At 66.7% G+C, this 461,373-nt stretch carries 381 protein-coding genes, 5 tRNA genes, 9 pseudogenes, 2 riboswitches and 1 other annotated feature (2 of these 398 only partly in view); of the genes and pseudogenes, 195 read left to right on the forward strand and 200 right to left on the reverse strand.

What is annotated here, in order from left to right:
- The 4 genes from BVG12_RS31260 to BVG12_RS31275 form a co-directional block, all read left to right on the forward strand.
- A protein-coding gene (locus BVG12_RS31260) for a beta-galactosidase (protein WP_075795811.1) crosses the window boundary here: on the forward strand, positions 1-582 show its end. 1,764 nt of this gene lie to the left of the window's left edge; 582 of the gene's 2,346 nt are visible here — the last part of the coding sequence; its start codon lies beyond the left edge, outside the window; its stop codon occupies positions 580-582.
- Between the two features lie 16 nt (positions 583-598).
- Entirely contained in the window at positions 599-1,852 is a 1,254-nt protein-coding gene (locus tag BVG12_RS31265; protein WP_075796673.1) for a DUF2264 domain-containing protein, read from the forward strand.
- Between the two features lie 229 nt (positions 1,853-2,081).
- Positions 2,082-4,850 (forward strand): TonB-dependent receptor, encoded by a 2,769-nt coding sequence (locus tag BVG12_RS31270; protein ID WP_075795812.1) that lies wholly within the window; start codon positions 2,082-2,084, stop codon positions 4,848-4,850.
- A 158-nt stretch (positions 4,851-5,008) separates the two neighbouring features.
- Complete coding sequence (locus BVG12_RS31275) at positions 5,009-6,907, forward strand: NPCBM/NEW2 domain-containing protein (protein WP_075795813.1); 1,899 nt, start codon at positions 5,009-5,011, stop codon at positions 6,905-6,907.
- On the opposite strand, the gene BVG12_RS31280 is transcribed toward BVG12_RS31275, so the two are convergent.
- Positions 6,908-7,804 (reverse strand): alpha/beta hydrolase, encoded by an 897-nt coding sequence (locus BVG12_RS31280; RefSeq protein ID WP_075795814.1) that lies wholly within the window; start codon positions 7,802-7,804, stop codon positions 6,908-6,910.
- Positions 7,805-8,142: 338 nt separating this feature from the next.
- Between BVG12_RS31280 and BVG12_RS31285 the strand changes: the two genes are divergently transcribed.
- From BVG12_RS31285 to BVG12_RS31310, 6 genes are all read left to right on the forward strand, one after another.
- A complete protein-coding gene (locus BVG12_RS31285; protein ID WP_075795815.1) occupies positions 8,143-9,345 on the forward strand; it encodes a helix-turn-helix domain-containing protein in 1,203 nt (400 codons plus the stop codon).
- A gap of 223 nt (positions 9,346-9,568) precedes the next feature.
- Positions 9,569-12,616 carry a TonB-dependent receptor gene (locus BVG12_RS31290; RefSeq protein WP_075795816.1) on the forward strand — a complete coding sequence of 1,016 codons (3,048 nt, stop codon included), beginning with the start codon at positions 9,569-9,571 and terminating at the stop codon, positions 12,614-12,616.
- A 208-nt stretch (positions 12,617-12,824) separates the two neighbouring features.
- Positions 12,825-14,342: a tryptophan halogenase family protein gene (locus tag BVG12_RS31295; RefSeq protein WP_075795817.1), complete on the forward strand. Its 1,518-nt coding sequence runs from the start codon at positions 12,825-12,827 to the stop codon at positions 14,340-14,342.
- Positions 14,343-14,454: 112 nt separating this feature from the next.
- Positions 14,455-16,086 carry an alpha-L-fucosidase gene (locus BVG12_RS31300; protein ID WP_075795818.1) on the forward strand — a complete coding sequence of 544 codons (1,632 nt, stop codon included), beginning with the start codon at positions 14,455-14,457 and terminating at the stop codon, positions 16,084-16,086.
- Between the two features lie 65 nt (positions 16,087-16,151).
- Positions 16,152-18,119, forward strand: a complete 1,968-nt coding sequence (locus BVG12_RS31305; protein WP_229503765.1) for a glycoside hydrolase family 97 protein — start codon at positions 16,152-16,154, stop codon at positions 18,117-18,119.
- 10 nt (positions 18,120-18,129) lie between these two features.
- Positions 18,130-19,050 (forward strand): alpha/beta hydrolase, encoded by a 921-nt coding sequence (locus BVG12_RS31310; RefSeq protein ID WP_075795820.1) that lies wholly within the window; start codon positions 18,130-18,132, stop codon positions 19,048-19,050.
- Here BVG12_RS31310 and BVG12_RS31315 read toward each other — a convergent pair.
- The gene (locus BVG12_RS31315; RefSeq protein ID WP_075795821.1) at positions 19,047-21,158 is read right to left on the reverse strand and encodes a beta-galactosidase; all 2,112 of its coding nucleotides are present in this window, start codon (positions 21,156-21,158) and stop codon (positions 19,047-19,049) included. The genes BVG12_RS31310 and BVG12_RS31315 overlap by 4 nt on opposite strands.
- Before the next feature lie 276 nt (positions 21,159-21,434).
- Between BVG12_RS31315 and BVG12_RS31320 the strand changes: the two genes are divergently transcribed.
- The 6 genes from BVG12_RS31320 (at position 21,435) to BVG12_RS31345 (ending at position 31,067) form a co-directional block, all read left to right on the forward strand.
- Complete coding sequence (locus BVG12_RS31320; RefSeq protein ID WP_156895788.1) at positions 21,435-22,700, forward strand: helix-turn-helix domain-containing protein; 1,266 nt, start codon at positions 21,435-21,437, stop codon at positions 22,698-22,700.
- Between the two features lie 401 nt (positions 22,701-23,101).
- Positions 23,102-24,304, forward strand: coding sequence for a XylR family transcriptional regulator (locus tag BVG12_RS31325; protein WP_075795823.1), 1,203 nt, complete (start codon positions 23,102-23,104; stop codon positions 24,302-24,304).
- A 120-nt stretch (positions 24,305-24,424) separates the two neighbouring features.
- Complete coding sequence (locus BVG12_RS31330) at positions 24,425-25,282, forward strand: aldose epimerase family protein (protein ID WP_075795824.1); 858 nt, start codon at positions 24,425-24,427, stop codon at positions 25,280-25,282.
- Between the two features lie 379 nt (positions 25,283-25,661).
- Entirely contained in the window at positions 25,662-28,619 is a 2,958-nt protein-coding gene (locus tag BVG12_RS31335) for a TonB-dependent receptor (protein ID WP_075795825.1), read from the forward strand.
- Between the two features lie 70 nt (positions 28,620-28,689).
- The gene (locus BVG12_RS31340) at positions 28,690-30,015 is read left to right on the forward strand and encodes a glycoside hydrolase family 43 protein (RefSeq protein ID WP_218921037.1); all 1,326 of its coding nucleotides are present in this window, start codon (positions 28,690-28,692) and stop codon (positions 30,013-30,015) included.
- Positions 30,012-31,067 (forward strand): LacI family DNA-binding transcriptional regulator, encoded by a 1,056-nt coding sequence (locus tag BVG12_RS31345; RefSeq protein ID WP_075795826.1) that lies wholly within the window; start codon positions 30,012-30,014, stop codon positions 31,065-31,067. Before BVG12_RS31340 ends, BVG12_RS31345 begins: the two co-directional genes overlap by 4 nt.
- A gap of 19 nt (positions 31,068-31,086) precedes the next feature.
- Here the strand turns inward: BVG12_RS31345 and BVG12_RS31350 are convergent, their stop codons facing one another.
- Entirely contained in the window at positions 31,087-32,985 is a 1,899-nt protein-coding gene (locus BVG12_RS31350) for a glycoside hydrolase family 97 protein (protein ID WP_075795827.1), read from the reverse strand.
- A 213-nt stretch (positions 32,986-33,198) separates the two neighbouring features.
- Between BVG12_RS31350 and BVG12_RS31355 the strand changes: the two genes are divergently transcribed.
- Positions 33,199-33,939, forward strand: a complete 741-nt coding sequence (locus BVG12_RS31355; protein WP_075795828.1) for an SDR family oxidoreductase — start codon at positions 33,199-33,201, stop codon at positions 33,937-33,939.
- On the opposite strand, the gene BVG12_RS31360 is transcribed toward BVG12_RS31355, so the two are convergent.
- Together BVG12_RS31360 and BVG12_RS31365 are read right to left on the reverse strand one after the other, a co-directional pair.
- On the reverse strand, positions 33,893-34,819 hold the full coding sequence (locus tag BVG12_RS31360; protein ID WP_075795829.1) for a LysR family transcriptional regulator: 927 nt from the start codon (positions 34,817-34,819) through the stop codon (positions 33,893-33,895). The genes BVG12_RS31355 and BVG12_RS31360 overlap by 47 nt on opposite strands.
- Before the next feature lie 118 nt (positions 34,820-34,937).
- Complete coding sequence (locus tag BVG12_RS31365; protein WP_075795830.1) at positions 34,938-37,073, reverse strand: TonB-dependent receptor; 2,136 nt, start codon at positions 37,071-37,073, stop codon at positions 34,938-34,940.
- A gap of 193 nt (positions 37,074-37,266) precedes the next feature.
- Between BVG12_RS31365 and BVG12_RS31370 the strand changes: the two genes are divergently transcribed.
- The gene (locus BVG12_RS31370; protein WP_307189095.1) at positions 37,267-38,523 is read left to right on the forward strand and encodes a cytochrome P450; all 1,257 of its coding nucleotides are present in this window, start codon (positions 37,267-37,269) and stop codon (positions 38,521-38,523) included.
- On the opposite strand, the gene BVG12_RS31375 is transcribed toward BVG12_RS31370, so the two are convergent.
- The 10 genes and pseudogenes from BVG12_RS31375 to BVG12_RS35720 all read right to left on the reverse strand — a co-directional run bounded on the left by BVG12_RS31375 (position 38,510) and on the right by BVG12_RS35720 (position 49,230).
- Positions 38,510-39,133, reverse strand: a complete 624-nt coding sequence (locus BVG12_RS31375; protein ID WP_156895789.1) for a hypothetical protein — start codon at positions 39,131-39,133, stop codon at positions 38,510-38,512. The genes BVG12_RS31370 and BVG12_RS31375 overlap by 14 nt on opposite strands.
- A gap of 55 nt (positions 39,134-39,188) precedes the next feature.
- Positions 39,189-40,274 carry a protein-glutamate methylesterase/protein-glutamine glutaminase gene (locus tag BVG12_RS31380; protein WP_075795833.1) on the reverse strand — a complete coding sequence of 362 codons (1,086 nt, stop codon included), beginning with the start codon at positions 40,272-40,274 and terminating at the stop codon, positions 39,189-39,191.
- Positions 40,275-40,276: 2 nt separating this feature from the next.
- A complete protein-coding gene (locus BVG12_RS31385; protein WP_075795834.1) occupies positions 40,277-41,098 on the reverse strand; it encodes a CheR family methyltransferase in 822 nt (273 codons plus the stop codon).
- A 7-nt stretch (positions 41,099-41,105) separates the two neighbouring features.
- Entirely contained in the window at positions 41,106-41,618 is a 513-nt protein-coding gene (locus BVG12_RS31390; RefSeq protein ID WP_075795835.1) for a chemotaxis protein CheW, read from the reverse strand.
- Between the two features lie 15 nt (positions 41,619-41,633).
- Complete coding sequence (locus BVG12_RS31395) at positions 41,634-43,553, reverse strand: HAMP domain-containing methyl-accepting chemotaxis protein (RefSeq protein WP_075795836.1); 1,920 nt, start codon at positions 43,551-43,553, stop codon at positions 41,634-41,636.
- Positions 43,554-43,565: 12 nt separating this feature from the next.
- Positions 43,566-45,205: pseudogene (locus BVG12_RS31400) on the reverse strand (methyl-accepting chemotaxis protein).
- Entirely contained in the window at positions 45,198-47,366 is a 2,169-nt protein-coding gene (locus tag BVG12_RS31405) for a chemotaxis protein CheA (RefSeq protein ID WP_075796675.1), read from the reverse strand. Before BVG12_RS31405 ends, BVG12_RS31400 begins: the two are co-directional and overlap by 8 nt.
- A 2-nt stretch (positions 47,367-47,368) precedes the next feature.
- Positions 47,369-47,668 (reverse strand): STAS domain-containing protein, encoded by a 300-nt coding sequence (locus BVG12_RS31410; RefSeq protein ID WP_075795837.1) that lies wholly within the window; start codon positions 47,666-47,668, stop codon positions 47,369-47,371.
- A 39-nt stretch (positions 47,669-47,707) separates the two neighbouring features.
- The gene (locus BVG12_RS31415) at positions 47,708-48,076 is read right to left on the reverse strand and encodes a response regulator (protein WP_075795838.1); all 369 of its coding nucleotides are present in this window, start codon (positions 48,074-48,076) and stop codon (positions 47,708-47,710) included.
- 8 nt (positions 48,077-48,084) lie between these two features.
- Positions 48,085-49,230 (reverse strand): methyl-accepting chemotaxis protein, encoded by a 1,146-nt coding sequence (locus BVG12_RS35720; RefSeq protein ID WP_075795839.1) that lies wholly within the window; start codon positions 49,228-49,230, stop codon positions 48,085-48,087.
- 341 nt (positions 49,231-49,571) lie between these two features.
- On the opposite strand from BVG12_RS35720, the gene BVG12_RS31425 reads away from it, so the two are divergent.
- Positions 49,572-50,324 carry a sulfite exporter TauE/SafE family protein gene (locus BVG12_RS31425; protein WP_075795840.1) on the forward strand — a complete coding sequence of 251 codons (753 nt, stop codon included), beginning with the start codon at positions 49,572-49,574 and terminating at the stop codon, positions 50,322-50,324.
- A 115-nt stretch (positions 50,325-50,439) separates the two neighbouring features.
- On the opposite strand, the gene ilvD is transcribed toward BVG12_RS31425, so the two are convergent.
- The 3 genes from ilvD to BVG12_RS35725 form a co-directional block, all read right to left on the reverse strand.
- Positions 50,440-52,302 (reverse strand): dihydroxy-acid dehydratase, encoded by a 1,863-nt coding sequence (gene ilvD, locus BVG12_RS31430; protein ID WP_075795841.1) that lies wholly within the window; start codon positions 52,300-52,302, stop codon positions 50,440-50,442.
- Between the two features lie 268 nt (positions 52,303-52,570).
- Positions 52,571-54,250, reverse strand: coding sequence for a sodium:solute symporter family transporter (locus BVG12_RS31435; RefSeq protein ID WP_075795842.1), 1,680 nt, complete (start codon positions 54,248-54,250; stop codon positions 52,571-52,573).
- 381 nt (positions 54,251-54,631) lie between these two features.
- Positions 54,632-56,233 (reverse strand): methyl-accepting chemotaxis protein, encoded by a 1,602-nt coding sequence (locus BVG12_RS35725; RefSeq protein ID WP_075795843.1) that lies wholly within the window; start codon positions 56,231-56,233, stop codon positions 54,632-54,634.
- A 222-nt stretch (positions 56,234-56,455) separates the two neighbouring features.
- On the opposite strand from BVG12_RS35725, the gene BVG12_RS31445 reads away from it, so the two are divergent.
- Genes BVG12_RS31445 through BVG12_RS31500 form a run of 12 tightly spaced genes read left to right on the forward strand, consistent with a single transcriptional unit; the run spans position 56,456 to position 68,176 of the window.
- The gene (locus BVG12_RS31445) at positions 56,456-57,106 is read left to right on the forward strand and encodes a cytochrome c3 family protein (protein ID WP_075795844.1); all 651 of its coding nucleotides are present in this window, start codon (positions 56,456-56,458) and stop codon (positions 57,104-57,106) included.
- A 10-nt stretch (positions 57,107-57,116) separates the two neighbouring features.
- Entirely contained in the window at positions 57,117-59,900 is a 2,784-nt protein-coding gene (locus BVG12_RS31450) for a 4Fe-4S dicluster domain-containing protein (protein WP_075796676.1), read from the forward strand.
- Complete coding sequence (nrfD, locus tag BVG12_RS31455) at positions 59,897-61,294, forward strand: NrfD/PsrC family molybdoenzyme membrane anchor subunit (RefSeq protein ID WP_075795845.1); 1,398 nt, start codon at positions 59,897-59,899, stop codon at positions 61,292-61,294. The genes BVG12_RS31450 and nrfD overlap by 4 nt, the downstream gene beginning before the upstream one ends.
- Entirely contained in the window at positions 61,291-61,827 is a 537-nt protein-coding gene (locus tag BVG12_RS31460; protein ID WP_075795846.1) for a DUF3341 domain-containing protein, read from the forward strand. The genes nrfD and BVG12_RS31460 overlap by 4 nt, the downstream gene beginning before the upstream one ends.
- Entirely contained in the window at positions 61,824-62,423 is a 600-nt protein-coding gene (locus tag BVG12_RS31465; RefSeq protein ID WP_075795847.1) for a c-type cytochrome, read from the forward strand. Before BVG12_RS31460 ends, BVG12_RS31465 begins: the two co-directional genes overlap by 4 nt.
- Entirely contained in the window at positions 62,420-63,457 is a 1,038-nt protein-coding gene (locus BVG12_RS31470) for a hypothetical protein (protein ID WP_075795848.1), read from the forward strand. Before BVG12_RS31465 ends, BVG12_RS31470 begins: the two co-directional genes overlap by 4 nt.
- Positions 63,450-63,854 carry a hypothetical protein gene (locus BVG12_RS31475; RefSeq protein WP_075795849.1) on the forward strand — a complete coding sequence of 135 codons (405 nt, stop codon included), beginning with the start codon at positions 63,450-63,452 and terminating at the stop codon, positions 63,852-63,854. Before BVG12_RS31470 ends, BVG12_RS31475 begins: the two co-directional genes overlap by 8 nt.
- Positions 63,851-64,627 carry an SCO family protein gene (locus BVG12_RS31480; protein WP_075795850.1) on the forward strand — a complete coding sequence of 259 codons (777 nt, stop codon included), beginning with the start codon at positions 63,851-63,853 and terminating at the stop codon, positions 64,625-64,627. The genes BVG12_RS31475 and BVG12_RS31480 overlap by 4 nt, the downstream gene beginning before the upstream one ends.
- Entirely contained in the window at positions 64,624-65,574 is a 951-nt protein-coding gene (gene coxB, locus BVG12_RS31485; protein WP_075795851.1) for a cytochrome c oxidase subunit II, read from the forward strand. The genes BVG12_RS31480 and coxB overlap by 4 nt, the downstream gene beginning before the upstream one ends.
- Positions 65,549-67,195: a cytochrome c oxidase subunit I gene (gene ctaD / locus BVG12_RS31490; protein ID WP_083685555.1), complete on the forward strand. Its 1,647-nt coding sequence runs from the start codon at positions 65,549-65,551 to the stop codon at positions 67,193-67,195. The genes coxB and ctaD overlap by 26 nt, the downstream gene beginning before the upstream one ends.
- A complete protein-coding gene (locus BVG12_RS31495; protein WP_075795852.1) occupies positions 67,192-67,848 on the forward strand; it encodes a cytochrome c oxidase subunit 3 in 657 nt (218 codons plus the stop codon). Before ctaD ends, BVG12_RS31495 begins: the two co-directional genes overlap by 4 nt.
- 1 nt (position 67,849) lies before the next feature.
- Positions 67,850-68,176, forward strand: a complete 327-nt coding sequence (locus BVG12_RS31500) for a cytochrome C oxidase subunit IV family protein (RefSeq protein WP_075795853.1) — start codon at positions 67,850-67,852, stop codon at positions 68,174-68,176.
- Here the strand turns inward: BVG12_RS31500 and BVG12_RS31505 are convergent.
- The 11 genes from BVG12_RS31505 to galB form a co-directional block, all read right to left on the reverse strand.
- Complete coding sequence (locus BVG12_RS31505) at positions 68,153-68,341, reverse strand: hypothetical protein (protein WP_075795854.1); 189 nt, start codon at positions 68,339-68,341, stop codon at positions 68,153-68,155. The genes BVG12_RS31500 and BVG12_RS31505 overlap by 24 nt on opposite strands.
- A complete protein-coding gene (locus BVG12_RS31510; protein WP_075795855.1) occupies positions 68,341-69,141 on the reverse strand; it encodes a YdcF family protein in 801 nt (266 codons plus the stop codon). The genes BVG12_RS31505 and BVG12_RS31510 overlap by 1 nt, the downstream gene beginning before the upstream one ends.
- Positions 69,142-69,193: 52 nt before the next feature.
- Positions 69,194-70,396: a family 1 glycosylhydrolase gene (locus BVG12_RS31515; RefSeq protein ID WP_075795856.1), complete on the reverse strand. Its 1,203-nt coding sequence runs from the start codon at positions 70,394-70,396 to the stop codon at positions 69,194-69,196.
- Positions 70,396-71,553: an alpha-hydroxy acid oxidase gene (locus BVG12_RS31520; RefSeq protein WP_075795857.1), complete on the reverse strand. Its 1,158-nt coding sequence runs from the start codon at positions 71,551-71,553 to the stop codon at positions 70,396-70,398. Before BVG12_RS31520 ends, BVG12_RS31515 begins: the two co-directional genes overlap by 1 nt.
- Before the next feature lie 14 nt (positions 71,554-71,567).
- Positions 71,568-73,301, reverse strand: a complete 1,734-nt coding sequence (locus tag BVG12_RS31525; protein WP_083685557.1) for a GMC family oxidoreductase — start codon at positions 73,299-73,301, stop codon at positions 71,568-71,570.
- The gene (locus tag BVG12_RS31530) at positions 73,202-73,816 is read right to left on the reverse strand and encodes a gluconate 2-dehydrogenase subunit 3 family protein (protein ID WP_075795859.1); all 615 of its coding nucleotides are present in this window, start codon (positions 73,814-73,816) and stop codon (positions 73,202-73,204) included. The genes BVG12_RS31525 and BVG12_RS31530 overlap by 100 nt, the downstream gene beginning before the upstream one ends.
- Positions 73,813-74,550: a hypothetical protein gene (locus BVG12_RS31535; protein WP_075796678.1), complete on the reverse strand. Its 738-nt coding sequence runs from the start codon at positions 74,548-74,550 to the stop codon at positions 73,813-73,815. Before BVG12_RS31535 ends, BVG12_RS31530 begins: the two co-directional genes overlap by 4 nt.
- A gap of 206 nt (positions 74,551-74,756) precedes the next feature.
- Positions 74,757-76,544: a thiamine pyrophosphate-requiring protein gene (locus BVG12_RS31540; RefSeq protein ID WP_075795860.1), complete on the reverse strand. Its 1,788-nt coding sequence runs from the start codon at positions 76,542-76,544 to the stop codon at positions 74,757-74,759.
- A gap of 30 nt (positions 76,545-76,574) precedes the next feature.
- Positions 76,575-77,588, reverse strand: coding sequence for an SDR family oxidoreductase (locus tag BVG12_RS31545; RefSeq protein WP_075795861.1), 1,014 nt, complete (start codon positions 77,586-77,588; stop codon positions 76,575-76,577).
- A 364-nt stretch (positions 77,589-77,952) separates the two neighbouring features.
- Entirely contained in the window at positions 77,953-78,834 is an 882-nt protein-coding gene (locus tag BVG12_RS31550) for a PEP-CTERM sorting domain-containing protein (protein WP_075795862.1), read from the reverse strand.
- 210 nt (positions 78,835-79,044) lie between these two features.
- Complete coding sequence (galB, locus tag BVG12_RS31555) at positions 79,045-81,834, reverse strand: beta-galactosidase GalB (protein ID WP_075795863.1); 2,790 nt, start codon at positions 81,832-81,834, stop codon at positions 79,045-79,047.
- A 190-nt stretch (positions 81,835-82,024) separates the two neighbouring features.
- On the opposite strand from galB, the gene BVG12_RS31560 reads away from it, so the two are divergent.
- Together BVG12_RS31560 and BVG12_RS31565 are read left to right on the forward strand one after the other, a co-directional pair.
- Positions 82,025-84,772 carry a glycosyl hydrolase 115 family protein gene (locus BVG12_RS31560; RefSeq protein ID WP_075795864.1) on the forward strand — a complete coding sequence of 916 codons (2,748 nt, stop codon included), beginning with the start codon at positions 82,025-82,027 and terminating at the stop codon, positions 84,770-84,772.
- Positions 84,773-84,887: 115 nt separating this feature from the next.
- The gene (locus BVG12_RS31565) at positions 84,888-85,769 is read left to right on the forward strand and encodes an SDR family NAD(P)-dependent oxidoreductase (protein ID WP_169926851.1); all 882 of its coding nucleotides are present in this window, start codon (positions 84,888-84,890) and stop codon (positions 85,767-85,769) included.
- Here the strand turns inward: BVG12_RS31565 and BVG12_RS31570 are convergent.
- The 3 genes from BVG12_RS31570 to BVG12_RS31580 all read right to left on the reverse strand — a co-directional run bounded on the left by BVG12_RS31570 (position 85,758) and on the right by BVG12_RS31580 (position 90,265).
- Positions 85,758-88,232, reverse strand: a complete 2,475-nt coding sequence (locus tag BVG12_RS31570; protein WP_075795866.1) for a bifunctional diguanylate cyclase/phosphodiesterase — start codon at positions 88,230-88,232, stop codon at positions 85,758-85,760. The two genes, BVG12_RS31565 and BVG12_RS31570, sit on opposite strands and share 12 nt — an antisense overlap.
- Before the next feature lie 111 nt (positions 88,233-88,343).
- Complete coding sequence (locus tag BVG12_RS31575) at positions 88,344-89,156, reverse strand: LytR/AlgR family response regulator transcription factor (RefSeq protein WP_229503766.1); 813 nt, start codon at positions 89,154-89,156, stop codon at positions 88,344-88,346.
- Positions 89,153-90,265 (reverse strand): sensor histidine kinase, encoded by a 1,113-nt coding sequence (locus tag BVG12_RS31580; protein ID WP_075795867.1) that lies wholly within the window; start codon positions 90,263-90,265, stop codon positions 89,153-89,155. The genes BVG12_RS31575 and BVG12_RS31580 overlap by 4 nt, the downstream gene beginning before the upstream one ends.
- A gap of 145 nt (positions 90,266-90,410) precedes the next feature.
- Between BVG12_RS31580 and BVG12_RS31585 the strand changes: the two genes are divergently transcribed.
- Positions 90,411-91,367: a ribonuclease Z gene (locus BVG12_RS31585; RefSeq protein ID WP_075795868.1), complete on the forward strand. Its 957-nt coding sequence runs from the start codon at positions 90,411-90,413 to the stop codon at positions 91,365-91,367.
- Between the two features lie 102 nt (positions 91,368-91,469).
- Here the strand turns inward: BVG12_RS31585 and ligK are convergent, their stop codons facing one another.
- Genes ligK through BVG12_RS31600 form a run of 3 tightly spaced genes read right to left on the reverse strand, consistent with a single transcriptional unit; the run spans position 91,470 to position 94,316 of the window.
- The gene (ligK, locus tag BVG12_RS31590; protein ID WP_075796680.1) at positions 91,470-92,153 is read right to left on the reverse strand and encodes a 4-carboxy-4-hydroxy-2-oxoadipate aldolase/oxaloacetate decarboxylase; all 684 of its coding nucleotides are present in this window, start codon (positions 92,151-92,153) and stop codon (positions 91,470-91,472) included.
- Positions 92,154-92,170: 17 nt separating this feature from the next.
- On the reverse strand, positions 92,171-93,196 hold the full coding sequence (locus tag BVG12_RS31595) for an amidohydrolase family protein (protein WP_075796681.1): 1,026 nt from the start codon (positions 93,194-93,196) through the stop codon (positions 92,171-92,173).
- A 13-nt stretch (positions 93,197-93,209) separates the two neighbouring features.
- Entirely contained in the window at positions 93,210-94,316 is a 1,107-nt protein-coding gene (locus BVG12_RS31600; RefSeq protein WP_075795869.1) for a 4-oxalomesaconate tautomerase, read from the reverse strand.
- A 115-nt stretch (positions 94,317-94,431) separates the two neighbouring features.
- Here BVG12_RS31600 and BVG12_RS31605 point away from each other — a divergent pair, with 115 nt between their 5' ends.
- The 6 genes and pseudogenes from BVG12_RS31605 (at position 94,432) to BVG12_RS31630 (ending at position 103,089) form a co-directional block, all read left to right on the forward strand.
- Complete coding sequence (locus BVG12_RS31605; protein WP_075795870.1) at positions 94,432-95,631, forward strand: LysR family transcriptional regulator; 1,200 nt, start codon at positions 94,432-94,434, stop codon at positions 95,629-95,631.
- Between the two features lie 312 nt (positions 95,632-95,943).
- Positions 95,944-97,277: pseudogene (locus BVG12_RS31610) on the forward strand (MFS transporter).
- Between the two features lie 38 nt (positions 97,278-97,315).
- A complete protein-coding gene (locus tag BVG12_RS31615) occupies positions 97,316-98,623 on the forward strand; it encodes a gallate dioxygenase (RefSeq protein WP_075795872.1) in 1,308 nt (435 codons plus the stop codon).
- Positions 98,624-98,758: 135 nt separating this feature from the next.
- Entirely contained in the window at positions 98,759-99,844 is a 1,086-nt protein-coding gene (locus BVG12_RS31620; RefSeq protein WP_075795873.1) for a porin, read from the forward strand.
- A gap of 330 nt (positions 99,845-100,174) precedes the next feature.
- The gene (locus BVG12_RS35730; protein ID WP_075795874.1) at positions 100,175-102,520 is read left to right on the forward strand and encodes a family 43 glycosylhydrolase; all 2,346 of its coding nucleotides are present in this window, start codon (positions 100,175-100,177) and stop codon (positions 102,518-102,520) included.
- 11 nt (positions 102,521-102,531) lie between these two features.
- Positions 102,532-103,089: a PEP-CTERM sorting domain-containing protein gene (locus BVG12_RS31630; RefSeq protein WP_075795875.1), complete on the forward strand. Its 558-nt coding sequence runs from the start codon at positions 102,532-102,534 to the stop codon at positions 103,087-103,089.
- A 93-nt stretch (positions 103,090-103,182) separates the two neighbouring features.
- Here the strand turns inward: BVG12_RS31630 and BVG12_RS31635 are convergent, their stop codons facing one another.
- Positions 103,183-103,908, reverse strand: a complete 726-nt coding sequence (locus tag BVG12_RS31635; RefSeq protein ID WP_075795876.1) for a siderophore-interacting protein — start codon at positions 103,906-103,908, stop codon at positions 103,183-103,185.
- A 36-nt stretch (positions 103,909-103,944) separates the two neighbouring features.
- On the opposite strand from BVG12_RS31635, the gene BVG12_RS31640 reads away from it, so the two are divergent.
- A complete protein-coding gene (locus BVG12_RS31640) occupies positions 103,945-104,418 on the forward strand; it encodes a MarR family winged helix-turn-helix transcriptional regulator (RefSeq protein WP_075795877.1) in 474 nt (157 codons plus the stop codon).
- An 11-nt stretch (positions 104,419-104,429) separates the two neighbouring features.
- Here BVG12_RS31640 and BVG12_RS31645 read toward each other — a convergent pair whose 3' ends face one another.
- Together BVG12_RS31645 and BVG12_RS31650 are read right to left on the reverse strand one after the other, a co-directional pair.
- Entirely contained in the window at positions 104,430-105,494 is a 1,065-nt protein-coding gene (locus tag BVG12_RS31645; protein WP_075795878.1) for an oxidoreductase, read from the reverse strand.
- Between the two features lie 24 nt (positions 105,495-105,518).
- Positions 105,519-106,778, reverse strand: a complete 1,260-nt coding sequence (locus tag BVG12_RS31650; protein ID WP_075795879.1) for an ROK family transcriptional regulator — start codon at positions 106,776-106,778, stop codon at positions 105,519-105,521.
- Positions 106,779-107,253: 475 nt separating this feature from the next.
- Here BVG12_RS31650 and BVG12_RS31655 point away from each other — a divergent pair, with 475 nt between their 5' ends.
- From BVG12_RS31655 to BVG12_RS31665, 3 genes are all read left to right on the forward strand, one after another.
- Positions 107,254-110,283 (forward strand): TonB-dependent receptor, encoded by a 3,030-nt coding sequence (locus BVG12_RS31655; RefSeq protein ID WP_229503767.1) that lies wholly within the window; start codon positions 107,254-107,256, stop codon positions 110,281-110,283.
- A gap of 560 nt (positions 110,284-110,843) precedes the next feature.
- Positions 110,844-113,186, forward strand: coding sequence for a glycoside hydrolase family 31 protein (locus tag BVG12_RS31660; protein ID WP_075795880.1), 2,343 nt, complete (start codon positions 110,844-110,846; stop codon positions 113,184-113,186).
- A 627-nt stretch (positions 113,187-113,813) separates the two neighbouring features.
- Positions 113,814-116,936 carry a TonB-dependent receptor gene (locus tag BVG12_RS31665; RefSeq protein WP_083685559.1) on the forward strand — a complete coding sequence of 1,041 codons (3,123 nt, stop codon included), beginning with the start codon at positions 113,814-113,816 and terminating at the stop codon, positions 116,934-116,936.
- A 79-nt stretch (positions 116,937-117,015) separates the two neighbouring features.
- Here the strand turns inward: BVG12_RS31665 and BVG12_RS31670 are convergent, their stop codons facing one another.
- From BVG12_RS31670 to BVG12_RS31695, 6 genes are all read right to left on the reverse strand, one after another.
- Positions 117,016-119,067, reverse strand: a complete 2,052-nt coding sequence (locus BVG12_RS31670) for a glycoside hydrolase family 43 protein (RefSeq protein WP_075795881.1) — start codon at positions 119,065-119,067, stop codon at positions 117,016-117,018.
- 243 nt (positions 119,068-119,310) lie between these two features.
- Positions 119,311-120,186: a proteasome-type protease gene (locus BVG12_RS31675; protein ID WP_156895790.1), complete on the reverse strand. Its 876-nt coding sequence runs from the start codon at positions 120,184-120,186 to the stop codon at positions 119,311-119,313.
- A 55-nt stretch (positions 120,187-120,241) separates the two neighbouring features.
- Complete coding sequence (locus BVG12_RS31680; protein WP_075795883.1) at positions 120,242-121,054, reverse strand: transglutaminase family protein; 813 nt, start codon at positions 121,052-121,054, stop codon at positions 120,242-120,244.
- Between the two features lies 1 nt (position 121,055).
- Positions 121,056-122,003 (reverse strand): alpha-E domain-containing protein, encoded by a 948-nt coding sequence (locus BVG12_RS31685; protein WP_075795884.1) that lies wholly within the window; start codon positions 122,001-122,003, stop codon positions 121,056-121,058.
- The gene (locus BVG12_RS31690) at positions 122,003-123,418 is read right to left on the reverse strand and encodes a circularly permuted type 2 ATP-grasp protein (protein ID WP_075795885.1); all 1,416 of its coding nucleotides are present in this window, start codon (positions 123,416-123,418) and stop codon (positions 122,003-122,005) included. The genes BVG12_RS31685 and BVG12_RS31690 overlap by 1 nt, the downstream gene beginning before the upstream one ends.
- 137 nt (positions 123,419-123,555) lie before the next feature.
- The gene (locus tag BVG12_RS31695; RefSeq protein ID WP_169926852.1) at positions 123,556-125,349 is read right to left on the reverse strand and encodes a sensor histidine kinase; all 1,794 of its coding nucleotides are present in this window, start codon (positions 125,347-125,349) and stop codon (positions 123,556-123,558) included.
- A 202-nt stretch (positions 125,350-125,551) separates the two neighbouring features.
- Here BVG12_RS31695 and BVG12_RS31700 point away from each other — a divergent pair, with 202 nt between their 5' ends.
- Positions 125,552-126,322 (forward strand): hypothetical protein, encoded by a 771-nt coding sequence (locus tag BVG12_RS31700; RefSeq protein ID WP_075795887.1) that lies wholly within the window; start codon positions 125,552-125,554, stop codon positions 126,320-126,322.
- Positions 126,323-126,449: 127 nt separating this feature from the next.
- Entirely contained in the window at positions 126,450-128,453 is a 2,004-nt protein-coding gene (locus tag BVG12_RS35735) for a methyl-accepting chemotaxis protein (protein WP_075795888.1), read from the forward strand.
- A 280-nt stretch (positions 128,454-128,733) separates the two neighbouring features.
- Here BVG12_RS35735 and BVG12_RS31710 read toward each other — a convergent pair whose 3' ends face one another.
- Genes BVG12_RS31710 through BVG12_RS31720 form a run of 3 tightly spaced genes read right to left on the reverse strand, consistent with a single transcriptional unit; the run spans position 128,734 to position 132,516 of the window.
- The gene (locus BVG12_RS31710) at positions 128,734-130,101 is read right to left on the reverse strand and encodes an MFS transporter (RefSeq protein ID WP_083685563.1); all 1,368 of its coding nucleotides are present in this window, start codon (positions 130,099-130,101) and stop codon (positions 128,734-128,736) included.
- On the reverse strand, positions 130,088-131,128 hold the full coding sequence (locus tag BVG12_RS31715; RefSeq protein WP_083685565.1) for a glucokinase: 1,041 nt from the start codon (positions 131,126-131,128) through the stop codon (positions 130,088-130,090). Before BVG12_RS31715 ends, BVG12_RS31710 begins: the two co-directional genes overlap by 14 nt.
- Before the next feature lie 50 nt (positions 131,129-131,178).
- Positions 131,179-132,516, reverse strand: a complete 1,338-nt coding sequence (locus tag BVG12_RS31720; RefSeq protein ID WP_075795890.1) for a GH1 family beta-glucosidase — start codon at positions 132,514-132,516, stop codon at positions 131,179-131,181.
- A gap of 184 nt (positions 132,517-132,700) precedes the next feature.
- Between BVG12_RS31720 and BVG12_RS31725 the strand changes: the two genes are divergently transcribed.
- A complete protein-coding gene (locus BVG12_RS31725) occupies positions 132,701-133,720 on the forward strand; it encodes a LacI family DNA-binding transcriptional regulator (RefSeq protein ID WP_075795891.1) in 1,020 nt (339 codons plus the stop codon).
- A 59-nt stretch (positions 133,721-133,779) separates the two neighbouring features.
- On the opposite strand, the gene BVG12_RS31730 is transcribed toward BVG12_RS31725, so the two are convergent.
- Entirely contained in the window at positions 133,780-134,526 is a 747-nt protein-coding gene (locus tag BVG12_RS31730) for an SDR family oxidoreductase (protein WP_075795892.1), read from the reverse strand.
- A gap of 112 nt (positions 134,527-134,638) precedes the next feature.
- Between BVG12_RS31730 and BVG12_RS31735 the strand changes: the two genes are divergently transcribed.
- From BVG12_RS31735 to BVG12_RS31760, 6 genes are all read left to right on the forward strand, one after another.
- A complete protein-coding gene (locus BVG12_RS31735) occupies positions 134,639-135,562 on the forward strand; it encodes a LysR family transcriptional regulator (protein ID WP_075795893.1) in 924 nt (307 codons plus the stop codon).
- Between the two features lie 97 nt (positions 135,563-135,659).
- Positions 135,660-137,339: an alkaline phosphatase family protein gene (locus BVG12_RS31740; protein ID WP_075795894.1), complete on the forward strand. Its 1,680-nt coding sequence runs from the start codon at positions 135,660-135,662 to the stop codon at positions 137,337-137,339.
- Positions 137,340-137,434: 95 nt separating this feature from the next.
- The gene (locus tag BVG12_RS31745; protein WP_075795895.1) at positions 137,435-138,886 is read left to right on the forward strand and encodes a Ppx/GppA phosphatase family protein; all 1,452 of its coding nucleotides are present in this window, start codon (positions 137,435-137,437) and stop codon (positions 138,884-138,886) included.
- Positions 138,887-138,998: 112 nt separating this feature from the next.
- Positions 138,999-139,445: a nuclear transport factor 2 family protein gene (locus BVG12_RS31750; RefSeq protein ID WP_075795896.1), complete on the forward strand. Its 447-nt coding sequence runs from the start codon at positions 138,999-139,001 to the stop codon at positions 139,443-139,445.
- Positions 139,446-139,486: 41 nt separating this feature from the next.
- Complete coding sequence (locus tag BVG12_RS31755; protein ID WP_075795897.1) at positions 139,487-140,080, forward strand: GNAT family N-acetyltransferase; 594 nt, start codon at positions 139,487-139,489, stop codon at positions 140,078-140,080.
- On the forward strand, positions 140,077-140,550 hold the full coding sequence (locus tag BVG12_RS31760; protein WP_083685567.1) for a RidA family protein: 474 nt from the start codon (positions 140,077-140,079) through the stop codon (positions 140,548-140,550). Before BVG12_RS31755 ends, BVG12_RS31760 begins: the two co-directional genes overlap by 4 nt.
- On the opposite strand, the gene BVG12_RS31765 is transcribed toward BVG12_RS31760, so the two are convergent.
- A complete protein-coding gene (locus BVG12_RS31765; protein WP_075795898.1) occupies positions 140,551-141,342 on the reverse strand; it encodes an AraC family transcriptional regulator in 792 nt (263 codons plus the stop codon).
- 85 nt (positions 141,343-141,427) lie between these two features.
- On the opposite strand from BVG12_RS31765, the gene BVG12_RS31770 reads away from it, so the two are divergent.
- A complete protein-coding gene (locus tag BVG12_RS31770) occupies positions 141,428-142,642 on the forward strand; it encodes an MFS transporter (protein ID WP_075795899.1) in 1,215 nt (404 codons plus the stop codon).
- Positions 142,643-142,656: 14 nt separating this feature from the next.
- On the opposite strand, the gene BVG12_RS31775 is transcribed toward BVG12_RS31770, so the two are convergent.
- The 7 genes from BVG12_RS31775 to BVG12_RS31805 all read right to left on the reverse strand — a co-directional run bounded on the left by BVG12_RS31775 (position 142,657) and on the right by BVG12_RS31805 (position 150,270).
- A complete protein-coding gene (locus BVG12_RS31775) occupies positions 142,657-143,094 on the reverse strand; it encodes a GNAT family N-acetyltransferase (protein WP_075795900.1) in 438 nt (145 codons plus the stop codon).
- 175 nt (positions 143,095-143,269) lie between these two features.
- Positions 143,270-143,743: a SixA phosphatase family protein gene (locus BVG12_RS31780; protein ID WP_075795901.1), complete on the reverse strand. Its 474-nt coding sequence runs from the start codon at positions 143,741-143,743 to the stop codon at positions 143,270-143,272.
- The gene (gene ppk1 / locus BVG12_RS31785) at positions 143,709-145,868 is read right to left on the reverse strand and encodes a polyphosphate kinase 1 (RefSeq protein ID WP_075795902.1); all 2,160 of its coding nucleotides are present in this window, start codon (positions 145,866-145,868) and stop codon (positions 143,709-143,711) included. The genes BVG12_RS31780 and ppk1 overlap by 35 nt, the downstream gene beginning before the upstream one ends.
- A 141-nt stretch (positions 145,869-146,009) precedes the next feature.
- Complete coding sequence (locus BVG12_RS31790; protein WP_083685569.1) at positions 146,010-146,882, reverse strand: AraC family transcriptional regulator; 873 nt, start codon at positions 146,880-146,882, stop codon at positions 146,010-146,012.
- A complete protein-coding gene (locus tag BVG12_RS34380; protein ID WP_370662821.1) occupies positions 146,879-147,400 on the reverse strand; it encodes an ATP-binding protein in 522 nt (173 codons plus the stop codon). The genes BVG12_RS31790 and BVG12_RS34380 overlap by 4 nt, the downstream gene beginning before the upstream one ends.
- A gap of 48 nt (positions 147,401-147,448) precedes the next feature.
- Entirely contained in the window at positions 147,449-148,396 is a 948-nt protein-coding gene (locus BVG12_RS31800; RefSeq protein ID WP_075795904.1) for a LysR substrate-binding domain-containing protein, read from the reverse strand.
- Between the two features lie 197 nt (positions 148,397-148,593).
- The gene (locus tag BVG12_RS31805; protein ID WP_075796686.1) at positions 148,594-150,270 is read right to left on the reverse strand and encodes an AMP-binding protein; all 1,677 of its coding nucleotides are present in this window, start codon (positions 150,268-150,270) and stop codon (positions 148,594-148,596) included.
- A gap of 224 nt (positions 150,271-150,494) precedes the next feature.
- Between BVG12_RS31805 and BVG12_RS31810 the strand changes: the two genes are divergently transcribed.
- The 4 genes from BVG12_RS31810 (at position 150,495) to BVG12_RS31825 (ending at position 153,082) form a co-directional block, all read left to right on the forward strand.
- Positions 150,495-151,196 (forward strand): pirin family protein, encoded by a 702-nt coding sequence (locus BVG12_RS31810; protein ID WP_075796687.1) that lies wholly within the window; start codon positions 150,495-150,497, stop codon positions 151,194-151,196.
- A gap of 50 nt (positions 151,197-151,246) precedes the next feature.
- Positions 151,247-151,666, forward strand: coding sequence for a DoxX family protein (locus BVG12_RS31815; protein ID WP_075795905.1), 420 nt, complete (start codon positions 151,247-151,249; stop codon positions 151,664-151,666).
- A gap of 110 nt (positions 151,667-151,776) precedes the next feature.
- Positions 151,777-152,160, forward strand: coding sequence for an OsmC family protein (locus BVG12_RS31820; RefSeq protein ID WP_075795906.1), 384 nt, complete (start codon positions 151,777-151,779; stop codon positions 152,158-152,160).
- Position 152,161: 1 nt separating this feature from the next.
- A complete protein-coding gene (locus BVG12_RS31825; RefSeq protein WP_075795907.1) occupies positions 152,162-153,082 on the forward strand; it encodes a pirin family protein in 921 nt (306 codons plus the stop codon).
- A 25-nt stretch (positions 153,083-153,107) separates the two neighbouring features.
- On the opposite strand, the gene BVG12_RS31830 is transcribed toward BVG12_RS31825, so the two are convergent.
- Together BVG12_RS31830 and BVG12_RS31835 are read right to left on the reverse strand one after the other, a co-directional pair.
- Positions 153,108-153,305 (reverse strand): hypothetical protein, encoded by a 198-nt coding sequence (locus BVG12_RS31830; RefSeq protein ID WP_075795908.1) that lies wholly within the window; start codon positions 153,303-153,305, stop codon positions 153,108-153,110.
- A 168-nt stretch (positions 153,306-153,473) separates the two neighbouring features.
- The gene (locus BVG12_RS31835) at positions 153,474-154,361 is read right to left on the reverse strand and encodes a LysR family transcriptional regulator (RefSeq protein ID WP_083685571.1); all 888 of its coding nucleotides are present in this window, start codon (positions 154,359-154,361) and stop codon (positions 153,474-153,476) included.
- A 127-nt stretch (positions 154,362-154,488) separates the two neighbouring features.
- On the opposite strand from BVG12_RS31835, the gene BVG12_RS31840 reads away from it, so the two are divergent.
- On the forward strand, positions 154,489-155,478 hold the full coding sequence (locus BVG12_RS31840) for an aldo/keto reductase (protein ID WP_075795910.1): 990 nt from the start codon (positions 154,489-154,491) through the stop codon (positions 155,476-155,478).
- Here the strand turns inward: BVG12_RS31840 and BVG12_RS31845 are convergent, their stop codons facing one another.
- Positions 155,479-156,387, reverse strand: a complete 909-nt coding sequence (locus BVG12_RS31845) for a LysR substrate-binding domain-containing protein (RefSeq protein ID WP_075795911.1) — start codon at positions 156,385-156,387, stop codon at positions 155,479-155,481.
- Between the two features lie 138 nt (positions 156,388-156,525).
- Between BVG12_RS31845 and BVG12_RS31850 the strand changes: the two genes are divergently transcribed.
- Positions 156,526-157,341 carry a CmcJ/NvfI family oxidoreductase gene (locus BVG12_RS31850; RefSeq protein WP_075795912.1) on the forward strand — a complete coding sequence of 272 codons (816 nt, stop codon included), beginning with the start codon at positions 156,526-156,528 and terminating at the stop codon, positions 157,339-157,341.
- 10 nt (positions 157,342-157,351) lie between these two features.
- Positions 157,352-157,945 (forward strand): 2-hydroxychromene-2-carboxylate isomerase, encoded by a 594-nt coding sequence (locus tag BVG12_RS31855; RefSeq protein WP_083685573.1) that lies wholly within the window; start codon positions 157,352-157,354, stop codon positions 157,943-157,945.
- 7 nt (positions 157,946-157,952) lie between these two features.
- Here BVG12_RS31855 and BVG12_RS31860 read toward each other — a convergent pair whose 3' ends face one another.
- Positions 157,953-158,513 (reverse strand): TetR/AcrR family transcriptional regulator, encoded by a 561-nt coding sequence (locus tag BVG12_RS31860; protein WP_075795913.1) that lies wholly within the window; start codon positions 158,511-158,513, stop codon positions 157,953-157,955.
- Positions 158,514-158,715: 202 nt separating this feature from the next.
- Positions 158,716-159,498, reverse strand: a complete 783-nt coding sequence (locus BVG12_RS31865; RefSeq protein WP_075795914.1) for an IclR family transcriptional regulator domain-containing protein — start codon at positions 159,496-159,498, stop codon at positions 158,716-158,718.
- A gap of 133 nt (positions 159,499-159,631) precedes the next feature.
- Here BVG12_RS31865 and BVG12_RS31870 point away from each other — a divergent pair, with 133 nt between their 5' ends.
- From BVG12_RS31870 to BVG12_RS31895, 6 genes are read left to right on the forward strand one after another with little or no spacing between them, the layout of a single operon-like run.
- Positions 159,632-160,513, forward strand: coding sequence for a VOC family protein (locus tag BVG12_RS31870; RefSeq protein WP_075795915.1), 882 nt, complete (start codon positions 159,632-159,634; stop codon positions 160,511-160,513).
- Positions 160,506-161,351, forward strand: a complete 846-nt coding sequence (locus BVG12_RS31875; protein ID WP_075795916.1) for a shikimate dehydrogenase family protein — start codon at positions 160,506-160,508, stop codon at positions 161,349-161,351. The genes BVG12_RS31870 and BVG12_RS31875 overlap by 8 nt, the downstream gene beginning before the upstream one ends.
- Entirely contained in the window at positions 161,348-162,232 is an 885-nt protein-coding gene (locus BVG12_RS31880) for a sugar phosphate isomerase/epimerase family protein (protein ID WP_075795917.1), read from the forward strand. The genes BVG12_RS31875 and BVG12_RS31880 overlap by 4 nt, the downstream gene beginning before the upstream one ends.
- Positions 162,229-162,678, forward strand: a complete 450-nt coding sequence (gene aroQ, locus BVG12_RS31885; RefSeq protein WP_075795918.1) for a type II 3-dehydroquinate dehydratase — start codon at positions 162,229-162,231, stop codon at positions 162,676-162,678. Before BVG12_RS31880 ends, aroQ begins: the two co-directional genes overlap by 4 nt.
- Positions 162,679-162,719: 41 nt before the next feature.
- Positions 162,720-163,856: a porin gene (locus tag BVG12_RS31890; RefSeq protein WP_075795919.1), complete on the forward strand. Its 1,137-nt coding sequence runs from the start codon at positions 162,720-162,722 to the stop codon at positions 163,854-163,856.
- A 25-nt stretch (positions 163,857-163,881) separates the two neighbouring features.
- Entirely contained in the window at positions 163,882-165,231 is a 1,350-nt protein-coding gene (locus BVG12_RS31895) for an MFS transporter (protein ID WP_075795920.1), read from the forward strand.
- On the opposite strand, the gene BVG12_RS31900 is transcribed toward BVG12_RS31895, so the two are convergent.
- The 4 genes from BVG12_RS31900 to BVG12_RS31915 all read right to left on the reverse strand — a co-directional run bounded on the left by BVG12_RS31900 (position 165,228) and on the right by BVG12_RS31915 (position 169,794).
- The gene (locus BVG12_RS31900) at positions 165,228-167,126 is read right to left on the reverse strand and encodes a putative bifunctional diguanylate cyclase/phosphodiesterase (RefSeq protein ID WP_075795921.1); all 1,899 of its coding nucleotides are present in this window, start codon (positions 167,124-167,126) and stop codon (positions 165,228-165,230) included. The two genes, BVG12_RS31895 and BVG12_RS31900, sit on opposite strands and share 4 nt — an antisense overlap.
- Before the next feature lie 91 nt (positions 167,127-167,217).
- Entirely contained in the window at positions 167,218-168,105 is an 888-nt protein-coding gene (locus tag BVG12_RS31905) for a LysR family transcriptional regulator (RefSeq protein ID WP_075796689.1), read from the reverse strand.
- A 41-nt stretch (positions 168,106-168,146) separates the two neighbouring features.
- Complete coding sequence (locus BVG12_RS31910; protein WP_075795922.1) at positions 168,147-169,037, reverse strand: SDR family NAD(P)-dependent oxidoreductase; 891 nt, start codon at positions 169,035-169,037, stop codon at positions 168,147-168,149.
- A 16-nt stretch (positions 169,038-169,053) separates the two neighbouring features.
- Positions 169,054-169,794, reverse strand: a complete 741-nt coding sequence (locus tag BVG12_RS31915; protein ID WP_075795923.1) for an SDR family oxidoreductase — start codon at positions 169,792-169,794, stop codon at positions 169,054-169,056.
- 233 nt (positions 169,795-170,027) lie between these two features.
- Between BVG12_RS31915 and BVG12_RS31920 the strand changes: the two genes are divergently transcribed.
- The 4 genes and pseudogenes from BVG12_RS31920 (at position 170,028) to BVG12_RS31930 (ending at position 172,094) form a co-directional block, all read left to right on the forward strand.
- Positions 170,028-170,387 (forward strand): energy transducer TonB, encoded by a 360-nt coding sequence (locus tag BVG12_RS31920; protein ID WP_075795924.1) that lies wholly within the window; start codon positions 170,028-170,030, stop codon positions 170,385-170,387.
- A complete protein-coding gene (locus BVG12_RS34385; protein ID WP_156895792.1) occupies positions 170,372-170,548 on the forward strand; it encodes a hypothetical protein in 177 nt (58 codons plus the stop codon). The genes BVG12_RS31920 and BVG12_RS34385 overlap by 16 nt, the downstream gene beginning before the upstream one ends.
- Positions 170,526-171,253: pseudogene (locus BVG12_RS31925) on the forward strand (hydrolase). The gene BVG12_RS34385 and the pseudogene BVG12_RS31925 overlap by 23 nt, the downstream one beginning before the upstream one ends.
- 112 nt (positions 171,254-171,365) lie before the next feature.
- Positions 171,366-172,094, forward strand: coding sequence for an SDR family oxidoreductase (locus tag BVG12_RS31930; RefSeq protein WP_075795925.1), 729 nt, complete (start codon positions 171,366-171,368; stop codon positions 172,092-172,094).
- 3 nt (positions 172,095-172,097) lie between these two features.
- Here the strand turns inward: BVG12_RS31930 and BVG12_RS31935 are convergent, their stop codons facing one another.
- Entirely contained in the window at positions 172,098-172,808 is a 711-nt protein-coding gene (locus BVG12_RS31935; protein WP_075795926.1) for a glutathione binding-like protein, read from the reverse strand.
- Between the two features lie 100 nt (positions 172,809-172,908).
- Between BVG12_RS31935 and tssF the strand changes: the two genes are divergently transcribed.
- Genes tssF through BVG12_RS31950 form a run of 3 tightly spaced genes read left to right on the forward strand, consistent with a single transcriptional unit; the run spans position 172,909 to position 178,232 of the window.
- The gene (tssF, locus tag BVG12_RS31940; protein ID WP_075795927.1) at positions 172,909-174,735 is read left to right on the forward strand and encodes a type VI secretion system baseplate subunit TssF; all 1,827 of its coding nucleotides are present in this window, start codon (positions 172,909-172,911) and stop codon (positions 174,733-174,735) included.
- Positions 174,726-175,736, forward strand: a complete 1,011-nt coding sequence (tssG, locus tag BVG12_RS31945) for a type VI secretion system baseplate subunit TssG (protein WP_075795928.1) — start codon at positions 174,726-174,728, stop codon at positions 175,734-175,736. Before tssF ends, tssG begins: the two co-directional genes overlap by 10 nt.
- Positions 175,737-175,790: 54 nt before the next feature.
- Entirely contained in the window at positions 175,791-178,232 is a 2,442-nt protein-coding gene (locus BVG12_RS31950; RefSeq protein ID WP_075795929.1) for a heavy metal translocating P-type ATPase, read from the forward strand.
- A gap of 1 nt (position 178,233) precedes the next feature.
- Here BVG12_RS31950 and BVG12_RS31955 read toward each other — a convergent pair whose 3' ends face one another.
- Positions 178,234-178,728: a hypothetical protein gene (locus BVG12_RS31955; RefSeq protein WP_156895793.1), complete on the reverse strand. Its 495-nt coding sequence runs from the start codon at positions 178,726-178,728 to the stop codon at positions 178,234-178,236.
- A gap of 211 nt (positions 178,729-178,939) precedes the next feature.
- Between BVG12_RS31955 and BVG12_RS31960 the strand changes: the two genes are divergently transcribed.
- Positions 178,940-179,293: a hypothetical protein gene (locus tag BVG12_RS31960; RefSeq protein WP_075795931.1), complete on the forward strand. Its 354-nt coding sequence runs from the start codon at positions 178,940-178,942 to the stop codon at positions 179,291-179,293.
- Between the two features lie 22 nt (positions 179,294-179,315).
- Here the strand turns inward: BVG12_RS31960 and BVG12_RS31965 are convergent, their stop codons facing one another.
- Entirely contained in the window at positions 179,316-180,254 is a 939-nt protein-coding gene (locus tag BVG12_RS31965) for a cation diffusion facilitator family transporter (RefSeq protein ID WP_075795932.1), read from the reverse strand.
- A 79-nt stretch (positions 180,255-180,333) separates the two neighbouring features.
- On the opposite strand from BVG12_RS31965, the gene BVG12_RS31970 reads away from it, so the two are divergent.
- On the forward strand, positions 180,334-183,024 hold the full coding sequence (locus BVG12_RS31970) for a bifunctional acetate--CoA ligase family protein/GNAT family N-acetyltransferase (RefSeq protein ID WP_075795933.1): 2,691 nt from the start codon (positions 180,334-180,336) through the stop codon (positions 183,022-183,024).
- 184 nt (positions 183,025-183,208) lie between these two features.
- Here the strand turns inward: BVG12_RS31970 and BVG12_RS31975 are convergent, their stop codons facing one another.
- On the reverse strand, positions 183,209-184,474 hold the full coding sequence (locus tag BVG12_RS31975) for a DEAD/DEAH box helicase (protein WP_075795934.1): 1,266 nt from the start codon (positions 184,472-184,474) through the stop codon (positions 183,209-183,211).
- 94 nt (positions 184,475-184,568) lie between these two features.
- Between BVG12_RS31975 and BVG12_RS31980 the strand changes: the two genes are divergently transcribed.
- Positions 184,569-185,033: a GNAT family N-acetyltransferase gene (locus BVG12_RS31980; protein WP_075795935.1), complete on the forward strand. Its 465-nt coding sequence runs from the start codon at positions 184,569-184,571 to the stop codon at positions 185,031-185,033.
- Here the strand turns inward: BVG12_RS31980 and BVG12_RS31985 are convergent.
- The 3 genes from BVG12_RS31985 to BVG12_RS31990 form a co-directional block, all read right to left on the reverse strand.
- Positions 185,014-186,276, reverse strand: coding sequence for a D-amino acid dehydrogenase (locus BVG12_RS31985; protein WP_075795936.1), 1,263 nt, complete (start codon positions 186,274-186,276; stop codon positions 185,014-185,016). The two genes, BVG12_RS31980 and BVG12_RS31985, sit on opposite strands and share 20 nt — an antisense overlap.
- A 113-nt stretch (positions 186,277-186,389) precedes the next feature.
- Positions 186,390-186,495: riboswitch (TPP riboswitch) on the reverse strand.
- A gap of 117 nt (positions 186,496-186,612) precedes the next feature.
- Positions 186,613-186,741 (reverse strand): hypothetical protein, encoded by a 129-nt coding sequence (locus BVG12_RS35580; RefSeq protein WP_267877473.1) that lies wholly within the window; start codon positions 186,739-186,741, stop codon positions 186,613-186,615.
- Between the two features lie 63 nt (positions 186,742-186,804).
- Complete coding sequence (locus tag BVG12_RS31990) at positions 186,805-187,476, reverse strand: hypothetical protein (protein WP_083685577.1); 672 nt, start codon at positions 187,474-187,476, stop codon at positions 186,805-186,807.
- A gap of 180 nt (positions 187,477-187,656) precedes the next feature.
- Between BVG12_RS31990 and BVG12_RS31995 the strand changes: the two genes are divergently transcribed.
- Positions 187,657-188,172: a hypothetical protein gene (locus BVG12_RS31995; protein ID WP_075795937.1), complete on the forward strand. Its 516-nt coding sequence runs from the start codon at positions 187,657-187,659 to the stop codon at positions 188,170-188,172.
- A 79-nt stretch (positions 188,173-188,251) separates the two neighbouring features.
- The gene (locus tag BVG12_RS32000) at positions 188,252-189,556 is read left to right on the forward strand and encodes an NAD(P)/FAD-dependent oxidoreductase (RefSeq protein ID WP_075795938.1); all 1,305 of its coding nucleotides are present in this window, start codon (positions 188,252-188,254) and stop codon (positions 189,554-189,556) included.
- Between the two features lie 7 nt (positions 189,557-189,563).
- Here the strand turns inward: BVG12_RS32000 and BVG12_RS32005 are convergent, their stop codons facing one another.
- Positions 189,564-190,277 carry a sensor histidine kinase gene (locus BVG12_RS32005; RefSeq protein ID WP_075795939.1) on the reverse strand — a complete coding sequence of 238 codons (714 nt, stop codon included), beginning with the start codon at positions 190,275-190,277 and terminating at the stop codon, positions 189,564-189,566.
- A 145-nt stretch (positions 190,278-190,422) separates the two neighbouring features.
- On the opposite strand from BVG12_RS32005, the gene BVG12_RS32010 reads away from it, so the two are divergent.
- Positions 190,423-190,929, forward strand: a complete 507-nt coding sequence (locus tag BVG12_RS32010; RefSeq protein ID WP_307189097.1) for a hemerythrin domain-containing protein — start codon at positions 190,423-190,425, stop codon at positions 190,927-190,929.
- Between the two features lie 9 nt (positions 190,930-190,938).
- Here BVG12_RS32010 and BVG12_RS32015 read toward each other — a convergent pair whose 3' ends face one another.
- Entirely contained in the window at positions 190,939-192,594 is a 1,656-nt protein-coding gene (locus tag BVG12_RS32015; protein ID WP_075795940.1) for a response regulator, read from the reverse strand.
- 238 nt (positions 192,595-192,832) lie between these two features.
- Here BVG12_RS32015 and BVG12_RS34770 point away from each other — a divergent pair, with 238 nt between their 5' ends.
- Positions 192,833-193,279 carry a hypothetical protein gene (locus BVG12_RS34770; RefSeq protein ID WP_075795941.1) on the forward strand — a complete coding sequence of 149 codons (447 nt, stop codon included), beginning with the start codon at positions 192,833-192,835 and terminating at the stop codon, positions 193,277-193,279.
- A 79-nt stretch (positions 193,280-193,358) separates the two neighbouring features.
- Here BVG12_RS34770 and BVG12_RS32025 read toward each other — a convergent pair whose 3' ends face one another.
- The 4 genes from BVG12_RS32025 to BVG12_RS32040 form a co-directional block, all read right to left on the reverse strand.
- A complete protein-coding gene (locus BVG12_RS32025; RefSeq protein ID WP_075795942.1) occupies positions 193,359-195,677 on the reverse strand; it encodes a TonB-dependent receptor in 2,319 nt (772 codons plus the stop codon).
- Between the two features lie 366 nt (positions 195,678-196,043).
- Positions 196,044-197,066, reverse strand: a complete 1,023-nt coding sequence (locus BVG12_RS32030) for a GGDEF domain-containing response regulator (RefSeq protein WP_075795943.1) — start codon at positions 197,064-197,066, stop codon at positions 196,044-196,046.
- 154 nt (positions 197,067-197,220) lie between these two features.
- The gene (locus tag BVG12_RS32035; protein ID WP_075795944.1) at positions 197,221-200,283 is read right to left on the reverse strand and encodes an ATP-binding protein; all 3,063 of its coding nucleotides are present in this window, start codon (positions 200,281-200,283) and stop codon (positions 197,221-197,223) included.
- Between the two features lie 233 nt (positions 200,284-200,516).
- Entirely contained in the window at positions 200,517-201,239 is a 723-nt protein-coding gene (locus BVG12_RS32040) for a response regulator (protein ID WP_229503768.1), read from the reverse strand.
- A 476-nt stretch (positions 201,240-201,715) separates the two neighbouring features.
- On the opposite strand from BVG12_RS32040, the gene BVG12_RS32045 reads away from it, so the two are divergent.
- From BVG12_RS32045 to BVG12_RS32055, 3 genes are all read left to right on the forward strand, one after another.
- Positions 201,716-202,966 carry an IS256 family transposase gene (locus tag BVG12_RS32045; protein ID WP_075791135.1) on the forward strand — a complete coding sequence of 417 codons (1,251 nt, stop codon included), beginning with the start codon at positions 201,716-201,718 and terminating at the stop codon, positions 202,964-202,966.
- A 379-nt stretch (positions 202,967-203,345) separates the two neighbouring features.
- Positions 203,346-203,918 (forward strand): TOL_0243 family YfiR-like periplasmic protein, encoded by a 573-nt coding sequence (locus BVG12_RS32050; RefSeq protein ID WP_075795946.1) that lies wholly within the window; start codon positions 203,346-203,348, stop codon positions 203,916-203,918.
- Entirely contained in the window at positions 203,918-205,807 is a 1,890-nt protein-coding gene (locus BVG12_RS32055) for a sensor histidine kinase, YfiR-like protein-associated (RefSeq protein ID WP_075795947.1), read from the forward strand. The genes BVG12_RS32050 and BVG12_RS32055 overlap by 1 nt, the downstream gene beginning before the upstream one ends.
- 80 nt (positions 205,808-205,887) lie before the next feature.
- Here BVG12_RS32055 and BVG12_RS32060 read toward each other — a convergent pair whose 3' ends face one another.
- The 7 genes from BVG12_RS32060 to BVG12_RS32090 all read right to left on the reverse strand — a co-directional run bounded on the left by BVG12_RS32060 (position 205,888) and on the right by BVG12_RS32090 (position 209,026).
- Positions 205,888-206,442, reverse strand: a complete 555-nt coding sequence (locus BVG12_RS32060) for an FxDxF family PEP-CTERM protein (RefSeq protein WP_075795948.1) — start codon at positions 206,440-206,442, stop codon at positions 205,888-205,890.
- A gap of 423 nt (positions 206,443-206,865) precedes the next feature.
- Positions 206,866-206,942: transfer RNA gene (locus tag BVG12_RS32065), tRNA-Arg, on the reverse strand.
- Positions 206,943-207,126: 184 nt separating this feature from the next.
- The gene (locus BVG12_RS32070; protein ID WP_075795949.1) at positions 207,127-207,372 is read right to left on the reverse strand and encodes a hypothetical protein; all 246 of its coding nucleotides are present in this window, start codon (positions 207,370-207,372) and stop codon (positions 207,127-207,129) included.
- 296 nt (positions 207,373-207,668) lie between these two features.
- Positions 207,669-207,745 (reverse strand) — tRNA-Arg (locus BVG12_RS32075).
- A 544-nt stretch (positions 207,746-208,289) separates the two neighbouring features.
- Positions 208,290-208,366 (reverse strand) — tRNA-Arg (locus BVG12_RS32080).
- Between the two features lie 58 nt (positions 208,367-208,424).
- Entirely contained in the window at positions 208,425-208,886 is a 462-nt protein-coding gene (locus BVG12_RS32085; protein ID WP_075795950.1) for a GNAT family N-acetyltransferase, read from the reverse strand.
- 63 nt (positions 208,887-208,949) lie between these two features.
- Positions 208,950-209,026, reverse strand: a tRNA-Arg gene (locus tag BVG12_RS32090).
- Positions 209,027-209,134: 108 nt separating this feature from the next.
- Between BVG12_RS32090 and BVG12_RS32095 the strand changes: the two genes are divergently transcribed.
- Positions 209,135-213,079, forward strand: a complete 3,945-nt coding sequence (locus BVG12_RS32095) for a sensor histidine kinase (protein ID WP_083685582.1) — start codon at positions 209,135-209,137, stop codon at positions 213,077-213,079.
- A 55-nt stretch (positions 213,080-213,134) separates the two neighbouring features.
- Here the strand turns inward: BVG12_RS32095 and BVG12_RS32100 are convergent, their stop codons facing one another.
- A complete protein-coding gene (locus BVG12_RS32100) occupies positions 213,135-214,079 on the reverse strand; it encodes a D-2-hydroxyacid dehydrogenase (RefSeq protein WP_075795951.1) in 945 nt (314 codons plus the stop codon).
- A gap of 111 nt (positions 214,080-214,190) precedes the next feature.
- The gene (locus tag BVG12_RS32105) at positions 214,191-214,538 is read right to left on the reverse strand and encodes a hypothetical protein (protein ID WP_075795952.1); all 348 of its coding nucleotides are present in this window, start codon (positions 214,536-214,538) and stop codon (positions 214,191-214,193) included.
- A 224-nt stretch (positions 214,539-214,762) separates the two neighbouring features.
- On the opposite strand from BVG12_RS32105, the gene BVG12_RS32110 reads away from it, so the two are divergent.
- From BVG12_RS32110 to BVG12_RS32125, 4 genes are all read left to right on the forward strand, one after another.
- Entirely contained in the window at positions 214,763-216,433 is a 1,671-nt protein-coding gene (locus BVG12_RS32110) for a M28 family metallopeptidase (RefSeq protein WP_307189099.1), read from the forward strand.
- 115 nt (positions 216,434-216,548) lie between these two features.
- The gene (gene ligD / locus BVG12_RS32115; RefSeq protein ID WP_075795953.1) at positions 216,549-219,146 is read left to right on the forward strand and encodes a DNA ligase D; all 2,598 of its coding nucleotides are present in this window, start codon (positions 216,549-216,551) and stop codon (positions 219,144-219,146) included.
- Positions 219,147-219,416: 270 nt separating this feature from the next.
- A complete protein-coding gene (locus BVG12_RS32120) occupies positions 219,417-221,726 on the forward strand; it encodes a WD40/YVTN/BNR-like repeat-containing protein (RefSeq protein ID WP_075795954.1) in 2,310 nt (769 codons plus the stop codon).
- A gap of 20 nt (positions 221,727-221,746) precedes the next feature.
- A complete protein-coding gene (locus tag BVG12_RS32125) occupies positions 221,747-222,385 on the forward strand; it encodes a hypothetical protein (RefSeq protein ID WP_156895794.1) in 639 nt (212 codons plus the stop codon).
- Positions 222,386-222,398: 13 nt separating this feature from the next.
- On the opposite strand, the gene BVG12_RS32130 is transcribed toward BVG12_RS32125, so the two are convergent.
- The 3 genes from BVG12_RS32130 to BVG12_RS32140 form a co-directional block, all read right to left on the reverse strand.
- Positions 222,399-222,686, reverse strand: coding sequence for a hypothetical protein (locus BVG12_RS32130; RefSeq protein WP_307189100.1), 288 nt, complete (start codon positions 222,684-222,686; stop codon positions 222,399-222,401).
- On the reverse strand, positions 222,687-223,772 hold the full coding sequence (gene ku, locus BVG12_RS32135) for a non-homologous end joining protein Ku (RefSeq protein ID WP_075795956.1): 1,086 nt from the start codon (positions 223,770-223,772) through the stop codon (positions 222,687-222,689).
- A 147-nt stretch (positions 223,773-223,919) separates the two neighbouring features.
- Positions 223,920-224,894 carry an SDR family oxidoreductase gene (locus BVG12_RS32140; RefSeq protein WP_075795957.1) on the reverse strand — a complete coding sequence of 325 codons (975 nt, stop codon included), beginning with the start codon at positions 224,892-224,894 and terminating at the stop codon, positions 223,920-223,922.
- Between the two features lie 146 nt (positions 224,895-225,040).
- Here BVG12_RS32140 and BVG12_RS32145 point away from each other — a divergent pair, with 146 nt between their 5' ends.
- The 10 genes from BVG12_RS32145 (at position 225,041) to ureG (ending at position 233,737) form a co-directional block, all read left to right on the forward strand.
- Positions 225,041-226,501 (forward strand): GGDEF domain-containing response regulator, encoded by a 1,461-nt coding sequence (locus tag BVG12_RS32145; protein WP_229503769.1) that lies wholly within the window; start codon positions 225,041-225,043, stop codon positions 226,499-226,501.
- Complete coding sequence (locus tag BVG12_RS32150) at positions 226,498-228,168, forward strand: SulP family inorganic anion transporter (RefSeq protein ID WP_370662822.1); 1,671 nt, start codon at positions 226,498-226,500, stop codon at positions 228,166-228,168. Before BVG12_RS32145 ends, BVG12_RS32150 begins: the two co-directional genes overlap by 4 nt.
- 91 nt (positions 228,169-228,259) lie before the next feature.
- The gene (locus tag BVG12_RS32155) at positions 228,260-228,421 is read left to right on the forward strand and encodes a hypothetical protein (RefSeq protein ID WP_156895795.1); all 162 of its coding nucleotides are present in this window, start codon (positions 228,260-228,262) and stop codon (positions 228,419-228,421) included.
- A 266-nt stretch (positions 228,422-228,687) separates the two neighbouring features.
- Positions 228,688-229,524 (forward strand): urease accessory protein UreD, encoded by an 837-nt coding sequence (locus BVG12_RS32160; protein ID WP_075795959.1) that lies wholly within the window; start codon positions 228,688-228,690, stop codon positions 229,522-229,524.
- A gap of 9 nt (positions 229,525-229,533) precedes the next feature.
- On the forward strand, positions 229,534-229,836 hold the full coding sequence (locus BVG12_RS32165; RefSeq protein ID WP_075795960.1) for an urease subunit gamma: 303 nt from the start codon (positions 229,534-229,536) through the stop codon (positions 229,834-229,836).
- 7 nt (positions 229,837-229,843) lie between these two features.
- The gene (locus BVG12_RS32170) at positions 229,844-230,161 is read left to right on the forward strand and encodes an urease subunit beta (protein WP_075795961.1); all 318 of its coding nucleotides are present in this window, start codon (positions 229,844-229,846) and stop codon (positions 230,159-230,161) included.
- A complete protein-coding gene (gene ureC / locus BVG12_RS32175; RefSeq protein WP_075795962.1) occupies positions 230,161-231,861 on the forward strand; it encodes an urease subunit alpha in 1,701 nt (566 codons plus the stop codon). Before BVG12_RS32170 ends, ureC begins: the two co-directional genes overlap by 1 nt.
- A gap of 70 nt (positions 231,862-231,931) precedes the next feature.
- A complete protein-coding gene (gene ureE, locus BVG12_RS32180) occupies positions 231,932-232,450 on the forward strand; it encodes an urease accessory protein UreE (protein WP_075795963.1) in 519 nt (172 codons plus the stop codon).
- Positions 232,447-233,112, forward strand: a complete 666-nt coding sequence (locus BVG12_RS32185) for an urease accessory protein UreF (protein ID WP_075795964.1) — start codon at positions 232,447-232,449, stop codon at positions 233,110-233,112. The genes ureE and BVG12_RS32185 overlap by 4 nt, the downstream gene beginning before the upstream one ends.
- Positions 233,113-233,125: 13 nt before the next feature.
- Positions 233,126-233,737 (forward strand): urease accessory protein UreG, encoded by a 612-nt coding sequence (gene ureG, locus BVG12_RS32190; protein WP_229503770.1) that lies wholly within the window; start codon positions 233,126-233,128, stop codon positions 233,735-233,737.
- Between the two features lie 13 nt (positions 233,738-233,750).
- On the opposite strand, the gene BVG12_RS32195 is transcribed toward ureG, so the two are convergent.
- Positions 233,751-234,383 (reverse strand): 1-acyl-sn-glycerol-3-phosphate acyltransferase, encoded by a 633-nt coding sequence (locus BVG12_RS32195; protein ID WP_075795966.1) that lies wholly within the window; start codon positions 234,381-234,383, stop codon positions 233,751-233,753.
- A gap of 158 nt (positions 234,384-234,541) precedes the next feature.
- On the opposite strand from BVG12_RS32195, the gene arsC reads away from it, so the two are divergent.
- Positions 234,542-234,889 (forward strand): arsenate reductase (glutaredoxin), encoded by a 348-nt coding sequence (gene arsC, locus BVG12_RS32200; protein WP_075795967.1) that lies wholly within the window; start codon positions 234,542-234,544, stop codon positions 234,887-234,889.
- Positions 234,890-234,918: 29 nt separating this feature from the next.
- Here the strand turns inward: arsC and BVG12_RS32205 are convergent, their stop codons facing one another.
- Positions 234,919-236,115 (reverse strand): right-handed parallel beta-helix repeat-containing protein, encoded by a 1,197-nt coding sequence (locus BVG12_RS32205; protein ID WP_083685584.1) that lies wholly within the window; start codon positions 236,113-236,115, stop codon positions 234,919-234,921.
- A gap of 249 nt (positions 236,116-236,364) precedes the next feature.
- Here BVG12_RS32205 and BVG12_RS32210 point away from each other — a divergent pair, with 249 nt between their 5' ends.
- The 4 genes from BVG12_RS32210 to BVG12_RS35925 all read left to right on the forward strand — a co-directional run bounded on the left by BVG12_RS32210 (position 236,365) and on the right by BVG12_RS35925 (position 241,897).
- Positions 236,365-237,858 carry a glycoside hydrolase family 30 protein gene (locus BVG12_RS32210; protein WP_218921040.1) on the forward strand — a complete coding sequence of 498 codons (1,494 nt, stop codon included), beginning with the start codon at positions 236,365-236,367 and terminating at the stop codon, positions 237,856-237,858.
- A gap of 300 nt (positions 237,859-238,158) precedes the next feature.
- Entirely contained in the window at positions 238,159-240,267 is a 2,109-nt protein-coding gene (gene fusA, locus BVG12_RS32215; RefSeq protein ID WP_075795969.1) for an elongation factor G, read from the forward strand.
- A gap of 272 nt (positions 240,268-240,539) precedes the next feature.
- Positions 240,540-241,394 carry an aldo/keto reductase gene (locus BVG12_RS32220; RefSeq protein WP_075795970.1) on the forward strand — a complete coding sequence of 285 codons (855 nt, stop codon included), beginning with the start codon at positions 240,540-240,542 and terminating at the stop codon, positions 241,392-241,394.
- A 179-nt stretch (positions 241,395-241,573) separates the two neighbouring features.
- Positions 241,574-241,897 (forward strand): hypothetical protein, encoded by a 324-nt coding sequence (locus BVG12_RS35925; protein ID WP_370662854.1) that lies wholly within the window; start codon positions 241,574-241,576, stop codon positions 241,895-241,897.
- On the opposite strand, the gene BVG12_RS32230 is transcribed toward BVG12_RS35925, so the two are convergent.
- Positions 241,803-242,660 carry an endonuclease/exonuclease/phosphatase family protein gene (locus BVG12_RS32230; protein WP_075795972.1) on the reverse strand — a complete coding sequence of 286 codons (858 nt, stop codon included), beginning with the start codon at positions 242,658-242,660 and terminating at the stop codon, positions 241,803-241,805. The two genes, BVG12_RS35925 and BVG12_RS32230, sit on opposite strands and share 95 nt — an antisense overlap.
- A gap of 119 nt (positions 242,661-242,779) precedes the next feature.
- On the opposite strand from BVG12_RS32230, the gene BVG12_RS32235 reads away from it, so the two are divergent.
- Complete coding sequence (locus BVG12_RS32235) at positions 242,780-243,166, forward strand: hypothetical protein (protein ID WP_075795973.1); 387 nt, start codon at positions 242,780-242,782, stop codon at positions 243,164-243,166.
- A gap of 133 nt (positions 243,167-243,299) precedes the next feature.
- On the opposite strand, the gene pepN is transcribed toward BVG12_RS32235, so the two are convergent.
- From pepN to BVG12_RS32250, 3 genes are all read right to left on the reverse strand, one after another.
- A complete protein-coding gene (pepN, locus tag BVG12_RS32240) occupies positions 243,300-245,951 on the reverse strand; it encodes an aminopeptidase N (protein ID WP_229503772.1) in 2,652 nt (883 codons plus the stop codon).
- 211 nt (positions 245,952-246,162) lie between these two features.
- Positions 246,163-247,227, reverse strand: coding sequence for an alkene reductase (locus tag BVG12_RS32245; RefSeq protein WP_075795975.1), 1,065 nt, complete (start codon positions 247,225-247,227; stop codon positions 246,163-246,165).
- An 89-nt stretch (positions 247,228-247,316) separates the two neighbouring features.
- The gene (locus tag BVG12_RS32250) at positions 247,317-247,997 is read right to left on the reverse strand and encodes a substrate-binding periplasmic protein (protein WP_169926853.1); all 681 of its coding nucleotides are present in this window, start codon (positions 247,995-247,997) and stop codon (positions 247,317-247,319) included.
- A 354-nt stretch (positions 247,998-248,351) separates the two neighbouring features.
- On the opposite strand from BVG12_RS32250, the gene BVG12_RS32255 reads away from it, so the two are divergent.
- Genes BVG12_RS32255 through BVG12_RS32270 form a run of 4 tightly spaced genes read left to right on the forward strand, consistent with a single transcriptional unit; the run spans position 248,352 to position 252,201 of the window.
- Complete coding sequence (locus BVG12_RS32255; protein ID WP_075795977.1) at positions 248,352-249,425, forward strand: glycosyltransferase family 2 protein; 1,074 nt, start codon at positions 248,352-248,354, stop codon at positions 249,423-249,425.
- Positions 249,422-251,041 carry an ArnT family glycosyltransferase gene (locus BVG12_RS32260; RefSeq protein ID WP_083685588.1) on the forward strand — a complete coding sequence of 540 codons (1,620 nt, stop codon included), beginning with the start codon at positions 249,422-249,424 and terminating at the stop codon, positions 251,039-251,041. The genes BVG12_RS32255 and BVG12_RS32260 overlap by 4 nt, the downstream gene beginning before the upstream one ends.
- A 7-nt stretch (positions 251,042-251,048) precedes the next feature.
- Positions 251,049-251,924 (forward strand): phosphatase PAP2 family protein, encoded by an 876-nt coding sequence (locus BVG12_RS32265; RefSeq protein WP_083685589.1) that lies wholly within the window; start codon positions 251,049-251,051, stop codon positions 251,922-251,924.
- Complete coding sequence (locus BVG12_RS32270) at positions 251,917-252,201, forward strand: lipid-A-disaccharide synthase N-terminal domain-containing protein (protein WP_075795979.1); 285 nt, start codon at positions 251,917-251,919, stop codon at positions 252,199-252,201. Before BVG12_RS32265 ends, BVG12_RS32270 begins: the two co-directional genes overlap by 8 nt.
- 21 nt (positions 252,202-252,222) lie before the next feature.
- Here BVG12_RS32270 and BVG12_RS32275 read toward each other — a convergent pair whose 3' ends face one another.
- Both BVG12_RS32275 and BVG12_RS32280 read right to left on the reverse strand, forming a co-directional pair.
- Positions 252,223-252,912, reverse strand: coding sequence for a LysE family translocator (locus BVG12_RS32275; protein ID WP_083685590.1), 690 nt, complete (start codon positions 252,910-252,912; stop codon positions 252,223-252,225).
- Between the two features lie 49 nt (positions 252,913-252,961).
- Positions 252,962-253,936 (reverse strand): succinylglutamate desuccinylase/aspartoacylase family protein, encoded by a 975-nt coding sequence (locus tag BVG12_RS32280; protein ID WP_075795981.1) that lies wholly within the window; start codon positions 253,934-253,936, stop codon positions 252,962-252,964.
- A 91-nt stretch (positions 253,937-254,027) separates the two neighbouring features.
- Between BVG12_RS32280 and BVG12_RS32285 the strand changes: the two genes are divergently transcribed.
- Positions 254,028-255,176: an acyltransferase family protein gene (locus BVG12_RS32285; protein WP_075795982.1), complete on the forward strand. Its 1,149-nt coding sequence runs from the start codon at positions 254,028-254,030 to the stop codon at positions 255,174-255,176.
- Here BVG12_RS32285 and BVG12_RS32290 read toward each other — a convergent pair.
- The 3 genes from BVG12_RS32290 to BVG12_RS32300 all read right to left on the reverse strand — a co-directional run bounded on the left by BVG12_RS32290 (position 255,145) and on the right by BVG12_RS32300 (position 257,251).
- Positions 255,145-255,630 carry a hypothetical protein gene (locus tag BVG12_RS32290; RefSeq protein ID WP_156895797.1) on the reverse strand — a complete coding sequence of 162 codons (486 nt, stop codon included), beginning with the start codon at positions 255,628-255,630 and terminating at the stop codon, positions 255,145-255,147. The genes BVG12_RS32285 and BVG12_RS32290 overlap by 32 nt on opposite strands.
- A gap of 104 nt (positions 255,631-255,734) precedes the next feature.
- Positions 255,735-256,628: a pirin family protein gene (locus tag BVG12_RS32295; protein WP_075795983.1), complete on the reverse strand. Its 894-nt coding sequence runs from the start codon at positions 256,626-256,628 to the stop codon at positions 255,735-255,737.
- Between the two features lie 29 nt (positions 256,629-256,657).
- On the reverse strand, positions 256,658-257,251 hold the full coding sequence (locus tag BVG12_RS32300; protein WP_075795984.1) for an FMN-dependent NADH-azoreductase: 594 nt from the start codon (positions 257,249-257,251) through the stop codon (positions 256,658-256,660).
- 110 nt (positions 257,252-257,361) lie between these two features.
- On the opposite strand from BVG12_RS32300, the gene BVG12_RS32305 reads away from it, so the two are divergent.
- Complete coding sequence (locus BVG12_RS32305; protein WP_075795985.1) at positions 257,362-258,273, forward strand: LysR family transcriptional regulator; 912 nt, start codon at positions 257,362-257,364, stop codon at positions 258,271-258,273.
- A gap of 4 nt (positions 258,274-258,277) precedes the next feature.
- On the opposite strand, the gene BVG12_RS32310 is transcribed toward BVG12_RS32305, so the two are convergent.
- Both BVG12_RS32310 and asd read right to left on the reverse strand, forming a co-directional pair.
- Entirely contained in the window at positions 258,278-258,865 is a 588-nt protein-coding gene (locus BVG12_RS32310) for a DUF7010 family protein (RefSeq protein WP_075795986.1), read from the reverse strand.
- Between the two features lie 75 nt (positions 258,866-258,940).
- Entirely contained in the window at positions 258,941-259,792 is an 852-nt protein-coding gene (gene asd, locus BVG12_RS32315) for an archaetidylserine decarboxylase (protein WP_075796700.1), read from the reverse strand.
- Positions 259,793-259,805: 13 nt separating this feature from the next.
- On the opposite strand from asd, the gene BVG12_RS34390 reads away from it, so the two are divergent.
- Complete coding sequence (locus BVG12_RS34390; protein ID WP_156895798.1) at positions 259,806-260,078, forward strand: hypothetical protein; 273 nt, start codon at positions 259,806-259,808, stop codon at positions 260,076-260,078.
- Between the two features lie 58 nt (positions 260,079-260,136).
- Here BVG12_RS34390 and BVG12_RS32320 read toward each other — a convergent pair whose 3' ends face one another.
- From BVG12_RS32320 to BVG12_RS32345, 6 genes are all read right to left on the reverse strand, one after another.
- Entirely contained in the window at positions 260,137-260,988 is an 852-nt protein-coding gene (locus tag BVG12_RS32320; RefSeq protein WP_229503773.1) for an EamA family transporter, read from the reverse strand.
- A complete protein-coding gene (locus BVG12_RS32325) occupies positions 260,985-262,244 on the reverse strand; it encodes an MFS transporter (protein WP_075795987.1) in 1,260 nt (419 codons plus the stop codon). Before BVG12_RS32325 ends, BVG12_RS32320 begins: the two co-directional genes overlap by 4 nt.
- A 78-nt stretch (positions 262,245-262,322) precedes the next feature.
- On the reverse strand, positions 262,323-263,009 hold the full coding sequence (locus BVG12_RS32330; protein WP_156895799.1) for an HD domain-containing protein: 687 nt from the start codon (positions 263,007-263,009) through the stop codon (positions 262,323-262,325).
- Positions 262,978-263,667, reverse strand: a complete 690-nt coding sequence (locus tag BVG12_RS32335) for a ribonuclease HI family protein (protein WP_075795989.1) — start codon at positions 263,665-263,667, stop codon at positions 262,978-262,980. Before BVG12_RS32335 ends, BVG12_RS32330 begins: the two co-directional genes overlap by 32 nt.
- Positions 263,668-263,747: 80 nt before the next feature.
- Entirely contained in the window at positions 263,748-264,311 is a 564-nt protein-coding gene (locus tag BVG12_RS32340; RefSeq protein WP_075795990.1) for a YXWGXW repeat-containing protein, read from the reverse strand.
- 156 nt (positions 264,312-264,467) lie between these two features.
- Positions 264,468-264,686 (reverse strand): hypothetical protein, encoded by a 219-nt coding sequence (locus BVG12_RS32345; protein ID WP_075795991.1) that lies wholly within the window; start codon positions 264,684-264,686, stop codon positions 264,468-264,470.
- Positions 264,687-264,872: 186 nt separating this feature from the next.
- On the opposite strand from BVG12_RS32345, the gene BVG12_RS32350 reads away from it, so the two are divergent.
- From BVG12_RS32350 to BVG12_RS32380, 6 genes are all read left to right on the forward strand, one after another.
- Entirely contained in the window at positions 264,873-267,941 is a 3,069-nt protein-coding gene (locus BVG12_RS32350) for a penicillin-binding transpeptidase domain-containing protein (RefSeq protein ID WP_075795992.1), read from the forward strand.
- A 210-nt stretch (positions 267,942-268,151) separates the two neighbouring features.
- Positions 268,152-269,984: a hypothetical protein gene (locus BVG12_RS32355; RefSeq protein ID WP_229503774.1), complete on the forward strand. Its 1,833-nt coding sequence runs from the start codon at positions 268,152-268,154 to the stop codon at positions 269,982-269,984.
- Positions 269,981-271,027: a hypothetical protein gene (locus BVG12_RS32365; protein WP_075795994.1), complete on the forward strand. Its 1,047-nt coding sequence runs from the start codon at positions 269,981-269,983 to the stop codon at positions 271,025-271,027. The genes BVG12_RS32355 and BVG12_RS32365 overlap by 4 nt, the downstream gene beginning before the upstream one ends.
- Entirely contained in the window at positions 271,024-272,025 is a 1,002-nt protein-coding gene (locus BVG12_RS32370) for a hypothetical protein (RefSeq protein WP_075795995.1), read from the forward strand. Before BVG12_RS32365 ends, BVG12_RS32370 begins: the two co-directional genes overlap by 4 nt.
- A gap of 40 nt (positions 272,026-272,065) precedes the next feature.
- The gene (locus BVG12_RS32375; protein ID WP_075795996.1) at positions 272,066-274,117 is read left to right on the forward strand and encodes a coiled-coil domain-containing protein; all 2,052 of its coding nucleotides are present in this window, start codon (positions 272,066-272,068) and stop codon (positions 274,115-274,117) included.
- Complete coding sequence (locus BVG12_RS32380) at positions 274,114-276,312, forward strand: bifunctional serine/threonine-protein kinase/formylglycine-generating enzyme family protein (RefSeq protein WP_075796702.1); 2,199 nt, start codon at positions 274,114-274,116, stop codon at positions 276,310-276,312. The genes BVG12_RS32375 and BVG12_RS32380 overlap by 4 nt, the downstream gene beginning before the upstream one ends.
- A gap of 221 nt (positions 276,313-276,533) precedes the next feature.
- Here the strand turns inward: BVG12_RS32380 and BVG12_RS32385 are convergent, their stop codons facing one another.
- From BVG12_RS32385 to BVG12_RS32395, 3 genes are all read right to left on the reverse strand, one after another.
- Positions 276,534-278,027 carry an FHA domain-containing protein gene (locus BVG12_RS32385; RefSeq protein ID WP_075795997.1) on the reverse strand — a complete coding sequence of 498 codons (1,494 nt, stop codon included), beginning with the start codon at positions 278,025-278,027 and terminating at the stop codon, positions 276,534-276,536.
- A 131-nt stretch (positions 278,028-278,158) separates the two neighbouring features.
- Positions 278,159-279,139, reverse strand: a complete 981-nt coding sequence (locus tag BVG12_RS32390; RefSeq protein ID WP_229503775.1) for a PP2C family protein-serine/threonine phosphatase — start codon at positions 279,137-279,139, stop codon at positions 278,159-278,161.
- A gap of 35 nt (positions 279,140-279,174) precedes the next feature.
- A complete protein-coding gene (locus BVG12_RS32395; RefSeq protein ID WP_075795998.1) occupies positions 279,175-280,443 on the reverse strand; it encodes an MFS transporter in 1,269 nt (422 codons plus the stop codon).
- Positions 280,444-280,593: 150 nt separating this feature from the next.
- Here BVG12_RS32395 and BVG12_RS32400 point away from each other — a divergent pair, with 150 nt between their 5' ends.
- Positions 280,594-281,076, forward strand: coding sequence for a GNAT family N-acetyltransferase (locus BVG12_RS32400; RefSeq protein ID WP_075795999.1), 483 nt, complete (start codon positions 280,594-280,596; stop codon positions 281,074-281,076).
- On the opposite strand, the gene BVG12_RS32405 is transcribed toward BVG12_RS32400, so the two are convergent.
- Genes BVG12_RS32405 through BVG12_RS32420 form a run of 4 tightly spaced genes read right to left on the reverse strand, consistent with a single transcriptional unit; the run spans position 281,050 to position 286,304 of the window.
- A complete protein-coding gene (locus BVG12_RS32405) occupies positions 281,050-281,487 on the reverse strand; it encodes an SH3 domain-containing protein (RefSeq protein ID WP_075796000.1) in 438 nt (145 codons plus the stop codon). The two genes, BVG12_RS32400 and BVG12_RS32405, sit on opposite strands and share 27 nt — an antisense overlap.
- A gap of 7 nt (positions 281,488-281,494) precedes the next feature.
- The gene (locus BVG12_RS32410) at positions 281,495-283,039 is read right to left on the reverse strand and encodes a hypothetical protein (RefSeq protein WP_075796001.1); all 1,545 of its coding nucleotides are present in this window, start codon (positions 283,037-283,039) and stop codon (positions 281,495-281,497) included.
- Positions 283,009-285,348 carry an FtsW/RodA/SpoVE family cell cycle protein gene (locus tag BVG12_RS32415; RefSeq protein ID WP_075796002.1) on the reverse strand — a complete coding sequence of 780 codons (2,340 nt, stop codon included), beginning with the start codon at positions 285,346-285,348 and terminating at the stop codon, positions 283,009-283,011. The genes BVG12_RS32410 and BVG12_RS32415 overlap by 31 nt, the downstream gene beginning before the upstream one ends.
- Positions 285,345-286,304, reverse strand: a complete 960-nt coding sequence (locus tag BVG12_RS32420; RefSeq protein ID WP_075796003.1) for a protein kinase domain-containing protein — start codon at positions 286,302-286,304, stop codon at positions 285,345-285,347. Before BVG12_RS32420 ends, BVG12_RS32415 begins: the two co-directional genes overlap by 4 nt.
- Positions 286,305-286,414: 110 nt before the next feature.
- Between BVG12_RS32420 and BVG12_RS32425 the strand changes: the two genes are divergently transcribed.
- Positions 286,415-286,798 carry a hypothetical protein gene (locus BVG12_RS32425; protein WP_075796004.1) on the forward strand — a complete coding sequence of 128 codons (384 nt, stop codon included), beginning with the start codon at positions 286,415-286,417 and terminating at the stop codon, positions 286,796-286,798.
- 52 nt (positions 286,799-286,850) lie between these two features.
- Here BVG12_RS32425 and BVG12_RS32430 read toward each other — a convergent pair whose 3' ends face one another.
- On the reverse strand, positions 286,851-287,399 hold the full coding sequence (locus BVG12_RS32430) for a YMGG-like glycine zipper-containing protein (protein WP_075796005.1): 549 nt from the start codon (positions 287,397-287,399) through the stop codon (positions 286,851-286,853).
- A 217-nt stretch (positions 287,400-287,616) separates the two neighbouring features.
- On the opposite strand from BVG12_RS32430, the gene BVG12_RS32435 reads away from it, so the two are divergent.
- Together BVG12_RS32435 and BVG12_RS32440 are read left to right on the forward strand one after the other, a co-directional pair.
- Positions 287,617-288,759: a metallophosphoesterase gene (locus BVG12_RS32435; protein ID WP_075796006.1), complete on the forward strand. Its 1,143-nt coding sequence runs from the start codon at positions 287,617-287,619 to the stop codon at positions 288,757-288,759.
- Between the two features lie 102 nt (positions 288,760-288,861).
- Complete coding sequence (locus BVG12_RS32440) at positions 288,862-290,313, forward strand: M28 family peptidase (protein WP_075796007.1); 1,452 nt, start codon at positions 288,862-288,864, stop codon at positions 290,311-290,313.
- Between the two features lie 96 nt (positions 290,314-290,409).
- Here BVG12_RS32440 and BVG12_RS32445 read toward each other — a convergent pair whose 3' ends face one another.
- A complete protein-coding gene (locus BVG12_RS32445) occupies positions 290,410-290,754 on the reverse strand; it encodes an Lcl C-terminal domain-containing protein (RefSeq protein WP_229503776.1) in 345 nt (114 codons plus the stop codon).
- A gap of 377 nt (positions 290,755-291,131) precedes the next feature.
- Here BVG12_RS32445 and BVG12_RS35440 point away from each other — a divergent pair, with 377 nt between their 5' ends.
- The 3 genes from BVG12_RS35440 to BVG12_RS35445 all read left to right on the forward strand — a co-directional run bounded on the left by BVG12_RS35440 (position 291,132) and on the right by BVG12_RS35445 (position 295,441).
- A complete protein-coding gene (locus BVG12_RS35440; protein WP_075796009.1) occupies positions 291,132-292,292 on the forward strand; it encodes a choice-of-anchor Q domain-containing protein in 1,161 nt (386 codons plus the stop codon).
- 149 nt (positions 292,293-292,441) lie between these two features.
- Complete coding sequence (locus tag BVG12_RS34875) at positions 292,442-294,103, forward strand: choice-of-anchor Q domain-containing protein (protein WP_083685592.1); 1,662 nt, start codon at positions 292,442-292,444, stop codon at positions 294,101-294,103.
- 177 nt (positions 294,104-294,280) lie between these two features.
- Complete coding sequence (locus BVG12_RS35445; RefSeq protein WP_075796009.1) at positions 294,281-295,441, forward strand: choice-of-anchor Q domain-containing protein; 1,161 nt, start codon at positions 294,281-294,283, stop codon at positions 295,439-295,441.
- A gap of 102 nt (positions 295,442-295,543) precedes the next feature.
- Here the strand turns inward: BVG12_RS35445 and BVG12_RS32470 are convergent, their stop codons facing one another.
- The 9 genes and pseudogenes from BVG12_RS32470 to BVG12_RS35935 all read right to left on the reverse strand — a co-directional run bounded on the left by BVG12_RS32470 (position 295,544) and on the right by BVG12_RS35935 (position 301,961).
- Positions 295,544-296,215: an SOS response-associated peptidase gene (locus BVG12_RS32470; protein WP_075796010.1), complete on the reverse strand. Its 672-nt coding sequence runs from the start codon at positions 296,213-296,215 to the stop codon at positions 295,544-295,546.
- A gap of 55 nt (positions 296,216-296,270) precedes the next feature.
- Positions 296,271-297,293: an acyltransferase gene (locus tag BVG12_RS32475; RefSeq protein WP_075796011.1), complete on the reverse strand. Its 1,023-nt coding sequence runs from the start codon at positions 297,291-297,293 to the stop codon at positions 296,271-296,273.
- Between the two features lie 335 nt (positions 297,294-297,628).
- Positions 297,629-297,730: pseudogene (locus BVG12_RS35930) on the reverse strand (transposase); the annotation flags it as partial.
- 185 nt (positions 297,731-297,915) lie between these two features.
- Positions 297,916-299,205: a CDF family Co(II)/Ni(II) efflux transporter DmeF gene (dmeF, locus tag BVG12_RS32485; RefSeq protein ID WP_075796012.1), complete on the reverse strand. Its 1,290-nt coding sequence runs from the start codon at positions 299,203-299,205 to the stop codon at positions 297,916-297,918.
- 82 nt (positions 299,206-299,287) lie between these two features.
- The gene (locus tag BVG12_RS32490) at positions 299,288-299,464 is read right to left on the reverse strand and encodes a DUF1289 domain-containing protein (protein ID WP_075796013.1); all 177 of its coding nucleotides are present in this window, start codon (positions 299,462-299,464) and stop codon (positions 299,288-299,290) included.
- A 6-nt stretch (positions 299,465-299,470) separates the two neighbouring features.
- Entirely contained in the window at positions 299,471-299,746 is a 276-nt protein-coding gene (locus BVG12_RS32495; protein ID WP_075796014.1) for a metal/formaldehyde-sensitive transcriptional repressor, read from the reverse strand.
- A gap of 138 nt (positions 299,747-299,884) precedes the next feature.
- Positions 299,885-300,880 (reverse strand): sodium:calcium antiporter, encoded by a 996-nt coding sequence (locus BVG12_RS32500; protein ID WP_075796015.1) that lies wholly within the window; start codon positions 300,878-300,880, stop codon positions 299,885-299,887.
- Positions 300,881-300,939: 59 nt separating this feature from the next.
- Positions 300,940-301,110: riboswitch (yybP-ykoY riboswitch) on the reverse strand.
- A gap of 411 nt (positions 301,111-301,521) precedes the next feature.
- The gene (locus BVG12_RS32505) at positions 301,522-301,806 is read right to left on the reverse strand and encodes a transposase (RefSeq protein ID WP_075796016.1); all 285 of its coding nucleotides are present in this window, start codon (positions 301,804-301,806) and stop codon (positions 301,522-301,524) included.
- Positions 301,710-301,961, reverse strand: coding sequence for a transposase (locus tag BVG12_RS35935; RefSeq protein WP_370662823.1), 252 nt, complete (start codon positions 301,959-301,961; stop codon positions 301,710-301,712). Before BVG12_RS35935 ends, BVG12_RS32505 begins: the two co-directional genes overlap by 97 nt.
- Positions 301,962-302,447: 486 nt before the next feature.
- Between BVG12_RS35935 and BVG12_RS32515 the strand changes: the two genes are divergently transcribed.
- Positions 302,448-303,653, forward strand: coding sequence for a GNAT family N-acetyltransferase (locus tag BVG12_RS32515; protein ID WP_075796018.1), 1,206 nt, complete (start codon positions 302,448-302,450; stop codon positions 303,651-303,653).
- Between the two features lie 71 nt (positions 303,654-303,724).
- On the opposite strand, the pseudogene BVG12_RS36000 reads toward BVG12_RS32515, so the two are convergent.
- From BVG12_RS36000 to BVG12_RS35450, 3 genes and pseudogenes are all read right to left on the reverse strand, one after another.
- Positions 303,725-303,953 (reverse strand): annotated as a pseudogene (locus tag BVG12_RS36000) (IS701 family transposase); the annotation flags it as partial.
- A 510-nt stretch (positions 303,954-304,463) separates the two neighbouring features.
- Positions 304,464-305,726, reverse strand: a complete 1,263-nt coding sequence (locus tag BVG12_RS32520; protein WP_075796019.1) for an Nramp family divalent metal transporter — start codon at positions 305,724-305,726, stop codon at positions 304,464-304,466.
- Positions 305,727-305,899: 173 nt separating this feature from the next.
- Positions 305,900-306,060, reverse strand: a pseudogene (locus BVG12_RS35450) (PLP-dependent aminotransferase family protein); the annotation flags it as partial.
- Between the two features lie 283 nt (positions 306,061-306,343).
- Here BVG12_RS35450 and BVG12_RS32530 point away from each other — a divergent pair.
- The 3 genes from BVG12_RS32530 (at position 306,344) to BVG12_RS32540 (ending at position 307,933) form a co-directional block, all read left to right on the forward strand.
- Entirely contained in the window at positions 306,344-306,586 is a 243-nt protein-coding gene (locus BVG12_RS32530; RefSeq protein ID WP_075796021.1) for a hypothetical protein, read from the forward strand.
- A 509-nt stretch (positions 306,587-307,095) separates the two neighbouring features.
- Complete coding sequence (locus tag BVG12_RS32535) at positions 307,096-307,440, forward strand: ArsR/SmtB family transcription factor (protein WP_075796705.1); 345 nt, start codon at positions 307,096-307,098, stop codon at positions 307,438-307,440.
- Complete coding sequence (locus BVG12_RS32540) at positions 307,430-307,933, forward strand: SRPBCC family protein (protein WP_075796022.1); 504 nt, start codon at positions 307,430-307,432, stop codon at positions 307,931-307,933. Before BVG12_RS32535 ends, BVG12_RS32540 begins: the two co-directional genes overlap by 11 nt.
- 162 nt (positions 307,934-308,095) lie before the next feature.
- Here BVG12_RS32540 and BVG12_RS32545 read toward each other — a convergent pair whose 3' ends face one another.
- Positions 308,096-309,049 (reverse strand): DUF535 family protein, encoded by a 954-nt coding sequence (locus BVG12_RS32545; protein ID WP_075796023.1) that lies wholly within the window; start codon positions 309,047-309,049, stop codon positions 308,096-308,098.
- 317 nt (positions 309,050-309,366) lie between these two features.
- On the opposite strand from BVG12_RS32545, the gene BVG12_RS32550 reads away from it, so the two are divergent.
- Together BVG12_RS32550 and BVG12_RS32555 are read left to right on the forward strand one after the other, a co-directional pair.
- A complete protein-coding gene (locus BVG12_RS32550) occupies positions 309,367-309,846 on the forward strand; it encodes a DDE-type integrase/transposase/recombinase (protein WP_229503961.1) in 480 nt (159 codons plus the stop codon).
- Positions 309,847-310,146: 300 nt separating this feature from the next.
- Positions 310,147-311,442: a hypothetical protein gene (locus tag BVG12_RS32555; protein ID WP_156895800.1), complete on the forward strand. Its 1,296-nt coding sequence runs from the start codon at positions 310,147-310,149 to the stop codon at positions 311,440-311,442.
- 246 nt (positions 311,443-311,688) lie between these two features.
- Here BVG12_RS32555 and BVG12_RS32560 read toward each other — a convergent pair whose 3' ends face one another.
- From BVG12_RS32560 to BVG12_RS32570, 3 genes are all read right to left on the reverse strand, one after another.
- Positions 311,689-312,006 carry a hypothetical protein gene (locus tag BVG12_RS32560; protein WP_156895801.1) on the reverse strand — a complete coding sequence of 106 codons (318 nt, stop codon included), beginning with the start codon at positions 312,004-312,006 and terminating at the stop codon, positions 311,689-311,691.
- Positions 312,007-312,220: 214 nt separating this feature from the next.
- Positions 312,221-313,432 (reverse strand): cation:dicarboxylate symporter family transporter, encoded by a 1,212-nt coding sequence (locus BVG12_RS32565; RefSeq protein WP_075796027.1) that lies wholly within the window; start codon positions 313,430-313,432, stop codon positions 312,221-312,223.
- Between the two features lie 9 nt (positions 313,433-313,441).
- The gene (locus tag BVG12_RS32570) at positions 313,442-314,353 is read right to left on the reverse strand and encodes a LysR family transcriptional regulator (RefSeq protein ID WP_075796028.1); all 912 of its coding nucleotides are present in this window, start codon (positions 314,351-314,353) and stop codon (positions 313,442-313,444) included.
- A 110-nt stretch (positions 314,354-314,463) separates the two neighbouring features.
- Between BVG12_RS32570 and BVG12_RS32575 the strand changes: the two genes are divergently transcribed.
- From BVG12_RS32575 to BVG12_RS35740, 4 genes are all read left to right on the forward strand, one after another.
- Positions 314,464-315,789, forward strand: a complete 1,326-nt coding sequence (locus tag BVG12_RS32575; protein ID WP_075796029.1) for an alpha/beta hydrolase family protein — start codon at positions 314,464-314,466, stop codon at positions 315,787-315,789.
- 36 nt (positions 315,790-315,825) lie between these two features.
- Positions 315,826-316,926 (forward strand): porin, encoded by a 1,101-nt coding sequence (locus tag BVG12_RS32580; protein ID WP_075796030.1) that lies wholly within the window; start codon positions 315,826-315,828, stop codon positions 316,924-316,926.
- Between the two features lie 578 nt (positions 316,927-317,504).
- A protein-coding gene (locus BVG12_RS32590; RefSeq protein ID WP_156895493.1) for an IS3 family transposase occupies positions 317,505-318,703 on the forward strand; the annotation gives its coding sequence in 2 pieces (ribosomal slippage) (positions 317,505-317,796 and positions 317,796-318,703; 1,200 coding nt in all).
- Positions 317,786-317,902 (forward strand) — a sequence feature (AL1L pseudoknot). It overlaps the preceding gene by 117 nt.
- 53 nt (positions 318,704-318,756) lie before the next feature.
- On the forward strand, positions 318,757-320,331 hold the full coding sequence (locus tag BVG12_RS35740; RefSeq protein ID WP_075796031.1) for a methyl-accepting chemotaxis protein: 1,575 nt from the start codon (positions 318,757-318,759) through the stop codon (positions 320,329-320,331).
- 37 nt (positions 320,332-320,368) lie between these two features.
- Here BVG12_RS35740 and BVG12_RS32600 read toward each other — a convergent pair whose 3' ends face one another.
- The 10 genes from BVG12_RS32600 to BVG12_RS32645 form a co-directional block, all read right to left on the reverse strand.
- Entirely contained in the window at positions 320,369-320,629 is a 261-nt protein-coding gene (locus BVG12_RS32600) for an alpha/beta hydrolase (RefSeq protein ID WP_156895802.1), read from the reverse strand.
- Positions 320,630-320,819: 190 nt separating this feature from the next.
- Complete coding sequence (gene catA / locus BVG12_RS32605) at positions 320,820-321,731, reverse strand: catechol 1,2-dioxygenase (protein ID WP_075796033.1); 912 nt, start codon at positions 321,729-321,731, stop codon at positions 320,820-320,822.
- 27 nt (positions 321,732-321,758) lie between these two features.
- Positions 321,759-322,049 (reverse strand): muconolactone Delta-isomerase, encoded by a 291-nt coding sequence (gene catC / locus BVG12_RS32610; protein ID WP_075796034.1) that lies wholly within the window; start codon positions 322,047-322,049, stop codon positions 321,759-321,761.
- Positions 322,050-322,093: 44 nt separating this feature from the next.
- Entirely contained in the window at positions 322,094-323,155 is a 1,062-nt protein-coding gene (locus BVG12_RS32615) for an NADH:ubiquinone reductase (Na(+)-transporting) subunit F (protein WP_075796035.1), read from the reverse strand.
- Positions 323,156-323,167: 12 nt separating this feature from the next.
- On the reverse strand, positions 323,168-323,530 hold the full coding sequence (locus BVG12_RS32620; RefSeq protein WP_075796036.1) for a phenol hydroxylase subunit P4: 363 nt from the start codon (positions 323,528-323,530) through the stop codon (positions 323,168-323,170).
- Positions 323,531-323,549: 19 nt separating this feature from the next.
- Complete coding sequence (locus BVG12_RS32625) at positions 323,550-325,091, reverse strand: aromatic/alkene/methane monooxygenase hydroxylase/oxygenase subunit alpha (RefSeq protein ID WP_075796037.1); 1,542 nt, start codon at positions 325,089-325,091, stop codon at positions 323,550-323,552.
- A 22-nt stretch (positions 325,092-325,113) separates the two neighbouring features.
- Positions 325,114-325,386: an MmoB/DmpM family protein gene (locus BVG12_RS32630; protein WP_075796038.1), complete on the reverse strand. Its 273-nt coding sequence runs from the start codon at positions 325,384-325,386 to the stop codon at positions 325,114-325,116.
- Complete coding sequence (locus BVG12_RS32635; RefSeq protein WP_075796039.1) at positions 325,383-326,390, reverse strand: ferritin family protein; 1,008 nt, start codon at positions 326,388-326,390, stop codon at positions 325,383-325,385. The genes BVG12_RS32630 and BVG12_RS32635 overlap by 4 nt, the downstream gene beginning before the upstream one ends.
- A 19-nt stretch (positions 326,391-326,409) precedes the next feature.
- Positions 326,410-326,658 (reverse strand): phenol hydroxylase subunit, encoded by a 249-nt coding sequence (locus BVG12_RS32640; RefSeq protein ID WP_075796040.1) that lies wholly within the window; start codon positions 326,656-326,658, stop codon positions 326,410-326,412.
- A gap of 180 nt (positions 326,659-326,838) precedes the next feature.
- A complete protein-coding gene (locus BVG12_RS32645) occupies positions 326,839-328,530 on the reverse strand; it encodes a sigma-54-dependent Fis family transcriptional regulator (RefSeq protein ID WP_075796706.1) in 1,692 nt (563 codons plus the stop codon).
- A 241-nt stretch (positions 328,531-328,771) separates the two neighbouring features.
- Here BVG12_RS32645 and BVG12_RS32650 point away from each other — a divergent pair, with 241 nt between their 5' ends.
- On the forward strand, positions 328,772-329,650 hold the full coding sequence (locus BVG12_RS32650; protein WP_075796041.1) for a SphA family protein: 879 nt from the start codon (positions 328,772-328,774) through the stop codon (positions 329,648-329,650).
- Positions 329,651-330,071: 421 nt separating this feature from the next.
- On the opposite strand, the gene BVG12_RS32655 is transcribed toward BVG12_RS32650, so the two are convergent.
- Positions 330,072-330,158: transfer RNA gene (locus BVG12_RS32655), tRNA-Leu, on the reverse strand.
- A gap of 32 nt (positions 330,159-330,190) precedes the next feature.
- Positions 330,191-330,466: a hypothetical protein gene (locus BVG12_RS32660; protein WP_075796042.1), complete on the reverse strand. Its 276-nt coding sequence runs from the start codon at positions 330,464-330,466 to the stop codon at positions 330,191-330,193.
- Between the two features lie 189 nt (positions 330,467-330,655).
- On the opposite strand from BVG12_RS32660, the gene BVG12_RS32665 reads away from it, so the two are divergent.
- From BVG12_RS32665 to BVG12_RS32715, 11 genes are all read left to right on the forward strand, one after another.
- A complete protein-coding gene (locus BVG12_RS32665) occupies positions 330,656-331,462 on the forward strand; it encodes a hypothetical protein (RefSeq protein WP_075796043.1) in 807 nt (268 codons plus the stop codon).
- Between the two features lie 16 nt (positions 331,463-331,478).
- Positions 331,479-333,743 (forward strand): penicillin acylase family protein, encoded by a 2,265-nt coding sequence (locus BVG12_RS32670; protein ID WP_075796044.1) that lies wholly within the window; start codon positions 331,479-331,481, stop codon positions 333,741-333,743.
- A 111-nt stretch (positions 333,744-333,854) separates the two neighbouring features.
- Positions 333,855-334,478: a PEP-CTERM sorting domain-containing protein gene (locus BVG12_RS32675; RefSeq protein ID WP_229503777.1), complete on the forward strand. Its 624-nt coding sequence runs from the start codon at positions 333,855-333,857 to the stop codon at positions 334,476-334,478.
- Positions 334,479-334,556: 78 nt separating this feature from the next.
- Positions 334,557-335,108, forward strand: a complete 552-nt coding sequence (locus BVG12_RS32680; RefSeq protein WP_075796045.1) for a thymidine kinase — start codon at positions 334,557-334,559, stop codon at positions 335,106-335,108.
- A gap of 12 nt (positions 335,109-335,120) precedes the next feature.
- Positions 335,121-335,681, forward strand: coding sequence for a hypothetical protein (locus BVG12_RS32685; RefSeq protein ID WP_075796046.1), 561 nt, complete (start codon positions 335,121-335,123; stop codon positions 335,679-335,681).
- Between the two features lie 167 nt (positions 335,682-335,848).
- Positions 335,849-338,113: a carboxy terminal-processing peptidase gene (locus BVG12_RS32690; protein WP_075796047.1), complete on the forward strand. Its 2,265-nt coding sequence runs from the start codon at positions 335,849-335,851 to the stop codon at positions 338,111-338,113.
- Positions 338,114-338,303: 190 nt separating this feature from the next.
- The gene (locus BVG12_RS32695) at positions 338,304-339,152 is read left to right on the forward strand and encodes a PEP-CTERM sorting domain-containing protein (RefSeq protein WP_083685604.1); all 849 of its coding nucleotides are present in this window, start codon (positions 338,304-338,306) and stop codon (positions 339,150-339,152) included.
- Positions 339,153-339,307: 155 nt separating this feature from the next.
- Positions 339,308-340,498: an acyl-CoA dehydrogenase family protein gene (locus tag BVG12_RS32700; protein WP_075796049.1), complete on the forward strand. Its 1,191-nt coding sequence runs from the start codon at positions 339,308-339,310 to the stop codon at positions 340,496-340,498.
- An 8-nt stretch (positions 340,499-340,506) separates the two neighbouring features.
- Complete coding sequence (locus BVG12_RS32705; RefSeq protein WP_075796050.1) at positions 340,507-341,667, forward strand: acyl-CoA dehydrogenase family protein; 1,161 nt, start codon at positions 340,507-340,509, stop codon at positions 341,665-341,667.
- On the forward strand, positions 341,664-342,134 hold the full coding sequence (locus BVG12_RS32710; protein WP_075796051.1) for a MaoC family dehydratase: 471 nt from the start codon (positions 341,664-341,666) through the stop codon (positions 342,132-342,134). Before BVG12_RS32705 ends, BVG12_RS32710 begins: the two co-directional genes overlap by 4 nt.
- Complete coding sequence (locus tag BVG12_RS32715; protein ID WP_075796052.1) at positions 342,127-342,594, forward strand: MaoC family dehydratase; 468 nt, start codon at positions 342,127-342,129, stop codon at positions 342,592-342,594. The genes BVG12_RS32710 and BVG12_RS32715 overlap by 8 nt, the downstream gene beginning before the upstream one ends.
- Positions 342,595-342,719: 125 nt before the next feature.
- On the opposite strand, the gene BVG12_RS32720 is transcribed toward BVG12_RS32715, so the two are convergent.
- Both BVG12_RS32720 and BVG12_RS32725 read right to left on the reverse strand, forming a co-directional pair.
- On the reverse strand, positions 342,720-343,652 hold the full coding sequence (locus BVG12_RS32720) for a diguanylate cyclase domain-containing protein (protein ID WP_075796053.1): 933 nt from the start codon (positions 343,650-343,652) through the stop codon (positions 342,720-342,722).
- Positions 343,649-348,151 (reverse strand): PAS domain-containing protein, encoded by a 4,503-nt coding sequence (locus BVG12_RS32725; RefSeq protein WP_229503778.1) that lies wholly within the window; start codon positions 348,149-348,151, stop codon positions 343,649-343,651. Before BVG12_RS32725 ends, BVG12_RS32720 begins: the two co-directional genes overlap by 4 nt.
- A gap of 273 nt (positions 348,152-348,424) precedes the next feature.
- On the opposite strand from BVG12_RS32725, the gene BVG12_RS32730 reads away from it, so the two are divergent.
- From BVG12_RS32730 to BVG12_RS32780, 11 genes are all read left to right on the forward strand, one after another.
- Positions 348,425-350,131 carry a GspE/PulE family protein gene (locus BVG12_RS32730; protein ID WP_075796055.1) on the forward strand — a complete coding sequence of 569 codons (1,707 nt, stop codon included), beginning with the start codon at positions 348,425-348,427 and terminating at the stop codon, positions 350,129-350,131.
- An 8-nt stretch (positions 350,132-350,139) separates the two neighbouring features.
- Positions 350,140-351,387, forward strand: coding sequence for a type II secretion system F family protein (locus BVG12_RS32735; RefSeq protein ID WP_075796056.1), 1,248 nt, complete (start codon positions 350,140-350,142; stop codon positions 351,385-351,387).
- A gap of 11 nt (positions 351,388-351,398) precedes the next feature.
- Positions 351,399-351,887, forward strand: a complete 489-nt coding sequence (locus tag BVG12_RS32740) for a type II secretion system protein (protein WP_156895803.1) — start codon at positions 351,399-351,401, stop codon at positions 351,885-351,887.
- 47 nt (positions 351,888-351,934) lie between these two features.
- Complete coding sequence (locus BVG12_RS35745; protein ID WP_075796058.1) at positions 351,935-352,471, forward strand: type II secretion system protein; 537 nt, start codon at positions 351,935-351,937, stop codon at positions 352,469-352,471.
- 308 nt (positions 352,472-352,779) lie between these two features.
- Positions 352,780-353,727 carry a pilus assembly protein PilM gene (gene pilM, locus BVG12_RS32750; protein WP_075796059.1) on the forward strand — a complete coding sequence of 316 codons (948 nt, stop codon included), beginning with the start codon at positions 352,780-352,782 and terminating at the stop codon, positions 353,725-353,727.
- Complete coding sequence (locus BVG12_RS32755) at positions 353,724-354,452, forward strand: PilN domain-containing protein (protein ID WP_075796060.1); 729 nt, start codon at positions 353,724-353,726, stop codon at positions 354,450-354,452. Before pilM ends, BVG12_RS32755 begins: the two co-directional genes overlap by 4 nt.
- The gene (locus BVG12_RS32760; RefSeq protein WP_075796061.1) at positions 354,449-355,144 is read left to right on the forward strand and encodes a hypothetical protein; all 696 of its coding nucleotides are present in this window, start codon (positions 354,449-354,451) and stop codon (positions 355,142-355,144) included. The genes BVG12_RS32755 and BVG12_RS32760 overlap by 4 nt, the downstream gene beginning before the upstream one ends.
- The gene (locus BVG12_RS32765; protein WP_156895804.1) at positions 355,129-355,515 is read left to right on the forward strand and encodes a hypothetical protein; all 387 of its coding nucleotides are present in this window, start codon (positions 355,129-355,131) and stop codon (positions 355,513-355,515) included. The genes BVG12_RS32760 and BVG12_RS32765 overlap by 16 nt, the downstream gene beginning before the upstream one ends.
- 12 nt (positions 355,516-355,527) lie before the next feature.
- The gene (gene mshL, locus BVG12_RS32770) at positions 355,528-357,348 is read left to right on the forward strand and encodes a pilus (MSHA type) biogenesis protein MshL (RefSeq protein WP_075796062.1); all 1,821 of its coding nucleotides are present in this window, start codon (positions 355,528-355,530) and stop codon (positions 357,346-357,348) included.
- Positions 357,349-358,239 carry an ExeA family protein gene (locus tag BVG12_RS32775; protein WP_075796063.1) on the forward strand — a complete coding sequence of 297 codons (891 nt, stop codon included), beginning with the start codon at positions 357,349-357,351 and terminating at the stop codon, positions 358,237-358,239.
- Between the two features lie 12 nt (positions 358,240-358,251).
- Positions 358,252-359,511 (forward strand): tetratricopeptide repeat protein, encoded by a 1,260-nt coding sequence (locus tag BVG12_RS32780; protein WP_075796064.1) that lies wholly within the window; start codon positions 358,252-358,254, stop codon positions 359,509-359,511.
- Between the two features lie 127 nt (positions 359,512-359,638).
- Here the strand turns inward: BVG12_RS32780 and BVG12_RS32785 are convergent, their stop codons facing one another.
- Together BVG12_RS32785 and BVG12_RS32790 are read right to left on the reverse strand one after the other, a co-directional pair.
- The gene (locus BVG12_RS32785; RefSeq protein WP_075796065.1) at positions 359,639-360,796 is read right to left on the reverse strand and encodes a pyridoxal phosphate-dependent aminotransferase; all 1,158 of its coding nucleotides are present in this window, start codon (positions 360,794-360,796) and stop codon (positions 359,639-359,641) included.
- A gap of 28 nt (positions 360,797-360,824) precedes the next feature.
- Entirely contained in the window at positions 360,825-361,280 is a 456-nt protein-coding gene (locus tag BVG12_RS32790) for a putative toxin-antitoxin system toxin component, PIN family (protein WP_075796066.1), read from the reverse strand.
- A 34-nt stretch (positions 361,281-361,314) separates the two neighbouring features.
- On the opposite strand from BVG12_RS32790, the gene yaaA reads away from it, so the two are divergent.
- Entirely contained in the window at positions 361,315-362,085 is a 771-nt protein-coding gene (gene yaaA / locus BVG12_RS32795) for a peroxide stress protein YaaA (protein WP_075796067.1), read from the forward strand.
- A 160-nt stretch (positions 362,086-362,245) separates the two neighbouring features.
- Here yaaA and BVG12_RS32800 read toward each other — a convergent pair whose 3' ends face one another.
- Entirely contained in the window at positions 362,246-363,085 is an 840-nt protein-coding gene (locus BVG12_RS32800) for an outer membrane protein assembly factor BamD (protein ID WP_075796068.1), read from the reverse strand.
- A gap of 66 nt (positions 363,086-363,151) precedes the next feature.
- Between BVG12_RS32800 and BVG12_RS32805 the strand changes: the two genes are divergently transcribed.
- From BVG12_RS32805 to BVG12_RS32835, 6 genes are all read left to right on the forward strand, one after another.
- Positions 363,152-364,189 carry an RluA family pseudouridine synthase gene (locus tag BVG12_RS32805; protein WP_075796069.1) on the forward strand — a complete coding sequence of 346 codons (1,038 nt, stop codon included), beginning with the start codon at positions 363,152-363,154 and terminating at the stop codon, positions 364,187-364,189.
- Positions 364,189-365,001, forward strand: coding sequence for a peptidoglycan editing factor PgeF (gene pgeF, locus BVG12_RS32810; RefSeq protein ID WP_083685608.1), 813 nt, complete (start codon positions 364,189-364,191; stop codon positions 364,999-365,001). The genes BVG12_RS32805 and pgeF overlap by 1 nt, the downstream gene beginning before the upstream one ends.
- Positions 365,002-365,348: 347 nt before the next feature.
- Positions 365,349-367,103: a class I poly(R)-hydroxyalkanoic acid synthase gene (gene phaC, locus BVG12_RS32820; protein WP_075796071.1), complete on the forward strand. Its 1,755-nt coding sequence runs from the start codon at positions 365,349-365,351 to the stop codon at positions 367,101-367,103.
- 177 nt (positions 367,104-367,280) lie between these two features.
- Positions 367,281-367,835 (forward strand): polyhydroxyalkanoate synthesis repressor PhaR, encoded by a 555-nt coding sequence (phaR, locus tag BVG12_RS32825; RefSeq protein ID WP_075796072.1) that lies wholly within the window; start codon positions 367,281-367,283, stop codon positions 367,833-367,835.
- Between the two features lie 207 nt (positions 367,836-368,042).
- Positions 368,043-369,446 (forward strand): 30S ribosomal protein S12 methylthiotransferase RimO, encoded by a 1,404-nt coding sequence (gene rimO, locus BVG12_RS32830; RefSeq protein ID WP_075796073.1) that lies wholly within the window; start codon positions 368,043-368,045, stop codon positions 369,444-369,446.
- A gap of 132 nt (positions 369,447-369,578) precedes the next feature.
- Complete coding sequence (locus BVG12_RS32835) at positions 369,579-370,742, forward strand: cystathionine beta-lyase (RefSeq protein ID WP_075796074.1); 1,164 nt, start codon at positions 369,579-369,581, stop codon at positions 370,740-370,742.
- Here BVG12_RS32835 and BVG12_RS32840 read toward each other — a convergent pair whose 3' ends face one another.
- From BVG12_RS32840 to trxC, 4 genes are all read right to left on the reverse strand, one after another.
- Entirely contained in the window at positions 370,743-371,105 is a 363-nt protein-coding gene (locus BVG12_RS32840) for a DUF4870 family protein (RefSeq protein ID WP_075796075.1), read from the reverse strand.
- Positions 371,106-371,120: 15 nt separating this feature from the next.
- Entirely contained in the window at positions 371,121-372,344 is a 1,224-nt protein-coding gene (locus BVG12_RS32845; protein WP_075796076.1) for a hypothetical protein, read from the reverse strand.
- Between the two features lie 7 nt (positions 372,345-372,351).
- Positions 372,352-374,373 carry a methyl-accepting chemotaxis protein gene (locus tag BVG12_RS32850; RefSeq protein WP_075796077.1) on the reverse strand — a complete coding sequence of 674 codons (2,022 nt, stop codon included), beginning with the start codon at positions 374,371-374,373 and terminating at the stop codon, positions 372,352-372,354.
- Between the two features lie 286 nt (positions 374,374-374,659).
- Positions 374,660-375,103 (reverse strand): thioredoxin TrxC, encoded by a 444-nt coding sequence (gene trxC, locus BVG12_RS32855; RefSeq protein WP_075796078.1) that lies wholly within the window; start codon positions 375,101-375,103, stop codon positions 374,660-374,662.
- A 114-nt stretch (positions 375,104-375,217) separates the two neighbouring features.
- Here trxC and BVG12_RS32860 point away from each other — a divergent pair, with 114 nt between their 5' ends.
- The 5 genes from BVG12_RS32860 (at position 375,218) to BVG12_RS32880 (ending at position 379,683) form a co-directional block, all read left to right on the forward strand.
- Positions 375,218-376,009, forward strand: coding sequence for a DUF72 domain-containing protein (locus BVG12_RS32860; RefSeq protein ID WP_075796079.1), 792 nt, complete (start codon positions 375,218-375,220; stop codon positions 376,007-376,009).
- Complete coding sequence (locus BVG12_RS32865; protein ID WP_075796080.1) at positions 375,973-376,737, forward strand: Mut7-C RNAse domain-containing protein; 765 nt, start codon at positions 375,973-375,975, stop codon at positions 376,735-376,737. Before BVG12_RS32860 ends, BVG12_RS32865 begins: the two co-directional genes overlap by 37 nt.
- Before the next feature lie 46 nt (positions 376,738-376,783).
- A complete protein-coding gene (locus BVG12_RS32870; RefSeq protein ID WP_179966249.1) occupies positions 376,784-377,194 on the forward strand; it encodes a hypothetical protein in 411 nt (136 codons plus the stop codon).
- Positions 377,195-377,335: 141 nt separating this feature from the next.
- Entirely contained in the window at positions 377,336-378,472 is a 1,137-nt protein-coding gene (locus tag BVG12_RS32875) for a glycerate kinase (protein WP_075796081.1), read from the forward strand.
- Between the two features lie 44 nt (positions 378,473-378,516).
- On the forward strand, positions 378,517-379,683 hold the full coding sequence (locus BVG12_RS32880; RefSeq protein ID WP_075796082.1) for an aminotransferase class V-fold PLP-dependent enzyme: 1,167 nt from the start codon (positions 378,517-378,519) through the stop codon (positions 379,681-379,683).
- Here the strand turns inward: BVG12_RS32880 and BVG12_RS32885 are convergent.
- The 5 genes from BVG12_RS32885 to BVG12_RS32905 all read right to left on the reverse strand — a co-directional run bounded on the left by BVG12_RS32885 (position 379,662) and on the right by BVG12_RS32905 (position 385,245).
- Complete coding sequence (locus BVG12_RS32885; RefSeq protein WP_075796083.1) at positions 379,662-380,384, reverse strand: ABC transporter ATP-binding protein; 723 nt, start codon at positions 380,382-380,384, stop codon at positions 379,662-379,664. The two genes, BVG12_RS32880 and BVG12_RS32885, sit on opposite strands and share 22 nt — an antisense overlap.
- A 9-nt stretch (positions 380,385-380,393) precedes the next feature.
- Entirely contained in the window at positions 380,394-382,358 is a 1,965-nt protein-coding gene (locus BVG12_RS32890; RefSeq protein ID WP_075796084.1) for a branched-chain amino acid ABC transporter ATP-binding protein/permease, read from the reverse strand.
- 2 nt (positions 382,359-382,360) lie between these two features.
- Positions 382,361-383,251 (reverse strand): branched-chain amino acid ABC transporter permease, encoded by an 891-nt coding sequence (locus tag BVG12_RS32895; RefSeq protein WP_075796085.1) that lies wholly within the window; start codon positions 383,249-383,251, stop codon positions 382,361-382,363.
- Positions 383,252-383,439: 188 nt separating this feature from the next.
- Entirely contained in the window at positions 383,440-384,597 is a 1,158-nt protein-coding gene (locus BVG12_RS32900; protein ID WP_075796086.1) for an ABC transporter substrate-binding protein, read from the reverse strand.
- Positions 384,598-384,834: 237 nt separating this feature from the next.
- Positions 384,835-385,245, reverse strand: coding sequence for a hypothetical protein (locus BVG12_RS32905; protein WP_075796087.1), 411 nt, complete (start codon positions 385,243-385,245; stop codon positions 384,835-384,837).
- Between the two features lie 179 nt (positions 385,246-385,424).
- On the opposite strand from BVG12_RS32905, the gene BVG12_RS32910 reads away from it, so the two are divergent.
- Positions 385,425-386,339: an EamA family transporter gene (locus BVG12_RS32910; protein ID WP_075796088.1), complete on the forward strand. Its 915-nt coding sequence runs from the start codon at positions 385,425-385,427 to the stop codon at positions 386,337-386,339.
- 69 nt (positions 386,340-386,408) lie between these two features.
- Positions 386,409-387,392, forward strand: coding sequence for an aldo/keto reductase (locus BVG12_RS32915; protein ID WP_075796089.1), 984 nt, complete (start codon positions 386,409-386,411; stop codon positions 387,390-387,392).
- Positions 387,393-387,436: 44 nt separating this feature from the next.
- Here the strand turns inward: BVG12_RS32915 and BVG12_RS32920 are convergent, their stop codons facing one another.
- From BVG12_RS32920 to BVG12_RS32950, 7 genes are all read right to left on the reverse strand, one after another.
- Positions 387,437-389,947, reverse strand: coding sequence for a TonB-dependent receptor plug domain-containing protein (locus BVG12_RS32920; protein ID WP_075796090.1), 2,511 nt, complete (start codon positions 389,945-389,947; stop codon positions 387,437-387,439).
- A 309-nt stretch (positions 389,948-390,256) separates the two neighbouring features.
- Positions 390,257-390,667 (reverse strand): hypothetical protein, encoded by a 411-nt coding sequence (locus tag BVG12_RS32925; protein ID WP_156895805.1) that lies wholly within the window; start codon positions 390,665-390,667, stop codon positions 390,257-390,259.
- Between the two features lie 48 nt (positions 390,668-390,715).
- Entirely contained in the window at positions 390,716-391,564 is an 849-nt protein-coding gene (gene serB, locus BVG12_RS32930; RefSeq protein ID WP_075796092.1) for a phosphoserine phosphatase SerB, read from the reverse strand.
- A gap of 19 nt (positions 391,565-391,583) precedes the next feature.
- Positions 391,584-395,057 (reverse strand): transcription-repair coupling factor, encoded by a 3,474-nt coding sequence (mfd, locus tag BVG12_RS32935; RefSeq protein WP_075796093.1) that lies wholly within the window; start codon positions 395,055-395,057, stop codon positions 391,584-391,586.
- 90 nt (positions 395,058-395,147) lie between these two features.
- Positions 395,148-395,423 (reverse strand): hypothetical protein, encoded by a 276-nt coding sequence (locus tag BVG12_RS32940; protein WP_075796094.1) that lies wholly within the window; start codon positions 395,421-395,423, stop codon positions 395,148-395,150.
- Positions 395,424-395,573: 150 nt separating this feature from the next.
- The gene (locus tag BVG12_RS32945; RefSeq protein WP_075796095.1) at positions 395,574-395,855 is read right to left on the reverse strand and encodes a hypothetical protein; all 282 of its coding nucleotides are present in this window, start codon (positions 395,853-395,855) and stop codon (positions 395,574-395,576) included.
- A gap of 257 nt (positions 395,856-396,112) precedes the next feature.
- A complete protein-coding gene (locus tag BVG12_RS32950; RefSeq protein ID WP_075796096.1) occupies positions 396,113-398,485 on the reverse strand; it encodes a penicillin-binding protein 1A in 2,373 nt (790 codons plus the stop codon).
- 178 nt (positions 398,486-398,663) lie between these two features.
- On the opposite strand from BVG12_RS32950, the gene BVG12_RS32955 reads away from it, so the two are divergent.
- Positions 398,664-400,928: an OPT family oligopeptide transporter gene (locus BVG12_RS32955; RefSeq protein WP_075796097.1), complete on the forward strand. Its 2,265-nt coding sequence runs from the start codon at positions 398,664-398,666 to the stop codon at positions 400,926-400,928.
- Positions 400,929-401,025: 97 nt separating this feature from the next.
- Here BVG12_RS32955 and BVG12_RS32960 read toward each other — a convergent pair whose 3' ends face one another.
- Entirely contained in the window at positions 401,026-401,937 is a 912-nt protein-coding gene (locus BVG12_RS32960; protein ID WP_075796098.1) for a LysR substrate-binding domain-containing protein, read from the reverse strand.
- 101 nt (positions 401,938-402,038) lie between these two features.
- Here BVG12_RS32960 and BVG12_RS32965 point away from each other — a divergent pair, with 101 nt between their 5' ends.
- Positions 402,039-402,968, forward strand: coding sequence for an NAD-dependent epimerase/dehydratase family protein (locus BVG12_RS32965; protein WP_075796099.1), 930 nt, complete (start codon positions 402,039-402,041; stop codon positions 402,966-402,968).
- A gap of 54 nt (positions 402,969-403,022) precedes the next feature.
- Here BVG12_RS32965 and BVG12_RS32970 read toward each other — a convergent pair whose 3' ends face one another.
- Complete coding sequence (locus BVG12_RS32970; protein ID WP_075796100.1) at positions 403,023-404,525, reverse strand: peptide MFS transporter; 1,503 nt, start codon at positions 404,523-404,525, stop codon at positions 403,023-403,025.
- A gap of 235 nt (positions 404,526-404,760) precedes the next feature.
- On the opposite strand from BVG12_RS32970, the gene ppnN reads away from it, so the two are divergent.
- The gene (gene ppnN, locus BVG12_RS32975; protein ID WP_075796101.1) at positions 404,761-406,131 is read left to right on the forward strand and encodes a nucleotide 5'-monophosphate nucleosidase PpnN; all 1,371 of its coding nucleotides are present in this window, start codon (positions 404,761-404,763) and stop codon (positions 406,129-406,131) included.
- A gap of 99 nt (positions 406,132-406,230) precedes the next feature.
- Here the strand turns inward: ppnN and lysS are convergent, their stop codons facing one another.
- From lysS to prfB, 3 genes are all read right to left on the reverse strand, one after another.
- Complete coding sequence (lysS, locus tag BVG12_RS32980) at positions 406,231-407,781, reverse strand: lysine--tRNA ligase (protein ID WP_075796102.1); 1,551 nt, start codon at positions 407,779-407,781, stop codon at positions 406,231-406,233.
- Between the two features lie 23 nt (positions 407,782-407,804).
- The gene (locus BVG12_RS32985; RefSeq protein WP_075796103.1) at positions 407,805-408,464 is read right to left on the reverse strand and encodes an HAD family hydrolase; all 660 of its coding nucleotides are present in this window, start codon (positions 408,462-408,464) and stop codon (positions 407,805-407,807) included.
- 20 nt (positions 408,465-408,484) lie between these two features.
- Positions 408,485-409,589, reverse strand: a protein-coding gene (prfB, locus tag BVG12_RS32990; protein ID WP_156895806.1) for a peptide chain release factor 2 whose coding sequence is annotated in 2 segments (ribosomal slippage) — positions 408,485-409,507 and positions 409,509-409,589 — 1,104 coding nt in all. Because the reading frame shifts where the segments join, the coding sequence is not laid out codon by codon here.
- A 110-nt stretch (positions 409,590-409,699) separates the two neighbouring features.
- On the opposite strand from prfB, the gene BVG12_RS32995 reads away from it, so the two are divergent.
- Positions 409,700-411,700 (forward strand): bifunctional 2',3'-cyclic-nucleotide 2'-phosphodiesterase/3'-nucleotidase, encoded by a 2,001-nt coding sequence (locus tag BVG12_RS32995; protein ID WP_075796105.1) that lies wholly within the window; start codon positions 409,700-409,702, stop codon positions 411,698-411,700.
- Between the two features lie 7 nt (positions 411,701-411,707).
- Here the strand turns inward: BVG12_RS32995 and BVG12_RS33000 are convergent, their stop codons facing one another.
- The 4 genes from BVG12_RS33000 to BVG12_RS33015 all read right to left on the reverse strand — a co-directional run bounded on the left by BVG12_RS33000 (position 411,708) and on the right by BVG12_RS33015 (position 414,007).
- Positions 411,708-412,451 (reverse strand): GAF domain-containing protein, encoded by a 744-nt coding sequence (locus BVG12_RS33000; RefSeq protein ID WP_075796106.1) that lies wholly within the window; start codon positions 412,449-412,451, stop codon positions 411,708-411,710.
- A 96-nt stretch (positions 412,452-412,547) separates the two neighbouring features.
- Positions 412,548-412,868 (reverse strand): DUF2288 domain-containing protein, encoded by a 321-nt coding sequence (locus BVG12_RS33005; RefSeq protein WP_075796107.1) that lies wholly within the window; start codon positions 412,866-412,868, stop codon positions 412,548-412,550.
- A gap of 17 nt (positions 412,869-412,885) precedes the next feature.
- Positions 412,886-413,569, reverse strand: a complete 684-nt coding sequence (locus BVG12_RS33010; RefSeq protein ID WP_075796108.1) for an RES family NAD+ phosphorylase — start codon at positions 413,567-413,569, stop codon at positions 412,886-412,888.
- The gene (locus BVG12_RS33015) at positions 413,570-414,007 is read right to left on the reverse strand and encodes an MbcA/ParS/Xre antitoxin family protein (protein WP_075796109.1); all 438 of its coding nucleotides are present in this window, start codon (positions 414,005-414,007) and stop codon (positions 413,570-413,572) included.
- 175 nt (positions 414,008-414,182) lie between these two features.
- Between BVG12_RS33015 and BVG12_RS33020 the strand changes: the two genes are divergently transcribed.
- Entirely contained in the window at positions 414,183-414,602 is a 420-nt protein-coding gene (locus tag BVG12_RS33020; protein ID WP_229503779.1) for a YybH family protein, read from the forward strand.
- A gap of 3 nt (positions 414,603-414,605) precedes the next feature.
- Here BVG12_RS33020 and recJ read toward each other — a convergent pair whose 3' ends face one another.
- Genes recJ through BVG12_RS33040 form a run of 4 tightly spaced genes read right to left on the reverse strand, consistent with a single transcriptional unit; the run spans position 414,606 to position 419,483 of the window.
- Positions 414,606-416,255, reverse strand: a complete 1,650-nt coding sequence (gene recJ, locus BVG12_RS33025; RefSeq protein ID WP_075796711.1) for a single-stranded-DNA-specific exonuclease RecJ — start codon at positions 416,253-416,255, stop codon at positions 414,606-414,608.
- A gap of 44 nt (positions 416,256-416,299) precedes the next feature.
- Positions 416,300-417,364: a hypothetical protein gene (locus BVG12_RS33030; RefSeq protein WP_075796111.1), complete on the reverse strand. Its 1,065-nt coding sequence runs from the start codon at positions 417,362-417,364 to the stop codon at positions 416,300-416,302.
- 28 nt (positions 417,365-417,392) lie between these two features.
- Positions 417,393-418,244: a ferritin-like domain-containing protein gene (locus BVG12_RS33035; RefSeq protein WP_075796112.1), complete on the reverse strand. Its 852-nt coding sequence runs from the start codon at positions 418,242-418,244 to the stop codon at positions 417,393-417,395.
- Positions 418,245-418,262: 18 nt separating this feature from the next.
- Positions 418,263-419,483, reverse strand: coding sequence for a hypothetical protein (locus BVG12_RS33040; protein WP_075796113.1), 1,221 nt, complete (start codon positions 419,481-419,483; stop codon positions 418,263-418,265).
- Positions 419,484-419,641: 158 nt separating this feature from the next.
- On the opposite strand from BVG12_RS33040, the gene BVG12_RS33045 reads away from it, so the two are divergent.
- From BVG12_RS33045 to BVG12_RS33080, 8 genes are all read left to right on the forward strand, one after another.
- Positions 419,642-420,907: a lipoprotein-releasing ABC transporter permease subunit gene (locus BVG12_RS33045; RefSeq protein WP_075796114.1), complete on the forward strand. Its 1,266-nt coding sequence runs from the start codon at positions 419,642-419,644 to the stop codon at positions 420,905-420,907.
- 1 nt (position 420,908) lies between these two features.
- Entirely contained in the window at positions 420,909-421,625 is a 717-nt protein-coding gene (gene lolD, locus BVG12_RS33050; RefSeq protein ID WP_156895807.1) for a lipoprotein-releasing ABC transporter ATP-binding protein LolD, read from the forward strand.
- A gap of 6 nt (positions 421,626-421,631) precedes the next feature.
- The gene (locus BVG12_RS33055; RefSeq protein WP_075796116.1) at positions 421,632-422,453 is read left to right on the forward strand and encodes a TatD family hydrolase; all 822 of its coding nucleotides are present in this window, start codon (positions 421,632-421,634) and stop codon (positions 422,451-422,453) included.
- Positions 422,454-422,741: 288 nt separating this feature from the next.
- Positions 422,742-425,552, forward strand: a complete 2,811-nt coding sequence (locus tag BVG12_RS33060) for a type VI secretion system Vgr family protein (RefSeq protein WP_075796712.1) — start codon at positions 422,742-422,744, stop codon at positions 425,550-425,552.
- Between the two features lie 32 nt (positions 425,553-425,584).
- Positions 425,585-427,255, forward strand: coding sequence for an esterase/lipase family protein (locus tag BVG12_RS33065; protein ID WP_075796117.1), 1,671 nt, complete (start codon positions 425,585-425,587; stop codon positions 427,253-427,255).
- Positions 427,252-429,009, forward strand: a complete 1,758-nt coding sequence (locus tag BVG12_RS33070; protein WP_156895808.1) for a T6SS immunity protein Tli4 family protein — start codon at positions 427,252-427,254, stop codon at positions 429,007-429,009. The genes BVG12_RS33065 and BVG12_RS33070 overlap by 4 nt, the downstream gene beginning before the upstream one ends.
- A gap of 57 nt (positions 429,010-429,066) precedes the next feature.
- Complete coding sequence (locus BVG12_RS33075; RefSeq protein WP_075796119.1) at positions 429,067-429,549, forward strand: Tli4 family immunity protein; 483 nt, start codon at positions 429,067-429,069, stop codon at positions 429,547-429,549.
- A gap of 34 nt (positions 429,550-429,583) precedes the next feature.
- On the forward strand, positions 429,584-430,369 hold the full coding sequence (locus BVG12_RS33080) for a ComEC/Rec2 family competence protein (protein WP_075796120.1): 786 nt from the start codon (positions 429,584-429,586) through the stop codon (positions 430,367-430,369).
- Between the two features lie 89 nt (positions 430,370-430,458).
- Here the strand turns inward: BVG12_RS33080 and BVG12_RS34410 are convergent, their stop codons facing one another.
- The gene (locus BVG12_RS34410) at positions 430,459-431,535 is read right to left on the reverse strand and encodes a hypothetical protein (protein ID WP_156895809.1); all 1,077 of its coding nucleotides are present in this window, start codon (positions 431,533-431,535) and stop codon (positions 430,459-430,461) included.
- Between the two features lie 435 nt (positions 431,536-431,970).
- Here BVG12_RS34410 and BVG12_RS33085 point away from each other — a divergent pair.
- A pseudogene (locus BVG12_RS33085) lies at positions 431,971-433,593 on the forward strand (DNA internalization-related competence protein ComEC/Rec2); the annotation flags it as partial.
- On the opposite strand, the gene BVG12_RS33090 reads toward BVG12_RS33085, so the two are convergent.
- Positions 433,594-435,051, reverse strand: coding sequence for a sensor histidine kinase (locus tag BVG12_RS33090; protein ID WP_075796121.1), 1,458 nt, complete (start codon positions 435,049-435,051; stop codon positions 433,594-433,596).
- A gap of 2 nt (positions 435,052-435,053) precedes the next feature.
- Entirely contained in the window at positions 435,054-435,740 is a 687-nt protein-coding gene (locus tag BVG12_RS33095; protein WP_075796122.1) for a response regulator transcription factor, read from the reverse strand.
- Positions 435,741-435,875: 135 nt separating this feature from the next.
- On the opposite strand from BVG12_RS33095, the gene BVG12_RS33100 reads away from it, so the two are divergent.
- From BVG12_RS33100 to dcd, 3 genes are all read left to right on the forward strand, one after another.
- A complete protein-coding gene (locus BVG12_RS33100; protein ID WP_075796123.1) occupies positions 435,876-436,376 on the forward strand; it encodes a Spy/CpxP family protein refolding chaperone in 501 nt (166 codons plus the stop codon).
- A gap of 108 nt (positions 436,377-436,484) precedes the next feature.
- Positions 436,485-437,318: an alpha/beta fold hydrolase gene (locus BVG12_RS33105; RefSeq protein ID WP_075796124.1), complete on the forward strand. Its 834-nt coding sequence runs from the start codon at positions 436,485-436,487 to the stop codon at positions 437,316-437,318.
- A 64-nt stretch (positions 437,319-437,382) separates the two neighbouring features.
- Positions 437,383-437,949, forward strand: a complete 567-nt coding sequence (gene dcd, locus BVG12_RS33110) for a dCTP deaminase (protein WP_075796125.1) — start codon at positions 437,383-437,385, stop codon at positions 437,947-437,949.
- Positions 437,950-437,952: 3 nt separating this feature from the next.
- On the opposite strand, the gene BVG12_RS33115 is transcribed toward dcd, so the two are convergent.
- The 6 genes and pseudogenes from BVG12_RS33115 to BVG12_RS35940 form a co-directional block, all read right to left on the reverse strand.
- Entirely contained in the window at positions 437,953-438,471 is a 519-nt protein-coding gene (locus BVG12_RS33115; protein WP_156895810.1) for a hypothetical protein, read from the reverse strand.
- A gap of 369 nt (positions 438,472-438,840) precedes the next feature.
- Positions 438,841-441,096: an arginine/lysine/ornithine decarboxylase gene (locus BVG12_RS33120; RefSeq protein ID WP_075796127.1), complete on the reverse strand. Its 2,256-nt coding sequence runs from the start codon at positions 441,094-441,096 to the stop codon at positions 438,841-438,843.
- A 259-nt stretch (positions 441,097-441,355) separates the two neighbouring features.
- Entirely contained in the window at positions 441,356-441,961 is a 606-nt protein-coding gene (locus BVG12_RS33125; protein WP_075796128.1) for a DUF4337 domain-containing protein, read from the reverse strand.
- 4 nt (positions 441,962-441,965) lie between these two features.
- Positions 441,966-442,454, reverse strand: coding sequence for a dihydrofolate reductase (locus tag BVG12_RS33130; protein WP_075796129.1), 489 nt, complete (start codon positions 442,452-442,454; stop codon positions 441,966-441,968).
- Positions 442,455-442,464: 10 nt separating this feature from the next.
- Positions 442,465-442,737, reverse strand: a pseudogene (gene thyA, locus BVG12_RS34415) (thymidylate synthase); the annotation flags it as partial.
- Between the two features lie 295 nt (positions 442,738-443,032).
- Positions 443,033-443,374: a helix-turn-helix domain-containing protein gene (locus tag BVG12_RS35940; RefSeq protein ID WP_083685614.1), complete on the reverse strand. Its 342-nt coding sequence runs from the start codon at positions 443,372-443,374 to the stop codon at positions 443,033-443,035.
- Between the two features lie 1,296 nt (positions 443,375-444,670).
- Between BVG12_RS35940 and BVG12_RS35945 the strand changes: the two genes are divergently transcribed.
- The 3 genes and pseudogenes from BVG12_RS35945 to BVG12_RS33155 form a co-directional block, all read left to right on the forward strand.
- Positions 444,671-444,958, forward strand: a complete 288-nt coding sequence (locus tag BVG12_RS35945; RefSeq protein ID WP_083685616.1) for an antitoxin Xre/MbcA/ParS toxin-binding domain-containing protein — start codon at positions 444,671-444,673, stop codon at positions 444,956-444,958.
- 321 nt (positions 444,959-445,279) lie between these two features.
- Positions 445,280-445,792: an HAD domain-containing protein gene (locus BVG12_RS35950; RefSeq protein ID WP_169926854.1), complete on the forward strand. Its 513-nt coding sequence runs from the start codon at positions 445,280-445,282 to the stop codon at positions 445,790-445,792.
- Positions 445,780-446,652, forward strand: a pseudogene (locus BVG12_RS33155) (IS256 family transposase); the annotation flags it as partial. The gene BVG12_RS35950 and the pseudogene BVG12_RS33155, both read left to right, overlap by 13 nt.
- 150 nt (positions 446,653-446,802) lie before the next feature.
- Here BVG12_RS33155 and BVG12_RS33165 read toward each other — a convergent pair.
- The 6 genes from BVG12_RS33165 to BVG12_RS33190 form a co-directional block, all read right to left on the reverse strand.
- Positions 446,803-447,252 carry a copper-binding protein gene (locus BVG12_RS33165; protein WP_075796133.1) on the reverse strand — a complete coding sequence of 150 codons (450 nt, stop codon included), beginning with the start codon at positions 447,250-447,252 and terminating at the stop codon, positions 446,803-446,805.
- Positions 447,253-447,341: 89 nt separating this feature from the next.
- Complete coding sequence (locus tag BVG12_RS33170; RefSeq protein ID WP_075796134.1) at positions 447,342-447,599, reverse strand: hypothetical protein; 258 nt, start codon at positions 447,597-447,599, stop codon at positions 447,342-447,344.
- A 122-nt stretch (positions 447,600-447,721) separates the two neighbouring features.
- Positions 447,722-450,898, reverse strand: a complete 3,177-nt coding sequence (locus BVG12_RS33175) for an efflux RND transporter permease subunit (RefSeq protein WP_075796135.1) — start codon at positions 450,896-450,898, stop codon at positions 447,722-447,724.
- On the reverse strand, positions 450,895-452,454 hold the full coding sequence (locus tag BVG12_RS33180; protein WP_075796136.1) for an efflux RND transporter periplasmic adaptor subunit: 1,560 nt from the start codon (positions 452,452-452,454) through the stop codon (positions 450,895-450,897). The genes BVG12_RS33175 and BVG12_RS33180 overlap by 4 nt, the downstream gene beginning before the upstream one ends.
- A gap of 26 nt (positions 452,455-452,480) precedes the next feature.
- Positions 452,481-453,797, reverse strand: a complete 1,317-nt coding sequence (locus BVG12_RS33185) for a TolC family protein (protein WP_083685618.1) — start codon at positions 453,795-453,797, stop codon at positions 452,481-452,483.
- A gap of 74 nt (positions 453,798-453,871) precedes the next feature.
- Positions 453,872-454,213 carry a hypothetical protein gene (locus tag BVG12_RS33190; protein WP_156895811.1) on the reverse strand — a complete coding sequence of 114 codons (342 nt, stop codon included), beginning with the start codon at positions 454,211-454,213 and terminating at the stop codon, positions 453,872-453,874.
- 440 nt (positions 454,214-454,653) lie between these two features.
- Here BVG12_RS33190 and BVG12_RS33195 point away from each other — a divergent pair, with 440 nt between their 5' ends.
- Positions 454,654-454,860, forward strand: coding sequence for a heavy-metal-associated domain-containing protein (locus BVG12_RS33195; protein ID WP_075796137.1), 207 nt, complete (start codon positions 454,654-454,656; stop codon positions 454,858-454,860).
- Positions 454,861-454,913: 53 nt separating this feature from the next.
- Positions 454,914-457,286, forward strand: a complete 2,373-nt coding sequence (locus BVG12_RS33200; protein WP_075796138.1) for a heavy metal translocating P-type ATPase — start codon at positions 454,914-454,916, stop codon at positions 457,284-457,286.
- An 18-nt stretch (positions 457,287-457,304) separates the two neighbouring features.
- Here the strand turns inward: BVG12_RS33200 and BVG12_RS33205 are convergent, their stop codons facing one another.
- The 5 genes from BVG12_RS33205 to BVG12_RS33225 form a co-directional block, all read right to left on the reverse strand.
- Positions 457,305-457,748: a DUF411 domain-containing protein gene (locus BVG12_RS33205; RefSeq protein WP_075796139.1), complete on the reverse strand. Its 444-nt coding sequence runs from the start codon at positions 457,746-457,748 to the stop codon at positions 457,305-457,307.
- 79 nt (positions 457,749-457,827) lie between these two features.
- On the reverse strand, positions 457,828-458,766 hold the full coding sequence (locus BVG12_RS33210; protein WP_075796140.1) for a CopD family protein: 939 nt from the start codon (positions 458,764-458,766) through the stop codon (positions 457,828-457,830).
- Positions 458,766-459,131: a copper homeostasis periplasmic binding protein CopC gene (copC, locus tag BVG12_RS33215; RefSeq protein ID WP_075796141.1), complete on the reverse strand. Its 366-nt coding sequence runs from the start codon at positions 459,129-459,131 to the stop codon at positions 458,766-458,768. Before copC ends, BVG12_RS33210 begins: the two co-directional genes overlap by 1 nt.
- A gap of 82 nt (positions 459,132-459,213) precedes the next feature.
- A complete protein-coding gene (locus BVG12_RS33220; RefSeq protein ID WP_075796142.1) occupies positions 459,214-459,579 on the reverse strand; it encodes a copper-binding protein in 366 nt (121 codons plus the stop codon).
- Positions 459,580-459,760: 181 nt separating this feature from the next.
- Complete coding sequence (locus BVG12_RS33225; RefSeq protein WP_075796143.1) at positions 459,761-460,156, reverse strand: DUF2946 family protein; 396 nt, start codon at positions 460,154-460,156, stop codon at positions 459,761-459,763.
- A gap of 809 nt (positions 460,157-460,965) precedes the next feature.
- Here BVG12_RS33225 and BVG12_RS33230 point away from each other — a divergent pair.
- Positions 460,966-461,373 carry the start of a copper resistance system multicopper oxidase gene (locus tag BVG12_RS33230; protein WP_075796144.1) on the forward strand. Its footprint extends 1,476 nt past the window's final position, so 408 of the gene's 1,884 nt are visible here — the first part of the coding sequence; the start codon lies at positions 460,966-460,968; the stop codon falls past the right edge of the window.

Raw genomic sequence — 461,373 nt, forward strand, 5'->3', positions numbered from 1 at the left:
GTGCTGGACCTGACCGGACCGCGCGGGCAGGGCGCGCCGACGATCGCGGGCCTGGCCGAACCGATCCTCGACCAGCTGCACCGCGAACGCGATTTTCCCCGTCCTCCGAGCACCGCGCGGCCGCATCTGGACGGCGTGAAACCCGTGCACGAGGGCGAATTCGCGCCCGGTTCGCAGACCCAGGACGTGCGCTTCGCCGCGCCGGCAACGGGCCGCCAGTTCTGCCTGGAGGCGCTGGACGCGTTCGACGGCAAGCCGTATGCTGCCGTGGCCGAGCTGGCCCTGCTGGACAAGGACGGCAAGCTGCTGGACCAATCCAACTGGACCATCGCCTGGGTCGACAGCGAGGAAGCGACGAAGGAAGACGGCGGCGCGCTGAACGCGATCAATGGCCAGAACAGCGATTACTGGATCACGGCGCTGAAGGGCGATGCGTATCCGCACCGGCTCGTGCTCGACCTGGGCCGGCCGATGGAAGTCGCGGGCTTGCGCTACGTGCCGCGCCAGGGCCCGGATGGCGTGGCGGGACGCATCCGCCACTTCCGCGCGTATGTCGGCGACGCGCTGGTGGCGGACCAATGACGAGCAAGGGACGCGCATGAAACGACGACACTTCATGGGCAGTTTCGCGGCGGCTGCCGGCGCGTTGGGCGTGCCCGGCGCGGCCCCGGCGGCGGCGCCCGCGAGAACGGGCACGGAGCGCGACTGGATGCTCGGCCTGCTGCAAAAGATGGCCGAGCCGGTGCTGTCCGCGATGGCGCGGGGCGAACTGAAAAAACGCTTCCCGCTCGAACTGAGCCCCACGTGGGATGGCCGCAGCCCGCAGGTCGCGTACCTGGAATGCTTCGGCCGGCTGATCGCCGGCATCGCGCCGTGGCTGGCGCTGCCGACCGATGCGACGGCGGAAGGGCGCTTGCGGGAGCGTCTGCGCCAGCTCGCGCTGCAGTGCTACGCGCATGCCGTCGACCCGGCGAGCCCGGATTACCTGGGGTGGCGGGCCGGCGGGCAGGCGCTCGTCGACTCGTCCTATTTCACGAATGCGCTGATCCGTGCGCCCAAGGCGTTGTGGGAACCGCTCGACGCGACGACGAAGCAGCGCATCGTCGCCGAGATCAAGGGCTTGCGCAGCATCGAGCCGCCGTACATCAACTGGATGCTGTTCGCGGCGATGAACGAGGCGTTCCTGCTGTCGGTGGGCGAACAGGCCGATCCGATGCGCACGAACGTCGCCATCCGCAAGGTCAATGAATGGTATGTCGGCGACGGCTGGATCAAGGATGGCGAGACGTTCCACTTCGACTACTACAACTCGTACGTGATGTACCCGATGCTGTTCGAGATCCTCGAGGTGCTGGAGCGGCACGACGCGCCGTTCTGGAACGGCAAGCCGGCGGACCTGCGCGCCCAGGCGTTGAAACGCATGCAGCGCTACTGCGAGCACCTGGAGCGTTTCGTCTCGCCCACCGGCACCTATCCGCCGATCGGGCGCTCGCTCACCTACCGCACGGCCGTGTTCCAGCCGCTCGCGCTGCTGGCGTGGCGCAAGCAGCTGCCGGCCAGCCTGCCCGAAGGCCAGGTGCGCGCGGCCATGCAGGCCGTCCACGACGCCGTGTGGTCGGACCCGACCAACTTCACGAAGGACGGCTATCTGACGATCGGCTTCGTCGGGCACCATCCGGAACTGGCCGACATCTATTCCAACAACGGCAGCATGTACATCGCGTCGGAAAGCCTGCTGGCGCTGGGCCTGGCGCCGGGCGATTCCTATTGGACGAGTCCGGCGCAGGACTGGACGCAGAAAAAGGCCTTCGCGGGCCGCGCCTTCCCTAAGGATTACGCCGTCGCTTACTGACGTCCCGGCATGCCGTGCGCATCGTCCTATATGTTTATGGCATGCCAGAGCGTAAAGAATCCATAGTGGTATCGATTGCAGTGCTACGTACAATAATCCGGTACGGGCGTACAGACAGTGGCGATCCCGACGCGACAGCCCCCTTTTTGCGTCGTTTTGCGACAACGTTGTCGCTTCCGCCCCGGACATAACGAGCAAACATTCATATAACGGAGAATGGGAGACAAGCATGGAGAAAACCAGGATTTGCAAGACCGTACTGGCGGCGCTGATCGCCGAACTGTGCGTGACGGCCTATGCCGGTGCGCAGACCACCAACGAACAACAGGCCCCGTCCGACGTCCAGCAGGTCGTCGTGAGCGGCATCCGTGCATCCCTGTCGTCTTCCTTGATGACGAAGCGGCTGCAGGAAGGCATCGTCGATGCCGTGTCGGCCGAGGATGCCGGCAAGTTCCCGGACACGAACATCGCCGAGTCGCTGCAGCGCGTCACGGGCGTGCAGATCCAGCGTAACAACGGCGAGGGCCGCTACATCTCCGTGCGCGGCCTGGGCCCGGAATTCAACAACGTCCTGATCAACGGCCGCACGATGACGAGCGATACGGGCGGACGCGAATTCTCGTTCGACGTGCTGTCGTCCGACCTGATCTCCAAGGCCATCGTGTACAAGACGTCGCAGGCCTTCCTGCCGGAAGGCGGTATCGGTTCGACGGTCGACATCCAGACGATGCGCCCGCTGTCCGGAAAAACCGGGCAGTCCACCGTGGTCAACGTTTCGGATTCGTACGACAACAATTCGAAGAAGAACACGCCGAACGTCAGCGCCCTGTACAGCTACGCGAACGCGGAGAAGAATTTCGGCGTGTCCGGCTCGCTGTCGTACACGGACCGCGCATCGCGCCAATATAAGGCCCTCAACGACGCCTGGAACCTGCTGGACGTAAAGACGATCAACGGCAACCTGAATTCCAAGGGGCTGACGGCCGCCGACGTCACGACCAAGAAGCTGCTCATGCCGCAAAGCTACGGCTTCCAGAACGAGGACGAGAGCCGCAAGCGTCTCGTCGCCAACACGACGGTGCAATACAATCCGTCGTCCACGTGGAAGATCACGGCCGACGCCTTGTATTCGCGCCTGAACCAGCGCAACAAGGTGATTGCCATCAGCGACTGGATGAATCCGACCCAGCTGAACGTGAAAGCCGACGCGAACGGCCAGGTGACGGGTTTCGACCGTCCCGGTTCGATCTTCGTCGCCAACAATCCGGGCCTGAAGGCGGCGGGCATCCTGTCCGAGGCCAATTCGAACGACATGATCGTCAAGGGCGGCGACCGCCTGTCGACCACGCTGGCCTATGGCTTGAATTCGAAGTGGACGCTGTCGCCGGACTGGAAGGTGGAAGCCGACCTGGCGACGTCGCGCACGGCGATCGGCTATCCCGACCTGTGGATCGTGGCCGGCATGGTGCCGAAGAATGGCGACGTGCTGACCTTCGGCTCGACGCCGACCGTGACCTTCGGCGATGGCATCGCGGACCCGACGGCCGTGCGCGCCCACGCCGTGGGCAACAACATCGACACCAACCACGACAACCTGCACGAAGGCCGCCTGAACGCGTCCTGGAATGCGGACATGGGCGTGTTCAAGGGCCTCGACTTCGGCACGGCGTATTCGCAGCGCAAGGTCGAGCACATTTCCTGGAGCTCCGATTCGTGGAACGCCTTCTCCGGCTACCACGTGTCGCTGCCGTCGTCGCTGTTCACGGTGACGCCGCTGGGCAATCCGTTCGGCAGCGGCGGCGGCGTGCCGGCGAACTTCCTGAGTTTCGATCCGTACGCCTACATGGCTTACCTGAACCAGCCGTCCCTGATCCCGCAATCGAACGACCCGGCCCATTATGCGGACAAGTCGATTTATCCGAACGGTCCGATGGCGATCGACTATACCAAGCCGTCGCTGTGGGCCGTGCGCGAAAAGGTGGGGAACGCCTTCGTCCAATCGAAGTGGGAAGGCGAGGGCTGGTCCGGCGACCTGGGCCTGCGCTACATGCACGTGAAGTCGGAGTCCTCGGGCACCAGCCGCATCCTGCTGTCGGCCGTGCAAAGCCCGAACGACACGACCTATATCCAGAACTGGGGCCCGATGCAGACGAACACGGTCGGCAACAGCTATAACGCGTGGCTGCCGTCCGCCAACCTGAAATTCGACGTCACGTCCGACATGCTGCTGCGCTTCGGCGCATCGAAGACGCTGACCCGTCCGACGCTGAGCCAGATGGGCGTCAGCAACTGGTACGGCGGCCGTACCGGCTACGTGACGAGCGGCGGCGGCAACCCGTACCTGAAGCCGATGCGTTCGACGAACTACGACGTGTCGTACGAATGGTATCTCTCGAAGACGAACTACGTCAGCGGCGCCTTGTTCATGAAGAAGGTGGCCGACTTCCTGGAGACGTCGCTGCAGGACACCAAGGTGCCCCAGTATCCGAACGAGATCGTGCACGACACCCGTATCCGCAACGGCCAGACGGGCACGATCAAGGGTGCGGAACTGGCTGGCCAGTACGCGTTCGACAACATCCATCCGCTGCTGCAGGGCTTCGGCGTGACGGCCAACTACACCTACGTCGATGCGGAAGCGAACCGCGATACGGCCTCGGGTCCCGTGACCTGCGGTTATCCCGGCCTGTCGCGCCAGTCGTACAACGCGTCGCTGTTCTTCGAAAACAGCAAGTTCCAGGCACGGGCCAGCTATAACTGGCGCAATCACTTCTCCATCGATTGCGGCGGCGGCAGCACCTTGCAGCGCAACCGCGCGGCCTACGGCCAGACCGATGCGAGCCTGCGCTACAACCTGACCGCGCAACTGTCGCTGTACGTGGACGCGATCAACCTGACGAACGCCAAGGTGCACGAGTACGCCAACAACGACAGCCAGTTCCTCACGCTGGAAAACGACGGCCGCCGCGTCAACGTCGGCCTGCGGATGGCGTTCTGACCGGATCCCGGCCGGGGAACCGGCCTTGACCTTCGACCGGCCCGCGCAATTTGATGCGCCGGCTGGTCATTTTCATTATTGCCGCAGTCGCCGGGCCACCCGGATAATGTTGAGTGACTACGTCTGCCGCACCTGTTCAAACCACACTGGAATTCCCGATGCAAAAGCCAAGGACTGTACGCCGGCTGCCACGCCTGGCATTGTTACCCCTGTTGTTCGCCACCGCCGCGGCGCACGCGGCGACCGATCCGCTTGCGCCGACGGCGCACTGGAGCGCGTACGCCGCCGGCCGCGCGGCGATGCCGCCGATGGGATGGAGCAGCTGGAACGCGTTCGGCACCGATATCGACGAAGCCAAGATACTCGGCGCCGCCCAGCGCATCGTCGACAGCGGACTGGCCGCCAAAGGCTACCGCTACATCAATATCGACGACGGCTGGGCGCTCCGCCGCCGGCAGCCGGACGGCCGGCTGGTCGCCCGCCCGGACCGCTTCCCGTCCACGGCCGCGGGCGGGTTCCGCCCGTTCACCGACAAGCTGCACGCGATGGGCCTGAAGGCCGGCATCTACTCGGACCTCGGCCGCAACACCTGCTCGCAGGCGTATGGCGGCGACGACCCCAACCTGCCGAAGGGCAGCGTGCTCGAGCGCGAAGTCGGCCTGTACGGCCACATCGACCAGGACATCGCCCTGTTCTTCCGCGACTGGGGCTTCGACTTCATCAAGGTCGACGGTTGCGGCCTGCGCGCGTATGGCGCGGACAGCCCGAAAGTCAAATCGGGCGACTATCGCGCGCTGAAGCCCGTGCTGGACCTGGAATCCGTCACCCGCTCCGACATCCCGGCCGTGCAGGCGGAATTCACGCAGATCAACGCGGCGCTGAAGCGCAACAATCCCGACGGCGACTTCCTGTTGTCCCTGTGCGTCTGGGGTGCCGCCGACGTGCGCGCCTGGGGCAAGGACTTCGGCAACATCTCGCGCACGAGCGACGACATCCGCCCGAACTGGCCCCGCCTGCTGAGCAACTACGACAGCGCGGCACGGCGCGAACTGTACGCCCATCCGGGCAGCTGGAACGATCCGGACATGCTGTTCATCGGCGCCGGCGACTTCGACGCGAACCACCTGGTCGAAGCGAAGTCGCACTTCGCGCTGTGGGCCATGCTGAACGCGCCCCTGATGACGGGCGCCGACCTGCGCACGACGCCGCAGGCGCTGATGGACATTTTCGGCAATGCCGACATCATCGCGCTCAACCAGGACCCGGCCGGCAACCAGGCCGTGCTCGCGTACGACGCCGACGACGTGCAAATCCTCGTCAAGACGCTGGCCTCGGGCGAGAAGGCGGTCGCCATCTTCAACCGCGGCCTCGCGCCGGTCGACGCCGACCTGACGGCGCAGCACCTCAAGTTCCGCAAGGACGCGACGGTAACGCTCACCGATCTCTGGTCGAAGGAGAATAGCGCGTTCACGAACGAGACCAAGGTGCGCGTCGCGCCGCGCGAGACGAAGATCTTCCGCGCCCAGGGCACGCGCGAGCTGGCGCAAGGCCTCTACCTGTCCGAACAGCCGGGCAGCGTGAATCCGGCCGTCGACGGCGTGACGAAGCCGCAGGCCGACCCGACGATCTTCCGCTCGTCGTTCGGCTGGACCGGTACCAAGGGCCAGGGCGAACGGCCCATGTATGCCGGCTGGGGCGGCGCGCGCGCCGACAGCACGCCGTACGGCCAGACGCTGCGGATCGCCGGGACGACGTACGCTTCGGGCATCGGCATCCTGGCCAATTCCCGGCTGGAGGTGCGCAACCACGATTACCGCCGCTTGAACACCCTCGTCGGCGTCGACGATTCCGCGCAGGACCGCACGCACGCGGTGACGTTCATGGTCTACGGCGACGGCAAGCTGCTGGCGAAGAGCCGAGCCCTGCGCTGGGGCCAGCCGGCGCAGGCATTGACGCTCGATGTGGCCGGCGTCAAGGTGATCGAACTGGTGGCGAAGAGCGCGGGGACGGCCAACGAGCAGTTGCCGGTCAGCTGGGGCAACGCCGCGCTGCAGTGATCACTGGATCAGCTTGCGGTCCCGCAGCCATTCCTCGGCGCGCTTCGGCCACAGCGAGATGTCGCCGTGGCCGGCGCCCATGCCGATGCCGTGGCCGCCGCGTTCGAAGAGATGCATCTCGGCCGGCACATGGGCGCGGGTGAGGGCCTGGAAGAACAGGATGCTGTTGTCGACCGGGACGGCGCCGTCGTCCTGGGCGTGGACCAGGAACGTGGGGGGCGTGCGCGGGCCGACGCGGGTCTCGAGCGACATCGCCTTCACCATCTCCGGCGCCGGGTTCGCGCCCAGCAGCGCGTAGCGCGAACCTTCGTGCGCGGCGGGCGGCAGCAACGTGATCACCGGGTAGACCAGCAGCGCAAAGTCGGGCCGCGCGCTGACGGCGTCCAGCGCCGCGCCCGTGCGTCCGGCCGGATCGTCGAACAGCGTGGCCGCGCTGGCCGCCAGGTGGCCGCCGGCCGAGCTGCCCATCACGCCCACGCGGTCCGGCGCGACGCCGTAGTCGGCCGCATGCGCGCGCACGGTGCGGACCGCGCGCAGGACGTCCTGCAGCGGCGCCGGATGGCCGTAATCCGCCAGCCGGTATTTGAGGACGAAGGCCGCGACGCCGAGGCTGGACAGCCACTGCGCGTACTGCCGGCCTTCATGGTCGACGGCCAGGAACTGGTAGCTGCCGCCGGGAGCGATGATCACGGCCGTCCGGGCCGGACGGTCGGTTGCGGCCGGGTAGTAGGTCAGCGTCGGCTGCGAGACATTGCTGATGAAGTCGCCGTTGAGCCTCTCCGGTCCGGGATCCGCCTTCGCGTTCGGCACGCCTTCCGGCCAGAGTGGAATCACGGCGGTCTGCGCCTGGGCGCCGGCGGCGACGCAGAAGAAGATTGTCAACAACAGTGTACGCATGGATGGACCTTGAAAAGAACGGGGGAGCCGGAATTCTGGGTACCGCCGGGCGCGCGGCGCAATGATGAAATTGGCGAAGCGCCGTCATGATTTTTCCCTGGGCCGTCCCGTGCCGCGATTTCATGTCGGCCGTTCGCGATTTTCGTAATTGCGGGGCCACGGCGATGTGCGGACAATGTGTCCCTTTGCACGCGGCCGGCGCCATGTCGAGCGATCGCCGGTGCGTTGTGTACCTACAACGCGGCGGCGAAAATGCGACCCGGCGTGGGTGGGCTGTTATGATGCCAGCGACGTCCCCATGAGAGGTGACGGCTGGAGACAATCACCCGCCATGCCATATGCAAGAGTTTTATAAGAAGGCGCTGTACGTATTCATCCTGATCGTCCTCGCGGACGCGCTGCTGGCGATTATGCTCGTCGACCGGAGCTATCTGTCGCAGCCGCTGCTGCCCGCGCAGCAGGGCGGCGACGAGCGGGCGGTCCGCTGGCGCTTCGGCTTTACGTCGTCGCCCTGGGACGCGCGGGCCATCCACGTCGACCAGTCGGCACGCGACCAGCTGCGTTTCGACCTGAACCTGCCGGCGGACGGCGCGGACCCGATCGTGTCCGCGGACCTGCTGGCGGTCGACGGCAAGGGCAAGCCTGCCTTGGCGGACCTGTCGAAATACGGCACCGTCTCGTTCGTCGCGAAATGCTCCCCCGCCAATTCCATGATGTTCATCGCGTCGATCTACGACGAGCACCTGTCGCAGCCCGGGAATTACCTTACCTATCCGCCGGCGCTGACCTATTTCTCGTGCAACGAGCAGGGCGTGCCGGTGTCGCTCGACCTGACGCGCCTGACGATTCCCCAGTGGTGGTTCGACACGGTGCACCGCGACCTGTCGCGCCAGGATTACGTGCTGGACCGCGTGGAGCGGCTCGTGTTCGGGGCGACGGGGCAGAGTCCCCGGGGCGTTCCGGCCCACGTCGAGATCAGCTGGATCACGCTGCACGGCCGCGATTACCGCTACCTCGCCTGGCTGACCGGCCTCGTCGTCGCGGGCTGGATCGCTTTCGGCGTATGGTTCTTCCGGGCCCATGCGCGCGCGCTGCTCGCGAGCGTGGATACGCAGCTCAAGAAGGACCTGCCGCTCGTCGCCTACCGCCAGCTGACGCTGGAGCCTTACCGCGACAAGGAAAAGGCCGCGGTCCTGAAATTCATCGCGACGAATTACACCAACACGGAACTGGACCTGGAAGGCGTCGTCGCCGCGACGGGGACGAACCGGACCAAGGTCAACGACGTGCTGAAATCGGAACTCGGCATGACGTTCACCAGTTACCTGAACAAGCTGCGCCTGACGGAAGCGGCGCGCCTCCTCACCGAGAAGACCGGCACGACCGTCGCGGAAATCGCTTTCTCGGTCGGGTATGCCAACGTCTCGTATTTCAACAAGCTGTTCAAGGAAGAGTACGGATGCACCCCGAAGGCCTTCCGCACGCTGGCGGCGCAGCAGGAACCGCCGCCCGATCCCCACCAGCAAACGGCCGCGCCGTAAGCGCCGCCGCCCCTCGCCACGTCCTCCGGCACGACCGCGCACGCGCGCGGGCCGTTGTGCGCGCCATACACATCGCATTTTTCATGTGCCCTGTTGGTGATTTTCGGAATTGTCCTGCCGGTTGCTGGCAATCACAATGATTTCACCGCCATCAAGGCGCGCATGCCGCCGTTCGGCATTCCGACAAAAACGGACGTCCAAAAAGACGCAGAGGAGAAAATCAGTGAAGCAGTTTCAGAGAACAGCCATCGCCACAGGCGCAGCCCAGTTCGTGCTGATGGCCAGCGGGGCCATGTTTGCGCACGGCGCGTATGCCGCAGACACCGCGAAGAAGGACGACACGAACACCGTGGTCGTCGTGGGCCAGCGCGCCGCGCTGGAATCGGCCGCCACCCGCAAGAGAACGGCGGACGAGATCATCGACTCCGTCGTCGCCGACGATATCGGCAAACTGCCGGACAAGTCGGTGACCGAAGTCCTGCAACGCATGCCGGGCGTGACCATCGACCGCGTGCTGGGCCGGGCAGACCCGCTGCAGGGCGTGGGCGAGGACAATCGCTTCGCCGCGGAAGGCAGCGGCGTGTCGATCCGCGGCCTGAGCTACGTGCGTTCGGAACTGAACGGACGCGACTCGTTCTCCGCGAACGGCGGACGTGCACTGAGCTTCGAGGACGTGCCGCCCGAACTGTTGGCGGGCATCGACGTGTACAAGAACCCGTCCGCCGAGCGGATCGAGGGCGCCATCGGCGGCCTGGTCGACCTGCGCACCGCGATGCCGTTCGACTTCAAGGGATTCAAGGGCGGGGCGACGATGGAAGCCTCGCGTTCGCAGCTGCGCGGGACCACCGCGCCGGCGTTTTCCGGCATGCTGTCGAACCGCTGGAACACCAGCCTGGGCCAGGTCGGCGCGTTGATCGACGTGTCGCGTTCGAAGATCGCCACGCGCAGCAACGGCATGGGTGTCGGCCACTATTTCCCGCGCACCGATGCCGTGGTGGGCGACACCAGCGGCCAGGAGCGCTGGGTTCCCCCGGGCGTCAACTGGAACACGGGCGACTTCGATCGCACCCGCGAGGGCCTCTATGGCGCGCTGCAGTGGAAAAAGGGCGACTGGGTCTCCGGTCTCACCTATTTCAGGTCGAAATACAAGCTGGCGACGGCGGAGAACCAGCAGTTCATGCAGGTGAATCCGCGTAACGTCATGGTCTCCGACGCCACGTTCGACAGCCACGGCGCACTGTTGACCGGCACGCTGACCGATCCCCAGGACAAGGGCCTGTTGATCGGCTCCAACGCGCGCAGCGTGGGCCGCGAATCCGCGACGACCGACGTCGCATGGAACACGCAGTGGAAGGCTTCGGACCAGTGGTCCTTCGGCCTGGATCTGCAGCACACCCGGTCGACCACGGAAGGCTGGGACAACCTGGTGGCGTTGAACGCCCTGATGGCGAAGCAGGTCGTGGACCTGAGGGGGGACATCCCGCAGGTCACCTTCGACGCCTCGGACCGGGCTTTCCTGTCGAACACGGCCAACTACAACTGGGACTCCACGCAGCAGCACAGGGACGTGGCCACCGCCACCCAGAACTCGCTGAAACTGGACGCCAAGTACACGTTCGATCATCCGGTTCTCCAGGACCTGCGTTTCGGTTTCCGCCAGACCGAGCGTGATTCGCTCACGCAGGCGAATACGCCAAATGACCAGTGGAGCGGACTCGGCGCCGCGTGGGCGGTCGGGTCAAGCTGGCAGCCGCTGAGCTCGATGATCTCCCTGGGCGATCCTCGCTTCAACAAATTCAACACCACGCAGTTGTTCAGTGGCTTCTTCAACGGCAAGGCATCGGTGCCGACGCTCGTGGTGCCGACGACGGAGTTGACGGGTGGCGGCTCGCCGCCGCCCGGCTTCGCCACGCTGCACGAATTCGTCAAAGTGGTCTGCAAACCCAGCCACCTGAGCGACGGTATCTGCAACTGGACGCCTGCTCCGTTCGGCGACCCCATCGCACGCAACAAGCAGGGCGAGCGCACGCAGGCCATCTACGGCCAGCTTCGTTTCGGCTTCGATAACCTGCGCTTCCCGGTGGACGGCAACGTGGGCGTGCGCGTCGTCCGCACGAAGGAAATGGCGGAGGGCTACACGCTGCTCACCGCCACGAAGCCGGAGGATGGCAGGGCTGGTGTTCCCGTCTTCGCCGGGATGTCGAACAAGCAGACATTCGATAACACCTATACGAATACCTTGCCGACGCTGAACCTGAGGATGAAGGCCAGCGACGGGCTGCAGTTCCGCTTCGCGGCGTCGCAGGGCATGTCGCGGCCCGATTTCTACAAGATGCAGGCCTATACGACGCTGGGCGTGACGCCGAAGTTCGACCCCGATCCGGCGGACCCGACCAAACAGGTGCTCAAATCGGTCGCCTTCACCGGTAACGCCAACGGCAACACGGCGCTCAAACCGACCAGGTCGAACAATCTCGACCTGACGGCAGAGTACTACTTCGGCAAGGGCAGCTCGCTCACACTGGCGTTGTTCAACAAGAAGCTCAAGGACATCGTCATCGACAAGACGACGCTCCTTCCGATCAACGACGTGACCGGCCAGTCGCACGACTTCCTGCTCACCGCGCCGGTCAACGGGGCACGCGGTCGCGTCAGCGGCCTGGAGCTCGGTTACCAGCAGTATTTCGACATGCTGCCTGGCCTGCTGTCCGGCTTCGGCGTATCGGCCAACTACACCTACATCAACAGCAAACTCGACATGGGCTTGCCGGGGAACCGTAAATGGTGCACGCCGAGCACGAACGAGACGACGATCGTCAGCGCGCTGGGCGGGTGCGACACCGACGGCCGCTACTTCAACGGCGACCTGCCCGTGATGGGCCTGTCGAAGAACGCGTACAACCTGGCGCTGCTGTACGACAAGGGACCGGTGTCGGCGCGTGTGGCGTACAGCTGGCGCTCGAGCGCGATGACGGCGATTCACACGTGGGGCACGTACGACTCCAGCGGCATCTCGATGAATCCGGACGACCCGAAATTCAATCAAGGCTACTCGGTGAACTACGTGCTGCCGGCGTGGAGCGGTGCCTACGGACAGGTTGACATGGGCGTCCAGTACAAGGCCACCGATAACCTGACCGTGAACTTCGACGTGTCGAACCTCACGGACCAGCTCTACAAGTCGTACAACCAGCAGGGCATCGGCATGAAGCTGAACGGCGTGTATTACACCGGACGGCGTTTCACGTTGTCGGCGCGCTACGCGTTCTAAGATGTCGTAAGGCGTTTGCTCCTGCGGTTCGCAGTCGGGACCGCAGGAGGCGTCGCTGCAACCCAGCCGCCTAGTTGGCGGCCTTTTCTTTTTGCCGGCGGCCTGGTGCGGATGGGTACACTTTCCGACCGTCCGTCCGTCCGTGACTGCACCTCTCGCCAGCCGGACTGGCCGCGGGGGTACTTGCGTTTCTGTACTGGAGAACACCATGTCCGACAAGGCCATCCGTAAAATCGTCATCGTGGGCGGCGGCACCGCCGGCTGGATGACCGCGGCGCCGCTGGCGCTCAAGCTGGGCGGGTCGTGCGAGATCGTCCTCGTCGAGTCGCCGGAGATCGGCACCGTCGGCGTGGGGGAGTCGACGCTGCCGACGATCCGTTACTACAACCACGCGCTCGGCATCGACGGGGCGGACTTCGTCCGGCGCACCAAGGCCACGTTCAAGCTGGGCATCGACTTCTGCGACTGGGGCCATCTCGGCAACCGGTTCTTTCACGGCTTCAGCGATTTTGGCCCGACGATCGAGAACCGCCCGGCCTTCATGTACTGGCTGCGGCTGGCGCGCGACAACCCGGCCATGCCGTCGTACGAAGAATGGTCGATCTCGACGGCGATGGCGCACGAGAACCGGTTCGTGCCGCCGTACGGCGACCAACCGGGCCCCACCACTGCCTACACCTATGGGTTCCAGTTCGACGCGGGCCTGTATGCGCTGTACCTGCGCGACTATGCGACGGCGCGCGGTGTGCAGCGCGTCGAGGGCACGGTCGGCAACGTCGAGCAGCATCCGGAAACGGGCTTCATCACGGCCCTGAACCTCAATGACGGCCGCCGCATCGAGGGCGACCTGTTCGTCGACTGCACGGGCTTCCGCGGCCTGCTGATCGAAGGCGTGTACAAGGCCGGCTACGAGGACTGGAGCGCCATGCTGCCCTGTGACAGCGCCCAGGCCGTGCCCAGCGCGCTGGCCGAGCGGCTCACGCCCTACACGCGGTCGACGGCGAAGAGCGCGGGGTGGCAGTGGCGCATCCCGCTGCAGCACCGCAACGGCAACGGCCACGTGTACTGCAATGCGTTCATGTCGGACGACGAGGCGGGGCGCGTGCTGCTCGACGGCCTGGACACCGAGCCGCTGGAACCGCCGCGCCAGCTGCGCTTTACGACGGGCCGGCGCCGCAAGTCGTGGGTCAAGAACTGCGTGGCGGTCGGCCTGTCGAGCGGCTTCCTCGAACCGCTCGAATCGACGAGCATCAACATCATCGAACTGGCGGTCGGCTGGCTGATCCAGTATTTCCCGGACCGCGACTGCAACCCGGAACTGGCCGACGAATTCAACCGCCTCGTCTCGCAACGCTACGAATTCGTGCGCGACTTCATCGTCCTGCACTACAAGCTGACGAACCGCACCGATTCCGAATTCTGGCGCTATTGCGCGCACATGAAGGTGCCCGACACGCTGCAGCACCAGATCGACCTGTTCCGCACCTCGGGCCGCATCACCATCTACGACCGTGAAGGGTTCCAGGCCGATTCGCACGCGTCGATCATGCTGGGCCACGGCATCCGCCCCGAGAGGACCGATCCGCTGATCGACCGCATGGACCTGGCGCGCCTGGCCGACCACTTCCGCAGGGTGCACGCGACGATCCGGCAGGTCGTCGGCGCGATGCCGACCCACGAGGCGCTCATCGGGCAGATCACTTCGGAGCCCATGCGAAAATCGTAATCGCCAATGGTGGATTTCATAATTGCGGGCCACGGGGCCGGCGGGCACTATCCCGTGGATAACCGCGAAGAGCCGCCCCGCAGCGGCCATCATCTACCTTGGAAAGATACCGATGAAACGACGTGAACTCCTGCAGCACATGGCGGCCGCCATCCCGGCGCTCGCCATCTCCCCCTATGCCGGCGCCGCCGGCGCCCGCGTTCCCATGGCGAGCGGCCCGTTCGAGCCGACCTGGCCCTCGCTGTCGAAATACGAGACCCCGGACTGGTTCCGCAACGCGAAGTTCGGCATCTGGGCGCACTGGGGCCCGCAGTGCGAGCCCGAACACGGCGACTGGTACGCGCGTGGCATGTACGAGGAGGGCAGTGATCACTATAACTATCACGTCGCCACGTACGGCCATCCGTCGACGTTCGGCTTCAAGGACGTGATCCGCCGCTGGCGCGCCGAGCGCTGGAACCCGGACGAACTCGTGGGCCTGTACAAGAACGCGGGCGCGAAATACTTCGTCGCGCTCGCGAACCACCACGACAACTTCGACCTCTACAAAAGCCGCTACCAGCCCGACTGGAACGCGACGAAACTGGGCCCGGGCAAGGACCTGGTCGGGGGCTGGCGCGATGCCGCGCGCAAGCTCGGCCTGCGCTTCGGCGTCTCCGTGCACGCGGCGCACGCGTGGTCGTGGTACGAGACGGCGCAGGGCGCCGACAAGACCGGCCCGCTGGCCGGCGTGCCGTACGACGGCCGCCTGAAGAAGTCCGACGGCCGTGGCCAGTGGTGGCGCGGGCTGGACCCGCAGGCGCTGTACGCGCAGAACCACCCGCTCAGCAAGGACGGCGGCAGCACCGACCAGCGCTGGGCCTGGGGCGGCGGCGAGTCCACGCCGGACAAGGCCTATGCGGACAAGCTGTACAACCGCACCGTCGACCTGATCGACAACTACGATCCCGACCTGGTCTATTACGACGACACGGTGCTGCCCCTCTATCCGGTCAGCGACATCGGCCCGCGCCTGGCCGCGCACATGTACAACCGCAGCGTCGCCAAGCACGGCAAGGTGGAAGCGGTCGTCAACGGCAAGATCCTCGACGACGTGCAGCGCCGGTCGATGGTGTGGGACATCGAGCGGGGCCAGAGCCCGCGCATCGAACCGCTGCCCTGGCAGACCTGCACCTGCATCGGCAGCTGGCATTACGACCGCCGCGTCTACGACAACAAGGGCTACAAGAGCGCGCAGACGGTCGTGCACACCTTGATCGACGTCGTCAGCAAGAACGGCAACCTGCTGCTGTCCGTGCCCGTGCGCGGCGACGGCACCATCGACGAGCAGGAACGCGCCATCGTCGAGGAGATCGGCCGCTGGATGGCCGTCAACGGCGCGGGCATCTACGACAGCCGCCCGTGGTCGACGTTCGGCGAAGGCCCTGTGATGGAGGCGGCCGCGGCGCCGCTGGCGGGCCCCGGTTTCAACGAGGGCAAGGGCAAACCGTTCTCCGCCGCCGACATCCGCTTCACCGCCGGCAAGGATGCCGTCTACGCGTTCGTGATGGGCTGGCCGGAAGACGGCACCGTCACCATCAAGTCGATGCGCGCCGGCGGCGAGCATCTCAAGCACGAGGTGTCGCGCGTCGAGCTCGTGGGCGCCGGCGCGGTCGCGTTCCGCCAGACCCCCGACGGCCTCCAGGTCACGCTGCCGCGCGAGCGGCCCGCACTTCCGTACGCAATCACTCTGAAAGTCGCTTAACCATGAAGCACGCACCACGACATCTGATCCCGAAGGTTTTCGCCATCGCCGCTGTCGCAGCCATCATGCCGGCACACGCCGCCTCGCCCTATACGGTCGTGTCGCCCGACCACCGCACCCGCATCGAACTGACCGCCGCCGATGGCAATCTGGCGTACACGGTCATCCGCGACGGCGTGACCGTCATCGCGCAATCGCCCCTCGGCCTGAGCACGACCCAGGGCGCGCTGGACGGCACCACCTTGCGTGTCACCGGTGTCGAGAACAAGACCGTCGACGAGACGTGGCGTCCCGTCGCCGGCAAGGCGGCCAGCGTGGCGGACCGCTACAGCCAGGTCGAGCTGCAACTGGCCGGCAAGGACAAGCCCATCAAGGTCAACCTCGTCGCCCGCGCCTACGACGACGGCGTCGCGTTCCGCTACGTGCTGCCGCGCCAGCCGATAGCGGGCGAACCCCGGGGCGATCTCGGCATCAACGGCGAGGCCACGCGCTTCGACTTCCCGGCCGCCTACCGCTGCTGGGGCTTCAATCCGGGCCGCTTCGACAGCTCGCACGAGGGCGAATTCGACCCGGTGCCGGCGTCCGCCATCCGTCCCCACCACACGTTCGACGCGCCCCTCGTGTGCAAGACCGGCAACAAGAAGACCACGTTCGCCATCGCGGAAGCGGACAAGCGCGGTTACGCCGGCGCGTACTACTCGGGCCGCGGCGACGGCGGCCTGGGCGTGGCCGTCGTGCTCGCGCCGCACTACGAAGGCGACGTGCAGGTGCAGGGCCCGGCCGTGCGCGCCAACCTGGCCGACGCGCCGCTCGCCACGCCGTGGCGCGTGGTGATGGTGGCCGACACGCCGGGTGGCCTGACGGCATCGAGCCTGATCGCGACGCTGGGCAGCCCGTCGACGATCGCGGATACGAGCTGGATCAAGCCGGGCAAGGCGTCGTGGGACTGGTGGAACGGCTGGGCCGTCGACATGCCGGGCGCCGGCATCAACACCGCGACGTACAAGGCCTACACGGATTTCGCGGCCAGCCTTGGCCTGCAGTATATCCTCATCGACGAGGGTTGGTACGAGGGCAGTTCGGAAAAGCCGCTGCCGTCCAATGCCTTGAAGCCGATCCGCGCGATGGACATGCTGGAAATCATCCGGCATGCGAAGGAGAAGGGCATCGGCGTGTGGGTCTGGCTGCAGTGGAAGCAGCTCGACCGCCAGATGGATGACGCCTTCGCGCTGTACGAATCGTGGGGCATCAAGGGCGTCAAGGTCGACTTCATGGACCGCACCGACCAGGACATGGTCGACTTCTACCACAAGATCCTGTCCAAGGCCGCCAAGCACCACCTGATGGTCGACCTGCACGGCGCCTACCCGCCGGACGGCCTCACGCGCACCTATCCGAACTACATGACGCAGGAAGGCGTGATGGGCGCGGAGTACAACAAGTGGAGCGCGCGCGTCACGGCCACGCACAACGTGACGCTGCCGTTCACGCGCATGATCCTGGGCCCGATCGACTACACGCCGGGCGGCTTCCGCTCGCTCGCGCCGAAAGACTTCATGGCGCAGCGGCGCAACGTGAAGCCGTTCGTGCAGACGACGCGCGGCCAGGCCGTCGCGATGTACGTCGTGTACGATTCGCCGTTCGGCATGGTGGCGGACAGCCCGGACGCCTACCGCAACGCGGACGGCACCTGGGCCGACGGCGCGAAGTTCATCGGCGCCGTGCCGACCACGTGGGACGAGACGCGCGTGCTGGACGGCGACATCGGCCAGTACATCGTGACGGCCCGCCGCAAGGGCGGCACCTGGTACATCGGCGCGATGACCAACGAGTCGGGACGCACGGTCGACGTGCCGCTGGACTTCCTGGCGCCGGGTGTCGCTTATTCGGCCGAGATCCTGGAAGACGGCAAGGATCGCAACCACCTGGCCGCGCGCGGCGCACGCGTGACGGGCAAGAGCCGCCTGAAGCTGACGCTCGCCCCGTCCGGCGGCGCCGTGGCCGTGCTGACGGCCGGCGCGGACAAGCACTGAGGAGCCGGCCATGACCGACCATCTGTCCCGCGTCCTCATCGCCGCCGCGCTGTGCGCCGTCGGCACCGTCGCGCACGCGCAGGAGCTCGACGTCAACGCGGACAAGGCGCGCGCCGACTTCGCCCGCCCCGTCGTCCTCGCGGCGGACGACGTACGCGCGTTCGCGCCGCCGCCGGCCGGCTTTGCGGATGCTCGGCCCGGCGCCGCGCAGGGCAAGGTGGAGACGTTCACGTATGCGTCGGTCGTCACGGGCACGCGCCGTACGGCCAACGTCTGGCTGCCGCCCGGCTACGACAAGACCCGGCGCTATCCCGTGCTGTATCTGTTGCACGGCATCGGCGGCAACCAGGACGAGTGGTGCGGCTATGTGCGCGCGCAGGACGTGCTCGACAACCTGACGGCCGCCGGCAAGGCCGTGCCGATGATCGTCGTGATGCCGAACGGCCGCGCGCTGGCGGACGACCGCTCGCCGCCGGAAAACAAGGTCTTCACGCCGGAAAACGCGGCCGGTTTCGCGCGCTTCGAGCGCGACCTGCTCGATTCGCTCATCCCGGCCGTCGATGCCGCGTATCCGACGCACGCGGACAGTGCCCACCGCGCGATCGGCGGGCTGTCGATGGGCGGCGGGCAGGCGCTGAACTTCGGCCTGGGCCATCCGGAGGCATTCAACTGGGTGGCGGGCTTCTCGCCGGCCCCCAACACGGAGCCACCGGCGAAACTGGCGGGCGAGGCGGCGCGGGCGAAGGGCAAGCTGAAACTGGTGTATCTGTCATGCGGCAACCGCGATGGCCTGATCAACGTCGCGCAGGGCGTGCACCGCCAGCTGCGCGAGCAGGGCGTCGCCCACGTGTGGAACGTGGACGGGTATGGGCATGACCGGGACAGCTGGGCGGAAAACCTGTACCACTACGCCCAGCTGCTCTTCCGTTAATTTTCCTCGACGATGACGAGATCCCACGGCGCCAGCGTGACGGTCTCGTCGCGCTTCACGGCCCGCGACGTCAGCAGGTCCGTCCCCGCCTTGTGGCGGTACGTGAAGCTCGCGGGCGCGCCCGAATAATTGAAGTAGTAGCGGATCGTCTTGCCGAACCGGTTCACGCCCGTGCGCGCCTGGATGTGCGGCGGCAGTTGCTGGTCCGGCCCGATCAGGCCCCGTTCCTGCAGCACCGATCGCAGCACGGCCTTCTGCAGCTTGTCCGACAAATACGTGCCTTCGTAGACGGCCTTGCCCGTGCCGTACTGGTTGGCCGTGATGGCGGGCCAGCGGCCGAAGAACGGGTGGTCGTACCAGGCGAGGGCCTTCGCGGTGTCGAGCTGGAGGAACTCGGCCCAGTGGCGCACCTTGTTGTCGTCGCCGGCCTGGAACGGATCGCCCTTCAGCGCCAGGGGCTGCGCGAGGTTCGAGAATTCCTGGTAGTGGAAGCCGAGAACCTGGCGCAGCGGGCCCGGCGCCGTCGTCCAGCGCACGGCCGCGTTCTCGTTCGCGAAGCCGCTCTTGAAGCCCATCACGACATGGCCGCCCTTGCGCACGAAGTCCGAGATGCGCTGCAGCAGCGCGTCGTCCGCGATGTACAGCGAGGGCACGACCAGCACCTTGTACGCGGACAGGTCCTGCGTGTCCGGGAACACGAAGTCGGTGCCGACGTTCAGGTCGTACAGCGCGCGGTGGATCTGGCGCACCTGCGAGCCGTAGTCGGCCTGGCTAGCCCCGCCGCCCCATTGCGACTGCTTCGCGAACGGCATGTCGTTGATGGCGTTCAGCGAATCGCGGCTCCACAGGATCGCCACGTCGTTCTGGATGCGCAGGTCGACGAGGCGTTGGCCGATCTTCTGGAGTTCGCGGCCCGTGCGGCTCATCTCGGCGTACGCGCGGTTCGGCTCCAGGTCGTGTCCGAGGACGCCTTTCCAGTACGTCTCCTGGTTCGCGTGGATCGACGCCCAGTGCCAGTACTCGACCATGTTGGCGCCGTTGGACAGATGCGTGTAGACGTCCTCGCGGAACTGGCCGTCGTACGGCGGGTATTGGAACGACGAGCTCCAGTCGGTCGTCTGCGCATTCGTCTCCGTGACGAGGAAGTTGCCGCGCTTGAGCGAGCGCGTGAAGTCGGCGTCCAGCTTCTGGGCGGCACCGTTGTACTGGTCCTGCGTGCCCCAGTGGTAGATGTTCACGCCCGGGACGTCGAGCGCGCGCGCGACGGCTTCCTCGTTCACGTCCGCGTGCAGCGAGCCGGCGAAATCGTGCGTGACGAACTGGCGCGGCCCCGCGCACTCGCGGATGAGTTGCGCCTGCCAATGCAGGAAATCCGTGACGCGCATCTGGCTCCAGCGCGACCATTCGAGCTTGTAGCCCGTGCTCTGCGCGCCGTCCGGACGGGGCAGGTCCGTCCACGAATGCAGGTCCTGGCCCCAGTAGTTCAGGAACCACGTCTTGCTGAGATTCTCCGGCGTGCCGAATTTCTTTTCCAGGTAGTGCTGGAAGCGGATGAACACATCGTCGTTGGCGGCGCCGTAGCTGCCCGTCTCGTTGTCGACTTGCCAGCCGATGACGTTCGGGTTGTCCTTGTAGTGGGCGGCGATGCGGCGGATCAGGCGCTCCGCGTAGAAGCGGTACACGGGCGAATCCGTGTTCATGTTCTGGCGCATGCCGTACGTGTTTTTCGCGCCATTGAATTTCGTGGCCAGGATTTCCGGATGCTGGTGCGCCATCCACGCGGGAATCGAATACGTGGGCGTGCCCATGATGACCTTGATGCCGGCCTTGCCCATCGCGTCGACCACGCGGTCCATCCACGCGGTGTCGAAGCGGCCGTCCTCCGGCTCCCACAGGCTCCACGTCGATTCGCCCAGGCGCACGACGTTGAAGCCGGCCGCCTTGATCATCCGGACGTCCTTGTCCAGCCGTTCGTAGGGCATGTATTCGTGATAGTACGCGGCGCCGTACAGGACGGTCGGGAAGTCGGGCTGCGCGGCCGCCCCGCGCGCGCCGGTGCAAGCGAGTGCGCACGCCAGCGCGAGCGGGAGGAGTCTCCGTGTGGACATTCATTACCTTTCTTATGGATGCAGGTCTGGACAGTAAGCCATTCTGCCGTGGCGCGGCAGGGGGACGCAATTATGAAATCCACCGTTCCGGAAACGATATGTCGCAGGCGCGGGCGCTGTGCAATTTCGTATCGGGGGCTGACGTTTTTCACAATTGCGGCGGCGCGCGGCGGCTCTCACAATGGCGGGGTAGTCTCCTACCGCCTGGCATGGTAGGTTTTGTGGGGCGGCCTCGTGCCGCCCCCTTTTTTTCGCCATTGTATTGACCGGGCTGCTATGATCGGTGCGCACGCGCCCGGGGAAGGCGGTGCGTGGAGACCAACAACCGGTTGTATGACAATGCAAGAGTTTTACAAGAAGTCGCTGCTGCTTCTGATCGCGCTGCTGCTCGCCGATGCGCTGCTCGCGGTCCTGTTCGTCCACCTGAGCCAGCCGGCTTATTCGCTGTCACCGGCGGCCAGGGACGGCATCCACTGGGAACGTGTGCCCACGTCGGACGACGTGATGGGCGGCACGTCGACGGTGAGGCTGCACGATGCCGCAGCGGGTGCGATGGTGTTCGATTACACGCTCACGAAAGTGGCCAAATACCCGTTCGCCGGCGCGCGCTTCGTGGCCAAGGATGCGAAGGGGGAACTGGCCCCGCTCGACCTGCGGAAATACGACACCATCACGTTCGTCGCGCGCTGCACGCCCGCCGATCCCATGTTGCTGGGTGTGACGACCTTCGACGACAAGGTGTCGGTCCCCGGCCAGCTCGTCACTTACCGATCGCCCGGCACTTTCTTCTCTTGCAACGAGCAGGGCGTGCACGTGTCCCTCGACATGCGGCGCCTGACCGTTCCCGACTGGTGGCTGTCGATGATGAAGCTGCCGCTGACGTCCCAGGATTACGAGCTGGACAAAGTGGTGCAGATTTCTTTCGGATCGAGTTCGCAAACGCCGTTCGATGTCGATTCGCATGTGGAAATCAGCAATCTCGAATTGCGCGGACATGATTATCGATATATCGTCGCGCTCGCGCTTATTCTGGTATCCGGGTGGATTCTATTCGGCCTATGGTTTTTCCGCACCCACACGCGGACATTGGCCGCCAGCCTGAATGGCAGGCTGAAGACGGATTTGCCGCTCGTCGCTTATCGCCAATTAACCGTGCAACCTCATCGGGACGAGGAACAGGCATCGGTCCTGAAATTCCTCGCGACGAATTACACGAATCCCGAACTGGATCTGGAAAGCGTGGTGGCCGGTACCGGTGCGAACCGGAACAAGGTGAATGACGTGCTGAAAACGGAACTCGGCATGACATTCACCGGTTATGTGAATAAATTAAGGCTGACCGAAGCGGCGCGCCTGCTGACGGAAAAGAGCACCGCCACCGTGGCCGAAATCGCGTATTCGGTCGGCTACGCCAACGTCTCGTATTTCAATCGGCTGTTCAAGGAAGAGTACGGCTGCACGCCGAAGGCGTTCCGGACGCTCGCGCTCCAGCACCCGCCCGCGTCCGCCGACCCGCCGCCAAAAATGGTGGGAAACGGCTGATCCGGCCTTGCACTCCCTGCAAAACAGATCGTAATTTCTGCACGGTGATAGAAATCCGCGTGCTGACGTTATAGGCGCCCCGGGGTGGGCTCCTATCCTTGACGTGAAGGGGGCCGCCGCCGGCACCCGGTCACGCTACGAGGAACCATCCCATGACTGCGCATTTCCGATGCCCATCCTATTCCAGTCGCGTGCTCGCAATGAGCGCACCATACCGGCTGCCTGAAAAATCCTTTGTCGTTGCCATTCGGCGAACGCGCCTCCGGATTCCGGATTGATTCCGCTTTTTTTTCTCCTCGACCGCTGTTTACTAAGCATGCCGCGCCGGGCCGGAAAGCCCGGAAACAAAACAAAAAAGATTCACAGGAGACGACAATGATTCAGAAAGCGATGGGCGCGCGATGAAGACGACAAAAGCCTACCGTATCGCACTGCTTTTCAACGGCAACAAGACATTCGATCGCGAAGTGATCGCCGGTATTGCCGCTCACCTGGGCGGCACCCGCGTCGCTTGGGATTTATTTCTGGAAGAGGATTTCCGTCTGCGCCTGACCGGAATCGACCGCTGGCAGGGCGACGGCGTCATCGCCGATTTCGACGACCCGGCCGTGGCCAAGGCCCTGGCCGATTGCCCGGTGCCCGTCGTGGCCGTGGGCGGGTCGTATGCGGACGAATCCGGGTATCCGTCCGGCGTGCCGTATGTCGCGACCGACAACTTCAAACTCGTCAAGCTGGCCCGCGACCACCTGATCGACGTCGGCCTGCAGCGCTTCGCCATGTTCAGCCTCCCCGAGGCGCAGGAATGCCGCTGGGCCATCGAGCGCGAACGTGCGTTCCGCTGCTTGACGTCGGAGGACCGGATGGAAGCGGAAATCTTCCGCGGCTGCGCCACGAACGCGGCGTCGTGGGACAGCGCGGTGCAGGGGCAGATCGACTGGCTGCGCAGCCTGCCCAAGCCGGTGGGCGTCATCGCCGTCACGGACGCGCGCGCGCGCCAGCTGCTGCAGGCCTGCGCCATCGCCGGCATCTCGGTACCGGAACAGGTGGCGCTGATCGGCATCGACAACGACCCGCTCGTGCGCATGCTGACGCGGATCCCGCTCAGCTCCGTGATCCAGGGCGCGCACGAAATGGGGCGGACGGCGGCGCATCTGCTGGAGCAGATGCTGCACGGCGTAAGGCTGACGAACACGCGCATCCTCGTGCCGCCCGCGGGCATCAACGTGCTCGCGTCGAGCCTCTACCAGGACGTCAAGCATCCGCATGTGATGCGGGCCTGCCACTACATCCGCCAGTACGCGTGCCAAGGCATCAAGACGCACCAGGTGGCCGAATACGTGGGCGTGTCGCGCTCGTCGCTCGAAGTGTACTTCCGCCAGGAGCTGGGTTGCAGCGTGCACGACATGATCCTGCGGTCCAAGCTGGATGCCGCCAAGGCCGGCCTGGAAAGCGGCGAGCGCAGTATCGCGGACGTGGCGCTGGGCTGCGGCTTCACGTCCACCCAGTACATGCACCTCGTGTTCAAGCGCGAACTCGGTTGCACGCCGCGCGCGTGGCGCGACCGGGCACTGGGCGAGCGCACCGGCATGACCGCGGCGGCGTAACGCGAAGGCAGGCGCGGGGCGTCGGCGAAATCGTTCGCCCCGTTGGTGATTTTCGTAATTGAAAGGCCATGCACGGGCCGGGAGAATGGCTTTCTATCGACATCAGGAAGCCAGACCGCAATGACGATCCATCTGATTCAGAGCGCCCCGGCCGCATCGGCCGGCGAGCGTTCGTTCGCGCTCGAGAATGCGGCCGGTATGACCGTGACGATCAGCGAGCGGGGCGCCCAACTGCGCGCCTGGCACGCGCCGGACCGCTACGGCCGCATGGCCGACGTGCTGAGACCCGGGCTGTCCGCGCCGCCCATCGGCCGCGCCGCCCGCTGGGAAGGGCGGCAGGCCGACGGCGTGGTCTCGCTGGCGCTGACCGCGGGCGGCAACGGCGCCGGCAGGCTGGTCCACTACCGGCTCGACGACGAGGGCGGCCTGACGATCGAGTACCAGTCCGTGGCCGGCGTGCCGGTCCCGCTCGCGGCGCTGGCTTACCCGTCCTTCAACCTGTCCGGCGGCGCGGGCGAGGTCGGCGACCACATGGTGCAGATCGACGCCGACTATTTCGAGGAAGCGGGCCCCGGCGGCGTGCCGGGCGGCGTGGCCGCGGTGGGCGGGACGGCGTTCGACTTCCGCCATCCGGCCGCCATCGGCCCGCGCCTGCGCTGGACCGACAGCCAGCTCCACCTGGCCGGCGGCTTCGATCACTGTTTTTGCGTGCGCAACCACTTCGCCGGCGGGCAGGGCGCCCTGCGCGAAGTGGCCCGCGTGTTCGACCCGGCCTCCGGGCGCCGGCTGCAGGTGCACACGACCGAGGCCGCGGTCAGGTTCAGCAGCGGCCCGGGGACGCTCGCGCGCATGGACGCCTTTTGCGTCGAAGCCCTTGCCAGACCCGGCCTGATGAGCGCCGCCTGGCCGCGGGTGATGCTCGTGCCGGGGCAGGTCTATCGCCAGACGACGGTGTACCGCTTGTCGTTGCAGGCGTGATGATGCGCCTGGTTCACCCTCATGCAAGGCAGCGTGATCGCGGCGCGAAGCCGCCGCGCTTGTCCTTCATGTGCGCGATCTCGTCACCCATAAAGGATTGGATATCGATAACAAGGGGAGCGTGGACGGCGCCGGGGCGCCCCGGCCGTTGCCGCGCGTTCCTGCGGCCGCGTTAGCGATAACGCCAGTCTCCACCGGGACTTACCGGCATCTCCGGTAAAAATCATAACGTTGATTGGTTGCTTTCATTACTCGGCCAACTCCTATAATCCACTCGCATTGTTATCGATATCTACAACGGCATCCGGCTTCAGGCATGCCTTAAAACCAGCGAAACAATAAGACAACAAGTCCATTCGGATTTTTGGAGGAGGAGAAGATGAACCAGAAACACCACGTCGGCCCGCGCATGTCCCTCGTCGCGCTGGCCCTTGCCCAGGCCTTTGCCACCCAGGCGATGGCGCAGCAGGCGCCGGCCGAGACCAATACCGTCCTGGTCACGGGCATCCGCGCCAGCGCGCAATCGTCGCTGGCCGTCAAGCGGAACTCGATGGAAGTCGTGGACTCGATCTCGGCGGAAGACATCGGCAAACTGCCGGACCCGAACGTGGAAGAGACGCTGACCCGCGTGCCGGGCGTGCAGGGTTACCGCTACGGTGGCGAAGGCGCGTCGCCGTCCGGCAACGGTTCCGGCCTGACGATCCGCGGCCTGTCCGGCCAGACGGCGTCGCAGGTCAACGGCCGCGCTTCCTTCACGGCCGGCTCGCGCGAGTTCAACCTCGAGGACGCGATTCCGGGCATGATCGCCGGCGTGGATGTGTACAAGAACCCGTCCGCCGAACACATCGAGGGCGGCATCGGCGGCCTGGTGAACATCCGCACGCGCAAGCCGAGCGATTTCAAGGGCCCGACCGCCTCGATCAGCACCAATGCGCGCTATAACGACCTGGCCAAGAAAGTCGACCCTGAATTGTTCGGCCTGTTCGCCAACCGCTACGACCTGGGCGGCGGCTCGCGCATCGGCGTGATGGCCGCGTTCGCGTTCCAGAAGAGCACGGGCCGATCCGACAGCAATCCGGCCAACCGCGGTCCGGACTTCCGCCGCGTGATCGGTGCCGATACGCCCGAGTATGCGCAACTGGCGGCGGCCAACACGGGCAACAATCCGGGGCAACCGATGGCGAAGTACGTCGGCCGCAACGACGTCGGCTACCTGGCGCCCGTGACGATGCGTCCGACGTCGGCCACGGTCGGTGCCAACACGCCGGACACGTCGATATTGACGCCGGCCCAGGCGGCCAACATCATCTCCACGACGGCCGTCAACGCGAACCTGTTCCAGGAAACGATCATGCGCCAGCGCAGGGGTCTCAACCTGGCGGCCGACTACCGCGTGGATAACACCTTGCGCTTCTACGCCGAGAGCAATTACACGGGTTACCTGTACCACCAAAATTATCGTTTCGTCTGGGCCGATACCGGCAACAACCTGCGGAACCTGCAGACGGCGCCGTTCGCGGTCACCGAAAGCATGGTCAACCGCAATTTCAACGGCGGCAGCGACGACGTCCTGTCGTCCAGGCGCCTGCTGGGCGGCACCTGGCAGGATTCGGCGATCCGTCTGTGGGGCGGCGACGAGCACAGCCCGTACACGACGTGGATCGCCGCCGGCGGCGCCGAGTGGAACCCGACCAGTGCGTTGTTCCTGAAGGCCGATTTCTCGTACATCAAGTCCGATCGCCGGCAGGACAACCGTCGCGTGGAAATGGCCGGGGCAGCCGGCCTGGCGTGGGACGTGACGCGCTACGCGGACGGCGAGCCGCACAAGATGACGTACGGCGGCCCGAGCCTGTCGGACCCGAAGAATTTCGTGTTCAGCGGCTTCCCGCTCGGCTGGCAGCACTGGGACGACAAGGGCAACGCCACGGCGCTGGACGGTGCCTACACGCTGGAATCGGGCTTCTTCGACAAGATCAAGTTCGGCACGCGCTATGCGACGCAGCAAAGCCAGTACACGAACCGGGGCAACTTCTGGTCCCTGACGACGGACGGCAAGCCGCTGGCCGCCGACCGTTCGAACGCGATCCCGGTGCCGTCCAAGACGGACATGCTGCAGACCTCCCCGACCAACTACATGCGCGGCCTGGCCGGCTATTCGGGGGGCTACATCGTCTGGAACCCGGACCGCTTGCTGGGCAACCAGGTCAAGGAGCAGTTCCCGGCCTCCAACATGCCTGACCAGGACAACTTCCCGGAAAACGTCGCGGCGCGCCGCTTCATGAAGGAGAGCACGCTGGCCGGCTACCTGGTCGGCGATTTCTCCGCGTTCGACGAGAGCCTGAAAGGCAATGTGGGCGTACGCGTGGTCCGCACCCGCTCGACGGCCGTCGCGAAAAACCGGGACACGACGCAACCGGGTACGCCGCTGGTCGACTACTCGCGTACGACCACCTACACCAACGTCCTGCCGACGTTCAACGCCACCTACGACCTCGCGAAGGACTTCCTGGCCCGCTTCGGCTTCGGCCGCGGCATGACCCGTCCCGACCTGGGTTCGCTGAACCCGTCCATCGCCTACGACGCCGGCCTCGGCACCGCCAACATCGGCAACCCCGACCTGCGTCCGCAGACGGCCGACAGCTACGACTTCTCGCTCGAGCGCTACTTCAGCGCGACGAACTTCGTATCGGCCGCCGTGTTCGACAAGCAGATCAAGGGCTTCTTCAGCCCGGTCGCGCAGTGCATGACGGTGCCGTTCGCGCCTCTGTACTCGGGCGCGACCTCGAACGGCTGCACGAACGGCCAGTACCTGACCTCGAAGCAGGTGAACGCGGCGCCCGGCTATGCGCGCGGCGTGGAGGTGGCCGGCCAGTGGTTCTTCGGCGGCGACAACTGGTGGAAGAACTTCGGCGTCGCGGGCAACTACACGTACGTCAAGACGTCCAATCCGGTCAACTACGGCACCCCGGCGGCACCGGTCTGGATCACGTCGCAGCAGCCGTACACGTCCAAGAACAGCTACAGCATCTCGGGACTGTACGAGGACAACAAGCTGTCCGGCCGCCTCGTGTACACGTGGCGCTCGTCGCAGCTGCTCGGCGCCGTGAACCCGATCAACCCGCTGGGCAGCGGCTATGTCGGCGCCTACGGCCTGCTCGACGCCTCGCTGAACTACGCCATCGACGACCGCCTGACGCTGTCGCTGAACGCCTCGAACCTCACCGACAAGGCACCGAACCGCTACGTCGGCGAAGCGCCGTACTTCGAGCCGAGCCTGCTGGGCCAGTACTTCGACAACGGCCGCAACATCAGCGTGGGTCTGCGCTACAAGTTCTGAACCCGGCAAGCACCGGCACGACCGTCCGCGTCCGCGGCCGGCCGTGCCGGTTTTTTCGGATACCGACCACATGACCATCAGTTTCCAACGCCGGCGCCTGCTGCGGGGCGCAGCCTTGCTTCCGTTCAGCGGCGCCATCCACCCGGCGACCGGCCGCCAGCTCTGCCTGGAGGCGCTGGACGCGTTCGACGGCGAGCCGTATGCTGCCGTGGCCGAGCTGGCCCTGCTGGACAGGGACGGGAAGCCGCTCGATCAATCTAAAGGGGACACGAACATGCCGAGCAAGACGAAAGCATTCCTGGCGGCGGCCCTGATGGGCGCCGCATTCCACGCCCAGTCGGCCGATACGTTCCGGCCCGGCGCGCTGTGGCCGGACGACAAGGGCGTGCACATCAACGCGCACGGCGGCGGCATCCTCGAGCACCGGGGCGTGTACTACTGGTTCGGCGAGCACAAGGTGTCGGGCGAGGCCGGCAACCGTGCCCAGGTCGGCGTGCACGTCTACAGTTCGCGCAACCTGACGGACTGGCATGACGAAGGCATCGCGCTGGCCGTCAGCGACGACCCGGCCAGCGACATCGTCAAGGGGGCGATCATCGAACGGCCGAAGGTCATCCACAATCCGAAGACGGGCAAGTTCGTGATGTGGTTCCACCTCGAGCTCAGGGGCAAGCGCTACGACGCGGCGCGCGCCGGGGTGGCCGTCGCCGACAAGGTGACGGGGCCGTATGTCTACCAGGGCTCGTTCCGGCCGGACGCCGGCGCGTGGCCGGTCGACGTGACGCCGGCGGACAAGGACCCGGCCACGTCCTTCCTCGCGCGCGACCGCGCGGGCGGCCAGATGGCGCGCGACATGACGCTGTTCGTCGACGACGACGGCGCGGCCTACGACGTCTACGCGTCGGAGGAAAACCATACGATGCACATCTCGCGCCTGACGGACGACTACCTGCGCCCGGCCGGGCAGTATGCGCGCATGACGCCGGACGGCGACGACGAAGCCCCGGCCATCTTCAAGCACGGCGGCAAGTACTATCTCGTGACGTCCGGCCTGACGGGCTGGGCGCCGAACGCGGCGAAGTCCTACGTCGCCGACCACATGTTCGGCCCGTGGCAGCCGCTCGGCAATCCGGTGCGCGGCACGCCGGAACAACAGAAGTTCACGTTCGGTGGCCAGTCGACGTATGCGCTGACCTTGCGGCGCAACGGTTGCACGCGGCATATCCTGATGTTCGACATCTGGCGGAAGGAGGACGCCATCGACGGCCGCTACGTCTGGCTGCCCGTCGAGTGGGAGGCCGGCAAGCCCGTCGTGCGCTGGCGCGACAGCTGGACGCTGGGCGACCTGGACAAGCTGCCCTGCGACGGCCCCGGCGCCACGGGAGACAAGACATGACAACACAGGGCGAAGGCGGCAGGAACGAGCGCGCCGCGGGCGGCGCGACGGTGTGGGACGTCGCCAGCCGGGCCGGGGTATCGGCCATGACGGTGTCGCGCGTCATCAACGGCATCACCAGCGTCGGCGCCAGGAACCGCGAAAAAGTCATGCGCGCGATCGACGAGCTCAATTACCAGGTCAACGTGGCGGCGCGCGCGGCGCGCGTCGGTACTCTGCGCGTGGGCCTGTTGTACAGCAACCCCAGCGAGGCCTTCCTCAGCGCCTTCCTCGTCGGCGCGCTGACCGAGTGCGGACAGAGCGGCGCCCAACTGATCCTCGAACACTGCGACAACCTGCGCAGCCAGCGCAAGGCGATCGACCGCCTGATCGACGACGGCGCCGACGGCATCCTCGTGCCGCCACCACTCTGCGATTCGAAATCCGCCCTCAAGATGCTGGCGGAACTGGGCATCCCGTCCGTGGCGGTGGCCACGGCGAAACCGTCGCCGCGGATGTCGGCCGTGCGCATCGACGACTACGAAGGCGCGCTGACGATGACGAAGCACCTGCTGGCGCTGGGCCATACGGACATCGGCTTCATCAAGGGCGACCCGGAACACACGCCGGCCCAGCTGCGCTACCAGGCGTTCATCGACGCCATGCGCGCGGCCGGCCACAACGTGCCCGCCGAACGCGTGGCGCAGGGTATGTTCACGTACCGTTCCGGCCTGCTGGCGGCGCGCGAGCTGCTGTCCCGGCCGACGCGGCCCACGGCCATCTTCGCCAGCAACGACGACATGGCGGCCGCTGTCATCGCCGTCGCGCACGGGATGCATCTGCAGGTCCCGGACGACATGACCGTCTGCGGCTTCGACGACACGCCCGTCGCGACCACCGTGTGGCCGGAACTGACCACCATTCATCAACCGATCACCGAGATGGCGCGCAGCGCCGTGGCGCTGCTGATCGAGCATGTCCGCACGCAGCGTTCGGGCCACGCCTACGACCCGCGGCACCAGCTGATGCCGTACACGCTGGTCGTGCGCGAATCCACGTCCCGGACCGAATGACGCCGCCGGCGCTGTCCGCTTAGCGCGCCGCCGCCACGGGACGCAGCCACAGCGCCTGGCCGCCGGACGGGGGCAGGTCGAGTTCCAGCGCCGTGCGCGCGTCCACCGTGCGCCGGCGGACGCCCACGTGCGTGGCCGTGGGCGCGGCCGCGTCGTCCGCGTAGATCGTCGCCTCGTAGCGCTGGCCCGGCGGCAGGAAGTCCAGGCGCAGGGTCACGCGGCGCGCATCGTCGTTGGTGATGCTGCCCACGAACCATTCGTCGCCCTTGCGCCGGGCGATCGTCACGTCGCGGCCGGGTGCGCCGTCGAGCACGCGCGTCTCGTCCCACGTGGTCGGGATGCGGTCCCAGAACGCTAGTTCCGGCTCGTCGTGCGAGCGTTCGGGCCGGTCGTACCAGTACAACGTCTGCAACGGACTGTAATAGACGACGGCCAGCGCCAGCTGGTGCGCGTGCGTGGTCTTGATGCGCGGGTCGTAGTAGCAGATCGTGTAGTCGGCGGGGCCGGCGAGGTAGCGCACGAAGGGCAGGACCGTGTTGTGGGTGGCGTCCGGCATTTCTTCGTTGCCGCGGATGCCTTCCGCCGTCATCAGGTTGGGCCAGGTGCGCTGTTCGCCGGTGGGACGCCAGTCGTCGTGGATGTTGACCATGATGTGCGCGTCCGCGGCCTGCCGGATGGCTTTTTCGATCCACGTGGTCCAGCGGTGCGAGCCAGGCAGCACGAAGCCGAATTTCACGCCCTTGACGCCCCAGTCGCGGTAGGTCTGGAACAGCGTGTCCGATTGCGCCAGCAGGCCTTGCTGGTTCACGTACAGCCACACGCCGATGCCGCGCTCCTTGGCGTAGGCGATGATGCCGGGCAGGTCGAAGTCGGGAATCGCCACCTTGGTCGCGTCGGCGTCGAACGAGAAGGCGTTGCCGTACCACTTGAAGTCGAACAGCACGTATTGCAGGCGATGGCGGACGGCGAAATCGATATTGGCCTTGGCGTCCTTCGTGGTCAGCGACATCACGCGCATGATCTTGCCCGGCTGGATCCAGGACGTGTCCGCGATGCGCGCCGGGTCGTTCAGGTTCAGGATGAAGTGGTCGTTCTCGATCAGCTGGCCGGGGCGGCGCGCGATCATGATGCCCCGCCACGGGGTCGCGAACGGCGAGATCAGGTCGGCCGGATCGTGCATGGCGGTGACGATGGTGTCGGGCTTGTCCGCGCTCAGCTTGAACTTGGTGCGCGCATAATCGACCATCCGCGCTTCCAGCAGCGCGACGGAGAAGCCGTTCGGCAGGGCCAGCGTCAGCGGGCGCTCCGCCTGGTCGGGCCAGTCGGCGAGCGGCAGCAGCTTGTAGGGCCCCTGGGCCCAGCTGTGGAACCAGGCGCGCGTGCCGGCGGGCAGGGCGAATTCCACGTCCTCGCCGACCACGCGGTAGTACGTGCCTTTTTCGTTTTCGGGGAAGGCGAAGCGCAGCGCCACGCCCTCGTCGTAGGCGCGCACCTCGACGGACAGTTTGTAGATCGGGTTGTCGTCCTTGACCAGGTCGACGGTGAGCGCTTCGTAGTGGTCGCGGATGCGCGCGCGCTCGCCCGTGACGGGCGTCCACGTGCTGTCGTGGCTGGCGCGCCGCACGCCCGTCACGCGCAGGTTCTCGAACCAGCGCGCATGGTGGTCGACGGGCAGCGCCATCGCGTTTTCGGACAGGTGGTTGTCGAGCCGCAGTTCCAGCAACGAGTCGCGGACGACGGGCTCGCCGTCGTAGCGCACGTTGTAGTACAGTGCGCGTTTGCCGGCGCCGTACGTCTTCTGCGTCAGTTCGAGGACGATGTGGCCGTCGGGCGAGGCGAGACGTCCGGCGAGGTCCGGCTCCGCGGCATGGGCAAGGGCTGCGCCCAGCAGGCACAGGACGGCTATCAGTTGACGCATGGGACAGGTCTCCGAAGTTGTTTGAATATGTTATCGATCACATCCTAGCAGACTTTCTCGGGAAAACGCAAATAGTCTCGATGCGCCGCGGTCGGCACATCGGCGTTTCCGATCGCGACGATCGCCATTTCCCGTTTCTCATCCGCGCCGCGCCGCACGACAATCGAAGCCTGCAAGCATGCAGTCCGGTAAACGATCGCGAAGGGAGAGGACATGAGCGAAGTGGTTGCACGTCAAAGGGAAAACGTCTTGATCGCCGGCGGCAGTTCCGGCATGGGCCTGAGCCTCGCGAGGTCGCTGCTCGCGGATGGCGCGGCCGTCGTCATCGCGGGCCGCTCGGCCGCGCGGCTGGCGCAGGCGCGGGCGGCGCTGGCCGGCGTCGGCGATGTGCGCACGATCGCGGCCGACATCACGCGGGAGGAGGACGTCGTCCGCCTGTTCGAGGAATGCGGCGGCGTGGACCACATCGTGTCCACCGCGGCCGACATCGGCGGCGCCTACGAGCTGCTGCCCGCGCTGGACCTGGCCGCCGCGCGCAAGGTCATCGACTCCAAGTTCATCGGGCCGCTGCTGCTGGCCAAGCACGGCAGCCCCCGGCTCGCGGCGGCCGGCTCCATCGTGTTCACGTCGGGGATCGCGGCCTATCGCCCGGCGCCGCGCGGGTCAGTCGTGGCTGGCGTCAACGGCGCGCTCGAGTCGCTCGCCTACGCGCTGGCCGTCGAACTGGCGCCCATCCGGGTCAACGTCGTGTCGCCCGGCTGGGTCGACACCCCCATCTGGCGGCAGGTCGCCGGCGACGAGGCGCGCGCCAAGCTGGATGCGATGGCGCAGAAGCTGCCCGTCGGCCGCATCGGCCAGGCCGCGGACATCGCCGACGGCATCCGCTTCCTGATGCGCAACAGCTTCGTCACGGGGGCGGTGCTGCATATCGATGGCGGCCATCGGCTGGTGTAGCGCCGCTTGGCGCCGCCGGGAGGGCGGCCAGCAACGCCGCCACGGCGGCCGACGGCCGCTCGCGCCAGGCGACCGACACGGGGACCGTCGCCGCGGCGCCATGCCAGGGAACGATCGCCACGCGCGCGTCCGCGAGCGCGGGCACCATGCGCGGCACGATGGCGCAGCCCAGGCCGCGTTCCACGAGGCCGACGATGGCGGCCACGCTGTCGAATTCGCCCGCGATCCGTGGCTGCCGCTCCGGCTGGGCGCGCAGGGCCGCCTCGAACATCCGGCGGTAGGCGCAGCCCCGGGCCGTCACGAGGAACCGCTCGTGCGCGATGTCGTCGTGGTTCGCGCCCGTCCGCCCGGCCAGCGGGTGGCCGGGCGGCACGACCAGCACGAGCGGCGCGTGGGCGATCACGCTGCACGCGAGGCCGTCCTCCGGCGCGAGCGTGCCGAAGAAGCAGGCCGCGTCGAGCGTGCCGTCCCTGACCCCGGCGTGCAGGGCCGATGTGGCGGCGACGGCCACGCGGACGCTCACGTGGGGATGCGTCGCCGCCATCCGCGCCACGACGTCGGGCAGGAACGCGGCCGCGATGGTCTCGATGCCGCCCACGGTCAATGCCTGCGCCGCGTTGCCGCCCGCCGCGCGGACGGCGGCACGTGCCGCGTCGGCCAGCTCGATCAGGCGCGTGGCGTGGTCGAGCAGACAGGTGCCCGCGGCCGTCAGCGCGAGCTTGCGGTTCGACCGGTCGAACAGCGCCACGCCGAGGTCGGCCTCGAGCGCCTGGATCTGCTCCGTGACGCTCGACTGCGTGCGGTGGATCTGGCGCGCGGCCTCGCTGATGTTCAGCGTGCCCGCCACGCGCACGAATGTCTTGAGTCGTTTCAGGTCCATGGTGGCCGGGGAAGGGGATGGACCCGATTTTACTGCGGACTCGCGCCGCGGGCGGCATCCGCAGCGGTATGTCCGGACGCGCCGGCGGCCCCGGGTCGTGCGCCCGATGACGAACGTGTCAGAACCGGTAGCGTGCCGTCAAAAGCGCGGAGCGCGGGGCGCCGGGGAGGTTCAGGTTGGGTGAGCTGCCGTGGCCCGACACGATGTAACGCCGGTCGGCCAGGTTCGTCACGTTCAGCTGGAGCTCCAGCCCCGCGACCAGGTAGCCGACCATGGCGTCGAGCGTCGCGTAGCCGGGCAGGGCGACGGTGTTGCCCGGGTTGGCGAATCGCTGGGCCACCGCGTTCACGCCCGCGCCGGCGCGCCATCGCGCCCCGATCGACCGGGTGATCCACAGGTTCGCGCTGTGGCGCGGCGTGAGCGTCGCCCGTTTGCCCTCGATGGGAACGCGCTTGATGACGTTGTCGCTGTTGTCCAGCGCCGGCGACACCCTCATGCGCGCGTCCAGGTACGCATAGCCGCCCCAGACCTGCCAGTCGCGCGCCACCTGGCCCGCCAGCGTCAGTTCCAGGCCATCGGTGCGCTGCACGCCGATGGGCAGCAGGCGGTTCGTGACCGGATCGGCGGATTTGATGTTCGTGCGTTCGAGCCGGAACAGGGACGCCGTCGCGGACAGCCGGCCGTTCAGGAAATCGAACTTTCCGCCCACTTCGCGATTCGTCGTTTCTTCCGGCGCGAGCTGCGCATTGTTGGCGGCCAGGGCGAAGTTCTCGGCCGACGGCTGGAACGATTTGCTGAAGGCGGCGTAGTAGGATCGGTCGGCGGCCGGCTGGTAGACCAGGCCCGCGCGCGGACTCCACGCGCGGTCGGTGCGTCCGAGATCGGCTTGGCCGGCACGGCGCTCGCGGGTCTCCTGCTCGAAGCGGTCGTAGCGCACGCCGACGAGGGCTTTCCACGACGCGCTCAGCGCGACCAGGTCCTGTGCATAGGCGCTGCCGGTGGTCATGATGCCGCGGTTGTCGGTCGACGGCGCCGCCGCGACCTCGCGCGGCAGGACCGGCAGGACCGGCTGGAACAGCGACACCGTCGCGACGGCGTTTTTCGAGCGGTTGACCTGGTCCTTGTCCTGCCTGCCGAACTCGACGCCGTACAGGACCTGGTGCGCCATCCCGCCCAGCCAGGCGTTCTGGGCCAATTCGGTCTGGTTGAACCAGCCGTTCTCCGCGCGGCGCAGGTTGGTGCGATTGAGGGACGCCGTCAGCGCCGTCTCGTTGACCGCACCCACCAGGGTATTGTTGCGGTCGAGCGTGTACTCGTAGTGGCGGAAGGCGTTGCGCAGCTTGAGGCGGTCGTCGAAGCGGTGTTCCAGGACGGCGCCGTACGCCGTCACCTCGGCGTGGGAGTAATCGCTGGCGCGCGCATTGGCCGCGCCGTAGTAGGTGGACGCGGGCACGTCGACCGGACGGTCGTGATACGAAGGAATGCCGAAGTCGGTCACGCGCCGGTCCGACAAGTGCTCCGCCTGCAGCAGGACCGAGGTGGCGGCGCTCAGCTGGAACGACAACGAGGGGGCGAGGGCGTCGCGTTCCAGGAACTGCTGGCTGCGATAGCTGTCGGCGCGTTCGACGGCGCCGGTGACGCGGAACGCCAGGTCGCCGGCGGGCCGGGCGCGCGCCACGTCGATCTCGCCGCGCCACCGGTTCCGGCTACCGATCTGGGCGGAGATTTCGCTCTTGTCGATGCCGGGCTTCTTGGTGATGCGGTTGATCAGGCCTCCCGACGAGCCGCGTCCGTACAGCACCGAAGCCGGGCCCTTGAGAACCTCGATGCGCTCGATGTTCGACAGGTCGCGGAAATACAGGGCATCGTCGCGCACGCCATCGATGAACTGGTCCGAGATCGCGGAAAAGCCGCGCAGGGTCACCTGGTCGCGCTGGCCGTCGCCATGCGACAGGCCGACGCCGGGCACGGATTTCATGGCGGCTTCCATCGACAGGACGCCCTGGTCGCGCAAGAGTTCCTGCGGCACGACGTTGACGGTCTGCGGGATGTCGCGCAGCGGCGCGCCGAGTTTGGTGGCGCTGGTGGCCGACGCCGGGTTGTAGGGCGCCGCGCCGGCGCGCGTTCCGGTGATTTCCACGACCTGCATCGCAGCGGCAGGGGCCGAGTCGGGCGTGTCGGCCAGTGCCAGGCCGGGAAGTTGTTGGCCCGCCAATGCGGCGACGATCGTCAGTACTTTTTTGTTGGACTTCATGTTCTCTCTCTTGTGGCGTCGGGTGCAGACATCTTTAAATACGAATTATTCTCATTCGTATTATGTTATGTGTTGACCGGAGTACACAAGCAAGGTCGCCCGGCGCCGGTGCCCGGACGGACCGCTGGCGCCGAAAAAATGGTAAAGTGCGGCCCCCGGGCATGTGCCGGCAGACCATCATCCAATGAATCGCATGAGAGACTTCGCGAGCGGAACGCTCGACGCGCCGCCGTTCGACGCCGCCTTCCTGCACGATCCGTACCCCGTCTATCGCCAGCTGCGCGCGGCGGGACCGGTGCTGTGGCGCGACGACGTGTTCCAGGGCGCGTGGGTATTGACGCGCCACGAGGACGTGGAGCTGGCGCTGCGCGATGCGCGCTTTTCCTCGCAGCGCACGGGCGGCTGGGTCAAGCGCATTCCCGGCGTCGACGCGAGCCTGCAGGGCCGGCGCGCGCAGGCGGGGCTGGAAGCGTTCCAGCGCCTGTTCGGCAGCGCGATGGTCTTCCTCGACGGCGCCGACCACCAGCGCGTGCGCAAGGCGATGGCGGCGGGCTTCCATCCCACGTTCGTGAAGACCTTGCGCCTCGAGGTCGAACGGCTGACCGGCGAATTGCTCGACGGGCTCGATGCGCGGGCCGGCTTCGACTTCATCGCCGAAGTCGCGCGCCCGCTGCCGTCGCGCGTCATCGGCCTGATGCTGGGCGTGGACCGCAAGGACGAGGCGCGCTTCATGGCGTGGTCGGACGACCTCGCCGCATTCATCGGCGCGCTGCAGCCCACGGCCGACCAGTTGCGCGCCGCCCAGCGCAGCCTGCTGCAGATGGTGCGTTACTTCGATGCGCTGCTGCCGGCACGCCGCCGGCAGCCCGGCACGGACCTCGTCAGCCGCCTGCTGCAGGCCGAGGCCGCGGGCGAGATCAAGGCCGACGGCGAACTGCTGGCGCAATGCGCGATGCTGCTGTTCGCCGGCCACGAGACGACGCGCAACCTGCTCGGCAACGGTTTGTACACGCTGCTCACGCACCCGGAGGCGTGGGCGCGCCTGCGCGCGGACGAAGACGGGATGTCGCTGGCCGTGCGCGAACTGCTGCGCTACGACAGTCCCGTGCAGTACACGGGGCGCCGCGTCGCCGCGGACCTCACGCTGCACGGCACGCTGCTCCGACGCGGCGACCTCGTGATCGCCCTGATCGGCGCGGCCAACCGCGATCCCGACCGTTTTCCCGATCCCGACACGTTCGACATCACGCGCCGCGCGGGCAGCCATCTGTCGTTCGGCAGCGGACCCCATGTGTGCATCGGCGCCGGGCTGTCGCTGCTGGAGGCGGACGTCGTGCTGCGCGCCGTCCTGCGGCGCTGGCCGGGGCTGGCGCTGGCCGATGCCGTTCCGCGCTGGAACGGCATCGCGGGCTTGCGCGGACTCGCCCGGCTACCCGTCAGCGCTTCGTGAAATGCTCGACGGCGTCGAAATTGGTGCCGTTCGACTTGACCTCGTACAGATCGCCGCCGTGGGCGTACAGCCCGTCGAAGGGTGCCGTGCCGGACTCGTAGATCCGGTCCGGCACGCACACCGAGCCGCCCGCGTAATCGACGCACCAGTTGGGCTGGCCGTCGATGATCTTGTGGCTGACGAAGGTGCCCGTGAGCGTGACGCCGCGCTGGGGCACCTGCGTCGTCACCTTGTCCACGGTAGCCGCGATCGCCGCCTGGCCGGGGCCGGGGGTGATGGATGAGGTCACGCTGCCGACATAGGTCGCCGTCGTGTCGGCGCTCCACACCTGGGTCGCGATCACGTCGCCCGTGCATGTCGTGTTGGCGTAGTAATTCGTCGTGACGCCGATCGTGAGCGCGGTGGTGGACCCGGGCACGCGCTGGATGACGGCCGTGTCGACCGCGTGCGACGTGCAGGCGGACGTCCACGTGCCGGCGTAGGCGTCGAGGTTGCCGCCGGTGGCCACCGGCGGCGTCGACGGGGCGCCGCCGGCGCCCGGGTTGCCGCCTCCGCCGCCGCAGGCGCTCAAGCACAACGTCATGGCGGCGGTCAACAGTCTGGTTCGCATCTCGCTCTCCTGGCATCAGCTTCCGGGTGGGCTGTTCAGGAGGAATGATACGCGATCAGCGCACGCTCAGCTGCTGCAGGATCTCGCGGTCGATTGTCTTCAACGGCATGGACTTCTCCACGCCGCCGCGCTTGACGGCTTCCCTAGGCATGCCGTAGACGACGCAGCTGTCCTCGTCCTGCGCGACCGTGCGCGCGCCCGCCTTGCGCATTTCCAGCAGGCCGGCCGCGCCGTCGTCGCCCATGCCCGTCATGATGATGCCCAGCGCGTTGGCGCCCGCATGCTTGGCCACGGAGCGGAACAGCACGTCCACGGACGGCCGGTGGCGGTTCACGAGCGGGCCGTCGATGACGTCCACGCAGTACTGCGCGCCGTCGCGGCGCAGCAGCATGTGCTTGCCGCCCGGGGCGATGAGCGCGCGGCCCGGCAGCACGCGGTCGCCGTGGCGCGCCTCGCGCACCTCGATCTGGCACAGGCCGTTCAGGCGTTCGGCGAAGGCGGCGGTGAATTTTTCCGGCATGTGCTGCACGATGACGATGCCGGGCGTCACCCTCGGCAGCTGCGTGAGCACTTCTTCCAGCGCCAGCGTGCCGCCCGTCGAGGTGCCCATCGCGACGACCCGTTCCGTCGTGCGCAGCAGGGCGCGCGTCTCGGGCGCGGCCGGCAGCACGGCATCGGCGCTGAGCTTCGCGGGCACGGGTGCCGACGGCACGCGCGCGGCGAGGCGCCGCACATTGACCTGGCTCGCCGCGCGCACGGCGGAAATCAGCTCGTCCGCGCTCTCGCTGAGGAAGTCCGCGAGGCCCAGCTTCGGCTTGGTGATGATGGACACGGCGCCCGCGGCCATCGCCGCCATGGTCGTCTCCGCACCCTTTTCCGTCAGGGTGGAGCAGATCACGACGGGCGTCGGCCGCTCGGCCATGATCTTCCTGAGGAAGGTGATGCCGTCCATGCGCGGCATCTCGACGTCCAGGACGATCACGTCGGGCCACGCCTGCTTCATGCGCTCGATCGCGAGCAGCGGGTCGGACACGGCGTGCAGCAGGCGGATGCCGGGCGCCTTCTCCAGGATCGCACCGACCACCTTGCGCACGACGGCGGAATCGTCGACCACCATCACATCGATCGCTGATTTTCCCATGTTCACGCGGGCTTGCGGTAGACGGAGGGGATGACGGGGCAAACCATGTCGCCCAGTTCCTGCAGGCTCTCGGAATGGCCGATGAACAGGTGGGCGCCGGGCTTCATGCGGCCCAGCACGCGTGTGACGACCTGGCGCTTGGTCTCGCCGTTAAAGTAGATCATCACGTTGCGCAGGAAGACGACGTCGTACGTGCCCAGGTCGCCGGGCAGGGCCGTGTTCAGGTTCACCTGGCGGAACTGCACGCGCTCGCGCAGGGCGCGGTTGACGAGCAACGTGCCCTGCTGCTCGCGGATGCCCTTGAGGCAGTAGCGGCGCAGGTAGTCCTGCGGTACGTGCGCGGTGCGCTCCATCGGATAGTGCCCCGTGCGGGCGCGCTGCAGCACGCGCGTGCTGATGTCGGACGCCGTCACTTCCCACGGCTCCGCTTTCAACACGTCGGCCAGCACCATCGCGATGCTGTACGGTTCTTCGCCGGACGAGCACGCGGCGCTCCACACGCGGAACGGCGCGTCCGTGCGCAGGCCCGGACGCGCCGCCTGGGCGGCCTCGCGCAGCAGGTCGAAATGGCGCGACTCGCGGAAGAAATAGGTCTCGTTCGTCGTCAGCAGGTCGACGGCCAGCTGCACCTCGTCCTTGTGCGCGCCGTCGGTCAGCAGGCGGAAATAGGCGTCGTACGTGGGCAGGCCCAGATGCTGCAGGCGTTTGGCGAGGCGGCCGCTGACCAGCGCCATCTTCGAATCGGACATCGTGATGCCGGCCATGTCGAAGATGAAGCGCTGGAAGCGCGCGAACTCGCCCTGGCTGATCGCACAGTGCTGCATGGTTGCCTCAGGAAAGCAGCGCGGCGGCGTCGGTGGCCAGGTCGGTCAGGCCGCCCTGCGCCAGGACCGAGTCCACGTTGAGCAGGATGACGAAGCGGCCGTTCACCTTGCCCATGCCGGCGATGAAGTCGCCGTGGATGCGTGTGCCGAACGACGGCGCCGGCTCGATCTCCGACGCCGGGATGTCCAGCACGGCGCTGACCGCATCGACGACGACGCCCGTCAGCTGGCGCGCGCCGTCCGACTCCAGTTCGACGATGACGATGCACGTGCGCTTGCCCGGCACCGACCGGGGCCGGCCGAAGCGGGCCGCAAGGTCCATCACGGGCACGACGGCGCCGCGCAGGTTGATCACGCCGCGGATCGAGTCGGGCATCATCGGCACCTCCGTGATGCCGGCGAATTCGATGATTTCCTTCACGGCCATGATGCCGATGCCGAAGGCTTCGCCGCCCAGCATGAAGGTGAGGTATTGGGCGGCCTGGCCGTCCGTGGTCGTTTCCTGGTTGGTGTGCTTCATTCGGTGACCTCTGGATCAGAAATTGGTGAAACTGCCTTCGTCCGGTTCGGCCTGGGCGGTCAGGGCGCCGGCCAGGCGCAGCGTGGAGCGTTTGGTGCGGGGCGCATGGCGCACCGCGGGCCGGCCGGCCGCGCCGGCGGCCAGGCGGAAGAAGCCCATCGTCTGCTGCAGCTGCTCGGCCTGGGAACTCATCTCCTCGGCCGTCGCCGCCAGCTCTTCCGAACTGGACGCGTTCTGCTGCGTCGTCTGGGACAGCTGGCCCACCGCCGCGTTGATCTGGGCCACGCCGGACGACTGTTCTTCCGACGCCGCCGTGATTTCCTGCACCAGGTCGGATGTCTTGCGGATGCTTGGCACCATCTCGTCGAGCAGCTTGCCCGCCTGTTCCGCCAGCGCCACGCTGTTGGTCGCCACTTCGCCGATCTCCTGCGCGGCCACCTGGCTGCGCTCGGCCAGTTCCCTCACCTCGGCCGCCACCACGGCGAAGCCCTTGCCATGCTCGCCGGCGCGCGCCGCCTCGATCGCGGCATTCAACGCCAGCAGATTGGTCTGGTACGCGATGTCGTCGATGATCCCGATCTTCCTGGCGATCTGGTTCATCACCGATACCGTTTCCTTCACGGCTACGCCGCCTTCCGCCGCTTCCTTCGCCGCCTTGGTCGCCATGCCGTCGGTGACTTTCGCGTTCTCGGTGTTTTGCGCGATCGAGGCCGTCATCTGTTCGATCGACGCGCTGGTCTCTTCGACGCCGGCCGCCTGTTCGCTCGATGCCTGCGACAGCGATTGCGCGGTGGCGCTCACCTGTTCGGACGCGCTGGCGAGGGAGTCGGCCGCGACGTTGACCTCGGCCACCACCTGCGCCAGCTTGTCGACCGTGTTGTTGGCGTATTCCTTGAGCCTGGCGAACTCGCCCTCGTAGTTCTTGTCGATCCGGCGGGTCAGGTCGCCCTCGGACATCGCGCCCATCACGCGCACCACGTCTTCGATGGAATCCCGCGTGGTCGACACCAGATTGTTCAATCCTTCGCCCATCTCTTTCTGGAAGCCCTGCAGGCCGGCCAAGTCGACGCGCTCGTCGAAGTTGCCGCGGTTGGCCGTTTCCACCACGCGGCGCTGCCCCTCGATGACCTGGGTCAGCTTGGCGATCATGTTCTTCATGGACCGCATTAATTGTCCGGTTTCATCCGTCGACGTCACTTCGATGTCGATCTTCAAGTCTCCTTCCGCCAGGCGATTGGCTGCCTGCACGGCGGTGTCGAGCGGACGGGTCACGCTGCGGCTGATGAAATAGCCGAGCGCGACGCCGACCAGGAGACCGACGGCAATGGCGGTAATCATGAGATTGCGGCTATTGTTGTACAGCACCGTGGTTTCGTCCGACGTCGCCTTGGCATTGTCTTCCTTGAGCTTGGACAGCTCGGTCATCATGTCGTCGACCTTGTCCACGATCACGTGCACATCCTTCATCGCGTACTCGGCGGACTTGCGGTTCTCCTGGCGCAAGCCGGCCGCTTCCTCTTTCTTGGCCATGACGAGGATCGTATCCTGCGCGTCCAGGTAGGTCTTGTAGTTGGCCTCCAGCGCGGCGAACTTCTGCTTGCCGGCCTCGGTATAGAACAATGGCCGGGCCTTGTCCAGGTTGGCGCGCGTCTGCTCGCGCGCCTTCATCAGCGCATCCAGGTAGGGTGCCGCGTCGACCGACGGCAGGGTTTGCGCGAGCAGATAGTTGCGGATGGCGCGCGCCTGGTAAATCAGGTCGATGTTGGCTTCCTTGATATAGGAAACGCCCTGCAGCTCCCTGACATACATGTTGTCCGCCATGTCGTTGATCTTGCTTGCATTCGTGATGCCGATCACGCCGACGACGGCGCTGATGGCAGCCACCAGCACGAAGCCGGCGATCAGGCGTACGCCGATTTTCATGTTCTTGAACATGATGTCTTCCTCTTAAAACCTGGTGAAATTCGATTCGTCCGCCGCGTCGGTGGCGAATGCCAGCGCCCCGTGTCCCGGCGTCTTCACGGCGTTCCTCGGCGCGGGAGCGAGCCTGTTCCGCGCCCTCTGTGGAGCAGCCGCGCCCGCAGAGGGCGTATTCGCCAGTTTGAAAAACGACATGGCCTGTTGCAACTGCTCGGCCTGGGTACTCATTTCCTCGGCCGTCGCCGCCAGCTCTTCCGAACTCGATGCGTTCTGCTGCGTCGTCTTACTCATTTGGCTAACCGCCGCGTTGATCTGGCCGACGCCGGACGACTGTTCCTCCGACGCCGAGGTGATTCCTGCACGAGGTCGGACGTCTTGCGGATGTTCGGCACCATCTGGTCGAGGAGGCTGCCCGCGCGCTCCGCCAGGTCGACGCTGTTCGTGGCCACCTCGCCGATTTCCTGCGCGGCGACCTGGCTGCGTTCGGCCAGCTTGCGCACCTCGGCGGCCACGACGGCGAATCCCTTGCCGTGTTCGCCCGCGCGTGCCGCCTCGATGGCGGCGTTCAGCGCCAGCAGGTTGGTCTGGTAGGCGATGTCGTCGATGATGCCGATTTGCTTGGCGATCTGTTTCATCGCGGCGACCGTGGCCTTGACGGCTTCGCCGCCCTCGGCGGCTTCGCGCGCCGCCTGGCCTGCCATCCCGTCGGTGACGCGGGCGTTCTCGGTGTTCTGCGCGATCGACGCCGTCATCTGTTCCAGCGAGGCGCTCGTCTCTTCGACGCCCGAGGCCTGTTCGGACGCCGAGTCCGACAGCGACTGCGCGGTGGCGCTGACCTGTTCCGAAGCCGATGCGAGCGCGTGCGCGCCGCTGTTCACGTCGCCGACGACCTGCGTCAGCTTCGCAATCATCTGCTTCATCGCCAAGAGCAGCAGACCCGCCTCATCGCGCCATTTGCTGTCGACCTGCACGGTCAGGTCGCCTTCGGCCAGGCGGTTCGCGGCATCGACGGCCTGGCGCAGCGGCCGGGTGATGGACAGCGTGATCGCCGCGGCGATGACCAACGCGAACAGGATCGCGGTGCCGGTCATGACTGTAACGAGCGTGCGGGTCTGTTCGTAATCGCTTTGCGCCTGCTTCGACAGGTTGTCCATGCGTTCGCCCTGGAACCTGATCATGGCGTCGATGGCCTGGATCAGCTCTGCGTTCGCAGGACCGTATTCCTTGACGATGAAGTCCGGCGCCTGCGCGGACGCGCTGTCCACCAACCTGTAGAACTTCTCGTATTTCGCCTCGACGATGGTGCGCTTATCGGCGACGACCCGTATCAGCTCGCGGCCGCGCGGCGTATTCACGCGCTTCGTCAGTTCGTCGATGTGCTGCGCCGATTCGGCCCGCAGGCGCTCCACGGACTTGCGGAACCGGTCTGCCTCCGCCGCGTCCTTCGTCAGCAGGATGGACCGCATCTGCCGTCCGATGTCGATCGAGTCGCGTGCCACCGTCTGGGCCAGGATCACCCTGGGATAGACGCCTCCCGTGATTTCGCCCTCCGCCTCGTTCATTTTCGCCATGCGGGTGATGGCCAGCGTGGCGACGCTCACCATGAGCAGCAGGACGACGGCGAAACCCAGTCCCAGGCGTACGCCGATTTTCAGATTCTTAAGCACGATGGCTCTCCAGTTCAGGTAAAACAGTCGATGAGGTTGATGGGACGGCCGCGTTGCTGTCGGTTTCTACGCCGCTGAGCAGTGCCGCCATGTCGAGGATCAGTGCCACCTCGCCGTTGCCGAGGATCGACGACCCCGACAGGAAGCGCGCGCCGGCGAACACCTTGCCGAGCGGTTTGATCACGGTCTGGAATTCGCCCAGCAGGCTGTCCACGACGAGGCCCGCCTTGCGGCCGCCGTAGCGCACGACGACGATGCTGCGGCGCCGGGCCGGCGCGCCGGCGACGCCGAAGCGCTCGCGCAGGCGCACGAAGGGCAGGGGCTGGCCGCGCAGGTCGACCCAGTCGCAGCCCGGCAGCTCGCGGAATTCGATGCATTCCTCGACCATCTCCATCGGGATGACGAACACCGACTTGCCCACGCCCACCTGGAAGCCGTTGATGATCGCGAGCGTGAGGGGCAGGCGCACCGTGACGGTGGTGCCTTGCCCCTCGGTGCTGGCGATGTCCACGCTGCCGCGCAGTGCGACGATATTGCGCTTGACGACATCCATGCCCACGCCGCGGCCCGACAGGTTCGTCACCTGTTCCGCCGTCGAGAAGCCCGGTTCGAAGATCAGGTTGAAGGTTTCCTTGTCCGTCAGCAGGCGCCCCGGTTCGACGAGGCCGCGCTCGACGGCCTTGGCCAGGATGCGGTCCCGTTTCAGACCGCCGCCGTCGTCGGACACCTCGATCACGATGCTGCCCGAGTCGTGGTAGGCGTTCAGCGCCACGGTGCCCTGCGCGGGCTTGCCGCGCGCGGCGCGCACGTCGGCCGGCTCGATGCCGTGGTCCATCGCGTTGCGCACGAGGTGGGTGAGCGGGTCGCCGATCTTTTCGACGACGGTCTTGTCCAGTTCCGTGTCCTCGCCGCTGACGTCGAGGCGGATGTCCTTGCCGAGTTCCCGCGCGACGTCGTGCACGACGCGCTGGAAGCGGTTGAACGTGGCGCCGATCTTCACCATGCGCAGCTGCAGGGCGCTGTCGCGCACTTCCTCCACGAGGCTGGACAAGGTCGACGTGCACTCCAGCAGCTCGGGGATCTGCGTGCGGCGCGCCACGAGGTTGGCGCCCGCGCCGGCGATGATGAGCTCTCCCACGAGGTTGATCAGCCGGTCCAGCTTGTCGGCATCCACGCGCACGGAGCGGTTTTCCTGCTGCGGGCGGGCTTCCGGCGCCTGGCGCTGCTTCGCCAGGGCCGCCTCGACGACGGGTGCGCGCACGGCGCCCTGGTCGACGAGGATGGCGCCGATCGGCCGGGGCGGCGCGGCGCTTGCCGCCTGCGTCGCCAGGGCCTGTTCCAGCTGGTGCGCCGTGACGCTGCCGCAGCGCACGAGCATCTCGCCGAGGCGTTCGCGCTGGGCGGGCGCTTCGTCCAGCCAGGCGAGGTATTCGGCGATGCGGTTCTCGGGCGGGAGGATGCGGATCTGGCAGTCGTCGCGCACGAAGTCGAACACGCCGTCGATCGCCGCCTTGTCGGCCGTGCTGGCAAAGCCGATCTCGAAGCCGAGATAGCACGACTCGGGGTCGAATTCGTCCAGGGCCGGCAGCGCGTCGGCGATGGTCGCGATGCCGGTGACGGTTCCCAACTGGCCCAGGTAGCGGATGAACGACAGCGGGTCCATGCCGTTGCGCAGCACGTCGCGGCCGAAGCGCAGCGAGATATGCCAGTGGCCGCTGACGCCGTCAACGGCCGCAGCGGCGCCTGCCGCGTGGGCCGCGGCCGGCGCGCCGGTGCCGCCCAGATAGCCCTGCAGCGCGACGACGAGCGGCGCGCCGGCTTCCGCAAGGGCGGCATCGCCGTCCAGCGTGCCGCTTTCCACGGCGTCGACCAGCGCGCCGATGTGGTCGCGGCATGCCAGCAGCAGCGCCACGAGCTCGTCGTCGATGGCGATGGCGCCGTCGCGCACCTTGTCCAGGACACTCTCGGCCACGTGCGTGAATGCGACGACGGGGTCGAGGCCGAACATGCCGGCCGAGCCCTTGATCGTGTGGGCCGCGCGGAAGATCGCGTTGACGGCATCGAGCCCGTCGCGCGTGACGGCGAGGAGGGCGGCCTCCATCTGCTCGAGCAGCTCGCGGCTCTCGGCGATGAAGGTGTGGGTCACCTGGTCGATGTCGATGCTCATGCGGCGTCTCCTTCGCAGGTCAGGCCGAGCAGCGCGAACGCGTCGCGCACGGCGGGGCTGGCGCCTTGCAGCACGAGCCGCTTGCCGAGGCGTCCGGCTTCGCGCCGCGCCACCAGCAGCAGCTGCACGCCCGCGCTGTCGAATTCCGTGACGGCGGACAGGTCGAGCGCGGGCGTGTCGTGCGTGCGCACCGCGTCCAGCAGCGCGGGATGCAGCTCCGCGGCGCGGTAGATCGTCATCTCGCCTTCGACCGCCAGGCACGTGGCGGCCCCTTGGCTCGTTTCGCCAATACTCATCTCATACTTCGGGAAAGGCCGGGGGTGCCGGCCGCAGGGTCAGGACAGGGTCAGTTTCTGGACGGCGGCGAGCAGGGCGTCGGGCTTGAACGGCTTGACCATCCAGGCGCGCGCGCCGGCGGCCTTGCCTTGCTCCTTCTTGTCTTCCTGCGATTCCGTGGTCAGCATCAGGACGGGCGTGAACTTGTAAGCGGGACGGGCCTTGAGTTCGCGTACGAAGGTGATGCCGTCCATGTTTGGCATGTTGACGTCGCTGATGATCAGGTTGACCTTCTGGCCCGTCAGCTTCGCCAGCGCGTCGCGGCCGTCGACGCCTTCGATGACGTCATAGCCGGCCTGCTTGAGGGCGAGGCTGACGACCTGGCGAATCGAGATCGAGTCGTCGACCACCATGATGGTTTTTGCCATGGATACTCCTAGAAAAATGTAATGTCTTCGACCGGTTGCGGCGCGGATTTCGTGGTGCTCTTGTGGAGCGTGCGTTCTTCGGCCATCGCGTACGTGCTCTCCAGTTCGGCCAGCAGGCTGCGCGCATCGAGGCCGCGCGGGTTGTCGCCCTGCGCCTGCTCGTCCAGCCACGAGGGCAACCGGGCGATGTTGTCGCGCACGTGCGACAGGATCTGGCTGACGCGGTCCTGGAACTGCAGCTGCACGATCGCATCGCCCACTTCGGCCTGGATGCCGGCGCTCTCGCGGGCCAGCAGGTCGGACGAGGCGACGAGGGCGTCGGTGACGCCGCGCAGCGCGCCGAGCACGTTGCCGATCATCTGGCCCGACGCCTGCACGGCGCGGGTCTCTTCGCGCATCGAATCGCCGGCCGCGCGGCAGGTGATGTCGATCGCGGCGCTGATCCGGCCCACCTGCGCCGCGATGTGCTTGCCCGCTTCGGCCGACCGGTTCGACAGCATGCGCACCTCGGTCGCGACGACGGCGAAGCCGCGTCCCGCCTCGCCCGCGCGCGCCGCCTCGATGGCCGCGTTCAGCGCGAGCAGGTTGGTCTGCCAGGCAATGCTGGCGACGTCCGCCGCCATCTTCTGCAGGGTCGCGGTGACTTCCTGCAGGCCTTCGATCTTTTGCAGCATCTGCTGCTTGCTGGCGGCGGCGCCGGCCAGCATGTCCAGCAGCGAACGCAGTTCCTTTTCGCTGGCCGCGAACACGTCGACGATGTTCCCGCCCTCGGCGCTTTTCGCCGCTCCTCGGGCGGCGCCCGATGCGGCTAGAGCCTGCTCGAGGCGCACGACGATGCCGGAAAAGCGCTGGACGAGCGCGACGACGGCCGTTTCCATCTGTTCGCGCGACGCGTCGATGTGCGAGGTCCACACCTCGGCCACGTCAAGGCTGAACGCGTGGTGGCTCGCGAGGGTGTCGTCCGCCGCCGGCGTGCCGGACGCCGACGTGCCGGCCGCGTGACCGCGCACCGCGGCGAACGCGCCCCCGGCGAGGAGCAAGGCGGCGAACAGCCAGCCATGCCACTGCCAGGCGGCGAGGGGGACGATGATGCAGGCCGCGGCCGCGGCCACGATCAGCGGGGAACAGGTTTGCAGGGGGCGGTGTCGCGTCACGCGGCGCTCCGTTTGGTCGGTCGGTGTTCGGATGGTTACGGCCTTCGAGGACCGCATGGGTGCAGATGATTACAGAGCGAGTTGCCGTAGCGCAAGGATTTATGACACAAATATGCTGCCGGGTCGCATAAACGATACATCGTTGGCGAATCGCTAACTTGTTGTTATGGCAGGGTTTTTTTCGAGATTGACACGTTTTGACGCACGGATGACGCGGGGACGTCGGATTTGTCTTTGTCCAAATATTTAACAAGACGTGCGGTTGTGGTTTCGGAATGGCCGAAGGAACATGCCGGGATTGCCAGATTGCGGCCGCCTGTTCCCGCGACTACCATCGATGCATGAATACGATGATTCTCACTTGTGCAGGCGGCATGGTGGCCGGCGCGATGAACGCGCTGGCGGGCGGTGGTTCGTTCGTCAGTCTGCCGACGCTGATCGCGGCGGGCGTGCCTCCGGTGCTGGCGAATACGTCCAGCACGGTCGCCCTGTTTCCGGGCGGACTGGCCAGCGCGTGGGCGTATCGCGACGGTCTGGGACCGGTCGGCGCCGTGCCGCTGCGCGCGCTGCTGGCCACGACCTTGTGTGGCGGGCTGGTGGGGGCGCTGCTGTTGCTGCGGACGTCATCCGCGGCGTTCGCGGTCGTGCTGCCCTGGCTGTTGCTGGTGGCGTCCATCGCGCTCGCGTTCGGACGCCGCATCGGCGAGGCATTGCGCGCGCGCTGGCGCATCCCTGCGCACGCGGTGGTGGCGGTGCAGTTCGCGCTGGGGATCTATGGGGGTTACTTCGGGGGCGCGGTGGGGATCATGATGATGGCGATGTGGGGCCTGCAGGGCAGCCGCGACCTCAAGCTTCTCAACGCGCCGCGCACGCTGCTGGTCAGCGCGGCGAACACGGTGGCGGTACTGGCCTTCATCGCGGCGGGCGCGGTGCGCTGGCCCGAGACGCTGGCGATGCTGGCGGGCGCCGTCATCGGCGGCTACGGCGGCGCGCATATCGGCCGGCGCGCGCCGCCTTCCTTCATCCGCGCCGTCACGTTGTGCACCACGGTGTGCATCACGCTCGCGTTCTTCGTGAAGACCTATTTCAGGTGAGGACACCATGCTCCAGGCCTTGCTCGCAACGTTAGGAACGCTCGCCATCGTGGCCAGCATCGCGGCGAAATTCGTCAAGCCGCCGGCCGGCGACGCGGCCGGCCGGGAGGCTCGCTCAGCGCTTCAGCTGCGACAGGTCGCGCACGGCGCCGCGGTCGGCCGACGTCGTCAGCGCCGCGTAGGCACGCAGCGCCTGCGACACTGCGCGCTCGCGGTTCACCGGCTGCCACGCGCCGGCACCGCGCGCATCCATCGCCGCGCGGCGCTGCGCCAGCTCGTCGGCGGTCACGCGCAGGTTGATGGTGCGGTTCGGGATGTCGATGTCGATCGTGTCGCCTTCCTCGACGAGGCCGATGGCGCCGCCTTCCGCCGCTTCCGGTGAGGCGTGGCCGATCACGAGGCCGGACGAACCGCCCGAGAAGCGGCCGTCGGTGAACAGGGCGCATGCCTTGCCGAGGCCTTTCGACTTGATGTACGACGTCGGGTACAGCATCTCCTGCATGCCCGGGCCGCCTTTCGGGCCTTCGTAGCGGATGATGACGACGTCGCCCGCGTGCACGGTGTCGCCCAGGATGCCTTCGACCGCCGCGTCCTGGCTTTCGAACACGCGCGCGCGGCCCGAGAACTTCAGGATGCTTTCGTCCACGCCGGCGGTCTTCACGATGCAGCCCTTTTCGGCGATGTTCCCGTACAGGACCGCGAGGCCGCCGTCCTGCGAGTACGCGTGCGCGCGGTCGCGGATGCAGCCTTCGGCACGATCCAGATCGGCCGTGTCGAAACGCTCGGCCTGCGAGAACGCGACCTGCGTCGGCACGCCGCCCGGCGCGGCGCGGAACAGCTGATGGACGGCCTGGTCGTCGCTGCGTTTGATGTCGTACTTCTCGATCGCTGCTTCAAGCGTCGGCGAGTGCACGGTCGGCAGCGACGTGTCGAGCAGGCCGGCGCGCGCCAGTTCGCCGAGGATGGCGATGATGCCGCCGGCGCGGTGCACGTCTTCGATGTGGTATTTATTGGTCATCGGCGCGACCTTGCACAGGCACGGCACGTTGCGCGAGATGCGGTCGATGTCGGCCATCGTGAACTCGACGCCCGCTTCGTGCGCGGCGGCCAGCAGGTGCAGCACGGTATTGGTGGAACCGCCCATCGACACGTCCAGCGCCATCGCGTTCTCGAACGCGGTCTTGGTGGCGATGCTGCGCGGGAGGATCGTGTAGTCGTCGCCTTCGTAGTGGCGCTTCGCGAGGTCGACGATCAGGCGGCCGGCGCGCAGGAACAGTTCCTTGCGGTCGGCGTGCGTGGCGACGATGGTGCCGTTACCCGGCAGCGACAGGCCCAGCGCCTCGGTCAGGCAGTTCATCGAGTTCGCCGTGAACATGCCCGAGCAGGAACCGCAGGTGGGGCAGGCCGAGCGCTCGACTTCCGCCACGTCGGCGTCCGAGATGTTCGAATCGCCGGCCTGGATCATCGCGTCGACGAGGTCCAGCTTGATGATTTTCTTGTCGTTGTTGACGACCTTGATCACCTTGCCCGCTTCCATCGGGCCGCCCGACACGAACACGGTCGGGATGTTGATGCGCATGGCGGCCATCAGCATGCCCGGGGTGATCTTGTCGCAGTTCGAGATGCAGACCATCGCGTCGGCGCAGTGGGCGTTGACCATGTACTCGACGGAGTCGGCGATCAGGTCGCGCGACGGCAGCGAGTACAGCATGCCGCCGTGGCCCATCGCGATGCCGTCGTCGACGGCGATGGTGTTGAATTCCTTGGCGACGCCGCCGGCCGCCTCGATCTCGCGCGCGACCAGCTGGCCCAGGTCCTTCAGGTGCACGTGGCCCGGCACGAACTGGGTGAACGAGTTGACGACGGCGATGATCGGTTTTTCGAAGTCGCCATCCTTCATGCCGGTCGCGCGCCACAGGGCGCGGGCGCCCGCCATGTTGCGGCCTTGGGTCGTGGTACGGGAACGGTAAGTGGGCATGGTGTCTCCTCTGGAAATCTGAAAAACCTTAGAGTGCCGTGGGGGCGGCAAGTTGTCCAATATATGATTTGATGGGCTGTGATTCGTAATTCGAATCAGAGCGCGCGTAAAAAAGGCAGCCCGGAGGCTGCCTTGATTTGATCGGTGACGCCGGCGTCTGGTAGGCTCGTTTCATTTGAGGCCCCGGCCTTGAATGCCCGCCCTACGACCATGTCGTACGGCGCGTCACGAGTACCGTGTGGTGGGCACCCGTGCCCACCACAACGCATCACCACCACATGCCGTAGATGGTCGCCAGCACCACGCAGATGACGGCCGAGCCGAGGGCGAACGCGCCGTCGACCTTGAACAGCTTGGTATCGACGATCAGCGCCTTGACCTTGCCGCGGGCGAAGACGGTGGAGAGCAGGACCATGCCGGCCACGACCAGCCAGAACACGATGAACATGCGGTCCAGGAACGGGATCTCGTACACGCCCGCGCCGTTGTCGTGGGCGAAGCCGATCGGCGCGAGGAAGGACAGGTCCATCATCGCCGGCAGGAATTTCAGGATGATCGAGAACACCAGGCCGCCGATGGTGGCGAACATCGCCGCGCTGGACGTCGTCTTTTTCCAGAAGAAGCCCAGCAGGAACATGGCCAGGATGCCCGGCGAGACGAAGCCCGTGTATTCCTGGATGTACTGGAAGCCGCCCTTCTTGTCGATGCCCATCAGCGGGGCGATCACGACGGCCAGCAGCATCGACACGATGACGGTCATGCGGCCGATCCACACCATCTTCTTCTCGCCGACGTCCGGGTGGAAGCGCTTCTGGTAGATGTCGAGGGTGAAGATGGTGGCGATCGAGTTGGCCTTGCCGGCCAGCGAGGCGACGACGGCGGCGGTCAGCGCGGCGAACGCGATGCCTTTCAGGCCCGACGGCAGCAGCGCCAGCAGGGTCGGATACGCGCGGTCCGGATTCAGTTCGCCGCCCACGCGCATCGCGTCGCCCAGCACGCCGGCACGGTCCAGCGCGAACGCGGCGATGCCGGGCATGACGACGATCATCGGCATCAACAGCTTCAGGAACGCGGCGAACAGCAGGCCCTTGCGCGCGGTCGGCAGGTCGGCGCCGAGGGCGCGCTGCGTGATGTACTGGTTGCAGCCCCAGTAGTTCAGGTTCACGATCCACATGCCGCCGATCAGCGTCGACAGGCCCGGCAGGTCCATGTAGTTCTTGTTGTCGCGGCCCAGCACCATTTCGAAGTGGTCGCGGGTCGTGTCGTACAGCGTCGAGAAGCCCTGCAGCGCGCCGTGGCCGTTGCCCAGTTTCGCGACCAGGTCCAGCGCCAGCCACGTGGTCACGAGGCCGCCGATGACGAGGCAGGTGACCTGGATGACGTCGGTGTAGCCGATGACCTTCATGCCGCCCAGCGTGATGATGGCGGCGAACACGGCCAGGAACAGCATGCAGGGCAGCACCCCGATGCCGGTGACGCTGCCGATGGCCAGCGCGCCCAGGTACAGGATCGAGGTCAGGTTGACGACGACGTACAGGCCGAGCCAGAACAGCGCCATCGTCGTGGCGACGGCCTTGCCGTAGCGCTGCTCGAGGAACTGGGGCATCGTGTAGATGTGGTTCTTCAAATAGACCGGCATGAAGAACACGGCGACGATGACGAGGGTGGCGGCGGCCATCAGTTCGTATACGGCAATGGCCATGCCGATGCGAAAGCCCGAGCCGCTCATGCCGATGAACTGCTCGGCCGAGATGTTGGACGCGATCAGCGAGGCGCCGATGGCCCACCACGTGAGCGAGCCTTCGGCCAGGAAGTAGTCGTGCGAGGCGGAGGTGTTCGCCCCGTGCCTGCCGAAATTCTTGCGGCGGTAGACCCACAGGCCGTAGCCGGCGACCACGACGAAGTAGATGAGGAAGACGATGGAGTCTAGGCGGGAGATCAGGTTCATGAGATTGTCTCGTATGACGGCCGACGCTCGAACGAAGCGCCATCCGCTGGTTGTTATATCGTCCGCCGAAGCCGGTGACACCGACTTCGAGCTTCCAATTTACAAGAGACTATCGGAATCTCGGAAGAAACGCTATTCCAAAATGTGCTTTTTCAGAACTTATATAACACTATTTGTTTGCGCAAACATCACGTAGCGTGGGGCGTTTGAGGTCGCGGGCTCAAATGAAATGTGCCCACGCGTGACGTGTGCGGCGAGCTTGCGTTTCGTGTGGGCATGGGCCCCCGCCCGCGGTTGCCCGTAGGCGTGGCTGCGGTCGGGAACTGATGCGGAGAACCTGCGGAACGCATGGCGCCGGGCGGCACCATGCAAAGGATGGAATCAGGCGACGACGAGGGCCCGGCCGCCGGACACGCGGCCCGTGCGGTCGTCGAGCTTGAACACGCTGACCAGATGGTCGAGCGCTTCCGCCTGTTCGTGCAGGCTCTGGGCCGCCGTCGCGGCCTCTTCGACGAGACCGGCGTTCTGCTGCGTGACGGTGTCCATCTGCGAGATGGCCTGGTTGACCTGCTGGATGCCGGCGCTCTGTTCGCGGCCGGCGTGGCTGATCTCGACCATCAGCTCGTGCATCTGCTGCACGGTCTGCAGCACTTCGCGCATCGTGGCGCCGGCTTCCGACACGAGTCCGGCGCCGCTTTCCACCTGCTGCACGGAGGCGCCGATCAATTCCTTGATTTCCTTGGCGGCCGCCGCCGACCGCTGGGCGAGCGTGCGCACTTCGCCCGCCACGACGGCGAAGCCGCGGCCCTGTTCACCCGCGCGCGCCGCTTCGACGGCCGCGTTCAGGGCCAGGATATTCGTCTGGAAGGCGATGCCGTCGATGACGGCGATGATGTCGACGATCTTCTGCGACGACGCGTGGATCGAGCCCATTGTGTCGACGACGCGTTCCACGGCCGTGCTGCCCTGCTGGGCGACGCCGGCCGCCGTGTCGGCGAGGGCGTTGGCCTGCTGTGCGTGTTCGGCGTTGTTGCGCACGGTCGCCGTCAGTTCTTCCATCGAGGCCGCCGTCTGCTGCAGCGCGCTGGCCTGCTGCTCGGTGCGCGAGGACAGGTCTATGTTGCCGGCCGCGATCTGCGTGGAGGCGCTGGAGATCGTGCCGGTGGCGGCACGCACATTGCCCACGATGTGCGCCAGATTGGCCTGCATCGCCTTCATGGCCGCGAGCAGGCTGGCGTCGTCGCCGGGGCGGGTCTGCACGTCCATCGACAGGTCGCCGGCCGCGATATGCTTGACGATGTCGGTCGCGTAATCCGGCTCGCCGCCCAGGCGGCGCATGAGCCAGCGCGTGAGCAGGGCGGCGCCGGCGGCGCCCAGCAGCACGCAGCCGCAGACGAGCGCGATGATCAGCGTGCGCGACGCCTCGTAGCGGTGCGAGCCGGCGACGGCGGCGGCGCGGCCGCCTTCCGTATACATGTCGACGGCCTTGTCGACGTTCTTGCGCAGGGCGACGATCAATTTGTTCGATTCGCCGCGGATCAGCGTCTTGGCCAGGTCATCGTCGTTCAGGCGCGCGGCGGCGCGGACCTTCGCGTCTTCCGCCATGTAGCGCTGCCACATGTCGAGGAATTCCGCGTAAACCTGTTTTTCTTCCGGCGCTTCGAGCAGCTTGACGTAGTCGTCCTGCATGCGCTTCAGGTCTTCGAGGTCTTGCGCGATGACCTTGTCGTACTTGTCCATCTCGGCCTGATCGCTGGAGATGATGTATTGCAGCTCGCGCGTGCGGATGCGGGCGATCTGGGATTTGATGTCCTCGATGACGCGGATGCCCGGCATCCAGTGCGACGACAGGCGCAGCGACGTGTCGTTGACCTGCGCGAGTTCATGGATGGAAATGGCGCCGACCAGCACGGTCAGTGCGAGGACGGCGGCAAACGTAATGCCCAGCTTGCTCGCCAGGCGGAGGCGGTTGAACCAGTTCATCTTGAAAGTATCTGTGATTGTCGGTGGGAGAGGGTTGTTTCCAAAAGTCAACAATGATAACCGACATTCCACGTTGCCGTCATGAGGTGGTGCCATAAGTGATTTCCACAACGCAATTAGATTTGCACGAATTCATGCTGCCCGGCGGTAACGTGCGCAGTGTTGTAGGAATGACAGCATATACTGGGCTCGTTTGTTCATAGACCGAGTCCTTGCGAATCGATGGCGCCACCGTTTTCCCGTCCCGCGGTCCTGTTCGTCAAGCTGATCCTGCTGGGTCTGGTGGTCGGCGTCGCGGCCTGGATTGCGTTGGCACGCTGGACCATGACACCCCATAACGTGACCAATGCCCCCGTGGCCCAGCCCATTCCTTTCAGTCACAAGCACCACGTGTCCGACGATGGCATCGATTGCCGCTATTGCCACACGTCGGTGGAAAATTCGGCCACGGCCGGCATGCCGTCGACGTCCGTCTGCCTCAGTTGCCACTCCCAGCTCTTCCTCGATTCGCCCGCGCTGGCGCCGCTGCACGACAGCGCGCGCACGGGCAAGCCGATCCACTGGGTGCGCGTGCACGATCTGCCGGACTTCGTCTATTTCGAGCACGACATCCACGTGAGCAAGGGCGTCGCCTGCATCGAGTGCCATGGCCGCGTGGACCAGATGCCCATCACGTGGCGCACCGCGTCGCTGGAAATGCAGTGGTGCCTGCGCTGTCACCGCGACGCGCCGCATCACGTGCGGCCGCTGAGCGAGGTGTTGTCGATGGCGCCCGCAAAGCCTTTGAGTGCGGACGAGGTCCGCCAGCTGAACCGCCTGTACCGCCTGCGCGACGCCCAGGCATTGACCAATTGCTCCACCTGCCACCGCTAAGTTGCTGAAAATGATGGAGCACGATCATCCGATATTTCCGATTGCCCAGGACGAACCGGCCCGGCGCCGCTTCCTGAAGCTGATGGCCGCGTCGGCGGCGCTGGCGGGCGCAGGCTGCAGCGGGCCGCCGGCCGAGCCCATCGTCCCGTACGTGACGATGCCGGAACAGGGCGTGCCGGGGCTGCCGATGTTTTATGCGACCGCCTTCGTGCGCCGCGGTCTCGCCCACGGCGTGCTGGTGGAATCGAACATGGGGCGGCCGACGAAGGTCGAGGGCAATCCCGACCATCCCGTCGGTGCCGGCACGACCGACGTGTTCGCGCAGGCGTCGATCCTGCAGCTGTGGGACCCGGACCGCTCGCAGGCCGTGTTCCGCGGCGACGAGATGTCGACATGGGGCGCGTTCGAGGCCGCGCTGCAGGCGCGCCGCCCCCGCTTCGAACGGGACGGGGGAGCAGGCCTGCGCATCCTGACGGGCACCGTCACGTCGCCCACGCTGGCGCACCAGATCGCGGCCCTGCAACAGCGCCTGCCGAACGCGCGCTGGCACGCGTGGGACCCGCTGCACGACGACGGCGCCGCGCAGGCGTCGCAGCTCGCGTTCGGCCGGCCGCTCGACGCCTTGTACCGGCTGGACGAGGCGAGCGTCGTGCTCGCGCTGGACGCCGACCTGTTCGGCTCCATGCCCGGCAGCCTGGCCCACGCGCGGACGTTCACGGCGCCGCGCCGGCTGGGCGCGCGCGCCGGCGCGAACCGCCTGTACGTGCTGGAAGCGACGCCGACGCTGACCGGGGCCTATGCCGACGCGCGCCTCGCCCGCGCCCCGCACGAGATCGAAGCCGCGCTGTGGCGCATCGCCGCGCGCCTCGGCGCCGCGCCGGACACGGGCCGCGCTGCCGACCCGGCCCTGGACCGGTGGGAAGCGGCGGTCGCGAAGGCGCTCGACGGCGCCCGCGGCCGGGCCCTCGTCGTCGCCGGCCCGGCCGTGAGCCCGGCGGGTCGTGCGCTGGCCTACGTATTGACGCGGCGCCTGAACGGCCCGCAGGCCTTCATCGATCCGGTCGAGCGCAGCCCGCTGAACCACGGCGAGTCCATCGCCGCGCTGGCCGACGACATGCGCGCCGGCCGCGTCGACACACTGCTGATCCTGGACGCGAACCCCGCCTACGACGCGCCGGCCGACCTGGATTTTGCGACATTGCTGCAACGCGTGCCGCTCGGCGCGCACCTGGGCCTGTACCGCGACGAGACGGCGCGCGCGGCCGGCTGGCACCTGCCGATGGCGCATGGGTACGAGGCGTGGAGCGACGCCCGCGCGCACGACGGCACGGCGACGATCGTGCAACCGCTGATCGCGCCGCTGTACGGCGGGCGCTCCACGCACGAGATCCTCGCGCTGCTGGCGGGCACGGACGCACGCGACGGCCACGCCCTCGTGCGCGCCTCCTGGCCGGACGGCGACGATGCGTGGCGCGACAGCCTGCGCCGGGGCATCGTCGACGGCAGCGCATCGGTGCCGGTCGCACCGCCCGCCGCACGGCCCATCGCCGCGCCCGCCGCGGCGGCGGCGGCACCGCTCGTCGCATTGTTCGCGCCCGATCCGGCCGTCGACGGGGGCGCCTTCGCCAACAACGCCTGGCTGCAGGAATTGCCGCGCCCCCTCACGTCCCTTACGTGGGATAACGCGGCCCTCGTCGGTCCGGCCACGGCATCTCGTCTGCATCTCGCGGACGGCATGGTGGCGCGCCTGCGCGCGGAGGGCCGGACGATCGAAGCCCCGGTACTCGTCGTGGCGGGGCAGGCCGAGGGCGTCGTCACGCTGCCGCTGGGGTATGGACGCCGCGCGGCGGGCGGCGTCGGGGAGGGCGTCGGCTTCGACGCGTATCGTCTGCGCACCCGCGCCGCGCTGGCGGCCGCGCCCGCGCTGACGGTGGAGACGACCGGCCGCACGCACGATCTCGTGTTCCGCCAGCGCGAGGTCGACATGCACGGCCGCGATCCGGTCCACGTGCGTGAACTCGCACGCGGCGCGCCGCGCGGGCAGGAGAAGGAACGGCACGCGTCGATGTACCCGGAGCGCGAGGGCGATCGCGGCGAGTACAAATGGGGCATGGCCATCGACCTGAATACCTGCATCGGCTGCGCCTCGTGCACCGTCGCGTGCCAGGCCGAGAACAACATCCCCGTCGTCGGCAAGGAAGAAGTGCGGCGCGGGCGCAGCATGCACTGGATCCGGGTCGACCGCTACCAGGCCGGCGCGCGGACGCTATTTCAACCCGTGCCGTGCATGCATTGCGAGCACGCGCCATGCGAGGAAGTGTGCCCCGTCGGCGCCACGATGCACGACAGCGAAGGCCTCAACGTGCAGGTCTATAACCGCTGCATCGGCACGCGCTTCTGCTCCAACAATTGCCCCTACAAGGTCCGGCGCTTCAACTTCCTGCAGTATTCGAACCAGAAGGTCGAGAGCCTGAAGGCGTTGCAGAATCCGGAGGTGACGGTGCGGCGGCGCGGCGTGATGGAGAAATGCAGCTACTGCCTGCAGAGGATCACCCGCGCCCGCATCGAGGCCGAGAAGGCCGGGCGGCGCATCCGCGACGGCGAGATGGTCACCGCCTGCCAGGCCGTGTGCCCCACGCGCGCGATCCGCTTCGGCGATTTGAACGATCCGTCCAGCGACGTCGTCGCGGCCAAGGCGTCGCCGCTCGACTACCACCTGCTGGAAGAACTCAACACGCGGCCGCGCACGAGCTACCTGACGCGCGTGCTGAATCCCGATCCGGAGCTGGAATGAGCACGCCGGACACACGGGCCGGCAGCGACAGCCTGCACTCGCGCGGCAGCGACGTGCTGCGCCCGGGCTGGGGTTATGCGAGCGTCACGGACAAGATCGCGAACATCGTCCTGACGGACCATTTCGGCTGGCGCTGGTGGACGGCGTTCCTGTTCGCGTCCGCCGGCGTGTGCGCGCTGCTGCTCGCCGTCACATGGCTGCTCGTGAAGGGCATCGGCATCTGGGGCGTCGACATACCCGTCGCGTGGGGCTATGCCATCGGCAATTTCGTGTGGTGGATCGGGATCGGCCACGCGGGCACGTTCATCTCCGCCGTCCTCCTGCTGCTGCGCCAGAAGTGGCGCACCTCCATCAACCGCTTCGCCGAGGCGATGACCCTGTTCGCGGCGTCCATCGCCGGCCTGTTCCCGATCCTGCACCTGGGCCGGCCGTGGTTCTTCTACTGGCTCGTGCCTTACCCGAACGTGATGAACGTGTGGCCGCAATGGCGCAGTCCCCTCGTGTGGGACTTCTTCGCCATCGCGACGTACCTGACGGTCTCGCTGCTGTTCTGGTACGTCGGCCTGATCCCCGACCTGGCCACGCTGCGCGACCGCGCGGGCCAGCGGGGCGAGCGCGCGGCGCAAATTGCGTACGGCCTGCTGGCGCTGGGCTGGCGCGGCGAGGCGCGGCACTGGGCGCGCTACGAATGGGCGTATCTGCTGCTGGCGGGACTCGCGACGCCGCTCGTCGTGTCGGTCCACACGATCGTCTCGCTCGACTTCGCCGTCGGGAACACGCCCGGCTACCACTCGACCATCTTCCCGCCATACTTCGTCGCCGGCGCGTTGTTCTCCGGCTTCGCGATGGTGCTGACCCTGGCGATCCCGCTGCGCCGCGCGTTCGGCCTGCACGATTTCATCACGGGCCGGCACCTGGCCAACGCGGCCAAGGTGCTGCTCGCGACGAGCTGGCTCGTGAGCTACGGCTACCTGGCCGAGATCTTCACGGCGTTCTACAGCGGCGACGTCTACGAGCGCTACATGACGGTGAACCGCTTCACGGGGCCGTATGCGCCGGTGTACTGGGCCATGCTGACCTGTAACGTGCTCGTGCCGCAGCTGTTCTGGTTCCGGCGCGTGCGCCACAGCGTGGCGCTGCTGTTCCTGCTCAGTCTCGTCATCAACTGCGGCATGTGGATGGAGCGCTTCCTCATCGTCGTCACGTCGCTGCATCGCGATTACCTGCCGTCCGCCTGGGGCATGTTCTACCCGACGCGCTGGGACTGGATCACGCTGTTCGGTTCCATCGCGCTGTTCGTCTGGCTGTTCCTGCTGTTCGTGCGCCTTTTGCCCGCCATCTCGATCGCCGAGATGCGCGAGCTCGTACGCGAATCCGCGCAGGGGGAAGCATGAGCGACCATGCGCTCTACGGCCTGCTGGCGGAATTTCCCAGCGCGGACAGCCTGTGCGCGGCCGCGCGCCACGTGCGGGCGCGCGGCTGGACGAAGGTCGAGGCATATTCACCGTACGCCATCGAGGGGCTCGACGACATCATCGGTGCCGAAAAGGGCTGGATCGCGCCCCTCACGCTGCTGGGCGGGATCCTGGGCGGCGCGGGCACGTACTTCCTGCAATGGTATGCGGCCGTCGTCGACTATCCGATCAATATCGGCGGCCGGCCGTTGAACAGCTGGCCCGCGTTCATCCCGGCCACGTTCGAGATCACGATCCTCGGCGCCGCGCTGGCGGCGACGGTCGCGATGCTGGCATTGAACGGCTTGCCGCGCCTGTACCACCCGCTGTTCGAGGTCGAGGAATTCGAGCTCGCGAGCCGCAACCGCTTCTTTTTGTGCCTGCCCGCGCGCGATCCCGTGTTCGCACCCGGCCCCGCGCGCGACCTGCTCGAAGAACTGCATCCGCTGCTGCTGCGCGAGGTGCCGGCATGATCCGCCTGCTGTCCACATTGACGGCGGCGTGCCTGCTGGCGGGCTGCGAAGGCGCCAAGCAGGACATGTACGACCAGCCGCGTTATAAAACGTACGCACCGAGCCCGCTGTTCGAGGATGGCGCGGCGGCGCGGCCGCCCGTCGCGGGCACGGTGCCGCGCGCCCGCGGGGCGTTCGCCGACAGCTCCGGTGGAAGCAAGGGCGCCGACCTCGTGCAGCGCGACATCGAGGCCGAGCGGGCGCAGACGAACCCGTACCCCGTCGACATGACGTTGCTGAAGCGCGGCCAGGACCGCTACATGATCTATTGCATGCCTTGCCACAGCCCGGCCGGCGACGGCGACGGCCTCGTCGTGCGGCGCGGCTTCCCGGCGCCGCCGACGTACCACCAGGACCGCTTGCGCAACGTCCCCGACCGCCATATCTACGACGTGATCAGGAACGGCTACGGCGTGATGGTGCCGTACGGCGACCGCGTCGAACCGGCCGACCGCTGGGCGATCGTCGCCTTCATCCGCGCACTGCAACTGAGCCAGCACGCGGAGGTGGCAACGCTTCCGCCGGACGTGCGCGCGCACCTGGGAGGGCAGCCATGAAGCGACGGACATCCGCCCTGGCGGGGCTGGCGCTGCCGGTTGTCGCGCTGATTGCGGCCTGGGCGGGTTGGTATCTGGACCTGCGCGCGCTGCTGGCCAGCTATCTGGCCGCATGGTGGTTCGTGACGGGCGCGTTGCTGGGCGGCCTGGCGAACGTGTGGCTGCACCAGTTGACGGGCGGTGCATGGGGCGAGACGATCCGCGGCCCGTTGCTGCGCGCGGCGCGCTGGCTGCCGCTCGCCTGCATCCTGTTCCTGCCCGTGCTGCTCGGCGCGCCGCTGCTGTATCCGTGGCAGCACGGCGTTCCCGGCGCGCCGGACGCCGCGTTCCGCCACGCGTGGCTCGGCCCCGTGTTCTTCACGGTGCGCAGCATCGTCTACCTCGTGCTGTGGGCCGGCCTGGCCATCGTCGAGACGCGTGCCCGCACCCGCTCGCCGGCGCGCGCCGCGGCCTGCCTGCTCGTCTACGGCTTCTCGGTCAGCCTGGCGGCCGTCGACTGGATCATGTCGCTGCAGCCGGAATGGTATTCCAGCGTGTTCGGCTGGCTGGCCGCCACGGGCCAGATGCTGACGGGGCTTGCGCTGGCGGTCCTCCTGATCGACCGCGGCGCCGCGCGCAAGCGGCTGCCGGACCTCGGCAACCTGCTGATGATGTACGTGCTGACGTGGGCCTATCTCGCGTACGTGCAATTCCTGATCATCTGGGCGGCCGACCTGCCGCACGAAATCGCGTGGTATCTGCGCCGCGGCGCGGCGGGATGGCAGGCGGTGGCGTGGGTGCTCGTCGTCGGCCACTTCGCGGGGCCGCTGTGCATCCTGCTGTCGCGCCATGCGAAGTCCGCGCCCGCGCTGATGGGCGTGCTGGCCGGCGCCCTGCTGGCGGCGCACCTGCTCGATTGCTGGTGGCTCGTGCTGCCGTCCGTCCCGCACCTGACGCGCCACTGGCTGTGGCTCGCGCCGCTCGTCGCCGGCGGCTTCGGGCTGCTGGCGTGGACGGCGCTGGAACGCCACGGAAAGGAGAGGGCGCATGTCTGACTACACCGGCGGCGATCTCGACCTGCGCGGCCTGCGCCGCGGCGCCTATGTCATCGTGGGCGGCATCGCCTGCGCGCTCGTCGCGGGCGCGCTGATGCTGCGGGAGGAGGGACCGGCCGCGAACACGCCGCCGCATGCTTTCCAGGGTGCGACACCGCTGCTGCAGCCGGCGCCGCAGCCGGACCGCGTGAGCTATCTCGAGGAAAAGCGCCGCGTTCTCGCCGGCTACGGCTGGGTCGACCGCCAGGCCGGCATCGCGCGCATTCCGCTCGACGAGGCGATGAAGCTGATGGCCGCGCAGGGCGGCGCCACGCCGGCGCCGGCCGCAAAGCCGGCGCCCGCCACGAAGGCCGGGCGGACGCCGCCGATTCTCGCGTCCGGCAAGGAGGCGCGATGAAAGCCGTCTTCGTCGTGCTCTTCGCGGCATTGCAGCTGGCCGGCGGCCCGGCCGGCGCCCAGGCGCTGGCATTGCCGCCCCCGCCGGCCGCGCGCTTCGACCCCGTGCCCGGCGCCCGGCTGCCGCTGACCGCCGTCCTGCGCGACGACGCGGGCCGCGAGGTCCGCTTGGCCACGCTGTTCGACCGCCCGGTCGTGCTGGTGCCCGGCTATTACACCTGTCCGAACCTGTGCAGTACCCTGTTCGAAGGCGTGCTGCAGGCGCTGGCACTCTCCGGCCTGGCAAAGGGCGACTATCGCCTGGTCGGCCTGTCCGTCGACCCGCGCGACGGCGCCGCCGCGGCGGCATCGAGGAAGCGGGCCTATGCCGCGCTGCTGCCCGGCGGCGCGGCCGATCTCACCCTGCTGACGGGCGACGCGGCCACGCTCGCGCGGCTGCAGGCGGCGCTCGGCTACCGCGCCGTCGCGGATCGACAGACGGGCGAACTGGCGCACGCGGCCGGTTTCGTCGTGCTGGATGAGGACGGCCGCATCGTCCGCGCGTTCTCCGGCGTGCGCTTCGACCCGGCCGGTCTGCGCGACGCCGTGAAAGCGGCCGCGCGCGACGAACCCGCGCCATCGTTCGGGCAGCAGGTGCTGCTGCTGTGCGCGCATTACGCGCCGACGTCCGGCCGCCACACCGATCTCGCCATGGCCGCCGTCCGGGGAGGCGTCCTGCTGCTGCCGCTATTGTTCCTGGGCTGGCTGTGGCGCCGGCGGGGAGAACGGTCATGAACACGGACTTCCACCTGTTGCCGGCCGATGCGGCCGCCTCGGCCTCGCGCCTGGACAGCTTCGCATTGTGCCTGCTGCTGTTGACGGGAACCGTCGCGCTGGTGCTGCTCGCGCTGATGATCGGCTTCTCCATCCGCTACCGGGCCGGGTCGAACGCCGACCGCACGCACGTGCCGAAGCAGGGCCTGTCCGTCGAAATCGCATGGACCGTGATCCCGCTGCTGCTCTTCCTCGGCATCTACGCATGGGGCGCCATCGACTACGTGAAGCTGTACCAGGCGCCGGCCAATGCGATGCCCGTGTTCGTCGTGGCCAAGCAGTGGATGTGGGAGGCGGAGCACAGGAACGGCCGGCGCGAGATCGGCCAGCTGCACCTGCCGCTGGGCCGGCCCGTGCGCATGGTGATGACGTCGCAGGACGTGATCCACAGCTTCTTCGTGCCGGACTTCCGGGTCAAGCAGGACGTCGTGCCGGGGCGCTACACGTCCATCGTGTTCACGCCGAGCCGCACGGGCGAGTACCGCCTGTACTGTGCCGAATACTGCGGCACGGAGCACGCGATGATGCTGGGCCGGATCGTCGTCATGCAGCCGGCGGCATTCGCGCAGTGGCTGGAGGCGGGGCCCCGCCAGCCCGGCATGGCGGCGCGCGGCTTCGAGCTGTACCGCCGCTACGGCTGCAGCGGATGCCACGATCCCGGTTCGAGCGTGCACGCGCCCGACCTCACCGGGCTGCTGGGCCGGCGCGTGCACCTGGCGGACGGGCGCGAGCTGACGGCCGACGAACCGTATATCCGCGACTCGATCCTCGTGCCGGCGAAGGACGTCGTCGCGGGCTACGCGCCCATCATGCCGTCGTTCGCGGGCCAGGTCGGCGAGGAAGACATCCTCGCCATCATCGAATACATCAGGGAGAGCGCGCATGACCAGCGCACAGAACGACGCTAGCATCGTCGACGAGGGCACAGCACCGCACGAGCGGCGCGAGCCGAGCTACCTGGCCGGCGGGTACCGGCTGATCGACTGGCTGACGACGCGCGACCACAAGCGCATCGCCGTGCTGTACGCGATCTCCATCACGTTCTTCTTTTTCCTCGGCGGCGTGGCGGCCGCGCTGATCCGGCTGGAACTGGCGACGCCGCAGGGAGACCTCGTCAGCGACGACACGTACAACAAGCTGTTCACGGCGCACGGCATCATCATGGTGTGGCTGTTCCTGATCCCGTCGATCCCGGCCGTGCTGGGGAATTTCCTGATGCCGCTGATGATCGGCGCGCGCGACCTCGCCTTCCCCCGCCTGAACCTCGCCAGCTGGTACCTGTACATGGCGGGCGGCGCGATCGTGCTGTGGGCGCTGCTGGCCGGGGGCGTCGACACGGGCTGGACGTTCTATACGCCGTTCTCGTCGATGTTCTCGAACTCGCACGTCGTCGCGGCGCTGTCCGGCGTGCTGGTGCTCGGATTCTCGTCGATCCTGACGGGCCTGAACTTCATCGTCAGCGTGCACACGCTGCGCGCGCGGGGCCTGTCCTGGTTCCGCCTGCCGCTGTTCGTGTGGGCGAACTACGCGACGTCGCTGATCCTCGTGCTGGCCACGCCCGTGCTGGCGATGACGCTGGTGCTGGTCGCGATCGAGCGCCTGTTCCAGGTCGGGATCTTCGACCCCGCGCTGGGCGGCGATCCGCTGCTGTTCCAGCACCTGTTCTGGTTTTATTCGCATCCGGCCGTGTACATCATGGTGCTGCCGGCGATGGGCGTCGCCAGCGAGATCATTCCGTGCTTCGCGCGCCGGCCCGTGTTCGGCTACCGCTTCATGGCCTATGCGATCCTCGCCATCGCGGTCATCGGCTTCCTCGTGTGGGGCCACCACATGTTCGTCAGCGGCCAGTCGATGTATGCGGGGATGGTGTTCTCGCTGCTGTCCTTCCTCGTCGCGATTCCCTCCGCGATCAAGGTGTTCAACTGGACGGCCACGCTGTACAAGGGCAGCATCCGGTTCTCGGCGCCGATGCTGTACGCGCTGGGCTTCGTCGGCCTGTTCACCATCGGCGGGCTGACCGGCCTGTTCCTCGCGTCGCTCGCGCTGGACGTGCACCTGTCCGACACCTATTTCGTCGTCGCCCACTTTCATTACATCATGGTGGGCGGCTCCGTGATGGCCTACCTGGGCGGCATTCACTTCTGGTGGCCCAAGGTCACCGGCCGCATGTATTCCGACACGTGGGGCAAGATCGCGGCGCTGGTCATCTTCGCCGGCTTCAACCTGACGTTCTTCCCGCAATACCTGCTGGGCTATGCGGGCATGCCGCGCCGCTACCACAGCTATCCCGGGGAATTCCAGCTGCTGCACGTGCTGTCGTCGGCCGGCGCGGTGATACTGGCGGTCGGCTACCTGATGCCGCTCGGTTACCTGGCGTGGTCGCTGCGCTACGGTGCGCGCGCGACGCCGAACCCGTGGCGCGCCACGGGCCTCGAATGGCAGACGGATTCGCCGCCGCCCGAACACAACTTCGCGATTGCGCCCGTCGTGGTCCGCGAGCCCTACGCCTACACGCCGGAGGGACCATGAGCGCGCCGGTCCTCGAGCCGCAATTCGCGAGCCACGCGCAGCAGGACTTCGCGCGCTCGTTCGGCATGTGGGTGTTCCTGGCCAGCGAGCTGCTGTTCTTCGGCCCGCTGCTGTTCGGCTACCTGTACTTGCGCATGCATGCCCCGCATGCGACGGGCATGGCCAGCCGCCACACGGACATGCTGCTGGGGACCGTCAACACGGCCGTGCTGCTGACCAGCAGCTTCTGCATGGCGCTGGCCGGCCACGCCGCGCAAGGCAACGACCGGCGCCGCGCCACGCGCCTGCTGGCGTTGACGGCCGCGTTGGGCGTCGTCTTCCTCGCCATCAAGGGCTTTGAATGGCACCAGGAATTCGATGAGCATCTGTTCCCGGGCGTCGGATTCCATCCCGCCGACGCGACCGACCCGGCCACCGTGCACGGCATCGAACTGTTCTTCCTGCTGTACTTCGCGGCGACCGCGCTTCACGCGCTGCACCTGACGATCGGCGTATCGGCCTGTGTGTGGCTGATGCTGGTCCTGCGCCATCCGCCGCCGCGCGGCCCGGGCAACGAGGCCGTCGAGCTGGCCGGCTTGTACTGGCACTTCGTCGACGTGGTGTGGATCTTCCTGTATCCCTTGCTGTACCTGACGGCGCGCTCGGGAGGCTGACGTGAACAAGGCGACCCGACCCCTCGTGCTCACGTGGATCGCGCTGCTGGTGCTGCTGGCCACGACGGCCGGCTGCGCGCTGCTGCGCCTCGGCTGGCTGAACACGGCGATCAGCCTCGCGATCGCGTTGGCGAAGGCGCTGCTCGTCGCGATCGTGTTCATGCGCCTGAGGCGCGCGCCCGCGCTGCTGCGCCTCGCGGCCGTCACGGGCGCCGTGACGCTCGTGCTGCTGTTCGGGCTGTCGCTGACGGATTACACGACCCGCACGGAATTGAAGGCGCCGTGGCAGCAGCCGGCGACGGTGTCACCCCGGTTCGGGAGCCGCTGAAGGCCGCGCCGGACCGCCATGGCGCGCGAGGCGACGCCACACTTGCTTCAGGTCCTGTGGATCGATGCCGGCCGCGTGCGCGGCGCTGGCGCCGGCGACGTGCGCCGGCGCCAGCGCTTGCGGCGAGCCGGGAGCCGGCCGGTCATGCACCACGTTCCGTGCCATCAGCGGCCGCCGGCCGCGCGCAGCCGGTACCAGACCATGCCGATCAATTCGTACGACGCATACCACGAGCGGCGCATGCCCTCGGCGCTCGGGATCCAGGCGTGGATCGACATGGGCTGGTGGCTGAAGAACATTGTGGGCGCGCTGACGACGTCCAGTCCCGCGCGCTCGAACACGGCGCGGGCGCGCGGCATGTGCATGGCGTCCGTGACGAGCAGGATGCGCTGGACGCCGTCCGCGTGCAGGATGGCGGCGCTGAACGCCGCGTTCTCGGCCGTGTCGCGCGAGCGGCCCTCGAGCCATTTCACGGGCACGCCGAAGTCCTCGCGCAACGCGGCGGCCATGCCGTCCGCTTCCGAATAGCGGCGTGCGTCCGCGTCGGCGTTGCTGCTGCCGCTGCCGCCGCTGACGAGGATGGGCAGTCCCGTTTGCCGCAGCAGGTGCGCGGCATAGCGCAGGCGCGCCAGCGCAATGTAGTCGGGGATGTCGCGGCCGTCGTACTCGGGCGCCCGGCGCAGCCGTCCCGCCGCCAGCACGACGATCGCCTGCGCACCCGCGCGCCCGGGGGCCTGCACCGGGGCCGTCATGCGCTCCAGCGGCGCGACGAGCAGCCGCGCGCCGCCCGTCGTCGACAGGATCGTCAGCAAGGCGAGCCCCGTGCCCGCGACGATGCGCCCGGCGCGCGGACGGCGGCGCCACAGCACGAGGCCGACGGCGATGACGAGGAACAGGCTGGCGGGCGGAAGGATCAGGTCGCGCGGAATCAGGTTGATCAGGTCGATTACGGGTGTGAGCGTCATGGAATGCGTTCGGAATGCGTGCGGCAAAGTAGACCGCAGGCGGCGGCCCGCGTCAAGGGGCGCGGCGCGCCGCCTTGTCCACCGCCCCGATCCGCCCGTCCCATGCCGCGATCAGGTCCCGGTACGCCGTACCCACGGGCCGGATTCGCCGCTGCAGATCGTACAGCCCGCGCGGATTGACGATGCCGCGCGCTTCGCGCAATTCGACGTGCCAGTCGATCTGGTCGGTCAGCGAATACCAGGTGAAGCCGACGACGGGCACGCCACTGCGCATCAGGCTGCGTACGTGGGCCCATTGGCAGCGCAGCCAGTCGCTGGCTTCGGTGCCGAGCCTGCCCTGGTCGAGGTTCGTCTCCGTGTGCATCATCGGCAGGCCGTAGCGTTCGGCGTACTCGCGCGCGATCATCGCGAAGCCCAGCGTTTCGCCCGCGTCACGCGTCGCGCCGTCCGGATCGACGTCGTGTTCGTTCGTCATGTAGTAGTCGCCGCCGACGATGCAGTGGCCGCACAGCGCGCGCTCCTCGAAGAAGCGGCATTCGTCCGGCGTCATGCCGTTCGCCAGCACGAAGTCGCGCTGCATGGCATCGAGGGGGCGGCCGTAGTTGAAGTCGAGCGACAGGAAGCGCAGCTGGTTGCGGCGTTCCGCTTCCGCGACGGCGTCGGGCGCCGTCGCGTGGAAGTATTCGCTCGATTCGCTTTGCACGAACACGGCGTCCGGGCGCAAGTCGAGGATCGCGTGCATCGCCAGTACATTGGCCTTGGCCAGGAACTTCAGCGCCGTCACGTAGGAACGCAGGTCGCGCGCCTGCTCGTTCCACCAGCCGAACAGCGCGGAGAACTTGGCGCACACATACATCTCGTTGACGGGCGTGTACAGGCGGATCCACGGGTAGCGCGTGGCGAAGGCCTTCGCATAGCCCTGGAACAGCTCGGGGAAATCGGGATTCTGGAAATTGCCGATCCAGTCCGGCACGCCGAAGTGGCACAGGTCGGCGATGGGGGCGATGCCGAGCCGCCGCAGTTCGCCGAAGGCCTGGTCCGCGAATTCCCAGTCGTAGCGGCCGGGGCCGAGCCAGGTCCGGTGCAAGGGCACGCCATAGCGCAAGGTGCGGATGCCCAGTTGCGCCACGAGGCCGAGGTCCGTTTTCCACTGGCGGTAATGGCCGCATTCCTCCATCTGGTCGCGGCGGATGCGGCCGTTGCCGATCGTGGGTGAGCTGTTTTCGATCCCGGTGGCGAACATGAAAGGCAGCATCAACGCCTCCCCAGCGGCGGCTGCGCGGTGACGACGCCCGGATCGATATGATGCAGGTTGTCGAGACCCGTCAGCAGCATGCAGTCCTGCAGTTCCTGTTCCAGCAGGATGAGGGCACAGGTGACGCCCTCGCGCCCGCGCGCCGCGAGGCCGTACAGCCATGCGCGGCCGGACAGGCAGGCGTGGGCGCCCAGGCCGATCGCCTTGACGATGTCGCCCCCCGTGCGGATGCCGCCGTCGAACAGCACTTCGATGCGGTCGCCCACCGCGTCGACGATTTCGGGCAGCACGGAGATCGACGACGGCGCGCCGTCCAGCTGGCGGCCCCCATGGTTCGACACGATGATCGCGTCGGCGCCGATGTCGACGGCGGTCCGCGCATCGTCCGGGTTCATGACGCCTTTCAGAATCAGCTTGCGCCGCCATTTCTCGCGCACCTGGCGCGCCGTGTTCACGTCGAACGACGCGTCGAACTGTTCCTCGATCCACTTCGACAGCGAACCGATCGAGCCGGCTTCCTTGATCTCGTGCTCGAAATTGCCGAACGTGCGACGCTTGCTGCCCGCCATGTTCGCGAGCCAGCGCGGATGCCCGACCATTTGCATGATGTTCGACGGCGTCAGGCGCGGAGGGACGGCCAGGCCGTGCTTTTCGTCGGCCCAGCGCTTGCCCTGCGTGTGCAGGTCGATCGTCAGCACGAGGGCCGAGCAGTTGGCGTCGTGGGCGCGGCGCATCAGGCTGTCATTGACCTTGTGGTCTTTCATGAGGTACAGCTGGAACCAGAACGGTTTGCCGATCGCCTCCGCCACGTCCTCGATGGAATTGATGGAGCACGTCGACAGGCAGAACGGCACGCCGAAATCGACGGCGGCGCGCGCCGCCTCGCATTCTCCGTTGGCCCACGTGAGGCCCGCGAGGCCCGTCGGGCCGAGGGCGAGCGGAATGCGCGCCGGGTCGCCGACCATCGTGACGGATGTGTCCCGGTGCGAGACGTCGCGCAGGCTGTGCTGGCGCAGCGCGAGTGCGCGCATGTCGTCGAGATTGCGCTGGACGGTCAGCTGCTGTTCGCTGCCGCCATGGATGTAGTCGAACACGACGCCGGGCAAGCGCTCCCGCGCGAGGCATTCGAGGTCGAAGATGCTGGCTACCTTGGTCATGCTGTCGTCCTTCTTCACAATTCGCCGCGCGCCGCGAGGGTCCGGATGCGCGCGCCCATGCGGCAGGCGAGGGCCTGGATCGTCAGCGACGGATTCACGCCGCCCGCCGTCGGGAACAGCGAGCCGTCGCAGATCCACAGATTCGGCACGTCCCAGCTGCGGCCATCGGCATTCACGACGCTCGTCGCGCGGTCGCTGCCCATGCGGCAGGTACCGAGGATGTGGCTCGTGTCGTCGCTCGTCCACACGTCGTGGCCACCCGCCGCTTCCAGCATCGCGCCCATGAAGCGGCGCGCGTGGTCCTGCATGCGGCGGTCGTTGTCGGAGTAGGCGAACGTCACGTGGGCGACGGGGAGGCCGTGGCGGTCGCGCACGTCCGCGAGTTCCACGCGGTTGCACGCGCGCGGCTCCGTCTCGGCGACGGCGACCAGGCCGGCCATATGGTTATAGTCGCGCATCTCGCGGCGCAGCGCCGCGCCCCACAGGTTCTTTTCGGTCACGAGCAGCTGGGCCCACGCGCGCGGCAGCGGGCCCTGGCTCATGAAGGCGTAGCCGCCGTGGAAGTCCTTGCCCGTGTCGGTGTAATTCCAGTGCTCGCACACGGCCATGTTGGGCGGCCCCTTGTACCAGCGGATCTCCTCGTCGAAGCGGGCCCACATGCCGGGGCCGGCGTGCGTCGTCAGGTGCGTGCCGACGAGGCCCGAACCGTTCGCCAGGCCGTGCGGGAACCGGTTGCACGCGGAATTCAGGAGCAGGCGCGGCGTCTCGATCGCATAGCCCGACACGACGACGTTGCGCGCCCGCTGGAAGCGCCACTGGTCGCCCCTGCGGTAGTGGATGCCTTGCGCGCGGCCGTCCTGGCCGAGTTCGATGCGGCCCGCCATCGCCAGGTCGCGCACTTCCGCGCCGGCGGCCAGCGCGCGCGGGATCCACACGATCAGCGCGCTCTGCTTGGCGTTCGTCGCGCAGCCGAAGTTGCAGAAGCCGCGGTAGACGCACGGCGGCGATTTGCCGCGCGGCGCGGACACGGTCGCCAGCGGCACGGACGCCCACGGAATCCCCATGTTCTCCGCGCCGCGCGCCAGCACGAGGCCGGCCGCGTTCATCTCGTGCTCGCGGTACGGATAGCGCCGGCGCGGCGGTCCCCACGGATAGCGCACGGGCCCGGACACGGCCAGCGCCCGCTCCGCCTCGTCGTAATACGGCGCGAGCTCCTCGTAGGTGATGGGCCAGTCGACGCCGTAGCCCAGCCGGCTGCGCGATTGAAACCAGTCGGGGCGGAAGCGCAGCGAGATCATGCTGAAGTGGACGGTCGATCCGCCCACGCCCCAGCCGGAGTTGTTGCCGCCGAGGGCCAGCGCGTCGGCGCCGCCGGAAAGGCGTTCGTCGAGCCAGTACAGCTGCTGCTGCGCTTCCTCGTCCGATGCGAAATCTTCCAGAGGCCGCCAGAACGGCCCGGCTTCGAGCACGACGACGGAAAAGCCGGCCTCCGCCAGCTTGCACGCGAGCGTGGCGCCGCCCGCGCCCGCGCCGACGATGGCGAAATCGACCGGCTCGTCGTCGCCATATTCGCGCATGGTCACCCAGCCGCCGCGCTCGAACACGTCGGGGGCGCGGCCGGCGCCCGTGCGCGGCGAATGACCCGCGCTCACCGCGCCTCCTTCGCTTCCCACGGGTCGCGGCTGTCGAAGCCGAGCCGGACGTAGCCGCGCGGGCTCGCGGGGCCGCCGAAGCCGATCTCGTTCCATGCTGCTGGATGCGCGTAATAGAAGCCGGCCGCCGTCTTGAGCAGGTGGTGGATAAAGAAGCGCCTCGCATCGAGGCCCTGCCAGCGGGGCGACGCGGCGCGGCCGTCGGCCAGCAGCTGCAGCACGGCGTCCTGCGCGGCCGTGTCCAGGCGTGCGAAGGGCAGGTCGTGCACGCGGCGCGCTTCGTCGTCGACGGCGGCCAGGCCCTGGCGCCAGGCGTCGCGCAGCGGGGGCATGTCCGGATGGCGGTAGCCTTCGCCGCGGTCGTCGAACAGCATCGCGTCGATCCACGGCGTGATCGGAATCGGATTCGCCCGCTCGGGCTGGGGCAGCAGGCGGGCATTGATCGCGTCCAGCAGTTCCCATTCGTCGGCCGTCAGCCAGCGCCGGGGCGGGACGACATCCAGGCGGTGCGCGAGGACGTCGCGCGTGACGTCGTCGAACGACGGGCTGTCCCATTTGGCCAGGACGTCGTAGCCGGGAAAGCGTGGCGGCGTGGGATGGTCCTCGTTCATGCCGCCTCCTGCGCCGCGCGCAGCGCCAGCGCCGCGCGGCCGGCCAGGGCCAGCGCGCTGAAGCTGGGCGGCGCCGGCAGCGGCGGGCCGGCCAGGATGTTCTGGCTCCAGTTGCGCCAGCCGCCCATCTGGCGCGCGATGCCGCGCGCGTGGAATCCCATCCCCAGCACCCCCAGCCACGTGCAGGCTCGCAGCAGCGCGTTCGTCAGCCGGCGCGGACCGCGCGCATGCGGCAGCGCGGCGCCGGCCAGCAGAAGGGCCGTCACGGGCGGCACGCTGACGGGCACCCACATCGCGGGATGCTGAAAGGCGCCGCGGAAGTGCAGCAGGGCCGCTTCCGCGCTCGTGCCGGCGAGGCCGAACGCGGCGAGGCCGCACAGCGCGCGTCCGCTGGGCAGGCCGGCGAGCGTCGTCGCGCCCGCGGCGACGGGGCGCGCGGCGAGGCCGATCACGCCGGCCAATGCCAGCGCGGCCGGAGCACCCAGCGGTGCCGCGTAGAACAGATTGGCCCACGACAGGCCGCCGGGCCGGCGCAGCACGTTGTAGGCGTGGAAGCCGAGTCCCGCCGTGCCGACGGCGCACGCGGTCGCATAGGGGGCGGCCGACCGCGTCCCGCGCAGCGCGCACGCCAGTAAGACGGCCGCGCTGGCGAGCGGCGCGAACATGCCCGGATTCTCGAAGTCGGCGCGGTAGTGTTCCAGCGCGCTGTCGCTCAGCACGGACGCGGCCAGCATGGCGGCCGCCTGGTACAGCCGGCGGGCTTGCGGCGCGGCGTCCGTGGCGCCGGCCGGACGCGCCGCCGGCAATGGCACCGGCGCGGGCGCGGGCAGCCTGCGGCCGGACGCGGCCCGCCCGAGCAGCAACGCGCCCAGCGCCAGGCCCAGGGTGGCGGCGCCGAGCCCGCGCGCCAGCGGGCGCGCGTCCGCGGGCGCCGCCGCGCTCACGATTTGTCCCCGGGCAGGATGGTGCTGAGCACCTGGCGCGCCACGCCGGCCAGCATCGACCCTTCGCTCGGGTCGCCCTTGCCGATGGTGGTCATGAAGTGCTTGGCCTGTTCGAGCGTGATGTGCGACGGCAGCGGCGGCACTTCGGGATCGGTCTTGAATTCGAGGACGACGGGCCGGTCGGACGCCAGCGCTTCGCGCCACGCTTCGCCCACCTTGTCGGGATCGTTGCAGAAGATGCCTTTCAGCCCGATGAGCTCCCCGAAGCGGTGGTAAGGCACGTCCGGGATCTGCTGCGTCGCCTCGAATTTCGGGTTGCCCTCCATGACGCGCTGTTCCCACGTGACCTGGTTCAGGTCCTGGTTGTTGAAGACACACACGATCCAGCGCGGGTCCTTCCACCGCTTCCAGTATTTCGACACGGTGATCAGCTCCGCCATATTATTCATCTGCATGGCGCCGTCGCCGACGAGCGCGATCACGGGGCGGTCCGGATGGGCGAACTTCGCGGCGATGGCGTAGGGCACCGCCGCGCCCATCGACGCGAGGCCGCCGGACAGCGAATACATCTGCCCGCGCTGTACCTTCAGGTCGCGCGCATACCAGTTGGCGCAGGAGCCGGAATCGCTGGTGACGATGGCGTCGCGCGCCAGGAGCGGCGACAGTTCATAGCACACGCGCTGCGGATTGATCGGGTTGGCGGACGCCAGCGCCCGTTCCTCCAGCAGCTTGTACGAGTCGCGCACTTCCTTTTCCACTTTTTCGCGCCAGCCGGTATCGGTCTTGTCCTTCAATAGCGGCAGCAGCATGCGCAACGTCTCGGCGCTGTCGCCGTGCAGGTTGACCTCGGCCGGGTAGCGGATGCTCAGCATCGACGGGTCGATGTCGATTTGCACCGCGCGCGCATGGCCTTCCTTCGGCAGGAATTCGGCGTAGGGAAAACCCGTGCCGATCATCAGCAGGGTGTCGCAATTGCTCATCAGTTCCCAACTGGCCTTCGTGCCGAGGATGCCGATCGAGCCCGTCACCCACGGCAGGTGGTCGGGCAGGGCGGCCTTGCCCAGCAGGGCCTTGGCCGCGCCGGCCTTCAGGCGCTCGGCCACGGCGATGACTTCGTCGGTCGCCTGGAGCGCGCCCGCGCCGACGAGGATCGCGACCTTGCTGCCCGCGTTCAGCACGTCGGCCGCGCGCACCAGGTCGGCCTCGTACGGGACGACGCGCGGCTTCGTGTAGCCGATGCCGGAGAAGACGTTGCCGTGCTTGCGGGCGGGGTCTTCGTACGGCTTTTCCTGCACGTCGTTCGGGAGCACGAGGACGCTCACGCCATTCCTGCCCAGCGCCGTGCGCATGGCGCGGTCGAGCAGGTGGCGCACCTGCGACGGCTGGCTCGCCTCGTAGACGTAGTCCGCCACGTCCTGGAACAGCCGCTCCAGGTTCAGCTCCTGCTGGTAGTGGGCGCCGCGCGACGTCGTCGGCGCCTGGCCCGTGATGGCCAGCACGGGCACGTGGTCCATCTTGGCGTCGTACAAGCCCGTCACCATGTGCGCCGCGCCGGGGCCGCCGGTCGACAGGCAGACGCCCGGTTCGCCCGTGAACTTCGCGTGCGCGGCGGCCATGAAGGCGCCCATCTCCTCGTGGCGCACCTGGATGAACTGGATCTTGCCTTTGGCGCGGTCGAGCGCACCCAGCACGCCGTTGATGCCGTCGCCCGGGTAGCCGAAGATGGTGCGCACGCCCCATTCGTACAGGCGTTCGACGAAGAAGTCACCCACCGTTTTGCTCATGTCGTTTCCTCTTGAAGTTCGTTGTCCGGATCAGTGGCGGCGCAGCTGGCGCAGCCCCAAGGCAAGGCCGGCGACACCCGCCGCCGCGCCCATGCCGGCCAGCAGCCAGCCGCGGTGCGTCGTGGCCCACAGCTGCATGCTGGACGTCGCCGCGCCGGCGTCGAACGTGCCGTGCGCGGCATACGGGCCGGGCACGGGACGCCACAGATTGTCCGGGCGGTCGGCCGGGATGGTGTCGCCGCGCTGCTGGCCGGCCACGCCCTTGCGCGCCAGGTAGCGGTCGAGCACGCGCGGGATGAATTTCTCGGCCAGCATGGTCGTCACCGTGGGGTAGCCGACGCAGATCTCGGCCCGGCGCGCATGCGCCGCCCAGTAGATCGCGCGGGCCGCCAGCTCCGGCTGGTAATAGGTGCCGATCGGCTTGGGGTGGTGCGTCAGCGTCGTCTTGCACCACTCGAATTGCGGCGTGTTGACGCCGGGCATGTCGACGACGGCCAGGTGGATGTCGCTGTGGTCGTGTTCGAGTTCCGTCCGCACGGACTGGGTGAACCCCTTGATCGCATGCTTGGCCCCGCAATACGGCGATTGCAGGGGAATCGAGCGGTACGCCAGCGCCGAGCTGACTTGCACGATGGTGCCGCGGTTGCGGGGCCGCATGCGCTTCAGCGCGGCCATGGTGCCCCATACGAAGCCGTGGTAGGTGACGTCGGTGACGCGGCGGAAGTCGTCCGGGGCGATGTCGGCGAACGGCGCGAACACGGTGGCCATCGCGTTGTTGACCCAGATGTCGATGGGACCCAGCTCCGTTTCCGCGCGCTCGGCGGCGGCATCGACCTGGGCGTAATCGGCCGTGTCGGCGGAGATGGCGATGGCCTGCGGCGAGCCAAGGCGCTCGGCCTCGGCGCGCGCCGCCTCCAGGCGGTCGGGATCGCGCGCGATGAGCGCGATGCGAGCGCCGTGCCGGGCGAACTGCTGGACCGCCGCGCGGCCGATACCCGCGCTGGCACCCGTGATCACGACGACTTCATGACGCGCTTCCGACATGGCGAGGCCCTCCGTTGGTGCGATGCAGGGCCAGCTTAGCACCAAGCGTCGATGAGCCGCGTCACGTTATGTTTGTGAAAAAGTTCTTGAACAAAAGCAGGATGTCGCCGAGGGACGTGTGACAGGCGCTGTTTGCGTGAAGTCGTGAATTTGCCCGGCGCCGCTGTGAGGACGACGCCAGCCGACATAATTCGCCAGGTCGCGGCTGGCCACGCCGCGAAGGCCGATCGGCCATCCACTCAACGGTTCAGGTGGACCGTTTGACTGCGGGAATGCCGAAAAGATTCCACACTTAACGCGAACCGCGCCATGAAAAAACCGCGGCCGAGACCGCGGTTTTCAGAAGGCCGATCCGAACGACCGATCAGGCTTTCGGCGCGCGGCGGCGGCGCTGTGCGCCCACCAGGCCCAGCATGCCCATGCCCAGCAGCATCATCGTGCCCGGTTCCGGCACCGCGTTAATGAAGGTGTTCGAGCCGTCGACCTTGAACACGATGTCGTTGGCACCGACGTGGTAGTCAGGGAACAGGCTGCTGCCGCCGATGTGGAAGTTGGTCGTCGCCGAGTTGCCGGCCGGGTAGTTCAGGTCCGACTCGAACTTGACGCCGAACAGCATGGCCGACACGCCTTCGAGATAGTTCGGGTCGATGAAGTCGCCAGGCTGGACTTGCAGAGCGGTCATCTTGGTCGAGCCCTGGCCGCCGGCGCCGGCGATCGTGAAGGTCGACTGGGTGTTGGTCGGCACGATGGTCAGCAGGGCGATCAGCGTGCCGTCGTCGAAACCGGTACCGCCGGTGGTCGATGCGTTGGCCGCGGTGTCATAGTAGATCGCGACCTTGTTGTTGGTCGAGGTCGGATCCAGGCCGAAGGTGGCGGTGTTGCCGGTGAGGCTCGTCACTTTTTCGGTCAGCTTGGCGACGATCGTGAATTCGAAATTCTTGCCGGCGCCCTTGACGCCGTTGGCGTTGAAGTCCAGGCCGTTGAACGCGGCGGTCGTGTCGCCGTCGACGCTGGCCAGGTTCGACTGGTACAGGAACTGGAAGCTCTGGCCCACGGTCAGTGGGGCGCCGAACGGGCCGACGCCTTTGGCGACGCCGCTACCGGTCGTGTTCCAGTCCAGGGTGGTGGATCCCGTCGACAGGACGTTGGTGCCGTCCTTCAGGGTGAAAGCTTGTGCCGACGATCCGGCGAAAGCGAAGCCGAGGGCGGCAACAACCGGAATTAGTTTGCGGAACGATTTGATCATGTTAGCTCCAAGTCATCTGCTGGTTTAAGGTATCGGGGGGATAGTCCAGCGCTTGTCTGCAAGCACGTCACAATCTGTGCAAATCACGTGCCAGATCAAACCCCTATCTTTTAAATCAATGACTTGGGCATAAAATCCCAAGAACTCTCACGTTTCGCGCCGAGAGATGTAAAAATTTTCGACAGCTGATTTTGCAATTGGGAAATTATCTTAGTCCGTCGCTGGCCGGCTGCGCAACGTTACCGCCGTTCCTGCCAGCCCGGCGCCGGCCGCGCGCACCGTGATGGTGCCGCCGGCGCCGGCCTTCGCCCGCACGATGCCCAGCACCAGCCCGTTGAACGCGGCCCGTTCCGGCGACTGGAACGACTCGAAGCTCGTCGGATCGCCGTTGTCGGTGGCGACGAGTTCCCCGGGGCCCTCGACGGTGAATCGCACGCGGTCTTTCGCGCGCGGCGCGGGGGCGCCCGTCTTGTCGACGATGCGCACGGTGACGAACGCCAGGTCGCGGCCGTCGCTCGCGAGCGCCGTGCGGTCGGCCTGTGCCTGCAGGGCGGCTGGGGCGAGCGCCGTCCGCACGGTCTCGCGCGCCCATTCGCGACCGTCCTTGTACGCGACGACCGTGATCTCGCCCGGTTCGTACGTCACGGCATCCCAGCGCAAGCGGTAGGCGTACGGCGCCTTTTTCTGGCGCCCCTGCGATTTGCCGTTGACGAACAGCTCGGCCTCGTCGCCCGACGTAAACACGTGCACCGGCGTGACCAGGCCGACGCGGTCCGGCCACGTCCAGTGCGGCAGCACGTGCACCATGGGCAGGTCGGCGCGCCAGCGCGACTGGTACAGGTAATAGCGGTCTTTCGGGAAGCCGGCCAGGTCGACGATGCCGGAGTAGGCGCTGCGCGCGCCGTAGTATGGTGTCGGCTCGCCCAGGTAGTCGAAACCGGTCCAGACGAATTCGCCGGCCACGTAGGGGTTGTGGTCGAGTGAGGCGAACACCTTGTCGGCGGACGCGCCAAAATCGACGGCGTACAGTTCGTAGGCGCTGACCTGCTGGTTCGCCGAATCGCCTCCGCGGCCATCGCGGACAATGGAGCTGTTCGTCGGATGCACCGGGAACAGGTAGACGCCGCGGCTGCTGAAGGCCGACGCGGATTCGGTGCTGAGGATCGTCTTGTCCGGGAATCTGGCATGGAATAGCGGGTACTGCGGTGGCGTGCGGATCCGGTCGGTGCCTTCGAATTCCGGATCCTGGCGGATCCCTTCGCCCTGGTAGTTCAGGCCGATGACATCGACCTCCGCAGGCAGCGGCATGTCCGACTTGGCGTAGTTCATGGCCGTCGTCGTCGGCCGGGTCGGATCTTCCTCGTGCGCGATGGCCACCAGTTCGCGGCCGACGGTGGCCCCTTCTTCGCCCGTGTACTGCTCGCCGACTTCGTTCCCCACGCTCCACAGGATGATGGACGGGTGATTGCGGTCGCGCCGGATCATCGCGCGCAGGTCCTGCTCGTGCCAGTCGGGGAAGATCAGGTGGAAGTCCAGCGGCGTCTTCTTGCGCTGCCAGGAATCGAACACCTCGTCCATCACGAGGAAGCCCATGCGGTCGGCGAGGTCCAGCAGCTGCGGGTCGGGCGGATTGTGGCTCATGCGCAGGGCGTTGGCTCCCATCGCGCGCATGATCTCCAGCTGGCGCTCGGCCGCGCGCGCATTGAACGCGGCGCCCAGCGCGCCCAGGTCGTGGTGGTTGTTCACGCCGCGCAGGGGGATGTGTTCGCCGTTGACGATGACGCCGCGGTCCGGGTCGAAGCGCACGGTGCGGATGCCGAACGGCGTCTCGTAGCGGTCGACGACGCGGCCGTCCTGGCGCACGGTGGCCACGAGCGCGTAGCGGTGCGGCGTCTGCGTGGGCGGGGGACCCCACAGGCGCGGCTTGGTCACAACCGTCGCGCCACTGACGGTGCCGCTCGCGCCCGCCGCGACCATCACGGGGGCCGACACGGTCGTCGCGACGGCCTTGCCGTCGACGCGTCCATGCTCGTCCAGCGGGTACAACTCCGTCGTCACCGTCGCCTCGGCAGGCGCGGGGCCGTCGTTGTCGAGCGCGATCCGCCACGCGACGCGCGCCGCTTCGGCCAAGGCCTGCGGCGTCGCCTCGGACGTCGTCACCGTCACGCCCCACTGGCCCACGTGGACGGGCGCCGTCTTCGTCAGCCACACGTCGCGGTACAGGCCCGCGCCCGGATACCAGCGCGCGGATTCCGGCGGGTTGTCGAGGCGGATCGCGAGCTGGTTGACCGCGCCCGGCCGCAGCCAGGGCGTCAGGTCGATGCGGAACGAGTTGTAGCCGTAGGGCCAGCCGCCCGCGAGGTGGCCGTTGACCCACACGCTGGCGTACGACATGGCCCCGCCCACGTGGAGGAAGATCTGCTTGCCGCGGTCCGCAGCGGGGATGTCCAGCTTGCGGCGATACCAGGCCGGGCCCCACGTCTTGAGGCGGCCCATGCCGCCGTACGGGCCCGTCGCGAGGAACGGGCCTTCGATGGCCCAGTCGTGCGGCAGCGTGACGGCGCGCCAGGCGCTGTCGTCGAACGCGGCGCGGGTGAACGGGGCGTCGATGGCAGGTTCCGCCGCCGGGCGCGCGTGGCGGTGGGCCGGGTCGCGGATGAAGGCGTTGCCGGTCGGGAGGATCCAGGGTTTCAGCACGGGCGTGTGCGCGCGCGCGACCTTGGCCGCTTCCTCGGGCATGGCGTCCGCCACCTTGCCGTCGGCGGACGCGGTCACTTCCGGCCGCACATCATATAAGTACGGCGCGGAGCCGCCCGCAGGATCGCCCGCGTGAAAGCGCCAGCCGTCGTCCAGCAGGATGCGCTGGCGCGGCGCCAGGCGGTCGGTCGCGGCCCGGGCGTGGGCGACGATGGGTGAAACGGCGGGCAGCACGGTGGCCGCCAGGGCGATGGCGAGCGCGGATGCGAGCCGGCGCGCGGCCTTGTGACGCGTGTCTTGCATAGTCTCCTCCGGGGAAGGCGATCGGCTTTTGTTATAACATTCTTAATGGTAGCGCAATCATCGGCAGTGTATGAGTAAAGTCCTAGAAGGTCCAGTGCTTATGATCAATTTCTTGATCATTTCCCCGGCGCCGCCCGGCGAGCGGCGGTGACGCACTACCATGGGCAGGTCAGCTTCGCCCTGGTCTGCCATGTACAAACCCCTTCCTCTCATGCTTGCGCTCGTCGCCGGTCTCGCCCACGCCCGGGCGTTCGAGCTGGAGGCGCCCGGCCAGCCGCCCGTCATCGTGCACGACGAGCAGGCCACGATGCGGCTGGCCGCCGACATGCTGGGGCGCGACGTCGAACGCGTGAGCGGCCTCGTGCCCGCGCGCACGACGCGCCTGGCAGATTGTCCACGGCGGTGCATCGTCGTGGGCACGGCGGATTCGCCGCTCGTGCGCGACGCGGCACGGGCGCTGGGTGTGGACCTGGCGCCGCTGGCCGGGCAGTCGGAGCGTTACCTGCGAGTGGCGGGTGCGGACCCGCGCGGACGCGCGCTGCTGCTCGTCGCCGGCGCCGACCGGCGGGGGGCCGTGTACGGCGTCGTCGACGTGGCGCGCGAGCTGGGCGTGTCGGCGTGGGAATGGTGGGCCGACGTCGCGCCGGCGCACGTGGACCGTCCCGTGGTCGACGGCGCGCTGCGCGTGTCGCCCGCGCCGTCGGTGGCGTACCGCGGGATCTTCATCAACGACGAGGACTGGGGCCTGCAGCCGTGGGCCGCGAAGACGTTCGACCCGGCCGGCGACATCGGCCCGACGACGTACGCCCGCGTGTTCGAGCTGCTGTGGCGCCTGAAGGCCAATCTGATCTGGCCCGCGATGCACGAATCGACCAAGCCGTTTTACGCGATCCCCGACAATGCGCAGGTGGCGGACGATTACGCGATCGTCGTCGGCACGTCGCATGCGGAGCCGATGATGCGCAACAACGTCGGCGAGTGGAAGAAGGACTTCGGCCCCTTCAACTGGTTCACGAACCGCGACCGCCTGCTCGATTACTGGCGCGGCCGCATCGAGGCCGTGAAGGGCACGGAGACCGTGACGTCGCTGGGCCTGCGCGGCGTGCACGATTCGGCGATGGAAGGGGCGGCGAGCCTTGAACAGGCGCGCGACACGCTGCAGGACGTGTTCCGCGCCCAGCGCGCCATGCTGAGCCGCGCGCGGAACAAGCCGGCCGAGCGCATTCCGCAAATCTTCACGATGTACAAGGAAGTGCTGGACTACTGGAACCTCGGCCTCGCCGTGCCGGCCGACGTGACGCTCGTGTGGCCGGACGATAACTACGGCTATCTCGCGCAGCTGGGAACGGACAAGGAACGCCGCCGGCCGGGCGGGGCGGGCATCTATTACCATGTGTCGTACTGGGGCCGGCCGCACGACTACTTGTGGCTCGGCACGACCCATCCTTCGCTCATCCGCGACCAGCTGGAACGCGCCTGGACGATGGACGCGCGCCGGCTGTGGGTGCTGAACGTGGGCGACATCAAGCCCGCCGAATACCTCGTCCAGTACTTCCTCGACGCCGCGTTCGACGCCGGCGTCCTGCGGCAGGACCCCGCGCGCCACCTGGAGGCCTGGGCCGCCGCACAATTCGGACAGGAGCACGGCCGCGAGGCCGCCGCGATCCTGCGCGAGTACTACCGGCTCGCGTGGGAGCGCCGTCCCGAATTCATGGGCTGGAGCCAGACGGAGCCCACGCGGCCGGTGCGTACGACAGCGTATGTGCGCACCGGCGGCGACGAGGCGGAGCGCCGCCTGGCGGACTACCGCGCGCTCGTCGCCCGTGCCGAAGCGCTGGCCGCGCGCATGCCGGCGCCGCTGCGCGACGCCTGGTTCGAACTGGTGCTGTATCCCGTGCGCTCGGCCGCCAACCTGAACACGCGGATTTTGAAACTGGACCTGGCGGCGGAATACGCGCGCCAGCAGCGGCCGTCGAGCAATCTGTACGTGAGCCAGGCCCGCGCGGCGCAGGCGGCGCTCGTCGCCGACGCGGCCGCGTACAACGCCCTCCACGGCGGCAAGTGGGCGGGCATCATGGATGTCAACCCGCGCCGCCTGCCCGTGTTCGCGGAACCCGAGTACCCGGCGTGGAGCGCATCGGCCCGGCGCGGCTGCGGCATCGTCTACCCGGCGCCGTTCTCCGTCGACGGCGACCGGCTCACGCTGACGACGGGACGGCCGTCGACGCGCACCGTGACCTTGGTGAGCTATGGCGGCCAGGACGTAAGCTGGTCCGTGCGCTTCGCCCGCGGCGTGCGCGCGGACGCGGACGAAGGCATGCTCGACGCCGCGAACGGCCACGAACGGCGCATCGCGCTGCGCTACGACGGCAGTGCGGCGCCGGCGCCGGCGCTGTCGCTGCAATGCGGCGACAAGCGGCTCGACGTGCATCTCAAGACGGAAGGAAAGGCCAGCGCCGGCGTGCCCGGCGAGCGCGAACGGGCCGTCGTGCTGCGCGCCGGCACGGCCGACTCCGCGCGCGGCTGGACCTTGCTGCCGGGCCTCGGCACGTCGGGCATGGCCATGCGCGCGCGCCTGGACCAGGTGCCGGACGCACCGCTGACCTACCGCTTCGCGACGACGAGCGACGGCGACGCGCTGCTGCGCCTCGTGGCCGTTCCCGAGCACCCGCTCACGGCCGGCGACGGCGTGCGTTTCGCGGTCAGCCTCGATGGTGGCGTGCCCGCCGTGATCGACACGGCGACGGCCGGGCGCAGCGAACGATGGAAAGAGGACGTGCTGTCCAATATGGCGGTGCGCACGTGGCGCGCGGGGCGGCTCGAGCCGGGCATGCATACGTTGACGGTGCGCGCGCTCGACCCGGGCGTGGTGCTCGACCGCATCGACGTCCTGCTGGACGGTGCGCCGGACTATTACGGCATGCCGCCCCTCGATTGAATGATGTTTGGAATATTAGGCAAGACTTTCGGAAAATCGACTATGGAACCCTACCCGGACAGCATCTAGAATCCTTGTTTGCAGTATCACGGGCCCTACGAAGCGAGGAGGAATGATGTCCGATACGAAGCAACCCGTCTGGTTCATCGCCGATGCCACGACCGGCCTGGCGGCCGCGCTGGCCGAGGCCGTGCTGGCGTCCGGCCAGCATGCCGTGCTCGCGGCGCGGCTGCCTTCGCGGCTGCAGGCCCTCGTCGACCGCCACCCGGGACGCGCGCTCGCGCTGGCGCTGGACGTGACGGACACCGCCGCCATCGATATGGCCGTCGCTTGCGCCGAGCGGCAGTGGGGCCGCATCGACGTGCTGGCCATGAGCGCAGCGCAGCGCTATGCGGGCGCGATCGAGGAGGGCGAGAACGGGGCCATGCGCGCGCTGTTCGACGAGAACGTGTTCGGCCCGATCAACCTGGCGCGCCGCGTCCTGCCCGGCATGCGCGCGCGCCGCGCCGGCCACATCGTGATGCTGACCTGCGCCTCGGTGCAGGCGCCCGCGTTCGAGGGCTTCGGCCATGCCGCGCGCTCCGCGCTGGAAGCGCTCGCGGAAGCCTTGTTCTATGAGGTGGAACCGCTCGGCATCGGCGTCACGCTCGTCGATCCGGGCAGCGGCGACGGCGACATGGCCGCGCCGCGCGCCAGCGGCATTGCCGATTACGACGGCCTGGCCGGCCGCGCGGTGCGCGCGAGCGGCGCGGCCCAGGTGGACACGGCGCGCGCCGCCCAGGCCATCATGCAGGCCGTTGCCGCCGGCCGGGGTCCGCTGCGCCTCGTGCTGGGACGGGCGGCGCTGCAGCGCGCCTACGACCGGCTGCGCGTGCTGAAGGTAGGGTTCGATGCCTGGGCTCATCTCGCCGCGTCGGCCGACGTGCCGGCACCGGGCCGTCCGGTCCAGCCACCGCCGGGCGGCCGGCCTCGGCGCGGGGTGCGCTCACGCGTTTGACGCCCGCCGCAGCAGGGCCGGCACCACGCCGGCCTCCATCGGCCGCGCGAACAGATAACCCTGGAACTCGTCGCAGCCGAGCGACCGCAGCATCTCCAACTGCGATTCGGTCTCCACGCCTTCGGCCACGATGCGCATCTGCAGGCCGTGTCCCAGCGCGACGACGGACCGGACGATGGCCGCGCTGTCGGCATCGCGCCCGAGGTCGCGCACGAATGCCCGGTCGATCTTCAGGCGCTGCACGGGAAAGCGTTTCAAGTAGGCGAGGCTCGAATAGCCGGTGCCGAAATCGTCGATCGACAGTTCCACGCCCAGGTCGCGGATGCCGCCCAGCAGGCGTTCGACGACGTCCACGCGGCTCATCGCGATGCTTTCCGTGATCTCCAGTTCCAGTGCGTCCGGCGTGAGGTCGGCGTCGGCCAGCGCGCCGGCGATCACCTGGAGCAGGTCCTTCTGGTAGAACTGGCGGATCGACAGGTTGACGGCGATGCGCGTCGCGATGCCGTGCTCGCGCGCCCAGCGGCTCGCCTGCGCGCACGCCGTGCGCAAGACCCACGTCCCGATCGGCACGATGAGCCCCGTCTGCTCCGCGATCGGGATGAAGCGCGCGGGCGACACGGCACCCAGCACCGGGCTGTTCCAGCGCAGCAGGACCTCGAACCCCGTCACCCGTCCCGTCGCGATGTCGACCTTCGGCTGGTAGTGGGGCACCAGCTCGTTGCGCTCCAGCGCGTGGCGCAACTGCTCCTCGATGGTGAGGCGCTCGTTCAGCTGGATATGTGTGGACTCCGAATGGAAGTGCACCGGTTCGCCCGCTTCGCTGCGCGCACGGTGCTTGGCGATGTCGGCCAGGCGCATCAACTCGTTGGCGGAGCCGGCGTCCTGCGGATACAGGGCGATGCCGATCACGGGCGCCAGGTGGAATTCGCGCCCGCCCACGCGGACGGGCTCCGACAGCAGCGCGTACAGCTCGAGCGCGACGGCATCCGCCGGGCGGTGCGCCGGTCCGGCGGGCAGCACCAGCCCGAACTCGTTGGCCTTGACGCGCGCGATGCACAGCGGCGCCGGCGCCAGCGCGGCCAGGCGCGCGGCCACTTCGCGCACGGCGTCGTCGCCCGCTTCGTGGCCCAGCAGGTCGGCCACTTCCTGCTGGCGTTCGAGGGCGATCAACAGCAGCACGACCTGTCCGCCGCACACGGCCGCGTCGGTGAGGGCGTCCGCCAGCACGCGGCGCAGGCGGTTCAGGTTCGGCAGCCCGGTCAGCGGATCGTGGTCGGCCAGGTATGCCAGGCGCAGCTCGACCTGCTTGCGCTCCGTGATGTCGGTGAAACTGTTGACGATCTGGGCGGCGTCGCCTTCGCTCGTCAGGCGCGCCGCGAGCTGGATGACCGTGCGGGTGGCGCCGGTGCCGTCGCGGATTTCCGCTTCGAGCGCACGCACGCCGTCGGCCGTGCTCCGCGCGTACAGGTCCGCGCGCGCGTCCGCGCCGGCGGGGTCGAGCACGTCCGCCTCGAACCGTCCCGTCACCGCGTCTTCCCCGCGGCCCGTGAATTGCAGGAAGGCGCGGTTGAACAGCACGATGCGGCGCGCCTCGTCGAGCACCCACAGCGGCGTCGCGAGCGAATCGAGGATCGCCTTCAGGTAGCGGAACCTGCGCGCGAGGCGCACCGTCTCGCGGCTCGTGCGCCAGGCCAGCAGCGCGATCGTCGCCGACAGCAGCGCCCAGGCGACGATGGCGACCCAGAGCCAGCCGCGCCACACGGCCAGCGTGTCGGACAGGTCGCGCCCCGTGACGATCACGAGCGGATAGCCGGCGACGGCGCTGTAGCCGTACAGGCGGCGCACGCCGTCGATCGGGCTCGTCGCCTCGAACGCGCCGACGGGGGCGCGCGGCAGATGGGTCTGGAACAGCGGCGTGTGGATGAAGGAATGGCCGATCACGTTCGGCAGCGTCGGGCTGCGCACGAGCATCGTACCGTTGCGCTGGTGGAGCGTGACGGACCCGCCGCGGCCCAGGTCGGCCGAGTCGAAGATGCGCTGGAAGTAGGCGGCGTCCGTCTCGATGACGGCGCTGCTGCCGTCGGGCAGGGAGCGGGTCAGGGTGATCGTGGCCGGGTCGCCGGCGCGGGCGGGCAGATTGATGCCGATGCGCGGCGCGCCGTCCGGCGCGGGCGGGAGCGACGCATCGGGACCGAGCCGGCGGACGCGCGCCGGAATGTCTTCGATGGCGCCGCCGGGCATCGCGGCGATCGTGCCGTTCTCCGGCGCACGCTCGGTGGCGCGCGCCAGCGCCAGGTCCAGCGCGAGCGTGGCGTAGTGGGTCTGGGCGGCGAAGGCTTCCGCCAGGTTGCGCAGGTTCGTCTGCTCGCGGGCGATGGTGCCGTGATAGCTCCATGCCAACAGGCCGGCCAGCGTGAGCGTGATCGCGACGATGAGCATGGCGGCGCCGGCGAGCGGGCGCATGTCGCGGTGGCTACCTGGTGGCGAAGATGATGGGGCGGGCACGGTTGTCAATACGTTGATCACGAGCCCGAGTATAAACCCGCCGGCGCCCGCGTGGGGCGTCGGACGGGGTCACATCTGCCGGAAGAGGTGTGCGAACAACGGACTGACCCGCAGCGTGTCCGTGCGGTCGCGCAGGTGCAGCGTCAGCTTGCCGGCATCGTCGCGGCTGGCGCTCGTCACGTGCCGCATGTTGACGATGGCGCCGCGGCTGATCTGGCGGAACTGGTCCGGGTCGAGCTGGGGCAGCAGGTCCTTGAGGCTCAGGCGGATCAGCGCGTCGCCGTCGGGGCCCGCCACGTTCACGTATTTGTCGAGCGCCTGGAAGTACGCCACCTCCTGCACGGGGATCATGCGGATGACGCTGCCGACGGCCGCGCGGATCACGGTCAAGCGCTCGGCCGGCGCCGCCGCTTGCGGCAGCAGGGCGCGCATCTGCTCGATCAGTCGGGCCAGGCCGTCGTCGCCCGATTTCTCCGGCGCGGGGGCGATGCGCGCCCGGAGCCGCTCGACGGTGCGGGCCAGGCGGGCGTCGCTCACGGGCTTCATCACATAGTCGACGGCGGCCTGTTCGAACGCCTGCACGGCATAGTCGTCGTACGCGGTCACGAACACGATCTGCGGGAACGGACGCGCGCCGTCCCAGCGTTCGGCCAGTTCCTGCGCCGCTTCCAGGCCGCTCTGGCCCGGCATCTTGATGTCGAGGAAGAGGATGTCGGGCCGCAGTTCGAGCGCCTGTTGCACGGCGGCGACGCCGTTCGGCGCGGTGCCGGCGATGTCGAGTTCGGGCCACAGGCGGCGCAGCGTGGCGGCGAGCGTGGCGGCGAGGATCGGTTCGTCCTCGGCGATGAGGGCGCAGGGGGGCATGGATGCGGATGGGTTCATGCGGTCTCCAGGGGAAGCGTGAGCCGGGCCAGCACGCCGTGCGGCTGGGCGGGAATCAGGGTCAATGCGGCGCGCGCGCCATACAGCACGTGCAGACGTTCGCGGGTGGTGGTCACGCCCACGCCCGTGCCTTTTGCGGTCGCCTGCGTGTCGGACAGGCCGAGGCCCGTGTCGCTGACGCAGATGTCGAGCAGGCCGGCGCGCGCGCTCGCCTCCACGGTCACGGTGCCGCCTTCGATCTTGGGTTCCAGGCCGTGGATGATGGCGTTTTCCACCAGCGGCTGCAGCAGCATGGCCGGCAGCCGCGCGCCGCGCAGCTCGAGAGGCAGGATGCAGCGATACGACAGCCGCGATCCCATGCGCACGGCCATCAGCCCGAGATAGGCATCGGCCGCCTCGAATTCCTGGGCCAGCGTCGTCGTTTCAGAGCGGGTGGCGGACAACGTGGCGCGCAGGTATTGGATCAGGTGATCGAGCATCCGGCTGGCCTGTTGCGGGTCGATGGCGATCAGGCCCTGCAGGTTGGCGAGCGTGTTGAACAGCATGTGCGGCTCGATCTGCGCCTGCAGCAGCCGCAGCTGCGCTTGCAGGGCCTGGCGCTCGATGGTCTCGGCGCGCGTCTTGGCCTCGGTGCGTTCCAGCTTGATGCGCTCGACCCGTTCGCGGTTCAGGATCAGGAGCGCCATCGCGCAGGTGGCCAGCAGCGTGAGGCCGATCATGCCTTTCTGGCCGTGGTCGTTGGGGTAGTCGGACAGGTCGGGCAGGGGCCGGCCCAGCAGCAGGCTGCCGAGCGAGATGCCGCAATAGTGCGCGACGGGCGCCATCGCGACGAGCACCACGAGGCACGGCACCAGCCAGCGGCGCCGCCGCACCGGATCGTCGAGGAGGGTGAAGCGCAGGCCGTCGAGCACGAGCAGCGCCACCAGGCCGACGCAGATCGAGTACACCATCTGGTCGTACAGTTCCCACGTCCTGCCGTTGACGAGCGTGATCAGCACGGCGGCCCAGGCGCAGACGATGACGGTCAGGCCGACGTCGTCGGCCAGGCGGCGCCAGAGGGGCCGGCACGTGTCTTGCGCACAGGGGAAGAAGCGGGTGAGGGTCGTCATGGTTTGCCTGTCTGCTAACGTGTTACGGTTGCCGGCATTGTGCCGCCGCGGTGGGACGGCGGCAACCTGTCTGCGACGAAACCGCGTCGGGGCCGACCGAAACGGGGCATAATCGGACCGAATCCACCTTCCAGCCCGTCACGACATGGAATTCCAGTTCCTCGGCACCTCGTCCGGCACCCCCAGCAAGACGCGCAACGTGAGCGGCCTGGCGCTGCGCGGCCCGGGCGGCGGCTGGTCGCTCGTCGACTGCGGCGAGGGCACGCAGCACCGCATCCTGCACACGACCCTGTCGCTGCACGATTTGCGCGCCATCTTCATCACGCACCTGCACGGCGATCACTGCTACGGGCTCCCGGGCCTGCTGGCCAGCGCCGGCATGCTGAACCGCACGGCCCCGCTGACCCTCGTCGGTCCGCCGTCTTTATCGACGTTCATCGAAGGCGTGATGGCGACGACCGAACTGGGGCTGCCGTATCCGCTGGACTTCATCCCCATCGGCGACCTGGCCGGGCGCGCCGTCCTGCCCGACCTGGCCGTCGACGCGATCGCGCTGTCGCACCGGATGCCGTCGTGGGCCTACCGCTTCACCGAGCGCACCGCCCTACGCAAGCTGGATACCGCCCGCCTGCGCGCGGCGGGCATCGCGCCCGGTCCCGTGTGGGGCACGCTGCAGGGCGGTGTCGATGCCGTGCTGGACGACGGCCGCGTGCTGCAGGCGCACGAGTGGCTGCTGGCGCCGCGCAAGGCGCGCACGATCATCGTCGGCGGCGACAACGACGAGCCTAGCCTGCTGCTGGACGCGGCGCGCACGGCCGAGGTGCTGGTGCACGAGGCGACGTACACGGAAGAGGTGCTGCTCAAGGTGGGGCCGGCGCCGATGCATAGTTCGGCGCTGCGGGTGGCGCGGATGGCGGCGGCTGCCGGGTTGCCGAACCTCGTGCTCACTCACTTCAGTCCGCGCTACCAGGAAGGGGAGGGGCCGTTGTCGATGGCGGCGGTGGAGGCGGAGGCGCGCGGGGTCTACGGCGGAAATCTGTTTTTGGCGCGGGATTTCGACCGCTACGTGCTCGATCGGGAAGGGCGGTTGAGGCAAATGTAGGGGAGCATGCAAGGCCGGGGCCTCAGATGAGACGTGCCCGCGCGTGACGTTTGCGTAACGCCGCCTGTCGCGCGGGCACGGCGTGTCCGCCCCGCGATCTGGTTAATCGACGTATTTGAGACCCGCCTTCGCCAGCGGCTCGCGCATGCTGTACATGTCGAGCCCCAGCACCCCGGACGCCAATTTCGCGCGCTTCTCGCCCTCGAGCGCCTCGCGTTTCTCGGCCACGTCGGCCACACGCGCGGCATCGACCGCCGGCACGACGACGACGCCGTCGTCATCCGCCACGATCACATCGCCCGGATTGACGAGCGTGCCCGCGCAGATCACGGGGATGTTGACGGAGCCGAGCGTCGCCTTGATGCAGCCCTTGGCGCTGATCGCGCGGCTCCACACGGGGAAGCCCATCTCCTTGAGCACGCGGACGTCGCGCACGCCGGCGTCGATGACGAGGGCTTGCGCGCCGCGCGCCATGAAGCTCGTCGCCAGCAGGTCGCCGAAATAGCCGTCCGTGCATTCGGCCGTGACGGCCGCCACGACGACGTCGCCCGGCTGGATCTGCTCGGCCGCCACGTGCAGCATCCAGTTGTCGCCCGGGTGCAACAGCACGGTCACCGCCGTGCCGGACACCTGCTGGTCCGGCCAGATCGGCCGCATATAAGGCTTCAGCAGGCCCGTGCGGCCCATCGCTTCGTGCACGGTGGCGCTACCGAGTTTGCCGAGGCGCCCGGCGGCGGCGCGGTCGGCGCGCTCGATGTTGCGCTTGACGATGCCGAGTTGATTCATCAGCGGTGTGGTCATCTTTACAATCCTTTCTGTTTCAGGGCCGCGTCCAGGCGCGGGAACACGGCGCGGGCATTGCCTTCGAAGATGCGGAACCGGTCCTCGTCGGTGAGCGCGGCCGCCTGGATGTAGCGCTTCGTGTCGTCGTAGTAGTGGCCCGTTTCCGGATCGATGCCGCGCACGGCGCCGATCATCTCGGACGCGAACAGCACGTTTTTCGTCGGGATCACTTTTGTCAGCAGGTCGATGCCCGGCTGGTGGTACACGCAGGTATCGAAGAAGATGTTGTTCAGCAGGTGTTCTTCGAGCAGGGGCTTTTTCATTTCCTGCGCGAGGCCGCGGAACCGGCCCCAGTGATACGGCACCGCGCCGCCGCCGTGCGGGATCAGGAATTTCAAGGTCGGGAAATCCTTGAACAGATCGCTCGTCAGGCATTGCATGAACGCCGTGGTATCCGCATTCAGGTAGTGGGCGCCCGTCGTGTGGAAGCAGGCGTTGCAGCTCGTCGAGACATGGATCGTCGCGGGGATGTCGTACTCCACCATCTTTTCGTAGATCGGATACCAGTGGCGGCTCGGGAGCGGCGGCGACGTCCAGTGGCCGCCGGACGGGTCCGGATTCAGGTTGATGCCGACCATGCCGTATTCCTTCACGCAGCGCTCCAGCTCGGGGATGCACGTGGCCGGATCGACGCCGGGCGACTGCGGCAGCATGGCGGCGCCGATGAAGTGATCCGGGAACAGCTGCGACACGCGCCAGCACAATTCATTGCAGATGGCGGCCCACGTGGCGCTCGTCTCGAAATCGCCGATGTGGTGCGCCATGAAGCTGGCGCGCGGCGAAAAGATCGTCAGGTTCGATCCGCGTTCGCGCATCAGGCGCAGCTGGTTCGTCTCGATCGACTCGCGCAACTCGTCGTCGCTGATCTTGAGGTCCGCGACTTTCGGGCCGAGTCCGGGCGTATTCAGGTTCGCGACCTGCGCGTTGCGCCAGTCTTCCAGCGCTTTCGGCGCGGTCGTGTAGTGGCCGTGGCAGTCGATGACCAGGGGCTTGCGCATATTATTTTCCTTTCCAGATGTCTTGCGATACCAGTACTTCGCCGCGCATGATCGGGCGCGCGGTGCGCAGCAGGGCGGCACGGGCCACCCGCTGCGGATTGTCCTTGTCGAGTTCCAGCTCGACGCTGAATTCGCCGGTCGGATGCTCGACCGACACAGTCTTGACGAGCCCCGGAGGCACCGCCGCGATACCCTGCGTGACCGAGCCTTCCAGCACGCACGCCGTGGCGACGGTGACGGCGGCCAGCACGCCGATCGCCTCGTGGCACACGTGCGGGATGAAGCAGCGCGTGGTCACGCTGCCGCCCGCGCGCGGCGCGGCGACGAGGCACATCTTCGGGTAGCTTTTACTTGTCACGTCGCCCAGGCCCATCAGCGGGCCGGCGCCAAGGCGCAGGGCTTCCAGCCGCGCCTTCAGCGTGTCGTTCGCATTCAGGTCGGCCACGCTTTCGTAGCCGGTGACGCCCAGGTCCGCGGCGCGCACGAGCACCATCGGCATGCCGTTGTCGATCAGGGTCGCAGCGATGCCGTCGACGTCGTCCAGCACGCGGCCCGTCGGCAGCAGCGATGGGCAAACGGAACCGGCCGTGTCGAGAAAGTCGATCGTGATCGGCGCGGCGGTACCGGGCACGCCGTCGATGCGGGCGCCGCCCGTGTATTGGAGTTTCCCGCCCGGCGTCCGCACGGTGACGTCGCACTGCATGCCCGTGTTCAGCGTGAGCACGCGCGCCGTCGTGGTGCCGTCCGCGACCGGCAGCAGGCCCCGTTCCAGCGCGAACGGCAGCACGGCCGCGAGCATATTGCCGCAGTTGGGCGTGGTGTCGACCGTGTCCTGGTCCGGCTGCAGCTGGGCGAACAGGAAGTCGAGGTCCACGCCCGGCGTCGTGCTGGCGCGGACGATGCCGACCTTGCTCGTCAGCGGGTGCGCGCCGCCCAGGCCGTCGATCTGGCGTTTGTCGGGCGAACCCATGGCCGCCAGCAGCACCTTGTCGCGCAGTCGCGGGTCGTCCGGCAGTTCGCTGTCGAGGAAGAAGGGGCCGCGCGACGTCCCGCCGCGCATCAGCATGCAGGGCACCGGCGTCAGGTCCGAGTTGCGTTCTTGGGTCATGGATCTCTCTCCTGGTTGTGCCCACAGTATCGGCGGCGGGCCTGTGGCCTTGGTTGCTTTGTCGGTGGTGATCTGTTCTAATTTGCTTATTTGTTGTCATTGTCAACGGTTTTTCATGTCCCTCGTCAGCCTGCGCCACCTGCATGCCTTCACGGCCGTCGCCGCCGCCGGCGGCATCCGCCGCTCCTCGGAAACGCTGTATCGCGCGTCGTCCGCCGTCACCCGTTCCGTGTCGGCGCTGGAGCAGAGCCTGGACGCGCAACTGTTCGAAAGGAAGGGCAGAGGGATGCTGCTGACGGCCGCGGGCGAGGTCGTGCGCCTGCGCGCGGACCGCATCCAGGCCGAGCTGCGCGACGTGCGCGACGACGCCCAGCGCGTGCGCGGCGGCGTCAAGCCGGGCGGCATCGAGGCGCTGCTGAACGAGCGCCGGCTGGAAGCGGCCGCGCTGCTCGCCGAGGTCCACTACATGCCGGGCGTGGCGCGTACGATGGGGACGTCGCAGTCGGCCGTCAGCCAGGCCGTCGCGCGGCTGGAAGACGCGCTGGGCCAGCCGCTGTTCCTGCGCACGGCGCACGGAATGGTGCCGACGGATGCGGGACGGCGGTGGATCGAACGCTTCGAGCGGGTGCTGGCCGAGCTGCGCCACATCCCGGCGGATATCGCGGCGCTGAACGGCGTGGTGGAGGGCGTGGTGACGGTCGGCGCGCTGCCGCTCGCGCGCTCGCAGCTGCTGCCGCAGGCGATCGCGCAGGCGCTTGCAAAACATCCGCGCCTGCGCGTGCGCTCGCTGGAAAGTCCGTACGGTGAACTGATGGCGGGGCTGCTCAGCGGCCGGATCGATTTCGTCGTCGGGGCGCTGCGCACGTCGGCGGGCGACGCGTTTCACTCGCAGCCGCTGCTGGTCGACAAGGTGGCGCTGATCGCGCGCCGCGACCACCCGCTGGCGGCGCGGACGACCATCGCCATGGACGACCTGCATGCGTATCCCTGGGTCATGTCGCGCGCCGGCGCACCGCTGCGCGAACACTTCGACCAGTTCTTCGCGCGCCGGGATGCCACGCCGCCCGTGCCGGCCGTCGAGACGGGCGACCTCGCGCTGGTGCGCGGCCTGCTGCTGGCCAGCGACATGCTGACGGCGCTGTCGGCGCGGCAGCTGCACCACGAGATCCGCACCGGCCAGCTCGTCGAACTGCCGTTCGCGCTGGCGGGCATGGAACGCGACATCGGCGTGACGACCCGCAGCAAGGCCCACCTGTCGCCGGGCGCGCGCGCCCTGATCGAGGAAATCCAAGCGCTGGGCGCGGCCTGGGGCTGAATACGCCGATAAGCAGAATGCAACGCCGGGGTAGTCGAAAGCAATACATCGGAACAGGGCAAAACGTACACTGCATCGCCTAGGAACCGGATATTCCGGTCCCGGCCCATGCTATGCCGCCGCTCCCAGAAGACGGCAACGCAGCCCATCACCGAAGGGAACCTCGAAAAACCGTCGCGCGCGGCCGCAAGGTCGTCCGAGAAGCGCAGTTGTACGAAAAGTACGGCGAGCACCGCAGCGTGCGCGGTCCGGTCGACAGTGCAACGCGCGGCAGGTTTTTCGACGCTCCCGCTGTATTTGACAGGAGACTTAATGATTACGGCACACACGCTCGATGTGCGGCGCACATCAACGGCCGCACGATGTCCGGCTACCAGTGGCTCTTGCTTTTGCTTTGCTTCCTCATCATCACCACCGACGGCATCGACGTCGCCATCATGGGCTTCCTCGCCCCCGCGATCACCAGGGAGTGGGGCATTTCCAAGGCGGCGTTCGGCGTCGTGATGAGCGCCGCGCCGATCGGCCTCGCCATCGGTGCGTTGATGATCGGCCCGCTGTCCGACCGCTACGGCCGCAAGCGCCTGCTGATGGTGGCCGTCGCCTGGTTCGGCGTGTTCAGCGTGCTGGCCTCGCAGGCCGGCGACGTCGTTTCCCTGTCCGCGCTGCGCTTCCTGACCGGCCTTGGCCTGGGCGCCGCTATGCCCAACACGACGACGCTGCTGTCGGAATACGTGCCGGAAGCGCGCCGCGGCACGCTGCTGGCCATCATGTTCACGGGCTTCAATCTGGGGTCGGCGCTGGTCGGCTTCGGCGCGGCCGCGATCCTGCCGCACTATGGCTGGCGCATGGTGCTGATCGTGGGCGGGGCCATTCCGCTGGCCTGCCTGCCGTTCTACCTTTTCCTCGTACCGGAATCCGTGCGCTTCCTCGTGGTGAACAACTACGCGGCGCCGCGCATCGCGGCCACGTTGAAGCGCGTGGTCGGCGGCGACGTCGCGCTGGACGCCGTCTTCACGATCAGCGAGCAGAAGGTCGAAGGCAAGGCGAAAGTGGGCGCGCTGCTGGCACCCGCTTTCCGCGGCATCACGCTGTCGCTGTGGGCCACTTACTTCATGGGCCTGCTGGTCATCTACCTGCTGTCGGGCTGGCTGCCGACGCTGATCAAGGAAGCCGGCCTGCCGATCGAGCGCGCCGCCAACATCACGGCGATGTTCCAGCTCGGCGGCACGCTCGGCGCCCTGGTCGTCGGCTGGCTGATGGACCGCTGGACCCCGAACAAGGTCATCGCGTCGACCTATGTCGCCGGCGCCGCCCTCATCCTCGTGGTCGCATCGAGCGACGTGCAGTCCGCGGCGTTCGGTACCCTGGTACTGCTGGCGGGCTTCTGCATGAGCGGGGCGCAGACCGGCCTGAACGCGTTCGCGCCGCAATGCTATCCGACCGCGGTGCGCGCCACGGGCGTCAGCTGGATGCAAGGCATCGGCCGCTTCGGCAGCATCTTCGGCTCGGCCGCGGGCGGCGTGCTGCTGTCGCTGGGCTGGGGCTTTTCGGCGGTGATCGCGATCCTCGCCATCCCGGCCGCGCTCGCGGCGCTGTCCATCGTCTTCACCCGGTTCACGGCGCGTGCCGTGCCGGCAACCGCTTGAGGCAACACCCGTCATCCCGTATTCAATCAGGAACCATCATGGCCAAGATCATCGGCGCGATCGCGTCTTCCCATACCCCGACCATCGGCTTCGCCCTGGACGCCAACAAGCAGCACGACGCCGTCTGGGCGCCGATCTTCAAGGCCTTCGAGCCCGTGAAGCAGTGGCTCGACGAAAAGAAGCCCGACGTCCTGCTGATGATCTACAACGATCACGTGACGTCCTTCTTCTTCGACCATTATTCCGCGTTCGCGCTCGGCATCGGCGACACGTGGAAGGTGGCGGACGAAGGCGGCGGCGCGCGCGACCTGCCGCCGGTCGCCGGCCACGCGGGACTGGCCCGCCACCTCGGCGAATCGCTCGTGGCCGACGAGTTCGATATGTCCTTCTTCCAGGATAAGCCGCTCGACCATGGCTGCTTCTCGCCGCTCTCCATCATGTGGCCGCATGCGGCAGGCAGCTGGCCGGGCGCCATCGTTCCGCTGCAGTGCGGCGTGCTGCAGTTCCCCGTGCCATCGAGCCGGCGCTGCTTCAAGCTGGGCCAGGCGCTGCGCCGCGCCATCGAGAGCTATCCGGAAGACCTGAACGTCGTGATCGTCGCGACGGGCGGCCTGTCGCACCAGGTGCACGGCGAGCGCTGCGGCTTCAACAATACAAAGTGGGACCAGGAATTCCTCGACCTGTTCGAAAAGGATCCCGAGGTCCTGCTGAACATGACGCAGGCCGACTTCGCCCGCCTGGGCGGCTGGGAGAGCGCGGAAATCGTCATGTGGATGGTGATGCGCGGCGCGATGCCGGCAAAACTCGACTGCCTGCACCGCGAGTATTACCTGCCGTCGATGACGGGCATCGCCGTCGCGCTGTACGAAAGCGCCGTCGCCGTCGATCCGGCGCTGAACGCCCGTGCCAACGAGCTGCATCGCCGGCACATCGCGCACCAGACCAAGGGCGCGGAAGAACTGGAGGGCACGTATCCGTTCACCCTGCAGCGCAGCGTGGAACACTACCGCATCAACCGCTACCTGCACCAGCTGATCGACCCGGCGTTCCGCCAGCGCTTTGCGGCCAACCCGGAGGCCACCTACGAGGAGGCCGGCCTCACCCAGGAGGAACGCGACATGATCGCGCGGCGCGACTGGCGCTCGCTGATCCGGTACGGCGTGATCTTCTTCCTGCTGGAGAAGCTGGGCGCGGTCGTCGGCGTGTCGAACCTGCACATCTATGCCGCCATGCGCGGCCAGTCGCTGGAAGACTTCCAGAAGACCCGCAACACCAAGGCGCTGTACTCGGTGGCCGGCAAGGGCGCGGCGGATGCGGTCGACTGGAACAAGGACTGCAAGCCCTGACCTGACCCGCGCCCCCGCCCGGGCGCGCGCGACCCCGTAACGGCAACCGGCGGACGCCCCGTGCGTCCCGCCGCGACGGCGCTCGCCCCGACTCCGCCGCCGACAACATTCATCCACCAAAACCGAGGAGATACTATGAAGAAGATCATCGCCGCCGCAGCAGCCATCGTCGCATGCGGCGCCGCCCACGCGCAGGCCAACGTCACGATGTACGGCCTGCTCGATACCGCGGTCGACTACAACACCAACGCCGACGCGGCGGGCCACGGCCGCACGTGGATGCCGAGCCTGGGCGGCGGCATGTTCCCGTCGCGGATCGGTTTCCGCGGCACGGAAGACCTGGGCAACGGCCTGAAGGCGATCTTCACGCTGGAGACGGGCATCTACACGGACACCGGCACGACGGGCCAGGGCAACCGCCTGTTCGGCCGCCAGGCATGGGTGGGCGTCGCCGGCAGCTGGGGCCAGGTGACGCTGGGCCGCAACTACAACATGCTGTACAACTCGATGCCGGAAGTGGAGATCATCGGTCCGGCGCAGTACGGCCTCGGCTCGCTCGACGCGGGCATCCCGAACGGCCGCACCGACAATTCGGTCGCCTATAAAGGCACGTTCGGCGCGGTGACGGTGGGCGCCACGTACAGTCTGGGGCGCGACGTGTCGAACGCCGGCGGTCCGGGCGGCACGAACTGCCCGGGCGAGGCGGCGGCCGATGCGCAGGCCTGCCGCGAGTGGTCCGCGATGCTGCGCTACGACACGCCGGCGTGGGGCGTCACGAGCGCCTACGACCGCAAGAACGGCGGCGCGGGCGCGGCGGCGGGCCTCGCGAAGAGCAACCTGACGGACAGGCGCATCCACCTGGCCGCGTACACGAAGTTCGACGGCTGGCGCCTTGCCGCCGGCACGGTCGTGCGCGACAACGAAGGCTCGACGGCCGCGCCGCGCAGCAATCTGTATTACGTCGACGGCGCCTACAAGCTGACGCCGGTCGTCACGATCGACGGCCTGGCCGGGCGCCTGGACTACAAGAACAGCGGCAACGACAGCACCTTGGCGATGCTGCGCGCGGTCTACGACCTGTCCAGGCGCACGTCGACGTATGTCGCCATCGGCCATGTGTCGAACGGCGGCACGGCGGCGGTTGCGCTGTCCGCCGGCGGGGCGGTCGGCGCGGGCATGGCGCAGAACGGCATCATCACCGGCATCAAGCATTCTTTTTAAAATATTTTTTGTAACATGCAAAAAAATCTGCGATATCTTTTTTTCCTTGTTAATCGGTTTCATTTTTAAAAAAGTTATCGCGGATTCCCTTATCGATATCCATATTTTTTATTTGGGAGTCGAAATCAAAGTTTTTGGAATCGCACCTATTTCCGTAATGAAATCTGTAAATTTTCCTGTCGAATCAGTGACTTAGGCGAGCTTTGCGCCCTGTTGCAAAGCCTTCGAAAATGCCGCATTCTCCGCACCAGATATGGACGAGAGAGCTGTCGGAACGCAGCTTCGCAGCATCTCCGTATCGCCCAAAACATATAAACGACGGAGACTACAGTGAAAAACCTGATATCCCTGGCGGGATTGGGGGCGGTATTCGCTTCCTGCTTCATCGCCGCCAATGCCGGTGCCCAGGCCGGCGCGACCTTGCCTACCTTCCAGAACGCATCCGTGCATGATCCTTCCGTGATCAAGGTCGGCGACACGTTCTATGTGTTCGGCTCGCACCTGGCGTCGGCCAAGTCGAAAGACCTCATGAAGTGGACGCAGCTGACCGACAGCGTCAGCGCCACCAATCCGCTGTTCCTGAACGGTTCGAAGAACGTCTATACGGAACTGGCGGAGACGTTCGCGTGGGCGAACGCCACGACCTTGTGGGCGCCCGACGTGCGCCAGCTCGCGGACGGCAAATACTATATGTACTACGACGCGTGCCAGGGCAACGCGCCCCGATCCGCGCTGGGCATCGCCGTGGCGAACAACCCGGAAGGCCCGTACGTCAACAAGGGCATCATCCTCAAGTCCGGCATGTGGGGGCAGGCGAGCTATGACGGCACCGTCTACGACGCGCTGAAGCATCCGAACACGGTCGACCCGAATGTCTTCTTCGACAACGCGGGCAAGCTGTGGATGATCTACGGTTCGTATTCGGGCGGCATCTTCATCATGCAGATGGACCCGTCCACCGGCCTGCCTTACCCGAACCAGGGCTACGGCAAGCGCCTCACGGGCGGCAACCACGCGCGCATCGAAGGGGCTTACGTGATGTACAGCCCGGCCACGTCGTACTACTACATGTTCACGTCGTTCGGCGGCCTCGATGCGAACGGCGGCTACAACATGCGGATCTCGCGCTCGACGAACCCGGACGGTCCGTACTACGACGCCCAGGGCAACAACATGGCGAACGTGAAGGCCGATCCGACGAAGCCGCTGTTCGACGACGCGTCGATCGCGCCGTACGGCGTCAAGCTGATGGGTAACTTCCTGTTCGAGCGCAAGCTGGGCGAGGCCGGCACCGGCATCGGCATGGGCTATGTCTCGCCGGGCCACAACTCGGCGTGGTACGACCCGGCGACCGGCAAGCACTTCCTGATCTTCCACACGCGCTTCCCGGAACGCGGCGAGCAGCACGAGGTGCGCGTGCACCAGATGTACATGAACGCGGACGGCTGGCCCGTCGTGGCGCCGTACCGCTACGCGAACGAGACGCAGCCGGCATTCCTGCGCCCCGAATTCGTCTTCGGCGACTACCTGTACGTCAACCACGGCAAGGACATCACGGCCACGATCAAGAAGTCGCAGCTGATCACGCTGAACGCCAACGGCAGCATCACCGGCGCCGTGACGGGCACGTGGCGCAGGACGGCCGGCAACCAGGTCGAGATCAACCTGCCAGGCGCTTCGACGTACAAGGGTGTGCTGCTAACCGAGTGGGATGAGACGTCGAAGTCGTACGTGACGACGTTCACCGCATCGTCGCGCGAAGGCATCGCCATCTTCGGCAGCCGCCTGATCCCGCGCACGGACATGCAGGTGGCGACCGCCATCTACAATGAGCTGAGCCTGGGCGCCACGACGGCCGTCACGGGCAACCTCGCCTTGCCGACGACGGCCGCGCGCAACGCCGTCATCAGCTGGACGTCGTCGAATCCGGCCGTCGTCAGCAACACTGGCGTCGTGACGACGCCGGCGAGCGGCTCGATCAACGTCACCCTGACGGCGAGGATCACGAAAGGCACGGCCACGCTGACGAAGGCCTTCACCGTCACCGTGCGCAAGCTGGGCGGCCTCGTGGCGTATTACGCGTTCGACGGCAACCTGCTCGATTCCAACGGCGCGTTCGCGCCCGGTTCCGTCATCGGCAACAAGATCGACGTGGCGGGCGGCAGCCTGTCGTATGAAGCCGGCGTGCGCGGCAACGCGGCCGTGTTCAACGGCGCGACGGGCATCCGCCTGCCGAACGGCCTGATCTCGTCGAACACGTACACGGTGTCGATGTGGCTGAAGCCGGCGCAATTGACGGCGTTCACGCCCACGTTCTTCGGCGCGCGCACGACGGATTCCTGGATCAGCTTCCTGCCGATGGGCCACGGCTTCGTCAACGGCGCGACGATGTTGTGGTCGGGCTCCGCCTGGTACGACGCGGGCCTGGGGATGAACATCCCGGTGAACCAGTGGTCGCACGTGGCGTTCAGCGTCAACAACGGCACCGTCAACGTGTACGTGAACGGCGTGAAGCGCTTCTCCGGCACGGGCTTCCCGAACGTGTTCACGACGACGACGGGCACCTTCGCCCTCGGCGTGAATTACTGGGATACGCCGTACAAGGGCTCGATGGACGAGCTGCGCATCTATAACGCGGCCCTGAGCGACGCCGAAGTCGCCGGCCTGGCTCACTGAAAGGAGGCACCATGAAAAAGACGATCCTCGGCCTGCTGGCGCTTTCCGCCTGCCTGCTTGCCAACGCAAGCGTCATCCATTTCGACGACCTGTCCGGCGACGAGACGCAGTTCATCGATGCCGGCTACGCGGGCTTCAACTGGGACAATATGGGGACCATCCGCGCCGACGCCTACCCGGGCACCGGCTTCGAGGCGGGCGCCGTGTCGCCCATGAACACGGCGTTCAACTGGTACGGCGGCACGGCGACGGTCTCGAAGGCCGACGGCAATGCGTTCGAATACACGGGCGCCTACTTCACGGCCGGACTGGTCGAGCAAGAGATCTCGTTCGAAGGCTGGCGCAACGGGCAGTTGCTGGCCTCGACCGCCGCCTACACGCTGGACACGACGGCGCCCCGCTGGATCCAGCTGGACTGGGCCGGCATCGACACGCTCGTCATCTACAACAGCGCGCCGACGGCGTGGACGATGGACGAGTTCACGGTGCCGGAGCCGGGGTCGCTGGCGTTGATGGGGACGTCGCTGGCCGGGTTGATCGTGGCGCGCAGGCGTAAGCGGGTCGCGTGATGCATGGTGGGCATTTGAGGCCCCGGCCTCAAATGCCCACCCTACGGCCACGATAGCGTAGGGTGGGCTCCCCGAGCCCACCAACCGCATAGGTCACTCCAGTTTCTCGTGGTGTTCCGCCACACCCCGCTTCCAGTACGCCGACACCCGCGTCGCCTCGCGCGGCACGCCTTTCCCGTTCAGCACCTGGCGCACCCGCGCCATCAACGACGCTTCGCCGCCACCCCACGCGAACCCGCGCCCTTCCGGCACCGTGAGCGCCTGTAACGCGTCGACCAGCGCATCCTGCGTATCGAACCAGCGCACGTCGGCGCCCGCGAACGCGCGCCGGTCCTCGGCCTGCGCATGCGCGAGTACGATCGCGCGGCTGCCGGCCGGCAGCTCTTCCAGCCGGCGCGCGATGGCGGGCAGGGCGGTCGCGTCCCCCGCCAGCAAGTGCCAGTCCAGTTCCATCGGCAGGATCATCGACCCGCGCGGCCCGGCGACGGCAGCCTGCTGCCCGACGACGGCGCGACGTGCCCAGTTTGAGGCCTTGCCGTCGCCGTGCAGCGCGAACTCGATCACGAGCTCGCGGGCTTCGCGGTTGAAGCGCCGTGGGGTATAGTCGCGCCTCACCTGTGCGCCGTCGTCGTCCGCCACGATGAACTTGACGTGGTCGTCGAACGACAGCGACGTGAAATCGGCCAGCGTCTCGCCCGTGAATGTGATGGCGACGAAGCCGGGGCCCAGCGGTTCGATGCGCGCGACGGTCAGGTCGCGCAGCTTGAGTTCATGGCGCACGCGGCGTACCAACGTGTCCTGGTGATCTGCTTGCGGCATCGTTGCTCCGAAAATTAGTTGATAATGTCCCTTATTATGCGAAACATAGTTGATAACGTCAACCAAAATCCCCCGTCGCCCGCGCTGGAGGTGCTGGAGCGCGTCCACGCGATCATGCATCTGTACCGGTCGGCGCAGCAGCGCGGCCTGCGCGCCGGGCCGCACGACCTGGCGCACATGGAGATCAAGGTGCTGGGCTTTTTCGCGCGCCGTCCGGGCGCGACGCAGAGCGACCTCGCCGCGCATTCGGGACGGGACAAGGCCCAGCTGGCGCGCCTCGTGCGCGGCCTGCGCGACCGCGGCCTGCTCGAGGCCACGGCGGACGAGACGGACAAGCGCAGCACACGGCTGACGTTATCCGGCGCGGGCAAGGAGATGTTCGCGGCACTGCACCGCCACGACGGCGCGCTGGCCGAGGCGGCGCTGGCGGGCATCGCGGAAGAAGACCGCGCGACCCTGCTCGACCTGCTGGAGCGGGTGCGCGCGAATCTGGAGTCGGGGCAGGGCTGACCTGCCCTGGGTCAGGCTGCGACTTCGGACAGCAGCACTTCGCGGCGCTCGGCCGCGCTGCGTCGGCCGGCGTCCAGCAGACGCATGACGGTCAGTGCCTGGCGCGCCGGCACGGGGTTGGCGCCCTCGCCGGTGAGCGCATCGCGGATGCCCACGTAATACGACGGATACGCGCCGTTCTCGGTCGGCAGGGCGGACGCCGCCACCTTACCGTCGCGCAGGACAGCCAACGTCCCGGTCTCGGCGTCGACACCCCATCCGGCCGCGTCGCCGTCCGGCATGCGGCCCGCGATCAGGTCCGCTTCCTGCGGGTCGAGGCTTTGCTTGACCCAGCTGCCCAAGAGGCCGTGCAGCGCCACGCGCGGGCGCGCGACGGCGGCCACCATGCTGGCGCCGAGGTCCACGCGCAGTCCGTCCGCATAGCGCAGGCGCGCCTGGAACTGGTCTTCGCAGCGGCTGCCCGGACGCAAGGTCGGCAGGTCGGCTTCGATCGCAAGCGGCTCGCCGAAGTACAGCAGGGCTTCGTCGAGCAGGTGCGGACCCAAGTCCATCCAGATGCCGCCGCCTGCCTCCGCCTCTTCCTTCCAGCGCGCCTGCGGCTGCGGGCGGAAACGGTCGAAGTGCATGGCCGCGTGGCGGATCGGACCCAGCGTGCCGTCGGCCAGCAGGCGCAGCGCCGTGCGCGTCGTGCTGTCCCAGCGGCGGTTGTGGTACACGCTCAGCAGGAGTTCCTTGTCTTCCGCCAGGCCCACCAGTTGCGCGGCCTGGATCGCATCATCCGCGAACGGCTTGTCGATGACGACGTGCTTGCCCGCTTCGAGCGCGGCGCGCGCGAGCGGGAAATGGGTCGCGTTCGGGCTGGCCAGCACGACGAGGCGGACGTTCCGATCCGCGAGGAGGGCGGCCGGTTCGGCATGGACCGTGACGTCCCCGAGGTCGGCGCGCACCTTGTCGGGATTGCGGCTGGCGACGGCGGCGATGCGCAAGCCCGGCGTCGTGCGCAGCAGGGGCGCGTGGAAGACCTGGCCGGCGAAGCCGTAGCCGATGAGTCCAACGTTGATCGTGTCAGCGGTCATTGAGGTCCTTGTCGTGAAGCGAATTCAGATGGGGAGCGCGGCACCGGCCTGACGGGGGCCCGGTCCGCGGGCCGCGCTGCGTGCGAGGCTCTGCACGTCGAGCGGGCGCGTGACGCGGTAGCGTGCCAGCGCGGCGGCGCCCACGGCCACGGCCTGCGCGCCGAAGTGCGACGTGCGGATGACGGGCGGCGGCAGCATGGCCGCGTGCGCATATGCGGCCAGCACGTGCCGCGCCGGTTCGATGAACGTGTCGCCCAGCTCGAGCGCGGCGCCGCCGATCACGATCGCCATCGGGTCGAAGCCGGCCCACAGGTTGTTCAGCAGGATGCCCAACTGGCGGCCGGCCGCGTCGACGGCGGCGCACGTGACGGCGTCGCCTTCGGCCACGCGGCGGAACAGGCGTTCGAGGGCCGGGTGGCTGGGGCGCTCGCGGCCCAGCAGCGAACCGAGGCCGATCAGCGCGTCGGCGCAGCCGCGGCGGCCGCACTGGCACAGCGGTCCGCCCGCCTGCAGGATCGCGTGGCCCACTTCGCCGGCAAAGCCGGACAGGCCCGTGAGCAGGCGGTCGTTGACGATGACGCCGGCGCCCACGCCATACCCGATCGACAGGTAGATCAGCGGGTCGGTGCCCGACTGGTCGGCGAATTCGAACTCGCCCAGCGCCGCCACGTTCGCCTCGTTCTGCATGTACAGCGGAATCCCGTCCAGCTGCGAGCCCGCGACGTGCGTGCGTACGATGCCGGCCACGTCGACGTCGCGCCAGCCGAGGTGGGGGGCGTTGTGCAGCAGGCCGCGGGCTTCGTCCACCGCGCCGTGCAGGCCGATGCCCACGCCGAGCACGCGCCGTGCCGTGCCGTGTCCCGCCGGCCGCGCCAGCCGTTTCGCCAGCTTCACGAGCGCCAGCATCACGAGGCGGATGCTCGACTCGGGATCGGTGGGGTCTTCATATGTCAGGATGCGCGTGTCGAGCACTTCGCCCAGCAGGTTCGTCGCGACCACGCGCGCCTCGTCCACGCCCAGGTCCGCGCCGAGCAGGGCCAGGCGCGACGGGTCCAGGTGCAGCGGCGTGGCGCGGCGGCCCACTTCGCCCGTCACGAGCAGTTCGCTTTCCGTGAGCCAGCCTTCGTCGACCAGTTCGCGGACGAGCAGGCTGATCGTGGATTTGGTCAGGCCCAGCACGTCGGCCAGCGCGGCGCGCGACAACCCGGGCTGGGTGCTCACCTGGCGTACCAGCGCCATACGGTTCAGTTGCTTGAGGAGTTGCTGGTCACCGGTAACGGGCATGGGCGGGAAAAATCAATGGGTTGTGATGATTATGCAACAGATCGAAAAAATTTGTACGTCATGCGCCGCGCATATTTACGAGGCCCCATCTGTCGCGAGGTGGGAAGTATAGCCGCCGGGGCGCCGCGACGGGTTGGAACGAAGTGATTGATTTATTTATGAAATCGATTTCTTACGCAAATCATGTTCACGTTCGTACGTACGTTACGTAACGTGAAATCGGGAAAGAATCTCACGCATTATTTCAGTGCAAAACCGTCTTTTTCGGTGCGGACAGTTCGTTCGACCAATTGACCAATGTGTGAAATCTTCATAATCTTAAGCAAATGATGTCCGCTATCAATGACCATAGAGTCAACATTGTGACGGCGCCGACGGCCGCCGCGACACGGACAAGCGCCAGGAGTCGTACCACCACCACGCACGCCGCCGCCGTCCGGCGCGGCGTTTTTTTCGAGAGACGAGAGGAGACACAGTGCTGCACACCAAAAGGGTTTTTTCCCATCACCTGAACACCAGGCATCGCCTGATCAGCCTCGCAGTCGCGAGCGCATGCGCCGCCCTGGTTGCGCCGGCCTTCGCACAGGACGGCAGCAATGGTGCATCCAATGGCATCGCATCGCCCGGCGATGCGGCTGTCACCACGCCGGTGCAAGGCGTCGCGACGAATACCGTCGTCGTGACCGGTATCCGCGCCAGTATGCAATCCACGCTGAACCTGAAGCGTAACTCCGATGGTATCGTCGACGGCATCGTGGCCGACGACATCGGCAAATTCCCCGATACGAACCTGGCCGAAGCGGTCCAGCGCATCTCCGGCGTGTCGATCGACCGCAACCGCGGCGAAGGCGCCAACGTCACCGTGCGCGGCGTCGGTCCGGACCTGAACATGGTGCTGCTGAACGGCCGCCAGATGCCGACCGCGAACCTGGGCGACCAGGCCGGCCGCGCGTTCGATTTCAGCAACCTGGCGTCCGAAGCCGTGTCGCAGATCCAGGTGTACAAGAGCGCCCGCGCCGACACACCGCCGGGCGGCATCGGCGCCACGCTGAACATCATGACGGGCCGTCCGCTGGACATGGGCAATCGCGCCACCTTCGGCGTGAAGGGCGTATACGACAAGTCCAACAACAACCTGCCGGCCATCGACGCGGCCAAGAAGGTCACGCCGGAAGTCTCGGGCCTGTACAGCACCACCTGGAACGACGGCATGTTCGGCTTCGCCGTCACGGGCAGCTACCAGGAGCGCAATCTGGGCGTGAACCAGGCAGCGGTCACCAACGGCTGGCTCGGACCGTTCCATGGCAACACCGTCAGCCAGGATCCGGGCCCGATCCCCGTGTCGGGTGCCGGCGTGACGAATCCCCCCAAGCCCAGCGACATCTACCTGACGCCGCAGAACCTGTCGTACTTCGTGCGCGGCTCGCAGCGCCAGCGGACCAACGGTCAGCTGACGTTCCAATTCCGCCCCGTGAAGGAGATCACGACCACGCTGGACTACACGTACGCGCAGAACAAGATCCAGACCAAGTACCACGAACTGTCGGTCTGGTTCAACCACCCGCTGAACGCCCAGACGAGCAGCTGGACCAACGGCCCCATCGCGTCGCCGCTGTACTATGAAGAGCAGGTGACGAACCAGGACATGGCGATGAACGGCGGCGACTTCGCCACCAAGTCGACCCTGGACTCGATCGGCTTCAACACCCAGTGGCGCGTCTCGCCGGCCCTGCGCCTGTCGCTCGACATGCACCACTCGGTGGCCAAGTCGGGCAAGGACAGTCCGTTCGGCTCGAACAACGACCTGGCGACCGTCAGCTTCTCGCGCGGCACCACCGGCGTCGATTTCACCCAGGAGATGCCGATTCTCGTCATCCCGGGCGGCGCCAACTACACGGCCGCGCCGAACCAGGTGTCCGGCTCGTGGTTCCAGGATGGCCTGAACAAGATGAAGATCGACCAGATCCAGGCCGGCGGCAGCCTGAAGATGTTCGAGGCGTCGAACCTGAACTTCGGCCTGTCGCACTCGAAGGTCAACAACCACTCGGTGTTCCAGCAGGTGCAGCGCGACTCGTGGGGCGGCACGTCGAAGAACCCGGGCACCGACTACAACCAGAACCTGTGGTTCGCCGACACCATCAGCAAGTACTTCAGCAAGCTCGGTGGCTCGAGCGATCCGCGCCTGTACAACCGCTTCAACCTGTTCGACTTCGCCGCCGTGCGCGACAACGCGATCAAGGTCACGGGCGATGCGGCCGGCTACACCCCGAGCCTGGACAACCCGAGCTTCAACCGCACGACGATCGAGAAGACCCGCGCGCTGTATGCGCAGTTCAACACGGACTGGGACACGGCGCTGCCGATGCACACCGGCGTGGGCTTCCGCTACGAGAAGACCGACGTCGCGTCGACCGGCCTGTTGAAGCAGCCGACGCAGGTGAACTGGATCTCGCAGAACGAACTGCCGATCGTGTTCGGCGCGCAGACCTTCCAGACGCAGACCGGCAGCTACAGCAACTTCCTGCCAACGGTCGACTGGGACATGGACGTGCGTCCGGACCTGAAGGTGCGCGCCAGCTACGGCGTGTCGATCGGCCGTCCGCGTTACGACCAGATCGAGGGTGGCACCACGTACAGCGCCACGGCGGGCGTGACCGGCACGACGGCGAACCGCGGCAATCCGGGCCTGTCGCCGGTCAAGTCGAAGAACCTGGACCTGTCGGCCGAGTGGTACTACACGAAGCAGAGCATGGTCTCGCTGGGCCTGTTCTACAAGGACCTGTCCGACTACGCCGGCCAGACCGTCGTGAACGAGCCGTCGACGACCGCGACGACCCCGGTGGGCGGCAAGTACTGGAATGCGGCGATCGCGTCCGGCTGCGTGGCGACCGACACGAACTGCATGCGGAACTACATCCTGTCGCACTTCGCCGGCCAGCCCGGCGTGACGGCGACGGGCACCAACGCGGCGGGCAACCTGACGGGCACCATCAGCGGCATCGCCGGCGACCCGGCGCTGCCGTACCAGGTGACGACGTTCATCAACCAGGACAAGGCCTCGCTGAAGGGCGCGGAGGTCAACTGGCAGCACATGTTCAGCAACGGCCTCGGCTTCCAGGCCAACTACACGTACGTCAAGTCGAGCCTCACGTACGACAACATGGGGCTGGGTAACCAGTTCGCGCTGGTCGGCCTGTCGAACTCCGCCAACCTGGTCGGTATCTACGAAGACCAGAAATGGTCGATCCGCCTGGCGTACAACTGGCGCGGCCAGTTCCTCGCCAGCGTGGCCGACAACGGCAAGCCGAATCCGCGCTACGTCGAGCCGTACGGCCAGACCGACCTGTCGATCGGCTACAACGTCAACAAGAACCTGTCCGTGTCGCTCGAGGCGATCAACCTGACCGACTCGACCCAGCGCACGCACGGCCGTACCGACCAGCAGGTGCTGCAGGTCACGACGGGCGGCCCGCGCTACATGCTGGGCGCGCGCTACAAGTTCTGATGATGTGCTGACGAGGCGCCGCCGCGCGCGCCGCACCGTCGAGCGGGCCGTCCCTCGGGACGGCCCTTTTTCCGTGCTGGCCCAAATTCGGGGTCAGCAAATGCGGGGTCACAGCCCGTTTTGGATGAACGTCCCGAGGTGCGATAACAGCGGGTGGGTGCCCGCGTGGCCGGTATCGACAACGGTAGAAGTTACCCCGGAGTTCGTGCACAAAAAAGGGCTCCGACCCCGGATGTTCGCCCACGAGCGCTCCGACCTGCATTTTGTTTTTGCAGCCCGGCGGATTTTTTGGTGGATGCCGGGATGGTAGCGTGCAGCAACGGATTATTTTGACCGGTTCGGCGGTTTTAGCGATTGCGCATGTGATCGCTAACAGCGACAATATCGCTTCACAATAATGCGCACGCCGCCGCCATCGGCCGCCAACCGTGCCGCGGAGACGATCCCACCTGTCCGCCATGCGCGGCCGCGGGCAATACGCCCCGTAACGACAGTCTCCCTGGCCATTGCCGCCTTCGCGATCCGCGTCGCCCGATTCACCCCCTGCGATAGAGGACTGGATGAGACTTACCCTGCACCGCACACTGATTGCGCTAACATCTGCACTTGCCTTCGTACCCGCGGCCTTCGCCGCTCCACTGACGACCCTGGACCGCAACGGCGCCTGGGTGACGGTGGAAGCCTACGGCCCGAACGTCGTCCACGTGACGATCGCCGTGGACAAGGACGAGGTCCTCAAGGGGCCGGGCTACGGCATCCTCGCCAAGCACGCCGACAACGCCGCGTTCCGCCACACGGCGGGCAGCGACGGCGACACGTTCACGTCGAACGGCATGACCCTGCACGTGAACGCGGCGCCGCCGGCGCGCACGCCGAGCCAGCCGGAGAAGTACTTCGCCCCATCGCTGGCGCCGGTCGGCCTGCAGATCAAGAACGCGCAGGGCGAGCCGATCCTCGACATGCAGGGCTGGGAGATGTCGCCGCAGCTGGTGGCCGGCGAGAAGACGTACCAGGTCGGCGCCACCTTCGCCGCCGGCCGCGACGAGCATTACTACGGCATGGGCCAGAACCAGGACTCCACGGGCGCGCTGGACCTGCGCGGCCGCACGCTCGACTGCAAGCACTGGTATGACGCGCCGACCGGCGAGACCGTGTGTGTGCCGTTCATGGTGTCCTCGAAGGGCTATGGCATCGTCTGGGACAACCCGTCGGCCACGCGCTTTTCGGCTGGCATCCATGGCCGCACGACCTTCCAGTCGAACGTGGGCGAGCGCGTATCGTTCTTCGTCATCACGGGCAAGACGGCCGACGAGATCTACTCGGGCTATGCGCGCCTGACCGGCAAGACGCCGATCCCGCCGAAGGCCGCGTTCGGCCTGATCCAGTCGAAGGCGCGCTACGACAGCCAGCAGGAAGTGCTGCGCATCGCGAACACCTATCGCCAGAAAAAATACCCGCTCGACGTGATGGTCGTCGACTGGTTCTACTGGACGCGCATGGGGCAGATGGACATCAACCCGGCCGAGTTCCCGGACCCGGACGGCATGAACAAGCAGTTGCACGACATGGGCATGCAGTCGATCGTCTCGATCTGGCCGCGCTATGAAACGGCGGGCCGCTATTTCAACGAGCTGGATGCGAAGGGCTACCTGCTGAAGGACAAGGACGGCAAGACCGTCGACGGCCTGCCGTTCCGCTCGGACCGCACGGGCGGCCTGATCGACGCGACCAATCCCAAGGCACGCCAGTGGTTCTGGGAGAAATCGCGCGACAACATCCTCGCGCATGGCTTCGACTACCCGTGGCTGGACGAAACCGAGCCGGACCTGGTCCCGGACGGCTTCTTCTACTCGATCGGCTCGGGCGACCGTTACCACAACCTGTTCCCGCTGCTGCACGTGGAAGGCTTCGCCGACAATATGCGTGCGTGGAAGCCGAACAAGCGCGTGCTGATCCTGTCGCGCGCCGCCTACCTCGGCTCGCAGCGCACCGGCGCGCTGTTCTGGTCGTCGGATGTCAACGCGTCGTGGGAAGCGCTGCAGCGCCAGGTCCCGACGGGGCTGAACATGACGGCGTCCGGCATCGCCCTGTGGGGCAACGACATCGGCGGCTGGCAGGCCATCCCGGGCACGAGCGACGGCACCAGGCCGCCGCTGCTCGATCCTTCCGACGCGCGCGACGTCGTCGGCCAGAACAGCGACTATCCCGAACTGCTGACGCGCTGGTTCGAGTACGGCACGTTCCTGCCGACCTTGCGCCTGCACGGCCAGCACAAGCACACCGACATCTGGTCCTTCGGCAAACAGGCGGAAGCCGTCATGGCGCGCTACGACACGCTGCGTTACCAGCTGATCCCGTACATCTACAGCCAGGCCAAGTTCACGCACGACACCGGTGCCCCGTTCATGCGCGGCCTGTGGATGGACTTCCCGCACGATCCGAACGTCGCCAACATCGGCACCGAATACATGTTCGGCCCCGCGTTCCTCGTGGCGCCGGTGACGGAGCAGGGCCAGACGGAGAAGAACGTCTACCTGCCGGCGGGCACCGACTGGTACAACTTCTGGACCGACGAGAAGCTCGCGGGCGGCCAGTGGGTCAAGGTGGCGGCGCCGATCGACCGCATCCCCGTGTTCGTGAAGGCCGGCTCGATCGTCCCGTTCGGCACGGACATCCAGTCGACGGCGACGAAGCAGGGTATCGCCCAGGTCAAGGTCTATCCGGGCCGCGACGCCAGCTTCGACCTGTATGACGACGACGGCGTGTCGTACGATTACGAGAAGGGCAAGGGCACGACGACGCGCCTGCACTGGAACGACGGTGCCGGCAAGCTGACGGCCAGCGGCGGCGATGCCGGCCTGGCGAAAAACCTGAATAGCCTCGTGAAAGTCGCGGGCAAGTAATCGCCTTACGCCTTACATTCGGTGGGCACGCCGTGCCCACCGAATCCTCCTCATCCGGTCCAGCGACCATCTCCCCGTGCCTGGCCACAAGCGCCGGCAACAGCGCCGCCCAGCGCCTTGCATTCGTACGTCGTCTTGACAATCATGCCCTGCTGGCGGAGCGGCATTGCGACACATTCCGCCATAAAAAAGGGTCGGCATGCAGTCGGGGGAATGTCGGACATCCTATGTGTTGTTATCGTATAACACTGCTAACACGGTTTTTGTAGTAGCGGATAGCAAATGCCAGAGATAGCAGGGCGCGCTAGGACGCGGCAGATATCGATTCCGATATCGACCGTGTAAAAAAAATTATTGGTTAGGCGGTATTGACTCAAGTATGTTACTTAGATGTCAGACGTCTTACTTGATAATTCGGGTTGGCGCGCTGAGTTCACCCATCACGGATAAATATTTGCCGACCGTCCGGCACACATCGCCTCGGTCGGAAAATGTTAGCGTTTAACATTTGGTGTTAGCGAGAAAGGAGGGGCGTTTCCGAGGAAAACAAACCGCGTCACCGACCCACCTCTACACGCAAGAGCAAAAAGGCCTTGAGGCCACCCGAGAAGAATAGAGAGGAGACAAATGAAGCAACACTGGATTCGCGCCGCACGGCGCAGGGCACCCTATTGCCGCGAGATTTACGCATTGACGATCCTGGCCGGCCTCGTGTCGAACGCCTGGTCGCAGGACAGCACGCCGGCCGCGAGCGGCCAGCAGACGGCCGCCCCGACCGTCACCGTCACCGGCTTCCGCAGCTCGCTGGCGTTGTCCGCCAACGAGAAGCGCGAGAACAACGGCTTGACCGACACCGTGTTCTCGGAGGACATCGGTAAATTCCCCGACCCGAACATCGCCGACGCCTTGTCGCGCGTGCCGGGCGTCACCGTGACGCGCGCGTCCATCGACGGCGAGGGCATGAACATCTCGATCCGCGGCATGGGGCCGGCGTTCACGCGGGTGCTGCTGAACGGCGCGCCGATGGCGTCGGCGTCGGCCGGCAGTTGGGGCGGCAACATCAGCGCGAACCGCGAAGTGGACATGGACTTCCTGCCGTCGGAACTGTTCCGCAGCGCGACCGTGTACAAGAGCCAGCGCGCCGACATCGTCGAAGGCGGCGTGGCCGGCACGGTGGACATGCGCAGCGTGCGCCCGTTCGACAAGGCCGGCTTCCGCTCGGCGTTCACGGCGAGCGGCAATTACCGCGACAAGGACGGCAAGTGGGGCAACACCGGCTCGGGCCTCGTCAGCAACACGTGGAACACCCGGTTCGGCAAGGTCGGCGCGCTGGCCGGTTTCGCGTGGGGGAACACGAAATACCACACGGACGTGTTCCAGACGGTCGACATGAGGACCGTCCGCCTGAACGCGAACCAGCGCAACGCGTCCGATCCTGCCTCGCTCCCGGGCGATTACTTCAACAGCCCGGCGACGGTGCCGTCCGGGATTCCGCTGTCCGTGCTGCCGGCCTATGCGCAAGCGCTGCTCAAGCCGGGCGCCGCGATCGACCGCAACATGCTGCTGGCGCTGAATCCGGGCGCCACGCTCCAGCAGATCGACAACGGCCTGATGGGCCGCCTGCCGCGCTATCTCGTCTACGACGGCGAGCGCCGCCGCCGCGGCGAGGTGCTGAGCTTCCAGTGGCAGCCGAACGACCAGTGGGACGTCTACCTCGATACCCTGTTCGCCCAGAAGGGCAACAAGATGACGCAGGAAGATATGAACGTGGGGATGCGCGCCAACACGCCGATCCCCATCGGCATGCAGTTCGACCGCAGCGATTGCTCGGCCTATTGCACGATCACGGGCGCGACGCTGGCCAACACGTTCTGGTCGCTCGAGTTCCGTCCCATGAAGGAGAACACGCACTTCCGCAGCATCAATCCGGGCTTCGAGTTCCGCCCGACGGAGAAGCTGACGATCGACGGCCACGTCAACTACACGGACAGCGAGTTCTATCGCGACATGCCGACCGTGCTGGTGGCGACGACGTCGCCGTCGTCCGTCGTCAACTACAGCAATACGAGCCCCGGCAAGATCCCGGTCATGACGGGCAATATCGACATCAATGACCCAAGCGCGTTCGGCTGGTATCAGGCGGGGCAGGGCTTGTCCGGCCTGCGCACGGACTTGTACCAGCGCCGCAACACGACCAAGGGCTCGCGCCTGAACCTCAACTGGGGCGACGATGCGTTCGCCATCAAGGCCGGAGGCTCGCTCGACGACGTCACGCGCCGCTACACGGACTACAACAATGCCGACGCATGGATGAACCGCACTTGCGGCAACAACGTCAGCTATCCGTTCTATGCGCCGAACACCTCGCTGCAAGGAACCTGCGACGGACGCTTCCAACCGGGACCGGTCGCCGCGACCGCGTATCCGGGCTATGGCACGGGCACGACGGCGGGCCAGACGGCCCCGCTGACGTATCTCGGGTCCGTCGTGACCAATGCCGACCTGGCGAAGTACCTGCACGCGAGCGACCACGGTTTCATCACGGTCGACTGGGACAAGTTTGCGAAAGACACGAACTACCAATACTTCCGCGACCACATCACGGACGTGCCGACGACCAACGGCGGCTACCTGCGCGAAAAAGTGAAGGCGTTCTATGTCGAGACGAACGGCAAGGCCTCCGTGTTCGACCATACGTTGCGCTACAACGCGGGCGTGCGCTACGCGCAGACGGAGCAGACGATCGGCGCGCCGCAGAGCGTGGCGGATCCACGCAACGCCGCGCAGGGCCTGGGCAACGGCGGCCGCTATCCGAACCAGCAGACCTGGGCGTACGAGACGACGAAGTACCACAACATCCTCCCGTCGTTCACCGTGTCGTACAACATCCTGCGCGACCTGATCGCGCGCGTATCCGGCTCGAAGTCGATGACCCGCGCCAATCCGGCCGACCTGCACCAGACCCAGTTGTCGATCGGCGACCAGGGCGTGAACCAGGGCAGCGTGTCGAACCCGGACCTCAAGCCGTTTAAGGCGAACAACCTCGACCTCGGCCTGGAATGGTATTTCAGCCGCGAGGGCTATGTGGCGCTGTCCGGCTTCGCCAAGGACATCGTGAGCCGTCCGGGATTCCGCATCAACGACTACACGCTGTCGCAGCTCGACAAGATCTACGGCACGGTGGGCCTGACGAGCGCGCAGCAGGCGGCGGTCGACGCGGCCGGCGGGCGCGACCTGAAGCACGTGCTGATCACGGAGCCCTACAACATCGACACGAAGCTCAAGGTGCGCGGCCTGGAATTCACGTGGCAGCAGCCGCTCGACATGTTGCCCGTCAAGGGGTTCGGCTTCACGGGTAACCTCACGTACACCAGGCAGAAGGATGACGTGGCGGGATCGCCGCCGGTCGCGGGCGTACCGGAGCGGACCAACAACCTGACGGTCTATTACGAGCGCAATGGCTTGAACCTGCGGGTGTCGCGCCAGTACACGTCGAGCCTGATCAGCAACACGACCACCGGTCTGGCCACGTGGGCGTATGCATACTCGACGTCGCGCTCGCAGGTGGACATGTCGGCCGGCCTGAACCTGCAGAAGCTGTTCGGCTTCCGCTACAACACGGAGGTCACGCTGAGCGTCTGGAACCTGAACAACGCGAAGAGCCAGAACTACACGCAGTTCACCAACGCGATCTTCGACGAGAACGCGCCGGGCCGCAGCTACACCATGTCGCTGCGCACGGCGTTCTAGCTTTGCGTCTCCCCGGGCCGTCTGCCGACGGCCCGGCGTTTATTGAGCGGTCGTGGCGACCGCTCCTTTTTTTTCGAGCCTACCAGGTGAACCGCACGCCGTCGCTGCCGTCCGGCAGCGGCCCCGGACTGTCCGCGCGCAGCGCATGCGTGGCCGGGTCGATGCGCAGGAAGCGGTTCGTCGCGAGCGACATCAGCACGAGTTCCCCCGTCGGCGTCTCGATCCACTGGAAGCTTTCGCCAAGCCCCGGCCGGCCCTTGCGCAGCGCGACGCCGCCCTTCGCATCCACGCTCACCCAGGCCGCACCGGACTGCAGCGCGACGCGGCCGAGCCCCATGTCCTTGACGGCCACCGGCGCGCGCTGGAGCGCGATGCCCGTCTTCCATTCTTTCAGCCGGATGCGCTGGCCGTACGGTATTGCGCGCGTCAATCCGTGCGGATCCGGCTGGTAGACGTCGATGCTGTCGAAGTCCGCATGGCCGCCCGGTTTGCCTCCCTGGTTGTAGTTGAAGAGGGCGTAGCGCACGCCCTGGAATGTCGTCAATTGGAACACCATCGTGAACGGTTCGCCGATGGGCGTGTATTCCTTCCCGTCGGTCGACCAACTGAAGCGCGCCTGCTCCGTGAGGAAGTCGCAGTCCGCGCGCAGCATCACGCGCGTGGCACCAGGCGGCAGCGGCACGCGCACGGTGCTTGCCCGCGCCTGGTCGTACAGCGCGAGCAGCAAGCCGCCTACAGTCTTTTCCACGCCCAGCGTCGCGTACGGGAGGTTCAGCAGGGCGAGGCCGGCGACGTCGCCGTCCGCGAGGCCGGATGCGTCCAGCGTCACCGTGGGCGACGAGCGCGGGCCGATGGCGCGCTGCGTGAGGCTGTTGCGCGCCTGCCAGAACGACGTGGCCGGCAACGCGTGCAGGCGCAGGAAGCCGGGGCGTTCCGTCAGCGACCACTGGCCGTCGACCGGCACGTGGTTCCACTGCCAGACCGGTTGCAGCTTTGTTCCCGAGAAGTCGTCGCTGCGTGCGTACGGGACCATGATCGCGGAGGGCGCGGCCGTCTTCGGTTTGACCCACGTGCGCGGGTTGCGTCCCAGGTTGCCGGGCAGGCCGAAGTAGGGCCAGCCGTCCTTCCAGGTGATCGGCGCTAGGCTCAGCAAGCGGCCGACCGAATTGAAGTCCTGCATCGAGAAGCCCCACCATTCGCCGGCCGGCGTCAGCACGATGCCGCCCTGGTGCAGCGAGTCGGCGTTGCGCGCGGACGGGTCGGGCGGCACGATGGCGGTGGGCGTCTTGTTGTCCTTGAGGCGATAGCCCTGGGCCATGCCGAAGTCTTCGTCGCGGCTGATGGCCTGGTTCACTTCGTACGGACCGTCCACCTTGTCCGCGCGCGCGGCCGGCATGCGGAAACCGCCGGCGTAGTTGGCGGAGAGGATGTAGTACTTCCCGTGGATCTTGTAAATGTGCGCGCCTTCGCCCATGCCGGCGTCCTGCGCGAACAAGACCTTCTCGGTGCCGGGCACGATGTCCGTCAGGTCGTCCGTCAACTGCGCGATGCGCGTGCGCTGGTGGTCCCACACGACCCAGGACTTCCCGTCGTCGTCGAACAGGACGGACAGGTCGTGCAGGCTGCGTTTCATCTCGCGCCGCGTCCAGGGCCCGCGCGGATCGGTGGCCGTGAAGATCTGCGTGGCGCGGCCGTTCACGTTGCTGAAGATGTAGAACGTGCCGTTCCGGTAGCGCAGGCTCGGCGCCCAGATGCCCTGGCCATAGATGCTCTTGCCGTCTTCCAGGCGGTAGGCGGGGCCGAAGTCGAGCTTGTCGACGGCGTAGCCGAGGAATTCCCAGTTCACGAGGTCGCGCGAGCGCAGGATGGGCAGGCCGGGCATCGCGTGCATCGTCGTGCCGGTGAGATAAAACCAGTCGTCCACGCGGATCAGGTCGGGGTCGGAGAACTCATCGTAGAACAGTGGATTCGTGAAGGTGCCGTTGCCGTTGTCGGGCGTCCAGGTGGTCGTCGACAGGCCGGCGGCGGGGCGCGGTTCCTGTTGCGCGCCCGCGTTCATGCAGGCGAGGGCGGCGCAGGCGGCAAGCGCCGCGACGGCGAGGCGCGGCGGGCGGGGGCGGTGTGGGGTCATGTGAGGTCCGGTGGCATGCTGGCGATCCGGCAATGTAGGGCATATGTGGTAGCGCTGTCAAAATGGCACGGCGCCGTCGGCCGTCACCGGGCGCGCCGCGGGATCAACATGCAAACCCTTGTAATGTAAGGGATTTTCTTCGGTACGCGGCGCAACGGCGGTGTCTGTGGGCAAAATATTGCAACTAACCGACGCATGCGATATCGAACCCGGTATCGGTCGCCACGAAAAAGTCATCGCGGATCAATGCTGGGCGGGCGGAACGGATTGCTCGGCGAGCGACTGCAGCGCCGCCGTCGCCCCGGCCGGCGTCGCACCTGGCGGCAACGCCGCGCGCACGGGACGGCTGTGCAGGTTGGTGGACGCGGGCACGTCGTCCGCCGGACCCGGCGCCGGGTCCCACTCGGGCGCCGGAATGGCGTCGAACACGGTCTTCAATTGCTGGCCCCAGCTGCTGCGCAGCCGCTGGAAGTACGCGTTGTGCTCGTCGACGGTAACGAAGCGCGTGACCGCCAGGCTGCCGTCCTCGTACACGAGCATGTCGAGCGGCAGCCCGACGGAGATGTTCGAGCGCAAGGTCGAATCCATCGAGATCAGCGCGCATTTGGCCGCGTCGTCGAGCGATGTGCGCGGGGTGACCACGCGATCGATGATCGGCTTGCCGTACTTCGCTTCGCCGATCTGGAAATACGGGTTTTCGTCGTGCGACTCGATGAAGTTGCCGGCCGAGTAGACGTAGAACAGGCGGCAGCGTTCGCCCCGGACCTGGCCGCCGAACACGATGCTGATGTTGAAGTCGACGCCGTGTTCCGCCAGTTTGCCGGCCTCCTGGCGGTGGACCGTGCGCACAGCCTCGCCGACGATGCGCGCGGCCTCGTACATGTCCGGCGCGTTCCAGACCGTCGCGCCGTCGGCGCCCACGTAGCCGGACACGATCTGGCGCACGGCCTGCGAGATCGACAGGTTCCCGGCGGTCATCATGACCATCAGCCGGTCGCCCGGATTCTCGAAGACGGTCAGCTTGCGGAAGGTGCCGACCTGGTCGACGCCCGCATTCGTGCGCGAATCGGCCAGGAACACGAGGCCGGCGTCGAGGCGCATGCCCACACAATAAGTCATCGACGATATCCGTTGCGGTTCAGGAAATGGGCCATTCTACATCCATGCGACCCGTTCACTGGACGGGAACGATCTTCGCCTCGACCCGCATGACCTCGTCGCCCCCGCCGCGCCGCATGCCGCGCACGGGGGCGGCCGATTCATAGTCGCGTCCGATCGCGAGGCGGCAGTACCCGTCGGTCATCAGCCGGGCATGCGTCACGTCGATGCTGACCCAGCCCGTGAAGTCGGGATCCTCGACCCACGCGTCGACCCAGGCGTGGCTGGCCGCGTGGCCCGTCGAGCCGGGGTCGATGTAGCCGGACACGTAGCGCGCCGGTACCCCGTGCGCATGGCAGCACGCGAGGAAGACGTGGGCGTGGTCCTGGCAGACGCCGGCGCCGAGCAGCAATGCCTCGGCGGCCGTGGTGGCGACGTTCGTGGCACCCGTTTGGTACGCGACCGCACCTTGGATGTGCGCGGCCAGCCCCAGCAGGTTGGCCGTGCAGACGGGGTTGCCCAAGGCCGGCAGCGATGCCGCCGCGACGTCGGCGAGCAGCGCCGTCGGCCGGGTCAGGCTTGTCGGCACCGTGAAGATCAGCGGCGGCAGGTTGTCGTGCGCGCGCAGGCGCCCGCCGGGCAGCGGCACCGTCGCGACGATGCCCTCGACGACGATGCGGACAACGTCGTGCGGCGCGTTCAGCGTGAGCATGTGCGAGGCGTTGCCGAAGGCGTCGACGTAGGCTTCGCAATGGCCCGGCGTCGAGATATGCCAGGACAGCACCTGCTGCTGCGGCTCGGCGCGCGGGGTGAGGTGCAGCTGCTCGATGCTGTAGGCCTGCGGCTGGGTGTAGCGGTACAGGGTTTCGTGGCGGATAGACAGGTGCATGTCAGGCTCCCAGCGGAACGAGGAAATCGCGGCTGATGCCATTGCCCAGCGCGTAGATGTTTTCCATGAACTTGCCGAGCGTCTCGTCCATGCCGGCGGCCAGCACGTCCTCGATGCGCGCGAACTGCAGCTCGGCGTGCATCTTGCCCGCCAGCCGTTCGGTGCCGGCGGAGACGTCGTTGCGCACGGCTTTCAGGTTCGCGACCACCTGCTGCATGCAGGCGAGCAGGGAGCGCGGCATGTCGGCGCGCAGCATCAGCAGTTCCGCCACGCGCGCCGGCGTGATCGAATCGCGGTAGACCTTGCGGTAGATTTCGAAGCCCGCCACGGAGCGCAGCAGCGCCGCCCAGTAGTAGAACTCGCGCTGCGTGAGCACGTCGTGCGTGGCGCCGGCGCCCGCGCCGTGGTACTTCACGTCCAGCAGGCGCGCCGTGTTGTCCGCCCGCTCCAGGAAGGCGCCGAGGCGGATGAACACGAGGGCCTCGTCGTCCAGCATGGTGCCGAGCGTGACGCCGCGGGCCAGGTGGCAGCGGTGCTTGACCCAGTCGAAGAACTCGCCGGGGTCGGCGTCGAGGCTCACGCGCAGGCGGTCGCGCAATTCGATCCAGGTGGCGTTCTGCGTTTCCCACACCTCCGTCGTGAGCACGCCGCGCACGGCCCGCGCATTCTCGCGCGCGGCCGTGAGGCACGACACGATCGACGACGGATTCGCCGGGTCGCACACCATGAACGCGAGCACGTTCTTCGCGTCGAGCGTGCCGTACGTGGCGTCGAACGCATCCTGCAGCTCGGAGATGCCGAGCATGGCCCGCCAGGCCTGCTCGGTGTCGACGGCGGACTGCGGCAGCATCGACGTTTGCATGGCCACGTCGAGCATGCGCGCCGTGTTCTCGGCGCGTTCGGTGTAGCGTGCCATCCAGTACAAGTGGTCTGCGGTGCGGCTCAGCATCATTCCTCCAGTATCCAGGTGTCCTTGGTACCGCCGCCCTGCGACGAATTCACCACCAGCGATCCCTCGCGCAGCGCCACGCGGGTGAGGCCTCCCGGGACCATGGCGATGGTCTTGCCCGACAGGACGAACGGGCGCAGGTCGATGTGGCGCGGCGCGATGCCGCTCTCGACATAGGTCGGACAGGCCGACAGGGCCAGCGTCGGCTGGGCGATGTAGCCGTCCGGGCGCGCGACGAGGCGGCGTCGGAAGTCCTCGATCTCCTGCTTTGACGCCGCGGGGCCGATCAGCATGCCGTAGCCGCCGGCGCCATGCACCTCCTTCACGACGAGCTGGTCGAGGTGCGCGAGCGTGTACGACAGGTCTTCCGGCCGCCGGCATTGCCAGGTCGGGACGTTGTTCAGGCGCGGTTCTTCCGACAGGTAGAAGCGGATCATGTCCGGCACGTACGGGTAGATCGATTTGTCGTCGGCGACGCCCGTGCCGATCGCGTTCGCCAGCGTCACCCGGCCCGCGCGGTACACGGACAAGAGGCCGGGCACCCCGAGCGTGGAATCGGCGCGGAAGGCGAGGGGATCGAGGTAGTCGTCGTCCAGCCGCCGGTAGATGACGTCCACGCGGCGCGGCCCGCGGATGGTGCGCATGTAGACCGCGTTCGCATCGACGAACAGGTCCTTGCCCTCGACCAGTTCGACGCCCATCTGCTGGGCGAGGAAGGCATGCTCGAAGTAGGCGGAGTTGTGCATCCCCGGCGTCATGACGACGATGGTCGGATCGAGCACGCCCGCCGGCGCGACGGAACGCAGGTTCTCCAGCAGCATGTCGGGATAGTGCTCGACCGGCGCGATCCGGTGGCGGGCGAACAGTTCGGGGAACAGGCGCATCATCATCTTGCGGTCTTCGAGCATGTACGACACGCCCGACGGCACGCGCAGGTTGTCTTCGAGGACGTAGAACTCGCCCGCGCCGGCGCGCACGATGTCCACGCCCGCGATGTGCGCGTAGATGTCGGACGCGACGCTGATGCCCTGCATCTCGGGGCGGTACTGGGCGTTCTGGTAGATCTGCTGCGCGGGGATGATGCCGGCCCGGACGATGTTCTGTTCATGGTAGATGTCGTGCACGAACATGTTCAGCGCCTGCACGCGCTGCGCGAGGCCCGCCTGCAGCGCCGCCCACTCGTGCGCGGGGATGATGCGCGGGATCGTGTCGAAGGGGATCAGCCGCTCCGTGCCGGCGCCGTCGCCATACACGGCAAAGGTGATGCCGACGCGGCGGAACGTGAGGTCCGCCTCGGCGCGCTTGCGTTCGATCCGTTCGGGGGGCTGGTGCCGCAGCCAGGCGTCGAATGCGCGGTAGTGTTCGCGTACGGCGCCCGAGTCGCCTGCCGTCATCTCGTTGAAAAAGTGATTCATGGCCGCCTTCCGTGAGTGTCGACAAGGAAGACGTATCAAGAAACGTGCCAGAGAAATCCGGGGCGAAACGCCCCCTCGTGGTGCGGCGGCGGCTTGACCGTCGCCTTCGCGGGCAAGGGCCTCCTCGACCTGACGGGTCAGGCCACCGGCGGCGCATCCACGGGCGCGCTGGCCGGCGCCGCGATCTGGCGCGGCCGTTGCAGGCACAGGCGGAACACCGTGCCGGCGGGCGCCGGTTCGACGCCGATCGTGCCGCCGAGCCGCTCGACCCCTTTTTTCACGATCGCGAGGCCGATGCCCGTGCCCTGGCCCGCGTCGCCGCCGTGCAGGCGTCCGAACACGTCGAACACGCGCTCGCGCTTGTCCTCGGGGATGCCGACGCCGTTGTCCGCGATGCGCACGTGGACCGCGTCGCCGTCCACGCGCCCGTCGATGCGGATGTGGGGCGCCACGCCAGGCGCCACGAACTTGAGCGCGTTGCCGATCAGGTTGTCGAAGACCTGCACGAGGACGGCTTCGTGCCCGAGCACGGCGGGCAGCGGCGACGCGCACTCGATCCGCGCACCGCTGGCGCCGATCTCCGTGTCCATGTCGCCCAGCGCGAGCTGCACGACGCGGTCCAGTTCGACGTTCTGCAGGCGCAGTTCGGTGCGCGACAGCTGGCTGTAGGCCAGCAGGTCGGTCACGCGCCGGTCCATGTGCCGGCTGACGGCAAGGATGCGGCGCACGGACCGGGTAGCCGTCTCGCTCAGCGCGCCGGCCTCGCCTGCCAGCAGCGCCGCCGCATCGCGTTGCAGGTCGCGCAGCGGCGAGCGCAGGTCGTGCGCGATCGTATGGGCGAAGGCGCGCAATTCCATATTGGCCTGGGCGAGTTGTTCCGTGCGATCCCGGATGCGGTCTTCGAGCAACTGGTTGGCGTCGCGGAGGTCGCGCTGCGCCCGTTTCAAGTCCGTCACGTCGAGCATGCTGATCACGGCGCCATGGACCTGATCGTGGACGACGAGCGGCTGGCAGTTGAGCAGCCAGGTGCGCATCCGCTCCGGTTGTCCCGGGCCGCTGCCGGCGATCGGGACGGCGGCCACGGCCCGCTTGTCGCGCAGCGCCGCCCGCAACGCCGCGGCCAGCGCGTCGTCGTCGGCGCTCGAGCGCGCGATGCGGAACACGGTCGTCAGCAACTGGCCCCGCGCGTGCGCCTCGTCGCAGCCCAGCAGCTGTTCCGCCACGCGGTTCATGAAGCGGACGTGGCCGGAGATGTCGACGGCGATCACGGCTTCGCCGAGGCTGCGCAGCGTGGTATCGAGATTCGCCCGTTCGGAGGCAAGGAAGGCGGCGTCGCGGCGCGCCATCGCGCGCACGAAGAACAGCAGGGCGACCGCCAGCACGGACACGGTGCCGGCGGCCCCGATGGTCCGGGCGCGGTCGGCGGCGACGGTCGCGTCGCGCAGCGCGAGCAGGCGTTCTTCCTCGCGCTGCAACGCGGCGATCCGGGCCGCGATGGTCTGGCGCAGCGCCCGCTCGTCCTCCCGGCTGGGATACGGTGCCTTGCGCCCCAGGCCCGTGCGCAGGCTGCGGATGTACTCGTCGAGCACGGGGCGCAGGTCGTCCAGCGTCTTTTGCTGGACGGGATTGTCCGCGGTCAGCCGTGTCAGCAGCCGGACTTCTTCCGGCAGGGCCGTCAGCCGCGCCTGGAAATCGGCGTCGTCGCGGCGGTTGTAGTCCAGCCGCAGCGATTTTTGCAGCGCGTCGGCCTCGTTGATCAGGCTTTGGGCGCCCTGCACGTGCTGCAGCACTTCGCGCGTGTGATTGACCCAGCGCCACGACGCGGCCGTGCGCTGGATGCCGACGGCCAGCGTGGAAATGCCCACGAGCAGCACTAGAATGCTGATGGCCGCTGCAATATTGACGTACCGATGTGTTCTCTGAATGATCATAGAACGGTTCGTGCCCCGCGTTCGCCGGCTCATGCCCGCGGGCAATCGTGACGTTGTTGGGCTTCCTTTGTATTCATTCTACCTGCATGGGAGGGCTTGCCAAAATACGGTCTCATCCCGTGCGGCGTGCCGGCACGCGCGCGCACTACAATCGCGCACTACAATCGTATATAACCACCGAGGTAAACCACAGTTTCAAGCCATGGGCACTTCAGTCATCAACAGGATGCCGATCCGGGATGCGCGGCTGGTCGACGCCGACCGGCGCAGTACCGGGGAGCAGTTGCGCCCAGACACCGTCCTGTGGCGCTATCTCGATGCGGCGAAGCTGTTCGATTTCTTCGAGAATTCCACGCTGTTCTTTTGCCGCGCCGACCACTTCAGCGACAAGTTCGAGGGCGCGTTCACGCCGTCGCTGCGCACGCAGATCAGCGACGCGCATGCCCGCGGCGAGATCGATTACGACTACGAACAGTTCAAGCGGCGGATGCGCGAGTCCGTGTTCATCAATTGCTGGCACCGCAACCAGGACGACAGCGCCGCCATGTGGGCGTTGTACGGCAAGTCCGAATGCGCCGTGGCGCTGACGTCGACCGTCGGCCAGCTGGCGGCCACCGTGGCCGACATCGCCGAGCACAAGATCTCGATCGCGCGCGTGGAATACGTCAAGCACTGGAGCGACCCGAAACTGGACGTGTCGCCCGACTACACGCGCATCTTCGCGTACAAGACCAAGGCCTACGAATACGAAAAGGAGGTGCGGGTGATCATCGACCGCACCCGCGACGCGCCCGCGCCCGGCCTGCGCCAGCCCGGCATCGTCGTGCCGATCGACGCCGGCCGGCTACTGCGCAGCATCGTGATCGCCCCCGACGCGCCGCCGTGGTTCGAGAACCTCGTGCGCCAGTCGGCGCAGCGCTACGGCATCCGCGCGCCGGTGCGGCGCTCGAGGCTGGCCACCGATCCGATCTGACGCCACGGCCGATTTGTCGCATCTGCGCCGAATCGCACCGATTTGCATTGCATTTCCCGTCTGCTGTATTTATTGTTTCCTTGCGGATACAATATTGCGTCCTCAAAATTTGCAGCAAGGAAACATCATGGGCTTACAACGTCGCCTCGAGCAATTGCTGCTCTGGCAAAAATTCACTATTTTGAGCGTCGTCGGTATCATCGTCGCCGCCATCCCGGCCACCCTGTACCTGAAAGACACCAGCGCGGCGCTCGATGCCCTGAGGCTCGAAGCCGCGGCGCGCACGCCGGTGGCCACGGTCCTCGCGACCATCCAGACGACGCAGCAGCATCGCGGGCTGGCGGCGCTGGTGGTCGGCGGCATTGCCGAGGCGATCCCCAAGCGGGAGGCGAAGCAGCGCGAGGTGGACGCCAACTACGCGGCCATGGCGGCCATCGTCGCCGACCTCCACGATCCGCGCATCGACCAGGCCTGGGCCGACGCTAAACGCGATTGGGAAACGCTGCGCGGGCGCGTCGCCGCGGGCACGATCACGGTGCCCGAGAGCTATGAGGGGCACACCGCCCTGGTGTCCAAGCTGCTGGACGTCGAGGACCAGGTGGCCGATCACTTTGGCCTGAACCTCGATCCGGACGTCGATTCCTACCAGCTGATCCAGGCCATCGATTACCAGTTGCCTTATCTGTCGGAGGAACTCGGCAAGATGCGCGCCAAGGGCGCCGGCCTGTTGGCCATGAAGAGCGTCACGCCGGAAGACCGGTTGGCGCTGTCCGCGATCGTGGCGCGGGTCGCCGACCGCCTGCACCAGACCACGAGCCAGTTCGACAAGGCCGCGCGCGCCAATCCCGCGCTGACCGCGCCGCTGGAAGACCTGACGCGCGACGTGCGCGAGCAGGCGCAGCAGACCATGAAGCTGGCCATGGAGCAGATCGTGAAGGCGGACACGCTCACGTTCTCCGGATCGGAGTACGTCAAGCGCACGACCGCGGCGATCGATACCCAATACACGTTCGCGGGCAAGGCCACGGAGCAGTTCAACGCCTTGCTCGATGCCCGCATCGGCACGCTCGAGCGCACCCGGCTGGGCATGCTCGCCGCCGTCGCCGCGCTGTTCGCGTTCGGCGGCCTGATGCTCGCCATGATCGCCCGCTCCGTGACCCAGCCGTTGAACAATGCCGTCGAGATCGCGGAACGCGTCGCCGCCAGCGACCTCACGACCGACATCGCCGCCGCCGGCCGCAACGAGACGGCGCGGCTGCTGGCGTCGCTGGGGCGCATGAACGACAACCTGCGCGGGATCGTGCGCGAAGTCCGGGTGAGCGTCGACACCATCGGCGCCGCCGCCGGCGATATCGCGAGCGGCAACGCGGACCTGTCGACGCGCACGGAGTCGCAGGCATCGAGCCTGCAGGAGACGGCGGCGTCGATGGAAGAGATCACGTCCACCGTCAAGCAGAACGCCGAGAATGCCGCCCAGGCCAACGAGGTGGCGAGCCAGGCGTCGCTCGTGGCGCGGCGCGGCGGCCAGGTGGTGACCGACGTGGTGGCGACCATGGAAGCGATCAACGAGAGCGCCCGCAAGATCGTCGACATTATCGCCGTCATCGACGGCATCGCCTTCCAGACCAACATCCTCGCGCTGAATGCCGCGGTGGAAGCGGCGCGGGCGGGCGAACAGGGACGCGGATTCGCGGTCGTCGCCGGCGAGGTGCGCACGCTTGCCCAGCGCAGCGCGGCGGCGGCCAAGGAGATCAAGCAGCTGATCGGCGAAAGCGTCGGGCGCATCGAGGCCGGCAACCGCCTGGTGAGCCAGGCCGGCGCGTCGATGGACGACATCCTGGCCAGCGTGCAGCGTGTGTCCGGCATCGTGTCGGAGATCGTCGTGGCCTCGCGCGAGCAGGCGTCGGGCATCCATCAGGTCAACGACGTCATCACCCACCTGGACGACACCACCCAGCAGAACTCGGCCCTCGTCGAGCAGGCCGCGGCGGCGGCGGCGAGCCTGGACGAGCAGGCGCGCAACCTGGCGCGCACGGTGAGTGTCTTCCGTACCGGCGACGACGGCACCGCGCCGCCCGAGGCGCCAGCGGCGCAGCGAAGGACGTCACCCGTCGCCAGGCTGGCCGCCTGAAACTTCGGGGTCAGAGCCCTGTTTGAAGCACGATCTTTAACGTAACTTCTTACGGGGCCGGTGCCGACGCGCGCCTCGACATGGTGAGAATATCGGCGCCGTGCGAAAACTTGTTGTGCATCCGGACATCGATCCGCATTGTGCTCTGACCCGAATCTCACGGCGGTGCCGCGACTGTCGCTGAATTCTTTGTGCTCGGAATAGTGATCAGAAAAGGGCTCTGACCCCGAATTTAAGAAACAGCCGGGCAGTGCCCGGCCGGAAGTCGACGGCCCGGGATTCAGGCCGCTCGGGGATTCACGTTCGCGTCGTTGGCGGCCGGGGCATGCTTGGCGCCGTCGCTGCCGGCGCCCATGCCGTCGTCGTGGTGGAACGGCGCGAACCAGGTGGCCAGGAACGATGGGATCGTGGCGATCATGACGGCGACGAAGTAGCTCACATAGCCCAGATACTCCTGCAGCAGGCCGCTGATCGTGCCCGTGACCATCATGCACAGTCCCATCAGGCCCGTGCCGAAGGCGTAGTGCGTCGTCGTGTACTTGCCCGGCGCGAGCTGCTGCATCAGGTAGATCATGTAGCCCACCGAGCCGAAACCGTAGAAGAACTTTTCGACGATGACGCCGGCCGCGATGGTCCACGCGTCCGTCGGCAGCGCGATGCTCATCGCGAGGAACGTCAGGTTCGGGATGTTGACGGCGCAGCACAGGATGAACAGCGTGCGTTTCAGGCCGCGCTTGGCGACGAACATGCCGCCGAGCAGGGAACCGACGAGCACCGCGATCAGGCCCCAGGTGCCGTAGATGATGCCCAGCTGTTCGTTCGACAGGCCGAGCCCTCCCTTCGCGGCCGAATCGACCATGAAGAACGGGCCGATCTTTTCCAGCATGCCGATGCTGACGCGGAACAGGAACGCGAAGGCGACCATCTTCCACACGTCGCGCTTCTGGAAGAAGGTGACGAACGAATCCCACAGGATGTGGCCCGCGCCGGATAGGCTCGTCGGCGTGTTTTCCGCGCGCGCGCCCTCGGGCATCACGCGCGCGTGCCAGGCGGCCATCAGCAGCACGACGGCGGCGACGATGAAGAAGATCACCCGCCACGCGTCCATCCATTCGGGCCCGAACACCTTCGGGTCGTGGTGGAACACCTCGGTGTGCAGGCGGCCGCTCAGGTAGACGAGGAAGCCGGAAGCGACGATCGGCCCGACGTTCCACGACAGGCTCTGCACGCCGCAGTACAGGGCCTGCGTGCGCGTGTCGAGCGACGTGACGTAGACGCCGTCGCTGGCGATGTCCTGCGTCGCGCCGATGAACGACATCAGGACGAACAGCGACAGCATCAGCACCATCCAGTTCGGCATGCTCATGGCCAGGCCCGCGCCGGCAAAGCCCAGGGCGATGAGCACCTGCATGCACAGCACGAAGAATTTCTTGGTGCGGTACATCTCGACGATCGGCGCGAACAGCGGCTTGGCCGTGTAGGCGAAGATCAGCATGCTCGAATAGGCGGCGGCGCGGCCGTTGTCCATGCCCAGATTCTTGAACATGATCGCGGTGACGCTCGTCAGCATGATGTAGCCGAGCGCCATCGTGAAGTAGCCGGTCGGCACCCACAGCAGCGGGTGGCTGATACGGTCAGGCGTGCGCATGCTGGGCCGTCGTGACGGAATCGATCGGGGCGCGCTGGCCGGCGGCGCGCGCGTCGACCAGTTGCTGGTCCAGCATGGCGGCGGCGCCGGCCAGTGCGGGGTAGGGCGCGTGGATCACGTACGCCGGGATCTGCTTGCAGAAGTTCGAAAAGCGGCCCTTGTTCTCGAAGCGGGCGCGGAACGACGACTTGGCGAAGAACCCGCCCAGCCGCGGCACGACGCCGCCGCCGATGTAGATGCCGCCGCGCGCGCACAGTGTCACGGCCACGTTCGCGGCCATCGTGCCGAGCGCGCCGCAGAAGATGTCCAGCACTTCCGTGCACAGCGCGTCGCCCGCGAGGCCGCGTTCGACGACCTGCGCCGGCGCAAGCGGCTCGCCTGCGACGCCGTCGATGGCGCACAGCGCCTCGTGGATGGTCGCGAGGCCCGGGCCCGAGATCAGGCGCTCGGCCGACACGTGGTCCCACTTGGTCCAGCAGTACGCGAGGATCGCCTGTTCGCGCGCATTCGACGGCGAGAAGGCCACGTGGCCGCCTTCGCTGGGCAACACGGTCCAGCGGCCGCCGGCCGGGATCACGCCGCCGACGCCGAGGCCCGTGCCCGCGCCCACGACGCCGATCACGGCGTCCGGATTGACCCGGGTGCCGCCGACCTGCTCGAGGTCCGCGTCGGCCAGGCCGGGCACGGACATCGACAGCGCCGCGAAGTCGTTCACGACGAGCAGCGTGTCCAGACCGAGGTCGCGGCGGACGCAATCGATCGAGAACTGCCAGTGGTGGTTGGTCATCTTGACGACATCGCCTTCGACCGGATTCGCGATCGCGATCACGGCGTGGCGCACTTCGCGCGCGGCGCCGGGGTGGCGCGCCAGGTAGGCGCGCACGGCGTCGGTGAACGTCGCGTGGGCGGCACAGGCCAGCGTCGCGATTTCTTCGATGCGGCCGGGGCCGCGCTGCAGGGCGAAGCGGGCGTTCGTGCCGCCGATGTCGGCCAGCAGGCGGGCGCCGCCGAAAAGTACATCATCCATGGTGTCCCTCATGTGTCCTCGGTCTCCTCGGGTTTTTGCCCGCGTCGGTATCAGGCTGCGCGCAGCGCGTCGCGCTGGCCGGCGATGAAATCGCGGTACCAGAGGGCGCTCGCCTTGGGCGTCCGCTGCTGCGTGGCGTAGTCGACGTAGACGATGCCGAACCGCTTTTCATAGCCGGAATTCCATTCAAAATTGTCCATCAGGCTCCACAGGAAGTAACCGCGCACGTCGACGCCCGCGTCCAGCGCGGCCTTGAGGGCTTCCAGGTGGGTGCGCACGTACTCCAGGCGCTGGGTGTCGTTGACCTGCCCGTCCTCGACCTTGTCGACCGAGGCCATGCCGTTTTCCGTAATGTACACCGGCGGCAGGTCGGGGTACTCCTGTTTCAGCTGCACCAGCAGGTCCGTGAGGCCCTGCGGGTAGATTTCCCATCCCATGTCGGTGAAGCCCATGCCGCCCTCCGGCTTCTTCGGCGGGACTTCGGCGCTCAGCACTTCGCGGCGATAGTAGTTCACGCCGAGGAAGTCGAGCGGCTGCGCGATGACGTCGAAGTCGCCCGCGTGCACGATGGGCGCGTTCTCGCCGTGCGCTTCCAGCGACAGGGCGGGATAGCGGCGCTTGAAGATCGGGTCCATGAACCACGCGATGGAATTGGCCCATTCGAGCGCGGCCAGGCGGCGGTCCGCGTTGGTGTCCGTCGCCGGTTCCGCGGTCCACTGGTTCAGGACGATGCCGAGCATGCACGCCGGCTGCACGGCGCGCATCGCCTGCATGGCGAGGCCGTGCGACAGCAGCAGGTGGTGCGATACCTGGATCGCCTGTCTTTTATCGGCGACGCCGGGCGCGAACTGCCCGTTGCCGTAGCCGAGGTTCGCCGTGCACCACGGTTCGTTGTGCGTGGCGATGCTGGCCACGCGGTTGCCGTAGCGGCGCGCCACTTCGGCCGCGTAGTCGGCGAAGCGGTGCGCGGTGTCGCGCGACATCCAGCCCCCGATATCCTGCAGGCCCTGCGGCAGGTCCCAGTGGTACAAGGTGATGTGCGCGGCGATGCCTTTCTCGTCCAGCGCGTCCAAGAGGCGCGTGTAGAAATCGAAGCCCGCCTCGTTCCATGCGCCCATGCCGGTGGGCTGCACGCGGCTCCACGCCATCGAGAAGCGGTAGGCGTCCACGCCCAGCGACGCCATCAGCGCGACGTCGTCGCGATAGCGGTGGTAGTGGTCGCAGGCGACGTCGCCGTTGCTGCCGTCGATGATGTTGGCGGGATCGTGCGAGAACGTATCCCAGATCGAAGGGCCCTTGCTGTCGGCGTCAAAGGCGCCTTCGATCTGGAAGGCGCTGGTCGCGACGCCCCACGTGAAGTTGGAAGGAAATCGGATGGAGTCGGTCATGATGCTTCGGTTGTCGTTATCGGGTGAAACTTTTGAAATCGATTTCATCGTACATGCGCCCTTGCCCGGGTGTCAAATAGATTTTTTCCCTGCAACCGCCAAGCCACATGTCAAACCGGCATGTCCTGGTGTATATTCACGAGCTTCGCGGCAACCGCCGTGCAGAAGAAGCAGGCCGAAACGCATGAAAAAGGATCCCAGCAGCTCGCCGATGGTCACCGTCCACGAGGTCGCCCGTGTCGCGGGCGTGTCGGCGGCGACGGTTTCGCGCTTCCTGAACGGCACCGCCAAGGTGTCGGAGGAAAAGCGCCAGGCCATCGAAAGCGTCATCGAAAAGCTCAATTACAAGCCGAACGTGCTGGCCCAGAACCTCAAGATGGGCAGCTCGCGCACGATCGGCGTGCTGACGCAGTCGCTCGTGTCGGGCTATTTCGCCGACGCGATGGCGGGCATCGACGAGGCGCTGCAGGGCACGGGCTACGCGCCGCTGATCGTCTCCGGCCACTGGCATGCGGACGAGGAGGCCGAGCGCATCGAACTCCTCATCGCGCGGCGCGTGGATGGCCTCGTGATCCTGAGCGGTAAATTGAAGGATGCGCAGATCCTGAAACTGTCGCAGCGCGTGCCCATCGTCGCCTTCGGCCGCGACCTGGACGCGCCGCGCGCCTACGGCTTCTGCCTCGACAACTACTGGGGCGCGTGCGAGGCGGTGGGCCACCTGATCGCGCAGGGCCACCGCAACATCGCCTTCATCACCGGCCCGTCCGACCACCAGGACGCGCTGGCCCGCCTCGCCGGCTACCGCGACACGCTGGCCAAGCACGGCATCAAGGAACAGCAGCAGCTGATCGTGGAAGGCGACTTCGAGGAATCGAGCGGCCTCCTGGCCGTGGAGCGCCTGCTGGAATCGAAGCAGCGCTTCACCGCGATCTTCTGCGCCAACGACCTGACCGCGTATGGCGCGCGCCTGGCGCTGTACCGGCGCGGCATCCGCGTCCCGGAAGATATCTCCGTGATCGGCTTCGACGACCTGCACAGCTCCATGTACACGACGCCGCCGCTGACCACCGTGCGCCAGCCGTTGTTCGACGTCGGCAAGTGCCTCGGCCGTGCCATCATCAAGATGATCGGGCACGAGACGCTCGATATCGAGGTGCCGCAGCTGAACCTCGTCGTACGCGAGTCGGTCAAGCGCATCGACTGAAAACCGGGGTCAGAGCCCGATTTTGGGCAATTTCCAAAATCCGGGCTCTGACCCCGGTTTCAGGCCGCGAAACCGCCGTCCACGGCGAGATCCGCACCCGTCACGAAGCTCGCCTCCGGGCTCGCCAGCCACGCCACCATCGATGCGATCTCGCTCGGCCGGCCGTGGCGCGGCAGGGCCATGAAGGCATGCAGCGACTTGCCGAAGTCCGTGTCGGCCGGATTCATGTCCGTGTCGACGGGGCCCGGCAGCACGTTGTTGACGGTGATGCCGCGCGGGCCCAGGTCGCGTGCGAGACCCTTCACGAGGCCCGTCAGCGCCGATTTGCTCATCGCGTAGACGGCGGCGCCGGCGAACGGTACGCGGATCGCGTTGGTGCTGCCGATGTTGATGACGCGCCCGCCCTCCGGCAGGTGGCGCACGGCCGCCTGCGTGGCGGCGAACACGGCGCGCAGGTTGACGGCGACCGTCTTGTCGAAGTCCGCCAGCGCGAATTCCGTCACGTGGCCGCCGAGGAAGACGCCGGCGTTGTTGACGAGGATGTCCAGCCGGCCGAAGTTGGCGGCGGCGGCATCGATGGCGGCCGTCAACGCTTGCGGATCGGCCGCGTCGGCGCGCAGCGCCAGGGCGCGGCCGCCGGCGGCTTCGATGCGGCCCGCAAGCGCCTGGGCGGCGGCCTCCGACGATTGGTAGGTGAAGGCGACGGCCGCGCCTTCGTGCGCCAGGCGTTCGACGATGCCGGCGCCGATGCCGCGCGAACCGCCGGTGACGAAAGCGACTTTGTGTTCGAGATTCGTGGTTGCCATGGTGTTCTCCGTTCGGTTGGGGTGGTTGATGTGTGCAGTATTATTCCAACTCCCGGTTCAAACTAGCCGGCCGGATCGCATAAGACTTTCAACTGCGGGTTAAAGATCAGCCATGAACGATGCATTCGTCCACCTGGATTCCTTCATCTACAGTGCCGAGGACGGCGGCTTTTCCGCCGCGGCGCGCCGCCTCGGCCTGTCGCCCGCGGGCGTCAGCAAGAACGTGGGGCGGCTCGAGGCCAGCCTCGGCGTGCGCCTGTTCCGGCGCAGCACGCGCAAGCTGAGCCTCACGGAAGAGGGGGAACGGTTTCTGCGCGAGGTGGCCGAGCCGTGGCACCGCATCCAGGACGCGATGGTCGTCGTGCGCCAGGGCGCCGATCACGCGGCCGGGCCATTGAAAGTGGCGATGGCGCCGGCTGTCGGACGCATGCACTTCGTGCCGATGCTGGCGGAATTCCGCCGCCGCTATCCCGAGGTGCTGTGCGACCTGCACTTCGACAACCGCCAGGTCGACCTGATCGCGGAAGGGTTCGACGTGGCCATCGGCGGCGGCGTCGAGCTGCCGCAGGGCGTCGTCGCGCGCGAGCTGGCGCGCGTGCGCATCGTCCTCGCGGCATCGCCCGACTACCTGGCCAGGCATGGCACGCCGCGGCACCCCGACGACCTGGCCTTTCACGACGGCGTCGCGCGCCGGTCGATCCGCACCGGCCGGCTGCAGGTGCTCACCTTGCGCGACGACGCGGGCGGCGTGGCGCCGTACGAATGCCGGCCCGTGGCCGTGCTGGACGATCCGGAAGCGATGGCGCACGCGGCCGCGGCGGGCCTGGGCATCGCGCTGCTGCCGGCGCCGCACGCGGGGCCGTTGCTGGCGGACGGGCGGCTCGTGCGCATCCTGCCAAACTGGTATGCGGAAACGGGGCCGCTGTTCCTCTACTATTCGAGCCGGCGGCTGCTGCCCGCCAAGACGCGCGTGTTCGTCGATTTCGTCGTCGAGCGCTTCCGCGCACTGGGACTGGCCGCGCACTTCGCCGGCTGACGGCGCCGCACCGCGGCCACTGTCACGGAACTGACATTTACCCTTCATACAATGTACGATTCGCAATAACCAGCAACCCGACAGAAAGACCGCCCGCATGCGCCCCACCTGGCTGAAGACTTCGCTCACCCTGATCATGTGCGCCACCTTGTGGCTGCCCGGCCCGGCGTCCGCCGCGCAGACTGCCAAGCCGGCCGGCGTCGCCGCGCAGGTGAAAGCGCCGAAGCTGGTGGTCGTGATGGTCATCGACGGCCTGCCGTCCGAACAGGTGCAGCGCTACCGCGACCAGTTCGGCCCCGGCGGCCTGCGCCGCCTGCTGGAGCAGGGCGCGTCGTTCACGGATGCGCACCAGGCCCACGGCATCACGGTGACGGCCGTCGGCCACTCGGCCGTGCTGTCGGGCGCGTATCCGTACCGCCACGGCATCATCGGCAATAACTGGATCGCGTCGAACGGCCAGCAAGTCTATTGCACCGAGGACACCCGCTACCACTACATCGACGAAGAGACCGACACCCACGACGGCACGTCGCCCGCGAACCTGCGCGTGGACACGCTCGGCGACCAGCTGCGCTACGCGAGCGGCAACCGCAGCAAGGTCGTGACCGTCTCCGGCAAGGACCGCGGCGCCATCCTGCTCGCGGGCAAGACGGGCACCGCCTACATGTACATGGACAAGACGGGCGACTTCGCCAGCAGCACGTATTACATGGACAAGTATCCCGCCTGGGCCGGGCGCTTCCGCGCCGCGAAGCCGCAGGACCGCTACTACGCGAAGTCGTGGAAGCCGCTGCTGGACGACAAGGCCTATGCCGACGACGCCCCGTACCCGGAGGCGACCACGATCAACACGAACCGCTTCCCGTTCACGTTCTACAGCGACAGCGGCAAGCCGGCCGCCGACTACTACGGCCGGTTGAAAGCGAGCCCGGCCATCGACGAACTGACGCTGGAATTCGCCGAGGCCGCCGTCGACGGCGAACAGCTGGGCAGCAATCCGACGGGTGCCACGGACCTGCTGGGCATCAGCCTGTCCGGCCACGATTACGTGAACCATGCGTACGGCCCCGAAAGCCGCATGTCGCACGACCACCTGCAACAGATCGACCGGAAAATCGCGCAATTCTTCGCCTTCCTCGACAAGCGCGTCGGGATGGACAATGTCCTCGTCGTGCTGACGGCCGACCACGGTTTCGCCAACACGGCCGAGTTTTCGCGCAGCCAGCATGTGGACGCGCTGCGCGTCGATCCGAAGGCGTTGCTGGACAAACTCGACGGTGCGCTCGCGGAGCGTTTCGGCGGCGCCAAACTGGTCAAGACGTCGCTGTTGCCGGAGGTCTACCTCGACTACGCCGCCATCGAGCGCCGCGGCCTCGCCCGTGCCGACGTGGAAAACGCCGCCGCGCGTTTCCTGCTGACACAGCCGGGCATCTCGGAAGTGTTCACGCGTACGCAGCTGGAGCAGGGCATCGCCGCGACATCGCGCTTGGCCACGCTGATGCAGCGCGCCTGGAACCGCCAGCTGTCCGGCGATCTGCTCGTCGTGCCGACGCCGTACACGATCTTCTCCAGCGGCACGTCGGGCGCCAGCCACGGCACGCCGTGGCAGTACGACACGTCCGTGCCGCTGCTGATCATGGGCAAGCGCTGGATCCGTCCGGGCGAACAGGGCGGCTACACCGAAGTCGTGGACATCGCCCCGACGCTGGCCCAGATCCTGCACGTGCGCCGTCCGGCGGGCGCGGAAGGGCGCGTGCTGACGGAAGCGTTGCGTTGATGGTGCCGCAGGATCTTGCAGGAGGCGTAACGGGAGACGCGGTGGCCGCGGCGGCCGCTATACTGCCGTCAACGCCACTTCATCCGGGCCCATCCATGTACGCAGCAGTCGACCTCGGCTCCAATTCCTTCCGCCTCCACATCGGCGAGCCGATCGCGGGCCAGATCCACATCGTGCGCACGGCGCGCGACCCGATCCGCCTCGCGGCCGGCCTCGGCCCGGACAATGTCTTGAGCGAAGCCGCGGTGGAGACGGCCCTGCGCACCCTGCGCGATTTCAGCGCCATCCTGCGCCAGTTCCGGCTCGACGCCGTGCGCGTCGTCGCGACCAACACGATGCGTGTGGCCACCAATGCCGACGCCGTGCTGCCGCGCCTGGAAGAAGCGATCGGCTATCCCATCGAGATCATCTCCGGCGAGGAAGAAGGCCGCCTGATCTACATGGGGGTCGCGCGCGCGCTGGGCCGGCGCGCCGAGCGGCGGCTCGTGATCGACATCGGCGGCGGGTCGACGGAAGTCATCGCGGCGCATGGCGACGACATCCACATGGTCGAATCGTTCAGCATCGGCACGCATCCGCAGAGCGCCACATATTTCCACGGCGGCCACATCAGCCCGGACGCGTTCGAGACGGCCGTCAACGCGGCGCGCGCCCGCTTCGAGGACATGGCCGACCAATACCGCAAGCACGGCTGGGATGCCGTCTACGGGTCCTCCGGCACCATGCGCGCGATTAACGAAGTGATCTCGCGCAACCGCCTGGGCGACGGCACGATGTCGTTGACGAGCCTGCTGGCGCTGCGCGACAAGCTGATCGAATGCGGCCACGTCGACGCGTTCGACCTGCCGGGCGTGAAACGCGAACGCGTGATCGTGATGACGGGCGGCCTGTCCATCCTGATCGGCGTGATGCAGGAACTGGGCGTGTCCGCCATGACAGCGATTAACGCCGGCCTGCGCCTGGGGGTCTTGTCCGACCTCGAGCTGCGCGCCAACCGCCACGACCGCCGCGACCTGGCCATCCAGGACTGCATGCGCCGCTTCGGCGTCGACACCCAGCGCGCCGCGCGCACGGCGGCCATCGCGCGCAAGCTGTTCGACAAGCTGTCGCCGCAGGACGACGCCGTCGTCCACCACCTGCTGCGCAGCGCCATGCTGCACGAGATCGGGCAATCGATCTCGCACACGGGCGCGCACAAGCATGCCGCGTATATCGTCGAACATGCCGACATGCCCGGCTTCACGGCGCGCGAACAGCGTTTGATGAGCCTGATCGTCCTGGGCCAGAAGGGCAACCTGCGCAAGGTGCGCGAAGTGCTGGGCGTGCCCGACCTCGCCAAGGCCGTGCTGGCGCTGCGCCTCGCCGCCGTGTTCATGCATGCGCGCGTGGATGCCGACGTCGACGCCGTGCGCCTGCGCATGAAGGGCCGCATCGACATCGAGACGCCGCGCGGCTGGCTGCGCCAGCATCCGACCGTCGCCGCCTGGTTCGAAAAGGAAGCGGCCGCGTGGGATGACGTCGGGGTGCCGTTCAGCGTGACGACTTAGCCGGCGCGCTTGGTTGGCGCACTTAGTTGGCGCGCTTGCCCGCCCACCATTGCAATCCGCCTTGCGGAAGCGATACTGGAAGTCCGATCATCGAGCTTTCACGGAGGGGATCATGAACGAGCAAGCCAACATCAGCCTGCTCAAACAGGCGTACGACGCGTACGGCCAGGGCGACATCCAGCGCCTGCTCGGCATGCTCGCGCAGGACATCGACTGGGAACTGCCCGACATCGAGGGTGTCCCGTTCACCGGTAAGCGCCACGGCGTGGACCAGGTGGCCGACTTCTTCCGCATCCTGGCCGAGTGCCAGGAACCGCGCGAATTCAGGCCCGACCAATTCATCGCGCAAGGCGACCAGGTCGTCGTGCTCGGGCACGGCACGTTCGCCGTCAAGGCCACGGGCGCCGAATTCAGCAGCGACTGGTGCCACGTGTTCCGCGTGGTCGGCGGCAAGATCGCCGGCTTCAAGGAATACGACGATACCCATCAGGCCGCGCAGGCCTACCAGCCAAGGGGCATCGGCGCCGGCACGGCGGCGACGCAGCCGGCCGTCCATTAACGTTCTGCTATCATGGGAAGCCCGACTTTGTCCCGCTTCCCATGCAGCCCATTCCGCTCGACGGCCGCCACGTGCGGCTGGAACCGTTTGACGAGACGCTCCGCGACCCCGTCCGCGCCGCGCTCGATTGCGATGCCGACGCGTGGCGCCTGTTCGCGATCAACGGCCAAGGCGCCGGTTTCGACGGCTTCTGGCGCAGCCTGAACGGCCAGGTCGCGCAGGGCGGCTGGATCGCCTACGCCATCCGCCACCGCGCGACCGGCGCCATCGTCGGCACCACCAGCTTCCTCAACCTCAAGCCCTCGCGCCAGACCGTGGAAATCGGCGGCACGTTCATCCATCCGGATGCGCGGTCCACCCTGGTCAACGCGGAAGCGAAATACCTGATGCTGGCGCACGCCTTCGTCGGCGGCATGCGCCGCGTGGAGCTGCTGACGGACGCGCGCAACGTGCGCAGCCAGGCGGCCATCGCCAAGCTGGGCGCCGTCCGCGAAGGCGTGCTGCGGCGCGAACGCGTCACGTGGACCGGGCACGTGCGCGACAGCGTGCTGTTCGCCGTGACGGACCTCGACTGGCCCGACGTGCGGGCGCGGCTGGAGCGGCGCCTTAACGTCCACACACTGGAGACCTCATGAACGTCAAATCCTTGTCGTGCGCCGGCCTGCTGTCCGCCTGCGCGTTCGGTCCGGCGCACGGCCAGGAGATCCGCAAGGCGAATCCGCCGGCGGTCGCCAAACCGGTCGCCGCGTACAGCCACGTGGCGGAGGTCCCGGCCGGCACGCGCATGCTGTTCCTGGCGGGACAGGTGGGCAACCGCCCGGACGGTTCGCTGGCGGAATCCGTCGAAGACCAGGCCGTGCAGGCGCTGGAAAACATCCGCCTGATCCTCGCGGCGGAAGGGGCCGGGCCGCAGGACATCGTCAAGCTGACGTTTTATGTGGGCGTGAAGCCGGCGTCGCTCGCGAAGCTGAATGCCAAGCGCGCGGAGATGTTCGCCGGGACGGCGCCGCCGCCCAGCACGTGGGTCCAGGTGGCGGGGCTGGCCCGGCCCGAGTATCTCGTCGAGATCGAGGCGGTGGCGGCCGTGCCGGCGCGGAGGAAATAATCAGCGCTGCGCGAAAAACGCCGACGGTGAACAACCGAACGTCTTGCGGAACATGTGCGAAAAGGCCGACTGGCTCGTGTAACCCAGCTCCTCCGCCACGCGCGCGAGCGGCATGCCGCGCGCGATCAGCGGCGCCGCGTGCGCCAGCCGCACCTGCTGGCGCCACTGGCCGAAGCTCATCCCCAGCTCTTTTTCGAACAACCGCGCCAGTGTCCGCTCGGACGCGCCGACCTGGCGCGCCCAGTCCGCCAGCGTATGCGCGGCGCCCGGCTCGTCGAGCAGGCGCTCGCACAGGCTTTGCAGCCGTTTGTCGCGCGGCAGCGGCACGCGGATGGGGAGCGCGGGCGAGCGGGCCAGCTCGTCCAGCATCAATTCCGACAACAGGCTCGCGCGCGTCGACGCTTCGAGCTGTGGCAGCTGCTCCAGCGCGAGGATCAGTTCGCGCAGCAGGGTCGACACTTCCAGCACGCGGCAATCCTCGCCCGGGAACGGCGTGCGCGCGGCGTGGATGCGCACCGGGCGCAGCCGCACGGGTTCGAGCACCGTGACCTCGTGCACGACGCCGGGCGCCGTCCAGATCGCGCGCGACGGCGGCACGATCCAGCTGCTGCCGGCCGCGGTCAGGCGGATCACGCCCTCGCGCGCATACGTCAGCTGGCCGAACGTGTGCGTGTGCGGGGCCACGCTGTCGGCCGCCTCCAGGTCGCGCGCCGTCAGCGTGACGGGCCGCGCCGGCGTCGGATCGAAGCAGTCCGGGAAGGGTTGGGTATGGTGTACGACGGGAATGGGCATGTCCGGTTCTCGATAAAACTTGTCCTGCTATCGTAATTCAGCCGTGGTCGTTTTGCCTACACTGGCATTTTCCGCTGGAGTCAACATGTCCCGAGACACCACCCTGCGTGCCGATGCGCGCGTCATCGCCCTGGTCGGCCTGGCCCATGGCACGTCGCACTTTTACCACCTGATCCTGGCCGCGCTGTTTCCCTGGCTGAAGCCCGCGTTCGGCCTCAGCTATGCGGAACTGGGCCTGCTGCTGACGGCGTTCTTCGTCGTGTCCGGCGTCGGCCAGGCCATGGCCGGCTTCGTCGTCGACCGTGTCGGCGCGCGCAGCGTGCTGTTCTTCGGCATGACGATGCTGGGCGTATCGGCGCTCGTGCTGTCGGCGGCCGGCAGCTATCCGGCGTTGCTGGCCGGCGCGCTGCTGGCGGGCGTGGGCAACAGCATCTTCCACCCGGCCGACTACACGCTGCTCAACCAGCGCGTCTCGCGCGCCCGGCTGGCCCACGGCTTTTCCGTGCACGGCATCAGCGGCAATATCGGCTGGGCCGCGGCGCCGCTGTTCATGACGTCGGTCGCGGCGCTGTCCAGCTGGCGCACGGCGCTCGCGTGCGCCGCGATCCTGCCGTTCGCCGTGCTGGGCATCCTGTTCCTGAACCGCGCGCACCTGCGTCCGGAACCGAAGCCGGCCGCGCCGGCCGCCGCCGGGGAGGGCGCCGGCACGCTGTCGTTCCTGCGCCTCTCCGCCGTGTGGATGTGCTTCGCGTTCTTCTTCCTGACGGCGGTGTCGCTGGGCGGCATCCAGGCGTTCGCGTCGATCGGGCTGATGCAGCTGTACGGCATCTCGCGCGAGCTGGCGACGGGCTCGTACACCGCCTACATGCTGGCGTCGGCGGGCGGGATGCTGCTGGGCGGCTTCGTGGGCGCGGGGCGCCAGGACCACGACCGCACCGTCGCCATCGCTTTCGCCGTGGCCGCCGCGCTGGCTCTGCTGCTGGGCGCGGCCGTCGTGCCGGGCTGGCTGGCGCTGCCGCTGATGGCGCTCGTCGGCTTCTTCTCGGGCGTGGCCGGACCGTCGCGCGACCTGATGATCCGCGCGGCCGCGCCGACGAATGCGACCGGGCGGGTGTATGGCGTCGTCTATTCGGGGCTGGATTCCGGCCTGTCGGTGGGGCCGGCGCTGTTCGGGCTCGTGATGGACGCCGGGCATCCGGGGTGGCTGTTTGCCGGGATTGCGCTGTTCCAGGCGTTGGCCATCGTCACGGCGGTGGGTGTCGGCGGCGGGACGAGGAGTGCGCGGCTGCAGAATGCTTGAGGTTGCCCCGGGGCCTATTCGTCGCGATCCAGCATTTTGGTCAACGCATAGCGCGCACCGCCCGGCGGAAAATCGGCGATGCGGCTGACGACCTGGTAGCCGAGTTTTTCGTAAAAGGGGAGGGCCTGGAAACTGAGCGTTTCCAGGAACACGCGCGGGCAACGGCGTTCGCGCGCCTGGTCTTCCGCCTGGCGCATCAAACGTGTGCCGTAGCCTTTTCCACGCAAGGCTTCGGAGATCCACACGGCCTGTATCTGCAACCAGCCGAGATAGGTTGCGCCGACCAGGCCGCCGACGACGTTCCGCTCCCGGTCGCGGACGGTGATCACGAGGTAGTGCGGGGTGTCGCCACCGGCGTGCGAGGCATTGAATTCGGTGAGCGCCTTGACGATCGTGTTCACGTCGGCCGACTTGACGTCTGCTTGCACTTCGATCGGAAATTCATCGTGCATCAATGGCTCCTGGTTGTGCCGCGCAGCGCAAATGTGGTGGGGGAGGCACTTGGCAGAATAGCAGCTTTATGTGGCCACGTACATGTTCACAGCCGGCCTGCGCCTTGTCCGAGTTTGCAACTAATCGACAAGCACGCCAAAAAAAAGACCGGGGCCGAACCGGCCCCGCCCGCCATCACCGCAGCTTGCCCACGATATCCGGCCCGACGGCCAGCCTGACGAACGGCGCCGGATCGTCCTCGCCCTTGTTCGCGATCCAGAACACGCTGGCCTTGCGGATCTTCCAATCCTGCGCCGTCCCCGAAAAGATCAGCGACGCCACCTGACCGAGCAGCGGCTGATGCCCGACCACGACGACCGTGTGCTTGTTGTCCGGCCAGCCGGCCGCTTCCAGGATGCGTTCCGCCGTCGAATCCGTGTTCAGCGCTTCCACGGTCGTGAACTTGCGCCCCAGGGCCTCGGCCGTCTGCACGCAGCGCGCGGCCGGGCTGGACAGGATCCGGCAGTGCGCCGGCAGCTGGCGGTCGAGCCATGCGCCCACGCGCGAGGCGTGGCGCGCGCCCTTCGGCGTCAGTTCGCGCAACTGGTCGCCCTGGCGGTCGGGCACGTGCGGCTCAGCTTCGGCGTGGCGCCACAGGATCAGTTCCATGGTCATTCTCCTTGTTATGCGCATGGGCGGTGCTCTGCGCGCCCATCGAGTCCATCAGGAACTGCTGGGCGCTGAAGGCCGACTGGCTGCCGCGCGCCTTGCGGCGCTTGTAGCGGCCGTCGCTGCCCAGTTCCCAGGCGTTGACGTTGTCCTTCAAATAGACCTGCAGGCCCTCGCGCAGCACGCGTTTTTTCAGCGCGGGCGAGCGGATGGGGAATGCGACTTCGACCCGGCGGAACAGGTTGCGGTTCATCCAGTCCGCGCTGCCGAGGTAGATGTCGTTCTTGAGGTTGTTGCGGAAGTAGTAGACGCGCGTGTGTTCGAGGAAGCGGCCGACGACGGAGCGCACGCGGATGTTGTCCGACAGGCCCGGCACGCCGGGCCGCAGCGAGCACGCGCCGCGCACGATCAGGTCGATGCGCACGCCGTCCGCGGACGCTTCGTACAGCGCGCGGATGACGGATTCGTCGGTCAGCGAATTCATCTTGGCGATGATGCGCGCCGGCTTGCCTTCGCGCGCGATCGCCGCTTCCTGGCGGATCGCCTTCACGATTTCCTTTTGCAGCGAGAACGGCGCCAGCCACATCGCGGACAGCTGCGTCGGCCGTGTCATGCTGGTCAGGTGGATGAACACTTCGTTGACGTCGGCCGTGATCTCGTCGTCCGACGTGAGCAGGCCGAAGTCCGTGTAGAACCGGGCCGTCGTCGGGTTGTAGTTGCCGGTGCCGAGGTGGGCGTAGCGGCGCAGGCCGTCCGGTTCGCGGCGCAGCACGAGCGCCATCTTCGCGTGCGTCTTGAGTCCCACGACGCCGTACACGACCTGTGCGCCGGCTTCCTCCAGCCGCTCGGCCCAGTTGATGTTGGCCTCTTCGTCGAAGCGCGCCATCAGCTCGACGATGACGGTGACTTCCTTGCCGCGCAGCGCGGCGTTGATCAGGGAATCCATCAGCTCGGAATTCGAGCCGGCCCGGTAGATCGTCTGCTTGATCGCGACGACGTTCGGATCGGCCGCGGCGCAGCGCACGAAGTCGATCACGGGCTGGAACGACTGGTACGGATGGTGCAGCAGCACGTCCTGCTTGCGCAGCACGGAGAACGCGTCGTGCCCGCTCACGAGCTTGGCCGGGAAGCCCGGCACGTACGGCGTGAATTTCAGGTCCGGACGCGCATTGCTGTTGGCGATCTCCAGCAGGCGCCCCATGTTGACGGGGCCGTTGACGGTGAACAGGCGCGAGCGGTCGATCGAGAACTGGTCGAGCAGGAAATCGGACAAGTGCTTGGGGCAGCCGGCCGCCACTTCCAGCCGCACCGCGAAGCCGTAGTTGCGGCTATGGAGCTCGCTCTGCAGCGCCTGGCGCAGGTTCTTGACCTCTTCCTCGTCCACCCACAGGTCGCTGTTGCGGGTGACGCGGAACTGCGAGTACGACACGACCTCGCGTCCCGTGAACAGGTCCGCCATGTGGGCCTGGATGACGGAGGTCAGCAGGCAGTACGACGCCCCCGGCTTGTCCGACAGTTCGTCCGGCAGGCGGATCAGGCGCGGCAGCACGCGCGGCGCCTTCATGATCGCGATGGCGGTGCCGCGCCCGAACGCATCCTTGCCGGACAGTTCGATGATGAAGTTCAGGCTCTTGTTGATCACGCGCGGGAACGGGTGCGCGGGGTCGAGGCCGACCGGGGTGAGCAGCGGGCGCACTTCCTTGTCGAAGTACTGCTTGACCCACGCCTTCTGCGCCGCGTTGCGGTCCGAGCGGCGCAGCAGGTGGATGCCGTTGGCCGACAGCTGCGGCAGGATCTGGTCGTTCAGCAGCGTGTACTGGCGCGCGATGATCTGGCGGCATTCCTCGGCGGCGCCGTCCAGGTCGGCCTTGCCGGGGTCGGGCCCGTCGTGCGACTGGTGCTGCGCCAGCAGGGATGCGACGCGCACTTCGAAGAATTCGTCGAGGTTGCTCGACACGATGGTGAGGAAGCGCAGACGTTCGAGGAGGGGGACGGACGCATCCTCGGCCTGCTCGAGCACGCGGCGATTGAATTCGAGGAGCGACAGTTCGCGGTTGAGAAACAGGTGCGGGCTATCGGCCGGAAGCGTGGCCAGGGCCTCGTCCGTTTTCAACTTCATGTCCATTTTTCGGGAATATTTCACTCGTGGCAACAGAGTGTAGAAGCCGATTATGACAACATTGTGACAGAGAATCGTTTTTGAGGCCACGCAATGTCACGAATATGCATTGTGCATACGATTCCTGTCACAAACGGGGCCGGGGACTTACACCGCCGGCTCCCTTACCCGCCTGAGATCATCCCTCGGCGGCCTTCCGAACATACGGCTGTACTCGCGCGTAAACTGCGACGGGCTTTCATAGCCGACCTGGTAGGCCACGGCCGCCACGTCGCGGCTGCTGGCCGCGAGACGGGCGCGCGCCTCGTGCAGGCGGATCTGCTTCTGGTATTGCAAGGGGCTCAGCGACGTGAATTCCTTGAAGTGGCGGAACAGCGACGACGCGCTCATGCCGCTCACGGCTTCCAGCTGCTGGGTCGACACGGGTTCCGCGTAATGCTGCTGCAGCCAGCGGATCGCGCGGCCGATGCGCGACGCGCGGCTGTCGGCCAGGCCCACCTCGCGCAACATCGGGCCGTGCGGGCCGGAGAGCAGGCGCCACAGGATTTCCTTTTCCAGCAGCGGACGCAGGATCCGCACGTCGTCCGGATGGTCGAGCAGGGTGACGAGGCGCCCGACCGCGTCCAGCAGCTGGATCGACGCCGCATGCACGGCCATCGGCGCGGCGTCCTGCGGCGCCTCCGCTTCCGCCTCGACGATCAGGCCCGCGATCTCGGCCGGCCGCAAGGTGAGGGCGACGCCGAGATACGGCTCGTCGTCGCTGGCCTCGACGACCTGCCCCGTCGACGGCATCGAGAGCGACACGATCACGCAGTCGCCCGGGCCGTATTCGTAGGTGCGGCCGCCGATCGTGGAGCGCTTGCGGCCTTGCAGGATCAGGGCGAACATCGGCTCCTCGATGCCGCTCATCGGCGCGGTCGGCGCCGTGACGGCACGGACCCGCAGCCCGGGCACGATGCAATCCGGGCCGGTGCCGGCGTGGCGCATGGCGAGGTGTCTGAGATCGTGGAGGGTCATCATGGTGTCGTTCGCTGATAAGTAAGGCGCATGTCGTTACGCGACAATGATCGTAACATGATCGCCGCCGTCAAGACACATATGCATAGGCGAAAGGATGATGGCTGGCCCGCAGGGACGCCGCGTGCCGGCCGGCGCCACCACGGTTGCCGCGGCGGGCGCTCGTAGGCCTGGCCCGCCGGCACCGCGAGCGCGACGAGCGTGCCGCCGCCCGGCGCTTGGCCGATGTCGAGCTGTCCGCCGATCGCGGCCGCGCGCTCGCGCATGCCCGCGAGGCCCCAGTGGCCGGGGCCGGGCGCTTGCGTGATGCCGCGGCCGTCGTCGCGCACGCGCAGCTCGAACACCTGTTCGCCGAACGCCACTGCCAGCGTCACCCGGGCCGCGCGCGCGTGGCGGAACGCGGTTTGCAGCGCCTCGCGGGCGATGAAGCAGGCTTCCTGGGCGTGCCGGTGATGGTCATGACTGGTCCCTTCAGGTAAGTGGCTGAAAGCAGGAAGGGGAAGCCCTCCGGCCCCGGTCATTCTGCGCAGGGCCGCACCCGCGGTGTAGTCATACGAACGTATGGATACTTACTCGGCGGTACCGCTTGTTGCCCGCTCGATCGGGCAGTTGAGGGCGAGCATGCGCGCGAGCGGCATCGAGGCGCGCAGACGCTCGCGCCACCACTTCAGCGCGGCGCCTTCCTCGCCCGTGCGCCACGCCATGTACAGCGTCTCGTCGGGCTTGGGTTCCTCGACCTCTTTTTCGACGAGGCGGCCGGCCGCGATGTCGGCACGCGCCCACGCCTCGGGCAGGAAGCCGAAGCCGAGGCCCGCCAGCTGGAATTCGTACTTCGTCTGCATGTCGGGGACGGACAACGTGTCCTGCCCGAACAGCAGGCCCACCGTGCGCGCCTGCAGCAGGCGGACGGAATCGGCGACGGCCACCGCCCGGTGCGCCGTCAGCTCGGCCTTGCCCAGCCGGTGCCGCACTTGTGCGAGCGGGTGCGAGGGCGCGACGGCGAACACGAACGACATCGTGCCGAGCGGCTCGGCCGTGTAGCCGCCGCCGGACGGTCCTTCGCCGGCCGCGCCCACGAGCAGGTCGACGCGGCGGTCGAGCAGGCTTTCCCACGTGCCGGACAAGGCCTCGCGCACGATGCGCAGCCGGGTCTGGTCGGCCACGTCGTAGAACGCGCGGATGTCGTCCCGCAGGCCGAGCGGCGCGAGGGCGGAGTCCATGCCGATGGCGAATTCCGTCTCCCAGCCGGAGGCGACACGGCGTACGCGGCTTTCCAGGTCGCCCGCGGCCTTGAGCAGGTAGCGGCCTTCCTTCAGCAATTCCTCGCCGGCGGGCGTAAGGACGACGCGCGGGCCGAAGCGTTCGAACAGCTGCACGCCCAGGTCGTCTTCCAGCTTGGAGACGGTGTACGAGATGGTCGAGGGCACGCGATACAGCTCCTTCGCGGCGGCCGAGAAGCTGCCGCGGCGGGCGATGGTGTCGACGGTGAGGAGGGCGTCCAGGCTGAGTCTGAGCATGTGGGGGCTTGAGGAATCGGGGAACGCATCGTATCAAAAAAGAGCCGCCACGTCGTTCCGGCGCAGGCGGGAACCGATACTGAGGTACCGAAGTCTGGAACCAGGCGCACCGCGTTATCCCCGACGTACCGAATCCTGTTACTCAGCATCGGGGAACAGCCCTGCGGGGCTGTTCCCGCTTGCGCGGGAACGACGGTTCATGCTTCCAGTCCGAGCTCGTCGGCCACCTGCTTGCGCAGCATGAACTTCTGAACCTTGCCCGTCACCGTCATCGGAAACCCGTCCACGAACCGTATGTAGCGCGGAATTTTGTAATGCGCGATCTGCCCCTGGCAAAAGGCGCGGATCTCGTCCGCGTCCGCCTGTTCGCCCGGCCGCAGCACGATGCACGCGCACAGCTCCTCGCCGTATTTCGGATCGGGCACGCCCACGCACTGCACGTCCAGCACCTTCGGATGGCGGTACAGGAATTCCTCGACCTCGCGCGGATAAATGTTCTCGCCGCCGCGGATCACCATGTCCTTCGCGCGGCCCACGATGCGGCAATAGCCGTCGGCATCCAGCGTGGCCAGGTCGCCCGTGTGCATCCAGCCGGCCGCATCGATCGCCTCGCGCGTGCGCGCGTCGTCGCCCCAGTAGCCGAGCATCACCGAATAACCGCGCGTGAGCAGCTCCCCCGTTTCGCCGCGCGGCACGATGCGCCCATCCCCGTCGACGATCTTGACTTCCAGGTGCGGATGGATGCGCCCGACCGTGCCCACGCGGCACGCGAGCGGGTCGTCGACCGAGGTCTGGAAGCTGACGGGCGACGTCTCCGTCATGCCGTAGGCGATCGTGATCTCGTCCATGTGCATCTGGCGCATCACGCGCTGCATCACTTCCGCCGGACAGGGCGAGCCGGCCATGATGCCCGTGCGCAGGCTGCCCAGATCGAACGAGCCGAAATGCGGGTGGTCGAGCAGCGCGATGAACATCGTCGGCACGCCATGCAGCGCGGTGCAGCGCTCGGCCTGCACGGCGGTCAGCACGGCGGCCGCGTCGAAGCCTTCGCCGGGATACACCATCGCGGCGCCGTGCGTCATGCAGGCCAGATTCCCCAGCACCATGCCGAAACAGTGGTAAAGCGGAACGGGGATGCACAGGCGGTCGCGTTCCGTCAGGCGCATCGCCTCGCCGATGAAGAAGCCGTTGTTGAGGATGTTGTGGTGGGTGAGCGTGGCGCCTTTCGGCGCGCCCGTCGTGCCGGACGTGAATTGGATGTTGACGGGATCGTCGAACTGCAGCGTGCGCGCGACCTCGTGCAGGCGCGTCATGTCGGCCGGGCTGGCGCATTGCGCCACCGTGTCGAAGTTCAGCATGCCGGGCGTGGCCTCGGGCCCCAGGCGGATCACGTGGCGCAGGTCGGGCAGTTTGGCGCTGCGCAGGTCGCCGGGCGCCGCGCCGTCCAGTTCCGGCACGAGGTCGCGCAGCATGCCGAGGTAGTCGCTGGATTTGAAACCGGGCGCCAGGATCAGCGCGCGGCAGCCGACCGTGGCCAGCGCGTATTCCAGCTCGGCGCGGCGGTAGGCCGGGTTGATGTTCACCATGACGAGGCCGGCCTTCGCGGTCGCGAATTGCGTGAGCACCCATTCCGCGCGGTTCTGCGACCAGATGCCGATGCGGTCGCCGGGGTTCAAGCCCAGGCCCAGCAGGCCGGCGGCGAGCCGGTCCGCCCGCTCGCGCAGCTGGCGCCAGCTCCAGTGCACGCACTGGTGCGGCACGACGAGGGCGTCGCGCTCGGGGAAGCGCGCGGCGATGCGGTCCAGGTGGGCGCCGATCGTGTCGCCGATGAGGGGGAGCGGATGCGCCCCGTGCACGTAACTGGCCTGTTGCATGTCCGTCTCCTTTTTTACGCAGTGTAGCGCCGGATTGGCGTTTTCGGCGATCATCGAAAAAATCGATCATAGCTCGCAAAACAACTCGTTTTTCTTCCTGTGAGGCAGCGACCATAATGCTTCTCATGGAAACGCGCCTTAGACGGTGGGCCGGCACGACGGCAGAGGCTGCAAGGCGCGACGTGTTCGAACGGTTCGAACACGCGATCATCAAGGAGAACATCATGCTGACAGTACGTAAAAGCGCGGATCGCGGTGTCGCCAGTTTCGGTTGGCTGCGCTCGCAGCACACCTTCTCGTTCGGCCACTACCACGACCCGGCCCACATGCATGTCGGCCCGCTGCGGGTGATCAACGAGGACCGGGTGTCGCCCGGCCGCGGCTTCGACCCGCACAGCCACAAGGACATGGAAATCATCTCCTACGTGCTGGACGGCGCGCTGGAGCACAAGGACAGCATGGGCAACGGTTCCGTGCTGCGCTACGGCGACGTGCAGCGCATGAGCGCCGGCACGGGCGTCACCCACAGCGAGTACAACCACTCGGCAACGGAGCCCGTGCACTTCCTGCAGATCTGGGTGATCCCGGGCGAGACGGGCGGCGCGCCGGGGTATGAGGAGAAGCACTTCGATGCGGATTCCAAGCGCGGCACGCTGCGCCTGATCGCGTCGCACGACGGCCGCGACGGCTCGGTCTCCCTGCGCCAGGACGCCGCCATCTACGCGACGATCCTGGACGGCAGCGAGCGCGCCGACCACGCGCTGCTGCCGGGCCGCCAAGCGTACGTCCAGGTGGCGCGGGGCAGCGTGACGGTCAACGGCCTGCTGCTGTCGGCCGGCGACGCCGTCGAGATCAGCGAAGAGGCCGTCGTCGCGCTGTCGGATGCCAGCGACGCCGAAGTGCTGCTGTTCGATCTGCCGGTCTGAACCCAAGGTCATTCAACGAGTCAAACGCAACGATATTCAAGGAGAAGCACATGGAAACCACTAAACTCTATCCCGTCGGCCGCGCCCTGGTGGGCGTCCTGTTCCTGGCCTCGGGCATCAACAAGATCCTCGGCTTCGGCTATGTGGCCGGCTGGATGAACAGCCTGGGCATCCCGGCGGCCGGCTTGCTGCTGGCGGGCGCGATCCTGCTCGAGATCGGCGGCGGCCTCGCGCTCGTCACCGGAGTCCGGGCGAAGACCGCGGCGCTGGCGCTCGCGTTGTTCACGGTGCCGGTGACGCTGATCTTCCACGGCTTCTGGCATGCGGATGCGGCCGAATTCCAGAATCAGCTGAACCACTTCCTCAAGAACGTGGCGATCTTCGGCGGGTTGCTGGCCCTGTTCGACTTCGAGCGCCAGCGCGAGACCGGCGCCGCGCGGGTCGACGCGCTGCGCAGCCGGGCGGCTTGAGGCAGCGAACGCGCCGCGGCCGGCGGCGCGCCTGACGTACAATTTGTCCGCGACCTGGCGTACACGGGTGGCGGACATCCACGCAATGCATGAGACGAGGAGAACAAGCCATGGAAGTGACGACGCATCGCGGCACCGGACCGCTGCAGCAGGTGATCGAGATCGGCAAACACCGCATCCTGACGGACGTGAAGCCGGAATTCGGCGGCGAGGACAGCGGCCCGGAACCGCACGACATCCTGGCCGCGGCGCTGGCGGCCTGCACGACGCTCACCGTGAGCCTGTACGCCAAGCGCAAGGGCTATCCGCTGGACGACGTGAAAGTCTCGATCAAGCATGGCCAGGAAGGCGCGGCCTACGCCCTGCACCGCACCATCGAATACATCGGGGCGCTGGACGACGACACCAAGGCGCGCCTGACGGACATCGCCAACAAATGCCCGGTGCACAAGACCTTGTCGGGCACCATCCAGATCACCACGGAGGCCTTCTAGCATGAGCACGTTCGATCACGACAACCTGGAAACCGTCGTCGTCCCCCGCACGCACGACCTGGGCGGCGGCTTCGAAGTGCGGCGCGCGCTGCCCCACAAGGACCGGCGCATGGTGGGCCCGTTCGTCTTCCTCGACCAGATGGGACCCCACGTGTTCCATGCCGGCGAAGGCATCGACGTGCGCCCGCATCCGCATATCGGCCTGGCCACCGTCACGTATCTGCTGGACGGCCAGATCCGCCACCGCGACAGCCTCGGCACCGTGCAGGACATCAAGCCGGGCGAAGTGAACTGGATGACGGCCGGGCGGGGCATCGTTCACTCGGAACGCACCGGGCCGGACCTCCGGGCCGCCGGTTCGAACCTGTTCGGGCTGCAGTGCTGGGTGGCGCTGCCGCAGGCGAAGGAAGAATGCGATCCGGCGTTCTCGCACACGGGGTCGCAGGAACTGCCGATCCTCGACGGCGACGGCGCCACCGCGCGCATCATCGCCGGCAGCTATTTCGGCAAGACGTCGCCCGTGCCCGTGCAATCGCCGCTGTTCTATGTCGACCTGGCCCTGCAGCCGGGCGCGCGGCTGACGCTGCCGGCCGAGTATCCGGAACAGGCGCTGTATGTGGTGGACGGCACGCTCGACCTGGGCCGCGACGGCCGCTTCGAACAGGGCCAGCTGCTCGTGCTGAAACCGGGCGCCACGGTCACGCTCGCGGCGACGGAGAACGCCGGCGCCCGCGTGATGCTGCTGGGCGGCGAACCGATGGACGGTCCGCGCTACCTGACGTGGAATTTCGTGTCCAGCTCGGCCGACCGCATCGAGCAGGCGAAGGAAGACTGGAAAGCCATGCGCTTCCCGCACGTGCCGGGCGAGACCGAATTCATCCCGCTGCCCGATCTGCCGGGCCGGCCCGTGCGCTATCCCTGAACCGGGCCCTGAATCCAGCCCTGACTCAGCCCTGAGCGTCGGGGCTCCTGGGCAGCGGCACCGCATGGCGCCGCTCTTCCGGGCGCGTGAGCACGCGCATCGCGATCTCGATCGGCACGCCCAGCGCCGCCAGCGCGCGCGCGGGCGAGCGGTTCTCTTCCTGAGCCTCGTGGATGGCGGATTCGATCATCAAGGCCGTCTTGTAGTCGGTTCGTTTTTCCATTCTCCGATCCTAACATGAAGCATGCCGGCCCGGTCGTCAGACAGGAGCGCCCTGGATGACCTTCCGTTAACCTGCGCCGGACCGCAACGCGAGAAAGACAGCAATGACCACGCCCCACATCTCGCTGCTGCGCTGCCGGTGTCGCCGGGGTGGATCCCGGTGGCCGCGTTAAGCCTGGCCGGCCAGGGCGCCGCGCGCGTCCTCCACCGTCGCCGCCAAAAAATCCGCGACGGCGCGCACGCGGCTCGACGCGGCCAGGTCGGCATGCATCACGAGCCACACGCCGTCGCTGAACACCTCGCCAGGGCCCAGCACGCGCACGAGGCCCGCGTCGCGCACGAGGAAGTCCGGCAGCACCGCCAGACCGAGCCCCGCGCGCGCCGCTGCGATCTGCGCCCGCAGGGTCGATGCGGCCAGCACCACGTGCGCATCCGGCGCGCGGCGCGCGAGCCATTGCGCGGCCGGCAGGTGCGCGTGCGCTTCGTCCCACGTGACCATGGCGCGGCCGGCGAGCGGATCGCCGTCCGGCGCCGGATGCCGCGCCAGATAGTCGGCGTGTCCGTACACCCCATACCCCATCGCGCCCAGCCGGCGTGCCTTCAGGTTGCCGTGGCTGGGGCGCACGAGGCGCAGCGCGAGGTCGGCGTCGCGCTTGCCGAGTTCCACGGCGGCCGTCGTCGTGACGATTTCCAGGCGCAGTTGCGGATGGCGCGCGACGAAGCGGGGCAGCGCGGGAATCACGAGGTCCGACGCGAGATTGTCCGACGTGGCTAGGCGCACGAGCCCGGACACGCCCGGACTGAGACCGGACGCGCCCCGCTCGAACGCCAGCATGTTGTCCTCGACGGCCTGTGCGCGCCCGAGCAGTTCGCGACCCTCGTCCGTGAGATGGTAGCCCGTCTGGTGACGCGCGAACAGCCGCGTGGCGAGGCGCGTTTCCAGTTCGGTGATGCGGCGGCTGACGGTCGACTGGCTCACGCGCAGCACGTCCGCCGCCCGTGTCAGGCTGCCGCCGCGCGCCACTTCGAGAAAGTATTTAAGATCGTTCCAGTCCAAGGCCGCGTTTATCCTCATCTTCTATTTTTGGAAAACGATCCGCCGATTATTGGTGTTTTCTTTGCAAGACGCAACGCCTACATTGTCAACAAGCCGCCGCCGGCGGCATCTACCAAAGGATTACGACATGCTGACGACACGACAACTCGGAACCCAGGGCCTGACCGTCTCCGCCATCGGCCTGGGCTGCATGGGCATGAGCCACGCCTACGGCACGCCCGACGACACGGAATCCATCGCGACGATCCACCGCGCCATCGACCTGGGCTGCACGTTCTTCGACACGGCGGAAGTCTACGGCCCGTACACGAACGAGGAATTGCTCGGCCGCGCGCTGGAAGGCCGGCGCGACCAGGTGCAGATCGCGACCAAGTTCGGCTTCGTCATCGGCAAGGGGATGTTCGCGGGCGCCGACAGCCGTCCGGCACACATCCGCGACGTGGTCGAGGCGTCGTTGAAACGCCTGCGCACGGACCGCATCGACCTGCTGTACCAGCACCGCGTCGACCCGAACGTGCCGATCGAGGACGTGGCGGGCACCGTCAAGGACCTGATCCGCGAAGGCAAGGTGCTGCACTTCGGACTGTCCGAGGCGGGCGCCGCGACGATCCGCCGGGCCCACGCCGTGCAGAGCGTGTCGGCGCTGCAGAGCGAGTATTCGATCTGGGAACGCAACCTCGAGGCCGACGTGCTGCCCGTGCTGCGCGAACTGGGGATCGGCCTCGTGCCGTTCAGCCCTCTCGGCCGCGGCTTCCTGACCGGCACCGCCAAGCGTGCCGAGGATTATCCGGCGAACGACTTCCGCGCGCAGAACGATCCGCGCCTGCAGGGCGAGAACTTCGACCGCAACCTGGCCATCGCCGGGCTGGTGAAGGAGATCGCGGCCCGGCACGGCGCGCTGCCGGGACAGGTGGCGCTCGCGTGGCTGCTGGCGCAGGGCGACGACATCGTGCCGATCCCGGGCACCAAGCGCCGCACCTACCTCGAACAGAACCTGGCGGCGGCCGACGTCCGGCTGGATGCGGACGACCTGCGCCGCCTGGACGGGGCGCTCGAGCAGATCGGCGTGGCGGGTGCGCGCTATACGGAGAAGGCGATGGCGATGGTGGACCGCTGATCATTCCAGCGCCGCCGCCTCGGCCAGGATCCAGTCCCGTACCGCCGCCAGCGCGGGGCTGTCGGCACCGCGCCGCTCCAGCAACCAGTAGCCATGATCGGTCGTCACGGGAGGCCGGCGGGTGGCGACTGCGAGCTGGCCCTCGGCAAGCAGATTGCCGATCAGGGCCAGGCGGCCGAGCGCGACGCCTTGGCCTGCGAGCGCCGCCTGCACCACCTGGTCGTACTGGTTGAACAGCAGCCGGCCATGCCCGGCCGCACCCGTCTTGTGTCCGGCGCCGCGCAGCCACTGTTTCCACTGCATCCAGGGCCGCGAGCTGTCGTCGTAATCGATCAGCACCTGCCGGCGCAACTGCGCCGGCTCCTCGATCGCCGTCACGCCCAGCGACGGATGCGCCACCGGGACGAGCACCTCGCTGAACAGGCGTACCGCGCCCGCGGGCGCCGCCGCGTCCGGGCAAAAGCGCACCGCCAGATCCATGCCGTCGCGTTCCAGGTCGACGACGCGATTGGTGGCGGCGACGCGGACGTCGATGTCGGGCGCGCCGCGCTGGAAGGCGCCAAGGCGGGGCAGCAGCCATAAGGTCGTGACGCCGATCGTGGCCGTGATCGTGATGCACGGCCGCTCGGCGGGCGGGCGCAGCGCAGCGAGCGCGGCGCCCAGCTGCTCCAGCATCGGATCCGCCGTGCGGAACAGGTGCCGGCCTTCCGGCGTGAATTCGATACTGCGATATGACCGCACGAACAGGCGGTGGCCGAGCGCCGCCTCCAGCGCCTGGACCTGGCGGCTGACGGCGGACTGCACGATGCACAGGTCCTGAGCGGCGAGCGTGATGCTCATGCGGCGGCCCACCGCGACGAAGGTGCGCAGCAGGTCGAGCGGCGGCAGGTCGATGAGCCGGTTCGGCATCCGTGAGCCCTTTCGATCGGATAACGTCGTCGGTTTCGCATGCCGGTTTGGCATGCGACCCGGTCATTTTAAACGTTTGAAGGGCGCGCGCGAACGGATTGTAATGCAGGTTCCAAACCATTCGTTCGAGGAACCAGCATGCAAACGACGCTCGAGTATCTGCGCGCCGCGCTCCACAAACCCGTCACCTACATGCTCGCGCCGCCCGGCGGGCACACGTGGGACACCGGCGACTACGCCGCGCTGCCGGTGACGATCCGCGACGGGCGCCGCATGGCCGACGCGCCGGCGCTCGACCGCGAGGGTTTCCAGTTATGCAGCGCACCGAGCGCGCTGCGCGCGCCGCACGATTTCCGCGAGCGCGAGGCGATCCAGCGCGTCTACTACCGCGAGATGGAGGACCTCGCGCGCGCCGTCACCGGCGCAAGCCGGGCCATCGTGTTCGATCATCTCGTGCGCCGGCGCGATCCGGGCACCTTGACGCCGTTCGGTGCGCGCGACGGCCGGCGTCCCAGCACCGCCACGCGCGTGCACTGCGATTTCACGCCGGCGTCGGCGCAGCGCAGGCTTGCGCTGGAAATGGAAGCGCACGGCATCGAGCACGTCGCCCGCTTCGCCATCCTCAATCTCTGGCGCACGACGCGCCTGCCGGTGCTGGACGCGCCACTCGCCGTGTGCGACGCGCGGACCGTGCGCCGTGAGGATCTCGTCGCCGCCGACATCGTCTATCCGACCCGCACCGGCGAGATCTTCGAGGTACTGTACAACCCCGACCATGCGTGGACTTATTTTCACGCCATGCAGTTCGACGAAGTGCTGGCGTTCAAGCAGTACGATTCGGCCGCAGGCATGCCATGCTATACGCCGCACGCAGCGTTCGCGCATCCCGCCACGCCGGCGGATACGCCGCCGCGCGAGAGCATCGAGATCCGCTGCCTCCTCATCTTCGACTGACAGGACGCCCATGAACACCATCGAATTCTGGTTCGACTTCGGCAGCAACTACAGCTATCTGAGTATGATGCGCATACGGCGCCTGGCCCTTGACGCCCGCGTACGGGTCGAGTTGAAACCGTTCATGCTCGGGCCGATCTTCAAGACGCTGGGCTGGGAGACGTCGCCGTTCGTGCTGCAGGCGGCGAAGGGCAGCTATGTCTGGCGCGACATGCAGCGCCAGTGCGCGAAATACGGCCTGCGCTGGCGGCGGCCGTCGGTCTTTCCGCGCAACGGGCTGCTCGCCGCGCGCGTCGCGCTGCAGGGCGCGGGCACGGGTTGGGAACACGACTTCTGCGAACAGGTCATGCTGGCCAATTTCGCCGACGACCACGAGATCGGCGACGAAGCCGTCATTGCCGGCATTCTCGATGGACTTGGCGTCGACGCCGGCGCGGTCATCGCGGCGGCCGGCACCGATGCGTGCAAGGCCGCGCTGCGCGCACGCACGGCGGACGCCCAGGCCCGGGGCATCTTCGGCGCGCCCACGTTCTTCGTGGGCGACGAGATGTTCTGGGGGAACGACCGGCTCGAGGATGCGCTTGCTCACGCGACGGGCGCGTGACCGGCGCTCAGGCCGTCGGCGGTGCCGGTTGCAATGCCGCGCGCACGGCCGCGAGGATGCCGTCCGACGCGCCCCGGTCCGACACGGCGCGCGCTAGCGTAAGGGCGCCGACCATCGCGGCAAGCGCCACGATGCCCTGGTCGCCGGACGCGGGCGCGAGCCTGCAATCGGCCAGCAGGGACGTCATGCGCGCCACCATCGCGTCGGCGGTGGCGCTCGGCTGGCCGCGCAGGCCCAGTTCGGCGGCGAGCGTCGGCAGCGGGCAGCCTTCGCCCGGTTCGTCGCGGTGTTCGGCGGACAGGTATTGGTCGATGACGGCGCGCGCCGGCGAGTCGGCGGGCGGCGCCTGCCAGCGTTCCAGCGTCTGCTCGGCGGCGGCTTCCAGCGAAGCCTGCACGAGGGCGTCCTTGGATTCGAAGTGGGCATAGAAGCCGCCGTGGGTCAGGCCGAGTGCCTTCATCAGCGGCACCAGGCCGGTACCCTCGATGCCGTCCTTGCGGAAGCGGCGCGCGGCTTCGCCGATGATGCGCTGGCGCGTTTCGGCCTTATGGTTACTCGTGTAACGCATGCTTATGGGAGTGGTCTACGATGATCGGATGCGGTCCGTGCGGCCGAGAGCGACGGACCCGCTGGCGACGGGTAATTATGATTTTTGGCAACGTCCCGTATCATCATTGTAATCCTTGGTGAGGGATTCCACAATTCCGGCCACGAATTTGTCGGAATTGGTGTTGCATATCCTCGTACATACGACCATCCCGTGGCGCCGTCTAGACCCAGAGCATCAATGTGTTCGCCGTCGCCTGTAACGCCGGAACACATTTGGCAGTGGCTTCCGCCGTCGAGCCGTTCGAAATCGTCATCGACACGGACAACGCCCCGATCAGCCGCCCGCGCCGGCTCTTGAGCGGCACCGAGATGCCGCGCATGCCGAGCTCGTACTGGTTTTCCGTGACGCCGAAGCCCTGCGCGCGGATGCCCTGCAGTTCGCGCAGCAGCTGGTCCTTGTCGAGCACCGTCATGTGCGTGAACGGCACCAGTTCCACGCGCGCCAGGTAGGCCTGCAGCTCGTCCTCGGGCAGGGCGGCCAGCAGCACCCGGCCTGCCGTCGACGCGTACGCGGGCAGACGCGTGCCCGGCTCGAACCCCGGCGCCACGTGGCGCGGCGCGTTCACGCGGCTGACGTAGACGACGTCGTCGCGCTCCAGCACCGAGTAATTGGTCGATTCCTGCAGCTGCGCCGTCAGGTGCTGCAGATAGGGCACGATGGCGCGCGGCAGGCGCGCGGAATCGAGGTAGGAGCGGCCCAGCGTGAGGACTTTCGCCGTCAGCCAGAACACGCGGCCGTCCGTCACGGCCATCCCCGTGTGCACGAGCGTCAGCAGGTAGCGCCGCGCCGCGCTGCGGCTGATGCCGATCCGTTCCGCCACGGCCGTGGCGGTGAGGCGCGCGTGTTCGTCGTTGAAGGCGGTGATCACCGCGATGCCGGTGACGAGGGCTTCGACGATGTCGCGCTGGGCGACGTCGATGTCGATCGGTTCGGTTTTTTTCATGGTCCAGATTTCGGGCGGTTTGTGCGCTAATCGCGCAAACGGAGCGATTGTCGCATTTTTAGCGGTTTGACCCCGTATTTTTGTGTCGTTGGCCTTCCTATACTGCGTCGTACATCGTTACGCAAGGATCACCATGGACCGGCAACCCTCGCCGCTCGAAGCCGACAATCCGCTCGGCATCGACGGCATCGAATTCATCGAATACGCGACCACCCGGCCGCAGGCGCTCGGCGCGCTGCTCGAGCAACTGGGCTTCGTCGCCACCGCGCGGCACCGCTCGCGCGAAGTGACCCTGTACCGCCAGGGCGGCATGCACCTGATCGTGAACGCCGACCGCCGCTCGCTGCCGCAGTCGGACACGGACCCGCAAGCCACCGTGATCGGCGCCGTCGCGCTGCGCGTGCGCGACGCCAGCCAGGCCTACCGCCGCGCGCTCGACCTGGGCGCCTGGCCGATTCCCACGCGGGCCGGCGTGATGGAGCTGAACATCCCGGGCGTGCACGGTCCGGGCGACTCGATCCTGTATTTCGTCGACAGCTTCCGCGACTTTTCCATCTATGACGTCGACTTCCGCCCGATTCCCGGCGCGCCGCCGGCACCGCCCGCGCTGGCCGGCATGCATCTGTTCGGCGTCGTGCAGGCGATCGGCGCGGGCCGCACGCCGGAATGGACGGATTTCTACCGCCAGCTGATGGCGTTCCGCCCGTTGCCGGAAGGCCGCTGGTTCGGCGCCGTGCACAAGGGCACGCTGCTGGAAAGCCCGTGCCGCGGCTTTTATATCCAGCTGGTCGAGCCGCCGGAAGGCGCGGGCGGGCTACGCTGGGAAGAGCAGCTGATCCGCGTCGGCTTCGGCGTGCCGCGCGTGGCGCCGGCCGTGCGCGCGCTGCAGGAGCGCGGCGTCGCTTTCCTCGAACCGGCGACCCTGGCCGACGATACGGCCGGCGCGCTGACGCGCCTGACGCAGGGCGTCAGCTTCGAACTGGTCGCCAGCCACCTCGGAGGCCACCATGCTTGAGATCTCGGGCACCACCAGAATCTTCCCGGTCATCGGCTGGCCCGTCGAGCAGGTCAAGGCGCCGATCCTGTTCAACACGTACTTCAAGCGCCACGGCATCGACGCGCGCCTGATCCCGCTGAAGATCGCACCCGGCGCGTACGCCGCCGCGGTGCGCATGCTGATGGCCGTCGAGAACGTGGGCGGCATCTTCGTGTCGATCCCGCACAAGCCGGCGAGCGTCGGCGCGGTGGACGTCGTCAGCCCGCGCGCCGCCCTGGCCGGCGCCTGCAACGCGATCTATAAAGGCCCGGACGGCGCGATCCACGGCGACCTGATCGACGGCGAAGGTTTCATCCGTGCTTTTGAGCGCACCTGCGGCGACGCGGCGTTTCCGTGGCAGCGGGCGCGTGCGCTCGTCGTCGGCAGCGGCGGCGTCGGCTGCGCGGTGGCGGCGTCGCTGGCGGCGCGTGGTATCGCCCGCCTCGACGTGTGCGACAACCGCGCGGACCAGGCGCGCGCCCTGCGCGAGCGCCTGCAGGCGGCGTTTCCCGGCACCGTCGTCGGCATCGGCCTGCCGGTCGCGGAAGGGTATGACGTGGTCGTGAACTGCACGCCGCTGGGCATGCACCCGGACGATCCGCTGCCGATCGACCTGCGTGGCGCGGACGCGTCCTGCATCGTGGCCGACTGCGGCATGAAGATCGAGACGACCCGGCTGCTGCAGGATGCGCAGGCGCGCGGCTGCCGCATCCAGAAGGGCCGCGAGATGATGCTCGAACAGTCCCCGCTGTACCTGGAACTGTTCGGCTGGCCCGGCGTGCCGGCGTCCGACTTCCGCGAGCTGGGGGTGCTATGAACCTCGCCAGCTTCGGCATGGACACGATCACCCTCGGCGGCTCGCTGGCGACCAAGCTGGCGGCGTCGCGCGCGGCCGGCTTCTCGCAGATCATGCTGTGGGCGCGCGATCTGACCGGCCATCCGGGCGGCCTGGAAGCGGCCGCGGAACTGGTCCGCGCCAGCGGCCAGCGCGTGACGGGCATCCAGGTGATGCGCGACTACGAGGGGCTGGAAGGCAGCCTGCACGACTACAAGCTCGACGTCGCGCGCCAGATGCTCGAGGTATGCCGCGCCGTGCGTGCGCCGCTGCTGATGGTCTGCTCCAGCACGTCCAGCCACGCCGGCGGCGACATCGGCCTGATCGCAGCGCAACTGGCCAAGCTGGCGACGATGGCCGTGCCGCTCGGCGTGCGCATCGGCTACGAAGCGCTGTCGTGGGGGCGCCACGTGAACCAGTTCACGCAGTCGTGGGATGCCGTCGCGCTGGCCGACCACGCCAATCTCGGCGTCGTGCTGGACTCGTACCACATCCTCGCCAATGGCGGCGACATCGACGGGATCGAGGAAATCCCGAGCGAGAAGATCGCGCTCGTGCAGCTGTCCGACTACATGTGGCGCGAGCTGCGCAGCCCGCAGGAGCGGCTGGAGACGGCCCGCCACCTGCGCGTGTTCCCCGGCGAAGGCGCGCATTCGGACGAGCTGGCGCGCATGCTGCGCTGCCTCTCGCGCGCCGGCTACCGGGGCGACTACAGCTTCGAAGTGTTCAACGACGATTACCAGCAGCTGGCCCCCAGGTTCGTCGCGCGGCGCGCACACGCCAGCGCCAAGTGGGTGACGGACCAGGTGCTGCGGCGCAGCCTGCAGGTGCGCCAGGCCGCGGCCGTGGAGGTGGCGCCATGACGACGAGGAAGACGGTGCTCGTGCTGAACGGGCCGAACCTGAACCTGCTGGGCCGGCGCGAACCGGCCGTGTACGGCGCCCACACGCTGGACGACGTGGGCGGACTGTGCGCGGCGGCGTGCGCGGAGAACGGCTTCGAACTCGACTTCCGCCAGTCGAACCACGAGGGCGTGCTGGTCGACGCGCTGCACGAGGCGGGCGCTGCCCAGGCCGCGGGCCGGCTGGCCGGCGTGGTGCTGAACGCGGGCGCGTACACGCACACGTCGCTCGCGCTGCGCGACGCGATCGCGGGCGCGCAGGTGCGCACGATCGAACTGCACATCACGAACGTGCATGCCCGCGAAGACTTCCGCCACCACTCGTGGATCGCGCCCGTGGCGGAGGGCGTCATCGCCGGTTTCGGCATCCGCGGCTATGCGCTCGCCATCGCGGCGCTGGCCGCCTGAACCACAGACAAACAACACATAACGACAATCAGGAGACGACAATGAAAGCGAGCACCTTGTGCGCTTGCCTGGCGGCGGCTTGCCCGGCCGCAGCGCTGGCGGGCATCGATCCCGGATCCGGAGTCACGGTGTACGGGAATATCGATGAATACATCGGCTACATCCACAGCGACAGCGGGGCCCACGTGCTGGGCTTGAACGACGGCGCGATCCTGCGCAGCCGGCTGGGGTTTCGCGGCAACGAGGATCTCGGCAACGGCTGGCAGGTCCGCTACACGCTGGAACTGGGCCACAATGCCGACACGGGCACGAGCGCCGAAGCGACCCGGCTGTTCGACCGCCAGGCGTGGATCGGCATCGAGTCGCCCGTCGGCGAACTGCGGCTGGGGCGGCAGAACACGGATATCTTCCTCATCGGCGGCGCCATCGACTACACCGAGCGCACGACGTTCGGCTCCGTGCTGAACACGTTCGGCGTGCCGTCGCGCTATGAAAACGACGTGTCGTTCAAGACGGTGCGCTACGCGGGGCTGCAGGCCAGCGTGCACTACGCGCTGCCGGAGAACGACGGCGTGAACGTGCGCGGGCGGCATCCGGTGGTGCAGCTGGCCGTCGACTGGCAGGGCGGCCCGTGGCGCGCCGGCTATGCGGGACTGCGCGCGCGGCCCGAGGACGCGGGCACGGTGCGCACGTCCATCCGCTACGACAACGCCTACCTGAACTACAAATACGGCCGCGGCACGCTGTACGCGACGGTCCTGCGCAGTAATAATTCAACGAACAATGCGAACGGCTGGAATGCCGCGTCCATCCTCAGCAACATCGGTTCGCCGAACAACGGCGTGGCCGGGACGGATGCGCATGCCCGCCGGTTCTACAACATCTGGCAGCTGTCGGCCGATTACCGCGTCACTTCCAACCTCCGGGTGGGCGCGCTGTACGGACGGATGCGCGACACGAGCGGCGGCGGCGCCGGCGCGGCGGGCTTCAATGCGGGCGGCTATTACGCGCTGTCGAAGCGCACGACCCTGTACGGCTTCGCGAGCCGGCTGGCCAACGAGGCGCATGCGGGCTTCCGCTTCAGCAGCTCGGCGGCGCCGTCCGCCAACCTGGCCGGCGCGGACGTCAACGGCCGTACGCTGACGGGCCTGCAGCTCGGCATCCTGCACCGATTCTGAAAACTCGAACACATTGGAGGACGACATGGCTTCAACATTGACCGGCAGCGAACCGGGCGCGACGCCCGCGGCAACCACCACGGCGGCACCAACCGGGGCCGCACCGCGCAAGGCCGCGCTGGCCAGCTGGATCGGCAGCGCCGTCGAGTATTACGATTTCTTCATCTACGGCACGGCGGCGGCGCTCGTGTTCGGCAAGATCTTCTTTCCGTCGTTCGACCCGGCGGCCGGCACGATCGCCGCCTTCGCCACGTTCGGCGTCGGCTACGTCACGCGGCCGATCGGCGCGCTGCTGCTGGGCCACATCGGCGACCGCCACGGCCGCAAGAAGGTCTTGACGTTCACCCTGCTGCTGATGGGCCTCGCGACCTTCCTCGTCGGCTGCCTGCCGACCTATGGCCAGGTCGGCCTGTGGGCGCCGGGCCTGCTGGTCGTGCTACGCATGCTGCAGGGCCTGTCCGCCGCGGGCGAGCAGGCCGGCGCGAACTCGATGACGCTCGAACATGCGCCGGCCGACAAGCGCGCCTTCTACACGAGCTTTACCCTGTCCGGCACGCAGGCGGGCCTGATCCTGGCGACGCTCGTGTTCCTGCCCGTGTCCTCGCTGCCGGAAGACCAGCTGCTGGCCTGGGGCTGGCGCATCCCGTTCTTCCTTTCCGCGATCGTCGTCATGATCGGCTTCTGGGTGCGCCGCAGCCTGCCGGAGACGCCCGCGTTCGAGCACCAGGCCGCGCAGGGCAAGGCCGCCAGGCTGCCGCTCGTCGAGCTGGTGCGCCATCACAAGGCCAGCGTGCTGCGCGTGATCCTGGCGGCGCTGGTCGCCGTCGTGTCGACCGTGTTCAGCGTGTACACCCTGTCGTATGCGGTGAACACGATGCACATGCCGCGTGCCGCGATGCTCACCTTGCTGATCCTGGCGAACCTCGTGGCCCTGTGCGCGATCCCGCTGTTCGCGGCGCTGTCCGACCGCATCGGCCGCAAGCCCGTGTTCATCGGCGGTGCGCTCGGTTCCGGCCTGCTGGCCTGGCCCTATCTGTGGGCGATCGCCCACGCCAACATGCCGCTGGTATTCGCGTGCGGCCTGCTGCTGTCGGGCGTCGTCTACAGCGCGGCGAACGGCGTGTGGCCCGCGCTGTACGGCGAAATGTTCAACACGCGGGTGCGCTTGTCCGGCATGGCCGTCGGTACCCAGATCGGCTTCGCGCTGGCCGGCTTCGCGCCGACGATCTGCGCCGCGATGCAGGGCAACGACCCCGGCAACTGGGTGCCGGTGGCCGCGTTCGTGTCCGTCGCCACGTTCGTTGCGGCGCTGACGGTCGCCACCTGCCGCGAAACCTGCCGCACGCCGATGGCGGAACTGGGCAAGCGGGTCTAGGAGGCCGAGACCGCGGCTTCCGGCTTGGCGGCCGCCCCATGCTGGCGCAGGTAGGCGGCGCAGGCGTCGGCGTCCAGCGGCTTGCTGTAGTAATCGCCCTGTATCTGGTCGCAGCCCGCGCTGCGCAGGGCGGCCGTCTGCTCGTCCGTCTCGGCGCCCTCGGCGATGACTTCCAGGTGCAGCGTGTGCGCCATGGCGATGATCGCCTTCACCATCGCCAGCGATTCGGCGCTCTGGTGCACGTCGATGATGAAGGAACGGTCGATCTTGAGCTTGTCGACGGGCAGGCGCTTGAGGTAGCCGAGGCTCGAATAGCCGGTGCCGAAATCGTCGATGCTGAGCGTGGTGCCGAGTTCGCGCAGCTGCCGCATCAGGTCCGCCGTGCGGCCCGGGTCGTCCATCGAGATGCTTTCCGTGAGCTCCAGCTCCAGCAGGCGCGGGGGCAGGCCGGATTCGCGCAGGACGGCGCCGACCAGCGCCACGACGTCCGTGCCGAGGAACTGTTTGCCGGACAGGTTGACCGCGACCGGCACGTCCGGCACACCGGCGTCGCTCCAGGCGCGGCGCTGGGCCACGGCCGTGCGCAGTACCCATTCGCCGATCGGCACGACGAGGCCGGACTCCTCGGCGATCGGGATGAATTCGGCCGGCGAGATCGCGCCGTGCTCCGGATGCTTCCAGCGCACGAGCACTTCCAGGCCGGCCACGCGGCCGTCGGCCAGGGCGACCTTGGGCTGGTAGTTCAGCGACAGCTCGTTGCGTTCGACGGCATGGCGCAGCTGGTTTTCCAGCGTGAGCTTGCGCTGCAACGCCTGGCTCAGTTCTTCCGAATAGCGCTGGATCTGGGCGCCGCCCAGCGCCTTGGCGCGGCGCAGGGCCATCGTCGCGTTGTTGAGCAGGAGGTCGGCGTCCGCGCCGTCCTCCGGGAAGATCGCATAGCCGATGCTGCACGTGAGCGGGATCGCGCCGCCCGGCGCCTTGAATTCGCGCGTGACGGCCTGCAGCAGCTGGCGCAAGCGGTCGCGCGCGACGCTGTCGTCCCCCAGGCCGGGCAGCAGCATGACGAATTCGTCGCTGCCCGCGCGCGCCAGCACGTCGCCCGGGCGCAGCAGGTTCTGCAGGCTCCACGTGATCGCGATGAGCGCCTTGTCGCCCGCGTGGTGGCCCAGCAGCTCGTTGAGGCGCTTGAACTTGTCGATGTTGATGGTCGCGATGAGCGTGTGCTGGCCGTTTTTCTTCCACTTGTCGAGATTCTCGGCGATGGCCTGCACGAGCGCCTGGCGCGTCGCAAGGCCCGTCAGCGCGTCGTGCGTGAGCAGGAACTCGACCTGGCCGGCGGCCGCGGCGAGGTCGGGATTCGCGCTGTCGACGTAGACGTGCGAATGCAGCGACTGCGCGGCCGTGGCCAGCTGGCGGAAGTGGATCAGCTGCTCGGTCATGCGCGCGAGGTCGCGCAGGATGTCGAGTTCTTCGTCGGACAGCGTGCGCGGCACGCGGTCGAGGACGCACAGGGTCCCCAGCGGCAACCGGTCGATCGAGTACAGCTGCACCCCCGCGTAGAACCGGATATACGGCGGGTTCACGACCATCGGGTTGTCCGCGAAGCGCACGTCCTTCGTCGCGTCGGGGACGATCAGCGGCTCGTGGTCGAGGATCGCGTGGCCGCAGAACGAGATCTCGCGCGACGTGCCCGTCATGTCGGTGCCGCAGCGCGACTTGAACCATTGGTCCTCCTTGTCGACCAGCGATACGAGCGCGATCGGCATCTTCAACAAGCGGCTGGCCATGCGGGTGATGCGGTCGAAGGCGTCCTCGGGGGCGCTGTGGAGGAGGCGGGTGGCGTGCAGCGCCGTCAGCCGGCGCGCTTCGTCGAGCGGTATGGATGGGGTCTGCATAGGTGTCTTGTTCCGGATGTTTTATGACACATTCTGCCACGGACAGGAAAGCTGAGGCACGAGCTTGGTGCGGTGTTGACTTCGGGAACTCTTATTCCGAACGGAACCGCTCCACGAGCCAGTCCGTGAACACGCGCACGCGCGCCGACAGCTGGCGCGCCTGCGGATACAGCACGGAGACGGGGATCGTCGGCGGCGGGCTGTCCTCGAGCACTTCGACGAGCTGCCCGTGCGCGAGCGGTTCGGCGATGCGGTAGCGCGGCACCTGCACGAGGCCCAGGCCGGCGAGGGCGGCCGCCGTGTAGGCTTCCGTGCCGGTGACGGAGACGACGCCGGGCGGCGTCGCCAGTTTCAGGCCGGTGTCGGTCATGAATTCCAGCGGATACGGCCGGCCCGTCGCCGTCGACACGTAGTGGACGGCCTGGTGGCGCACGAGGTCCGCGAGCGCGGCGGGCGTGCCGAAGCGGTCGAGATAGGCGGGACTTGCCACCGTCACCTGTTCCAGGTCGGCCGCGCGCCGCGCGACCATCGACGAGTCGTGCAGCTGGCCCGCGCGCAAGACGCAGTCGACGCCTTCGCGCACCAGATCGACGAGGCGGTCGTCCTCGCCCACGTGCAGCTGGATGCGCGGGTAGCGCGCGAGGAAGGCGGGCAGCGCGGGAAAGACGAAGTACCGCGCCAGCGTCGGTTGCAGGTTCACGCGCAACAGGCCGGCCGGCTCGCTGCCGCGGAACGCATCTTCCGCTTCATCGAGGTCGGCCAGCAGGCGCACGCACCGTTCGTAGTACGCGGCACCGTCCTGCGTGGGCGCGACGGCGCGCGTGGTCCGTTCCAGCAGCCGCGTGCCGAGGCGGTTTTCCAGCCGCTTGATGGCGTTGGTGGCGGTGGCGCGCGGAATCAGGAGGTCCTCGGCGGCCTGCGTGAAGCTGCGGCGTTCGACGATGCGGACGAAAATCTGCATCTCCTGAAACCGGTCCATCTGCGTCGACATGCGTGCCACCTCCTGACGTTGACCCCCGATTATACGGTGGGGCGAAGCAGGTCGGCGATGCCGATGCGGCGCGCGAAATCCACGCGCACGGCTTCCGCCACCTCCAGCACTTCGCGCGCGCCGTCGCCGACGAAATCGACCACCGTGCGGAACGGCCGCTGTCCGCGCGGCAGGCCGACGATGCGCACCAGTTCATCAGCCACCGCCTGCGGATCCGCGTCAGGCGGCGTCAAGGCGTCGAGGCGTTCGCCCACCTGGTCCAGCAGCCCGTCGTAGCGGGCGTATTCGGCCGCACGCGCCGCGTCGGCCGGCTTGCCGGCGCTGGGGAAGTGATCGGTGCCGCGCGTGAACGCGCCGGGCACCATGATCGCCGTCTCGATGCCGAAGCGCGCCACTTCGTACGACAGCGACACCGCGAGCGAATCCATCGCCGCCTTCGCCGCGCCGTACGGGCCGAGGAACGGCGGGAAGCCGCCCTTCGTCGTCGTGCTCGAGATCCACAGCAAGAGGCCCGCTTCCCGGCTGCGCAGCCGGGGCAGGGCGGCCCGCAGCACGCGCTGGGCGCCGAGGACGTTCGTGTCCAGCACTTGCGCGACTTCTTCCGCCGTGAAGGCTTCCGCCGGCCCGACGACGAGGTGGCCGGCGTTCTGCACGACGACGTCCAGCCGGCCCTGTTCCGCGACGACGGTCGCCACGGCCGCGTCGCACGATGCCTGCGACAGCACGTCCAGTTCGAGCGGCCGCAGGTCGGCGCCGTGCGTTCTCGCCCAGTCGCGCGCTTCATGGGCGCGGGCCTTGTTGCGGCCATCGACGTCGCGCATCGTCGCATAGACCGTGTGGCCGGCCAGGGCCAGCGCCCGCGCCGACAGCTTGCCGATGCCGCTGCCGGCGCCCGTGATGAGGATGATGGCCTTGTCCATGTCGGTCCCCTTGTCCTTACGCCATGCCGCCGTTGGCGCGCAGCACCTGGCCGTTGACCCAGCCGCCGTCCGCACCCACCAGGAACGACACGACGCCGGCGATGTCGTCCGGCTGGCCCAGGCGTTCCAGCGGCGCGGTGTTGGCGATCTGGCGGATCTGCTCGTCCGTCTTCCCGTTCAGGAACAGCTCCGTCGCGACGGGGCCCGGCGCCACGGCATTGCACGTGATGCCGCGGCCGCGCAGCTCTTTCGCGAACACGCGGGTCAGCGCTTCGACGGCCCCCTTGCTGGCGACGTACACGCCATAGGTCGGCGGCGCCATGTGCAGCACGCTCGTCGAAAAATTGACGATGCGCCCGCCGTCGTTCAGGCGCGTGGCCGCCTCGCGCATCGTGTTGAACGTGCCGGTGACGTTGATGGCCATCGTGCGTTCGAACTGTTCGTCGGTCGTTTCGGCGATCGTCACGTACGGCAGAATGCCGGCATTGTTGACGAGGACGTCGACGCGGCCGAGCGTGGCCTCGACCGTCGCGAACATCGCTTTCACGTCGGCCGCGCTGGCGACGTCGGCGCGCACGGCGAAGGCGCGGCCGCCGGCCTGCTCGATCGCGGCGACGGTGGCGTTGGCGGCCGCTTCATTGCCGGCGTAGTTGACGGCGACGGCGAATCCGTCGGCGGCGAGGCGTTTGGCGACGGCGGCGCCGATGCCGCGCGAGGCGCCGGTGACCAGTGCGACGCGGGTGGGTTGGGTGTTCATGGTGACCTCCTTGTTGGTTGACAGTGAGGTCATGATGATTGATTTCGGCGAGAAGATAATCTACTGGAGTATGGCTTGAGAATTCCATTTCCATTAACAATGGCACGGGCACGGCACCATTATCCGCAATACGGATGACTGTCATTCGAACAATAAATTTTCCAACTATGTTGCAGCGCACTATATTGGATTCGTACCAGCGCTATTTTCTACCCAACCTACCGGAGCTCATCATGATCGGGAAACGTCACGTTGTTGCTATCGCTTCTGTCCTGTCGTTCGCCGCGTTCGCCGCCCACGCCGCCGAACCCGCCGCGCGCCTGAAACCCGCCAGCTGCAGCACGCCCGTCTACACGACGGACTGGAAGGATGAAGAGCTCCAGGGTACCGTGCGCCTGGCCGTGCTGGTCGATGCCGACGGCTCGGTCAAACAAGCCAAGGTGGTCGAGTCCAGCGGCCACCGCGCGCTGGACAAGGCCTCGCTGCGTGCCAGCTATACGTGCAAATTCGGCACAGCGGCAGGCACTGCAGCAAAAGAGGGCGACGGCGTGCCCGGCTGGTCCACCGTGCAATACAAATGGATCACGGACTGATCCCGATCCACGGCTGCCGGCCCGCCGGCAGCTCGTTCGAAAAAATCGATGAAAGGCGTGTGATTTTCTCGTTTTTTTATCGTCGGACGGCCGAGCATAATGACTCCATCGCAGCGAACAAGGCTTTCGAAATGTCCGATGCGGATATCGACAACCGATGATGTTGGAGATCACCACGACCAACGCCAAGCTCGCGTCCTGACTCCGCAAAACTCGCAACTGATCATCATCGACCACCAGCCGCAGATGGCCTTCGGCGTGTAGTCGATCGACCGCCAGACCCTGAAGAACAACGTGGTCGGCCTGGCCAAGGCGGCCAGGGCATTCGACATCCCGACCGTGATCACCACCGTCGAGGGCGACTCTTTCTCCGGCCGGACTTATCCTGAAATCCTGGACGTTTTCCCGGGCAAAGCCATCCTCGAACGCACGTCGATGAATTCCTGGGACGACCGCAAGGTGCGCGACGCGCTGGCCGCGAACGGCCGTAAGAAGGTCATCGTCGCCGGCCTGTGGACCGAGGTGTGCAACACGACCTTCGCGCTGTCCGCGATGCTGGAAGGCGAGTACGAGATCTATATGGTGGCCGATGCTCGGGCGGCACGTCGAAGGATGCGCACGACTTCGCGATGCAGCGCATGGTGCAGGCCGGCGTCGTGCCCGTGACGTGGCAGCAGGTCCTGCTCGAATGGCAGCGCGACTGGGCGCACCGCGATACCTACGATGCCGTCATGCAGATGGTTACCGAACACTCGGGCGCGTACGGCATGGGCGTCGACTACGCTTACACGATGGTGCACAAGGCAGGGGCGCGCAACCGCGGCGACAACCCCGTGCTGGCCCCGGTCCCGGCACCGGTACGCTGAGCCTGGCCGTCCAGGATCGGCGATCGAGATCGTCACGCCGGCCACGCGCACGATTGGCCTGCGCCACGACCTTAGGTTAACATTTCCTGTACGGGCACCAGCGGAGACCATCATGAAAGCGATCATCACGGGCCACACCAGGGGCCTCGGCGCCGCGCTGGCCGGCAACCTGCTGGCGCGCGGCGTACCCGTGCTCGGCCTCGCGCGCACCCGAGCGCCCGGGCTGGCGGACGCGTATCCCGACCTCCTCGAGGAGATCGAACTCGACCTCGCCGACAGCGTCGCGCTGTCCGGCTGGCTGGCGGGCGGCGCCCTCGGCGATTACCTGGACGGCACGGGCGCCGTCCTGCTGCTCAACAATGCGGGCATGGTCAGCCCCGTCGGCCCCTTGGACGCCCAGGATCCGCAGGCCGTGCTGCGGGCCGTGCAGCTGAACGTGGCGGCGCCGATGGCATTGGCGGCGGCGGTCGTGCGCGCCAGCGACGGCGCGCAGCGGCGCATCCTGCACATTTCCAGCGGCGCGGGCCGCAACGCTTACCCGGGCTGGAGCGTCTACTGCGCCACCAAGGCCGCGCTGGACCACCACGCGCGCGCCGTCGCGCTGGACCGCGAACGGGGCGTGCGCATCTGCAGCCTGGCGCCCGGCGTCATCGACACGGGCATGCAGGCCGAAATCCGCGCCGTGCCCGAGGATCGCTTCCCCATGCGCCAGCGCTTCGTCGACCTCAAGAAGACGGGCGCGCTCCTCGACCCGGACGAATGCGCCGAGCACCTGGTCGACTACCTGCTCGGCGCCGGCTTCGGCGCCGAGGTGATCGCCGACCTGCGCACGCTGTCCTGACGCTTACGCTGCCTCCGCGCGCGGAATCTGCAGCCCTTCGGCGACGGCCGGGCGGGCGCGGAACGCTTCCAGCACGCGGCCCACTTCCGGGAAGCGGTCGAAGCCGACGATCTCGCCCGCGTCGTAGAAACCGACCAGGTTGTTCACCCACGGGAAGGTCGCGATGTCGGCGATCGTGTACTCGTCGCCCATGATCCAGTCGCGGCCCTTCAGGTGCACGTCCAGCACGCCCAGCAGGCGCTTCACCTCGTGCACATAGCGGTCGCGCGGGCGCTTGTCCTCGTACTCGCGGCCGGCGAACTTGTGGAAGAACCCCAGCTGGCCGAACATCGGACCGATGCCGCCCATCTGGAACATCAGCCACTGGATGGTCTCGTAGCGCCGGGCCGGATCCGCGGGCAGCAGCTGGCCGGTCTTCTCCGCCAGGTACAGCAGGATCGCGCCGGACTCGAACAGCGCCAGCGGCTTGCCGCCCGGGCCGTTCGGGTCGATGATCGCGGGGATCTTGTTGTTCGGGTTCAGCGACATGAATTCCGGCGTGGTCTGCTCGTTCTTGTCGAACGCGATGCGGTGTACCTCATACGGCAGCTTGACCTCTTCGAGCATGATCGACACCTTGACGCCGTTCGGCGTGGGCAGCGAATACAGCTGCAGGCGGTCGGGGTACTGTGCGGGCCATCGTTGCGTGATGAGGAATTGGTTCAGGTCGGTCACTGCGGTTCTCCTGTCGATTGGACTGCGTTGATTGTACTCAAGATAGGCTGTTCCGCCGGGTGGGAGCATACATCTTGGCCTTGGGCAACGATGGGGAGCCATGGACGAGCTGCTGCGCTACTACGAGGAAGAGCTGGGACTGTTCGGCCAGTTCGCGCGCGAATTCCGCGCCCGCTACCCGAAGCTGGCCGGCGACCTGCACGTGAGCGGCGAGACGTGGGACGATCCCGGCGTGGCGCGTCTCATCCAATCCGTCGCGTTGCTGTCCGCCCGCATCAACAAGCGTCTCGACGACGACTATCCCAAGTTCACGGAAGCCTTGCTGGACAGCCTGTATCCCCATTACCTGCGACCGCTGCCGTCGTATTCCGTCGTGCAGGTGGGCTGCCGGACGCCCGCCGAGGTGCCGGACAACCCGTCCGTGCTCGCGCGCGGCACGATGCTCCGGACCAGTGCAGGCACGGACGCGCCGTGCCTGTTCCGCACCGTCTACGATGTGCTGCTGGCGCCGCTCGCGGTGGCGCGGCTCGCGTTCGTCCCGCTGCTCGACGTGCCGCGCGCGCTGCGCGCGCCGCGCGGGGCGGCCAGCGGCATCAGCCTCGCCATCGAGGTGACGCGCGCCGGGCTCGGGTTCGAGCGCCTGCCGGCGGCGCTGCGGTTGTTCGCCGACGGCGAGGCATCGACGCGCGCCGCGCTCATCGATGCGCTGTTCCTGCGCGCTGCCTTCGCCTGGCTGCAGCCGGAAGGCGACAAGGGATGGCTGCCGCTGGACCGCGTGCCGTTGCGGTTGGCGGGCCTGGCCGATGACGACGCGATGCTGCCGTATCCCGCGCGCTCGCATCCGGCGCCGCGCCTGCTGACGGAGTATTTCTGTTACCCGGAAAAATTCAACTTCATCGACGTCGACCTGGCCGCGCTGCGCGACCTGCTGCCGCCGCGCTGCCGCCGTTTCACCCTGCACGTGGCGCTGTCCGGCATCGCCCCCGATTCCGATGCGGCCCGCCTGCTGGCCGGACTGGACGCGCGCAACCTGCTGCCCGGCTGCACCCCCGTCATCAATCTGTTTCCCAAGGCCGGCGCACCGTTGCAACTCGCCTACACGAGCGCCGACTACCCGCTGCTGGCCGATTGGGCCCACGCGGGGGCGTACGAGATCCACAGCGTGGATGCGGTCCGTCTCGTGCGCGAGGGCGCGGTGACGCCGTTCGCGCCCCTGTACGCGCCCGGCGGCGATGGCAGCGCGAACGGCACGCACCACTGGATCGCGCGCCGCGACCATGCGACGGCGAGCATCAGCCCAGGCCACGAGATGCGCATCGCCCTCGTCGACGGCGATTTCCGCCCGCTCGACGCGGCCGGCGCGACCCTGTCCACCGAACTGACCTGCAGCAACCGCGATGTGCCGTCGCGCCTGCCGTACGGCCAGCCGCAGGGCGACTTGCGCAGCGATGAGCTGTCGGCCCTGGCCCCGGTGCGCATGTTGCGCAAACCGACGCCCAGCCGCCGCTTCGCCGGCGCGCGCGGCACGCACTGGCGCCTGATCGCCCATCTGGCGCTGAACCATGCCGGGCTGGCGATGGCCGGCCTGATTGATTTCCGCAAGATGCTCGCGCTGTACGATCTGCCGCGCTCTCCGGTGGCGCAGCGCCAGATCGCCGGCATCGTCGGGCTGGAGCACGGTACGGTGCGCGCGTGGATCGGCGCGGCGCCCGTGGCCAGCCTCACGCCCGGCATCGGCATCCGGCTCACCGTCGACGAAGACGCCTTCGCCGGCACCGGCCTGTATCCGTTCGTGCAGGTGCTCGACCATTATTTTGCCCTGCACGGCCAGCTCAATTGCTTCACCCGGCTGGAGGTCGTGTCGCACCAGACCGGCCGCGAAATCCTCGCCTGCGCTCCGCGGACGAGCGGCGGCGGATGGACCTGATCGCCCGCCTGCTGGCCGAGCCCCAGCGCTTCGACTTCGTCCAGGCCGTGCGCCTGCTGCTGCTGGCGCTGCAAGGGCAGGGCATTCCCGCGCACCGCGCGCTCGCCCGCCACCTGCGCTTTACCAACAGCGTCGCGCTGGCGTTCCCGCCCAGCCAGGTCGAGGCGGCCGCGCGCGAGCCGGACGGCTATCGCCTCACGCCCAGCTTCATGGGCCTGCTGGGCGCGCACGGGGCGCTGCCGCTGCACGTGACGGAGCGCATCCTCGCGCTGCCGGCGGACGGGCCGGAGGCGCGAGCCACCCGCGCGTTCCTCGACATGTTCAGCACGCGCATGCTCGCGCTGTGGTATCGGGCGTGGCAGAAATACCGGGTCGAACACCTCGTGGCCGGCCCGCGCGACGGATACCTGCCGCTGCTGCTGGCGCTGGCCGGCGTGCCGGCCGGGGGCACGTTCGCGGCCGACGGCGTGCCCGATACCGCGCTGGCGGCGTTCGCCGGCGTGCTGCGCCGGCGGCCCGTGCCGGCGGCCGTGCTGAGCCGGGTACTGGCCAGCCACTTCGGCGTGGCCGTCGGTGTGCAGGAAGGCATCGGCCGCTGGGACCGGCTCGCGTCCTGCGAGCAGAGCGTCCTCGGCGCCAACGTATTGCTAGGCCGCCGGGCGCTGCTGGGCGCGCGCAGCTGGCGCCCGGACCTGCGCGTGCGCGTGCGCATCGGCCCCCTCGACCGCGCCCGCTACGACCATTTCCTGCCCGGCGCGCCGGGCGCCCGCGCGCTGCGCAGGCTGTTGGGCCTGTTCGCCATACCGACGCTCGCCTACGACATCGTGCCCGTGCTGCGCCGGGCGGATCTGGGCCCCGTGCAACTGACGCCATGCGGCCGCCGGCTCGGCCTGGACAGCTATCTGCTGAGCGCACCCGCCACGGCCGACCGCGCGGACCTCTGCTACGAACTCCGCCCGCTCGATCCGCTGCCGCCGCTGCCCGCCGTAAAATCCTCTTGACCTTCCCATCGTGGGAAGGCATATCCTGTGCTGGCAATCACAGGAGAAGACGATATGGCACTCGACATCGACGTCGAAGGAATGACGTGCGCATCGTGCGTGGCGCGCGTGGAAAAGGCGCTCAAGGCCGTGCCGGGCGTGCGCGACGCGAGCGTGAACCTGGCCACGGAACGGGCGGCCGTGCAGGGCGATGGACTCGATGTGGCGGCCATCGTGGCCGCCGTCGAGCGGGCCGGTTACGCGGCGCGGCCGGCGGGATCGGGCAAGGCGGAGGCGCCCGCGGCGCGCGGCCTGCCGGCGTGGTGGCCCGTGGCAGTGGCCGCGCTGCTCAGCGTTCCGCTCATCGCGCCGATGCTTTTGTCTCCGTTCGGCATCGACTGGATGCTGCCCGGCTGGCTGCAACTGCTGCTGGCGACGCCCGTCCAATTCTGGCTCGGCGCGCGTTTTTACCGGGCCGGCTGGAAGGCCGTGCGCGCCGGCGCCGGCAATATGGATCTGCTGGTCGCCATCGGCACGTCGGCCGCGTACTTCCTGTCGCTGTATCAGTTGCTGAACGCGGGCTCGCATGCGATGCCGCACCTGTATTTCGAGTCCGCCGCCGTCGTCATCACGCTCGTCCTGCTCGGCAAATGGCTGGAGGGCCGCGCGCGCCACCAGACCGTCGCCGCCATCCGCGCGCTGGAAGCGTTGCGACCCGCCGAAGCCATCGTCCGGCGCGACGGCCGCGATACGGTCATTCCGTTGGCCGACCTGCGCGCCGGCGACCTGATGGTCGTGCGGCCGGGTGAGCGGGTGCCGGCCGACGGCCGCGTCACGGAAGGCGCGAGCCATCTCGACGAATCGCTGCTGACGGGCGAGAGCCTGCCCGTGGCGAAGGGCGCGGGCGACCGCGTGACGGGCGGCGCCGTCAATGGCGAAGGCCTGCTGCTCGTCGAAGCGACCGCCGTCGGCGCGGACAGCATGCTGGCCCGGATCATCCGCATGGTCGAGGATGCGCAGGCGGCGAAGGCCCCGATCCAGCGCCTCGTCGACAAGGTCAGCGCCGTGTTCGTGCCGGTCGTCCTGCTGATTTCACTCGTCACCTTGCTGGCCTGGGGCCTCGCCACCGGCGACTGGCAGCAGGCGTTGCTGAACGCCGTCGCCGTGCAGGTGATCGCGTGCCCGTGCGCGCTGGGCCTCGCCACGCCCACCGGGATCATGGTCGGGACGGGCGCGGCCGCGCGCCACGGCATCCTGATCAAGGACGCGGAAGCGCTGGAGACGGCGCACGCATTGCAGACGGTCGTGTTCGACAAGACCGGCACGCTGACGGAAGGCCGGCCGCGCGTCGTCGCGCTGGAAGGCAACGACACGCGCCGGCTGTTGGCGCTGGCCGCGGCCGTGCAGCAGGGCAGTGCGCACCCGCTGGCGCGCGCCGTGGCGGAGCTGGCGGCGGCGCGCGACGTGACCGCGCCCGTCGCGTCGGAGGCGGCCGCGCTGCCGGGCCGCGGCGTGCGGGCCCGCGTGGAGGGCGATGTCGTCTGGCTCGGCAACCGCCGCCTGCTGGACGAGATCGGGGCCGGGGCCGTGCTGCCGCCCGCGCTGGTCGCAGCCGCCGAACGCCATGAAGCGGAGGGCCGCACCGTGTCGTGGCTGGCCCGCGAACACGGCGGTGTGTTGGCCGTGGAAGGCGTGCTCGCATTCGGCGACCGCCTGAAGCCGACGAGCCGGGCCGCCATCGCCCGTTTGCGCGAACTCGGCGTGGACAGCATGATGCTCAGCGGCGACAACGAAGGCAGCGCGCGCGCCGTCGCCGAGTCGCTGGGCCTGACGCGCTGGGTCGCGCACGTGCAGCCGCAGGACAAGGCCGAGGTCGTGCGCGGCCTGATGCGCGAAGGGCGCAAGGTGGGCATGGTGGGCGACGGCATCAACGACGCGCCGGCGCTGGCGGCGGCCGACGTGGGCATCGCCATGGCCGGCGGCACGGACGTCGCGCTGCACACGGCCGCGATCACGCTGATGCGGGGCGACCCGCTGCTCGTGGCGGATGCCATCGACATCTCGGACCGCACCTGGCGCAAGATCCGCCAGAACCTGATGTGGGCTTTCGTCTACAACGTCGTCGGCATCCCCGTCGCGGCGCTCGGCCTGCTGAATCCCGTGCTGGCCGGGGCGGCGATGGCGGCAAGTTCCGTCAGCGTCGTCACCAATGCGCTGCTGCTGCGGCGCTGGCGGCCGGCGCCGCGTCCCTTTGGCGCCGAACCGATTTCAACCAACGGGGCGGAACCGCCCCAAGTACAAGGAGCACACACGATGTATGAATTGACCGTCGAAGACATGAGCTGCGGCCACTGCGTGGGCCGCGTCACCAAGTCCGTGCAGGCCATCGACAAGGATGCGAAGGTCGAGATCGACCTGCCGACCAAGAAGGTGAAGATCGACAGCACGGCCGACCTGGACACGATCGCGAAGGCGATCGATGCGACGGGTTATCCGGTCACGGCCAAAAGCGCGTGACTCACTCGATCTTCTTGACGAAGCCGACATAGATCCGCCGGACGATGAAGTGATCGAACCCGGTCTGGCGGAGTGTACGGGTCCCGGTGCGATAAGTCCGCACGCTGCCGTCGACGGCATCGTTCGCGTCGACCGTCAGGCCGGGCGTCTTGCCGAACGCATGCTTCCACGTCAGGTTCACGTTGCTGGTCGGCCCGAAGCGGCCGAGCGGCGTGATGCCGGCCGACCGGCCGTGCGCGTCGAGCGACACGTCGTCGCGGCCGGTGCCGTACGCGGCCCTGAGATTCAGGTAGCCCGACACGCCGTCCTGGCGCACGGGGCCGGCGACGTCGGGCGTGTCGAGCACCAGCGTGTCGCCGACCTGGTGGACGGTCTTGCCGAGCTGCCTGGCGACGGCTTCTTTCCTGGCCGTGACGGTGACCGTCGGGTCGGCGCGCACCGGTGCCGGCAGCGCGGCGACCCCGGACAGGACCGCGGGGGACATCGTCTTGAGCACGTCGTGTCCTTTCATCCGATGCAGCGGATTGTCGGGGACAACCGGCGCCGCCGGACGCGGCGTGTGACCAACTTCTCGTTCGGCGTGACGTGCGTGGCACCGTTGCATTTCGATGCGTCGCCCATCGTGGGGGTGATGCAAGAATGGACACACGTGGTAGCATGTTGATATGACGGGGAGATTACAGGCGGGTATGGGCATCTTGAGGCGCATGTTTGCAACACGGACCATCCAAAGCCGGCGCCAGGTCGGCGAGCGGGCCGCGCAGGTCATCGACCGGGTGATCTTCGACATGGGCGTCGACCGCCTCGTGCAGGGTACGTTCGGGCTCGATCGCCACTGCCGTCCGCACTTCTCCACTGCGCACGTGGCGCCCGGCCGCGACGGCGTCGCGGTGGCGCTGGCGCAGTTGGCCGAATGCGCCGCGCTGCGGGCCGCGGCCAACGACGATCCCGATCCGCTCACGCTCAGGACGCACCTGGACGCCGTGGTCGCGGGTCTGCTGCGCGAGTTCGAGGCCCGCTCGCCGCGCTTTCGCGCATTGCCCGCGGTAGCGGCCGCATAAGCCGCACAGGGCCGCATCGATGTCAGCGCATCGCCGAACGCAACGCGCCCGACTCGAAATAGATATGGCGGATGGCCGGATACGCGGCCGCCACCGCTTTCTCCACGCGCTCGATCGCCGCTTCCACTTCGTCGATGCGCATGCCGCGGTTGAATTGCACGGCGGCGGTCAACAGCACCTCGTCCGGCCCCAATTGCATGCTGAGCAGCTCGCCGACGTTCTGGATGGACGGGTCGGCGGCGAGGATCTCGCACACGCGCCGCGTGGCCTCAGTGCCGATGCCTTCGCCGACGAGCAGCGCGCCCGTCTCGCGCGCGAGGGCGAACGCGGCACCCACGAGCAACAGGCCGATCATGATCGACGCGGCCGGATCGAAATACGGGTTGTCGAACACAAAGCCCAGCGTGATGCCGACGGCCGCGATGGCGAGGCCCAGCAGGGCGGCCGTGTCCTCGATGAACACCGTGAACACGGACGCGTCCTTGCTGGTATGGACAGTCTGCCACAGCGAAGCGCCCGGTTTGCGCCGCTTGTTGAGCGCCCGCCGCGACACGTTCCAGCTATAGCCTTCGAAGCACGCGGAGACGGCCAGCACGACATAGTTCCACATCGGATCCTCGAGCGGCTCCGGATGGCGCAGGGCTTCGACGCCGTGATAGATGGAGAGTCCGCCGCCCAGCGAGAACACGGACAGCGCGACGAGCAGGGCCCAGAAATACAGCGCCTTGCCGTAGCCGAACGGATGGCGTTTGTCGGGCGGCTTTTCGCTGTTCCGTTCACCGATCAGCAGCAGGACCTCGTTGCCCGTGTCGACGGCCGAGTGGATGCCTTCGGCCAGCATGGCGGCGCTGCCCGTGATGGCGGCGACGATGAATTTGGCGGCGGCGATGTCCAGGTTCGCGAAGACGGCCGCGTAGATCACCTTGCGCGAGCCGCCGTCTTTCTGTTCCGTGTCCGTCATGGTGTAGAGTGCTCGGCTATGTGTCGAACCAAGTGTAGCCAATCCGCCGCGGGCGGCTTGCACGGCTGGGAGCGTGTCGATGAGCGTACGTAATCTCAAGCAGCTGTTCGCCCCGAAATCGGTGGCCCTCGTCGGGGCGTCGGAACGTCCCGGCAGCGTCGGCGCGACCATGCTGCGCAACCTGCGCGAAGGGGGATTCACGGGCAAGCTGTTTCCCGTGAACCCCAAGTACGACACGCTCGACGGCCTGCAGGTCTGGCCCGACGTGGCGCGCCTGCCGCAGGCGCCGGACCTGGCCATCATCTGCACGCCGCCGGCGACGATCCCCGGCATCGTGCGCGCGCTCGGCGAACTGGGCACGCGCGCCGCGATCGTGATGAGCGCCGGGGTGTCGACGACGCGCGATCTGCGCGGCCGCACGATCCGGCAAGCCATGCTGGACGCCGCCAACCCGTACCTGCTGCGCATCCTGGGCCCGAACAGTGCCGGCCTGCTGGCGCCCGGCATCGGCCTGAATGCGAGCATCGCGGTGGGCGGCGCGGCGGCGGGACGGATCGCGTTCGTGTCCGAATCGGGCGCGCTGATGGCAGGCGTGCTCGATTGGGCGCGCACGCGCAACGTCGGCTTTTCCACGTTCGTCGCCTTGGGCGACTCGTGCGACGTCGACTTCGGCGACGTGCTCGACTACCTGGCCAGCGACCCCGGCACGTCGGCGATCCTGCTGCATGCGGAGAGCGTGCGCTATGCCCGCAAATTCATGTCGGCCGCGCGCGCGGCGGCGCGCAGCAAGCCGACCCTGATGCTCAAGGCCGGACGCTCGCTGGAGGCGGCGACGGCCGGGGCCTGCCTGTCCGGCGTGCTGGCGCGGCCCGACGACGTGGTCGACGCCGCGATCCGCCGCGCCGGCATGCTGCGCGTGTACACGACCGACCAGCTGTTCGCGGCCGTGGAGACGCTGGCGCGCGCCAAGCCTTTGTTCGGCGAGCGGCTGGCCCTCCTGGGCAACGGTGCCGGCCCCGTCGTGCTGGCCGCCGACGCCTTGCAATACGGCGGCGGCCAACAGGCCGAATTGTCGGCGGAGACGGTGGCGAAGCTGCGCGAGCTCGTGCCCGAATGGAGCGGCAGCGGCGAGCTGAATCTGCGCGCCGACGCGCCGCCGGAACGCTACCGCGACGTCATCGAGGTGCTGCTGCACGACCCGCAGGCGAACGCGGTCGTGATGATCCACGCGCCGAACGCGGTGGTCGACCCGGCCGACGTGGCGCGCGCCGTGGCGCCGCTGGCGAAGGCGTCGTCGCGCAACGTGCTCGCGTGCTGGCTCGGCCTGCAGTCCGTGGGCGAGGCGCGCACGATCGCGTACGAGGCCGGCATGCCGGCCTACCGCACGCCGGAAGCGGCGGTGAACGGCTTCCTGCAGATCGTGCACTTCCGCCGCAACCAGCAGCTGCTGATGGAGGTCCCCGCGTCCATCGGCGATGGAGAACCGGACCGCGAACGTGCCCGCGCCCTGGTCCGCGCGGCATTGGAACGGGGACGCAGGACGGGCCGCTACCTGCTGGACGATCCGGACACGAAGGCGATCCTGGACGCCTACGGCATCCCGACCGTCCCCACGCGCGCGGCCGCGACGCCGGACGAGGCGGTGGCGATGGCCGGCGAGATCGGCTATCCGGTGGCGGTGAAAATCCTGTCGCCGGACGTGGCGCAGAAGTCGGACGTCGGCGGCGTCTCGCTCGACCTGGACACGCCGGAAGCCGTGCGCGCGGCGACGGAGCGGATGGCGAAGCGCCTCGCGGAACTGAAGCCGGACGCGCGCCTGGACGGCTTCATCGTGCAGGCGATGGCGCGCAACCCGGAAGCGCACGAATTGATCGCGGGCGCCGCGCTCGACCCCGTGTTCGGGCCCGTGATCCTGTTCGGCCAGGGCGGCCTCGCCGTGGAAGCCGTGAACGACCACGCCGTCGGCCTGCCGCCGCTGAACACGGTGCTGGCGCGCGACCTGATCTCGCGCACGCGCGTGGCGCGCCAGCTGGCCGGCTACCGCAACCATCCGGCCGCCGACCTCGATGCCATCGCCGCGGTGCTCGTCCAGGTGTCGCGCCTCGTGGCCGACGTGCCGGAGATCGTCGAGCTGGACATCAACCCGCTGCTGGCCGACGGCACGCGCGCCGTCGTGCTGGACGCGCGCATGCGCATCGCGATGGCCGACCGCGCCGGCAACGCCCTCGACCGCCTGGCGATCCGGCCGTATCCGGCCGAGCTGGAAGAATTCGTGGCATGGCAGGGGGAGACGATCCTGCTGCGCCCCATCCGCCCCGAGGACGGCGCCGCCCACGTCGCGTTCTTCGACGCCATGAGCCCGGACGACGTCCGCTACCGCATGTTCGTGCGCGTGCGCGAACTGCAGCCGGCGCAGCTGGCGCGCTTCACGCAGATCGACTACGACCGCGAGATGGCCTTCATCGCCACGCGCACCGGCCCGGACGGCCATCCCGAGACGCTGGGCGTGGGCCGCGTCGTCGCGGATCCCGACAATATGAGCGCGGAATTCGCGGTGACGGTGCGCTCGGACCTCAAGGGCAAAGGGCTGGGCGTCATGCTGATGAATAGACTCATCGCCTACTGCCGTGCGCGCGGCACCCGCGAGATCGTCGGCGAGGCGCTGCCGCAGAACGCGCCCGTCATCGGCCTCGTCAAGAAGCTCGGCTTCACGGTCGGGCCGGTGGACGAGGAAGAGGGCGTGAGGAAGTTCTGGTTGCCATTGCGCTAGGGTCCGTCTGTCTGGATCGGAAGGATGCTTGGCCCAAAGCGGCACGTCAGACCTTCAGCGTAAAAACCGTCGTTCCCGCGAAGGCGGGAACCCTAGCTGAAGTGCCGAATGCAGCCCGTCGAGGGACCGACGGCATTTTTGACCTACAAAATTCGATAACTCTGCAGAGCCGGGCCCTAACGCGTCAGCGCCGGAACCGCACGTCTTCCTGCACGACGGGCGCATCGCCCCGCGCATCCTTGACGCCTTTCGGCTTCTTCGGCTTCTTGGGTTTCTTGACGATGTCGCCGCTCGCCGTCGTCTGCGGCACGCGGTGCTCCGGCTCGAAGCCCGCTTCCTCCTTGCGCTGCAAGGCCTGCTTCGTCAGCGCCTCGATGGCGGCCAGCTGCTGCACTTCGTCCGCGCACACGAGCGAAACCGCGTCGCCCGACGCGCCCGCGCGGCCCGTGCGGCCGGTGCGGTGCACATAGTCTTCCGCCACGATCGGCAGGTCGACGTTGACGACGACGGGCAGTTCCTCGATGTCCAGGCCGCGCGCGGCGACATCGGTCGCGACGAGCACCCGGACCTCGCCCGCCTTGAAGCGGTCGAGCGCGCGCAGGCGGGCGGGCTGCGGCTTGTCGCCGTGGATCGAATCGGCCGCGATGCCTTTCGCTGCGAGCAGGTCGACGAGCTGGTCGACACCCTTGCGCGTCTTTACGAACGCGAGCACCTGGGGCCAGCCGTGGCGCGTCAAGAGGTGCAGGAACAGCTCCGGCTTGCGCTTCTTGTCGACCGGGACGATCCATTGGCGGATCGCCTTGACCGTCGTGTTGCGCGGCGTGGCCTCGATGCTGACGGGGGCGATCAGGAGCTTCGTCGCCAGCAGGCGGATCGGATCGGAGAACGTCGCCGAGAACAACAAGGTCTGGCGGCGCTTGGGCAGCAGCGCGAGCAGGTTGTCGATGTCGCGTGAGAACCCGAGGTCGAGCATGCGGTCCGCCTCGTCCAGCACGAGCGTCTGCACCTGGTTGAAGCGCACGGCGTTCTGGCGCTGCAGGTCGAGCAGGCGGCCGGGCGTGGCGACGAGGACGTCGACGCCTTTACGGAGCCGCATCATCTGCGGATTGATGCTGACGCCGCCGTACGCGACCATCGTGCGCAGCGGCAGCCCGGCCGCATAGGCGCGCACGCTCTCGTGCACCTGCTCGGCCAGTTCGCGCGTCGGCACGAGGATCAGCGAGCGCGCAGAATTGCTGGCGACCTCTCCACCATCCGTCACGAGGCGCTGCAGCAGCGGCAGGGCGAAGCCGGCCGTCTTGCCGGTGCCCGTCTGGGCGGCGGCCATGACGTCGCGTCCGGCCAGCACGGCGGGAATCGCCTGCGACTGGACGGCGGTGGGCGTGTGATAGGACAGCGAGGCGAGGGTGCGCGTGATCTGGTCGATCAGGCCGAGCGAAGCGAACGACATGGTGGCGAAAGCGGGGTTGGAAAAGGCGACAGTGTAACCTGTCGGGGAAACGAGGCGCGAAACGCCTACCATCAACCTCATCATCACATCGCCCATGTCGCATTTATTGTTCAGGCAAGCCGTCAGCGCCGATATCCCCGCCATGTCGCAGATCCGGTTGGCGGTCACCGAAAATGTCTTGTCGGACCCGGCGCGAATTACCGCCGACATGTACGAGGACTATCTGGAACGGTCGGGACGTGGCTGGGTCGCGGAATGCGGGGGCGAGATCGTCGCGTTTTGCTACGCGGACAAGGTCAACGCTTCCGTCTGGGCATTGTTTGTCCGGCCGGGCCATGAGGGACGAGGACTCGGCAAAGCATTGCTCAAGCAGGCGGTGGACTGGCTATTCCAGGCGGGGCATGAACGTGTCCATCTGACGACCGGCGCCAATACGCGAGCGGACAAGTTCTATGCCGCGCAAGGTTGGGATCGTAGGCCCGTCGGGGCTTCCGACATCGGGTATTCGCTGTCGGCCGTCCGCGAAAACACGCCGGTCGTCACGCGGCCGCGCCGGTGAATGCGAAGTCGACGTCCGGCTCGCGCCCCGACACGATGTCCGCGACGGCCCGTCCCGACCCGCAGCCCATCGTCCAGCCGAGCGTGCCGTGGCCCGTGTTCAGGTACAGGTTCGCAAAGCGCGTGCGGCCGATGTAGGGCACGTTCGACGGCGTCAGCGGGCGCAGGCCGGCCCAGTACGTCGCCGCGTCGTAGTCGCAGGCGCCGGGGAACAGGGCGCGCACGCGCCGCGTGATGGCCTCGCAGCGCACCGGGTTCAGGTCGCGCGTATAACCGTTCAGTTCGCACGTGCCGGCCACGCGCAGGCGCGACCCGAGGCGCGAGAAGACGAGCTTGTGGCCGTCGTCCGTCAGCGACACGGTCGGCGCGGCGTCCGGGTCCAGAACGGGGTAGGTCGCGGAATAGCCCTTGCCGGGATAGATCAGCAGCCGGATGCCCAGCGGCGCGAGCAGGCCGGCGGAAAAACTGCCCAGGGCGACGACGACGGCGTCCGCACGGAGCGTCCGGTGCCGGCCTTCGTCATCGATGATTTCCACGCCGTTGACGCGGTCGCCCTCGGCCTGCAGGCGCGTGACCGTCGTGTCGTAGCGGAAGCGGATGCCGGCCGCCACGCCGCGCGCGGCCAGTTGCGACGTGAACCGGTACACGTCGCCCGATTCGTCGCTGGCCGTGAAGTCGCCGCCCACGAGATTGCGGCGATTGGCCCCCAGCGCCGGTTCGATCCGGACGACCTCGTCGGCGTCGACGGTCATGCGCGGGCAGCCCAGGTCGCGCATCGCGGCGGCCGCGCGGCAGGCGCGCTCGAATTCACGTTCGTCCGTGTAGAAGTGAAGAATGCCGCGCGTGAGACAGTCGTAGTCGATGTTCGTGCGCGCGCGCAGCGCCTGCAGGCTGCGGCGGCTGTAGTCGGCCATGGCGACGATCTGGCGCAGGTTGGCGGCGACGCGGCCCGGTGCGCACTCGCGCACGAACTGCAGGCACCAGCGCCATTGCAGCGGATCGGCGCGCAGCCGGAACAGCAGCGGGGCGTCTTCCCGCCCCAGCGCTTGCACGACCTTGAGCAGGCCGGCGGGCGTGGCCCACGGTTCCGCGTGCGACACCGAGATCTGGCAGCCGTTCGCGAAACTCGTCTCCTGCGCGGGGCCGGGTTGGCGCTCGATCACCGTGACGTCGTGGCCGGCCTCGCGCAAATACCAGGCGGTCGCGGTGCCGACGACGCCGGCGCCCAGGACGATGACGTTCATCGGCGCACCGCGGCGGATCGACTGGACGTCGTAAACACAGGAAATTGCATGCCGCTCCTCGTTGGCGTCGTGGTGACGGGCGGAGCCGGCAAAGGAGGACAGGACCCGGATGACCCGGTATCCGCATGCTTCCCTTCGCTGGCATTACCCAGATCAGGTTCGGAGGGTGTTTCTCACCCGCGGGCCGCGGTTGCGGCTGCAGGACCCCTAGCGTTGCCTTATGGCAGGGAGAATTTTAACCGGTTCGCGGCATGCCGGTAAAGCGGCCTGAGGATGTGACGCGGCGCCGGCGCGCGCGGACGCGGCCGGAGAGGGACGGCGTGCGCGGCGGGCGCGTCAGGCCGTGGCGACGGTGGCTGCGGCCAGGGCGACGGTCGGTTTCACCGGTTCGCGCCGATCCTGGCAGGTCACCAGCATGAGGCAGGCCAGGAGTAGCAGGCTCCAGCGTGTACGATGGTGTTTCATCGCGCTCTCCTTTGGCCGCATCGTAGTCCAACGCCGCCACACGCGGCGCGCCGCTGGCGACGGTCAGAACTTGTAGCCGATGCTCACGCGCACGACCGGATACAGCTTGGTCGAATTCATGTCGTCGCGCAGGAGCTGGCGTTCGACGGCGACGTCGCTGGCGAGCGCCTTGCACACCGTTTGCGACGTCGTGCAGCCGATGCTGGCCAGCTGGACGTTCGGATTGCCCTGGTAAAACACGCCGAGATCGATGTTGCTGGTCCAGCGCGAATTCGGCGCCAGCGCATTGCCCCAGCCGATGCCGGCATAAGGCGCGGCCTTGCGGTAATCGATGCGGCCGGTCAGCAGGCCGACGTCGGCAGCCGAATAGAGGTTGCCGTTGATGGCGTAGGCGCCGGCGCCGTTCGGCCTGGCCTTGGCGTTGAATTTGTTGCCGTTGTAGACGAGGCCGCCCGTCAGGTGGAAGTTGCTGCCTTCGTTCAGGTACCAGTCGAACAGGACGTCGAACGTCTGCAGCTTGCCTTTGATGTCGTAGTCGACCTGGCCCGACGTCTTGCTGAAGTTGTGCTTGAAGTAGTTGGCGCCGAAGCGGCCGTTCAGATAGGTTTCCATCGGCACGACGACGTGGAAGCCCACGCCGGTGGTGCCGACGTCGGCCGTTGCGCCGACCTGCGCGTTGGCGGAGGCTGCCGCCAGCAGGGCGGCCGCGGCCAGCACGGTATGTTTCGCGAACATCGAATGACCTTTCAATGATAGAGCGGGCGATTGTAGCCGGGTGCTTGCTCCATGGGGAAATGTCACGATCCGGTTTGTTGTAATCCCGCCCGGAACGACAATGTAAGCATGTGTTGCAGCGAATTGCACGTAACATTTCGTTTGATAAACTCAACACAAACATTACAAAGAGGTCATCCTATGAAATCCCTGATCCTTGGCGCCGCGCTGTGCGCGGCCGCTTTCCCGGCCCTGGCTCAGACGAATGTCTCCATCAGCGTCGGCCAGCCCGGCTTCTACGGCCGTGTCGATATCGGCGACTTCGTGCCGCGCCCCGTCGTGTACGCGCCGCAACCGGTGATCATCACGCCGGCGCCGCAGTACATCGCGGAACCCGTCTACCTGCGCGTGCCGCCGGGCCATCGCAAGCACTGGGCCAAGTTCTGCGGCCGCTACGGCGCGTGCGGCCGTCCGGTGCTGTTCGTGCGCGACGAGTGGTACACGAACACCTATGTGCCGCGCTACCGCGAGCATTTCGGCGATCGCGACGGCTACCGCGGCGGTCCGCGCGAGGTGCGCGTCGTCGAGCGCGTGGAATACCGCGACGGTCGTGGCGACGGCCACGACGGCCGTGGTCATGACGAGGGCTGGGAACACGGCCGCGGCCATGGCGAAGGCCACGGCAACGGCCATGGCCACGGCCATGACCGCGACTGATCCGTGACGGGCGGTTGCGCCGCCCCGTAGTAGACTGTCTGCGTGAGCCCGGCAGCGGGCGCGACCGACGGAGGCAGGCTTGCAGAGCGATATCGTGATCGTGGGCGGCGGGGCGGGCGGATTGGAACTCGCCTGCAAACTGGGCCGCAAATTCGGGCCCGACAAGGTGACGCTGGTCGACAGCCGGCTCTACCACGTGTGGAAGCCGTCGCTGCACGAGGTGGCGGCCGGCACGCTGGACATCCACCAGGAAGGCCTGTCGTACCAGATGCTGGCGCACGATCGCGGCTTTACCTTCGTGTACGGTGCCATGACGGCGCTCGACGCGACCGCGCGGCACATCACGATCGCTCCCGTCACGGCAGGCGCCGACGGCGAGGAAGTGCTGCCGCAGCGCACGCTCGGTTACCGCTCGCTCGTGATCGCCGTCGGCAGCACGTCGAATTATTTCGGCGTGCCCGGCGCGCGCGAACATACGATTTCCCTGAATGCCACCGAGGACGCCGAGCGGTTCCGCCTGCGCCTGCTGCGCCTGCTCGCCCAGGCCGAGCAGCAGAAGGAGGACGGTACGGGCGACAGCGGCCTGGACATCGTCATCATCGGCGGCGGCGCCACGGGCGTCGAGCTGGCGGCGGAATTGCGCGAGGCATCCGGCGCGTACGCCGCCTATGGCTTTCGTCGCTTGCAGGTGAAGCGCGACGTGCGCATCACGCTGCTCGAAGGCGCGCCCCGCATCCTGGCGCCGCTGCCGGAACGCGTGTCGGCCGCGGCCCTGCGCCTGCTGGACGAGCGAGCCATCCGGGTCGTGACGGATTGCCGCGTCAGCCGGATCGACAAGCACGAGGTCAGCGACAGCAAGGGCAATGTCTATCCGGTCGACCTGTGCGTGTGGGCCGCGGGCATCCGCGCGCCGGAATTCCTCGGCTCGCTCGGCTTGCCGGTCGCCAAGGGCGGCCAGATCGAAGTCGACGGGCATTTGCGCGTGAAAGGCGTGCCCGACGTGTACGCGCTGGGCGATTGCGCCGCCTGCACGGACGGCAACGGCAAGCCGGTGCCGCCCCGCGCCCAGGCCGCGCACCAGCAGGCCGACTATCTGCTGAAGACCTTCGTCAGCCTGGCCGCCGGCCAACCGCCGCGGAACGACCCGTATGTGTACCGCGATTACGGGTCGCTCGTGTCGATCGGCCGCGAGACGACGGTCGGCAATCTGATGGGGTCACTGCGCGGCGCGAGCCTGTTCGTGGAAGGCTTCATGGCGCGCATCATGTACATGAGCCTGCACCTGATGCACCACAAGGCCGTGCTGGGTTCGCTGCGCACGGGCCTGATGGCGCTGGGACGTTTCCTGATCCGCAGGACGACGCCGATCGTGAAGCTGCACTGAGCGCCGTTCAGGCGCCTTGCCTGGGCAGGATCAGCGTCAGCGCCGTGCCTTTGCCATCCGGCCCGGGGCCGAGGGTCAGCGTGCCTTTCAACACGCGCGCGCGTTCGCGCAGCATGCGCAGGCCGTGGCAGCTCAGGGAGGGGGATACGCCGGTGCCGGGGCCGACGCCGTCGTCGCGGATGGTCAGCATGGTCTGGTCGCCGTCGTCGTCGAGGATGACGTCGACCATCGTCGCCTGGGCGTGCTTGGCGACGTTGCGCAGGCCTTCCTCGGCGCAGCGCAGCAGCGCGACGCCCTGGGCGCGCGTGTAGTCGGGATCGTCGTCGGGCAAGCTGGCTTTCGCCTTGATGCCGTGCTCGCGGCCCCATTCCTGGACCAGTTCCGCGATGGCCGCCTTGGGGCCGAGGAACTCCAGCTTGTCGTTCCAGAGCGCCAACTGCATCTTGCGGTTGGTCTCGATGATGTTGTTCAGCAGTTGCTTCATTTGCGCGGCGCGGTCGCGCTGCGGTTGCTCCTGCAAGTGTTGCGACAGCAGGGCCAGGTGCATCGTCAGCGCCGTCATCGACGAACCGAGGCTGTCGTGCAGCCGGCGGGCCAGCTGACGCCGGTCTTCGTCCCAACAGGTCGTCAGGTGGGCCAGGAGTTCGGCCAGCTCGGCGGCGCGCGCCGCATGCTGGCTGTCTTCTCCGGAATCCGGCGGATGAGCTTCCGAAACTTTCATGAAGGCAACCAAATTATGTTTCTCGGGATGATACAACAGCTTGAGCCGGGACGGCGCAGGAATCGTCTTTGTGAGTTCCCGTACAGTCCGATGTTGCATTTCGCGCGAAGCTGTGGCCTGACAACCCCCACGTAAGGAGTATCACATGAGCACGAGAACGCAATCCGGCGCGCACACCGGCACCCAGTCGAACGCCATGGCCGCCGGCCAGGACGCCATCGCCCTCCTGATCGCGGACCACCGCGAAGTCGCGGACATGTTCGAGCAGTTCGACCAGCTGGGCGACCGCGCCACGACCAGCAAGGAAAAGCTGAAGGACAAGATCTGCAAGGCGCTGATCGCCCACACGACGATCGAGGAGGAGATCTTCTATCCGGCCGTGCGCGAAAAGATCGAGGAGGGCGAGGACATGGTCGACGAGGCCGTCGTCGAGCACGCGGCGGCGAAAGACCTCATCAAGCAGCTGCAGGAAATGGCGCCGGACGACGAGCTGTATGACGCGAAGGTGAAAGTGCTCGGCGAACAGATCGATCACCACGTCAAGGAAGAAGAGAAGGAGATGTTCCCGAAGGTCAAGAAGAGCGGACTCGACCTGCTCGCGCTGGGCCAGGAAATGGCCATGCGCAAGCAGGAGCTGATGTCGACGCTGTAACTCCCGCCCTCAGCCGGCCGCGGCCGGCTGGGCCTGCGGCAGCCCCTCGCCGGTCGAGCGGGCTGCCGTGCCGGCCAGCTGGTCGAGCAGGGCGTTCAATTCGACGGGCTTGACGAGGTGCAGGTCGAAGCCCGCTTCCAGCACGCGGCGCTGGTCTTCCTCCAGGCCGTAGCCCGTCAATGCGATCAGGCGGAGCGCTCGCATCGACGGGTCCTGCCGGAGGCGCCGCGCCACTTCATAGCCGTCGATGCCGGGCAGGCCGATGTCGACGAGGGCGACGTCCGGCTGTTCCGCGCACGCGAGGCGCACGCCTTCCAGGCCGTCGCCGGCCTGCAGCACCGGATACCCGAACGAGGTCAGCATCGTGGCCATCATCTCGCGGCCATCGTCATTGTCTTCGATCAGCAGCACCTTGGGCTTGCCGGCTGCGGGCGCGGCGGCGCGCGCCGGCGTATCGGCCGCCGCGGCCGGTTCGGCGCGCGGCAGGCGGATCTCGAACGTGCTGCCGCTGCTGTTGCCCGGGCTGCTGGCGCTGACCGTGCCGCCATGCAGTTCCACGAGGCGCCGCACGAGCGACAGGCCGATCCCCAGGCCGCCCTGCGAGCGGTCGATCGAGATCGCGCCCTGCACGAACACGTCGAACACGTGCGGCAGCAGGTCGGGGGCGATGCCCACGCCGGAATCGCTCACGCGCAGCACGATGTCCCCATCGCTCTCCAGGACCGCGATGTCGATGCGGCCGCCGGCCGGCGTATATTTCAGGGCGTTGTCGATCAGGTTCGTCGCGATCTGTTCGAGCCGGGTGGCGTCGCCGTCGACCCAGCCCGGCGCCAGCTGCGCGTCGATGTCGTAGCCGGCCGTGCGGCCGGTGGCGCGGAACGTGTCGAGGCAGCTCGATACGAGCGTGGCGATGTCCAGGCGCTTGCGCGACAGCAGGATCTTGCCCGACATGGCGCGCGACAAGTCCAGTAAATCGTCGACGATGCGCGACAAATGCTGGCTCTGGCGCTGGATGATCAGGCGGGCGCGCCCGGCGGAATCGGGCCCGACGCCCGGCATCCCCAGCAGCGACGACGCGCTGCTGATGGCGGACAGCGGATTGCGCAGTTCGTGGCCCAGCATCGCGAGGAATTCGTCCTTGGCGCTGCTCTTGCGCTCGGCCGCGCGCCGCTCTTCCATTTCGCGCACGAGGCGTTTATTCGTCGCGGTGAGTTCGGTCGTGCGCTGCGACAGTTTCTCGGCCTGCCGCTTGAGCTGTTCGTTCTTCGTCGCGAGCGCCACGAACACCTGCACCTTGGCGCGCAGCACTTGCGGGATCACGGGGGTGAACAGGAAGTCGGCGGCGCCGCGCTGGTAAGCCTTCAGGCGGTCGATCTCGTCGGCGAGGAAGGCCGTGACGAAAATGATCGGGATGTCGGCCGAGCGGGGGCGCAGGTGGATTGCCTCGGCGGTCTCGAAACCGTCCATGCCCGGCATATTGACGTCCAGCAGGATGACGGCGAAATCGTGACGGAGCACCTGGCGCAATGCGTCTTGTCCCGAGCGCGCGGACAAGACCTCGTAATTGCTTTCGTCGGCCCATTGCTCCAGCAGGCTCGTCAATGCAAGCAGGCTGGCGGCATCGTCGTTGACGACGAGGATCTTAGGTTTTTCGGTGAGGGACACGGCGTTTGAACAGGGGCTCGGTACACGTATTCACAGGCTCTTCAGAATATCAGAGCATGCCGCTTTGCAAAATAAATTGATAAAAACTGTTGCAATTCGTCATGATAGCACGGCCCGTCCATACTCAAAAATCAATCGTGCGCGGCTACCGGCGGGGCATCGTTCGCTGCCGCACATACCTTGTCAAGACCGTATGCCATAGTGGGAACATGTCAGGGTGCCACATGAAAGGACAGACATGAATATCCAAATCATCGTTAACGACACGCATCACGATAAATGCTTCCGTGAACTGGTCAACGAACCGGTGACGGCGCTGCGCGACGTCACGCAGCAGCAGGCGGACGCGCTGCGCGATGCGTTCGGCATTCGTACGATCGCCGACCTGGCCGAGCTCAAGGTGGTCAAATGGGCACGCGCGATCCGCACGATGGCGTCTGCCGAAGCCGAACCGCGCGAAGCCGTTGCCAAGGAAACCTTGCTCGACGATGCCGTGGAAATGACCTTCCCGGCCAGCGACCCGGTCTCCGTCACATCGAGCATCACCCGCATCGAGGTGCCGCCGGAGAAGGTGGACGCCAGTTCCGACCACCAGAACGCGGCCGCCATCGAGGCGCACAACGAGCAGGTCGTCGGCTGCCGGGCGCTGGGGCCGGGCGGCGAGAAGACGGCCGGCGCGGCTTGATTCGCACCCTGTCAACGAACGACGGGCAGGACGACAGGGATAACCCGTCGTCCTGCCCGCGTATTGGCAATCGGCGAGCTTAGAAGTTCACGCGGAACTGCGCGCCGTAGTTGCGCGGCTCGTTGACGATGCCCGTGAGGTTGTCGAAGTCGATCGCGGCCACGACCTGGATGCGGTTCGTGATGTTGCGCGCGAACGCGGCGACTTCATACTTCCCGTCGGCCCACTTGTAGCCGACCCGCAGGCCGCCTTCCAGCAGCGCCTTCGCCCTGTACTCCTTCGCTTCGTACAGGAACATGTTGTACTCGGTACGGTACGACCAGTCGGTGAGCGCGTACAGTTCGCCGTCGGCCAGCGGATGCGAGTAACGCAGCGTGAAGTTGGTCTGCCATTTCGGCGAGCGCGGCAGCGGCAGGCCGTTCAGCTTTTGCGTGTACGGGAACGGGCCGGGCACGCCGGTCGGGGTGCAGCCGTTCAAGCCGTTCGTGTTGGGCTGGTTGCCGCACGTCTGCACGAACAGGTTCGGGTCCTTGATCTCCGTGTCGTTGTAGCTGGCGCCGAGGCTGGCGCGCCAGTCGTCCGACAGGATTGCCTGGAAGTCCATTTCCACGCCCTGGCCCGTGACCTTGTCCGCGTTGATCAGCTGGTTCATGTTGATCGTGCCGCTGCCGGCCGTCAGCTGCTTGTCCTTGACGCGGTACTGGAAGACCGTCGCGGACAGGCGTGCGCGGCGGTCCAGCATGTCGGCCTTGATGCCGGCCTCGTACGACAGCGCCTTTTCTGCGCCGGCCATCGACGGCTTGTCGGCGAGGCCGTTCAGGCGGCCCTGCATCGACGGCGCACGGTAGCCGGTGGCGACGCGCGCGAACAGGTTGGTGTCGGCATCCAGCGCGTAGCTGACCGAGCCGTCCCAGCTGACGTTGTGCGAATCGCTGTGCAGCGGCAGCGGGCCGCTCGTCTTGGGCGGTTCGAAGCGCTGGGCCACGAAGTCCTTGTTGTCGTTCGTGTAGCGCAGGCCGCCGCGCAGTTTCAGCTGGTCCGTCACCTTGTAGTTCAGGGTGCCGAACACGGCCCAGGAGCGCGCGTCCTGCGTCTGCGTCGCGTACGCGTCGTTCTTCGGATTGCCCGGCGCCAGCGTGTTGAAGCTGATCGAATCGATGCGGATGTGCTCGTCGAAATAGAACACGCCGGCCATCCACTGCAGCGGATCCTTCGTGTTCGATTCCAGGCGGATTTCCTGCGTCGTCTGGTTATGCTCGGGCAGCAGGTCCGCCGTCTCGACCGTGAACGGGATGTACGCGTTCTGGCCCGGGTAGTTCGGCCCCATCGGCGGCGCGTAGGCCGCGCCGAAGCCGCCGTCGACGTCGCCGCGGCTGTAGAAGTAGGCGTGCTCGTAACCCGTGATCGAGTGCAGGGTCATGCCGTCGAAGTCCCAGCGCAGGCGCATGTTGGCGCCGCTGGTGCGCAGCGTCTGGTTGTTGCCGCCGTCGGTCGGGTAGCTGTCGTAGTTGAAGCCGTCGACGAGGTCGTTCGTCCCCTTTTTGATGATGTTGGCGCGGAACAGCGTCGCATTGCCGCGCATGTCGCGGCCGTGGACGTTGAACAGGGCCGAGAAGTCGCGGGTCGGCTTGACCAGCAGCTGCACGCGCGCGGCGTTGTCGTCATAGCCTTCGAAGTCGCGCGTGTAGGCGTTCGGCAGCGGGTTGTGGACGCGGTTGTTGCGGTGCTGCGATTGCAGCGAGACGCGCAGCGCCGTCGTCTCCGACAGCGGCATGTTGTACGCGCCTTCCGCATTGACGGTGCCGTAGTTGCCGGCGCCGAGGACGGCATAGCCTTCCGTCTTGAACACGGGTTTCGCCGAGTCGAACTTGATCACGCCGGCCGGGGAGTTACGGCCGAACAGCGTACCTTGCGGGCCGCGCAGCACCTCGACCTGGTCGACGTCGAACACGGGGAAGCCCTTGAGCATCGGGCTTTCCTGCACGATGTCGTCGACGACGAGGCCCACCGGCTGCGACGCGTTCAGGTCGAAATCGGTATTGCCCTGGCCACGGATATAAAAGCGCGGGAACGAGCGGCCGTAGTCGGATTCGACGTTCAGGGACGGCGAGCGGCCGGCCAGGAAACGGATGTCGGCGCCACCGGACGTCAGCACGTCGAGCTTTTCGCCCTTGATCGCGGTGACCGACATCGGCACTTCCTTGAGATTCTCGGCGCGTCGCTGGGCGGTCACGATCACGGTTTCGAGGCGTTGGCCGGACTTGGCCGGCGCGGCCTGATCCGCGGCCTGGTCGGGGGCCTGGTCGGGTTCGTCGGCCAGGGCATACAGGGGGAACGTGCCGGCGACGGCAGCGGCCAGCAGCGTGCGGGCGAACATTCGGGTTGGGCGTACGTACATGTGCGTCTCTTCCTTTTGCTTGGGGCTATTGTTTTCGCTTCTTTGTCGAGTGGCAAAGATTGCCCATGCTAGCAGTAAAGACAATTGGGAAAGATTACGTCACATATATTTTGAAAACGTATAAATCGCTTAGCTAAACGGTATTTGCCCGTGCTGACCGACTGTTGCATAGTGTCGGGTTGGCGTTCACGATCGTATGTGCGCGCGCCAGAGAGAAGGCGGCCGGGACGATGACGGCCAGGCGGACCGGACATCCGCTACCATTTGCCCGGCGTAGGATTTAAGCAACATTCATCGTGTTGTTAATAGCCAACATAAAAACAAACGCCCGCACAGGGGCGGGCGTCGACTTGCGGTGGCGGGCTGTCAGCGGTGCTGCGCCAGTTCCGGCGATGGCGCGACGGCCGGGGCGACCGGCGGCGGCATGGATGGCTTGACGGCCAGTGCCGCCTGGCGCGCGGCGCTGCCGTCGGCGCAGTAGCGGTTCTTGCCGGCGCGCTTCGCTTCGTACAGCGCGTAGTCGGCGATGCTGATCAGGTCGACGACGTTCTCGGCGTCATCCGGATACAGGCTGATGCCGATGCTGGTCGACAGTTGCAGCGTCAGGTCGTTAATGAAGAACGGTTCCGACAGCGCCTCGACGAGCTTGGCGGCCGGGCCTTGCGCGTCGGCCAGGCTGTGCACGTCGGCCAGCAGGACGATGAATTCATCGCCGCCCAGGCGCGCCACCGTGTCTTCCTTGCGCGAATTCGACAGCAGCCGCTGCGACACCATCTTCAGGATCTCGTCGCCGTAGGCGTGGCCATATGTGTCGTTGATCGCCTTGAAGCCGTCCAGGTCGAGGTACATCACCGCGGCCTTGTGGTGGTTGCGGTTGGCATGCTGCAGGGCCGTTTCGATGCGGTCTTCCAGCAGGCGGCGGTTCGGCAGGCCGGTGAGGGCGTCGTGCAGGGCGAGTTCCTGCTGGGCGCGGCTGTACTGCGCGAGTTCCTTGTACAGCAGGCGCACTTCCAGCATGTTGTGGATACGCTTGTGCACCTCGAGCAGGTCGAACGGCTTGCTGATGAAATCGCGCGCGCCCGCTTCCAGGGCGGCGATCTTGAAGCTGGGCTGGGCCGTCAGGGCCAGCACGGGCAGGTAGCCGCCCTGTTCGATTTCCTTGAGGCCTTTCATGACCTGGAAACCGTTCAGCCCCGGCATCTGCAGGTCGAGCAGGATCAGGTCGTAGTTGTGTTCGCGATGCAGCGGGCATACTTGTTCCGGCAGCATCGTCGAACTGACGTCGGTGTAGCCTTCCTCGCGCAATATCTCTTCCATCAATTCGATATTGTCGGGGGAATCGTCTACGACCAGGATCTTCGCGTTCAGGATGTCTTGTCGGCTGGGCATGCGTAATCTCATTCAATCAAGGCCGGACCCGTTAATTCCTTAACGAAACCGACTATAGCGCAACATTCCTAAGTCTAGCAAATGGCCGAGAATTTCTTGTAGGACAGCGCCGCGTGCGTGGGTAGGAACATTAATCTTCTCTCTAGCCATACCGCTAGCGTACGCCATTTCGGCCCGCAGCGGATGCTGCAGCACGATTCACGAGAGGGGAAGAGGGGCCGACGACCGATGCAACTGTTGCAATTAGTTCACTCGGCTCGACCGGTTTCGAGATATGTGCCGAAAAACCAGCCTCCAGCGCGCTCAACCGATCTTCCGAGCGGGCGAACGCCGTCAGCGCGATGGCCGGGACCTGGCTGCCTTGCTCCCGTTCCAGGTGGCGCACCCACTCGAGTAATTCGAAACCGTCCACTTCCGGCATGCCCAGATCGCTGATCAAGAGATTCGGCGCACTTTCCTTGAAGAGTGCAAACGCGTCGCGGGCGCTGGCGGCGATACGCACGGTGGCGCCGCAATCGCTGAGGATGCGTTTGATCAGTTCGCGCGCATCGCGGTCGTCGTCGACGACGAGCACGTTGACGCCGGACAGGTCGAGCACGGTCATTTCCGGCGTCGCCGGCGTCGGCAGGATCATGGCGGCACGCGCGTTGCGTGCCGCCGGCGGCTGTTGTTTGGCGAGCGGCAATTCGATGGTGAAGCTGGCGCCCTTGCCCTCGCCGGCGCTCTCGGCGCGGACCGTGCCGCCGTGCTGCTCGACCAGGTGCTTGACGATCGCGAGGCCAAGGCCGAGGCCGCCGTGGCGCCGCGTCATCGACGCATCGGCCTGGCGGAAGCGCTCGAACACGTGGGTGATGAATTCCGGGCGGATGCCGACGCCGTTGTCGCGCACCGTGACGGACACGCTGGCCTCGTTGCCCGCCAGTTCGATGGTGACGAGGCCGTCGCGGGGCGTGAACTTGATGGCGTTCGACAGCAGGTTCCACACGATCTGCTGCAGCCGGGCCGGGTCGCCCGCGACGAGGCCCGGATCGGCGGCATAGTGTTTTTCGATGCGGATGTTCTTGGCGTCGGCCGCCGGGCGGACGGTCTCGACGGCGGCGTCGATGAAGCTGGCCGGCGCCACGGCCTGCATGTCGAGCAACACCTTGCCGGACGTGATGCGGCTCATGTCGAGCAGGTCTTCGATCAGCTGGGCCTGGGCGCGCGCATTGCGCTCGATCGTCTGCAGGCCTTTCTGCAAATCGTTCTGGTCGCGGCTGCCGCGCCGCAGCACCTGGGCCCAGCCGAGGATCGCCGACAGCGGCGTACGCAGCTCGTGCGACAGGGTGGCCAGGAATTCGTCCTTCATCTGGCTCGTGCGCTCGGCCTCGGCGCGCGCCTGGCGCTCGCTTTCCAGCAAGACCTTGCGCTCCTCGGCAGCCCGCTGGGCGGCTTCGTACAGGCGCGCATTGTCGATGGCGACGGCGGCCTGGGCCGCGATGCCGCGCACGATGCGTTCCGTGCGCTCGCTGAACACATCCACTTCCGGGTGCCCGAAGAACATGGTGCCGAGCAATTCCCCGGAGGGAGCGACGACGGGGACGGCCAGGTAGCTGCGCACGGCCGGGTGGCCGGCGGGCAGGCCGAACGGGGTCGCCTCGCCGAAGCGGGCGTCGTGCGTAACGTCGCCGGAGCGGATCAGGCCGGTCGGACGGTCCGCGAGGCCCGGGCCGAACAGGCCGTTGGGGCCGGCTTCGCCGAACGCCTCGAACCCGGCCGGGCTGCCGCCGGAGACGGTGTACAGCGTGAACATATTGCCGCTGTCGCCTTCGTTGCGGGCATGGTAGAGGAAGGCGCCCTGACGCGCGCCGGCGATGCGGGTGGCGGCGTCGGTCGCGGCCTGCAGCAGCGAGCGCAGGTCGCGCGTGGACGAGAGGGCGGTGCCGGTACTGTTGAGCAGTTCCAGGACGTGCGATTCGTCGCGCAAGGCCTGTTCGGCGCGCTTGACCTCGTCGACGTCCGTGTTCGTGCCGAACCAGCGCAGCACCTTGCCGTGGCGGTCGCGCACCGGATTGACGCGCGTCAGGAACCAGCGGTAGGTTTGGTCCGCGCCGCGGATCGGGTATTCCATCTCGAACGGGTCGCCGCTGCGGATGCAGGCGTTCCACCGGTCCTGCACGGCCGGGAGCACCGTCGGTTCGACGGTCGTTTGCCAGCCCCAGCCGACGACCTGGTCGGGCGTCGTGCCCGTGTATTCGAACCAGCGTTCGTTGAACCAGACGATGGCGCCGTCGGCCTGGGCCATCCAGGCCAGCTGCGGGATCGTGTTGGCCAGCGCGCGCAGCACTTCCTCGCTTTGGCGCAGCGCGTCGGCGGCGCTGCGCCGGGCCGTGATGTCCTGCACGACGCCCGTCATGCCCAGCACGCCTTCGCGCCGCACCTGGTCGGCGTAGTCGGCGCGGCCGACGAGCGCGACCCAGCGCGGCTCGCCGTTCGGTCCCGGCAGGCGGCATTCCAGTTCGAGGTCGCTGTGGCCGGCAAAGGCCTGCAGCACGGCGCGCCGCACGCTTTCGCGGTCGCCCGGATCGAGGCGGGCGCGCAGCTCGCTCCACGCGAGCGGCTGTTCCGCCGGCAGGCCGAAGATGGCGGCCGCGCGTTCGCCCAGCATCACGCGGTCGCTGGCGGCATCCCAGCGCCAGTCGCCCAGGCGGCCCGCGGCCAGCGCCACCTGCAGGCGGCTATTGCCCTGCTGCAGGGCCTGCTGGTCGGCCTTGCGCCGGTTGATGTCCTGGAAGTAGAGCGTGAGGCCGTCCGGCGACGGATGGGCGCGCACTTCGAACCAGCGCTTCAGCGCGGGCCAGAAGAATTCCTGGATCGCCGTCTCGCGACTGACCATCGCGCGCCGGTACACGGTTTCCAGCAGGCTGCCGCGCAGTTCCGGGAACGAGGCCCACAGGTCGTGCCCGACGAGGCTGGGCCGGGTCTTCTGGATGGGCGCGAGCATGTCCAGCGCGCGTCCGTTGATGTACATGATGCGCCAGTGATGGTCGACGGCGCAGAAGCCGTCGGTCAGGCTCTCGAGCATGTTTTCCATGCGCGCATTGGCCAGGCGCAGGGCTTCGCGCGCTTCCTGCAATTCGCGTGCGGTGGCGGCGGGATCGGAGGCGGGGACGACAGCGGACGCGGCAGCAGCGGGCTGCGCGGGAGACTGCCGCAGCTGGTCGCGCTCGTCGTTCACCGGAGGTCTCCCCACGAGATCACCGTGGACGGCGCCGGGCCGAGCGAGGGAAGCGGCTCGGTGGGGCGGGGTGCTTTGCCGGTGGGCTCGAAATCGATCATCGTTCTGGGCTCTGCGCGCGGGGCTGCTGTGCCGTGCGGAATGCGCGGGCACGTCCGTCCACGGCGCGTAACGAGCCGTACACCAATTCTAGCCCAGGCCGGGCCCTTTGTTGCACACCTTTGACCCATCGTTCAGGTGCGCACCGGCAGCGGGTGCGCCACCTTGTCGAGGGCCTGCTGGAGCTGATCGAGCTCGTAAGGCTTCTGCAACGACAGATAGGGAAATTCCACATGACGCAACAAGGTGTCGCCGTAGCCCGACGCAAAGATCACCCGCATCGAGGGGGCCTGGGCCACCGCCTGCCGCGCCAGTTCGACGCCGGACATGCCGGGCAGGCTCACGTCCGTGAACAGCACATCGTAGCGCCCGGCCGCCAGCCGCGCCAGCGCGTCGTCCGGGTGGCCGACGCCGTCCGCCTCGTGGCCGAAGGCGCGCAGCATCTCGCACACGAGGTATTGGGAATCGACGTTGTCTTCGACGACCAGGATGCGCAGCGGACCGGTCGTGTCGGCGCCGGCCGCGTCCGGCACGGGCGCGGCGGGCGCCAGCGCGCACAGCACGCCCGCCACGGTGTCGTCGCCGGCACGCACGGGCGTGAAATACAAGTCGTAGTGCCCGCCGCCGTCGCTGCCCGCGAACACGAGCGTGCGGCCGGGGGCGTACGCCGCCTCGCCATCCCAGGCGCGTTCCAGCTCGGCGCCGCCCGCCGCCAGCGGCGGCGGCATCACGGGCGGCACGCTGCCGCCCGGCACCCGCCCGTACGCCGGACCGGCCAGCGCGCCATAAGCGTCGTTGAACAGGACCGTCATGTCCCGCCCCCATACCAGCAGCAGCGGCAGCGGGGTATTGAACATCACATCGGCCGTCAGTCTCAGCGCCTGCGGCCACTGCTGCGGATCGCCGAGCCGGGAAGCGGACCAGTCGAATGAGCTGGAGGATTGTGCGGACCTGCCGGGGAAGAGCATAGCGCGGTAAAGGTTGTTATCTAAACGAAAAGAGGATGCATCGTACACCAAATCGGAAACAGGGGGCGGCACGACTGGGAACGTTGTCGGATGGGAAAAAGAGTCGACGGTCGCAAAAGAACAACATGAGGAACAGCCGATATTGCGGCACAGCATAATGCGCCGCAGGTAACCCTCGGGGCAAAAAAAAAGCCCGCTACGGGAGCGGGCTGAATCTATCCTTGGAGGAGAATAGAGGAGACATGCTCATAATGCTGCATCGCAAAAAAGAAATCCAATTTAGTTTTGCAATGTCCGCTATGAGGGTGTAAATAATATTGTGTAAACGGTCATTTGGCAGGACACTGCCGCCATTAGGAGAAACGATGACCGTTGTAAAGCGTAACAAGCGGGCCAAGCCCGATCCGGAACTGCTCAAACTTGCCGACGGCCTGCTGGCAAACTACCAGAAGCCCGAGGACCTGATCGGCGAAAATGGGCTGCTCAAGCAGCTCACCAAGATGCTGGTCGAGCGCGCGCTGGAAGTCGAGATGACCGACCACCTGGGCCACGACAAAAGCGGCGAGGTGACCAACAGCACTGCCAACACCCGCAACGGCCATAGCATCAAGACGCTCAAGGGCGATTTCGGCGCGCTGCCGCTTGACGTTCCTCGCGACCGCCAGGGCACGTTCGAGCCGCAGATCGTCGTCAAGCATCAGACACGCTGGACCGGCTTCGACGACAAAATCATCTCGCTCTACGCGCGTGGCCTGAGCGTGCGGGAGATCCAAAGCCATCTGGAAGAGATGTACGGCACCGAGGTGTCACCGACCCTCATTTCCAACGTCACGGACGCTGTCAGCGAGGATGTGAAGCTCTGGCAGGCCCGCCCGCTCGACGCCGTGTACCCGATCCTCTATCTCGACTGCATTCACGTCAAGGTGCGCGACAACGGCGCGGTGCGTACCAAGGCGGTCTACCTGGCCATCGGCGTCAACATGGATGGCCACAAGGAGGTGCTGGGCCTGTGGATCTCCCAAACTGAAGGCGCGAAGTTCTGGCTGCAGGTCGTGACCGAGCTAAAAAATCGTGGCGTGCAGGACATATTCATCGCCTGCGTCGACGGCCTGAAAGGCTTCCCGGACGCCATCGAGGCGGTCTACCCGCAGACCTCGGTTCAGCTGTGCATCGTTCACATGGTGCGCAACAGCCTGAATTTCGTGCCCTGGAAAGCGCAGAAGGAAGTCGCCGCCGATCTGAAGTTGATTTACAGTGCAGCCACTACCGACGAGGCTGAACTCAGGCTTGCCGAATTCGAAGATAAATGGGATAAACAGTATAAACCGATAAGTCAGTCCTGGCGCCGTAACTGGGCGCGCGTCATACCGTTCTTCGACTACCCGCCGGAAATCCGAAAGGTGATATACACCACGAACGCTATTGAATCGATTAACATGAGCCTGCGAAAAGTGACCAAGGCCCGCAGTTCCTTTCCGACCGATGAAGCTGTCAGCAAGCTGTTTTATCTTGCCCTGAACAACATCAGCAAGAAGTGGACGATGCCGATACGGGACTGGAAAGCTGCGTTAAACCGCTTCGCCATCCAGTTTGAAGACCGGGTGCCGCAGACTTAAACGAAGAATCGTTTACACAGAATCTGGTACACCCCCTCCGCTATTGCTTTTATAAATGACTCGGCCGTGCGCACGCTTGGCGTGTTGCTCTTGGTGCACTAAAGAAAATGTTCTACGATAGCAAAATGTTTAAAGACGCCTTGCTGTCGTTCACGTTCTTTCGAGTTCAACCCTTCACGGAAACGCACCACGCGTTGCCATTGCCGACCTTGCGCGGCTATCATTCCCCATGTCGGGCACGCGTCGGCTGTGCCCGGCGTGTCTTATCCGGCCGTTTCGTAGGGCGCCCTGGGTCCGGGCGCTCCCTGCCACCGTCTACAGTCCTGGGATTGCCATCCGGCCGATGCACCGTCAATTGAACCGATTTACGAACCGCGGCATGCGCCGGTCCATCGCCGGCTGGGCGTTCGCCTCGCTGGCCGTGCTGTGCGCCGGCGCCGGTCTGGCGCCGCCGGTGCGCGCGCAGGGCACGATGCCGGGCGTGCCGCTGGAGCGACGGGTGAAGGCGGCCTTCCTGTTTAAATTCCTCGGATACACCGACTTTCCCGCCAGCGCCTTTCCCGACGCCGCGGCGCCGCTGACGATCGGCGTGATCGGCGCCGACGACCTGGCCGTCGAACTGGCGCGCGTGGTGGCGGGACGCACCGTCAACAACCGCGCCATCGAAGTGCGCGAGCTGCGCGAGTCCGACGCCGGCGCCCGCGTGCACCTGTTGTTCATCGGCGGGAGCGATCCGCAGCGGGTGGCGCGCATCGTGCGCCAGGCCACCGGCGCGATGCTTGTCGTGACCGAGTGCGAGAACGGCTTGCAGGTCGGTAGTGTGATCAATTTCCGCGTCGTCGACGAGCGCGTCCGCTTCGACGTCGCCCTCGATGCGGCGGAACGCAATGGCATCAAACTCAGTTCGCGCCTGCTGACGGTGGCGAACCGGGTGCAGAAAGGAGCGCAGTGATGGTGGTGCGCGACGGCGGCACGGTCCGCGGCAAACTGATTCTGATGGCGGTATCCACGACGTTCGTCGCGCTATTGGCGGCTTCCGTCGCCATGTTGTTGTTCGACCTGCGCGCCTTCCAGCGCTACTGGATGGACGACCTGATGACCCAGGCCGACATCATGGCGCGCGTGACCGCGCCGGCGCTGACGTTCAACGACGAGGAAACGGCCCGCCAGAATCTCGCCGTGCTGCGCGTGCGCCCGCAGATCCTGGCGGCGGCCATCTATACGAGCGACGGCACGCGCTTCGCCACCTATGCGGCCGCGCCGAACCAGACCATCCCGGCGCGCCCGGCGGCGTCCGGCTACCGCATCGAGGGCGGCGAGGTGGCCGTGTTCCGCAACATCGTGGAAAACGGCGAGATGGTGGGCACGGTCTACCTGCGCTCGCGCTACGGCCTCGTCGACCGCCTGTTCAGCTATGGCGCGATCCTGGGCGCCGTGATGCTGGGCGCGCTCGTGATCGCGGGCCTCGTGGCGTCGCGCCTGCAAGCCGCCATCACGCGGCCGCTGGCGGCCGTGACCAATGTCGCGCGCCAGGTGATGCAGCGGCGCGATTTCACGTTGCGCGTGCCGGGCAACGACAGCGGCGAGATCGGCGTGCTCGTCGCTGCCTTCAACGACATGCTGGCCGAGATCGGCCGCCGCTCCCACGCGCTGCAGGAAGCGAACGCGACGCTCGAGCACGAAATGCAGGTGCGCGAGCGCGCGGAGGAGGCGTTGCGCCTTGGCGACCGCCGCAAGGACGAATTCCTCGCCACGCTGGCGCACGAACTGAGGAATCCGCTGGCGCCCATCCGCACGGGCCTGGACATCCTGCGTTTGCGCAGCGGCGATGCCCAGGCCACCCAGCGCGCGACCGACATCATGGAGCGGCAGCTGCGCCAGATGGTGCGTCTCGTCGACGACCTGCTGGACGTCTCGCGCATCAACACCGGCAAATTCGCGATCAAGAGCGGCCGCGTGGAACTGAAGGCCGTCGTCAACGACGCGCTCGAAGTCGTGCGTCCGTACATCGAACTGCACGGCCATGAGCTGACGATCGACCTGCCGGACCGTCCCGTGTTCCTGAACGGCGACGCGACGCGCCTCGCGCAAATCCTCTCCAACCTGCTGAACAACGCGGCCAAATACACCAATCGGGGCGGCCGCGTGGGTCTGCGCGCGACGGTCGACGACCGTACGCTCACGCTGGTCGTGTCCGACACCGGCATCGGCATCGCGCCGGACATGCTCGACACCGTGTTCGAGATGTTCGTGCAGGTCGATTCGACCCTGGAGCGCTCGAACGCAGGGCTGGGCGTCGGCCTGTCGCTGGCGCGCAAGCTGGTCGAGCTGCACGGCGGCACCATCGAAGCGCACAGCGGGGGCATCGGCCACGGCAGCCAGTTCGTCGTGCGGCTGCCGATCGTCGTCGAACCGGAGCTGCCGGCCAAACCGACGCCAATGTCGTTCATCACCTCGGAAACGTACCGCATCCTGCTGGCCGACGACAATGTCGACTTCGTCAACAGCATCGGCGCGCTGCTGACGGCAATGGGGCATAGCGTCGTCATCACGCACAACGGTGTGGACGCGCTGGCGGCCGCCAAGCGCTTCTGTCCCGACTATGCCTTCCTCGACATCGGCCTGCCGCAGATGTCCGGCTACGACCTGGCGCGGGGCATCCGCGACCTGTCGTGCTGCACGATGACGGTGATGGTCGCCGTGACGGGCTGGGGGCAGGAAAAGGACAGGCAGCTGGCGTTCGAGTCCGGTTTCGACCATCACATGGTGAAACCGGTGCGCTTCGAGCAGATCGAGGAAATTCTGGGGAATCGCAGCATCATCAAGAAACTGCGTACCTGAGCATCCGTGCGACGGCGTACGGGCGCCGGACAAAAAAAAGCGGAAGCGCGAACGCTTCCGCCCGACTCAAGCTACCGGATTCAGGCCGGCTTGGCCGACTTGCGGCGGCGAGCCAGGAAGCCCAGGACGCCCAGGCCTGCCAGCATCATGCCGTAGGTTTCCGGTTCCGGCACCGGAGCGGCCATCGACACGGCGCCACCGAAGCTGGCGGCCTGGTTCGAGACCAGGTTACCGCTCACTTGCAGGTAGTAGTTGCCGGCAGCCAGGTTGTTGCTGGAGATCGTCCAGACGTCGATATTGCCCGACTGGAGCGCGTGGCCCGACGAGACCAGGGCATTGCCGGCTGCGTTGTACAGGGAGACGCCGGTAATGTCGAGACCGGTATCAGCGGTGCGGCTGACGGACGAAATGATCGCGTCCAGGTTCGAGCCGACGCCGGTGGAGCCGACCGTGAAGGTGAAACGGTCGGCAAAGGTGTTGCCATTGTTGTTCATCGCGAACGTGTCGCCGAAGAAGCCGCTGCCGTCGGTCAGGTCGAGGACCTGCGGGGTGTTGCCGACGGTAGCTGCCATGGCAGCGGAGGAAACGAACGACGCAGAGGCCAACACAACAGCAGCAATCAGTGATTTTTTCATTTCTTACCTCGCAAAGAAACAGCCGCGTCCTGCAGCTTGGTTTTCAAGAATCGGGGAACTTCATCGTAGCAAATCGACGATAAAAAGCACGGAAAATCACCGAAGTGTGCGCTACTCCGGGGAAAGATGCTGAACGTAAATTGTTGCTGTCCAGACGTGCATTTCACCCGCTCTTCATAGAGAACGTGGTCGATTTGGTATGCGCAAATGACAAAATTGCCCGATATTTCACGGTGTTTGTAGGTCTACTCCTACGTAAAGACGCGAGAAAATCTGCGGCAGAGATTTTTCTATTTGCGAACAATCATTGTTCTATTGTTAAGAAATGTGGGCGGGATAACGATGAGGCCGGGCTCATCAATATGGCTGCGGAACCCAGCCAATGAAAAAGGCCAGATCGTGCGATCTGGCCTTTTGAAAAGTTGGTGCGGCTGGCAGGAATCGAACCCACGACCCCTTGGTTCGTAGCCAAGTACTCTATCCAGCTGAGCTACAGCCGCCCGAGGCACGCATTATATCGGCATTACCTCATTTGGCAAAGCCCGGGCGCCTCACTTCGTCGTCGCGGCGGCCGGCGTGCTGCTCGCATTGCCGGCGGCAGCGCGGGACGTTGCCGCCTGGGTGTGCCGGACGACGCCGTTCTTGCGCGTGTTCCAGTGGCAGGCGGGCGTACCGCCCGTGCCTTTAGGCCTTTGTCCGGCCGTCGATCGCGGGCACGGTCGCGATGCCGCCGGCGCCCGCGTCGTCGGAGGCGCCGATCGCGACGACGACGTTGCCGGACACGGTGCCGGCCACCGGATTGCCAACGGCGGCCGTGGGCGGCGTCGTGTCCCTGGCGACGGTCGTGACCGCGATCGCGACGTTCACTGCGACGGTGGCGGATTCGCCCGCATTGCCCGCGGCGTCACAGGCGGCGGCCAGGTTGGCCACGCCGTTGGCGCTGCCGGCGGGTTCCGGCTGAACGTGTATGACGTGCGGTATCGGAAGCGACGAGGGTGCCGTTGACGGTCGCGCCGACGAGGCCCGAGACCGTGCCGTTCGCGAGCGGCGCGGCAATCGCGGCCACCGGCGGCGCCGTGTCGACTGGCGGCGGGCAGGCGATGCGATTACACGGGGGCCAACGCGGGGCGCTTGAGGGAAGGCGCCGGGGGGGGGGCGGGAGGTTGCCTTCGGCCGGCAGTGCCAATGAAAAAGGCCAGATCGTGCGATCTGGCCTTTTGAAAAGTTGGTGCGGCTGGCAGGAATCGAACCCACGACCCCTTGGTTCGTAGCCAAGTACTCTATCCAGCTGAGCTACAGCCGCCCGAGCCATGCATTATAGCAGCCCGTTACCCGAACGGCAACGCCATGCGCTTGCGGTTCCCCTGGACCGCAAGCGCAAGCCGACCGTGCGGGCGCAACCTCGATATGTCATCCTCAATGTCGACGACAAGGCGGCAATCCGGTGGAACCGGCCGCCGCCGTATGGCGCGTGCGCGTTATGGTGCGCTCCAGGCGGCGGGCATGGACACGCTGGACGCGGAGCCGACGCACCTGGCCTGGACGCCGGGGTGCCCAGGTGATGTTGCGCCGCCAAGCGCAGGCGATCACCGGCGTCTGCGGCCGCATCGTGCACGGCGCCGTGACGCTGGTGGAAGACGCCCGCAAGGACTGGCGGAACGCGAGATCGTGGAAGCGGACGCGGAGCGCGAGGCGTCGATGGTCGGCAATCTGCCGGCGGTGCCGTGCTCCGAAGGGCTGGCGCGGCGGTGCATGCGGTTGGCGCCGGCGCGGCCTGATGAGGGAAGCGGGAATCCCATGACACGAATGAAAAAGGCCAGATCGTGCGATCTGGCCTTTCGAAAAACTGGTGCGGCTGGCAGGAATCGAACCCACGACCCCTTGGTTCGTAGCCAAGTACTCTATCCAGCTGAGCTACAGCCGCCCGAGGCACGCATTATAGCAGCGGTTTCATGATTGGCAAAGTGCCAGCTTCCGGGCGATCAAAGTTCATGCGAATAGACGATGAAACCCTGGTGTTTGGCGATGTTGTCGTACAGCGCGCGGGCGGCCGCATTTCCCGCCTGCGTCTGCCAATACACGCGCGAACTCCCCGTATTGCGTGCCGCTTCATAGACGCCTTCGATCAGCCGCCTTCCGATGCCAAGTCCGCGCATTTCGGGTGCCGTAAACAAGTCTTGCAGATAGCAGACGTCGTGCAGCCGCGTCGTACTGCGGTGATAAACGATGTGGGCCAGCCCGACGATCCGCCCGGCTTGCTCGGCCACGAGCGCGTGGACGGGTTCGGCCGGATCGAGGAACCTGTTCCACGTGGCTTGCGTGATCGCTTCGGGAAGGGCGGTGGGGCCGCTGCGCTGGTAGAACGCGTTATAGCCGTCCCACAGCGGGCGCCAGCCCTCGTAATCGGATGTTGCGAGCGGTCGGACGATCAGCTGGCTGGGCATGGCGGCGGAGGTGTCGGCGGAAATGAAAAAGGCCAGATCTTGCGATCTGGCCTTTCGAAACGTTGGTGCGGCTGGCAGGAATCGAACCCACGACCCCTTGGTTCGTAGCCAAGTACTCTATCCAGCTGAGCTACAGCCGCCCGATGCACGCATTATAGCAGTGGCATGACGAATGAGGAAGTCTTAATTTCTTTCAACATTTTCCGGCCTCTGGTAGATTAAGCGCCGTGCCCCGCCCACCCGAAATCATGCCACCCGTGAACAGAGCGCTGCGCCCGTCGGCGCTGCTGCGCATGGCGTGCGGGTTCCTGCTGGCGTGCCTGTGCTCGGCCGCGCTCGCCGCCGGCCCGCGCAGCCTGCGCTTCGAGCGTATCGGCCTGGACGAGGGGCTGTCGCAGGAATCCGTCCTCGCCATCCTGCAGGACCGCGACGGCTTCATGTGGTTCGGCACCCAGGCCGGACTGAACCGCTTCGACGGCTACCGCAACCAGGTTTTCCGCAACGATCCCAACGACCCTGCCAGCCTGGCCGACAATTACGTCCAGGCCGCGTACGAGGACGGCGAGGGCCGCTTGTGGTTCGGCACGCGCGGCGGTCTCGTGCGCTTCGATCCCGCCACCCGGAAATTCGTGCGCCTGCCGCTGCTGGCCGGCAGCGGACGCAGCGCGCGCAACGGCGCCGTCACGGCGATCGTCGGCGACGGTGCCGGCGGCCTGTGGGTCGGCACCGGCGACGGCCTGGTGCATGTCGACCCGGCGACAGGGGCATGCCGTACGCTGCGTCACGACGGCCGCGATGCCGCCAGCCTGCGCGACGACCGCGTCACGGCGCTCGCCGTCGACGCGGCGGGCGGCCTGTGGATCGGCACGGGCGTCGGCCTCGACCACCTGCCGGCGGGCGCCGTCCGCTTCGATCATTTCGACATCGATACCGGCGGCAACGGCAAGCGCAATGCCGTGGCGGCGCTGTCGATGGGGCCGCGCGACACGCTCTGGATCGGCACCGGCGCCGGCCTGGAAGCGTGGCGCATCGGCCAGGGGGCGCTAAAGCGTCACCACCTGGGCGTGGACGAAGGCATGAACGACGGCCGCGTGCTCACCCTCTATCACGACCACGGCAGCAACCTGTGGGTCGGCACGGAACAGGACGGGCTGAAATGGCGCGACCCCGCGAGCGGACGCTTCATCGGCTACGCCAGCCAGCCGCTCGACCGCCATTCGCTGTCCGACAACCAGGTCACCGCGATCTGGGTTGACCGCACGGGAACGCTGTGGGCCGGCACGATGTTCAGCGGCATCAATCGCGCGGACCTGGCCAGCGGCGGCTTTTCCCGCTTCTCGCTGCTGCCCGACCAGGTGGCCGACGCGAAAAGCGCGCGCAGGATCCGCAGCATCGCCGTCGGCGCCGACGGCCGCCTGTGGCTGGGCACCGCGGGCGGCGGCATCGTGCACCTCGATCCGGACAGCGGCCGCGCCGAGGTGCTGCGCCACGATCCGGCGGATCCGGCCAGCCTGGCGGACGACGTGATCACCAACGTGATGCCGGGACGCGGCCGGCTGTGGGTGGGCTCGCCGAGCGGCCTGTCATGGCGCGACCCGGCGACCGGACGCTTCACGCCGGTACCCCTGGGCCGCGAGGCGGGCGCCAACTGGGTCCAGCACCTCATGCTCGACCACGCCGGGGCGCTGTGGATCGTCACGCGCGGCGGCCTGTTCATGCTGGAGCCGGACGGCCGGACGCTGCGCGGCTGGCGCCACGATCCGGCCGATCCGTCCAGCCTGGGCGAGAACTTCTGCCTGGCGGCGCTCGAAGACCGTCAGGGCACGATCTGGATCGGCACGGAGAATGGCCTCGACCGTTACGACCGCGCGGCCGGCACCTTCACGCACTACCGCCACGATCCGCACGACCCCGCCAGCCTGGACCACAACCGCATCCACCATCTGTACGAATCGAGGCGCGGCGACCTGTGGGTGGGCACGGCGGGCGGCCTGCAGCGCATGGAGCGCGGCCCCGGCGGACAAACCGTGTTCCGCCGGTTCGCCGTCACGCCCGGGCGCCAGCAGGTGCCGATCGGCGGCATCCTCGAAGACGGCAACGGCCAGATCTGGGCCAGCACGACGGCGGGCCTGACGCGCGTCGATCCGGACACGGGCCGCTACAAGAACTACACCGCCAAGGACGGCCTGACGGACGGTTCGTACTTCGTCGGTTCGGCGGCGCGCGGCGCGGACGGCCAGCTGTATTTCGGCGGCGTCAACGGCATGACGTCGTTTCAGCCGGAAGACGTCCACGACAATCCGTTCCCGCCGACGGTCGCCATCACCGACTTCCTCGTCTTCAACCGGCCGCGCGTGCTGCCCGTGCCGGTCGACCGCCTGCACGACATCCGCCTGAGCCACCGCGACACCGTGTTCACGCTGGAATTCGCCGCGCTGCACTACGCCGATCCGCAAGCGAACCGCTACGCCTACCGGCTGCGCGGCTTCGATCAGGACTGGACGGAGACCGACGCGCGCAAGCGCTTCGCCACGTACACGAATCTCGATCCGGGCGATTACGTGTTCGAGGTGAAGGCCGCCAACAAGGACGGCGTGTGGAGCGACAAGCCGGCCATGCTGTCCATCTCGATCACGCCGCCGTTCTGGATGACGTGGTGGTTCCGCCTGTTCGTCGCAAGCATGCTGGCCGGTTGCGCCGTCGCGCTGTACCGCCTGCGCGTGCGGGTGCTCGTGCAGCAGAAGGAGCGCCTGGAGCACCAGGTCGGCGCGCGCACGGCCGAACTCGTGCTGCAGAAAGAGCAGGCGGAGCGGCGCAAGCAGGAAGCCGAGGCGCAGAAGGAAGCGGTGGAGCAGGCGCGCCGCAACATCGCGCTGCTGTCCGACATCGGGCGCGAGTTGACGGCGAACCTGGACGGCGAGGCCATCATGGCCAATGTGTTCGGCCAGGTGCGCCAGCTGATGGACGTGCCGCTGTTCGCGATCGGCACGGTACGCGCCAACGGCCCGCTCGAGTATCCGTACGTCGTCGCGGACGGCCGCCGCGTGCCCGAGGCGGGCCGCTTGCCGGCGCGCGTGCGCGGGCTCGGCGAGTACTGCGTGGCGACGGGCGAGGAAATCCTGATCGGCGACCTGGCCCGCGATTACGCGCGGTTCGCGGCCCGCGTGCGCGACGTGCTCGGGGTGGACGCGGCCGGCGACACGCTGCCGTCGCCGCGCTCGCTGCTGTGCGTGCCCATCCTCGTCGGCAACCGCGTGCTTGGCGTGATCACGGTGCAGAGCGGCCGTCCGGGCGCGTACCAGAACGTGCAGCTCGACATGCTCAGCACCCTCGCATCGTATGTCGGCGTCGCGCTCGACAATGCGGACGCCTATCGCCAGCTCAAGGAAACGCAGGCCCAGCTGGCGGCGCGCGAAAAGCTCGCGTCGCTCGGCGCCCTCGTCGCGGGCGTCGCGCACGAATTGAACACCCCGATCGGCAACAGCCTCCTGATGGCCAGCACCTTGCAGGAAAAGACCGAAGCGCTGGCCGACCGCTTCGCCCACAACACGCTCAAGAAATCGGACCTGGAGGCGTGGATCGCGGCCGCGCGCGAGGCGGCGAGCCTCATCGTGCGCAGCCTGAACGCGGCGGCCGACCTCGTGAACAGTTTCAAGCAGGTGTCCGTGGACCAGGCCAGCACGCAGCGCCGCCGCTTCGACCTGGCACAGGCCTGCCACGAGATCGCGGCCACGATGATGAACCAGGTGCGCCGCGCCGGCCACACGCTCGAGCTGCGCGTGCCGCCGGGGATCGCGATGGACAGCTATCCAGGCCCGTTCGGCCAGGTGGTCATCAACTTCATCAACAACGCGCTGCTGCACGGGTTCGACGCGCCGGGCGGCCACATGCTGCTCGTCGCCACGCCGCTCGACGGCGACCGCGTGCGCATCGAATTCTCCGACGACGGACGCGGCATCGCCGAGGAACATCTGTCGCGCATCTTCGATCCGTTCTTCACGACGCGGATGGGGCAGGGCGGCACGGGCCTGGGACTCAACATCGCCTACAACCTCGTGACGACTTTGCTGCAGGGGACGATCCGGGTCGAGAGCGCACCCGGGCGGGGCACGATGTTCGTTCTCGACGTGCCGTTGCGCGTGGCGCGCGAGGCGCGCGCCGGCAGGGTGGACGGGGCGCCGTCCACGCGCTGATCGGGTGCGTCAACCGACCCGCGTACGAGATCGGAGCCGGTGCCGACCGACTCACTCACACGACGTTGGTCGGCTTGCCCGCCACCCACGCCTCGAGGTTATCGACCAGCATATCGGCCAGCGTCTGCATCGCCCCGCCGCTGGCCCAGGCCACGTGCGGCGTGAGCACGAAGCTCGGCAAGCGCAGTTGCAGCAGCGGGTTTTCCGGTACGGGCGGCTCCTTGCTCAGGACGTCGAAGCCGGCCCCCGCGATCGTGCCATCCTTGAGCGCCTGCGCCAGCGCCGCCTCGTCGACGAGGCCGCCGCGCGCCGTGTTGATCAGGATGGCGCTCTTCTTCATCGACGCCAGCTCGCGCGCGGCGATCATGTGGCGCGTCTTGTCCGTCAGCGGCAGGTGCAGGCTGACGACATCCGACGTGGCCAGCAACTCGTCCAGCGGCAGCGCGGTGACATCGGGCTCGAGCACGGGGGAGCGCGACGTCACGGCGATTTCCATGCCGAACGCGCGCCCGATCTGGGCGACGCGGCGGCCCAGCGCGCCGTAGCCGACGATGCCGAGGCGGCTGCCGGCCAGGTCGCCGATCGGGTGGTCGAGCAGGCAGAAGCGCGTCGACCGTTCCCAGCGGCCCGCTTCCACGTCGGCCACGTAGGCGCGCAGATTGCGGCGCACGGCCAGGATCAGCGCGAAGCAGTGTTCGGGAACGGACACCAGCGAGTAATTGCGGATGTTCGCGACGACGATGCCCCGTTCGCGGCAGGCGGCGAGATCCACGTTGTCCGTGCCGGTGGCGGCCACGGCGATCATCTTCAGGTCCGGCAACTGCACGATCGCGTCCGCGCGCAGCGGGACCTTGTTCGTGATGGCGATGGTGGCGCCGCGCAGGCGTTCGACGACTTCATCCGCGTTCGTGGCCGGATAGTCGCGCCAGCGGTGTTCGAAGGCGGGTTGGCGGACGTTGGCGATCAGGCTGTCGCGATCAAGGAAGACGATATCGTGCATGGTAGGCCCGGAGAAGGAGGGACTGCCATTGTAGAACGCGAACGAAAAAAAGACAGGGCGAACCCTGTCTTCCGAGGATGGAGGGGCTTGAGCCGGTGCGCCGCGGACAGCTTATTTGGCGGCGTCGGCCTTCTGGTCTGCATGTGCCGCAGCCTTGTCGGCTGCGGCGTCCGCCTTGGCTTTGACGGCTTTCTTGTGTGCTTTGGCTTTCTTTTTCGCGGCGTCGGCCTTGGCGACAGCGACGTCGGCATTGGCTTCGGCGGCTTTCTTTTCCAATTTCGCGTCGGCTTTCACGTCGGCCTTTTCTTCCTTGGCTTCGGCTTTCACGGTTTTCTTGTCGGCTTTCGCTTCGGCCTTGGTGGCGGCCGGGGTCGTCGTCGTGGCCGGGGTGGCGGTCGTCTGGGCGTACACCGAGGTGGCGAACAGGCCTGCGATCAGGGTAGCGACGATTTTGCTCATGGCGGTGTGTCCTTCAGGTGTTGTGGATGGGTGGGATGATTCCCGTGCTACTGGGGCAGAAACGCGGCCGCCTCACGGACGGTTGACGGTCTTTTACATCCGCTTACAAGTGTGCTTACAGCAAGTACTTTTGCCGTGTGGTGTTTGACAGTGGAAATTATTCCAACGATACTTTGGCGGCACTATCCGTGCCTCCAACAACATCGACGCCCAAGAGACCGCTCGTGAGAAAACACACTTCCATCCGTACCTCCCTGACCGCCATCGCGCTTGCCACCGCGGCGCTGGCCGCCCATGCCGCAGACCCCGTCCACATCGACCCGCAGCACCTGTCGCAGGACGTCAAGATCCTGTCCTCCGACGAGTTCGAAGGCCGCGGCCCGAACACGCCCGGCGAGACGAAGACCGTCAACTACCTCGTCGAGCAGTTCAAGGCGGCCGGCCTGGAGCCGGGCGGCGACCTCGTCGACGGCAAGCGCGGCTGGACCCAGGACGTGCCGCTGGGCCGGTTCGAGATCCAGGGCCCCGTCCAGGTGACCGTGGACGAGGGCGGCAAGACGAAGACTTATTCGCAAGGTAACGAAATCGCCGTGCGCGCCGCGATGACGGGTGCGAAGACCGTCGACTTCAAGAACGCGCCGCTGGTCTTCGTCGGCTATGGCGTGACCGCGCCGGAACGCAAGTGGGACGACTTCAAGGGCCAGGACCTGAAGGGCAAGCTGGCCGTCGTGCTGATCAACGACCCGGATTTCGAGACGGGCAAGGGCGATTTCGGCGGCAAGGCCATGACGTATTACGGCCGCTGGACGTATAAATACGAAGAGATGGCACGCCGCGGCGCGCTGGGCACGCTGATCGTCCACGAGACGGCGCCGGCCTCGTACGGCTGGGCCACGGTGAAGAATTCGAACACGAACGTCCAGTACGACATCGTGCGCAAGAACCCGCTTGAAGCCCACGCGCCGGTCGAAGCGTGGATCCAGCGCGACGTTGCCGTCGACCTGTTCAAGCACGCCGGCCTGGACTTCGACAAGCTCAAGAAGCAGGCCCAGACCCGCGCGTTCAAGCCGGTCGAACTGAAGGGCGTGACGATGTCGGCGCACTACGACGTCGACGCCAAGGTCATCACGTCGAAGAACGTGCTGGCCGTGCGTCCGGGCAGCGAGCACCCGGATCAATACGTGATGTACAGCGCGCACTGGGACCACCTGGGCGTCGGCCTGCCGGACGCCAAGGGCGATAAGATCTACAACGGCGCGATCGACAACGCGACCGGCATCGCCGCCCTGCTGGAACTGGCGCGCGCCTACGCCAAGGCACCGGCGCCGAAACGCAGCGTCGTCTTCCTGGCCGTGACGGCGGAAGAGAAGGGCCTGCTGGGCTCGGAATACTATGCGAGCAATCCGGTCTATCCGCTGGCGAAGACGGCCGGCGTGATCAATATGGACGCCCTGAGCCCGTACGGTCCGGCGCGCGACTTCACGATCTCCGGCAGCGCCAAGCTCGACCTGCTCGACCGCCTGATCGCCAAGGCCAAGCAGAACGGCATCAGCTATTCGCCGGATCCGAAGCCGGAAGCGGGCCACTTCTTCCGTTCCGACCACTTCTCGTTCGCCAAGAAGGGCGTGCCGGCGATTTCGTTCGGCTCGGGCGAGAACTGGGAGCAGGGCGGCGTCGCGGCGGGCAAGGCGGCCGAAGAGAAATACGTGTCCCTCGCGTACCACCAGCCGGCGGACGAGTGGAGCGCATCGTGGCCGTTCACGGGCATGGCGCGCGACCTCGGCATCCTGTACTCGGTGGGCCGCGACCTGGCGGATTCGTCGGCGTGGCCGAACTGGTCGAAGGACTCGGAGTTCCGCGCGGCGCGTGACCAGAGCGCCGCAGAGCGTAAATAATCACCGTGGCCTGTAGGATGGACGGCTCGCCGTCCATCCTACGTGAGTTAATTGGCGAACAGTCGCGTCCGCACCTCTTGCCTACACTGGGGCAAATAGATGCAGAGGTGATGCCATGCCGGACCCGTTAAAGCTGTACAAGGCCAAGCGCGACTTCAAGATCACGGCCGAGCCCGAGGAAGGCGGGGAGGCCAGCAAGGGGCTGCTCACCTTCGTGATCCAGAAACACTGGGCCACCCGCTTGCACTACGATTTCCGTCTGGAACTGGACGGCGTCATGAAGAGCTGGGCCGTGCCGAAAGGCCCCAGCTACGACACCCACGACCGCCGCATGGCCGTGCACGTGGAAGACCACCCCATCTCGTATTCCGACTTCGAAGGCACGATCCCGCCGCACCAGTACGGCGCCGGCAAGGTCATCGTCTGGGACAAGGGCACGTGGGAACCCGTCGGCGATCCGCGCCAGGGCTTCGCGAAGGGCGAGATCAAGTTCGAGATGCATGGCCACAAGATGCACGGACGCTGGGTCCTCGTGCGCCTGCGCGGCCACGAGGACGACAAGCAGGAACCCTGGCTGCTCATCAAGGAAAACGACGAGTACGCCCGTCCGGCCGGCGAGTTCTCCGTCGTCGACGAGATGCCGGACAGCGTCAAGGACCTGCCGATGCCCGAGCACGGCGCCGACGTGAAGGTGGCCGAACTGAAGGCCGAGCGCAAACCCTCCGCGAAACCGAGACGCGGCGCCATGCCCGATGGCGCCGTCAAGGCCGACCTGCCGGAAACGCTGACGCCGGAACTGGCGACGCTCGTCGACGGTCCGCCCGCCGATCCGGAAAACTACATCTACGAGATCAAGTTCGACGGCTACCGCATGCTCGCGCGCGTGCAGGGCAAGGACATCCGCCTCATCACCCGCAACGGCAACGACTGGACGGATAAACTCGGCCCGCTGCAGCAGGAAATCCGCCGCATGAAGCTGCCGGACGGCTGGTACGACGGCGAGATCGTCGTGCACGACGAGAACGGCAAGCCGAACTTCAATCTGCTGCAGCTCGCGTTCGACGGTTCCAACAAGGCGCAGATCGTCTACTTCCTGTTCGACGTCCCGTACCACAAAGGCTACGACCTGCGCGACGCGCGCCTCGACGCGCGCCGTGCGCTGCTGCAGGACGTGCTGGCGGCGCGGCCGTCCGACACCGTGCGCTTTTCGGCGGAGTTCGGGACGGACCCGGCGCAGCTCGTCGTCGCCGCCTGCCAGATCGGGCTGGAAGGCGTGATCGGCAAGCGAAGAGACTCCCGCTACGTGACGCGCCGCTCGCCCGAGTGGATCAAGCTGAAATGTGGCCTGCGCCAGGAATTCGTCATCGGCGGCTACACCGATCCGCACGGTTCGCGCACGGGCATCGGCTCGCTGCTGCTGGGCTACTACGACAAGGACGGCGTGCTGCGCTATGCGGGCAACTGCGGCAGCGGATTCAATGGCACCTCGCTGCGCCACATGCGCGAGGTACTGGAAGCGATCGAGACGGACAAGAACCCGTTCCCGCCGCGCGCCGTGCCGGGCCGCACGAACCACTGGGTCAAGCCGGAGCTCGTCGCGGAGGTCACCTTCTCGGAATGGACCGCCACCGACTCCGTCCGCCACCCCGTGTTCCAGGGCCTGCGCAAGGACAAGCCGGCGAAGAGCGTCGTGCGGGAGGTGCCCAAGCACATGCAGTCTGCGGCGCCCGAAGACGACGGCAAGCCTGCGGCCAAGCCGGCCCGCAAGCGCGTAGCGAAGAAGGCAGAGGCGCCCGAACCGGACCTGCCCGGCAATCTGCCCGCCACGTTCAAGGTCACGCATGGCGAGCGCGTGATGGATGCGGAGAGCGGCGTCACGAAGATCGACATGGTGCGCTACTACGCGCTCGTCGGCGAGCTGATGATGGAACACCTGAAGGGCCGGCCGGTCTCGCTCGTGCGCGCGCCCGAGGGCGTGGGCGGGGAGCTGTTCTTCCAGAAGCACGTCGCCGACACGCGCAACATGCCGGGCGTCGTCCAGATGGACCAGGCGCTCGACCCGGACCATCCGCGCATGACGGAGATCGCGACGGCCGAGGGCCTGCTGTCGAGCGCCCAGTGGAACGTCGTCGAGATCCATAGCCAGAACGCGACGGCGCAGCACTACGACACGCCCGACCGCATGGTGTTCGACCTCGACCCGGGCGAGGGCGTGGAATGGCCCGAGGTGCAGGAAGCGGCGCAGCTGATGCGGGCCTTCCTGCAGGAGCTGGGCTTGAACCCGTTCCTGAAGACGAGCGGCGGCAAGGGCCTGCACGTCGTCGTCCCGATCAAGCCGAAGCTCGACTGGGACACGGTGAAGGATTTTTCGCACGCGATCGTGGACCATCTGGCGCAGACGCTGCCCGAACGCTTCTCCGCCAAGAGCGGCGCGAAGAACCGCGTGGGCCGCATCTTCATCGACTACCTGCGCAACGGCCGCGGCGCGACCACCGTGTCGGCCTGGTCGGCGCGCGTGCGGCCGGGCCTGGGCATCTCCGTGCCCGTGCGCTGGGAAGAACTCCCGAAGCTGAAGTCGGGCAGCCAGTGGACCGTCAAGACGGTGCACACGCGGTTGGACGAGGGCAATGCGCCGTGGGCCGACTATGTCAAGAGCGCCACCACGCTCACCAAAGCCATGAAGGCCCTGGGCTTCACGCCCGCGAAGTCGTAATTCACCATGCGGTGCCGCAGGCGCTCCGGCCCACGGCACACCGCCGCAGCGCCGGCCTTTGCCGCGTGTCCCCCGTTTGTCTGCCGTCTTTTGGTGACGCCCGTGTGAACCTTACCAATTGTTAATTCATTGGTAAATTTCATTTATCAGTCTGGCGATTTTGAGAATTGCCGTCGTTCAACGAAAACTCCCACAATGTCTTCGGCGTGGGGTGTTGTCGAGCTTCACTTCTTTCGATCGAAGTACGATAAAACGACGGAGTCACCATCAATGAAGATTAATCGATGCACCAGGGCGCTCATCGGTAGCGTATTCGGCGGCGTCCTCATGACCGCGCTGGTCGCGGCACCGGCGCAGGCCCAAAGCTACACGTGGCAGAACGTGCAGATCGTCGGCGGCGGGTACGTGCCCGGCATCATTGCCCATCCTGGGCAACAGGGCCTGTTCTACGCGAAGACCGACGTCGGCGGGGCATACCGCTACAATTCGGCGACCGGCACGTGGATCCAGCTGAACGACTGGACGCCGTCCGCCAACGGCAACTGGATGGGCGTCGACAGCATCGCCGTCGATCCCAACAACGTCAACATGCTCTTCATGACCGTCGGCGCCTACGACACCTATTCATGGGCGCCGGCCGGGGCGGTCCTCGTGTCGTCGAACCAGGGCGCCAGCTTCACCCTGCACCAGATGCCGTTCCCGATGGGGGCGAACACCCGGGGCCGCGACGCCGGCGAGCGCCTGCAGGTGGACCCCAACAACGGCAACGTGCTGTTCTACGGCACCCGCAACGACAGCCTGCTGACGCCATACAACAACGGCATGAACGGCCTCTGGACCAGTACCGACCAGGGCAGCACCTGGACGCAGGTCGCCGCCGGCAATGCGCCGCCGCTGTCCAGCGACGGCACCGGTTCCGGCATCGCGTTCCTCGCGTTCTACAAGCCGTCGCTGGCCAACGGACGCACGCAGACGATCTTCGCCGGCGTGTCCGACGACAAGGCACCCTCCACGCTGTACGTCAGCACGGACGCCGGTGCCCACTGGAGCGCCGTCAGCGGCGGTCCGGGCACCACGGCCACGAGCGGCATGTACCCGAACCACGGCCTGATCGGACCGGACGGCAATCTCTACATCACCTACGGCAATGCGGCAGGCCCGTACGGCATCACCAACGGCCAGGTGTGGAAGTACAGCATCGGCCAGAAAACCTGGCAGAACATCACCCCGGTCGCGCCCACCTCGAGCGACACGTTCGGCTACGACGGCCTGGCCCTGGACCCGCGCAAATCCGGCACGGTCGTCGTCTCGACGACGGACCGCTACAACGTCGGCGACACCATCTTCCGTTCGACGAGCGGCGGCAATGCGGGCAGCTGGGTGGACCTGAAGTCCAAGGCCACGTTCAGCTGGACGCAGGCCCCGTGGGCGCCTTGGGGCAACCCGAACGCGTTCGGCAACTGGATGAACGTGGTCATCGATCCGTTCAACTCGAACAACCTGTTCTACGGGACGGGCGGCGGCATCTTCGGCACGACCAACCTGACCAATGCGGACAGCGGCCTCGGCGTCACGTTCAGCGTCGCGGCCAAGGGCATCGAGGAAACGGTGCCGCAGAGCCTCGCGGCGCCGACGTCGGGCGCGCCGCTGATCGCCGCGATCGGCGACGTGTGCGGCTTCGTCTTCAATTCGCTGACGACGCCGCCGAACGCGATGATTTCCACCACCAGCGGCACCGGCGTCGCCGCCGCGTGCAACTCCGGCGCCGGCATCGACTGGTCCAAGGGCAATCCGGCGAACATGGTCATGGTGGGCACCTCGTCCTACCCGACGGACCGGCCGGTCGGCGTGATCAGCACCAACGGCGGCAGCAGCTGGAGCGCCTTCCCGGCCCTGCCGGCGGGCATGGTGCGCGGCGGCGGCACGGTGGCGATCGGCACCGACGGCACCTCCATCGTCTGGTCGGCGTACGCGAGCGACAAGGTGGCGCCGGTGTATTCGACCAACGGCGGCGCCTCGTGGTCCACCATCACGTTCTTTGGCAACACGCTGCCCGTCGGCGCCAGCATGCTGTCGGACGGTGCGCAGAACATCTTCTACGCATGGCAGTCCGGTTCGACGAATTTCTATGTCGGGAACGGCGCCGCGAGCTGGTACCAGGCGCCCGCGCTGCCGGTGGCGCCGACCCAGGTGTCGACGGTGCCGGGCCGGGGCGGCGAGGTGTGGATGGTGGCCAACAGCGGCGTGTACAAGAGCACGAACTCCGGTTCGTCGTGGAGCGCGCCGACCACGATCAGCTGGGCCGGCTTCGCCTTCACGCCGACCTCCATCGGCTTCGGCAAGGCCGCCACGGGCGCCACCTACCCGGCCATCTACTCGGGCGGCCAGTTCTCCGACGGCACGACGGGGGTGATGCGCTCCATCGACGGCGGTTCGACGTGGGTGAAGATTAACGACGGCAACCACCAGTGGGGCGGCATCAGCCAGGTCGTCGGCGACATGCGCACGTTCGGCACCGTCTACCTGAACAGCAGTGGCGGCATGGGCCGGGGCATCATCTACGGCACGTCGGCGAACTGACCGGTGCGGCGGACAACTGAATGGGACACGTGAGACTTTTGCCGCTCGCCGCCGCCGTGGCCCTGTTCAGCGCCGCGTGCGCATCGGCCGCGTATTGGGGACTGCAGTGGTTCCGGCCGCAGCAGCAGCCCGTCGCGGCCGCACCGCACGCTGCACCCGCGCCGCCCGCCATCGAGGCCGCGGCGAGCCTCTTCGGCGGTGCGCCGTCCGGCGCCGCCGCCAGCGCCTATCAGCTGAGGGGCGTCATCGAGGCGGGACCCGAGGGCGTCGCGATCCTCGGCGCGGAAGGCAAGCCGGCACGGGCCGTCGTCGTCGACACGGAAGTGGCGCCCGGCGTGCGGCTGACGGAAGTGCACCAGCGCTACGTGCTGCTGAACGAAGGCGGCGTGATCAAGCGTCTCGAGTTGCCGGAAAACGGGATCGGCGGCCTGGAACTCGTCGCGGCGGCCGCACCCGCACGCCCAACGTCGAAGGTGTATCACTCCGGCGAGGCGATGCCGCCGCCGGTCGTGGAGCCCGGTGCGCGCACGACGTCGGACGACATGGAGAGCAATCATCAGCGCCAGCTGACGGAGCACATGCGGTACATGGAGCAGATGCAGCGCACGCGGACGTCCGGCATCGGGCCCCCTGCGCTCGCGGCCAGGCCGCCGGGCTGATACGCGCGGCGCGCTAGGTCGTGCGCCGTTCGCCGGACAGGTTCTCGTCCGGCGCCGGGTCGCCCCGCTCGTTGCGGAAGATGGCGCGGATGTTCATGGCGGCGAGGCCCGCCTGCAGCGCGATCAGCGCCCAGGCGCCGTCGTGCAAGCCCCACACGATCCACAGGACGTTACTGGCGATGAAGGTCCAGAAGCCGACGACGCGTTTCTTCGCGTGACGGGCGCCGACGAGGAAGGCGGCCACCAGGGTGACCGCCATCGCGGGCCATTGCAGAAAGTCCAGCAGCGTATCGACGTCCACTCAGGCTGCCTTCCTGCGCCGGGCGGGCGCCTTTGCCGTGGCGGACTTCGCCGCGGTCTTGCCCGCGGTCGCGCGCTTGGCCGCCGTCTTCGTCGCCGTCTTCGCGGTGGTCGACTTCGCGGCCGTCGTGCGCCTCGCGCCCGCATGCGTGGCCGCGTGCGCGGGCGCCTTGCGCGCGCGCGGCGGGGGCGTTTCGTCGCTGTCCTCGTCCTCGTCGCGCGCCGGCTTCTTCGCTTTACGCGGCGGCGGTTCGTCGTCGTCGTCGTCGTCGGATGCCGCGGCCTTGGCCGGCTTCTTGCCCAGGCTGGACTGCAGCAGCGACACGAGGTCGATGACGTTCGTCTTGGCCGGCTTTTCTTCCTCCGGCTCCGGTTCCGTCAGCGTCTTGGTCTGGTTGGCGGCGACTTTTTTCTTGATCAGCGCGAGCACGTCTTCGCGGTAGGTGTCGTGGTACTGCTGCGGCTTCCACTTCTCGCTCATGCCTTCCACGAGCGCCTTGGCCATCTGCAGTTCCTTGTCCGTGACCTGCGCGGCCTTCGAGTCCGCGCCCGGGATTTTCAACTCGTCGGTGGGGCGGATCTCGTCCGGATAGCGCAGCGTGTTCAGCACGATGGTGTCGCCCACGCACACGAGGGCGGCCAGGTGCTGCTTGACGCGGATGACGACGTTGGCGATGCCGATCTTGCCCACCTCGCGCAGCGTCTCGCGCAGCAGCGCATAGACCTTGTCGCCACCCTTGCCGGGGGCCAGGTAATACGGCTGTTCGTAATAGATCAGCGGGACCTGGTCGGCGTTGACGAAGGCGAGGATGTCGATGGTCTGCGTCGCCTCCGGATTGGCGCGGCGCAGGTCCTCGTCGGTCAGCACGACGTATTCGCCATCCTTGTATTCATAGCCCTTGACGATGTCGTCCCAGGACACTTCCTTGCCCGTCGCCTTGTTGTAGCGCTTGAAGCCGATCGGCGCGAAGTCGCGCCGGTCGAGCATCGTCAGGTCGAGCCCCTGGTCGCTCGCCGCCGGATACATCTCGACCGGGATATGCACCAGCCCGAAGCTGATCGCACCCTTCCACATACTTCTCGCCATGATCGACTCCTCTGGTGGGCCGCGGCGAACCTGCTGCGCGTTGCAGATTCGGCCTGCGATGCTCGCCGTACCTTAAGTAAGGCTGCGCGTCTCGGCCAAATCTGCCGCCGCTCGCTACGGTTCTCCGCGGCCCTGACACGTTGACAATTACTCGCCCACCGATCCGGTGATCGGCAGCACGACGCCCGTCACATAGCCCGAGCACACGTTGGACGCCAGGTACACGTACGCCGGCGACAGCTCTTCCGGCTGGGCCGGACGGCCGAACGTCGTGCTCTGGCCGAACTTGGTGATGTCTTCGGGCGACTGGTCGGCCGGGTTCAGCGGCGTCCACACGGGGCCCGGCGCGACGGCGTTCACGCGGATGCCCTGGTCCAGCAGGTTCGCGGCGAGGGACATCGTGAACGCGTGGATGGCGCCCTTCGTGGTCGAGTAGTCGAGCAGCTTCTTCGAGCCTTTCAGGCCCGTCACGGAACCCGTGTTGATGATGGCCGCGCCGCGCTTCATGTAGGGCAGGGCGGCCTTCGCCATGTGGAAGTAGCCGTAGATATTCGTGCGCATCGTCTCGTCGAAGCGGTCTTCCGTCAGATCGAGCAGCGACGCGGCGTGTTCCTGGAACGCGGCGTTGTTCACCAGGACGTCGAGCCGGCCCCACTTGGCGACGATCTGGTCGACGGCCTGCTGGCAGAACTCCATATCCTTCACGTCGCCCGCGATCGTCACGCATTTCGTGCCCTCGGCCTCGACCAGGCGCTGCGTCTCGGCCGCGTCCTCGTGTTCGTTCAGGTACAGGATCGCGACGTCGGCGCCTTCGCGCGCGAACAGCACCGCGACGGCGCGCCCGATGCCGGAATCGCCGCCCGTGACGATGGCCACCTGGCCTGCCAGCTTGCCGCTGCCCTTGTAATGTTCGGCCATGAACCTGGGCTTGAGCTCCATCTGGGCTTCCAGGCCCGGCTTGGCCAGGTGCTGGGCGGGGAAGTCGCCGCTCGGCTGCTGGATGCCCGTCTGGGCCGCATTGCTGCCGCTGCCCTGGTCACCCTTCTGCATGCTGGCGTCATGCTGGTCCTGGCGGTTCTGGATCGCCTTCTGCTTGTTCGCTGCATCGTCCTGTGTTGCCATGGTGCTCTCTCCTTGTGCATGATTCCGCCAGTATTCCGGCGCAGGCAGGGCGCTGACGGTGCGGTTCCACACATTGCGAGCATTTGCTAGGCGTTACAGGTGCTTTGTGGCAAACTTGTTACCGTAACAAAGTATTCCAGGGGTGGATGATGGCGCAGCAGACGGATGGGGAAGCAGGGCGGACCGGGGTGTACCTGAGTCCGATGGCGCAGCGTCGGGCCGAGTTCGCGGATGCGTGCGCGTCCCTGTTCGCGCGCCTGCACCTGGCCGACAGCGCCGACGTCGCCGCCAGCCTGCTGGCGCGCGAGCAGCCGGACCTGCTCGTCATCGACCTCGACCGTTTCGAGCCGAGCATCGACGCGGATGCGCTGGGCGACCTCGTCGCCCGCCGCGCCGGCCTGCCCGTCTTGCTGCTGTGTCCCTTCGCGGCCGCGGCCTGGGTGCCGGCGCTGATGGCCAGCGGTCCCGTCGCCTATGCCGTCACGCCGCTCGACGCGGCGGCGCTGCGCGCAGCCGTGGACGCGCGCCTGATGCTCCCCGACGCGCCGCCGGACGACGCTTCCAGCCTGCGCGCCTTGCTCGGCCTGCGCGCCCGCGTGCAGGCGGCGGTCGACGGGGCGGAGGATGCGCACCAGCTGTCCGAAGCCCTGTGCGCCGCGCTGTGCGCGTGGCCGGGCGTGCTGCATGCCGGCGTGTTCCTGCGCGCAGACGACAACGATCTGCAGCTGGTTGCCCAACAGGGGCCCGACGCCCTGCTGCTCGGCGCGCTGCTGCAGCGCACGGACCGGCTGCTGCAGGTGCCGCTGCGCCATGCATTCCCCGGCCTGCTCGCGGCGGCCGGCGGCAGCGCCGTGCTGGTCGAGGCGCCGGAACAGCCGGGCGAACCGGCGCTGGCGGAAGGCTTGCGCGCGCACGGCGTCGCGATGGCGCTGGGTCTGCCGATTCCGGCCGACGGTCCCGGCGCCCCGTGCGGCGCGTTGTCGCTGCTGTTCGGCGTCGCGCGCGCCTTCTCGCTGGAAGACTGGACGACCTTGCAGGACGTGGCGGCCCTGGCCGCCCTGGGCCTGCGCCTGGCCGGCATCGTCCGGGAAAACGACCACCTGCTGGCGCGCCTGACGTATATCTCGACGACGGACGCGCTGACCGGCGTGGCGAACCGCCGTCACGGCGAAGCGTTGCTGGAACAGGAAATCAAGCGCGCCCGCCGCTACCGCGTGCCGCTCGCGCTGCTGTCGTTCGACATCGACCGTTTCAAAGCCGTCAACGACACGTACGGCTATCCCGTCGGCGACGTGGCGCTGCGCGCGGTGGCCGACACGGCCAGGGCCGTGCTGCGCGCCAGCGACATCCTCGTGCGCTCGGGCGGCGAGGAATTCCACATCATCGCGCCGCACACGAGCGCCATCGACGGCCTCAAGATGGCGGAAAAGGTGCGCGTGGCGATCGAACGGGCCGAGATCCCCGGCTGCGACCACGTGACGGTGAGCCTCGGCGTGGCCCAGCTGGGGGAGCGGGAGAGCGGCGATTCGCTGACCCAGCGCACCGATGCCGCCCTCGCGCGCGCCAAGCGGGCGGGCCGCAACTGCGTCGAACTGGCGATGCAGTGAGCGGCAGCGCGTCGACGGCGCCGCGCCTGCCCGGCTGGTTGCGGGCCTATCGCCGCACCGACCTGGCGGGCGACGTCGGCGCCGGCATCGTCGTCGCCATGATGATGATCCCGCAGGGCATGGCGTACGCCCTCGTGGCCGGCCTGCCGCCGGTGGCGGGCCTGTACGCCGGCATCGTGCCGCCGCTGCTGTACGCGCTGTTGGGCACGAGTTCCACCCAGTCCGTCGGGCCGATGGCGATCATCTCGCTGATGACGGCGTCCGCGCTGGCGCCGCTGGCATCCCCCGGCAGCGCGCTGTACGGCATGCTCGCGGCGCAGCTGGCCATGTTGTCCGGCGTCGTGCTGCTCGCGTGCGGCCTGCTGCGCGTGGGCTTCCTCGCGAACTTCTTTTCGCGTCCCGTGATGAACGGCTTCACGCTGGGCTCCGCCGTCGTGATCTCGCTGGGCCAGGTGCCGACCCTGCTCGGCGCGACGCCGCCGCACCTGCACGGCCCCAGCGCCGCGCTGGGCGTGGGGAGCGTCGCGCTGCTGCTGTTCGCCCGGCGCGCCCTGGCGCCGTTGCTGCGGCGGTTCGGCGTGCCGTGCGGCGCGGCCGACGTCGCGGCCAAGCTGGCGCCGATGGTGCTGGTCCTCGGCGGCATCGCGCTCGTCGCGCTGCTGCGCCTCGACCGCGCCGGCGTGCAGGTGACCGGCCCCGTGCCGTCCGGCCTGCCGCGCCTGGGCCTGGCGACGTCCGCCGCGCATTGGCGGGAACTCCTGAAACCCGCGCTGTTGACCAGCTTCATGAGCTTCCTGATCGCGATGTCGGGCGCGCAGGCGCTGGCCTTGAAGCGCGCGGAAAAGCTGCGCACGAACCGCGAGCTCGTGGGCCTGGGACTCGCCAACGTCGGCAGCGCGCTGTCCGGCGGCTTTCCCGTGACGGGCAGCCTGTCGCGCTCCGCCGTGAATGTCGCGGCCGGCGCCCGCACGCAACTGGCGGGCGTGATCACGGCGGCGCTGCTCGCGGGCGCGCTCGTGCTGCCGACAGGATGGCTCGCGCTGTTGCCGCTGCCCGTACTGGCCGCGACGATCATCGTCGCCGTACTGGGCATGCTGGACTGGTCGACCTTGCGCACGGCGTGGCACTACGACCGCGCCGACGCGCTGGCGCTGCTGGCGACGGCGGGCGGCGTGCTGCTGCTCGGGGTGGAGGCGGGCGTCGTGCTCGGATTGCTGCTGTCGCTGGGGACGATGATCTGGCGCGAGAGCCGGCCCCACATCGCGGTACTGGGCCGGATTCCGCACACGGAGCACTTCCGCAACATCGACCGCTATTCGGTCGAGACCGATCCCGGCGTCCTGCTGCTGCGCGTCGATGCCGGCCTATTTTTCGGCAATATCGAAGCGGTCAGCCAGCGCATCGAGGAAGAGCTGGCGGCCCACGGCGACGCCCGCCACCTCGTGCTGGTGCTGTCGGCCGTGAACGCCATCGACAGCTCGGCGCTGTTCGGGCTGCTGGAACTGAACCGGGGGTTGGCGCGGCGCGGCGTTGGCCTGCATTTGGCCGAGGTCAAGGGACCGGTGCTGGACCGCCTGCGCGCGTCGACGCTGTTGAGTGAGCTCAGCGGTCGTCTCTTTTTGAGCACAGCCAACGCCTGGGATGCTCTCGCACGGCACGGTACGTGATTGCAAGCAAATCCCAGCTGTGGCAGGATGGAACCAAGGTTTTAGAGAAAAGGTGGATATCATGCCGCGCCCCAGCATTGTCGTTATTCTGTTGTCAACCGTCGTCCTGGCCGCCCTCGGCTTCGCCGCCGCCGTCCCGGCCGGCATCGCCCTGGCGCTGACGTTCGAACTGGCCGCCTCCAAGCGCGCGGCCGACCGCGAGCGCGCCCTGCGCCCGGTCCGCATCGCCCGTCCGCTGCGCCGCCGCCGCTGATCGGCTCCGGCCGCCGTCCGCCCGCTTGACCGGTATCCGCACCGGTCGGGCCCGCGGACCTTCCTGTTTTGTTCCCTGGCCGCCACGCGCGACCGTCTCCGGTTCACCCTTCTCGTTGCCCAAATAATATCCCCCAGGCGCACCCGGAAGGCGCCGCCGCTCCCGTCGCGTCCGCACCATTCCGGTGCGTGGGGCCCGCGGTGGTGCGCCGCATCCCATCGGTACCGGGCGCGGCCACTGGCACGCATCGTGCTAACTTGTCAGGTATGCCCGATTGCACATTCCACGCCCCGACCTCCGATGCCAGCTGGCACGCCAGCCTGTCTCTTGGCTTCGCGCGCGACGGCGATTGCACGCGGCTCGTGCGGCGCGTCCACCGCGGTCCGCTGCGCGTGCAGAAGGCGCTGTATCCCGAGGGGCCGGACACTTGTCACGTGATCGTCGTGCATCCGCCCGGCGGCATCGTCGGCGGCGACCGGCTCGACATCGCGCTCGACGCCCCCGCCGGCTGCCGCGTGCTGGCCACGTCGCCCGGCGCGGCCAAGTGGTATCGCGCCAACGGCCGCACGTCGCGCCAGGACGTGCGCATCAACGCCGGCCCCGGCGCCGCCGTCGAGTGGCTGCCCCAGGACACCATTTTTTATGACGACGCCGACGTCGCCATGACCCACGACGTCGACCTGGCGGCGGGCGCCGTCTACATCGGCAGCGAGGTGCTGTGCTTCGGCCGCCGCGCGTCCGGCGAGCGTTTCCGGCGCGGCCAGGTGCGCCAGCGCACACGCATCCGCATCGACGGGCGCCCGGTGTGGTGGGAGCAGGGCGGCATCGTGCCCGCCAGCTTGGACAGCCCGCTGGGCCTGCGCGGCCGCAGCGTGTGCGCGACGCTCGTCGCCGTCGGCAAGCCCGTGCCGGCGTCGCTGCAGAACGCGCTGCGCGCGCTCGACCCCGGTCTCGCCGTCAGCCAGGTGAAGCAGGTGTTCGTGGCGCGCGTCCTCGGCGACGACAGCGAACGTGCGCGCGCGCTACTTTCGGCGGTGTGGCAGGCGCTGCGCCCCCATCTGCTCGACCGCCCGGCCGCGCCGCCGCGCATCTGGAACACGTAAAGAGAACCCATGGACCTGACCCCACGTGAAAAAGACAAGCTGCTGATCTTCACGGCCGCGCTGCTGGCCGAACGCCGCCGCGCGCGCGGCCTCAAGCTGAACTACCCGGAGGCCGTCGCGCTGATCACGGCCGCGATCATGGAAGGCGCCCGCGACGGCCGCAGCGTGGCGGAGCTGATGAGCGAAGGCACGACGGTGCTGTCGCGCGCCGACGTGATGGAAGGCGTGCCGGAGATGATCCCGGAAATCCAGGTCGAAGCCACGTTCCCGGACGGCAGCAAGCTCGTGACCGTCCATCATCCCATTCCATGAGGCGCCCATGATCCCCGGCGAATACTTTCTCGAAGACGGCGACATCGCCCTGAACGCGGGCCGGCGCACGTTGACGGTCGTCGTCGCGAACGCGGGCGACCGTCCCGTGCAGGTCGGTTCGCACTACCACTTTTACGAAGCGAACGATGCGCTGCAGTTCGAGCGCGAGGTCACGCGCGGCATGCGGCTGAACATCGCGGCCGGCACCGCCGTGCGCTTCGAGCCGGGCCAGCGGCGCACCGTCGAACTGGTCGACCTGGCGGGCGGGCGCATCGTCCATGGCTTCCAGAACCGCGTCGCGGGCCCGCTCGAAGGAGACGCTTGATGGCAGCGATCACCCGCCAGGCGTATGCCGACATGTACGGTCCGACGACGGGCGACCGCATCCGCCTCGCGGACACGGAACTCGTCATCGAGATCGAGAGGGACTACGCCATCTACGGCGAGGAAGTGAAATTCGGCGGCGGCAAAGTGATCCGCGACGGCATGGGCCAGTCGCAGCGCGTGCGCGCGGACGTGATGGACACGGTGATCACGAACGCCGTCATCGTCGACCACTGGGGCATCGTCAAGGCCGACATCGGCATCAAGGACGGCCTGATCGCCGCCATCGGCAAGGCCGGCAACCCGGACGTCCAGCCCGGTGTCACGATGGCGATCGGCGGCGCGACCGAGATCATCGCGGGCGAGGGCATGATCGTGACGGCCGGCGGCATCGACACGCACATCCATTTCATCTGCCCGCAGCAGATCGACGAGGCCCTGATGTCGGGCATCACGACGATGCTCGGCGGCGGCACGGGTCCTGCGGTGGGCACCGCCGCGACGACGTGCACGCCGGGCGCGTGGCACATCCATTCGATGCTGATGGCGGCCGACGCGTTCCCGATGAATCTCGGCTTCTTCGGCAAGGGCAACGTGAGCCAGGCCAGGCCTTTGGAAGAGCAGGTGGAGGCGGGCGCCGTCGGATTGAAACTGCACGAGGACTGGGGCAGCACCCCGGCCGCCATCGACAGCTGCCTGTCCGTGGCGGAGCGCATGGACATCCAGGTCGCGCTGCATTCGGACACGCTGAACGAGGCGGGCTTCCTGGAATCGACCTTGGCCGCGTTCAAGGGCCGCACGATCCACACCTTCCACACGGAGGGCGCGGGCGGCGGGCACGCGCCGGACATCATCGCCGCGGTCGGCCAGGACAACGTGCTGCCGTCGTCGACGAATCCCACCCGGCCGTACACCGTGAACACCTTGGACGAACACCTGGACATGCTGATGGTGTGCCACCACCTCGACCCCGCCATCGCGGAAGACGTCGCGTTCGCCGAGTCGCGCATCCGGCGCGAAACCATCGCCGCCGAGGACATCCTGCACGACCTGGGCGCCATCTCGATGATGTCGTCCGATTCGCAGGCGATGGGCCGCGTGGGCGAGACCATCACGCGCACGTGGCAGACGGCGCACAAGATGAAGGTGCAGCGCGGGCCGCTGACAGGCGATTCGTCCCGCAGCGACAACGCACGCGTGAAACGCTATGTGGCGAAGTACACGATCAACCCGGCCATCGCGCACGGCATCGCGCACGCCGTGGGCTCGCTGGAGCCGGGCAAGATCGCCGACATCGTGCTGTGGCGCCCCGGCTTTTTCGGCGTGAAGCCGTCGATGGTGCTCAAGGGCGGCATGATCGCCGCGAGCCTGATGGGCGACCCGAACGCGTCGATCCCGACGCCGCAGCCCGTGCATTACCGGCCCATGTTCGGCGCGTTCGGCGGCGGCCTGAAAAAATCGTTCACGTTCGTGTCGCAGGCCGCGTTCGACGCCGGGATCGCGCGCCAGCTCGGCCTGGCCAAGACCGTGATCCCGGTACGCGCGACGCGCGCCCTGCGCAAGCGCGACATGATCCACAACGGGGCCACGCCGCACATGGAGGTGGACCCCGAGACGTACGAGGTGCGCGCGGACGGGCAGCTGCTCGTGTGCGAGCCGGCCGTCGTGCTGCCGCTGGCGCAGCGCTATTTTCTGTTTTGACGGTAGGGGACAGGAAGACCTGTCCACCCTAGCGAAGCGCAACGTAACACGTAGAAGTCAAGGAGCCGACATGTTCTCATTCCATACCAAGGTCGCCCAAGCCGACGTCGTCCACGACCTGCTCGTGCTGCCGTACGACCAGCGCGAGCGCTGCCGCCAGCGCGCGCGCCTCGCGTCCGGCGAAGAGGTCGCGCTGTTCCTCGTGCGCGGCACCGTGCTGCGCGACGGCGACCTGCTGACGGGCGAGGGCGGGCGTGTCGTGCGCGTGGTCGCCGCGCCCGAACCGACTTACCTCGTGCGCTGCGCGGACGCCACGATGCTGGCGCGCTGCGCCTTCCACCTCGGGAACCGCCACACGCAGACGCAGGTGGGCGCGGGCTGGCTGCGCATCCGCGTCGATCCGGTGCTGAAGGAAATGGTCGAGGGTCTCGGTGCCCAGGTCGACGAGGAGCTGGCGCCATTCGAGCCGGAAGCCGGCGCGTATGCGGGCGGCCATGGACATCATCACGGCGACGGCGGCGGCCTGCTCGCCCCGGTGCCGGTGCGGCAGAAGATCCACCGGCCGGCCGATATCGTGTCCGACGCATGAACGGCGCGCGCCTGCTGCACCTGCTGCAGTTCGCGAGTCCCGCATTGCCGATCGGCGGCTACAGCTATTCGCAGGGCCTGGAGGCGGCCATCGACGAGGGCAGCGTGCACGACGCGATAAGTGCGCACGCGTGGCTCGTGCGCTACCTCGACGAGGTGATGGCGCGCTGGGACGGGCCGCTGCTGTGGCGCCTGTTGAAGGCATTCGAAGCGCGCGACGCCGCCGGCGTCAAAGCGTGGGGCGCGTGCTTCCTCGCGTCGCGCGACACGGCCGAGCTGCGCGCGGAGACCGTCCAGATGGGCTATTCGCTCACGCGGCTGATCGCGGAACTCGGCATCGCGGACGTCGGTCCGCCGGGCGACGAGGTGTCGCTGCCGGTCGCGTACGCGTGCGCCGTCGACGCGCTCGACATCCCGCACGAGGAGGCGCTGCTGGCCATGCTGTTCTCGTGGGCGGAGAACCAGGTGCTCGTATGCGTGAAGTCGGTGCCGTTGGGGCAGGTGGCGGGGCAGCGGCTGCTGTTGTCGCTGCGGCCCGACCTCGAACGCGCGGCCTTGACCGCGCGCACCCTGCCGGATGCGGACCTGTCGAACTGGTCCCCCGGCCTGTCCATGCTGTCGATGCGGCACGAGGTGCAGCATGGGCGGTTGTATCGTTCCTGAGGAGGTAGTATCCATGACATCGAATCCCCTGCGGGTGGGCATCGGCGGCCCGGTCGGCTCCGGCAAGACGGCCTTGTGCGAGATGCTGTGCCGGCACATGCGCGAGCGCTACGACATGGCCGTGATCACCAACGACATCTACACGCGCGAAGACATGGAGATCCTGCTGCGCGCGAACGCGCTCCCGCCGGAGCGCCTGATGGGCGTCGAGACGGGCGGCTGTCCGCACACGGCGATCCGCGAGGACGCGTCGATCAACCTGGAAGCCATCGCGCGCCTGCAGGCCGATTTCCCGGCGCTGGAACTGGTGCTCGTGGAATCGGGCGGCGACAACCTCGCGGCCACGTTCAGCCCCGAGCTGTCCGACCTGACCTTGTACGTCATCGACGTGGCGGGCGGCGAAAAGATCCCGCGCAAGGGCGGTCCCGGCATCACGCGCTCCGATCTCCTCATCATCAACAAGACCGATCTCGCGCCGCATGTGGGCGCCAACCTCGACATCATGGCCCAGGACGCGCGCCGCCAGCGCGGGAGCCGTCCGTTCGTGTTTACGAACCTGCGCACGGGCGAGGGCGTGGAGGAGGTCGTGCGGTTCATCCGCAAGCACGGCCTGCTCGATCACTGAGGGCGCGGCCGGCTTATGCCTCCTTGCGGCCGTCGCCCGCGCGCTGCTTCGGGTCGCCCAGGCGGATCGGCGCCGCCTTGTCCGGATACAGCGCGCGGATGCCCTCGTAGGCCTGGGCGATGGCGGCCATGTCGGCGGCCTCGATGCCCGTCATCGTCAGCGTGCGGGTGACGTCGATGATTTTCTTGCCGTAGTCGATCGACACGAGCAGCACCGGCACGTCGGCGGCCAGCGCGATGCGGTAGAAGCCGCTCTTCCAGTACGGACGGTAGCCGCGCGTGCCTTCCGGCGTGATGGCCAGCCAGAACCAGTTCGACGCGCGCATCGTCTGGGCGAGGCGCACGATGGCACCCTGCGGCGCGCTGCGGTCGACGGCCACGCCGCCCCAGTAGCGCATGATGGGGCCCATCGGGCCGCGGAACAGCGAATCCTTGGCGAGCCAGGGGAATTGCAGCCCGACGGCCCATTTGGCCAGCAGGCCGACGAAGAAATCCCAGTTCGACGTGTGCGGATACACGACGGCGATGCCGTGCGGGCCGGGCAGGGGTTTGAAGTAGAAATTCCAGCCGATCGCGTTCAGTATGCGCAGGGCGGTGCGCTGGCCCCAGGTCGGCATCGCCGCGGGGCGCATCAGGTAGTCGTCCATGTTCTCTCCGTGCGGGGCCGTTTCCATGCAATATCGATTGCGCGCCGGCAAGCAAACCGGGCATTTTATAGCGCTACCACCACGCGAACAAGCGAAACAACTGGAAGCGTTGCGGTCCCGTCGGTATCATCCTTGCCTCTCAAACAAGGATTTTCAAGATGGACATCACGATTTTTCACAATGCCCGTTGCGGCACCTCGCGTACCACCCTGGAGACGATCCGCGCCACCGGCGTCGAGCCGCGCGTGGTCGACTATCTGGCGCAGCCGCCGACGCGGGACGAACTCAGGGAGATGATTGCCCGGGCGGGCCTGGACGTGCGCGACGCGGTGCGCAGCAAGGAAGCGTTGTTCACGGAACTCGGCCTGGACGACCCGGCGACGACCGACGACGCGCTGCTGGACGCGATGGTCGCACATCCGATCCTCATCAACCGCCCGTTCGTCGTCACGGCCAAGGGCGTGCGCCTGTGCCGGCCGTCCGAGCTGGTGCGTGAGATCCTGTAAGTGGCCCGCGCGCGGCGGGCCGCGCGCCGTCAGTGCTGGCAGGCCCCGATATCGACGGCCGCCTTCGCGGGGCGGGCCTTGCCGAGAAAATCCGGGCCGGTGTCGCCCTCCGTCAAGCCCTTGCCGATCGCCGGCGAGTCCTGCGCCAGACTGAAGTCGGGCGTGCCGTCGCGCGTGTAGGCGACGAAGTGCGGCTCGGCCGCCACCGTGCCGCTGTGCGACATGCCGGCGGCCAGGCGCCAGTCGCCGTCCGGGTTGCCGAACACGAGGTTGTTGCGGTAGACATTGTGCGGCCCCGTCGCGCCCTGTTCCGAGATGCCGTAGCGGTTGTCGTACACGATGTTGTTCACCACGCGCGTGTGGTCGTTCGGTCCCTCGGTGTGATAGAAGTCGCCCCCGCCGACGACGATGCCCGTGTTCGACGCCGTCACCGTGTTGTTGGCCACGACGACGTCGTGCGCGTCGTGCCACAGGTGGATGCCCGCCTCGGCGATGCGGTAGACGACGTTGTTGCGGATCGTGGCCGGCGTGTTCACATATATCCCTTGCACCCAGCGGCAGCCGGGCGGGCCGATGTCGTGCACGCTGTTGCCGATCACGTCCGAATGCGTGCCCCTGTAATAACTGTCCACGCCGATGCCGGAGCCGCCCGCGCTCGTGCACGGGACCGTGATGGCGACGTGGTGGACGTGGTTGCCGACGATGCGGTTGTACGACCCGCCGCTGTAGATGCCCGTGGTCCAGCGGATGCCGGCGCTGGCGTCCGGACCGTCCATCCCGGGGCTGCCGTCGACGTCGAAGCCTTCGATGTCGATGTAGCTGGCGCGGTTGTCCCAGCCCATGGCCGCCGTCGACACGGGGGGCGGCACGATGTGCGCGCGCCAGCGCTCCGTCGAGCGGAACACGATGCGGGCGTTGGCCCGGCCGTCGATCGCGGTGCGGAACCCGCCGTGGTACGTGCCCGGCAGGACGTTGACGATGGTGCCCGGCGTGACGAGCTGGGCGGCGCGCGCCAGCGAGCGCAGCGGTGCGGCGCGCGTGCCGGGATTCGTGTCGAGGCCGTCCGGCGCGACGTACAGCTCGGTGGGGACGACTTCCGGCGCCACGGTGACGGCCGGCGCGTCCTTGAGCGTGCAGGCGGCCAGCAGGACGCAGGCCGGCAGGCACAGGGCCGCCCGCAGGTGGCGGAGCGGTGCGGTTGGCGGGGCGGGGCGGATCGATGTCATGGGGGGCACGGAACGGTCGCTAACGGCGCAAGTGTGCCGCACGCGCCCGGCGCCGCCGCCGCCTGCCTCAATCGAACGTTTGACGCCGCGTAATACCCGCGTGGGATGGCGCCGGCGGCGCGGGTTTACTTGCTTTGCCGCATGAGATCAGGTTCGTTTTGACATCCGGAAAGCACGGGTGGTATAGTCGTCCGACTTCGATTGGTAACGTTTCCAATCGCACGGCGCACACCAACAACGGGAGACACGATGACGACGAGACGAGACGCAATGCGGCTGCTGGGTGCCGCGACCCTGGCGGGCGGGCAGATGGCCGTGGCCGGCCGATCCGCGGCGGCGACCGCGCCCGCGCCAGGCGCCGGCGCGGCGGCCGGATCCGGCGCCGGCTGGCAGGTCGTCACGTCGGCGCCGGGGGCCGGGCGCTTCGCGGCGCGGCCCCTCGAGGCGTTCCAGCCGGCCGGCCAGCCGGCCGAGACGGACATCGACGTCTTCGTCGACACCACGAAGCGCTTCCAGGAAGTGTTCGGCTTCGGGGGCGCCGTCACGGACGCCGTCGCCGAAGTGGCGGCAAAGCTGACGCCGGCCGCGCGACAGGTGTTCCTGACCGCGTACTTCGACCCGCGCGCGGGCCTGGGCTACAGCGTGCTGCGCACGACGATCCACAGCTCGGACTTCGGCAGCGGCAGCTACACCTATGTGCGTGACGGCGACCGGTCGCTCGCCTCGTTCAGCATCGCCCCCGACCTGAAGCTGCGCGTGCCGTTGCTGCGCGCGCTGCTTGCGGCGGGGCGCGCGCACGGCACCGACGTGCGCGTGTTCGCGAGCCCGTGGAGCGCACCGGCGTGGATGAAGTCGAACGGCAGCATGGTGGGCGGCGGCAGCCTGCTGCCGGCATACCGCGACACGTGGGCGCGCTATGTCGTGAAATTCGTGCAGGCATACGAGCAGGCCGGCGTCCCGCTGTGGGGCCTGTCGGTGCAGAACGAACCGATGGCCAAGCAGACGTGGGAATCGATGATGTTCAGCGCGGAAGAGGAAACGCGCTTCCTCGGCGACCACCTCGGGCCGGCGCTGCAGGCGGCCGGATTGGGCGACAAGAAGATCATCGTCTGGGACCACAACCGCGACCTGCTGCCGCAGCGCGCCGCGCACATCCTGTCCGACCCGAAGGCGCGGCCTTACGTCTGGGGCGTCGGCTACCACTGGTACGAGACCTGGGCGGGCGGGGAGCCGATGCACCGCAACGTCGCCGCCGTGCACGAGGCGTGGCCCGACGTGAATCTCCTGATGACGGAAGGGTGCATCGAACAATTCGATCCCGCGCGCCTGCAGGACTGGGCCAACGGCGAGCGTTACGGCAGCCAGATGATCGCCGACCTGAACGCGGGCGGCGTCGGCTGGGTCGACTGGAACATGCTGCTCGACAGCCGCGGCGGCCCGAACCACAAGAACAATTTCTGTTTCGCGCCGCTGCATGCGAGCGACGACGGGCAGCTCGTGTTCACGCCCATCTACACGGCGATCGGCCATTTCAGCCGCTACATCCGGCCCCGCGCGCGCCGCGTGAGCGCCGCGACGAGCCGCAGCCTGCTTGCCGCGACCGCGTTCCGCAACGCGGACGGCAGCCTCGCGGTGGTCGTGATGAACCGCAGCGACCAGCCGCAGCGGTATCGCCTGTTCGTCGACCGGCGCGAGGTGGCGGTGGAGATCCCGGCCAGAGCGATCCAGACCGTGATCGGTTGAGCGGGACAGAGCGTCGTTCCCGCGCACGCGGGAACCCATACTGAGCAAGCAGCACTGCATAAGCCGCGCCCCGCAACCTCAGCATGGAGGCAATAGTGCCGGGGGCACTGTTCCCGCTGTCGCGGGAATGACGGGTGAAACTATGCGACGCGGCTTAAAAGGTGCGATTCCAGCACGAAAGCCGCACTTCAGTTACATTGTGCGGCGATACCCATGTCGGCGGACCAGGTGGACTCGTCCGGTCTTGAAAATACGGGTATATACACTTACATTGGCGTTCCGTATCCACAGGAGATTGTGATGAGCCGTAAGACCCCCATCGAGCGTTACCGCAACATCGGCATCAGTGCCCACATCGATGCCGGCAAGACCACCACCACGGAGCGCATCCTGTTTTACACCGGCGTCAATCACAAGATCGGCGAGGTGCACAACGGCGCGGCCACGATGGACTGGATGGAGCAGGAACAGGAACGCGGCATCACGATCACATCGGCCGCCACGACGGCCTTCTGGAAGGGCATGGGCGGCAACTTCCCCGAACACCGCATCAACATCATCGACACGCCGGGCCACGTCGACTTCACGATCGAAGTCGAGCGCTCGATGCGCGTGCTCGACGGCGCCGTCATGGTCTACGATTCCGTAGGCGGCGTGCAGCCGCAGTCGGAAACCGTGTGGCGCCAGGCGAACAAATACAAGGTGCCCCGTATCGCGTTCGTCAACAAGATGGACCGCGTGGGCGCCGACTTCTTCCGCGTCCAGCAGCAGATCCGCGACCGCCTGAAGGGCAATGCCGTGCCGATCCAGATCCCGCTCGGCGCGGAGGAGCACTTCGAGGGCGTGATCGACCTCGTCAAGATGCGCGCCATCCGCTGGGACGACGCGAGCCAGGGCGTGCGCTTCACGTATGAAGACATTCCCGCCGACCTGCAGCCGCTGGCGCAGCAGTGGCGCGAACACATGGTCGAAGCGGCCGCCGAGGCCACGCCCGAGCTTACGGAAAAATACCTGAACGGCGAGGCGCTGACGGAAGACGAGATCAAGGCCGCGCTGCGCGCCCGCACGATCGCGGGCGAGATCGTCCCGATGCTGGCCGGATCCGCCTTCAAGAACAAGGGTGTGCAGGCGATGCTGGACGCCGTCGTCGAATACCTGCCGTCGCCCGTGGACGTGCCCGCGATCGCGGGCCACGACGAGGACGACAAGCCGTTGGAACGCCATCCGTCCGACGACGAACCGTTCTCCGCGCTCGCCTTCAAGATCATGACCGACCCGTTCGTCGGCCAGCTGACGTTCTTCCGCGTGTACTCGGGCGTCGTGAATTCGGGCGACACCGTGTACAACCCGACCAAGGGCCAGAAGGAACGCCTGGGCCGCATCCTGCAGATGCACGCCAACGAACGCAAGGAGATCAAGGAAGTCTTCGCGGGCGACATCGCCGCGGCCGTCGGCCTGAAAGGCGTCACGACGGGCGATACGCTCTCCGACCCGGACCAGGTCATCGTGCTGGAAAAGATGACGTTCCCCGAGCCCGTGATCTCGCAGGCGGTGGAACCGAAGACGAAGGCCGACCAGGAAAAGATGGGCATCGCGCTCTCCCGCCTGGCGCAGGAAGACCCGTCGTTCCGCGTGCGCACGGACGAGGAATCGGGCCAGACGATCATGTCCGGCATGGGCGAGTTGCACCTCGAGATTCTCGTCGACCGCATGAAGCGCGAGTTCGGCGTCGAGGCGACGGTCGGCAAGCCGCAGGTGGCGTACCGCGAGACGATCCAGAAGACCGTCGAGAACGTCGAAGGGAAGTTCGTCAAGCAGTCCGGCGGCAAGGGCCAGTACGGCCACGTCGTGCTGAAACTGGAGCCGATGGAGCCGGGCAAGGGCTACGAATTCGTCGACGCCATCAAGGGCGGCGTCGTGCCGCGCGAGTACATCCCGGCCGTCGACAAGGGCATCCAGGAGACCTTGCAGTCCGGCGTGCTGGCCGGCTATCCGGTCGTGGACGTGCGCGCGACCTTGACGTTCGGTTCCTACCACGACGTCGACTCGAACGAGAACGCGTTCCGCGTCGCCGCGTCGATGGCGTTCAAGGACGGCATGCGCAAGGCGGCGCCCGAGTTGCTCGAACCGATGATGCAGGTCGAGGTCGAGACGCCGGAGGAATTCACCGGCAACGTGATGGGCGACCTGTCGACGCGGCGCGGCGTCGTGCAGGGCATGGACGAGATCCCGGGCGGCGGCGGCAAGCTGATCAATGCCGTCGTGCCGCTGGCGGAGATGTTCGGCTACTCGACCACGCTACGGTCGCTGACGCAGGGACGGGCCACGTACACGATGGAGTTCAAGCATTACGCGGCGGTGCCCAAGCATATCCTCGACCAGATCGCGACGGCGAGGGCGGATCGATAATGTCGTTCCCGCCATGCTGAGATTGCGGGCAGGCGGCTTATGCAGTACTGCTTGCTCCATGCTGAGCCATAGAATCTTGTACCTCGAAGGTACTGTACTGTAGTCTCTCAGACGGACCGACTTCGGCACTTCTGCAGGCGGGAGCGACCGCTTTTACCTATGGAAGTCATATTGCGCGGGTTTGACATTATTCCGGACACCGGTGCGCTGCCGCGGGAACGACGTCGCTTCGATTTGCTGTATCGTCGTGTCTTCGAATTCTGGAGACCGCGATGAAAACACTGCCGCTCCCGTCCGGCCGCACGATCCCCATCCTCGGCCAGGGCACCTGGAACATGGGGGAGGACCCGTCCGCGCGCGCGGCCGAAGTGGTCGCGCTGCGGCTCGGCATGGAGCTCGGCATGACCCTGATCGACACGGCCGAGATGTATGGCGAGGGCGGTGCCGAGGAAGTGGTCGGCGAGGCCATCGCCGGCCGTCGGGACGACGTCTACCTGGTCAGCAAGGTGTACCCGCACAACGCCTCGCGCGCGGGCGTGCGGGCCGCGTGCGAGCGCAGCCTGCGCCGTCTGGGCACGGACCGGCTCGACCTGTATCTGTTGCACTGGCGCGGCGGCGTGCCGCTCGCGGAGACGCTGGAAGCGTTCGAGCGCCTGCGCGACGCAGGCAAGATCCTCGACTTCGGCGTCTCCAATTTCGACACGGACGACATGCGGGAAGCGGCCGCGCTGCCGCAGGGCGGCGCCGTCGCGGCGAACCAGGTGCTGTACAACCTGGTCCAGCGCGGCATCGAATGGGATCTGCTGCCGTGGTGCCGGGAGCGCGGCATTCCCGTGATGGCCTATTCGCCGCTGGAATCGACGCCGGCCGAGCAGCGGCCGTTGCTGACGCGCCCCCAACTGTGCGAGGTGGCGCGCCGGCACGGCGTGGCGCCGGCCCAGGTGGCGCTGGCCTGGCTGCTGCGCCAGGACGGCGTCGTCACGATCCCCAAGGCCGTGCGACCGGCCCACGTGCGCGCCAATCGCGCGGCGCTCGATTTCGCGCAGCAGTTGACGCTTGACGACATGGCACTGCTGGACCAGGGCTTTCCGCCGCCCGGCCGGCGCCGTCCGCTGGCGATGCGCTGACTCAGCGCGCGGCCAGCCAGTCGCTGCAGGACCGCCTGGACTGGACGGACGCGACGCACTTCCTGCCCGCGGGACGCATCGACGGCGCGGTGCAGGTCGGCGGCATGAATGTGTTCCCGGCGCATGTCGCGGAAGTGCTGGCAGGGCATCCGGACGTGCGGGAAGCGGCGGTGCGGCTGATGCGGTCCGACGAGGGCCGGCGCGTGAAGGCCTGCGTCGTGGCGGAGCCCGGCGTCGACGGCGACGCGCTGCGCTCCGCATTGCCGGCCTGGGCCGCAGCGCGCCTGGCGGCGCCCGAGCGGCCCGTCGCCTGGACGTTCGGCCCCGCCTGCCGCGCCAGTCCAGCGGCAAAGTGGCCGATTGGATCATCGACGCGGCGTAGGCCGGCTGTTCTGCGCCTCGGCGCGCTCATGCCAGCTCCAGCAGCAGCGGTTGGTGATCGGAGCCGCTCTCGGCCGTGTCCACCCGTACCGCGCGTACGCTGGGCGCCAGCGCGGAGCTGACGAATGCATAATCGAACGTGAACGGCGTGGCCGCGCCGCCATGCAGGCATGCCGTCGGCGCATGGGGCTCGCCGGGCCGCGCCAGCTCCCAGGCGTCGTGCCAGAGCGGGGCGCCGTGTGCGCCCGGCGCCAGCAGCCGCGCGTGGCAGCTCGAGCCGGGCAGCATGTTGAAGTCGCCGGCAAGGACGGTGGCGGCCGTATGTGGCAGCGGCGCGAACGGCAGGCCGCCGGCACCGTCCGGCGGCGCCGCGGCCGGCGTGCGCGCGTGCGCGAGCGCTTCCGCGTGAAGCTCGCGCAGGCGCTCGATCTGGGCCAGGCGCTGCCGCGCCGAAAAATATTCGAGGTGGGCGTTCAGCACGCGCACCGGGCCGTCCGGCGCGGCCACGACCGTGTCGAGGACGGCGCGCGGCATGCAGGGAACGTCGGGATCGGGTGGCCAGGGCAGCGCGTGGCGGCGCACGTGGACGATGGGGCGGCGCGCGAGCGTCATACATCCCAGCCGGCGCGGCGAGCCGTCCGCGTTCACGGTGTCGAGTGCGAAGGCGGTGGCGATATGCAGATGATCGAGACGACGCGCGAGGGCCCCGAACTGGTCGCCGCCGGGATTGCCGTCGCGCGCGGGCAGGCCGCAGGCGACTTCCTGGAGCAGCAGGATGTCGAAGCCGCCATCGAATCCGAGCACGCGTTCGACGACCCGGTCGACGTCGGCAGCGCCGTCGGGTGAGCGGGCGCACTGTATGTTCCAGGAGATCAGGGTTAGCATGGCGGTCCTTTCGAGAAGCACAGGCTAGCCCGCTGCCGATGCCGCGCTCTGAGGCAGCTCAGGCGTGCGCGGCGAACCGACGGATTGGCGTGCGGTCTATGCAAATGATGGAGGCAGCGATGTACACGATGATTCTTTTGTTGTACCTGCAGCAGGGCCTGGACGTGACGCTGGACCAGGCCAATCTGCGCGGGCAGTACCTGAAGGCGGGGCAGTGCGAAACGGCGGCACGCAAGCTGCGTGGGCCGGTTCCCATTCCCCGCAATTACTCGGCGGCCTGGCAGGACGTCATGTGCATCAAGGTGAACACCAACGTCCGGGTCAACGAGATGAAGCCGATCGACTTGTCGAAGGCCCTGCAGGCGTACGCGCCCCTGCATTGCCAGGCCGAGGGCGCATGGGAAAGGGTGGCCCAGCTGTGCCGCGGGCCGGAGCAGCGGGGCGAGGGCGAGGAAGGCGGCGGCGGCGGGTCGGGCGACACGCCGGCCAGGTCGGCACGGCGCTAGCGCGAACGACGGCTGCCGGACGCAGCGTCGTTCAGCCGTCCGGCGATCAGGCGCACGGCGCACGCGAACGCCGGCACCACGCGGCGGCGCGTGTCGAAAGACGATGCCGGCGTGGCGCCGGCGTTCGTCGCGCTCAGTGCGCCGTCATGGCCTGTCGGATGGTCACGCAGCGCTGGTCTTCCTGCAGTGCGTCGAGCAGGGCGCGGCGGGTGCCGGCGGACAGGTCCTTGTCGGCATTCGCGGCCGCCTGCAGGCGCTGGACGCTGGCCGGGGTGCAGCCGGCCGGGATCAGCGCCGGGCCGTAGACGCGCATGTAGACGGGGCCGGCGGTCTTGTCCAGCTGCGGCAGACGCGCGAGGCGCGCGCTGGCCGTCCGTTCGGCCAGGTCGTGCTGCTCGGCCGGGTACAGATGCGTCATCGCCGTGCGTACCTTCGAGAACTGCCGCGTGGTCTGCAGGTCTTGCACGGTGTCCAGCCATGCCGACTTGACCGCCGGGTCGGGCCGGCTGACGGTGGCGGACAGGGCGGCCGCCTGGCCCGTGTCCGACTTGTCGCGCGCCTGCTCGGCCTCGACGAGGGCGGCGGCGCCCGGGTAGTTGTAGCGGCTCAGGCGGCCGATGATGGCCCAGCGCAGGTCCTGGTTCATCGCGAGGCCGTCGACGTGTTCCTTGCCGTCGAGAATGGCGGCAAGCCGGGCCAGCGCGGCGGGCGAGCTGGCCGTGGCGACGTAGGCGCCGAACCAGCGGCGCTGGAAGTTGTCGTCGCCCTTGCTCGCGAGGGTGGCGGTCCAGGCCATGTCTTCCAGCTGGCGGGTCACCGCCTGCGCGTACGCGGCCTGGGGATCCATCAGGTCGAGGTAGCGCTTGGACGCGGCGACCTTGCCCAGCACGTCGCCCAGCAATGTGTAGTCTTTTTCTTGCGGCACATTGTTCAGTGCCGTGGACAGGAAGTCGTTGAGCGGGAGCTTGCCGTCGCGTACGCCGTCCCACAGGCTTTGCCACAGCATGGCGCGCAGCAGCGGATCGTCGACGGCAGCGAGGTGGCTGCGCGCGCTGTCGAACGAGCGCTGGTCGAGCCGCACCTTGACGAAGCCCCAGTCGTCGTAGTTCGGGTAGACGAGGTCGGGGCAGGCGGCGCCGTTCATGGCCGGCACGGGGGTCTTCGCGCCCTTGTAGGTGACGGCGACGTTGCGTTCGAGCTTGTAGTCCTTGCCGTCCAGGCGGAACGCGGCCACCTGCACGCGCTGTTCGCGCAGCGTCGGCAGGGCCTTGCTCGGGGCGGTCTGGTCGAGGGTGAAGCCGGCGACCTTGCCGCCCTTGCAGGCGTAGCTGGCGGCGATCGTGTCGACGCCGGGCTCGTACAGCCATTCCTTCGTCCAGCCCGACAGGTCGCGGCCGGCGGCCTGGCCGAGGCTGCCGATGAAGTCGTCGAGTTTCGCGTTGCGGTACTGGTATTTGACGAGGTAGTCATGGACGCCTTTGCGGAACACGTCGGCGCCCAGCAGGTGGCGCAGCTGCATCAAGGTGGATGCGCCCTTCGAATAGGTGATGGCGTCGATGTTGTCGAACGCGTTCTGCGTCGACGGTACCGGGACCTCGATGGGGTGGGTGGTGGTGCGCTGGTCCTGCTCGTAGGCGCGCTGCTTGCCGTCCGAGTAAAAGGCGCGCCAGGCGTCCTTGAATTCCGTGGCCTCGGCCGTCGCAAGCGTGCCCATGAACGACGCGAAGCTCTCGTTCAGCCACAGGCCGTTCCACCACTGCATCGTGACGAGGTCGCCGAACCACTGGTGCGCCATCTCGTGCATGATGACGTAGGCCAGGCGTGCGCGCTGCTCGGCCGTCATGTCGGCCTTGTACATGAAGCCCCGTTCCGCGAACGTGATCGCGGCCGCGTTTTCCATCGCGCCGTACAGGAAGTCCGGCACGAGCACCTGGTCGTATTTCTCGAACTGGTAAGGGACGCCGAAGTAGCCGTCGAAGAAGGCGAGGCCCGCCTTCGTGTACTTGAACCATTCTGCCGGCTTGATCTGCGCTGCCACCGACTGGCGCGCGAACAGGCGCATCGGGTACTTGCCGCTGGTGTCTTCCCACATCTTGTACGGGCCGGCATGCATCGAGAAATTGTAGGGGCTCAGTTTCTTGGTTTTCGCGAAGGTCCAGCGGCGCAGGTCGCCGGCCGGCGCGACGTTCGTCTCGCGCGTCGTCGAGATCACCTGCCAGTCGGCCGGGACGCTCACGGTCACCTGGTACGTCGCCTTCAGGTCGGGCTGGTCGAACACGGCGAACATCTGGTGCGCGGCGGCCGGCTCGAAATGGGAATACGTGTAGACGCGGCCGTCGACCGGGTCGACCATGCGGTGCAGGCCTTCGCCGTTCGTGCTGTGCGGGCGCTCGTAGGCCACCACGACCGTGTTGCGGCCTTTGACGAGGTCTTGCCGCGACAGCAGGATGAACCAGCCGTTGTAGTGCGGCGCGACCGCCTTGCCGTTGACGGTCAGCGCTCCGATCGTGGCCTTGTCGAGGTCGACCGTCAGCGGACTGTTCACGTCCTTGAGGTCGAAGGTCAGCGTCGTCGTGCCGCTGAAGGTGGCGCGGCCGGTAAGCGTGAAGTCGAGCAGGTAGTCGACGTTGGACACGCGCGCCGCGCGGGCCGCCGCATCGGCCTGCGACAGGAATGCGTTGTCGGCGCGCGCCGGGGTTGTGGCGGCGTGGACGAGGGTGGTGGAGGCAAACGCCAGCGCGGTAGCGACGGCGAGCGGCATCAGGCGGGGTAGGCAGGTCTTCACGGGACTCCTTGCGACGATGAACGAAGGCAGCGGCTTGTGGCCATGGCCAGTAGGAATCTCACAAGAATAGCATGTCGGCAATAGTATTCGTACCGGCGACGCGCCTGAAAGAAGGTTTTTTAACTGCGATATCCGCATGGGAAAGGAAGGGGATGCTTGGCGTGCCGGACGCGTCCGCACGGAGCGGACGCGTCCGTAAATGACGCTGACGTCAGCCGTTGGCCTGCAGGGCCGGATAATCCGTATAGCCGTCGGCGGTCGGTGCGTAGAACTTGTCCGGACGCGGCGCGTTCAGCGGCGCGTTGCGCTTGAGGCGCTCCGGCAGGTCCGGATTGGCAATGAACCACTGGCCGAAGGCAACGGCATCCGCATCTCCGCTCGTCAGCAATTGTTCCGCGCTGTCCTTCGTCAGCTTTTCGTTGGCGATGTAGACGCCGCCGAAGATACGCTTGAGCTCCGGGCCCAGGCGGTCTTCGCCGATCGCTTCGCGCGCGCAGATGAATGCGATGCCGCGCTTGCCCAGTTCACGGGCGACATAGCCGAAGGTAGCCAACGGTGCGGAATCGCCCATATCGTGGGCGTCCCGGCGCGGCGCCAGGTGCATGCCGACGCGGTCGGCGCCCCAGACCTCGATGCAGGCGTCCGTCACTTCCAGCATCAGGCGCGCGCGGTTCTCGATCGAGCCGCCGTATGCGTCCGTGCGCTGGTTGGTGCTGTCCTGCAGGAACTGGTCCAGCAGATAGCCATTGGCGCCATGGATCTCGACGCCGTCGAAGCCCGCCTTCCTCGCATTGTCGGCACCCTTGCGGTAGGCGGCGACGATGCCGGGGATTTCCTCGAGCGCCAGCGCACGCGGCGTGACGTACGGCTTCGTCGGGCGCACGAGGCTGACGTGGCCCTTGGGCTGGACGGCCGACGGGGCGACGGGCAGTTCGCCGTCCAGGAACAGCGGGTCGGAGATCCGGCCCACATGCCATAGTTGCAGGAAGATGCGGCCGCCGGCGTCGTGCACGGCGTCGGTGACCTGCTTCCAGCCTTCGACCTGCTCGTCGGACCAGATGCCCGGGGTGTCGGCATAGCCCACGCCCATCGGGGTCACCGAGGTCGCTTCCGACAGGATCAGACCGGCCGAGGCACGTTGTACGTAGTATTCGGCCATCAGGGCATTCGGCACGCGGCCTGCGCCCACGGCGCGCGAACGGGTCAGCGGTGCCATGATGATACGGTTCGGCAGCTCGAGGCTGCCGACCTTGATCGGGTCAAACAAAGTCGTCATCGGTACTCCTGTGTCGTTGTTCGCCGCGTCATGCGGCGAAGAGAGGGCATCTTAAAGCACCGACGACAATCCTGCAGAGGACGCCCAAATTAAGGCATATTTCCCCAGCGTACGTAAATGCGGTCGAGTTCACCGCTTGCCTTGAGTTTGTCGAGCGCGGCACCCAGCAGTGGCGCCAGGGTGGGATCGGCCCGGCGGCCGACCCAGAAATAGGTCGGCTCGTCGTCCAGGACGACCGGCAGCACCCGCAGCCTGTCTTCCAGGCTTTCCTTGCGGATCAGGTAGCGCAAGGTCAGGTCGTTGACGTAGGCGAAGCGGCCATGGCCGGCCAGGATCTTGCGCAGGTTCACGCGGTTGTCGTCCGTCGCATCGTCGACCCGCACCCCGGCCTCGCGCAGGCGCTCCGTGAACACCGACGCGCGCTGCGTCGTGACGAGGTCGCCGAGCCGGGCGAGGTCGTCCGTCGACTCGATCGTGACCGGGTCGTTGATGCGTACCGCCAGATAATGACGCACCAGATAGATCGGTTTGCCCACGGGCTGTCCGATGGCCAGCCGGCGCGGCGACGACACGAGCCCGCAGGCGGCATCGAGCGAGCCCGTTTCCAGTCCGGTTTCGATGCCCGACAGCGAGCGGCTGCTGCGGTGGAAGCCGGTGAAGTGCAGGCGCGGTTCGATCCGTTCGATGGCGGCCATGATGTCCGGACAGATGCCGGTGACACGCGCGCCGTCGTGGATCCACTTGGGTTCCAGCGCTTCCTGCGAGGCCACGCGAACCTCCAGCGCCCATGCGCCGGGACCCGCGAACGCGAGCGCGCACAACGCGCATCGCAATGTTCTGGAGAGTTTCCCCATCATTTTTCGATTGTTTTTTGTTGTTGGCGACCGTGCGAACGGCCGATTGTCGCATGATCCGCACCCGTTGCGCACGCCTGCCGCGTTGCGTCTCGATCCGACAACGGCCGCGTACCCGCGCACGTTTGACGTGCATCGTCGTCGCATCCCGTCCGCGCGCCAAGATACCGCTGCCAGCCCGTGCGGCCGGCGCCGACAAGGAGAACGGAATGATGGTCTTCATCGCGATGCCGGTCCGGAATGCCCCCGCGGACCGACGGGAGGCGCGCCATGCATGAGTCCGGAGGTTCGCACGTCGCCCGGCCCGCCGCCCCGCCGGGCGGCGACGGCCACTTCCTGTCCGTCGTCGTGCCGCTGCGCGACGAGGAAGACAACGTGCTGCCGCTGACCACCCAGGTGCAGGCCGCACTGGCCGGCTCGCCGTGGCCGTGGCAACTGATCCTCGTCGACGACGGCAGCCGCGACGGCACCAGCGCCCGCATCCGCGAGGCCGTGGCCGCGAGTCCCACGCACGTCAGCGGCGCGATCCTGCGGCGCGGCTTCGGCCAGACGGCGGCCATGCAGGCCGGGATCGACCTCGCGCGCGGCACGGTCATCGCCACGCTGGACGGCGACCTGCAGAACAATCCCCACGACATCGTGCGCATGGTGCGCCGCCTGCTCGACGACGACCTCGACCTGCTGGTGGGCTGGCGCCGCGCGCGCCGCGACGGGCTGCTGCGCCGGCTGCCGTCGCGGCTGGGCAATCGCCTCATCGGCCTGCTGACGGGCGTCCCGCTGCACGACTACGGTTGCACGCTCAAGGTCTATCGCGCCGCCGTCCTGCGCCGGGTGCGCCTCTACGGCGAAATGCACCGTTTCATCCCGAGCTGGATGGCCACCTTGACGTCGCTCGATCGCATCGCCGAGGAAGAAGTGAGCCACTTTCCGCGCCGCCACGGCCGGTCGAAATACGGCGCCTATGGCCTGGCGCGCGGCGTAAAAGTCTTGCTGGACCTGCTCACGATGGCGTTCTTCGTGCGCTTCCGCGCCAGCCCCGGCCACTTCTTCGGGCGCATCGGACTGGCCTGCGGCGGCTCGGGCCTGCTCGTGCTGGCGTGGCTCAGCTGGGTCAAGCTGGGCGAGGGCGCCGCCATCGCGGGCCGGCCCCTGCTGCTGCTCGGTATCCTGCTCGTCGTCATCGGCGCGCAATTCGTCTGCACGGGCATCCTGACGGAAATGCTCGCCCGCACGTGGTTCGAGGCGGCCGGCGCGCCGGCGTACCTCGTGCGCGAAACCGTGGGCGGCGTCGACGACGATGCGCCTTCCCATCGGCGGCCGCGCGCGGCGCGGGAGCGGCCATGAGCGCGGCACGCGTCCGGTCCGACGCGGCCCTCGCGAACACGCCAGAGGCGGACGGCCGCGGGCCGGGGGTGCGGGCCGCGCCGGTGCCGTGGGCGTGGCCGCTGCTGCTCGCGGGCGCCGTCTGGCTCGGCCTGTTTTACGGCCTGGGCGCGGTGCCCCTGTTCGACGTGGACGAGGGCGCCTTCGGCGAGGCGACGCGCGAAATGCTCGCCAGCGGCGACTACGTGTCGACCTGGCTGAACGGCCAGCCGCGCTTCGACAAGCCGATCCTGACGTACTGGCTGCAGGCGGCGTCCGTGCGCCTGCTCGGCCTCGACGAGTTCGCGCTGCGGCTGCCGTCCGCGTTCGCGGCCACGGCGTGGATCGCCGCCATTTACGCGTTCGCGCGCCGCGCCATCGACCGCGATACCGCGCGCGCGGCCGCCTTCATCGCGGCCACGAGCGCCGGCGTCATCGTGATCGGCCGCGGCGCGATCGCCGACGCGCTGCTGAATCTGTTTCTCGCGCTGGCGATGTTCGACGTCTACCGCGAACTGGTCGATCCGCGCCCGCGCTGGCGCCGCCGCGCCTTTCTCTGGATCGGGCTGGGCGTGCTGACCAAGGGTCCCGTCGCGCTGCTGATCCCGGGCGCGGCGGGCGCCATCGCGTTCCTGCTGCAGGGCCGGATGGCCGGATGGTGGCGCGCCGCGCGCGACCCGGTCGGCTGGGCGATCCTGCTTGGCGTCGCGGCGCCGTGGTACATGCTGGAATACGCGCGCCGCGGCGACGCCTTCCTGGCCGGTTTCTTCATGCGCCACAACGTGGAGCGCTTCCTCGCTCCACTGCAGGGCCATGCGGGCGGCGTCTTCTACTACCTGCCGGCGCTGGCGCTGCTCGCGCTGCCGTACACGAGTCTGCTGCTGGCCACGCTCCCCGGGCTGCGGCGCTTGCGTGCGTCGCCGCTCGATACGCTGCTGTGGTGCTGGTTCCTGTTCGTGTTCGCCTTTTTCACGCTGGCGGGCACCAAGTTGCCGCACTATCTTTTGTACGGCGCGACGCCGCTGTTCATCCTGATGGCGCGCCGGCGCGGCGCGTTGCGCAACCGCGTGCTCGCCCTGTTGCCTGCGCTGTCGCTGGCGGTCGCGGTCGCGGCCTTGCCGTTCGTGCTGGACCACGTTGCCTCGGGCGCGCGCAACGCGTACGTGCGCGAGGCGCTGTCCGGGGACGGCGTGTTCGATGAAGCGTGGGCGGCACAGGCCCTGGCGGTGGTTGCCGCCATCCTGTTGCTGGCGCTGTGGCCTGACAGGCGGCGCGCCGGACCCTGGCCGCGCCTGGTCGCGGCCGCGCTGATTTGCGCCTACGCGCTGGTCGGGCTGGTGCTGCCCGCCGTGGCGGAGCTCCAGCAAGGCCCCGTCAAGCGGGCCGCGCTCCTCGCCCGCCAGGCCGGGTGGCCCGTGCGCAGCTGGCGTATCAACGCACCCAGCTTTTCCGTTTACCGCGCGGCGATCACGCCGGCGGCCGGCGCGCCGCGCGCGGGCGACGTCATCCTGACGCGCAGCGACGCCCTGGACAGCCTGCCGCCACTGCGTGTGCTGTTCCGCGAGGGCGGCGTGCTGCTGGTGCGCATCGACGGGTGAGCGCGCGATGCCGGCCTCTCTACGCTCCCCCTGGGCCTGGTTCCCGCCCGCCGTGGCGCTGGCGCTGGTCGCCGCCATCCTCGCGACCGGCAGCAACCGTCCGCTGTTCCTGTGGCTGAACCATCGCGGCCACGCCCTCGGCGACCTTGCCTGGTTCCACCTCACCATGCTGGGCGACGGTGCGATGGCGCTGGCGCTCGTGCTGCCCTGCATCCGGCGCGCGCCGCGGCAGTTCTGGGCGGCGCTGCTGGCGGGCGTCGTCGCCGGCCTCTGGACCCAGGCCACGAAGGAGTTCGTCGACGTGCCGCGGCCGCTGTCCGTATTGGCCCCATGGGATTTTCATCTGGCGGGGCCGGCCTACAAGCGCGTGTCGTTCCCGTCCGGACACGCCGCGGCCGCGTTCGCGCTGGCAGGCATCTGGATCATGGGTGCCGAGGGCCGGCGATGGTGGAAGGGATTGCTGTTCGCGCTCGCGTCGCTCGTCGGGCTGTCGCGCATCATGCTCGGCGTGCATTGGCCGCTCGACGTGTTGTGGGGCATGCTGGGCGGCTGGCTGGGCGCCTGGTCCGGCCTGGCGCTGCAGGCGCGCTGGCGTTGGCAGACGGCGGGGCGGGGCGGCTTGCTGGCCGGCGCGGTGCTGATGGCCGTGACGGCAAGCCTGCTGGTGAGCCGGCACATCGGCATCCCCGCCGTGCTGCCCGCGCAGCGCGTGGTCGCGGCAGTCTGTCTGGCGTGGGGCGCCTGGGAGATTGGCTGCCTGGGCAGGTTGATCTTCGCCAGGGAGGCGCCTTACGCGGCCCAGGCGCCGCCATCGCGCGCAACGATGGCGTGGTGGGTGGCGCGGCTGGTCCGGCGGGCACAGCGATGGAGGAACGATGGCTGACGACGACTGGTGGCTGCTGCTGGGCTTTGTCGGACAGGCCGTGTTCATGGGCCGCTTCGTGATCCAGTGGCTGGCCAGCGAACGCCATCGGCGCAGCGTGATTCCCGTATCGTTCTGGTACCTGAGCATCCTCGGCGCGCTCGTGTTGCTCGTCTACGCAGTGCACCGGCGCGATCCGGTCTTCGTCGCAGGGCAAGGCCTCGGCGTCGCGATCTACCTGCGCAACCTGCAGCTGGTCCGCCGCGCGCGCGGTGCCGACGGATTGCGGGCCGAGTGAGCGGATGAGCGGATGAGCGGATCAGCGTACGGCCAGGACCGACACCTTGGCGGCCAGCACGAGCAACACGGCGCCCACGGCCCGGTCGAGCCAGACGAGGCGCGCCCGCAGCCAGGCCAGCACCGGACGCGACGAGAACAGCAGCGCCACCAGCGCAAACCACAGCAGCGATTCGGCGACGAGCAGGGTCCAGAGGAGCGCGACGTCGGTGGCGGCCAGGCCCGGCTTCAATGCCTGGGACAGCACGGAGCCGAAGTACAGCATGGCCTTCGGATTGAGGAGGTTCGTGAGGAAGCCGCTGACGAAGGTCTTGCGGCCGGCCTGCGCCGCCCGCGCGTCCGGCAACTGGCCCTTCGAGCGCAGGCATTGGATGCCGAGCCAGGCGAGGTACAGCGCGCCGACGACGGCCAGGATACGCGACAGGCCCGGCAGCGCGGCCAGCACGAGCGACATGCCGAGGACGGAGATCAGCACATAAACGCCGATCGCCGTCGCCACGCCGGCCGCGGCCCACAGGCCGGCGCGTCGGCCGGACACGATGGCGGTGCGCGTTACGACGGCGAAGTCGGGACCGGGCGAGATCAGGGCCAGTGCGTGGATGCTCAGGATGAGCAGGAGGGTGTTCGGCGTCATGGCGGTACTCCCGGCGAGCGGCGTGGTGGACGGTGCCAGCCATACTAGCATCGTCCTGGCCGCGCCGCAGGCCGTCATGCCGCCGTCCCGCTTACCCGCCCGCTTACCCGCCCGCTTACCCGCCCGCTTATTCGCGCCCGAACGCGGGATTCGGCCGCGTGAGGTAGTACCACTCGTGGTTCGGCGCGGCGTTCGCGTCCGGGAACAGGATGCGACCCGCGAATTCCGCGACGACGGGCGTGCCGTCCGCGCGGACACCGATCTGTTCGCCTTCCGCGACGGGGTCGAAGCTGGCCCACTGGCGCGTGAAGCGGTCGCCGGCGTCCAGCTTGTCGTGCACGACGACCATCTGCAGCGCTTCCATGTGGTCGAACGGCACCGGCTGCGGTTCCGGCGCATCGATGATCTTGAGGAAGGCGAGCGTGTTCATGATGGCCGTGTAGGCGACGTCCGGCGCGCGCGGGTCGAGGTGCTGCCCGCATTCGAGGGTCAGCGCATAGCCGCCCGTGCTGCGCATGTATTCCGTCGTGCCCATGCCGTAGCGCAGCACCGTCTGCAGTTCTTGCGCATTGCCGCGCGACCGGCGTTGCACGCCGCCGCCGTACGCGGCCATCCAGCCGGTGACGAAGCGGCGCACGCCCAGGCGGCGCGCCAGCGCGCGCTCCGCGCGCATGTGCGCGAACGGTTCCAGCGGGCCGTCGTTGTCGAGGGGGCCGACCATCACGAACGGCTCGCCGTGGGCGGCGTTGAACGAGTGCAGGTCGAGCAGGACGTCGTGCTGCGCCAGCAGCGGGCACAGCCAGTTGGCGACGTGGTCTTCGAAGTCGTGCGGCTCCGCTTTCGGCGACAGGTCGCGGTTCAGGTTGCGGTCGCCCGAGCGCGTGTTCTGCGCATAGGCCTTCGGGTTGACGATGGGGACGAAGGTCACGCTGCCGTTCGCGATCGGCAAGGTGCCGGCGTCGATCTCCGCCATGATCCGCTGGATGGCCTGGGTGCCGCATTTTTCGTTGCCGTGCGTGGCGCCCATGATGATGACTTTGGGGCCGGGGCCCTGGCCGGTGTAGTTGACGGATTTAAAATGCAGCTGGCTGGCGGGGATCATGCGTCGTGTTCCAAGAAGAAAGAATACGGGCATTGTAGCGTGCCGGCCCGGTGCGTGGCATCATCGGCGGGTTTCGTAGAAGAATGCCAATATGGACGGCGTCAATACGGGAAATGCGCCCCGGATCCACGGCCTCGACACCTTGCGCGCCCTCGCGGTAGCGCTCGTCGTGCTGCATCACTACACCTTGTTCGTCAGCGACGCACCGACATTCGGGTGGGCCGGGACGATGGGATGGGCGGGCGTCGACCTGTTTTTCGCGCTGTCCGGCTACCTGATCGGCAACCAGATCGTCGCGGCGTCCGGTGCCGCCCCGCGGTTTGGCCTGGCCGGGTTTTACCGGCGGCGGCTGCTGCGCACGCTCCCCGGTTTCTGGGTCGTGCTGGCCCTGTACGCGCTGTGGCCGGCCTGGCGCGGCGACGCGCCCATGTTGCCGCTGTGGCAGTACCTGACGTTCACGCAGAACATCCACCTGCAGCCGGGGACAGCATTCACGCATGCATGGTCGCTGTGCATCGAGGAACAGTTCTACCTGCTGCTGCCCGTCGCCGCCGTCATCGGCAGCGCGCTTGGGCGAGGCGGCGTGCGCCTGCGCTGGGCGTGGTGCGCGCTGCTGCTGGCCGTCGCGGCCGGCATGCTGACCCGGGCGACGATCTGGCACGACGGCCGGCACGCGCCGAACTGGCTGGGGTACTACTATCAATACATCTACTATTCGAGCTGGTGCCGCTGCGACGAATTGCTGGCGGGTGTCGCGCTGGCGCTGCTCGAGAACCGCGCGCCCGGCCCGTGGCGGCGCATCCTCGCGCGCGGCAATGCGCTGCTTGCCGCCGGCACGGCCGTCGTCGGCGGCACGTTCGCGTGGTTCCTCGACGATCGTTACGGATTCGCGCAGACTGTCGCGGGCTATCCACTTCTGGCCTTCGGTTGTGCCCTGCTGATCCTGGCCGCGCTGGCGCCCGGTTCTCTGCTGCACCGCGTGCGCGTGCCGGGCGCGGCCAGCCTTGCGCGGTGGTCGTACGCGATCTACCTGACGCACAGATCCGTCAGTATGCTCGTCGCGGCGCGCATGGCGCAGGCGGGCCACGGGGCGGAGGATGCGGCGACGATCGCCGCATGCATGCTGGCGTCGCTGGCGGGCGGCTGGCTGTTGTTCGTGCTCGTCGAGACGCCGTTCATGCGGCTGCGCGCACGGTGGGAGTCCGCGCTCAGCCCCGCACCCGCGCCGGCGCCTCGATGACGTCGAAGGCGGCCGGCATGTCGGCCAGCCAGGCTTGCAGGTGGGCGATGCGCATCGACGGGTCGTAGCCCTCCGTCGATGCCAGCGCGGCGCGCAGGCCGGGCACGGCTTCCGGCGTGTGCGGGCTGCCGCAGGCATCGATCAGCATGGCGACGAGGTCGGTCGGCGCGACGCTGCCCCGGCGCAGACGCGCGTGGATGACGGCGAGCAGCGCGCGCTGCATGCGCGGCGTCGGGTGCGTGATGTGGGCGAAGACGGTGGGCGTGTTGGCGATGGCTTCACAGATCGCCGTCTCCATCTGCTCCGGCGTGAGGTCGGAGGCGATGTCGAAATAGGCGCGGTCCCAGCGCGTGCGGGCGTAGCGGTGGCCGGGCGGGAAGGCGTCGACGCTTTCCAGGCCGAGGGCGCGGCTGGCGCGGGACAGCAGGGACGACAGGACGGGGAGCAGCGGCATCGTGATGAACGGCGGAGTGCGATGCCCGCTAGTGTAGACCAAGAAATGGAAACGCGCGGGAGACCGTCGGAGAGACGGTCTGCCCGCGCGGGAAACTTAAGCGATCACGCTGCCGAAGCGGCGGTGCTGTCCGTGAACTTCCCGTTGCGGAAATCCTCGACGGCCTGGACCACCTCGGCCTGCGTATTCATCACGAACGGGCCGTATTGCGCGATCGGCTCGTTCAGCGGCTTGCCTGCGATGAGCAGCAGGCGCGACGGCTGCGCCGCCTTGATGCGCACGCCGTCGGCAAGCGGCGCATTGTCGAGGATGGCCATGCGGGCCTGCGGCACGCCTTTGCCTTCGACGACGACCTCGCCGCGGAACACGTACAGGAACGCGTTGTGCCCGGCGGGCAGCGGCTGCTCGAACATGGCGCCGGCCGGGAGCTCGATGTCCAGGTACAGCGGCTGCGTCACGTCGCGCTGCACGGCACCGTCGACGCCGTGCGTGCTGCCGGCGATCACCTGCACGGTGGCGCCGGAATCCAGCGTGAAGCGCGGCACATCCTCGGCCGGGATGTCGCGGTACCACGGTGCGCTCATCTTGTCCTTCGCGGCCAGGTTGAGCCACAGCTGGAAGCCTTCCATCAAGCCTTCGTTCTGTTCCGGCATTTCCGAGTGGACCACGCCGCGGCCGGCCGTCATCCACTGGACACCGCCGTTCGTGATCGAACCCTCATGGCCGGCGCTGTCGCGGTGGCGCATGCGGCCTTCGAGCATGTAGGTGACGGTCTCGAAGCCGCGGTGCGGGTGTTCCGGGAAGCCGGCGATGTAGTCGCCCGCCTTGTCGCTGCCGAACGCGTCCAGCATCAGGAACGGATCGAGGCGGCGCTGCAGCGGTTGCGTCAGGACACGGTTGATCTTGACGCCTGCGCCGTCCATCACGAACTGGCCACCGACCAGGCGTTCAACGCCGCGGCTCGTGGCCACGGTTTGGGTTTGCACTTGCTGGGTCATGATCTCTCTCCTTGACGCAATGTCGATATTCAAGCCAATGCTGCGACGGCGGCGTCCGCCTCGGCCTGCCCCTTGGCGGCCGCTTCCGGACCCATCGCCAGGCCTGCCGAATAGATGAACTGGTGGTCCGTCATGCCCAGGAAGTTCAGCAGCATGCGGATGTGCGGCACTTGCGGGTCGGCGTCCGCCGGGTAGATGCCGCCGCGCGACGTGGCGACGTACACCTTCTTGTTCTTGAGCAGGCCTTCCGGACCGGTCTCCGTGTAGCGGAACGTCACGCCGGCGCGGGCGATGGCGTCGAACCAGGCTTTCAGCTGGATCGGCATGCCGAAGTTGTACATCGGCGCGCCGAGCACGATCACGTCGGCCGCTTGCGCTTCCGCGATCAGGGCGTCGTCCAGGGCCACGCGGGCGGCCTGTTCGGCCGTGCGCTGGTCGGCCGGGGTGAACAGGGCGCCCAGCGCCGCTTCGTCCAGCACCGGATGCGGGTTCGCGCCCAGGTCGCGCACGGTGACGGTTGCGCCCGGATTGGCGGCGGCCACTTTCGCGACGATCACATTGGCCACACGGGTCGATTCGGATTGGGTGCCGCGCAAGCTCGAGTTGATCTGCAGGATGTTCATGGTGTCTTCCTTCGTGTCGGTTGGTGTTTCGATGTAGACACTTTAGCGGTTCCATATATCGTGCGGAAGGCGATAGAATGGATAACATTATTCAACCAATGGAACAATCTATGGATGTCGAACCGAACGACCTGCTGCTGTTCGCGCGTATCGTCGAGGCCGGCAGTTTCAGCATGGCGGCACAGCGCCTGGACTTGCCCAAGTCGACCGTGTCGCGTCGCATCGCGTTGCTGGAGGCGAGCGTGGGCGAGCGCCTGCTGCAGCGGACGACGCGCCGCCTGATGCTGACGGAGTTCGGCGCGAGCCTGCTGGAACACGCGCGCAAGGTGGCGGAGGAAGTGGACGCGGCCGGCGCGCTGGCCCAGCACCGCCAGGCCGCGCCCAGCGGCAAGCTGCGCATTTCGATGCCGCAGGATTTCGCCAACGTCGTCATGGCGGAGATGATTCCGGCATTCATGGACCGCTATCCGGCCGTGTCGCTGGAACTGGACCTGTCGCCGCGGCGTGTCGATCTCGTCGCGGAAAACTTCGACATCGCGATCCGCATGGGCGACCTGCCGGAAGATTCGACGCTGGCCGCGCGCCGTATCGCGATGCAGCAGTTTGGCCTGTACGCGGCGCCATCGTATATCGCGCAGCGCGGCCTGCCGGAACAGCCGGACGATCTGCTGCGGCACGACCTGCTGTGCGTCCTCAGCCGTACGGGCGGGGCGGTGCCGTGGGTTTTGCTGCGCGGCAAAGTGCGCTGGGAAAAGGCGCTGACGGCGCGCCTGACGGCCAATTCGCCTCAGCTGCTGGCGAAGATCGCCTGCAGCGGGGCCGGCATCGCGGCGAGCACGGATTTCATCGTGGCGAAACACGTGCAACGAGGCCAGCTGGTGCGCGTGTTGCCGGAGTGGGATATGCCGGTCTCGACCGGCTGGGCCGTGTTCCCGGGGCGGCGCCTCATGCCCGCGAAGACGCGGGCGTTCCTCGACATGCTGGAGGAGATGTTCTGCAAGAACCGGGAGAAAGCCGCCTGAGCGTTCAGGCGGATACGCGCGCGGTGCCCCGGGTGCCGCGCATCGCCGCCAGGACGATGCCGCCGAACACGATCTCGATGACGGATCCGGCGAACGCCCCGGCGGCCGGCGCCGCGTGCTGCGTGGCCAGGCCATAGCCCGCCGCTGCCAGCACCGCGCCGCACACCCAGAATACCTTTCCGCCGAACAGCGTCGCGAAGGTCAGGTAGCGCCCGCCGATGATGAACAACATCGCGGGGAAGAACAGCTCGATGCGCCACAGCGCGATGCCGTAGGCCAGGAACAGCATCAGGATCATCCAGATCGTCGTCGCGAAGGCGAGCATGCCGAGGGGATTGCCGCTCGCGTGGCGGCCCGAGCGGCCGAGGAGGCGGGTCAGCAGCACGGACAGCGGGTGGATCAGCACGCCGCCCGCATACAGCGCCCAGACGGCCGTCTGCGGCGAGCGCCACAGGCACACGAGGCCGGCGACCGCCCAGACGGCGCCGGACACGAACAGGCCGGGCGCGCCGCCCAGGTAAGCCTCGCGCATGTCCTGCTGCGCAGCGAGAGTGGTCACGACATCGGGAACGGGCGGGCGCTTGTCATCCATGGTTTGCCTCCGGGAAAAGGAAACGCCATGCTGACATGAAGGGCTTGTCAGTACAACATCTTTTTGCTTGGGGGATCAAGCCGGGCGGTTGCCCATCATCTCGCCCAGGCGCACGGGGCGCTCGGGGGCCCAGTCTGGGTTGAAGCGGATCGTGTTCGGAGGGAAGAGCATGACGATCGTCGAACCGAGCAGGAAGCGGCCCATCTCTTCGCCTTTTTTCAGGACGATGTCGCGGTCCGTGTACGTCCATTCCGTGACCTTTTGCATGCGGGGCGGATTCACCACGCCATGCCAGACGGTCGCCATGCTGCCGACGATCGTCGCGCCCACGAGCACCATCACGAACGGGCCGTGCTCGGGCGACTCGAACACGCAGACGACGCGCTCGTTGCGCGCGAACAGGTTCGGGACGCCGCGCGCCGTCGTCGGATTGACGGAGAACAGGGCGCCCGGGACGTAGATCATGCGGGTCAGCTTGCCGTCGCACGGCATGTGCAGGCGGTGGTAATCCTTGGGCGACAGGTACAGATTGGCGAAGCAGCCGTGGCGGAATTGTCCGGCCAGCGAGGCGTCGCCGCCGACCAGTTCCGTCGTCGTGAAGCGGTGGCCTTTCGCTTGCAGGATGTGATGGTCGTCGATGGCGCCGAACTGGCTGATGGCGCCGTCGACGGGGCAGACGAAATCGGCATCGGCCAGCGGACGCGCGCCGGCTTTCAGCGGCCGGGTAAAGAAGTCGTTGAAACTCTTGTAGCTGGCGATGTCCGGATTCTCGGCTTCCGCCATGTTCACGCCGTACTTTGCGACGAACCAGCGGATCATCCGCGTCGTGACCGTGCCGCCCTTGGCACCGGCCACGCGGCCGGCGAAAGTCGTGAGGCGCCGCTTCGGCAGCAGATACTGGGGCAGGACTTTAAGGCGATCGGACACGGTAAACCTCGACATGAAGACGCGCCATTATAGCGGCACGGGCGTTCGCGAAGGCAAAACCGCGGGGTCGCCGACGGTTATGCATATCAAAAATATTTGCGCAAGGGCAACAAAGGGCGCGCAATCCAGTGGACAATGGCGGCCGCCCCGTGTTTGCCATTCTGACATGCGTATCGTGATAACGCCATTCCGCCTGACCTTGCTCGCCGCCGCCATCGCCGCGGCGTGTTCCGCCCACGCCCGGCAAGCACCTGCAGCGCTCGGCAAGGACGAAATGAAGCTCTAAACCGGGGTCAGAGCCCGTTTTTGAGCAATTGCCAAAAAACGGGCCCTGACCCCGGTTTTCAGGCCAGCCGCATCGCCACCGCGCCGCAGGCGATCAGCGCGACGGCCGCCAGGCGCGCGCGGCCGACGGGTTCGCGCAGGACGACGGCGGCGATCGCCGTCGCGAACAGAATCGACGTCTCGCGCAGCGCCGCCACCGCTGCGACCGGGGCCCGCGTCATCGCCCACAGCGCGATGCCGTACGAACCGGCCGACGCGAGGCCGCCCAGCGGCGCCACGAGCGGGTTCGCGCGCGCGAACGCGGCGAGGGCCCGTACGCGGCCGCGGGCCGTCCAGGCGCACACGAACACGCCCGTCAGCAGGAAGATCCATAGCGTGTACGCGGCCGGCGCGCCGGAGCGGCGCACGCCCTGGCCGTCGATCAGCGTATAGGCCGCGATCACGCCGGCCGTCAGCAGCGCGAACACGGTCGTGCGGCGTGCGCCGGACGCGGGCGCCGCACGCGCGACGAGCCACTGGCCCAGCACGCCGCCGCAGATCATCAGCATCGCGCACCACTGGCCGACACTCAGCCGGTCGCCCGTCAGCGGACCGTTGACGAGCGCGACCAGCAACGGCGCGCAGCCGCGCATTAGCGGATAGGCGTGGCTGACCTGGCCGTCGCGGTAGGTCTCGATGAGCAGCAGATAGTAGATCGTCTGCACGACGCTGGACGCCGCGATGAAACCCCAGCTCGCGCGCGCCGGCGCCGCAAGGAAGGGCAGCAGGACGATCGCGGCCACGGCCGATCCGGCCGCGATGAGCACGGCCGCCAGCAGCGGTTCGCCGCGGCGCTTGAGCAGTGTGTTCCAGCTCGCGTGCAGCAGCGCCGCGCCCAGCACCGCCAGCAGTACGGGCGCGGCGATCGTCACGCCTTCTCGGCGGCCGGTGCCGTCTCCGGTATGCCGTGGCTGCGGAAGTAGCGGTGCGCGACGAGCAGCGCCGCGGCCTGCATCGCCGCGCACAGGAAGAACGGCCCGCCGACGCGCCAGTCCAGCGGCGGCAGGTGGCTTGCGGCGCCCAGCAGCACGGTGCCGACGAGGGGCATGACGACGAGGCCGATGCTGCTGATCGATTGCAGCGAGCCCATCAGCTCGCCCTGTTCGCGGCTCGACGACGACTTCGACAGGATGCCCTGCAGCGCCGGCCCCGCCGCGAACGACAGCAGGTTGCACAGGATGAACACGTACATCATCCAGCCATGCGTCGCGATCGCATAGAGGAAGTAGGTCACGGCGCCGGACGACAGGCCGATCAGCGACAGCCGCACTTCGCCGAAACGCCGGATCAGCGGCGCGAGCAGTCCCGCCTGCACGACGATCGAGCACACGCCCACGCAGAACAGGGCGACGCCGTTGTCGCGCGGCGTCCAGTCGAAGCGGAACGTCGTGTACAGGACCCATGTCGTCTGCAGCATCATCTGGGCGAACGAGACGAGCGTGTAGACGATGATCAGGCCGCGGATATCGGTGCGGCGCGCGAGGCGCAGCAGGGCGCCGAACGGATTGATGCGCGCCCACTGGAACGGCGCGCGGCGCTCGCGCGGCAGCGATTCCGGCACGGCGACCCAGCCGTAGATGAAATTCGCGGCCGACAGCGCGGCCGCCACGTAGAACGGCAGGTGCAGCCCCATGTTGCCGAGCAGGCCGCCCAGGATCGGGCCGCAGATGAAGCCGAAGCCGAACGCGGCGCCGATCTTGCCGAAGCTTTTCGCGCGGTTCTCCGGCGTCGACACGTCCGACGCATACGCCGACGCCACCGACATGCTGGCCGACGATGCCCCGCCGATGACGCGCCCGATGAACAGGCAGGCGAGGTTCGGCGCCCACGCGGTGGCGAGGAAGTTGATGCACATGCCGCCCATCGAATACAGCAGCACGGGGCGGCGCCCGATGCGGTCGGACAGCGCGCCGACCATCGGCATGAACAGGAATTGCATCAGCCCGAACGTGGCGCCCAGCACGCCGTACCACAGCGCCTGCTGCTCGCGGTTGGCGACGAATTCGCCCACGAGGCCCGGCAGCACGGGCACGATGAGGCCGATGCCGAGCATGTCGACGAACACGCAGATGAGGACGAAATTCAGGTTGCCGGACGGCGTCCTGGCAAGAGTCGCGCTGCTGGTCATGGCCTTCCCGTCACGATTCGGAAAACGCCTATGGTAGCACCGATTGCCGGGCCGACAACATTGACGGCCCGGTCGGACTCACCTGTGTGGCGTGCCGCTCCACTCGGCGGCGAACGCGTTGCGGAAGTCCGTCAAGGTGGCCAGCCGCGCCTCGGCCAGCTGCCTGCCGGCCTCCGTCTGCATCATGCCCGGCAGGCGCGCAAGTTTCGCTTCGATGTGGTCGAGCGAATACGATCTGTCGTCCAGCGGGCGGTCTTGCGCGAGCGGATCGCTGCCGTGGGCGAGGGCGCTGCCCATGCGGCCGGCGATGTAGAACATGCGCGCGAGGCCGACGGCGCCGAGACCGTCCAGGCGGTCGGCGTCCTGCACGATGCGCGCTTCCAGGGTCGTCGCCGGCACGCCGGCGGAAAAGCTGTGGGCCTCGATCGCGTGGGCGACGGCGGGGATTTTCTCCGCCGGGAAGCCGAGCGCGGCCAGCCGTTCGCTCGCCAGCCCGGCCGACAGGCGCGAGGCGCTGCTGCGGCGCGGGTCGTCTTTCGGCACGTTGACGAGGTCGTGCAGGTAGCAGGCCGCCAGCACGACGAGCGCATCCGCCTGCGGATACTGTGCCAGCAGCGCCTGGGCATTGCGCCAGACTCGTTCGAAGTGGTTCAGGTCGTGGGCGCCGTCAGGGGCTTGTTCGGCCAGCGCGGCGGCGGCCAGTTCCGCCAGGCGCGCCGGCCAGGCGTCGAGTTCAGGATGGCGTGTGGAGTTCGTTGCTTGCATCGGTTTCATCGAAGGAGGGGGGTGCGAGCGCGCGCTGCGACAGCGCGTCGGCCCCGGTGTTCTTGTGGCGCGGCACCCAGCGCAAATGCACGCCGGGCACGTTTGCCAGCAGCGCGTGCACGCGGGCGCGGTAGACGGCCAGCGCGGGCGCGGCGTACAGGTCCGGGCCGTTGACGTCGTCGATCACGACCCGGCTGTCGCCGTAGATCGTCAAGCCGCACGCGCCGTGGGCGACGGCCGCTTCCAGCAGCGCGATCAGGGCGCGGTATTCCGCTTCGCTGCTGTTGCCGTGACCGGCCGGTTCGGCCAGCTCCACCTGGACGCCGCCGGGGCCGTCGAGCCGGACGCCGATGCCGCAGCGGCCCGGGTTCGGCTTGGCGGAGCCGTCGAACCAGCCGCGCCACGCGCCGGGTTGACCGTCGTGGCGGGCTTGAATGGCAGCGTTGGCGAAAGCACGGGCGGCGTCGCGGGCCGCCTGCGCGGCCAGCATGCCGGTGCGCAGCTCGACCAGGGCGGCAAGGCCCTTGGCGCCCGCCGCCAGTTCCAGCGTGCGGCGCAGCGCGTCGGCGGCGGACAGCCCTTCGGCGCGGGCCAGGCGGACGCTGGCCGCCCGCTCGGCCTTGTAGGCGATCCGTTCCAGATCGGGAAAGTCGTTCATGCCGGGAGGATACCTGCTTTTCACAAATACTGTAGCCGGAAAGAAAAACAGCACCGAGGCGGTGCTGTGTCTCGGCTGCATCAGCGGCGGTAAGGATTGTCCGGCCGGCGATCCCAGCGGTTCGGCACGCCGTCGCCGTCGCGATCGCGGTCGTAGCGGTTCGGTACGCCGTCGCGGTCTTCGTCCCAGCGCCGGCCGTGGTGTTCGTAGCGGTCGGGGATGCCGTCGCGGTCGCGGTCGCGGTAATAGGGCCGGTCGTTGACATAGCCGCGGTCGTAGCCGCGGTCATAACGGCGCTCGAAGCGGTCGGGCACGCCGTCGCGGTCGCGGTCGGGGCCGTACGGCGTCCAGGCCGCGGGCTGCATATACCACCCGCCATTGCCCTGATACCAGGCCGGTGCACGGTAGACATAGCCCGGGCGTTCGGCAATCCAGAAACCCGGCGCCCATACGTGGCGGTAGCCGTTCCATTCCCAGTGGCCGGGCGCCCATACATGACCGTAGCGCGGCGCGGGGATGCGTTCGTACAGCGGAGCCGGCGGGGCGGTACCGATGTAGAGGCTGACATTGCTGTAAGCCATCGAAGGCAGGGGTGCGGCGGCGGCGCCGAGGGCGATGAGGGCGGCGAGAGCGAGGCGTTTCATGTTGGTCTCCAATCCGGGCTTCGGATGCGACCAATATAGCGCGCTCTGCCTGTCAATTCAGCCGATGAAGCACATGCTGACATCTGAAACGATTACGTCGAGACACTCTGTAAAGCGGCGGACGGCGGCGTGCGCGCGCGGCCGTCCGGGTGCACGTCATGCGCGGCTCCGCACGCGTTCCAGCGCCAGCAGCTGCTGTTTCTCGACCGGGCTCAAACGCTTGGCGGTGACGTGCACGACGGGGATGCCGGCGGCCGTCGCGTAGGTCTGGGTGCCGGCTAGTGCGGGTTTCATGCTGTCGATGGCGACGCTGCCGGCGGCGGCCAGGCTCAGTGCGACCAGGAAGGCGGCTTCCATGTGTTTGATGACGTTCATGATGTTCTCCTCGGGGTGGGTGCGTTGTCGATGTGTGTACTGTAGCCGCGGGCCTTCCGGGTCTCCAGCGGCGTGCGACGGACCGCAAAAAACGCGGGATGAAGCGCGCAAAAGCGCGACCGGCGCGCCGCGCGTTTGCGTCGCCCCCCGCTAAGCGCGGACGGACACATCGAGGGAGAGACAACGATGATCGGAGCGCTCGTCACGGCCGTCGCGGCCAACCGGACGCGCTGGCGGCGCGCGCGCAACCTGCGTGCCGGCACGCGCACGCAGGCGCCGGCACGCACGCGGACACACCTGCTCGGCCCGGCGCCGCTGCGCTGGCTCACGGCCGCAAGCGTGCTGCTGGCCGCGGCGGGCGCCGTGCTCATCATCGTGCACGCGCGCTGGCTGGCGGCGGCCGGGACGACGCCGTCCGGCGATGGCGCCGCGCGCTTCCAGTCCGTGCTGCCGGGCTTCGCGTTCACCGTGCCGGAAGCGCCGGGCGCATCGGTGCGCACGCGCGGCCTGGACTCGCTGCTCATCCTGTCCGGCATGCGCGCCGGTCCCGTGCACCGCATCGACCTGTGCGACCAGCTCCTCGACCGCACGCGCCCCGGGCGCCTGCTGCCGCTGCGCATCGGCTGGGCCTTCGCCGACGTGGCCGGCCTGGAGGCGCCGCGCAATGTGCTGCTGGCCGACCAGGCGATGCCGCGCGTGACGGTCGACGGCCGCGCCGGGTCCGACTTGCGTGTGCGCTGGGAAGGCCGGGCGCAGTGGTGGACGGCCGGTGGAACGCCAGCGCTGCGCGGCGACGGCTGGCTGACGTGGCAGGGGGGCGCCTTGCGCCTGCAGCGGCGCGCAGGCGGCGCGTGCCCGCCGGCCGGTGAGCTCGTCGTGCAGCTGTACCGGCCGGCGCCGGAACAGCGCGCCCTCGTCGTCGCGCTGCCGGCGCAGGGGCCGGCCGTCGAGGCGGTGCTGGCGCCGGGCGACTACCGCGTGCCGTCGCTGCCCGCCGCCGCGCTGGAAGACGAGCAGCTGTTCGATCTGCTGAGCGCACGGGGCCTCGTGCGCCTGGGCAGCAACGGGCTGGCGGAGCTGGCCCCGCCCGACCTCGCCGCGTGGCGCGCGGCCGGCAAGACGCCTTGGGATGGCGTCGCGCTCGACGGCGACGCGCTGCGCCTGCTGGAACGCCTGTACCGCCGCGCCGACGGCGATTTCGTGCGCGAGCAGGTGCGCATCTTCAATGCCGAGCGCCGCCTCCTCGCGTGGCGCGTGCGCAGCGCCGACGCCGTCAACGTGGCGGGCACGTGGCGCGCGGAAGTCGTGCAGGGCGCGTCGATGGCGCCCGTGCCGTTGGCGGACGATATGCCCCCGCTCGGCGCGCGCCTGTTCGCGCGCCTGCCGCAGGGTTGGGCGGCGTGGCAGCGCGTCGGCGCGTGGCCGGCGGCCGGCGGCGCGGCGCGTTTGCGCTTGTTGCTCGCGGCCCCGGCGCGCGCGGGCGACAGCATCCGGCTGATGCTCGCCGGCCGCCTGCGCCATGTGTCGGGTGCGCGGCTGCGGGGCGAGCCGCAACCCGGCTGCGACGGCCGCGCATGCCGCGCGCCCGACGAGGTGCAGGTGCTCGACCTGCTGCTTGACGCCGGCGCCACCGAGATCGTGCTGGACGCCGACCCGTTGGCGCTGGATGCGCTGGCCACGCCTGGCGATGCGCGCTACCGTCACCTCGTCGTGCGCGACGGCCGCCTCGCGTGGCAGGCGCTGGCCCCGTCCACGGCGCGTCCGCCGGCACCGCTGGCCGACGTGGCGCTGGCCGACCGCACCGGCATCCCGCTGTGGCGCGACGGCGCCCCGACGGAAGGCGCGCGCGCGGCCGGTCTCTCGACCCTGCTGGGCGTGCGCGCCAACCAGCCGGGAAGTGTCGCCGCGATGCTGGGCCGGCTGCCGGGCGGCCATCACGCGGCGCGCCTCACGCTGGACGCCGGCCTGCAGACGGCCGCGCAGGCGGCGCTCGACTGCGTCGCCATGCGCCGCGGCCGCTGGGATGGCGCGGCATGCAGCGGCGGCGGCTTGGCGCCGGCCGGCCGGCAGGCGGGGGTCGTCCTGCTCGACACGGAGACGGGCGCGATCCTCGCGCTGGCCGGCGCGGGCATGCCGGCCGTGGACGCCGCCAACTGGAAGGAAGCGCGCGATTTCGACCGCATCGACCCGGCCGCGAGCCCGCTGCGGCTGCCCGCGCTGCAGCACGACGGCGGCGCCGAGCGCGCGCCGGGATCGACGTTCAAGATCGTCAGCGCCCTCGGCCTGGAACTGGCCGCACGGTCCGACCGCCAGCTGGACGCCCTGCTGGACGGCCTGCCGCTGGCCGGCATCAATGCCGTGGCGCGCGAGCGCGGCTACGCCTTCCGCACGGACGCGCCGACCTACCCCGTCGACGGCCGCGCCAGGATCACGAATTTCCGCGACCAGGGCCTGGACCGGCGCGCGCACGACGGCCGCCTGGGCCTCGCGCAGGCATTGACGTACAGCCTGAACACGTGGTTCGCGTGGACGGGCGAGTTGTCGGATCAAAGCCTGCTCGGCCGGCCCGACGGCGGCGTGCCCGACCTGCAGCCGTTGACGCCGGGCGCGCTCGATCCGGTCCGTCCCATCGTCGCGATGGCGCGCCGGCTGGGCTTCGGCCAGGCGCTGCGTCTCGACGGCGGCCTGCTGCCGGCCGACTATGCATGGTCCGCGTGGGATGCCTTGCAGTGGACGCCCGCCGGTATCGACCCCGTCCACACGCGCCACGAGCTGCGGCAGATGGCGATCGGGTTGCGCATGCAGGCGACACCGCTGCAGATGGCGCTCGTGGCGGGCGCCGTCGGGCAGGGGCGCGTGATCGTCCCGCGCCTGCTGGCGGAGCTCGACGGCGTGGCGGCGCAGCCCGCCGCCGGACCGGCGCTGGACGTGCGCCTGGACCGCATCCGCGCCGGCATGAAGGGTGTCGTCGACGTGGGCACGGCGTCCGGCGCCTTCCGCGCGCCCGCGCTGGCCGGCATCCGGCGGGGCCTGTCCGGCAAGACGGGGACGGCGCCCGTGGGCGACGGCGCGCTGGCCACGGTGTGGTTCACCGGCTGGCTGGAGCCGCACAGCGTGCCGGGCCAGGCGCACCGGCTGGCCGTCGCCTTGTTCGTCAGCCGTTCGGAGGCGACCGGGGGCGAGCACGCGGCGCCCGTCGCGGCGGCCGTGCTGGGGGCGCTGGCGCGCCGCGGTGCCGGCAAGGCCTTGAATTAAGGGGTATTTTCCGCTCAGCTGCGCGCCTGATCGATGTGTTTCTATGGCATGATTCATTTCGGGCACGTCAAAAACCTGCTGCGCGTCGTACGGCGGACCGGTCGTACGACGCGTACAGTTGCGCTTCTCGAACGGCATTGCGGCCGCTCGCGACGGTTGTCGAGTGCCCTTGGGTCCTGCCATCGTGGACCGAACCATCGAAGAGGATTTATGCGTTTGCCGGGAACCCGGTACCAGGAACCGGGCTGGGAGGAAGTGCGCAAGTTGCTGGGACAGTGCTCGCTCGCCGCGCTGCGCGGCCTCGATCCCGCGCGCCCGGACATGCTGGACGACTACGTCGAACGCATGGCAGCCGGGCTGCTGGCCCAGCGCCACGGCGCCCGCGCGCGGGCGGCCGGCAACGGTTATGGCGAGACGGTCTATGAACTGGCCGTGGCCCTCGTCGTCGAACTGCGCGCCCGTCCGGCCGACTGGGACGCCTTCCGCGCCGCGCTGGCCGACGCGCCCCCGGGCGACGCGCTGTTGCGCAAGAAGGTGAACGACATGTTCGCCGTGCTGCGCGACCGCGTCGACGCCGACAACTACCAGGCCGCCTGCGGCCGCCCGTGCAGCCCGAACCGCATGTACGCCTACCGCATGCTGGACACCGCCTACCACGACGTGGCGCGCCTGTTCGCCGACTGGCGCGCGCACCGGGAGCAGGTCGGCGCCATCCTCGGCCGCGACATTCCCGACGCCACCGCGCCCATCGAAGCGCGCCAGCTGCGCACCATCGCCGATTGCCGGCCCGAGTGGATCCTGCGCTGGAGCGAGTCGCTGGAAGCGTTCGGCGGCGGGCCCGGGCCGCTGCACACGCGTTCCAAGCGCTTCGCCAGCCTGAAAACGAGCCCGGACAAGATCGCCGCGATGTTGCGCGAGATCGGCGATTACGAACAGCTGTCGGCAAACCGCGACGAGGATTGGCTGCGGGACCTGGACGACGCCTCGGTCTGGGTGGAAGATTACTGGCGTGTGCTGCAGGAATCCGAGGACGCGGCGACGCCCGGCCCGGACCGGATACTGGAAGCGTGCGAGGACGCGCTCGACCTGGCGGGACCCGAACCGGAACCGGAACCGGAACCGGCACCGCCGGACGACACGCTGGATGCGCGCCTGGAAACGCTGGCGCTGAGCGTTTCACTGCCCCCGGCTATGCCAGGGAAGCGGGAGCGGCCGAGACGCTCGACGGCAAGGTGGCGCGCGTGCTGGCGGCGGACGGGCTGCCGGTGCGCCTCGCCGTGTACGCGCGGCTGCTGGGGCCCGACGACGACGCCTATCCCGACGCCTGGCGCGACCCGGCCACCGGCGCGCTGCCGACGATGCAGCAGCTGGCGGCGCTGGCCGAGGTCTCGCTGCCGACGCTGCGCAAGCGGCGCGACGCGGCCATCGCCCGCCTGGGCGCGGCCTTTGATATTGAGCGAGGAAGCGATGCATAGCGACGACACGACCTCCCGCCGGCTGCGGGAAGCCCTGCTGCTGGGGCGCCGCAAGCCGGGCGACCGCTTGATGCTGGACGATGCCACGCTGGCCGCCGCGCTGGACGGCACCCGGCCGTTGACGGCGGGCGAACGGGCCGCGCTGCAGGCGTCGCCGCTGACGGCGCGCCGGCTGCGCCATCTGGCGCTGGCCCGCCGCGCAAGGGCGGACAACTGCGCATCCGGATCGTGGCGCGGCAGCCGCGGCGTGCTGCGCGCGGCGAGCAGCGGCACGCTCGACGCCGTCGTCACGGAAGACGACTGGTGGACCTTGCACTTCGTCGCTGCGGACGGTGGCTGGCGCGCCGTCCTGCAGCTCGCGCCGCAGGCCCCGTTCGCGCAGGCGCTGCTGGCCGCGCGCGCGCCGCTGCGCGTGCGTGACGGCGCGGGCGGCACGATCCTGGCCGGCCGGCTCGACGCGGACGGTGAATGCGAGGCCACCTGGCCGTTCGCCGCCGCGCCAGGCGACCATCTGCAGGCGCATGGCGCGAAATTCATTGTCGAACCGCTGGAGGCGGACCCGTTATGATCCCATTCTTCAAGCGCGCCGCGCCCGCCGTCGATGCGTGCAGCCTCGGACACACGGCCGTCGCGGTGCCGTTGCAGCCCAGCTGCGGCGTGCCGCCGGGCTGCCCCGTCGTGATCGTCGACGCGGACGGCCGGCCGCGCCGCGCCACGACCCAAAGCGGCAGGAAAGTCGAGCTGCGCCCCGGCGAACTGGCGTGGGCGTTCCACCCTGGACCGTACACGGTCGACGTCGTCCCGTTCGCGCAGGCGCCCGAGATCGGCCTGCGGACGACCTTCGCCATCGACCCGGCCGACCCGGCGCCGGCGGGCAAGCGCTTCGACCTGTACCTCGCGGCGGAGGCGGACGGCCGCCTGGACCTGGCGGCGTTGGGCGCCTCGGTGGAAGGCGCGGTGCGCAGCGCGCTGGAGCAGGGCGCGCTCGACCTGCCGCCGTGCGCGGACATCGACGAGTGGAACGCGTTCCGCCTGGGCCTGAACCGGCTTGTATACCTCCGCTTCGGGCTGACCGTGGACGATTGCGTGCCCGTCGAACTCGAAGGCGTGGACTACGCGGCGCAACTGGCGGCGCGCGCGGCGGGCGGCGCCGTCGCCGCCGTCCCGGCCGCCGTGCCGGAACGCGTGGAACCGGCGCTGGCCGATGCGAAGGCGCTGCGCCGCATGTTCCTGGAACTGCCTTGCGTGATGTGCGGCCTGCGCCTCGGCGCGCTGCCGTCCGGGCAAGACCTGTTCCGCCAGCAGCAGGCGTTGTTGCAGCGCCTGGACCGGTTGTCGGTCGAGATCACGACCATGCCCGCGCTCGTGCTGGCCGCGCCGGGCCAGCCGCTCGCCATCGACGAACAGCTGCGCCGCATGCGCCACAGCCTGCGTGCGACCGTCGCGCTGGACGAGGCGTGGGCTTTACTGGCCCGTCTCGACGGGGCGGACAAGGAAGGGGGAAATGCGCGCCTGGCCGCGCTGTACGACGAGGCCGAACGCATCGTCGCCAATCTCGAGGCGGAATGCGCCGGCCGGCGCGCCGTCCGCGAAGCGCAGGAGGCGGCATGAACGCACCGACGCAAGCCGTCTGCCGCAGCCGCCTGCCCGACGGTACGCTGCTGACGGTCACCGCCACGCGCCGCGAACGCGCGGGCCGCGCGGACGTCAAGTGCGTCGTGCCGGGCGACCCGCAGCGCGCGGAGCGCATGCAGCAGGTGGTGCGCCTCGCGCGCCACACGGAAGCGAAGATCGACAGCCGCGACCAGGTCGTGCTCAGCGCCGACAAAACGCCCGCCGGGCGCGACGCCGAACTGGCCTTCGTGCTGGCCGACCGCATCGTGCGCGGCGTGTGGTACGGGCGCGGCGACGTGGTCGCCAACGGCTGGTCCGACGCGTGGCAGCTGGGACGCGTGGACGGCCACGACGTGGGCGATGCTTCGCCGGACGCGCTGCTGGGCGGCCCGGACGGCCTCGCGCATCTGGGCCAGCTGGACGGCCATCCGGATCCCGGTGCGCGCGTGTCGAGCAGCCGCGCCTGGTTTCCGCTGCATAGCGGCGGCGCGGCCGACGCGCTCGGCTGGGTCGAAGTGAGCGTCCATCCGCTGGCCCCTGGCGCGCAGCAGGTGGACGAGGAACAGACGATCGCCGTGCCGGGTGCCGACGCGGCCCGCCAGCTGGCCGTGCGCCAGGCGCTAGCCGGCGCCCGCCATTTCGACGGCCGGGGCCTCGGGCGCTGGCGCACGACGGTGCGGTTCGGCGGGGAGCCGTTCGCGGGACGCTCGTACGAACTGGCGCTCGTGCTGGCTGACCGCATCGCACGGGGCCGCGAATTCCTGCCGCGCGCGCGGCTGCTTGCCACCGGCTGCTCGGACGCGTGGCATGCGGGGCGCGTCGGCACGGTCGACGGCCTTCTGCCCAAGTGCGCGCTGCTGCTGCGCGAGGCGGGGCCGGGCGACCGGATCGTGCTGCCGCACGCGTGGCGCGATGCCTTGCCGGACGGGTTCGTGGACGACGTCCGCGCGCGCGGCGCGAGCGTGACGTGCGTAGAGCGGATCGGGATCATTTGAGGTAGGCTGTCCGCGTGGCGGCAGTGGAAAGGAGTGGATGATGTTGCGGATGTTCGGACTAGGCGGCGCCAAATGCCCGCGCTGCGCGCAGGCGCATGGCGCGGCCGACGGTTATTGCGGCGCCTGCGGCCTGATGCTCGGCACGCCGCGCCATGCGCCCGTGCTGGTCGAGAACCGCTGGGTCCCCGGCCCGGACGAACTGGCCGTGTTCTTCGGCGTGCGCGCGCTGTCCGGCGTGTTCGTCAAGACGCTGCGCGTGCCCGCCACGGCGCGCGCCTATATCCTGCAAGGCGAGACCGCGACGGAAGTGCCGCAGGGCGAGTACGAGATCGAAGGCTTCTTCACGCGCCTGAACCACCTGCTGCGCGACCAGCATGCCGAGATCCTCGTCACGCGCAGCGGCGCGCTGCCCGTCGACTTCGAGCTGGATGGCCTCTGCAGCGCGGAACACCTGGAGGTGTCGGCGCGGCTGGCGCTGTCCGTGCGCATCGAGAACGTGCCCGCGTTCGCGCGCCACTTCATGACGATGCCGGGCACGGTGAAAAGCGATCACCTGCGGGAATTGCTGATGCAGCCCGTGCGCCAGCTGGCGGGCGAATTCGTCGCGGCGCGTTCGCTGCGCGAGATGGCGGAGGATGGTAAGCAGCGGCGCGAATTGCGTCCGGAACTCGACCAGCACCTGCAGGGCGGCCTCGCCTCGCTGCTGGCGGATTATGGCCTTGCGATCGTGCGCGTGGACACGCTGGCGCTGCGCCACGACCGCTTCGACGCCAACCGCGCCCGCATCGGCAGCCTGTGGCTCGCGGTGGACGAGCAGCGCGTGAAAGTCGAGCATGCGCGCCAGCTCGACGAGTTGTACACGGCGGACGAGTGGCGCCGCATCGCGCGCGAGGAAAGCCAGGCACGCCTGGCGCACCGCCGCGCCGAACTGCGCCAGGGCGCGAGCCTCGAGCGCGCCGAGATGACGCTGCAGAACGCCGAGCGCGCGCAGGCGATCCGCGTGCGCGAGATCGAGCTGTATGGCCGCATCGTCGAGGCCCGCTCCCGCAAGCAGGCCATCGAGCGGGGCGCGCAAGACCTCGTCGCGGAACTCGAACATGAACTGGCGCAGAAGCGTGGCGCGCGTGCGGACGCGGAAAGCGAATGGGCGCACCTGCGCGAACTGGCGGCCGTGCGCATGCGCGAGGAAGTGGCGCTGGCGCGCCAGGACGCGGCGCAGGAACGCACGGTCGCGGCCCAGCGCTTCACGCACCAGCTGTTGCAACAGCAGATCCGCAACAAGATCGAGCAGGCGCGCGGCATCGAGGACGCGGCCCGCCAGCGCGCCGAACTGGCGCGGCTGCATGCGGCCGAGGAAGACGCGGCACGGCGTGCCCGCGAGATCGAGGCCGAGGAACACGCGGGCCGCCTGCAAGCGCTGCAACTGGCCAACGCGGCGCGTCTGCGCGCGGCGGAGCGGTCCGAATCGGTCGACGCCGAAGCCGTGCGCCAGCGCGTGGAGGCGCTGCGCCGCGACGGTAACCAGGCCGACACGCTGGCCCAGCACGAGAAGCTGCTGCGCACGATCGCGGCCGACGCGGCGCTGCAGCAGGTCGCGCTGGATGGCGAACAGGCGCGCGCCGCGCTGCAGGCCGACGCGTTGGCCGCCGAGCGTGCGCACGAGCTGCGCCGCATGGAGACGATGGGCGCGGTCGACGATATCGCCAAGGTGGCGCTGGCCGCCGGCCCGAACGCGGCGCTGCTGGCCGACGTGCTGAAGGCGCGCACGCAGGCCGGCATGAGCGCGGAGCAACTGGCCGCGCTGACGTCGATGTCGCCGCAGGAAGCGCTGCGCCTCGCCGAGGAACACGTCGCGCGCGAACGCGAACGGCGCGACGACGACCTGGCGCGCGAGCGCCGCCACCAGCTGGACCTGCTCGCCATGCAGAACGACGTGAACAAGGCGGCGCTGGCCGCGCAGGCGCAGTTGGGCGCGGGCCTGATCGCGGGCGCGGCCGCGCTGGCGTCCGGCCCGGCGTGCCGCCATGCGGGCGCCCAGGCCGGCGACCGCTTCTGCGGCAGTTGCGGCGCGCCGCTGCCGGCGCGGGGATGATGCAGACGGCCATCGACAAGCTGCGCGAACTGCGCGCGCTGCACGAAGACGGCCTGCTGAGCCGCCAGGAATTCGACAGCCGCAAGAACGCGATCCTGGACGCGGCCTATCCCGCCGACGCCCCCGCGTACGCCGACGCGCCGGCCCGCGCCGGCACCGAGATCGGCCTGATGGCCACGCAGGAAGTGGGCCCGGCGCACCGCCGTTACCGGCTGGAGCACCTGATCGCGCAGGGCGGCATGGGCGAGGTGTGGCAGGCGACCGATCTCGCGACGCACGCGGAACTCGGCCACAGCGCCCAGGTGGCGTTGAAGATCCTGCCGCCGCGCCTGACGGAAAACGCGTTGCACGCGAAGCTGCTGATCGAGGAAGCGGCACGCGCGCGCCAGCTGGCGCACCAGAATATCGTGCGCGTCTACGACTGGGCGCAGGACCCGGCCACGGACAGCTATTTCATCATCATGGAGTGTCTCGACGGCGAGGATCTCGACGCCTTGCTGGCGCGCGAAGGCCGGCTCGGTCTCGACCGCGCGCTGGGCATCCTCGCGCCGCTGGCCGATGCGCTCGACTACGCGTGGGAACGGCACCACCTCGTCCATCGCGACATCAAGCCGGCCAACGTGTTCCTGGCGCGCGGTGGCGACGTCAAGCTGCTCGATTTCGGCATCGCGGCACGAGCGCGGGCCGGCGGCCCGTCCCTGGAGGCGCCCGCCAGTTCGGGCACGGCGGGCTATCGCGCGCCGGAGGCCAGCGCCGCCGGTGGTGTGCCGGAGCGCGGGCTCGACGTGTATGCCGTGGCCGTGATGCTGTACCGGATGCTGGCGGGCGCGCTGCCCGCGGGTGCCGATCCCGCGCGGCCGCAAGGCTTGAACGACGGCCAGTGGCGCGTACTGAAATCCGGCTTCGCGCGCGAGCCGGCGGTGCGGCCTGCCGGCGTGTCCGACCTGGTCGCGCGCCTGCGTGCGGCCGCGGGGCCCAGTCCGGATGAACTGCGTGCGCGCGCGGACGCTGAACGCGCCGAACAGGCCGCGCGCGACGCCGCCGCGCGCAAGCTGGCGGAAGCGCGAGCCCGGCTCGATGCGGCAGCCAAGGCCCAGCTGGAGCGCCAGCGCCGCGAACAGGAGCGGGCGGCGAAGGCGGCGGCCGAACAGGCGCGGGCCGTGCGCAAGGAAGCGCTGCGCCGGCAACTGCTGGAGAGGCGCGCGGCGGAAGCGGAAAAGGCCAGAGCCGAACGCGAGGAGACGCAGCGCAAGCTCGCGCAGGCCAAGGCGGCCGCCATTTATCTCGCCGAGCAGAAGCGCGCCCGCCTGGAAGAAGCGGCGCGCGCCCAGGCGATGCTCGAACAACTGCTGCCCACGCCCGCGAGTCCGGTGGCCGATACCGAAGGCGTTCTGCGCGACCGTTTCGAAGGCGGTGACAGCAGGGGCCCGGAACTCGTGCTGCTGCCGACGGGCCGGTTCCAGATGGGCTCTCCGGAGCACGAGCGCAAGATCGCGATGGCGTCCGGTTCGCAGCCGGCCTGGCTGGCGCGTGAACTGCCGCAGCACTGGGTCGGCATCGACAAGCCGATCGCGATGGGCCGTTATCCGGTGACGGTCGGCGAATGGCGCATGTTCGTCGCGGCGACGGGTTGGCGCTCCTCCGGGGAAACCGACTGGGACGCGCCCGGCTTCGCGCAGACGGACCGCCATCCCGTCGTCGGCGTGAACTGGTTCGACGCGATCCGCTACGTGCGCTGGCTCTCCGAGACGACGGGCAAGTCGTACCGCCTGCCCAGCGAAGCCGAGTGGGAATACGCGTGCCGCGCGGGGACGAAGACGGCGTTCTCGTTCGGCGATACGATCACGACCGACCAGGCCAATTACGACGGGAATTTCACGTATAACGGCAGCCCGCGCGGCGTCTATCGGCGCGGCACGACGCCCGTGGGCGTGTTCGCCGCCAATCCCTGGGGCCTGTTCGACATGCACGGCAACGTGTGGGAATGGGTGCAGGACGTCGTCCACGACAATTACGACGGCGCGCCGCTGGACGGCAGCGCGTGGGAAGAGGGCGGCGACCAGGCGCGCCGCATCCTGCGCGGCGGTTCCTGGCTGTACAACCCGCGCTACCTGCGCTGTGCGCTGCGCAACGGGTTTTCGGCCGCCCTGTCGAACGACATCGTCGGTTTCCGCGTCGTGCGCGACCTGATGTAACGGCCCGGCACGATACGGAGCAGCAACTTCACGGCAGTGACATAATGGACCGGCACGCGGGCGAGGCCGGCGGTGCCGTCCGCGTCTTTGGAACCGAGGAGGTTGCCATGCGCATTCCCAAAGACATCCAGATCCCCTTCATCGTGCTGTCGCTCGAGGCGGTCCTGCTGACAGGGGCGGCGTTGATCTTCCTGGTCCTGCGACCCGGCTGACGGGCGCATTCAGGCGTCGAGAAGGCGGGCCGCCGCGCGCCGGCGATCGCCCGCCGGGCTGCGTTCGGCCTGGTCTTCCGGACGCGCACTGCACGCGAAGCGCACGCGGCCCGTGAAGCGGGCGAGCCGCTCCAGCATGGTGGCGGGACTCAGCGCCGTTTCCAGGCGGGTAGCGGGGTCGAGGTGCCAGAAGCCGCCGTCGCGGTGGAACAGCACCGGCATACCGGCCGCGCGCGGCAGGGCGCCGCCGCCGTGCGCTTGCGGTTCGACGCCAGGTGCGCACAACACGAAGCACTCGGCGCCGCCGCCGGCGTCCACGCGGTGCAAGGTCAGCGCGTGTGCGTGCAGCGCGGTGACGACGAAGGTCACGACGCCGCGGATGCTGGCCGTCAGTTCGATGCGCATGCCGAGCCGCAGCGGCACGCGTGCGTGCTTGCCGGGCCAGACCCCGTCCAGCAGCAGGCCGTAGCGCGACACGTCCTCGATCTCGAATCCGCCGCGCGCCGGACGGACGACGGCGTGGCGCGCGGACAGGCGGCGCGTGAGGCCGTCCGGTTCGGGGCCGTGCGCGCCGTAGTGTTCGAGCAGGAGATCGGCCTCGCCACCCGGCGATTCATGACGGCCCAGCGCGCACTCGTCCAGCGCGAACAGGCGCACGTGGCGTTGCGCGCCCGCATCCGGCTCCGCGTACACCAGGCACGCGCTGCTGGCCGGGCAGGGGTGCGCGGCCCGTTCCGCCGGCATGTCGATTTCGATCAGGTCTTCGTCCCAGGCGATCGTCGGCAGCGCGACGGCCACCTTGCCGCCGGCGTTCGCGTCGAGGTTCAGTTGCGCGATGGAGGCGTTGCGCGCCTGGATGTCGATGTCCATCGCGCCGCCGCCGGCCAGGCCGTGCACGCGGGCGATGCCGGCATCGTCGGCGCTGATGCGCACGTTTTTATGCGTGGCCAGGAAGGTCTGGTGGATCTCGCCCAGCGACGCGTCCGGCCGGGGCACGAGCAGCACGAGCGTCGCCACCCACGTGCGGGCCCTGTCCGGACGATCGGAGGGGCGCGCATGGATTTCCAGGTCGATGCGGTACTGGCCGTGTTCGTGGCCGCGCGACGAGAATTCCACGAACACGGGGCGCCAGTCGCCGCGCAGGGTGCGGTTGAATTGCTGGCGGCCGCTCGTGCCCGGCAGCAGTTTCGATTCCAGCAACAGGGTCAACTGTGCGGGTACGTCGTCCGGCATGCCGCGCAATTCCAGCTTGATGGCCTGGCGGCCGCCGGCCGCGCGCGGGTCGAAGCCGCTCACGTGCAGGTGCGGACGCTGATTCGGGACCGGGCCCGGACGGATGGGCGCCGGCGCCCCCTCGGCGCGCACGTGTTTCACCATGTCGAAGCTGGAGCCCAGCAGGTCGACGGACCCGGCGGCTTGCCGGTGCCCGTGCGCACACACGGGCTCGCCGGGGGCGACCCAGACCGTGCAATGCGGGTGATCGGGACTGCTGCAACGCTTCATGGGCGGTTATCGGTTCGGCAGGGTGATTGCGGGCGGGTTCTCGGGCCTCAGCTTACGCGATTGTAGCCGAGCGCAGCGCGCGGTATTCATTGTTGAGCAAGGCTTTTTTCCAAAAGCATCATTAACAACGGTCACGCACCGGGCAGCGCGGTCTCGTCGCGCGTCCGGCCGTCGTCGGGGACGCGCAGCAGGATCGCGCTGACGTTGTCCGGATAAAAGAACGCGGCCGGATGCGCATCGTACGCGGCCAGCAGCGCGTGCAGCATCGTCGCGGCATCCGCGCCGCCCGCCAGCAGCTGCGGCCACTGGCCCACCCAGCCGGCCGGGTCCGAGCACGACCACAGACCGTCCGTCGCCAGCAGGTACGAGCAGCCGGCGCGCAGCGCGACGGGGCGGCGGTCGGCCAGGCGGCACAGCCACGCCGGCAGGTTCAGCGGCGACAATTCGAACAACGGGTCGTTCAGCCGGGACGGATCGGCGAACGCATTCCCGAGCAGGAACGCCTGCGCCACCTGGGGCCGGTGCTCGCCGTGCACCTGCCGCCACCATTCCGCCTCGCCCAGCAGGCCGGCCATCGCATAGGCGGTGGCGGGGACGTGGTCGACCGTCAGCGGCGTCGCCCCCTCGGGCGTGATTTCGTACAACCGCGAATCGCCCACGTGGTACAGCAGGGGAGGTTCGCCCGCGCGCAGTTCCAGCAGCGTCAACGTCGTGCCGGGGCGCGCGCCCGGCGCGTCGGCGAAATGGCGCTGCAGGTCGCCGTGCAAGGCGTCCAGGCGGCGCGCCAGCTCGGCGGCGGTGGCGCAGGGCGGCAGCGCGAGCAGGCCCGCGACGACGGCTTCCGCCGCTTCCCGTCCGTGGCCATGGCCGCCCATGCCGTCCAGCACGGCGAGGCGCGCGTGGCCGGGACGCCAGCCGCCCAGGCGGCGGCGTTGCACGGCCTGGTCCTGCAGCCACGCGGCGTTGCCGTCCTCGTCGATCAGCAGCAGATTGTCCTGGTTTTCCGCGCGCAGGCGCGGTCCGGCGCCCAGGCGCGAGCAGGCGGCGACGTCGAGGGCGGTAAAACGGAGTCCGGCAATCCGGGCTTCAAGGGGCGATATCGGCATCTTCATACTGTAACCGGAAATGCCATAACGCCAAGCTTCGATTAGATGGGGTTTTTCCGTCCACCCGTGAGTAACACGGCCGCGTTCACGAGCACGCATGCGCCGGCCGCCGTCAACGCGAAGCGCACGCCCCACGCATCCGCGACGCGGCCCCAGAACAGGCTGCCGGCCGTATAGCCGCCAGCCATCACGACGAGGTAGATGGCCAGCGTGCGCGCCCTCACCTCGGCCGGGAACGACAGCTGCGCCGTCGCATTCAACGTCGACACGACGGCCGACCAGGCCATGCCGCCGCACAGGATCAGCGGAACGAGCAGGGCCAGCGAGTGCAGGAAGGGCATCGTGGCCAGCATCGCACCGTACACGACGAGCGCGCCCGCGAGGATGCTCGTCTTGTCGACGCGGGCGCGGACCGCGGGCAGGCAGAACGCGGCGATGACGGCGCCGCCGCCCAGGCTGCCCATCAGCGTGCCGAACACGCTGGCGTCCATGCGCAGCACGTCGCGCACGAACACGGGCAAGAGGCCCGCGAACGCGATGGTGGCGAAGAACACGCTCGCCACATTGCGCAGGATGCGGCGGTAGCGCGGGCAGCCGAACGCCATGTACAGGCCTTCGCGCAGGCGCGCGCCGTAGCCCGCGCACGACTTGGGTTGCGATGCGCCTTCGCGCCACCACGCGCGGTAGATCGCGAGCAGGCCGACGAACGAGACGGCGTTCACGAGGAACAGCGGCCCGGGGCCGATCCATTTGAACAGCACGCCGCCCAGCGCCGGGCCGAGGATCGCGGCCGTGTTGTACGACAGGTTGTTGAGCGTCGCCGCCGCCTCCACTTCGTCCGGCTCGACGAGCCCGGAGATCGCCGCCTGCCACGCGGGCCACATGAACGCGGAGCCGCAGCCGAGGCAGAACAGCACCGCCAGCACGGCGGCATGCGGCGCGTGGCCGCTGGCGACGATCGCCGCCAGCGCGCAGGCGCAGCCGGCCATGAACAGGTTGCAGAAGAACAGGAATTTGGGCCGGTGCACGGCATCCGCGACGACGCCGGCGAACAGCGCGAACAGGAAGATCGGGATATACGTGGACGTTTGCACGAGCGTCGTCATCGACGCCGATTGCGAGCTGGACGCGATCAGCCAGGCTGACGCGAACGTCTGGATCCACGTGCCGAGGTTCGAGACCAGGTTGGCGCACCACAGGCGGCGGTAGCGCGCATGGCGCAGCGGTTGCGTCAGCGGGACCCTGCGCCGCGCCGGGGCCGCCGTCGCCGTTTGGGGCCGCGCGGCGGGGGCGAGGCTGGATTTCGTCATCCACGCAGTCTACGGGCGCGCCACGGCCGGGTCAACGCGGCGGCCGGACTTGCGCGCGTTTGCCCGGCCGGTGCGGGGTTTTCCCAACGTGACGATTCGATAACCTGGGCGGCCGTGCTATCTTGTCGTTTTCGTCATCGATGACCGCGCGTGCTGATCCGCCCGTTCGAATCCACCGACATCCCTGCCGCCGCCGACGTGCTGCGGCGCGCCGCCGAGACCTTCATCCTGCACGAGTCGACGCCCGAACACGCAGCAAACTTTCTCGCCGAGCACGACGCGGCGGCCCTGCGCCGCAACGTCGACGCCGACTTTCTGTACCACGCGGCCGTCGTGGACGGCGTGCTGGCCGGGTTCATCGGCGTGCGCGGCGGTACGCATCTATTTCACCTGTTCGTGGACGCGGCGTACCAGCGGCGCGGGATCGCGCGGGCGTTGTGGGAGGTCGCGCGGGCGGCGGCGCTGCGGCCGGGGCACCCCGGCGTCTTCACCGTCAACGCGTCGAACGTCGCGGTGCCGTTCTATGCATCGCTGGGTTTCGAACGTACGGCGCCCATGCAGGAGGCCTCCGTGCGCTACAACCCGATGCGTCTCGTCGTCGCGGGTTCAGTGCCCCTCGTCGGTGCGGCGTAGCCACAGGCTGCTGGCCCAGCCTTCCACGTCGCGGCCGTCGACCTTCGCGCGCACGCGCCACCAGTCGCCGTCCGTCGCGCCCGTCGCGCTGACGACGGTGCCGGCCCGCAGCACCCGCGTCCGCGCGGCGCGCACGCCGTGGTCTGCGCGCAGGTTCAAATCGTCGACGACGCGATAGCGCGCGCCGGCCGCCGGTCCGACGGCCGCCACCGCCGCCTGGACCGGCGCGGGCGCGGACGCGGACGGCAGCATTCTCGAACACGGCAGACCCAGGGCGAGCGTCCCGCCGGCCAGCACGGCCGCGGCCCGCACATTGGGACGGCGCCACCACGCGCGCGGCGTGCACCATGCGGCCAGCACGAGCGTGAGCGCGAACGCCAGGCCCCAGATGGCGACTGTGCCGAGGTCCATGCGCGCCTCAGGCATCGAAGCGGAGCACGTAATGGCCCGCGACGAGGTGGTGGCCCGCCGGCAGACGGTACGGCTGTTCCGGCGTGGCCGCGTCGATGGCGGCGACGAAGGCCAGGTTGTCGTCCAGGTGGTACAAGGCCTGCGTGGGCGATTGCCGTGCGATCAGCCAGCCGTCCGGCGCCGCCTCGAAGCTGAACGCGTCGCGCGACAGGCCCAGGCGGTCGGCGCTCGACGGCGGCGTGCCGGCGGCATTGCGCAGGAAGCGCGGCGAGTCCAGCACGCGCAAGGCGGCCAGCATCGCCGCGCCGCGCCCGAACGTGAAGCGCGCACCGGGCGCCACCGGCAGGGCCGGGGGCTGCGGCAGCATCAGGAGGGCGCAGTAACGGTCCGCCAGCGCGGGCGCGCACGCCGCGAGGTCCAGCCGCGCGCCGTCGACGGGACTGAAGCTGGCCGGCACCGCGATGCGTTCGCGGCCCGCAGGCGTGATGGCGTGCAGCGCGTCCTGGTCGTCGACGGTGAAACCGATGACGGCATCGGCCGCTTGCGCCGACGGGACGAAGGCGCGGTTCAAGCCGATCTCCAATACCTGGGCGCCGGTCTCGCGGTAGCGCGACAGCCGCGGCAGCGCGAGTGCCGCGAGGGCCACGCGCCGGCGCTGGACGGGTGCATAGGTCGCGTCCAGCGCCGCGCCGGCCGGCGCCGGTGCCGTCACGTGCGCAAGCGGCACGGCCGTGAGTTCGGGATCGGGCACGGTGCGCGGTTTCCAGACGGCCGGACGTGCAGCCGGCGTGGCGGGCGCTTTCGATACGGCGTGGGGGCGCGACGGCGTCGCGCGCAGCAGCAGGCGCAGCGCGGCGCCCGTGGCGTCGGCGGCGCCGCGGCGCGACTTGATCGTCCAGTAGCCGGCGGCCGCATCCCAGGTGCAGTCGAAGGCATCTTTGGGCCGCACCTGCACTTCCAGCGGCGCGTCCGGCCCGTCGTTGATGAGGAGGACGGCGCCTTCCGCGCCGAACGGCCAGCCCGGCGCGGCGTACGTGGCCTCGTGCTCGTCGTGGCCGATCAACGTGAGTCTCTGGTGCGGGTAGATGGGGCAGACGGTCTTCCACACGGCGCTGTCGCGCGACACGCTGACCGTGTATTGCACGGCTTCGTCGGGCGCGGGCAGGTAGACGGCGTGGCCGAACTTGACCTCGACCTCGCCCGGTGCCAGGCGGTCGGCGCCGATCACGTGGTAACGGACGTCGTCGCCCTGCAGCAGGTCGCCGAAATCCTTCTGGTGCAACGCCGCCAGGCCTTGCGCGAGGTCGCGCACGCGGGCGCCGCGCGTGAGGTGGCGGTCGTCGTCGACCTCTTCCTGCGGCAGCATCAGCGTGACGTGGGAAAAGCAGCGGACGGCGGCACGGCCGCGCTGCTCGCGCGGCGTGCGTTCCAGCAGGTCGCGCAGCAGCGGACGGCGCGCGAACAGCGCGAGGCCGGGCGCCTGCCAGATGGCGTGGGCGTCGAAGACGTCGCCCACCTTGCCTAGAGCTTCATGTTGGACGTAGACCGGCATGATTCGTTCTCCTCTAAAGATTGGCTGCTGGCGACAGCGGCACCTAGCAGGGGGCAGATGAAAAACAGCAGGTGCGAACCGCCCGCGGACAAGAAGCTCATCGGCTGGCCCATCACCGGGAAGATCGCGAGATTCGTGCCCCACGAGAGCAGGAAGTGGCCGAATGCGAACGCGGCGCCGCCGGCGAGGAAGAAGCAGCGCAGGCGCGCGAGCCACGCGATGCGGAAGTCGCGCGCGTCCGATGCGGCCAGCCAGCAGCGCACGGCGAGGCGCAGCAGCGCGCACAGGAACAGCGCCTGCAGCAGCCACAGGCCGACGGCAGCAAGCAGCCCGTGGCGTTGGACGAAGAACGACGCGGCGAAGTCGTCCTGGACGGCGGGGATGCGCAGTGCGAACCCGGGATCGAGGCCAAGCTGCGCCACGCCGAATACCCCGTCGACGCCGCGCCAGCCGCCTTGCGCGATCGCGCGCGCGCCCAGCAGCAATTGCTGGCCGGTGTGCGGATGCGTGCCCGGATCGAGCCAGACGAGGAAGCGGTCGGCATAAAAATCCCAGCGCGCGATGCCATCCGCGCCGGCGCCGCGCAGCAGGACCACGGCCAGCACGGCGGCGGCGGCCACGCAGACGAGCGCGCACGCGGCGGCGCGCCGGCGCGTGGCCAGCGCCTGCGCCAGCATCATCGTGCCGCTCCACAGCGCCAGCAGCACGAGCGGAGAATAATCGTCGACCTGCACCAGCGCGACGCCGAGCAGCAGCATGAACAGCAGCGCCGGCGCCGCGAGCCGCAGGCCACGGCGCCACGCGCCGCCGGGGGACGGGCCGTCCGCGCACGCGAGCGCCAGGCAGTGGGCCGAGAGCGCGGCCAGCGCCAGCTTGGCGAATTCCACGGGCTGCAGGTCGAACACGCCCGTCTCGTCGCCATACGCGACCTGCAGCAGCAGTGCAACGAGCGCCACACCCGTCAGCAGCAGGAGCGCCAGCTCGATGCGCGCTTGCGGCAGAGGACGCGCCGGCCGCACGCGGCCCGCCAGCGCGGCGGCGCCGGTGCCAAGCGCCAGCAGCGCCGCGGTCTTGTGGAAGTGGCGCAGCCAGGCGGTGTCCGGCGCGCCCAGGCCCAGGTCGAGTTGCGCCAGCAGGCCGAGCGCCAGCAGCGGCAGCGCGGCCGCGAGGACGGGATCGAGGCGGCGCGGCGCCGCCAGCGCGAACGCCAGCGCGGCCCAGGCGACGAGCAGCCCGACGCCCGCGCCGGCCGGCGCGCCGGTCCGCTGCAGCCAGAACAGGATCGCGCCGGCACCGGCCAGCAGCACCGCCATGCCGGCCGCCGCGCCCGCGCGCAAGCGTGTCCCCGTGTTGGCGGCGGCGCTTGATGCGAGTGCGCCCGCGCAGGCGGCACCGAGGACGGCCAGCAACGGCACGATGGCCTGCGCCGGCAGGTCCCACGGCGTGCGCCGCGTCCACGTCCACGTGACGCCGGCCGGCAGGCGCAGCGCCGCGTCCGGGTACAGCGCGACGTGGCCGGCGGGGCGCAGGTGCAGCACGTCGCCGTTCGTCGCGAGCAGCAGGCGCGTGCGGCCGAAGGCGAGCGTCGCGCCGGTGCCGAGGCGCAGCGGGCGGTCGGACAGCAGCGCTTCGCGGCCTTGCTCGGCCAGCAGCAGCGGGACGCCCGGCGCGGCCGCCAGATCGAGACCGTCGCCGGCCTGGCTGCGCGCGATGGCGGCAGCGGGCGCCGGCACGCCCGGGACGGCGATGCGGTTCCCGCAATCGAGATTGCCGCCGAAAACGAGCGGGCGGCCGAAGGCGAGCATGGCCGGCGCGATCCGGTTCCACATGCCGGCCAGGCGTGTGCCGAGGCGGGCGTCCGGGCAGGCCGGCTGCGGCTTGCCGTCGCGGCGCAGCAGGGCGCCGTCGTAGCGCCATGTCGTGCCGCCGGCGGAGAGCGACACCGTGCCGGCATCGGCCGCGGCGACGTCGACGCGCAAGGCACCCAGCTGGAAGTGCTGGCCCGGCGCCAGCACGACGCTGCCGCCGCGGCGCCGGCGGGTGCCGTCGTGGACGAGCAGCGGCGAGCTCGCGCCATCGTCCGCCGCCCACCAGGTGCCGCCGGCGTCGCGCCGCAGTTGCAGGCGGCCGCCGTCCCGGGCCGGCGCGCCGAGGGCCGCGTGGTCGAGCGCCAGCGTTGCGCCGCGGGCCAGCACGACGTCGACCCGCGCCGGCATCCACGCAGCCGGCGCGCGCAGCAGCGCAAGCATCTGCAAAGCGCACAGGGCGGCGAGCAGCGCGCCGGCGAACGGGCGGGCCGCGCGCGTCATGCGGCGCTCCGCAGGGCGGCGGGTGCGCTGTCCAGCCCCTGCGCTGCGCGCGCGATCAGGCGGCTGATCTCGAGCGCGTGGCGCGGACGCGCGTCAAGCCGGGGCGCGAGCAGGGCGCGCAGCAGGACCAGCAATCCATCGGGATCGCGCGCGCAGGCGTGCCCGAGGAACAGCGCCACCTCGTCGGGCGCGAGGATCGCGGGCGGGCGTGCGCGCAGGGCGCCGGCCGTGCCGTGCGTCCGGAAGGCGTCGGCGCAGGCGGCGCAATAGCGCAGCGACACGCCGGTGACGAGGGTGTAGAGCAGGGCGCCCAGCGCGAAATAATCGCTGCGTGCGTCCGTGCGGTAGCGTCCGGCGTCATCGGGGAAGAATTGTTCCGGCGCCTGCCACGCGGCGGTGCCGGCATAGGAGTGGGCGGCCCTGTCCGCCAGCTGCCGGTTCGTGCCGAAGTCGGCGAGTTTCAGTGCGCGGGTGCGCGCGTCGACGAGGAGGTTGGCCGGCTTGAGGTCGAGGTAACGCCAGCCGTATTGATGGACTTTCGCGAGCGCCGCGTTGACCTGGGCCGTCCAGGCCAGAGCCTGGTCGATGCCCGGCCCCGCGCCCCGGCTGCGTAATGACTTCAGGTGGCCGGCGAGGTCGCCGTCGAGCAATTCCAGCGCCAGCGCGGGTTGGCCGTCGTGCTCGCCGCTGTCGAGCAGGCGCACGATGTGGCGCTGGTCCCATGGCTGCAGCGCGCGCAGGAACGCGATCTCGGCATCGAAGCTCGCGCGCCAGACCGCACGCTGCGGCGGCAGGGCGAGGTCCATCTGGTCGCGGTTCACGAGTTTCACGGCTGCCGGTGTGCCGTCCAGCACGGACACGGCGCGCCACACCTGGCCGTAGCTGGAGCCCGTCAACCGAGCCTCCAGGCGCCATGCGCCCGCCGTCAATGTGATGATGTCGCCTGCTTCGACCATACGTCCTCCCGAGCGGCGGTTGCCGCTTGCGGAGGGTTAGCCGGGGGGCGGAGAAAAGCGGGCTTATGGTAGAGTTGACAATATTGCAAATCGGAAAACGCAAGGAAGCCATGTCGAGATCGGTATTGAGTGCCAAGGTCTTTGCCGTCTACCTGTTTATCGTCGGTCCCGTGCTGGTCTTCGCGCCGAACATCCTGCTGGCGATCTTCCGGATCGCGCCTGTCGGCGATGTCTGGATCCGCGTCGTCGGCCTGCTGGCCTTGAATATCGGCGTGTATCTCTGGAGGTTGGCCGATCACAGGCCGTTCCTGGAAGCGTCGGTCTACACGCGCGTGCTCGTGTGCGCCGTGTTCTTCATGTTCGCGCTCACCGGGATGGCCGACCCGATGATCGCGCTATTCGGCGTCATCGATCTGTGCGGCGGGCTCTGGACGTGGTTCGCGTTGAAAGCCGACGCCCGCGCATCCGCGCCCGCGCTGGCGGGCCAGCCTTGAGCAGGCAATAAAAAACCGCGCACGGGGCGCGGTTTGTGGTTCGGTGTCGCGATCAGCGGTGCCAGCCGCCGCGGTCACGGTCCCAGCCGCGGTCGCGATCCCAGCCGCGGTCGCGATCCCAGCCGCGGTCGTGATCCCAGCCGCGGTGCCAGCCGCGATCGTGGTCGTAGTAGCGGCCGCGTTCGACCACGACCACATCCGGGCGCGCATCGTAATAGTAGCGTTGCGGCTCGACATACACGGGGCGCGGCTCGACATAGACCGGGGGCGGCTCGACGTAGACGGGACGCGACTCGACATAGACCGGACGCGATTCGACGTAGGTCGGTGCCGACTGGTAATAGCCGCTGGAGTAGCCGTCCGAGTAGGCGTAGCCGCGGTTGCGGTAGTAATAATCGTCGTTCGTGCGGGCGGAATTGCCGACCGCGGCACCGATGACGCCACCGACGAGCGCACCGTTGCGGCCGCCCACACTGCCGCCGATGGCGGCGCCGGCCACCGCGCCGACGATCGTGTTCACACCACGATCGTCGGCCATCGCCGTCGAGGATACGGCAGCTGCGGCCAGGAGCATGGCACCAATGCATTTATTCTTCAACATGGCTTGTTCCTTGCGCCTCAACGGGGGATCGAAATGATCGCGACTACGCCAGGCATGCAATCATCATAGATCGGGTACCGGATGGTGCCACGGGTTAATACAGATTTTTACATCTGCTTCTCCCTCAGTAACATTGGTTACAGGAAGCCGTTTCCAGACCTTGCAGTCGGCACAGCCTGCCCCATCTTGGAAGCATTATCGACTGCCCGGACTCATCATGGCGCGCCGACGTTCTTTCGTTTCCATTCTTGCCATCCTGCTGTTGTTGCATGCGTATATCGGCCTGCGGCTGCTGCCCGCAATGGACGCCGGCCCCTTCGGGATGTTGGCGGGGACGGTATTGCTTGCCGTCTCTGCCGCGCTCGTGCGGATCGGCCTCGTCGCGCCTAGCCTGCGCCGCTCGCGCTGGTCGGAACCGCTCACATGGGCCGGGCTGCTTGCCATGGGATTCTTTTCCTCGTTGTTCGTGCTGACGCTCGTGCGCGACCTCGTGCTGCTGGCGCTGGCGCTGGGCGGCGCGGGCGGACCGGCATTCACCCATGACAGCGCCGTCGCGGTGCCGTCGCTGGCGCTGGTCGTTTCCTTCATCGGTTTCATCAACGCCCGCCGCGTGGCGCGCGTGGTCAAGGTCGAGGTGCCGATCGAGGGCTTGCCGGAAGATCTGCATGGTTATTCGATCGCCCAGATTTCCGACATCCACGTGGGTCCCACGATACGCCGGCCGTATCTGAACGCCATCGTCACCAAGGTCAATGCGCTCAAGCCGGACGCCATCGCCATCACGGGCGACCTCGTCGACGGCAGCGTGCAGCGCCTGGCCCTGCACACGGAACCGCTGGCGCGCCTGTCCGCGCCGGACGGCGCGTTCTTCGTCACGGGCAATCACGAATATTATTCCGGCGTGGAGCAGTGGGTGGCCGAGGTGCGGCGGCTGGGCCTGCGCGTGCTGATGAACGAGCACGTGATCCGGCGCCGCGGCCGCGCCAAGGTGATGATCGCCGGCGTTACCGACTACACGGCGCAGCACTTCGATCCCGCGCACAAGAGCGATCCGCACCAGGCCGCAGCCGGCGCGCCGGACGACGTCGCGGTACGCATCCTGCTGGCCCACCAGCCGCGCAGCGCGCCCGCCGCCGCGGATGCCGGCTTCGACCTGCAATTGTCCGGCCACACGCACGGCGGCCAGTTCTTCCCGTGGAATCTGTTCGTCCCGTTGCAGCAACCGTTCGTGGCCGGCCTGAACCGCGTACGTTCGCTGTGGGTGTACACGAGCCGCGGCACCGGCTATTGGGGACCGCCCAAGCGCTTCGGCGCGCCGTCCGAAATCACGCTTGTGCGCCTGGTGCCCGGCCGGGCGTGACGGTCTGCGTATTGCTGAGATATATGTACGTCAATATATTTCCCCAAACACACTCGGATGCGTTATCGTTTTGGTTTTTTCACCGACCAAAGGATTGCACGCATGAACCGCCGCCTCCGTCTCCCCGCCTTGAGCCTGATCGCTGCCGCCTGCCTGCTGGGCGCGTCCGCGAGCGCCGCCAATCCCGGCAATGATCCGGCCGCGCTCGCGAAGGTGCGCGATACGGCGCTGCAGAGCGATTATGCCTACCAGCGGCTGGAAGACCTGACGGACCTCGTGGGCCCGCGCCTGTCGGGCTCGCCCGGCGCCGCCGCCGCCGTGACCCAGGTCGCCGACGAGCTGCGCAAGCTCGGCGCCAAGGTCACGCTGCAGCCGATCAAGGTGCCGCACTGGGTGCGCGGCGAAGAGACGGGCGCGCTCGTCGACTACCAGGGCCGTCCGGCCGGCGTCACGCAGAAGATCGTGCTGACGGCGCTGGGCGGATCGGGTGCGACGCCGGCTGCCGGCATCACGGCGCCGGTGATCGTCGTGCGCACGTTCGAGGAACTCAAGGCGCGCGCTGCCGAGGTCAAGGGCCGCATCGTGTTGTTCGACGTGCCGTTCGACCAGAACATGGCCGACCGCGGCCTCGCGGGCACCGCGTACGGCCAGGCCGTCGCATTCCGCGCGGCCGGTCCGCGCATGGCGGCCGAGATGGGCGCCGCGGCGGCCCTCGTGCGCGCCGTCGGCGGCGCGGCTTATCGCATCCCGCACACGGGCGCAACCTTGCTGAAGGACGATGCGCGCATCCCGGCGGCGGCCGTCACCATCGAGGATTCGCTGCTGATCAGCCGCCTGTCCAAGCGCGGCCCGGTCACGATGCATCTGACCCTGACGCCGCAGATCCTGCCGGACGCCGACAGCTATAACGTGATCGCCGACTGGCCGGGCACGGACAAGGCGGACGAGATCGTGCTCGTGTCGGGCCACCTGGATTCCTGGGACCTCGCCACCGGCGCCAACGACGATGGCTCGGGCGTCGTCAGCGCGATGGAAGTGATCAATACCTTGCGCAAGCTGGACTACCACGCGCGCCGCACGATCCGCGTCGTCGCGTGGATGAACGAGGAGAACGGCGGCCGCGGCGGTCACACGTACGACGCCGTCAACAAGAAGGTCGCCGACAAGCATTTTGCCGCGTACGAGGACGACGGCGGCTCGGGCCGTCCGTTCGGCCTGCATGCCGGCATCAGCCAGACGGGCGCCAAACTGCTGGCGCCGCTGCAGGCGGCCCTGTATCCGATGGGGGCGGGCGCATTCCGCCGCGACGACGTCGTCGGTTCCGGCGATCTGCACGACCTGGAAGATTCCGGCGTACCGACCTTCGAGCCCTGGATCGATTCCTCCGATTATTTTAATTATCACCATACCCCCGCCGATACCTTCGATAAGGTGAATCCGGACAACCTGCGCCGCCACGCCGCCGTTATGGCGACGACGGCCTGGTTCCTGGCCAATCTGGACCAGCCGCTCGGCCGCTCCAATGTCGTGACCGAGGCGAAGGCCGCCAAGTAATCGCGTAGTCGACAGGCGCGACGGTGCTAACGGGCGCCGTCGCGTCCGCCTGTCCGGCTGTCGCGTCATCCCCGACGCGGCGCCGGTCTGCGTGCGTCAGCCGGCGTCGATGCGCCGGATCGCACGGGCGTGGCCGCGGAACGGGCGGCCGTACACGGTCTGGATGCCGCTGGCAAAGTTTTGTCCCCAGACCAGTTGTGGCCGCGTGTCGTGCGGCTCGTTCGACCAGTACCAGACGCGATCGAAGCGCTCGCGCAGGTTGGCGAACAGCAGGGCGAGTTCGCGCCGCGTCGGCAGCTCGCCATCCTCCGCGGCCGCCCACTCGCGTGCGGCCGGCCAGCTGACGTCGGACGCTTCGTCCGGCAGCAGCACGAGGTGGTAGTCGGACTCGCCGTTCTTGCCGAGTATCAGGCCGGCATAGGCTTCGCCTTCCTTCAACATTTCTTGGATCCTCAGGTAATCACCCATTGCGCAACCCTTTCGTCATGACTTCATGTCTTGCGGTCTCGTATGACCACCGATCGCCGCGCTTGGTTGCGACACGCGATACGACCTAGCTCATAACGGAGTGCGCTGCAGTCGTTCTCAGCGCTTCCGCTGTCACTGATCCACGGCAATTGTTAAACGATGGCGCCAGGGAGGTGCCGTCGTCGCATCGAAAAAGTTTGCAATTGCCAATCTGTAAGCTGTTGATTCTCATCGGGAATATCTTTTATTTGTTCGTTACCACGGGAAATTTTTTTTCAAAAAGATTGAACTTAAGCAGTTTCCTTGCATCAAAGGGTTACTTTCACTTCTTAATGCAAGGATTTTTCCCGATGAAAAAACTGGTGACCTCCTCGAACCTCCGTCTCAACACCCTGCTGTGCTGCAGCGCCGCCGTTCTGTTGTCCGCGGGCGGCAGCGCCATGGCGATGAGCACGCCGGCCACCACGTATAACTACTATGTGTCGCCGACCGGTTCCGACTCGGCTGCCGGCACGAAGTACGCCCCGTTCAAGACCCTGGCCCGCGCCGCCAAGGCCGCGACCCGTCCGAGCACGACCGTCTGGGTTGCGCCGGGCACCTACGCCGGCGGCATCAAGACCACCTATAGCGGCACCGCGTCCGCCCGTATCTACTGGGTGTCGACGACGAAGTGGGGCGCGAAGATCGTCCCGCCGGCCAGCTCGACCAACAACAATGCGTGGGACAACCGCGGCAACTACGTCAGCATCATCGGCTTCGACGTCGACGGCACCAACTCGGGCAGCGGCACGAAATGGACGCACGGTATCTACACCGGCGGTTCGTACGGCATGATCGCCAACAACCACATCCACAACATCGCGAAGTCGGTGACCTGCACGAGCGCGGGCGGTTCGGCGATCGGTGTCGACAGCTACTACCACGGCGTCATGACGGATGTGGTCGGCAACGTCGTCAACGACATCGGCCCGGCGGGCTGCACCTACGTCCAGGGCATCTATTTCAGCACTTCGGGTTCGATCAAGAACAACCTGGTCTACCGCGTGGGCGCGGTGGCGATCCACCTGTGGCACGACGCCAATAACGTGGTCATCACGAACAACACGGCCACGGCATCGAACTTCGGCATGGTGATCGGAGGCGGCGACTTTTATTACACGACGGCGGGTGCCAACAATGTATTCGTTGCGAACAACATCGTGTACGACAACAAGTACGGCATCTCGGAGCAGGGCGTGACGGGCAAGCAGAACGTCTACAAGAACAACCTCGTGACGAAGAACTCGACCTACAACATTTCGCTGCGCAATGGTCTCGTGGCCACGTCGACGGTCAGCTCCGATCCGCTGTTCAAGGCGTACTCGCGCACCGCGACGACGCCCGACTTCCACCTGACCACCAGCTCGCCGGCCATCGCCCGCGGTACCGCGACCAACGCCTACCCGACCGACCTGGACGGCAAACCCCGTAACGCCACGACGGGTTACGACATCGGCGCCTACCAGCACTGATTTTCCACTCGTAGTACCGGTCCGGCTTGCCGGACCCAAGCATCCGCGGCGGCCCGCCGCGGGTTCGCTTCCCAGTGTTGCGCCTGCTAACACCGACGCCGCCGGCCTCGCGCCCGCGGCAAGGGAACCCACGCACTCAAGGACTGTAAATGAAACAACGACTCAATATCGCGTTCACCACCCGTATCAACGTACTGCTGTGCAGCAGCGCCGCCGTCCTCCTCGCCGGCTGCGGCGGCGCGGGCGATGCATCGACCGGTTCGCCGACCCAGACGGCAGCCTATGTCGGCACCAATACGGGCACTGGACAACCGAGTGAGCCGAATACGGTCGATGCCGGCACGACGGCGACCGGCGGCGCATCGAACGATTTCGCCGTGAGCGGCTACGACACGAATCCGCGCGCGGGCGCCGGCTCGATCAACGGCGCGATCGCCAGCGCGGCCGCCGCCGCGAGCGGGACGCAGACCCGCCTGCTGGCCAGCATCACGTCGGTCGACACGTCGAGCGCCAGCACCCAGGTGACCCAGTTGTATCAGAGCCTGCTCGGCCGTGCGCCGGACGACGCCGGTCTCGCTTACTGGACACAGGCCGTGGCCAACGGCGTGCCGCTCTCCGCGGTCGAAGCGGCGATCCGCGGCAGCGCCGAATATACGAGCCTGCACGACACCAGCACCGTCAGCGGCACCGGCACCGGCACCGTCGGCGGCACCGGCACCGATACTGGCAGTGGCGGCGGGTCGACGGTGACAGTACCTGCGACCACGTACAACTACTACGTGTCGCCGACGGGTTCGGACACGGCGGCCGGCACGAAGGCCGCGCCGTTCAAGACCCTGGCCCGCGCCGCGAAGGCCGCGGCGAAGGGCAGCACCACGGTCTGGGTCGCACCGGGCACGTACGCCGGCGGCATCAAGACGACGGCCAGCGGTACCAGCGCGGCCCGCATCTACTGGGTGTCGACGACGAAGTGGGGCGCGAAGATCGTCCCGCCGGCCAATTCGACCAACAACAATGCGTGGGACAACCGCGGCAACTACGTCAGCATCATCGGCTTCGACGTCGACGGCACCAACTCGGGCAGCGGCACGAAATGGACGCACGGTATCTACACCGGCGGTTCGTACGGCATGATCGCCGACAACCACATCCACAACGTCGCGAAGTCGGTGACCTGCACGAGTTCCGGCGGTTCGGCGATCGGTGTCGACAGCTACTACCACGGCGTTATGACGGATGTGGTCGGCAACGTCGTCAACGACATCGGTCCGGCGGGTTGCACGTACGTCCAGGGCATCTATTTCAGCACCTCGGGCACGATCAAGAACAACCTGGTCTACCGCGTGGGCGCGGTGGCGATCCACCTGTGGCATGACGCCACCAATGTGATCATCACCAACAACACGGCCGCGGCGTCGAACTTCGGCATGGTGATCGGCGGCGGCGACTTTTATTACACGACGGCGGGTGCCAACAATGTATTCGTTGCGAACAATATCGTGTACGACAACAAGTACGGCATCTCGGAGCAGGGCGTGACGGGCAAGCAAAACGTCTACAAGAACAACCTGATCTACAAGAACACGACGTATAACACGTCGCTGCGCAATGGTCTCGTGGCCACGTCGACGGTCAGCTCGGATCCGCTGTTCAAGGCGTACTCGCGCACCGCGACGACGCCCGACTTCCACCTGACCACCAGCTCGCCGGTCATCGGCCGCGGTACCGCGACCAACGCCTACCCGACCGACCTGGACGGCAAGCCGCGTAACGGTACGACGGGTTACGACATCGGCGCCTACCAGCACTGATCGCGGTAGTTGGCGTATGGCCCGGTTCGGGAAGACTCGATCTTCCTGGGCCGGGCCTTTTTCATTTGTTCTTAAGTGTTTGTTACTACAGGAAATTTTTTTTAAAAAAGGTTGAACTCCGGCAGTTTCCTTGCATCAAAGGGTTACTTTCACTTCTTAATGCAAGGATTTTTCCCGATGAAAAAACTGGTGACCTCCTCGAACCTCCGTCTCAACACCCTGCTGTGCTGCAGCGCCGCCGTTCTGTTGTCCGCGGGCGGCAGCGCCATGGCGATGAGCACGCCGGCCACCACGTATAACTACTATGTGTCGCCGACCGGTTCCGACTCGGCTGCCGGCACGAAGTACGCCCCGTTCAAGACCCTGGCCCGCGCCGCCAAGGCCGCGACCCGTCCGAGCACGACCGTCTGGGTTGCGCCGGGCACCTACGCCGGCGGCATCAAGACCACCTATAGCGGCACCGCGTCCGCCCGTATCTACTGGGTGTCGACGACGAAGTGGGGCGCGAAGATCGTCCCGCCGGCCAGCTCGACCAACAACAATGCGTGGGACAACCGCGGCAACTACGTCAGCATCATCGGCTTCGACGTCGACGGCACCAACTCGGGCAGCGGCACGAAATGGACGCACGGTATCTACACCGGCGGTTCGTACGGCATGATCGCCAACAACCACATCCACAACATCGCGAAGTCGGTGACCTGCACGAGCGCGGGCGGTTCGGCGATCGGTGTCGACAGCTACTACCACGGCGTCATGACGGATGTGGTCGGCAACGTCGTCAACGACATCGGCCCGGCGGGCTGCACCTACGTCCAGGGCATCTATTTCAGCACTTCGGGTTCGATCAAGAACAACCTGGTCTACCGCGTGGGCGCGGTGGCGATCCACCTGTGGCACGACGCCAATAACGTGGTCATCACGAACAACACGGCCACGGCATCGAACTTCGGCATGGTGATCGGAGGCGGCGACTTTTATTACACGACGGCGGGTGCCAACAATGTATTCGTTGCGAACAACATCGTGTACGACAACAAGTACGGCATCTCGGAGCAGGGCGTGACGGGCAAGCAGAACGTCTACAAGAACAACCTCGTGACGAAGAACTCGACCTACAACATTTCGCTGCGCAATGGTCTCGTGGCCACGTCGACGGTCAGCTCCGATCCGCTGTTCAAGGCGTACTCGCGCACCGCGACGACGCCCGACTTCCACCTGACCACCAGCTCGCCGGCCATCGCCCGCGGTACCGCGACCAACGCTTACCCGACCGACCTGGACGGCAAACCCCGTAACGCCACGACGGGTTACGACATCGGCGCCTACCAGCACTAAGGCCAGCACTAAGGCCAGCACTAAGGTCACCACCGGGCCCGCACGAAGCCCGGGCGACGCAAGCAACGGTCCGCATGCCTCCAGGCGTGCGGACCGTTTTTCTTAGTCGTTCAGGGGCGCGGTGATCCCAGGCCCGTCCGCGCCGGCCCGGTTCACGGCCGTGCTCACCTTGTACCATTCGAACGCGTCGGCCGGCACGGCGGCATGGCGCGCCAGTTCGATCGCCTGCTGGGGCGACAGGTCCGGATCGAGCCACAGCTTCGCGTCCTCCGCTTCCAGCACGACAGGACGGCGATCGTGGATGTCCAGCATGCCGCCCGAGGCGTCGTCCGTGACGATGACGAAACCGGCCTCGGCGCGGTTCTCCTCGAACGGACCGAAGTTGGCGACGGCCAGCATGAACAGCGGACCGTGATCCTTGCGATGGATGTGCCAGGGCTGCTTGTGGCCTTTTTCGCCTGTCCACTCGTACCAGCCGTCGGCCGGCACGATGCCGCGCCCGTTCTTGACGAGCCGCGACCAGTAGCGATTGGCCAGTTTTTCCAGGCGCGCATTGATGACGATGGGCACTTTACCTTCAGCCCATTTGGCCCGGTAACTCCAGAACACATCGTCCACGCGATGCTCGCCGTCCTGCACGTGCATGACGGGACGATACGTACCGGGCGACGCGTTCGGCGTCGGCCTCGACTCGCTGTCGAGCACGGCGTCGGTCCAGCCGATCAGGTTGGCGTAATGGCGCGCCGTCTGGCTTTGATCAAATCGTCCACACATGGGACGATGGTAGCGCAGATGGCGGACAACGGCCGTCCGTTAGCGCGGCGCGCTGTTATGCCACGAAGCGGCGGGTGAGCGGGAAGCGCGCCAACAGCCCCGTCAATGCCAGCGACAGCACGAAGACGACGGCGACGACGATGATGTCCCAGCCCGGCAGCGCATGCATGGGATTGTCCGGCCCGGCGAGCGGGTCGACGAACAGGTTGTGCGACGCATAGATGCCCAGCACGAGCGGACCGAGCCCCGCCAACCGGGGGAAGCGCAGCGGCGCCGGATCGGACAGCGCCAGCATGGCGACGCCCAGTCCATAAAAATAGGTGCCGACCACGAAATCCTGCGCCATATTCGTGCCCCAGCGCGCGTGCAGCCAGGCGAGCTCGACCAGTTGCAGCGCCAGACCGCCCAGCGCCAGCGCCGGGCCCAGCCAGCGCCACGCCGGGGCGGGGCCAAGGCGGCGCAGCCAGACGCCGCTCGCGAACATGAGCAGGCTGAAGCACAAGCCGTTGCGCACATTGACGTGCGTGTGAAAGCCGAACGGCGTGTCCGCATAGGCCTTGCCGGCAAGGCCGACGCCGTACAGCAACAGCGCCAGCACGAGCAGGGTGCGTTCCATCCGGCGGGCGAGCAGGGCGCCGCTGACGAGGGCGGCCAGCGCCAGCGCCGGCAGGAACCACAAATGCACCTTGGTCCCCTGCAGCAGCAAGGTGGGCAGGCCGGGCAGCGGTCGCGCGGCCGCCCGCAGTCCCGTCGCCAGGCTATCCGCTGACCAGGCTGCTTCCGCCACGTTGACCAGGAAATAGATCACCGACCAGACTACGAACAGCAAGTAAACGCGCCGCGCGAGCGCCAGGCCGGCCGTCCAGCAGCCGGCGCCGTCCCGACAGCGGCCGGCCCAGAAATAGCCGGACAGGATGAAGAACAGGGGGACCGCGAAACGCTCCAGCTGGTCGCATAGCGTGCGTGTATCGAAGCGCAATCCGACGGCGTCCGGACCCGTGTGCGGTGCCGTGTGCAGGGCGATGACGGCGGCGATCGCCAGGACGCGGAATGCGTCCACGGATTGGATGCGGGCCATACGGAAGACGGCAGGTTTGGGGCGGTAGGGAAGGGCAGCAGAAAACCGATGGTGCCCGGAACCGGGATCGTATAGCTGAGCGCGCGAGAAGAGGCTGTGCGGTTTTGACCAGATATTGAATAACATATACCGTCAAAAATACTACGAAGCTTTCTCGTGTCGTCGGCTCGGTCCCACTGTCCCGTGTACATCGTATCACGCGAGAGCGGCTCGCAGCGTCAACGTTGGCTCGATCCGATACGATTTGGTGGTGCTCGCGGAGGCGCCGCAAAACCGCCTCATGGACACTCTGCCGGACACTGCTTGCATCCGTTCGTGAAGGCGACGCCAGCACGTCATTCCACTGCCGCACCGAACTCACGTGGCAGATATTCCCAAGGTATCCCTGTTCTGACGACGGATAGGATGCCTCTTAGGGCAGCACGATCATGATGCGGGGTCCGCCTTCTGGCGCACGACTTGGGTCGGAAGTTGAGCGGCTATAAGCGACCAAAGGTCTTCAGGGAGAAGTTCCTGGGCCATGGCATGAGTCCGTTTGCGAGCAGGGCCGCCATAACGATGGCCGATCCATGGCCGTGCACCTCCGCGATCGGCCTGTTTTGTCGACAACCGGTTCGGTCTCCTATACCGGACCCCGCATCTGGTTGACCTCAACAGTCAAGTGAGATAGCCCTTGTAAACGATCGAGTTTTTCATGGTAGAAAGCGGGATTGCGCTGAAGGTCCTCGGTAACGACAGAAACCAACGCGCTCATGTGACCCGGGCCAAGCCGCCATACGTGGAGGTCGAGCACGTTGTCTCCACTGTCCTCGATCACGTTGCGCACCTTGTCGGCCATTTTCCGGTCAGTATTCATGTCCAGCAGGATGCCGCCGGTGTCGCGCATCAGGCCGAACGACCAGTTCGCGATCACCAGTGCGCCGATCACGCCGGCCAGCGGGTCCATCCAAAGCCAGTTGAATTCTTTTGCCAGCACGAGGCCGATAATGGCCAGCACCGAGACGGCTGCATCCGCCATGACATGGATGTAGGCGGCGCGCATGTTGTGGTCGCGGTGAGCCGCGTCATGGCCGTTGCCATGGTCGTGCGGATGTTCGTCGAATTCCACCGCGTGGTCGCCATCCGGCAGCCGGAGGATGACCTTGAATGCGTGCGGCTCGGGAATCTCTTCCTTCGACTCGAGGTATCGGCCCCGGTCCGCGAACGTGAAGGATTGTTGCGCACCATCGGGACGAACCGTCGTGACGGAAAGTGCCGAGGCCGCCAGCTTCGTGCTTGCGGACTCGGAGGTAAGGCGGAAAACGGGCGGTACGCCATCTTCGAAGATCGACAGAGAAACCATTCCCGACGACGTCGCGATTCGCTGCGCCTCTTCCTCATCGTCGAGCCCATCATCATGGTCGTGTCCGTGGCTGTGTCCATGGCTATGCCCGTGACTATGACCATGATGGTCGCCGCTCAACAACCACACGCTCGCGATGTTGACCAGCAGGCCGACCACTGCGATCGGAATCGCTTCGCCGAAGTGGATGGGCACCGGCGAGAGGAAGCGTGTGACGGCTTCATAGCCGATCAAGAGGGCGATCATCGCAAGCACGATGGCGCTGGTAAAACCTGCCAAGTCGCCGAGCTTGCCGGTGCCGAAGACGAAACGCGCGTCACTCGCGTGCTTGCGCGCGTAGGTGTACGCGAGCGCTGCAATCAGCATTGCGCCCGCGTGCGTGGACATGTGCAGGCCGTCGGCAACCAGCGCCAACGAACCGAACAGGCTGCCGCCGACGATTTCGAGCAGCATCATCGCACTGCACAGCGCAATTACTGCCCACGTCTTGCGTTCGTTGTTTTCGTGGCCGGCGCCCAGAAAAATGTGGTCGTGACCCGCTCCGAAGGCAGCGTCTTCGAAACGGCTCATCTCCTTCCCTCGTTCGGGACGACCTTGGGCAGGAATAGGGGAGTGTGTCAGGTCTTGCATGAGGTTTCCTTGGCCGGCCGTGCTATCGCCCGGCCAGTTTTTTCTCGCGTCGTGCGCGTTCGTTGACGATCTGGTGTCTGCGGTGATCGGTCATCTTCTTCCACTCGCGTGCTTCGGCGAGCGTGCGCAGGCAGCCAGTGCAGAAGCCGGTCTTTCCGTCGAACTGGCATAGCTCGACACAGGGCGATTTGACGGCCATCGATGCTTACTTGAGGTATGAGCGGATCACGTCGAGGAGCTCGCTTGTGCCTTCGGCACGAGCGGCCTCAGTCAGGTCGCTGGCAGCGACGTGTTCCCGCACATGGTCCTCGATCACTTCCGCTATCAGGCCATTCATGGCCCCCCGGCTAGCAGCCAGCAGGTGCAGAACCTCGGCACACCCTGCTTCAGACGCCAGAGCACGTTCGATCGCCTCTACCTGACCACGTATGCGGCGTACGCGGGCAAGCAGTTTTGCCTTTTCTCTTGTCGTGTGGGACAAATGAACACCTTCAAATATAGGGTAAGGGGGTATATTATCATTGAACGCGAGCGTCGATCGATGGGACCGTGACGGCCACCGTGTTGTCGACTCCAATGCCGACATCAGGCGGCGCAGGCCGCCCGTATCAAACCGTGATTACATCAGGAATGGCAAGCCGGCAGCGAACACAATGTAGAGCGCCCCGAACACGGCCAACTTCCTTGCACTCAAATGGCGGTGCTTCAGGAACCAGTACAGCCCGACGATCGACGCGACCGTCACGACCGCGGCCCATACAAGTGACCGGTCCAGCATCCATGGCGTGAAAAACAGTCCCAGCGCGCTGGGTATGGTGGCCTGGATCATCATGGCGCCGCTGATGTTGGCAAGCGCCAGGTCCGACTTTCCTTGCCGGACCCAGATGACGGCGTTCATGGTTTCCGGCAGCTCCGTCGCGATCGGGCTCAGCAGTAATGCGACCAGTTGCGCCGGCAATCCGAGGAGAGGTCCTACCTCGCCGATTTCGCGCACGAACAATTGGGAAGCAGCGAAGATCGCGGCCAGTGCGCCAACCGTCTGCGCGACTGCCCACACGGTACGCGGGTTGTCGGCACGCGGCGTAAGCTTGAGGGGCTCAAGTTCCTCGGCGTCCGCCATTTCACCTGAAGCAGTCATCTCGCGCCAGACATAGACGCCGTATGCGATCAAGAACAGCACACCCAGCCACGGCTTGTATGCGAACGCGACGACACCCAGGCCGACCTTGCATAGGAAGACGGCCAGAAACCATCGTTGGTCGTCCAGCAGACGTCGTGCCGCTGGACGGGAAACGACGCGCCGCTCTTGCGTATGTTGAACAGTCATGAACGCGATGCCGACCACGGCATACGCAATGGTTGCGAGAACCAGGGGACCACCAAGGGCGGCGCCGACACCGATTTCCTTGTGCGCCGAATCATGCCCGAGGGCGACGGCAACGAAGGTCACGACGCTCTCGGGCAGTGCGGTGCCAAAGGCCGCAAGCACCGTCCCGGTCGCGGTCTGCGAGATGCCAAAGCGATGACCCACCCATTCCACGCCGTTGACGAAATATTCGCACGACACATAGATTGCAGCGGCTGAAAGAAGGAGGAGCACGAAGGGGACTAGCATAGCGCCCCCATGGGAACGACGGCGGCAGAATCAGTACGGAAGATTTTTTTTGACACAACAGCTCCAAGCCGGACGAAAACCGATGACCACATGCCCCGTCCGGCCTGGAAGGGCAATATGGTCAAAGGTCTTGCAAGGCTTGACGAGCCGCTTGCGCCATGGCCTGCTGGCCAAGGATGTTGACGCAAGCTCCTTTCAGAGAAAGGTAGCTACTCCCCAATGACGGGCGCATTGTAGCAGCGCAAATATGCAGCGTCCATCATTTCCGACGCAAAAGCGGTAGTCGAAAATCATGGGCTACTCCGACTTAGATGAGCAAATTGTCTATAGCTTGGCGCGCCTCCGCGGGTCAGAAATAGGTTTAGTTAGGCGTACATGGTCCCCCGGTTTGCCAAGCCCTCAATTCGTGGCGGCGTGAAGGTAAAGATTGCACCCGTACATTCGGCTTCGATTGCGACAATTTGTCGCGGTCCCTGATGGGATGTGCTGGTTAGTGCCCGATCGCTCTATCGCACTCCGCGTGCCAGCCTAACAGCGGGCTTTACCAACCGCGGTCTTACCTGACTGCCATCACTGCATAATTGCCTGTGCAATCGGCGGAATCGATAACCTCGTACTGCCGTTACTCTGTGCCGGTCGGATTACGCAGCGACGTAATCGGACCGGAAATTCCTGTCGTGTACCCGTAGTGCCCACGCGATCCGCGCATTCTTGTTCGCCAGTGCGACTGCTGCCACGTTCTTGTTACGCCGACCGAGCAATTTGCCCAGCCAACCCTGCACATTGGCCTTGCGTTCGAGTTGCCGAATGACCGCTCGAGCGCCATGGATCAGCAGCGTGTGCAGGTACGTGTCGCCGCCCTTGCTGATCCCCTGCAAACTCGCCTTCCCGCCGGACGAGCGCAGCTTTGGTACCGGGCCGGCCAAGCCGCCAACTGGCGGCCGTTCGTAAAATTCTTCGCATCGCCAACCGAAGCGATCACGGCACTGGCGGTAATCATGCCAAGCCCGTATTTTCTCCAGCTTGCACATGCGCGGAGGTGCCAACCCAGCCGACTCGCCAACTTGCATCGACCCTTCATTGGAATCGCCCGCTTGAGCTTTGACCGGCATCTAAATCATTGGTCCCGTAAATCATTTTCAGTTTTGCTGAATTGACCTTTCTTATGTGCGTTTTTTCACATAATTAACGTTCTGAAAGGTTGGTTATAGTACAGCTTTCATTGTCATATCATCATCTGCATCGCTTTCGGCATGCAGGCAAAACCGTGACATCGTACAGTTATTGGCGAAGTCGCGTCATGTTGCTGCTAGGCAGCTTTAACGAACAGACCCGGGTTCAGGGCCTGACGTACGATCAGTTCGGGAGAAAATTGGAAGCCGCAATCGAGGTGAGGACAAAGGCAATATTTGCGTTTTCGCGATAAAAAGAATCAAGTCGACTTCCAGTCACAAACTTTTAGGTAATTATCGCGGCAGCCTAATAGCGGATGCACATCTCGGTAACTACTTTGAAGACGAGTGGAGATAATGGCGGTATCGTAAATTAACTGATCAGTGAGCGAGACATGACTTATATCACGAGGCTACACAAGAATAAACTGTTGATGTCCGATGAAATTGCTCGTTCGCGGGCCGGGCGTTATTTCGAGCATTTCGAACTGAGCGCTATAGCCGATTACCACGATCGGCCGGATATACTGGCTATCTGGTCCCGCATGCTGGCCACGGCTTTGGGACCGGAAACATTGTATCAGTCGCCAGAATTTTTCGACTATCTAAGCAATACTGCGCAAGGGCCCGGTACGACTCATGAACTCCTCATTGTTCGCCGGAAGTCGGATCACTCGGTGGTTGGCTGCGTTCCGATTCGGACAATTAGCTGCGATCTCAACTTCCGTTTCGGCCATATAACTCTGTTCAGGCGAAAACTGCGTGCTTGTCAAATCCTTGGGAGTGTCCCACTGTTAGATCTCACGCAAGAAGGTGTCGTCAAGTCGCTCCTCCAGCAGCTGCTTAAACGTTATACGAAGTGCGACGTACTATACATGCAGGCCTTTCCCAAGGAAGCTAGCGCGATGCTTCAAAAAATTGAAGGCGTGTCCGCTTATGTTTTAAACGGCTGGCGCGTATGCCACACGCAACCGTTGCCAAACAGCGTTGACGCATACTTACAGAAATTCAGTTCAAAGAAACGCTACAATCTATCGCGTCAGGTCCGTTTGCTGACTCAAGCCGCCGGTCCGTTGCAGGTACTGTGCATCGAGTATCCGGAGCAGGTTACGAAAATGCTTGATGCAGTTGTCGCAATTGACTCGGCCAAAAACATGGACCGGGATGGTGAACAGGCGCGCTTGGAAGGCTTGGCACGCTATGGACTCTTGCTGTCTTATGTAATTCGCTGCGGCGAGGAAAATATAGCTGTTGTGTACGGCTCCCGTTCGGCATCCGTCTGGCACATCCATAAGATCTCCACCAATCCCGATTATCTGCACCTGTCCGCCGGCACCAGTGCCATTCACCTTGCCGTGCAAGATGTGCTGACTAAGTTCTCATTCACACATATCGACTTCGGTTACGGCACTCCGAACGCGGAATTTCGTTCGACCCATGTATTAAAGCCGCGTGGTCTTGTTTTATTGCACCGCGCACGCAGCTTGACAGCTATGCTGTTAACGCTTCATCGCGTGTGCGATGGTGTAAACGAAGCGCTGACCAGACAGCTCAAGCAGGTAAAAAAGCGGTTTACGCTTGCTCCGAAATTTCTTCGCTAATATGTGATGCAAGCGTGCGAACAGGGCGCTAAGGCCTCTTGAGGACGCAAAGAAACCGCGTCCCTCACGGTCGCTTCGGACAGAATGAACTGCAGACACTACCTCGGCCGCCTGTGCATGCACCAGTGGTTCGGCATCAATCAGCGCAGTGAGTGTTTTGGATCGATCGCGCGGCATCAGCAGGTCCGCCAGATAAAGTGCGAAAGCCGTGCCGCTGCGCGAGCGTATGGAACAGGGGAATTGCACCGCAAATTCTTCCAATGCTCCTGATGCAGGCAGACAGGGCGAACGAGCGGACATGATGGCAGCCCTCCTGCTCTTGGACAGCAGGACGTCATGCTTTTTCAACAAACTATCGTTAAGTAAATAATCCTACATCTGAACGCGCTCTTTTCGCGGGGGGATTACGCACTTCCCGCAATTGATTACTTGGAACGCAAGACTTCGCTGATGGTTGGATCGGTCGGGAAAAGTAAATCGCCACCCGTTCACCAGATAATGTTGAGCCTACTACTTGAACGCGTCTTCTGACGGCTCAATGCCTTGCCAGCAAATAGGCGACCTGGAATCGTTCTGCTAACTGGACTAAGCGACGATCCAGTGTCCACAGCCGGGCCCCGTAGTCAGCATTGTTGATGCCAGCAGCGTCAAATCCACCAACCCACCCCGAGTCCATACAGCTGTTCGCGCTCGATGAGCTCCCACACTACCACTCGACTGGCTTGGCGGGACTGTGGCAGCATTGCAATAACGGACCTGCGCGATCGACTTGATAGCCGGGCAGTTGTGTCCCTTTAACGGCCTGGAAACTCAAAGGAAACCGGCCACCGTAACCAGCGCTGCACCGGTCATCAGGACCGCCGTGATCCAGCCGAACGCAACCAACATATATGGGGCCACGAACTTGCCCATCAGGCTGTGGTTCCGGGCCAGCAGGAGTAGTGTGCACAGCATCGGCACGCTAAGTACACCATTGATGAAGGCGCTAAGAATCAGCGCCTTGATCGGATCGATGCCGAAGAGGTTCATCGCCATACCCATAAGGGTCGCGACGGCGATGATGGCGTAGAAGCGCTTCGCCTGGAAAGGTTTGTAGTCCAGTCCAGTTGGCCAGTTGAAGGCTTCGCCGACCGCGTACCCGACCGAGCCGGCCAGTGTCGGTACCGCCAGTAGCCCGGCGCCGACGATGCCGGTTGCGAACAACGCGAAGGCGAGCTTGCCGGCCACCGGTTCCAGCGCGCGCGCAGCTTGACTGGCGGTCTCGATCTGCGTGACGTGCTGGTTGTTCAGTGTCATGGCCGTGGACAGGATGATGAAAAACATCACCAGACAGGAGACGAACATGCCCGTGTATGTGTCGAGCCTTACCTTGAGGAACTGGCTGCGTGCCTGCTGCGGTGCGCTGCGCACAGGCCGTTCGCCGGGCGTGGCGCGCTGTTCCTCGACCTCGAGCGACGACTGCCAGACGAACAGGTAGGGGCTGATCGTCGTGCCCATCACGGCCGTCAGCATCGACAGGTAGTCGTGTGACAGGTGTAGCTGGGGCAGCAGAACGTCATGTGCAACCTGCGGCCACGGGATGTGAACGAAGAACGCCACCGCCACATAGCTGAAGATACTCAGCCCGATCCACTTGAGCGCGGTCGAATACGTATTGTAGGACAGCCAGGTTAGACTGACGACCGAGCCGAGGCTGAGCAGAATAGGGTAAAGGTGTAGCCGGTCGCGCCCGATGATGAGTTCGAGCGCCGCGGCCATGCCGGCGAGATCCGCGCCAATGTTGATCGTGTTCGAGACCACGATCAGGAACACGATCAGGTACAGCCAGGCTGTCGGACAATACGTACGAATGTTCCGGACCAGGCCGTGACCGGTCACCCGGCCCATGCGTGCACTGATCTCCTGCACCGAGGCCATCAGCGGAAAGAAGAACAGTGCCACCCACAGCAACGAGGTACCGAATTGTGCGCCCGCCTGGGAGTAGGTGGCGATGCCGCTCGGATCGTCGTCGGACACGCCCGTGATGAAGCCGGGCCCGATTTCCCTCAGATAGCTCTTCCATGTCCGCGCCATTGTTGTCCTTGGTTCAAGGTGTGTATCCTCCGTTCAGCTACGGGCTTGGCCACGTGGCCGCTGGCGGCCGCCACCTTTGCCCACCAAATATGGCAGTTGGCTGTCGACGCTGCTTTAAATACCTCCGCAGCGCGTTCGGAGCGGGCAGTTGCCGTGCGCAACGCGTCGCGATGTATCCGCGTATCGCGTAGACGGTCACCCGGTCTCAATGATCCGTCTACCACCCCCGCCTGCAACGCATCCGCGGTCTGCAAAAAACGTAGCCCGCAGTCTACGGCCAATCGCGGCAACCAGACTGAAAATTTTCATCTTGTGCGGTTTTCAACTGGGACATTTTGTCTCAATGTATGGAAATTGCTTTTAAGTAGAATGGCTCAGGACGTGAAGCAACACCGCCCTTGCAGAGCAGTCGCTGACGTTTTTTCCTCTCTCATCTGCATTCGGCAAATCACTCGTCATGGACTGCCCTTATCCCAACATAACAACCAGTCTTAATGAGCAAATACTCAGGCGTGGCTTCGATGGTTTGAACAAAAATGAAGCTTCTGAAGCAGCGTTTTGCGGTAGTGCGCCTCACGATAGACCGTGTCAAGTAATAGCCTGGAAAAATCAAAATCATGGATTGGATTCCTATAGTTTTCGTTACGTTCAAGTTTCTCGTGTTAGGCATAGGCATGTTCTTCGCCATCAAGTGGCATTACGATCAAGGGAAGAAAGAGAAGGACAGGGGGACGGAGAGGCGCGCGGTGCTACGCGCGGGCGCCAAGGTGGCCGCAGCCTTCGTGCTATCGCTCCTGGGCCTGGGGCTCGTCACCTTCGTCCTTGGCAGGACGCTCGGTTTGGACTTGACCTTCCCATGATGGCAAAGAATAGTCGGCCGACATCCAGTGATGCGGTAGCAATTCCCCGATGCGGCTATCGGGCAGCGTCGGCAGGCGGGTCAGAGCTCGCTTCCGAAAATAGCATCGGCAACGCTGCGGTACTATTAACCGGCAAGCCAATGGGCATTACATTGATGTGCTTCATGGCCGAGTGAAAGATTGCGGACTTTCACAACTGGCGGCATCCGACCTCATTGCGGTCAGTCATGATTTTCCACAGCGGCCGTCTGGTGTGCGAAATGCCTTGCATCATCACACCCATTTCTTCTGTCGACCTACACAGCCAACGACGTCACGCGACGCTGGGCAACGGAAAGGCAAGTTTCGCTGGCTAGTTTCCGTTAGGGATGGAACATGGGCTTTCGTTACCGCGACAGCCATGAAGGCGAGATCGACATCGAAACCGGCTGCAGCGCACTTGGCAGCGCTGATGTCTTTTTATCGAAGAGTTGTTGCGGTCGATTTTTTTTACGGATATAGTTAGCCACATGGATAACTATAAGGTTGCGCTGGACGCCATCTTCCACGCTTTGTCGGACCCGACGCGCAGGGCCGTGGTGCATCGGCTTGGCGCTGGACCAGCGACCGTCAGCGAGTTGTCGGCTCCCTTCGACATGGCCCTGCCGTCGTTCATGAAGCACATGCGGGTCCTGGAAGAGGCCGGCCTGGTCAGTAGCAGCAAGAGCGGGCGGGTGCGGACTTGCACACTCGAGCGCGACAGGCTGGCCGCGGCTGAGCGGTGGTTCGAGGAGCAGCGCGCGCTTTGGAGTAGCCGATACGAAAACCTGGACAAACTTTTGGATCAACTACAAGGAGATGGTAATGGCAGCTAAGCTTCAGTTCGATTTTCTAGCCGACAAAGAAAAGAGCACACTCACCGTGAAGCGGGAATTTGCTGGACCACGCCAGCTGGTCTGGGATTGCCATACGCAGAGCGCTTTGCTAGACCGCTGGTTCGCGCCCAAGCCTCTGACCACCAAGACCAAACATATGGAATTCAAGGAGGGGGGCTACTGGCATTACGCCATGGTCACGCCGGATGGCCAGGCATACTGGAGCCGCGTGGATTACCTGGCCATCCGTCCGATCGATGGTTATGCGACGCTGGACGGCTTCACCGATGAAACCGGTGTCGTCAATCCCGACATGCCGCGTTCGCGCTGGGACGTGACCTTTACGGACCTAAAAGAACACACACTGGTCACCACGGTCGTTCATTACAACTCGCCGGAAGACGTGCAAAAGGTCATCGATATGGGCATGAAGGAGGGTATGGCTTCCACCCTCGAGTGCCTGGATGAGCTGCTGCTCAAGCTGCGCGCATGAAAAGCAGACGGGCTAATGTGTAATGAGTACTCCTGGCCGAGCTCGAACGTTTGACGAACTCAGCATACACCCCTTGTTGCTTTGAAGGCAAGTGCTGGGCATTGTCAGGGGCATGTAGTCGCTGCCAAGGTTGGATGCGTGGTGGTACGACGACCATGGCCCTTACGTGTCGCGGTCGGGCCTGCCGCTCCGTCGCATCGGAGCCGGCGCCACGGTAGCAACGAGACGGCGACCCAGCGCGGCATAGGCCGAGTCGCTGATCGCAGCCCAGTGTTCGCGCCGCACTCTGGCGCGCTTGCGGTGCTTGGCGGGTGTGTCCGACAGCGGCCGGGAATAAAAGGGCAACGCAATCCGGTAGGCCTTGAGCGACAGTGGCATGCCCCCCAAGGTTTGCCAGAACCCATCGTAGGCGTTGGCGAAATGCCGGTCGTCCACGGCGGTATACGAACACTGCCAAGTCGACTTGACCGCCACGGCCTGGTCGATCCCGAGTGCCAGTGCTATGCCCTGTAGGGCGGCAAAGCAGAAGAAGCTGGGCGAGTTCTGCGGAAAGGCCCGTTCGAAGGCTGCGAAGGCATCGACGACGTCGGCGCGCCGTCCCTGGTTACGCGCGACGAACGGGACGATCGGCGCGTCCACGCCGACGAATGTCCCCTCGACCCAACTGAACGACAGGCGATGCACGACTTGGTCTCCAACGTAGGCGCAGATCGTCAGATCGCCCTCGGCGCAGAGGCGCGCCGCCATTTCCAGCCGTAGCGAAAACACGGCGCCGTCCAGCTCGCGCTGCCACACCACCAGCCCGCCGCCTGAGTAGACGGCCCGCTTGTAGGTGCAATCAAAGGTGGCCTGCTCGAAACGATAGTGCACGCCAACGCAGTGCACGCGCTGCTGCAGCGACAGGCCACGAATCAGATAGTGTCGATGGCTCAGGTGGTGGAACACGTCGTCATGCGCCGGGCTGACGTAATTGCGGTAGATCTCCAGGGCCAATAAACGCAGGTGAAACCGGTAGAAGAGCAGCACCCGCAGGCTGCGTGCGACGCAGGCAGCCCAAGAGGGTAACGGGAAATGCCGCCGGGCGTACCAGTGTCTGGTCAGGTGCGCAATAACCATATCATCCTTGTGCAAAGTCGGTCGAAAGCGCAGCAGGCGGGCGCGGTGCCCCGCTTCGCCGAAACGCGCTCCGAATGGATGAGCGGTAGGATAAATGCCCGCGCGAGCGCAGGTATGTACGGCTGGTCACACACCATCGAGCATGGATGAATTGTAATAACGAGTCGTTACGGCGCCTCCGGCCGCGCCCAGGCTGTGGAAAGACCAAAACGACGGTTTGAAGGCACCTGCAAAGTGGACACATCTAATCGAGCATCGGACTTCCACAAGTTCAGTCGACAATTCGTGGCCTCACGCTGAGGCGCAAGGCCGGCGTCATCAGCGAAAAAGGCGGCCAGCGGGCTTACCTCTACCGGGTCGTCGGCGCGTCGGGAAGGAAGTTTGACTTATGGCTCAGCAAACGTCGCGACCTGGCATTGGCCAAAGCCTGCTTTCGTAAGGTCGTACGGTCGCTAGTTCGGGCCCCCGCGACCATCACACTGGACGGCTACTCAGCTTCCCATCGCGCCTTCCGTGGACTTCGGCAGCAAGGCACGCTCGCGGACTTGACGAAGCCCCCCACACAGCATGCCGCATGGCCGGACGATCCCACCGGATGCCCCCGTCGAGCGATCTCTGCCAGCTTCTTGCGCTGTTCGACCTGCAGGCGACTCCCGGTCCGCCTGGGCCGGCGGCATGATGCGCGACCGCAACGACGCCCCGGCAGCGCGAACTGTCGGCCATCCTGTCGCGTGCACCGTTACGGTAAGACCCGGATATTCCGGGGGCGCCCTTTCCGACCACGGCGGGTTCCATAACGCCCGCAGGGAGCACATGGAGGCCGATCGACGCGCGACGGCGGGCCGTATTTCCGCCAACGTCATCATATTTTCCGTGACTGTCGTAGTGCCGAGCCTATTCTTAGCGATCGAAAAAGCTTGCCATGTGGAAATATTGAACGTACACTGCGCCAATAAGTTCTCTTGTGAAACATTTGATATCAAGAGATCAACCCGGCGGCAGGTGGCGTGATGGACCTGCCCAGATCGTCCGAATGGGTCGAGAACAATTCAGAATCACGCCCGTTTGCCTTCGTGTCGTTTTAGTGGAGAACCGTAATGCCAACCGTAATCGCTCCTTCGCCTGTGCCAATGACGTTGGCGTCGACCGCCCCGGTACATACCACGTTCGTTCAGAATTCGACTGGCATTCCCTCGGGAGTAAGCCAACCTCAAGCGAAATTTTACGGAATCGACCCGAACCATATTTTCGCAATACCTTCGGCTCGCGCAAGCACGATGGTGGATGCCGTTACGATCAAGGGTTTCCAACCAGGTTCGGACTTCATCGGTTTGTACGACGATGAGGCCGTTTCCTTGAATGTGAAGTATGCTCAAGGGACCGGCGCACATTCGCACGACACCATTATCTCCCTCTCAACCGGCAAGGCGTTGGCGGTCTTGCTCAATGTCGACGCGTCGAAACTCAAACTGACGAATTTTGTCCAGTTAGGTCATGACCCGCTGGCGACCGTCCTGCCCCCGGCGGCACCGTTGCCGGCGGCACCGTTGCCGGCGGCGCCGACCGCCTCGGTAAAAAGTGCCGTGCCGTCGCTGGACGTCGCCATCAATACGCTGCAGAACTTGAACAGCATTCCGCACGGAAGCCACCTGGTCGATTGCCGGGCGCAAGCCCTGGTCCATGGCAACGACCTGAGTGACGTCTTCGTGTTCCAGTCGACTTACACCAGCAAGACGGTCGATGGCGCGACCGAGATCACCAACTACCAGCATGGCGCGGACTTCATCGGCTTGGCCGGCGGCTTGAATTTCAGCGGCCTGAAGGTAGCCCAAGGTATCGGCGCCCACGTCCACGACACCGTGATTTCGCTCACGAACGGCAGCACGCTCGCCGTGCTGCTGAATGTCAACGCAGCGCAGATCAACGCCAAGGATTTTATTCAGCTCGGCGCTGACTCGGCAGCGGCGGCTACCGCGCACGTCGCGAGCGTGCCCGCGGCTTCGGCGGCCGTACCGAACTTCGTGACTCCGCCTACGATTGTCGGCCTCAACACACTGCAGAACCTGAACAGCATTCCGCACGGAAGCCACCTGGTCGATTGCCGGGCACAAGCCCTGGTCCATGGCAACGATCTGAGTGACGTCTTCGCGTTCCAGTCGACTTACGCAAGCAAGACGGTCGATGGCGCGACCGAGATCACCAACTACCAGCACGGCGCGGACTTCATCGGCTTGGCCGGCGGTTTGAACTTCAGCAGCGTCAAGATTGCACAAGGAACGGGAGCCCATTCTCACGACACCGTGGTGTCGCTCACGAACGGCAGCACGCTCGCTGTTCTGGTCGGTGTCAACGCATCGCAGATCGGCGCGCACGACTTTATTTCGCTCGGCTGAAAATCCGGTACGGCTATCGTGGGGCCCGGACGGCGCGCTTGAAGCCGCGCCGTCGTGCAAGCGTACGTGGTCTTCAGCACGCAACTGACGTACTGACTGTCGAGGCGGACACTATGGTTTATTCAACCATCAGCCTGCTGTCGTCGGCCTCGTCATGCCGAGGGCGGATGTGGTGCAAACCTGCGGCCGGGCTAGAATGACGGCCTTTGCCCGGCATGCGTAACCGTCTGAGCCAGACTGACCGGTTCAAGGGCGGCACTTCGAGCAGGAGATGATGACTCCCTGCGTGCGCGTACCGTCGTCGAACCAGAGATCCATCAATCCATCCGTGCCGGCGGTTGCGGCGTACATATCGCGCGTTGCCACGCCTTCCTCGACCGCCCGCAAGAACGATCCGCCAACTGGGGCAATCCCCTTAATGCCTCCCGTGCCATCGCTGCCCGCGATTGCAGCCGCGTTGGCGCAGGGGATCTTGAGATCTGCCGTCATTGCCTCCAGGCTCGGATAATACGAGGTCGCAGGCGTGCTCGTGAAACTCACCGCACCAGTGACGGGATCGGTCACTGTCGTTTACGGCGCATCGACGCTGCCGAAGGTATAGCGATTGCCGACAAATAGAATCGAGATCGGATCGGCGGACGCCGCTGCGCTCCAAAAATCCCGCGCACAGTGCCAGCAAGGTCAGGCGATGCCTCATCGTGTCTCCGTATGATGTTGTGATTGTTCGCTCATCATAGAAACACCGACCTTGCCCGTAAAATATCTGGAACTGCTGAAGTCAATACTTTTTGGATATCTCGTCGCTCATGGCCAGGCGATCGAGGCTGCCCTCCCAAGCCGCGACGACGACACAAGCCACCCCATGGCCGATCACGTTGGTCAGAAGGCGGCATTTCATCGTGCGATCGATCGCGAACAGAATCGTCACCATTTCTGGCGGCACGACACGCAACAACGCCACGGTCGTCGCCAGCGTGGCTATCCCTGATCCGGCCACGCCGACCGCTCCTTTGCTACTGACAAAGGCCAAGCCAAGCATGAGCATGAGCTCGTGCCAACCTGGCTGCACTTGGGCTGCCTGCATCAGGAAGACCAGGGCCAGGGCAATATAAAGGTAGGTGCCGGCTAAATTGAGCGAATACGAAAAGGGCAGCACGATATCGGTCACGGCCCGCGGACAACCAAGATCTTCGAGCTTTTCACTCAGCGGGGCGAGCCCTGCCAGCGACGAGCTCGTGAAAAAGACGAGGTAGAGCACTGCTCTCACGTGCGCGAGAAAGCGCAGCAAGGGCAGCCCCACGAGGCGAGCCGCACCGCCAAACACGATAAGGACGAACACCATGCTGGCGAAATTGATAGCCGCAATGAACTTGAATAAGGGCCAGAGCGACCCCAGTCCATAGCGTCCGACCGCACTGGCCATGGCGCCGAACGCGGCAAGTGGTGCGAGCATCAGTACAAGCTTGACAGCATTGAACAGTCGCGCGCGGCAGTTCTCCGCGAAGGCCAGCAGACCCGACTTTGGAACCCGTCCCAAGATGCCCCCAACCGGCAACGCCGCAGCGAGCAGGAACAGGTTATTGGCTTGCAGCGAGGGCAGGCGTTCGAGCCAATCGAATACGCCAGCGTGCGCGGCGCTGCCACTTGCCACGGTGGCTTCGGCATCGAAACCAAACGTTGCCCCGACACCGGGTTCGAGTGCCCAGCCTAGTCCCAGTCCAACCAGCATGGCCAGCACGGACATGACCGCGAAATACGTGATCGCATAAGCACCGATGCGGCCCAGTTCACGGTCTCGGCCTAAGGCAGCGGCGCTCACAGCGAGCATGCAGAAGATGAGCGGGTACGTCAGCCAGCCAAGCAAACGGATGAATGCGTCGCTCAGTGGTTGCATCTGCAACGCCAGCGAGGGCGAAACGAGGCCCAATACGAGGCCAGCCCCAACAGGCAAAACCAGGGGCAGCAAGAGGGTGCGGCGGTGCGCTCGCATGGCAGTCCCTCAAGCCGCTGTCTTGCGCGCCAGATCGATAAAGTGCATCAGCGTCGGCTGCTGCACCGCTTCGCGAAACGCCAATGTCAACGGCGCAGCGAGCGTCGCCGGCGCGTCCTTGATCGAGCAATACACAACGTTCTCGCTGTGGAAACCCTGCATCGACGCGGGCACGGCAGAGACCCCGGCTCCCGCCGCCACGAGGCTGATATTGGTAAGCATGCGCTCGACTTCAATCGCGATATTCGGGACGAAGCCAGCTTGTACACACGCTTCGACCAAGTTCGCGTACATGCCGGGAGCACCACTACGGCGCACGAGGATAAAGCGTTCATCACACAAGGCCGACAATGGCACCGCTGGCCGCCGGCGCCCGGACTTCCGCGGTAAGGTTGGATGCCCGACGGGCAGCACGAGCAATAGCTCTTCTTCGAGCAGACATTCAAACGCGAGCTCATCCGGCATGTTCACAGGGCGCCGAAGAAATGCCACGTCCAGCTGCTCCTTGACGAGCGCCTCGGTCAACTCGGCCGCATTCCCTTCTCGAAATTCGAGCATGACTTCCGGCCACGCTTCGCGATAGGCACGCATGACCTGAGGGATGAACGGGTGGGCTGCGGCCGAACTGGTAAAGCCGACAGACAGGCTGCCGACGGATCCACTGTGGGCGCGGCCCGCTCTCGCGACTGCCGCATCGACGTTTTCGAGAATCGTACGCGCCTCCTGCAGGAAGGCTTCGCCGCCAGCGGTCAATGCCGCGCCCTTCGGATGGCGGCGAAACAGATCGAAACCCAACATCTGTTCAAGTGCCCGGATCTGCTGGCTAAGCGGCGGCTGCTGCATGCCGAGCCGTTCGGCGACCCGCGTGAAATGGCCTTCTTCGGCCACCACGACGAAATAGCGAAGGTGTCTTAGCTCCACGGACACTCCATATTTTTTAAGTATTGACTAACGTCTTCCAAGATATTTTACATTGAAGAATGAGCCCGGTAGCATCTGTCGCAAATTACTAACAACAACTTGGAGACAATATGCTGCTATCTCGTTGTACAGCTGGCGTGGCACTGGCCTTGGTCATGTTGCCCGCGTGGGCGCAGACCCAAACCAGCTGCCCGACCGTGCTGCAGGGAGTGGCGCGCTGTTACCGCGGTGCCGATGCGAACGACGCCAACTACTGGATCGCCATCCCCGAGCGTTGGAACCACGCCCTGGTCATACATGCGCATGGGGGACCGCGCATGTCGCATGCGACCAACGACAACAACGTGGAAGATCTGGAGCGCTTCGCGGTCACGGTCAAGCAGGGGTATGCCTGGGCAGGCTCGGCGTATCGCCGGCCCGGCTATGGGGTCTTGATGGCGGCCGAAGATACCGACAACCTGCGCAAGCTGTTCATACAGCGCTTTGGCGAGCCCGCGCGGGTCATCCTGCATGGTCAATCCTGGGGTGGGAACGTGGCGGCGAAAGCGATCGAGCTCTATCAGACCGCGCCGGATGGCCGCCGCAACTATGACGGCGTCATTCTGACCAGCGGCATGCTCGCCGGCGGCACGCTGAACTACCTACATCGAGCCGATTTACGCGCCGTCTACCAGTATTACTGCAAGAACCATCCGCGCCGCGATGAACCGCAATACCCTCTGTGGATGGGGCTGCCTGGAGATTCCACCATGACGTCCAAGGATCTCGAGGCGCGTACCAACGAGTGTCTTGGACTGAACCTGTCGGAGACAGAACGTAGTCCTGCGCAGAAGCGCAAGCTGGCGAACATCCTGGCCGTGATCGCCGTCCCGGAGCGTTCCCTGCAATCCCACCTGAACTGGGCCACGTTCACGTTTCGCGACCTGGTCAAGCTTGTGGGCGGCAATCCATTCGACAACCGTCACGTTGTCTACCGCGGCTCGGATGATGACGCCGCGCTAAACAGGGATGTTCAGCGCTTCGATGCCGATCCGGCAGCGGTAGCGCGCCTGGCACAGGAATCGGACCTGAGCGGCAAGATCGACGTACCTGTGATCAGCATGCATGCGATCGACGATCCGACAGCACTTGTCGAATATGAGACCGAATACCGTGCCAGGGTCACAGCAGCGGGTCGACAGGGACAGCTGCTGCAGACGTTCACGCGCGAGCACGAGCACAGCAAGCTGGCCGATGCCGAATACGCGGGTGTGTTCGATAGCCTCATGAAGTGGATCGACACCGGCAAGCGTCCAGATGTAACCGACGTCGCCAGCGCATGTGCCTCGGAAGCTTCCCATTTTAGTGGCGGCTGCCACTTCGAAGCAGGCTACCGTCCCATGCCGCTCTTTTCGCGCGTCGCACCCCGCAGCGCCCAACGTACCGACATCAAATGAATCCCGCAGCGCATAACAACATCGCAGGAGACAAGCATGCAATTCCCTATCGCGGCTGTACTTGCCGCCTTATCCCTTCAAGTCCAAGCCCGGTCCGAAGAGGGACAGACCGATGCGCCCCGCGCCGGGGCAGCAGCGGCCGGTAATGCAGCCGTCACCATCTACGGATCGATCGATGGAGGCTTGCGCCACGAGACCAACATCGACGCGGCTGGCGACAGCGATACGACCATCAGTTCAAACGGGACCTTCCGATCGAATCGCCTGGGCTTTCGAGGTGGCGAGCGCATTGGCGGGAATAATGCGGTCAATTTCGTGCTCGAGATGGGTTTCAATTCCGGCACAGGCGCTCTCAACAACACGAATAACGTAATCTTTCAGCGTGAAGCGCATGTCGGCATGTCGGGCGACTGGGGTGCACTCGACGTTGGGCGCAATTACACAGTCGCCTACCGCACGATCCTCGCGTTCGATCCATTCAAATTCCGTTATCCGAGCATTACTTACGTGCTGGCTGCCACGAATGGCATCCGTAAAGATAACGACGTCCAGTACACGGGCCGCTTCGGCAATTGGACTTCGCGTGCAGAACACGCACTTGGGGAAGTGGCAGGTCACGGCGACTATGGCACAACAGAAGCTGTCGGACTGAGTTACGCTGGACATGGACTCAAGGCCGGTGGCTCGTACTCGACCGCAAAGCAAAATGCCGGTACGACCGCTTCTCCGGATTACCGCGACTACACCCACTACGCGTATGGCGCCTCGTATGACTTCGGCGCGCTGACGCTTGCAGTCGGCCACGTCAAGCAAGCGCAAACAACCAGCTCGCGCCCGACTACCTCGGTGTGGGATTGGTTCGGCGTCGACTGCCAGTTGACAGAGCGTTTCGACTTTACTGCGGCTTGGTACAGAAACGAAGCGTATAACACCAAAGCCACCTCGGCGGCGGCGGTTGGCGACGCGCGCAAGAACCTGTACATGGTCGGCGTCACATACGGGCTGTCGAAGCGTACAACCCTGTACGCGGAAGCGGATCGTACAAAGCTCTCTGGCGGCTTCGCCACGGGCGGCACTACCAAGCTCAACCAGACCCGTCAAAGCGGCATGGCCACCGGCATCATGCATATGTTCTAACGCGCTCGCCCCGGCCTACGTGAACGACTTATCCGACCTCGTTCACGTAGGCAGTGCTGGAAGGGATGGCGTGCCGGCGACGCACCTGATGCGAGGGACCACGCTTGTTGACCCGGCGTCACGCAAGCCACGCTACTGCGCCTCGCATAGGCAAGAAGCACACTTCCCGCCGATCGACCGGGTGGTCGCCGACTCGATCGTCCGGGAACTGCGCGTGGTTGCGGATGAACTGGACCGCGATAGATTTGCCGGCCCTCAACGCCTACCTCTCAGTGGACTGTTTTGCTCAGCGTGCTCATCCGAGGCGTCATACGACTTGCGGATATCGTTCCAGCAGTGCTCACGACGCGTCCTTACAACGGACTTTGACATGGTGCATAGTCAAAACGTCAAATTCGGTAAAAAATGCTCTGGATATATTGACTTCCGGAAACGAAGAACGGTAGCCTGCTAATCTGCATTTTTTATTTAACGTCAATAGCTTAGGCGTATCATGCTCTCGACTCAGACCGTCCGTACCCGACTAGTTGAACCGCCCCGGATTTGATGGAGGCTCCAACTCTTGAGAGAATGGAGCTATGAACAAGAAGCCAAGCAAATTTTCGCCGGAAGTCCGGGAGCGCGCAGTCCGTCTGGTACGGGAGCAGCGTAATGAGCATCCTTCGCTGTGGGCGGCGGTCGAGTCAATTGCAGGGATGATCGGCTGCACGCCACAAACGCTGCATGAATGGGTCAAGCGCGACCAGATTGACCAGGGAGAGCGCGCAGGAGTGACAACAGAGGAGCGTGAGCGACTCAAAGCCCTGGAGCGCGAGAACAAAGAGCTGCGGCGGGCGAACGAAATCCTGAAGCTGGCAAGCGCGTTTTTCGCCCAGGCGGAGCTCGACCGCCGTTTGAAGTCCTGAAGGCCTTTATCGATCAGCATCGCGACACCTTCGGGGTCGAGCCGATCTGCAAGGTCTTGCGGATTGCCCCGTCGGGTTATCGGCGCCATGCGGCACAGCTTCGTGATTCGTCGAAGCGATGCGCGCGGGCGAAGCGCGATGAGATTCTGTGTCCGGAAATCAGCCGGGTCTGGCAGGCCAACATGAAGGTCTACGGAGCCGACAAGGTCTGGAAGCAGATGAACCGGGAACGCATCGCCATCGCTCGCTGCACGGTCGAGCGCTTGATGAAGCGGCTGGGTTTGCAAGGTGCTGTGCGCGGCAAGCGAGTCCGGACAACGATTCCCGATTCTGCCGCCCCACGTCCGCTGGATCGGGTGAATCGGCAGTTTAGGGCTGACCGTCCAAATCAGCTGTGGGTGTCGGACTTTACATACGTTTCGACGTGGCAGGGCTGGCTGTACGTAGCCTTCGTGGTGGACGTTTTCGCCCGGCGCATTGTCGGCTGGCGGGTCAGTTCGTCGATGACCACTGATTTCGTTCTGGATGCGCTTGAACAGGCATTGTATGCTCGCCAGCCCGGTGAAAATGGAACTTTAATCCATCATTCCGATAGGGGCTCGCAATATCTCAGCATTCGCTACAGCGAACGCCTGGCCGAAGCAGGTATCGAACCGTCGGTCGGCAATCGGGGAGACAGCTACGACAACGCACTGGCTGAGACGATCAACGGCTTGTACAAGACGGAATTGATTCACCGCCGAACCTGGAAAACTCGGGAATCTGTCGAGCTGGCAACCTTGGAATGGGTGGCCTGGTTCAACCACCACCGGTTGATGGAACCAATCGGCTATATCCCGCCCGCGGAAGCTGAGGCAAACTACTATCGGTAGCTCAAGATCGCTGCCGATGAAACCGCATTAACTTAAACCAACCAGCCTCCACTATTCCCGGGGCGGTTCAAGTAGTTGGCTTTTCGCTTGTTTTCGCTCTGCTCCTCTTCCTCGCGATATTCAGCACCGTACGCATGCGAGCGTCCACGCACACGACCGATTACGTACTGAATGACAAGCTTCACAATGAGCGCTTGATCGCTGAATGGAAGAACATCATTGAGGTCAATGTTCCTCGCTCAATCGCCGCGGGGAAAACGGACGATCCGGCAATGGAAAAGCAATTCCTTACCGAGATGGCGGAGGCGTCGAGTCGCGCCACCAAAATCGTCGAAGAGCTAAACGTCAGATTGGCAGACCCACAAGCGAAAGCGCTTTTTGAACAGGCCGCGCAGATTCGGGGCACCTACCAGGCAGCACGCCGACAAGCGCTTGAGCTGCGGAAGACGGACGTCAATGCTGCGCATCGGTTCTTCGACAGCGAATTCAAACGCAGCGCGGATAACTACATCGAGGCAGCGAACAAGGTCTTGGTTCGCCAGCACGAGCTGATCGATGCCACCGCGCGCGACCTGCATGAGCAGAACACGAACTCGATTACCGTCACTATCGTGATCGGCGCTGCCGCTGCGCTTGCGAGCATCGGCCTGGCCTTTGTCATCAGTCGTTCGATCACGCGGCAGCTCGGCGGCGAGCCGACCGTCGCCGTAGCGGTAGCGCACGAGGTCGCACGCGGTAATCTGACGGTTGAGATTCCCCTCGCACATGGCGATACCTCCAGCCTGCTGTATGCCATGGAGTCGATGCGCACGCGCCTGGCCGAGATCGTTCAACAGGTGCGCGGGGGAACAGATTCGATTACGGCCGTATCAGGTGAGGTGGCGTCCGGTAACGCTGATCTGTCGACCCGCACCGAACAGCAAGCCAGCGCCCTGGAAGAGGCCGCTGCCTCGATGGAAGAGCTGGCTTCAACCGTCAGCAGGAACGCGGAACACGCACAGCAGGCGGACCAGCTGGCCCGTAGTGCCTCGGATATTGCTCGCAGGGGTGGCAGCGTAGTCGCCAACGTAACCGAGACGATGAATGCAATCCATGAGTCCGCGCGCAAGATCGTCGACATTATCGGCGTCATCGATGGCATTGCTTTCCAGACCAATATCCTTGCTTTGAACGCTGCCGTAGAAGCCGCACGCGCGGGCGAGCAAGGGCGCGGTTTTGCGGTGGTCGCATCTGAGGTACGCAATCTGGCACAACGTAGCAGCCAGGCAGCGAAAGAGATCAAAGCGCTGATCTCAAGTTCGGTCGAGCGTGTAGAGTCGGGGACGCACCTGGTCAATTCGGCAGCGCAAACGATGGCCGAGGTGGTAACAAGCGTAGTACAGGTATCGACCATCATCGGCGAGATCGCGATCGCCGGCGCCGAGCAAACCGTTGGCCTTGCACAGGTACACCGGGTCGTCGCCGACATGGACACCGTGACCCAAAAGAATGCCACTCTTGTCGAAGAGTCCGCGACCGCAGCACAAAGCATGAATGACCAGGCTCGTCATCTGAGCGAACTCGTCCAACAATTTCAAGTTGAGGCGCGGCCCAAGCGGATTCCACCACACACTGCCCTCACGATGTAAGGCGGGTTGCGCTTAGTCCGGTCGTGTGATCAGGTCTTTATTTATTGCCGTGCGCCAGCACCTGCTCGGCGCGGGACGTCCGTCCTTCGGTCGTGCCGATGCGCGCCGCGCTGTTGGCGACCACCTGGCGGCGCAGCCGATGGCCGGCGTGGACGGCCAGCCACAGGCCAGTCAGCCCGCCCATCGAGATGCCGCAGAAGTCGACGGTGTCGATCTCCAGTGCATCGAGCAGGCGCAGCGCATCGCTGCCCAACTGGGCGAGCGTGGTCCCGGTGACTGCTCCTGCGCGAGGCCGCACATCCCGTGGCCGCGCGTGTCATGGCGCAGCACGCGCATGTGCCGGGACAGCGCGTCGGCCTGCCCCTGCCGCGACGACATGTTGGTCCCGAGGGAGTTCGAGAACATCACGACCGGTGCGCCTCCGGGCCTTCCAGCGTGTAGGCGAGCTGGCGCGCGCCGGGATCCGGTAGTCGCATCGGTCGCTCCGCTCAGGCTTCGAAGCGGGCGCGCTCGATATGGTCGGCCGGCAGGCCGGCGCGTGCCGCGTGCAGGTCGAAATCGAAGTCGATCGAATAATAGGGCGTGTCGACTTCCTGCGCGCGCAGCGCGGCCGGGTCTTCCACTTTCGTCATCGCCGGTACGAGGCCTTCGCGGGTGGCGAAGGCGAAGTCGTCCCACAGGTACGGGTCGCCGTCGATGTTGATCTGCGTGGTCAGCTTGCGGTGGCCCGGCGCGGTCACGAAGAAGTGGATGTGCGCGGGGCGGGTGCCGTGGCGACCCAGCAGTGTCAAGAGCTTGTCGGTCGACCCGCCCGGCGGCACGCTGTAGCCGACCGGCACCTTGCTGCGGAAGCGGTAGCGGCCGTCCGCGTCCGTGCGGATGGAGCGGCGCAGGTTGTACGGGCTCTGGGTGGGATCGAAGAACGAGTAGCCGCCCAGGTGGTTAGCGTGCCACACTTCGACCAGTGCGCCGGCCAGTGGCTGGCCGTCGGCGCCACGCACCTGGCCCTGCATGAACAGCACCTCGCCGGGCTGCTCGTCCTGGTCCAGGCGCGCGCTGCCCAGGGATTCGGGAGCGCCCGCCACGTACAGGGGGCCCTCGATCGTGCGCGGCGTGCCTCCCGTGACGCCGGCGCGTGCCTCGGCCTCGTCCAGGCGCAGGTTGAGGAAGTGCTCGAAGCCGAGGCCGGCCGCGATCAGCCCCCATTCGCCGTTGCGGCCCGCCTCGGTCAGGTAGCCGACCGCGCTCCAGAATTCGTCCGGCTGGACGTCCATCTCCTCGATCGTCCCGAACAGGTCGCGCACGATGCGGTTGACGACGGCCTGCACACGCGGGTTGCCGCTCGCCGTCTCGGTGCTTTCGATCTTGTCCAGCAGTGCTGCGATGGCTTGCTTATCCATGTCTGTCTCCTTGTTGATAATAGGTGTTCAACGATCGTCGTCATGGATGGACGACGGGTGCCGGCACAGGGCCTCCACGTCCACGTCCATGTAGGGGAAAAGGGGAAGGGCGGTCAGCAGGGCGTGCAGTTCGTCCGCGCCGGAGACGTCGAAGATGCTGACGTTCGCGTAGCGGCCCGCCACGCGCCACAGGTGGCGCCACTTGCCGCTGCGCTGCAGTTCCTGCGCGACGGCCCGTTCGACCGCTGTCAGTTCGTCGGCCCGCGCCTGCGGCATGTCGTGCGGCAGACGGACCGTCATGGATACCTTGAACAGCATGTTGTCTCCTCAGATATTGGTGTTCGTTGCTGGTCATGGCAACCTCACAAGGAACGGAACAGTGGGCTGCGCGTGGCCTGGCCGGCGTCGGCCGCCGACAGGAACTTCTCGGTGAAGATATCCTTCTCGAACAGGCGACCCTGCATCAGGGCGGCGATGCTTGCCTCGATCATCGGCGGCGGCCCGCACAGGTAGGCGCGCCAGCCGCGGAAATCCTGATCGAACCGGCGCACGGCCAGTTCGTGCACGTAGCCGCGCTCCCCCGTCCAGGGCGAGTCTTGCGGCTCGCTGGACAGCACCGGCAGGTATTCGAAGTTCGCATGGCGCGCCGTCAGCTCCTCGAACTCGGTGCGGTAGTACAGTTCGTCGAGCGTGCGTGCGCCCTGGATCAGCCTGATCGGACGGGTGTCGCCGGATTCGAGCAGGTCCAGCACCATCGAGCGCGGGCTGGACAGGCCCGAGCCGCCGGCGATGAACAGCAGCGGGCGCGGATCGCTCTTGCGCACGAAGAAGCGGCCCAGCGGTCCGGACAGCATGACCTGTTCGCCGACGCGCAGGCCGTCGTGGACATAGGAGGTACCTTTCCCGCCCGGGACCAGCCGTACGTTCAGCTCGACCTCGCGCGCCGAGGGCGCGGAGGCGATGGAGAATGCGCGCGGTGCCGCTTCGCCCGCGAGCCACACGTTCACGTACTGGCCTGGCTGGAAGCGCAGGATGTCGCCGTGCTCGATCTCGAGGAATATGCCCTTGATGGTCGGCGTGAGCGTCTCGATGCGTGTCACGCGCGCCTGGTAATCCATCAGCGGCAGGCATTGCGCATCCGGGTCCGGGTCGATGTCGGCTTCGATCGTGATGTCCGACTGCACGGTCGCGCAGCAGGCCAGGCATTTGCCTTCGTCGCGCTCGAAGTCCATCAGCGCGAACGGCGAGGCCTCGCCGTGTTCCAGTTCGCCGCCGCTGGCCTGCACCTTGCACGTGCCGCACAGGCCGTGTCCGCAGGCGTGCGGGAGCCATATGCCGGCGCGCAGGCATGCGTCGAGGATGGTCTGGCCTTCGGCCACCTCCACGGTCTGGCCCAGTGGTTCGATCGTCAATTGATGGTTCATGGTGTCCTCCGTTCAGTTGCCGCTGCCGCCGAGGCCCGCCAGTTGCGGCGTCTGCAGGCGCAGCACGGACTTGTGGTGCAGGCCGTTCGCCGCGAGACTCGCGTCGAGGTCGGGTACGAACGGCGCGCCGGCCCGCAGCCACGTGGCCGCGCTCCGGTCGATGGACGCGCCTTCCGGATGCGCGGCCAGCAGGGGCGCCAGAACGTCGCTCACGAGCGCCCTGAACGGCATCTCGGGCGGCAGCGGTAGCGTGAACGGGCTGCAGAACAGCATGTGACGGTCCCAGCCGAAATACACGAGCTGGTTGCCGTGGAAGTTCTCCACCCGGTCGCGGACTTCGCCGCGGTAGCCGGGTGCCAATGCGATGACGGGCATGTTTGTCTCCTTGCGCCGCTCAGGCGGCGCCTTGGTTGTTGTTGGTCCAGCGCTCCCAGTTGGCGCGGTCGGCCGAGTCGGCGTAGTCGCCCTGGGCCTCGGGTTTCAGGTGATACCAGTCGAGCACTTCCGGCAGGGTGACACCGCCGCAGTTGCCCTGGAAGATCTGGTGCACGGGCATCCATGCCTGCACGTATTTTTCCGGCTCGCCCTTGAAAATGTCGCAGCAGCCGTCCGAGCAAAAGTGGTATGTGTCGTCGCCGTGCTTCACTTCGCGGTAGCAGATCTGCGTGGGGTCGTCCGGCTCGGGGAAGGCCATCGGGATCTGGCAGACCTGGCACAGCATCGGCAGACCCGGATTGGTCCAGCGCTTGCCGGCCTTGTGCTGTTCCTGCCAGTAGCGCAGGCGCGGCAGGTGGTATTGCTCGAAGGTGTCCGGGTACTGCGCCTTCAGCCAATCCAGTTCGCTTTCCGCCGGCACCCAGGTGTGGATGGCCGAGGCATGGTTGAAGTTGTAGAAGATCGACCAGGCGATGTGCGACAGGTGGTCCTTTTCCTTGGCGGCCTGCTCGTGGTATTTCGGCATCCGCACGCCATAGCGGGCCAGGTCGGCGAACAGGGCGCCGCCGTTCTGCTCGAAATACATCTCCCAGGCTTCCTTCCAGCTCATCACGCGTTTGGGCAACATGTAGTCCATCATCATGGCGACGAGCGTGAGCAGGCGGTAGCCGCGCCAGAACCATTTGTCGACCCATTTCTGGATGATCGGCAGGTTGGCCGGGTCCTGCTCCAGCATGAATTTCACGACCTCGAGTCCGAGGGTCATGTGGCGCGATTCGTCGGACTGGGCGGAGAACCCGAAGGTGACCGTGGCCATGTCGCCGTTGAACGCGGCGCCGGACATGAACGGCATGAACAGCAGATTGGTCAGCACGTACTCGAACGAGAACGAGATGGCGGTGATGAATTCGAACGGGCCGGCCGTCATCGCATCCTCGAAGTACGACTTGGGCACCGACAGGTACCACAGGCGGTCGTGCATGTGGCTCCAGTCGGAGAAGCCGCTGAAGAAGCGGTTGTACTGGCTGATCGTGTGGATCTGCGTCTGGCAGTGGCGCAGTTCGTCGACGGACTGCATCTGGCAGGCCACGCGCGCGCCGGCGCCGCGCAGGTTGCGGCCGGCCATCGCGAAGCCGCGGTGGGCCGCGTATTCCAGCGGTGACACGCCGGTCAGGAACAGTTTCAGGGCGTTCACGTAGCGCGCGTCCGTGACGTTGAGCTGGCCGTTGTTCTGCTGGAAGGCGTCGATGATGGCGTACAGCTTGCGCTCTTTTTCGGACTGGAATTTCCAATACGCGTCCATCGTCATCCGGAACGGGTCTTCCCAGCCGTTCCAGTCGTGGATGACGATGCCTTCGAACTTATCGTGCGGGAAGACGGCGTCCATCGGCTGGTAGGTGGTTTCCCAGCCCAGGTCGCGCGTGAGCAGGGCGTACTTGTCCTTGATCGACATCTTCGGCGTGGCGGCCTGGTTCGGTGCCTGCGGGGTTGCAGTGTTCATGGTGTCTCCTTGTTGTGGTGTGTCAGCGCCAGGCGAGCACGAACCGGTCTTCGGTCTCGTCGATGTTGCCGGCCAATGAGATCAGGCCGAGTTGCAGCTCTTGCGGGTCCCAGCTGCGGCCGATGAGGTCCTCGACGGTGGCGCGGTTGATCTCCAGGCGGCCGGGCGCGTCGATCTTCACCATCGCCGGGTAGCGGTACACGGTGGCGTGCGGGTTGTCGGCCTCGATGGCGTCGATCACGGGACGCATCTCGTCGTTGGCTTGCAGTGCGATGAAGACGAGTTGGTCGCTCACGATGCGGCTCCCGCGCGGGACAGGCCGAGGCCGGATAGGCGTTTTTCCAGCGGCGCCGCCACGGCCGCGAGGACATCGCCGCCGTCCGGGCCGAACAGGCGCTGCGCCACCGGGGCGAGTGCCGGCTCAAAGCGGTCGATCCAGCTGTAGGCGAACCGGGACGCCGTGGCGGCATTGGCCGCGCTTTCCTGGACGACGACCTTGACGACGGCATCGACCCAGCGCGCCGTCTCCGCATGCCATGCCCGCATGAAGTCGGTCGCGAGCGAATACACGGGGCCGTGCTCGAGGGCCAGCTGCGCGTCCAGCTTCTGGTAGAACAGCGGGTAGACGAGGGCGTCGAACACGAGGTTCTGCGCGACGAAGTTCTCGAACCAGTCGCGGCACACGAGCAGGTCTTCCACGGCGTGGCGCACCGGTTGCCAGGCGGCGTCGCGCAGCCAGGCTTCACGGGCCGCGTCCACCGCCGGCTTGCCGCCGATGAGCAGGCCGACGCGGGTCAGGTACTGGGCCAACGCCAGGCGGTCCATCGTGTGGAACATCGTCGCTTCCGTGATGGCGGCGCCATAGCCGTACGCGGTGACGTAGGCATTGTTCATGTTGGCTGCCCACTCGGTATGGCGCAGGACGACGAGGGTGTTGACCAGCATTTCCTTCACCGGCCCGGGCAGGGCGGCCAACAGCGCGCGCTGTTCGATGAATTCGAGGTTCTTTTCCATCGAGTCCTGCTGGCGCGCACGGGTGTTGACCCAAGTGCCGTAATAAAACTGGCGCGGATCCTTGAGCGCATACCAGTCGGCCATCACAACGGCCGTGCGGCGCCGGTCGTACAGCTCGTAGTCGGGCTGCCACAGCGGACGGTAGTGAAAGTTGGCGTCCGGCTGCAGGTCGTACATCGCTTCCTGGTAGCGCGTGGCCGGCTTGTCGGCGCCGAGGCGGCGCGCGATGTTGGCGAACGTCTGGCGCACGGGCTTGACGCTGTCGGTCCGTATGTCGATTTGCATGATGGGTCTCCTGGTCGTTTTAATCGTGGGGATGCGCGCCGGGCACGCTGTCGTGCCAGTGGCGTCGCTGGTGGTCGAGTTGCGCGGACGGCAGGTCCGGCAGCACGAGGGCGCGCTCGCGGCGGCGGAACGCTTCGTACTGCACGGGACGCATCGTCAGTTCCACGCACAAGTCCGGATCGCCGATCGAGAATTCGAATCGCACCCAGCCTTCGTCGCGCGACGTCACGCGCACGAAGCGGCCGGACGGTTCGGGGTTGTGGATCATGTCTCCTCCTGTTGTCGGGTGCTGCACAGGAGCTATAGCAACCGCTATGCCAGGAGGTTAAGTGATTGAATTTAAAGGGAACGTGCGCCGGCGCCGGCGTGGCGCGGCGCGCGGAACTCACGATTTGATGAAGCCCTGCGCGATGGTTTCAGCAAATGCGCAGGCGGGGCAGAAGGGAAACTACTTGACGCCTTTCAGCTTGTCCAGCCGATAGGCAAGCTGCGGCCGCGTGATGCCGAGCAGGCGCGCCGCCTGCGTGACGTTGCCGTCGGCCCTGGCCATGGCGGTGTGGATCAGGCGCGCCTCGAACTGGTCCAGCCTGAAGTCTTCATTGAGCAGCTGCTCGCACAGCGTGTCCGGTGCGGACGGCGCATCGGGCGCGGGCGGCGTGTGCAGGCGGCCGGATGGCGCGATGGCCATCATGCCGCCGGCTTCGGCCAGCGTAGGGAACAGCGTGTGGATGTCGATCATCTGGCCACTGTCGGTGAGGATCACGCCGCGCTCGATCATGTTCTCCAGCTCGCGGATGTTGCCCGGCCACCGGTAGTGCATCAGTGCCTGCATGGCCTTGTCGGAGACGCCCAGAATGCGCTTGCCATACATCGTGTTGTACTTGCCGACGAAGTGTTCCGTCAGCAGCGGGATGTCCTCGATGCGCTCGCGCAGGGGCGGGATGTGGACGGGATAAACGTTCAGGCGGTAGTACAGGTCCGCCCTGAACTTCCCTTTCTCCACGGCCTGTTTCAGGTCCTCGTTGGTGGCCGCCACGATGCGCACGTCGACCTTGTGGCTGTGCGTGCCGCCCACGCGTTCGAGTTCGCCTTCCTGCAGCACGCGCAGCAGCGCGGCCTGCGCGCGTGGCGACAACTCCACCACCTCGTCGAGGAAGATCGTGCCGCGGTGGGCACGCTCGAACTTGCCGGGCCGGCTGACGGTCGCGCCCGTGTACGCGCCTTTCTCCACGCCGAACAGCTCTGCCTCGATCAAGTCGGGAGGGATGCTGGCGCAATTGACCGCCACGAAGGGCTGCTCCGCGCGCGGCGAGCCGACGTGCAGGCCGCGCGCGAACACTTCCTTGCTCACACCCGTCTCGCCCAGCAGCAGCACGTTGGCCCGGCTGGCCGCGGCCCGGTGGATTAGCTTGCTCGCTTCCCGGAATGCGCGCGACCGCCCCACGGAATTGGCCAGCGTGTCCTGCTCGCCGGCCTGTACGACGTCGCGCAGTTCGCTCAGCTGGCTTTGCAGTGCGAACAATTCCTCGGCCATGGAATCGCGCAGCAGCAGCCGTTCCGTCTCGGCGCGGTCTTCCCATTCCTCGGCGGGCTTGCCGACGATCTCGCAGTGCGCGCTGCCGCAAGCCGCGCAGGCCGTTTCCTTGTAGATGATGGGGCGGCCGATGAAATACGTCGTGTAGCCACTGGCGTAGCCCAGCTGGCTCCAGCACACGGGCTCGTTGCTGACGTCGTGGTGCTGGAGGTAGACCTGCGCCTCGAACGAATTGCGCCAGGCGAAACGGCCGGAGAACGTACCCTTGGCAAGGTCGAAATCCAGTTCCAGCGGCGTCACGTGCACGAGGCCACGGATGCTGTGCAGTTGCGGACCGACCATGAAGGCCTGTTCGGCCGGCAGGTCCGGCCGCAGCTTGCGCGCGAGTTCCGCGTCGCGCAGGCCGGTCCGGTAGCCGAAGCGCATCAGCAGCGCACGGGCGCGCTGCACGCCCATGCTCTCGACCAGTTCGTCGCGCAGTACGCCCCATGCCGCCGTGGGATTGAGCATCACGCGCTGCTCGTTCAGCCAGATCGTGCCCTGGTCGGGATCGAAACGGATCTGCGCGAGCAGGTCCTCGTTGGAAGGTAACTGCGGGTTGTCCACTGCGGCGTCTCCGGCGTGTTTATCGATGTTTTCGGCCAAGTGTGCCACAGATGCCGGGCCCCGTCAGGCGGCCGTTTCTCGGCTCTTCCGCGGCTCTGCCGGACTTCATCATTTGATGAAGCGCGCTTCACCAAATGATGACGTGCACGGTGCCGGACATGCGCCGTTCCCTGGCGGAACCCGTATGGCACGGTCGTTGCGTACCCGTCCGCCGCCACGACAACATCAACAAGGAGACGAAATGAAACGAGCAAGCGTGCTTGCATTCGCGCTGGTGTCCGCGTTCGGCGCCGCCCGCGCCACGGAAGGGGGCGGCCTGGGCGTCTATCCGGACGGGCTGGAGAACTTCATGTCCGGCGCGTTGCCGCCGCCCGGCGCGTACGGCATCGTGTACGGCAGCCACCTGCATTACGACACGGTGCGCGATGGCGCCGGCAACCGCGTGGGACCGCCGGACTTCCGCGTCGCGGTGGACGTCATCGCGCCGCGGTTGGTCTGGGTCACGGGCCGGTCGGTGCTCGGCGGCCAGCTGGCGCTGCATGCGGTGGCGCCGCTGCTGGACGTCGACGTGCACGCGGGCGGCGGGCGGTGGACGAGTCGCGGACTCGGCGACATGACGGTCGGCGCAGCACTCGGCTATCACGCTTCGCCGAACCTGCACTACCTGGTTGCGCTGGACATCGTGGCCCCGACGGGCCACTACGACCGCGCCGATCCGTCCAGCCTCGGCAGGAACGTGTGGACGGTGCAGCCGGTGCTGGCAGTCAGCCGCATCGGGCCGTCAGGCTGGAACGTCGATGTGAAAGCGATGTACGACCTTAATCTCGTCAATCACGCGACCGGAACGCGCTCCGGGCAGGCGCTGCATGCGGACTATGCGCTCGGGTGGGGACTCGGCAATGGCTGGGTGCTCGGTGCTGGCGGCCACGTCTACCGACAGATCACCGACGACACCGGACCGGGCGCCGCCGGTAAGGCGATGGCGTTTGCGCTGGGGCCGGCGCTGAAATATGACAGCGGCAAGGGCTGGTTCCTGACTGCGAAGCTGCAGCGCGAGTCCGGTGTGCGGAATCGGTTGCAGGGCGAGCAGTTCTACCTAAAGGCCGTGCTGTCCCTGTAGCAAGTGCGCGGTTCCTATATCCGTCTATTCGTTCGGCCGGTGCCAGATCGTGGTTCGCGATGCGCTTAAACGCCCGAACGTTGCGCGGCAGACCGCACGTGGGAGCGGATCGGTAGTCCATCCTCCGGTACTTGCCTGCCGAGGTCACGAGCAGGTACATGCCGTCACCGTCGGTATAGTTGGCGGCCGCCTTGCCGTTCGGTTTGGCTGCCCTGATGAACGCGTCCGTGAGTGCCCTGTCGCCTCCCATCAGTCGTGTGACGGTATACGACTTTACTCAGCAGCCGTATACCGTCACGGATACCGTCAAAGCTCTGCGCCAGGCAGCGCTGACCTGAGACAAACTGAACAATAAAACCCGCGGCGTCATAGGAGAGACGGCAGGTCCGGGGACGGTAGGGAAGGGCAAGAGACGATCTGATGGTGCCCGGAGCCGGGATCGAACCGGCACGCCATCGCTGGCACGGGATTTTAAGTCCCGGGTGTCTACCAGTTTCACCATCCGGGCAGCGGGCAGAATTCTAGCACAGCCAGACCCGATCAGGGTCGAAAATGCAATGTTGACCTGGCCGGCGCCGGCCAGCGTTGCGCCGAGCCGAACGGCCGGACCAGCGCCGCCGCCACCGCAACCAGCGGATGCGGCGGACGCGGTCCGAGCCGCCGCTTGCCCGGCCGCGTCAGCACGCGCAGCGCGACGTCGAGCGGCACGCCGTCCTCGTGCAGGAGGCGGGCGGCGCGGGTGGTGCCATGTTGCCGGCTGGCGTCCAGCACGGCATCGATGAACATGGCGGAAATACGGTCGTGGCGTCGGTTCATCGGTCGCTCCCTTACGGCTGAGACCGGATTATTGTGCGCCGATCGGCGCGGCATTGCCATGCAATGTGCATGGCGCGCGCCGTCTTTACGGAACGGTATTTCCTTCAACCGGACGCACGCATGGTGTAGCATGCGGGGCGATACGCCCGCGGCCCCGGATGCCGGGGCAGGACCATGCAAGGACAGACATTGAATATCACGATCAACGAAGAACTCCGCTCTTTCATCGATCCCCTCACACCCGTCGAATACGCGGCGCTCGAACGCAGCCTGCTGGCCGACGGTTGCCGCGATGCCCTCGTGCTGTGGCGCGATGTGCTGATCGACGGGCACAATCGCTACGACATCTGCGCGAAGCACGGCATCCCGTTCCGGACCGTCGCCAACGACAAGTTCGACTCGCTGGAAGACGTCATGCTGTGGGTGATCGACAATAACCTCGCGCGCCGCAGCGTATCCGATTTCCAGCGCGGGATGCTCGCGTTGCGCAAGAAGGAAATCGTGGCCGCGCGTGCCGCCCAGCGCGCCGCCCAGCAGCCGCCGGACGCCGCACCGGAACAGGCGGCACAGGAGCCGGCCGACGATCCGTCCGACCCGCCCTGGAGCACGCGCGAAGACGTGGCCAAGGCCGCGCGCGTGTCGGCGAATACGCTGAGCCAGATTGAGCGCATCCGCAAGACGGCGGCGCCGGAACTGGTCGACGCCGTGCGCAGCGGGACGATTTCCGTCAGCGCGGCCGCCAGCGTCGCGTCGCTGCCACCGGAAGCGCAGGTCGCCGCCGTCGCCGGCGGGCGCAGGGAATTGCAGCAGGCCGCGCGCCAGGTGCGCGAGCAGAAGGCGGGCGCGAAGCCGAAGAAGGAAACCGTGCCCGATTCGCCGGAAGACCAGGTCAAGGCCTTGCGCACCCAGGTCGGCGAACTGAAAGACCGCGTCGCCACGCTGATGACGGAAAACGAAGTGCTGCGCCAGAAGCTCGCCGCGCTCGGCGGCGCCTGAGTTCCAAGGAGGTCCCATGACGATGTCCCGCACGACCCCGGTCGCTGTCGCCTGTGCGGCGCTGTTCGCGCTGGCGCAACCCGTATATGCCGAGGCTCCGGCACCTGCCGCCACGGCGGCGCGTGTTGCGTTCGCGCCGGCCGAGCTGGCGCGCATGCGGGCGGCGGCGCGGCGCGTGACGATCATGCGCGACACATGGGGCATCCCGCACGTCTTCGGCAGGACGGACGCCGATGCCGTGTTCGGCATGCTGTTTGCCCAGGCCGAGGACGACTTCAATCGGGTCGAGCGCAATTACATCAATGCGTTGGGACGGCTGGCCGAAGTCGAGGGCGAAAAGGAGATCTGGCGCGACCTGCGCATGAAGCTGTACATCGATCCCGCGGACATGAAGGCGAAGTATGCGGCGAGTCCCGCGTGGCTGAAGAAGCTGATGGATGCGTATGCCGATGGCCTGAACTGGTATCTCGCCACGCATCCGCAGGTCAAGCCGAAGCTGATCACCCGCTTCGAGCCGTGGATGGCGCTCGCGTTCAGCGAAGGCAGCATCGGCGGCGACATCGAGACCATCTCCCTCAAGGACCTGGAGGCGTTCTACGGCAAGCAGCTGGCGGCGCCGGTCGCGCTGGCCGACCTGGGCGATCCGGGCATGGGCTTCGATCCGGAGCCGCGCGGCTCGAACGGCTTCGCCATCGCGCCGCAGCGCACGGCCAGCGGGCACGCGCTGCTGATGATCAATCCGCACACCTCGTTCTACTTCCGTCCCGAGATCCACATGGTGAGCGCGGAGGGCCTGAACGCGTACGGCGCCGTCACATGGGGCCAGTTCTTCATCTACCAGGGGTTCAATGAACGCATCGGCTGGATGCACACGTCGGGCGGCGGCGACGTCATCGACGAGTATCTGGAAACGGTGACCCGGCGCGACGGCAAATACGTCTACAAGTATGGCGATGCCGAGCGCACCGTACGCGAGAAGACCATCACGCTGCCTTACCGCACGGCGGACCGCATGGCCAGCCGCACGGTCACCGCGTACTTCACGCACCATGGCCCCGTGATCCGCGCCCAGGACGGCAAATGGGTGGCCGTGCGCATGATGGACGACCCGATGCACGCGCTGATGCAGTCGTATGGCCGCACGAAGGCGCGCGACTACGCCGCGTTCTACAAGGTCATGGAGCTGCGCACGAATTCGTCCAACAACACGGTGTATGCGGATGCCGACGGCAATATTGCCTACTTCCACGGCAATTTCATCCCGCGCCGCGATCCGCGCTTCGACTGGACGAAACCCGTCGACGGCAGCGATCCGGCCACCGAGTGGAAGGGGCTGCACGACGTCAAGGAGACGATCACCGTGTTCAATCCGAAGAGCGGCTACCTCTCGAACACGAACAACTGGCCCTGCACGGGCGCGGGCAGCAGCAGTCCGGACTGCTCGACATATCCGGCGTATATGTGGTCGCTGCCGCAGAATCCGCGCGGCATCCACGCGGAACGCGTGCTGCACGATGCGCACGACCTGACGCTCGATGGTCTCATCGCCAAGGCCTACGACAGCTATCTGACGGCGCTCGAGCCGCTGGTGCCCGCCGTCGCGCGCGACTGGGAAGCGCTGCCGGAAGGCGATCCGGTCAAGGCGCGCCTGGCCGAGCAGGTGGCGCTGCTGCGCGGCTGGGATCTGCGCTTTTCGACGGCTTCCGTGCCGACGTCGCTGGCCGTGTACTGGGGCCAGGAGATGGTCGCGCAAGCGTCGGCGCGCGCGAAGGCGCAGCGGATGCCCGTGATCGACTTCGTGCAAACCAGTTTGACGCCGCAGGAACGGCTCGACGCGCTGGCCCGCGCGAGCGACAAGCTGCAGGCCGATTTCGGCAACTGGAAGACGCCGTGGGGCGAGATCAACCGGTTCCAGCGCTTGTCCGGCGCCATCGACCAGCAGTACGACGACAGCCAGCCCAGTATTCCCGTCGGCTTCACGTCCGCGAACTGGGGCTCGCTGGCCTCGTTCGGCATGACGGCGAAACAGACGACGAAGCGCATCTACGGCGACCGCGGCAACAGCTTCGTCGCGGCCGTCGAGTTCGGTCCACACGTGCGCGCGAAGAGCATCCTGGCCGGCGGCGAAAGCGGCGATCCCAAGTCGCCCCATTTCACGGACCAGGCCGCGATGTACGCCCGTGGCGAATTCAAGGACGTTCTCTACACCAAGGATGACATCGAGAAACACCTCGAGCGCAAGTATCACCCGGGCGAAGAGGCGCCTGTACGCATGCGCTAGATGCACCGCAAAGCCGGGTGCCGATACCGGTTTTGGCAAATAAACACTTCGCGTTCCTCGGTTCTACTTGAGGCGGCCATACGGCCATCCAACCGCCACAAGGAGCACATCGTGCGTACCCCATCGTTGTTTTCACCGAAACCGCTGTGCCTGGCCGCCATGCTGTGCGCCGCGGCGGGTGCCCAGGCGGGCATCATGGTCTACACATCCGAGACCGCGTTCCTCGCCGCCGTCCCGGCGCCCGGCACCGGCACGTTCGGCGATCCGATCATCGCGCCGTACGGCGACGCGGTCCACCGTACCGCCGGTGCCTACCACTATCAGGCGTATTCCGCCATAAGCATCCGGGGCGCCGGCGGACCGACGGATGTCTGGTTGTCGAACAACCTCCGCTACAACCCCATGGTGTTCTCGAATTTCCGCGACGGGGCGAGTGCGTTCGGCGGGAACTTCTTCGCGTCCGATGTGGCCGGCCGGTTCGTGGACGGTGCCGTCGTGCTGACGGCTGCCGACGGTGGCACGCTGACCTACGATTTCTACGGCGCGACGTCGTCGTCGTTCCTCGGCTTCGTCTCGACGGCGCCACTCGCTTCCGTGACCTTGGGCACGGACGGCGGCGCGTACCGGCCGACGGCGAGCCACGTCGTGCCGGCGGTGCCGGAACCGGCGGCCTACGGCATGATGCTGGCCGGGATCACGCTGCTGGGCGTGGCGGCGCGGCGCCGCCGCGGCTGAGGCCACCCTGGCGCCGTGCCATGCCCGATTGCTATAATCGCCGGATCGTACAACGGCTTTTCAGGGCAAGGCACGGCAGTGGCAAAACTCTACTTCAGGTACTCGGCGATGAACGCCGGCAAATCCACCTCCCTGCTGCAGGTAGCGCACAATTACGAAGAGCAGGGCCAGAAGGTCCAGCTGTACACGGCCGCCATCGACGATCGCTACGGCGTCGGCCAGATCACGTCGCGCCTGGGCCCGCACCGCCAGACCGAAGTGTTCGACACGAACACCGACTTCCTGGACAACGCGCCGGCCGTGGCGTGCGTCCTGGTCGACGAAGCCCAGTTCCTCACGAAGGAACAGGTCGTGCAGCTGCACCAGCTGGCGCAGGTGCGCGGCGTGCCCGTGATCTGCTACGGCCTGCGCAGCGATTTCCGCGGCGAGCCGTTTCCCGGTTCCGCATACCTGCTGGCGCTGGCCGACGATATCGAGGAAATCAAGAACATTTGCACGTGCGGGAAAAAGGCGACGATGAATATCCGGGTCGATCCGGAGGGGCGCCGCATCCGCGAAGGGGAGCAGGTCAGCATCGGCGGCAACGAGAGTTATCGCCAGGCCTGCGGCCGTTGTTTTTACCTGCGCTGACGCGGACAGTCCATGGCCTGGCTGGCAGGTTGCGCCACCCATCTGCCCGCCTGGGCCTGCGGCCTGGGCGAGATCGTGCTGTACCTCGTGCCGTCGCTGGCGCTGGCGTTCCTGATCTGGATGGTGACCAAGGCGCATCCCGTTTTTTTCCTGTTCAGCGCCGCCGGCACGTTCTGCCACGAACTGGCGCATTTCGCGGTCGGGCTGCTACTCGGCGCCGAGCCCATCGGTTTTACCATCATCCCGCGCCGCAATGGCCGGACGTGGGAACTGGGGTCTGTCTCGTTTGCCAACCTGCGCTGGTATAACGCGGCGCCGGCCGCGCTGGCGCCTTTCCTGGTGCTGCTGGTGCCGCTGACGGTGGCGTGGTGGCGCACGCGCACCGCCTGGCAATTCGGTCCGGCCGATCTGGCAATGACGCTGCTGCTGGCGCCGCAGTTCCTGGCGTTCTGGCCGTCGCCCGTCGACTGGAAGCTGGCGCTGCGCAGCTGGCCTTATCTGTTGATCATCGCCGCGGCGGCCCTGGCCGCGTGTTGGTTTCACACCAGTTTGTTTCGATTTGTAAAAGCGTAGCCGCATCGCCGGCAGCAAGACTTAAGCTCGGCTGAAACGCGTACAAGCCGGCTCTGCGCCGCTTCGCTATCCTGTAGAATGGGTTGCATCCGCCGCTGCGTCGGCGCGACCGTCAGCCCTCCCGCCTGGCAGTCGCTATTGAATATCCCGTCCGGAGAACCTAAAGAATGAAGAAGCAGATGTTGATGGTCGCGCTGGCGTTTGCCATGTCGGCCCACGTGGTCACGGCGCAGCCCGAGAAGGTTGCCGTCGTCCAGACCGACAAGGCCGCCATCGTCCAGCTCAAGCCATCCGTCGCCCAGACCCAGGCCGCGCTTTGGGCGTCGCGCGTGCTCGCGCGCTACCACTACAAGGCCACGCCGCTGGACGACGCGATGTCCGCGAAGATCTTCGACGCCTACTTCAAGGCGCTCGACAGCGAGAAGCTGTACTTCACCCAGGCCGACATCGACAATTTCGCGCCCGTCCGCACCAAGCTCGACGACGCGATCAACAACGAAGACCTGACGGTGCCTTTCCAGATCTACAACGTCTACCAACAGCGCTTCTTCGACCGCATGACCTATGCCCGCGAGCTGTTGAAGGGCAAGTTCGAGTTCAACACGGACGAAACCCTGCAGATCGACCGCGAGAAAGCCCCCTGGGCCAAGAACGAGGACGAGGCGAGGGACTTGTGGCGCAAACGGGTCAAGAACGACTGGCTGCGCCTGAAGCTGGCCGGCAAGGACGACAAATCGATCCGCGAGACGCTCGACAAGCGCTACGAGGGTTACCAGAACCGCCTCAAGAAGCTGAACAACGAAGACGTGTTCCAGATGTTCATGAACGCGTACGCGATGGCGATCGAACCGCACACGAACTACCTGGGCCCGCGTTCGGCCGAGAACTTCGATATCGCCATGCGCCTGTCGCTGGACGGCATCGGCGCCGTGCTGCAGTCGCGCGAGGACTACACCGTGATCCGCGAGATCGTCCCCGGCGGTCCGGCGGATAAATCCGGCAAGCTCAAGGTGGGCGACCGCATCGTCGGCGTCGCGCAGGGCAATGGCCCGTTCACGGACGTGATGGGCTGGCGCATCGACGACGTCGTGCAACTCGTGCGCGGCGAGCGCAATTCGACGGTCCGCCTGGACGTGCTGCCGGCCGACGCCGGCCAGGACGGCAAGCATGTGACCATCTCGCTCGTGCGCCAGAAGATCAGCATGGAAGAGCAGTCGGCCAAGAAGAAGATCATCGAGGTCACGGACAACGGCGTGAAGCGCCGCATCGGCGTGATCCAGTTGCCGACGTTCTACCAGGACTTCGAAGCGCGCCGCCGCGGCGACAAGGATTTCAAGAGCGCGACCCGCGACGTGAAACGCATCCTGGGCGAACTCAAGAAGGAAAAGGTCGACAACGTCCTGATCGACCTGCGCAACAACGGCGGCGGTTCGCTGATCGAGGCCGTCGAACTGACGGGCTTGTTCATCGACAAGGGCCCGGTCGTGCAGCAGCGCAGCGCCGAAGGCCGCGTCGAGGTCGAGAGCGATACGGATGCCGGCCTCGCGTGGGACGGCCCGATGGGTGTGCTGATCAACCGCGGTTCCGCGTCGGCGTCGGAAATCTTCGCCGCCGCGATCCAGGATTACGGCCGCGGCCTGATCATCGGCGAACCAAGCTTCGGCAAGGGCACCGTGCAGACGCTGATCAACCTCGACCGCTTCTCGCAGGACAGCAAGCTGAAGTACGGCGAGCTCAAGATGACGATCGCCCAGTTCTTCCGCATCAACGGCGGGACCACGCAGCTGCGCGGTGTCACCCCGGACATCAAGTTCCCCATCACATCGGATGACGACAACTTCGGCGAATCGTCGTATGAGAACGCGCTGCCGTGGACGCAGATCAAACCGGCGACGTATATGCCCGCTGGCGATCTAAAGGAGCTGTTCAATCCGCTGCAGAAGAAGCACGACGCGCGCGTCGCCAAGGACCGCGACTTCCTCGACATCGAGCAGGACATCGCCGAAGCGCTGAAGCTGCGCAAGGACAATGTGATCTCGCTCAATGAAGCGGTACGCCGCAAGGAACGCGAGAATCAGGAAGCCAAGGCGCGCCTGCGCGAGTCCCGCCTGGCCGGCAAGGACAATCCGGACGAGCCGGTGTCCGGCCCGGGCAGCAAGGAACTGCGCGGCAAGGTGCCGACACCGACGAACCCCAGAAAGACGAATGTCGCGCTGAAAGGCGCGGCGGGTGCCGACGACGGCCTGCAGGGCGACGAACGCAGCCTGACGGCCGAACTGGCCGCCGAGAAGGCCGCGAAGAACGCCAAGGATGTCTATCTGCAGGAAGCGGCGCATATCCTGGCCGACGAGGCCGGCATGCTCAAGGCGGACACGCGGATGGCGTCGCGCGTTATGCCTTACTTGTCAGGAATGAAACAGAATGGCAACTAATCAGTTGTAAAAAATGAAATACCGTCCGGTTGCGCCGTTGGCGTAACCGGATGGCTCAAGGCGAGGCTCTCCTGGGAGCCTCGCCTTTTTTTTATGCCGCTCAATTGAAAATTGTGTTTTTTATAGCTGTGTTACATTGACTCAGCAGTTGAATTAAGAATAACTTTTCAAACTGAGCAAGGAGTACAATATGTCAACTCGTTATCTCATCGCGGCGGCTCTCCTGTTCGGGAGCGCATGCGGAGCCCAGGCAGAAGTGGTCTCGGCAGCGGCCCAATCGGGTTTCCTGTCCGGTTGGACCAGCGGCAATGGCGCCGACGTCGTCAGTTCCGGCATCCTGTCGAACGGCGTGAGCCTCGTCGGCGGCGCGGCCTACGGCAGCGGCAACCTGGCCGAGGCGTTGTACCAGAAGGCGAGCGCAAGCGTCGGCCAGACCGGTGCGGAAGTCAAATTGTCGTATTCACAAGGTATCGCAGGTACTTATCTGCTGAGCACCAGTAATGCCAAGCTCGCGGCGATGCTGGGTAACGGCATGTCCGTGGTGTCTACCAGCGACGGCAAGGTCGTCACGTCGGGCCAGACGGGTGCCGCGTCGGTCGGCGGCACGGTCGGCGGTTCCTACGCTGGCGGTGGTGCCGGCGCCGGCGGCACGACGGGCAGTGCCGGCAACGGCGTCCACGGCGCGCCGTCCGGCAACTACGGCAACGCGGGCAACGGCGTCCACGGCGCTCCGTCCGGCAACGTCGGCAACGCGGGCAATGGCGTCCACGGCGCGCCGTCCGGCAACGTCGGCAACGCGGGCAATGGCGCCACGGTCATCACTCCGGCTGCCGGCGGCCAGGGAGGCGGCGCCATCGTCGACCTGCCGATCCCGGCCAAGAACAGCAACGGCAACGGCGGAGGTACCGACCTCGCCCAGGACCTGCCGGTGAGCCTGCCGGCCGCACCGGCCGCCGCCGTGCCGGAACCGTCGTCGATTGCCCTGATGATGGCGGGCGTGCTGGGTGCGCTGGGTGTCGTCCGTCGCCGCAAGATCTGATCCGCAAGATCTGATCTGTGCGATTGCCTGTTCTCGCCCCCGCCCGTGCGGGGGCGATGCTTTTTGGGCGCGGCACATCCTTTATCGTCCAGTGATTTCAGGTACAATCTTTTGAACGGTCGTGCTTTTTTGGCCGGCACAACAAAGGAGACAACATGGACCTGACCTACACCGGCGACGACCTGGCTTTCCGCGACCAGGTACGCGCCTTCCTCGAGGCCGAGCTGCCGGCCGACCTGCGCCACAAAGTTGAAAATCGCCTGCGCCTGCACAAGGACGACTACGTGCGCTGGCACCGGATCCTGGCGCGCCAGGGTTGGGTCGCGCCCGGTTGGCCGCGCGAGTTCGGCGGGCCGGGGTGGACGCCCGTTCAGCGCCACATCTTCGACGAGGAATGCGCCCGCGCCGGCACGCCGCCTGTCCTGCCGTTCGGCGTGAACATGGTCGCGCCCGTCATCATGGCATTCGGCAGCCAGGCCCAGAAGGACCATTACCTGCCGCGCATCCTCTCGTGCGAGGACTGGTGGTGCCAGGGTTATTCGGAGCCCGGCGCCGGGTCGGACCTTGCATCCCTCAAGACCACCGCCGTGCGCGACGGCGACCACTACATCGTCAACGGCCAGAAGACGTGGACGACCCTGGCGCAGCACGCCGACATGATTTTCTGCCTCGTGCGCACCGACCCGGGCGTGCGCAAGCAGGAGGGCATCTCGTTCCTGCTGATCGACATGCACGCGCCCGGCGTGACCGTCCGTCCGATCGTCATGCTGGACGAAGACCATGAGGTCAACGAGGTCTTTTTCGACAATGTACGCGTCCCGGTGTCTAACCTCGTCGGCCAGGAAAACAAGGGCTGGACGTATGCGAAATATCTGCTGGGCCATGAGCGCACGGGCATCGCGGCCGTCGGCCGCTCCAAGCGCGAACTGGCCCGGCTCAAGACGCTGGCGCGGCGCGAGCAGAAGGATGGCCGGCCGCTGTTGCAGGACCCGTTGTTCGCCGCGAAGGTCGCGGACCTGGAGATCGAGCTGATGGCCCTCGAGATGACCGTGTTGCGCGTGCTGGCGGAAGCACATAAGGCGCCGGGCCCGGAAGCGTCCGTGCTCAAGGTGCGCGGCACCGAGATCCAGCAGCGCCTGTCGGAACTGATGGTGGAGGCGGCCGGTCCGCTGGCGCTGCCGTTCGATCCTGCCTATCTCGAAGGCGAGCGCGAACACAGCGCCATCGACGACGACTTCGCCGCGCCGCTGCTGCCGCATTACTTCAATTACCGCAAGACGTCGATCTACGGCGGGTCGAACGAGATCCAGCGCAACATCATCTCCCAGATGATTCTGGGCCTGTGAGGAAAGACATGGACTTCAACTTCAAGGAAGAGCAGTTGCAACTGGCGGATGCGCTCAAGCGCTGGGTCGCCCGCGACTATACGTTCGAGGCCCGCCGCACCATCGTCGGTTCCGCCGGCGGCACGTCGGATGCAGCCTGGAGCACGCTCGCGGAGCTTGGCTTGACGGCGCTCCCGCTGCCGGCAGCGCATGGCGGCTTCGATGGCGACGCCGTCGACATGTTCGTCGTGATGCAGGAACTGGGCCGCGGTCTCGTCGTGGAACCGTATTTCGCGACGATGCTCGGCGCCGAGTTCCTGCGCCGCGGCGGCGCGCACGGCGCCTTGCTGGACCGCGTCGCGGGCGGCGAACTGAAACTGGCGTGCGCGCTGGGCGAACGCCAGTCCCGCCACGACCTGCGCGACGTGGCCACGCGCGCCGTGCAGGAAGACGGCGGCTGGCGCCTGAACGGCGAAAAGAAGGTCGTGCTGCATGGCGCGCAGGCCGGCGTCCTGATCGTGTCGGCGCGGAGCAGCGGCGCCCAGCGCGACCAGGACGGCATCACCTTGTTCGCCATCCCGGCCGATGCGCCGGGCGTCGTCACCCGCGACGTGCGCATGCTGGACGGCCAGCGCGCCGCCGACGTGCTGCTGCGCGACGCGCGCGTCGGACTTGACGCCGTGGTCGGCACGGCGGGCGCCGGCTGGGACATCCTGGAAGCGGCGGCGGACTACGGCGCCGGTCTGCTGTGCGCCGAGGCGCTCGGCGCGATGGATGCGCTGTTCGCCGCCACGCTCGATTATCTGAAGACGCGCCAGCAGTTCGGCGTCCCGATCGGCAAGTTTCAGGCGCTGCAGCACCGCATGGCCGACATGTACGTGCATCTGGAGCAGGCCCGTTCGATGGCGCTGCTGGCCGCCGTGCGGCTCGCCGGCGAGGCCCGCGACGGCAACCCTGAAGAACGGCGCCGCGCCGTCGCCGCCGCCAAGTACCGCGTGGGCCAGGCCGCGCGCTTCGTCGGCCAGCAGGCGATCCAGTTGCACGGGGGCATGGGCGTGACGGACGAGCTGCCGGCTTCGCACTATTTCAAGCGCCTGTCGACGATCGAGCTGACGCTGGGCGATTGCGACCACCACCTGGCGCGCTTCATCGCGCAGCCGGGCTTTTACGGCGACGAGGAGGCGGCATGAAGGACCACTGGTATTTCGAGGATTTCGAGCCGGGCCAGGACATCGACCTCGGCACGCGCACCGTCACGGAAGACGAGATCGTCGCGTTCGCGCGCCAGTACGATCCGCAGCCGTTCCACGTCGACCAGGATGCGGCCGCGGCGTCGATCTACGGCGGCGTCATCGCCAGCGGCTGGCACACGTGCGGCATGATGATGCGGCTCGTCGTCGACGGGCTGCTCGGCAAATCGTCGAGCATGGGTTCGCCCGGCCTGGATGGCGTGCGCTGGCTCGCGCCCGTGCGCGCGGGCGACACCCTCAACGTGCGTTACCGGACGGTGCAGGTGAAGCCGTCGGCGTCGAAGCCGGACCGCGGCGTCGTGTGGTCGAAGTGGGTCGCCATCAACCAGCACGGCGAGACCGTGTGCACGGTGGAAGGCATGGGCATGTTCGGGCGCCGGCCCGGCGGGGAGAGTCGCGATGGCTAAGGCTTTGCACGAAGTGACGGGGCTGGATGCCTTGACAGCGCTCGTGGGCACGGAGCTGGGCCGCTCGCGCTGGTTCGAGGTCGGCCAGGACCGCATCGCCACGTTCGCCGACGCCACCGACGATCATCAGTGGATCCACGTCGATCCGGATCGCGCCGCGCGCGAATCGCCGTTCGGCACGACCGTGGCGCACGGCTTCCTGACCTTGTCGCTGCTGCCGTCCATGCTGGCCGACGTGCTCGCGATGGCCGACGCGAAGCTCGTCGTGAATTATGGATTGAACAAGGTGCGCTTTCCCGCGCCCGTGCCGGCCGGCAGCCGCGTGCGCGCGGCGATCGTGCTGGCGGCGCTGGACGAGGAGGCGGGGTCCAGCCAGCTGACGCTCGACGTCACGGTCGAACGCGAGGGCGGGACGAAACCCGTTTGCGTGGCCGAGTTCCTGGTGCGTCGGTATGTCTGATCGTCGTTCCCGCGGAAGCGGGAACCCGTACTGAGCCTCAGAATCCGGTAATCTAAAGACACCGTACCGTTTCCTGCTGGCCGACTTCGGTACGTCAGCATGGGCGGGAACGACGCTGCGATTTATCAGGTCACGCAGTCGCCGCCGCCCAGCCGGTACCGGTTGCGTCCCTCGTCCTTGGCCAGATAGAGCAGGGCGTCTGCCACCTGGATCAGGTCGGCCGGCATGCTGTGCTCGCCCGGCACCATGCAGGCGATGCCCATGCTCGCGGTCAGGTGCGCGGCCGTCGGCGACGCCTCGTGCGGGATGGCCATGTGCTCCAGCTCCGTCATGAGGCGGTGCGCCACGCCCGTCGCGCCGCGGCCATCCAGCTGCGGCAGCAGGATCGCGAATTCCTCGCCGCCGTAGCGCGCGACGAGATCCTGCGAGCGGGCTGCCGCACGCCGCATCGCCGTCGCGAACTGCACGAGCGTCGCATCGCCGGCCTGGTGGCCGTAGTGGTCGTTGTACAGCTTGAAGTGGTCGATGTCGACGAGGATCAGCGCCACCGGCAGGCCCGCGCGGCCGCAGCGGCGCCATTCGGCGTCGAGGCGTTCGTCGAAGGCGCGGCGGTTGGCCACGCCTGTCAGCGCGTCGGTGAGGATCAGGGCGCGCAGCGCGTCGCGCTGGCGCTTGACGGTCAGCTGCGTGCGCACGCGCGCCCGCACGACGGCCGCATTGACCGGTTTGCTGATGAAATCCGCGGCGCCGGCGCCCAGCGCGCGCGTCTCGTCCTCGGGCGACTTCAGCGCCGTCACGAAGATCACGGGAATGTCGCTCGTCTCGGGCGAGGCGAGCAAGTCCTTGCAGACGGCATAACCGTCCATGCCCGGCATGACGGCGTCCAGCAGGATCAGGTCGGGTTGCTGGGTGCGGGCGATCTCGAGCGCGCGCGGACCGTCCATCGCGAACAGCACTTCGTGCTCGTCCTGCAGGGCGCCGTGCAGGATCTGGATGTTTTCCATCGCATCGTCGACCACCAGGATGCGGCCGTTGACGGCCATGTCGGTCCAGCTCATGCATCCTCCTCCGTCTCCAATAGCGATCGTACCAGCTGCGCCGCCTGCTCGAACCGCAGCGTCGCCACGGCATCCGCCAGCGGCGCCACCTTGCCGGGATCCAGCCGGGCGAGGGCCGGGCGCAGCGTCTCGAACTGCGCCATCGCTTTCATGTTGTTATTGTGGAGCAAATCGAGCAGCTGCGCCAACTCCCTTCGTAAGGCAGCGCTATTTTCCGCCACCCCGTCCTGGGTGGCGGCAGCCGGTGCCGGTTCGGTGGCCGAGGACCCGGGCGCGGGCAGGTCGCGCGCCGCTTCCAGCACGACCGCCAGCGCGGCATCGAGGCGGGCGAGGCGCAATGCGAGCGCCGCCGCGTCCTCGCTGCGCAGCGCCTGTTCCAGTTCCAGCGCCTGCCCGGCGACGTCCGTCGCGCCCAGATTGGCGGCCACGCCGCGCAGCCGGTGCACGGCCTGGCCGGCACCCGTGCGGTCGCCCGCGTCGAGCAGCGCGCGGATGTCGGTGACGGCCCCGCCCTGCGAACTTTCGAAGCGCTTGAACAGGGCGGTGAAACTGGCGAAGTTGCCGCCGAAGCGGGGCAGCGTCGCCTTCAGATCGACGCCGGGAATGTGCGCGGGCACGGCCAGCCCGGCCTCCAGGGCGGTGCGGGCCGCCTCGCCCGGAGGCGCGGCCGCACGGCCGGTGACGCGGCTCAGCATGTCCACCAGCTCGTCGACGTCGATCGGCTTGGCGAGGTAGTCGTTCATGCCCGCGGCGAGGGCGCGGCGGCGGTCCTCGTCCAACGCGTTGGCGGTCATCGCGATCACGGGCAAGTCCGTCAAGCCCATCGCGCGGATGGCGGCCGTCGCTTCGAAACCGTCCATCACGGGCATCTGCAAGTCCATCAGCACGGCGTCGTACTGGGCCGCGTTCTCGCCCAGCACACTGACGGCGATGCGGCCGTTCGACGCGAAATCGACGCTCGCGCCCGCGTGCACGAGCACGTAGTTCGCCACTTCCTGGTTGAGCAGGTTGTCCTCGACGACGAGCACGCGCATGCCCGCCAGGCGCCCGCTCAGCGGCGTTGCGCGCGGCGTTGCCGCCGCCGGCGCGCCGCTGTGCAGCTCCGCCAGCGCGTCGGCCAGCGCGCCCGGCGTGAACGGTTTCGCGAGGATGGCGTTGATGCGCAGGTCGGCGGCCAGCGCGTCGAGGCGTTCGCGTTCCGGGTCGGCCGCCAGCAAGGCCCAGCGGGGCAGGGTGATGGCCTGGTCGGCGCGCGCGAACGCGATCACGGAGGCGCCATCCAGGTCGCCCAGCACGCTGTCGATGAATGCCAGGTCGAACGGCCCGCCCGTGCGCAGCTGCGCGAGCGCGTCGGCGCCGCTGGCGGCCGTCGTCACGTGCCAGCCGCGGCCGGCGAGCAGCCCGGCCAGCGCGACGCGGCTGCTCGCGTTGTCGTCCGCCACCAGCACGCGCAGCGGCGGCGTGTCGTCATGCGCGTCCGGCGCGGCCTGCGGTCCGGTCCCGAACGAGGCGGCGAAGCGGAACGTCGTGCCGCGGCCCGGCAGGCTTTCCACCTGCAGCTCGCCGCCCATCAGGCGCACGAGGCGCCGGCTGATCGCCAGGCCCAGGCCGGTGCCGCCGTACTTGCGGCTCGTGGACGTGTCGGCCTGCGAGAACGCCTCGAACATGCGTTGCTGCTGTTCGGGCGCGATGCCGATGCCGCTGTCGCGCACGGCGAACTTCAGCGCGATCCTGGCGCCGTCGCGGCTCTCCGGTTCGATCGCCAGCACGACCTCGCCGTGTTCGGTGAACTTGATCGCGTTGCTGACGAGGTTGAGCAGCACCTGGCCCAGGCGCATCGGGTCGCCGACGAGGCGCGCCGGCACGTCCGGGTGCACCGCGAACACGGGTTCGATGCCCTTGTTCCAGGCACTCGTGGCGGACATTGCGGCGATGCTGGACAAGACGTCGTCCAGCGCGAACGGCGTCTGTTCGAGCACGAGCTGGCCCGCTTCCACCTTCGAATAATCGAGCACGTCGTTCAGCATCGACAGCAGCGATTTCGCGGCCATCAGCATGCGCGCGACGTAGCCCCGCTCACGCCGGCCCAGGTCGGCCTCTTCGAGCAGGCGCGCGAGGCCGATGATGGCGTTCATCGGCGTGCGGATCTCGTGGCTCATGTTGGCCAGGAATTCGCCCTTGGCGCTGCTGGCCGCCTGCGCCGCGCGCAGCGCTTCCTCCAGGCGCGACTGCGTGCGTTTCAGCTCCGTGATGTCAGCATGGAGCATGTAGAAACCCTGCACGCGGCCGTCCGCGTCGATGTCCGGGATGTAGCTGCCCCACGCCTGGATCACCTTGCCGGACCGGTTGCGCTCGAGCCGGCGCTCGAAGAACTGGCGCTCGCCGCGCAGCACGCCGTCGAGGTAGGGCCGTACTTCCGCGATCTGATCCTCGTCCACGAGTTCGGCCATCGAACGTCCGACGATGTCGTCGGGATCGCGTTCGAGCCAGTCGCGATAGGGCTTGTTCGCGAAGCGGCAGCGCAGGTCGGCGTCCCAGTAGCCGACCAGCGCGGGCAGGTGGTCCGTCACGGTGCGGATCATGCGTTCGCTCTCTTCCAGCCGGCGGCTGGCGGCGCGCAGCGCGGCGGCGGTCTCCACGCGGGCCGTGATGTCGCGGATGGTGCCCTGCACGATGCCGCGGCCGCCGATGTCGACGCTGTTGAGGAGCACGTCGGCGTGGAACAGCGAGCCGTCGCGGCGCCGGTAGATCCACTCGAAGCGGCTGCCGCCCGAGTCGAGCGCGCGCCGCATGGCTTCGTGCCACAACTCGTCGGAGCGGCGCCCGTTCGGCTGGAACTCGGGCGAGGCGCTCGCCGGCGCCATCGCGAGGAATTCTTCCGTGCCGGCGCAGCCGAACAGGTCGATCGCGGCCTGGTTGGCGCTGAGGAAGCCGGCGCCGTACGCGATTAGTACGTGGGCGTCGCCCGACCCTTCGAACAGGGTGCGGAACAGTTCTTCGTTGTCGCGATTGCGCTGTTCCTGGCGCTTGCGTTCCGTGATGTCGAGCACCACGGCGTTGATGCCGACGAGTTCGCGTTCCGGGCCGTACACGGGGTAGTAGCTGCAGATCCAGTGGCGCATGACGCCCGGCTCCGCGGGCGAGTCGCCGCTGTCCTCGATCTCGATCAGCGGTCGGCCCGTCGCCAGCACCTGGCGGTACGGCTTTTCCATGTGGATGCCGCGCTCGCCCAGCAGTTCGGGCAGCGTGCGGCCGACGTGGGAGGCGGCCGGCAGCGCGTTCACGGCGGCCAGGTAGTCGTTGATCATCACGATCTTGAGGCTGCGGTCGAGGAACGCCAGGCCCACGGGCGCCGTGGCGTACACGGTCGCCAGCATGGCGGACGAGCGCTGCAATTCGTTGGTCCGCTCGGCCACGAGCGATTCGAGGCCGGCGCGGTAGTGCTGCAGCTCGCCCTCGACCTTGCCCAGCGCGCGCGCGACGCTGGCCGCCTCGCGGATCGCGAGCGGCGGAATGACGAGCGCCTCGCCGCGTCCGAGCGCCGCCGCCGGTTCGGTCAGGGCCCGCACCGAGCGGGCGATGGAGTCGCCGATGCGCCACGCGAGACCGAGGCTGATCGCGAGCATCACGGCGATCCACGCGAGCGTCGTGGCGGGATCGGGGCCGAGGAGTTCGCGCGCCGCGTGGCGCGGGAAGCCGATGGCCACGGCCCAGTCGTGCCCCAGGGTGCGCGCATAGGCCGAGTACATGGGCTGGGGGCCGTGGTCCACCAGCTCGACGATGCCGACCGGGGCGCCGGCCAGCGCCCGGGCCAGTTCCGGCCGCATCGGATCGCCGATCGCATGCTCGGTGTGTGCGCGGAATGCGACGAGGCGCCGGTGGTTGTCGAACACGAGGGCGCTCCAGTGCGGCGGCAGGGTCTGACTGGCCAGCAGTTCCTGCAGGCGGCGCGGGCGCAATTCGACGGTGAGCGCGTATGCCACCTTCCCGTCGCGCCACACCGGGACGGCGATGGAGATCACCCAGGGCTGGGTGGCGTCGCCGCGGTGCAGGCCGGAGGTGACGGTGTCGCCCGTATTGAACACGGTGCGGATATCGGCCTCGTTGCCGCGTGCCGGCAGCACGCTGCCGAAGGTGTGGCGGGTGTCGAGCAGGACGGCGCCGCCGGGGGCGCTGACGGCGACGGCGTAGGCGGGAAATTCCGGCCGCAGCAGGCGGCGCACGGCCGTGTGGAAGGCGGCCAGGTCCCCGTCCGCCAGGGCGGCTTGGTTGGCCAGCGTGCGCGCCGCCGTTTCGCCGTTGGCGAGATCGCGGTCGACGGCCGCCGCCAGCGCCCGGGCGATCATTTCCGCATCCTCGGCGACGTGGGCCCGTTCGCGCTTGTCGGCGTCGGTGGCGAACACGAGGTAGCCGAGCAGGATCGGCAGGGCGCACGCCAGCACGAGCGTCACGAGCTTGGCGCGTATGGAAGGTAACGAACGACGTTGTAACAACTGCACTGCAAGCTCCGCGATCGGTAAATTCGGGTCAGAGCGTTTTTTAACGGGTGTCGCCGCCGCAAGTGCTTGTTTTATCGAAGACTTAACGCTGCCGTGCCGGAAAAATGTGCTCTGACCCCAAATTCCGGCAACTAAGTTTCTCATCTTACATGCTGTATGGACAGAGAGTCGCGCCGACGATACGTTTTGCGATACGTAAAGTCATTCTCTAGGTTAATTTTTCGTTCCTATGGCATACAATGCAGGACTAGTCCTACATTGATCAGAGGTGGTATGGCGCGGCCCGAAAAAGTCCGACTTGGCGAAATCCTGGTGCAACAAAAGCTGCTGTCGGAAGACCAGCTGAACCAAGCGCTCGCCGACCAGAAACGCACCGGCCGCAAGCTGGGCCGCGTATTCGTCGAGAGCGGCTTCGTCACGGAAGAGCAGATTTCCGGCGCGCTCGCGCGCCAGCTCGGCATTCCCTACCTCAACCTGAAGTTCTACAACATCAACCAGGACGTCGTCCGCCTCTTGCCGGAAACGCAGGCGCGCCGCTTCCGTGCGCTCGCGCTGGAAGACCGCGCCGACACGGTGCTCGTCGGCGTCTCCGACCCGACCGACCTGTTCGCCTACGACGAGATCGCGCGCCTGCTGAAGAAGAGCGTCGAACTCGCGGTCGTCAACGAGACCGAAGTGCTGCAGGCGATCGACCGCATCTACCGCCGCACGGGCGAGATCACGGGCCTCGCGCGCGAACTGGAACAGGACCTGGGCGACACGAACTCCGTCGACTTCGGCGCGCTGTCGGCCAATTCCGGCCTGGAAGAAGCGCCGGTCGTGAAGCTGCTGCAATCGGTGTTCGACGACGCCGCCCAGGTGCGCGCCTCGGACATCCACATCGAGCCGCAGGACGGCCGCCTGCAGATCCGCTTCCGCATCGACGGCGTGCTGCACCTGCAGACGGAGGCCGACATCAAGATCGCGACGCCGCTGGCGCTGCGCCTGAAGCTGATGGCGGACCTCGACATCTCGGAAAAGCGCCTGCCGCAGGACGGCCGCTTCGCCGTCAAGGTGCGCAACCAGCGCATCGACGTCCGTATCTCGACGATGCCCACGCAATACGGCGAATCCGTCGTCATGCGTCTGTTGAACCAGGTCGGCACGACGTTGCGCCTGGACGCGATCGGCATGCCGGCCGCGCTGGTCGAACGGTTCCGCGTCATCGTGCAGCGACCGAACGGCCTCGTGCTCGTGACGGGACCGACGGGCTCCGGCAAGACGACGACCCTGTACAGCGCACTGGCCGAGCTGAACTCCGTCGAGAAAAAGCTGATCACGGTCGAGGACCCGATCGAATATCGCCTGTCCGGCATCAACCAGGTGCAGGTGAACGACAAGATCGAGCTGAGTTTCGCGCGCGTGCTGCGCTCCGCGCTGCGCCAGGACCCGGACATCGTGCTCGTCGGCGAGATGCGTGACCAGGAGACGGCGCAGATCGGCCTGCGCGCCGCGATGACGGGCCACCTGGTGCTGTCCACGCTGCACACGAACGACGCCGCGTCGACCCCGCTGCGCCTGATGGACATGGGCGTCCCGCGTTACATGGTGAGCGGCTCGCTGCAGGCCGTGCTGGCGCAGCGTCTCGTGCGCGTGATCTGCGAAAGCTGCTCGGAACCGTACCCGCTGCCGGCGCCGGAGCGCGCGTGGCTGCGCGCCGAACTGGGCGATCGCGCCGAAACGGTACCGTTCTTCCACGGGCGCGGCTGCTCGCACTGCAACGGCACCGGTTATCGCGGCCGTACCGGCGTGTACGAATTGCTGGAGATGACACGCGCCGTCAACGAGGCCGCCAATCACCCGGACCCGGGCCACTTCCTGAAAGTGGCGCATGCCGAGATGCGCGGCGAGACGCTGCGCCGCAGCGGCGTGCGCCTGGCCATCCAGGGCCGCACGACGGTGGCGGAAGCCATGCGCATCAGTAACCAGATGGAAGACTGATCAGCACCATGCCATTCTTCGCTTACAAAGGCCGCAACGCGCGCGGCGAATTGATGCAGGGCGTGCTGGAAGGCGCCGACAGCGGCGTCGTCGCGGACCAGCTGTTCGGCACCGGCGTCACGCCGCTGGAAATCACCCCGACCACGCGCAAGGCCACGGCGACGGGCGGTGCCCCCGGCGCCGACGGCAGCCTGTGGGAGCGCCTCACGCGCAAGAAGGTCACGTCCATCGACGTGCAGCTGTTCAGCCGCCAGATCTACACGCTGCTGAAATCCGGCGTGCCGATCATGCGCGGCCTGGCCGGCCTGCAGGAGTCGGCGACGAACAAGAGCTTCGCGCGCGTGATCCAGGACCTGCGCGAATCGCTGGACTCCGGCCGCGAACTGTCGACGGCGATGCGCCGCCACACGGCGTGCTTCTCGCCGTTCTACCTGTCGATGGTGCGCGTGGGCGAGATGACGGGCCGCCTGGAAGAAGTCTTCCTGCGCCTGTTCGACCACCTGGAATTCGACCGCGACATGCGCGACCGCGTCAAGAGCGCGATGCGCTATCCGACGTTCGTCATCTTCGCGATGGTCGCGGCGATGGTCGTCGTGAACGTGTTCGTGATTCCGCAGTTCGAGAAGGTCTTCAAGAGCTTCCACGCCGAGCTGCCGCTGATGACGCGCATCCTCATCGCGACGTCGCGCTTCACGGTCGACTACTGGCCCGTGATGGCCGGCATGGCCGTGGCCGCGTTCTTCGGCTTCCGGGCCTGGACGCGCACCGTGCCGGGCCGCCTCACGTGGGACCGCTACAAGCTGCGCTTCCCCATCGCCGGCAAGATCATCCACAAGGCCACGATGGCCCGTTTCGCGCGCAGCTTCGCGCTGTCGATCCGCAGCGGCGTGCCGATCGTGCAAGCCCTGACGGTCGTCGCGCAGACGGCCGACAATGCCTATCTGACCCTGCGCCTGGACCAGATGCGCGACGGGGTCGAGCGCGGCGAAAGCATCCTGCGCACGGCGACCAATGCGCAGGTGTTCACGCCGATCGTGCTGCAGATGATCGCCGTGGGCGAGGAATCGGGTTCGCTCGACGACCTGATGGACGAGATCGCGCAGATGTACGAGCGCGAGGTCGATTACGAGCTCAAGACGCTGTCCAGCCAGATCGAGCCCATCCTCATCACCTTCCTCGGTGCGATGGTGCTCGTGCTGGCCCTGGGCATCTTCCTGCCGATCTGGGACCTGGGCAAGGCGGCCCTGCATCACTGATGGGATCGACCATGGCACGCAAGGAGGACCGGCCCGGACGGGGCTTCACACTGCTGGAATTCGCGATCGTCGTCGCCGTCACGGCGGCGCTTTGCACCGTGCTGCTGCACCGCCTGGACGGCTGCCGCCGCGCGGCCGAGGAAGCGGCGACGCGCCAGACCGTTGCCGCGCTGCGTACGGCGCTGCAGGTGGAAGTCACGCGCGCGCTGGCACAGGGCCGCACGGAGACCCTGGCCGAGCTCGCCGGGCAGAATCCGATCCGCTTGTTGGCCCGGCCGCCCGCGAATTACCTTGGCGAATTCGCACTGGCCGAACAGGGCCGCGTGGCACGCAATGGGTGGGTGTTTGACCCACGCGACAAAATCCTTGTCTATCTCACCTCGGAACGAGAAAGATTTGCCTCGGGAAAATCGAAATTGCCGATGTTCAAGGTAGAATTAACTCGAAATCCAGCGATAAGCCTTGCCCTGAACGAAGTCGGCGAGCAGGGCGTTCGTTAATACGACAACCCACGCGGCAGGGACGCCGCACCATCATCGGAGAGAGCATGAAAGTCAGTATCAAAAACAATGCGCAGGGCGGCTTTACCTTGATCGAATTGATCGTCGTGATCGTGATACTGGGTATTCTGGCGGCGACGGCGTTGCCGAAGTTTGCGAACCTGGGTAGCGACGCCCGCGTGGCCTCGTTGAATGCCGCCAAAGGCTCGTTGAGCTCGGTGGCTGCCATGGCGCACGGTCGTTATCTGGCGAACGCCACCACTGGTACACCCCCGACCGAAATGAACCTCGAGGGTACGACGATCAGCTTCGCCACGACCGTCACGGGCACGGGTTATCCGAAAGCAAATGAAGCATTGGCAACCGCAGCAGGTCTGAACAGTGCCGACTACACGATATTCGCGACCAAAGCGGATGCCACCAAGACGACGCCGAACGTTCCGGCGAACTCGGTCGTGGCCGTCCCGAACAGTGTTGCAGGTACGCCCACGGCCGTGACTTGCTACGTTATTTATACGGAACCGAGCGCGACGAATACGCCGCCGACCATCACCAATAACGGCACTGCCGCGACCTGCGAATAACGAGTCGAATATAGCGGCAACGTTTGTTGCCAAGATATTGCCGGGCCAAATGCATGATCCGGCGACAACGACAACATTCTCGTCTCGTTGTTGAATGGCGCCATCGGCGCCATTGTTTTTTCGGGGTACGGATCTACTCGACTTCTCAAGATTGCGGCGTATTGACCACACCCCATTAGTAGTTCCGCACGGAAAACCAGAAATATTCTCCCAGAGTAAAATTTTGGTATCGAATTCGCGTACCGCTTGAATATAATCAAGACTCTAGCTCACCTGTCTCGACACAGTCACGGATACCATTGCCACGCATGGGTTTTTTCAGTAAAGCACAGAACAATGCAGCCTGGCTGGCCATGGTGCCGCAGCGCGACGGGGTCGCGGCGGCCAGCGTGCGCCGTGGGCTGGATGCCGGCGCCAAGCCGGCCGTGACGCACGCCACCTTTTTCCCCGGCACCCCGTCCGCCGAGGCCCTGGACAAGGCTGCCAAGGAGATGCACAGCGCGAGCTACCGCTGCACGACGGTGCTGGCTGGTGGCGACTATCAGTTCATGTCGGTCGAATCGCCCAACGTCCCGCGCGAAGAATTGAAGAGCGCCATGCGCTGGCGCCTCAAGGACATCCTCGATTTCCCGATCGACGACGCGACGTTCGACGTCCTCGACATCCCGCTCGACCCGAACGCCGTCGTGCGTCCGCAGCAAAGCGTCTTCGCGATCGCCGCGCGCAACGGCGTGATCGCCGCGCGCCAGAAGATGTTCAACGCGGCCAAGGTCAAGCTGCGCGTGATCGACATCCCCGAGATGGCCCAGCGTAACGTGTCGGCCCTGCTGGAGCCGGAAGGCCGCGGCGTCGCCATGCTGTCGTTCGGCGAGGACGGCGGCCTGTTGACCGTGTCGTGGCGCGGCGAGCTGTATCTGTCGCGCCGCATCGACGTGACCGTGGCCCAGATCCTCGACGACGACCACGACCGCAAGCACCAGAGCTTCGACAAGATCACGCTGGAACTGCAGCGCTCCCTCGACAACTTCGAACGCCAGTTCGCGTTCGTCAGCGTGGCCAAGCTCGTGCTCGCGCCGACCGGTGCCGTCGGCCTGGACGAATACCTGTCCAGCAATCTGTACACGCGCGTCGAGACGCTCGACCTGGCCGACGTGTTCGACCTGGAACGCGTGCCCGACCTCGCGGATCCGGGACGCCAGCTGCGCTTCTTCGTGCCCATCGGGGCCGCGCTGCGCATGGAGGAGGGCGCGGCATGAGCCAGCAGATCAATCTGTTCAACCCGCAGTTCCAGCCGCAGAAGAAGATCCTGTCGGTCAATGCGATGGCGGCCGCGCTCGGCGTCCTCGTGCTGGGCCTCGTCGGGACGGGCGTAGCCGGCAAAGTGCGCGTGATGGGTCTCGCGGCCCAGGTCGCCCAGGGCGAGACGCGCATGCGGGCGGCGCAGAAACGCCTGGAGACGGCCGCCGCCGAATTCGCGCCGCGCACGAAGGACAGCCGGCTCGAAGCCGAGCTGGCCGAAGCCCAGAACGAACACGATGCGCTGCGCCGTCTGGCGGACGTGATCGAGCGCGGTGACCTGGGCAATACGCGCGGCTACGCCGAATACTTCCGCGCGCTGGCCCGCCAGAGCGTGGACGGCCTGTGGCTGACGGGCGTGTCGATCGCAGGCGCCGGTACCGAGATCGGCGTGCGTGGACGCGCCCTCGATCCGGCCCTCGTGCCGGGCTACCTGGCGCGCCTGCGCAACGAACCCGTCCTGCAAGGCACGCCCATCGGCAGCATGCAGATCGGGCAGGCGGCCACCGTCAAGGTGCGCGGTGCCGACGGCAAGGAGACCGATGCGCCCGCGCCGTACGTCGAATTCACCCTGCAATCGGCCGCCGCGCCGGCGCCCGCCGCAGGCGGCTCGGCAGCGGCAGGGGCGCCTGCGCTACCCGCCATCACCTCGTTCGTCGGCGCGACCGCCGGAGGCCAGCAATGAAACGCCGCTGGCTCCAGTTCACGGCGCGCGTGGAAGCGCTGCAGCCGCGCGAACGCATCATGGCCTTCGGCGCCGCCGTCGTCGTGCTCGTGTTCCTCGCGAACTCGCTCGTGTTCGCGCCGTTGTCGCGCAAGGAAGCCGCGCTGCGCCAGACGCTGGCGCAGCAGGCGGGCGCCATCGAGGGCATCGACGCCGACATCGCATCGAAGGCGCGCGCCTACGCGAACGATCCGAACGAGGCGTTGCGCAAGCGCCTCGGCGCGCTGCGTGCCGAGACGGAGCGTACCAGCGCGGATCTGCGCACGATGCAGAAAGGCCTCGTGCCGCCCGAGCGCATCGCGCCGCTGCTGGAGTCCATCCTGCGCGCGAACGGACGCCTGAAGCTCGTGTCGCTCAAGACGCTGCCCGTGACGACGCTGAACGAGGGCGCGGCGGCGCCAGCCGCCGCGCCGGCGGCAAGCACCGCCACGCCGCCCGTCGTGAAGTCGTCCGACCTGCTGTACCGCCACGGCGTCGAGCTGACGGTGCGCGGCAGCTATCTCGACATGGTCGACTACATGCACGCGCTGGAGACGCTGCCCACTCAGCTGTTCTGGGGCAAGGCGCAGCTGGACGCGGAAGCGTACCCGAACGTGCGCCTCACATTGACGCTGTACACCCTGAGCCTCGACTCGAAATGGATGAAGCTGTGATCACGATGACGACCAAGCGCGCCCTCGGCGCCGCGTTCCTCGCCCTGCTGTGCGCCGCCGGCGCCAAGGCGCAGGCCTTGCAGGATCCGACGAAGCCGCCGGTCGCCGCCACGCCGGTGGCTGCCGGTCCCGCGGCCACCAGCAGCGGACCGCAGCTGCAGTCGATCCTGATCGGGCGCGCGGCGGGCGGCCGGCACCTGGCCGTCATCGATGGCGAGGCCGTGCGCCCGGGCGACAGCTTCCACGGGGCGAAAGTCGCGCGCATCGGCGAGAACGAGGTCGAACTCGTGCGCGGCGGCGAGCGCCAGGTGCTGCGCCTGTATGCGCAGACCGCCGAAGGCATGACCCCGGCGCATGCGGCGCGGCGCTGATAAAGGATGAGGATGAACGACAAGCGTATCCAATCGCGTACCGTGGCGGCGCTCACCGCCGCCATGCTGGCCCTGGCCGGCTGCCAGACGACGCCGAGCACGACCACCTACGAGAACATCAAGGGCGAGGTACGGAACGACGCGAGCACGCGTGCCGCCGCGCCGGCGGTCGACGCGGCCGTCGCGGATGCGCTGCTGCCGCCGGCCGCCGCGCTGGCGACGCAGTTGCCGAAGGCGCGGCCCGCGCTGGAAGAGCGCTTCAATGTCTCCTTCAACAATGTGCCGGCGCAGCAGTTCTTCCGCTCGATCGTTGCGGGCACGCGCTACAACATCCTCGTGCATCCGGACGTCTCCGGCACCATCACGGCGAACCTCAAGGACGTGACGCTGCTTGAAACGCTCGACGCGATCCGCGAGATGTACGGCTACGACTACAAGATCGAAGGCACGCGCATCTCCATCAAGCCGCTGACGATGCAGACCAAGATGTTCCACGTGAACTACCTGGTCGGCAAGCGCGCGGGCCTGTCGACCACACGCGTGACCTCGACGTCCGTGGCGAATGCCGGCAACAACGGCAACAACCAGAACAACAATAACCAGGGCGGATCGAACCCGTTCGGCAACAACGGCAACAACGGCAACAACGGCAACAACCAGAACAACGGCAATAACCCGAACAGCCAGAGTAACTCGCAGATGGACAGCACCGACGTCGCGACGATCTCCGCCAACGATTTCTGGGGCGACCTGAAACTGGCGATCGAAGCGATCGTGGGCTCGAAAGAGGGCGGCCGCAGCGTCGTCGTCAGCCCGCAGTCGGGCGTGCTCGTGATCCGCGCCATGCCGGACGAGCTGCGCAACGTCGACGCGTACCTGAAGGCCACGCAGCTGGCGGTCGACCGCCAGGTGATCCTGGAAGCGAAGATCCTCGAGGTGGAACTGAACGACAGCTACCAGAGCGGCGTCAACTGGGCCTCGTTCGCGTCGATCCGCAGCAGCCACGACAACCGCGTGTCGGGCGGCCTCATCGCGCCCGGCGCCGCGCTCACGCCGCTGCCGTTCGGCGGCGGCCAGCCGGGCACGATCTCGGATCCGAGCACGGGCCTGTCGGCCAGTACCGGCTTCTCGCTGTCGAATGCGGCGGGGGCGGCCGGCTCGATGTTCGGCCTCGCCGTGCAGACGGCGAACTTCGCGGCATTGATCTCGTTCCTCGAAACGCAGGGCACCGTGCACGTGCTGTCGAGTCCCCGCGTGGCGGCCGTCAACAACCAGAAGGCCGTGCTCAAGATCGGCACGGACGAATTCTTCGTCACGGGCGTCCAGACGACGACCAACTCCACGACGACCGGCAACACGGTCTCGCCGAGCGTCACCCTGCAGCCGTTCTTCTCCGGCGTCGTCCTCGACGTCACGCCGCAGATCGACGAGAAAGGCAACATCCTGCTGCACGTGCACCCGTCCGTGAGCCAGGTCTCGACGATCAACAAGGCTGTCAACCTCGGCTCGGCGGGCAGCCTGAACCTGCCGCTGGCCGCATCGGCCACGTCGGAACTGGACAGCATCGTGCGCGGCCAGAACGGCCAGGTCGTCGCCATCGGCGGCTTGATGCGCCAGTCGTCCACGGCCGACGATTCGCAGGTGCCGGGAACGGGCCGGGTGCCGGTGCTGTCGACGCTGTTCGGCGCCAAGAAGCGCGTGAACCAGAAGCGCGAGCTCGTCGTGCTGATCAAGCCTACGATCGTCGAAGGCGTCAACAACTGGAACGACGACCTGCTCGACGCCAACCGCCGCATCGAGCAGCTCGATCCGCGCGCGCGGGGGATCCGCTAAATGTACACGGCGCACTTCGGCCTGCGCGAGCTGCCGTTCGGGATCACGCCCGACACCAGCTTTTTCTTCGGCAGCCCGCATTCGCAGGAAGCCCTGAATACGCTGCTCGTCGCGGCGCGCACCGGCGAAGGCTTCATCAAGATCACGGGGGAGGTCGGCACCGGCAAGACGCTGTTGTGCCGCAAGTTCATGACGACGCTCGGTCCGGAGTTCGTCACCGCCTACATTCCGAACCCGTACCTCGAACCGCGCACGCTGATGCTGGCGCTGGCGGACGAGCTGGAAGTCGGCTACGACAAGGACGCCGACCAGCACCAGGTCCTCAAAGCCATCACCCATCGGCTGCTGCAGCTGGCGGGCGAGGGCAAGCGCGTGCTGCTGTGCCTCGACGAGGCGCAGGCCATGCCCGTCGAGACGCTGGAAGCCCTGCGCCTGCTCACGAACCTGGAGACGGAAAAGCGCAAGCTGCTGCAGATCGTCCTGTTCGGCCAGCCGGAGCTGAACCGCAAGCTCGAACTGCAAGCCATCCGCCAGCTGGCACAGCGCATCACCTTCCACTATCACCTCGGACCGCTGTCGCGCGACGACCTCGATTATTATGTGGCGCACCGGCTGCGGGTGGCGGGCTATGATGGCGCACGCCTGTTTTCGCGCGGCGCGGTGGCGCGGCTGTACGCGGCCAGTGGCGGCGTGCCGCGCCTCGTCAACATCCTCGCGCACAAGGCCATGATGCTGTGCTATGGCCAGGGACGCCAGCAGGTCGCGCGCGCGCACGTGAGCGCGGCCGCGCGCGACACGCTCGCGACGAGCCGGCGCCGCCTGTGGCCATGGGCCGCCGCGTCGGCCGTGCTGGCTGCCGCCGGCGGCGTGGCCTGGGCGCTGAGCCATTGACGGGGAGCCGGAATGAGCCTGATTAACAAGATGCTGCAAGACCTGGATGCGCGCGGCACGCCCAAGGATGGCGCGTTGCCCGGCCAGGTCAAGCCCGTCGAGCGCGCGGCTTACCGACCCAAGGGACGCGCGATCGCGGTCGCCGCCGGCGGCGCCGTGGCCGCGCTGGCGCTGGGCTGGCTGGGGTGGTCCCAGCTGCACCGTCCCGCGCATCCGCTGCCGGCCGCGCCGGCGCCCGTCGTGGCAAATGCCGTCAAGGCGGTGCCGGTCGTGACGGGGCCCGTGCAGGCGCCGGCACCTACTGCCGCTGCCCCTGCTGCCGCCCCTGCCGCGCCGGCGGTTGCGCCCCGGGTCGATCCGGCGGTGCCGCCGGCTGCCGCGCCGGTGGCCGACGAGGCTCCGGCGCCGGAGCGGATGACGCGTGCCTACCGCCGTGCGGAACGCGCGCGCGCCGCCGCCGAACGCAAGGCCGCGCACGCCGACAAGGTTTCGATGGCCGCCACCGCATACTCGAAAGACGTCGCGCCGATGGAGCCGGACAGCGAGGAAGCCCGCGAGGCGCGCCGCGCGATGACCGAGGTGCTCGCGGCACGCGGCAAGTCGGCGAAGACGAGCTCCGTCGCGATGCTGGCCGCCGCCCGCGCGGCCGCGCTGGACGACGGCCCGGCGAAGGGCAAGCGCTCCGCCCAGGGCCGCCAGGAGACGGGCGCGCAGCGCGCGGAAGGCGAGTACCGGCGCGCGCTGGCGAGCCTGCAGGAAGGCCGCATGAACGACACGCTCGCCTCGCTCGAACAGGCTCTGAAATACGAACCGGCGCACGAGGCGGCGCGCCAGACCCTCGTCGGCCTGCTGATCGAAGCGAACCGCACGGACGAGGCGATGCGCCAGCTGCAACTGGGTCTCACGCTGGACGCGCGCCAGCCGGCCATGGCGATGCTGCTCGCGCGCCTGCAGATCGAACGGGGCGGCAACGGCATCGATACCCTGATGCGGACCTTGCCCTATGCCGGCAACAATGCCGAGTACCACGCATTCCTGGCGGCCGCGCTGGCGCGCCAGCAGCGTCACCGCGAGGCGGCCGAGCAGTACCAGCTGGCCGTGCGGTCGATGCCGTCGAACGGGGTGTGGTGGATGGGACTCGGCATCTCGCTGCAGGCCGAAAAGCGCAACGGCGAGGCGCTCGACGCGTTCCAGCGCGCGCGTGCGAGCGGCGGCTTGTCGCAGGAGTTGCAGAGCTTCGTCGAACGGAGCATCCAGCAATTGGCGCGTTAGATCGATCGTGCAGTCGACGTAGGGCGGACAGCTGTGCTGCCCACGCGTTCGACGTTCGCCGGCACGGCCACGGCATTTCCGCCTCGGCGTACCAGCGCGTGGACGGCGGAGCCGTCCACGCTACGGGTCACAGGTCCTTCAACCGTTCGAGTGCGAGCGCCAGCGTCTCGTCCTTCTTGGCGAAGCAGAACCGCACGATGCCCGACTCCGTGGGCCGGCTGTAGAACGCCGACACGGGAATCGCCGCCACCTTGATCTCGCGCGTGAGCCATTGCGCGAATTCGGATTCGCTCAGGTCCGAGATCCCATCGTAACGCACGCACTGGAAATACGTGCCGTCCGCCGGCAGCAGCGTGAAGCGCGTGTGCGCGAGCCCCGCGCGGAACAGGTCGCGCTTGCGCTGGTAGAACGCGGGCAGGTCGCGCCACGGCGCCGGATCGCGCATGAAGTCCGCGAGGCCGGCCTGCATCGGCGTGTTCACGCTGAACACATTGTATTGGTGGACCTTGCGGAACTCCGCCATCAACGGGGCCGGCGCGGCCACATAGCCCACCTTCCAGCCCGTCACGTGATAGGTCTTCCCGAAGCTGGAGACGACGAACGCGCGCTCCGCCAGCACCGGATGGCGGCTCACGGAGGCATGCGGCTGGCCGTCGTACACCATATGCTCGTACACCTCGTCCGACAGGACCAGAATGTGCGTTCCCGCCACGATATCGGCCAGCGCGTCGAGGTCGGCCTGGCGCAGGATCGTGCCGGTCGGGTTGTGCGGCGTGTTCACGACGATCATGCGGGTGCGCGGCGTGACGGCGGCGGCCACCGCATCCCACGGCACGCTGTAGCCGTTGTCGCCGACCCGCATCGCGACGGGGACGGCCACGCCGCCGGCCATCGCGATGGCCGGCTGGTAGCTGTCGTAGCAGGGCTCGATGACGATCACCTCGTCGCCCGGGTGCACGGCGCACAGGATCGCGGTGATGATGGCTTGCGTGGCGCCGGCCGTCACCGTGATCTCGGCGTTGGCATCGTACGCATGACCGTACAGCGCGGCGAGCTTGGCGGCGATGGCGTCGCGCAGCAGGGGCAGGCCCGTCATCGGCGCGTACTGGTTGTGGCCGGCGCGCATGGCGGCGTCGACGGCGTCGGGCAGGCGCGGGTCGCAGTGGAAATCGGGAAAGCCCTGGCCGAGGTTGACGGCGCCGTGCTCGTTGGCGAGGGCGGACATGAGGGTGAACACGGTGGTGCCGACGGCCGGCAGGCGCGATTGCAGGACGGGTGTTGTCATGGTGCGGTCGGATGGGAGGATGGTCGGATCATTCTAGCGTGGCCGGGGCCTCGGTCTTGACCCAGACGTCGGGCGTCATGATGCGGAACAGGTTCTCGCGCGCCGTGCGGCGGGCCAGCTTGAGCAGCGCCTTGTCCTTTGTGACGAGGACGGCCGCGTCGGCGTCGCGGGCGATTTCCAGGAATTTCTGGTCGTCGCGGTCCGTGCAGACGGGCAGGCGCAGCGCGCGCGACGTCGGGTCCACGACCTCGATCAGGGCGTCGAAGCGTTCGGCCGCGTGCGGCCGCGTCGTGTCGTCGAGCGGCAGGTGCGCGTAGTGCAGCACGATGCGGTATTCGTCGCGGCAGTCGGCGCGGGTGACGGCGCGCACGCGGCCGGACTCGAGGGCGGCCAGCAAGGGAGCCCAGCGCGGGTCCCGGAAAACGAACAGGTCGAGGCAGACGTTGGTGTCGATGACGATGGGTTTCGTTGAAGCAGGTATCATGTCAGCAATTTTACCCGCTGCACGTGTTTTCTAAATGCTGATCGTTCTTTCGCCCGCCAAATCCCTCGACCTCGACTCCCCGCCCACCACCCGCGTCCGCACGACGCCGCGCTTCATCGATGACGCCGCTGAACTGATCCGGGTCCTGAAACCCAAGTCGCCGGCCGAGATCGGCGCGCTGATGGATATTTCGGATCAATTGTCCGTACTGAACGTGACCCGTTACGCCGACTGGCACCCGGATCACGCCGCGGCACGCCAGGCCATCATGTCGTTCGACGGCGACGTCTACACGGGCCTCGCCGCGCGCACGCTGGACGCACGGGCGCTGGATTATGTGCAGGGCAGGGTTCGCATCCTGTCCGGCCTGTACGGCGTGCTGCGCCCGCTGGACGCCATGCATCCGTACCGCCTGGAGATGGGCACGCGTCTCGCGAACCCGCGAGGCAAGGATTTATACGCGTTCTGGGGCGAGCGGGTGACGGCCGCGCTGAATGCCGACCTGAAGGACGCGGGGGCGGCTGTCCTCGTGAACCTGGCGTCGGAAGAATACTTCAAGTCCGTCAAGCCCAAGGTGCTGGACGTGCCCGTGATCACGCCCGTGTTCGAGGACTGGAAGAACGGCAAATACAAGATCATCTCGTTCTTCGCCAAGCGGGCGCGCGGGATGATGGCCCGTTACGCGGCCGAGAACGGGATCACGGACCCGGAGCGCCTGAAGACCTTCGATGTGGACGGGTACGCGTTCGTCGAGAGCGTGTCGACGGACAAGGCGTGGGTGTTCCGGCGCAGAATCGAAGCTTGATACGCCGTCTTTCCCGCTCAAGCGGGAATCCATGCTGAGCAACAGAAGCCGGTCCCGTTCTCAGTGGCGGGCCGCAGCCGACTTCGGGAACTCGGCATGGCTCCCCGCTTTCGCGAGGACGACGAAAGAAAAATGCCCGCATCCGCGGGCATTGTCGCCTTTATTGCACGGCATCCTTCGGCGCCGGCTTCGCGCCCGCCTTGGCCCAGAACTTCCACCAGGGCGCGTCGCCCGAGCCTTTGCCGCCCATGAAGCGGCTGTCCGGATAGTTCTTCGCGAAGATGCGCTGCGTGTCGTCGCGCAGGTCGAACATGCCCAGCTTGTCGTAGCAGCGGATCATGATGAACAGCGCTTCCTCGCGCGCCGTGGCTTCGCTGAACTGGGTGACGGCGCCCTGGGCGCGGTTCAGCGCGGCCAGGTAGGCGCCGCGGCGATAGTAGTAGTTCGCCACGTGCACTTCGTACTGCGCCATCGCATTGATCAGGTAGTTCATGCGGGCGATCGAGTCCGGCGCGTATTTGCTGTTCGGGAATTTGTCGACCAGTTCCTTGAACGCGGCAAACGCTTCGCGCGTGGCCTTGGGGTCGCGCTCGGTCGGGTCCTGGGCGTAGATGAAGCTGAGGAAACCGATCTGGTCGTTGAAATTGATCAGGCCGCGCAGGTAGTACATATAGTCGACCTGCGGATGATTCGGGTGCAGCTTGATGAAGCGTTCCACCGCCGCCAGCGCTTCGGCCTGGTCCTGCGCCTTGTAGTGCGCATAGGCGATTTCCATCTGTGCCTGGGCGGCGTAGGTGCCGAACGGGTAGTTGGATTCCAGGCGTTCGAACAGCTTGATCGCGGCTTCGTAGTGGCCGCCAGCCATTTCCTCCTGCGCGTCAGCGTATAATTTCGATGCTGACACGTTCTTGTTTTCGTCGGATCTTTCCGGCAACAAACCGCAAGCTGACAAACTTAGCAGAACGCTAGTTACGACAATTACAGACAATTTTTTTTGCATAAGCTCTAGTGCAAGAAAGTTTTACCGAGATTCAACGAACGGCTGATTATAGCCGATGGGACTGACGTGATATTAACTGCTACGCCGAATTCGGCGGAAAACCTTTTCGACCCCGACCTGGATGAGGACCTCGACGCCGAGCTCGATGCCGGCACCGGTGGTCCCGACTATTCCCCGATCACCCTGGAATTGGAACCCGAACACTGCGGACAGCGGTTGGACAAGGTCGTGGCCGGATTGGTGCCGCAGTTCTCGCGCAGCCGTCTGCAGCAATGGTTCGACGAAGGCCACATCACCGTCGACGGCAAGCCGGCGAAGGGCAAGAGCACGGCCTTCGGCGACGAAATCGTCGTCGTCGTGCCGCAGCCCGCGCCCGAGGACACGGCCTATACGCCGGAAGCGATGGACCTCGACATCGTCTACGAGGACGACGCCATCCTCGTCATCAACAAGCCGGCCGGCCTCGTCGTGCACCCGGGTTCGGGCAACTGGTCGGGCACCTTGCTGAACGGTCTGCTGCATCACTGCCCGCAGCTGGTGTCCGTGCCGCGCGCCGGCATCGTGCACCGCCTGGACAAGGACACGAGCGGCCTGATGGTCGTCGGCAAGACGCTGGAAGCGCAGACCGACCTCGTGCGCCAGCTGCAGGCCCGCACCGTCAAGCGCGAATACTTCGCCCTCGTGTGGGGCACGCCGCGTCCTTACGGCACGATCGACTCGGCGATCAGCCGCGACGCCAAGGACCGCGTCAAGATGGCCGTGTCGAACAGCCCGTCGGCCAAGCCCGCGATCACGCACTACGAAGTGATCGAGACGGGCGAGCTCGACCGCCGCCCCGTCACCCTCGTGCAATGCCGCCTGGAGACGGGGCGCACGCACCAGATCCGCGTGCACATGCAGTCGCTGGGCTACAGCCTCGTCGGCGACACCGTGTACGGCAAGCAGCACCTGCGCTCCTTCTTCCACCGCCAGGCTCTGCAGGCGCGCCGCCTCGGCCTGACGCATCCGGCCACCGGCGAGCACATGGAGTGGATCGTGCCGCTGGCCGACGATTTCGCGGAACTTCTGGAACAAGCCGGGATCGAAGAACCGGAAGCGATTTGATGAGTTTTCCCGAGTTGACCGCTGATTTGCTCGATACCGACCTGATTCATCCGGCCCAGCCGGACGAGTGGCCCGATCTGCCTGACGCGTTCGGTGCCCTGGCCACGACGCGGCGCGGCGGCGTCAGCACGGGGCCGTACGGCGACGGCAGGGGTGGGGGTGGCTTGAACCTGGGCCTGCACGTGGGCGACGATCCGGACGCGGTGCAAGCCAACCGCGCACGCCTGCGCGTACGCCTGCCCGGGCAGCCCGCATGGATAGCGCAAGTCCATGGCGCCGACGTCGTCGATGCTTCGACCGTCCAGCCGGGCGGGCCCGTGCGCACGGGCGACGCGAGCATCGCGACGGTGCCCGGCGTCGTCTGCGCCATCCTGACGGCCGACTGCCTGCCGGTGCTGTTCGCCGACCTGGGCGGCCAGGTCGCGGGCGCTGCGCACGCGGGCTGGCGCGGTCTGGCCGGCGGTGTGCTGGGGCAGACCGTGGCCGCCATGCGCGCGGCCGGTGCGGGCGAGGTCACGACCTGGCTGGGGCCGGCGATCGGGCCAAGCGCGTTCGAAGTCGGCCCCGATGTGCTGGGCGCCTTCGACACCGCGCTGCCGGGGCAGGTGGCAGATGCCTTCCGGCCCTATCCTGGCCGGCCGGGCAAGTATCTGGCGGATATTTATCTGCTGGCTAGGCGCATGCTGGCCCGCGACGGGATCACGCGCGTGCACGGAGGCGGGCGCTGCACGGCGACCGAGTCCGACTGGTTTTATTCCTACCGCCGCGATGGCGTCAGCGGCCGCCAGGCCAGCCTGATCTGGCTGAAGTAACGGCCCGGGAGGAGGGTGGCGTGTTCGATACCTCCAGCATCAAACACGCCACTCTGCCGGACAGGCTGCGGTTTAGCGGGCTCCGGCGCCGCCATCGGAATTCCCCCCGCCACCTGCCGTGTCCAACGCGGCCCGGGCCGCTCGTGCCCGCCGGCGCCTCGATCCCGTCAGGTAAAAAACGAGTGAGAATGGCAACACGCCATAGCCGAAAAAAGTCATAATGCCGCCAACCACAGTCGGCTCCGTCGCCGCCATCAGGGTTACGACGTACATCCATCCTATGGCTACGATCCACATGCGATGCTCCGGTTGCTATCGACTAATCGATTCTACACAATGGACGCCTTATGAATACGCCTGATGCTACCCCGCAGATGCTCGCCGCTCCCTGGATGGCGCCGTTCGCGCAATTCACCGACCCCTCCGTCTGGCAGTCCTGGATGAAACTTCCCGACGGTGCCGATGGCACGGCAGCATTCGCACCGGTGGCGAAGATGCTCGGCGATATCGGCGCCGGCCTGTCGCCGGGGAAGCTGGAAGCGCTGCGCGACGATTACGTGCAGAAGGCCACGAAGCTGTGGCAGGACTTTGTCACGGGCAAGCTGCCGTCGTTCAGCGACCGCCGCTTTGCCGCCCCGGAGTGGACGGCGAACCCGATGTCCGCCTACAGCGTCGCATCGTACCTGCTGAACTCCGAGTTCCTGATCGCCCTCGCCGAAGCCGTCGAGGCGCCGCCGCGCGACAAGCAGAAGATCCGGTTCGCCGTCCAGCAAATCGTCGATGCGATGTCGCCCGCCAACTTCCTCGCGACGAACCCGGAAGCCCAGCAGAAAATGATCGAGACCAAGGGCGAGAGTCTCACGAAAGGCTTGCAGAATATGCTGGCCGACCTGCAGAAGGGCCGCATTTCGCAGTCGGACGAGTCCGCGTTCGAAGTCGGCCGCAACGTCGGCATCACGCCGGGCACGGTCGTGTTCGAGAATCATCTGTTCCAGTTGATCCAGTACACGCCGACGACGCCGACCGTGCACGAAGTGCCGCTGTTGATGGTGCCGCCGTGCATCAACAAATACTACATCCTCGACCTGCAGCCGGAGAATTCCCTCGTCCGCTACCTGGTGGAGCAGGGCAATACGGTGTTCATGCTGTCGTGGCGCAATCCCGACCAGAGCCTGGCCGGCACGACGTGGGACGATTACGTCGAGCAGGGCGCGATCCGCGCGTTGGATGTGACCCGCGCGATCACGGGCCAGGACAAGGTCAATGTGTTCGGCTTCTGCGTGGGCGGCACGATCGCCGCGACGGCGCTGGCCGTGCTGGCCGCGCGCGGCCAGAAGCCGGCCGCGAGCCTCTCCCTGTTCACCACGCTGCTCGATTTTTCCGACACGGGCGTGCTGGACGTCTTCGTCGACGAAACCCAGGTCAAGCTGCGCGAACAGCAGCTGGCGCGTGGCGGCCTGATGCCGGGACGCGACCTCGCGACGACGTTCTCGGCCCTCCGTCCGAACGACCTCGTGTGGAACTATGTCCAGCAAAACTACCTGAAAGGCAAGACGCCGCCCGCGTTCGACCTGCTGTACTGGAATGCGGACAGCACGAACCTGCCGGGGCCGATGTACTGCTGGTATCTGCGCAATACTTATCTCGAAGACAAGCTCAAGGTGCCGGGCGCGCTCACGGTGGCCGGTGTCAAGGTCGACCTGGGCGCCATCGATTGCCCGACCTTCCTGTACGGCTCGAAGGAAGACCACATCGTGCCGTGGGAAGCCGCGTTCGCGTCGATGAGTCTCCTGAATCCCAAGAAGCCGAAAAACAACCGCTTCGTGCTGGGCGCGTCCGGCCATATCGCGGGCGTGATCAATCCGGCGTCGAAGAACAAGCGCAGCTACTGGGTCAACGAAGGCGGCCGCACCCGTCCGAAAACGCCGGCCGAGTGGAGCGCCGGCGCGGTGGAGAAGAAGGGCAGCTGGTGGCCGGAATGGGCGAAATTCCTCGTCGAAAACGGCGGCAACGAAGTGGCGCCGCCGGCGCAGCCGGGCAATGCGCAATTCCCGCCGATCGAGCCGGCGCCTGGCCGTTATGTCAAGGAACGGGCCGATTGAAGGGGGCTGTAACATCACTTGCGAAATAAATCATTCAGTTGCTCAGTGAATAATTGCTGCACCTGCGTTCGCAACGTGGTATTTTTAGCGGATATCCTCTTGGAATCGGAGACGCCGCGGGAGATCCCCGCGGTCGCCGCATAATAAATGCGCTACGGCGCTGTACATGGAAATGAGATGAGTAGTGTGAAAAAAAGCACTGAACGCCTGATCAAGAAATATCCCAATCGCCGGCTGTACGACACCCAGACCAGTTCTTACATCACCTTGTCCGACGTGAAGCAGCTCGTGCTCGATTCCGACGAGTTCACGGTCGTGGATGCCAAGACGAATGAAGACCTGACCCGCAGCATCCTCCTGCAGATCATTCTCGAAGAGGAAGCGCACGGCGTGCCGATGTTCTCCAGCGGCGTGCTGTCCCAGATCATCCGTTACTACGGCCATGCGATGCAGGGCATGATGGGCTCTTACCTGGAAAAGAACGTGCAGGCGTTCACGGATATCCAGAACAAATTCGTCGGCTCGGCCGCGGGCGCGCTGGAAGGCAAACCGTTCAGCACGGAGATGTGGACCCAGTTCATGAATATCCAGGGCCCGATGATGCAGGGCATGATGAACAACTACATCGACCAGAGCAAGAATCTGTTCCTGCAGATGCAGGAGCAGATGCAGAGCCAGAGCAAGGCGATGTTCGGGGCGTTCCCGTTCGGGGTGCCGCCGGAGAAGAAATAGCATCTTGACGACGCCATTCCCGCGCAGGCGGGAATCCATGTTGAGCCGGCAGGTCTGGCGACGTATGGGTTCCCGCTTCCGCGGGAATGACGTTTTGGGGTAGCGTGTCCGCATTACCGTGGCGGTCGGTTGACCTTCCATTTCCCTCGCTCCCCGCCGCTTCCTGTACAATCGCGGATTGCCCTGAACGTTTGCCGCAATCCGACAATGCAAGAACTCCGCCGTAACCCCCTCCCTGCCACCCTCGATGCCACCGGCACCGCGACGCCGCCGAAGGTCGGTTTCGTCTCGCTCGGCTGCCCGAAGGCGCTGGTCGACTCCGAACAGATCCTCACGCAGCTGCGCGCGGAGGGCTACGAGACCGCCAAGTCGTACGCCGGCGCGGACCTCGTGATCGTCAACACTTGCGGCTTCATCGACGCTGCCGTGCAGGAATCGCTGGATGCCATCGGCGAGGCGTTGGCCGAAAACGGTAAAGTCATCGTCACGGGCTGCCTCGGCGCCAAGAAGGATGCCTCGGGCAGCGACATCATCACGAAGGTGCACCCGAAGGTGCTCGCGGTGACCGGTCCGCATGCCGTGGCCGAAGTGATGGAATCCGTGCACACGCACCTGCCCAAGCCGCACGACCCGTTCATCGACCTCGTGCCGGACCACGGCGTCAAGCTCACGCCGAAGCATTACGCTTACCTCAAGATCTCGGAAGGCTGCAACCACCGCTGCAGCTTTTGCATCATCCCGTCGATGCGCGGCGACCTCGTGTCGCGTCCCATCCACGACGTGCTGCAGGAAGCGGAGAACCTGTTCAAGGCCGGCGTCAAGGAACTGCTGGTGATCTCGCAGGACACGAGCGCCTACGGCGTCGACGTCAAGTTCCGCACCGGCTTCTGGAACGGCCGCCCCGTCAAGACGCATATGACGCAGCTGACGGAAGCGCTGGGCCAGATGGCCAAGCAATACGGCGCCTGGGTGCGCCTGCACTACGTGTACCCGTACCCGCACGTCGACCAGGTGATACCGTTCATGGGCGAGAACGTCGTGCCCTACCTCGACATCCCGCTGCAGCACGCGCACCCGGACGTTTTGAAACGGATGAAGCGCCCCGCGAGCGGCGAAAAGAACCTCGACCGCATCCAGGCCTGGCGCAAGATGAATCCGGACCTCACGATCCGCTCGACGTTCATCGCCGGTTTCCCGGGCGAGACGGACGCGGAATTCGAATACCTGCTGGACTTCCTGAAGGAAGCGCAGATCGACCGCCTGGGCTGCTTCGCGTACTCCCCGGTCGAAGGCGCGACGGCGAACGAGATCGCGAATCCCGTGCCGGACGAAGTCAAGGAAGAGCGCCGCGCGCGCGTGATGCTGCTGCAGGAAGAGATCTCCGCGCAGCGCCTGCAGGCGAAGGTCGGCAAGACGATCCGCGTGCTCGTCGACGAAGTGGGCCCGCGCGAAGCGGTCGGCCGCTCGGCAGCCGATGCGCCGGAAATCGACGGCGTTGTCCACATCAAGCGCGCCCTCACGCCGGGCAAGGCCAAGCCGGCGGTCGGCGAATTCATCGACGTGGTCGTGACCAAGGCGGATGCGCACGATTTGTGGGCGACGGTCGCCTGATTAGGTGTCATTCCCGCGCAGGCGGGAATCCATGCTGAGCTGGCTGAAGTGACTCAGCATGGGGGAACAGCCCGGTCGGCTGTTCCCGCCTGCGCGGGAACGACGGTGTTGAGTTCTCGTGGAGCATCCAGCGTGCGCAAAAAATCCATCCAGACCACCCTGACCCACAGCGACTACCGCCCGCCCGCGGGCTTCGCCGCCTATCCGACCGCGATCCACCATGCTTCGACCGTCCTGTTCAAGGACGTGGCTAGCATGCGCGCGGGCGACTGGCGCAACAAGGCGGCCTACACGTACGGCCTGCACGGCACGCCGACGACGTTCACCCTGGAAGCCCGGCTCGCCGCCATCGAAGGCGGCGCGCACTGCCTGCTGGCGCCGTCCGGCCTGGCCGCGATCTCGATGATCCTGCTGGCGCTGCTGAAATCGGGCGACGACGTCCTGCTGCCCGATAACGTCTACAACCCTACGCGCGAACTGGGACGCTGGCTGGCGAACGATTTCGGCGTCACCGCGCGCTTCTACGATCCGCTCGTGGGCGCGCGCATCGCGGACCTGATCCAGCCGAATACGAAGCTGATCTGGACCGAGGCGCCCGGCTCCGTGTCGATGGAAGTGCCGGACCTGCCCGCGATCTGCGCGGCGGCAAAGGCGCAGGGCATTCCGGTCGCGCTGGACAACACCTGGGCCGCGGGCCTCGCGCTGCGCGGCTTCGACGTGGGCGCCGACATCGTCATGCAGGCGCTGACGAAATACCAGTCGGGCGGTTCGGACGTGCTGATGGGCGCCGTGATCACGCGCGACGCCGCACTCAACGACCGCATCGCCATGTCGCACATGCGGCTGGGGATGGGCGTGGGCGCCGACGATACCTATCTCGTGCTGCGCGGCCTGGAAACGATGAAGCTGCGCTTCGACGCGCACGATGCGGCCGCACGCAAGGTCGCGGCCTGGCTCAAGACGCGTCCGGAGATCGCGAAGGTATTGCACCCGGCATTCGAGGATTGCCCCGGCCACGACGTGTGGCGGCGCGATTTCACCGGTGCCGGCGGGTTGTTCTCCGTGGTGTTCGATGCCCGTTATTCTGGCGAACAGGTCGACCGCTTCGTCGATGCGTTGGAACTGTTCGGCATCGGGTACAGCTGGGGCGGGACGCACAGCCTCGCCGTGCCGTACCGGATGCAGGGAATGCGGCGCAACTGGCCGGATACGGGACCGCTCGTGCGCTTCAACATCGGGCTCGAGGGCACCGACGACCTGATCGCGGACATCGAGCAGGCGCTCGCCAAGCTCTGATCACACCGGCATCGCGCGGTTGTTGTTGAGGTCGAGGAACCCGCGGATGATCCGGTACGCCATCCACAGCCACGCGCCGGCACCGACGAGCCACGCCAGCGGAATGCCGATGATCGTGATCGCCAAAAACACCGCGACCACCATCCACAGCAAATAGAACCAGAACGACCGGATCATCCACGTGTGGTGGCTGTACACCATCGTCCCGGCCGTGTCCGGCCGCCGGATGTAGTTGACGATCAGCACCAGGATCGACAGCGTGCCGAGCGAAAAGAAGAAGGTGGCGGCGTGCGCCACGTACAGGATCCGGGCGAACTGCTTGGCATCCTCGAGGCCGCGTTCGTAGACGAGTTCCTGGGCCATCGTTTTCTCCGCTAATCAGAAGTAATAGCCGATATTAGCATTGAACCGTTGACCGGACGCTTTCCCGCCCGCGGCCAGCGCGTTGCCGAAGCCCGGGGACAGATAGGGTTCGTTGGTCGCATGCGCGACGTCGATCATGACCACCCAGCCACCCGACGAGAACGTCACGCCCGTCACGTTCTGGTAGCTGTCGGCATAGCCGGCGACGGATTTCCTCAGGCGGCTCCAATCGTTGTAGACCACGAAGCCGCTGAACGGGCCGATCGATCCCGGCAGTTTATAGCTGACGTTCGCGATGTCGATGTGGCCCTTGGCCGCGAGTCGATTCGTGAAGCCGTACGCGCCGATGATGACGCAGTCACGATCGCACGCGCCATACCAGTTGCCGGCGATCGAGCCGTTCCCGGTGTAGTCGTTGGCGTAGCGGATTGTCTCCAGCTGGATGCCGAGATTGCCGAATTCGGCGGCCGCATGCAGGGCGTCGGCCCGGCGGTTGCCACTGGTCAGCGTCCCGTCCGTTGCGGCCAGCCGCCCCGCCAGGACGGAGGCGCCGATCTCCGTTTTCCCTCCAGCAAAGGGTACGGTGTATCCCAGCCGGGCGACCGCCGTATTTCTCTCCTCGCGGCCATAGCTTTTCATCAGGTGATTGCTGAAGCGGACAGAGTCCAGGCCGTCGAGTTCGACGGTGCTGTCGGTCCAGGACAGCAGATGGCGGCCATCCGACGGGAAGAAGGCGACGTTGGCGTGCAGGCCGCCGATCGCGCGCTTGTATTGCACGCCCATCGCGTACGTGTCTTCATAGCCTGCATACCAGGCCATCGATTCGAAGAAGTTGTTGGATGCATAGGGCAGGAGGCCGAACGGCATGCGCTGCTGGCCGACATGGAGTTCGCTGTTGTCCGCGAACCGGTAGCCTGCCCACAGATATTCGTTGAACAGCATGCTCGCGCCCTTGCTCGCACCCGTCTGGCGGCTCGTGTAGTGGTAAAACCGTTCGCGTCCCGCCCCGAGGAAGCGGCCGTCGTCGTATTTGAAGCCGAGGCGGGCGGTGTCGAATTCGGGCACCCATTTGCGCTGGTCGTTCCAGCTGAGGGCTTCCACCCACATCCGGATCGCGCCGTCGAACTTCAGTGCCGGGCCTTGGCCCGTCGCTTCCGCGGCCGCGGCGGACGCCGATAACACCAGGCAGGTGCCCGCGATGGCGCATCGGATGGCGCCGGTGGATTGTCGGTCATGCATGACTTGCTTACCTCGTGGTTCCGGATTCGATGCGGAATTCGCCGACCAGCGACACCAGCAACGCGGCCTGCTGGTGCAGGCTCTCGGCCGCGGCCGCGGCCTCTTCGACCAGCGCGGCGTTCTGCTGGGTCGTGCCGTCCATCTGCGCGATGGCCTGGTTGACCTGGGCGATGCCGTTGCTTTGTTCCGCGCTCGCGGTGCTGATGTCGACGACGATGGCGGTGACGCGGCGGATGCTGGCCAGGATCTCTTCCATCGTGCGGCCCGCTTCACCGACCAGCGTGCTGCCGGCGCCGACCTTCTCGACCGAGTCGCCGATCAGTGCCTTGATCTCCTTGGCTGCCGAGGCCGAGCGCTGGGCCAGGTTGCGCACCTCGCCGGCGACGACCGCGAAGCCGCGCCCCTGTTCGCCCGCGCGCGCTGCCTCGACGGCCGCATTCAGCGCCAGGATATTCGTCTGGAAGGCGATGCCGTCGATGACGCCGATGATGTCGACGATCTTCTGCGACGAGGCCTTGATCGATCCCATCGTGTCCACCACCTGGGCCACCACGGCGCTGCCGCGGGCCGCGATCTCCGACGCGCCCTGCGCCAGCTGGTTGGCCTGGCGCGCGTTGTCGGCATTTTGCTTGACCGTCGACGTCAGTTCTTCCATCGACGCGGCGGTTTCTTCCAGCGCGCTGGCCTGCTGCTCGGTGCGCGCCGACAGGTCGGCGTTGCCGCGGCTGATTTCCGTGCTGGCCACCGCCACGTCGCCCGAGCTGTTGCGGACCCGCGCCAGCACGTTCTGCAGCTTGCCGACGAATTCGTTGAAGCCGCCGGCGATCTGGGCCAGTTCGTCCTTGCCTTTCACGTCGAGGCGCGCGGTGAGGTCCGCGTTGCCGCCGGCCAGGCCGGCCATGGCGGCGCTCAGCACCCGCAGCGGCTTGGTCAAGCGGTTCAGCACGGCCACGAGGACGATCGCCGCGCCCACGGCGCACAGCACCGACACCAGCAGCGTATAGCGCAGCAGATCACGGGCGTCCGCGGTCACCACGCGTTGCGGGAAGCTGAGCTTGATGGCCCAGGGCGCGATGTCCGCATGCAGCTGGACCGGCTGCAGAAGGTGCTCGTCGCCCTTGTCATCGGCGTATTCGTAGGACTTGCCCTGGCGGATGGCGTCCAGCCCGGCGGCCGGAATGTCGTCGGCCTTCTTGCCGTTGAGGGCGGCGTCCGGATTGCTCGCGTACAGGCCGCCACTCGATACGAGCGCCAGCCGGCCGCCTTCGATGACCTTGAGCCCGGCCAGGATCTGGCCCAGCTTGGACAGGCCGAAGTCGGCGCTGACCACGCCCCGGAACTCGCCGTTGACCATGATCGGCACGTTGATGGATGTCATCGCGACGTCCTTGCCGTTGACCGGATACGTGTGCGGCTCGGTGAGGTAGGGCCTCCGCGTGTTTTTCGGGATGTCGTACCAGTCGTTGCCATGGGGCTTGTCCAGGAACACGATGGGTTCCACATGCAAGCCGCCCGACGACTCGCGCGAATAGTAGGGCATGGCGCGTCCGGTGTCGTCGTACTCCGGCTTCTTGCCGGCGTACTCGGCGTCCTTGCCGTCGAGTGCATTGGGTTCCCAGGTGACGGTCGAGCCGTTCAGGTCGTCCGAGTCGAGCAGCGATGCCTTGACCATCTCGTTGATCTGGTTGCGTGTCAGCGCCAGGTCGGTCGCGCGCGTCGCGCGCATGGCACGCGCCTGGCCGAATGCGACCGCCAGGTTCGGCGTCATGCGCGCCTGGATCGTGGCGGCCGCTTCGCGTGCGCTCGTGCGCGCCAGTTTCATGCTGGATACTTCGGCGCTGCTGCTGCCGCGGATGCCGGTGACGGTCGACGTGGCGGCCAGGCTTAGGATCACGAGCGCGGTCGCGGTCAGGCAGATCTTGGCGTTCAAGGTCAGAGAGCGGGCGATGGAACGTGGGCGGTCCGGAGCGGGGCGGCGCGGCGAAGCAGGCTGTGGCGATTGTGGCCGCAGCATCGGGCTGGTTGTCATGGAGGGACTCGAAAGATACGGGCGAAAGGATGTCACATGCAGAGCAAATTAGTTCCGTACGGAAAATATTAGGGGACGAGGGGGGCCGTGTCCAAGAGGCCGCCGAAATATTTGTGCGCGCCGAGGTACTTTGGCGGGAACACGACACTTTCGGTCACTTTTAGTTGCAGAGCCGCAAATTAAGCGCACGGGCGTGCGTTGTTTATTCGCAACAGGCGGTCGCGCGTACGCGTGGCGGCGCCGACCGGCGCCGCGCGAGGTGGCTCGTTGCCGTGGGCCGCGCGGGTTACGCCACGCGTGCCGCCTGCTGCGCCCAGGCGACGATGCGGTTCGCATCCATCGCCCCGGCCTGGCGCGCGATTTCGCGACCTCCCTGGAACAGCGCGATGGTCGGGATGCTGCGGATGCCGTAGCGTGCGGCGAGATCCTGTGACGCCTCCGTATCGACCTTCAGCAAGCGGACGCGCGGCTCCAGCCGGCCGGCGGCCTGGGCGTACGCGGGTGCCATCATGCGGCAGGGACCGCACCACGCGGCCCAGAAGTCGACGAGGACGGGGATGTCGTTGCGCCCGACGTGCTTGTCGAAGCGGGCGGACGACACGTCCGTGGGCTGGCCGGTGAACAGCGCCTGCGTGCATTTGCCGCAGACGGGTTGGTCGGCCAGGCGCTCGCCGGCGACGCGATTGACGGCGTCGCAGTGCGGACAGACGATGTGCAGGGACTCGGCCATGGTGGTTCCTCCTGTTGGTGATCGATATTCTATGCCCGGCGGCGCGTGCGCCGTCCGTCATGCTGTTCGGCATAGAATCGGATGCCGGGCGGATGCCCTCCAACATGGGTCCAGATGAGCGAATTGCAATCCACGGCAGCACAGGCGAACCGGCCCCTGATCGGCTGCGCCGGCTGGGGCATCAACAAGGAAGCGGCGGCCGCGTTTCCCATCGAGGGCAGCCACCTCGAGCGCTACGCGGCCGTGTTTCCGGCCGTCGAGATCAATTCGTCGTTCTATCGCCCGCACCAGCCGCAGACCTACGCCCGCTGGGCCGCCAGCGTGCCGGACGCGTTCCGTTTTTCCGTCAAGCTGCCGAAGGCGATCACGCACGAGGCGAAGCTGCGCGGCGCCGACGAACTGCTGGACCGTTTCGTGCGCGAGGCCGGGGAGCTCGGCCCGAAACTGGGCTGCGTGCTCGTCCAGCTGCCGCCCAGCGGCGTGTTCGACGCGGAGGTCGTGGCCGACTTCCTGCCCCGGCTGCGCGCCCGCTTTCCCTGCATGCTCGCGCTGGAAGGCCGCCATCCGACATGGTTCGGCGAGACCGCGACCGCGCTGCTGCGCGAGCACGGGGTCACGCGCGTGATCGCGGATCCGGCCGCCGGCCAGCCCGGCCCGCACGTGCCGACGACGGCGTCGACATACGTCCGCCTGCACGGTACGCCGCGCATCTATTACTCGGCCTATCCGCCCGAATTCCTGCGCCAGGTCGAGCAGAGAATAGCGGCGATGTCGCGGCCCGGCGCGGACCTCTGGTGCATCTTCGATAACACGGCCGAGGGCCACTCGGTGCCGAACGCGCTGGCGGTACTGGGCGGCGTCGCGGAATCATGGTCAGCGCAACATTCCGCTTCTACGGCGAACTGAACGACTTCCTCGCGCGCGAGCGGCGGGGCCGCGCGTTCACGACGCCGTGCGCGCGGGCCGCGACGACCAAGCACATGGTCGAGGCGCTGGGCGTGCCGCACACGGAGGTCGAGCTGGTGCTCGTGAATGGCGAGCCGACGGGGCTCGACGACATCCTGGAAGAGGGCGACCGCGTGGCCGTCTATCCCCGCTTTACCACGCTCGACGTGGCCGACGTGGCGCGGCTCGGCCAGCGGCCGCCGGGCCGCGTGCGCTTCGTCGCGGACGCGCACCTCGGCGGGCTCGCGCGGCTGTTGAGAATGGCGGGGTTCGACACCATCTACCGCAATACCCTGAACGATGCCGAGGTCGAAGCGATCGCGCTGGATGAGGGGCGGGCCGTGCTGACGCGCGACCGCGAACTGCTCAAGCGCCGCGGCATCGCATACGGCTGCTACGTGCGGACGCTGAAGGCGGAAGACCAGTTGCGCGAGGTGGTCGAGCGTTTCGGTCTGGCCGAGCGCATGCGCCCGTTCACGCTCTGCCTGTCGTGCAATGCGCCGCTGCGGGCCGTGGCGAAGGCGGACGTGCTGGACCGCCTGCCGCCGCGCGTGGCCGCCACGCAGGACGAATTCAGCACGTGCGACTGCTGCCACGGCGTGTTCTGGAAAGGCTCGCACTGGCAGCGCATGGCGGGCGTGCTCGACACGCTCTGGCGCGATTCGGGGGACGAGAATGCCCCACATTGAGATACACTACGTTCCCGGACGAGCAATCCGTTGACAGCGTGACCCCATGTTGCAACAAGCATCGATACCCATCCGCACCGAATGTCCCCCCGGCGCCTGCGTCTGCGAGCGCGAGATCCTGCTGGCCGATCCGGACGCGGACCTGCGCCCGCTGCGGCTCACGCGCACCGAGGAGCAGCGCCTGCTCGAGCGCATTGACGCCGTGAGCACCTACGCGGAGCTCACGCGCTTGCAGGACCGCATCCGCGCCAACCTGGGCGTCGAGCTGCGGATCACGCCCGGCCCCAACGAGGTGCGCACCTTGCGCGGCATCCTCATCGTGCTGGAAGACCGGCCCGGCCTGTGCAAGAAAGTACGGCAATCGGTGCCCGCCGCCGTGCGCAAGGTGCTGGAGCGGCATCCCGAGATCACGTACGCGATCCTTGATGCGCACGACCTGTTCGGGGCGCAAGGCTGACACGTTTACCGGCCGCCAGCGCTGGGCGACCGGCGCGGTGCTCGCCACGATGGCCACCGGGCCGGGGCCATCGCGGCGCGACATGCACGGTGCCGCTGCAATATCGTATATCCTTGCGGGCATCGCTCACGAGGAAAGCCCATGAAGATCGTCATCGCCCCCGATTCGTTCAAGGAAAGCCTGACCGCCCTGCAGGTGGCGCACGCCATCGAAGCCGGCATGCGCGAGATCTGGCCCGACGCGGACTACGTTAAAGTGCCCGTGGCCGATGGCGGCGAGGGCACGGTGCAGGCCATGACCGACGCGATGGGCGGCCGGCGCGTGGACGTGCGCGTGACCGGACCGCTGGGCCAGACGGTGGACGCGTTCTACGGCGAGGCAGGCGACCTCGGCGTCATCGAGATGGCCGCCGCCAGCGGCCTGGAAGGCGTCCCGCCCGACCTGCGCGATCCGCGCACGGCCACGAGCCGCGGCACGGGGGAACTCATCCTCGCCGCGCTCGACGCCGGCGCCCGGCGCTTCGTGCTCGGCGTGGGCGGCAGTGCGACCAACGACGGCGGCGCCGGCATGCTGCAGGCCCTCGGCGTGCGCCTGCTCGACGACGCTGGCGACGACATCGGCCCCGGCGGGGCGGCGCTCGCGCGGCTGGCCCGCATCGATGTGGCCGCGCTCGATGCGCGCGTGCGCGAGGCCGAGTTCAGGATCGCGTGCGACGTCGACAATCCGCTCACCGGGCCGCGCGGCGCGTCCGCCGTGTTCGGGCCGCAGAAGGGCGCGTCGCCGGCGATGGTCGCGCAGCTCGATGCGGCGCTCGCGCATTTCGCGGACGTCATCAAGCGCGACCTCGGCCAGGACATCGCGCAACTGCCCGGCGCGGGCGCGGGTGGCGGTATCGCGGCGGCGATGGTCGTGTTCCTGAACGGGCAGCTGCGGCCCGGTGTCGACATCGTCACGGAAGCCGTCGGGCTGGACGCGGCCGTGCGCGACGCGGACCTCGTCGTGACGGGCGAAGGCCGCATCGACGGCCAGACCGTGAACGGCAAGACGCCGATGGGTGTGGCGAAGGTGGCGCGCCGCCACGGCAAGCCCGTCGTCGCCATTGGCGGGAGTCTGGCGAAGGACGCGGACGCCGTGCACGCGGAAGGCATCGAGGTCGTGGTCGCGGCCGTCGCGCGGCCGTGTTCCGTGGCCGAGGCGCTGGCCGCGGCCGACGAGAACCTGCGCCGCGCCGCGCGCAATCTCGCGGCCGCGCTGGCGCTCGGCGCACGCCTGCGGTAGGGTGCGCACAACCGTGCCCACGCGCCACCCACCTGGAGACCGCCTTGCTCGCCATTCTGCCCGACGACGAATCGTACTGGTCCGCCATCCGCGCGCACTATTCGCCGGCGCCCGGGTTCATCAACCTGGAGAACGGTTACTTCGGCATGCCGGCCGATCCGGTGCGCGCCGCACTGCGGCGCTACCAGGACGAGGTCGACCAAGAGAACGCCTACTTCCTGCGCACGCGCTGGCCGGCGCGGCTCGCGCACGTGAAGTCGCTGCTGGCCGGGTTCACCGGCGTCGCGGCTGATGAACTGCTGATCACGCGCAGCGCCGTCGAGTCCATGAACATCCTGCTGCAAGGCTATCCGTTCGACGCCGGCGACACGATCCTGATGGCGCGCCACGATTACGACAGCAGCCACGACATCGTGCGGACGGTTGCCGCGCGCAAGGACTTGAGCATCGTCCAGGTCGACGTGCCGTACGACCTGGAAGACGAGGATGCCGTCGTGGCGCTGTACGCCGACGCGATCACGCCGCGCACGCGCGTGCTGCTGGTCACGCACGTCGTGCACCGCACGGGCCGCATCATGCCGGTGGCGCGGCTGGCCGCGCTGGCACGGGAGAAGGGCATCGATGCGGTCGTCGACGGCGCCCACGCGCTCGCGCAGCTCGACTTTACGATCCCGCAGGTCGGCGCGCCGTTCGCTGCGTACAACCTGCACAAATGGGTCGGCGCGCCGCTGGGTACGGGCTTGCTGTACGTGGCGCGCGACCGTATCGCGGACATCGCTCCGCTGTACGGCGACGTGTCGTTCGCCCGCGGCGACATCGACAAGTTCGGCCATGTGGGCACCGTGCCGCCCGCACCCGTCATGGCCATCGAGGACGCGCTGGCTTTCCACGCGTCGATCGGCTCGTGCAACAAGGAAGCGCGCCTGCGCTGGCTCGCGCGGCGCTGGATGGACCAGGTGGCGGACGCGCCGGGCGTGCGCCTGTACACGCCGCGCGACCCGCGCCTGCATTGCGCGCTGGGCGCGTTCGCCATCGACGGCGTAGCGGCCGCGGAGGTCGTGCGCCGACTGATGGTTGACCACCGCATCTTCACCGTCGTGCGCAAATTCGGCGCGGCGGACATCGTGCGCGTCACACCGCACCTGTACACGAAGCTTGGCGACCTCGACGCGCTGGCGCGGGCGATCCGTCAGTGCGCGCCGCCCAGGTAGGCCGCGACGACCTTCGGATCGTTCCTGAGGCTGGCGGCAGGGCCGTGCACGGCGATGCTGCCGTTCTCCAGCACATAGCCGTAGTCCGCGACGTTCAGCGCGGCCTGGGCGAACTGCTCGACGAGCAGCATCGTCACGCCTTCGGCCTTCAGCCGCGCGATGATGCGGAAGACTTCGTCGACGAGGATGGGCGCGAGACCCATCGACGGCTCGTCCAGCAGCACGACGTCGGGATTGAGCATGACGGCGCGCGCCATCGCCAGCATCTGCTGCTCGCCGCCGGACAGCGTGCCCGCGAGCTGCGTGCGGCGTTCCTTCAAGCGGGGGAACAGTTCGAGCGCACGTTCGAGGTCGCGCACCACGTCGCCCTTGGGCCGGGCGCGGGTGAAGCGCGGGAAGGCGCCCAGCAGCAGATTGTCGGTGACGGTCATAGTCGCGAACACGCGCCGGCCTTCCGGCGAATGGGCGAGGCCGGCACGCGCGATGCGGTGCGAGTCCATGCCGGTGATGTCGCGTCCAGAAAGCAGGACGGTGCCGCCGCGCGGCTTGATCATGCCCGAGATGGCGCGCATGGTCGTCGTCTTGCCGGCGCCGTTGGAGCCGATCAGCGTCACCAGCTTGCCCTTCGGGACTTCCAGCGAGATCCCGTGCAGCACTTCGACCTTGCCATAGGCCGCGTGCAGGTTGTCGATCGTGAGCATGTGGTCTCCTCAGACGGCGGCGTTCGTGGTGGCCGCCGGTTCGCCGGCGCCGCCCAGATAGGCTTCGATGACGCGCGGGTCGGACTGCACGCGTGCCGGCGTGCCCTCGGCGATCTTCTGGCCGAAGTCGAGCACGGTGACGGTGTCCGAGATCGACATCACGACGTCCATGTGGTGCTCGATGAGGACGATGGTGATGCCATGGTCGCGGATCTTGCGGATGATGGCCATCAGCTCGCGGATGTCCGGCGCCGTGAGGCCGGCGGCCGGTTCGTCCAACAGCAGCAGGCGCGGGTCGAGCGCGAGCGCGCGGCCGATCTCCAGCAGGCGCTGCTTGCCGTAGGGGAGGTTGCGCGCTTCCTCGTCCGAGAGATCGGCCAGGCCGACGAAGCGCAGGATCGCGGCCGCGCGCGCCCGCGCGGCCAATTCCTCGCGCTTGCGGCGCGGCGTGTGCAGCATGGCGTCGAACACGTTCGAGCGGAAGCTGTGGTGCAGGCCGACGAGGATGTTTTCCGTCGCGGTCATCTCGCCGAACAGCTGCACGTTCTGGAAGGTGCGGGCGATGCCGCCCAGCGCGATCTGCGACGGTGTGCGGCCCGTGATGCCGGCACCCGCGAAAAACACCTGGCCCGCGGTTGGCTTGTAGATGCCCGTGAGGACGTTCATCATCGTGCTCTTGCCGGAGCCGTTCGGGCCGATCAGGCCGTGCACGGTGCCCCGCGCCACCGTCAGGTCGACCTGGTTCAGCGCCTTGAGGCCGCCGAACTGCATCAGCACCTGTTCGACGCGCAGCAGGTCGCCGGCGGTGCTTTCGGCCGCCGGCGCCGCCTGCGGCGGGGTCACGCCGGCGAACGGATCGGCGCCGTCGTCCGCCAGCGCGCGCGCATGCTGGCGGCCGCGGCCCAGCAGGCCACGCAGGAAGCCGACGATGCCCTCCTGCAGGTAGTAGACGACGAACAGCGTCATGAGGCCGAAGATCGTCAGGCGCCAGTCGACCATGCTTTGCAGCTTGTACGACACGACCGCCATCGCCAGCGTCGCGACGACGGGCACGGCGACGCGGCCCACGGTCGTCTTGCGGCGCGCCAGCAGCAGGCCGGAGATCACGACCGCGGCGATCGCGGCGCCGACGGCGATGCGGCGGAACAGGTCGATGTCGGACAGGAGGCTGGGCAGCATCACGACGATCACGGCGCCGATCAGCGCGCCGCTGCGCGTCTTGCGGCCGCCCATGATCACCGCGAGCAGGAACAGGATGGTCAGCTCGAAGTTGTAGGTGTTCGGCGAGATGTACTGCTCGGAGTAGGCATACAGGCTGCCGGCCAGGCCCGCGAAGCCGGCGCTGATCACGAACGCGTACACCTTGTAGCGGTAGACCGAGACGCCCATGCAGTCGGACGCGATGGGGCTGTCGCGCAGCGCCTCGAACGCGCGCCCGATGTGCGATTTGAGGAGGCGGTGCACGAGCAGCAGCGACGCCACCATCAGCGCGGCGACCGCATAGTAGTACTGGACCTCCGTCAGTTCGTGCCCGGCCACACTGGGTTTCGTGAGCATGATGCCCATCGGGCCTTCGGTGAGGAAGGTCATTTCGTTGATCAGGATTTGCACGATGGTGCCGAAGGCCAGCGTCACCATCGCGAGATACGGCCCCGTCACGCGCAGCGCGGGCAGGGCGAGGATGGCGCCGAACAGCGCGGCGCCGGCGATGCTGGCGGGGAGCGTCAGCCACCACGCGGCGCCCAGCTTCATCACGAGCACGCCCGTCACGTACGAGCCGACGCCGAACAGGCCCGCATGGCCCAGCGACACCTGGCCCGTGTAGCCGACGACGATGTCGAGGCCGAACAGCAGGATCGCGTAGATCAGGATCGTCTCGACGAGGTGCAGGTAATAAGGGTTCGCGACCAGCACGGGAAAGGCGGCCAGCAGCGCGATGCCGGCAATGGCCGCGCCGGTAATCAGCTTGTTCATGGTCACACCTTTTTGATCGCGGCCTTGCCGAACAGGCCGGACGGTTTCACCGCCAGCACGAGCAGCAGCAGGACGAGGCCCGGCACTTCCTTGTAGCCGGTCGACAGATAGAATCCCGTGGCCGTTTCCGCGATGCCCAGGATGATGCCGCCGACGATGGCGCCCATGCCCGACGTGAGGCCGCCGATGATCGCGACCGCGAACGCCTTGAGCCCGAGCGACGCGCCCATCGTGGCGCTCGTGAGCGTGAGCGGCGCGATGAGGGCGCCCGCGAAGGCGGCCGTGGCGGACGACAGCGCGTACGAGAACGTGATCACCAGGCGGGTGTTGATGCCCATGAGGCCCGCGGCGTCGCGGTCGTTCGCGGTGGCGACGACGGCCTTGCCGTAGATGGACTTGCGGTTGAAGATCTCGACGGCGAGCATGATGGCCAGCGCGCCGATGACCACGGCGACCTGCATCGGCTGCACGTTCGCGCCCAGCACGGTGAACGGTTCGGACGACAGCGGCGACGGGAACGGCAGCACGTCCTTGCCCCAGATGTTCTCGGCCACGTTCTTGAAGATGATGGCGAGGGCGATCGTCGACATGATCCACCCGAATTCCGACTTGATGCGGATCGCGGGCCGCACGGCGATCCACTCGACGAACATCCCCTGCAGCGCGCCGAATACGACGACGATGGGAATCATCAGCCAGTAGCTCAGATAAGGGCCGCCGTGGATGGTGCCGACGAGCGACAGGCCGACGAGCGCGCCGAGCATCAGCGCCTCGCCCTGGCCGAAGTTGAGGGTGCCGGACGTGGCGAACGTCAGTTGGTAGCCGAACGCGATCACGGCGTAGATCATGCCGAGCGCGATGCCGGACACGACAAGTTGCAGCAGGATCTCCATGATTCCTCCTGGGGAGCGGCAGGTCGAAGAGCACGTCGTTCCCGCGAAAGCGGGAACCCATGCTGAGGAGCCGGATTCGGTATCCCGGGAACCACGCGGTGTAACCGGCGTCCGGCTTCGGGCCTTCAGTATGGATCCCCGCTTGCGCGGGAAGCTATTTCCGGCAGTGCCGGAAATGACGCAGTGGGTTACTTGGCCTGCACCACGCGCCCGTCCCGCACTTCGCCGAACTTGGTGTTCTCGAAGTTGATGGCCTCGTGGTCCGAGTGCGAGTACGGCTTGTTGTAGGTGGTGACGACGCCTTCGACCGGGGTCTTCAGGTCTTCCAGCGCGGCGGCGATCTTCGGTCCTTCCGTACTGCCGGCCTGCTGGATCGCGGCGGCGAGCAGGTACACGGAATCGTAGCCCTGCGCGGCCGACACGGCGGACGGCATGCGGCCGCCCGGCGGATTGTAGGCCTTGATGTAGGCGTCGATGAACGCCTTGCGCTTGGGCGTGTCCGGGTTCTGGATGAAGGTCTGCGGCATGCGCGTGCCGTCGCCGTTCTTGCCGGCGTTGTCGATGAAGTTGGCCATCGCGAGCGTCCAGCTGCCGACGATGGGCACTTTCCAGCCCAGCTTCTGCATGCCGTTGGCGATCTGCGCCAGCTCGGGGCCGATGCCGTAGGTGAGCACGACGTCGGCACCGGCCTGCTTGGCGCGCAGCAGCTGCGCCGTCATGTCGACGTCACCGATGTTGTACTTCTCGACGGCGACCGGTTTCACGCCCTTCTTCTCGAGCACCTTCTCGAGATCTTCGCGGCCCAGCTGGCCGTAGTTCGTGGAGTCGGCGAGGATCGCGGGCTTCTTGAAGCCGCGGCGCCCGATGGCTTCGTCGACGATCATCGCGGACTGGATCGTGTCGTTCGCCGAATTGCGGAAGATGTAGTTTTCCGGCTGGTTGGCGAACTGCTTTGTGACGATGGAGCCGGTCGCCACATTGTTCATGACGGGGATCTTCGCCTGCTGGTAAAAGCGCTGCGAGGCGAGCGCGACGCCCGTGTTGATGTAGCCGACGGTGGCGACGACGTGCTCCTTGTTGATGAGCTCCTGCGCGACCTGCACGCCGCGTTCGTTCTTCGCTTCGTCGTCGCGTTCGATCAGTTCGATCTTGCGGCCCAGCACGCCGCCCTTGGCATTGATTTCATTGACGGCGAGACGGACGCCGTCGCGCATCGATACGCCCATCGGCGCCGAGCCACCCGTGAACGGACCGGACACGCCGATCTTGATCGGCTCCGCCGCCATGCTGGACATCGAAAAACCCAGAACCACCCCTGCAACCAATGCTTTCATCTTGAAATTCATTGCCGTCTCCGTAGTCGTTCATTCTCATTTTTACGCTGGACGCCGAGGATCGGCGCCGGGCCCATCGTGGCCGATTGTAGAATGGCAATCAAACAACAGCAAACGATTGATGTGACGCGATGCAACATGCGTCATTCGTGCAAATCCGTAAGGAAAGCGTCAGGCAGGACGGGTAGGGCGCATAAAAAAAGGCCGCGCCGAAGCGCAGCCTTTGATCGATGCGTGGTCGCCGAAAGGTCAGCGATGACCGCGCCAGTAGCCGCGGCCGCCCCAGCCGTGATGGCCGCCGCTCCAGTGGCTCCAGCTGAAGCCGAGGCCGATCGAGACCGGCGGATACCAGTACGGGTCGGCGTACACGGGCGCATACGGCGCGTAGATCGGCGCGGGCGCGTAGACCGGAGGCGCCACGTACACCGGTTGCGTGACGACCGTGGTCGGCGCCGGGGAATAGGTCACGCGGCCCGCATCGCCCGACGCGGCGGCGGCCGCGCCGGTGCCCGGTGCGACCGGCCTCACCGAGACGACCTGCCAGCCGTTGGCGTCGGGTTGGGTATAGGCGCGCGTGCCGTAGTTGGCCGGCGCCGGGTAATACGTGGCGCAGCCGCTGAGGGCTGCAGCGAGCGAAGCGATAATGGCGAGCTGTTTCATGGCGGTTCTCCTCACCTGCACACTATACGGATTCGGCGGGCGCGCGCCCGGTGATTTACAGGCTGTTACACCTGTTCACTTTGTGGAACATGGCCGCGCCGGTGCCGGCCCGGGCCGGCGCCTGCGGATGCGGCCGGTTTGATGATATCGTGTCGGGTTTCGCTTCACATACGCTTTCGATGTCTTCTCCAACGCCATCGCGCGCGGCGCCTGCCGGTTTGTCCGCCTGGGTACCGTACGCGGCCCTCCTCGGGTCCCTCGTCTCGCTGACGACGGGCGCCTCGCTCGCCAAGCACTTGTTCCCCGTCGTCGGCGCGTCCGGCGCCACCGCGATGCGGCTCACGATCGCCGCCGTGATCCTCGCCATCGTGTTCCGCCCCTGGCGCGTCGGCGTGCGCGGCGACGGGCGCGCGCTGCTGCAGTACGGTCTGTCGCTCGGCGCGATGAACCTCAGTTTCTACACGGCGCTCGCGTACGTGCCGCTGGGGATCGCCATCGCCGTCGAGTTCACCGGGCCGCTCGTCGTGGCCGTGGCGACGTCGCGCCGGCGCCTGGACTTCGTCTGGATCGCCGTCGCCTGCGCCGGCCTCGCGCTGCTGCTGCCGCTGCGGGACGGCGCGCCCGTCGACTGGCGCGGCATCGCCTTCGCATTGATCGCGGGCGCCTGCTGGGCCGTGTACATCCTGGCCGGCAAGCGCGCCAGCGCCGCCTACGGGCCGGCGGCGTCGAGCTGGGGCACGTTGCTGGGCGCGCTGATCGCGGGTCCGGTAGGTGTCGCGCACGCGGGCGCGGCGCTGCTGACGCCGTCCGTGCTGTGGTTCGGCCTCGCGGTCGCCGTGCTGTCCAGCGCGATCCCGTACTCGCTGGAGATGGTCGCGCTGCGCCGCCTGCCGGCCAATACCTTCAGCACCTTGCTCAGCGCGGAACCCGCGATCGGCGCACTGATGGGTCTCGTGCTGCTGGACGAGCATCTCGACGGCGCGCAATGGCTCGCGATCGCGCTGATCGTCGCGTCGTCGATCGGGGCGGCGACGAGCGCCAGCCTGGCCGCGCGGCGGCGGCCGGCCGATGCCGAGCCGCCGGTGCCGCTGTGATGGGTCCGGCATGGATTCCGGTGCTGGGGTAGAGTAGCGGCTCGACCAAAACGACCACCGAGGAAGACTATGCAACGACGACAACTGGGCCCGGACGGCCTGACGGTGCCGGAGATCGGCCTGGGATGCTGGCAGCTGGGCGGCGGCTGGGGCAACGACTGGAACGACGCCATCGCGCAGGAGACCTTGCGGACGGCGTTTGATGCCGGCGTGCGGTTTATCGACACGGCCGACGTCTACGGCGACGGCGCCAGCGAGCGCTCGATCGGCCGCTTCCTCGCCGGACGGCAGGACACCGGCATCGTCGTCGCGACCAAGCTAGGACGCGCCGGCATCTACCCGGACGGCTACACGCGCGCGTCGCTGCGCGAAGCGACGCAGCGCTCGCTCGAGCGTTTGCAGGTGGATGCGCTGGACCTCACGCAGCTGCATTGCGTGCCCACCAGCGTGCTGCGCCAGGGCCACGTGTTCGACTGGCTGCGCGAACTGCAGCAGGAAGGGCTGATCAAGCGCTGGGGCGCCAGCGTGGAATCCGTCGAGGAAGGCCTGATCTGCCTGCAGCAGGACGGGCTGGCGTCGCTGCAAGTCATCTTCAACATCTTCCGTCAGAAGCCGGCCGAGGAGCTGTTCCCGCGCGCGGCGGAGAAACGGGTCGGCATCATCGTGCGGCTGCCGCTGGCGAGCGGCCTGCTGGGCGGGAAGATCACGCGGGCGACGACGTTCCGCGACGACGATCACCGTCACTTCAACCGCGACGGCGCCATGTTCAACGTGGGCGAGACGTTCGCTGGCCTGGAACTGGAGCGCGGCATCGCTGCCGCCGAGCAGGTCGCGGCATGGGTCCCTGCCGGGATGACGATGGCGCAGATGGCGTTGCGCTGGATTCTGGACCACCCGCAGGTGTCGGTGGTGATTCCGGGCGCGAGCCGCCCGGACCAGGTGCGTGCGAACGTGGACGCGGCGCTTGTGGCGCCGCTGCCGGCCGAACTCCACGAGAAGCTCGCCGGCGTGTATCGCGCCCACGTGCACGACTTCATCCGCGGGCCGTACTGACGGCTTGCCCCGCGCGCCGAGCGCGCGGGTTGTTTCCTTTCACATCACAGCGCGACGTCCAGGCGGGCCGACCACGAACGGCCGTTGATGCCGAACGGGCAGGTCTCCCAGCAGTACGTGAAGCCCAGCTGCGGGAACGGCGCGGCCTTGACCGGGTCCCACTTGGTCGGGAACGTGTTGAAGATGTTGTTCGAACCGACGGTCAGGCTGGTCGACTTGGAGAAGCTGTAGCGCACGGTGGCGTCCACGATCCACTTGGCGTCCCAGGTCTGGACGAACGGGGCGGTGAAGCCCTGGCCCTGCACTTCGCCATAGTAGTTGGCGCGCACGTTGCCGTTCCATTGGCCGTGCGTGAGGTCGGCCGCCACGACGTGGTGCTGGCGCGGCTGGCCGCGTTCGATCAAGGTCACCTGCGAATCGTCGAACAGCTGGGTGCCCGTCAGCACCGGCGAATCCGAATGCCGGCCCGTCACCGACGTGCGGTTGAAGTCCAGCTGCGCGGACAGCACGAGGGTCGAACCCGGCCAGCGCGTGGTGTGCTCGGCGACGATGTCCAGACCTTTCGTTTCGGTGTCGATCGCGTTCGTGAAGAACTGCGCCTGGCCGACTTTCAGCGGGTCGAGGATCGCCTTGATCGGGCACGCGGCCGCGGTCGGGCACGGGCCGGATTCCGGCGCGATGTTCGACGAGAACACGATGCGGTTGTCGATGTCGATGCGCCACAGGTCGGCCGTCACCGAGAAGTTCGAGACCGGGCGCAGCACGATGCCCACGCTGCCGTTCTTCGACGTCTCTTCCTTCAGGTTCGGGATGCCGAAGGCCTTCGTGACGGCGCTGCCTTCGCGTGCCGTCAGCGTCTCGGTCAGCACGCCGGCCGCGTTCAGGTTCGTCGACACGGAGCTGTAGAACTTCTGCTGCACGCTCGGCGCGCGGAAGCCCGTCGACAGGGTGCCGCGGAAGCCCACCTGGCGGGACGGATCGTAGCGCAGCGACAGCTTGCCGGTCGTCGTGCTGCCGAAGTCCGAGTATCGTTCCCAGCGCGCGGCGGCGCCGATCAGCAGCTGCGGCGTGATGTTGTGTTCGACGTCGGCGTACAGCGCGATGTTGTGGCGCGCGTCGTCGACGGCGGTGCCGGGCGTGTAGCCGGGGAAGCCCTGCGTGCCGGATGCGGCCGCGCCGCCCGTCTGGTCCTTGATCACGATGGCCGGGTTGTTGGTGCGGCCGTACTGGTACGAGACCGGATCGCCGGCGTCGATCGCATAGCCGTCGCGGCGCCATTCGAAACCGGTCGCGAAGTTGACGTTGCGGCCGAAGACGTCCAGCGGGCCGCGCAGGTCGGCGTTGAACGTCGTCTGCTTGAATTTCAGCTTGCCGGTGTCGGCTTCCAGCGGCGACTCGGCGTAGATGCCGCCGCCCGGTTTCGGTTCGTACCAGTAGCTGACGTTGATCGTCTGTTTTTCGTGGAAATCGAGCTCGCTGCGGCCGTGGTTGACGGAGAAGTCCACCTTCCAATCGTTCGCCAGGTCGCGGCGGTAGCCGACGGCCAGCGACGCGTCCTTGACGGTCGTGCGGATGTTCGGCAGGAAGCCGTTCGGATAGACGGCCGGCACGTTGCGGCCGTCGCCGGCGGAGCGGTAGAAGCCGGACGAATCGCCCGTGCGGTGCGACACGCCGCCGAACACATAGACTTCGCCGTCGCTGGCGACGGGAATGGCCGAGTTCCACCAGAAGTACTGGTCCTTCGCGAGGCTGTCGCCGATGCGCTGCGTGACGCGCGGCGGGTTGACGCGCAGCGTGTCCACGCCGGCGCGGTTGGTCTCGCCGCGGTAGCGGGCTTCGGCCGTCAGGTTGACGTAGCCGCCGTCGCCGATCGTCCAGCCCTTGTTGACGCTGCCCTGGCGCAGTTCGCCGCCGCCTTCCGTCGTGCCGCCGACGGTGCCGGACAGCTGCGTTTCATTGGTCTGGTTCTTGAGGACGATGTTGATCACGCCGGCGATGGCGTCCGAGCCGTACTGCGCCGCGGCGCCGTCGCGCAGCACTTCGATGCGCTGGATGGCCGACATCGGGATCGCGTTGATGTCCGTACCGGCCGAGCCGCGGCCGATCGTCTGCTGCACGTTGACGAGCGCCTGCTGGTGGCGGCGCTTGCCGTTCACGAGCACGAGCAACTGGTCCGGGCCCAGCGAGCGCAGGGTGGCGGGGCGGATGATGTCCGTGCCGTCGCTGATGAACGTGGTCGAGAAGTTGAAGGACGGGTCCAGCGTCTGCAGCAGCTTGCCCAGTTCGACGGGGCCGGCCATCGCCATGTCCTTGCCGCTGATCAGGCCGACCGGAGCGGCCGAGTCCAGTGCCGTGCGCGCGGTCGAGCGCGAGCCGAGCACGACGACGGATGCCATGCCGGAGTCGGCGGCGGGTTGGGCCGGCGCGGTGGCGGTTTGCGCGGCGGCGGGCGGATCGGCGGGCGTCTCTTGAGACCAGGCGGGAGCGAAAGCGAGGAACAGCGAGGAAGCGAGCAAGGTGCGGGTGAAGACGGGTACGGCGCGGTGTTGTGTCATCCTGATTCTCTCGATGGTTGTTGTTGTGCAAACACGGCCGCACCGATTTGGTGCCGGCCGGGCGTGCCCCAGTGTAACGACCGCTCTGCCGTATTCACAATCGTCACCTGTCTATACTGTTGTGAAATTGATGCGTACAAAGCAATCTTGCTTGTTGGAATAGACGGAATGCGGCTATTCTAGACACCATGGCGGAGTTATCGACATCGCAAAAGGCATAAATGAGTATGAGAATTCCGAATATGTATATACGCGGAATGTCACAATGTTGCCTGAGGGATGGCCAGCGCGGCGCACCGCGCCGACCGGTCACGCGTACACGTCGATCGTGTTGACGATGTCTTGCGCGACGGCGTCGGCGACCGCGACGCTCGTGAGTGCGGGATTGGATTTCAGGATCGTGCCCCAGTCGCCCGGGACCGCGGCCGCTACCGACGTGGCGGAGGCCGGGGATGCGGCCGCGGCCGGATCTATAGACGTGGCCTGGCCGGCCGGCGCGGCGCCCGCGGCCGCCATGCTCGCCTGCGCAACCTGGTTCAGGAGGCCGGTCGCGTCATACGTCTGGAATTCGGGCGTGGCGCGTCCCAAGGTCGCGACGATGCCCGCCTCCGCGGACAGCGAGGACATCGTGACGCTCGTCTGCGGCGTCGGTGCGGTCGCCGGCGGGTTCGCGTAGGCGGGGGAGGATGCCGTCGACGTCACGGAGGAAACAGTCATCATGATTTCCTTTTGATTGCCGTACGTTAATTCTACACCCGCTTTCGGCTGTCAGGCCAGGATCGTCAGCAGGCCGTCCAGCCCCGTGAAATTCAGCGCGACGTCGGCCTGGGCGCGCACGACGGGCTTGGCGCGGAACGCCACCGACAGGCCGGACACGCCCATCATCTTGAGGTCGTTGGCGCCGTCGCCCATGACGATGGCCTGCGTCGTCGCGATGCCCAGTTCGGCGCATACGCGTTCCACCGTGCGCTTCTTTTCCTCGGCGTCGACGATGCCGCCGACGACTTTGCCGGTCAACACGCCACCGGCCGCTTCCAGCACGTTGGCGTGCGTGTAGTCGAGGCCCAGACGGGTCTTGAGGCGCTCGGTGAAGAACGTAAACCCGCCCGACACGAGCAGCGTCTTGAGGCCGGCCGCCTGCACGCCCTGCAGCATCGCTTCGCCGCCCGGCGAGATGCGCAGGCGTTCTTCGTAGACGCGCTCCAGCGCGATTGTGGGCAAGCCTTCCAGCAGCGCGACGCGGCGCGCGAGGCTTTCCGAGAAATCCAGCTCGCCGCGCATCGCCGCTTCCGTGATCGCCGACACCTGGGGCTTGAGGCCCTGCATGTCCGCGATCTCGTCGATGCACTCGATGGTGATCAGCGTCGAATCCATGTCCATCGCGACCAGTTTGAAGTCGGCCAGCGCGAGGCTTTCGTCGACGAACGTCGCGTCGATGCCGGCCGCATACGCCGCGGTCTCGACGGCCGCTTTCAGTTCGGGCGTAAAGTCGAATCCGTCGCAGCGCAGCGCGTGCGCGTCGAGTTCGGTGGTGCGTGCGGGTCGGGCGAGTTGGGCGATGCGCGCGAGCGCGGCCTGGTCGGCCTGCGGCCCCTGGAGTACGAGCTTCTTGGACATGATGGATTCGGCGTTCTGTTTAAGCGAGGAGTTGTTTGATGGTCTGCTTGACCTGGTTCACGCGCGCGGCCAGGTCCGGCATGTTGGACGTGATGCGCAGCTTGTCCTGGCCGGCCAGCTTGATGTGGCGGTTCTTCTGGATGAGCGTGATGATCTTGATCGGGTCGATGGGCGGCTTTTCCATGAATTGCAGGCTGGCGCTTTCCGCGTGCGCGTCGATCTTGACGATGCCGACCGACTTCGCCGCGATGCGCAGGCGGTGCGTCTCGATCAGCGCCTTCACGGCATCGGGCAGCTTGCCGAAGCGGTCGATCAGCTCTTCCTGCATGTCGTCGATGCGGCTCTGCTCCTCGCAGTTCGCGAGGCGCTTGTAGATCGACAGGCGTTCGTGCACGTCGCCGCAGAAGTCGGCCGGGAGCAGGGCGGGCACGTGCAGGTTGATCTCGGTGGTCGACGACAGCGGCGCGCTCATGTCCGGCTCGCGGCCGGCCTTTAGCGCCTTCACGGCCTCGTTCAGCATGTCGGAATACAGTTGGAAGCCGATTTCCAGCATCTCGCCCGACTGGTTTTCGCCCAGTACCTCGCCGGCGCCGCGGATCTCCAGGTCGTGCATGGCGAGGTAGAACCCGCTGCCCAGTTCTTCCATCTGCTGGATCGCGTCGAGGCGGCGCTGCGCCTGTTTCGACAGTCCGAGCATGTCGTTCACGAGCAGGTAGGCATAGGCCTGGTGATGCGACCGGCCGACGCGGCCGCGCAGCTGGTGCAGCTGCGCCAGGCCGAACTTGTCGGCGCGGTGCATGATGATCGTGTTCGCCGTCGGCACGTCGATGCCGGTCTCGATGATCGTCGTGCACAGCAGGATGTTGTAGCGCTGCGCCACGAAATCGCGCATGACTTTTTCCAAGTCGCGCTCGTGCATCTGGCCATGCGCGACGGCGATGCGCGCTTCCGGCAGCAGCTCGCGCAGCATGGCGAGGCGGTTCTCGATGGTCTCGACCTCGTTGTGCAGGAAGTAGATCTGGCCGCCCCGTTTCAGCTCGCGCAGGCAGGCTTCGCGGATGATCGAACCGTCCTCGCTGCGCACGAACGTCTTGATCGCGAGGCGCTTCTGCGGCGCCGTCGCGATGACGGAAAAGTCGCGCAGGCCTTCCAGCGCCATGCCCAGGGTGCGCGGGATCGGCGTGGCGGTCAAGGTCAGCACGTCGACTTCCGCCCGCAGGGCCTTCAGCGCTTCCTTCTGGCGCACGCCGAAGCGGTGTTCCTCGTCGATGATGACGAGCCCCAGGCGCGTGAACTTCACGTCCGGCGACAGCAGTTTATGGGTGCCGATGACGATGTCCACGGTGCCGTCGGCCATGCCCTTGATCGCGTTATTGATCTCCTTGCCGGTGCGGAAGCGCGACAGTTCCGCGATGCGCACGGGCCAGTCGGCGAAGCGGTCGGAGAACGTCTGCGCATGCTGCTCGGCGAGCAGGGTCGTGGGCGCGAGGATCGCGACCTGCTTGCCGCCCATGACGGCGATGAACGCGGCGCGCAGCGCGACTTCCGTCTTGCCGAAGCCGACGTCGCCGCACACGAGGCGGTCCATCGGCCGGCCCGACGTCATGTCCTGGATGACGGCCGCGATGGCGGCGCGCTGGTCCGGCGTCTCGTCGAAGCCGAAGCTCTGGGCGAAGTTCTCGTAGTCGACGGCGGAATATTCGAACGCGTGGCCCTGGCGCGCGGCGCGGCGGGCATACAGGTTCAGGAGCTCGGCCGCCGTGTCGCGCACCTGTTCCGCCGCTTTTTTCTTCGCCTTGTCCCACTGGCCGGAGCCGAGCGTGTGCAACGGCGCGTCTTCGGGCGACGCGCCGGAATAGCGCGAGATCACGTGCAGCTGCGAGACCGGCACGTAGAGCTTGGTCTCCTTGGCGTATTCGAGGTGCAGGAATTCCGTCTCGCCTTCGCCCAGGTCCATGCTCATCAAGCCCATATAGCGGCCGATGCCGTGGTTGATGTGCACGACCGGGTCGCCGATTTTCAGCTCGGACAGGTCGCGCACCATCGACTCGACTTGCGAGCCGGCTTCCTGCTTCTTCTTGCCGGCGCGCCGGCCCGTGCCCGCGTACAGCTCGGTCTCGGTGATGAAGACGAGGTGGCCGGCACCTTCCTCCATCAGTTCGAAGCCGGCCTGCAGCGGGGCGACGCCCAGCACGACCCGCGCATCGGACGCGCGCAAGCCGTCGAACCCTTCGACCAGCGCGAGATCAAGCTTGTACTCGTTGAAGTACTGCTGCAAGGTCTCGCGGCGGCCGGCGGACTCCGCGCAGATCATCACGCGCTTGCCGGCCGCCTGCATCAGGAACGAACGCAGGTTCGCGAGCGGGTCGTCGAGGCGGCGGTTGACGGCGATGTCGGGGATCGGTGCCGACAGTTCGGATGGCAGGTTTCCAGCAGTGCCGGGAGCCTGCGCCGAGGCGTCGCGCGCGATGGCCCAGCGTCCGTGCGGTTTCGCCTGCACGAAGAAATCCTCGGCGCCGAGGAAGATCTCCTTCGGTTCCAGGATCGGTCGATCGCGGTCGCTTTTCAGGAATTTGTAGCGCGATTCCGTGTCGAGCCAGAAGCGCTGGATGGCGGCCTCGATGTCGCCGACGAGGGCGAGGCTCGTCTCCGCCGGCAGGTAGTCGAACAGCGTGGCCGTCTGGTCGAAGAACAGCGGCAGATAGTATTCGATGCCGGCCGACGCGATGCCGTTGCCGATGTCGCGGTAAATCGTCTGCCGGGAAGGATCGCCTTCGAAGCGCTCGCGCCAGCGGCCGCGGAACGCGGTGCGGGATTGCTCGTCCATCGGGAATTCGCGGCCCGGGAGCAGGCGCACTTCCTTGACGGGGTACAGCGAGCGCTGGGTGTCGGCGTCGAAGGTGCGGATCGTCTCGATCTCGTCGCCGAACAGGTCGAGGCGGTACGGCAGGGCGGAACCCATCGGGAACAAGTCGATCAGGCCGCCCCGCACCGAGTATTCGCCGGGCGACATCACCTGCGTGACGTGGGTGTAGCCGGCGAGCGTCAGCTGGGCCTTGAGCTTCGCCTCGTCCAGGTGTTCGCCCTGGCGGAAGAAGAAGGTGTACGCGGCGAGGAAGGACGGCGGTGCCAGGCGCACGAGCGCGGTCGTCGCGGGCACGACGAGCACGTCGCACTGGCCGTTGCGGACTTCGTGCAGGGTCGCGAGGCGCTCGGACACGAGGTCCTGGTGCGGCGAAAACGCATCGTACGGCAGCGTCTCCCAATCCGGCAGCAGGTGGCACGACACCTTGCCTTCCGCGAACCACGGGATTTCGTCGAGCAGGCGCTGGCCGTCGCTGGCGTTCGCGACGATTACGGTCAACATCTGCTTCCTGGCTTTCAGCGCGCGGGCGGCGACGGCGAGCGCATAGGCATCGGCCGAGCCGTGCAGCTGGGGCAGGGCGAAACGGGTTCCGGGTTTGGGAAGGTGCTTGGAGAGGTCGAAGGGCATTGACGCTTGCTATTATGTTCGCCAGGACGAGCGTCAATTATAGACGAACAACGTCCCGCCTGCCCTGAGGCGGGGACGTTGGCGGCGGGTTCAGCGCACGCCGGTGCCCGACGTGTTGGAGCTCGACGTGCCGGTGCCCGTCGTGCCCGAGGTGCCGGTGCCGGACGACGTGCCCGACGAACCGGAGGTGGCGGTCCCCGCCGGCATCGCGCCCACGGCGCCCGCGCCCTGGGCGCCTTCGTTGGTGCTGCCGCTGGACGTCGCGCCGGACGCCGAGCTGCCGCTGCTGTTGCTGCCGGTGGAGCTGCATGCCGCCAGGCCCAGGGCCAGCAGGCCGCCGAGCAGGATACCTCGATACGTTTTCATGTCGCACTCCCGTGATGGATGAACGCGGACATCATGCGGTGCGGCGGGGCCGTTCAGAATAGGATGGCTACGTGACGCCCTGTAGGATTGGGCGCACAGTCTGAAAGCCGGTCGTCCGGCCGCGGACGGGCCGGACTGTGAGGCGGACGGTCAGCGGCCGTTGTTGCCCCGGGCCGTGGTGCCCTGAGTGTTGATGCCCTGGCCGGTGGCGTCCGAGTTGCCGCTGCCGCCGGCGGAGGTCGTGGGCGGGAGCGAGTTCGCGGTACCCGTCGCTGTCGCGTTGGTGGCCGAGTCGCCCGTGCCCGCGCTGCTGGACGTGGCGCCAGCCGACGAGCTGCCGCTCGCGTCGCTGCTGGTGGTGGCGGTCGAGCTGCATGCGGCCAGGCTCATGGCCATCAGGCCGCCGATCAGAAGGGCTTGGTACTTTTTCATCATTGACTCCTGTTGTAAAAGTGTCGCCATCATGGGGGCACGCATGCTCGTCCGAAATAGGATCAGCCCGTACCGACACGTAGGACTAGGCGCACGATCTGTTCGATCCGTGGCAATTCGATACACGCTCCGCCAATGAAAACGGGCCGCACGCGGCGGCCCTCCATGTCGTCCCCGCGAGGCGGGGAGCGAATCTCGCGTGCGTTGCGGCGGCGCTGAACTTGGGGGGGCGCCTCCGTGGGAACGACGGTGATCGGTCAGAACAGCGTGTTCGACGGCTGCTGTTGCTGGGTCCTCGGTTGCGTCTGTTGCGCCGGCGGCGGCTCCGTGCCGTCGGCCGGCTGTACGGCGTTCGCATCCGGAGCCTGGTCGAGGTCGATGCCGCTCAACGTCGGCGTCTCGGCGAATTCGGCATACACCCAATCGTCGTTCTCGCGCACGACGCCCTCCGGCTGCGCACGCTCTTCCTGCTGCGGTTTCTTCGCGAGCGCCACGCGCATGTAGTCGATCCAGATCGGCAGCGCGACGGTGGCGCCGAATTCGCGGCCGCCCAGCGATTTCGGATCGTCGTAGCCCATCCACGCGACGGCGACGACATTGCCGCCATAGCCCGAGAACCAGCCGTCCATCGCATCGCTTGTCGTACCCGTCTTGCCCGCGATGTCGGTACGGCCGAGAGCCTTCGTCGCTTCAGCGCCGGTGCCGTAGCGGGTCACGTCGCGCAGCATGCTGTCGGTGATGAAGGCGTTGCGCGGGTCGAGCACGCGCTGCTCGTCCGTGTGCTCGGGCGCGGCCTTGGTCTGCTGGATGATCTTGCCGTCGGCATCCTCGATGCGGGCGATCAGGTAAGGCTGCACGCGATAGCCGCCGTTGGCGAAGACGGCGTACGCACCGGCCATCTGCAGCGGCGTCGCGGCGCCCGTCCCCAGCGCCAGCGTATAGTTCGACGGCTGGCGCGACAGGTCGAAGCCGAACTTGCCGATGAATTCATGCGCATACGGCACCGTGATCGCGCGCAGCAGGCGCACCGACGGCACGTTCTTCGATTCGGCCAGCGCGCGGCGCAGCGTGATCGGGCCGTCCCACTTGCCGTCGTCGTTCTGCGGCGACCAGGTCTTGCCCGCGTCCTCGCCCGGCATGTCGAGCGGCGCGTCGAGGATGCGCGTGCCCGGCGAATACCCCTTGTCGATCGCGGCCGAATAGATGAACGGCTTCATGCCGGACCCGGGCTGGCGCCACGCCTGCGTCACGTGGTTGAACTTCTGGAAGTTGTAATCGAAGCCGCCGACCATCGCGTGGTAGGCGCCCGTGTCCGCGTCGATGGCGACGAAGGCCGCCGCCACCTGCGGCACCTGCGTGACGCTCCAGTGGTCCTTCGCATCTTTCGCCACGCGGATGATGGCGCCCGGCGTCAGGCGCATGCCTTCCTTGGCGCTGGACGACAGGCCGGCCTGGGCGAATTTCAGACCGGCGCCCGTGAGGTCGACCATATCGCCGTCGACCGTCTCGACGCGCACCGTTTTCGACGTCGCCGACAGCACGACGGCCGGGATCAGGCCGTCGCTGACGGGACGCTTGCCCAGCGTCTCGCTGATGGCGTCCTCGCGTTCCGTCGGGTCGGCCGGCAGTTCCATGCGGTCTTCCGGCCCGCGCCAGCCGTGGCGCTGGTCGTAGGTCAGCACGTTGCGGCGCACGGACGCGTACGCGGCGTCCTGCTCGGGCTTCAGGATCGTCGTGTAGACCTTGATGCCCTTCGTGTACGCGTCTTCCTTGAACTGGCTGTACACGGCCTGGCGCGCGAGTTCGGCGACGTATTCCGCGTGCGTGCCGAAATCCTGCACGCCGCGCTGGTTCACGCGCAGCGGTTCCGCGAGTGCCTTCTGGTATTGCTCTTCCGTGATGTAGTTCAGCGCGCGCATGCGGCCCAGCACCGCGTGCTGGCGCTCGCGCGCCCGCTTCGGATTCGCGACCGGATTGTGGCGTGCCGGATTCTGCGGCAGGCCTGCGAGCATCGCCATTTCGGCGACCGAGAGCTGGTCGAGCGTCTTGTTGAAGTAGATGTGCGCGGCGCTCGAGAAACCGTATGCACGCTGGCCCAGGTAGATCTGGTTCATGTACAGCTCGAGGATCTCGTCCTTCGACAGCGCGGTCTCGATCTTGTACGCGAGCGCGATCTCGTTGATCTTGCGCGTCAGGCGCTTTTCGCGCGACAGGAAGAAGTTGCGGGCGACCTGCATCGTGATCGTCGACGCGCCGCCGGACCCGAAGCCGCCGCGCAGGTTCGACCCGACCGCACCCATCGCGCGCTTCCAGTCGATGGCGCCGTGCTCGTAGAAGCGGGCGTCCTCGATCGCGAGCAGCGATTTCTTCATCAGGTCGGGGATCTTGTTGATCGGAACGAAATCGCGGTGCTCTTCGCCGAACTCGCCGATGAGGACGTTGTCTGCCGTATAGACACGCAGCGGAATCTTGGGCCGGTAGTCGGTGACGGCATCGAGCGCGGGCACATTGGGCAGCACACGGAACACGACGTACCCGGCGACGCCGGCGATGAGCAGGACGATGACGGCGGCCGCGATGGCCAGGAGCGGAAGCAGGAAGCCGCGCTGGCGGCTGGGGATAGTTGCCAAAACTGAACTCTCTTGATGCGGGTCCTGGAACCCGTTTGTGACCGTAAACACGGGCGATGTGGGAAATTATAATCCGCTTTTCTTAACCCACGGCATGTGCGATAGTCACGCTTGCAAGGTCCGTCCGGCGATCCCGGCAGTCCCGTTCCACAATACCATCGCCTGAAGGAAACCCCTCATGCCCTACGATCCCCATCCGCCCGTCGTCAAACCATATATCCCGGCTTCGGCGCGGTTACCGGAGCTGACCTGGCGCGCGCTGATCATGGGCACCGTGCTCGGCATGATCTTCGGCGCCTCCTCGCTATACCTGGTGCTCAAGGTGGGCCTGACGGTCAGCGCCTCGATTCCCGTCGCCGTCATCGCGATCACGCTGTTCGGCCTCGCGAAAAAGGTCGGCGGGCGCGAGTCGACGATCCTCGAGAACAGCATCACGCAGACGGCCGGCTCGGCCGGCGAATCGATCGCGTTCGGCCTTGGCGTCACCATGCCCGCGATCATGATCCTCGGCTTCGACCTGGAGATCTCGCGCGTGATGCTCGTGGGCGTGCTGGGCGGCCTGCTGGGCATCCTCATGATGATCCCGATGCGCCGCACGATGATCGTCGACCAGCACCGCGAACTGAAATACCCGGAAGGCACGGCGTGCGCCGAAGTGCTGAAAGCCGCGGCGACGGAAACATCGCGCGAGGCCGCGGGCGAAGTGCGCGACGCGGACTCCGACGAAGCGCGGGAAGCCCGCCAGCGCGCCTTCATCATCTTCGGCGGCTTCGGCCTGGGCCTGCTGTACAAGGTCCTCAACATCTCGCTGAAGCTGTGGAAGGACACGGTCAACTTCGTCTTCGATGCGCCGCTGAAGGCGGGTTCGGCCGGCGCCGAGATCTCGCCGGAGCTGCTGGGCGTCGGCTACATCATCGGCCCGCGCATCGCGATGATCATGGCGGGCGGCGGCGTGCTGTCCTACCTGCTCCTGATTCCGATGATCAAATTTTTCGGCGACGCGCTGACGGTGCCGGTGGCGCCGGGCACGATGCTGATCCGCGACATGAGCCCGGACGACGTGCGCAGCGCCTACGTGCTGTACATCGGCGCCGGCGCGGTGGCGGCGGGCGGCCTGATTTCCCTCGCGCGCTCGCTGCCCACGATCTGGAACGGCCTGAAGGGTGGCCTGGCCGGTATCGGGAAAAATGCCGGCAAGGGCACTGCCGTGGATAGCTCGCTGCGCACCGAACAGGACATCCCGCTGAAGTGGGTCGTGATCGGCTGCCTGGGCATCATTGCCGTGATCACGTTCTCGACGCCGCTGCACATGAATCTGCTGGGGGCGCTGCTGATCCTCGTGTTCGGCTTCCTCTTTTCGACCGTGTCCTCGCGCCTGACGGGCGAGGTCGGTTCGTCGTCGAACCCGATCTCCGGCATGGCCGTGGCGACGCTGCTGTTCACCTGTCTGATCTTCCTCGTGATGGGCTGGACGGGCGGCCGCTATTACGTGACGGCGTTGTCGGTCGGCGCCATCGTCTGCATCGCCGCCAGCAATGCGGGCACGACGTCGCAGGATCTGAAGACGGGCTTCCTCGTCGGCTCCACGCCGAAGCTGCAGCAGTACGCGATCCTCGCCGGCGCGTTCGCGTCCGCGCTGATCCTGGGCCCGATCCTGTTGAAGCTGAACGACGCGGGCACCGTGTACGTGCCGGCCGCCCAGGTGGCGCCGCACGTGACGACGGACGCCTCGACGCTGACCGATACCATGGCGTTGCAGGGCCCGCAGGCGGCAACCGACCACGCCACATACAAAGTCTGGCAGAAGAAGGACACGGTCGGCGGCCCCGCCGGCAAATACCTCGTGCGCGCGGACGGTTCGCTCGCCTACCTCGTCGACCCGGGCATCAACGGCCAGTTCCACACGCGGCCGGACGGCTCCGAGGTCAAGAAATACGATGCGCCCAAGGCCGTGCTGATGTCGTACATCATCAAGGGCATTCTCGACCACCAGCTGCCGTGGACCCTCGTGCTGTTCGGCGTGATGGTGGCCGTCGTGCTGGAGATGTCCGGCGTCGCGTCGCTCGCGTTCACGGTGGGCGTGTATCTGCCGCTCGTGTCGACGCTGCCGATCGCGGTCGGCGGCATCATCCGCTGGCTGGTCGACCGCCGCAACAACACGCTGCCGCAGTACAAGGGGCTGTCCGAGGACGAGCTGCAGGCCGCGGGCGACCGCAGCTCGGGCACGTTGCTGGCCTCCGGCTATATCGCGGGCGGCGCGCTGGCGGGTATCATCATCGCCATCACGGCGGGCGTCATGACGGATTTCGACAATGCCATGAACAAGTGGGCCGAGGGCATGAACCCGTTCTTCGCGGGCGCCAGTTCGGACTTGTTGTCGTTGCTGCCGTATGCGGCGATCTGCGTGCTGCTGTACATGGTCGGCCGCGAGAAAGCCCGGTAGGGTGGACGGCTGGCCGTCCACGCGTTCAAGCGGCTCGCGACATAGTGCGCGGCGATTCCGAGGTCGCTCGAACGCGTGGACGGGAAACCCGTCCACCCTACGTGCCGAGCGTTCGGCTCATTGACTCCATTTCGTTGACGATCCACTCGCGGAAATGCTTGACCTTCGTCATCGTCTCCTTGTGCGGATTGACGAGGAGCCGGTAGCCGTAGCCGAACGGCGCGCTGCGGCACGCGAGCTGGAGCAGCGTGCCGGCGCGGATGTCCTCGAACGCGATCCCGTACGGCACGAGGCCGATGCCCTGGCCGGCCACGGCCGCCTGCGCCAGCACGCCCCAGTGGCTGTACGTACGCGAAAAGTCGTAATCTCCCTTCAGCGCGCGGTTCTCGTTCAGCAGCTGCAGCCAGGCTTCCGGGGTGCGCTCGCACAGCAGCGGAAAGCGGGTCAGGTCCGACAGCTGCAGCGCGTCCTGGCCGTCGGCCAGCAGGTCCGGGCTGTACACGGGCACGAGGCGCTCGCGGAAGAGCAGGGCGGGATCGCCATCCTTCACGGGGCCGTAGCGGATCGCCACGTCGACGGCGTCGTCCTCGATGTCGACCGGCGTGTCGTTCGAATCGATGCGTAGGTCCAGTTCCGGATGCAGCTTGGTGAAGCGCGACATGCGCGGCACCAGCCACTTGATCGCGAACGAGTGCGTCGTCGAGATGCGCAGAACGGCCTCGTCGCTGCCGCGCTGCAGGGCCGCCACCTTGGCGCCCAGGTCGGCCAGCATGCGCGCCACCGCGATCGCCAGTTCCTGCCCCTTGGCGGTCAGCGCGATGTGCCGCGGATGCCGCACGAACAGCGCAAAGCCGACGGCTTCTTCCAGCTGCTTGACCTGCAGGCTGACGGCGGCCGGGGTCTTGTGCAGCTCGCGCGCGGCCAGCTTGAAGCTGCCCCAGCGCGCCGCGCACTCGAAATCGATCAGGCCGGAGAGGCTGCGCAGCGGCCTCACCGCCCACTCCAGCATAAGTTTTTCTTACTCATAACATTTATTTTTCTAGTTTGAACAATTGCGGTTCTGGTTACAGAATATAGCGGATTGACCTCGACGTGCCTAAGGAAAACTTCATGACCAAGAATATCCTGGTGATCGGCGGTACCCGTTACATCGGCAAGCTGCTGGTGCAGCGCCTGCTGCGCGCCGGCCATCGCGTGACCATCGCGACCCGCGGCTACGCGCCGGACCCGTTCGGCGACCGGATCGCGCGGGTGCGCGTCGACCGCCGCAACGAGACCGCGATGCGTAACGCGTTCGCCCGTCTCGGGCCGTTCGACATCGTCTACGACCAGATGTGCTACAACCCGCTCGACGCCGCCATCGCCGTGCGCACGTTCGCCGGCAAGGTGGGGCGCTACGTGATGGCGTCGACGATCGACGCCTACCGCATGCTCGGTTTCGGCCATGCCGACCCGATGCGCGAGAGCGACCTGGCCGTTCCCGCGCAGCCGATCGACACGGGTTATCCGTGGCACGACCCGTGCCGCGCCACCGAGTGCTATGTCGCGGGCAAGGTGCAGGCGGAGGCCTATCTCGTGCGCGATGGATCGTTGCCGCTCGTCGTGCCGCGCCTGGCGCACGTGCTGGGCGGACCGGAGGATTTCACGGGGCGGCTGGCTCATTACGTGGAGCTGGCGCGCATGAACGGGGTGCTGGAATACTCGAACCCGGACGCGGTGCTGTCCTTCATGCCGCTGCAGGGCGCGGCCGATTTCCTCGTCTGGGTCGGGATGCAGGATTTCACGGGGCCGGTCAACGCGGCGTGCGACGGCGCGCTGTCGGCGAAAGGCCTGTACGAGCGGGTCGGCGCCGTGCTCGATACGAAGGTAGCAATGCGCCAGCGCGTGCCGCCGGCGGAGATGGGGCGCCTGTCGCCGTTCGACGTGCCGGGCGCGATGGTGCTCGACACGTCGCGCGCGCAGGCGCTCGGCTACCGGTTCGGCCATTGCGACGACTGGATCGACGATACGATCCAATTGCACGACCTGGCCTTCGTATGACCGTCAACGACAACGGCGGCCCGCAGGCCGCCGTCATGGTCGAAGCGCAACCGGTTATTTTACGCCGTGCATCAGTTTCTGGATCAGCGGCGCGATCAGGAACAGCAGCACGCCGGCGCCGATCAGGGCCCAGAAGCCGAACGTGTAGCCGGACAGCGCCGATTCCACGGTCATGCCTTTTTCACCCGACACGATGGAGGCGAAGATGCCCGACAGGTTGTTGCCGATGCCGGTCGACAGGAACCAGCCGCCCATGCCCAGGCCCACGAGGCGGGTGGGGGCCAGCTTGGTCACCATCGACAGGCCGATCGGCGACAGGCACAGTTCACCGACGGACTGGATCACGTACACCATGAACAGCGTCCAGAACGGGATCTTGCTGTCCGGGCCGACGAGGTGCTGCAGCGCGAACATCAGCAGCAGGAACGCGAGGCCGTTGAAGATCAGGCCCAGGCCGAACTTGCGCGGGATCGACGGATTCCGGCGGCCCATCGCGACCCACACCGAGGCGACGACCGGTGCGCACACGATGATGGCCAGCGTGTTCACGGACTGGAACCAGCCGGTCGGGAAGACCCAGCCGCCGAAGTCGCGGCGCACGATGTACTCGGCCAGGAAGGTGAACGAGCTGCCCGCCTGTTCGAAGAAGCACCAGAACATCACGTTGAAGAAGAAGATGACGAGCATGGCGATCGTCTTGTCGCGCACGACAGCGCCGCCGCGGATGCCTTCCACCATCAGCATGATCGCGAGGATGATGAAGAGGACCGACAGCACGCCTTGCAGCTTTTCCGCGCCGAGCTTCAGCAGGAAGTACACGACCGGGATCACGAGGAGCGAACCGATGACGACGCCGACGACGCGCATCGGATTGGCCAGCGGGCCGGTGGCGGCGCCGATGCCCTTCAGCATGCGGCGGCCGATCTGGAACCAGATCAGCGACAGGATCATGCCCACGCCGGCCGCGAAGAACACGACCTTGTACGCCGGCACGCCGGTTTGGCCCGCCATGCTTTGCGCCAGCAGGCCGGTCACGATCGGGGCGAGGAAACCGCCGCCGTTGATGCCCATGTAGAAAATGGTGAAGCCGGAGTCGCGGCGCTGGTCGGCGATGCCGTACAGCTGGCCGACCATGGCCGAGATGTTCGGCTTGAACATGCCGTTGCCGACGATGATCGTCGCGAGGCCCATCTTGAAGATGTCGGGATTCGGGATCGTGATCGCGAACAGGCCGAGCACCATGAACGAGGCGCCGACGAGGATGGATCGCTGGTAGCCGATCACGCGGTCGGCGATGTAGCCGCCGAACACGGCGCCGGCATAGACCAGGGCGAGGTAGGAACCATAGGTCAGGTTGGCGTCGGCCTGGCCCACGCCGCTGCCGCCGTAGAACTGGGCGACGATGTAGAGCACGAGGGCCCAACGGATGCCGTAGAAAGCGAACCGTTCCCAGAACTCCGTCATGAACAGCATCCACAGCGGCGCCGGGTGTCCCATGATCTGTTTGAATTCCGGTACCGCTCTCGGTTCCGCGGTAGTAGTAGCTGCACCGCTCATGCGGTTCCTCCCCTAATCTTTATAAGAATGATTGCGTTTTCGGGGCAGGTCCGCCCTGGGTAAGGATGGCTGCCCAGCGTCGCATTTTAGTGGAAATCGTGCATATGGGGCCAGCTTTTTACAACTCATCCATATGCCGATTCGGCATAAACGAAATGGAGGGCACAAACTGGTGTGACTTGTCGTATATTGGAGCAAAAGTCACACCGATTCACAGAAGAGAAAAGGAACCAACATGAATTACGACGTTGTCGATACGCTGATTTCACCGGAAGGACGGCTGGAAGTCCTGTCGAAGGCCGAGGTGTCCAAGCTCCTCGATACGAGTCAGGGCGGTCTGTACCAGATCTTCCGCAAATGCGCGCTGGCGGTGCTCAACTCCGGCAGTTCGATCGACGACGGCAAGGAACTGCTCGAGCGTTACAAGGATTTCGACATCAAGATCATCCAGCGCGAACGCGGCATCAAGCTCGATATCCGCGGCGCGCCCGCCCACGCCTTCGTCGACGGCAAGATGATCAAGGGTATCCACGAGCACCTGTTCTCGGTCCTGCGCGATATCGTCTACGTGAATTTCGAGGTGACGGACAATCCGCGCTTCGACCTCACGCGCCCGGAAGGCATCACGGACGCCGTCTTCCACATCCTGCGCAACGCCAACGTGATCCAGCCGCAGCGCAATCCGAACCTCGTCGTGTGCTGGGGCGGCCACTCTATCAACCGCGTCGAGTACAACTACTCCAAGCATGTGGGGTACCAGCTGGGCCTGCGCGAACTCGATATCTGCACGGGCTGCGGTCCGGGCGCGATGAAGGGCCCGATGAAGGGCGCCGCCATCGGCCACGCGAAGCAGCGCCTGCAGGGCGGCCGCTATCTCGGCATCTCGGAGCCGGGCATCATCGCGGCCGAGTCGCCGAATCCGATCGTCAACGACCTCGTGATCATGCCGGATATCGAGAAGCGCCTGGAAGCCTTCGTGCGCACGGGGCACGGCATCGTCGTGTTCCCGGGCGGCGCCGGAACGGCGGAAGAGATCCTGTACATCCTCGGCATCCTGCTCCACCCGGACAACGCGGAGCAGCCGTTCCCGCTCGTGTTCACGGGCCCGGCGACGGCGCGCGAATACTTCGAGCAGATCGACCATTTCATCGGCCTGACCCTGGGCGAGTCGGCGCAGCGCCGCTACAAGATCATCATCGACGACCCGGACGCCGTGGCGCGCGAGATGCAGACCGGGATCCGCCAGGTGCGCGAATTCCGCAAGTCGCGCAGCGATGCGTACTACTTCAACTGGGGCTTGCGGATCGACCCGGAATTCCAGAAGCCGTTCCGTCCGACGCACGAGAACATGCGCAACCTGTCGCTGCACAAGAACCAGGAAACGCACCTGCTGGCGGCGAACCTGCGCCGCGCGTTTTCGGGTGTCGTCGCGGGCAACGTGAAGGAAGAGGGCATCCGCGCGATCGAGCAGTTCGGCAAATTCGAGATCCACGGCGAGAACGAGATCATGGCGCCGATGGATGCGCTGCTGCAGTCGTTCGTGGAGCAGAGCCGCATGAAGTTGCCGGGTAAGGAGTACGTTCCCTGCTATCGGGTGGTTCGGTAAGAAAGCACCGTCGTCATTTCCGGCAATGCCGGGAATGACGGCGGCAATAAAAAGGCGCGGACGATTTCTCGTCCGCGCCTTTTTTGTGATGCGTGACGCTTAATCTTCCTTGCGCAGATGCGGGAACAGCAGCACGTCGCGGATGTTCGGCGAGTCGGTGATGATCATCATGAGACGGTCGATACCGATGCCGCAGCCGCCGGTCGGAGGCATGCCGTATTCCAGCGCGCGGATGTAGTCGGCGTCGTAGTACATCGCCTCCTCGTCACCCGCCTGCTTCGCCTCGACCTGAGCCAGGAAGCGCGCGGACTGGTCTTCCGGATCGTTCAGCTCCGAGAAGCCGTTGGCGATCTCGCGGCCCACCATGAACAGTTCGAAGCGTTCGGTAATGCCTTCGCGCGTGTCCGACGCGCGCGCCAGCGGCGACACTTCGACCGGGTAGTCGATGATGAACGTCGGTTCCCACAGCTGCGCTTCCGCCGTCTCTTCGAACAGCGACAGCTGCAGCGCGCCGAGGCCCGAGATGACGTGCGGCTTGACGCCGAACTTCGCCAGCTCCGCCTTCAGGAAATCCATATCGTGCAGCTGCGCGTCCGTGTAGTGCGGCGCGAACTTGTTGATGGCCTGGACGATCGTCAGGCGGTGGAACGGTTTCGAGAGGTCCAGCGCGCGGCCGCCGTAGGTCAGTTCCGCGGTGCCGTGCGCGTCGACGGCGGCCTGGCGGATCACGGCTTCCGTGAAATCCATCAGCCACTTGTAGTCGGTCCACGCGGCGTAGAACTCCATCATCGTGAATTCCGGGTTGTGGCGGATCGACACGCCCTCGTTGCGGAAGTTGCGATTGATCTCGAACACGCGGTCGAAGCCGCCGACCACGAGGCGCTTCAGGTACAGCTCCGGCGCGATACGCAGGAACATCTGCATGTCCAGCGCGTTGTGGTGCGTGATGAACGGTTTCGCCGCGGCGCCGCCCGGGATCGGGTGCAGCATCGGCGTCTCGACTTCCATGAAGCCGTGGTCCTGCATGAAGCGGCGGATCGACGCGATGGCGGCCGTGCGCGCCTTGAACGTGCGGCGCGTTTCCTCGTTCATGATCAGGTCGACGTAGCGCTGGCGGTACTTCGTTTCCTGGTCGGCGAGGCCGTGGAATTTGTCCGGCAGTGGACGCAGGGCCTTCGTGATCAGGCGCAAGGTCGTGACCTTCACGGTCAGCTCGTCGGTCTTGGTCTTGAACAGCGTGCCCTCGACGCCCAGGATGTCGCCCAGGTCGTAGTGGCGGAACGCTTCCATCGCCTCTTCACCCGTGTTGTCGAGGGTGACGTAGATCTGGATGCGGCCGTCGGCGCGCGGGCCCGACGCGTCCTGCAGGGTGGCGAAAGCCGCTTTCTTGCCCGCTTCGCGCTTGAGCATCATGCGGCCGGCCAGCACGACCTGCTGCGGCTCCGCTTCCAGCTGCTCGCGGGTCCAGCCGCCGAACTGCTCCGTGAGGTCCGCCGCCTTGTGCTGCGGGACGAAGTCGTTCGGGAAGGCGATGCCTTTTTCGCGGATCGCGGCCAGCTTCACGCGGCGCTCGGCGATGATCTTGTTGTCTTCGGCCGCGAGGCTGGTCGGCTCGCTGCCTGCTTGCTGTTCTTGGTTTTCGGTGCTCATATCAGGTATCGGTCTGGTAGGAATTACGGGGTGCCGAGCAGGTCGCCGACGTTCAGGTCGTCGTAGTGGGCGGCGATGCGCACGACGTTGTCGAATTCGCGGAAGGCGTCGGCAGGCAAGGTCGTCGTGATGACGACGGTGCGCATGCCGGCGCGGCGCGCGGCCTCGACGCCCATCGGCGCGTCTTCGAACACGATGCAGTCTCGAGGCGGAATGCCGAGCTTTTCGGCCGCTTTCAAAAAGACGTCCGGATGCGGCTTGCCGCGCGCGACGTCGGCCGCGCCGACGACGGCGTCGAAGTGGCGGCGCAGATCCAGTTCGTCGAGCGTGAAGACGATGTTCGCGGGCGGGGCGGACGTCGCCACCGCCAGCTTCACGCCTTGCGCGCGCGCGGTCGTGACGAAGGCCTCGAAGCCCTGGATCGCGCTGCGGTGCGGACCGTACATCTCACGGTACAGGACGTCCTTTTCCTGCGCCAGCACGGCGATCTCGTCTTCCGGGATGTCGGCGCCAAGGCGTTCGCGCAGGATCTCGCGGCCCTGCGCGCCCGCCGTCTCGCGGAAGAACGCATCCGGGTCGTACGTCTTGCCGCGGCGGGCGAAGAACGCCAGCCACGAATCCGTATGGAACGCCATGTTGTCGACGATCGTGCCGTCCATGTCGAAGATAAAGGCGGGCTTCATGATCGGTTCTTGGTGCGGGATTACACGCCCTGCTTGAGCGAGGCGGAGATGAAGTCGTCGAGGTCGCCGTCCAGCACGTTCTTCGTGTTGCCGGTCTCGAAGCCGGTGCGCAAGTCCTTGATGCGCGACTGGTCGAGGACGTACGAACGGATCTGGTGGCCCCAGCCCACGTCCGTCTTCGAATCTTCCAGCTTCTGCTGCTCGGCCATGCGCTTGCGCAGTTCCAGCTCGAACAGCTTGGCGCGCAGCATGTCGAACGCCTCGGCCTTGTTGCGGTGCTGCGAGCGGTCGTTCTGGCACTGCACGACGATGCCCGACGGCGCGTGCGTCAGGCGCACCGCGGAGTCGGTCTTGTTGATGTGCTGACCGCCGGCGCCGGACGCGCGGTACGTGTCGATGCGGACGTCGGCCGGGTTGATTTCGATCTCGATCGATTCGTCGACTTCCGGATACACGAAGATCGACGAGAACGACGTGTGGCGGCCGTTGGCCGAGTCGAACGGCGATTTGCGCACGAGGCGGTGCACGCCGGTTTCGGTGCGCAGGTGGCCGTAGGCGTATTCGCCCTCGACCTTGATGGTGGCCGTCTTGATGCCGGCGACCTCGCCCTCGGACACTTCCATCACCTCGGCCTTGAAGCCCTTGCGCTCGCAATAGCGCAGGTATTGGCGCATCAGCATCGACGCCCAGTCCTGGGCTTCGGTGCCGCCGGCGCCGGCCTGGATGTCGATGAAGCAGTTGGCGTGGTCCATCGGGTTGCTGAACATGCGGCGGAATTCCATCTGCTCGATCACCTTCGTGATCTCGGCAGCATCGGCTTCCACGGCTTCGAGGGTCGCGTCGTCGCCTTCCTCGCGTGCCATCTCGAACAGGTCGGACGCGTCCGTCAGGTCGGTGCGGGCCTTTTCCAGGGTCAGCACGACGCCTTCCAGCGCCTTCTTCTCGCGGCCCATGTCCTGGGCGCGTTTCTGGTCATTCCAGATCGCGGGATCCTCGAGTTCCTGGTTGACCTGTTCTAACTTCTCCGCTTTGCGGTCGAAGTCAAAGATACCTCCGAAGTTCGGCTTCACGGCTGGTCAGGTCGTTCAGCAGGGCGGAGAGGGCATTGATGCGTTCAGCTTCCATGGTCTTTGGCAAATTTATTGGTTGAATCGAACCCTCGATTATACCCGAACGGGCGGCGCTCCCGTGCCTGCCTTGCCGTGCGACACGGCGCTGCCTTATGATTCCCGTCCATGACGCTTCGCCTTTCCCATCTTTTTCCGCTGATTCCACTCGCCGCGCCCGCGTTGGCCGCGCCGGTTCCGGCCGGCACCCACGCCACGCTCGCGATCCTGGAGACGACGGATCTCCACGCCAACGTCGTCGGCTACGATTATTTCAAGCTGGCCGCCGACCCGTCGCTGGGGCTCGACCGCACGGCCGTGTTGATCGCCCAGGCGCGGCGCGAATTCCCGAACACTTTGCTTTTCGATAATGGCGACACGCTCCAGGGCACGGCGCTGGGCGATTACCAGGCCGTCGTCGCGCCCGTGAAATGCGGCGAGCTGCCGGCGATCTACAAAGCGATGAAACGTCTGGGCTACGACGGCGCCAGCGTCGGCAACCACGATTTCAACTACGGCCTGGGCTTCCTCGGCCAAGTGACGGGCACCCGCTTCGACGTGCCCGGCGTCGAGCGCCGGGCAAAACCCTGCGCGGGCCCCGGCTTCCCGATCGTGCTGGCCAACGTCTACAGCACCAAAACGCACGCGCCGCTGTTCGCGCCTTACCGCATCATCGACAAGCGCGTGCGGGCCGAGGACGCGGCCGGGCGCCCGGTCGAGGCGGTCATCAAGGTCGGCATCATCGGCTTCACGACGCCGACGATCATGTCGTGGGACAAGCGCTCGCTGGAAGGGCGCGTCTACACGGAAGGCCTCGTGGAGACGGCGCGGCGCTACATCCCCGAGATGCGCAGGAAGGGCGCGGACCTGATCGTCGCGATCTCGCACGGCGGGCTGGACGCGAGCCCGTATGCGCCGACGATGGAAAACGGGAATTACCATCTCGCGCAGGTACCGGGCATCGATGCGCTGCTGCTGGGCCATGCCCACCTGCTGTTCCCGAACCCGAAGAGTACGGCCGCGCAGTTCAATCTGCCGCACGTAGACAAGGTGCGCGGCACGGTGTTCGGCGTGCCGGCCGTGATGGCCAACCTCTGGGGTCGGAACCTGGGCGTGATCCGCTTCGACCTGCGCCACGACGGCCGTGGCTGGAAGATCGCCGGCGACCGGACCGTGGTCGAGACGCGCGCCACCCAGCAGGCGGACAAGTCGTATGTCGCGTTTGACCCGGCCGTAATCGACCTCGTGCCCGCCGAGCACGAGGCGACGATCCGCTACGTGCAAACGCCGGTCGGCGCTACCGGGTTCCGCATGTCGACCTACTTCGCCGACGTGGGCGACCCGTCCGCGATCCAGGTCGTCAACGCGGCGCAGGCCGATTATGTGCGCGACTACGTCAAGGCGAACCTGCCGCAGTACAAGGACGTGCCCGTGCTGTCCGTGTCGGCCGCGTTCAAGGCGGGCGCGGCGGGCCCGGGCGATTATACGGACGTGGCGCCCGGCAGCCTCGCGCTGAACAACGCGGCCGATCTATATCTATACCCGAACGCGCTCACCGCCGTGAAGGTCGACGGGGCGGGCCTGACGGCGTGGCTGGAAAAGGCGGCGAACCGCTTCAACACGATCGATCCGGCGCGGACGGAACCGCAGGAACTCGTCAACACGGGCTTCCCCAGCTATAACTTCGACACGGTCACGTCGCCCGATCTGCGCTACGACATCGACGTGACGCGCCCGCCCGGCGCGCGCATCCGCAACCTGGAGTGGCAGGGGAAGCCGGTGGCAAGCGACCAGGTCTTCCTCGTCGCGACGAACAATTATCGGGCGAGCGGCGGCGGCAATTTTCCCGGCCTGGACGGCACCCGCACCGTGATCGCGGCGCCGGACACGAACCGTGACGTGCTGATCGCGTATATCCGCGCGCGCAAGCATCTCACGCGCACGGCTGACGGTGCCACGCGCAGCTGGCGTTTCGCGCCCGTGGCGACGGCCGGGTCGGTCGTGTTCCATGCGCCGCCCGGCAAGCTGGAGCTGGCGCGCGCGGCGGGGCTCGGCAATGTTTCGGAACTGCGGCCGGACGATGGCCAGGGCAAGGGCTGCGCGCTGTACGCGGTCGACCTGGCGAGATGAGGCGCGCTCAGGAGCGCGCGTTGCGGCCCGTGGCCTGGATCTCGCCGGAAGCGATCTCGGCCAGGTCGATGAGGCTTTGCACTTCGGACGCGCGCAGGCGGCGCGGTTCGCGGTCGATCACGCACAACGTGCCGAGCGGCTGGCCCGACTTGTCGCGCAGGGGCACGCCCGCATAGAAGCGGATGTGCGGTTCCTGCAGCACGAGGGGATTCATGCGGAAGCGCTCGTCTTCCATGGCGTCTTCGACGACGAACAATTCGTTTTTCAGAATCGCATGCGAGCAGAACGCCCAGTCGCGCGGGGTCTCGCGCGCGGCCATGCCGACTTTGGCCTTGAACCATTGGCGGGTCGACGTCAGCAGGGAGATGAGGGCGATCGGCGAGCCGGTCACCATCGACGCCAGACGTACGAGGCGGTCGAAGCGGGCTTCCTCATCTGTGTCGACAAGGCCGGTGGCGGCCAGCGCGGCCAGCCGCGAGCGCTCGTTAACGCCGATCGGGTAGCCGGGCTGCGGCGCCGGCTGGTATTCCTTGTCGGTGCTCGGGTTCGGGGTCGAGCGGGCGTGGTCGTCGCCATGCATCAGCCCTTGCACCAGGCTTAAGCGCGTACGGCGGTGCCCGCCCGGGGTTTTCCAGGAGTCGATCGCGCCGCTTTCCATCCAGATCTGCACGGTGCTCGTCGCCACGCCGAGCAGGCGCGCGACTTCGCTCGTGGTCAGGATCGGATCGTCTTCTTGTACGTTGCTTTGCATAAACTTCCTCACTTCTCGCCAGTATAGCGGATTCGGAGGGTTTTACATTTCTTAAAATCTAGTTGCCTTGAAGGGACGTGTTTCCAAACCAACAGTTCAGTGCACGGCGTGCTTCTCCGGCTGTACGAGCACGAACGGGCTGACGACGGACGCCCACAGGCGGGTGTCGGCCGCCTGCCAGGTGCTGGCCTGCACATCCGACACCTTGGCGACCTTGCCTTCGTTCATCCAGCGCGTGATGCTGTCCTTGTCGTCGTGGGCGATGCGCAAGGCGACCTCGACGAGGTCCAGTTCCTCGCTCACGTATACGACGGCCCCGTGGGCGAAATGGCGTTCCAGTTCGGACCAGTGCACGCGGGCGGTCTCGCTGTTGATCTTGTCGTGCAGTTCCTTGTCTTTGAGGGGATCGGTTTTCATGAGTTCGGCTCTGTGATTCAAAGGGCTTCGACGGCGGGAACCGGCGAACCCGCCCATGTTAACCGATATGCATGGCCCTTGCGGACATTGCCGACCAGTGCGGGACGAAAGCACGCGAGGTTCGTGCCTTCGGGCCGGCGTACGCTCGGGTAGATGACGCCCATCGAGCCGGCGTCCAGCAGGTCGGCCGCGAGCGCCTGCGAGGCGAGATAGCTGTCCGGCGCGAGGCAGTCGTGCCACGCGTCGGACCCGCGCAGGTCGTGGAAGGTGGCGCTGAAGTCGGCCAGTAGCGCCTGGTAATTCACGCTGTCGTCGAAGCGGTCGATCTCCTGGTATTCGACCGCCTTGTGGAAACTCACCTCGGCCAGCGCCGTTTCGACGTCGAACGCGCAATACCACGCGCCCCGCTCGCCGTCGTTGAAGCGGCTGCCTTCCGGCCGTGCGTAGGTGTAGGCCGCATTGATGATGCGGAAATTCGGCACGCCGAACACGAGTTCGTCCACACCGATGCCGGGCAGCAAGCCGGATTCGCCGCGCAGGCGGTCGTTGGTGGCGTTGTCGAGGTCGAACAGGTCGCGCAGCATGCCGTCGTCGTCGGCCAGCGGGGCCAGCACGGAGTCTTCGAGGTCGGCGAAGCGCGACGGGATCAGGCGGCAGGTGTCGAACTGCCGCAGCGCCGTCAGGCGGGGGACGAGTTTCACTCACAGCCCTCCGCGGCGGGCGTCGAGCAGCCGGCGCACGGTCTGCATCGCCAGCAGGCCGCCGCCCAGCATATACGCCAGCGGGGTGCGGCCATTGAAGATCGGATTCGTGTTCGGGAGGTGCACCCATTCGTCCGCGAGCTTGTCGCCGTACAGAATGTGCAGGGCCTTATAGATGCCCAGCAGGTAGGAGATGCGGGTGATGCGGTCGACTTCGAGCACCCGCGCGGGGTGTTTTTTCCATTCGTAGAACGACGAGGACGACAATCCGCCGAGCAGTTCACGCGCGTCCTCGTCGCGGATCTGCCAGGCGCCCGCCAGGCGGAAAAACCCTTTCAGGGCCGATTCCGACAGCCGCTCGCGCTCGGAGCGGGCGGACAGGTCGACGAGGACCGCCGGCTCGAACCGGCTCTTGGGGTAGGCGTAGGCGAAGTTCATGAGGATTCCTCCGGTTTTGGATTATATATACTCCGCTTCCGGACATCGCGCAAGCGTCTTGTGCAAACTGTATTGCCATGTCACAATGCAAAGCTTGTCAAACCGCTATCCTTGCAAACGACAAATAAAGGGGGGCGCGATGCGTCTGCTGTCGATCGGGGTTATGTGCATCAGCATGCTGATGCTGGCTATGGCGAGCGCTGCGCGGCCGTCGCACGACGAACTCAAGAAACAGGTGGCCGATACGGAACGCGCCTTCGCGGCCACGATGAAGGCGCGCGACCATGCCGCATTCACATCCTTCCTGGCCGACGAGGCCATCTTCTTTTCCGGCCCGACGCCGCTGCGCGGGCGCGACACGATCGCCAATGCCTGGCGCAAATACTACGAAGGCGAGCGCGCCCCGTTCTCGTGGGAGCCCGAGCAGGTGGAAGTGGTGGAGTCCGGCACGCTGGCCTACAGCGGCGGACCCGTCTACGACCCCAGCGGCAAGGTGGTCGGGCGCTTCAATTCGATCTGGCGGCTGGAAGCGCCGGGGCGGTGGAAGATCGTGTTCGACAAGGGCGAAGCGCCGCCCTGTCACTGCAAGCCCTGACGTTCACGCCGGCTCGGCGTGCTCCACCAGCAGTTGCACCTTGGTGACGCCGTTGTACTCGTTGGCGTCGAGCCGGAACGCGACGCGCGCTTTTTCGCCCAGCGCGTCCGTGTGCCCGAACCAGATGGCGTCGTAGCGGCGGCCGTTACGCTCCAGCAGCAGCTTGAGGTGCTTGTCCTTGAGGATGCGCTGGCTCACGACTCGGAATTCGTCGCAGAACACGGGCGGCGCGAAGCCCTGGCCCCACACCTGGCCGTCCAGCAGTTCGATGAATTGCGTGCTGTAGAAATCGTCTTCCAGCGGCCCGTCCGTCTCGACGATGCGTTCCAGCTGCGCTTGTGTCAGCCATGCGCGGCCGACGGCTTCGAAGGCCTGGGCGAACGTGTCGAAGTGGTCGGCGCGGATCGACAGGCCCGCCGCCATCGAGTGGCCGCCGAATTTGTCGATCAGGCCGGGGACTTTCTTCGACACGAGGTCCAGCGCATCGCGCAGGTGGAAGCCCGGGATCGAGCGCCCGGAACCCTTGATCCAGCCGTTGCCCGCCGGCGCGAACGTGATCGTCGGGCGGTAGAATTTTTCCTTCAGGCGCGACGCCACGATGCCGATGACGCCCTGGTGCCAGCCGTCGTCGAACACGGCGATGGTGCTGGCGTCCGCCGGGTTGAAATCGTCCAGGTGCAGCAGCGCCGTGCCCTGCATGTCGGCCTCGATCTCGCGCCGTTTGAGGTTGATGTCGTTGAGCTGATGGGCGATCTCCCAGGCGCGGCCCTCGTCGTCCGTGATCAGGCACTCGATTCCGAGCGACATGTCTTCCAGGCGGCCCGCCGCGTTCAGGCGCGGACCCAGCGCGAAGCCGAGGTCGAACGGCGACGCGCAGCGCGCTTCCCGGCCCGCCACGCGGAACAAGGCAGCGACGCCCGCGTGCATGCGGCCCGCGCGCATGCGTTTCAAACCCTGCGCGACGAGGATGCGGTTGTTGGTGTCGAGCTTGACGACGTCCGCGACGGTGCCCAGCGCGACGAGGTCGAGCAGGTTGTCGAGTTTCGGTTGCGTCTGCGCGTCGAACACGCCGCGCCGCCGCAGTTCCGCCCGCAGCGCGAGCAGCACGTAGAACACGACGCCCACGCCGGCCAGGTGCTTGCTCGGGAATCCGCATTCCGGCTGGTTCGGGTTCACGATCACGCGCGCGTCCGGCAGGCTGTCGCCCGGCAGGTGGTGGTCGGTGACGACGACGTCGATGCCGCGCGCCTTCGCGGCCGCCACGCCGTCGATGCTGGCGATGCCGTTATCGACCGTGATGATGATGTCCGGCGCCTTTTCGCGCGCCGTCAGTTCGACGATCTCGGGCGTCAGGCCGTAGCCGTATTCGAAGCGGTTCGGCACGATGTAGTCGACGCGCGCGCCCATCGCCCACAGGCCGCGCAGGGCGGTGGCGCAGGCGGTGGCGCCGTCGCAGTCGTAGTCGGCGACGATGGTCATCTTCTTGCCGGCCGCGATGGCGTCGGCGAGATAGGTGGCGGCCGCGTCGATCTGGCGCAGCGCGCCCGGCGGCACCAATGCCTGCAGCTCGCTGGCGAGTTCGCGCGGGTCGGTCAGGCCGCGCGACGCGTACACGCGCGCCAGCACGGGGTGGATGCCGCCCTGGCGCAGCATTTCGGATTGGCGTACGGGGCAGGGGCGGATGGTGATGCGGGTATTCAAAGCAGTCGTTCCAGGGTCGGACGGCGCCAGAATTTACGCTGCGCCATCGGGGTCGTTGTCGTTTCGAGGTGGCCGTCGCGGTGGCTCAGCACGAGCCGCACCGTCTTGACGCGGCCCGTGCCTAATGCGGCCAGCAGCGGCGCGAACAGCTCGGATTCCAGGCGCTGCATCTGCTGCAGCCAGCCGCTCCAGTCGGCCGCGATGCCGGGCGCGGCCACGTTGCCGCAGGCGAGCAGCCAGTCGCCGCCGTCATTCAGCAGTGTATCGAGTTGCGCGAGGTTGTCCAGGCGGCGTTCGGCCAGCGCGGTCAGCCAGCCCGGCGCCTCGAACGCGGCCACGCGCGGGCGCGGGCGGGCCTGGCCGGCCGCCTTCGCGACCAGTTCCTGGGCGTGTTCGGTGGCCTTGCTGGCGTTCCCCCACGGCCAGAAGGAATTGATCGGCAGCTGGCCGCGCGCCTCGCGCGCCGCGTTGGCCGGATCGGTGAACCACGTCACCTGCACGTCGTTCTGCAGCTTGCGGAAGGCGCGTGCCTGCGGGCCGGACGGCATCCAGTCCGTCAGGTTCATGTTCACGGCCGCGTCCGGGCTTGCCGTCGTCAGGTCGGTCCAGGCGTCGGCGCGCATGAACCAGGTGTCGTGCGTGCCCCACGCGAGCGCATAGCCCGCGTCCTCGAAGCAGGGGCGGGCGCTGTCGAACAGGGCGCGCGCCTCGGGTTCGCGCAGGTCGAGCTGGCGCGGGTCGCCCATCTGCAGATGCGTGCGCGCGATCTGGATGTGTGTCGGATTCACGACGAACCACATGCCGCCCTCCGGATCCAGCCCCAGGCCGCGCATGGCGCTGGCCGCGACGCCCGGCACGAGCCCGCGCGCGAGCCCGAGCGCCCGTGCGATCCACAGCTCGTGCGGCAGCACGCGCGCGTCGGCATCGAGCCGGCGGTAGTGGGCGTTTGATGTTCTTGATAACAGCGCGGACAGCGCCGGTGCCTGCAGGGCGCGGGTCAGGTCGGGCGCGAATTCTGGAACGGGGAGGGCGAACGGCAGGACGAGCGATATGTGGGCCATCCCGTTATTGTAGGCGAAAATGGTCTGTTCAGATATCCGTCCCCAGCATGCCGTCCGTGCCGGGAAGGGGTGTCGTGACGTCCGGCGTGGACGTGGGCGCCGTCGATGCGTCCGGCGGCAGCCCGGCCGATCCGCCCGGCGGCAGCATCCCGGACACGGGCGTGAGGCCGATCGCCTCGTGATACCACCCCTGCACGAGCGCCAGGTGCCGGTGCTCGTCCTCCAACGCCAGCGTGAAACCGGCAACGAGGTCGTCCTGGCCCGCCTCGCCGGCCAGCGCGATGAGGGTCTCCCAGCCGGCGCGGTCGGCCAGCTCGGCCGTGAGCAGCGCGTGCAGCGACTGCGCCAGGCTCGTGCGCGGATCGTACAGCACCTGCACGATGCCCTGCGATTCGACGCCCGTGACGTCCGCGCTGGGCGTCTGCGCCGTCGGGTCGCCGCCCAGCGATTCGATCGCCTCCTTGAGCAGCAGGAAGTGGCGGGCTTCGTCGCGGCGGATGTCGGCCACGTGGTCGCGCGTCATGCCCGCCGGGCCGCCCTCGATGACGTCGCATTTCGCCAGCAGCGCGTCGTACAGCCGGGTGCCGGTCCGTTCGAACGACAGGCGTTCCCCCAGCTTGTCGAGCAGGATCTGCGGACGGTCGCCCTTGAGCATGTGCAGGCCCAGGCTGACCGCGCCCGCCACCGAGCCCGGGATCGGGAGCGAGCCGATGGCGTCGGCGTCGAGGATATAGGCTTCGCGCGCATCCAGCAGCGCGCGCTCGTCGCCGGGGGCGCCGCGCATGGGCACGTTCTCGCTGCCCTGCATGGCGGCCGTGTCGATGGGTGACATCTGTACCCCGGTCCGGTTCATGCCCATGTGTTCGCTCTGGTGTGCCATATGACCTCCGCTTGCCGCTCAGGGCATGACGACGCCGCCCTCGTTGGCGGGCCGGGTCGCGATGAGGGCCGTCGTGCCGGCCGCGCCATGGCTGACCAGCTCCGTGCCCGGCGTCCAGACGTAGCCCGCCGCCACCGCCTCGCTGGGCGAGCCGTCGGCGTTCAGCTGGCGGCGAACATCGATGCTGGCCTGGTCTTCGTGCGCTTTGGGCACGATCTGCGTGCCGAGTGCGCGCAGTTCGACTTCGGTCGCGAGGACCTTGCGTACGTACTCGCGCTGGCTGCGTAATTCGATCGGCCGGGGAAAGTCGCCCACGATCTCGGCCGGATCGCGCCGTTCGTAGCGCCGGAACGCCTCGGCGGCCATGTGGAAATGGCCCAGTTCGTAGTCGAGGCAGCGCTCCCAGACCGCCTTGACCTGGTGGTTCGTCTCCGTCTCGACGCAACTGTAATAGGTGTAGCACTCGTTCGCCTCGTGCAGCAGCCACTGCTCGACCCAGGTCTCCGTCGGGTCCAGCAGCGATTCGTACTGCGTCACATGCTGTTCCTCCACCGAGGCGATCTCGGCATACAACTGGCGGGCGACCGGGTCGGCGAACGTCGGCCCCACGTTCATGTAATAGGCGTGCGTCTGGGCCTCGGCCGCCGTGATCGTCAGCGCATGCAGCTTGCTGAGCATCGCGGCCATGCTGCGGTCGTACGGGATGCGCAGGTCGTCGCGCGGGGCGCGGTGGTGTTCGAGCGTGGGACGGCCGGGCAGGATGTCCGTATAGCTCTGCAGGATATTGTTCGCGTCCTTGCCCTCCACGCGGTCGAGCAGCGCGGCGTAACGGTACAGGTGGTCGAAGTCTTCCAGCAGGCCGAAGCGGTAGACCTGCGACAGGTAGTTGTCGGGCTCGGCCTTCGCGACGCTGGCCGTCAGCTCGATGGCCAGCTGTTCGTAGGCGATCGTCGTCTCGAGCGGCGAATGGTCGGACGACAGCAGCCAGCCGACCAGCGTGGCCTGATGCTGTTCGACCCGGCGCACGTCGGCCAGCGGCTGGCGCAGCGCCATATTGCAGCGCGCCGCCATGTGCGAGAAGCGCAGCGCCTCCTGCTCGATGCCGCTCATGAGGATGACGCGCATGCGGGTGAAGGCGTCGTCGTCCAGCTTGCTGATCGGCTTGCGCACCATGTCGCGCCACGTCATGTGCTGCCGGTCGAGCGGCGTGCCCTTGGAATCGAAGACGGAAAATGGCATGTCGGCCTCCTGTCTGCGTTCGATGGGCGCGCGCGCGCGGAGTTCCGGACATTTTCAGTGTGTGCGAGATAGAAAAAGTACTTCCAATTGTGACAACGCCCCACACGGATGAGCGTTGTGTGGCAAACTGCGGGACCAATGCATTTACCCTGGAGCCCATGAGCCTCATCCACAAACTGCCGTACGAATGGCTGGTCGGCCTGCGCTACACGCGCGCCGGCAAGCGCAGCAGCCGCAACAGCTTCATTTCCTTCATCTCGCTGATCTCGGTGTCCGGCATCGCCCTCGGCGTGGCCGCGCTGATCGTCGTGCTGTCGGTGATGAACGGGTTCCAGAAAAAGGTGACGGACCGCATGCTGTCCGTGCTCGCCCACATCGAAGTGTTCGACGCGGCCGGCTCGATGCCGAACTGGCGCCAGGCCGAGCAGGAAGCGTTCCGCAACCCGGCCGTGCGCGGCGCGGCGCCGTTCGTCGAGACCCAGGGCCTGCTCGTGCGCGAAGATACGATGAAGCCGGCCGTCATCCGCGGCATCCTGCCGTCTGAAGAGCACAAGGTCTCGGACGTCGCCAAGCAGATCCGCCAGGGCAGCATGGACAGCCTGCGCCCGGGCCAGTTCAACATCGTGCTCGGCTACGTGCTGGCGCGCTCGCTCGGCGTGGGCGTCGGCGACAAGGTCAACATGCTGCTGGCGCAGGGCCAGACGACGCCGGCCGGCATGGTGCCGCGCTCGCGCGTGTTCACGGTGAGCGGCATCTTCGAGGCCGGCCATTTCGAATTCGATTCCGCGCTGGCCTTCATCAACATCGAGGACGCCGAACGCATGGAACGCCTGGATGCGCCGAACGGCCTGCGCCTGCGCATCGCCGACATGCACCAGGCCCCGATCGTGGCCGAGGAACTGAAGCGCACGATGTCGGGCGACCTGATCATGCGCGACTGGTCCAAGCTGAACGCCAACTGGTTCGCCGCCGTGCAGACCGAGAAGCGCATGATGTTCATCATCCTCACGCTGATCATCGCCGTGGCCGCGTTCAACCTCGTCTCCACCCTTGTCATGACGGTGACGGAGAAGCAGCCGGACATCGCCATCCTGCGCACGCTGGGCGCGTCGCCGCGCTCGATCACCAAGATCTTCATGATCCAGGGCGCCCTCGTCGGCCTCATGGGCACGGCCGCCGGCGTGGCGCTGGGCGTGCTGGTGGCGCTGAACATCGACGTCATCGTCCCGTTCATCGAGCACCTGCTGGGCGTCCAATTCCTGTCCAAGGATATTTATCTGATCAGCGAAGTCCCGTCCGACCTGCGCTGGCCGGACGTCTTCAAGATCGGCGGCGTCTCGGTGCTGCTGGCCTTCGTCGCGACCATCTACCCGAGCTGGTCGGCCTCGCGCGTGAAGCCGGCGGAGGCCTTGCGTTATGAATGACATGAAAAAGCACACCGCCGGCGCGCCGGCGACAGGCACGGCCGTCCTGGCCTGCCGCGGCGTCGGCAAGACCTTCCGCCAGGGCGACTACGCCGTCCAGGTGCTCGACCACATCGACTTCGCCATCGGCCGCGGCGAGCGCGTCGCCATCGTGGGCGCGTCCGGGTCCGGCAAGTCGACCCTGCTGCACATCCTGGGCGGGCTCGATACGCCCAGCACCGGCGTCGTGACCTTGCACGGCGAAGACTTCGCGACGTTGTCCGAGACGCGCCGCGGCGAGCTGCGCAACCGCTCGCTCGGCTTCGTCTACCAGTTCCACCACCTGCTGCCGGAATTCACGGCGCTGGACAACGTCGCGATGCCGCTGTTGATCCGGCGCGTGAAGCGCGAGGAAGCCGTCGCGCGTGCGCAGGCGATCCTGGCGCGCGTGGGCCTGACGAAGCGCGCGATCCACCGGCCGGGCGAACTGTCCGGCGGCGAGCGCCAGCGCGTGGCCCTGGCGCGCGCCCTCGTCACGGAACCGGCCTGCGTGCTCGCGGACGAACCGACCGGCAACCTCGACCACACGACGGCGCAGGGCATCTTCGACCTGATGCTGGAACTGTCGAAGACCCTGGGCACCGCGTTCGTGATCGTCACGCACGACCCGGAACTGGCGGGCCGCTGCGACCGCGTGCTGCGCATGACGGAACACGGCCTGCAACCGGCCGACGTGTAATCCCCCATGTGGATCGACACCCACTGCCACCTCGACGCGCACGAATTCGGCGCCGAATCCGCCGACACCGCGCGCCGGGCGGCGGAGCAGGGTGTCGGCATGATCGTGATCCCGGCCGTCGCGCGCGACAATTTCGACGTCGTGCGCCGGCTGGCCGCGGACGTCCCGAACGCCAGCTATGCGCTGGGCATCCATCCGATCTACGTGCCGCAGGCGCTCGATGCCGACCTGGCCGAATTGCGGCGCCAGGTCGAGGCCTCGCTCGACGATCCGCGCCTCGTGGCCATCGGCGAGATCGGCCTGGACTTCTTCATCCCGATGCTGTGCGAACCGGCGATGCGCGACAAGCAGGAACGCTTCCTGCGCGAGCAGCTGCGCATCGCCCGCGATTTCGGTCTGCCCGTCCTCACGCATGTGCGCCGCTCGCAGGACCAGGTGCTGAAGCATGTGCGCCAGATCCGGCCGCCGGCCGGCATCGCGCACGCGTTCAACGGCAGCTTCCAGCAGGCCCGGGCCTTCATCGACGTGGGCTTCCACCTCGGCTTCGGCGGCGCCATGACCTTTACGCGCGCGCTGCAGATCCGGCGGCTCGCGGCCGACCTCCCGCTGGGCGCCATCGTGCTGGAGACGGATGCGCCGGACATTTCGCCGTCCTGGATCCACCCGGGCCGCAACAGTCCGGAGCAATTGCCCGCGATCGGCGGCGTGCTGGCGGAACTGCGCGGCATCGATGCGGACGCGGTGCGCGCGGCGACGCACGCGAACGCGCTCGCGGCGATGCCGCGGCTGGCCGCGCTGGTGTCCCGAGCATCCCACCCGCGCGCCTGACCGCGCTGGTGTCCTGAACATTTCGTCCGCGCGCATGCGGCGCGCATGCTGCACATGGGTCGTACCCGCCGGCCATCGTGCCGCGCCGCGCGACTGCGTCCGCACGGTCCCGGTTCCCGCGTGTTCGCACCGGCGCATCGCGCGACCCCGTGCGGCGCGTCGCATGGGACCATCCACACGCCCCGAAGTTCGCCCCGGCACACACTGAGTTAAACCAATCCCGCGCCGGTTGAAGCATGGAAGAATCCATTCTCGTGCCGCAGCCGCGGCGTGTTCACGGGAGAGACAGTGGAAAGCGCGAGCGAGTTCCTGCGGGTTCTGCAGCACGAAAAAATCCTGAGCACCGCTCACCGGCCGCTGCGCCTGCGCCTGGCCCACGGCGGGCAGCTCGCGGAGGACGTGCTGCTGCCCCAGCGGGTCGTCGGGAGCGAGGCGGTCTGCGGCGGCATCGACTACCGCGTCGCCTGCCTCGCCGGCAGCCCGCACATCGCGCTCAAGGATCTCATCGCGCTGCCCGCGGAACTCCAGTTCGTCACCGACCGCGGCATGCTCCGCAGCGTCTGCGGCATCGTCACGGAGGCGCGCGCGGGCGATGCGGACGGCGGCCTGGCTGGCTACGAGCTGGTGCTGCGCGACGTCTTCGCCGTGATGGAAAAGCGCACCAACAGCCGCGTGTTCCGCTACCAGAACGAACTCGAGATCGTGCAGGTGCTGTGCGACGAATGGCGCCAGTCGAACGCGGTGCTCGCGAACGCGTTCGAGCTGGAACTCGACCCGCTGTTCGACATGCGCCAGTTCCCGCCGCGCGAACAGACCATGCAGTACAACGAGTCGGACGCCGCGTTCGTGCGCCGCCTGCTCAAGCGGCGCGGCATCGCGTGGGTCTTCCGGCCGGGCCGCAGCCGCGGCAGCCCCGTCGACCCCGCGCACGACCGCACGCCCGCGCACACGCTGGTGCTGTTCAACGACCCGAACGGCCTGCCGCGGAACGCGGCAGGCACGGTGCGCTACCACCGCGACAGCATGGCCGACGGCCGCGACACCATTCAAGCCTGGCGCGCCGCGCGCCGCCTGCAGCCGGGCGTCGCCACGCGTCACAGCTGGGACTATAAAAATCCCGGCTGCGCGCAGTTCATGACGGCCACCGCGCGCAGCAACGTGGACCAGGGCCCCAGCGGCAACACGCTCGCCGCGTCGCTGGACGACTACCTGATTGAGATGCCGCACGCCGGCAACGACGTCCTCGACCACTGGCGCCTGGGCCATGTGCGCATGAGCCGCCACGAGTTCGAATCGAAATGCTTCCAGGGCGAGGGCAGCGTGCGCGACTTCTGCGCCGGCCAGTATTTCGCGCTCGAAGGCCATCCCGAAATCGATACGCACCCGGCGGCGGAGCGCGACTTCGTGATCACGGAATTGCACATCGTGGCCGACAACAACCTGCCGCGCGATCTCGACCGCCATGTCGTTGGCCATCCTGCGTCGCTGTCGGCCGATGCCGCCCTGGGCGCGCTGCCGGCCCCGCGCGCGGGCGATGGCCAGGCACGGGTGCGCGTCAGCTTCTCGGCCGTGCGGCGGGGTATCCCGATCGTGCCGGCGTACGACCCGCGCACGGACCTGCCGCATCCGCAGCTGCAAAGCGCCATCGTCGTGGGCCCGGCGGGCGAGGACGTGCATTGCGACGCGCTGGGGCGCGTGAAAATCCGCTTCCCCGGCATGCGCGCCGCCGACCACCGCCACGCACACGGCGCCGGGGCGTCCGGTTCGCCGGCCGATTCGGCCTGGGTGCGCGTGGCGTCCAACTGGGCCGGCAACGGCAACGGCAGCCAGCAGCAGGCGGGCGCGCTGTCGCTGCCACGCGTGGGCAGCGAGGTGCTGGTCGCGTTCCTCGGCGGCGATCCGGATCGTCCGATCATCCTCGCGCAGTTGTACAACCAGCGCACGGCGCCGCCCGCGTTCAGCCAGACGGGCGCGCTGCCGGGCAACCGCTACGTGTCCGGCACGCGCACGCACGAAATCCAGGGCGCGCGCGGCAACCAGCTGCGCTTCGACGACACGCGCGGCGAGATCAGCGCGCAACTGGCCAGCGACCACGGCATGTCGGAACTGAACCTCGGCTGGCTGACGCGCCCCCGCGCCGACGGCACCGGCACGCCGCGCGGCGAGGGCGCCGAATTGCGCAGCGACCGCGCGGTGGCCGTGCGCGGCGCGCAGGGCGTCCTGATCAGCGCCGAGGCGAGCCCGCGGGCGGACGGGGGCCAACTCGACCGGGCCGGCCTGGCCGGCCTGGCGGAGGTCATGCAGGGCATCCTCGACGAAGTGGGCAAGCTGGCCGCCGTCCACACGGACGACGAACCGACGGGCAAGCGCCTCGCCGCCCTCGTCGACAAACTGAAACGCTGGCACGCGGGCAGCAACGTGGCGGAGGGCGCGGCCGGCGGCGGCGAACCGATCCTCGCGGCGACGGCACCGAACGGCGTCATCGTCGCCAGCAACGACAGCCTCGCACTGGGCGCGAGCGGGAAGGTGGACATCGTCAGCGCGGGCGATGCCGAGATCGCGGCCGGCAGGAACATCTTCGTGCGCGCGGCACGCCGCCTGAGCCTATTCGCCCACGAACTGGGCGTACGGCTCGTCGCGGGCCGCGGCGACATCGTCGTCCACAGCCACCTGGGCAATATCCAGATCAAGTCGGCCGGCCGCATCAGCCTCGTCGCCGCCGAGCGCATCGAGCTGGAGGCGCCTGACGTGAAAATCATCGCGCCGGGTGCGCAGACGGACTGGGCGAACGGCACGGTCACGCAGCAGACGAGCGGCCGCCAGGTGTTCAAGGCCGCCGGCTTCGACCACCTGGGTCCGGACGGCGCGGCGCCCGCGGGCGTGCGCATGCCGACGTCGCACCTGCGCACCGACGAATACGTGGTGCTGCGCCACGAACAGACCGGCAAGCCGGTCCCGAACCAACGCTACAAGGCGACGTTCGAAGACGGCCGCACCGTCACCGGACGCACCGACGCGGAAGGCCGCACCTCGTTGCTGATCGGCGAAATGATCGGCGCCGTGCACATGACCTTTCTCCCCGACGACGTCCCCCGCTGACCCGGGCCCCACCCCTTGACCACGGAGCGCGCATGCCTGACCCCACCCGCCCCTTGCCGAACCTCGTCCCGCAGCCGGACGGCAGCTGGACCGGCCGAACCGTTCTCACGCCGACGTCGTTCACGACACGCGGGCTGTTCACGTTGCCGTCGTCGAAGGTGATTCCGGTCATCGTCGTGCCGGGGATCATGGGGACGAATTTGCGGGCGGCGACCAGTCCGGCGAAGAGGGCAAACAAGACAATAAATCCGGGGGAAGAAGCTTGGCGGGCGCCGAACGGTACTATCGACGGAATTTACGCGGCCCGTTTATGGAAAGGCCGGGATCCAGGCACCCGCCAACAGATCCTCGACGGCAACACGTTGGAGGTCGACAAACGTGGCGAAATCCATTTACCGCTCGAAGCCCGCAACTATGGCATGACCGAGGCCGAGGTGCGAGAACGTTGGTGGGGGGAGGTGCATTGGGATTCATATGGAAGGTTGCTGTATGGGTTACATATTGGCCTGAACCATACGTTTGAAATGGCGCCGCTCGACAATGTGCGTGTGATTTGCGCCCATTGGAAGGACGTAATGGCATGCGATCCCACGAAATGGGGTGTCCGTGGCATCGACAAGGTCACGGAGCCGGAACTGGAAAAGCACGCCGATTTCTACTACCCGGTGTACGCGTGCGGGTATAACTGGCTGGAATCGTGCGAGGACTCGGCCAACTGGTTGCGTCAGCGCATTGAGCGCATCATCGCGTTCTGGACCGACCGTAAGCGCGAATGTCGAAAAGTGATTCTCGTGACACATTCGATGGGCGGCCTGGTCGCGAGGGCGTGCGCGAAACAGATTCCGGACAGCATCCTGGGTGTGATCCACGGTGCGATGCCTGCATTGGGTGCGCCTGTCTGTTACCGGCGCATCGCTTGTGGTACCGAAAAATGGAGTCCGACTAATGGTGGGATCGACAACAAAAAAGCGGAGTACATATCGGAGATCCTTGGAGAGCGGCCAGAGTCGACGATGCCGGTAATGGCGACTTCACCCGGTGCACTACAGTTGCTTCCGAATCATTTATACCCGCAGCCGTGGCTGCACATCTGTATGGTCAGCCGGATCAATCATAAAGATGTGCCGCGCGACGTCGTGCATTTGCCAGTTGGCAATCCCTACGAGTTCTACCGTGATATGAAGTCCTGGTACCGATTAATCGACCCAGCGTTAGCCGATCCTGTTGGGAAATACCACGACGAAGACCACGGTGTCACGGAGGCCATCAGAAAGGCCATCGCAAAAGCTGAGCATTTTCATCGCAACGTTCTGGATGCTTACTATCATCCAAATACCTATGCCTTTTACGGTGCCGATCCGGCTCACTTGTCCTTTGGTGCAGTGCGTTGGGTCGCGCGTGATACCGGGGCGGGGGCTGTGTTCACGGATGCCAATTTACGAAGCGCGTTGCAGACCGGTTATGGGGCTGGCGGCGGGCGCCGGGTTCGCGTCGAAGGAAGGACTGATTTGCATTTCGTACCCGCGCGGCAGGATGTTGCAGGTGACGGAACCGTGCCACATCAATCCGGCACAGGCCCACGTGGAAAGGTTACTCAACTTTTCGATATCCGTGGATTTGATCACCAGGGAGCGTTCAACGATGAAGCTGCCTTGTTGTTGACTCATCATCTTATCGTCAAGCTTGTACAGAAGATGCCATGACGCGCATGGGGAAGCGCGGATGGCAAAAGCTCATCGTTTTGGTTGCAGCTTTAGCTTGTGCCGGAACTTGGGCTGCTGGCCAAGTCCGCAGTATGCGGGACAGATCCGAGGTGGCGAAAATGACGGAAAAGATGAAGACGATATGTATTGGGCGGTTTCTTATCGATGTGCCGACTCAGTCCGAGATCACCGTTTCCCGCGAGAGAATGGCCGGGTTCGAAATCGAAACGATCGAGGAGGACGACGACGCGTTCCGCAAGCGGATGGCCGCGCGTGAGACCGATATCGGTGCCAAGGGCGTGGGACAGGATCGGGACGGTGGCATTGTCGAGGCTCGCGATCTGCGGGTGCCCAACATGATTGGTCGCGTATTTGTCTATGGGCGTAGCCGCGGGCACGTGATGGAGGGTGATCGACGTGTTGACATGGAATCGGTCTCGGTCGAGGCTCATGGGCACATAAGCGGCTTGAGTTTTTCACTCGCCTCGACGGAATCGAGCGAGTCCAGAGCCAAGATTGCGGAAGAACTATTAGCGAGGCTTCGGGTTCGAGCCGAGGACGAAATTCCCGCCGTTCCTGGGTTCTGTATCTGGCGCGCCGTGTTTGCGGATCCTGTGCCTGCGCACAAGACGGAGCACATCGCGATGCATATCGGTTTTCCCGATCACCCCGATGTGGCGCTGGCATTCGTCAGTATTCCTGGTGGCAACAGAAGCCGCAGCCTTCTGACTCGCTACGCCGATATGGATGCCGAAGCGAGTCCTGATGAGATGCTGCGGGTGTCTAAGCTGCGCTCCGACAAGCGCGTGATCAACGGGCTCGAGGGCGAGGAAGTGTTGGAGCGTGTCCGCGAGTTGAATTTTGCGACGACATACGGTTTTGTATGGGAAACCCAAGGCATTCCGGATGATCCATGGCAGCCGTTCTTATCGCTCGAATTACACGGCGGAATCAATCCTCAACCGGGCGGCAAACCAGTCGACGCCAGCTTGCATGAAGACGCAGTTCTGGCTCTATGGGATAGCATCTCGTCCAGCATCCGCTTACGTAAGTCTGATCCGCCGCCGCCAGACGATCTGCCCACGGAACCGCCGGCTCCGAAGCTGGGAGCATTGGCAATCGCCGGGGAAGTGTGCCCGCAGTCCGGTTGGTGGAAGTGCCGCGAGGGCGGTCCTGGTGTCGATGTCCAAGGTGGCACGGTTCAGTGGATCTGCAAGGGCGATCGTATGCCACAGGCGCTGCTGTTGCCGCGCCAGACCCTATGGCAAAAGTTGCGTGGTCTCCAGCCGAGCATCGAACCGTCACAGCTGACCACTTGGAGACTGGTCGATAAGCGGCTGCGTCCCAGGACGCCAATTTTAGTGGCGCTCGATCCTCCGGGACCCCTTAGTGCGACTGCGGACGCGCCAAGCGATGCCAGTGGCCGGCCGGCTGCCCTCGGTATTAATGTACGGACCGGAGAAGTTTGTCCGGCGAGCGGCTGGTGGCGTTGCTTGGAGACGCATGCTCTCGACGGCACGCGCTGGTTCCCCCGCGGTAGTACCCTGCCATCCGCGACTTTTCAAGTACCAGTAGCCATGTTTGGTCGTTCAGCGGGTCCCGAAGTCATTCAGCGTCGCAGCACGTGGCAACTGATGCGTTTCGCCGAGGCTGAATTTGTCGGGCTTCTCGCTGAAGGTGGACAGGAGAGGCAAGGTGACGATCCTCCGCCTCCGGTCGGCCCGTCGACGTTCGCGAGCGACCGGCGTGCGTGAATACTGACTGAACGGGTGCCGATCACGATTAAGTCGAGAAAGCTCGGATGGTGCGCGATGATCGTACTGCTTGCAGCGCTCGCCTGTGCGGGAACGTGGGCCGTTGGTCAGGTCTCCGGTGCACGGGATCGATCCGAGGTCGAAAAAATAATGAAAAAGAAGAGCAGGGTTTGCATGGGACGCTTTCTCGTCGATGTGCCGGGCGATGCGCAGTTGCGCTTCTTACATGAGATGATGGACGGGTTCAGGATCGAGACGATCGAGGACGGTGAGGCAGTGTTCGGCAAGCGTCTGGCGGCGCGTGAGGCGGAGATCGAGGCCCGTGGCACGACGACAGGTTCACGCAGGTCGAGCGGGATCGCGGACGCCCGCGACCTGCTCCGTCCAGGAGGGCAGCCAGTGGACGCAAGTCTGCGCGGGGAGGCTGTATTGGCGCTGTGGGACAGTGTGTCGTCGAGCATCCGCCTCCGATCAGTTGTGTCCACGGATCGCCACTCGTCTGCGAACACGCCGGCCATGTGCGATCCCGACCCGACATGAACTTCGACCCGGCGTAACGCCAGACCGTCCCGCCATGCGCAGCTTCATCCTTGGGTTCGTCAGCGGCATCACCTACCTGCAAACCGTCGCGGCGCTACCTTCTGCAAACCTGATGGCCGCCTGCGCTGCCACCGCCACGCTCCTCGTGCTGGCCTGCGCATCCACACGCCGCCGCCCGGCAGCGCGCATCGCGACAATCGCCACCGCCGGCCTCCTGGCCGGCTATGCCTGGGCCGCACTGCTGGCCCAGGCCACGCTCGCGCCATCGCTAGCCCCGCGCGACGAAGGCCGCGACCTGCACATCGTCGGCATCGTCGAGACGCTGCCGTACCGCTTCGACCAGGGCGTGCGCTTCGGCTTCCATGTCGAACGCAGCCTCGACGCGGACGTGCGGGTGCCGCCCCACGTGGCGCTGTCGTGGTACGCGGGCATGCATGGCGCGCGCCAGGTGGTCGGCGACGTCCAGCCGGGCCAGCGCTGGCAATTGACGGTGCGCCTGCAGCGCCCCCACGGCAACGCGAATCCGGGCGGGTTCGATTACGAAGCGTGGCTGCTGGAGCAAGGCGTGCGCGCCACCGGCTACGTCCGCGCCGGCGACGACGACACGCAGCTCGACGCCTTCGTGCCCGGTCCCGGCGTGCTGGTCGAACGTGTCCGCGCGGCGTTGCGGGCCCGCATCCAGGATGCCCTCGCGGGGCGCGCGTACGCAGGCGTCATCGTGGCGCTCGTGATCGGCGACCAGCGCGGCATCGACCAGGCCGACTGGCAGGTGTTCAACCGCACCGGGATCGGTCATCTGATTTCGATCTCGTGGCTATGAATACATCGCGGCACTGGTAGTTGTGGCGAATATCGGCTGGTGGTATGTCAAAAGGAATTTCTGCGCTCTGGCTACGGCTAACTTCAGCTTTAGAACGGCCATACGTTGAACGGCGCTCCCACAAAAAGTCCGAGCGTCGTTTTTTTGTCTTGGCTGTCCCAAGAGACCCCGAACCCGCCGCTTAAGGCACTGTCTTTATTCGCTAGTAAATAAACTGGAAAGTCTATAGTGGTTTTGTGCACGTTCTTATCACGTGTCACGGAAGGCGAGATCCCCACACTTGACCCAATCAGTATCCGCCCTTCAAGACCAAAGAGCGTACTCGCCTGACTCTTTGGCATACCGATCGATCCCGTCACACAAGCAATAGTAGTTGAGGTCGCTAGTGCTGGGCACCTAACGGACTGGTCTAAATCCTTGTAATCCTGCTTTCGAGTAACTTTCAACACATAGAACTGAGGTAAAGCAACTGAGCTAGGATTCCACCCTGCATATAGCGATGCGCTCCACGGATTGTTGTGCACTTCGTTCTTCGACAATGTCGTTGCGTCGTAGAATGTAGAATTCTGCCTTCCATACTTTAAAGCTGCGCCCCATAAAACTCCACCGGGAGTGGGCCCGGGCATGGAAGCTCTCGCTTCTTGATATAAGTCAGATGAAAGGTATTTTGCAAAATTGGTTGCAGTACATTCAAGTTTTTTTGCGTCAGTGCCCGGAGGAAGACTAACGCTTTTTTCCGCTGCACTGCGCATCTTATTGCAATACTCGGTCAATTTTGAAAGGTTTCCCGGACTTACTCCGGTTTGAAAGCGCATGTACGAAACACCAATGGCAGTCGCGTTTTCGAACCCATCCACTGAGAATAATCGGTGAGGACTGTCAGTTTTGCCAATGGGCGCCTCAGCGGACAGATTCCAAGTGGAAAACTGTGCTGTTTCATCGGTGAGCGTTGACGTTTCCTTCCCAATTTTGATGGAGGCGGATGATCCATCATTGGAGGCGGTGATTTGCGCTCCGGCCGAAGAGATAAGAGAAGAAGATGGAGCTGCGGTAATCACTTGAGGCATCTTGTCTGGCGCTTTCGGCGTTTCATCGGCAGACGAAACTTCGCACAGAGAGAGAGCAAGCATCAACGTAGTTGCATTACATACACTCATAGTTTTCATTTGTTTATCCCTAGGGAACGACAAATGACTTGGTGCCCCAGCCATCAACGGAATTCGCTGGGATCATGTCGCTTACTCCGACCAAAACCCCGGCCGGACCGATTACTTCGAATGCGAATTTGCTTCCTGCGGGACCTCTAAAGTCCCAGAAGAGGTTGTAATTGCCGGGTGGAAGCGTTGCGACGCTATCGGTTAAATTTACGTTATTTGGCCCTAAGGTCGTCCAGTACCAGTAAGGTCCAGCCGCAGCCACCATAGTCTTGCCTTGCACCTGTGTCATTTGCCCTCCCTATTGAAGAGTGAAGCTAAATTTTGTTGGCGAACAGATACGATAATGTAAACACTCGCCACGGAAGAAATCAACTCGTGTTGGATAAATCGCAATATTTCTTCATTTTGGACCTCGTCAATTTTGTCTTAAAGCAAGAATGGCCTTACATCATCTCCATCTCCGGATTGCACATCACGATGATCGCGGGCCTTGCCGCCGGGGCCGTGTCGGCCCTGTGGCGCCGCTCGTTCTACACCCCCGCGCGGCTGCCGCTGCTGCTACCGGCACAGAAGGCGGCGGCGCTCGCCGGGGCGGTCGTCGCCTTGCTGTATGTGCTGCTGGCCGGTTTCGGCGTGCCGGCGCAGCGCACGTTGTACATGCTGTCCGTCGTCGCGCTGGCGTTGTGGACGGGGCGCCTGGCGGCCGTGTCGCACGTGCTGTGCACGGCGCTCGGGGCGGTCGTGCTGCTCGACCCGTGGGCGGTGCTGTGGCCGGGGTTCTGGCTGTCGTTCGGCGCGGTGGCCGTCATCCTGTTCGCCGGGCACGGCCGGATCGGGCCGCCGCCCGCCGGTCCGCGCGGCGCGCTGCTGCTGGCGGGACGCACGCAATGGGCCGTCACGGCCGGGCTGGTGCCGCTGACGTTGCTGCTGTTCGCTCAGGTGTCCATCGTCAGTCCGCTCGCGAACGCGGTGGCGATCCCGCTCGTCAGCTTCGTCGTAACGCCGCTCGCGCTGGCCGGCAGCCTGATGCCCGGGCCCCCGGGCGACTGGCTGCTTCTGCTCGCGCACTGGGTCGTCGAGATGCTCGCGGCGCTGCTGCGGCTCATGTCCGGATGGCCCGGCGCCGTGTGGCGTGCGCCGGCGCCGCAGGCGTGGGTGTTCGTCCTGGGTGTGGGCGGCACGCTGTGGATGCTGATGCCGCGCGGCTGGCCGCATCGCTGGGCAGGTGCGGTGGCGCTGCTGCCGATGCTGCTGCAGGTCCCGGACCATCCACCCGCCGGCACCTTTCGCGTGACGGCGTTCGACGTGGGGCAGGGCATGGCGCTGCTCGTCGAAACGGAGCGGCACCGGCTCATTTACGACACGGGCCCCGCATACGCGCCCGGTGTCGATGGCGGCAGCCGCGTGATCCTGCCCTACCTGCGCATGCGCGGCATCGCGGCGCTCGACGGCATCGTCGTCAGCCACAGCGACACGGACCACACGGGCGGCGCGCTGGCGCTGCTGGAAGGCGTCGATGCCGGCTGGCTCGCGTCGTCTTTGCCCATCGACCACGCGATCGTGCGCGCGGCGCGGCGGCACCTACGCTGCGCCGCCGGCCAGCATTGGGAGTGGGACGGCATCGTGTTCGACATGCTGCATCCGACGCCCGCCAGTTATGGCGATGCGCACCTGAAGACCAATGCGCGCAGCTGCACGCTCCGCATCAGCAATGGCCGGCGCACCGTGCTGCTGGCCGGCGACATCGAAGCCGCGCAGGAAGCGGCGCTGCTCGATCGCGCGCGCGCGCAGCTGCGCGCGGACGTGCTGCTCGCCCCGCACCACGGCAGCGGCACGTCGTCGACACTGGCCTTTTTGGAGGCGGTGCGGCCCGAGGTCGCAATCTTCCAGGTGGGATTCCGCAATCGCTACCACCACCCGAAGGCCGAGGTTTATGAACGCTACGGCACGCTCGGCATCCGGCGCCTGCGCACCGACGACGCGGGTGCGCTGATGCTGGACGTCGGTAACTCCGTGAACTGGCGCAGCTACCGCGACGAGCATGCGCGCTACTGGTACCGGCGCTGATCAGACCACGCGCGGCAGCGTGATGGTCATCCGCAGCCCGCCTTCCGCGCGGTTCGCGGCCGAGATGCGTCCGCCGTGCGTCTCGACGACCCGCTTCGCGATGGCCAGACCGAGCCCGTGGCCGTCGACGTTGTTGCGCGTCGGGTTCGAGCGGAAGAACGGTTCGAACACGTCGCCCAGGTGTTCCGGGGCAATGCCGGGGCCGTTGTCGAGGACTTCGATGTGAACGAGCTCGCGGTCGGGATGCACGCACACGTGCACGCGCCCGCCCGCGCCGTGCTTGACGGCGTTGCGCACGATGTTCTCGACGGCGCTCCACAACAGGTCCGGCGCGGCGCGCACGGTGACCGGCTCCGGTGCGTCGACGTCGACCACCACGCCGGCTTCGAAGCGGGCGTCGTCGGCGATCTGGTCGACCATCTCGACGACGTCGACGGGCTCCGTCGCCGGCGGCGCCGTCGCCGCTTCCAGGCGCGACAAGGTCAACAGCTCGCCGACGAGGCGGTCCATGCGTACGCTCTCGCGCTCGATGCGTTCCAGCGATGCCTGCAGGCGGTCGGGCTGCTGGTGCGCGAGGCCGATGGCCGCCTGCAGGCGCGCCAGCGGCGAGCGCAGCTCGTGCGAGACGTCGTGCAGCAGGCGGCGCTGGCCATCCATCAGGGCGCGCAGCTGGGCGCTCATGCGGTCGAAGTCGTGGCCCAGCTCCGCCAGTTCGTCGCCGATCAGCCGCGGTGCCGCGTGCGCGAATTTCGGCGCGAGGTCGCCGGCGGCCGCGGCGTCGAAGGCGCGCTGCAAGGCGCGGATCGGGCGCGAGAAATACCAGGCGAGGAGGGCGGCGAACAGCAGGCTCGCGAGCATGGCGGCGACGATCGGCAGCCAGCGGCCCACATGGCGGCCGAATTCCGGCGGCAGGCCGAACCAGCCGGCGCCCGGGCCGCCTGGGCCGCCGGGACCACCCTCCATGCGCGGGCCCGGGCCACCTGGACCGCGGGCGCCCGGGGCGCTTGCCGGGGGGGCGAACCCGCGCGGTCCGGGACCGTCCATGCCCGGCATATGCCAGGCACGCGACGCGAAGGCGGTATAGCGGCGGCCGTCGGCGCCCGTCAGCTGCGTGACGGCATGCGTGGGGCCATCGCCCTGCAGATTGCGTTCGACCTCGTCGCGCAGCTTGGCGGACACGGGCCGGCCGAGCAGTTCATGGCCCTGGTCGTCGAGCACGTACAGATGCATGCGACGGCTGCCGGCGGCCAGGTCGCGCAGGGCGTCGATGCCGCCGTGCTTGAGCGTGGCCGCCGCCGCGTCCAGCATGATCGTGGCGGGCGGGCTGGCGTCGAGCGTAGGCTCGCTGTTGCGCTGGCGCGCCTGGTCGCGCAGCCACAGGGTGCCGCCGATGCCGATCGTGGCGGTCACCTGGGCCAGCAGGATGGACAGGAAGAACTTCCAGAACAGCCGCCCCATCGCTACTCGCGGATCAGCTGGTAGCCGAGACGGTAGACGGTCTGCAGGCAGGAACGGCCGTCGGACAGCGTGCCGAGTTTGTGGCGCAGGCTCGACAGGTGCACGTCGATGTTGCGGTCGAAGCGGGCCAGCGGGCGGCCCAGGCCCTGCTCGGACAAGTCGTTCTTGCTGACCGGGCGGCCGGCATTGCGGGCAAGGACTTCGAGCAGGTTGAATTCGGTGCTGGTCAATTCCAGCGGCTGGCCGCCCCACATGGCGCGGCGCTGTTCCGGCAGCATGGTCAGCTTGCCGACCGTGAGCGTGATGCCCGGGCCGTCGTTCGGCGACCCTTGGGTGCGGCGCAGGATGGCGCGCACGCGCGCCGTGAGTTCGCGCGGCGTGCAGGGCTTCGTGACGTAGTCGTCGGCGCCCAGTTCCAGGCCGAGGATGCGGTCGGCGTCGTCGCCACGGCCGGTCAGCATCAGGATCGGCATGCGGCTGGCGGCGCGGATGCGGCGCAGCGTCTCGATGCCGTTCATGCGGGGCATCATCACGTCGAGGATGGCGATGGCGTACTGGCCGGTCAGCGCTTCGCGCGCGCCCGTCTCGCCGTCGTGGGCACAGGCGACGCGAAAGCCTTCCTGTTCCAGGTATTCGGAGAACATGCCGACCAGTTCGGTGTCGTCGTCGATAAGCAGGACTTGGTTCATGCTCGCATCTTAGCGTAGCGCGCTTGTGCGGGCCACGCCCGCCGCCGGCTCTTTACGCGGTTTTACACGGCGATAACACTCCTTAACACGGAGGCAACCGAGAATGGCGTCTCCCAACAAAAGAGGATGACAGACATGAAACTCAGAAGCCTTTCCGCGGCGGCCGCGCTGCTTGCCGCCAGTATCGCCACGACCTCCGTCACCCCGGCCTTCGCCGCCGGCGAGCCTCCGGCAGAAGGTGACCACGAGCGGGGGCCGGGCGGCCACGGACCCGGCGCGCCGGGCCCGGACATGCCCTTCGGCCGGATGCCCCTGCATGGCCTGAAACTCACCGACGCGCAGCAGGACAAGCTGTTCGCCATCATGCACGCGCAGGCGCCCGAGCGGCGCGAGCGCGACAAGGCCATCCGCAAGGCGCACGAGGCCCTGCGCGACCTGGGCCGCGCGGACAAATTCGACGACGCGAAGGCCGCCGCGCTGGCGCGCGACCTGGGCCAGGCCGTCGCCGCCGAAGCGCTGCTGCAAGCCCGCACGGAAGCCCAGGCGCTGGCCGTGCTGACGCCGGAACAGCGCGAACAACTGCGCCAGCGCCGCGTCCGCGTCCGCGACGCGGACGGCCCGCCAGACCGCCGTTGAGCCGGCGCCTGCACGCGGCGGGTGTAGGCGTTTCCCTCTAAACCACGGGAGGTAATGACATTACAATGGGCCTCGTTCCGACTATGCGCAGCCGCGTCATACCTTCCGATGCCCCAGCCATTACTCCATTTCACCCACGGGAACAGCTATCCGGCTGGATCGTACGGCCGCCTGCTCGACGAGCTGCGGCGCGATTTCGACGTGCGCACGACGGACATGCTGGGCCACGATCCCCGCTTTCCCGTGCGCGACAACTGGCACACGCTGATCGACGAACTGATCGCGCAGCTGGAGACGTACGGCCGGCCCGCGATTCTCGTCGGCCATTCGCTGGGCGGCGCGGTCAGCATGCTGGCGGCCCATCGCCGGCCCGACCTGGCGCGCTGCGTCGTGATGCTGGATTCGCCCGTCGTCGCGGGCTGGCGCGCGGGCGTGTGGCGCTTCGTGAAGGCGCTGGGATTGCGCGAGCGGCTGTCGCCCGGCGGTGTCGCGCGCCGGCGCCGCAACGTGTGGCCGTCGCGCGCGGCCGCCTACGAGCATTTCATCGCCAAGCCGATCTTCCAGGCGTGGGCGCCGGGCGCGCTGGACGATTATCTCGATCACGGCCTGAAGCCGCATCCGGACGGCGTGCAGCTGCGCTTCGACCGCGACGTCGAGGCGGCGATCTACGGCACGCTGCCGCACGACATGGACCGCGCGCTGCGCGCGCCGTTCCCGGTGCCGGTGGGTTTCATCGCGGGCACCGATTCCGCCGAGCTGCGCCAGGCGGGCCTGGATGCGACGCGCCGGCTCGTCGGCGCCAACTTCGTCACGATCGAGGGCACGCACTTGTACCCGATGGAGAAGCCGCAGCTGACGGCCCAGCTGACGCGCGAGATGATCGCGCGGCTGTTGGCGCAGGCCGAGGAAAAAGCGGGACGCCCGGCGGTGCTTTTCGCCTAGATTGCGACGCTTTCGCGTAGAATTGCGGGATTGTTATTCCCCCTTTTTGAGAAGAAGCCCAGCGATGAGTATCAAGAGCGACAAATGGATACGCCGGATGGCGGAAGAAACCGGCATGATCGAGCCGTTCTCGCCGAAACAGGTGCGCGAGACGGACGGCCGCAAGATCATTTCGTGGGGTACGTCCTCGTACGGCTACGACATCCGCTGCGCCGACGAATTCAAGGTGTTCACGAACATTAACAGCACCATCGTCGACCCGAAGAATTTCGATTCGAATTCCTTCGTCGACGTGAAGAGCGACGTGTGCATCATTCCGCCGAACTCGTTCGCGCTCGCCCGCACGATCGAATACTTCCGCATCCCGCGCAACGTGCTGACCGTCTGCCTCGGCAAGTCGACGTATGCCCGTTGCGGCATCATCGTCAACGTGACCCCGTTCGAACCGGAATGGGAAGGCTACGTGACGCTGGAGTTCTCGAACACGACGCCGCTGCCGGCCAAGATCTACGCGGGCGAAGGTTGCGCGCAGGTGCTGTTCTTCGAAAGCGACGAGATCTGCGAGACGTCGTACAAGGACCGCGGCGGCAAGTATCAGGGGCAGCATGGGGTGACGTTGCCCAAGACCTGACCGTCATTTCAGGCGTCTGATGCGTAGCGAGATCGTTCCTTCGTTATTGCAGTACGCGAAGTAGGCATCGTTCGCAAACAGGTACAAGTGGCCGGCTTGGCGGATCCTAAGGTCCTGGCGCGCGCCGATATCGGTGAGCTGTGACGCGAGGTCATGGGATCGCACATGCCGCCGCCAGCTTTCGATCCAGCCGGTGACGAAGTTGCCCGCCGACGGCTCGATCGCCGCCAGGCCGGACGCGGAATGGACGGCCGCGATGAGGCTGAACCAGTTCGCGTCGCGAACGCGCCGCGCCCATGTGAACAATGCGAGCAGCGGCAGGGAGTAGCCGGCGGCCGTCGACCGGATGCCCGCGTCGATCCATTCTCCGTCCGCCTCCAAGGCGTACATCTCTCCCGGAGCGACCGCCAGCGCGGCGTCGTTCCACCACAAGGCGGCATGCACGGGAACGGTCTTGTGGGCGCCTACCGCCAAGCGGTTGCCTGCTTGTGGATCGTCCCGGGCGTCAGGCATATTGGGCATCGGTGCTCCTGTCGATGGTGTTGAACCGGTTGTCACAGACCGCAAAGCGGGCGCGGTTTTTCGCAGGCTTCGACGACGAGAAACCAGGGCGCCATGAGCCCGATGGTCAGGGCGGGCTTTCCCGCGTTCACCGGCGCCGGATTGTCCTGCATGCAGTTCCCATGTATCGACGCCATTGTTGAATGGACGATATCGTGCCATTGTCTCCGCAATATTGTCCAGAAATTGAAGCGGTCGGACGGACTGGCCGTGCGCTGGCTCGGCAATACGTATGACTTCCCGTTGTCGTTTCGGTTCACGCGGGTAGCGTGAGCACGGCTAAAAAAAAGAGGAGCCTCGGCTCCTCTTCGTACGGCGCGGTGGAACGGATCAGCCTTGCTTGACGCAATCCACGAAGTAGCCCAGCTTGCCGTCGATCTCGCGCTTGACGAGGCCGTGCACGTCCGTCTCGAAGCCCGGGAAGCGCTCGTTGAAGTCGCGCGCGAAGCGCAGGTAGTCGACGATGGTCTTGTTGAAGCGCTCGCCCGGAATCAGCAGCGGGATACCCGGCGGATAAGGCGTCAGCAGGATCGCCGTGATGCGGCCTTCGAGGTCCTCGATCGCGACGCGTTCGATCTCGCGGTGCGCCATCTTGGCGAAGGCGTCCGACGGCTTCATCGCGGGGATCATGTCCGACAAGTACATCTCGGTCGTCAGGCGGGCGACGTCGCGCGATTTGTAGAAGTCGTGGATCTGCTGGCACAGGTCGCGCAGGCCCCACGATTCGTAGCGCGGGTTCGCGGCCGAGAACTCCGGCATGACGCGCCACATCGGCTGGTTGCGGTCGTAGTCGTCCTTGAACTGCTGAAGGGCGGTGACGAGCGTATTCCAGCGGCCCTTCGTGATGCCGATCGTGAACATGATGAAGAACGAGTACAGGCCGCACTTCTCGATGATGACGCCGTGCTCGGCGAGGTACTTCGTGACGATCGACGCGGGGATGCCCGAGTCGCCGAACGAGCCGTCCAGCGACAGGCCCGGCGTGACGATCGTCGCCTTGATCGGATCGAGCATGTTGAAGCCTTCGGCCAGGTTGCCGAAGCCGTGCCAGTCGTCTTCCGCGTGGATCATCCAGTCCGCCTGCGTGCCGATGCCTTCCTCGCTGGTGACTTGCGGCCCCCACACCTTGAACCACCAGTCCTGGCCCCATTCCTCGTCGACCTTCTGCATCGCGCGGCGGAAGTCCAGCGCTTCGAAGATCGATTCCTCGACGAGCGCCGTGCCGCCCGGCGCTTCCATCATCGCGGCGGCGACGTCGCACGACGCGATGATGGAGTACTGCGGCGACGTCGACGTGTGCATCAGGTACGCCTCGTTGAACGCGTCCTGGTCGAGCGCGACGGTCTCGGATTCGCGCACGAGCACCTGCGATGCCTGCGACAGGCCCGCGAGCAGCTTGTGCGTGGACTGTGTGGAGAAGATCATCGACTGCTTCGCGCGCGGGCGGTCGCGGCCGATCGCGTGCATGTTGCGGTAGAAGTCGTGGAACGTGGCGTGCGGCAGCCAGGCTTCGTCGAAGTGCAGCGTGTCGATCTCGCCGTCCAGCAGTTCGCGCAGCGTCTCCACGTTGTACACGACGCCATCGTACGTGGACTGCGTGATCGTCATGATGCGCGGCTTCTTGTTCCTGGCCTCGCGCGCGAACGGGTTCGCCTCGATCTTCCTGCGGATCGACTCCGGCGAGAATTCTTCCAGCGGGATCGGGCCGATGATGCCCAGGTTGTTCCGGGTCGGCATCAGGAACACGGGGATCGCGCCGCACATGATGATCGAGTGCAGGATCGATTTATGGCAGTTGCGGTCGACGACCACGATGTCGCCCGGCGCCACGGTCGAGTGCCACACCATCTTGTTCGACGTGGACGTGCCGTTCGTGACGAAGTAGCAGTGGTCGGCGTTGTAGATGCGCGCGGCGTTGCGTTCCGACTTGGCCACGGGGCCCGTGTGATCGAGCAGCTGGCCGAGTTCCTCGACGGCGTTGCAGACGTCGGCGCGCAGCATGTTCTCGCCGAAGAACTGGTGGAACATCTGGCCGATCGGCGACTTCAGGAACGCCACGCCGCCCGAGTGGCCGGGGCAGTGCCACGAATAGGAGCCGTCGTTGGCGTAGTGGACCAGGGCGCGGAAGAACGGCGGCGCCAGGCTGTCCAGATAGGCCTTCGCTTCGCGGATGATGTGGCGCGCGACGAATTCCGGCGTGTCCTCGAACATGTGGATGAAGCCGTGCAGCTCCTTCAGGATGTCGTTCGGGATGTGGCGGCTGGTGCGGGTCTCGCCATAGATGTAGATCGGGATGTCGGAGTTCTTGTGGCGGATCTCCTGCACGAAGGCGCGCAGGCCGGCCAGGGCAAAGTTGGTTTCCTCGATGGTGCCGCCGCCGAATTCCTCGTCGTCGATCGACAGCACGAAGGCCGAGGCGCGCGACTGCTGCTGGGCGAACTGCGACAGGTCGCCATAGCTGGTCAGGCCCAGCACTTCCATGCCTTCTTTTTCCATCGCGGCGGCCAGCGCGCGAATGCCGAGACCGGACGTGTTCTCGGAACGGAAATCCTCGTCAATGATGACGATTGGGAAACGAAATTTCATGGACAGCTCCAAAGCGAAGCGCCGTGCGCGCCGCCATCCGGGAAGTGGAAGGCGGCCGGGCACGGCACCGGAAAAATGAAGAAGCGGATTTTCGCAGAAATTGCGTGGTCCCGTGCAAAAATTTTCAATAGGTTATCTACACGGGCCGGATTGTGGCGCACTCTTGTGTAGGGCGGGCTCCCGAGCCCGCGCGTGACGTTCGCGGTTCGCCGGCGCCCGCGTGGGGCGTTTCATTCGAGGCCCCCGGCCTCACCCTGCGTCAATGTGCGCCCGAAGCGAACAGGGCACCGAGCGGATCGACATGCAGCCACGCGAACGCCCCCAGCGCGAAGCCGACGACGGCCACGACATAGGTGACCGACAGCAGCCAGCGCCGGCGCGTCAGCAGGGTGATGGCCGCGAGCGAGATGGCGATCTGTTCGGCCGTCGTCGCCAGCGCCCACTGGTGATGGGTGTGCAGCGCGTGTTCGGACTTCTCGTTCCACTCGTCCGACCGCTTGTCGAGCTTTTCCGCTTCCTTGCGGTTGTTGGCCTTGTCGGTGTCGTAGCGGGCCGCCTGGGCCTTGAATCTTTCCTTGTCCGCGCCCGGCAGCGAGGCCGCCATGTCGGCGATGTTCTGCTTGATCGACTTGGCCTGGTAGTAGTTCCACGCGTCGGCGGCGGCGGTCTTGGCGATGGCCGCGTTGTTCTTGTACAGCGCCGCCTCGTTCTGCGTGGCGCCGCCGAGATAGCCGAACAGCGCGCCGACGGTGGCCAGGATGGCCGTCATCACCGCGATATTGTTCGAGAAGGTGTCGCCGTGCTGGGCGGCGTGTTCGACCGCGTGATCGTGCGGTCCATGTACATGAAAGCCGTGTTCGGACATGGTGTTATTCGACTTTGTCGTAAGTGACGATGGCGTAATCGACATCCGCCGTCGGCGAATGCAGGGGTTGGTTCGACACGGCCGTCCAGCGCGCGCCGTCGATCTCGGGGAAGAACGTGTCGCAGCGGTAGACCTTGTCGATGTGCGTGACGATCAGGCGGTCCGCCACGTTCATCGCGTCGGCAAAAATCTGGGCGCCGCCGATGATGCTGGCCGAGTCGTCGCCGACGAGGGCGACGGCTTCATCGAGCGAATGCGCGACGTCCACGCCCTCGTGCCGCCAGTCGGCGTTGCGCGTGACGACGATGTTGCGGCGCCCGGGCAGCGGGCGGCCGATGGACTCGAACGTCTTGCGGCCCATGATGATCGGGTGGCCGAGCGTCACGCGTTTGAAGTGCGCGAGGTCCTCGGGCAGGTGCCACGGCAGTTTGTTGTCGACGCCGATGCCGCGGTTGGCATCCATCGCGACGACGAGGGACAGGTGCTTCGCCATGCGGTTCTCCTTACACTGCGACCGGCGCCTTGATGGCCGGATGCGGGTCGTAGCCGGTGATCTCGAAATCCTCGAACTTGTAGTCGAACAGGGAATCCGGCTTGCGGCGGATGACGAGCTTCGGCAGCGGGCGTTCGTCGCGCGACAGCTGGAGCTCGACTTGTTCCATGTGGTTCGCGTACAGGTGGCAGTCGCCGCCGGTCCAGACGAAATCGCCCACGTCCAGGCCGGCCTGCTGCGCCATCATGTGCGTGAGCAGCGCGTACGACGCGATGTTGAACGGTTTGGTCACATTGTCAGAACTCAGAGATTCTGTACTCATAGGCTGCTCTTTGGTCTTGGACAAACTATCTCTCTCAATGATAATGGTCGCTCTAGCTGCATGAGGTCCAACCCGCCGCTGTGGGTAAGTGGGGGTAAGCTGTGTGCGGGGCGTGTACAACGGGTTCATGTTGTGCACCCCCGTGCACAGCTTATCCCCACGGTGTTGGGCGGGTGCTCGCCCAACATATCCACAGCCGGTAAGTGCGAATTTTCTTGCTGAACACATAATGGTAAGCCATCAACAGGTGCGCCTATTACCGCAAACGTCCCTTTTGCACTTTTAGAACAGGCTGTGCTGAGTTCGCCCGTCGGCGCTGTCCATTGCGCGAGACTGATGAGAGATCTACGTCCTTGAGAAGATCCGGAAGTGTCACGCCGAGCGCTAAACATAAACTAGTTAGTGTCAAAAGAGATGGGTTCGCAATCCCACGCTCAATCTTGGAGACAAAAACTCGGTCGACCTCCGCTGCGAACGCAAGACCCTCTTGACTCATTTTTGAGGAGATTCGTAGACGCTTCAACGTCCTGCCAACAGCCGTGCACACCGGATCCCTGTGTTCGGTATTTTTTTCGGGTGTCGAGGTCATGGCTGGCATGATGCCCGCGGACCACGGTTCTTACGATGTACTATACGCTACATTTAAATGTAGTGTATAGTCTACAAACGTTACTACAGCGCTGCGCTTGCGCACCAGTGAGCGGTACTTCCTCTGGTTTGCCGCACTATGCGCAGCCGGGCTCTTATATTGGAAGGTATTACAAGTGTTCCATGCTTACGACAACTGGGAAGACAGCGATCGTTTAGAAGTGATACGCCAGATGTTTCAACAGCCGGGCTTACGCAGATATCGGTTTTTTGAAGTGCCTCTGAATTCGCAAATATTTCATTTAGATATTTCCCCTGTGGGGGGTATGGTCCGCAGCAGCGCTTCATATTCGATAAGGTTGAGGACATTTTTGATTTCTGTCTTTGCGAGAAAATTTCTGATTTTCGGATTCATGTTCAAACGCGGCGAGATGGTAGAGGAAATTTCCAGTTAAAGCGAATTGTTAAGATTTTGGAAGGGGCCGTAGCCGAAGGCGGGTTTGCGCGAATTTTTGTAGCGGCCGACGGGTCAGTCGAGAAAGATGATTTCCTTGAGGTAAGTGGGGAAGATATCGTTGCTCCGCGCTGTGTTTGGTCGGAGGCAAAGGAATTTGACCCGGGTTTCTAAGGACGTCAGCATTTAAGTTGTGCAAGCGTAAATGTGCATGCTATTAAACTAAAGTTGTGTGGCATGGAGGTCGCTCTAAATGACGGAGACCCGTGGTTTCGCATGGGTACTTATGGTTTTTTTATTGTTCTTAGGCTCGTAAGCTTCGCGGTTTGAGGCGAAGGTAGATGCGGTAGAAAGATCGTTTTACATTTCCGCTCCTATCCCCAGCAGTCGGAGTGTTTGTCAAACGTGAAAATGGGATCGTGCTATGACCGAATATGACGAAAGCGAGTACGCGAAAGTTCCGTCAGATTTTCCTCGTGGCGTCTCGACCGGCGCGGTTCCGGGTACTCAGCTGAAAATCCTTGTAGTGCAGTACAAAGGTACGTTCTACCCTGCGGGGTCTACGCCTCCTGAGGTGTATGAGCGTTGGATAGGCTGTGAAGAGATTGCGCAAGACCTCGCTTCTGAAGCCAAGCGAGATAAGGCCGACAAGTTGACGCGTCGGACCGAATCCGAGATGCTCCAATGGTACTTGGACATATTGAGTAAATCTTGGATGACATTGAGCGAAGCAAAGTGGATTGTTCGGCGCATGGGAGATATCCTAAATTGGTCAGTTCCCATGTCGGCGTCCGTATAGTACCCCGCCTGCCGGTATTCAACTGTTTCGCAATAGCAGTCAGGTTCCAGAGTATGAATGCAAGAAATCGTAAGAAGCGGCGGTATTTTCATCTTAACCGCGCCATCCGTTATAACGTACGAAAAACTTATGTAATTTTCGGCGGGAATCTAAAGATATGGAATGCCATCTCGCCCTATGTTTTTCGCGTGTTTGGAAATGACTATTCAGCCGCTTGGGACTGGTTTACCAAGCCAGCGCTCGCCTTCAACGGAATGCGGCCAGCTGATTTAGTGCAGGCTGGTGAGGTACAGTTGGTAAGAGAGCATTTGTTGAGATTGGAATACTGCGTGTACACTTAGCGTATATGTACTCTCGGCCGTTACCATCAATTTATTGACGACAATCGAGGACGCTTATGCTGGCGTTTTTAATGGATTGGGATAGCGTGAACCAGTCTACGCTCGTCCATTATCGTGAGCGCAGCAGAACACTGACGCTTTGGCCGCAATGTCCCTTGAAGTCCACACGCTCCGGCAGCACGGTAATCGTCGCGGCAAGCCGCTGGCGATAACTGGATTTGAACTTATGGTTTAGTGGGTCTAAACGAAATCAAGGCCGGAGTTTAATATGCTGTAGAGAGTTGTACGCGTTTTCGCTCTCGCAGGCGTAGATTATTTTGTATGGGCCCTATACTCTATCTCGATTATGATGGCGTTCTGCACCCATCTGATGTACGCATTACTAAGGCTGAGCCGTTACGGCCGCGGATATATCAAAATGGGCGGCCGACGGATCGCCTTCTCTTCGAGAATGCACCACTTTTAGCATGTATTTTGGAGGCATTTCCAGAGGTTCGTATATCGCTAGCGACTAGTTGGGTGCGAATACTGGGCTACGAATTTGCTGTGCAGCAGCTGCCACCGGCGCTGCGCGCGCGAGTAGTAGGGACAATCTGGCAGGGTTCGATGCTGCGGTTCCCCCCGCAGCGGAGACATGACGCCATTACCGGCGATGCCGAAGAACGGGGGGGGGGCGAGCGCTGGCTAGCACTGGACGATGACATCGAGGGTTGGCCCGCGGACCGGCGTCATCTGGTTATAGCCCCAACGGATTCTTGGCAGGGCCTTCCACGTTGGCGTCTCTGCACCACCGTCCCAGCAAATTGGCACCAATGTCAAGGTCCCGTGGAATGAGCGTGTGCGAGATTCAGGCGCATTTGCTGGAACTGTACGGCACTGAGGTGTCGCCGGACCTGATTTCGACTATCACCGACGAGGTGCTCGAAGAGGTCACGCAATGGCAGCAAAGGCCGCTTGAAACGATGTATCCGATCGTGTATTTCGATGCTCTGCGCCTGAAAATCCGGGATGAAGGCAGCGTCAAAAACAAGGCCGTGTATCTGGCCTTGGGCATTCGTGCCGATGGCCGTAAGGAGGTGCTGGGACTGTGGATCGAACAGACCGAAGGCGCCAAGTTCTGGCTGAGGGTTTTTAACGAACTCAAGAACCGTGGCCTGGACGATGTCCTGATCGCCGTCGTCGATGGCCTGCGCGGCTTCCCGGAGCCCATCAAGGCCGTGTATCCACAGGCGCAGATCCAGACGTGCATCGTGCACCTGATCCGCAACTCGACCACGCTAGCGGCCTGGAAGGACCGTAAGGAACTGGCAGCGGTGCTCAAGCCGATTTACCACGCCGCCAACGCCGAGCTGGCCGAAGCGGCGCTGGATGCGTTTGCAGCCGGACCATGGGACACCAAATTCCCGACTGTAGCCGCGATGTGGCGACTTCAATGGTAGCAGGTGATTCCCTTCTTTGCCTACCCGCCGGAAGTGCGCACGATTATCTACACGACCAACGCCATCGAGAGCCTGCATATGCCCCTTCGCAAGATCGTCAAGAACCGCGGTCACTTCCCGAGCGACGAGGCCGCGACCAAATTGTTATTTCTGGCCTTGCGCAACATCGAGAAAAATTGGAAGATGCCGCAGCGCACCTGGAAGCAGGTTGCAAACCAATTCGCCATCATGTTCGGCGAGCGCTTCACGAACGCAATTATCTACGCTACGGGTTCCGGGGCGTTATTAGCTAAAACTCGCGAGCAATTAGAATCAGCACAGCGGCGATGGCGGATCTACCGTCGCGGCTACCCGGATTGTCACTGTGCTGACGAATAGAACCCGAGCTGAAGACCCGTATTCCGCTTATTTAACTGCTGAAACGACGTAGTTCGATCCTTGCTGCGTGAACTCAACGTCCACTTTCTTTCCGACTGCGAGCTTGTCGAGCAAAGACTTGTCCTTGACGCCGAAAGTCATCGTCATTGCCGGCCAGTTCAGGGTCTTTACCTGGTCATGGGCAAGTGTCACCTTGCCGTTGGCCGGATCTACCGATTTCACCACGGCTGACGTCTTGTGTACTGTGCCTTCCTTGGAGGTACCTTGGACTTTGCTGTCGGCAGTGTTCTCCTTCATCATCTCCTTACATCCCTCCATATTCATGCCTTTCATATTGTTCATGTCCATGCCTTTCATATCCTTCATGTCCATGCAACCCTTTTTCATTTCCATGCCCTTCATGTCGCCTGTCTGGCCGAAGGCGGTTCCGGAAATGGTCAGTGCAGAAATAAAGGCCAGTTGGGCAAAACGTTTCATGAGAATTCTCCTCAAGTGAATAAAAGTAAAGTCTTGAGTCCGCGACGGGACGCCAAGTTGTTGTGGCTAAGATTGCCGATACGGGTTCATTAATGATCAGCCTGCTGCTTTGACTTGTTCATCATTTCCATGCACGCCTTTATCATCTGTTCCTTGTCGGTTTGGTTACCCGGCAATTGCAAGGTTTTCTGTTGCTCATCTTGGGTGCGCTGAGCTTGTTCCTGTCGCATGCGCTCCGCCTTGACCTTGCGTCCGTGCTCGATGATTTGCCAATCAGGACCGGCGAACGCCGGCAAAGCGGTAGCGAATGACATCACGCTGAGTAGGGTGACAAGAAATTTTTTCATGATTGACTCCTTCAACGACTGCGAAAACTGAACTCGACCAAACCTGCCTGCAGCAAGTTTTAACCGTCTACGCTCTGGCCTGCTAAACGAGCCGGACCTTGAGACACCGTGCAGAGGTAAGCTCATGTAGTTTCATAGTTGGCCTCCTGGTGGGCGGGTCTTCGCGCGTTCTCTTTTCGTAACTCCCGGCGGCGCATCAACAGGTACACAACCGGAACCACAAACATGGACAGCAATGGCGCGGACAACATGCCGCCGACCATCGGCGCAGCAATACGTTGCATGATTTCCGAGCCGGTGCCGGACGCGATCATGATCGGAACAAGGCCTGCAATGATCACCGCCACAGTCATGGCTTTTGGCCGGACGCGCTGTACCGCCCCTTCCCGAATGGCGTCCAACAAATCGGCCTCGGATGACTTTCCGACAGTGACGTGAGCCTCCCAGGCCTGCTTCAGGTAGAGCAGCATGATCACCCCGAACTCGGCCGCGACGCCGGCAAGGGCAATGAAGCCGACCGCGCTGGCGACAGACAGGTGATGGCCGAGCATCCAGAGCAGCCAGACGCCGCCTGCCAGTGCGAACGGCAGGGTGGCCATGATCAGGATGGCTTCGTCAAAGCGCTTGAATGTCAGATAGAGAAGGACAAAGATCACCAGCAGCGTCGCCGGTACGACAACCTTGAGCTTCGCGCTGGCGCGTTCCAGGTATTCGAACTGACCGGACCACGAAATCGAATAGCCAGGCTGCAGCTTGACCTGCTTGGCGACAGCCTGCTGCATGTCCCGCACCACCGAGCTCATGTCACGCCCGCGGATGTCGACGTACACCCAGCCAGACAGCCGTGCATTTTCGCTCCTGAGCATGGGCGGGCCGTCATTGATGCGGACCGTCGCTACATCTCCCAGGCGAATCTGTGCGCCGCGCGGCGTCAGGACCGGCAACTGGCGGAGGTTCTCGACTGAATCCCTGACTTCGCGTGGATAGCGGACATTGATCGGGAATCGCTGCAGGCCTTCGACGGTCTCGCCGATGTTGTCGCCGCCGATTGCCGCCGACACGACACTCTGCACATCGGCGATATTCAAGCCGTAGCGCGCTGCCTGGTCACGATTGATATTGACGTCAATATAACGTCCACCGTTGAGACGTTCGGCAAGTGCCGATGAAACGCCGGGCACCGTCTTGACGATCCGTTCGATTTCGCCAGCAACGCGGTCGATCTCCTGCAGACTGGTACCGGCCACCTTGACCCCGACCGGACTCTTGATTCCGGTGGCCAGCATGTCGATGCGGTTGCGGATCGGTGGGACCCAGATGTTGGAAAGCCCAGGCACCTTGACCACGCGGTCCAGTTCTTCCACCAGCTTATCCGGTGTCATTCCCGGCCGCCATTGATCCTTTGGCTTGAACTGGATCGTGGTCTCGAACATCTCCAGTGGAGCAGGGTCGGTCGCCGTCTCGGCCCGTCCCGCCTTGCCGAAGACGCTTTGCACTTCCGGTACCGTCTTGATCAGGCGGTCCGTTTGTTGCAACAACTGCGACACCTTGCCAACCGAAAGCCCTGGTAGCGCCGACGGCATGTAAAGAAGGTCGCCTTCGTCGAGAGGCGGCATGAATTCGCCGCCGAGCCGGGTCATCGGCCAGACGGTGATGGCGGCAATCATGGCGGCGACGACCAGGGTCGACTTGGGAAAGCGCAGCACGCCATCCAGTAACGGCCGGTACAGGACGATCAGGAAGCGATTCAGCGGATTCTTCTGTTCGTCGGGAATCCGTCCGCGGATCAGGTAACCCATCAGCACCGGGATCAAGGTCACGGCCAGCCCCGCGGCGGCTGCCATCGAATACGTCTTCGTGAAGGCAAGCGGTGAGAACAGCCGTCCTTCCTGCGCTTCCAACGTAAACACCGGAATGAACGACAGCACAATGATCAACAGCGAAAAGAACAGTGCCGGACCGACTTCGGCGGCGGCGTCCCCAATGACCCGCCAGCGCGCTTCTCCGTCGAGTTTTGCGCCGGGATGCTTGTGATTCCACGCTTCGATATGCTTGTGTGCGTTCTCGATCATGACGACGGCGGCGTCCACCATGGCGCCTACCGCGATCGCAATACCGCCGAGCGACATGATGTTCGCGTTCACCCCCTGGTAATGCATGATGATGAAGGCGGTCAGAATACCGATCGGTAATGTCACGATCGCGACCAGCGCGGAGCGCAGATGGAACAGGAAGATTGCGCACACCACCGCAACAACGATGAACTCCTCCACCAACTTATCCCTGAGGTTGTCGACAGCGCGCTGGATGAGGTTCGAGCGGTCATAGGTCGGAACGATCTCCACGCCCGGAGGTAAACTCGACTTGAGAGACGCCAGTTTGGCTTTCACCGCGTCGATGGTTTCCAGTGCATTCTTCCCTGAGCGCATAACGATCACGCCACCCGCCACTTCGCCTTCGCCGTTCAGCTCGGAGATGCCGCGCCGCATTTCCGGTCCCAGCTGGATTCGCGCGACGTCTCCGAGCAGGACGGGAACACCAGCCTGGGAGGTCATCAGTGGGATCTTGCGAAAATCGTCGAGCGATTGCAGATAACCGCTCGCACGCACCATGTATTCGGCTTCGCCCAGCTCGAGCACGGAGCCACCGGCCTCCTGGTTGGCCTTTTGCACGGCGTCGATGATCACGTTATGCGCGATGTTGTAGGCCCGCAGCTTGTCAGGATCGAGGACGATCTGGTATTGACGAACCATGCCGCCCAGGCTTGCGACTTCCGACACATTGGGTACCGTCTTGAGCTCGTACTTGAGGAACCAGTCCTGGAACGCGCGCAGCTGCGACAGGTCCATCTTGCCGCTACGGTCGACCAGGGCATACTCGTACACCCAGCCAACGCCACTGGCATCCGGCCCGAGCGCTGTCTTTGCCTGTGGCGGCAGGCGCGACTGAACCTGGTTCAAATATTCCAGTACGCGCGAGCGTGCCCAGTAGGGGTCGGTGCCGTCCTCGAACAGGATGTAGACGAAGGAGTCGCCAAAGAAAGAATAGCCGCGCACCGTTTTCGCGCCGGGTACCGACAGCATTGTCGTCGTCAGCGGATAAGTCACCTGATTCTCGACAATTTGTGGCGCCTGGCCGGGATAGGATGTGCGGATGATCACCTGCACGTCGGACAGGTCGGGCAGCGCATCCAGAGGCGTACGTTGCAGCGCATAGATGCCCCAGGCCGTGATGCCGAGTGTCGCAAGCAGGACCAGGAAGCGATTGAGGATCGACCAGCGAATGAGTTTGGCGATCATTTCCTGGAGTCTCCCATTCCGCTCATGCCCTGCATCGACGGGCCGGCAGGGGACATGCTGGTGATCTGGAACGCTCCGTCCTTGGTCTGCTGGAATTCGAAGTTCATCATGTCGCCGACCGCCAGATCTTTCGGTACACCTCCTGCCGGGACCTTGAACCCCATTGTCATCGCCGGCCACTGCATGCTCGGGATCGGATCGTGCGAAAACGTGATTTCATCCTTGTTGATGTTCTCCACCTTGCCATGCGCACGATGTGTCGTTGGCCCTGCGCTTGGCTTGGAGTCTCCCGCCGGCGCAGGACCGCTCAGCCGGTTCGTGGTGCCTCGCAGGCTGGCTTCGGAATCGATCAGGAACTGGCCTGAAACAACAACTTTTTGCCCGACGTCGAGACCTTTGAGGATTTCGGTCTGGCCGTTGCTCTCGCGGCCGATCTGGACATCGACGGGCATGAATTTGCCTTGACCCTGTTCAAGCATCACGACACTGCGCTTACCGGTCTGGATGACTGCTTCCGTCGGCACCGTCAAGGTTTCCGCGCTCGCCGCGGGCGTAAAGTTCACGGTGGCAAACATGCCCGGCACCAGTCGCTGTCCGGGATTGGCCAGCTCGACCCGCGCTTTCAATGTGCGCGTTGCCGCCTCGACTTCAGGCAGGATCGCGCTGACCTTGCCCTTCAATACTGTGCCCGGCAGGGCAGGGGTACGGGCTTCCACCGGTGTGCCTGGGCGCACCTCGGCCGATGCGGCTTCAGGAAGCTCGGCGTTGACCCAGACCGTGCTGAGTCCATTGATCCGGAACATAGGTGCGCCCGATGCGATCGTCATCCCTTCACGGACTGTCAGTTCTCCGATCACGCCATTGATCGGCGAGCTGACGGTCAAACGGGGCTGCACCTTGCCGCTGGACTCGACGCTACGGATCTGCGCATCCGTCATGCCCGCCAGGCGCATACGCTGTCGCGCCCCTTCCGCCAGTCCGTCCGTCCCGGGACCGTTCATTTTCATTGCGGTGAGGTATTCCTCCTGTGCTGCTACCCAGTCGGGTACATACAGTGCGGCCAGCGGCTGGCCTTTCTTTACCGGGTCAAGCGCTGCACGCACGAAAAGCCGCTCGACATAGCCGTTGCTACGCGCCTGTACCACGGCGACGTCACGCTCGTTGTACGCGACGTTGCCAACAGCTTCCACATTGGCGGCAAACCTGGCTTTCGTGACTTCGGCGGTACGAACACCCAAGTTCTGTTCAACGCGAGGACTGATGCTGATCTTGCCTTCGTCGCCAGCCTCATCCGCATACACGGGCACCAGTTCCATGTCCATGAACGGTGACTTGCCCGGCTTGTCGAATTTCTGGCCCGGGACCATCGGGTCGTGCCAGTAAAGCACCTTGCGTCCATTGGCTTGATTCACACCTGCCCCTTGGGCGGAGGACGCCGTTTGTGGAACGGTTGACATCCCCATCCCTTGATTCATGCCGAGCTTGTACACGCCATACCCACCAGCGCCCAATGCAGCAGCCACGAGCAGAGCAATTGTTATTTTTTTAGTATCCATATAAAAATCCTTGTTCGCCCGGCTTTTCAGTGGCCGGGACCGCCGTTTTGCGGAAAGAGAAAATTCAATTGCGCCCACAAGCGGTCGGTTTCCTGCTCGAGTTGTAATGCCTGCAGGCGCACTTCGATTTCACTGCGACGAGCGGCGATGACGTCCGCCAGCGTGGCTTTTCCGCCCCGGTAGGCGGCAACGATCGCGGTTGTTCTGGAGTTGGCCAGAGGGGTCAGTTCTTTCTCATACCGGGTTTGTCGCTGCCTGTCCGTATGCCACTCGTTCAACATGGCACGCACTTCGGCGACATGGGCACGCAACATATCTTCGCGCTCGGCCCTCGCCCGTTCGACCTGAGCCAGCTTGGAAGACAGTTCGCGATCCTGGCGGTTTTTCTGGTCCCACTGCAGGGGCACCGAAAGGCCGATTGACACCATGTCCGAATACCCTGGGCCGCGTTGTTGCACTGCGACCTCGACGCTCCAGTCCGCTTTCTTGTTGGCTCTTGCAAGTTGCGCTTCTGCGACTGCGATGTCTTCCTGCCTGGCCAGCACGGCAAGTTCTGGGTGGTGGTTAAGCTGGGTGTCGAGTGTGGCCTCGTTGAGGCGGATGGTATCGACCGCCGGTTTGGCGCCCAACGGCTGCTGCGCCGCGTCACCGATCCACCGAGCCAGTGCGATTTTAGCGTTGCCGATGCGGCGGTCGATATCGCTAGCCTTGTCCTCCAGGACCGCAAGTGCGCTGCGCGAACTGAAGATGTCGGCCTGGTTGCCGCGGCCGGCCCGATACGCGGACTCGGCCGCCTGGATTTCCAGCTTCGCCTGATCTATCTGTTCGGCTACTGCGGCCGACATGGCTTCGGCGTAGTAACGGTCCAGCCAGGCCAAAGCGGTCTCGCGTTCGATTGTCGCGGCCGTGGCCGCTTTCTCCGCAATCGACTTTTCCGCTTCGCGTTCAAACCGTTCGGCACGCAGGCGACGTTTGTCGGAACGCGTCAGCTCTTGCATGACACCGACCCGTCGCATCGTCATGAAGTCACGCGTCAAGCTGAAGCGATCTTGTCCATTGATCGGCAGGTTATCGATACCGACCTTCAGGACTGGATCTGGGAGCTGACCGGCAGCGACCGACATCTCCCGTGAGGACTGGACAGCGTAGTCTTTTGCCGCCAGCATTCGCGATCGCTCGATGGCCCGCTGCTGGGCTTCAGCCAGCGTCAATGGCGTTTCAGCGGCAAACGTAGGATTGCCAAGGACAAGCGAGACAGCAAATACAAGAAGAAGGACAGCCCGGGAAGACCGAACAGCCGAACAAGGCGTCATTTGCGACGCCATGATATGTGGGGAAAACATCAAACCTCCAGAATGCATTGAGTAACACCGCCCGCGCAAAAGCGCAGCGATGAGGAATCATGCAAACTGAAGGATCAAATGCGGAAACAGCAGTTGCGAATGGCTATGGGCGGTGCCGTCGCATAGGTGAGGAAGGCGGGAGCAGGCCAGCCGAGAGGCCGCTGGTACGTCAATGTGTTCAGGCTTATCGGAAGCCCGTACCCTACCGCCACGAAAGGCGCCAACGGTGGCGTCGCCGGCTTGTCGAGCGATTGCTTGTCTGTCTGGTGGGACGCATGGCACAGGCTGGGCTGTTCCATATCCATGTCCTGGCATGCGACCATGTCGGCTGGCTTCGCATGCACGGACGAGGTCAACTGATCGTCATTTCCCAAGTTCAGAGCTGGGCACGCATAGGCCGACACAGCGAGCTGCATGAACAATATGCTAAACAGCAGTATTGTTGCGGCAATCAGTCGGGATGTGCGAGGAAGTCTCATGGTCAGGATGTAGTCTAGGACCGCCACATTTTGTTGTCAATTATACCGACCTTAAATGGCGAGTATTTAACTCTTTCGGTTCGGGTAACGCGTCTATTCAGGCTCGTCTCAGAGCGTGTAGACGAATTGAGTGGCGTAGGTGTGGCCCAAGCGCAGACAATCTACAAGTTCTTTTTCTGAATCGTGATTGCTCCGGCCCTGATTACCTTCGCTGTCCCTTATGGCCTGCCGCTTCTTGGAAATACGAGTTAAGCGGTCTCTTTGGGCACTGGCAATTATCATATGTCTACGCGGTGAAATCACCACAGATAGAGCTTGACCTTCCTATCATGGGAAGGTCTACATTGTAATCGGAGCAATCAGACAGGAGGAAAGCAATGTACACGCTTAAGGTAGAAAAGATGTCCTGCGGCGGCTGCGCCAGCCGGGTTACCCGGACCGTGCAGACCTTGGATCCGGATGCAAAAGTCGAGGTGCTGTTGAAAGACAAGCTCGTCCGTGTGGAAAGCGCGAGAGCACCGGATGCAGTCGCCGCCGCGATTACCGCTGCCGGCTATCCGGCTACTCAGGTAGCGGCTGACTGAGCCGGATGTACCCAATGTGAACTTGCAATAACGAGTCCAGGAAAGGTTCCGATATGAACGACCAGCCGCATCACGATCACGACGGCCACGAACATCATCATGAGCATGGCCCTGGGCACGGAGTGCGCCATGAGAGCGGAACTGGGGATAAGCCATTCACTGACCCGGTCTGCGGAATGAAAGTCGGCGCCGACCCCGCCAGGGAAATTCGGCACGAGGGGCAAACTTATCATTTCTGCAGCGCCAGGTGCATGGACAAGTTCCGGGTGTCGCCCCAGCAGTATATAGGCCTCGCTGCCAATGAACCGGCGCCCGCCGCGCCGGAAGGCACGATCTATACCTGCCCGATGCATCCTGAAATCCAGCAGCCGCAGCCTGGCAACTGCCCGATTTGCGGCATGACGCTCGAGCCCATGCTCCCGTCCTTGGAAGAGGAAGAAAATCCGGAACTAGTGGACTTCAAGCGCCGTTTCTGGTGGACCCTGCCGCTGACGGTCATTGTGACCGTCCTTGCGATGGCGGGGCACCGGTTCTTCACAGGAGGCTTGCCCGGGCAAAGCTGGATCGAACTCGTGCTGAGCACACCGGTCGTGCTGTGGGCCGGATGGCCGTTCTTTACACGCGGGGTGCAGTCCATCAGCAATCGCAGCCCCAACATGTGGACGCTGATTGGGCTCGGCGTCGCAGCAGCGTACTGCTACAGCGTAGTCGCAACCGTCGCGCCCGGACTATTTCCGCAAACCTTTGCCATGCATGGACGCATCGGTGTGTACTATGAGGCGGCCGCGGCCATCATTTCGCTGACTCTACTGGGACAGATCCTGGAGCTGCGCGCACGCTCGCAGACCTCGGCAGCAATCAAATCCCTGCTGGGCCTGGCGCCGAAAACGGCGCGCCGCATCAACGCCGATGGCACGGAAGAAGACATTCCTTTGACTCATGTACACGTCGGCGATGCGCTCCGTGTGCGGCCAGGCGAAAAGGTGCCGGTCGACGGCACTGTCCTGGAGGGCGAAAGCGCGGTCGACGAGTCCATGCTGACCGGCGAGCCTGTGCCCGTAACCAAGCGCCCGGGCGACAAGGTAATCGGTGCAACCATCAATGCCAGCGGCAGTCTGGTCGTGCGCTCGGAAAAAGTGGGCTCGGAGACCATGCTGTCGCAAATCGTCCAGATGGTCGCCCAGGCACAGCGTTCGCGCGCGCCCATGCAGAGCCTGGCCGACGTGGTGGCCGGCTACTTCGTGACGATTGTCGTGACCATAGCCTTGCTGACGCTGCTCGGGTGGGGGCTTTTCGGTCCGGAGCCGAGCTGGGTGTACGGCTTCGTAAATGCCGTCTCGGTGCTGATTATTGCCTGCCCGTGCGCGCTCGGGCTGGCGACGCCAATGTCCATCATGGCCGCTACCGGCCGCGGCGCCACGCAGGGCATCCTGTTCCGCGATGCGGCGGCCATCGAGAGCATGCGCAAGATCGATACCCTCATCGTCGATAAGACGGGGACACTCACCGAAGGCAAGCCGGCGTTCCATTCGGCCGCTGCGATCCCGGGCGGGGACGAACAGGAGGTGTTGCGGATCGCTGCCAGCATCGACCAGGGCAGCGAACACCCGCTGGCCCATGCGATTGTGGCCGAGGCGCTAAGCCGCGGGCTGGGCCTGGCCAAGCCGGAGTCCTTCGAATCGTCCAGCGGCATCGGCGTGCGTGGAGTTGTCGAGGGCAAGCGCATTGCCCTCGGAAATACCGCGCTTATGGACATCGAAAAGGTCGACTGGAAGCCACTCACGGCCCAGGCGGAAAGCTGGCGCCAGGAAGGTGCAAGCGTCATGTACCTGGCGGCCGATCGGCAGCTCCTAGGGCTGGTGGCGGTATCCGACCCGGTCAAGCAGACCACGCCGGAAGCGCTGGCAACGCTCAAGGAGGCTGGCATCACGGTCGTCATGGCGACCGGCGACGGTGTCACGACCGCCAGGTCGGTTGCGGCCAAGCTTGGCATCCCGGAAGTCTACGGCGAGGTCAAGCCGCAGGACAAGCTGGCACTGGTGGAAAGGCTGCAGGCGCAGGGGAAAACGGTTGCGATGGCAGGGGATGGCATCAACGACTCCCCCGCACTGGCCAAGGCCAATGTCGGTATCGCGATGGGTACCGGAACGGATGTCGCCATCAACTCGGCCCACGTCACCTTGGTCAAGGGCGACCTGCGCGGTATCGCGCGGGCGCGCCTGCTGTCGCTGGAGACCGTGCGCAACATGCGGCAGAATCTGGCCTTCGCTTTTTTCTACAACGCGCTCGGGATTCCTTTGGCAGCAGGCGTGCTTTATCCGTTCACCGGCCGCCTGCTGTCACCGATGATCGCGGCGTTGGCGATGAGTCTGAGCTCGGTATCCGTGATCACCAACGCGCTGCGCCTGCGGGGCACGGCGAAGTAACTGCAGGCGCCCGATCGCTCAGTCGTAGTGCTTGTAGACCGTCGTACTGCCGTCGTTGCGGACCAGTAGCACGTCGTACGGCATGCGCGTTGGGCCCTCCATTCCAGGAGAGCCAGGCGGCATGGCCGGCACGGCCAGCCCTTTCGCTTTCGGCTTCGCAGCAAGCAGCCGCTTGATCTCAGCGGCTGGCACATGCCCTTCGATCGCATAACCGCCGACAACTGCCGTGTGGCATGAGCCGAGCCGATTGGGAATGCCCATTTTCTCGCGGGTGTCGGATGGATTGGCGACATCGTGCGCATTGACCTTGAATCCGTTGGCCCGCAGGTGCTTGGCCCATTCTTCACAGCAGCCGCAGGTTGCGGTCTTGTAGACCTCGACGGCCTGGGTTGCGGCGCTGGCGAGCGTCGGCAGCCCGATCAGGGCAGCGACCGCGAGATTTCTGAATTTTCCGATTAACATAATCCTTCTCCTAAGTGCTGGCGCCGACGGATATGGTCGGCTGCCAGCGTCAAATCAACTATCACTCAGCTGGAACGTCCTACATCTGTTCGCCCGGGGGCGATGTCGATGCAAGCCAGGCCGCCAGAACAACGACCGCAAGCAATACAAGCGCTTCGATCCAAAGTATGCGCTTGAACCGCATCGGTAAAAGCTCGGGGGCGGCATTTCCTGCGGACTCGCGCGCGAGCCACGGCGGCATCACGACAAAGCGATTGATCCCACCCAGCATCGTCGCAACGCCTACGAGCAGCAGCTTCGCTACAAGCGTTTTGCCATACGGGTTGCCGACCAGGTTTTCGAATCCGCCCAGGTTGCGCCAGCTTGCATACAGGCCCGTGGCCAAGATGCCGGTAAGCGCGAACGTCGCCGAGCCGGATAGGGACGCTACATAAGCCGCCCGCGCGCGTCTGTCGGCCGTGGCCATGTTTTCGGTTGCCCTCAACATGACCCCGCCAGCAAGGAACACCTCACCGACCCATAGGCTGATCAGGCCGAGGTGGATCCAGTCCGCCAGCAAGGGCAGGCTGAAGTCGCCTTCGCTGGCGGCGTGGCTGACCATGCCGCGCGTGTACCAGAATACGGCAAGCGCCGCCAAAGTCAGCAGTGCAGGCACCTGGTTGCGATCGCCGCGCATGCAGGTTCCGAAGGTAGCCATGGCTAGCCCGAACATCCCAATGGACCACGCGAGCCCAAGGTGTGTCGAGGTCAGCATCGACCAGGTGGCGCCAGCCGCTTCAGTCACTGGGACCTCGGCCATGGCCGCCGATTCCAGCCACAACAGCGCCGCGTTCGCGGCCAGAGCGACGACGACACCGGTCAAGGCAGTCTTGCGGACGGACTGGCGGCGCGCGTCGGCCCAGCTGGATGCGTCACGACTAATCCACAAGCGCGAAGCGCTCGCTCCCGTGACGAGGGCTACCGCGACGTTCAGGAGGGCAGTGACGACGTGCTGGACAGCTTGCAGGTCCAGCCCCATCACTTGACCTTGAACGTGACTTCGCCCTTTGCCTTATGGCCGTCGTGGGTCATCGTCGACCACTGGATGTGATACTCGCCCGAGGACAGCGGTGGTAGCGGCGCCGTCATGACGGTAGGATCCGCCTTGTCGACGGTGGTCGCGGTGACCGGGATTTCGTTATTTTGGGGTCCCATCACTTTGATTTTGCTGAACGCAGGCTCGAGCGCCTCGTTGAACTTGAGGCGCACCTGCTTCGGTGCATCTCCGAGCGTGCTGCCGGCTTGGGGATCCGATGATTGCAACTTGGCGTGTGCGAATGCGACCGAAGTTACGGTACTTGCGAAAGCGAAGGTGGCCAGGGCCAAAATGTGTTTGATGGGCATGTTTTTATTCCTGATTCTTTGGTTGGGTCGAGGTATGGGTGTGGAGCGTTCTGCCCGCAGCGCCGACAGAACGCCTGCAGCTTTAGTTGGCCGCTTCCAGTTTGGTCACGGTGAAGGTCCCGTTGATGCGTTCGACACGCAGTCGGATCTTGTCGCCAGTTTTCACTTGGTCGAGCATTGCCGGATCCTGCACCTTGAAGGACATGGTCATACCAGGCATGTTTAGATTGGTCAGCGGGCCATGTTGTACCGTCAGCTTGCCGGTGTCCTTGTCGACTTTCTTGACCTCGCCATCGGTCAGCGCATTCGCATCATCCTGCGAAGCGGCAGGCGCGGCGTGGTGCTGGCTGTGGTCCTGCATCTGCATCTGTGCCGATGTATTGGCCGTTGCCAGTGCAAGGCCGGCGGAAACGAGGAGGGTGCTGAACAGGGAAGAAAAACGAGTCATTTGAAGCTCCAAAACAGTCAAAACTCAATTGCAGTGGACGCGCGACGGCGCTTGCCGGCCTGACGCGGTCCGTTTTAGTTACAGATAAAGAAGGGCTGTGCACGCTGAGGTGCCGGCAACGAAGGCGTAGCCAGGTACGTCCGTGCCTTGGCAGGAACGAAACGTTCAGCAGTGTGAAAGGTCAGACGCGTGGAGGTCGCTCTAGAAGCGCAAGGTAGACCGATGGCAAGAGATGCCGGTCAAAGGGAATGGTTGTTGACGAAGAAGCAGTTGCCGGTAGCACGGCAACGAACGACGGTGCCATCGACAAACAGACGCTGCATGTCGCACAGGTGGCACACTTGCCGGCCTGATGATGAGACGCGGGATGATGATCGGCCTGTATGTCCGGACCCGTGTGCTCGTCATGGGCGTGAGCACTGGACATGTCGACGTCGTCGGCCATCGATTCGTGGTCGTGACTGTCCAGTGCCGCCACTGGCGGCACACAGAAGGACATCGTCGCGGAAGCGAAGCCTTGGAGCGGCACCGCCAGCAACGTCATCCAGACGATCAAGACTTTCAGGATGGCTTTCACACGTCGATTCTAGCATATGCGAAAGTATCGGCAATCCCATCGGCAGGTAAGCTTCGAACGTTGCGGTGCCGTATCGTGCGGACATGTCATTTTTGCATGTGCTAGATTGATTTACATGCGCCCATTCGTTCGAGTCCTCATGCTATGGATACTGATCGTGTCGCTGCCCGTGCAGGGCATCGCCGCCACGATCACATCGCCATGCAGAATGGCGCATACCACATCGGCAAGCCCGGAAGCTACGGTCATGGATGACTGCGACGAGCATGAGATGGCGATGTCGATGACCCAGTCGACCGCACAAGCGCACGCCAGCGTCGCCGCAGATCATGACATGCCCTGCGATAGTGGCGCCCACCAAAAGCATTCTTCCTGCCGGGCGTGCAGTGCCGGCTATATCGGCGCCTCGGCGCCCCCGCCGTTCGCAGTTGCTGGGTTTCCAGCAGAGCAGTTTGCAACTGACTCCGTTTCCCCAATCTCCTCCTTCACGGGCTGGATCCCACCCCGCATAGAGCGACCGCCACGCGGTTGACTTCCCAGGTGGGCTGAACGCTCTCCCGGCATCCGTCGGAGACGTCGCGCATGCGGGATGCACGCGACATGCCATCGATCGATGCCTGCCAGCCATTCATCTTCATTCGAACTTCGATATCGACGAAACACGCGCGGAGCCCGCACGCTTTGGGAGTGCGCGCAGGCCGCATCCGCCACGTAGCTGCGCAGCGAGGTTTGCTGCGAGTGCGCCTGCGTGCGCGACGCGGGCCCGTACTGCGGCAATTGTTTCATCACTTCATCTAGGGGAATACTTCATGCAGCAACGTGTTTTTGAGGAGAGTGCCGTGAACCGGTGGCGACGACGGCTCCTGCAGGGCGCAGGGGCCGCCGCCCTCGCCGGGCTGGTCCCAGCCAGACTGCTGGCAGCCGGTCAGGCCGCGCAGCCGATCTTGCGCGGCACCGAATTCGACCTGGAGATCGTGCCGGCGCCGGTCAACTTCACTGGCGCACCGCAGGTCGCCACCGCGGTCAACGGCCAGGTTCCTGGGCCGGTCCTGTACTGGAGCGAGGGCGACACCGTGACGCTGCGCGTGACCAACCGGCTGCCGGTCACGAGTTCCATTCACTGGCACGGCATCCTGGTGCCGGCGGAGATGGACGGCGTGCCCGGCATCAGTTTCACCGGGATTCCTCCGGGCCAGACCTTCACCTATCGCTTCCAG

The sequence above is a fragment of the Massilia putida genome (assembly GCF_001941825.1).
Classification (GTDB): Bacteria; Pseudomonadota; Gammaproteobacteria; order Burkholderiales; family Burkholderiaceae_D; genus Telluria; species Telluria putida.

What these genes read in the sequence shown, in the direction of transcription:
- BVG12_RS31265 (WP_075796673.1), top strand. Translation starts at nt 599, where the DNA reads ATGAAACGACGACACTTCATGGGCAGTTTCGCGGCGGCTGCCGGCGCG.
- BVG12_RS31270 (WP_075795812.1), top strand. Translation starts at nt 2,082, where the DNA reads ATGGAGAAAACCAGGATTTGCAAGACCGTACTGGCGGCGCTGATCGCC.
- BVG12_RS31275 (WP_075795813.1), top strand. Translation starts at nt 5,009, where the DNA reads ATGCAAAAGCCAAGGACTGTACGCCGGCTGCCACGCCTGGCATTGTTA.
- BVG12_RS31280 (WP_075795814.1), bottom strand. Translation starts at nt 7,804, where the DNA reads ATGCGTACACTGTTGTTGACAATCTTCTTCTGCGTCGCCGCCGGCGCC.
- BVG12_RS31285 (WP_075795815.1), top strand. Translation starts at nt 8,143, where the DNA reads ATGCAAGAGTTTTATAAGAAGGCGCTGTACGTATTCATCCTGATCGTC.
- BVG12_RS31295 (WP_075795817.1), top strand. Translation starts at nt 12,825, where the DNA reads ATGTCCGACAAGGCCATCCGTAAAATCGTCATCGTGGGCGGCGGCACC.
- BVG12_RS31300 (WP_075795818.1), top strand. Translation starts at nt 14,455, where the DNA reads ATGAAACGACGTGAACTCCTGCAGCACATGGCGGCCGCCATCCCGGCG.
- BVG12_RS31305 (WP_229503765.1), top strand. Translation starts at nt 16,152, where the DNA reads ATGCCGGCACACGCCGCCTCGCCCTATACGGTCGTGTCGCCCGACCAC.
- BVG12_RS31310 (WP_075795820.1), top strand. Translation starts at nt 18,130, where the DNA reads ATGACCGACCATCTGTCCCGCGTCCTCATCGCCGCCGCGCTGTGCGCC.
- BVG12_RS31315 (WP_075795821.1), bottom strand. Translation starts at nt 21,158, where the DNA reads ATGTCCACACGGAGACTCCTCCCGCTCGCGCTGGCGTGCGCACTCGCT.
- BVG12_RS31320 (WP_156895788.1), top strand. Translation starts at nt 21,435, where the DNA reads ATGATCGGTGCGCACGCGCCCGGGGAAGGCGGTGCGTGGAGACCAACA.
- BVG12_RS31325 (WP_075795823.1), top strand. Translation starts at nt 23,102, where the DNA reads ATGAAGACGACAAAAGCCTACCGTATCGCACTGCTTTTCAACGGCAAC.
- BVG12_RS31330 (WP_075795824.1), top strand. Translation starts at nt 24,425, where the DNA reads ATGACGATCCATCTGATTCAGAGCGCCCCGGCCGCATCGGCCGGCGAG.
- BVG12_RS31335 (WP_075795825.1), top strand. Translation starts at nt 25,662, where the DNA reads ATGAACCAGAAACACCACGTCGGCCCGCGCATGTCCCTCGTCGCGCTG.
- BVG12_RS31340 (WP_218921037.1), top strand. Translation starts at nt 28,690, where the DNA reads ATGACCATCAGTTTCCAACGCCGGCGCCTGCTGCGGGGCGCAGCCTTG.
- BVG12_RS31345 (WP_075795826.1), top strand. Translation starts at nt 30,012, where the DNA reads ATGACAACACAGGGCGAAGGCGGCAGGAACGAGCGCGCCGCGGGCGGC.
- BVG12_RS31350 (WP_075795827.1), bottom strand. Translation starts at nt 32,985, where the DNA reads ATGCGTCAACTGATAGCCGTCCTGTGCCTGCTGGGCGCAGCCCTTGCC.
- BVG12_RS31355 (WP_075795828.1), top strand. Translation starts at nt 33,199, where the DNA reads ATGAGCGAAGTGGTTGCACGTCAAAGGGAAAACGTCTTGATCGCCGGC.
- BVG12_RS31360 (WP_075795829.1), bottom strand. Translation starts at nt 34,819, where the DNA reads ATGGACCTGAAACGACTCAAGACATTCGTGCGCGTGGCGGGCACGCTG.
- BVG12_RS31365 (WP_075795830.1), bottom strand. Translation starts at nt 37,073, where the DNA reads ATGAAGTCCAACAAAAAAGTACTGACGATCGTCGCCGCATTGGCGGGC.
- BVG12_RS31370 (WP_307189095.1), top strand. Translation starts at nt 37,267, where the DNA reads ATGAGAGACTTCGCGAGCGGAACGCTCGACGCGCCGCCGTTCGACGCC.
- BVG12_RS31375 (WP_156895789.1), bottom strand. Translation starts at nt 39,133, where the DNA reads ATGCGAACCAGACTGTTGACCGCCGCCATGACGTTGTGCTTGAGCGCC.
- BVG12_RS31380 (WP_075795833.1), bottom strand. Translation starts at nt 40,274, where the DNA reads ATGGGAAAATCAGCGATCGATGTGATGGTGGTCGACGATTCCGCCGTC.
- BVG12_RS31385 (WP_075795834.1), bottom strand. Translation starts at nt 41,098, where the DNA reads ATGCAGCACTGTGCGATCAGCCAGGGCGAGTTCGCGCGCTTCCAGCGC.
- BVG12_RS31390 (WP_075795835.1), bottom strand. Translation starts at nt 41,618, where the DNA reads ATGAAGCACACCAACCAGGAAACGACCACGGACGGCCAGGCCGCCCAA.
- BVG12_RS31395 (WP_075795836.1), bottom strand. Translation starts at nt 43,553, where the DNA reads ATGTTCAAGAACATGAAAATCGGCGTACGCCTGATCGCCGGCTTCGTG.
- BVG12_RS31410 (WP_075795837.1), bottom strand. Translation starts at nt 47,668, where the DNA reads ATGAGTATTGGCGAAACGAGCCAAGGGGCCGCCACGTGCCTGGCGGTC.
- BVG12_RS31415 (WP_075795838.1), bottom strand. Translation starts at nt 48,076, where the DNA reads ATGGCAAAAACCATCATGGTGGTCGACGACTCGATCTCGATTCGCCAG.
- BVG12_RS31425 (WP_075795840.1), top strand. Translation starts at nt 49,572, where the DNA reads ATGAATACGATGATTCTCACTTGTGCAGGCGGCATGGTGGCCGGCGCG.
- ilvD (WP_075795841.1), bottom strand. Translation starts at nt 52,302, where the DNA reads ATGCCCACTTACCGTTCCCGTACCACGACCCAAGGCCGCAACATGGCG.
- BVG12_RS31435 (WP_075795842.1), bottom strand. Translation starts at nt 54,250, where the DNA reads ATGAACCTGATCTCCCGCCTAGACTCCATCGTCTTCCTCATCTACTTC.
- BVG12_RS35725 (WP_075795843.1), bottom strand. Translation starts at nt 56,233, where the DNA reads ATGAACTGGTTCAACCGCCTCCGCCTGGCGAGCAAGCTGGGCATTACG.
- BVG12_RS31445 (WP_075795844.1), top strand. Translation starts at nt 56,456, where the DNA reads ATGGCGCCACCGTTTTCCCGTCCCGCGGTCCTGTTCGTCAAGCTGATC.
- BVG12_RS31450 (WP_075796676.1), top strand. Translation starts at nt 57,117, where the DNA reads ATGATGGAGCACGATCATCCGATATTTCCGATTGCCCAGGACGAACCG.
- nrfD (WP_075795845.1), top strand. Translation starts at nt 59,897, where the DNA reads ATGAGCACGCCGGACACACGGGCCGGCAGCGACAGCCTGCACTCGCGC.
- BVG12_RS31460 (WP_075795846.1), top strand. Translation starts at nt 61,291, where the DNA reads ATGAGCGACCATGCGCTCTACGGCCTGCTGGCGGAATTTCCCAGCGCG.
- BVG12_RS31465 (WP_075795847.1), top strand. Translation starts at nt 61,824, where the DNA reads ATGATCCGCCTGCTGTCCACATTGACGGCGGCGTGCCTGCTGGCGGGC.
- BVG12_RS31470 (WP_075795848.1), top strand. Translation starts at nt 62,420, where the DNA reads ATGAAGCGACGGACATCCGCCCTGGCGGGGCTGGCGCTGCCGGTTGTC.
- BVG12_RS31475 (WP_075795849.1), top strand. Translation starts at nt 63,450, where the DNA reads ATGTCTGACTACACCGGCGGCGATCTCGACCTGCGCGGCCTGCGCCGC.
- BVG12_RS31480 (WP_075795850.1), top strand. Translation starts at nt 63,851, where the DNA reads ATGAAAGCCGTCTTCGTCGTGCTCTTCGCGGCATTGCAGCTGGCCGGC.
- coxB (WP_075795851.1), top strand. Translation starts at nt 64,624, where the DNA reads ATGAACACGGACTTCCACCTGTTGCCGGCCGATGCGGCCGCCTCGGCC.
- ctaD (WP_083685555.1), top strand. Translation starts at nt 65,549, where the DNA reads ATGACCAGCGCACAGAACGACGCTAGCATCGTCGACGAGGGCACAGCA.
- BVG12_RS31495 (WP_075795852.1), top strand. Translation starts at nt 67,192, where the DNA reads ATGAGCGCGCCGGTCCTCGAGCCGCAATTCGCGAGCCACGCGCAGCAG.
- BVG12_RS31505 (WP_075795854.1), bottom strand. Translation starts at nt 68,341, where the DNA reads ATGGCACGGAACGTGGTGCATGACCGGCCGGCTCCCGGCTCGCCGCAA.
- BVG12_RS31510 (WP_075795855.1), bottom strand. Translation starts at nt 69,141, where the DNA reads ATGACGCTCACACCCGTAATCGACCTGATCAACCTGATTCCGCGCGAC.
- BVG12_RS31515 (WP_075795856.1), bottom strand. Translation starts at nt 70,396, where the DNA reads ATGCTGCCTTTCATGTTCGCCACCGGGATCGAAAACAGCTCACCCACG.
- BVG12_RS31520 (WP_075795857.1), bottom strand. Translation starts at nt 71,553, where the DNA reads ATGACCAAGGTAGCCAGCATCTTCGACCTCGAATGCCTCGCGCGGGAG.
- BVG12_RS31525 (WP_083685557.1), bottom strand. Translation starts at nt 73,301, where the DNA reads ATGGAACGAGATCGGCTTCGGCGGCCCCGCGAGCCCGCGCGGCTACGT.
- BVG12_RS31530 (WP_075795859.1), bottom strand. Translation starts at nt 73,816, where the DNA reads ATGAACGAGGACCATCCCACGCCGCCACGCTTTCCCGGCTACGACGTC.
- BVG12_RS31535 (WP_075796678.1), bottom strand. Translation starts at nt 74,550, where the DNA reads ATGCTGGCCGCGTCCGTGCTGAGCGACAGCGCGCTGGAACACTACCGC.
- BVG12_RS31540 (WP_075795860.1), bottom strand. Translation starts at nt 76,544, where the DNA reads ATGAGCAAAACGGTGGGTGACTTCTTCGTCGAACGCCTGTACGAATGG.
- BVG12_RS31545 (WP_075795861.1), bottom strand. Translation starts at nt 77,588, where the DNA reads ATGTCGGAAGCGCGTCATGAAGTCGTCGTGATCACGGGTGCCAGCGCG.
- BVG12_RS31550 (WP_075795862.1), bottom strand. Translation starts at nt 78,834, where the DNA reads ATGATCAAATCGTTCCGCAAACTAATTCCGGTTGTTGCCGCCCTCGGC.
- galB (WP_075795863.1), bottom strand. Translation starts at nt 81,834, where the DNA reads ATGCAAGACACGCGTCACAAGGCCGCGCGCCGGCTCGCATCCGCGCTC.
- BVG12_RS31560 (WP_075795864.1), top strand. Translation starts at nt 82,025, where the DNA reads ATGTACAAACCCCTTCCTCTCATGCTTGCGCTCGTCGCCGGTCTCGCC.
- BVG12_RS31565 (WP_169926851.1), top strand. Translation starts at nt 84,888, where the DNA reads ATGTCCGATACGAAGCAACCCGTCTGGTTCATCGCCGATGCCACGACC.
- BVG12_RS31570 (WP_075795866.1), bottom strand. Translation starts at nt 88,232, where the DNA reads ATGCGCCCGCTCGCCGGCGCCGCCATGCTCATCGTCGCGATCACGCTC.
- BVG12_RS31575 (WP_229503766.1), bottom strand. Translation starts at nt 89,156, where the DNA reads ATGAACCCATCCGCATCCATGCCCCCCTGCGCCCTCATCGCCGAGGAC.
- BVG12_RS31580 (WP_075795867.1), bottom strand. Translation starts at nt 90,265, where the DNA reads ATGACGACCCTCACCCGCTTCTTCCCCTGTGCGCAAGACACGTGCCGG.
- BVG12_RS31585 (WP_075795868.1), top strand. Translation starts at nt 90,411, where the DNA reads ATGGAATTCCAGTTCCTCGGCACCTCGTCCGGCACCCCCAGCAAGACG.
- ligK (WP_075796680.1), bottom strand. Translation starts at nt 92,153, where the DNA reads ATGAATCAACTCGGCATCGTCAAGCGCAACATCGAGCGCGCCGACCGC.
- BVG12_RS31600 (WP_075795869.1), bottom strand. Translation starts at nt 94,316, where the DNA reads ATGACCCAAGAACGCAACTCGGACCTGACGCCGGTGCCCTGCATGCTG.
- BVG12_RS31605 (WP_075795870.1), top strand. Translation starts at nt 94,432, where the DNA reads ATGTCCCTCGTCAGCCTGCGCCACCTGCATGCCTTCACGGCCGTCGCC.
- BVG12_RS31615 (WP_075795872.1), top strand. Translation starts at nt 97,316, where the DNA reads ATGGCCAAGATCATCGGCGCGATCGCGTCTTCCCATACCCCGACCATC.
- BVG12_RS31620 (WP_075795873.1), top strand. Translation starts at nt 98,759, where the DNA reads ATGAAGAAGATCATCGCCGCCGCAGCAGCCATCGTCGCATGCGGCGCC.
- BVG12_RS31630 (WP_075795875.1), top strand. Translation starts at nt 102,532, where the DNA reads ATGAAAAAGACGATCCTCGGCCTGCTGGCGCTTTCCGCCTGCCTGCTT.
- BVG12_RS31635 (WP_075795876.1), bottom strand. Translation starts at nt 103,908, where the DNA reads ATGCCGCAAGCAGATCACCAGGACACGTTGGTACGCCGCGTGCGCCAT.
- BVG12_RS31640 (WP_075795877.1), top strand. Translation starts at nt 103,945, where the DNA reads ATGCGAAACATAGTTGATAACGTCAACCAAAATCCCCCGTCGCCCGCG.
- BVG12_RS31645 (WP_075795878.1), bottom strand. Translation starts at nt 105,494, where the DNA reads ATGACCGCTGACACGATCAACGTTGGACTCATCGGCTACGGCTTCGCC.
- BVG12_RS31650 (WP_075795879.1), bottom strand. Translation starts at nt 106,778, where the DNA reads ATGCCCGTTACCGGTGACCAGCAACTCCTCAAGCAACTGAACCGTATG.
- BVG12_RS31660 (WP_075795880.1), top strand. Translation starts at nt 110,844, where the DNA reads ATGAGACTTACCCTGCACCGCACACTGATTGCGCTAACATCTGCACTT.
- BVG12_RS31665 (WP_083685559.1), top strand. Translation starts at nt 113,814, where the DNA reads ATGAAGCAACACTGGATTCGCGCCGCACGGCGCAGGGCACCCTATTGC.
- BVG12_RS31670 (WP_075795881.1), bottom strand. Translation starts at nt 119,067, where the DNA reads ATGACCCCACACCGCCCCCGCCCGCCGCGCCTCGCCGTCGCGGCGCTT.
- BVG12_RS31675 (WP_156895790.1), bottom strand. Translation starts at nt 120,186, where the DNA reads ATGACTTATTGTGTGGGCATGCGCCTCGACGCCGGCCTCGTGTTCCTG.
- BVG12_RS31680 (WP_075795883.1), bottom strand. Translation starts at nt 121,054, where the DNA reads ATGCACCTGTCTATCCGCCACGAAACCCTGTACCGCTACACCCAGCCG.
- BVG12_RS31685 (WP_075795884.1), bottom strand. Translation starts at nt 122,003, where the DNA reads ATGCTGAGCCGCACCGCAGACCACTTGTACTGGATGGCACGCTACACC.
- BVG12_RS31690 (WP_075795885.1), bottom strand. Translation starts at nt 123,418, where the DNA reads ATGAATCACTTTTTCAACGAGATGACGGCAGGCGACTCGGGCGCCGTA.
- BVG12_RS31695 (WP_169926852.1), bottom strand. Translation starts at nt 125,349, where the DNA reads ATGATCATTCAGAGAACACATCGGTACGTCAATATTGCAGCGGCCATC.
- BVG12_RS31700 (WP_075795887.1), top strand. Translation starts at nt 125,552, where the DNA reads ATGGGCACTTCAGTCATCAACAGGATGCCGATCCGGGATGCGCGGCTG.
- BVG12_RS35735 (WP_075795888.1), top strand. Translation starts at nt 126,450, where the DNA reads ATGGGCTTACAACGTCGCCTCGAGCAATTGCTGCTCTGGCAAAAATTC.
- BVG12_RS31710 (WP_083685563.1), bottom strand. Translation starts at nt 130,101, where the DNA reads ATGCGCACGCCTGACCGTATCAGCCACCCGCTGCTGTGGGTGCCGACC.
- BVG12_RS31715 (WP_083685565.1), bottom strand. Translation starts at nt 131,128, where the DNA reads ATGGATGATGTACTTTTCGGCGGCGCCCGCCTGCTGGCCGACATCGGC.
- BVG12_RS31720 (WP_075795890.1), bottom strand. Translation starts at nt 132,516, where the DNA reads ATGACCGACTCCATCCGATTTCCTTCCAACTTCACGTGGGGCGTCGCG.
- BVG12_RS31725 (WP_075795891.1), top strand. Translation starts at nt 132,701, where the DNA reads ATGAAAAAGGATCCCAGCAGCTCGCCGATGGTCACCGTCCACGAGGTC.
- BVG12_RS31730 (WP_075795892.1), bottom strand. Translation starts at nt 134,526, where the DNA reads ATGGCAACCACGAATCTCGAACACAAAGTCGCTTTCGTCACCGGCGGT.
- BVG12_RS31735 (WP_075795893.1), top strand. Translation starts at nt 134,639, where the DNA reads ATGAACGATGCATTCGTCCACCTGGATTCCTTCATCTACAGTGCCGAG.
- BVG12_RS31740 (WP_075795894.1), top strand. Translation starts at nt 135,660, where the DNA reads ATGCGCCCCACCTGGCTGAAGACTTCGCTCACCCTGATCATGTGCGCC.
- BVG12_RS31745 (WP_075795895.1), top strand. Translation starts at nt 137,435, where the DNA reads ATGTACGCAGCAGTCGACCTCGGCTCCAATTCCTTCCGCCTCCACATC.
- BVG12_RS31750 (WP_075795896.1), top strand. Translation starts at nt 138,999, where the DNA reads ATGAACGAGCAAGCCAACATCAGCCTGCTCAAACAGGCGTACGACGCG.
- BVG12_RS31755 (WP_075795897.1), top strand. Translation starts at nt 139,487, where the DNA reads ATGCAGCCCATTCCGCTCGACGGCCGCCACGTGCGGCTGGAACCGTTT.
- BVG12_RS31760 (WP_083685567.1), top strand. Translation starts at nt 140,077, where the DNA reads ATGAACGTCAAATCCTTGTCGTGCGCCGGCCTGCTGTCCGCCTGCGCG.
- BVG12_RS31765 (WP_075795898.1), bottom strand. Translation starts at nt 141,342, where the DNA reads ATGCCCATTCCCGTCGTACACCATACCCAACCCTTCCCGGACTGCTTC.
- BVG12_RS31770 (WP_075795899.1), top strand. Translation starts at nt 141,428, where the DNA reads ATGTCCCGAGACACCACCCTGCGTGCCGATGCGCGCGTCATCGCCCTG.
- BVG12_RS31775 (WP_075795900.1), bottom strand. Translation starts at nt 143,094, where the DNA reads ATGCACGATGAATTTCCGATCGAAGTGCAAGCAGACGTCAAGTCGGCC.
- BVG12_RS31780 (WP_075795901.1), bottom strand. Translation starts at nt 143,743, where the DNA reads ATGGAACTGATCCTGTGGCGCCACGCCGAAGCTGAGCCGCACGTGCCC.
- ppk1 (WP_075795902.1), bottom strand. Translation starts at nt 145,868, where the DNA reads ATGGACATGAAGTTGAAAACGGACGAGGCCCTGGCCACGCTTCCGGCC.
- BVG12_RS31790 (WP_083685569.1), bottom strand. Translation starts at nt 146,882, where the DNA reads ATGATGACCCTCCACGATCTCAGACACCTCGCCATGCGCCACGCCGGC.
- BVG12_RS34380 (WP_370662821.1), bottom strand. Translation starts at nt 147,400, where the DNA reads ATGACCGGGGCCGGAGGGCTTCCCCTTCCTGCTTTCAGCCACTTACCT.
- BVG12_RS31800 (WP_075795904.1), bottom strand. Translation starts at nt 148,396, where the DNA reads ATGCTCAGACTCAGCCTGGACGCCCTCCTCACCGTCGACACCATCGCC.
- BVG12_RS31805 (WP_075796686.1), bottom strand. Translation starts at nt 150,270, where the DNA reads ATGCAACAGGCCAGTTACGTGCACGGGGCGCATCCGCTCCCCCTCATC.
- BVG12_RS31810 (WP_075796687.1), top strand. Translation starts at nt 150,495, where the DNA reads ATGCTGACAGTACGTAAAAGCGCGGATCGCGGTGTCGCCAGTTTCGGT.
- BVG12_RS31815 (WP_075795905.1), top strand. Translation starts at nt 151,247, where the DNA reads ATGGAAACCACTAAACTCTATCCCGTCGGCCGCGCCCTGGTGGGCGTC.
- BVG12_RS31820 (WP_075795906.1), top strand. Translation starts at nt 151,777, where the DNA reads ATGGAAGTGACGACGCATCGCGGCACCGGACCGCTGCAGCAGGTGATC.
- BVG12_RS31825 (WP_075795907.1), top strand. Translation starts at nt 152,162, where the DNA reads ATGAGCACGTTCGATCACGACAACCTGGAAACCGTCGTCGTCCCCCGC.
- BVG12_RS31830 (WP_075795908.1), bottom strand. Translation starts at nt 153,305, where the DNA reads ATGGAAAAACGAACCGACTACAAGACGGCCTTGATGATCGAATCCGCC.
- BVG12_RS31840 (WP_075795910.1), top strand. Translation starts at nt 154,489, where the DNA reads ATGCTGACGACACGACAACTCGGAACCCAGGGCCTGACCGTCTCCGCC.
- BVG12_RS31845 (WP_075795911.1), bottom strand. Translation starts at nt 156,387, where the DNA reads ATGCCGAACCGGCTCATCGACCTGCCGCCGCTCGACCTGCTGCGCACC.
- BVG12_RS31850 (WP_075795912.1), top strand. Translation starts at nt 156,526, where the DNA reads ATGCAAACGACGCTCGAGTATCTGCGCGCCGCGCTCCACAAACCCGTC.
- BVG12_RS31855 (WP_083685573.1), top strand. Translation starts at nt 157,352, where the DNA reads ATGAACACCATCGAATTCTGGTTCGACTTCGGCAGCAACTACAGCTAT.
- BVG12_RS31860 (WP_075795913.1), bottom strand. Translation starts at nt 158,513, where the DNA reads ATGCGTTACACGAGTAACCATAAGGCCGAAACGCGCCAGCGCATCATC.
- BVG12_RS31865 (WP_075795914.1), bottom strand. Translation starts at nt 159,498, where the DNA reads ATGAAAAAAACCGAACCGATCGACATCGACGTCGCCCAGCGCGACATC.
- BVG12_RS31870 (WP_075795915.1), top strand. Translation starts at nt 159,632, where the DNA reads ATGGACCGGCAACCCTCGCCGCTCGAAGCCGACAATCCGCTCGGCATC.
- BVG12_RS31875 (WP_075795916.1), top strand. Translation starts at nt 160,506, where the DNA reads ATGCTTGAGATCTCGGGCACCACCAGAATCTTCCCGGTCATCGGCTGG.
- BVG12_RS31880 (WP_075795917.1), top strand. Translation starts at nt 161,348, where the DNA reads ATGAACCTCGCCAGCTTCGGCATGGACACGATCACCCTCGGCGGCTCG.
- aroQ (WP_075795918.1), top strand. Translation starts at nt 162,229, where the DNA reads ATGACGACGAGGAAGACGGTGCTCGTGCTGAACGGGCCGAACCTGAAC.
- BVG12_RS31890 (WP_075795919.1), top strand. Translation starts at nt 162,720, where the DNA reads ATGAAAGCGAGCACCTTGTGCGCTTGCCTGGCGGCGGCTTGCCCGGCC.
- BVG12_RS31895 (WP_075795920.1), top strand. Translation starts at nt 163,882, where the DNA reads ATGGCTTCAACATTGACCGGCAGCGAACCGGGCGCGACGCCCGCGGCA.
- BVG12_RS31900 (WP_075795921.1), bottom strand. Translation starts at nt 167,126, where the DNA reads ATGCAGACCCCATCCATACCGCTCGACGAAGCGCGCCGGCTGACGGCG.
- BVG12_RS31905 (WP_075796689.1), bottom strand. Translation starts at nt 168,105, where the DNA reads ATGGACCGGTTTCAGGAGATGCAGATTTTCGTCCGCATCGTCGAACGC.
- BVG12_RS31910 (WP_075795922.1), bottom strand. Translation starts at nt 169,037, where the DNA reads ATGGACAAGGCCATCATCCTCATCACGGGCGCCGGCAGCGGCATCGGC.
- BVG12_RS31915 (WP_075795923.1), bottom strand. Translation starts at nt 169,794, where the DNA reads ATGAACACCCAACCCACCCGCGTCGCACTGGTCACCGGCGCCTCGCGC.
- BVG12_RS31920 (WP_075795924.1), top strand. Translation starts at nt 170,028, where the DNA reads ATGATCGGGAAACGTCACGTTGTTGCTATCGCTTCTGTCCTGTCGTTC.
- BVG12_RS34385 (WP_156895792.1), top strand. Translation starts at nt 170,372, where the DNA reads ATGGATCACGGACTGATCCCGATCCACGGCTGCCGGCCCGCCGGCAGC.
- BVG12_RS31930 (WP_075795925.1), top strand. Translation starts at nt 171,366, where the DNA reads ATGAAAGCGATCATCACGGGCCACACCAGGGGCCTCGGCGCCGCGCTG.
- tssF (WP_075795927.1), top strand. Translation starts at nt 172,909, where the DNA reads ATGGACGAGCTGCTGCGCTACTACGAGGAAGAGCTGGGACTGTTCGGC.
- tssG (WP_075795928.1), top strand. Translation starts at nt 174,726, where the DNA reads ATGGACCTGATCGCCCGCCTGCTGGCCGAGCCCCAGCGCTTCGACTTC.
- BVG12_RS31950 (WP_075795929.1), top strand. Translation starts at nt 175,791, where the DNA reads ATGGCACTCGACATCGACGTCGAAGGAATGACGTGCGCATCGTGCGTG.
- BVG12_RS31960 (WP_075795931.1), top strand. Translation starts at nt 178,940, where the DNA reads ATGTTTGCAACACGGACCATCCAAAGCCGGCGCCAGGTCGGCGAGCGG.
- BVG12_RS31965 (WP_075795932.1), bottom strand. Translation starts at nt 180,254, where the DNA reads ATGACGGACACGGAACAGAAAGACGGCGGCTCGCGCAAGGTGATCTAC.
- BVG12_RS31970 (WP_075795933.1), top strand. Translation starts at nt 180,334, where the DNA reads ATGAGCGTACGTAATCTCAAGCAGCTGTTCGCCCCGAAATCGGTGGCC.
- BVG12_RS31975 (WP_075795934.1), bottom strand. Translation starts at nt 184,474, where the DNA reads ATGTCGTTCGCTTCGCTCGGCCTGATCGACCAGATCACGCGCACCCTC.
- BVG12_RS31980 (WP_075795935.1), top strand. Translation starts at nt 184,569, where the DNA reads ATGTCGCATTTATTGTTCAGGCAAGCCGTCAGCGCCGATATCCCCGCC.
- BVG12_RS31985 (WP_075795936.1), bottom strand. Translation starts at nt 186,276, where the DNA reads ATGAACGTCATCGTCCTGGGCGCCGGCGTCGTCGGCACCGCGACCGCC.
- BVG12_RS35580 (WP_267877473.1), bottom strand. Translation starts at nt 186,741, where the DNA reads ATGAAACACCATCGTACACGCTGGAGCCTGCTACTCCTGGCCTGCCTC.
- BVG12_RS31990 (WP_083685577.1), bottom strand. Translation starts at nt 187,476, where the DNA reads ATGTTCGCGAAACATACCGTGCTGGCCGCGGCCGCCCTGCTGGCGGCA.
- BVG12_RS31995 (WP_075795937.1), top strand. Translation starts at nt 187,657, where the DNA reads ATGAAATCCCTGATCCTTGGCGCCGCGCTGTGCGCGGCCGCTTTCCCG.
- BVG12_RS32005 (WP_075795939.1), bottom strand. Translation starts at nt 190,277, where the DNA reads ATGAAAGTTTCGGAAGCTCATCCGCCGGATTCCGGAGAAGACAGCCAG.
- BVG12_RS32010 (WP_307189097.1), top strand. Translation starts at nt 190,423, where the DNA reads ATGAGCACGAGAACGCAATCCGGCGCGCACACCGGCACCCAGTCGAAC.
- BVG12_RS34770 (WP_075795941.1), top strand. Translation starts at nt 192,833, where the DNA reads ATGAATATCCAAATCATCGTTAACGACACGCATCACGATAAATGCTTC.
- BVG12_RS32025 (WP_075795942.1), bottom strand. Translation starts at nt 195,677, where the DNA reads ATGTACGTACGCCCAACCCGAATGTTCGCCCGCACGCTGCTGGCCGCT.
- BVG12_RS32030 (WP_075795943.1), bottom strand. Translation starts at nt 197,066, where the DNA reads ATGCCCAGCCGACAAGACATCCTGAACGCGAAGATCCTGGTCGTAGAC.
- BVG12_RS32040 (WP_229503768.1), bottom strand. Translation starts at nt 201,239, where the DNA reads ATGTTCAATACCCCGCTGCCGCTGCTGCTGGTATGGGGGCGGGACATG.
- BVG12_RS32045 (WP_075791135.1), top strand. Translation starts at nt 201,716, where the DNA reads ATGACCGTTGTAAAGCGTAACAAGCGGGCCAAGCCCGATCCGGAACTG.
- BVG12_RS32050 (WP_075795946.1), top strand. Translation starts at nt 203,346, where the DNA reads ATGCGCCGGTCCATCGCCGGCTGGGCGTTCGCCTCGCTGGCCGTGCTG.
- BVG12_RS32055 (WP_075795947.1), top strand. Translation starts at nt 203,918, where the DNA reads ATGGTGGTGCGCGACGGCGGCACGGTCCGCGGCAAACTGATTCTGATG.
- BVG12_RS32060 (WP_075795948.1), bottom strand. Translation starts at nt 206,442, where the DNA reads ATGAAAAAATCACTGATTGCTGCTGTTGTGTTGGCCTCTGCGTCGTTC.
- BVG12_RS32085 (WP_075795950.1), bottom strand. Translation starts at nt 208,886, where the DNA reads ATGCCCAGCCAGCTGATCGTCCGACCGCTCGCAACATCCGATTACGAG.
- BVG12_RS32095 (WP_083685582.1), top strand. Translation starts at nt 209,135, where the DNA reads ATGCCACCCGTGAACAGAGCGCTGCGCCCGTCGGCGCTGCTGCGCATG.
- BVG12_RS32100 (WP_075795951.1), bottom strand. Translation starts at nt 214,079, where the DNA reads ATGCACGATATCGTCTTCCTTGATCGCGACAGCCTGATCGCCAACGTC.
- BVG12_RS32105 (WP_075795952.1), bottom strand. Translation starts at nt 214,538, where the DNA reads ATGAGCAAAATCGTCGCTACCCTGATCGCAGGCCTGTTCGCCACCTCG.
- ligD (WP_075795953.1), top strand. Translation starts at nt 216,549, where the DNA reads ATGCCGGACCCGTTAAAGCTGTACAAGGCCAAGCGCGACTTCAAGATC.
- BVG12_RS32120 (WP_075795954.1), top strand. Translation starts at nt 219,417, where the DNA reads ATGAAGATTAATCGATGCACCAGGGCGCTCATCGGTAGCGTATTCGGC.
- BVG12_RS32125 (WP_156895794.1), top strand. Translation starts at nt 221,747, where the DNA reads ATGGGACACGTGAGACTTTTGCCGCTCGCCGCCGCCGTGGCCCTGTTC.
- ku (WP_075795956.1), bottom strand. Translation starts at nt 223,772, where the DNA reads ATGGCGAGAAGTATGTGGAAGGGTGCGATCAGCTTCGGGCTGGTGCAT.
- BVG12_RS32140 (WP_075795957.1), bottom strand. Translation starts at nt 224,894, where the DNA reads ATGGCAACACAGGACGATGCAGCGAACAAGCAGAAGGCGATCCAGAAC.
- BVG12_RS32145 (WP_229503769.1), top strand. Translation starts at nt 225,041, where the DNA reads ATGATGGCGCAGCAGACGGATGGGGAAGCAGGGCGGACCGGGGTGTAC.
- BVG12_RS32160 (WP_075795959.1), top strand. Translation starts at nt 228,688, where the DNA reads ATGCCCGATTGCACATTCCACGCCCCGACCTCCGATGCCAGCTGGCAC.
- BVG12_RS32165 (WP_075795960.1), top strand. Translation starts at nt 229,534, where the DNA reads ATGGACCTGACCCCACGTGAAAAAGACAAGCTGCTGATCTTCACGGCC.
- BVG12_RS32170 (WP_075795961.1), top strand. Translation starts at nt 229,844, where the DNA reads ATGATCCCCGGCGAATACTTTCTCGAAGACGGCGACATCGCCCTGAAC.
- ureC (WP_075795962.1), top strand. Translation starts at nt 230,161, where the DNA reads ATGGCAGCGATCACCCGCCAGGCGTATGCCGACATGTACGGTCCGACG.
- ureE (WP_075795963.1), top strand. Translation starts at nt 231,932, where the DNA reads ATGTTCTCATTCCATACCAAGGTCGCCCAAGCCGACGTCGTCCACGAC.
- BVG12_RS32185 (WP_075795964.1), top strand. Translation starts at nt 232,447, where the DNA reads ATGAACGGCGCGCGCCTGCTGCACCTGCTGCAGTTCGCGAGTCCCGCA.
- ureG (WP_229503770.1), top strand. Translation starts at nt 233,126, where the DNA reads ATGACATCGAATCCCCTGCGGGTGGGCATCGGCGGCCCGGTCGGCTCC.
- BVG12_RS32195 (WP_075795966.1), bottom strand. Translation starts at nt 234,383, where the DNA reads ATGGACGACTACCTGATGCGCCCCGCGGCGATGCCGACCTGGGGCCAG.
- arsC (WP_075795967.1), top strand. Translation starts at nt 234,542, where the DNA reads ATGGACATCACGATTTTTCACAATGCCCGTTGCGGCACCTCGCGTACC.
- BVG12_RS32205 (WP_083685584.1), bottom strand. Translation starts at nt 236,115, where the DNA reads ATGACATCGATCCGCCCCGCCCCGCCAACCGCACCGCTCCGCCACCTG.
- BVG12_RS32210 (WP_218921040.1), top strand. Translation starts at nt 236,365, where the DNA reads ATGACGACGAGACGAGACGCAATGCGGCTGCTGGGTGCCGCGACCCTG.
- fusA (WP_075795969.1), top strand. Translation starts at nt 238,159, where the DNA reads ATGAGCCGTAAGACCCCCATCGAGCGTTACCGCAACATCGGCATCAGT.
- BVG12_RS32220 (WP_075795970.1), top strand. Translation starts at nt 240,540, where the DNA reads ATGAAAACACTGCCGCTCCCGTCCGGCCGCACGATCCCCATCCTCGGC.
- BVG12_RS35925 (WP_370662854.1), top strand. Translation starts at nt 241,574, where the DNA reads ATGCGGTCCGACGAGGGCCGGCGCGTGAAGGCCTGCGTCGTGGCGGAG.
- BVG12_RS32230 (WP_075795972.1), bottom strand. Translation starts at nt 242,660, where the DNA reads ATGCTAACCCTGATCTCCTGGAACATACAGTGCGCCCGCTCACCCGAC.
- BVG12_RS32235 (WP_075795973.1), top strand. Translation starts at nt 242,780, where the DNA reads ATGTACACGATGATTCTTTTGTTGTACCTGCAGCAGGGCCTGGACGTG.
- BVG12_RS32245 (WP_075795975.1), bottom strand. Translation starts at nt 247,227, where the DNA reads ATGACGACTTTGTTTGACCCGATCAAGGTCGGCAGCCTCGAGCTGCCG.
- BVG12_RS32255 (WP_075795977.1), top strand. Translation starts at nt 248,352, where the DNA reads ATGCATGAGTCCGGAGGTTCGCACGTCGCCCGGCCCGCCGCCCCGCCG.
- BVG12_RS32260 (WP_083685588.1), top strand. Translation starts at nt 249,422, where the DNA reads ATGAGCGCGGCACGCGTCCGGTCCGACGCGGCCCTCGCGAACACGCCA.
- BVG12_RS32265 (WP_083685589.1), top strand. Translation starts at nt 251,049, where the DNA reads ATGCCGGCCTCTCTACGCTCCCCCTGGGCCTGGTTCCCGCCCGCCGTG.
- BVG12_RS32270 (WP_075795979.1), top strand. Translation starts at nt 251,917, where the DNA reads ATGGCTGACGACGACTGGTGGCTGCTGCTGGGCTTTGTCGGACAGGCC.
- BVG12_RS32275 (WP_083685590.1), bottom strand. Translation starts at nt 252,912, where the DNA reads ATGACGGCCTGCGGCGCGGCCAGGACGATGCTAGTATGGCTGGCACCG.
- BVG12_RS32280 (WP_075795981.1), bottom strand. Translation starts at nt 253,936, where the DNA reads ATGATCCCCGCCAGCCAGCTGCATTTTAAATCCGTCAACTACACCGGC.
- BVG12_RS32285 (WP_075795982.1), top strand. Translation starts at nt 254,028, where the DNA reads ATGGACGGCGTCAATACGGGAAATGCGCCCCGGATCCACGGCCTCGAC.
- BVG12_RS32290 (WP_156895797.1), bottom strand. Translation starts at nt 255,630, where the DNA reads ATGCCGCTGCTCCCCGTCCTGTCGTCCCTGCTGTCCCGCGCCAGCCGC.
- BVG12_RS32295 (WP_075795983.1), bottom strand. Translation starts at nt 256,628, where the DNA reads ATGACCCAGCAAGTGCAAACCCAAACCGTGGCCACGAGCCGCGGCGTT.
- BVG12_RS32300 (WP_075795984.1), bottom strand. Translation starts at nt 257,251, where the DNA reads ATGAACATCCTGCAGATCAACTCGAGCTTGCGCGGCACCCAATCCGAA.
- BVG12_RS32305 (WP_075795985.1), top strand. Translation starts at nt 257,362, where the DNA reads ATGGATGTCGAACCGAACGACCTGCTGCTGTTCGCGCGTATCGTCGAG.
- BVG12_RS32310 (WP_075795986.1), bottom strand. Translation starts at nt 258,865, where the DNA reads ATGGATGACAAGCGCCCGCCCGTTCCCGATGTCGTGACCACTCTCGCT.
- BVG12_RS34390 (WP_156895798.1), top strand. Translation starts at nt 259,806, where the DNA reads ATGAAGACGCGCCATTATAGCGGCACGGGCGTTCGCGAAGGCAAAACC.
- BVG12_RS32325 (WP_075795987.1), bottom strand. Translation starts at nt 262,244, where the DNA reads ATGACCAGCAGCGCGACTCTTGCCAGGACGCCGTCCGGCAACCTGAAT.
- BVG12_RS32330 (WP_156895799.1), bottom strand. Translation starts at nt 263,009, where the DNA reads ATGCAAGCAACGAACTCCACACGCCATCCTGAACTCGACGCCTGGCCG.
- BVG12_RS32335 (WP_075795989.1), bottom strand. Translation starts at nt 263,667, where the DNA reads ATGAACGACTTTCCCGATCTGGAACGGATCGCCTACAAGGCCGAGCGG.
- BVG12_RS32340 (WP_075795990.1), bottom strand. Translation starts at nt 264,311, where the DNA reads ATGAAACGCCTCGCTCTCGCCGCCCTCATCGCCCTCGGCGCCGCCGCC.
- BVG12_RS32345 (WP_075795991.1), bottom strand. Translation starts at nt 264,686, where the DNA reads ATGAACGTCATCAAACACATGGAAGCCGCCTTCCTGGTCGCACTGAGC.
- BVG12_RS32350 (WP_075795992.1), top strand. Translation starts at nt 264,873, where the DNA reads ATGATCGGAGCGCTCGTCACGGCCGTCGCGGCCAACCGGACGCGCTGG.
- BVG12_RS32355 (WP_229503774.1), top strand. Translation starts at nt 268,152, where the DNA reads ATGCGTTTGCCGGGAACCCGGTACCAGGAACCGGGCTGGGAGGAAGTG.
- BVG12_RS32365 (WP_075795994.1), top strand. Translation starts at nt 269,981, where the DNA reads ATGATCCCATTCTTCAAGCGCGCCGCGCCCGCCGTCGATGCGTGCAGC.
- BVG12_RS32370 (WP_075795995.1), top strand. Translation starts at nt 271,024, where the DNA reads ATGAACGCACCGACGCAAGCCGTCTGCCGCAGCCGCCTGCCCGACGGT.
- BVG12_RS32375 (WP_075795996.1), top strand. Translation starts at nt 272,066, where the DNA reads ATGTTGCGGATGTTCGGACTAGGCGGCGCCAAATGCCCGCGCTGCGCG.
- BVG12_RS32380 (WP_075796702.1), top strand. Translation starts at nt 274,114, where the DNA reads ATGATGCAGACGGCCATCGACAAGCTGCGCGAACTGCGCGCGCTGCAC.
- BVG12_RS32385 (WP_075795997.1), bottom strand. Translation starts at nt 278,027, where the DNA reads ATGAAGCGTTGCAGCAGTCCCGATCACCCGCATTGCACGGTCTGGGTC.
- BVG12_RS32390 (WP_229503775.1), bottom strand. Translation starts at nt 279,139, where the DNA reads ATGAAGATGCCGATATCGCCCCTTGAAGCCCGGATTGCCGGACTCCGT.
- BVG12_RS32395 (WP_075795998.1), bottom strand. Translation starts at nt 280,443, where the DNA reads ATGACGAAATCCAGCCTCGCCCCCGCCGCGCGGCCCCAAACGGCGACG.
- BVG12_RS32405 (WP_075796000.1), bottom strand. Translation starts at nt 281,487, where the DNA reads ATGGACCTCGGCACAGTCGCCATCTGGGGCCTGGCGTTCGCGCTCACG.
- BVG12_RS32410 (WP_075796001.1), bottom strand. Translation starts at nt 283,039, where the DNA reads ATGCCGGTCTACGTCCAACATGAAGCTCTAGGCAAGGTGGGCGACGTC.
- BVG12_RS32415 (WP_075796002.1), bottom strand. Translation starts at nt 285,348, where the DNA reads ATGACGCGCGCGGCCCGCCCGTTCGCCGGCGCGCTGCTCGCCGCCCTG.
- BVG12_RS32420 (WP_075796003.1), bottom strand. Translation starts at nt 286,304, where the DNA reads ATGGTCGAAGCAGGCGACATCATCACATTGACGGCGGGCGCATGGCGC.
- BVG12_RS32425 (WP_075796004.1), top strand. Translation starts at nt 286,415, where the DNA reads ATGTCGAGATCGGTATTGAGTGCCAAGGTCTTTGCCGTCTACCTGTTT.
- BVG12_RS32430 (WP_075796005.1), bottom strand. Translation starts at nt 287,399, where the DNA reads ATGTTGAAGAATAAATGCATTGGTGCCATGCTCCTGGCCGCAGCTGCC.
- BVG12_RS32435 (WP_075796006.1), top strand. Translation starts at nt 287,617, where the DNA reads ATGGCGCGCCGACGTTCTTTCGTTTCCATTCTTGCCATCCTGCTGTTG.
- BVG12_RS32440 (WP_075796007.1), top strand. Translation starts at nt 288,862, where the DNA reads ATGAACCGCCGCCTCCGTCTCCCCGCCTTGAGCCTGATCGCTGCCGCC.
- BVG12_RS32445 (WP_229503776.1), bottom strand. Translation starts at nt 290,754, where the DNA reads ATGTTGAAGGAAGGCGAAGCCTATGCCGGCCTGATACTCGGCAAGAAC.
- BVG12_RS35440 (WP_075796009.1), top strand. Translation starts at nt 291,132, where the DNA reads ATGAAAAAACTGGTGACCTCCTCGAACCTCCGTCTCAACACCCTGCTG.
- BVG12_RS34875 (WP_083685592.1), top strand. Translation starts at nt 292,442, where the DNA reads ATGAAACAACGACTCAATATCGCGTTCACCACCCGTATCAACGTACTG.
- BVG12_RS35445 (WP_075796009.1), top strand. Translation starts at nt 294,281, where the DNA reads ATGAAAAAACTGGTGACCTCCTCGAACCTCCGTCTCAACACCCTGCTG.
- BVG12_RS32470 (WP_075796010.1), bottom strand. Translation starts at nt 296,215, where the DNA reads ATGTGTGGACGATTTGATCAAAGCCAGACGGCGCGCCATTACGCCAAC.
- BVG12_RS32475 (WP_075796011.1), bottom strand. Translation starts at nt 297,293, where the DNA reads ATGGCCCGCATCCAATCCGTGGACGCATTCCGCGTCCTGGCGATCGCC.
- dmeF (WP_075796012.1), bottom strand. Translation starts at nt 299,205, where the DNA reads ATGAGCCGTTTCGAAGACGCTGCCTTCGGAGCGGGTCACGACCACATT.
- BVG12_RS32490 (WP_075796013.1), bottom strand. Translation starts at nt 299,464, where the DNA reads ATGGCCGTCAAATCGCCCTGTGTCGAGCTATGCCAGTTCGACGGAAAG.
- BVG12_RS32500 (WP_075796015.1), bottom strand. Translation starts at nt 300,880, where the DNA reads ATGCTAGTCCCCTTCGTGCTCCTCCTTCTTTCAGCCGCTGCAATCTAT.
- BVG12_RS35935 (WP_370662823.1), bottom strand. Translation starts at nt 301,961, where the DNA reads ATGAAGGGTCGATGCAAGTTGGCGAGTCGGCTGGGTTGGCACCTCCGC.
- BVG12_RS32515 (WP_075796018.1), top strand. Translation starts at nt 302,448, where the DNA reads ATGACTTATATCACGAGGCTACACAAGAATAAACTGTTGATGTCCGAT.
- BVG12_RS32520 (WP_075796019.1), bottom strand. Translation starts at nt 305,726, where the DNA reads ATGGCGCGGACATGGAAGAGCTATCTGAGGGAAATCGGGCCCGGCTTC.
- BVG12_RS32530 (WP_075796021.1), top strand. Translation starts at nt 306,344, where the DNA reads ATGGATTGGATTCCTATAGTTTTCGTTACGTTCAAGTTTCTCGTGTTA.
- BVG12_RS32535 (WP_075796705.1), top strand. Translation starts at nt 307,096, where the DNA reads ATGGATAACTATAAGGTTGCGCTGGACGCCATCTTCCACGCTTTGTCG.
- BVG12_RS32540 (WP_075796022.1), top strand. Translation starts at nt 307,430, where the DNA reads ATGGCAGCTAAGCTTCAGTTCGATTTTCTAGCCGACAAAGAAAAGAGC.
- BVG12_RS32545 (WP_075796023.1), bottom strand. Translation starts at nt 309,049, where the DNA reads ATGGTTATTGCGCACCTGACCAGACACTGGTACGCCCGGCGGCATTTC.
- BVG12_RS32555 (WP_156895800.1), top strand. Translation starts at nt 310,147, where the DNA reads ATGCCAACCGTAATCGCTCCTTCGCCTGTGCCAATGACGTTGGCGTCG.
- BVG12_RS32565 (WP_075796027.1), bottom strand. Translation starts at nt 313,432, where the DNA reads ATGCGAGCGCACCGCCGCACCCTCTTGCTGCCCCTGGTTTTGCCTGTT.
- BVG12_RS32575 (WP_075796029.1), top strand. Translation starts at nt 314,464, where the DNA reads ATGCTGCTATCTCGTTGTACAGCTGGCGTGGCACTGGCCTTGGTCATG.
- BVG12_RS32580 (WP_075796030.1), top strand. Translation starts at nt 315,826, where the DNA reads ATGCAATTCCCTATCGCGGCTGTACTTGCCGCCTTATCCCTTCAAGTC.
- catA (WP_075796033.1), bottom strand. Translation starts at nt 321,731, where the DNA reads ATGGATAAGCAAGCCATCGCAGCACTGCTGGACAAGATCGAAAGCACC.
- catC (WP_075796034.1), bottom strand. Translation starts at nt 322,049, where the DNA reads ATGCTGTTCAAGGTATCCATGACGGTCCGTCTGCCGCACGACATGCCG.
- BVG12_RS32615 (WP_075796035.1), bottom strand. Translation starts at nt 323,155, where the DNA reads ATGAACCATCAATTGACGATCGAACCACTGGGCCAGACCGTGGAGGTG.
- BVG12_RS32620 (WP_075796036.1), bottom strand. Translation starts at nt 323,530, where the DNA reads ATGCCCGTCATCGCATTGGCACCCGGCTACCGCGGCGAAGTCCGCGAC.
- BVG12_RS32625 (WP_075796037.1), bottom strand. Translation starts at nt 325,091, where the DNA reads ATGAACACTGCAACCCCGCAGGCACCGAACCAGGCCGCCACGCCGAAG.
- BVG12_RS32635 (WP_075796039.1), bottom strand. Translation starts at nt 326,390, where the DNA reads ATGCAAATCGACATACGGACCGACAGCGTCAAGCCCGTGCGCCAGACG.
- BVG12_RS32640 (WP_075796040.1), bottom strand. Translation starts at nt 326,658, where the DNA reads ATGATCCACAACCCCGAACCGTCCGGCCGCTTCGTGCGCGTGACGTCG.
- BVG12_RS32650 (WP_075796041.1), top strand. Translation starts at nt 328,772, where the DNA reads ATGAAACGAGCAAGCGTGCTTGCATTCGCGCTGGTGTCCGCGTTCGGC.
- BVG12_RS32660 (WP_075796042.1), bottom strand. Translation starts at nt 330,466, where the DNA reads ATGAACCGACGCCACGACCGTATTTCCGCCATGTTCATCGATGCCGTG.
- BVG12_RS32670 (WP_075796044.1), top strand. Translation starts at nt 331,479, where the DNA reads ATGACGATGTCCCGCACGACCCCGGTCGCTGTCGCCTGTGCGGCGCTG.
- BVG12_RS32685 (WP_075796046.1), top strand. Translation starts at nt 335,121, where the DNA reads ATGGCCTGGCTGGCAGGTTGCGCCACCCATCTGCCCGCCTGGGCCTGC.
- BVG12_RS32690 (WP_075796047.1), top strand. Translation starts at nt 335,849, where the DNA reads ATGAAGAAGCAGATGTTGATGGTCGCGCTGGCGTTTGCCATGTCGGCC.
- BVG12_RS32695 (WP_083685604.1), top strand. Translation starts at nt 338,304, where the DNA reads ATGTCAACTCGTTATCTCATCGCGGCGGCTCTCCTGTTCGGGAGCGCA.
- BVG12_RS32700 (WP_075796049.1), top strand. Translation starts at nt 339,308, where the DNA reads ATGGACCTGACCTACACCGGCGACGACCTGGCTTTCCGCGACCAGGTA.
- BVG12_RS32705 (WP_075796050.1), top strand. Translation starts at nt 340,507, where the DNA reads ATGGACTTCAACTTCAAGGAAGAGCAGTTGCAACTGGCGGATGCGCTC.
- BVG12_RS32710 (WP_075796051.1), top strand. Translation starts at nt 341,664, where the DNA reads ATGAAGGACCACTGGTATTTCGAGGATTTCGAGCCGGGCCAGGACATC.
- BVG12_RS32715 (WP_075796052.1), top strand. Translation starts at nt 342,127, where the DNA reads ATGGCTAAGGCTTTGCACGAAGTGACGGGGCTGGATGCCTTGACAGCG.
- BVG12_RS32720 (WP_075796053.1), bottom strand. Translation starts at nt 343,652, where the DNA reads ATGAGCTGGACCGACATGGCCGTCAACGGCCGCATCCTGGTGGTCGAC.
- BVG12_RS32730 (WP_075796055.1), top strand. Translation starts at nt 348,425, where the DNA reads ATGGCGCGGCCCGAAAAAGTCCGACTTGGCGAAATCCTGGTGCAACAA.
- BVG12_RS32735 (WP_075796056.1), top strand. Translation starts at nt 350,140, where the DNA reads ATGCCATTCTTCGCTTACAAAGGCCGCAACGCGCGCGGCGAATTGATG.
- BVG12_RS32740 (WP_156895803.1), top strand. Translation starts at nt 351,399, where the DNA reads ATGGCACGCAAGGAGGACCGGCCCGGACGGGGCTTCACACTGCTGGAA.
- BVG12_RS35745 (WP_075796058.1), top strand. Translation starts at nt 351,935, where the DNA reads ATGAAAGTCAGTATCAAAAACAATGCGCAGGGCGGCTTTACCTTGATC.
- pilM (WP_075796059.1), top strand. Translation starts at nt 352,780, where the DNA reads ATGGGTTTTTTCAGTAAAGCACAGAACAATGCAGCCTGGCTGGCCATG.
- BVG12_RS32755 (WP_075796060.1), top strand. Translation starts at nt 353,724, where the DNA reads ATGAGCCAGCAGATCAATCTGTTCAACCCGCAGTTCCAGCCGCAGAAG.
- BVG12_RS32760 (WP_075796061.1), top strand. Translation starts at nt 354,449, where the DNA reads ATGAAACGCCGCTGGCTCCAGTTCACGGCGCGCGTGGAAGCGCTGCAG.
- BVG12_RS32765 (WP_156895804.1), top strand. Translation starts at nt 355,129, where the DNA reads ATGGATGAAGCTGTGATCACGATGACGACCAAGCGCGCCCTCGGCGCC.
- mshL (WP_075796062.1), top strand. Translation starts at nt 355,528, where the DNA reads ATGAACGACAAGCGTATCCAATCGCGTACCGTGGCGGCGCTCACCGCC.
- BVG12_RS32775 (WP_075796063.1), top strand. Translation starts at nt 357,349, where the DNA reads ATGTACACGGCGCACTTCGGCCTGCGCGAGCTGCCGTTCGGGATCACG.
- BVG12_RS32780 (WP_075796064.1), top strand. Translation starts at nt 358,252, where the DNA reads ATGAGCCTGATTAACAAGATGCTGCAAGACCTGGATGCGCGCGGCACG.
- BVG12_RS32785 (WP_075796065.1), bottom strand. Translation starts at nt 360,796, where the DNA reads ATGACAACACCCGTCCTGCAATCGCGCCTGCCGGCCGTCGGCACCACC.
- BVG12_RS32790 (WP_075796066.1), bottom strand. Translation starts at nt 361,280, where the DNA reads ATGATACCTGCTTCAACGAAACCCATCGTCATCGACACCAACGTCTGC.
- yaaA (WP_075796067.1), top strand. Translation starts at nt 361,315, where the DNA reads ATGCTGATCGTTCTTTCGCCCGCCAAATCCCTCGACCTCGACTCCCCG.
- BVG12_RS32800 (WP_075796068.1), bottom strand. Translation starts at nt 363,085, where the DNA reads ATGCAAAAAAAATTGTCTGTAATTGTCGTAACTAGCGTTCTGCTAAGT.
- pgeF (WP_083685608.1), top strand. Translation starts at nt 364,189, where the DNA reads ATGAGTTTTCCCGAGTTGACCGCTGATTTGCTCGATACCGACCTGATT.
- phaC (WP_075796071.1), top strand. Translation starts at nt 365,349, where the DNA reads ATGAATACGCCTGATGCTACCCCGCAGATGCTCGCCGCTCCCTGGATG.
- phaR (WP_075796072.1), top strand. Translation starts at nt 367,281, where the DNA reads ATGAGTAGTGTGAAAAAAAGCACTGAACGCCTGATCAAGAAATATCCC.
- rimO (WP_075796073.1), top strand. Translation starts at nt 368,043, where the DNA reads ATGCAAGAACTCCGCCGTAACCCCCTCCCTGCCACCCTCGATGCCACC.
- BVG12_RS32840 (WP_075796075.1), bottom strand. Translation starts at nt 371,105, where the DNA reads ATGGCCCAGGAACTCGTCTACGAACGCGGCCTCGAGGATGCCAAGCAG.
- BVG12_RS32845 (WP_075796076.1), bottom strand. Translation starts at nt 372,344, where the DNA reads ATGCATGACCGACAATCCACCGGCGCCATCCGATGCGCCATCGCGGGC.
- BVG12_RS32850 (WP_075796077.1), bottom strand. Translation starts at nt 374,373, where the DNA reads ATGACAACCAGCCCGATGCTGCGGCCACAATCGCCACAGCCTGCTTCG.
- trxC (WP_075796078.1), bottom strand. Translation starts at nt 375,103, where the DNA reads ATGGCCGAGTCCCTGCACATCGTCTGTCCGCACTGCGACGCCGTCAAT.
- BVG12_RS32860 (WP_075796079.1), top strand. Translation starts at nt 375,218, where the DNA reads ATGAGCGAATTGCAATCCACGGCAGCACAGGCGAACCGGCCCCTGATC.
- BVG12_RS32865 (WP_075796080.1), top strand. Translation starts at nt 375,973, where the DNA reads ATGGTCAGCGCAACATTCCGCTTCTACGGCGAACTGAACGACTTCCTC.
- BVG12_RS32870 (WP_179966249.1), top strand. Translation starts at nt 376,784, where the DNA reads ATGTTGCAACAAGCATCGATACCCATCCGCACCGAATGTCCCCCCGGC.
- BVG12_RS32875 (WP_075796081.1), top strand. Translation starts at nt 377,336, where the DNA reads ATGAAGATCGTCATCGCCCCCGATTCGTTCAAGGAAAGCCTGACCGCC.
- BVG12_RS32885 (WP_075796083.1), bottom strand. Translation starts at nt 380,384, where the DNA reads ATGCTCACGATCGACAACCTGCACGCGGCCTATGGCAAGGTCGAAGTG.
- BVG12_RS32890 (WP_075796084.1), bottom strand. Translation starts at nt 382,358, where the DNA reads ATGAACAAGCTGATTACCGGCGCGGCCATTGCCGGCATCGCGCTGCTG.
- BVG12_RS32895 (WP_075796085.1), bottom strand. Translation starts at nt 383,251, where the DNA reads ATGGAGATCCTGCTGCAACTTGTCGTGTCCGGCATCGCGCTCGGCATG.
- BVG12_RS32900 (WP_075796086.1), bottom strand. Translation starts at nt 384,597, where the DNA reads ATGAATTTCAAGATGAAAGCATTGGTTGCAGGGGTGGTTCTGGGTTTT.
- BVG12_RS32905 (WP_075796087.1), bottom strand. Translation starts at nt 385,245, where the DNA reads ATGAAACAGCTCGCCATTATCGCTTCGCTCGCTGCAGCCCTCAGCGGC.
- BVG12_RS32910 (WP_075796088.1), top strand. Translation starts at nt 385,425, where the DNA reads ATGTCTTCTCCAACGCCATCGCGCGCGGCGCCTGCCGGTTTGTCCGCC.
- BVG12_RS32915 (WP_075796089.1), top strand. Translation starts at nt 386,409, where the DNA reads ATGCAACGACGACAACTGGGCCCGGACGGCCTGACGGTGCCGGAGATC.
- BVG12_RS32920 (WP_075796090.1), bottom strand. Translation starts at nt 389,947, where the DNA reads ATGACACAACACCGCGCCGTACCCGTCTTCACCCGCACCTTGCTCGCT.
- BVG12_RS32925 (WP_156895805.1), bottom strand. Translation starts at nt 390,667, where the DNA reads ATGATGACTGTTTCCTCCGTGACGTCGACGGCATCCTCCCCCGCCTAC.
- serB (WP_075796092.1), bottom strand. Translation starts at nt 391,564, where the DNA reads ATGTCCAAGAAGCTCGTACTCCAGGGGCCGCAGGCCGACCAGGCCGCG.
- mfd (WP_075796093.1), bottom strand. Translation starts at nt 395,057, where the DNA reads ATGCCCTTCGACCTCTCCAAGCACCTTCCCAAACCCGGAACCCGTTTC.
- BVG12_RS32940 (WP_075796094.1), bottom strand. Translation starts at nt 395,423, where the DNA reads ATGAAAACGTATCGAGGTATCCTGCTCGGCGGCCTGCTGGCCCTGGGC.
- BVG12_RS32945 (WP_075796095.1), bottom strand. Translation starts at nt 395,855, where the DNA reads ATGAAAAAGTACCAAGCCCTTCTGATCGGCGGCCTGATGGCCATGAGC.
- BVG12_RS32955 (WP_075796097.1), top strand. Translation starts at nt 398,664, where the DNA reads ATGCCCTACGATCCCCATCCGCCCGTCGTCAAACCATATATCCCGGCT.
- BVG12_RS32960 (WP_075796098.1), bottom strand. Translation starts at nt 401,937, where the DNA reads ATGCTGGAGTGGGCGGTGAGGCCGCTGCGCAGCCTCTCCGGCCTGATC.
- BVG12_RS32965 (WP_075796099.1), top strand. Translation starts at nt 402,039, where the DNA reads ATGACCAAGAATATCCTGGTGATCGGCGGTACCCGTTACATCGGCAAG.
- BVG12_RS32970 (WP_075796100.1), bottom strand. Translation starts at nt 404,525, where the DNA reads ATGAGCGGTGCAGCTACTACTACCGCGGAACCGAGAGCGGTACCGGAA.
- ppnN (WP_075796101.1), top strand. Translation starts at nt 404,761, where the DNA reads ATGAATTACGACGTTGTCGATACGCTGATTTCACCGGAAGGACGGCTG.
- lysS (WP_075796102.1), bottom strand. Translation starts at nt 407,781, where the DNA reads ATGAGCACCGAAAACCAAGAACAGCAAGCAGGCAGCGAGCCGACCAGC.
- BVG12_RS32985 (WP_075796103.1), bottom strand. Translation starts at nt 408,464, where the DNA reads ATGAAGCCCGCCTTTATCTTCGACATGGACGGCACGATCGTCGACAAC.
- BVG12_RS32995 (WP_075796105.1), top strand. Translation starts at nt 409,700, where the DNA reads ATGACGCTTCGCCTTTCCCATCTTTTTCCGCTGATTCCACTCGCCGCG.
- BVG12_RS33000 (WP_075796106.1), bottom strand. Translation starts at nt 412,451, where the DNA reads ATGCAAAGCAACGTACAAGAAGACGATCCGATCCTGACCACGAGCGAA.
- BVG12_RS33005 (WP_075796107.1), bottom strand. Translation starts at nt 412,868, where the DNA reads ATGAAAACCGATCCCCTCAAAGACAAGGAACTGCACGACAAGATCAAC.
- BVG12_RS33015 (WP_075796109.1), bottom strand. Translation starts at nt 414,007, where the DNA reads ATGAACTTCGCCTACGCCTACCCCAAGAGCCGGTTCGAGCCGGCGGTC.
- BVG12_RS33020 (WP_229503779.1), top strand. Translation starts at nt 414,183, where the DNA reads ATGCTGATGCTGGCTATGGCGAGCGCTGCGCGGCCGTCGCACGACGAA.
- recJ (WP_075796711.1), bottom strand. Translation starts at nt 416,255, where the DNA reads ATGCTGCGCCAGGGCGGCATCCACCCCGTGCTGGCGCGCGTGTACGCG.
- BVG12_RS33030 (WP_075796111.1), bottom strand. Translation starts at nt 417,364, where the DNA reads ATGGCCCACATATCGCTCGTCCTGCCGTTCGCCCTCCCCGTTCCAGAA.
- BVG12_RS33035 (WP_075796112.1), bottom strand. Translation starts at nt 418,244, where the DNA reads ATGGCACACCAGAGCGAACACATGGGCATGAACCGGACCGGGGTACAG.
- BVG12_RS33040 (WP_075796113.1), bottom strand. Translation starts at nt 419,483, where the DNA reads ATGCCATTTTCCGTCTTCGATTCCAAGGGCACGCCGCTCGACCGGCAG.
- BVG12_RS33045 (WP_075796114.1), top strand. Translation starts at nt 419,642, where the DNA reads ATGAGCCTCATCCACAAACTGCCGTACGAATGGCTGGTCGGCCTGCGC.
- lolD (WP_156895807.1), top strand. Translation starts at nt 420,909, where the DNA reads ATGAAAAAGCACACCGCCGGCGCGCCGGCGACAGGCACGGCCGTCCTG.
- BVG12_RS33055 (WP_075796116.1), top strand. Translation starts at nt 421,632, where the DNA reads ATGTGGATCGACACCCACTGCCACCTCGACGCGCACGAATTCGGCGCC.
- BVG12_RS33065 (WP_075796117.1), top strand. Translation starts at nt 425,585, where the DNA reads ATGCCTGACCCCACCCGCCCCTTGCCGAACCTCGTCCCGCAGCCGGAC.
- BVG12_RS33070 (WP_156895808.1), top strand. Translation starts at nt 427,252, where the DNA reads ATGACGCGCATGGGGAAGCGCGGATGGCAAAAGCTCATCGTTTTGGTT.
- BVG12_RS33075 (WP_075796119.1), top strand. Translation starts at nt 429,067, where the DNA reads ATGATCGTACTGCTTGCAGCGCTCGCCTGTGCGGGAACGTGGGCCGTT.
- BVG12_RS33080 (WP_075796120.1), top strand. Translation starts at nt 429,584, where the DNA reads ATGCGCAGCTTCATCCTTGGGTTCGTCAGCGGCATCACCTACCTGCAA.
- BVG12_RS34410 (WP_156895809.1), bottom strand. Translation starts at nt 431,535, where the DNA reads ATGAAAACTATGAGTGTATGTAATGCAACTACGTTGATGCTTGCTCTC.
- BVG12_RS33090 (WP_075796121.1), bottom strand. Translation starts at nt 435,051, where the DNA reads ATGGGGCGGCTGTTCTGGAAGTTCTTCCTGTCCATCCTGCTGGCCCAG.
- BVG12_RS33095 (WP_075796122.1), bottom strand. Translation starts at nt 435,740, where the DNA reads ATGAACCAAGTCCTGCTTATCGACGACGACACCGAACTGGTCGGCATG.
- BVG12_RS33100 (WP_075796123.1), top strand. Translation starts at nt 435,876, where the DNA reads ATGAAACTCAGAAGCCTTTCCGCGGCGGCCGCGCTGCTTGCCGCCAGT.
- BVG12_RS33105 (WP_075796124.1), top strand. Translation starts at nt 436,485, where the DNA reads ATGCCCCAGCCATTACTCCATTTCACCCACGGGAACAGCTATCCGGCT.
- dcd (WP_075796125.1), top strand. Translation starts at nt 437,383, where the DNA reads ATGAGTATCAAGAGCGACAAATGGATACGCCGGATGGCGGAAGAAACC.
- BVG12_RS33115 (WP_156895810.1), bottom strand. Translation starts at nt 438,471, where the DNA reads ATGCCCAATATGCCTGACGCCCGGGACGATCCACAAGCAGGCAACCGC.
- BVG12_RS33120 (WP_075796127.1), bottom strand. Translation starts at nt 441,096, where the DNA reads ATGAAATTTCGTTTCCCAATCGTCATCATTGACGAGGATTTCCGTTCC.
- BVG12_RS33125 (WP_075796128.1), bottom strand. Translation starts at nt 441,961, where the DNA reads ATGTCCGAACACGGCTTTCATGTACATGGACCGCACGATCACGCGGTC.
- BVG12_RS33130 (WP_075796129.1), bottom strand. Translation starts at nt 442,454, where the DNA reads ATGGCGAAGCACCTGTCCCTCGTCGTCGCGATGGATGCCAACCGCGGC.
- BVG12_RS35940 (WP_083685614.1), bottom strand. Translation starts at nt 443,374, where the DNA reads ATGCCAGCCATGACCTCGACACCCGAAAAAAATACCGAACACAGGGAT.
- BVG12_RS35945 (WP_083685616.1), top strand. Translation starts at nt 444,671, where the DNA reads ATGAATGCAAGAAATCGTAAGAAGCGGCGGTATTTTCATCTTAACCGC.
- BVG12_RS35950 (WP_169926854.1), top strand. Translation starts at nt 445,280, where the DNA reads ATGGGCCCTATACTCTATCTCGATTATGATGGCGTTCTGCACCCATCT.
- BVG12_RS33165 (WP_075796133.1), bottom strand. Translation starts at nt 447,252, where the DNA reads ATGAAACGTTTTGCCCAACTGGCCTTTATTTCTGCACTGACCATTTCC.
- BVG12_RS33170 (WP_075796134.1), bottom strand. Translation starts at nt 447,599, where the DNA reads ATGAAAAAATTTCTTGTCACCCTACTCAGCGTGATGTCATTCGCTACC.
- BVG12_RS33175 (WP_075796135.1), bottom strand. Translation starts at nt 450,898, where the DNA reads ATGATCGCCAAACTCATTCGCTGGTCGATCCTCAATCGCTTCCTGGTC.
- BVG12_RS33180 (WP_075796136.1), bottom strand. Translation starts at nt 452,454, where the DNA reads ATGGATACTAAAAAAATAACAATTGCTCTGCTCGTGGCTGCTGCATTG.
- BVG12_RS33185 (WP_083685618.1), bottom strand. Translation starts at nt 453,797, where the DNA reads ATGTTTTCCCCACATATCATGGCGTCGCAAATGACGCCTTGTTCGGCT.
- BVG12_RS33190 (WP_156895811.1), bottom strand. Translation starts at nt 454,213, where the DNA reads ATGCAGCTCGCTGTGTCGGCCTATGCGTGCCCAGCTCTGAACTTGGGA.
- BVG12_RS33195 (WP_075796137.1), top strand. Translation starts at nt 454,654, where the DNA reads ATGTACACGCTTAAGGTAGAAAAGATGTCCTGCGGCGGCTGCGCCAGC.
- BVG12_RS33200 (WP_075796138.1), top strand. Translation starts at nt 454,914, where the DNA reads ATGAACGACCAGCCGCATCACGATCACGACGGCCACGAACATCATCAT.
- BVG12_RS33205 (WP_075796139.1), bottom strand. Translation starts at nt 457,748, where the DNA reads ATGTTAATCGGAAAATTCAGAAATCTCGCGGTCGCTGCCCTGATCGGG.
- BVG12_RS33210 (WP_075796140.1), bottom strand. Translation starts at nt 458,766, where the DNA reads ATGGGGCTGGACCTGCAAGCTGTCCAGCACGTCGTCACTGCCCTCCTG.
- copC (WP_075796141.1), bottom strand. Translation starts at nt 459,131, where the DNA reads ATGCCCATCAAACACATTTTGGCCCTGGCCACCTTCGCTTTCGCAAGT.
- BVG12_RS33220 (WP_075796142.1), bottom strand. Translation starts at nt 459,579, where the DNA reads ATGACTCGTTTTTCTTCCCTGTTCAGCACCCTCCTCGTTTCCGCCGGC.